The sequence below is a fragment of the Pseudokordiimonas caeni genome (assembly GCF_026719705.1).
Taxonomy (GTDB): Bacteria; Pseudomonadota; Alphaproteobacteria; order Sphingomonadales; family Kordiimonadaceae; genus Gimibacter; species Gimibacter caeni.
Window position 1 is genome coordinate 714223 of the sequence record NZ_JAPPRR010000001.1, and the last position, 461373, is coordinate 1175595.

The window sequence follows — 461373 nt, forward strand, 5'->3', positions numbered from 1 at the left end:
CTGAAGGCTGCAGAAGTCGTGTCTTTCACCCCTGCGGTCAATGTGCCGTCGCGGCGTGTGATGGAAAAGATCGGTATGACACGCGATGCAACGGGGGATTTTCTGCACCCCAACGTGCCGGAAGGCCATGCACTGCAACCTCATGTGCTTTACCGCATCAAGGCGGCCTGATCCGCTCAGCCCTTCCTGAAGGGCAGGTGGTCGCGCAGGCTTTCGCCCATCTCCGCCACTTCGCGACGCTCCATGCGCAGGAACCGGGCCACTGCTTCGCGGAAACTGTCGTTCGGGATCGAATGTGCGCTCAGTGTTTCGACCGGTTCATAGCCGCGTGCCAGCTTATGGGGGCCCTGAGCACCCGCCTCCACGCATTTCAGGCCGTGGGCAATGGCCCAGTCGATTGCCTGGTAATAGCAGGTCTCGAAATGCAGGTTGGCGTGATCCTCCACGCAGCCCCAGTAGCGGCCATAAAGCGTATCGGCGCCGATCAGGTTGAGTGCCCCCGCGATGGGCTCACCCTCGCGCTCGGCCACGATCAAGAGGATACGATCCGCCATTGTCTCGCCGATCAGGCTGAAGAATTCCCGGTTCAGGTAGGGCTGGCCCCATTTGCGGTTCCCGGTATCGATATAGAAATCGAAGAAAGCGTCCCAGTGCGCTTCGGTGATGTCGCCTCCCGTCAGATGGCGGAAATTGATGCCGGCTTCCGCCACACTCCGACGCTCCTTCCTGATCTGCTTGCGCTTTGATGAGGAGAGCGCTGCCAGAAAGCCATCGAAGTCATCGTATCCCTTGTTGAACCAGTGAAACTGCTGGTCGGTGCGGATCAAATAGCCCGCCGCCTCGAAAATCGGGCGTTCTTCGGGCTCGATAAAGGTGGCATGGAGTGCCGAGAGCGAATTTGTGGCCGTGATGTCAGCTGCCGCCCGGGCAAGCGCCAGCTTCAGGGCATCGGTCGGGGCCAAGAGCCGTGGTCCAGTCACTGGGGTGAAGGGCACAGCCGACTGCAGCTTCGGATAATAGCGCCCGCCGGCACGCTCATACGCGTCGGCCCAGCCATGGTCGAACACATATTCGCCGTAGGAATGGCTTTTGGCATAGAGCGGCATGGCTGCCATCAGGGTGCCCGTATCGTCCGCGAGCGTCAGGTGCGTCGCCTGCCAGCCGGTGCCGGGACCGACCGAACCGGACCGTTCGAGGGCGGCCAGAAATGCGTGGGAAACGAAGGGATTGGCGACGCCCGCAAGGGCATCCCACCCGGCGGCGTCAATTTCGAGTATGCTGGAGACAAGCTGCGGCGATAGGCGCGTGTCGTCTGGCATGTCAGCCGGTCACCGCGGGAGATTCGAAGATCGGGGCATCCGCATGCTGGGCCGCCACTTTTTCCTGATGGGCTGTCCGCACGGTCCAGGTGGCAACAAGCCCGCCCTTGGCGCGCCAGTCATGGATGATCCTGTTGGGCAGCAGGTTCACATCCACCGCCAGAAAGTCGGGCCGGGCACGTTTCAGCCAGTAGGGGATAAGAAGCCGGGTCCGCATGCGCGAAAGCGTTTCCTGCCCCATGATGATGCCACGGGGGGCGAGGGGCAGGTGCTGGCGGCACCAGTCGGCCACATAGGGGTTGAAGGACATGATGGCGACCGGCCCGTGATAGCCATGAAGCGCTTCGCGCACCGCAGCCATCAGTTTCGATACCTTGGTGTCCTTCTCGGTTTTCACTTCGATATAAAGCGCGACTTTCGAGCTGATGGCATGCAACACATCGGCCAGAAGCGGCATGGGAAGGCCGCTTGCGCCTACCGGCAGGGCCTTGAGGTCGCCGTAGGGGACTTCCTTCACAAGGCCGACCCCTGCGGTCAGCCGGTCGAGTGTCTTGTCATGGAAAACAACCACCTGCCCGTCGGCGGAAAGCCGTACATCGATTTCGATGGCGAAGCCTTGCTCGACGGCGGCTTCCACGGCGGGCAGGGTGTTCTCAACCCGCACACTATCCTTCGCATGCAGCCCGCGGTGCGCGACCGGGGATTTGGCAAGCCAGGGAAAGGTGCGGGTTTCTGTCATCAGGCGATCTCGATCAGCGCGTCAATTTCAACTGGAACATTCAGCGGCAGGGCATTGGTGCCGACGGCCGAACGGCTGTGGCGACCCTTGTCGCCGAACACATCGACCATCAGGTCGCTTGCGGCATTCACCACTTTCGGCTGGTCGCCGTAGCCATCGATGCAATTGACGAAGGCGCCAAGCTTGACGACCCGGACCACGCGGTCAAGGTCGCCGCCGGCGGCGGCTTTCATCTGGGCGATCAGGTTGAGCGCACACTGGCGGGCAGCGGCACAGGCGTCTTCGAAGCTCACGTCGGCGCCGACCTTGCCGGTATAGGCGATCTTGCCGTCACGAACCGGAATCTGGCCGGAAATGCTGACGAGATTGCCGCTCACCACGAAGGGCACATAGTTGGCAACGGGGGCGACGGGCGTCGGCAGTTCGATCCCGAGTTCCTTGAGGCGGGCGTCGATGGTCATGGGTCTTGTCTCCGGAAATAGCGATAGGACCACCCTTATACAGGGCGGCCCTAGCCGGGGACAAGGGGCGCTATCGCCCGATCACGGGATTATTCAGCGGCAGCGCCGAAGGCTTGTTTGCGCACCAGCTTGTCGCGGTACATCGCCTGGTCAGCGTGGTCGATCAGGCGGGCAGGGTCGGTGGCGCCGTTGAAGCTCATCACGCCGATGGAGCAATGTACGGGGATCACGATCCCGGCAAAGCTGACGGTCGAGGCATTGATGGCCTGTTGGATCGTGCGGATGCGCTTCTCGCCCTCAATGGCGTTGCAGCGTGTCAGCACGATGGCAAACTCGTCACCGGCGAGGCGGGCCACCACATCGGTGGTGCGGGTCAGTTTGGTCAGCATCTGGGCCACATGGCGCAGCACAGCGTCACCCGCCAGATGGCCGTGGCGGTCGTTGATGCCCTTGAAGCCGTCAAGGTCGATAAAGCCCAGCACGCCTTCATCATTGTGGCGTGCGGCGGCGGCCATCACGTCGCCAAGGCGTGTTTTCAGGCCGCGGCGGTTCGGGATGCCGGTCAGGTCATCGGTCGAGGAAAGCTGTTCAAGATAGGCGATCCGTTCGGCCTGCGCCGACATGCGCTGCTCCGCCGCCGCCGCATAGCTCAGCACCTCGCTCACCAGTTGCCAGCCGTTGCTGTCAAACTTGATCTGCGCGTCCGATGCCGTCTGGATCAGGCGGCCGGCCAGCTGGCTGACATAGGGATTGATATCCATTTTGGATTCGTTGCGGGCACGATGATGCGTCATGACGAGACTCCTTACCGGGTATTGTCGACTGCCTCACACCATGCAAACCGGATGCCACAATATTTTTGTTATATGTGTTTGAAAAATATCAGTTATTTTTGGTTCTTCTCAGGGTTGTCCACGGCAGTTTTTGCCGGAAGGCTGCGGCCTTTGCCGATAGCGTCGCGGCCGAATTTGGCCCTCAGTGCATCAAGTGCGCGTTCCGCGGTGGCGCGTTTGGTGCGGCCGGGGTCGATAAGGTCCGGTTGGTCGGCCTCCTCTGGCGAGCGAAACTGCGATCCGCCGATGCCGATCAGCCGGTAGGGCGTGCCATCCGCGAGCGGCTTCAGCATGTCGCGGCCCACTTCAAACAGTGTTTCGGCAAGCTGGGTGGGTGTGTCCAGCGTGCGAGAGCGCGTGACAATGCGGTGCATGCTGGTTTTCAGCTTCAACGTGATGGTGAGCGCCGCCAGGCCCTTCTTCTTCAGGCCCTCGGATGTCCGCTCGGCCTGCCGCCACAGATGGTTCTCAAGGGCAGCGAGATCGGCGAGGTCGCGGTCCAGCGTGATTTCGGACGATACGCTTTTCACGGGCTGATCGGCGGAAACACGGCGGCGGTCCTCACCGCGCGCCAGATGATAAAGGCGCGATCCCATGTCGCCGTAGCGCCGCACCAGCCGGCTTTCGTCCATGCCCTGCAACTGGCTGATCATGGTCAGCCCGTCCTTCTGCAGCTTGGTTGCCATTTGCGCACCGACCCCATAGATGCGGCTGATGGGCAGCGGGGCGAGGATGGCTTTTGCGTCACCTTCACCGATGACGGTGAAGCCGCGCGGTTTCTGCATGTCGGACGCGAGCTTGGCGAGGAATTTGTTGGGGGCGAGGCCGACCGAGATGGTGATGCCGATCTCGCGTTCGATATCGGCGGCAAGGCGGGCGAGCATGACGGCAGGCGGGGCGCCGTGCAGGCGTTCGGTGCCGGACAGGTCCATGAAGGCTTCATCGATAGAGACGGGCTCCACAAGCGGGGTGAGGCGCGCCATCATGGCGCGGACCTGCAATCCCGCTTCCTTGTATTTTCCCATGTTCGGCATCATGACCACGGCATCGGGGCACAGTTTGCGGGCCTGATACATGGGCATGGCCGACCTGACGCCCGAAAGCCTTGCGATATAACAAGCGGTGGAAACCACCCCGCGCCCGCCGGTGCCGCCGATGATCAGGGGCTTGTCCTTCAGGCTCGGGTCGTCACGCTTCTCGATGGTGGCATAGAAGGCGTCACAGTCCATATGGGCGATGGTCAGACGCTCCAGTTCGGCGTGGCTGACCGTGCGGCGGCTGCCGCAAACCGGGCAGGGCGTGGGGCCCGGCCCGCCCTCGAACCGGTGGAAACCATCGCGGCAAAGGAAGGGGACGGGGGTCATGGCCGCAAGCGGATGCCCCCGGCCAGAGTGCGGATATGATCGTGCGCTGCTGCCCAGTCGTCGATGCGGACATGGGCGTCGGGCGCCGGCGGCAGGAGCGCAGCGAGGCGCGGGTCTGCCACCATATGCAGCCGGTGCGTGGCCGGTGCATGCCGGGCTACCGAGGCATGGTGTGGCGGCAGGTCATCGACAAATACGGTAGGCGCCTTGAGGCCTGCGGTGAGTGTTGCAACGAACTCGCCCTTGCCGCCTTTCGAGGCGATCACCGGGTAAGGCATGCCATGCCCGGCGAGGTTGGCGGCGCGCGCCTCGCGCTGGGCTGATGGCACGTTCGACAGGACGACAATCTGCCAGTCGGCAGAGAGCGCGGCGAGGGCGTCAGCCGCCCCCGGCACGGGCTCGATATCGCGGGTGCGGGCGGTGAAGAAGGAGGAAAGAAGTTCGCGGACATGGTCGGCGGCGACGAGCACACCGTGGCGGTCATAGACATTGCCGGTGATGGCAAAGCTCTTGAGGCGCAATTCATAGCCTTCCCCCAGGAGATAGGCCTCAAGCGCTTCCATGAACCGCAGCAACACTTCGTCGGCATCGAGGATCAGGAGCGGCTTTTCAGGGTCGAAACCCGCGGCGATGGCTTCGGCGTCTTTCACCATTCGACCCCTTTGCCACCGCCGAGGGTGCGCCATGCGGCGACCACTTCTTCCGGCTTGCGGTTCACGGCGAGGGCAAAATCGACAAGATCGGGTTCGAAATCGATCAGGAACCCGAGCACACTGGCCTGCATGTCGGCTTCCGCAAGACCGGCGCGCAGGGTATCAGGATCGAGCCCCGTGATCGTGAAAAATCGGTCGCGCAGGGCATCTTCCGCCACGATATGGGCGACAGCCTGCAGGGCCATGGTTTCGGCTTCGATCGACTGGATAGACATAGGGGCTCCTGCAACATACCGGGGCGGGGATTCGGCTTTCATAATAAGAGAGGGGCAGGCAGTTTAAAAGTCATCAGCAATGTGCTGTCAGGCTTGTCTTTTGACAGAAAGCGAGCCTATTATTCCAAACAGATAGGCTCGTAGCTGGTTTGAGCAGAAGCCAAAGTCCAGGGGGTGGTATGGAGAAGAAGATCCTGATCGTCGAAGATAACGAGCTTAATATGAAGCTCTTCTGCGACCTTCTCGAAGCCCACAACTACAAGGTTATCCAGACCCGGGATGGTATGGCGGCGCTTGATCTGGCCCGCGAACACAATCCCGACCTGATCCTGATGGATATCCAGTTGCCCGAGGTTTCCGGCCTTGAAGTCACGAAGTGGCTGAAGGAAGACGAAGATCTGCGGAAAATCCCCGTTGTTGCCGTCACGGCCTTTGCCATGAAGGGCGACGAAGAAAAAATCCGCGAAGGCGGGTGTGAAGCCTATATCGCCAAGCCGATTTCGGTCGGCCACTTTCTTGAAACCGTCAAGCAGTTTGCCGGGTAGTAATCGATGACAGCCCGTGTTTTGGTGGTGGACGATGTGCCACCCAACGTCAAGCTTTTGGAAGCGAAGCTGACGAGCGAGTATTTTGATGTTCTGACGGCTTTCAGTGGGCCCGAAGCGCTGGATGTGATTTCGCGCGAACATCCCGATATCATCCTTCTCGATGTCATGATGCCCGGCATGGACGGGTTCGAGGTATGCCGCCGCATCAAGGCGGACGCCGCGACCTCGCACATCCCTGTGGTGATGGTGACCGCCCTTGACCAGCCGTCCGACCGCGTGGCGGGGCTTGAGGCTGGCGCCGATGATTTTCTGACCAAACCTGTGCAGGACCTTGCCCTTTTCGCCCGCGTCAAATCGCTGGTGCGCCTCAAGGTGATGATGGACGAGCTTCGGAACCGCGAGGCAACCGGCACGACGCTTGGATGGGAAGGCGATCTGGATGATCCGATCGCCAACGAACTCCCTGACAATGCCGCCATCCTTGTGGTGGACGAGCAGGAACGGGTGATGGAGCGGATCGCCCGCGCGCTTGAAGGGGTCGGTGACGTCACCTTCATGACCGGCGGCGACGATGTGGCCGAACGCGCCCGCGAGAAATCATTCGACCTGATCATCGTTTCTCTCACCATGAAATCGACCGACGGCCTGCGGGTTTGTTCCAAGCTCCGTTCGTTCGAGGAAACGCGCCATGTGCCAATCCTCGTGATGGTGGACGATGGCAACGCCAAATTCCTTGTCCGCGCGCTCGAAATGGGTGTTAACGACTATGTGGTAAGACCCGTGGACCGGATGGAGTTTTTGGCGCGGGTGAAGACGCAGCTCAAGCGCAAGCGCTATGCCGACAAGCTTTGGGAAAACTTCCATGTGTCGATGCAGCTCGCCACCACCGATGCGGTGACAGGGCTCTATAACCGCCATTATCTGACCACCCACATGGAAACCCAGCTGCAAACGGCGCAGAAGCGCGGCAAGCCGCTTTCCGTGATGATTCTCGACATCGACTTCTTCAAGAAGGTCAATGATACCTACGGCCACGCGGCCGGCGACCTGGTGCTGAAGGAATTTGCGAATCGCATCGCCCGCAATATCCGCGGGGTGGATCTTGCGGCCCGCTACGGCGGCGAGGAATTTGTGGTGATGATGCCGGATACGCCGCTCGACTGGGCGCACATGATCGCCGACCGCCTGCGTCAGGAAGTCGCTGAGCAGAGCTTCGATATCGGCTCCAACGACGGGCCCATCAGCGTTACCGTATCGATCGGCGTCGCTGTTGCCGGCGAGAGCACAACGCCCGCCGAGCTTCTGGATGCGGCCGACAGGGCGCTTTATACCGCCAAGGAAGGCGGGCGTAACCGCGTGGTGCTGGCACCTACCGCCTGATTTCAGACGGGAAAGACAAATGAAAAAGGGCTGCGAATTTCGCAGCCCTTTTTCGTATCACCTGCGGTGAAAGCCAGATTACTTGATCTTGGCTTCCTTGAACTCCACATGCTTACGGACGACCGGGTCGTACTTCCGAAGGACCATCTTTTCCGTCATGGTGCGCGGGTTTTTCTTGGTCACATAGAAGTAGCCGGTGTCAGCAGTGCTGAGCAGCTTGATCTTGATGCTGGACGGCTTTGCCATCGGTCTTACTCCGAGAATTCCGTTAACGAGATCGCCAGTTGGCGACCGGTTCGACGGCGCAACATACTGTCAGGGGACGATAAGTCAAGCGCAGATTGGCCATTCCGGCGGGAAAAATCCGCGGGAAGCATCAATTACCCGAAATCGCTAATGGATGCGTAACCATTGATATGCCAAAAGAGGGGCACACGAATTGTGACGGGGCCGAGAATGATTACCGAAAACGAGCTGCTGCAGGAACTGAGAACCGAAGCGATCGACACGGTCGAGGACCGGCTCGCGGGCCTTGCCGAAACGCTGCAGCGCTTTGGCGACAGCAACCTGAAATCGCGGGACATTCTGGCGACGGTCAAGCTTGAGGTCCATTCGCTGAAAACGGTGGCGGCAAGCTTCGACATGAAGGCCCTGAAGGCGGTCTGCCACCGCTGCGAGGACTATATCTTCAACCTTACTGACCTCGCGCCGCAGGCGGTTGTCGATATCCAGACCTTTGCGGACCGCATGTCGGAATGCCTTGATGCCTTCGTCAATAATCGCGACGTCGATATTTCGCAACTGGTGCGCAAGCTGCCAGCCAAGCGGGCAAGCTTTGAAGTGGGTGATGTTACCGTCACCGATATGGAAGTGATGCTGGTGATGGAGCCGGGCACCGCCAACAAGATCGTCACGCGCGAGCTTCTGGAATGCGGCTACCGCATGGTCAATGTGGCCTCCACGATGGATGCCATCCAGCTGATCCCCTCGATGCGGCCGGATCTTGTGATCGTCTCGCGCGTGATGCCGGAGCTTTCCGGCGTTGATCTCGCCTGCGCGCTCAGGGCCATGCCCTCGACCCGTGGGATACCCGTGGCTTTGCTGGCCTCTATCGAGCGCAACGACCCGCACCTCGCCGACCTGCCGAAAGATGTGCCGGTGCTGCGCAAGGGCAGCAATTTCTCGAACGACGTCGCCGACGTTTTCGTGAAGCTCGGGATTCTCTGACCCGATAGGCCCCGTCATGGCGGGCTTGACCCGGCATCCAGCGGCGTTTGCATCTGACATGGACCCCGGATCAAGTCCGGGGTGACGATTCATTGGGGCCTGCGGCGCTTCCGGCGCGGTGGATGCTCGGTCTTTTCTTTGGGTGCGGTCGATTGCGGGCCGCCGCCGCGTTTGGGGCTGCGACGCCCTTTGCTGGCCATGCGCCGTGCCTTGGGGCCAATCGCACCGGGATGCCGGTCACCGGCCATTTCAAGCCGCAAGCCGCCCGTGAAGGGGTTAGCCTCCAGCAGCTTCACTTCCACCCGGTCACCAAGACGGAAGGTTTCGCCCGTGCGTTCGCCGATCAGCGAATGGTGGGTTTCATCATGTCGGTAGAAATCGGCCCCGAGCTGCGAAATGGGGATGAGCCCGTCACCGCCTGAAGGTTCCAGCAGCACAAACAGCCCGAACTTGTTGACGCCCGTGATACGGCCCTCGAAATAGTCGCCGATACGGTCGCCGAGATAGGCGGCGATATAACGCGCAGTCGAATCGCGCTCGGCCGCCATCGCGCGGCGCTCGGTGGAGCTGATATGTTCGCCCACCATTGTCATTTCCTCGATCTCGCCTTCAGTGAGACCATCGTTGCCGAGCTTCAGTGCGCGGATCAGGCCGCGGTGGACCACCAGGTCCGAGTAGCGGCGGATGGGGCTTGTGAAGTGGGCATAGCGCTGCAGGGCGAGACCGAAGTGGCCGAGATTGTCGGGGCTGTAGTAAGCCTGCGTCTGGCTTCTCAGCACCACTTCATTGACCATGGTTTCCACGGGCGTGCCCGAAACCTTCTTCAGAAGGCCGTTAAAGAGCCGCGGCATCATCACCTGACCCTTCGGGGTCGGCAGGTCGAGCGAGCGCAGGAAATCCGACAGCGCCTCGATTTTGTCGAAGGCGGGTTCTTCGTGCACGCGGTACATGGCGGGCACGCGATGCTTTTCAAGCTCCTCGGCGGCGGCCACGTTCGCCATGATCATGAATTCTTCGACCACGCGGTGCGTATCCAGCCGCTCGCGCACATTGATGCGGGCGACATGGCCGTCGGGCCCCAGCTCAATCTTGCGTTCCGGCATGTCGAGGTCCAAGGGCTCGCGCTTCGCCCGTGCCATCATGATGGCCTTCCAGGCGCCGTGGAGGGGCTTCAGGACGCTATCAAGGAGTGGGGCGGTGGTCTCGTCGGTAATGCCGTCGAGGGCGGCCTGCGCCTGCGCATAATGGATATTGGCAGCCGATCGCATCAGCCCACGCACAAACTTGTGGCGGATCTTGTTGCCTTCGGCGTCGAACCACATGTGAACCGCAAGGCAGGCGCGCTCCACCCCCGGCATCAGGCTGCAGAGATCAGCCGAAAGCTCCTCCGGCAGCATCGGCACGACGCGGTCGGGGAAATAGCAACTGTTGCCGCGTTTCTTGGCTTCCACATCAAGGGCACTGTCGGGCGTCACATAATGGGCAACGTCGGCGATGGCGACGATGGTGTGCCAGCCGCCCTTGTTCTGCGGGTCCGTATCGGCTTCGGCCCAGATGGCGTCGTCATGGTCGCGCGCGTCAGCCGGGTCGATGGTGATGAGCGGAATATCGCGCAGGTCGGTCCGGTCACCCAGCGCCACAGGCTTGGCGGCTTTCGCGGCTTTGATAACGTCCGTGGGGAAAACGTGCGGGATATCATAGGCATGGATGGCGATAAGGCTGATCGAGCGGGCGTCGGACACATCGCCCAGCCGTTCGGTCACGCGGGCCATGCGGGGGCCGAGCCGTTCGCGGCCCTTGCGCACCGGCATGGCAACCACAAGCTCGCCTTCGATGGCGTTGCCGGTGTCGCCGGCGGCCACCAGGAAATCATCGCGATTCTTCTTGTCGATCGGGTGGATACGGCCGCCGTTCTCGCCGCCATGGAACACACCCATGATGCTGGCTGGTGCATTGGGCAATATTTTCAGGACTTCGGCCTGGTAGCGGACATCGCCGCGCTTCACTTCGCGCAGGCGCACAAGCGCCCTGTCGCCGGGGCCCATGGCCGGGCCCTTGTGGCGTTTGCCCGTGGCGAGCGCAATCTTCGGCGGCGCGCCTTCGCCCTCCCAGTTCACGGGCTTCACGAAGGACTCGCCTTCGCGGTCAAGTCCTGCGAATTCAACAACCTGAACGGAGGGCAGGCGGTCGGACGGGCGCAGCGATTTGGAGAAATCCTTGGCGATCAGGCCGTCGTCTGTCATCTCGCGGAGAAGCTTTTTCAGCTGGACCTTGTCGGGGCCCTTCACATCGAACGCTCGGGCAATGTCGCGCTTGGTGACGCGGCCCTCGAAGCCCTTGATGAAATCGAGGACGGCTTCGCGGCTGGGCAGGCCCTCGATTTCGTGTTTCTTGGCCAAGTCAGGCTCCTTTCAGGCTTGGCAGGGAGACGGGCATCTTACCCGGCTTTTGCGGTCTTGGCTTTCGCCTTCGCAGGGGCCTTTTTCTTGGCGGCGGGTTTCTTGCCGCCTTTCGATGCCTTGGCGGCAAGCCATTCGACTGCCTGCTCCATCGTCACCGATTGCGGATCGGTGCCCTTGGGGAGTGTCGCGTTCGTCTTGCCGTGATTGACATAGGGGCCATAGCGGCCGTCCAGCACCTTCACGCTTTCGCCGTCGGTCGGATGGGCGCCAAGGTCCTTCAAGGTCGTCTTGGCGGCACCGCCCTTGCGGTCCGGCGTGTCGGCGAGAAGCGCGACCGCGCGGTTGAGGCCGACAGCGAAGACTTCTTCGGTGGAGCCGAGCTTCGCATATTTGCCGTCATGTGCCAGATAGGGGCCATAGCGGCCGATGGAGGCGGTGATCGGCTGACCGCTCTCGGGGTGCACACCCACTTCGCGCGGCAGCGACAGAAGGGCGAGTGCCTTTTCAAGACCCACGTCTTCGGGCTTCATATCCTTGGGGATCGAAGCGCGCGGTGGCTTCGTGCCTTTGGCGCCTTCCCCGATCTGCAGGTAAGGCCCGAAACGACCGTTCCTCAGCGTCACGGCCTCGCCCGATTTCGGGTCGGTGCCAAGTTCCACCACACCGTCGCCGACTTCTTCCGATGCTGCGCCATTGTCGTTGGCGCCGAAGGGGCGGGTATAGCTGCATTCGGGATAGCGCGAGCAGCCCACAAACGCGCCGTAGCGTGAAAGGCGCAGGCCAAGCCGGCCTTCATTGCACACCGGGCAGACGCGCGGGTCGTGGCCTTCGTCCTTTGCCGGGAACAGCAGCGGGGCGAGATATTCGTCAAGCGCATCGATCACCACGGCGGTACGCACGCCGATGATCTCTTCAGTCTTGGGTTTGAAGTCGGTCCAGAATTCCTTCAGCACCTTCTTCCAGTCCAGCTCGCCCGCCGAGATATCATCAAGCTGTTCTTCAAGCTTCGCGGTGAAATCATATTCCACATAGCGCGGGAAGAATTTCTCAAGGAAGGCGGTCACAAGCCGGCCCTTGTCCTCGGGGATAAAGCGGTTCCTATCCATCGTCACATATTCGCGCTCACGCAGCACGGTGAGGATGGAAGCGTAGGTGGACGGGCGACCGATGCCGAGCTCTTCCAGCTTCTTCACGAGGCTCGCTTCCGAATAACGCGGCGGCGCCTCGGTGAAATGCTGGTTGGCAGTAACGCCGTTGAGCTTCAGGGCTTCACCGTCGGCAAGCTTGGGCAGGCGGTTGCCGTCCTCATCGTCATCGCTGGCGCTGTCGTCGCGGCCTTCCTGATAGACATTCAGGAAGCCGTCGAACTGGACGACCGTACCGGTGGCGCGCAGTTCGACCGACTTGTCGCCATTGAAGATGGTGACCGTGGTGCGTTCCACGCGCGCGCTTTCCATCTGGCTGGAAACGGTACGGCGCCAGATCAGTTCATAAAGCTTGCGTTCGTCGTCATCCAGCGCATGGGCGATATCGGCCGGGCGGCGCATCACATCCGTCGGGCGGATGGCTTCGTGCGCTTCCTGAGCGTTCTTCGCCTTGGTTTTATACAGGCGGGGCGCATCCGGCAGATAATCCTTGCCGTAGCGGTCACCGATCAGGTTGCGGACCGAATTCAGCGCTTCCTGCGCGATGGTGACACCATCGGTACGCATATAGGTGATCAGACCGGTGACTTCGCCGCCGATCGACTTGCCCTCATACAGCGCTTGCGCGGTGCGCATCGTCTTATTCGCCGGGAAACCAAGCTTGCGGGCGGCTTCCTGCTGCAGGGTCGAGGTGGTGAAGGGCGGTTGCGGATGCCGGAGGCCCGGCTTGCGTTCCACGGTGTCAACCTTCAGCCCGCCAGCCTTGACGCGCGCTTCAGCGGCGCGGGCCAGCGCTTCATTCTTCAGGTCCAGCTTCTTCAGCTTCTCGCCGTCGAGCGCGAAGAGGCGGGCATTGAAGCCGTCACCCGCGCCGTTCGCAAGGGCTGCTTCGATGGACCAGTATTCTTCCGCCACGAATCGTTCAATTTCCGATTCGCGTTCACACACAAGGCGCAGCGCCACGGATTGCACGCGGCCAGCCGAACGCGCGCCCGGCAGCTTGCGCCACAGAACCGGCGACAGGGTGAAGCCGACGAGATAATCGAGGGCGCGACGGGCGAGGTAGGCGTTGACCAGCTCTTCATCCAGGTCGCGCGGATGGGCCATCGCCTTCAGGATCGCCGATTTGGTGATCTCGTTGAAGACGACGCGTTTGACTTCCTTGCCTTTCAGCACCCGCTTGCCGGCCAGAACCTCGAGCACGTGCCAGCTGATCGCTTCCCCTTCGCGGTCGGGGTCAGTTGCCAGATAAAGGCGGTCGGCATCCTTCACGGCCTTGGCGATATCGCTGAGGCGCTTGTTGGAGGCGGCATCGACCTCCCAGTTCATGGCAAAATCGTCGTCGGGTTTTACCGAGCCGTCTTTCGCAGGCAGGTCGCGGACATGGCCGAAGCTCGCCAGAACTGTGTAGTCCTTGCCAAGGTATTTGTTGATGGTTTTCGCCTTGGCGGGCGATTCGACAATGACGACATTCATGAAATCGGCTTCTCCGGCTCGTTCTGGGCGGGAATCACTAAAAATAAGGGCACCCCTTGTCTCACCTAGTTGGAAGTCGCCCAGAATGCAACGGCCTTTGTAAACCGAAGGTCAAAGGGCACTCAGGGCACAAGGGCCACACGACCACCCGGATAGCGCACGGCAAGCCCGCCAAGCTCCAGTTCCAGCACAAGGGCTGCCACTTCTCCGGCCGGCAGGCCAGAGAGGCGGATCAGGTCATCCATAGCAGTGGGGGAGGGGGAAAGAAGGCCCTTCACTTTTTCGCGGGCGGCGGAATTTGTCTCCGGCGCTTTTGGCGGGGCGTGATCGAAAAGCGGCAGACCGGAGGGATCGCGGAGCGCGCGGCTGCGCAGGCTTTCAATCTCGTTCAATACATCAGCGGCCGTTTCGACAAGGATGGCGCCTTCACGCAGCAACTGGTTGGCGCCGCCGGCACGCGGGTCGAGCGGCGAACCGGGAACCGCGAAAACCTCACGCCCCTGTTCACCCGCGAGCCGCGCGGTAATGAGCGAGCCGGAGCGCAGGGCTGCTTCCACAACGAGTATGCCGAGCGACAGGCCACTGATCAGCCGGTTGCGGCGCGGGAAGTGGCGAGCTTGCGGCTCGGTGCCGAGCGGCATTTCGGAAACGAGAAGGCCTTCCTCGCCGATCTTTTCCTGCAGGGCCGCATTCTCGCGGGGGTAGGTGATATCGAGCCCGCCGGCGAGACAGGCAATGGTCCCACCCTTGAGGGACGCCGCGTGGGCGGCAGCATCGATCCCGCGGGCGAGGCCCGAAGCGACAACGAGCCCGGCACTGCCAAGGCCTGCCGCGATCATCTGGGCGATCTTCAGCCCGGCTGCACTGGCGTTCCGCGTGCCGACGATGCCGATAGCATCGCGCGCCAGCAGGCTCACCTGTCCCTTGGCGAACAGCACGGGTGGGGCGTCCTCGGTGGCAGCAAGGAGGGCGGGGTAAGCGCTATCCCCCAGAAACAGGGGAAAGGCCCCGAAGCGGGCGAGGGCAGCGAGTTCCTTCTCGGCTTCGGCTTTCGCCGGGATACGCAGCGGCCCCTTGCGCCCGCCCTTGGCGGCAAGATCGGGCACCGCTTCAAGTGCAGTCTCAGCGCTGCCAAAGCGGGCGATCAGGTGGCGCCAGGTGATGGGGCCGATGCTGTCGGTGCGGATAAGGCGCAGCCGGGCCAGGCGTTCGGATTCCGAGAGGGACGCGGTCTGCCCGCCAGTGTGAAAGCTGCCATGCATGCGCAGACTGTGCCGGAGCCGATGGGCTTAATCAACCGAAAGCTCGGTTATTCATCTTCCGGTTTTTTCGGCGCTGCTTCGGATTTCTTGCCGATCCGGCTTTCCGTACCCTTGAGGAGGCGGCCGATATTATCCTTGTGACGAATAAAGATGATGATCGTCATCACCAGGATGAATGGCCACAGCAACACCTGATCGCTCGGGAACAGATAGGCCGAGAGTATCGGCGCCGCTGTTGCAGCCACAAGGGCGGCGAGCGAGCTGTACCGGGTGACCGCTGCAACCACGAGCCAGATCAGGGCGGTGGCACCCATCGTGGCGGGCGAGATAGCGAGAAGCGTGCCGAAGAAGGTGGCGACCCCCTTGCCGCCCTTGAAGCCGAGATAGATGGGGAAACAATGCCCCATGAAGGCAACCGCACCCGCAAGCGGGGCGATGCCCGGCTCCACGAGCCACGCGGTGAGGCCGACGGCGATGGCGCCCTTGCCGGCGTCCAGCAGGAGTGTGAGAAGCGCCAGATCCTTGCGGCCGGTACGCAGCACGTTGGTGGCACCGATATTTCCCGAGCCGATGGCCCGGATATCGCCAAGGCCCGCCAGATGCGTGATCACGAGTCCGAACGGGACCGAGCCCAGCATATAGGCGAAGATCAGGATGAAATCGGCGGCAACCCCCATCATGAAGGCTCTCCCGTATAAACCGGCTTGCCTGCAACAATAGTGCGCCACACGCGGCCTTGCACCGGCAAAGTATCAAAGGGTGTGTTACGGGCTTTCGAGAGGAAAGCGCTGCGATCAACCCGCCACGGCTTGGCCGGATCGAAGATGACGAGATCGGCGTTGGCACCGACACCGAGCGTGCCGGACGACAGCCCCAGAAGTTTCGCAGGCGTGAAGGTCATCGCCCTCAGCACCGTCATCAGGTCGAGGCTGCCCGCATGCACAGGGGCGAGAGCCAGCGGCAGCAGCGTCTCGAAAGCGCTGATCCCGGCGGCGGCCTGCGCGAAGGGCAGGCGTTTCACATCTTCGCTGCGCGGATCATGGTCGGAAACGATCACATCGATGGTGCCATCCTTGATCCCGTCGATCAGGGCCTTGCGGTCTTCTTCGGTGCGGAGCGGCGGGCTGACCTTGGCGAAGGTACGATAGCCTTCCACAGCATTCTCGTTGAGATGCAGATAATGGGGCGCAGTGGCCGCCGTCACTTTGGCGCCGCGTTTTTTGGCGGCGCGTACAGCCTCAACTCCGGCGGCCGACGAGATGAGCGCGAAATGCAGGCGGCTGCCGGTCATTTCGGCGAGCCGCGCGTCACGTTCGATCTGGATCACTTCGGCCATGACCGGTATGCCGGCAAGGCCCAGCCGGGTGGCGACTTCGCCTTCATGGGCAACGCCGCTGGCGGCGAGCGCGGATTCTTCCGGGAACTGGACGATCAGCGCCCCGAAATAGTTGGCATATTCCAGCAGCCGGCGCAGCACCTGCGCATTCGCGACAGCGCGTCGGCAATCGGTGAAGGCGACGGCACCCGCTTCCTGCATCTGGCCGATTTCGGCGATTTCCTCGCCGCGCATGCCTTTGGTGGCCGCGCCCATGGGGTAAACCCGCACACTCGAATAATCCTTGGCGCGGCGACGGATACGCTCGACCGGGGCATCGGTGTCGATCATGGTTGTCTGGTCGGGCTGCAGGATCACCGTGGTTATGCCACCGGCTGCGGCCGCATCCGTATCCACCTGATGGGCGCGCATGTCGACAAGGCCGGGCGCCAGCACGCGGCCCTTGCAATCAACGATATGGCTGGCGCCGGTCGTGGTGGCGGCAGCGCCAACGGCGACAATGCGGCCATCCTCGACCGTCAGGGTGCCGATTTCGTCAAGGCCCGTTGCCGGGTCCATAAGGCGGGCGTTGGTGTAGGCCGTAATGCTCATGCCTCGCCTCCTTCACGCAGGTTGCGGGTCAGGATATCAAGGCAGGCCATCCGCACGGCGACCCCCATTTCCACCTGTTCCTCGATGGCCGAGCGGTCGAAATCGTCGGCAACGTCCGATGCGATTTCCACACCCCGGTTCATCGGGCCGGGGTGCATCACAAGCACATCTTCCTTGGCGACGGCGAGCTTGTCGCGGGTCAGGCCCCAGAACTGGTAATATTCGCGAAGGGAAGGCAGGAAGCCGCCCTGCATGCGTTCCTGCTGCAGGCGCAGCATCATCACGACATCGGCGTCCTTCAGGCCTTCATCCATGCGGGTGTAGACCTCGACCCCCAGCCGGTCGACATCCTTCGGCAGCAGGGTCGGCGGGGCGACAAGACGGACGCGTGCGCCCATGGCGGTGAGGAGATAGATGTTTGAGCGTGCCACGCGGCTGTGGGTGATATCGCCCGAAATCGCGATGATCTGGCCGTGCAGGCGGCCCTTGCGGCGGCGGATTGTGAGGGCATCAAGCAGCGCCTGAGTCGGATGCTCGCTCCGCCCGTCGCCGGCGTTGATAACTGCACAGCTCATTTTCTCGGACAGGAGCTTCACGGCGCCCGAGTCCGCATGGCGCATGACCAGCACATCGGGGTGCATGGCATTGAGCGTCGCGGCGGTATCGAGAAGCGTCTCGCCCTTCTTGATCGAGCTCGTGCCCGTCGACATCGAAATCGTGTCCATGCCGAGGCGCTTGCCGGCGATTTCGAAGCTCATCAGCGTGCGGGTGGAGTTTTCGAAAAACAGGTTGATCTGTGTCAGCCCCGCGCAGATGGCGGTCGTTTTTTTCGCTCGCCGGTTCTGGTCAACATATCTGTCGGCCGTATCCAGAAGATGCTGGATCGTGGTGGGGTCGAGCCCCCAGGTGCCGAGAAGATGTTTGTGCGGAAAGGCGATTCCCGAAGGCGGCGCAATCTCTGCGCGGACATAGGGGTCATGATCGGACGACTTTGTGCTCATGAAAGTGGCCTTATAGGGCTAAATGACTGGAGCGACAAGGGGCTGCCTCAAAACGCATCGAGCGCGCCTTGAAGGATGTAGGCGGCGGCCATCTTGTCGATCACTTCCTTGCGGCGGGCCCGGCTCGAATCCGCGTCCAGAAGCGTGCGTTCAACGGCAGCTGTCGACAGGCGTTCGTCCCAGAGCGTCTGGGGCAGGTCGATCACGCCGGAAAGATTCTCGCAGAAAGATTTGGTGGACTGGCAGCGCGGTCCCTCCGATCCGTCCATATTGACCGGCCAGCCGATGACAAAGCCGCCGACCTTCTGCTCTGCCACGATGGCGGCAAGGCGCGCGGCATCGTTCCGGAACTTGGTGCGCGCGATGGTCTCCATCGGCGTCGCGATGGTCAGTGTGGTGTCGGATAGTGCCACACCGATTGTTTTGGAGCCGACATCAAGGCCGACGAGCCGGTATCCGCGCTGGATACCGGCCTTCAACTCGCGCAAGGGGACAAGCCTGCTCATTCCGCTGCAGCACCTGCCGGGGTCCAGGCGCGGGCACGGGCCTCGGCGTTGGCACGCAGGTTCATGTAGAAGATGTTGATGTCATAGACGTGGAAATTCTCGCCCGGCCATTTGTATTCCAGCCACTCAGGCGTGGTCGGAATGTCGGTCAGATACAGAATGCCGTCCTGACACTGGGTGCCGGTGAAATTGCGGATCGGCTTGCCGAGCGGTGCGTCGGTCAGGTCCATCACGACCGCACCCATGTTGGTGGAGCGGGTGTCGTTGCCGCCGATCTTCCAGTCTTCAGGGTTGGTGCACAGCATTGTGGTGCCGGCGAGCGGCTCGCCGTTCAGGCCACGGGCATTGTCGAACCAAGCCTTGATTCCGGACGGATCGCCGCCGAGCGCATAGCTCTGCCATGATACCACGCAGCCAGTGTCGGTGGCGCTTTCGCACGCGTCCACGCCTTCGATAGCGCCAATATCGCCTTCAATACTGACCGGCCAGCCGATCACATAGGCGGCGGCGAGCATGGGGGTCAGCTCGGTGCCGTCGAACCGGTCCTTGAGAAGATGCAGCACATGCACTGCCCCTTGGCTGTGGCCTGCAAGGATGATCGGGCGACCGGCATCGCGCTGGGCAACAAAGGCATCGAAGGCCGCAAGGATATCGCTGTAGGCGAGGTCGAGTGCGCGGGCGCCGTTCTCGCCCATGCCTTCCTCTTCCTCAAGGAAAGCGCCAAGACCGGCCTGCCGGTATTTGGGCGCATGAATGCGGCCCGCCACATTGAAGGCACTGGCCTGATGCTTGAAGGACAGGAGCGCGGTATAGCGGTTGGTCTTTTCATCATCGAGCGGCGCGTTCCAGTGCGCGCGGTTCAGGTAAGTTGTCGGATGCACGAAGAAAACGTCGGCAATCGGCGCCATCTTGTGGGTCATCACGCCTTCGGGCGTGTGGGCGCCAAGCGCGGGGTTTTCCGGGCTGATCCACCAGCTTTCAGCCTTGCTATAATCGGGCTGTTCGCTCGGGGCGTCCTCGGCAAAGTCATGGCCGGGCACGAAGGCGAGGCGCATGGCGGTTTCCTGATTGGCGCCGAACCATGTCATGCCTGCAAGCACGACAAGCACGACAACCACGATACCGATCAGGAAATAGACAGCCGGATGACGGCGCGTTTCAGACATGGAATTCCCCCTTGGATTGGCTCAGGGCCACAGGGCCATCAGCCGGTCATTGACGACGCGACCATCTTCATAGCGCACCGCCCCCTTGCGTTCACCCTCTAAAATGAAGCCGAAGGATGTGTAAAGCGCTTGGGCCGCTGCATTGTCGGCATGCACATGCAGTTCGATCTTGCGGATATAGGGATGCGCCTTCACCCAATCGACAAGCGCGGCGAGGAGCTTTCGGCCAACCCCCGTGCGGCGCCGATCAGCGCGCACAGACATGGCGAAGGTCAGCACATGCCGCACCCGCTGACGCGGATCCACCCAGCCGTCGATCATGCCGACAATGGCGCCGTCCGCGTCCTTGGCGATCAGGCAAACCTCACCCGAAGACGCCAGTTTACGCACGCACCAGCGCCAGCGGGCGAAGGTGCCCATCCCGTATTCTCCGGGGGCTGTGATCAGGTGATCCGAGGTTTCATAGACCTGTCGGACATAGGCATTGAGGGCGCGGGCGTCCCCAAGTTCAACTTCGCAAATTTCGATCTTGGCCACCGTTATGCCCTTGTAACGACGCAATTTCCCGATCTTAATCAGATTATTGTGGTAATGTCCTCAATTCTCGGGGGAGAGCGAAAAATGACGCAGGATCAGGCGCTGAACAAAAGCAGGCGAATGCTTTTGCTGCTCGCCGGTTTGCTGGCGGGGATTGCGCTTTATCTCACCGACAAGCGGCCCGTCGGCCTCAATAAAGACATGGCGCTCGCCCTGATTGCGGCACTTTTTTATGGCGCCCATACCCTTCTGTTGACAGCTCATGCCGGCTCGCTGCGGGGTGCAGTGATCTGGTCGTTTGGCGCCTTTGCTGGCGTGTTCGTGCTCGGCTTCCAGTATCTTACCCATATCGGTTACGGGGAGGGGCTGACCCAATGGAATGACGCGGAAGCCGATTTCTTCGTATCGCTCCATTTCGCCTTCTTCCTCTTCACGGTTTACCTGCAAACGTGGCGGGAAGAGCAGGGGCTTCTGTATCCCGCGCTATTCGCCAACGCTTGCCGGAATCTCGTTCTTGCCGTTCTGCCGTTTACGCTGGTGATGCTGGTCTTTCTGGCGCTTGGCATGATTTCCGAACTTTTCAAGGTGATCGGGATCGATCTCCTTTCCCGCCTTCTGGACAAATCATGGTTCTATTTCCCGCTCGGCGGGCTTCTGTTTGGACTGTCGGTCCTGTATCTGCGCGAGAACGAAAAGACGATGGCGGCTGCCGTCCGCTTCAGTCTCGCCATGTTCCGGATCGTCGGCATGCTGATCGGCGGGGCGGCGCTCATATTCCTGCTCTGCTTGCCTTTTGTCGGGCCCGAACCCCTGTGGAACAGCCGTATGGCAGCGAGCATGCTTCTTGCCGTGGTCGTTGTAACGGGCTTCCACGCCAACGCCTATATCGAGGATGGCAGTGCTGCAACATGGGGCAGTGTCGGCAAGGCACGGCAGGTGCTTGTGACGGCCTCTATTGCGGTTCTGCCCATCTATATCGGCCTTGCGGCCTGTGCTTTCTGGCTTCGGATCGACCAGCACGGCTTTTCACCAGACCGGGTCTATGCCTTGCCGATCCTTGTTTTGAGCGGCGGCTTCGCGCTCGGCTACCTATATCAGATCGTCACCAAGCAGCTCGATTGGGTGCGTCATGCCGGGCGGGTCAATATCCCGATGACTATCCTTGCGGCGTTTGTCGCTGTTGTCATGCAGCTCGCCCCTGTCAGCGCATACCGGATTGCCGCGGACAGCCAGGTTGCGCGGCTACAGGCCGGTAAGGTCGCCCCTGATGATTTCGACTATGGTGCGCTCAAATTCTCGATGGCGAAGCCGGGACGCGAGCGTTTCGACACCTTGCTTGCCGACGATGCCACACTCGCCAATCTGGGCTTCACGCGCTCGCTTGCCGACCTGCGAGAGCTCGACAGCCCCCATCTCGCCAGGGCGGTCGACAGTTTGCGTCCGATCCGCCCGGAAGACCTGCGCATCCTGCCCGAAGGCGTGGATATGGCCGAAGCCTTCGATGCGGGCCTTCTGGCTGCCCTCAGCGGGGTCGATATCGACTGCGCCGACCGGCAGGTGGGCATGCCCGTCTGCACCCTATGGGCGGTGGACATGAACGAAGACGGGAAGCGGGAGTATATCTGGATCACTGCACGCGAGTTCGATCTGCAGCTTGAAGTCTATGAAATGGGGGAGTTGGCAGGAAGCTGGCGGCGCTATTGGGGTGGCTCGATGAGTAGCAGTTTTTACGGCGACTTCCTGAAAGCTATCGAGGACGGAAACTTCAGCTTCTTCCAGCCCCGGCTGCCTGCACTGATGGTTAACGGGACGGCCTTCCAGTTCCCCTTGGAGGGTGAAGACGTGACCGACGAGGCGAGAGAGAGTCGGAAATAGCAAAAGTCGCGGGATTTTCCGTCATTCCCGCTTGCTCCCGGCTTGGGGCGGCGCTAAGTTGCCGCCCTGATTTTATGTTGCAACGCGACACGTCTTTCCAAGGGATTTTCCATGTCGGACATTGACAAAGCCACCGTGGCAAAGATCGCACGGCTGGCGCGCATCCGCATCGAGGATGACAAGCTTGACCATCTGGCCGGTGAACTCAACGGCATCATGCACTGGATCGAGCAGCTGAACGAAGTGAATACCGATAACATCGCGCCGATGGCGAGCGTGGTGGATGCCAAGCTGCGCTGGCGACAGGACGAGGTGAATGATGGCGGCATCCAGGACAAGGTCCTGAAAAATGCGCCGAACGCCGAATACGGCTTCTTCACCGTCCCCAAAGTGATCGAGTAGGCCTCAAATGACCGACCTGACCAAACTGACAATCGCCGCCGCCCGCGACCTGATGGCGAAGGGCGAGCTTTCCTCGCGTGAGCTGACCGAAGCCCATATCAAGGCTGTCGAAGCCGCGCGTCCGCTGAACGCCTATGTGGCCGAAACCCCCGAGATGGCGCTCGCGCAGGCGGACGCTGCCGACGCCAAGCGCAAGGCGGGTGACGCCCGCGCCATGACCGGCATCCCTGTGGGTATCAAGGACCTGTTCGCCACCAAGGGCGTGCACACGCAGGCGTGCTCGCACATTCTCGATGGCTTCAAGCCCGAGTATGAATCGACGGTGACCCAGAAACTCTGGGACAATGGTGCCGTCATGCTCGGCAAGCTGAACATGGACGAGTTCGCCATGGGCTCGTCGAACGAGACGAGCTATTACGGCCCGGTGAAAAACCCGTGGCGCGCCGAAGGCTCTAACAAGGATTACGTGCCCGGTGGCTCGTCGGGTGGCTCGGTGGCCTCGGTTGCCGGTTACGCCGCAATGGGTGCGACGGCATCGGATACCGGCGGCTCGATCCGCCAGCCTGCAGCCTTCACCGGCACCTACGGCATCAAGCCGACCTACGGCCGCTGCAGCCGGTATGGCATGGTGGCGTTCGCCAGCTCGCTCGATCAGGCCGGCACCATCACCCGCACCGTGCGTGACGGCGCCATCATGCTGGAGAGCATCTGCGGCTTCGACCCCAAGGATTCGACGAGCGTGAACATGCCCGTCCCGAATTTCGAAGCGGCACTCACCGGCGACATCCGCGGCCTGAAGGTTGGTATTCCGCAGGAATATCATCTGGCCGGCATGCCCGCCGAGATCGAGGCGCTGTGGCATCAGGGTATCGAATGGATGAAGGCAGCGGGTGCAGAGGTTGTCGATATCAACCTGCCGCACACCAAATATGCGCTGCCGACCTATTATATCGTGGCGCCTGCCGAGGCTTCCTCGAACCTCGCCCGTTATGACGGCGTTCGGTACGGCCTGCGCGTTGTGCCCAACGGCGGTGGCCTCAATGACATGTATGAAGCGACCCGCGCCGCCGGCTTCGGCGACGAGGTGAAGCGCCGCATCATGATCGGCACCTATGTGCTGTCGGCTGGCTATTACGACGCCTACTATCTGAAGGCCCAGAAAGTGCGTCAGCTGATTTCGGACGATTTCAAGCGCGCCTTTGAAAAGGTCGATGTGATCCTGACCCCGACGGCACCCTCGGCCGCTTTTGCTTTTGGTGAAAAGTCGGACGATCCGGTTTCCATGTATCTCAATGACGTCTTCACCGTGCCGGCGTCGCTTGCCGGTATTCCGGGCGCGAGCGTGGCCGCAGGGCTCGATGCGCAGGGGCTGCCCCTCGGGCTGCAGATCCTCGGTCGTCCGTTCGACGAGGAAACCGTGCTGCGCGTCTCCGGCGTGATTGAAGAAGCGGCGGCCCTGAAGGCCGAACCCAAAGTATGGTGGAGGTAAGCACCATGGCGAAATATATCATTCAGGGTGCGACCGGCGATTTCGAAGTGGTGCTGGGGCTTGAGGTCCACGCACAGGTCACCTCGAACGCGAAGCTTTTCTCGGGCGCTGCCACCGATTTCGGCGCGGAGCCGAACGCGCAGGTATCGCTGGTGGACGCCGCCATGCCCGGCATGCTGCCGACGATCAACGAGGAATGCGTGCGGCAGGCCGTGCGCACCGGCCTCGCGCTCGGTGCCCAGATCAACAAATACTCGGTGTTCGACCGCAAGAACTATTTCTATGCCGATCTGCCGCAAGGCTACCAGATCAGCCAGTTCAAGCATCCGGTCGTGGGCGAGGGGATCGTGAAGATCGACCTTGAGGACGGCTACACCAAGGAAATCGGGATCGAGCGTATCCACCTTGAGCAGGATGCCGGCAAATCGATGCACGACCAGCATCCGCAGTTCACCTATGTGGACCTGAACCGCTCGGGCGTGGCGCTCATGGAAATCGTTTCGAAGCCGGATATGCGCAGCCCCGAAGAGGCTGGCGCGTATCTCACCAAGCTTCGCACGATTCTGCGCTACATCGGCTCGTGCGACGGTAACATGGAGCAGGGCTCGATGCGTGCCGACGTGAACGTGTCGGTCCGCCGCCCCGGCGAACCTTTCGGCACGCGCTGCGAGATCAAGAATGTGAACTCGATCCGCTTCGTGCGTCAGGCCATCGAATATGAAGCCCGCCGTCAGGTGGATATCATTGAGGATGGCGGCAAGATCGATCAGGAAACCCGCCTGTTTGACCCGGTGAAGGGCGAGACCCGTTCTATGCGATCCAAGGAAGAAGCGCATGACTATCGCTACTTCCCGGATCCTGACCTGCTGCCCTTGGAATTCGATGACGCCTTCATCGATGCAGCGCGCGCCAGCCTGCCGGAACTGCCGGACGACAAGCGCGCCCGTTTCGAGGGCGAGCTTGGCCTTTCGGCCTACAACGCCGCCGTGCTTGTGGCCGAGCAGGAATCGGCTTCCTTCTTCGAAGTGATTTTGGACGAAACCGTCAAGGCGACCAAGAAACCGGCGAAGGATGTGGCCACCAAGGTTGCCAACTGGGTGATCGGTGACCTTTTCGGCGCGCTCAACAAGGCCGGCAAATCGGTTGCCGACAGCCCGGTGAGCGCGAAGCAGGGTGCCGAGCTTCTGGCGCTTATCGAAGACGGCACGATCTCGGGCCGGATCGCCAAGGAAGTATTCGAACTGATGTTCGAAACCGGCAAGGACGCCGGCACAATCGTCGAGGAAAAAGGCCTGAAGCAAGTCTCCGACACGGGCGCCATCGAGAGGATCATCGACGAGGTGATCGCCGCAAACCCCGGCCAGCTTGCGGAATACCGTGGCGGCAAGGACAAGCTGATCGGCTTCTTCGTCGGCCAGGTGATGAAGCTTTCGGGCGGCAAGGCCAACCCGGGCCTCGTGAACCAGCTCCTGAAACCGAAGCTAGACGGCTGAGACAGGCAATCTGACAAAACAGGATAAGGGCCGGAAATCCGGCCCTTTTTCTTTGCCACATTTCCGCCACGGCCGCATTGGAGTATGATCGCAGAGGAGAGTGTGACCATGCTTCGTGCGTCTGCCATAGCCGCTGGCCTCATCGCTGCCAGCACAAGCGCCGCATTTGCGGACGAGTTGCCATGCATCGGCAGCGGCTGCGATGCCTATGTCCTTGATGCTACCCCCGTTTACGGCCCAAGCCCTGAAAAGGTGCGGGCCCGCCAGAAGGTGATCGGTGGCGCGCTTGGCGGGCTTGCCGGTGGCCTGATCGGCGATGAGGTTGGTGGCACGGGTGGTGCGATTGCCGGTGTGGCCCTCGGTGCCATGCTTGGCATGCAGAAGCCCGACAAGGAACGCATGGAGCGTCAGGCACGCTACTACCGCGAACAATATCTGGCAGGCACGGATATCAGCTACGACCCTTCGCGGCCGCTGCCCGCCGTTGCCCATTGGCGGGGCGAGCCACGGCAGTTTCCGTCGGTGGTCCTGCTGCCGGTACCGCTCGGCCCCGATGACTGAATGATGAACAGCCCGGTTCAGGCTGCATTCAGCAGGCCGGGCATAGTGTGTAAGCGTCCCTTATCAGGAGGCCGCGATGTTGAAGAAAAGTTTCGTCCTTATGTGCCTCGCCTCGGTTGCGCTGCCCGCCATTCCGGTGGAAGCGGCCGACAAGCGCGATGAACGGCGCCAGGAGCAACGAGCCCAGCGTCAGGAACAAAAGGCGCAACGCCAAGAGCAAAGGGCGCAGCGTCAGGAACGAGCCCCGCGGCAAGAGCGTGCCGAGCGTCCGGAACGCCGCGCACCGCAGCAGCAGGCGCGGGCCCAGCAGCGCCCGCAGCCGCAGCAACGTCAGCAACCGCAACAGCGCCCGCAGTCGCAACAATGGCAGCAGCGTGGCGATGGCCGCGAGCCGGCAGTGCGACTTGCTGGCCAGCCAGAGCAGGGCCAGCCGATGCGCATGTCGTCTCGTGATGAGCGGCGCGGCCAGGTGAAAAAGGCTGATGCGTCCCGGAAAACGCCGTCGGGCAAGCCGAGCGGCTATCAGTACCAGTATCAGAAGCCGGTGAAGCAGGACTATGGCAAGACCAATCACCAGTATCGTGATGGCCGCGACCGGGACCGCGATGACCGCTACAAGCACAATTACAAGAATGACCGCAAGGACCGGCATGATCGCCACGACCGTCACGACCGTCACGACCGGAACGGCCGCGACAAGCACAAGTGGGATCACAAGGACAAGCATAAATACAAGTACAAGCACAGCTACCGGCACGATAACCACCGGTATCGTTACTGGCATCCGGGCTACAGCTATCACTATCGCCCGATCCTCTGGACGCCGGGACACCTGTATTATGGCTATACTTGGGGCGGTCATTATTATTATCCGCGCGGCCACTTCCGCCATCACGGATATTATTACAGCCCGATCGTTGTTGTGGGGCACCATCACCATCATGGATGCGGCCACCATTATTTCGACGGCTACTGGTATGACCGGCCGGTTGTAGGCTTCAGCTACAATTATTATGACGGCGGCAACAATTATTACCGCGAGGATGACAGCGGTGCCGGTATCCTTGGAGCCACGCTCGGCGCGCTCTTCGGCGGTATTCTGGGAGCCGAGATCGATGGCGGCCACAACCGGGCAGCCGGCGCCGTGATCGGCGCTGTGACGGGTGCCGTGGTCGGCCATGAGCTCGCCACCAGCGGCAGCGGCAACAGCAGCAGCGATGACCAGCGGTACTATTACCGTGACGAAGGCCAGGAAGTGCGCAACTGCAAGTCCTACAGCTTCGAAAACGGCGAATATGTCTGCACCAAATGGACGGTCGAGTATCGGTACGACGACTGATCGTCCCGCGAGACAAGGGAGCAGAACGGGAAAGGGCGGCAATCTGGCCGCCCTTTCTTTATTCGGGTACGCGCGCAAAGAAAAAGCCCCGCATCGGGGATGCGGGGCTTGTCTGTTCAGGCGGAGTGCCGGTCAGTCGCGGCGGTCGTCATAGACGATCTTGGATTGATCCAGCACCAGCCGGGCTTCGCGGCCATAAAGGATCACAACCGGGGCGCCGGGCTGCAGGGGTACGTCATCGGCTTGCACGAGGGTTACAAGGCCGCCGTTTTCCGTTTTGACGATATATTCGTAGCCGGTGCGGTTGCCGGTTTTTTTCTCGACATCGTTGCCGATCAGGCCGCCGATCAGGGCGCCCGCGATGGCACCCGCCACAGCACCTTCGCCGTGACCGCCGATGGCCGCACCGGTGGCACCGCCGATACCGGCACCGGCTAGGCCGCCATAGCCCTTTTTCGGGCCGGAAATCTGCACCTGGCGCACGCTTTCAACCGTGCCGCGCTCGGCATGCTGCACCTGGCCGGCAGCGCCTGAGCTGTATGTGTTGGAATCAGGGGCCGTCGCACAGGCGCCAAGGCCGAGAACGGCAGGCACCATCAGGGCGGCGGCAAACGAACGGGAGGCAATTTTCTTCATGTCATTCAAACTCCGGGCACATGTCCTGACAATATAGGTGCACCTTGAAAAGGGCAGATTCAAGGCAGGGGGCGAAAGGTCATCGTTGTCATGTTCCTGCAACATTCAGCCGTACAATGACCCTCGGTAAAGCATGCGCGCCGTGTTCGGATGTATTGGAAGCGGAATGTTTATGGGTATCACAATCGGGTCGATTGCCAGTCTGGTGGCGCCGGCGAGCCCCGAGGACTTCTGCGGCACGCTTTACGACCGCTTCACAGCAGACGATACCCTGCAATCCATCGCCGTTGTGGATGGCCGCCGCCCGGTGGGCCTTGTGCGCCGGATGGACCTGATGCTGAAGCTTGCTGACAAGTTCGGACGCCCGCTTTTCGAGCGCCGCCCCGTCAGCTTCGTGATGGACGAAAACCCGATGGTCATTGAAGCCGGCATGTCGCTTGACGAGATCAATGCGCGGCTGGTGCGGGATGGTGCGTCGCTCACGCAGGGCTTCATCGTCACGCAGGGCGGTCTATACCATGGTATCGGCACCGCCCAGACCGTGTTGCAGGCGAACATGCAGCGCGCGGAGGAGCGGATGCGCCAGCTGGAGCGTGCTCATCTGGCCGCCGAATCCGCCAACCGTGCCAAGACGCAGTTTCTGGCCAATATGAGCCACGAGCTTCGTACCCCGCTCAATTCCATCATCGGCTTTTCGGACCTGATCATAGAAAGTTCGGACCGCGGCAAGCCGCTTGATACCATGACCGACTATGTGGGCGACATCCGCATCGCCGGGCGTCACCTTCTGAATGTCATCAACAGCATTCTCGACATGTCGAAGATCGAGGCCGGTGCCTTCGAACTGCGCGAGGATCATGAAGACCCGACAGAGCTTGCCTATCAGGCTGTCCGCATGATGGACGGGATGAGTCGTCGCAGCGAGGTGAAGATCGAGATTGAGGCGCCGGCTCGCTGCGAGGACCTTTGGGCCGATTTGCAGGTGACGCGGCAGGTGCTGATCAATCTCCTGTCCAACGCCGTCAAGTTTTCGCCCGCAGGGGCGACGGTGCACCTGATCCTTTCTGAACTTGCTGACGGCTGCTTCTCTTTCGAGGTCCGCGACCATGGCCCCGGCATTTCAGCCACCGATCTTGAGCGCGTTCTGAAGCCGTTCGAACAGGTGGACGGTGCCATCGCGCGCCGGCACGAGGGCACCGGGCTTGGCCTGCCGCTTGTACAGGCCTTCATGGAAGCACACGGCGGCACACTCACGCTTGAAAGCGAAATCGGTGTTGGAACACGGGCGACGGTCACTTTCCCGGCCGAGCGCTACCACGCACGCACCAAGCTTTTCAACGCCATCTGACCATCAAAGCGATACACCCCAAGATTCGGTTTTGAGTGGGCCCACGGCTTTGATACACTCGATACCGGAAGGGTAGCGGCTCATTCTCTATCGCCCCCTTTCCCAAGAAACCAGGTCCGCCATCATTGACGTCAGGTTCCGCTACCCTCGGGTGGCAGGGATGCAGGGCGGTTTTGCCTTATCGCAGACACGCCGCAGGAGAGAGACGAACCGCAGGGGTGCGGAGAGACGGAAAATGGGCCAGAAGGACATGGAGTTATATACATATGTGCAGGAGCGCATGGCCGGGGCCGAAACAGGCCAGGCCGATGCGCTGTATGATCTGGGGCTTCTCTATTCAACGGGGCAGGGGGTCGAGCGCGACTATGTGCAGGCCCACAAATGGTTCAATCTGGCGGCGATCCGTGGTGTGCGGCGTGCGCAGGTGGACCGCACAGAACTTGCCCGCGACATGACATTTTCCCAGATTGCGGAGGCACAGAAACAGGCGCGCGAGTGGCTGAACACCCATTGAGCAGGCGTGAGGGCAGCGGTCAGGACCCGTCTGTCTCCAGCGCCCTGTCGATGAGGAATGCCAGATGATCGCGGTGCGCCTGTGTTGCGAGGTCGCCCCGCCAGCGGCTCATGTCGTTGCGGATAGCGCGCAGGTTGGCAAGTGCGGCCGCCCTTGAGACATAATCATGTGACCCGCCCTGCATGACAATCGTCAGAAACTGCACGTATAGCGTCTGCAATTCCTGCCGGTAAGCGTTCACGCTGCCGCGGCTGTCATCGTCGAAAATCGCTTCCGACAGATCGGTCATCATCCGCACCACCGGATATTCGTTTCCGTAGAGCCCGCTATCGGTAAGACGCAACAGCGTCACCGGATGCAGCAGGTGGAAAAGCACGCTCGCCTGAATGTTCGCAACGCGGGCGATGGGTTTGGGATCGTCGGTCCCGAAGAAATTGAAGAAGCCACGCCGTTCGATGCCGAGCTGCTGCAAAAGGCTTGCATCCACCTTGAAGGCTTCAGGCGCGAAGATATTGTCGCGCAACAGCTTCATGGCTTCGCGCTGGCGGGCGAGCGGCACCGGGGTGTAAGGGCGCGCTGCCCCCTTCTGGCCCGCCACTGCCTTGTCCACATACACACCGCCGATATAGCGCGAGATCACCTTGCCCTGCGTGGCCATATCGGCCGTGAGGATCAGGTAGGCGTTCCTGAGCGCCTGATAGCTTTCGCCTGACTTCACCATCCGCCCGGCAATCTCGCCAAGGGCCTTGCGGTCGAGCGCCAGACGGTCGGCGGCATAGCGCATTGCGTCGTCGGTCAGGTCATTGAGGTTGACGCGTGGGTCGATCCCCTTGCCGGGTGCCCGCATGTCGTCGGCGTCATTCGCAAAGGCCAGTGCCTTTTCGGTCGAACGCTCGAGGAGGGCGGCGCGTTTGGCCGGATCCTCCATCGCCGGGTCATAGCCGAAGCGGATGGCCCAGATGTCATAAGCGCCGGGTGCGGTCGGGAAATAGTCGCCTTGTGGTTTGCCGGGCGGCGCGAAATTGATGGCGGGATAGTCCATCACCGAGCCAAGCTTCACACCGCCATCCCGTTTGAAAGCATCGGCATAGGGCAGCGACTGGCTGGCCATCATATTGTGCGTGAGGCCGAGCGTGTGGCCGATCTCGTGGGTGACGAGATAGGCAACTGTTTGCTCCAGCAGTCGTTTGCGTTCGTCCTCCGGCCGGTCAAACACCGCCGAAAGCGCCATCGCATAATTCAGATTCTGGTGGAGCATGGCGCCAACGTCGCACTGCGCCTGCAGTTGGCGGGGATCACCCTTCATGGCCTCCACCGCCATCGGTAACGGATCTGCCCACACGGCGGCGGCAGCGTCGCCCTCAAACACATCGCGCATCTGCAGAAGCTGGGCGAGGGTGCTGTATTCAAGGATCACATCAGCGCCGAGGATCTCGCCGGTCAGCGGGTTGGTGAAGCGCGGACCATAGCCTGAGAAGGGCGGCTGCGGGCTCGCCACCCAGCGGATGACATTGTAGCGGATATCGTCGGCGTCCCAATCCGCATCATCGGGCTGGATCTTCACCTCGATCACATCCTTGAAGCCTGCCGCTTCGAATGCCTTGTTCCAGCCAAGGGCGGCCTTTTCGATGATTGGGCGCAGCTCCAGCGGCGTTGTATTCTCGATCCACCAGACAATAGGTTTCACCGGCGGCGAAAGCGGGGCTTCCGGATCTTTCTTGACGAGCCGCCAGCGCGAGATCATGTCGCGCCAGGGGGTGATATCGGTGCTGGTCAGATCGTTTTGGTAATCGACGAAATAGCCGACGCGGGGGTCATCAAGGCGCGGTTCGAATTCGTCGTCGGGTTTCGCCAGCAGCGTGTGAGCCACACGGACGGTCACAATGCGCGGATCGGTGATCTCGAACCCGTTGCCGGGGTTAGAGGGCATCGGGTTGACGAAGACATAGTCGACAACGACGGCTGTGTTCTCGGGATAGTTCCGGATGAGCGAAACGCGGGAACGTTCCTTGTCGAGCTTGCCGAGGCTGAAGCCGCTGTTATCGCCGCCGGGAACAGGCATCGGCTTCACAGGGTCGAAGCTTTCATCGACGAACAGGGCATCTGCCCGCACAAGGAACCGGCGGTCGGCGCCCTTTCCGCTTGCAGCCTCGATCCGCAGCACATCAATGACAGCCGGGCTGACGTTGGCGCCGGCGGAGCGGGCCAGCGGGCTTTTTTCATCGTAATAGAAATAGGGATTGCTCTCGACAATCTCGATCTTGTCGAACCGGCGGATCAGGCGGAACACCTTTTTCTGGCGGTACTGGCCACGAAAGTGGCCGCCTTCCACCACGCCGTCCGAAACCTGCGAGACATAGATGAAATCGCGGTTCAGCTGGTTTGCCGCAATCTCCATCCTGAGCGCACCGGTCTTGGTGTCGCGGTACAGCGGGAACAGGCCGTCCATCTTCTGCTGGCCCTTGACCCGGGCCTCGATGGTGTTCGTGGGCTCCTTCGGCTTTTTCTCGGCCTTGGCCTCCGCCTTCTCGTCTTTCTTGGGCGGAGCCTTCTTCTCGTCCTTCTTGTCTTCGTCCGGCTTGTCTTCCTTGGGCTCGGCCGGCTTTGGCGGCTCATCCTTCGGAGGCTCGGCGGGCTTCGGCGGGTTCGGATCGTCGACCGGCGGTTTTTCCGGCTTCGGATCGTCGGCGAGGGCTGCGGGCAAGCCAACACAGCCCGTCAACGCCAGCCCGATTGCCCGGCGAAGGAGAAGGGAACGGAAGGTACGCGGCACCGGCATGGGTTTTCTATCCCGGCTCAGCTTGGGGTCTTCAGCATGCTCTCAAAGCGGCTGAGGAAGGCTTCGCACCCCTCGCTCGGCGCTTTCGCGGATGCAGCGGCCGACAGATTCTTGAATTCGATCCGGGCCATGTGCTTCTCGAAATCGTCTTTGGCGAGGCGGGCGAAGTTGCCTTCGGCGCGGGCGATATATTCATCCGTCATGTCTTCGGGGGCGTCGCAATATTGGGCGGCGCCCATGATGAGGGCGCTGTCGCGCACGGCATCCATCAGGGTGTCTTCCGCCATGGCGGCACCCGATGCCAGCAGAAGGAAAGGCAACGCAAGAAGCGAAGGGGAGGCGAATGTCATCGTCTGCAAGTCCTTGAGAAGGTCAGGAAGGGAAGCCTAGCGCCAATCGCGCCGGGTTAAAAGTCAAAGCTGAGCGAGGACGAACCTTCGCGGATGTCGCCGCCCTTGCGGTCGGCCCCGACGCGGACAAGGACGCTGTTCGTCTGGCCCGGCAGGTTGCCGATCAACAGCTTATTCAGGATGGTGACATTTTTGGGGCGGGTCGGCCAATCGGCTTCCAGAAACAGCATCAGGGTCTGGCCCTCTAGCTTCATGCCCAGATAATCGAGCTGCACCGGTGTGCCGTCGAGCGAGAGTTCGATATCACCAACAATCATCGGGCCAACGGCTTTTTCGAGCTCAGGGATATCCTTGTCATCAAGGAAGCTCATCCGCTTGCCAAGCTCGACCGACAGGTAAGCCTCGATTTCATGGGCATGGGCTTCGACAACAAGTTCGACCGATTTGTCGTCGCTGTTCCAGAACACATCGGTGAAACTGGCATACACATTGTGGGCCGCTGCGGGCAGGGCAGCGAGAAGAAGCGCAAGGCATGCTGCAAGCGGCTGCTTGAAGCGGGCGAAGCAGCGCTCAGTCAATTTGGTCATTATCAAGTTCAACCCTGTTGCGGCCGGATTCCTTGGCCTTATAGAGGGCGCGGTCGGCGCGGCCAATCAGGAAATCGAGTGTCTGGTCATACTGGCCAAATTCAGCAACACCGATACTGACCGTGAAATAGGGGGTTTCAATGTCTGCGCCTTTTTTCGGTGCGCGCATGGCAAGGCGGATCTTTTCAGCGAGCGGCAGTGTCTCGGCTGCAGAATGGCCCGGCAGGAGCACGGCAAATTCTTCGCCGCCCATGCGGCCAGTGATAGCGCTTTCCGGCAACAGTTCGGTGATGCGCCGGGCGCAGTAGCAGATGGCCTGGTCGCCGGCTGCATGGCCGAACGTGTCGTTGATCGCCTTGAAATGATCGATATCGACCATGATGGCGCAAAGACTGCCGCCCTCCTGCACTTCTTCAAGTGTCCAGCTGCCGCAATCGGCAAAGCTGCGACGGTTGAGCAATCCGGTCAGCGGATCGGTGGTTGCCAGACGGGTGAGTTCAGCCTGCTGCGCCTCAAGCTCCTGCTTGGCGAGATAAAGCTGGTCGGCCAGTTCCGCCACGCGGGCTGTTTCATCTTCCATCAGCGAGGCATGCATGGCGCCGTCCTGTTGGGCCAGCATGTCGACTGTGCGGTCGAAAATGGTCCAGATGCGGCGATCGCCGGCAATCGGGTGGCTGGCACGCTCGAGGAGGCGACCGTCGGTGAGATGCAGCCGGTCAGAATAGGGCATGCCGGGAGCAGCTATGAGGGTCGAGACGATCTCATCGGGGATTGCGGGATCGTCGGTTTCCGCATGCAGGGGGGCGAAGGCTTCGAGGATCGGCAACTCGGCCACATCCATGCCGATCACGGCAGCCATGGCGGCATTGGCAACGGCAACAAAGCCCTCCGCATCAGAGATGAGGATAGGCCAAGGCAGTGCATCAATATCGATCAGGCGTTCGGGCACGTCCTTCTGCTCCAGCGCAGTTCGCTGTGGCATCATGTGGCCTCGTCTCCCCACTCTGTACGGTGTTCCCCCTTCGTACGGGGCCCATAGAAGGGGGATGGCGGCGCAAAGTCAAGCCGGGCGTGGGCGAGAGAAGTAAAAGGGCCGCACATGGCGGCCCTTTACGGTTCTGCAAGGCTTGGAGGCAAAAGCCTATTTCTTGTCGGCCACCGGCTTCTCGCCGTCGGCCACTTCTTTCATCAGGTCGCGGGACTGTTCGCTCTTGAACAGCTCCACCCGGCTTTCTTTCGCCTTGGCGGGCCAGGCATTGTTGCTGGTATCCGCGTCGGCGATTTCGTGGTGGGGGTCAAGTGTCACCGACCTGATCTTCTTGGGGCGGACCAGAAGCTTCGTCACCTCGTGGGCGTTCTGACGCCAGATCTCGGCCGCGATACGGACTTCCTCGTGGGTGCCGTCTTCATACTCGACATCAAGCACAAGTGGCATCACAAGCCCGCCGATGTTGCGGAAGTCGATGAAATAGAGCTCGCGCCCGTATTTCAGCAGCTCCTTTTCCCAGTCCTTCAGGTCCTTGAGCGCGCTTTGATACTTGTCACGCTGCTTCTTGGTGACGATGAAATCGTCGTTCTTGTTGTAGAAGTCCAGAAGTTCGGGGAAGCGTTCCGTGCGCATCGGCTTGCCGGTCGCGCGCTCACGCACTTCGCCGATATAGCCCTTGAGCTTGGCGTCTTCCTCGCGGTCCACCGCATTCTCGATATCCGGGTCCTGCGAATGGATGCGAGCGTGGGTAACGCCGTCGATGGCGATATCGACGTGATCGGTGGTGTAGAACCAGCCACGGAAGAACCAGTCCAGATCCTTGGCGGACGCATCTTCCATGGTGCGGAAGAAATCGGCGGGATAGGGGCGCTTGAATTTCCAGCGGCGGGCATATTCCTTCATGGCGAAGTCGAACAGCTCGCGGCCCATCACGGTTTCACGCAGGATGTTCAGGGCAACAGCCGGCTTGGTGTAGGCGTTCGGGCCATAGCCGATGATGCTGTCCGACTGGGTCATGATCGGGGTCTGGTCGACACCGGTCATGTAAGGGATGGCCATCCGGGGCTCGCCGTAGCGGCTCGGGTAATTGGCTTCCCACTCGCGTTCGGCCATCGACTGGAGGAAGCTGTTGATGCCTTCGTCCATCCATGCCCAGTTGCGCTCGTCGGTATTCACTACCATCGGGAAATAGATATGGCCGATTTCGTGGATGATCACCGAAATGAGGCCGTATTTCACGCGCTTCGAATAGGTGCGGCTGCCGTCGTCATGCTGCTCGGGGCGCGGACCGTTCGAGGTGATCATCGGATATTCCATGCCGCCACCGATGGGGCCGTTCACGGACCACGCGTTGGGGTAGGGATATTCGAAGCTGTAACGGCTGTAGGTATCAAGCGTGTGGGCAATCGCCTGGGTCGAATATTTGTCCCAGAGCGGCATGCCTTCCTCGGGGTACAGCGACTGTGCCATCACGGTGCGGCCGGACGCCGGCAGTTTCACACCCCATGCATCCCACACGAACTTGCGGGACGAGGCGAAGGCGAAATCGCGCACATTCTTCGCCTTGAAATGCCACGTTTTGGTTTCGTCGGTTTTTTCGGCCTGATTGGCCAGCGCCTCTTCGGCCGTCACAATCATGACCGGGCGGTCGGCGGTTGCTGCCTTTTTCAGGCGGTCGCGCTGGGCGGTGCTCAGTACATCAGCGGGGTTCTGCAGTTCACCCGTGGAGCCGATCACATGATCGGCGGGGGCGGTGATTTCCACGTCGAAATCGCCGAACTCGAGGGTGAATTCGCCGGTGCCGTAAAACTGCTTGTGCTCCCAGCCCGTCAGGTCGGTATAGGCCGCGAGGCGCGGATACCACTGGGCGATGAAGAAGATGTCGTTGCCATCCTTTTCATAATGCTCGTAGCCGCCACGGGCGCCCATGGCCTTGCCTTCGGGGATATTGTACCACCAGTCGATGGCGAAGCTTGTGGAAGCACCCGGCTTCAGCGGCGTCTTCAGGTCGATCCGCATCATCGTGTCGGACATGGCGTAGGAAAGCGCGTTGCCCGAGGCATCGACGACCTTGGTCAGCTTGAAGCCGAAGTCATTGTCTTCGGTCAGGGCGATTTCGCGCATCGCCGCGAAGCTCATCTTCTGCGCATCTTCCTTGGCAAGCGCCATGGTCTCGTAGGCGTCCGAATGCTTCGAGAAACGGTTCTGGTCGAGCTGGATCCAGAGATAGGTCAGCGTATCCGGGCTGTTGTTCTTGTAGCTGACGGTCTGGCTGCCAGTGATGCGACGGTTCGCCTCGTCGAGCGTCACCTTGATCCGGTAATCGACCTGCTGCTGCCAATAGGCGTGACCCGGCGCGCCCGAAGCGGTGCGGTACACGTTCGGTGTCGGCAGGCTTTCTTCCAGTTGGCGGAATTTGTCGACGAAGGTGCCCTTCGTCTGCTGGATCGGTTCGGCCGCGGCCTCGATGCTCACTGCGGCCAGCACGGCCACGCACAACACTCTGATCACACATACCCCCTGAGGATGTTCTTTTTATGGATGCGAATGGCAGACATTAGGAAAGCCGCCGGGGTCGCGCAACAAGGATCACATCAACTTTCGTTCAGGACAACGAAGGGCGGCGCAGGGGGGCTTCGTAGAAGAAGGACAAGACAGTCCAAACGTCCGCCTAGGACAAACGTTAAAGGAGACAAAGTCATGACAGCCAAAACAACCCTCGCAGCGACCATTGCGGCCGTCCTGCTTGCAACTGCGGGCGCCAGCGCCGGCGATCACGGCATGCGGGGCATGCGCGGCGGCTTCGATCACTTCGGAAAGGCCGACACCAACGGCGACGGTGCCGTGTCGAAAGCCGAGATGACGGCATCGCTGCAGGCGCATTTTGACAAGTATGACGCCAACAAGGATGGCAAGATCATCCTTGCCGAACTGCCGAAGGAAATACCGGTGCCGGAAGAGGCCAAGGCGAAGATGCAGGAACATTACGATCGGATGGTCGAAAAGCGCGGCAAGGAAAAAGCCGACAAGATGATGGAACGTTTCTCCAAAGGCACCAGCCGCATTGATTTCCTCGCGCGGTTCGACCGCGATAACGACGAAGCCATCTCGTTCGCCGAATTCTCGGCAAAGCCGCTGAAGCATTTCGAAAAGGCCGACAGCAACAGCGACGGCACGGTGACGGCCGCCGAGAAGGAAGAGGCCATGGAGAAAATGCGCGAGCATATGAAGGAACGCGGCCACCGCAAATGGGGCAAGCGCGACCGCGACCAGGATAACGAGTGATCCGGCACTCCCTCTGCAATGGAGCCCCCGCCCGATTGGCGGGGGCTTTTGTTTTCAGGCACCAAATTGCCCAGCAATCAGCAGGGAATTGGCCTTTTCCTGACAAGTTTCCGACAGATTTGGCGCCGAGACTCTTAACTGGTTCAGCCGATCGGTGCGGTGTTGCACCGGTTTCACCGGGACCAGAAAAGACGGTGAATTGGCAAGAGGTAGCCCCTCGATGCTGATGGGAAATCCAACAGACAAAGGAGCTTGATCATGAAACCGAACAAAGCATTTGCTACACTTGTAACCGCTACGGCTGCCCTCGCATTGGCTGGCGGCGCTGTTGCTGGTGATGGCGACAAACACGCCAACCGTGACAAGGCGATGCCTTTCGTGGCTGCCGCCGATAGCAACAAAGACGGCAATGTTTCGGAAACCGAATTCCGCAGTCATCTGAAAGACCGGTTTGCGACGCTTGATACCGACAAGAACGGGTCGCTGACCAAGTCTGAGCTTCCGAGCAAGGTCGCCATGGTGAATGACGATGATGCCGACCCTGAAGAATTCATCGACGAGACGGATGCCAACGATGACAAGCAGGTAACGGAAGCCGAATACACCCAGCTTGCATTGAACGAATTCCGCGAAGCCGATGAAAACAGCGACCGCATGCTTACCCGTGAAGAACGGGATGATGCCGACGGCATCCTTGAAGCCATGACGCCTGATAGTCGCTAATCTGAAGCTAGGTCATGTCGACTTCGCCGCGCAGGAGCCCTGAACAGTTCAGGCTTCCTGCAAGGAGGAACCCCCGCTGCCGCGTGTGGCGGGGGTTTCGTTTTGCCCGCCACGGGATAGCCGGAAAATGGTCCCGCCATCGTCGCTTTTTGACCATATTGAACCCCGACCATGAAATCTCCCAAACGGGAGCCGGAGGGGGCTCCGGGCCGGACGCGAAGCCGATGGCCCTCGACCGGGCACAGGTGTCCGGATCAGAAGAAGGAGCTGAACCATGTTTGGAAATAAAAGCACGATCGGCGTTTTCACCGTTGCGGCCCTGTTTGCAACGTCGGGCGCCATTGCAGGCGGCCAGATGGGCCAGACCACGAGCCAGAGCGGCATGCTGCCGTACCTTGAAGTCGCCGACGCCAACAAGGACAATTCCATCACCGAAGCGGAATTCAGTCGGTATCTGCAGTCGCGTTTCAAAGAACTGGATACCAACAGTGACGGCAATGTCGCCAAGGCTGAATTGAAAGAGGAAGTGAAGGGCGCCGATGGCGCAGATCAGACGGCAGCCACCTTCCTCGCGCTGAATGACCTGAACCGTGACAACAAGCTGACCTACGACGAATATGTCAAGGAACCCATGTCCGAATTTGCCCTCGCCGACAGCAACGGCGACCGCAAGGTTTCCATGGATGAAGCCAAACCGAACAAGCGCTAAGGCGCTTCAGGGGCCAACACCAGCCAACGCGTCGGGCCTGCGGGCCCACCGCACCTCACATGTCCCCTCGACCTGAGGCGCACCCGAGGCTTGCCCTTTTGCAGGGCTGGCGCTAGGGTGCGCCGATTTTCATCTGCCACATAAAGGTTCGCATCATGTTTCAAGGTTCGATCACTGCCCTGATCACTCCTTTCACCGAAGACGGTTCGGTGGATGCTGACCGCTATCAGAAATTTGTCGACTGGCAGATAAAGGAAGGCACCAACGGCCTCGTGCCCGTTGGCACCACGGGTGAATCGCCGACCCTGACGCATGAAGAACACCATCATGTGGTGGAGCTTTGCATCGAGGCCGCCGGCGGCCGCGTGCCGGTGATGGCCGGGACGGGCTCGAACTCGACCCGCGAGGCGATCAGCCTGACGCAAGCCGCCCAGAAAATGGGGGCAGATGCTGCCCTCGTTGTGACGCCTTACTACAACAAGCCGAACCAGGCGGGGCTTTACGCACATTTCAAGGCGATCCATGACGCGACCGACCTGCCGATCTATATCTACAATATTCCCGGCCGGTCGGTGATCGACATGGGTGTCGAAACCATGGCCGCCCTTGCCGAACTGCCGCGTATCGTTGGCGTGAAGGACGCAACGGGTGATCTGGAGCGCGCTGCCCAGCAGTATCGCGCCATGGGCCCTGATTTCATCATGCTGTCGGGCGACGACCCGACTTCGCTGGCTTTCTACGCAACGGGCGGGCGCGGCACCATTTCGGTAACCTCCAACATCGCGCCGAAGCTTTGCTCTGATTTCCACAAGGCTTGCCTCGCTGGCGACTATAAGACGGCGCTTGCGCTGCAGAACCGCCTGCTGCCGCTGCACCGCGCCATGTTCATCGAGCCGAGCCCGGCGCCAGCCAAATTTGTCGGCTCGCTTCTTGGTATTTGCACCGACCGGGTCCGCCTGCCGCTCCTGCCGCTGACGGATGTCGGCCGGGCCACGCTTGCCTCGCTTGTTTCTGAAATCGGGCTCGGCCCCGTGAATTTCGGCTGAAGCGATGGCGGCCAAGGCGAAAAGCGGCGGCCTGAGGGGACGCATTGCGGCTGATAACCGCAAGGCACGGCACCTCTATTTCATCGAGCAGGAATATGAGGCCGGCATCGCGCTCACCGGTACCGAGATCAAGTCTCTGCGTGACGGCAAGGCAAATATCACGGAATCCTACGCCGAAGTGCGCGACGGGGAAGTGTGGCTCGTGAACGCCTATATTCCCGAATTTTCGCACGGCAACCGTTTCAATCACGAGCCGCGCCGCCCGCGCAAGCTCCTGCTCCATAAGCGGGAAATCAACCGTTTGGGTGGTGCCGTAAAACTGGACGGCATGACGCTTGTGCCCTTGAAGATATTCTTCAATGACCGTGGCCGCGCCAAGCTCGACCTCGGGCTCGGGAAGGGCAAAAAGCTGCACGACAAGCGCGAGACAGAAAAGCAACGCGATTGGGCACGCCAGAAATCCCGCCTGATGAAGGATCTGGGTTAGGCACTCAGCTGCTCGGTGGCAGGGTGATCGCGAACCGTGCCGGACTTTCGATGCTGCCGGCGATCACGGAATTGCGCCCCACATGCAGGCGCGCCGTGGCGGTTTGGCCGTATTTCGACAGTTTCATGCCGTTGACGATGGTGCCCGAAGGGGCGCCGAGATCCTTGATCCAGAGAAGGCCGTCCCGGCGGACGATTTCAAAATGGCGATGTGCCAGTTCAGTCATGCCGATCAGCGGCAGTTGCAGCTGGTTTGGGCTGATGACCGGCCCTTCGCTCGGTGCCGTCACATTGCCGACAATGAAGGGGAAGGCGCTGACGGGCAGGCCGGACGGCAGGAGCCCCGCGATCAGGGGTGAGTATCCCTCGATCAGAATGGCATCGCGGTTTATTGCGCCAGTATCTGGCCCCGCCTTCGCGGCATTAAAGGCATAGCTCGAGCGCAGCCGCGCGGCGAGGGTATGCAGCACATGCCGCACAAGCGGATCGTTGAAGCTTTTGCGGAAATCCTCAGCCGGGATGAACAGCGCCTTTGTCGCCATGGATGCCTTGGCGGTCACCGAATGGGGGCGGCCTTCAATCACGCTGACCTCACCCAGCAGTTCTCCGCCGCCGATGAAGGCGATGTGGGTTTCTGTACCCTTTTCCTCGCGCCAGAGATTGACCTGGCCCTCGAGGATCAAAAAAGCCCCCTTGGTGGGGGAGCCCTGACGGTAAATCACATCGCCAGCCTTGAAGGAGACCTGATTGTCCTGCATCGCGGTGTCGTCGAGCATCGGCATACTCCCCGTAAAATTGAGCCGATAATACAACAACTTGTGCGCCCCCGCAAATGGCACGACGAGAAGTGTTTCATTTTGAAACAATGCCTGAATTGAGGCTGAAATGGCTTGAAGCGTGAGATGAGGGAAGAGGGGTAACCGGCTGAAAAGGCGTTGATTCTTTAAATAAAATACAAGTCAAAGACGTCAGGCTGAATGGTTAATTTGTGGTAGTAATTGTGGCAAACACAAGATGTTGGGCCCTGTTCAGCCTGTGTTAACGATTTGCGACTATAGTGGTTCTCGCAAAAGAGTTCGGAGTACCGGGCGGCGGCACAGTTTCGAGTATGTGTTTCGAGTTCTGTTCCGAGTGTTTTGCAAGCCGCCGCCCAATATCCTTTCAGGCTTTTCCCTCAATCAGTCCGTCAATTCTTCTCCGTCGCTGTATGGCGCGCGGCCTTCCGGCTGCGTGCCGTCATATTCAGCACTTCCACGAAGAAGGAGAAGGCCATGGCGAAATAGAGGTATCCTTTGGGGATATGCTGGCCAAGCCCGTCGCCGATGAGCGTGAGGCCAATGAGCAGCATGTAGCTGAGCCCGAGGATCTTCACAGTCGGGTGCCGGTTGATGAAGCCAGCCACCTGGTTGACAGCCATCACCATGATCGCCATCGAGATGAGGATCGCTGCGATCATTACGCTCAGATGATCGGCGATGCCCACCGCCGTCATCACGCTGTCGAACGAGAAGACGATATCCATCACCGCAATCTGGAAGATCACCGTCATGAAAGCGGCGTGGCGCACGCGGCGCTCGTCGGCTTCCTTGTCCTCGATATTATGGTGGATTTCGAGCGTTCCCTTGGCCAGGAGGAACAGGCCGCCGGCGATGAGCAGAAGGTCGCGCCACGAAAACTCTTCCCCGAAAGCGGTGAAAAGCGGGGCTTCCATCTGGGCGATGAAGAAAGCAAGCGAAAGCAGCATCAGCCGGGTGACAAGGGCAGCTGCGAGACCGAGCTTGCGGGCTGACGCCTGCTCCTCGGGTTTCAACCGGTCAGTGAGGATCGAGATGACGATCAGATTGTCGATCCCGAGCACGATTTCGAGTGCCGTGAGGGTGATGAAGGCAGCCCAGACGGCGGGGTCGAGAAGGAATTCCATGGAAAATTCTCCAGCAGGGAGGCAGGTCCTGGCGCCTGCCGTGCCTGATATGATCGGGTGACGGGGCCCATTTTGCAATGCCCTCACCCCCCACAAGTCCAAGAATTTTAAACGAAAGTCGAAAACATCCCGCATGACAGCCGGATTGGCGCTGGCTAGAGTGAGCGTCTGTTTCAATTCGAGGGGATTTTCCGTGACTCACTTCAAACGCAACATCAGCATGATCGCTGTGGCTGCTGTTCTGCTCGCTGCGTGCGGCGACAAGCCAAAAGAGGCGGACACTGCCGACAAGCCGGCAGCCGAGGCGGCAACGCTCGTCGGTTTTGACCGGGCGACGATGGATACGAGCGTCCGCCCGCAGGACGATTTCTGGACCTATGTGAACGGCACCTGGAACAAGACGACCGAGATCGAAGGTGAATTCACCAGCGCCGGCGTGAGCCTTGAGTTGTTCAAGGCCGCGGAGGAAAACCAGCGCCTGCTCATTGAGGAAGCCGCCAAGTCGCTTTCCGCCGACAAGTCGAGCGAAGCCTACAAGATCGGCGCCATGTACAGTGCCTATATGGATGAAACGGCTGCAAATGCCAAAGGTATCAGCCCGATTGCGGGCGACCTGGAGGCCATCGCGGCCCTCACTGGCCCGGCCGACGTTGCAGCCTATGTCACCAAGGCGACCGCAGCAGGTGAAGGCGACCTCATTTCGGTGGCGATTTTCCCCGACCTCAAAGACAGCACCCGCTATCTCGCCTATTTCTTCCAGGACGGCCTGACACTGCCGGACCGCGACTATTATCTGAAGGACGACAACGAGACCTTCGTGAAGGCGCGGGGCGACCTGAAGGACTATGCGACGAAGCTCTTCACGCTTGCCGGTGATGATGCCGAAACCGCCGCGAAGAAGGGCGAGGCTGTCCTCGCGTTCGAAACCAAACTCGCCGGCTACCACTGGACGGCCATCGAAAACCGCGACCTTGAAAAGCTTTATAACCCGCGCACCCGCGAGGAGGCGTCGGAGTTCGGCAGCAATTTCAACTGGGCGGGCTTCATGGAAGGCGTGGGCACGCCAGCCGACCTGCCGGTCGTTTACGGCCAGCCGGGCTTCTTCTCGGGCGTTGATACGATGCTCGGCGAAGTATCGCTCGATGACTGGAAAACCTATCTTGCCTTCCATGCCATCCACGGCGCGGCGGATTATCTGTCGACCGATTTCTCGGATGCACGCTTCGATTTCGTCGGCCGCAAACTGAATGGCCGCACCGAACAATCGCCGCGCTGGAAACGCGCGGTGCGTGAGGTGAATGCGGGCCTTGGCGAGGCGGTCGGCAAGCTTTATGTCGCGAAGCATTTCCCGCCGGAATCGAAAGCAGCGATCACCGAGCTTGTCGGCAACCTGCGCACCGCCTTTGCGGACGGTATCGACAATCTCACCTGGATGAGCGACGAGACCAAGAAGCAGGCGCACGAGAAGCTTTCCAAATTCACCGTGAAGGTCGGCTACCCGGATGTTTGGCGCGACTATTCGGCGCTCAACCTGTCGCCTGATGATCTCGTCGGTAACGCGCGCGCTGTGGCGAAATATACCTATGATTTCGAAATGTCGAAGCTCGGCAAGCCGATCGACCGCAACGAATGGGGCATGACGCCGCAAACGGTGAACGCCTATTATGACCCGACGAAGAACGAGATCGTCTTCCCGGCCGCCATCCTGCAGCCGCCCTTCTTCAATCCGGCAGCCGACGACGCCTTCAACTATGGTGCCATCGGCGGCGTGATCGGCCACGAAATCAGCCACGGTTTCGACGACCAGGGCAGCACCTTCGACGGCGACGGCAACATGCGCAGCTGGTGGACGGAAGAAGACCGCAAAGCCTTCGAAGCCCAGACCGCGAAGCTCGTTGGCCAGTATGACGGCTACGAAGGTCTGCCGGGTGTGAACGTGCAGGGCAAGCTGACGCTTGGCGAAAACATCGGCGACCTTTCGGGCCTCACCGCCGCTTACCGCGCCTACAAGCTGTCGCTCAAGGGGCAGGAAGCACCGGTGATCGACGGCCTGACCGGCGACCAGCGCTTCTTCCTTGGCTGGGCACAGGCATGGCGCGCGAAATACCGCCCCGAGGCCCTGCAGCAGCGTTTGGCTGCCGATCCGCACTCGCCCGCTTACTGGCGTGCGAACGGCGTGGTGCGCAACATGCCGGCTTTCTATGACGCCTATGACGTGAAGGAAGGCGACAAGCTCTATCTGCCGGAAGAAGAGCGCGTCACCATCTGGTAAGCGAAAAGTTTCTCAAAAACGGGAAAGGGCGCCGATGGGCGCCCTTTTTTGTGATGCTTCAAATGTTTCCTTGAAATTGACTCGTGCGCCGCTTCGGCATAGAGGAAACCTCATACAAGGGCATCACGGCGATGCCTTCATGACCGGAGACGATCCATGCGCAAAATCGCCCAAATCCTTTTTCCGCTTGTCGCCCTTTTCGCCATCTCTGCCTGCAACACGATTGAAGGCGTTGGCGAGGATCTGGAATCGGTCGGCAAAACGGTTTCCCGCGAAGCCAAGTAAGGCTCCGGCAACTTCCATCGGACTGGAAACGAAAAGCGCCCGTGCAGTTTGCCGGGCGCTTTTTTTGATGCTCGTTAACCTTTAAGGCAGGGGTGCGCGAAATCGCCCTGCAATCGCCATACGGGTCTTGCATTCTTCTTCATGCGGACGGGCAGGTGCCCTTGCCGCGATTGCTTCAACAGCGATAGGAGAACATCGTGAAAAAGACCCTGTTCATCCTTCTGATGCCCCTGATGGCCCTGTTTGCCGTTGCGGGCTGCAACACGATTGAAGGCGCCGGCGAGGACCTTGAATCCGCAGGTGACGCCATTTCCGACGAAGCGAAATAGCCCCTAAAGCCGTTCCCGGCAGATATCCAGCACATTCAGGAACATTTCGGTCGTCAGGCGGCCGGTGTTCACATTGTAGCGGCTGCAATGGTAGCTATCCACCAGCGTGCGGCCATCCGGGAGCGTGTGCACGGCAGCGTGACCAAAGGGATAGGCCGAAAGCTTCAGGCCCATCGCTTTCACCGCGCTGTCGTGCGCGATCTTGCCAAGGGCCAGCATCACCTTCACCTGTGGCATCGCCTGCATCCGTGAAATCAGGAAGGGGCGGCAGGTGTTGATCTCGGCCGGTGTCGGCTTGTTCTCGGGCGGCACGCAGCGCACCGAGTTTGAAATCAGCACATCCCTCAAGGTGAAGCCGTCGTCCGGGCGCTTGTCATAGGTGCCCGCCGCGAAGCCCTTTTCCTTCAGCGCATAGTAAAGCAGGTCCCCCGCATAGTCGCCGGTGAAGGGGCGGCCCGTCTGGTTCGCACCGTGCAGGCCGGGCGCGAGGCCGACGATCAGGAGCCGCGCGTTTTCATCGCCGAAGCTTTCAACGGCGCCGTTGAAGTAAGACGGAAATTTGACCTTGTTGGCTTCGCGGAAATCCACGAGGCGCGGGCACAGCGGGCATTCCCGCGGTGCTTCGGCCGGTACGGTTTGTGTTGCCATCAGTCTTCGGCGTCTTCAAATTCGCGCGTTGCATCTTCGCGCTCGTCATAATGCGCGTGATGCTGGCGGCGCGGGCCCTTGCGGCCGATGACAGGGGCGAGGTCCACGATATCGATAAACTGGTCGGCCTGGCGGCGCAGTTCATCGGCGATCATCGAAGGCTGGGTCGAGTTGGAGCTCACGACCGTCACCCGCACGCCGCGGCGCTGCACGGCTTCAAGCAGCCGGCGGAAATCGCCGTCGCCCGAGAAGAGTACGATATGATCGACATTCTCCGAGATATTCAGCATATCGACCGCGATCTCGATATCCATATTGCCCTTGATCTTGCGGCGGCCGTGTTCGTCGGTGAATTCCTTCACCGGCTTTGTCACCAGCGTGAAACCGTTATAGTCCAGCCAGTCGATCAGTGGGCGCAGGGGCGAATATTCCTGATCTTCAAGGATCGCGGTGTAATAGAAGGCACGGACAAGGCGCGACTGTTCGGCAAAGTGGGCGCGTAGGGCTTTGTAATCGATTTCAATTTCCAGCGCACGGGCCGTGGCATAGAGATTTGCGCCATCAATGAAGACGGCAAGCCGTTCATCCGGATAAATGAGCATGATGCAGGTCCAATCGTGTCAAGTATGGTTCTGGGCGTGGTAAGGGTACGCCCATGCAGAGTATGGATATGGGGTTTAACCTAGCATGAACGGAAGGGCCAGCGATATGCCGCACGAAATTTTGATCGGCCTTGGCGGCAACCTGTCATCGAAAGCGGGCGGACCGGTCGAGACGCTGAAGGCGGCCTTGCGGCAGCTGCAGGATCGGGGTCTGACGCTGAAAGCCGTATCGCGTGCTTACCGGACGGCGCCGGTGCCACCCTCCGGGCAGCCGGATTTCGTGAATGCCGCTGCCACATTCGAGACAACCCTTTCGCCGGGCGAGTGCCTTGGTGTCCTGCAAGCTGTTGAAACTGCCCTTGGCCGTCAGCGCGGTGAACGCTGGAGTGCGCGCACGCTCGATCTCGATCTGCTGGCAGCCGGTGATATCGTGGCGCCGGACATGGCGACATGGCGGCATCTGGCCTATGAGGCCGACCCCATGACGGTGCACACGCCGCTCGTGCTGCCGCATCCGCGCCTGCATGTGCGGGGCTTCGTGCTGATGCCGCTTCAGGATATCGCGCCCGGCTGGCGCCATCCGGTGACGGGCGAGACGGTCACCGAGATGGCAGCGGCGTGCGAGAAGGCGGGCGGATTTGAAGGCGTTCAGCCAATCGGGGCTTTACTTGGGGCAGGCGCATCGCTATAAGCGGGCGCTTGAATGAACCCCTGCCTTTCCTGTAGGCTTTGGGGCAACTGCGAATTTTTGGAGAAGATACATGGCTCGCGTCACCGTAGAGGATTGCGTCGACAAGGTCACCAACCGCTTCGATCTCGTGCTTGTGGCTGCCCAGCGCGCCCGTCAGATTTCGTCCGGTGCGCCGCTTCTCGTCGAGCGTGACAACGACAAGAACCCGGTTGTGGCCCTGCGCGAAATCGCTGAGGAAAAGGTCGAAGCTTACGACCTGACCGAAGCGCTCATCCAGGGCATGCGCAAGGTTGTTGAATCTGACGAGCCGGAAGAGGTCGATATGTCGATCCTGATGGCCGGTATGGACACGAGTGCTGCCGGCGTTGCCGCTTCGCAGGAACCGACCGCCGAGTGATCGGACGCCTGGCGCGGCATTCCTGCCGCAGCCCGGACAAAAGTTTCAAGACCCGGCCTTCCACGGCCGGGTTTTTTAATGTCTTTTAACATCTGGTCCGGTTAACTATATCTCTGCGGGGGGCAGCACGCAGACATGCGTGGCTGCCCGATTTCTTGATTGATTGGAAATAGTGGCGTGATTCGTCAGTTTGAGCTTGTGGAAACGGTGAAGGCCTATGATCCGGATGCGGACGAGACCTTGCTGAACCGCGCCTATGTGTTTGCCATGAAGGCCCACGGTACCCAGACGCGCGCTTCGGGCGACCCCTATTTCTCGCACCCTTTGGAAGTGGCAGGCATCCTCACCTCGCTGAAGCTTGATGGTGACACGATTGCCACGGCCCTTCTGCATGACGTAGTTGAAGATACGCTCTCGACGCTCGAGGAAATCGAGGAGCTTTTCGGCACCAAGATCCGCGAGATGGTCGACGGGGTGACGAAGCTTTCGAAGATCGAGTTGCAAACCGAAAGCGTCCGGCAGGCCGAGAACTTCCGCAAGTTCCTGCTCGCTATGTCGAACGATATCCGCGTGCTTCTCGTGAAGCTGGCCGACCGGCTGCACAATATGCGCACCCTTCATTATATCAAGAAGGAGGAGAAGCGCCGCCGCATCGCGCTTGAGACGCTGGAGATTTACGCGCCGCTCGCCGAGCGCATCGGTATGCATGAAATGAAGGACGAGCTGGAGCATCTGGCCTTCCAGCAGCTTGATCCCGAAGCCATGCAGTCGATCACCGCGCGGCTCCATTATCTGATCGAGCAGAACCCGACGCTTGAAATGGATATGTCGGAAGCCCTCAAAGGTCTGATGCGCAAGAACGGGCTCGAGGCCGATATCTCGGGCCGGATCAAGCGGCCCTATTCGATCTGGCGCAAGATGGAACGCCGCAACATCAGCTTCGAGGAATTGTCGGACGTCATGGCCTTCCGCATCATCGTGAATGATGTGGATGCCTGCTACCGCGCCCTTGGCGTGGTGCATCAGGAATTCGCCATGATCCCGGGCCGCTTCAAGGATTATATCTCGACCCCGAAGCGCAACTATTACCGTTCGCTGCACACCACGGTGATCGGGCCGCACAAGCGCCGGCTGGAAATCCAGATCCGCACTCGTCGCATGCATGAGGAAGCCGAACTCGGCGTGGCTGCGCACTGGCAGTACAAGCAATCGGCGGACGGCGTTGAAGGCTCGCAGTTCCGCTGGCTGCGCGAACTGCTCGAAATCCTTGAGCATGCTTCGGACCCCGAGGAGTTCCTCGAGCATACCAAGCTCGCCATGTATCAGGAGACGGTCTTCTGCTTCACGCCGAAGGGGGAACTGATTTCCCTGCCGCGCGGGGCATCGCCCGTTGATTTCGCTTATGCCGTCCACACGCAGGTGGGGGACCGCTGCGTGGGTGCCAAGGTGAACGGGCGCATGGTGCCCTTGCGTCACCAGCTCCAGAACGGCGATCAGGTTGAAATACTCACTTCGAAGGGGCAGACGCCGTCGCCCCGCTGGGAGAATTTCGTGGTGACAGGCAAGGCGCGTTCGGCGATCCGCCGTCACATGCGTCACCAGCGCGACGCCGAATTTTCGCAGCTTGGGGTTACCCTTGTCTCCAAGGCATTCCGTCGGCATGGCCTTGATTATTCCGACAAGGTACTGGCCGAGGCGGCCAAGGTGCTGAAGGTGGAAGACGCCCATTCGCTTTACACGCTCGTGGGGCAGGGGACGCTTTCCGAGGAAGACGTGCTGAAGGCCGCTTACCCCGGCTTCCAGATGGACGCCCGCGCCGAAGGGCTGCCGAAGGTGCATCAGGGCGTTGAGGATGTGGTGGCTGGTGCGATTCCGATCCAGGGTGTGGGCGATGGTGCCGCCGTGCATCTGGCCGATTGCTGCCATCCGGTGCGGGGCGACCGCATCGTCGGCATCCGCATCGCCGATGTGGGCGTTGAAATTCACCGGATCGATTGCCGCAAGCTCGACCTTTACGACGACCGTCCGGCCATCTGGCTTGATCTCGCGTGGCAGGATTCCCGGGCCGACGATGCTTTCTATGTGGGCAGGTTGCGGCTTGAGGTCGTGAACGAGATGGGGGCGCTCGCCAATATCACCGCGATGGTGGCCAAGGCGGGCGGCAATATCTCGAACCTGCAGATGACGGAACGCGACCCCGAATTCTACACGATGCTTGTGGATGTGGAGGTGCGCGACGTGAAGCACCTGACCGATATCGTGCGTGCCCTGCGCGTGAACCGGGTGATCAGCACAGTGGAACGCGTAAGCGGCTGATTGCGGCCCGTTTGCGCCGAATTGACTTGACGCCACGGGGGCGTGGGACTATCCGCCGTGGCAAGGACTTCAAGACCAACAAAAAAAGGACCAGGCGATGGACCGCGAGACCGTATTGCAGGAATTCCGTGACGCAGGCGCCCTTCTCGAAGGGCATTTCAAGCTGTCGTCCGGGCTTCATTCGACCGTTTACCTGCAATGCGCCCGCGTCCTGATGGACCCCAAGCGCGCCGACCGGCTGTGCAGGGCCTTCGCCGACAAGTTCCGGGCGACCGGTGTGGAAGTCGACATGGTCGTCAGCCCCGCCATGGGCGGCGTGATCGTCGGCTATGAAGTGGCCCGCCAACTGGGTGTGCCCGGCATTTTCACCGAGCGCGTGGACGGCAGCTTTGCACTGCGCCGTGGCTTTGAAATCCCGGCGGGCGCCCGCGTCCTGATGATGGAAGACGTGGTCACTACCGGTCTTTCCTCGCGCGAATGCATCGAAACCATCGAAAGCCTTGGCGGCAAGGTCGCGGCGGCAGGTTGCCTTGTCAACCGGTCAGGCGGGAAGGCCGATGTCGGTGTTCCGCTTACGGCGCTTGTCGAAATCGAGGCGCCAACGTTCAGCGAAGACAATATCCCCGCGCATCTGAAAGATGTGCCCGCCGTGAAACCCGGCAGCCGGGGTCTGAAAGCGTAAGGTCATGCTCTTCAAAAGCCGCACCAGGAAAAGCTTCTGGCGCAGGGTTGCGGACTTCTTCTGGCCCCGGACAGGCATTGCCCGGTCGTCCAAATATATCTGGCACCGGGTGGCCCGGTTGCCGGGCACGCCGCACAGCATTGCCGCAGGCTTTGCTTCGGGCGCGGCGGTATCCTTCACGCCGTTCCTCGGCTTCCATTTCCTGCTTGCCTTTGGCGTCGCGTGGGCGACGCGGGGCAACCTCCTCGCCTCCGCCATCGGGACGGCTGTCGGCAACCCCTGGACCTTCCCGCTTTTTTTTGCGATGAACGCGGAAATCGGTATCTGGATCCTCGGCGGTGTCGTGAATGAAATTCCGATGCCAACCTGGTCCTGGGGTGCCTTCATGGACGCGCCGCTTGACTATGCGTCGGCGCTGTTCTCGCGGATATTCCCGATCATCATCGGCGGCATTCCTTCTTCCATCATCGCGTGGATCATCTTCTATGCCGTCATCAAGACCTTTCTGGTAAAGTATCGTTCGCGCCGCGCCCTTCGGCGGAAGGCGCGCAGCGAACGGCTGGCTGCTGCCGTCGCCTCGATGGAGCGGCAATCCGAAATTCTGGCGAAAGCGACATATGACGAGACCAACAGCTAGTTCCCGTGCCCTCCGGCTGGGCGTCAATATCGACCATGTGGCCACCATCCGGAACGCGCGCGGCATCATGATGCCCGATCCGGTGCGAGCAGCCCTTCTTTCTGTGGAGGCGGGGGCTGACGGCATCACTGCCCACCTGCGCGAAGACCGCCGCCACATCACCGACCGCGATATCGACGCGCTGATGGAAAAGCTGACCGTGCCGCTTAACCTCGAGATGGCGGCGACGGAAGAAATGCTGGCCATTGCCCTTCGCCACAAGCCGCACGCGGTTTGCCTTGTGCCTGAAAAACGGCAGGAACTGACCACCGAAGGTGGGCTCGATATCGTCGGCCAATATGACCGGTTGGTGCCCTATGTGAATGCGCTGAATGATGCAGGCTGCAGGGTCAGCCTGTTCATCGACCCCGATGAAGCGCAGATCGAGGCATCGGTTCGAATCGGTGCGCCCGTTGTGGAACTGCACACCGGCACTTACTGCGAGCATGAGGGCGCAGCGCGCGAGCATGAACTGGCGCGGATTGCCAAGGCGGCCGGTATGGGCACCGCCCTCGGGCTTGAGGTCCACGCGGGCCACGGCCTTGCTTACGATACGGTGGGCGCAGTGGCGGCGATCCGCGAAATCCGCGAGCTGAATATCGGCCACTTCCTGATCGGCGAGGCAATCTTTGTGGGGCTTGCGGCCTCTATCGCCGAAATGCGCCGCCTGATGGATATCGCGCGTGACGGTGCGGAGGGCTGAGATGAGCCTTCAAAGCAAAGTTGCGGGATATACGTTCACGAAGGTCAGCTTTCTTGATGAAGCGCTGACCCATCCGTCGCTTTCCGGCAGCAGCAACTACCAGCGGCTGGAGTTTCTGGGCGACAGGGTGCTCGGCCTCGTGATCGCTGAATGGCTTCTGGAGCTGTTTCCGGGCGAAGCCGAGGGTAAGATCAACCGTCGTTTCACCGGCCTCGTGCGCCGTGAAACGCTGGCCGACATGGCGGAAACACTGGGCCTTGTGCCGCTGATCAAGCTCAATCCGGGGGCTGAGCAGGAAGGCACGCGCGACAAGGCGGCGATCCGCGCCGACATCACCGAGGCGGTGATAGGTGCGCTCTATCTGGATGGCGGTTTTGCGGCTGCCAAAGCCTTCATCCGCAAGCACTGGAAGCCGCTTCTGGACGGCGTGCCGAGTGCGGCGAAAGACAGCAAGACCCAGCTGCAGGAATGGGCGCAGGCGCGCTCCTTGCCGCTACCGACTTATGATGTGGTGGGCTGTGATGGCCCCGACCACAGCCCCGTTTTCACCATCCGCGCCGCCATCGATGGTGTCGGCGAGGCGGAAGCGCGTGGCACCTCGAAACGTATTGCACAGCAGGCAGCCGCCGAGGCGCTGCTGGAAACCATAGATGGAGACGCAGCATGACAGACATTCAGGACGAAGACGTCGAACGCTGCGGCTTCGTGGCGGTGATCGGCGCCCCGAATGCCGGCAAATCGACCCTTGTGAACGCGCTGGTTGGCGCCAAGGTGGCGATTGTGTCGCACAAGGTGCAAACCACCCGCACGCGGGTCACCGGTATCGGCATGGAAGGCCGCACGCAGCTTGTCTTCCTTGATACCCCCGGCATCTTCTCGCCGAAGCGCCGGCTGGACCGCGCCATGGTTTCGGCCGCTTGGAAAGGCGCCGATGACGCCGAGCAGGTCGTGCTGATGGTGGACGCGAAGAAAGGCATCACCGAAGAGGTGGAAGCCATCATCGAGAGCCTGAAGGCCGCCAAGCGCCAAGTGATCCTTGCCATCAACAAGATCGATCTTGTGCGGCGCGACAGCCTCCTTGCCTTTGCGCAGGAACTGCACGACACCGGCGTTTTCACCGATGTCTTCATGATTTCGGCGATGAATGGCTCGGGGGTTGCCGACCTCAAGAAGCATTTGGCCTCGCTCGCGCCGGTCGGGCCTTACATGTATCCAGAAGACCAGATCGCCGATGTGACGATGCGCCTGCTGGCCGCTGAAATCACTCGCGAGAAGATCTATCTGCGCCTGCATGACGAGTTGCCCTATTCAACCACGGTCGAGACCGAACAATGGGAAGAGAAGAAGGACGGCTCCGTGCGGATCGCGCAGGTCATCCATGTGGAACGCGACAGCCAGAAAGGCATCGTCATCGGCAAGGGCGGCCAGATGCTGAAGCTGCTCGGCCAGATGGCGCGCGAGGATATGGAAGAGAATTTCGGCCGCAAGGTTCATCTGTTCCTGCATGTGCGTGTCACCGAACGCTGGGCCGACGACCGCACTGTGTACAAGGACATGGGCCTTGACTATGTCGACTGATCGGATCTGATCGTTGGACTGGCAGGATAGTGGCATCATCCTTTCGCTCGCCCGGCACGGCGAGCATGACGCCGTGCTTGAGGTGCTGACTGCCGAGCACGGCCGCCACCGCGGCTTCGTGAAGGCGGGCATGAGCCGCCGCCAGAAGGGCCATTTGCAGCCCGGCAGCCGCGTCGAGGTAAGCTGGTATTCCCGCCTTGAGGAAGGTCTTGGCCGCTTCACCGTGGAGCCCGTGCATAATCCCTTGGGCGCATTGATGGGCGATGGTGCCCGGCTCGCGGCCCTATCGGCCATGGTTTCTGTCGTCGCTGCCACATTGCCGGAACGCGAGCCTCATGGGCGGGTGTATGAGGGGCTCGTCGCACTGCTCGATCTTCTCGAAGACGATGCCTCGGCACTCGTTCACTGGGGCGAGGGGCTGGTGCGGCTGGAGCTTGGCGTGCTTGCCGATCTGGGCTACGGGCTCGATCTTTCCGAATGCGCGGCGACGGGCGACAATGACAATCTGACCTATGTTTCGCCCAAATCAGGTAGGGCTGTCAGCGCATCCGCCGGGGCCCCTTATGCCGAGCGGCTTCTGGTGTTGCCGCCCTTCCTGATCGACACGGCGGCAGGCCGGCCATCGCTGCGCGAAGTGGCCAACGGACTGGCGCTCACCGGCTTTTTCCTTGGCCGCAATGTGTGGGACGTGCAGGGGCAGGGACAGCCCCCGGCGCGGGAGCGTTTCACGGCGACGCTCGCCGCTGAAATTTCCCGTGGATAACTTTGTCCGGGGCGTCACTCCCGTCTAGCCAAGTGCGGATGGATCGTTATAGTCGCCCTCATGAGCACGCATTCTGAATTCACTGAAAATATCGTCGAGGCCCCGTTCGGCAACGCCCTTAGCGAGCGTTACCTGGCCTATGCCCTGTCCACCATCATGTCGCGGTCGCTGCCTGATGTGCGCGACGGCCTGAAGCCGGTTCACCGCCGTCTTCTATACGCCATGCGGCTTTTGAAGCTTGATCCCAATACGGGCTACAAGAAATGCGCCCGCGTGGTGGGTGACGTGATCGGTAAGTATCACCCGCACGGCGACCAGTCGGTCTATGACGCGCTGGTGCGTCTGGCGCAGGATTTCTCGGTCCGTATGCCGCTTATCGACGGGCAGGGCAACTTCGGCAATATCGACGGCGATAACGCGGCCGCCATGCGCTACACGGAAGCCCGGATGACCGAGGTCGCCGCCGTGCTGATGGACGGGCTGGATGAAGACGCCGTCGATTACCGCGCCACATATGACGGCGAGGACCACGAGCCGATCGTCTTCCCCGGCATGTTCCCGAACCTGCTGGTCAACGGCTCGAACGGCATCGCCGTGGGCATGGCGACCAACATCCCGCCCCACAACCTTGGCGAACTGATCGAAGGCCTGCAGCTGCTCATCGAAGCGCGCCGCGATAAATCGAAGGAAGTGATGGTCGCGGACCTCGTGAAGCTGATTCCTGCGCCCGACTTCCCGACTGGCGGTGTGATCGTGGAACCTGCCGAGAGCCTCCTCAATACCTATGAAACCGGGCGCGGGTCGATCCGCGTGCGGGCGAAATGGGAAAAGGAAGAGCTGAAGCACGGCCTTTACCAGATCGTCATCACTGAAATCCCCTATCAGGTGCAGAAGTCGAAGCTGATCGAGCGCATCGCCGAGCTGATCGGCGACAAGAAGCTGCCGATCCTGAATGACGTGCGCGACGAATCGTCCGAGGATATCCGTGTGGTACTGGAGCCCCGCAACCGCACCGTGGAACCCGAAATCCTGATGGAAAGCCTTTTCAAGCTGACCGAGCTTGAGATCCGCTTCGCCGTCAATATGAACGTCATCGCGCTTGACCAGCGCCCGCGCGTGTTGAACCTCAAGGAAATGCTCGAAAGCTTCCTCGACCATCAGGTCGAGGTGCTGATCCGCAAGAGCAATTACCGCCTCGACAAGATCGACAAGCGCCTCGAAATTCTTGATGGCTTCCTGAAGGCCTACCTCAATCTCGATGAGGTGATCCGCATCATCCGCGAGGAAGATGAGGTCAAGGAATGCCTGATGAAGACCTTCGATCTGACGGAAAATCAGGCCGAAGCCATCCTCAACATGCGCCTGCGGTCGCTGCGCAAACTGGAAGAGATGGAAATCAAGGGCGAGCATGCCGAGCTGACCAAAGAGAAAGCCGGTCTTGAGCAGCTGATCGCCAGCCCGGCGCGGCAATGGACACGCGTGAGCGGTGATCTTGCGGCGCTGATGAAGAAATTCGGGCCGGATAGCGTGCTCGGAAAACGCCGCACCGGCTTTGGCGAGGCGCCGACCGCCGAGATCGTGCCGATCGAAGCCATGATCGAGAAAGAGCCGATCACGGTCGTCTGCTCCAAACGCGGCTGGATACGCGCCATGAAGGGCCATATGAAGCCCGAGGACGTGATCACCTACAAGGAAGGGGACGAGGAAAAATTCCGCTTCCATGCGCAAACGACCGACAAGCTGTTCCTTTTCTCCACGGCCGGCAAGATGTACACGCTCGGGGCCGACAAGCTGCCCGGCGGGCGCGGCCACGGGGAGCCGGTGCGCCTGATGGTGGATATGGATGCGAATGACGAGATCGTCTCGCTGATCCCCTATGTACCCGGTAGCCAGCTTCTGGTGGCATCCTCCATCGGCAAGGGCTTCATCGCGGCGGCAGACGATGCCATTGCGATGAAGAAGGGCGGCAAGCAGCTTCTGAACCTGCCGGACAAGGCGGTGGCGACGCATTGCATGCCGGTGACGGGCGACAGCGTTGCCGTGATCGGCGAGAACCGCAAGCTGCTGGTATTCGAGCTTTCCGAAATCCCCACCATGGCGCGCGGGCAGGGCGTTACCCTGCAACGCTACAAGGATGGCGGCATGGCTGACCTTCTGCTGTTCTCGCGCGAGGAAGGCCTTACCTGGCCGATGGGCGGCTCGACGGACCGCTGGCGCACTGAAACCGCGCTAGAGCCCTGGTCGGGCAAACGCGGTAACACCGGCCGCCTGCCCCCGATGGGCTTCCCGCGGAACAACAAGTTCAGGTAAGCAATTCCTCCGTCATGCCGGGCTCGACCCGGCATCCAGCGGCTCTCAATGACGAAACTGGACCCCGGATCAGGTTCGGGGTGACGGCGCATGTTTGCTACCCCAGCACCTTCTTCGGATGCACGCCGTCCACATAGCCCATGAAGGGCGGGTGGATGGAATAGCCGAGCAGTTCCTGTGCGCGCCCGGGCATGGTTTTCGCCAGTTCGCGCGGCACCGCGAGGCTCATGTTTTCAAGCGTTCTGGCCCAGCCGATCACATATTGCGGGGTGACAATCAGGCGCGGCGCGTCTGATCGGTTGGCGCCGCCCCGGTGCCAGAGCGTCCCCTTGGCCACCATGAAGGAGCCCGATGGCATCACCGCCTTGATCGCATCGGCGCGGGCGCCCGGATCATCGCTCACGTCACGCACGCGGCGGTCGGTGAAGCTTTCGGGCTTGTTGGCGCCGGCGATTTCCACACTGCCCCATTTGTGGCTGCGGGGGATGATCTCGGTTGCGCCGTTTGTCTCAGTCGTGTCGTCAATCGCCCAGAAGGTGGATGTGCCGTATGTGGGGCGCGGCATCGGCGCGTCGATATGGCTGTCGTCATAATGCCAAGGCTGCACGGTTTCGCCCGGATGCAGCTTGATGGCAAGGCAGGCGGATAGAAGGCACGAACGGCCAAGGTCGTGTTCCGCAAAGGCCAGCGCCAGCGGGTGGGTGGCCATTTCCACAAAGACCGGCGATTTGGCGAGAAGCGCATAAACGCGGTTCGATTTCAGGCCTTCGAAATCATTGCGGCCGGCCTTGTTGTCCTCGAGATACGGCTGAAGCGCTTCCCGGACGCGCGTGACACCTTCTGACGGCATGACGCGCGGGAAAATCACATAGCCTTCCTCGTCATACTGGTCGAACCAGCTTGTAAGGCTGCGGCCCTGCAGCCATGGCTTCAGGGCTTCTTCTGTGTAAGATACGGTCTCTTCCCGCAGCATGGCTCCCCTCCCGCAACGGTTTTCCCACGGCGGGAGGGCAGGTTTGCCTCAGCCGGCCGATGCCATATTGAAGCAGTTTAACTTGTTGCCGTCCAGATCGCGGAAGAAAGCTGCGTAGAAAGTCTCGCCTCGCGGGCCGGGTTCGCCTTCGCTGGTGCCGCCAAGCTCAAGGGCCTTGGCGTAAACTTTGTCCACCGTTTCGCGGTCGGGCGCGAACAGCGCATACATCACGCCGTTGCCGACGGTTGCCGGCTTTTCGTCATAGGGTTTGACGAGCCCGAAGGCAGGGCTGCCGGGAGCTCGGCTCCATGCCTTGAAACGCTCGCCGTCCTGCACGCGCTTGCCGCCGAGCAGGCTGAAAAGCTCTTCATAGAAGGCGGTGGCTTTCTCGAAATCGTTGGTGCCCACTGTCGTATAGCCGATCATCGTTTTCCTCCGTTTGTCGGACTTGGGGAGGTCATCCTAACCGAAGGCATGAGGGTGCGAAGCCGCCATAAGTGTATGGCAGCAACAGCGATTTTGCATGGGATGTGGGGCTTGAAAGCCCCTTACATGTGATAGCAGTTCAGCTTGTTGCCATCGAGATCGCGGAAATAACCGGCATAGAAGGTGCTGCTGTCGCCGCCACGGATACCGGGCTTGCCTTCACAGGTGCCGCCAAGCTCCATGGCTTTGGCATAGACCTTGTCGACCGTCGCTCGGTCCGGTGCTGCAAAGGCCACCATTACGCCGTTGCCCACGGTGGCGGCATTGCCATCATAAGGCTTGGTGATGGAAAAGCCCGGCTTGTCCGGCCCTGTGCCCCAGACCTTGAAGGTTTCCAGGTCCCACGAGCGCCGCGCGCCGAGAAGGGCCAGAAGTTCGTCATAGAAGGCGGCAGCCTTCTCGATATCATTGGTGCCGACGGTGACATAGCCGATCATGATGTTTCTCCCCTCATATCTGGCTGTGTGATGACCGGGATATTATCCTTTGAAAAGAAGATCCGGTAGCCATGTCACGAGGCCGGGGTCGAGCGCGATGATGATCAGCGCCACCAGCTGGATGATGATGAAGGGAATGACGCCCCTGTACATGGTCGAGGTCTTCACTTCATCGGGCACCACGCTTCTGAGGTAAAAGAGCGCGAAGCCGAACGGCGGTGTGAGGAAGCTGGTCTGCAGGTTCATGGCCATGAGGACAGCAAGCCATACGGGTCCATGGACGCCATCCATGGCAAGAAGTGCGGGGGCCACCACGGGCACCACCACGAAGCAGATTTCGATGAAATCGAGGAAGAAGCCGAGCACGAACATCAGCACCATCACAAGGATGATGGCACCCGTTGTGCCCCCCGGCAAGTTCGTGAGCCAGTGTTCGATCACCTCGTCGCCGCCAAGGCCGCGGAAAACGAGCGAGAAAAGCGAGGCGCCGATCAGGATCGTATAGACCATCGTGGAAATGCGCAGCGTTGCGCGGCTGACATCGACAAGGATGCCGCTTTTCCAGGTGGCACGGATGGCAAGGCCGACGGCGGCGACGAAAACGATGCTCAGTACGATGGCGGCAAAGAAAGCAGCCTTGTCGGCCATCGGCACCTCGGCGCGTGCCATACGCAGGTCAAAGCCCGCTGCGATAAGCAGCAGTGCCGAAAGACTGGCGACGGCGACGATCACAAGGCGTGGCCCCGCCCCGCCAACGCGCGCGGAGCCCAGAAGGATAGCGCCGATGGCACCGACACTCGCCGCTTCGGTCGGCGTTGCTACACCGCCCAATATGGCGCCGAGCACCGCAACGATCAGCAGCAGCGGCGGCAGTAGGGCGGCAAACGTGCGGATCAGGAAAGCGGCGTCGATCACCACACCTTCCTCGCGCGGCACAGCGGGGCTCGCGTTCGGCTTCAGGATCGCCACAGCACCCTGATAGAGCATGTAAAGCAGCACCAGCACGAGGCCGGGCAGCAGGGCGCCCGCAAATATCTCGCCGGCACTGACGGGTGTTGGCGAGAAGATGCCCTGCGTCAGCTGCGCCTGTTGCCACGCCGATGACATCACGTCAGCCAGCAGGATCAGCACGATCGAGGGCGGGATGATCTGGCCGAGCGTCCCGGCGGCGGCAATCGCGCCGGTGGCGAGCGCCGGGTCATAGCCGCGCTTCAGCATCGTCGGCAGGCTGAGGAGTCCCATGGTGACAACAGTGGCGCCGACAATGCCGGTCGAAGCCGCAAGGAGTGCACCCACAAGCGTGACAGAAAGCCCGATCCCGCCGCGCATGGAGCCGAAAAGCTTGCCCATGCTTTCCAGAAGGTCCTCAGCGACCTTGGATCGCTCCAGCATCACGCCCATCAGCACGAACAGCGGCACGGCGAACAGAAGCTCGTTGCGGATGACGTTCGAATAAAGCCGGTTCGGCAGCAGTTCCATGAAGCCGGCGTCAAGAATGCCCATTTCCATGCCGATGAAGCCGAACAGGAGGCCTGTGCCAGCAAGGGTGAAGGCGACCGGGAAGCCGGCCATCATCAGAAAAACGAGTGCGGCGAACATTGCCGCCGTCAGCATCATGTGCGGGTCCATCAGGCGGCTCCCTTCCTGAGGGTGAGGGCAGACCGGATGAGGATCGATGCCGCCTGCAGCGACAGCGTGAAGGCAAAGAGTAACAGTGTTGCCTTGAGGATATAGACAAACGGCAACCCGCCCGCGTCCACGCTGCCCTCACGGATCGTCCAGCTCATGTCCACGAAGGGCAGGGCGGTCATCCAAAAGAGGATGAGGAAGGGGATCAGCATGAAAAGCGTGCCGAAGAGATTGACGAGCGCTTTGTCGCGCGGGCTCATGCGGCTGTAGAAGATATCCACCCGCACATGTTCGTCATGAAGGGCGGTGTAGCCCGCTGCGCCCAAAAACATCAGCGCGTTGATATATTGCAGGCTTTCCTGCAGCTCGATGGATCCCAGCCGGAAAATATAGACGCTGAGTACAACCGCAAACTGGACAAGTACCAGTATGAGCGGGAGAAACCCGAGGACCCTGCCGGTGGCTTCGGCAAATCCATCAAGCTGCGAGGCAAGGCGCGTGAGCATATTACTCGGCGGCGCTCAGGGCGCGGGCTTCGGCGAAGGCACGCTCGCCGATCTCGCCCCAGCGCATGCCATCCTTGCGGGAGGCGGCATAACTTTCAAAGATGCGGCGGGAAATGTCGTCCGTCGCGGCCACTTCGGCAATCACTTCGGTCGAAATCTCGCCAAGGCGCTTGAGGATTTCATCGCTGAAGCGCTTCAGCTGCACGCCATGTTCGCGGATGAGGGTATCAAGCGCGCGGGCGTTGTTGGCGTTGAATTCAGCCAGCATGATATCGTTCTCGGCAGCGGCCGAGGCCTCGATGATGGTGCGGTCCTGTGCCGAGAGATCATCCCAGAGCTTTTTGTTAAGGCCGAGCGACAGGGCCGAGCCGGGCTCATGAATGCCGGGATAATAGTAATTCTTCACGATGGTGTGGAAACCGAAGGCAAGGTCGTTCCAGGGGCCGACCCATTCGGTCGCATCGATGTTGCCCTGTGAAAGGGCCTGGAAAATCTCGCCTCCCTGTTTGGTGATCGGCGTGGCGCCGAGCCGCCGCATCACCTCGCCGCCAAGGCCCGGCATGCGGATGCGCAGGCCTTGGAAATCCTCGACCGAATTGATGTCCTTCTGGAACCAGCCACCCATCTGCACGCCGGAATTGCCGGCGAGCATGGCCTTGACGCCGAAGGGCGCGGCGAGTTCATCCCAAAGTTCCTGCCCGCCGCCGAAGCGCACCCAGGCGCTGATCTCGCTGCCGGTCATGCCCATCGGCACGGCGGCGAAGAAGTTGAAGGCGGGCGACTTGCCCTGCCAGTAATATTCGGCGGCGTGATACATGTCCGCCTGACCCTGCGCGACGGCGTCGAAGCCGCCAAGCGCACCCACAAGCTCGCCCGCGGCATAAAGCTTCACGCCGATACGGCCGTCCGACAGTGCCTCGATCCGGCGAGCCAGCCGTTCGGCCCCGGTGCCGAGGCCCGGAAAATTCTTGGGCCAAGCGGTGACCATCTTGAGGCTGCGTTTCTTGGAAAGGATGGCGGGCGCACCATCAACTGGTGCGCAGTCCTGATCGCTGTTGCCGCCGCAGGCGGTGAGGAGGGCTGCGGCGCCGACAAGACCGGCTCCTCTGAGGAGCGCACGGCGGTCGATAGAAGGATCGTTTTCCCGAGCTTCGCTCGTTGTTCCAGGGTCAAACTTCCTGTCGGCCACACGTCCCTCCCGATACTTCCGATAAACAAGGCGCCGCCCTTCCCCGGAGCGGCGCGATTCGCGAGACGACAGTATAGGGCGAGGGGCGCGCTCGGCAAGCCCTTCAGGGCATCAGGCTCCAGCCATCGGTGCCCAGGCGCTCGAGTGGCTTGAAGCGGCGTTTGTAAGCCATCTTGCTGCTGCCCTCGACCCAGTAGCCCAGATAGACATAAGGGAGCCCCGCAGTGCGGGCGCGGGCGATATGATCGGCGATGATATAGGTGCCAAGGCTGCGGCCCGGATCTTCGGTGTCGAAGAAGCTGTAAACCATCGACAGCCCGTCCGAAAGTTCGTCCGTCAGCGCCACGGCCATAAGCTTCCTGTCCAGCATGCGGCGATATTCGATGAGCACCGTAGTGACGGGGCTGGTCTCCACCATGTCGATATATTCGGGCATGCCCATCCCGGCCATCGAGCCATCGCTGTGGCGATCCTGCAGATAGCTTGAGAGAAGCGAGAATTGTTCTTCTGTGACAATCGGCGGGCATACCTCGGCGGTGAGGTCCGCATTGCGACGCAGGGTGCGGCGTTCGGATTTGGCAGGGCTGTGTTCAAGGGCGCGCACGCGCACAGAAACACAGGCCGAGCAATTCTCGCACGCCGGGCGGTACACAACCGACTGGCTGCGGCGGAAACCGACGCGGCCCAGCGCTTCGTTCAGGGCACCGGCCTCGGGGCCGATCAGTTCGGTGAAAACCTTGCGCTCGACCTTGTTCGACAGATAAGGGCACGGCGCAGGCGCCGTGACGAAGAATTTCGGAAACTGCAAGGACTGGTCGGTCATCGCTTTCCACTGCCGGTCGAAACTGGCCTAATCATACCACGATGAATGTTAAGGAAAAGTAGGCAATCGTCTGTGTCGGTTGCCGCTCAATTACCGGCTGAAGGCGGCACAACGGGTGCTTCGCGCAGCACCAGAACAGTGATGCGGCGATTTTCCGACTTGAAAGGATTGTCAGGGAAGATCGGGTCTGTGGAGGCCTTGCCGATCACCTCGGCGATACGGTCGTTCGTCACGCCGGTCTCATCAAGCACGCGGCGTGCGGCGTTGGCGCGGTCGGCGCTCAGTTCCCAGTTGGTCATGCCGTTCGGGCCCGAAAAGGCACCGCCGTCGGTGTGGCCCTCGATGGTAAGTCGGTTGGGCAGGGTGGCCACGGATTCGCCCACCGCTGCAATCATAGCCTTGGCATAGCCGTAAAGATCATCGGTGCCGCTTTTGAACATGGCGCGGCGGTCCTTGTCGACGAGCTGGATCTTCATGCCTTCGTCGGTGATTTCCATGATCACCTGATCGGACATTTCGGAAAGCTGCGGCGATTGCTGGATGGCAAGGCGGAGCTGTTCCTGCAGATCCTCGAACGCCAGATCTTCCTGATCCTTGATCCGCTCGGCCAGTTCATCGAGCTTGCTGTCGCCCTTGCCGCCTTTTTCCTTGCCTTCGGAAGGACCGGTCTGCGGTTTGCCGGGGTCGCTGATGATGACAAGCGGCGAGGGGTTCATGCCCTCGGCATCCTCGCTTGGCGGATTGATTGAATCCGAGCCCGTCTTGCCGATCACAGCGGCGGAGGTTGGCGAGAAATAGTCGGCAAGGCCGGCCAGCGTCTCGGGTGGGGCCACATTGAGGAGCCACAGCAGCATGAAGAAAGCCATCATCGCGGTCACGAAGTCGGCATAGGCAACCTTCCACGCGCCGCCGTGGGCACCGCCGCCGTCAACCTTCTTCACCTTCTTGATGATTGGCTTCTTGTCGTCGTCCGCCAAGCCTGTCGCTCCTGCCCTTGCCTCAGGGTTTGCGGGTTCCTGTGGCGAAAAAGGCGCCACCCTGATGGCAGCGCCTTTCCATGTTGGCCAAGAACGGCCTCGATTTCAACGATTTACTGCGGGGCTCATTCCGCCGGCTTCAGCGTCAGCACATCCGCACCCGCCGGGATCACATCCTTTGTCGGGATCGTGAAGGACCGGGTCTCCCGCCACAGGTCGAAAAGGTCGCCATAATGCGGCGAAAGCGGGTTGCCGGACTGGCCAGTCGGCTGCACGAAGCGGCTGTTGTCGAGATCGGCAAGATCGAAAATACCCCGGTAGCTGGCGCCGAAGTCGGAACCGTGCGTGCCTTTGTCACTGCCATTGCCGGCCACATTGACCGTATATTGGCTGCCGCCCTGTTCGGCGGACAGCGCGAAGAAACCGGCCAGCTGCGGCACGTTGCTCAGGGGACGATGGGTCTGCTCCAGCCGGTGGGCATTGCCCCAGCGCCATGCTTTCATGTCCGCGCCGTGCTCGGCCTTGAGGTCGGCGACAGCTTGCGCCAGCGCATTGGTGGCGAGGTCGGCGCAGGTTTCTGCCACGTCTTCCGTCTTCACATTGTCACACCAGGCAAGCGATGCGGCTTCACCGAGAGCTGGCAGGGCGTAATAGGCATCGTCCTTGGGGTCGGCGCCCGCCGCAACGGCCGTCCAGTAAAGCGAGCTTTTAAGAAGCCCCGGCTTCTGGCGGCTATAATTATCGGCAATGTCACCGAGTTCATCGGCGATCAGCATGGGCTGATAGTGCAGGAGGAAGGTCTCGAAAAGGAGGGCGGCGGCGGAATCGACCGTCATGGCGCCGTCCCAGTCAGCCAGCAGCTTCTTCGCCGGCGTATCGTCCTTGAGGCTCGCGATCAGCCACGGCTGGATGTCGCGGGCAAGATCCGAGACAATATCGCTGTGGATGGCCGCGAACGTATCCACATCGTGCGGTGCCTTCTCAGTGAGCAGATGACGGATGCGGTTGCCGCGATAGGGCAGTGACCAGTCCCGCGTGATGAAATGGGGATAGTCGTTGTCGACAATCTTCTCGTTGGCTGTGGCGATGACACCGCTATCGGGATTATAGCGGGTCGGCAGCTCGCCGTAGGGGATGAAGCCGCTCCAGTCATAGGTGTCCACCCAGCCGGGCGAGGGCAAGCGGCCGTTGATGCCGTTGCCGCCATTGCGGATGGGCACAAGCGCCGGGGCATAGTATCCGATGTTTCCGTCCACATCGGCATAGATCATATTCTGCTCCGGCCCCGCATAATCGAGCCCGGCGGCCTTGAAGTCCTCGAAGTTTTTCGCTTCGCCAAGGTTCATCATGGCGACAACGGCGCGGTCCTCGTCCATCAGGGCCGTCCATTGTAGGGCAACCACATAGCCGTCTTTCAGAATGGCCTCGGCGTCCTTCGATACATCCGAAAGGACGGGGCCATGGCGGGTTTCGCGCACGGTGAGTGCCACGTCCTCGCCGCCTTTCACCTTGATCACCTCGGGGCGGATCTTGAATTCGGCCACACCTTCCGGCGTCAGATAGCCTTTGCCGTCTTCCGTCAGTTTTTCGATGAAAAGATCCTGAATGTCGGGGTCCGTGTTCGTGAAGCCCCAGGCGATACGGTCGTTGCGGCCAAGCACGATCGACGGCGAGCCCGGGAAGCTGACGCCCACAAGGTTGCTGTCCGTCGTGTTGTCATGCAAGCGTACCAGATACCAGATCGACGGCGTGGTGAGGCCGAGGTGCGGGTCGTTCGCCAGCATCGGCTTGCCCGATTTGGTCATCTCGCCCGAAACCACCCAGTTGTTGGAGCCGAGCGCGATCTGCGGCTCGGGGCCGACGACGGCGGCAAGTTCGGTGAGGCCCGATTGGCCGTAAATGGCGGCGAGATCGGGGAAGGCCGGTTCACTGTCGCCGGGGTAGGAAGGATAAAGCGTGGCCAACTGGTCGGGCGTGAGTTTCGAAAGCGCACGGGCGCGGGCGATCTCGTACCGCATGTTGCCCGACAGATCGAGCCACATCAGCTTCATCCAGACGAGCGTGTCCGAAGGCGTCCAGGGTTCGGGCTCCACGCCCGTCAGCAGGAATTCGGGCGGCAGGGCACCGCTGCGGGTGGTGAGGAAAGCGTTTACGCCGGCGGCATAGGCCTGAAGGGCTGTCTTGGCGTCGTCCGGCAGGCGTTCGTAAGCGGTTTCGGATTTCACGGCAAAGCCGAGCGTGCGCATATATTTGTCGATACCGAGACCATCAGGGCCGACCGCTTCCGACAGGCGGCCACGTCCGATGCGGCGGTTCATGTCCATCTGCCACAGGCGGTCCTGCGCATGCACGAAGCCAAGCCCGAAGGCGAGGTCGTTGCGGCCGCTGGCGCTGATGTGCGGCACGCCGTGCGCGTCGCGGGCGATGGTGATTTCGCCCGTGAGGCCGGCAAGGCTGATTTCGCCTTCGGTTTGCGGCAGGCTCGACCGCAGCCAGCCGTAGCCGACGGCCAGTACGGCAACAAGAAGCGCCCCGATCACCAGAACGAGTTTACCGACAAAACGCATATCCCCAGTCTCCCTGAACCTTCATGGACGGCCGCTCCCCACGGTGCGCCCTTTCATGGATCGCATCATTGGCATTTTTAGACCGGTTCGTCCAGCATGTGTGAAGGAGGTTCGGGCTTCGACTTGATCCCGACGTTCCGCCGGGCTATATATTTATACGTTGTATAAATATTGGATAAGATATGATCACTGGCCACGTCTTTATAGCAACCAGCCTCGACGGCTTCATCGCGCGCGAAGACGGAGACATCGCGTGGCTTCTGGAACGCGACGATCCCGCCGAGGACCATGGCTACGATGCCTTCATCCAAGGGATCGATATCATCCTCATGGGGCGTGGCAGCTTCGAAAAAATGCAAGCGGTGCGCCCGTGGCCCTACATCCGTCCGGTCATCGTCCTGTCGTCATCCCTGACGCAAGATGACTTGCCGGAGGATCTGGCTGCAAAGGTCCGGTTGAGCGACGCTTCGCCGGAGGAGGTGATGCGAATGCTTCAATCGGAGGGACACCGAAGGGTCTATGTGGACGGCGGTCTTGTCATCCAGTCGTTCCTGCGTGCAGGGCTGATTGCCGACATGGTGATCACGCGCGCGCCGGTGCTGCTTGGCGAGGGGCGCAGCTTGTTCGGAAGCATTGCCGCAGACATCCCGCTGCTACACGAGGAAACGAAAAGCTTTCCTTCCGGGCTCGTCCAGTCGCGCTACCGGATCGTGGCATGAACCGGCCCCGTGGACGACCGCCTCGGGCGGCCGCGCCTGTTTCGCGTGACGAGATGTTGACGGTTGCCTTGGATCTTCTGGATAGAACGGGCGCCGACGCCTTCACCATGCGGGCGTTGGCGGAGCGCCTCCACATCAATCCGATGACGATTCACTATCACTTCGGAGGGCGAGACGGCTTGATCGGCGCCATGTCGGAACGGGCCTATGCCCGTGTTTCGGCGCCGAACAGGGGCACGCCGACCGAGCGGATCTTCGGGCTATTGCAAGCCTACTATGCGCAGGTGCTGGCGCACCCTGGCCTGACAATGCTTATCTTCAGTCGCCCCGCTGTATTTCCCGAGCAAGCAAGGCGAATAACCGCGGAGATATCGGCCCTTCTCGAAGAAGCTGGCCTTTCGGCTCACAAAGTACGGTTGTGGCTCGAAATACTCGTGGACTTCACCCACGGAGCCGCACTGGCTACGGCCATGGGAAGTCGGGCGTCGACCGATAACCGGGCCGCGGCTTCCGGGTATGACGCATCATTGAAAGAGCTCCTGTCCCGCCTTGGGGAGTGACATTCCGAAAATTTTAGCTGTTCCTTAAGGCCTTCGTCACTGCTTGGCCGTAAGCTCGGCTCACCCTGAAGAAATCGGGTTGTATGGAGGATCTGATGAGTAATGCAGTACAGCAAGCCGCCGTTGCGGCAATCAGCAACAATGTGAAACTGTCTGTCGCACAGGACATGGCGGAAAACACGAAGAAGATCCAGGCTCAGGCCGCGCAGGCCAGCAGTCCCTCGCCGGTCATAGAAGGTGCCGGCACGCAGGTGGACATGAAAGTCTGACTGTTGACTGATGGAAAGCCCGCCGCCGCCCGGCGGGTTTTCTTTTTCCCGTCGCAAGAATTTTCTGTTTCGCCCCCGCCCGCCTGCCTTCTATAACTCGGCACCGACATGTAATTCCGACAGGGGAAAACGATGGCAAAAGTCGCATTTCTGGGCCTTGGTGTGATGGGGTATCCGATGGCGGGCCATCTGGCGCGCGCGGGCCATGATGTCACCGTCTATAACCGCACCGGCGAGAAGGCCGAACGCTGGCTGGAAGCTTACGAGGATGCCTCTGGCGAGCTGTTCGCGGCGCCCACGCCTGCGGGTGCGGCAGCCGATGCCGATATCGTTTTCGCCTGTGTGGGCGCCGACAAGGATGTCGAGGAGGTCTGCACTGGCCCCGAGGGCGCTTTTGACGCCATGAAGAAGGGTGCCGTGTTCGTGGATCACACCACGGCATCGGCCGATCTCGCCCGTCGCATGGCGGCAGAGGCCGAAAAACGCGGCCTTGGTTTCATCGATGCGCCGGTTTCGGGCGGGCAGGCGGGCGCTGAAAACGGTGTCCTCACCATCATGTGCGGCGGCGACGCGGCGGCCTATGCGAAGGCCGAGCCCGTGATGGCCGCCTATGCCCGCATGTGCCGCCTTCTGGGTGCGAGCGGCGCCGGGCAGCTTGCCAAGATGGTCAATCAGGTGTGCATCGCCGGCATCGTGCAGGGGCTTTCGGAAGCGCTGCACCTTGCCATGTCCGCGGGGCTCGACGCCAAGGCGGTGGTGGACGTGATTTCCAAAGGGGCAGCGCAAAGCTGGCAGATGGAAAACCGCGCCCCCACCATGATCGACGGCAAGTTCGACTTCGGCTTCGCGGTCGACTGGATGCGCAAGGACCTCGGCATCGTACTCGAGGAAGCGAAGCGCCTTGGCATCAGCCTGCCTGTCACCGCACTTGTCGACCAGTTCTACGGCGACGTGCAGGCGATGGGCGGCAAACGGCAGGATACATCCAGCCTCATCCGGCGGTTCCGGGGCTGAAAAGTGCAGAAGTCAGCGCTTTTCCGTTGACTCTCACCCCCAAACCCACTATCTCCCGCCCGTTAACGAATGGTCAGGGCAATGGTGTCCCTGTCCGCACGGACAATATACGTGTCAGCAAACCGGCTGTTTTCGGGGCTTTCACACCGTCCGTGGCGCAATAATTTAAGGAGCGATTCGCATGTCGAAACGTATTCAAGCGAAATATAAAATTGACCGCCGCATGGGCGAAAACATCTGGGGCCGCGCCAAGTCCCCGGTTAACGCTCGCGAATATGGTCCGGGCCAGCATGGCCAGCGCCGCAAAGGCAAGCTTTCGGACTTCGGCATTCAGCTGCGCGCCAAGCAGAAGCTGAAAGGCTATTACGGCAACATCACCGAGAAGCAGTTCCGTCGTTATTACGACGAAGCTTCGCGCCGCAAGGGCGACACCGGTGAGAACCTCGTTGGCATTCTCGAATCGCGTCTCGACGCCGTCGTGTACCGCGCCAAGTTCGTGCCGACCGTCTTCACCGCCCGTCAGTTCGTCAGCCACGGCCACGTTCTCGTGAACGGCCGTCGTTGCAACGTGCCGTCGGCCATGATCAAGCCGGGTGACGTTGTCGAGATCCGTCAGCGCAGCCGCGAGATCCAGCCGGTTGTCCAGGCGACCCAGAGCGCCGAGCGTGAAGTACCGGAATATGTGGCTGTAGAAGGCCACAAGGCAACCTTCGTTCGCGTTCCGACGCTTGATGAAGTGCCGTACCCGGTCATCATGGAACCGAACCTCGTGGTCGAATTCTACTCGCGTTAATTCGCGGGCGACCGAGCAGGCTTCAAAGGGCCGCGCCGCAAGGCGCGGCCCTTTTGTTTGTTCTCGCTCACTTAACCCGTTGATTGCGGCCCGAAAGATTGCAATGAATGGGGCAGTCAGGAAGGCAAAGGGGCAGCGCGTGACCTTGAACGAATTGCATGTCAGGCCGGTGAAGGATTCGGATGCGGACGGGCTTATCAAGCTTGTCGAGGGCTGTTTCCGCGAATATCCGGACTGCCACATCGATCTGGATGACCTTGATACCGACCTTCTTGCCTGGGAAACCTACCTGCGCGCCAAGGACGGCGAGGGATTCGTTGTGGAAGAACAGGGCAGGGTCGTGGCGAGTGTCGGATACGTGCCGCTCGGGCCCGAGGTGTTCGAAATCCGCCGCCTGTATGTCGATGCGGCCCTGCGCGGCAGCGGCATCGCACAGGCGCTTATCCAGCTTGTGGAGAACCGCATCAAAACCCGTGGCGGGGTGACCGCCGAATGCTGGTCCGACACGCGGTTTGAACGCGCCCACCGCTTTTACGAGCGCGAAGGATATGCCCGACAGCCCGAAACGCGAGACCTGAATGATATTTCGAACACCACGGAATATCAGTTCCGCAAGACGTTATAAGACCCACCCGCCTTTCGCCCTTGTTTGTCCTTGAACGGACGGCTATAGCGGCGCACATTACTGACCTTGTCCGAGGGGAGCCCGCCACGCACCTGTGGCCGATGGGCTGAGAGTTTCCGTGCCGTAATGAGGCGGTCCGGGGAGACCCTTAGAACCTGATCTGGGTGAAACCAGCGTAGGGAACGGAGCACACAAATGCCTGATACCGCCAAGACCGATTTCAATGTAACCACCGGCCCCATCGAGGGCTCGCGCAAGATCTATGTGAAAAGCCTGAGGGACGAGAGCGTCCGCGTCGGCATGCGCGAAATCGCGCTGCACCCGTCGGCGAACGAGGAACCCGTCACGGTTTACGATACCTCGGGCCCCTACACGGACGAGACCGCGAAGATCGATATCTATGAAGGCCTGCCTGCCTTCCGCCGTGACTGGATCATGGCGCGCGGTGACGTGGAGGAATATGACGGTCGCGAAGTGAAGCCGGAAGACAATGGCAATGTGGAGGCCCAGTATCTGGCCCCCGAATTCCCGGTGAAGCGCCGCCCGCTCAAGGCCAAGGCCGGTGCCAATGTCAGCCAGATGCATTATGCCAAGAAGGGCATCATCACGCCCGAGATGGAATATGTGGCCGTGCGCGAAAACCTCGGCCGCCAGCGCTGCGCCGAAGCCCTGAAGCGCTCGGGCGACCCGATGGGCGCCGTGATCCCGGATTATATCACCGCCGAGTTCGTGCGCGACGAGATCGCCGCCGGCCGCGCCATCATCCCCAACAATATCAACCACCCGGAATCGGAGCCGATGATCATCGGCCGGAACTTCCTCGTTAAGATCAACGCCAACATCGGCAACTCGGCCGTCTCAAGCTCGATCGCCGAGGAAGTAGACAAGATGGTGTGGGCGACCCGTTGGGGTGGCGATACGGTGATGGATCTTTCCACCGGCCGCAACATCCACAATACCCGCGAATGGATCCTCCGCAATTCGCCCGTGCCGATTGGCACCGTGCCGATCTATCAGGCGCTCGAAAAGGTGAACGGCATCGCCGAAGACCTGACGTGGGAAGTCTTTCGCGACACGCTCATTGAACAGGCCGAGCAGGGCGTGGACTATTTCACCATCCATGCCGGTGTGCGCCTGCCGTTCGTGCCGATGACCGCCAAGCGCGTGACCGGCATCGTATCGCGCGGTGGCTCGATCATGGCCAAATGGTGCCTTGCCCACCACAAGGAAAGCTTCCTGTACGAGCGGTTCGAGGAAATCTGCGAAATCATGAAGGCCTATGACGTGGCCTTCAGCCTTGGTGACGGCCTGCGTCCGGGCAGCATTGCCGACGCCAACGACGAAGCCCAGTTCGCGGAACTGCGCACACTCGGGGAGCTCACCAAGATCGCCTGGAAGCATGACGTGCAGGTGATGATCGAAGGCCCCGGCCACGTGCCGATGCACAAGATCAAGGAAAACATGGACGAGCAGCTGAAGCATTGCCACGAGGCACCCTTCTACACGCTCGGGCCGCTCACCACCGATATCGCACCCGGCTATGACCATATCACCTCGGCGATTGGCGCCGCGATGATCGGCTGGTTCGGCACCGCAATGCTTTGCTATGTGACGCCGAAGGAACACCTTGGCCTGCCGAACCGCGATGACGTGAAGGTGGGTGTGGTGACCTACAAGCTCGCCGCCCACGCCGCTGACCTCGCCAAGGGCCACCCGGCAGCTCAAGCGCGCGACGATGCGCTTTCGCGCGCCCGGTTCGAGTTCCGCTGGCAGGACCAGTTCAACCTGTCGCTGGACCCCGAAACGGCCCGCGATTTCCACGACCAGACCCTGCCGAAGGAAGCCCACAAGGTGGCCCATTTCTGCAGCATGTGCGGCCCCAAATTCTGCTCGATGAAAATCACGCAGGACGTACGCGACTATGCCGCCACGCTCGAGGCCGAAAAGGGCATGGCAGAGAAATCGGAAGAGTTCAAATCGCTCGGCTCCGAGATTTATCTCGAAAAGGGTGCGGCTGAGTAAACCGTCGCCGTCATGCCGGGCTCGACCCGGCATCCAGTGGTGCTTGCATCAGCCATGGACATTGGACCCAAGTCCGGGGTGACGGAAAGGGATGAAGAAGGCGGCCTTGGGGCCGCCTTCTCCTTTCACAACCCGAACTTCCCTGTATCCACATGGTCAGCTGAAATCAGTGTCCACCAGTCGACGGCGAGGCCCTTGAGGATATAGTCATAGGGCAGCCAGCCATAGCCCGCCTCACCCCAGCCGGGGCCCCAGCTGTTGCGTATCATGACGGCGCCAATGCTTTCGGGGCCACCTGTCACGGGGTTTTTCACGCGCTTTTCGTCGTCATAGCCAATGGCCACCACGGCGTGGCCGCCGGTGGCGCGTTCGCCGTCTGCTGGCAGGGGGATTTCGCCGGGGCGGGCCGGGGTGCGGATCGAGCTATAGACCGTGAAGCCGAACATCGAGGGCAGCTTCATCGCCAGCAACTGACGCACGCGGGCGAGCAGCAGGTCGGTCGGTATATTGGGCGGATCCAGCCGGAAGTAGCGGATCGCCTTGTAGTTTTCGGCGAAGGCATAGCAGAAGGCCGGGGGCTCCTCGTCATATTTCGTTTCCTGATAGGGCCAGTATTTGCTGGGCGGCACGCCAAACAGGCTCATCGCCCCCATGGTGGCACGCAGGTACGCCCCGCGGTCGCCCTGCCAGCCCAGAAGATTACGGGTTACCTTGTAAAGAAACAGCCGCGAGGCATCGATATGCTGGCCAAAGGCGCGGCGCTGGAAATATTCCAGAAGCCCGACGCCCGCGTTCGCGGTGCAGGAGCCAAGCTTGCCCTGGCTCTCGACCGGACTGCAATCGGCGGAAAGATCGATCTTCTTCGGCAGGATCGGCATGTCCGACGGGTCGGCCTCCGGGTCCGTCACGAAATGCAGCTTCTTCATCAGGGGGGCGATCTTTTCGTGATCGGGGGAATAGTCGCGAAAGTCCGGCAGGTCGCGCAGCCAGCCGGTGGCAAGCTCGCCGGCTTCGTTCGTCGGGGCTGCGCCGGTTGTGAAATCGGGCATCGGGTGGCCTCCACAAAAGCTATCGCCGCGCCGGGGTCGCCGGGCGCGGGCAGGGTGGGAAACGCACGCTGAACTGAACCGGCATATCCTGCACTTTTTTCGCCAAAAAGTCGAGTGAACTGCACCTGCGATGAAGAGCCGCACTTGCCGCACCAGCGCATTCGCGGCATGGTGGGTGGCAGGGTCCAGACGTGGACGATGGCTGAGATGATTGAAAATTCTGTCCTTTTTCTGATCACGATGGGGGCGTTCAGCCTTTTGATGTGGCGCCGCGTGCGCGGCAACAGCTTGTGGCGTGCAACGGTCACGCCGCTCGCGTCCATCATCGGCAGCGGCTTCCTGATTGTGGCGCCGCTCCTGTCGGACCTGTCCGGCAAATGGGCGCCGTTCGCGATGGCGGGGATTGTTGCTCTCGCCTGGGGGCTTGGGTCTGTTGTCCGCTTCAATATCCGGCATGCCGAGCCCGTGCTGGCGGCCGGTAACGAGACAAGGGCGCTACGCTGGGCGGAGGATGCCTCGCGGATGGCGCTTGCGCTTGCCTATATTGTGTCCGTCACCTTCTATTTGCGCCTGATGGCATCGTTCGTCATGGACGCAGCTGACGTGCACAGCGTCTTCCTTGGCAACATGCTGGCGACGCTTGTGCTCGCCTTCATCGGGGTTGCTGGATTCCTGCGGGGGCTTGGCGGGCTTGAGGCGCTTGAGGAGACGGCGGTTTCCGTGAAGCTCGCGATTATCGTCGCCCTGCTTGCGGGGCTCTCATGGCATGACGCCACGGGCGGCTATGTGCTTGACGGGGTCGTGCCCGGCGACATGCCATTCGCCGAGCGCCTGCGGATGCTCGCCGGAATGCTTCTGGTCGTGCAGGGGTTCGAGACTTCCCGCTATCTGGGGCACGCCTATGATGCCGATGTGCGGGTGAAATCAATGAAGCTCGCCCAGCTTCTGTCAGCTGCGATCTATATCCTGTTCGTGGCGCTTTTGCTGCCGCTTCTATCGTCGCTTTCCGGCGAGAAACCGGATGAAACGGCCATAATCGGCCTGTCGCAGCAGGTGGCGAGTCTGTTGCCTTCTCTTCTGGTTGTGGCTGCGGTGATGAGCCAGTTCAGCGCTGCCGTGGCCGACACGGCGGGGGCGGGCGGCCTCGGGGAAGAGCAGTCCGGCGGTCGGCTGCCGGCCCAAAAGGGCTATCTGCTGGTCGCGGGTGCGGGCATCGTGATCGTCTGGAGCGCCGATGTGTTCGAGATCGTCGCCGTCGCCTCGCGCGCCTTTGCGGCCTATTACGGCCTGCAGGCGCTGGTGGCGCTGCTGACCATCGGGGATGCGAAGGTTGAAGCCGGCCGGGGGCTTCGCCTGATATTCACCTTGCTAGGCTTCCTGATGTTGCTCATCGCCCTTTTTGCCCTACCGGTGGGGTAGGGAAAAATCCCTTTTCTTTCAAGGCAGCTTCGTACAATCCTGAGGGGTATTCATTCGGGGGATTTCATGCGCATTCTTTTTTCGGTGCTCTTCGCACTCGTCTGGCTTGCTGGCGCGCCGGCCTCGGCGAAAAAGCCATTGGAGGTGGGGGATGTGCCGCCAGACATGGTCGGCTACGATCAGGACGGCAACGAGCTGCTTCTCAGCAACTACAAGGGTCAGGTGGTGATTGTCACCTTCTGGGCCACATGGTGCCCGCCCTGCCTGCAGGAGCTGCCTGTTCTCGAAGGGATGCAGCGACAGGTGCCGGAAGGGCAACTGAAGGTCATCGCCGTGAATTTCAAGCAGCGCCGCCAGACCTATGCGCGGGCGGTGAAATATATGGAAGATTATGAGCTGACGTTTTCCTATGACAAGGGGGACAAGGCGGTCCGTGCCTATGGTGTGAAATCGCTGCCGCACATGTTCATGATCACCAAGGAAGGCCGTATCGGCCGGATTCATCTGGGCTACGGCGAAGGCCTGATCCCGAAACTGGTGGACGAGGTGAATGAACTGCTGCGGTGGAAGCCCATCGAGATGCCGCAAACGGAATAGACACCCCTCTGCTCGTCGCGTTTCGCGCGCGTCTCACCGCATGGTGAATTGTCATTAACCATATATGGCGCGACGATTGCGGCCTTGCACCCGGTGGGTGACATAACAAGCGAGGGGATTATCAATGACGAAAAACTGGATGCGCGGTGCCGTGCTCGGCGCTATGGTCGCGACCTTTGCCATGCCGGCACTGGCCGACCATCACAAGGCGGTGGAAGCTGCGCTTATGGCGCCGGACCGCCCGGCCGCCGACAAGGAACGCGACGGTGACCGCAAGCCGGGCGAGGTGCTCGCCTTTGCCGGAATCAAGCCGGGCATGACCGTGATCGATGTGAATTCGGGTGGCGGCTATTATACCGAAATCCTGTCCCGCCTTGTGGGGCCGCAGGGCAAGGTGATCGCCCATAACGACCAGGTCTATTATCCCTATGTGGAGAAAGACCTGCCGGCGCGCGGCTATGGCAGCCGGCTAGCCAACGTCACCGAAGTGCATGGCACGGCCGAGCCGCTGGATCAGCCGGCGGAAAGCGCCGATGCCGCCATCATCGTGCTCGCCTATCATGACTATTTCTTCCACACCAAGGACCGCCCGAACGACGCCGATATCGGCGCGGTGCTGGCCTCGATCCGCTCGGCGCTGAAGCCCGGTGGCAGTTTCATCATTGTCGACCATGTGGCGCCCGCAGGCTCCGGCCATGAGGCGGGCGACAAGCTGCACCGGATCGACCCGATGCTGGTACGCGCCGACGTGGAAGCAGCAGGCTTCACCTTCGACGGGGAAACCGACGTACTGAGGAACCCGGCTGACAATCATACCGACAGCCCCTTCAAGGAAGGCCTGCGCGGCAAGACGGACCGGTTCGTCTACAAGTTCGTGAAGAAGTGAAAATCATCACACCGTCATGCCGGGCTTGATCCGGCATCCAGAACTGGACCCCGGGTCATGGCCCGGGGTGACGTTTTTTAAAGAGCCAGCGACATGTGCCGGGCATGGCCGGCATAGGTGGCAAGCTTGGCGGCAAGTGCGGGGCTTTCGTCGATTGTGAAGCCGAAGCGGCCCCAGAAGGGCACGGTATCGTTCACGGCCACGAGCGTCATGCGCTCGAAACCGAGCGATCTGGCGTGATCGATAATGGCTTTCACCCCGGCACTGGCCGCCCCGCTGCCGCGCGCGGTCGCCAGAAGCGCCACGTCATGGATATGATAGCAGTCGGCATCTGCCGGGATCGCTTCCAGCATCATATCAAGCGCGGGTGGCTGGCCGTAGATCCACGGATGGGTGAGGGCGTAGCCCGCTGGCTTGCCGTCCAGCTCAAGGAGCAGGCAGCCGCCGGGATGCAGGCGCTGGCGTTCCGCGAACACGGCGGGGTCTTCCGGGTGATCTTCATGGATCACATCAGCCATGGCCTCCACGAGCGCCACGTCTTCTGCCGTCATTTCCCGCCAATGCATGCTGGTCATGTCTCAGTTCCCAAGGGGCAAGATGCCGGACACAGGAATCCCCGCCCGCCCGTGCCCGTTCATGCGCATCGGTGACGGCTCCTTTTGGGGAAGCGGGGAGGGAAAGCCTTAGGCGGCGACGCCTTTTTCCGTGAGGAGCGATTGCAGCTCGCCCGTCTGGAACATTTCCTTCACGATGTCGCAGCCGCCAACAAATTCGCCCTTCACATAAAGCTGGGGAATGGTCGGCCAGTCGGAATAGGCCTTGATGCCTTCGCGCAGTTCCATGTCTTCAAGGACATTGTAGGACTGGTATTTGACATCGAGGTGATTGAGAACCTGCGACACAACGGACGAGAAGCCGCACTGCGGGAAGACCGGCGTGCCCTTCATGAACAGGACAACATCGTCCTTGGTCACATAGTCGCGGATACGCTCGAAAATCGGCTGGTCGGTCATTTTGGTCTTCCTTCAACAGGTCACATCGGGCAGGCGTTTTCCCGCACATGGCAGGAAATAAGCCTTTTTGGCGCATATTCCAAGGGGCAGGCGCCAAATCTCGTCAAAAAGTGATTGGCCGCTCAGTCCGGCACCGAGGTTTGCAGGGCAAGCGCGTGCAGTTCGTTCCCCATGCGGCCCTTCAGGCTCTGGTACACCATCTGGTGCTGCTGCACCCGCGACTTGCCCCGGAAACCTTCATAGATCACATGCGCCGCATAATGATCGCCGTCGCCGCGCAGATCATCGATTTGCACCTTGGCGCCGGGCAGCGCTTCCTGGATGAATTCGGTGATGGCTTCTGCTGTCATGGCCATGGCTTTGTCCCCTCTCGGCAAGGCACCCCGCGATGGGGGCGCTTTTCTTCAAACATATCTCTTTATATGGTGGCAGGCGGGGCCAATGCAATCGGCCTTCAAGGGGGGAGATGACGATGGCGGGAAGCTGGACGGAAACAGTGGCGGCCGGCGGCAATATCGTGCCGCTTTTCCATGTAGCGGCAGAAGGGGAGCGGCGCGGCGGCATCCTGATGCTGCCAGCGCTTGGCGTGGAAGCCGCCTTTTATGAGCGTTTCGCCAAGGGGCTCGCCAAGGCGGGCTTCGAGGTCGCGGTGATGGAAATGCGCGGCAATGGCCGCAGCAACCGCCGGCCGGGCAGGGGAGAGGCTTTCGGCTACCGCGAGTATGTGACCGAAGACATGGCCGCCGCCAGCCGCTGGCTGCGCGCGAAACTGGCGCCGGGGCAGAAGCTGATCGCGCTTGGCCATTCGCTCGGTGCCCATATGGCGGTGGCGGCCACGGCCATCGCGCCGGACCTGCATGACGGCATCGTCACCATCGCGGCGGGCACGCCGTGGCATGGCGCCTTCAAGGGCAAGGTTGCGAAACAGGTGAAATTCCTGTGCCGCATCATGCCGCTGTTGCATCTGGTGTACGGCTATTTCCCGGGCGACAAGCTCGGTTTCGCGGGGCGCGAATATCGCGGCATCATGGCAGACTGGAGGCATCTGGCCGCGCGCAACGAGTTTCGCATCAAGGGCGAGGCGGAAGCGCTGGAGCCGCGTCTTGCCGCATGGCCCGGCCGTGTGCTCGCCATCACCCTCGCCGACGACAAGCTTGCCCCGGCCTCCGCCGCCAAGGGGCTCATAGGCAAGCTGACGGCTGCTGAAGTCGATCACCGCATCCTGTCGGCGGACGACACCGCCACCCGCGCCGACCATTTCAAATGGGCGCGGGACGTGGGCAACCTGCCGCAGATCGTCGCGGAATGGGTGGGGTGACTAAACGGGCAATGCCATAAATTCCCCGGTGGGTATCTCATTTTGCATTGCGCGGCAAATTTGATGGAGAGATAAAAGTGCTTGATTCTAATGGAATATTTCAAAGGATGTTCACGCCTGTGGATGGAGGATACCATTATTATCCTTCGAAAAAGGAAGGCGCTAAGTTCGTAACGGCCGAAGAGTACAATCAGCTTATCAAAGACTGGGAAAGGATGGTGGGCCGCAGTGGTGTTGGCAGAGTTGCTATAGTTGTCGTTCTTATTGTTGTGGTTTGGACATTGATCTCAAGGGCAACAGTTCTGCCAGAATGGTCGGACACGGTCTTTATTTGGACATGTGTGGGTTCGGTGGCAGCGTGGTATCTCCATGCTGCTCTGGCGCCACGACGGTTGGTCCGGGATAGACCAGTTGTGACACCGCCTAGACCTGCTTCTGTGGCAGGTCAACAAGTAAGGGAGTCCGTCAGTTGGCCCTCAGTCTTGTTTCTGTTGTGCTTCAGTAGCGCGGTCTTTGCGGGCTCCCTACTGTCACCAAAAGTAACAATCACCGATTGGGTCTGGCTCGTTGGCTCCGGTGCTATGTCCGCGAGTTGTATTTGGATCTCTATCCAGAAACTCAGAGACAAGAGATAGTCGGGCAGGCCGAAATTCCTTTTGGAAACAACAATCCAGTGATCGCCCTACTTAGATATTTATCCCCTCTAGTGAATAGTCACACCCGTATTGTCCGCGAGCACGGCGATGGTGAGCGAGCGGGTCTCATGGTCGGTGGGCGGGTTCAGGCGGTAGCCGCTGCCTGAAAGGTGATCCACGAACAGGATCAGGGCATGTTCGGCCAGTGCCATGCCGTCGCCCTTGAACCAGTGGCCAAGGATCGTGCGGCCGCGTTCTACCTGGGCATTCTGATAGGCGCCGGCAGCGGCGACGATGCGGCGTTCGTCCATTGTCATCTGCTGGCAGGCGCAGCATTTCACATTCACCCTGCGGGCGGAGCGCCGGGCGACGAGGCCCATGAACTGATCCCAGTGGCGCGAAGCCATCGGGCCGCCCGCCACGCAAAAGGCGCGGTGCCAGGCATCGATATGACGGGCAAGCCGGGCGCTGCCGGCCTCGGCCGTCAGCGCCCCCACCCATTGCCGCGTCACGTGCAACACAAACCTTTCCGCGGCTCCGGAGGGGAGGGTAGAGCGGGTGGAAACCTGCGGCAGGCTTGTGTTGGATACGGAACGTTCGGGCATGGTGTCAGCTCCCTTGCTGTCGTTGCTCATGCAGTGTAATTGCGAATCATTCGCAATATCAAGATGTTTTTTTGAACTTGATGCCATGGTCTTCGAGACAGCCCGTCGCAAAGGCACCGGGCTTCCTCAGACCGAACGGTGATCGGGAATTGCCGTTCGTCCTGAGGAGCGCCCAGGCGCGTCTCGAAGGGCGCAGCGAGGGCTTTGAAGGATCAGGCTTTACCCGTGCGGAACCGGTACAGGAGCGCGTCGCGCGCTGCGGGATCGGCTGGCACTTCGCCTGCGGCATGCAGGGCCTGCCAGCGGGCGAGGGCTTCCGTACTCATGCGGGCATTGGCGCGCTCGGGCGTCAGGGCTTCGGTAATCGCCGGGCTCACCGGCAGGCCAAGGAATCGGGCGAGGCCTTCGCCCCCTGTTTCCATAAGCGCGCCAAGCCCGATTGCTGCAACATGCTGCACGCCGGCGGCAGCCAGTTTTGCGGCAATCTTTTCGGGGTCGGGCAGGGGCTTCGGGTAAGGCGCCAGAAAATCGGCAAGGTTGCCCTGATAGCCCCGGATGGCCCGGAACATATGGACGGATTCCCACCATGCGTCTGCCGGGCGGGTCACCAGCCGCACCTCGATCCGCCGACGGGCCTTCGCCTGCAGCATGGCAAGCGACGCACTGAACCGGTCCAGATCGGGATAGAAGCTTGTGGCCAGCGTGCCGGGCATGGTGCCGATCAGATTTTCATAGCTGACGACCACGCCGCGTTCCTCGCGGTCGATCGCGCGCACCAGCCGGGCAAGGCGGACTTTATCAAGAAGCGGTGCGGCAGGCCGGTGCAGGCGGCGCAGGTGCGCCCATGTCCGGTCGGTCATCAGCGCGTCGCGCAGCATCACCCGCCAGCCAGCCGCCTCAAGCGGCGCGCGTGCCTTCGCCAGCGCCTTCTGGATGCTGGTGGAGCCGCAGCGGTGAAGGCCGATATGCAGGATGACAGGTGTGTCGCTCATGGCGGCATTTAGGGGGAGCGTCGGCTTTTTGTCTAGCAGGCATAAAGAAAGGGGCGCCAAATGTTTGGCACCCCTTCCGCTTTCAAGCCGGGTGAGGCTTAAAGTTCGTTTTTCATGAAGGCCGGGAACCAGCCTTCGTGCGCCGCGGTGAGCGCGGCGAGCGGCAGGTCAAGCGCGCCGCCGTTGACCGTGATGCTGTCGCCGCCGGTGGTGCCGAGAACGGCAACGGCGAGGCCGGCATCGCGGGCTTCCTGACGGATCGTCTCGGCCTCGTCGGGCTCGGCGGCGATCAGGTAGCGCGACTGGCTTTCGCTGAACAGGTGCACATGCAGCGGCAGGCTGTCATCAAGCGTGATGGTGGCGCCCGTCTTGCCCGAGATTGCCATATCGGCGAGGGCAGCGATCAGGCCACCGTCCGACAGGTCATGCACGGTCGTCAGCTGGCCGTTCTCAATAAGCGCACGGACGAAATCGCCGTTGCGGCGCTCGACGGCGAGATCGACAACCGGCGGCAGGCCTTCGTCTTTTTTCAGGATTTCACGCTGGTAAAGCGACGCGCCAAGCTCGTTCTTGGTTTCGCCAAACAGCATGATCACCTGGCCGTCGCCCTTGAAGGGCACGGTTGCCATATGCTTCGACTGCTTGAGGATACCCACACCGCCGATGGCTGGTGTGGGCAGGATGCCCTTGCCGTTCGTCTCGTTATAAAGCGAGACGTTGCCCGAAACGATGGGGTAATCGAGCGCGACGCAAGCTTCTGCCATGCCTTCAAGGCAGCCGACGATCTGGCCCATGATCTCGGGCCGTTCGGGATTGCCGAAGTTGAGGCAGTTGGTGATGGCAAGCGGCAGGCCGCCGGTCGCCGTGATGTTCCGCCACGTTTCAGCCACCGCCTGTTTGCCGCCTTCAACCGGATCGGCATAGCAGTAGCGCGGGGTTACGTCCGTGCTGATCGCGAGCGCCTTTTCGGTGCCATGCACACGCACGACAGCAGCGTCGCCACCGGGGCGCTGGATGGTGTCTCCCATGACCATATGATCATACTGCGACCAGATCCAGCGACGCGAGCAGAGGTTCGGGCCGCCGATCAGGTCCATGACCGCCTTTTTCAGGTCTTTGGGCGCTTCCACGTCCACAGCCTTGCGCTTCGGCGTTGCCGTGTGCGGACGGTCATATTCCGGCGCGTCGTCCACAAGGGTATTGAGCGGGATATCGCCCACTGTTTCGCCCTTGAATTTCAGCGTCAGGTTGCCCGTATCGGTGATGTGGCCGATCACGGCGAAATCAAGTTCCCACTTCTCGAAGATGGCTTTCGCCATTTCCTCGCGGCCGGGTTTGAGGACCATGAGCATGCGCTCCTGGCTTTCCGACAGCATCATCTCGTAGGGGAGCATGTTTTCTTCGCGCTGGGGCACGTTATCGAGGATCAGCTCGAAACCCACACCGCCTTTTGACGCCATCTCGACGGAAGACGAGGTAAGGCCTGCTGCCCCCATGTCCTGAATGGCGACGATCGCGTCCGTTGCCATCAGCTCGAGGCAGGCTTCGATGAGGAGCTTTTCGGTGAAGGGGTCACCCACCTGCACGGTCGGGCGTTTCTCTTCACTGTCATCCGTGAATTCGGCCGACGCCATGGTGGCGCCGTGGATGCCGTCGCGGCCGGTTTTGGAGCCGACATACACAACGGGGTTACCCACACCTGCAGCCGCCGAATAGAAGATCTTCTCGGCGTCGGCGAGGCCGACCGTCATGGCGTTCACAAGGATGTTGCCATTGTAGGACGGGTCGAAGTTCGTCTCGCCGCCCACGGTCGGCACACCCACGCAGTTGCCGTAGCCGCCGATACCTGAAACGACGCCGGCCACAAGGTGGCGGGTCTTCGGATGATCAGGCTCGCCAAAGCGCAGCGCGTTCATGTTAGCCACGGGGCGTGCGCCCATGGTGAACACATCGCGCAGGATGCCGCCCACGCCCGTCGCCGCGCCCTGATAGGGCTCGATGAAGGACGGGTGGTTATGGCTTTCCATCTTGAAGATGGCTGCCTGCCCGTCACCGATATCGATGACGCCGGCATTCTCGCCGGGGCCGCAGATAACCCACGGGGCTTTCGTCGGCAGCTTCTTCAGGTGGATTTTCGAGGATTTGTAGGAGCAATGCTCGGACCACATCACGGAATAGATGCCCAGTTCCGTAAGGTTCGGCTCGCGGCCGAGGCCTTTGAGGATCAGGTCATATTCCTTCGGCGTCAGGCCGTGATCGCGGACGATTTCGGGGGTGATCTTGGTGTCGGTCATCTCTTTTCCCCTCAGCCCAGACGGTTCATGACGGATTCGAACAGGATACGGCCGTCGGAGCCGCCAAGCGCGGGTTCGATCATCCGCTCGGGGTGCGGCATCATGCCAAGCACGTTGCCTTTCTTGTTCAGCACACCGGCGATGCGGCGCTGGGCACCATTGATGTCCTCGGCATAGCGGAAGGCAACCTGACCTTCGCCTTCGAGGGCATCGAGCGTTTCCTTGTCGGCATAATAGTTGCCGTCATGGTGCGCGACCGGGATGGTGATGTTGCTGCCGGCGGTGTAGCCGTTGGTGAAGAGGCTGGCGTCGTTCACCACTTCCAGTTCCACATCGCGGCACACGAAATGGAGGCTGGCGTTGCGCATCAGCGCACCCGGCAGGAGGCCGGTTTCAGTCAGCACCTGGAAGCCGTTGCAGACGCCAAGGACAGGTACACCGGCCTCTGCGCGCTTGATGACCTCTTTCATGACGGTCGACCGGGCCGACATGGCGCCGCAGCGCAGATAGTCGCCGTAGGAGAAACCACCGGGCAGGGCGATGAAGTCGACCTTCTCGAAATCGGCCGACTGGTGCCAGACCATTTCAGGTTTTTTACCCGTCACCTTTTCAAGGGCGACGGCCATATCCCGGTCGCAGTTCGAACCGGGAAAGACGATGACCGCGGATTTCATGGGCGCTTACTCCAGCTCGATGCTGTAGTTTTCGATCACCGTATTGGCGAGCAGCTTGCGGCACATTTCGTCGACCGCTTCTTTCGTGGTGCCTGCCGCGAGGTCCAGCTCGATATATTTGCCCTGACGGGCGGCTTCGACGCCGTCAAAACCCATGTTGCCGAGCGCGTGTTCGATGGCTTTGCCCTGGGGGTCCAGAACGCCATTCTTGAGGGTGACGTGAATACGGGCTTTCATGGGTCTCAGCCTTCCTTCTTCTGCTGGTGTTCGGCGAATTCGGTGATGTCGGCAGTGGGCAGGATGCCAAGGCGGCGGGCCACTTCCATATAGGCTTCCATTTCGCCGCCGAGATCGCGGCGGAAACGGTCCTTGTCGAGCTTCTCGCCCGTTTTCATGTCCCAAAGGCGGCAGCCATCGGGGCTGATTTCGTCGGCCAGCACAGTAATGACTTCCTCGCCTTCGTAAAGGCGGCCGAATTCCAGCTTGAAGTCGATAAGGCGGATGCCGATGCCGGCGAAGAGGCCGGACATGAAATCATTCACGCGCAGGGCATAATGGGTGATGTCGTCAAGTTCGTCTTCCGAAGCCCAGCCGAAGGTTAGGATATGCTCTTCAGCGATCAGCGGATCACCGAGCTCGTCGGACTTGAAGCAGAATTCAACAAGCGGGCGGGGCAGCGGCGTGCCTTCCTCGATCCCGAGGCGCTTGGAGAGCCCGCCGGCAGCAACGTTGCGGACGATCACTTCCACCGGGATGATCTCGACCGCTTTCACCAGCTGTTCGCGCATCGACATACGGCGCACGAAGTGAGTCGGGATGCCGATGTTGCCAAGGGCCGTGAAGATATATTCGGAGATGTGGTTGTTCACCACGCCCTTGCCCGAAAGAGTGCCCTTCTTCTGGTTGTTGAATGCGGTGGCATCATCCTTGAAATACTGGATGATTGTGCCCGGCTCAGGGCCTTCATACAGAATCTTGGCTTTGCCTTCGTAAATCTTGTTGCGGCGGGACATCTGAGGCCTGCTCCTTCGACATGCAGGGAGGGGGTGAATCGCGCGCGGACAATAGCGGATGAAGTCCGGCCCGACAATCTTTCTGTCATAAAACGCAATAACCGGTTTTTGCACTTGACCAGCGGCGCACAGATATTACCTGAATGTGCGCTGTAAGCGTTGCCTGTGCCTCCTGCAGGCAACAAGAATCGGGATGAAAGGACTACGCCCATGACCACGTTCGACAGCCGCGAGAAGGCCTTCGAAGACAAGTTTGCCCATGATGAAGCGCTGCTCTTCAAGGCGCGGGCCCGCCGCAACCGCCTGCTGGGTGAGTGGGTAGCTGCCGAGCTTGGCCTTTCGGGCGATGCCGTGAAAGAATATGCCGGTGATGTGGTTGCCTCCGATCTTGAAGAAGACGGCGACGGCGACGTGATCCGCAAGGTGCTGGCCGATGTCACCGCCAAGGGGCTCGACATCTCGGAGCACCGGATCGTGAAGCGTCTTGACGAGCTTTTCGACGAAGCCAAGCGCCAGATCATGGCCGAATCCTGAGCCCTCTGCCGCCGGGCTTGATTTCGATCAAAAAGCCCGGCGCCTTATGGGTCTAGAACTGCTCCGGTACCCGCCAGAAGGAATGCCGGAGCATGCCCCATACGAACGACCCCATCTTCCCCAATTTCCGCCACTATAATACCGCGCGTGTGCCCCGCTACACGAGCTACCCGACGGCTGTTCAGTTCCATGACGGCGTCAGTGCCGCGGACCAGCAAAAGTGGCTCATGGAAATCGGGCCGGACCACAGCCTCTCCCTTTATTTCCATATTCCTTTCTGCCAGCAGCTTTGCTGGTATTGCGGCTGCAACACGACCGTGACGCAAAACACCGGCCGTATGACCCGCAATACGCGGGCGCTGGTGATGGAAATTGAAAGAGTCGCAGATCTCCTGCCGCCGGGCATAGCCGTGCGGCACCTGCATTTTGGTGGCGGCACGCCGACATGGCTGCCGACGAGCGATCTGGCGGCCATCGTCGCGCTGGTGCGCAAACGTCTCAACCTGTTGCCGGACGCCGAGCTGGCGATCGAGATCGACCCGCGCACCATGACGCGGCAGAAGGCCGGGGCGCTCGCGCTGATGGGCTTCAACCGCGCTAGCCTCGGTGTGCAGGATTTCAACCCGGCGGTCCAGGCGCTGATCAACCGTGTCCAGCCGCCGCAGATGGTGGCGGACTGCATCACATGGCTGCGCGACGCCGGGATCGATGCGATCAGCATGGACCTGATCTATGGCCTGCCGGGGCAAACCACAGAAGGCCTTGTCGAGACCGTGGCACAGGCCGTGCGGATGAAGCCGCAGCGCGTGGCGCTGTTTGGTTATGCGCACCTGCCGTCGCGCTTGAAGCACCAGCGGATGATCGCGAACGATGCGCTGCCGGGGGCGGAAGCACGGCAGGCTGCCGCCGAAGCCGCCGCCGAAGCGTTGCTGGCGGCGGGCTATCAGGCCATCGGCTTCGATCACTTCGCACTGCCGGGTGACACGCTGGCGGTCGCGGCGCGCGACGGCAGCCTGCGCCGCAATTTCCAGGGTTATACAAACGATCCGGCCGATGTGCTGATCGGCTTCGGCGCCTCCGCCATCAGCGAGCTGCCGGGGGGCTATGTCCAGAACAGCGCCCATATCGGCCAGTATGAAGCAGCGATCGAGGCGGGCGGCCTTGCCGGGGACCGTGGGGTGGCGATCACAGCCGACGACCGGTTGCGCCGCACTGTGATCGAGGCGCTGCTTTGCCAGTTCACGGCCGATGTCGGCGCGATTTGCAAAGCACACGGTCGGGGCGAAACAGCGCTTGATTCTGAAATCCTGCGGCTGACCCCCCTGCGCGCCGACGGGCTTTGCAGGGTTGAGGGCCGCACGGTCACCATCCCGCCGCTTGCGCGAAACCATGCCCGCGTCGTTGCCGCCACCTTCGACGCCTATCTTTTGCCGGAAGCCGCAAGACATAGCGTTGCAGTCTGATCATTCTCGCGCTACTTTGTGATCACATTTCCAAACGGGGGATAGATCATGCGCTATATGACGAAGACTTTCGGTGCGGGCGTGGCGCTCGCAGCCCTTCTGGTGGCCGGTTGCGGCGAAAAGGCGGGCGACAACGACGCAGCGAAAGGCCCGGTTGCGGACCGGGTGATCGTCGGCGCCACCATTTACACAGTCGACGGCGACAATCGTGTTGTTGACGCCATGGCAGTCCGGGAAGGCAAGATCCTCTATGTGGGCGACCGCGCAGGGGCGCAGGCCTATGTTGGTGATGGCACGCAGGTTGATGCGCTGGACGGCAAGGTCATTTTCCCCGGCTTCACCGATACCCATGCCCATGTGGCTTCGGGCGGTGAGGAACTGAACGGCCTGTCGCTTACCGGCGTCGGCTCGGTCGAGGAGGTCATCGCCAAGGTCAAGGCTTATGCCGATGCGCACCCGGAGCTTGATTTCATCGTCGGCCGCGGCTGGGACCTGACCCTGTTCCCCGGCGCCAACCCTTCGAAAGACCTTCTGGACGCCATCGTGCCCGACCGTCCGGTCTATCTTGAAGGCGCTGATGGCCATAACGGCTGGGCGAACTCGAAGGCGTTCGAGGCTGCCGGCATCACCAAGGATACGCCCGACCCCGCCAAGGGCAGTTTCGCGCGTCTTCCCGATGGCACGCCTTCGGGCGCGCTGCGTGAAGAAGCGAACGGCGCCATCACTGCACTTCTGCCTGCTCCCACGAAGGAAGGCGTGATTGCCGATATCCGCCGGGGCATGGCGTTCCAGAATATGCAGGGCATGACCGCGATGGTGGACGCATCGGTCACCGACAGCGTCTATAACGAGGCTTTCCTCGATCTGGCCAAGGATCCGGCCCTGCCACTGCGGATGAAGCTTTCCTTCCTGCCGGGCAAGACCTGGGAAGAAAGCTTCACGACGCTTGAAACCGTGGACGAGCACGTTGCCGCCGTGGTGAAGCGCCGCGAGGACTTCCGCAAGGTGAATGCGGGCCGGGTGGACGGCGACGGGATCAAGATTTTCGTCGATGGCGTGGCTGAAAACTTCACAGCCGCAGTGATCGAACCCTATGTGAATATCCCGGACGGCCACGATCATCACGGCGTGATGAACTTGGCACCCGAAGCGCTGACCGCCTTCGTGACCGGTGTGGACAAGGAAGGCTTCAACGTCCTGTTCCATTCGCTCGGCGATCAGGCTGTGCGATCAGCTCTTGATGCGGTCGAGAATGCGGAAAAGGTGAACGGCCCGCGTGACCGGCGCCACCATCTGTCGCATCTCGAATTTGTCGACCCCGCCGATATCCCGCGCTTCAAGGAGCTGGGTGCCGTCGCCAACCTGCAGACCCTGTGGCATTATGCCGACACCTACATCACCGACCTGACCCTGCCGCACATCAAGGAAGATCGCCAGCGCTGGATATATCCCGCCAAGAGCTTCAAGGATGCAGGCGTGAAGCTTTCATGGGGCAGCGACTGGCCGGTTTCGACCTCCGACCCGTTCGACAGCATCGAAGTGGCCGTCACACGGCAGGATCCGCATGATGCCACCAGCACCCCCTTCATCCCTGAAGAGGCGCTGACGGTGGACGACATGATCCGCGCGCTCACCATCAATGGTGCCTGGATCATGGGGCAGGACGCGGTGCGCGGCAGTCTGGAGGAAGGCAAGCTTGCCGACTATATCGTCGTGACAGCCGACCCCTATAAGGTCGCCCCCGCTGACATTTCGGAAATCGAGGTGCTGGAAACCGTTGTGGAAGGTGCTACGGTTTACACGAAAGCGAATTGATCGCTGACCGTTCGTCCTGAGGAGCCCGAAAGGGCGTCTCGAAGGACGCTGGCGTGGCCCGGACTTCGAGACGGGCTGACGCCCTCCTCAGTCCGAACGGCGGTGGATCAGCATGGGGCCGGGGGAGGGCCGCGATGAAGAAACTGGCACTTGGCCTCGCGGCCCTCTTTTCGATTGTCCTGATTGTTGTGCTCGCGCTCGGGCCCGAACTTGTCGATAAAAACATCAACCGGGTGGTGCAGAGCCGCCAGCCGGTGACCGTGACGGCCGAGGCGAAAGCCCTGAATGACCGGCTGACCATCATGGACTGGCACGCCGATACGCTTCTGTGGGATGCGCGGCGCAACATGCTGCGTTCGCACGATTACGGCCATGTGGACGTGCCGAAGCTGAAGGCCGGTAACATCGCGCTGCAGATGTTCACCACCGTCACCAAATCCCCCGAAGGCCAGAATTATGAGGAAAACGAGGCCGACAGCGACACGATCACGCTGCTCGCAAAGATCCAGCGTTGGCCGCTCCGCACCTGGGACAGCCTTCTGGAACGCGCGCTTTTCCAGGGGCATCTGCTGGCGCAGCGGGTGGAGGAAAGCGGCGGCGACATGATCTTCGTGCGGGGCAGGGATGACCTTGAAGCGGTGCTTGCCGCGCGCAACGAAGGCCGCCGCGTGATCGGCGCGCTTCTCGGCACCGAAGGCCTGCATCCCCTGGAAGGCAAGCTTGAAAATCTGGACAGGATGGAAGAGGCGGGCTTCCGCATGTTCGGCCTCACCCACTTTTTCGATAACGAGCTTGGCGGATCGCTGCACGGTACAACGAAAGCCGGACTTACCGATTTCGGCCGTGCCGTGGTGCAGAAGCTGACGGCGGACGGCATGATCATCGATCTCGCCCATGCCAGCGAACAGATGGCGTGGGACGCGCTTGCAATCTCGGATGGCCCCTTCGTTGTTTCCCACACCGGCTTCAAGGGCCACTGCGAAACCCAGCGCAATTTCCCCGATGATCTGATGAAAGCCATCGTCGCCAAGGGCGGCCTGGTCGCGGTGGGCGCGTGGGACGAAGTGACCTGTGCCCGCACCGTGGAATCCGTGGCGGCCTCCATCAGATACGGGATCAATCTGGTGGGCGAAGATAATGTCGTCCTCGGCTCCGACTGGGACGGCGCCACCGAAGCCATCTTCGTTGCCGACCAGATGGCCGAGCTTACCGCCGCACTCCTGAATGCCGGCCTCACCCCCGCCCAGGTCGAAAAGGTGATGGGCGGGAACAGCGTGGCGTTCCTGCGGAAGGCGCTGCGTTAGAGTGGCTACTTTAACAGAGGAGGCCGAGTTGAAGATTAAACTGCCCGCGCCACTCTTGGGGCTACATCAGGCACGGATGGCACTTAAAGAGCACTACGATTTCTCAGGCTTAGATTTTACACTGGATGGCAAGCTCGTGGGAGATATTGGCGAGGCGATCGTAGCCGAATATTTTGGAATCACCCTTTCCAAGGTGCGAACCCCCGGTATCGATGGGCATGCTGCTGACGGACGTTCAGTACAAATCAAGGCAACAGGAAAGCAGAAAGCCGGCCCAGCATTCTCCCCGGGAAAAGGCGTGGCAGAGCACCTGATTTTTCTATGGATCGATTTTGAGGCGGGCGAGGCCTCAGTGCTATACAACGGCCCAGAGGCTCCAATAAGAGCAACTTTGCTCCCTCCTGCATGGACAGGAACAAAAGTAATTTCTCGCAAGCGGATCATTGAAGAAGATGCCAAAGTGCCTTCTGCAAAACGGCTGCGGATGATTTGACCTAAGCCGTGACTTGATACCGGCATTCTCTTGTTTGTTATGAATGCTACTCCCGCGTCAGTTTCACCGTTGCCTGTTTGCTGTCGGGCAGCACGACCATGGCGTCGTGGCCGTGAACATAGGCGCGCAGGCGCAGGCCGTCGGCTTCTTCGGGCAGCTGTTTGGCGAGCAGGCTTGAGATCGGCTGCAACGGGGTGAAGTCGATGATGATCGGGGTGCCCGGCTTCGCGTCGGGCATCATCGGGCGCATCCACACAGGGATATCTTCCCACTTCATCTCGCCAATCGCGATCACATCAAGCCCCACGGCCTTCGATCCGTTGGCGATGGCGAACTCATGGGCGAAGTTGCCGATGGTGAAGCCGCGCACCGGGCTCATGCCCCGATACATATGATAGCTGCCCATCTTGAACATGGCTTTCACCGGATGCTTCTTCGCGGCTGCGCTGTAGCGGGCCATGAACTGTTTCTTGAACAGGGCCTCGCGCCAGGTGTTGTTATAAAGCCCCACATATTCCCCTTCCATGCCACGGCGGTTGAAGGAGTAGATTTCAGCGCTGTGGATGAGGCGCGCCAGCAGGACGTCGCCTTCCGACCCGGCTTTCAGGCCAAGTGTGGCCTGCAGCGCTTGAAGGCGGCCGAGCGTGCCTTCGTCGTCATGGATATAGCCACCGAGGTTTGCATAGCTTTCCTTCTCGCGGGCGACTGCAAGCTCGGCTTCCACAAGCGGACGTTTTGCCTTGGGCGCGAGGGCGGCGATGCGTTCCAGATAGCGGATCGCGCCTTGTGCCTGTTCGATGCCCCAAAGATTGGCGATTTCAGTGATGCGGGCATAAAGCGCCAGATCCTGATCGGACGAAAAGCCGATATGGAAGGGATAGTCTTTAGCCAGCTTGGCGATGGCCGGCAGGTTGCCGCGATATCCCTTGCCGCTGATCGTTTCCATGGCGAGCGGATCGTTTTCCACGACGAGAGTGTTGAAGCCTTCCTGCGCCTTCAGGTCGCGGAACAGGCCTTCGGCGAAGCGGGGGATTTCATAGTCGAAATGCGCCTCGCCCAGCAGCACGAACTGGGCGCCCTTGTAAAGCGACGCGAGCCGCTCGGCGCCGGGGCCAGCGAGGCCTTCTTCGGAATAGGAAAACGGCAGTGTTGCATCGGCAACGACAGCCTTCGCGTCCGGCGGTGGCAGCTTCTCACCGTGCGCCCGCGCGGGCAGGGCAATGAACAGGCACAGGCCAAGGACACCGGCAAACCGAACATGTTTGAAAAGCGTCATCCCACTCTCCCCCGAAATGCGTTTCCGCCGAAGTCTATGACGGCGCGAGGGAAAAGGCGAGGGGCAGAGATAGCCGCAAGGCCATGCAATTCGAACCATTCAGGATTCGCTTGCAGCGTGAATTGCGGCATGGCTAACTCAGGGTGTTAGCTTGGAGAATGATATGTCTATTCGTTCCCTCAGGCGGCCATTCCTTTGTTCATTGTTGATGTTGTTCCTGTCGGGCTGCCTGCTTGAAAGCTTCCGTCTGCCGGAAGACTATCGTGCTGCCAACATCGGGGCCATGCTGCCCTGGGATGCCACCACGCTGTTTGCTGAGGATGGCGGGCAGGGGGTGTACCTGCGCTTCGTGCCGGTCGGGAAGACATCCTACGCGTTGGAGCAGGTGGCGACCGACCCGAAATCCGGCAATGTGGCCATGACGGTGCTGACCGCCCACCTCAATCCGCTTGGAGGTGACTGGTACGCGCTGCACTGGATGGCCCATGACCGCGCTTCGCAGGGCTATAACTTGCTGCATGTGGGCAAGGACTTGCTGCGTGTCGTGGTGCCGGCAGGTGCCATGCAACGGATTGAGGACGCTGCTGCCACGTATGGTGGCAAGGCGGAGGTTGCAGGGAGCGACATCGGCATCAGCGGCATGGAGGAGCGGCAGGTACTTGCCCTTCTCGGGGTAGCCAAAAACTTCGCAGGCTACAGCTTCCGAAACTTCAGGCGCGCTGACAGTTATCCGGCCGATGTGGCCAGCAAGGCCTACGCCTCGATCGTCGAACCTGTCATGCGGCTGAAGCCGGCGGACTTTGGCGGCAGTGCCGGGCTTTACCGGATGACCCGATATTTCTTTGCACTTGCCGAAGAGGAAAGGGCAGTCGGCTATTACGCACTCGCCCGTTTCGCTGCAAGCGGCTGGGGCCTCACCCGCGACGAGGCTTTTGCCGATGACATGGCAGCAAAGGCTATGGTGGGCGGCGTGGCGCAAGCAGCGACCGTTCGTGGTTATCTGCGTATGTTTGGCCGAACGATGCCTGCGGACTATCCGGCAGCGGTCGACTTTTTCCGGGTGGCGATGGCCACGGGCGAAAGCCGGGCACCCGCCTATCTGGGCTTCGCGCACCGGAACGAACTTGGCGTCGACTATGACGCGGCAGAGACAATCCGCCTTTATGAAGCGGGCGCCGCGCGCGCGGACCCGTTTGCCATGACCGAGCTTGCTGACATAATGATTGCCGACCCCGGCCGCAGCCGTAACAAGGCACGAATTATCGAACTGCTGGAGCGTGCAGCCGCGCACGACAATCTCCATGCCATGTACATGCTCGGCGAAGTGTACGAATGGGAGCCGGAAACCTGGCCGAAGGCAATTGGCTGGTACCGCCGTGCGGCATTCGGCGGCCATGCGGAGGCACAGGCCGCTTACGGACGGATGCTCGATATGGGGATCGGGGGAACGCCTGACCCCGCAGGCGCGCGCCATTGGATACGGCTTGCAGCAGCGGGCGGCAGCGAGACAGCGGCGGATGAAATGGTGCTGAATGACTGGCCGCCGCTTGTCACGATACCGGGCGCTGGCGCTGTGCCGCCGAAACTGCATCTATACGAGCTTCAGGATTGGGGCGTGCCTGCTGACGCGCGTGACAAACCCGACTACCGGGAAAGCCCGCAAACCCCGCTCGTCGCGCCGGGTGCGCGTACCATTGCCACCTATCAGCTGAAAGCGTTGATCGACGCGGGGGCGCGTCCATTGCTTATTGATGTCAACCGGACGGCCCGGCACGGGCGGATGCCGGGTGCTGTTATCAAGCCAGAACTCGGCCATTGGCTCCCGGATGGCAAGCTGGTGTCGGACACCCTTCAGGACCTGACGAGGGGCGATCGCACCCGGCCGCTCGTCTTTTTCTGCGCCGGTTCTGAATGCTGGTACAGCTGGTTTGCCGCGCGCGCGGCAGTCGAGCTCGGGTACGAGGATATTCTTTGGTATCGCGGCGGGATTTCATCCTGGCGGGCGGCAGGCCACACGGTCACAGACATCCCGAAAACGGAATGATAAGTGTCACGGAAGCGGAGAAAGCCATGAGGAAGATATCGTTGATCCTTGTTTTCGCAGTTGTCTCGTTCGCCTCACCGGGGATGCCGGATGCAGCGGCCCAGTCGCGGGAAATTATCGAACGGGGCAAGGCCTGCGAGGCCTATGCGCTGGCAAACCTGCCGAAATTCCGACACGGCGCTTTCATCACGCGCTGCCGGATGGGCAAGCAGCCGGTCGAGGAAATGGGTGCCAAGGAACAGGAGGGGGTGCAGCGGATGCGCGAGGATAATGCAAGACGCTTCCCGACCGAAACGGTCGTTCCCGGTGCCGTCAGAAACTGTGAACAGACGTCGGCGATGCCGAGCTTGCCAACTTACGACTGCGCGTGCGTGAAGAGTGCGGCAGAAGGTCATCTCAAGGAAGGCGTCTTGTTTAACGAGCAGATCCGTGACCTGCAGTTCGACCGGGCAGCCTGTCTCGACCGCAAGGCAACCTTCGATAAATATGCGATGTATGAGGCCAACAGCCCGCTGTTCCAGCGCAAGACGGACGGCATCGCCCTCGCCAAATGCCGCGAAGGCCTTTACGACGAGGGGCTTGACGGGTGGCTCTTCGAGAAGGTCGAGGATATGCGGACGCATCTTTTCGAGAAGAGCTGCCCGATGCGCAATTTCCCGGTCAGCAAGGCCTCCTGAAGTAAAAGCCTCAGTCGAACAGCTTGTCGATGTCGGCCTGCGTTTGTGCTGCTTCTTCCTCGGCGTGATCCATGATTTCGGCTTTGGTTGCGGCTTTCACACCGTCCAGTTTGCCGTGGATCAGCTGGTTCAGTGTCATCAGCATGTCCTGCACCTGTTCGATCCGCGCCTTGATGAGCGCGGCGGCGTCCCCAGTGAGGCCGCGTTCGGCCGCGCCCACCTTGTGGAGGCCGGCGATGGTGCCGATGATCAGCTTGTCTAGATTGGCGCAGATGGCCTCGAACGGCGTGCGGATCACGTCGGGGGCGATGCCATAGGCCTCGATCGCCAGTTTCTTCGCAGTGAAGCCGCTGTCCTCGAAATGCTGGACATAGGATTTGGGCGCCCAGTCGTCGCAGTCCTCGATCATGTCCGGCATATCCGGCAGCATTTCGAGAAGCATGACAATCTCGTTGTAATGGTTGAGATAGTCCGTCGCCAGAAAGCTCGCCGGGTTGATATTGGCGGCCTCAAGGCGTCCCTGCAGGGCAAGTTGTGCGTCAGTGTAGACAATGCTCATGGGTAATGAAAGCTCTTGGACAGCGAGATTAACAACACAAATCAACCCCCGAAACGCACCATAGCGCGCGCTTCTTGTCATACGGTTAACGCCGCTGCAATTTTAATCTGCGCAGTCGCATGCCTGTCATAAAAGCCCGTTAAGGCACTGCCGCCCAAAAGAAAAGGGCCGCACGCGGCGACCCTTTTCCGTCCCTTGATCTGAAAAGCCCGGATTACGAGCTGTAGTACATGTCGAACTCTACCGGATGCGGGGTCAGTTCCATGCGGTGCACTTCTTCCCACTTCAGTTCCATGTAAGCATCGATCTGGTCGTCGTTGAACACGTCGCCGCGCTTCAGGAAGTCGCGGTCGGCGTCGAGGCAGTTGAGTGCTTCACGCAGCGAGCCCGCCACGGTCGGCACACCGGCCAGTTCTTCCGGCGGCAGTGCGTACAGGTCCTTGTCCATGGCATCGCCCGGATGGATCTTGTTCACGATACCGTCGATACCCGCCATCAGCATGGCAGCGAAGGCGAGGTACGGGTTGGCAAGCGGATCCGGGAAGCGGATCTCGACGCGCTTGCCTTTCGGGCTCGTCGCGAACGGGATACGGCACGAAGCCGAACGGTTGCGGGCCGAGTAGGCGAGCAGGACCGGTGCTTCGAAGCCCGGGGTCAGGCGCTTGTAACTGTTGGTGGTCGGGTTCGTGAAGGCGTTCAGTGCCTTCGCGTGCTTGATGATACCGCCAATGTAATAGAGAGCGGTTTCCGAGAGGTCCGCATAACCGTTGCCGGCAAAGAGCGGCTTGCCGTCTTTCCAGATCGACTGGTGGGTATGCATGCCCGAGCCGTTATCCATGGCAATCGGCTTCGGCATGAAGGTTGCCGTCTTGCCGTAGGTGTGGGCGGTCTGCTGCACACCATATTTGTAGATCTGCACGTTGTCGGCAGTCTGGACGAGGGTCGAGAAGACCACGCCGAGCTCGTGCTGGGCGGTTGCCACTTCGTGGTGGTGCTTGTCCATTTTCAGGCCCATCTCGGTGAGGACCTTGACCATCTCGCCGCGCAGGTCCTGGCAGGCGTCAACCGGCGGAACCGGGAAATAGCCGCCCTTGGCACGCGGGCGGTGGCCCATGTTGCCTTCTTCATACTTGCGGTCGCTGTTGTACGGGCCTTCGATATCGTCGATCTCGTAGGAAGCGCCGTTGTAGCCGACCTTGAAGCGGACATCGTCAAACACGAAGAATTCGGGCTCGGGGCCGAAGAAGGCGGTGTCGCCGATGCCCGAGAATTTCAGGTATTCTTCAGCTTTCTTGGCGGTCGAGCGCGGGTCGCGGCCGTAGGGCTGGCCGGTGATCGGGTCAAGGACGTCGCAGAAGAGGATGATCGTGCTGTCAGCGAAGAAGGGGTCAAGGGTGACCGCGTTCAGGTCCGGCTTCAGGACCATGTCGGATTCGTTAATGGCTTTCCAGCCCGAGATCGACGAGCCGTCGAACATGAAGCCGTCGGTCAGCATGTCCTCGTCCACGACATCGGCGCACATGGTCAGGTGCTGCCACTTGCCGCGCGGGTCGGTGAAGCGAAGGTCGATCCACTCGGACTCGGTTTCCTTCACGAGCTTCAGAAAGTCCTGAACACTGAGGTTCGTATATTTCGACATGGGTCACTTCCTCTGGTAGTCGCCGCCCTGTCCGGGCGGCCTATTATGGATAGGGTGGGTTAAATGGCGTCGAGGCCGGTTTCGCCGGTACGGATACGAATCGCATCCTCGATCGTTGAAACAAAAATCTTGCCGTCGCCGATACGGCCCGTATGCGCAGCAGACTGGATCGCTTCCACAGCCCGCGCGGCCTGGGCATCTTCCACAATGAGCTCGATTTTGACCTTGGGGACAAAATCGACCACATATTCGGCGCCGCGATAAAGTTCTGTATGGCCCTTCTGGCGCCCGAAGCCCTTGGCTTCAAGGACGGTGATGCCGGAAATGCCGATATCATGCAGCGCTTCCTTCACCTCATCGAGTTTGAAGGGCTTAATGATAGCTTCGATTTTTTTCATCATTTTCTTGGCAGACTGTTATTTCTGGACACAGGCATCATAGCACGCGGCGTGCCAGTTTGGTGCGGCGCGGAAAACAGCGGATTCCGGTATGCGGCCGGGCAGGGAACAGGCAGACGCCTGCCTAAAAAACAGGCACATGCCGCTTTTTGTAACATTTCCGCTAAACAGGTGAAAACGGCGCGAGCCATCAAAAGTGGTCTTGACGGCGGGAGGCGCTGCGGTATAGGAGAGGCCACCTCAAGACGATGGCGGGTGTAGCTCAGTCGGTTAGAGCGCCAGATTGTGGCTCTGGAGGTCGCCGGTTCGATTCCGGTCACTCGCCCCATATTTTAAAATAAGCCCCTTCCGGGGCTTATTTTTTTTGTTAGACTGCGCCGCGTTTTCGAAGGGGGAGGACTCGGCTTGAGTGTAACGGTTTCCTGGAAGGCGGCGGGCTATGCCCTGGTGTCGCCAAGCGAGATGGCTAAAGCCGACCGGCTGGCGGTCGAGGGCGGGGTGCCGAGTGCCGACCTTATGGAAGCGGCGGGCCGCGCCGTGGCCGATCTCGCAGCCGAAACCATGAGCGCGAGACGCGCCTCAGGCCCCATCGTTGTGCTCGCCGGTCCCGGCAATAATGGTGGCGATGGCTTTGTTTCTGCACGATATTTGCGCGAATGGGGTTTCGACTGCGCGGTTATGACGCTCGGCGATCAGGCATCCATGAAGGGTGACGCAGCGCTGATGCGCGATCGGTTCGACGGTCCGGTGATCGAGGCCGCACCCGATGCGCTTGCCGATGCCGCGATGATCATCGATGCCCTCTTCGGGGCTGGCCTCAACAAGCCGCTTGAGGGCATGGCGGCCGAGCTTGTCGACGCGGCGAACGAGTCGCGGGCGATTCGCATCGCGGTCGATTTGCCAAGCGGCCTCTGTGGCGCGACAGGCCAGGTGAGGGGTTCCTGCTTTCGGGCAGACGCCACCGTCACCTTCTTTGCGCCGAAGCCCGGGCACATATTGGCACCCGGTCGTTTCCTCTGTGGCGGGCAGGATCACCTGCATGTGGCCGATATCGGCATCAAGGATGCCATCCTCGCGAAAACCGGCGCCAATACCTATTTGAATGACCCTGGCCTTTGGGGGCTTGATTATCCGCACGCGGGGCCGACCTCGCATAAATATGTGCGCGGGCACCTTCTGGTGCTCGGCGGGCGGGAGCCGGCGCTTGGCGCCTGCAGGCTTGCCAGCATCGCAGCCCTTCGTGTGGGCGGTGGTCTTGTCACACTCGCGGCACCGAGTGAAACCTATCCCATCCAGGCCGGTGCGCTGACCGATGTGCTGGTGCGCCGTATTGATTCCAATTTCGGCTTCCTTGGCATCCTTGCCGACCCGCGCATTGCGGTGACGTTGCTGGGGCCGGGCGCCGGGATTGGCGAGAAAACGGCTGAGCTTGCGATCCGCGCGCTCGAATCCGGGCGCAATGTGGTCCTGGATGCTGACGCGCTTTCCTCTTTCGCCGGGCGGCTTGATGCGCTGGCGGTTCAGAACAAGGCCGACGTGGTGCTGACCCCGCATGAGGGCGAGTTTGCCCGCCTGTTCGGCGATCTGGACCCGAACGAAGACCGGCTCGGTGCGGCCCGCAAGGCGGCCAAGCGGGTAGGGGGCATTGTCGTTCTTAAAGGGGTGTCCACCGTGATTGCCGCACCGGACGGGCGTGCCGCCATCAATGCGAACGCGCCGGCATGGCTTTCGGTCGGCGGCACGGGGGACGTGCTGTCTGGCATGATTGCGGGCCTGATGGTGCAGGGAATGCCTGCGTTTGAAGCGGCTTGCGCAGCGGTGTGGCTGCACGGTGAGGCGGCCATGGGGATCGGCCCCGGCATGATTGCTTCGGATCTTCTGGACGCCATTCCTTCCGTTCTTCCCTGAAACGCTCAAATTCCGGGCAAATCGGCGACAAAAAAGCTTGTGCCTGTGTGCGCGCCTGCTATAACGCCCGGCAGCAAACCGGCGACCGGCGGGGGGAGTCTGTACTTTTTCCATCGCTCGGGGGTTGGCGGGGCGGACTGGCCGAGCGCGGCTGTCGGCTGGACCATAGGCTGCGGGCGTGGCGGAACTGGTAGACGCGCCAGATTTAGGTTCTGGTGTCCTTCGGACGTGGGGGTTCAAGTCCCTTCGCCCGCACCAATTGGTCCCTGACACGATAGCGCACACCCGCCGGGTGAAGACAACTTTGAGAAAGAATGGGTTTACAGATGCAGATCCAAGAACTGCTGAATGAAGGTCTTAAACGCGAGTTCAAGGTGGTAGTGACCGCCGACGACCTGAACAAACGCCTTGACACCATCCTCGCCGACTTCGGCGCCAACAGCCGTATCAAGGGCTTCCGCCCGGGCAAGGCTCCGCTGTCGCTCCTGAAAAAGATGCACGGCGAGCGTGCCATGGGTCAGGTGATTTCGGAAGCGGTTCAGGAAACCTCGCAGAAGGTTTTTGAAGAGAAGAACCTGCGTCCGGCCACCCGCCCGGAAGTGGAACTTGGCGACTATGCCGATGGCAAGGACCTCGAGTTCACCATCAAGGCTGAAATCCTGCCGCAGATCGATATTTCGGGCTTCAAGGCACCGAAGCTGGAGCGTTGGGTCGCCGAGATCGCTGACGCCGACGTTGATACCGTGCTCGAGCGTATCGCCGGCCAGCAGAAGACCTTCAAGGCAGCTGCCAAAACCGCCAAGGCCGCTGAAGGCGATGCCGTGGTGATTGATTATGTAGGCCGCGTTGACGGCGTCGAATTCGACGGCGGCAAAGGCGAAGGCTTCCAGCTCGAGCTCGGCTCGGGCATGTTCATCCCGGGCTTCGAAGAGCAGCTCGTTGGTTCGAAAGCCGGTCAGGAAGTCCTCGTGAAAGTGACCTTCCCGGCGCAGTACCATGCTGAGAAACTCGCCGGCAAAGAAGCCGAGTTCACCGTGACCGTGAATGAAGTGAAAAAGCCGGCTGAAGCCAAGGTCGATGAAGACCTTGCCAAAAACCTCGGCTTTGAAGACCTCGCAGGCCTCAAAGAGTCCGTGAAGGGCCAGCTTGAAAGCGACAACAACCGCCTGACCCGCGCCAAGCTGAAGCGTTCGCTCCTTGATGCGCTCGCCGAAGACTGGACCTTCGATGTGCCCGCCGGCATGGTCGATATGGAATTCAACGCCATCTGGGAACAGATCAAGCGCGATTCCATCGCTTCGGGCGAAGCCAAGCCGGAAGATTTCGAAGGCCTGACCGAGCCGAAGGACAAGGAAGAGGCTGCCGAGTTCCGCTCGATCGCCGAACGCCGCGTGCGCCTTGGCCTGCTGCTTTCGGAAATCGGTGTGAAGAACGAAATCCAGGTGACCAATGAAGAAGTCAACCGCCGCATGATCGAGGAAGCCCGTCGCTTCCCCGGCCAGGAAGCCCAGGTGTTTGAATTCTTCCGCAAGAACGAAGATGCCCGCGCCCAGCTGCGCGCCCCGATCTTCGAAGAGAAGGTTGTGGACTTCATCATCGAACAAGCCGACCTGAAGGACAAGAAGGTGACCCGCGAAGCGCTGGAAACCGTCGTCCGCGAGGGTGAGGAAGAAGACGAAAACCCGAAAGCCAAGAAGGCTCCGGCCAAGAAAGCCCCGGCGAAGAAAGCTGCTCCGAAAAAAGAAGCCGCTGCCGAGGAAGTTGCGGCTGAAGAAGCTCCGGCGAAAAAAGCACCGGCCAAGAAGCCGGCTGCGAAAAAAGCTGCTGCCAAGAAAGCTGAATAAGCTTCCGCCACTGGCAAGCGAATGCGCGAGGGCTCCGGATTTCCGGGGCCCTTTGCTTTTGTGTGCGCTGCGGAATGATTTGACTTGCGGGTTCAAACGTGCGCATAAGCCCCGTGTTGTGCGTTCCAGCCGCGTAGGGCGACCCCATTTGGTCGCAGCCTGTTGAGCGCCCCCGATATACACCGACAAGCCCAGGTACGCGGGGCTTCTCCCAAATGAATGAGAGCCTTTGACGGGCGCCTGCGGGCGGCACCGATGCGCGCCTTTGCGCCTGTACTGGTTTTGCGAGTGAGTTCTATATGACGACTTTTTCTTCGCTCGGCCTTGCCGAGCCCATCCTGCGCGCCCTTAAGGAAGAAGGCTATGAAACGCCGACCCCCATCCAGGCGCAGGCAATCCCCGAGCTTTTGACCGGCCGTGACCTTCTGGGCATCGCCCAAACCGGTACCGGCAAAACGGCCGCCTTCGCGTTGCCGATCCTGCACCGGCTGAACGCCGCCAAGCGCAACCGCAAGCCGCGGTCTGCCCGCGTTCTGGTGCTGGCGCCGACCCGCGAACTGGCCGCACAAATCGGCGACAATTTCGAAAAATATGGCCGCCACATGGGCGTGCGCGTTGCCGTGATCGTTGGCGGCGTGCGCCCGGGCCCGCAGGTCCGCGCCATGGCGCCGGGCGTTGACGTGCTTGTCGCCACGCCGGGCCGCCTTCTGGACCATATCGGTGAACGCGCAGTTTCGATTGCCGATACCGAAGTGGTGGTGCTGGACGAGGCCGACCATATGCTCGACCTCGGCTTCATCGTGCCGCTGCGCCGGATCATCAAGCACCTGCCGGCCAAGCGCCAGAATCTCTTCTTCTCGGCCACCATGCCGAAAGAGATCGGCGCCCTTGCCGGTGACATGCTGCATGAGCCCGCGAAAGTGAGCGTGACGCCGGTGGCGACGACCGCTGAAAAGGTCCGCCAGCGCGTGATCTTTGTCGAAACGAACCGCAAGCGCGCCTTGCTCGCCGATCTGCTGGCCGACAAAAGCTGGCAGCGCACCATTGTCTTCACCCGCACCAAGCGCGGGGCGGACCGGGTGGCGAAATCGCTGGTAGCGGCCGGTATCGAAGCCGCGGCCATCCACGGCGACAAGAGCCAGAACCAGCGCGAGCGCGCCCTTGAATCCTTCAAGACAGGCGGCGTGCGCGCCCTGATCGCGACCGATATCGCCGCGCGCGGCATCGATGTGGATGGCGTGACCCATGTGGTGAATTTCGACCTGCCGGAAGTGCCCGAAGCTTACGTTCACCGGATCGGCCGCACGGCGCGTGCCGGCAACGCTGGCGAGGCCGTGGCCTTCTGCGCGGATGATGAACGTGGCCTCCTCAAGGACATCGAAAGGACAACCCGTCAGTCGATCCCGTCCGAGGACCGGCGCGACGCGGCGGCCGCCGCAGCGATGGCGGAAGCCGAGCCCGAGCGTCGCCAGTCCGCAGGTCGCGGTGGCCGTGGCCGTGCTGGTCAGGCGCCGTCGTCCGGTCGCCGTGATGGTGGCCGCAGCGCAGGCCGCAGTGACGGACGCCGCGAAGGTAGCCGTTCAGGCGGTGGCAGGGGGCAGGGCAATGCTCGCCCCGCTGACCAGCGCGGGCAACCGTCGCGTGGTGCCGGTGACCGGCGCCAGACGCCCACGCCGCAAGGTGCGAATGAAAACACTGCCGGCCTTGCCCGTCTTCTGGGGGCGGCACCCCGCCCGCACAGTGACGAGCGCGAAGACCGTGGCCAACGTGAAGGTGGGCGCGACGGCCAGCAGCGCCGCCGCCGTCGCCGCACGGCCTGATCTATCCGAATAGAAAAAAGTCCCGCTCCGGCGGGGCTTTTTGCATCAGCCGGACCAGCCGATCTTTTCCATGAAATGCTTGCGGCAGAGCGCGATATAGCGGTCGTTGCCGCCGATCTCGATCGATTGGCCCTGCCGCACCGCGTTGCCGTGCTCGTCGATCCGCAGGTTCATCGTCGCCTTGCTGCCGCAGGTGCAGATGGTTTTCAGCTCGATCAGTTCGTCCGCGATGGCGAGAAGCCATTTGCTGCCCTCGAAAGGGTTCGCCTGGAAATCGGTGCGCAGGCCATAGCAGATCGTGGGGATTTTCAGCGTGTCGGCCACCGCCGCCAGTTGGAAAACCTGATCTTTCGACAGGAACTGGGCTTCATCCACCAGCACACAGTGCAGGGGGCGTTTCTTCAGTTCCATCGTGACAGCATGGAAAAGGTCCGTCTCCGCGCCAAAGGCATGGGCTTCCTCGCTGAGGCCGATGCGGCTGTTGATCGCCCCGGCCTTGGCGCGGTTATCGATCGCGGCGGTGAACAGCATCGTGTTCATGCCGCGCTCCCGATAGTTGAAGCTGGCCTGCAACAGGGTCGTCGATTTGCCCGCATTCATGGCGGAATAATAGAAGAAAAGCTTGGCCAAGAACGGGCTCCTGATGGCGCGGGATGGTGAAGGCAACAGGCAACCGCGAGCGGGCTGCGGGAAGACAATAGTCTAGTGGGGGAGGGAGGCCATTTGCAACGTTCGTCAGCCTTCGGGATCGCAAATCTGTGATCCCCTTGATAATCCTGCCCCTGACCGCCATTTGTTCCTTGCCGGGCCAGCGCGCACTTTGCTAGAGCTTGGGCATGCCACCCGCGTATCGTCGCGGGGACCGATATCGAGGGAGCTGATTTTATGGATATCATGGATACTTTTACGAGCACGCTGGTGCCGATGGTCGTCGAGCAGACGAGCCGTGGCGAGCGCGCCTATGACATCTATTCGCGGCTCCTGAAGGAACGCATCATTTTCCTGACGGGCCCCGTGGACGATCATGTATCGAGCCTGATCGTGGCGCAGCTTCTGTTCCTTGAAGCCGAGAACCCGAAGAAGGACATTTCCTTCTATATCAACTCGCCGGGCGGCGTGGTGTCTTCGGGCCTCGCCATGTATGACACGATGCAATATATCCGCCCCAAGGTTGCCACCATGTGCATCGGGCAGGCTTGCTCGATGGGGTCGCTTCTCCTCACCGCCGGCGAGCCGGGCATGCGCTATGCGCTGCCGAACGCCCGCGTGATGATCCACCAGCCCTCCGGCGGTGCGCGCGGCCAGGCGGCGGATATCGAAATCCAGGCACGCGAGATTTTGAAGCTGCGTGAGCGGCTCAACCAGATTTATGTGCAGCACACCGGCCAACAGCTTGATGTGATCGAAAAAGCGATGGACCGCGACAACTTCATGTCGGCAGAAGAGGCAAAAGCCTTTGGCCTGATTGATGAAGTCTATGTGAAGCGCGACGACGACGCAGCCTGACCCAAATCCGGCCCCAAGCATGTGAGACCCATGTCCGGGGTCGCGATCTGCGGCTCCGGCGACAAATTTTTTGTTGTATGCGTCTTTTTAACCAGTCTACGATAAACAGGACTGAAGACAGTCTAGAAAACGGTGATGACGTTGAGTAACTCGGACAGCAAAAACACGCTCTATTGCTCCTTCTGCGGCAAAAGCCAGCACGAGGTGCGGAAGCTTATCGCGGGGCCCACGGTCTTCATTTGCGATGAGTGCGTGGAGCTGTGTAACGACATTATCAAGGAAGAAAGCAAGAACGCCCTCGCCAAAAGCGGGGACGGCGTTCCGGCGCCCCTTGATATCATGAAAGTGCTGGACGATTACGTAATCGGCCAGAAGGAAGCCAAGAAGGTTCTGGCCGTTGCGGTCCACAACCATTACAAGCGCCTCCACCATGCGACGACGAGCACGTCGGATGTAGAGCTCAACAAATCGAATATCCTGCTTGTCGGGCCCACGGGCTGCGGCAAGACGCTCTTGGCCCAGACGCTGGCCCGCATTCTGGATGTGCCCTTCACCATGGCCGACGCCACGACGCTGACCGAAGCCGGTTACGTGGGCGAGGACGTGGAAAACATCATCCTGAAGCTCCTGCAGTCGGCTGATTATAACGTTGAACGCGCCCAGCGCGGCATCGTCTATATCGATGAGGTCGACAAGATCAGCCGCAAGTCGGACAATCCCTCGATCACCCGCGACGTATCCGGCGAGGGCGTCCAGCAGGCGCTTCTGAAGATCATGGAAGGCACGGTGGCGAGCGTTCCCCCGCAGGGTGGCCGCAAGCATCCCCAGCAGGAATTCCTGCAGGTGGACACCACCAATATCCTGTTCATCTGCGGTGGCGCCTTTGCGGGCCTCGACCGTGTGATCGCCAACCGCCTGCAGGGCAAGTCGATCGGCTTCGGTGCCAAGGTATCGGCCCCTGACGAGCGCGGCACGGGTGAACTGTTCCGCGATACCGAGCCCGAGGACTTGCTGAAATTCGGCCTGATCCCCGAGTTTGTCGGTCGCCTGCCGGTGATTGCAACGCTTGAGGACCTTGATGAGGACGCGCTGGTGCGTATCCTTTCCGAGCCGAAAAATGCGCTCCTGAAGCAGTATCAGTGCCTCTTCGACATGGAGAAGGTGAAACTGACCTTCTCGAACGAAGCGCTGTTCGCGGTGGCCAAACGCGCCATTGAGCGCAAGACCGGGGCCCGCGGCCTGCGGTCCATCATGGAAGAGACGCTTCTGGATACCATGTTCGACTTGCCGTCGATGGACGGAGTCGAGGAAGTGGTGATCAATGCCGAAGTTGTGTACCGCACGGCGAAACCGCTGCTCATCTATGCGGACCGGCGAGAAGAGGCCGGCAAGCCTGCATGATGTGAAAGTTTGAAGGGGTTGAAACCAAGGTTTCGACCCCTTACTTCCTCTCCTAGACGCCTATCTTGCGCGCTGGCAGCCGGTACGGGGCAATTTCCCTTTCTAACCCGCCCGTCATTGCCTTAAGATTGGCTCTTACGTCCCTTTCCTCCGTCCCAGGAGTCCTGTCATGTCAGAATCTGACCTCGTTTCACGCCCGAATACCGTCCTGCCGGTGCTGCCGCTCCGCGATATTGTGGTATTCCCGCACATGATCGTGCCGCTTTTCGTCGGCCGCGACAAATCCGTGCGCGCGCTGGAAGAGGTAATGGGCAAGGACAAGCAGATCCTGCTTGTGGCCCAGCGCGACGCCAGCGAGGACGATCCGACCCCGAACGATGTGTATGACATCGGCACGGTCGCGAGCGTCCTGCAACTTCTGAAACTGCCCGATGGCACCGTGAAGGTGCTGGTGGAAGGCGGCGAGCGCGCCACCGTGCAGCGCTTCACCAAGGATGACGATTTCCTTGAAGCCGAGATCGCTTATCTGGAACCCGCCGAGGAAGACCCGTCGGAGCTGACGGCGCTTGCCCGTTCGGTCGTCGCCCAGTTCGACGCCTATGTGAAACTGAACAAGAAGATCCCGGCCGAAGTGCTAGCGACGATCAGCCAGATCGAGGATCACGGCAAGCTTGCCGATACGGTTGCCGCACATCTGGCGCTGAAGATCGGCGACAAGCAGGAACTCTTGGCCATCCCGACGATTTCCGAACGCCTTGAGCGCATCTTTGCCTTCATGGAAGGCGAGATCGGCGTGCTGCAGGTGGAGAAGAAGATTCGCGGTCGCGTGAAGCGGCAGATGGAGAAGACCCAGCGCGAATATTATCTGAACGAGCAACTGAAGGCGATCCAGAAGGAGCTTGGCGAAGGCGACGATGGCCGCGAGGAAATCCAGGAACTCGAGGAAAAGATCAACGCCACCAAGCTTTCGAAGGAAGCCAAGGAAAAATGCCTGGCCGAGCTGAAAAAGCTGAAGACCATGAGCCCGATGTCGGCCGAAGCGACCGTGGTGCGCAACTATCTTGACTGGATGCTGACCGTGCCGTGGGGCAAGCGCAGCCGCGTCAAGAAAGACATCAAGCTAGCCCAGAAGGTGCTGGATGCCGATCACTATGGCCTCGAAAAGGTCAAGGAACGCATCGTCGAATATCTGGCCGTGCAACAGCGCGCCAAGGTGCTGAAAGGCCCGATTCTCTGCCTCGTCGGCCCTCCGGGTGTGGGCAAGACCTCGCTTGGCAAATCGATTGCCAAGGCAACGGGGCGCGAGTTCGTGCGCTTCTCGCTCGGCGGCGTGCGGGACGAAGCCGAGATTCGCGGTCACCGCCGCACCTATATCGGCTCCATGCCCGGCAAGGTGATGCAGTCGATGAAGAAGGCCGGCACCACCAACCCGCTGTTCCTGTTCGATGAAATCGACAAGATGGGGCAGGATTTCCGCGGTGATCCGGCCTCGGCGCTTCTTGAGGTGCTGGATCCCGAGCAGAATTCGAAGTTCAACGACCATTATCTGGAGATCGACTATGATCTCTCGGATGTGATGTTTGTGACCACCGCCAACTCGCTCCGGATGCCGCAGCCGCTTCTGGACCGGATGGAGATCATCCAGCTTTCCGGCTATACCGAAGATGAGAAGGTCGAAATCGCCAAGCGCCACCTCATTCCGAAGATCATCAAGGATCACGGGCTGAAGCGCGGCGAATGGTCGATCTCGGACGGTGCTGTCCGTGATGTGATCCGCTATTATACCCGCGAAGCCGGGGTGCGGAGCCTTGAGCGCGAATTTGCCAAGCTCGCCCGCAAGGCGGTGAAGGAAATCGTCGAGGGCAAGAAGAAGTCCATCTCGCTCACCTCCCGCAATCTTGGCAACTATGCCGGTGTGCGCAAATACCGCTACGGCGAAATTGACGAGATCGATCAGGTCGGCGTGACCACCGGCCTTGCATGGACTGAAGTGGGCGGTGAACTGCTGCCCATCGAGGCCGTGACTGTACCCGGCAAGGGCGCGATCAAGCAGACCGGCAAGCTCGGCGAAGTGATGAAAGAATCGATCGAGGCTGCACGTTCCTATGTGCATTCGCGCTGCCTTGCGTTTGGCATCCAGCCTTCGGTGTTCGAGAAGAAGGACATCCACATTCACGTGCCCGAGGGCGCAACGCCAAAAGACGGTCCGTCTGCTGGTATCGCCATGTGTACGTCGATCGTCTCGGTGCTGACCGGGGTCGAGGTTCGCCGCGATATTGCCATGACCGGTGAGGTGACCCTGCGTGGTCGCGTTCTCGCTATCGGTGGACTCAAGGAGAAGTTGCTGGCTGCCCTTCGCGGGGGAATCACCAAGGTGCTGATCCCGGCGGACAACGAGAAAGACCTCGCAGAAATCCCGGATAACGTAAAAAGGGGCATGGAAATCGTCCCCGTTCGCTCCGTGGACGAGGTTTTGAAGCATGCTTTGGTGAAACCGCTGACCCCGCTTTCACCTGAGGACGTTGAGCCAATCCCTGATATTTCCAAGGAAAAATCGGTTTCCGGGGTGCAAGCGACGACTCATTAATCGCCTTGAATCAAAACGCGCCGAATTCAAGCGAAAAAAAATTAAAAAACCGCAGTTTTCTGCGGTTTTTTGCTTTGACATAAGGATTTTTTCAGTTCTACATTGTCATCGCATTTCGGGGCTGGATGATCCAACCCAGTCCTTTAACTCAGAGGGGGATACCTTGAACAAGAACGATCTCATTGCAAAAGTCGCCGATGCAGCTGCTCTTTCGAAAGCCGACGCTGGCAAAGCCGTTGATGCCGTTTTCGACGCCATCACCGCTTCGCTCAAAGCTGGCGACGAAGTTCGCCTCGTAGGCTTCGGCACTTTCGCTGTTGCTGCTCGTGCAGCGACCACGGGTCGTAACCCGCGCACCGGCGAAGAAATCAAGATCCCGGCTTCGAAGCAGCCGAAATTCAAGGCCGGCAAAGGCCTTAAGGACGCCGTTAACGGCTGATCCTGATACCAGGTTCAAGGGAAACGGCCGTGCAGATTGCGCGGTCGTTTTTCTTTTGGGCGGATGTTAAATTAGGGCTGGACAGGGCGGCAGTTTGGCCCTAAAAGCGCCGTCACCCGGTTGAAAGTGGGCGATTAGCTCAGTTGGTAGAGCATCTCGTTTACACCGAGAGGGTCGGCAGTTCGAGCCTGTCATCGCCCACCACTTACCGGCCGCCTAGCATCACACGCATGCAGCATCACGCCAGAATGATCCGGGCAATTAGCTCAGTTGGTAGAGCACCTCGGTCACATCGAGGGGGTCGGCGGTTCGAGCCCGTCATTGCCCACCATTCGGCGACAGAAGGCGGATCATGACCCAGTCTTCGCAAGATGATAACGACAAGACGCCCGGGGTAACGCCTGCGGCGCGCAAGCCTGTTGTTATCGAGGCGTCCTGGGCTCCCAAAGATCCGCGCGACAAGCTTTATGACGAGGATGCAACGCGGCGCGAAAAGGCCGGATCGGTGGTCAGAATCGTTGCCGCCTTCCATCCCGTCCTCAATTTTTTCCTGATCATTTTCGATCTCGTTCGCAACCGCGACTGGCGCGGTTTCCTGATGCTTGCCGTCTTTGTCATCCTGATTCTCGGCGGGGCATGGCTGTTCCTCTGATGCGGCCTCAAAAATCATCGCTTAAAGTTGAAAAGCTGATTGACAGGGGCGGGCAGCACCCGTAAACAACGCCCCGCAACAAGCGACACGCGGGTGTAGCTCAGTTGGTTAGAGTGCCGGCCTGTCACGCCGGAGGTCGCGGGTTCGAGCCCCGTCACTCGCGCCATCGCTTGGTGGAAAAAAGCGCGCAGCTGGAAACGGTTGCGCGCTTTTTCTTTGTCCGCCCGCCCGCCCGTGCCATCGTGTGACGATGATTTGAAGGGGAGGGCGCATGTCACTGGCCAACAGGATATTGCTGGCGCTGCTATTGGGGGCAGGCTTCGGATTCGGCACGGCTGCATGGTGGCCGGTGTATCAGGAAACGCTGCTTGCCGTCACGGTTCCCGTCGGCACCCTCTGGCTTGCCGCACTCAAGATGGTGATCCTGCCGCTCATCATCGCCCTCATTGTGACAGGCGTGGGGCAGGCTGGCGAACGGGCGAAGGGCAGCGGCATGATGCCGCGTCTTATCGGCACTTTCTTCATCCTGTTGCTGTTTTCGGGCTTCGTCGGCGTCACGCTCGCGCCTGCGATGCTGGAAATATGGCCGATTGATCCGGCCGCTGCATCTGCCCTCAGGGCTGTTGTGGCAACTCCGGTCGAGGCGATGCCAGTGCCGGGGCTTGGCGAATTCCTTGTGTCGCTGGTGCCATCGAACCTTTTTGAAGCTGCGGCGAACGGGGCGATCCTTCAATTGATCGTCTTTGCCCTGATCTTCGGTTTCGCCGTGGTGCAGTTGCCAGCAGCGCAGCGCCGGCTGATTCTCGATTTCTTCGAAGCTATCGGCAACGCGTTGATGCTGGTGGTGAAGGGGATCATCTGGCTTGGGCCCCTTGGTGTGTTTGCGCTGGCCTTCGGGCTTGGCACGCAGGCAACAGCAGCGCTAGCCGGTGCCCTTCTTTATTATGTCTTCCTGGTCTCGATGGTCGGAGCGACGATCGGCGTCTCCATGTATCTGGTGGCGCGTTTCGGGGGTGGTGTGGCGTTCGCCCGCTTCGCCCGCGCCGCGCTGCCGGTGCAGGTCGTGGCGGCGAGTACCCAGTCATCGCTCGCCTGCCTGCCGGCCATGCTCGACAGCAGCCGGGAGAATCTCGGGGTGCCGGTCAAGGTCGGCGGCGTTGTGCTGCCGCTCGCTGTCACGCTCTTCCGCATGACCAGTTCGGGCATGAATATCGCCATGGCCATCTTCACGGCCTATCTTTATGGCATCGACCTTAGCATCAGTGCGGTTGTGGCGGTCGTGTTCGTGGGCGCCATCATGAATTTCACGGCGGGCAGCGTGCCGGCGCAGATCAATTTCTTCGTCACCATTCCGCCGATCTTTATCGTGCTTGGCGTGCCTTACGAAATTCTCGCCATCTATATCGCCATCGAAACGATACCCGATATCTTCCGCACCATCGGCAATGTGACGGCTGATCTTGCCGTCTCTTCCGTCATGGCGAGACACGGGGCCGATGAGGCTGACGCGGCGGAAAGCCCTGCCGCCGGGCCGGTGGCGGCGAGTACCAAAAAAAAATGAACGAGACTGATTGACAAGGGCAGGCGGTGGCCCTAAACACTGCCCCACCAAACGATGCGGGTGTAGCTCAGTTGGTTAGAGTGCCGGCCTGTCACGCCGGAGGTCGCGGGTTCGAGCCCCGTCACTCGCGCCAGTTTGGTCCAAGAAAAACGCGCTTTGCTCCGGCAGGCGCGTTTTTGTTTTTCCGACATGTTTTCGCATGAAGTGACAGGCACTTAACGCGCCCAGTTGAGAGTCGTTCTTAAAGCTCAACCCTTTTCATGCCTTATGCCCCTCGTTATACTGCCGCCACGACCCAATATGGCCAAATTCTGTCTTTACGGCGGCACACTTGGTCGATAAAAGGGCGCTAGTCAATCCGGGCTAACGAAAGAAGGCACCTTCATGCAATCGTTGCTCATGCAGTATCTGCCGATCCTTATTTTCCTTGGAATCGCCATCGGTCTGTCCGTGGTATTCGTGGCTGCCGCCTGGCTCATCGCCCGGCAGAATCCCGACAGCGAAAAGCTGTCGGCCTACGAATGCGGTTTCGAAGCGTTCGAGGATGCACGGCACCAGTTCGATGTCCGCTTCTATCTGGTGGCGATCCTCTTCATCATCTTCGACCTCGAGGTCGCCTTCCTGTTCCCGTGGGCCGTGACCCTCGGCAAGATCGGCGTCTTCGGTTTCTGGTCGATGATGGCCTTCCTTGGTGTCCTCACCATCGGCTTCATTTATGAATGGAAGAAAGGGGCGCTCGAATGGGAGTAGAAGTCTCTTCCAAGGCAGCGGCCACAGGGGCTGAGACCCCGGCGGACAATGCCTATTTCCAGAATCTGAACGAGGAACTGACCGACAAGGGCTTTGTCGTCACGTCTCTGGAAGAGCTGGTCAACTGGGCGCGCACCGGGTCGCTCTGGTGGATGACCTTCGGCCTCGCCTGCTGCGCGGTCGAGATGATGCATTCCTCCATGCCGCGCTACGACCTTGAGCGCTTCGGCGTTGCCCCGCGTGGCAGCCCGCGCCAGTCGGACGTGATGATCGTGGCCGGTACGCTCACGAACAAGATGGCGCCGGCACTGCGCAAGGTTTACGACCAGATGCCCGAGCCGCGCTATGTGATCTCGATGGGCAGCTGCGCGAACGGCGGCGGCTATTATCACTATTCCTACTCGGTGGTGCGCGGCTGCGACCGCATCGTGCCCGTCGATATTTACGTTCCGGGCTGCCCGCCGACGGCGGAAGCGTTGATCTATGGCATCCTGCAGTTGCAGCGCAAGATTCGCCGCACCGGGACCATCGTTCGTTAAATCGGGGCGGCCGGGCGGCGCGCGCCCGGCTTTCCATGACCCGCGGAGGCCGACACTCCGCCCGAATCCAAGGGAGCGCGTAAGCGCATGACTGACAAAGTATTGATGGATCTTGGGGATCATATCGCCGGGCGCCTGCCGAACGAGGTGATCGCGGTTTCGGTTGCCTTTGGCGAACTGACCGTGACGGCGCGCGCCGACCATATCCAGAAGGTGCTAACCTTCCTGCGTGATGACGGCGATTGCCTGTTCAAGCAGCTTGTCGACCTTTGCGGGGCTGACTATCCGGAGCGCGTGAAGCGCTTCGATGTCGTTTATCACCTGCTGTCGGTTCATCTGAACCAGCGCATCCGCGTGAAGGTGGAAACCGATGCCGATACGCCGGTGCCGACCGCGACCGAGATTTTCCCGGCTGCCGGCTGGTTCGAGCGCGAGGCATGGGACATGTACGGCATCTTCTTTGCCGATCACCCGGACCTCAGGCGCATGCTGACCGACTATGGTTTCTCGGGCCATCCTCTCCGGAAGGATTTCCCGCTCACCGGCTATGTCGAGGTCCGCTATTCCGAGGAAGAGAAGCGCGTGGTTTACGAACCCGTCAAGCTCGCACAGGAATTCCGCACCTTCGATTTCATGAGCCCGTGGGAAAGCGCCCAGTATGTGCTGCCCGGTGACGAAAAGGCGGAGTCCAAGTAATGGCTGAAGTCGATATCAAAAATTATTGCCTGAACTTCGGTCCGCAGCACCCTGCGGCCCACGGCGTGCTTCGCATGGTGATGGAGCTGGACGGCGAGGTTGTGGAGCGGGTTGACCCCCATATCGGCCTTCTGCACCGCGGCACCGAGAAGCTGATCGAGTACAAGCAGTATCTGCAGGCCATGCCCTATTTCGATCGCCTCGACTATGTGGCGCCGATGAATCAGGAGCATGCCTTCGTTCTCGCCATCGAGAAGCTGATGGGCGCTGAAGTGCCCCTGCGCGGCCAGTATATCCGCGTTCTCTTCTCGGAAATCGGCCGGGTGCTCAATCACCTGCTGAACCTGACGACCCACGCGATGGACGTTGGCGCGCTGACCCCGATTCTCTGGGGTTTTGAAGAGCGCGAGAAGCTGATGGTCTTCTACGAGCGGATTTCGGGTGCACGCCTGCACGCCGCTTACTTCCGCCCGGGCGGTGTCCATCAGGACATGCCGGCAGGGCTCGCGGAAGACATCATGGCCTGGACAGAAACCTTCCCGGCGGTTCTCGCCGACATGGAAGCGCTCCTGATCGACAACCGTATCTTCAAGCAGCGTAACGTCGATATCGGCGTGGTCAGCGCTGAAGACGCGTTCGCATGGGGCTTCTCTGGCCCGATGCTGCGCGGCTCGGGCGTTGCCTGGGACCTTCGCAAATCGCAGCCCTATGAAGTCTATGACAAGATGGATTTCAAGGTGGCTGTCGGCAAGAACGGCGACTGCTATGACCGCTTCATGCTGCGGATCGGCGAGATTTACGAATCGCTGAAGATCATCCGTCAGTGCCTGAACGACATGCCGGGTGGCCCGGTTCTTTCCATTGACAACAAGATCGCCCCGCCGCGTCGGGCCGATATGAAAGTGTCGATGGAAGCGCTTATCCACCACTTCAAGCTTTACACTGAAGGCATCCGCGTCCCCGAGGGGGAGGTTTATGCCGCGGTTGAAGCGCCGAAGGGTGAATTTGGCGTGTATCTGGTTTCCGACGGCTCGAACAAGCCGTATCGCTGCAAGATCCGGGCACCCGGATTCGTGCATCTGCAGGCGATGGATTTCATGCTGAAGGGCCACATGCTGGCCGATGCGCCGGCCGTACTCGGCGCGATGGATATTGTGTTTGGTGAGGTGGACAGATGAGCACGGCAAGCGAAACCGTGGCCTTCGCCTGGACGGCGGAAAACGAGGCCGAAGCGCAGCGTCATATCGCCAAGTATCCGTCCGGCAAGCAGCAAAGCGCCGTGATGCCGCTTCTGCATCTGGCGCAAAAGCAGAACAATGGCCATGTCACGCAAGAGATCATGGAATTCATTGCCGATTATCTCGGCATGCCCGCGATCCGCGTTATGGAAGTTGCCACCTTCTACACGATGTATAACCACAAGCCCGTGGGTAAACATCATGTGCAGGTCTGCACCACCACGCCGTGCTGGCTCCGTGGTTCGGACGGCATCGTTTCGGCCTGCAAGAAGCGCCTCGGCGTTGAAATGGGCGGGACAACGGCAGACGGCATGTTCACGCTTTCGGAAGTCGAGTGTGCGGGCGCGTGCGTCAATGCGCCGGTCGTGGCCATCGGCGACGATTATTACGAAGACCTGACGCCCGAAAGCATGACGGCACTTCTCGATGCGCTCGCCAAGGGCGAGGACGTGAAGCCGGGTCCGCAAAACGGTCGTCAGACGAGCGCGCCCGAGGGCGGCGCCACGACGCTCAAAGATTTCATCGCGAAGGCGTAAGGGGAACATGATGCTTCAGGATAAAGACCGCATCTTCACCAACCTCTACGGCCATCAGGACTGGCGCCTGAAGGCCGCCATGAAGCGCGGTGACTGGGATGGTACGAAAGACATTCTCGCCAAGGGGCGCGAATGGATCATCGAAGAGATGAAGGCTTCCGGCCTTCGCGGCCGTGGTGGCGCAGGCTTCCCGACTGGCCTCAAATGGTCCTTCATGCCCAAGCAATCGGACGGCCGCCCGAGCTATCTCGTGGTCAATGCCGATGAGGGTGAGCCCGGCACCTGCAAAGACCGCGACCTGATGCGCCACGATCCGCACAAGCTGATCGAGGGCTGCCTGATCGCCGGTTTCGCCATGAATGCCGTTGCGGCCTATATCTATATCCGCGGTGAATTCGTCCGTGAGGCCGAAGTGCTGGATGCCGCGATCGAAGAGGCGCGTGCCAAGGGCTTCCTTGGCAAGAATGCCTGCGGTTCGGGCTATGATTTCGATGTGTTCGTCCACCGCGGGGCAGGGGCCTATATCTGCGGCGAGGAAACCGCGCTCATCGAAAGCCTTGAAGGCAAGAAGGGCCAGCCGCGCCTGAAGCCGCCGTTCCCCGCGAACGTCGGTGTGTGGGGCTGCCCGACCACCGTGAACAACGTGGAATCGATCGCCGTTGCGCCGACCATCCTGCGCCGGGGCGCCAGCTGGTTCTCCGGCCTTGGCCGTCCGAACAACACCGGTACCAAGGTCTTCTGCATTTCAGGGCATGTGAACAAGCCCTGCAACGTGGAAGAAGAGATGGGCATTCCGCTCAAGGAACTGATCGAGAAGCATGCCGGCGGTGTGCGTGGCGGCTGGGATAACCTGCTGGCCATCATTCCCGGCGGTTCGTCGGTGCCCCTGCTGCCGAAGTCGATCTGCGACACGGTGCTGATGGATTTCGACAGCCTTCGTGAAGTGCAGTCGGGCCTTGGCACGGCGGCGGTGATCGTCATGGACAAATCCACCGACGTGGTGAAGGCGATTGCGCGTCTTTCCGCCTTCTACAAACACGAAAGCTGCGGCCAGTGCACGCCGTGCCGTGAAGGCACCGGCTGGATGTGGCGGGTGATGGAACGTCTGGTGAAGGGCGAAGCCGAGAAATCGGAAATCGATATGCTTCTTGACGTTTCGAAACAAATCGAAGGCCACACCATCTGCGCGCTTGGCGACGCGGCGGCTTGGCCGATCCAGGGTCTGATGCGCCACTTCCGCGGGGAAGTGGAAGCGCGGATCGATGCCTATCACGCCAAAGCGGCAGCGGAGTAAGGCCGAGAGGGAAGCCTCGAGGCCAGGAGAAACAGATGCCCAAGCTTACGATTGACGGACAGGAAGTCGAAGTCGCACCCGGCACAACCGTGCTGCAGGCGTGCGAGGAAGTCGGGGTCGAGATCCCGCGCTTCTGCTATCACGAACGCCTGTCGATTGCCGGCAACTGCCGGATGTGCCTTGTTGACATGGAACGTTCGCCGAAGCCCATCGCTTCGTGCGCGATGCCGGTTGGCGAAGGCATGGTGATCCACACGAACACCGAGCGCGTGAAGAAAGCGCGCGAGGGCGTGATGGAATTCCTGCTTATCAACCACCCGCTTGATTGCCCGATCTGCGATCAGGGCGGCGAGTGCGACCTGCAGGACCAGGCCATGGCCTTCGGTCGCAGCGGCAACCGCTACCACGAGAACAAGCGCGCCGTGGAAGACAAGTACATGGGCCCGCTCGTTGAAACGGCGATGACCCGTTGCATCCACTGCCAGCGCTGCGTTCGCTTCACCGAGGAAGTCGGTGGTGTTGAAGACATGGGCGCGCTGTGGCGCGGCGAACATACCGAAATTACCACCTATCTGGACAAGGTGATCGAGAGCGAGCTTTCCGGCAACGTGATCGACCTTTGCCCGGTGGGCGCGCTGACCTCGAAGCCCTACAGCTTCACCGCGCGCAGCTGGGAACTGAAAAAGACCGAATCCGTGGATGTGATGGATGCCGTCGGCTCCAACATCCGTGTGGATGCCCGCGGCAACGCCGTGATGCGCATCCTGCCGCGTCTGCATGAAGACGTGAACGAGGAATGGATTTCGGACACCACCCGCTTCGCCTATGACGGCCTGAAGCTGCGCCGCCTTGACACGCCGTATGTCAAGAAAGGCAAGTCGCTTGAAGAAGCCGCGTGGGGCGATGCCTTCGCCGCGATCAAGAAGAAGCTGAAAGACGTGAAGGGTAGCGAAATCGCCGCCGTGATCGGTGATCTTGCCGACATGGAATCGATGGTTGCCCTGAAGGACCTTCTGGGAGGCCTCGGCTCCAAGCGGATTGAATGCCGTCAGGACGGCACCGCGCTTGAGGCAGGTGTTCGCGCCTCCTACATCATGAACACGGGCATTGCCGGGATCGAGGAAGCGGACTTCCTGCTGCTCGTTGGCACCAACCCGCGTTTCGAGGCACCGCTCGTCAATGCCCGTATCCGCAAGGCAACCCGCAAGAACGGCCTGAAGGTCGCAAACATCGGTTCGGCTGAAGACCTGACCTACAAGGTTGATGAATTCGGCGACGATGCGACGCTCCTGAAAAAAGTTCTGGGCGGCCGTCACGAACTCTCGAAAGCGCTGAAAGCTGCTGCCAAACCGATGATCATCGTCGGTCAGGGTGCACTGCGCCGCGCTGACGGTGCACAGGTCCTGAAGGCCGCGCATGACATCGCTGAAAAATACTGCGTCAAGGAAGGCTGGAACGGCTTCAACGTCCTCCACACCGCTGCGGCCCGCGTGGGCGGCCTTGACCTTGGCCTCACCGCCAAGGGCGGCATCGAGGCGATCAAGGCTGACGCCGAAGCCGGCAAGCTGAAGGTTGTCTTCCTTCTTGGGGCTGACGAGTTCGACACCAGCGCCCTCAAGGACACCTTCGTTGTGTATCTTGGCACCCACGGCGACGAAGGTGTGAAGAACGCCGACGTGATCCTGCCGGGGGCCGCCTATACCGAGAAGTCGGGCACCTATGTGAATACCGAAGGCCGCGTGCAGCGCACTGCAAAAGCCGTCTTTGCCCCGGGCGACGCCCGCGAGGACTGGACGATCCTGCGTGCGCTTGCTGACGTGCTTGAAGTCAAGCTCGGCTACAACAACCTTGGCGAACTGCGCGCCCGGCTCGTGAAGCTGGCGCCACTGGCCGCCACGCTCGATACGCTCGTACCGGCTGAATGGGCCGATTTCGGCGCCGAGGGCGATGTTGCCGAAGGTGGTTTCGGCCCGGCAATCGGGAATTTCTATCTGACGAACCCGGTTCTCCGGGCGTCCAAGATCATGGCCGAATGCGTGGAAATACGCGAAGGCAACGCTGAGGAGGCGACGGGAACCCATGGTTGAGGCGATCTATTCCCTGTTCGGCGTTGAATCGCCGCTTCTGTATCTCACCGCGATTGTCCTTTCGATCCTCGCGATTGTGCTGCCGCTGCTGATCTCGGTTGCCTTTGCTGTCTATTTCGACCGCAAGATCTGGGCTGCCGTGCAGATGCGCCGCGGCCCGAACGTGGTTGGCCCCTTCGGCCTCCTGCAGTCGTTCGCGGATGGTCTGAAGCTTTTCGTCAAAGAAACGGTGGTGCCGGCTGGCGCCAACAAGTTCATCTTCCTGATGGCGCCGATGATCACCTTCACGCTCGCGCTCATCGCCTGGGCGGTGATCCCGTTCGATGCGGGCATGATGATTTCGGACCTGAACGTCGGTATCCTTTACATCCTCGCCATCTCGTCGCTTGGCGTGTACGGCATCATCATGTCGGGCTGGGCGTCGAACAGCCGCTATGCCTTCCTTGGTGGTCTGCGCTCGGCGGCTCAGATGGTGTCTTACGAGGTGTCGATCGGCTTTGTGCTCGTTTGCGTGCTGATGGCTGTGGGGTCGCTGAACCTTTCGGACGTTGTGAACGCGCAGTCGGGTGGTTTCTGGAACTGGTATTTCATCCCGTTCTTCCCGATCTTCATCATCTTCTTCATCTCGGCACTGGCTGAAACCAACCGCCCGCCGTTCGATCTGCCCGAGGCAGAAGCCGAACTCGTGGCCGGTTACCAGGTTGAATATAGCTCGATGGCTTTCGCGCTCTTCTTCCTTGGGGAATATGCCAACATCCTTCTGATGTCGGCTGTGATGGCCGTGCTGTTTTTCGGCGGCTGGGAAGCCCCGATCCCGGCGCTCGACTTCATCCCCGGCATCTTCTGGATGCTGGCCAAGATCGCGTTCGGTTTCTGGATGTTCGCGATGGTGAAGGCTTTCGTGCCGCGCTACCGCTACGATCAGCTGATGCGCCTTGGCTGGAAAGTCTTCCTGCCGCTGTCGCTGTTTTTCGTCGTCTTCTACGCCGGTATCATGGTCGCTTTCGACCTGCTGCCGAGCCAAGGTTAAGAAAGGCAACTTGAACGATGACCGCAATTGCACAAGTCGCCAAAAGCCTGCTGCTGAAGGAATTCGTCGGCGCCTTCTGGCTGTCGATCAAATACTTCTTCCGCCCCAAGGCGACGATCAACTATCCGTACGAGAAGGGCCCGCTTTCGCCCCGTTTCCGTGGTGAGCACGCCCTGCGCCGTTATCCGAACGGTGAAGAGCGCTGCATCGCGTGCAAGCTTTGCGAAGCGATCTGCCCGGCACAGGCCATCACCATCGAGGCCGAGCCGCGCGAAGACGGTTCGCGCCGCACCACGCGGTACGACATCGACATGGTGAAATGCATCTATTGCGGCTTCTGTCAGGAAGCCTGCCCGGTGGATGCCATCGTCGAAGGCCCGAACTTCGAGTTCGCGACCGAAACGCGGGAAGAACTTCTCTACAACAAAGACAAACTCTTGGCGAACGGCGAGCGGTGGGAGCGTGAAATCGCGATGAACCTCAAGCTCGACGCGCCCTATCGCTGATGCGGACCGAAGGACCGGAGAAAGACCAATGACACTGACCGCAGGGGCTTTTTACCTGTTTGCCTTCGTCGCCGTGGCGGCAGGCTTTCTGGTGATCTCGGCCAGGAACCCGGTACATTCGGTACTGTGGCTGATCCTGACCTTCTTCAGCGCCGCCGGCCTCTTCGTCCTGATGGGCGCCGAGTTCCTGGCGATGCTTCTGGTGATCGTTTACGTGGGGGCCGTGGCCGTCCTCTTCCTCTTTGTGGTGATGATGCTGGACATCAATTTCGCCCAGTTCAGGAAGGGCGCGCTGCAATATATCCCGATCGGCGGCCTTGTCGGCCTCATCCTTCTGGCCGAACTTGTCACGCTCGTGATGGCATGGCAGTTCGGCGACAAGGTGGCGGACAATGTGACCGCGCCGATCCCGGCGGCAGAGCAGGTCGAGAACGTGAAGGCGATGGGCGCGATCCTCTATACGGATTATCTGTTCATCTTCCAGACCGCTGGCCTGATCCTTCTCGTTGCCATGATCGGTGCGATCGTGCTGACCCACCGTCAGCGTGCCGGCGTGAAGCGCCAGAACATCTCCAAGCAGGTCGCGCGCAAGCCGAAGGATGCTTACGAGATGGTCGAGGTCAAATCGGGCGAGGGCATCGGCTCCGCCAGCAAGAAAGGCTAGGGGATAGAAGCGCCATGGAAATCGGGCTCGCACACTATCTGGCGGTTGCTGCAATCCTGTTCGTCTTCGGGGTGTTCGGCATCTTCCTTAACCGGAAGAACGTGATCATCATCCTGATGTCGGTCGAACTGATGCTGCTCGCCGTCAATATCAATCTCGTCGCCTTCTCGACCGCGCTCGGCGATCTCGTCGGCCAGGTCTTCGCCATGTTCGTCCTGACCGTGGCGGCGGCGGAGGCTGCAATCGGCCTCGCCATTCTGGTGATCTACTTCCGTAACCGCGGCTCCATCGCGGTTGAAGACATCAACCAGATGAAGGGGTAAGGACCATGATGTACAAGTTTATCGTATTCCTGCCCCTGATCGGGTTCCTGATCACCGCCCTCTGGGGCCGCAAGATCGGGGAGCGCACCAGCCAGCTCCTGACCTCGTCGCTTGTCAGCGTGTCGGCTGTGCTGTCGTGGATGGCCTTCGTGGATGTGGCGTTCGGTCACAACCAGTACAGCATCCATGTGCTCTCGTGGGTGACCTCGGGCACGCTTGAGTTTAACTGGGCCTTCAGGATCGACACGCTCACCGCTGTGATGCTTGTTGTCGTGAACTCGGTATCGGCGCTCGTGCACTGGTATTCGATGGGCTATATGCATGAAGACCCGGATACGCCGCGCTTCTTCAGCTACCTGTCGCTTTTCACCTTTGCGATGCTGATGCTCGTCACCGCCGACAACCTCGTCCAGATGTTCTTTGGCTGGGAAGGCGTGGGCCTTGCCTCGTATCTGCTCATTGGTTTCTGGTTCAAGAAGCCGAGCGCGAACGCAGCCGCCATCAAGGCATTCGTTGTGAACCGCGTGGGCGACTTCGGCTTCTCGCTCGGTATCTTTGCCGTGTTCGTGCTGTTTGGCACCGTGAACTTCGCCGATATCTTCGCGAACGCTGGCAACTATCAGGAAGCGAAGCTTGTCTTCCTTGGCCAAGAATACCATGCGCTGACCGTGATCTGCCTGCTGCTCTTTGTGGGCGCCATGGGCAAGTCAGCCCAGCTTGGCCTCCACACCTGGCTGCCGGACGCGATGGAAGGTCCGACCCCCGTGTCGGCGCTCATCCACGCCGCAACCATGGTGACGGCTGGTGTCTTCCTTGTGGCTCGTTTCAGCCCGGTCTTCCAGTATGCCCCGGATGCACTGGCTGTTGTTACCGTTGTCGGTGCAGCAACTGCCTTCTTCGCAGCAACGGTTGGCCTTGTGCAGAACGATATCAAGCGCGTGATCGCCTATTCGACCTGTTCGCAGCTCGGCTACATGTTCTTCGCGCTTGGCGTTTCGGCCTACGGCGCTGCCATCTTCCACCTTTTCACCCACGCCTTCTTCAAGGCGCTCCTGTTCCTTGGCGCCGGTGCGGTCATCCACACCATGCATCATGAGCAGGACATGCGGAAAATGGGTGGCGTGCGCAAGTTTGCCCCGCTGACCTTCATCTTCATGACGATCGGCACGCTGGCGCTGACGGGCTTCCCCTTCACCGCAGGCTTCTATTCGAAGGACATGATCCTTGAGGCTGCCTATGCCTCGCATTCCTTCGGTTCGAGCTTCGCCTATGTGCTGGGTGTTGCCGCCGCCTTCATGACGAGCTTCTACAGCTGGCGTCTGGCTTTCATGACCTTCACCGGCGAATGCCGTGCGGACGAGGAAACCCAGCACCATGCGCATGAAAGCCCGTGGATCATGCTGTTCCCGCTCGCCGTCCTCTCGGTTGGTGCGATTGCCGCCGGCTTTGTGTTCGCCGAGTATTTCGTCGGCCACGAGCGTGAAGCCTTCTGGAACGGGTCGCTTGTCACCTTCGCGGGCGACGTGCTGGATGAAGCCCACCACGTGTCGGGTGCCGCCAAATGGGCGCCGACCGTGATGATGGTCCTTGGTTTCCTCCTGGCCTTCCAGATGTATGTGCGCCGCACCGACATCCCGGCCAAGGTCGCGGAAACGTGGGACGGGCTTTATGCCTTCCTCCTCAACAAATGGTATTTCGACGAGCTTTATAACTTCCTGTTCGTGCGCCCTGCCTTCTGGCTTGGCCGCGTGTTCTGGAAGCGCGGCGACGAGCAGACCATCGACGGCTTCGGCCCGAACGGTGTGTCCTCGGCGGTGGCGGCCATTGCTGCCCGCGCCCGCAAGCTGCAGTCGGGTTACGTTTATCACTATGCCTTCGCCATGATCATCGGCCTCGCACTCGCGATCACCTGGTTCATGGCGCAATCACCGGCTGGAACGCATTAAGAAGGGCAGGGGACTTTCACTATGACTTTCTTTGAAGGACATCTCCTGTCGTGGATCATGGCCGTGCCGCTTATCGGCGCGCTGGTCATCATGATGATCCGCCACCAGGATAGCGAGATCGAGGCACGGAACATCCGCTCCGTGGCGCTTCTCACCACGCTTGCCACGTTCCTGCTGTCGATCGTGCTGTGGACAGGCTTCGACAGTTCGACCGCTGACTTCCAGTTTGTCGAACGCGTCAACTGGTTCGGGGCGATCAATTATTATGTCGGTGTTGACGGCATCTCGATGCTGTTCGTGGTGCTGACCGCCTTCCTGATGCCCATCGTGGTGCTTGCGGCCTATGGCTCTGTCGAGCGCCGGGTGAAGGAATATATGGTCGCCTTCCTCGTCCTTGAGACGCTGATGGTCGGCGTGTTTGCCTCGCTCGATATCTTCCTTTTCTACGTCTTCTTCGAGGGCGGCCTCATTCCGATGTATCTGCTGATTGGTGTGTGGGGTGGTGTGAACCGGATCTACGCCGCGTTCAAATTCTTCCTCTACACGCTCCTCGGGTCGGTGCTGATGCTGGTTGCCGTTCTCTACATGTTTGTGGAAACCGGTACGACCGATATCCCGCTCCTGATGCAGGCGCATTTCGACCCCAGCGTCCAGACATGGCTGTGGCTCGCCTTCTTTGCCTCGTTTGCGGTGAAGATGCCGATGTGGCCGGTGCATACCTGGCTGCCCGACGCCCACGTACAGGCGCCGACCGGCGGCTCGGTGATCCTTGCCGGCGTTCTTCTGAAGATGGGCGGCTATGGCTTCCTGCGCTTCAGCCTGCCGATGTTCCCGGATGCAAGCCAGGAATTCGCATGGCTCGTCTTTGGCCTATCGATTGTTGCAGTGATCTACACCTCGCTCGTCGCCCTCGTGCAGGAAGACGTGAAGAAGCTGATCGCTTACAGCTCGGTCGCCCACATGGGCTTCGTGACCATCGGTATCTTCGTCCTCAATACCAACGGTGTTGAAGGTGCGATCTTCCAAATGCTGAGCCACGGTGTTGTCTCGGGCGCGCTGTTCCTTTGCATCGGCGTGATTTACGACCGCCTGCATACCCGCGAAATCAGCCGTTACGGCGGCCTCGCCATCAATATGAAGGTCTATGCGACGCTGTTCGTGATCTTCTCGATGGCATCGGTCGGCCTTCCTGGCACCTCGGGCTTCGTTGGTGAATTCCTCGTGCTGAACGGCGCCTACACCTACAACAGCTGGGTGGCCTTCGGTGCGGCGTTCGGTGTGATCCTTGGCGCTGCCTACATGCTCTATCTTGTCCGCCGCCTCGTCTTCGGCGAGCTCGACAAGGACGATGTGCGGGCAATGCCGGACCTGACGCTGCGCGAGAAGCTGTTCTTCCTGCCGCTGGTGGCTGCCGTCTTCTGGATGGGCGTCTATCCGAACAGCTTCCTCGACCCGATCCATGTCTCGGTCGCCAACCTGATCGACACCAAGTTCCCGGCCGCGGAAGCCCCGATGGTGGATGCCCCGGCGGAAACCGTTACCGAAACCGAAACTGCGACGGAAGAAGCGTCGCAGCCGGTTCACCACTAAGGAGTGCCTTTGATGACCGCAGACCTTCCGAGCTTTGCCCCGGCCCTGCCGGAGATCGTCCTGGCGCTCGGCGCGATGGCGCTCCTGATGCTCGGCGTGTTCCGTTCGGGCAAGGCTTACACACAGGTATCGACGCTGACGGTATTCCTGTTCATCCTTGTGGGTGTGCTGCTGGTTGCCTATGTGGGCGGCGAGCGTAGCGTCACCTTCTCCGGCCTTTTCGTCACTGACAGCTTCGCCATCTTCTCGAAGATCCTGGTGCTGGTAGGCTCGGGTGTCGCCCTCATGATGTCGTCGCGCTATATGGCGGACCACGGGATCGACCGGTTTGAATATCCGGTGCTGATCGCGCTCGCCACGCTTGGCATGATGATCATGATCTCGGCCAACAACCTCCTGTCGCTGTATGTCGGCCTCGAACTGCAGAGCCTTGCGCTCTATGTACTCGCCGCCATCCATAGGAACCGCAACCGCGCGACCGAAGCTGGCCTCAAATACTTCGTTCTTGGCGCGCTTTCGTCGGGCATGCTCCTTTACGGCATCTCGCTGATCTACGGCTTCACCGGCACGATCTCGTTCGACCTGCTGGCTGACAGCGTGAAAACGGGTGAGCATGCCGGTATCGGTGTGATTGTTGGCATGGTCTTCCTGATCGCCGGTTTCGCCTTCAAGATTTCGGCCGTGCCGTTCCATATGTGGACGCCGGACGTGTATGAAGGTGCGCCGACCCCGGTGACGGCCTTCTTCGCGGCCGCACCCAAGGTGGCAGCGCTTGCCATGTTCGTGCGTGCCATGTTCGGCGCGTTCGGCGAGCTTGTCACCGAATGGCAGCAGGTTGTGATCTTCATCTCGATCGCTTCGATGATCGTTGGTGCCGTGATCGCCATCGTGCAGACCAACATCAAGCGCCTGATGGCCTATTCGTCCATCGGCCACGTCGGCTATGCGCTTGTCGGCCTTGCAGCCGGCACCGAAGCGGGCGTTGAAGCGCTGCTTGTTTACATCGCCATCTACATGACCATGACGCTCGGTTCGTTCGCAGCCATCCTTTCGATGCGCCGCAATGGCCAGATGGTCGAGGAAATCGGCGATCTTGCCGGCCTGTCGCAGACCAATCTGCCGCTCGCCATCGGCATCGCCATCTTCATGTTCTCGCTGGCAGGAATCCCGATGCTGGCAGGCTTCTTTGGCAAATGGGTGGTCTTCTGGGCCGCTGTTGAAGCTGGCCTGACCCCGCTTGCCATCGTCGGCTTGCTCGCCAGCGTGATTTCCTGCTTCTATTATATCCGTATCGTGAAAGTGATGTTCTTCGACGAGCCTGCCGGCAATTTCGACGCCGACAAGGGCCGCGCCATCCCGCTCGTGATCGGTGTGTCGGCCGTGCTGCATTCGCCGGTCAGCTTCTTGCTGATTTCGCCGCTCATCGCAGCCGCAGCCTGGGCAGCGAAGTCGCTGATCTACTGATCTTGACCGATACAAGAGAAGACTGGAGCGCCTCGGCCCCCCATGGGGTCGAGGCCTTCTATTTTGACGAACTGGACAGCACCAACGCCCGTGCTGTTGCCATGGCGGAAGGCGGACACCGTACGGCGCTTTGGCTGGTCGCGGGCGCCCAAACCGCAGGTCGTGGGCGGCGTGGCCGGGTCTGGACCTCGGCGACCGGCAATCTTTATGCAAGCCATCTTTGTTTCCCTCGCCTGAAGGCGGATGCAATGGGCAGCCTGCCGTTCGCATTGTCGCTGGCGATCAGGGATACCTTCATCGCGCTTGGGGCTTACGCTGACAGCGTTCAGGTGAAATGGCCGAACGATGTGCTGATCGGCGGCCGCAAGGCATCGGGCATTCTGGTGGAAAGTGCGGCCGATGGGGCCGGTGGCCTTGCCTATGGCCTTGCCTATCTCGTCATCGGGATCGGGCTCAATCTCGCCCATCATCCGGCTGATGCACAGTTCCCGGCGACGGATATCAAAACCGTCACGGGGCAGGGCGTGAGTGTGCGTGAAGCCTTCGCGGCCCTTGCCGTCTCGGTAGAGCGGGCACTTGGCCGGCTTGAGCGCGCCGACTGGCCACAGGTGCGCGAAGAATGGCTGGCGCACGCCTGGGGCTTGGGGGAGCGTCGGGTGTTCCAGACAGCCACCGACCGGTTCGAGGGCCGCGCCGAGACACTCGGGGACGATGGCGGGCTTGTCGTTTCGCTGGACGGCGGCGGGCAAATGCGCCTATATGCCGGGGACATATTTCCAGTGGCCGATCCGAAACGGGGTTTCTGACCATGCTCCTGACCATCGACGCAGGCAATACCAACATCGTCTTCGCGCTCATTGACGGCGAGAAAATTGTCGAACAATGGCGTCTTTCGACGAACGACCAGCGCACTGCAGATGAATATCTTGTCTCGATCAGTCATCTGATGGCGCTGCATGGCCGTAGACCTGATGACGTGACGGGCGCGATCATCGCGAGCGTTGTGCCGCAGGTTGTCTGGCCGCTCACACAGTTCTGTCAGAAATATTTCGGCACAAAGCCGCTGATCGTCGGCGCGCCCGATGTGAAGCTCGGTGTCGAGGTTCTGGTCAAGAATCCGGCCGAAGTCGGTGCCGACAGGCTGGTGAACGCGGTGGCAGCCAATGCGCTGTTCGGCGGGCCGGCCATCGTGGTGGATTTCGGCACGGCCACAACGTTTGATATCGTGGGAGACAATGGAGCCTATCTCGGCGGCGTGATCTGCCCCGGCATCAATCTCTCCCTGTCGGCTTTGCATCAGGCAGCGGCAAAGCTGCCGCGGATCGCCGTCAACCCGCCCGCCACCGATCAGGTGACGGGAAAAAGCACGCTCGAAGCCATGCAGTCGGGTGTATTCTGGGGATATGTCGGCATGATCGAAGGGCTTGTGGCGCGCCTGAAGGCCGAACACAGCCCAACCATGAAGGTGCTGGCGACCGGGGGGCTTGCCACCATCTTCTCCAATCGCACCGACTCCATCGATATGGTGGTCGGTGATCTGACCCTGCAGGGGCTGCGCCTCATTTACGAGCGTAATATGGCCTCCGCCTAAACAAGGAATTCTGATGGCCTATTTACGCGCCAGTGACGACCGCCTGCTGTTTCTGCCCCTTGGCGGCTCCGGCGAAATCGGGATGAACCTCAATCTCTATGGCCACAAAGGCAAGTGGCTGATGGTGGATTGCGGCATGAGCTTCGCGGATGCCGGCACACCAGGTGTGGACCTCATCTTCCCCGATCCGGCCTTTATCGAGGACGAACAGAAAGATCTCGTGGGCCTTGTGGTCACGCACGGGCACGAGGACCATATCGGCGCCGTGCCCTATCTGTGGTCGCGCTTCCGCTGCCCTGTTTACGCCACGCCTTTTACGGCGGAACTGATCAAGGACAAGCTTTCTGAAGCCGGACTATTGGATGTGGTGCCGCTGACGATCGTCAACCAGTCCGAACCCTTCAAGCTCGGTCCCTTCACCGTCACCTATGTGCCGCTGGCGCATTCGATTGCCGAAGGGCATGGCCTTGCGATTGAAACGAGCCGGGGCACCATCTTCCATACGGGGGACTGGAAGCTGGACGACCGGCCGATCATCGGCCCCGTCTGCCCGTCACCGACGCTGAAGGCGCTGGGCGACAAGGGCGTTCTGGCGCTGGTTGGCGACAGCACCAACGTTTTCAATGAAAGCGAATCCGGGTCCGAGGCTGCCGTGAAGGAAAGCCTGATGGATATCGTCGGCGGAATCAAGGAACGGGTGGTTATCACCACGTTCGCCTCCAACGTCGCGCGGCTTGATACCATCGGGCAGGTGGCTCGCGCGCACGGCCGTCATGTCGTGCTGCTGGGTCGGTCGATGCATCGCATCCTGAAGGCGGCGCAGGCCACCGGCTACCTCACCGATTTCCCTGAGCTTGTGGATGAAGCCGATGCGGGCGCCTTCCCGCGCGACAAGATCCTGATCGCCTGCACCGGCTGTCAGGGCGAGGACCGCGCCGCGCTCGCCCGTATCGCACGGGACGATCACAAACACCTGAATATCGCCCCCGGCGATACGGTTATCTTCTCGTCGAAGATCATTCCGGGCAACGAGATCACCTTGGGCGCGCTTTTCAATCAACTGGTTGAAAAGGGTGTGAAGGTGATTACCGAAAAGGATGCCTTTGTGCATGTGTCCGGTCACCCCGGCCGCGCGGAACTCCGGAAGATGTATGGCTGGACGAAGCCGACCTGCGCCATCCCGGTGCACGGCGAGGCCCGCCATCTGTATCGCCACGCCGCGCTCGCGCTTGAGATTGGCGTCAAGCATACGATCGTGCCGGCGAACGGCGATGTGATCGAGATTTCGGAAGACGGGCTGAAGCTGATCGACAAGGCTCCCGTGGGCCGCACCGCCCTTGATGGCAGCGTTGTGGTGCCAGCAGACGGCGTTTCCATCGTGGACCGTCGCCGTATCGCCATGAATGGTTATGTGGCTGCAAGCGTCATTCTTGATGTGAAGGGCCGGCTGGCGGTGGAACCGCTTCTGGCCCTGCGCGGGTTGCCGCGTCAGGACGATGATACATTCTATGATTCGATGGTCGCCGATGTGGAAGACGCGCTGGAGCGGCTTTCAAAGGGTGACCGCGAGGACGACGACAAGGTGGAAGAGGCCGCTCGCGTGGCGATCCGCCGCCTCTGCCGCAAGGAAATCGGCCGCAATCCGTCGGTCGATATCCTGATCACGCGGCAGGACGAGATCGATTTTGGCTGAAGGGAAGGGCGCTATGATCGGCAAGCTCAATCATGTGGCAATTGTTGTGAATGACCTGGAAGCGGCCACCGCCGTATATCGGGATACGCTCGGCGCCAAGGTGTCGGCACCTGTGGACCTGCCGGACCACGGCGTGACGACGGTTTTTGTGGAGCTGCCGAACACCAAGATCGAGCTTCTGCTGCCGCTTGGCGAAGATTCGCCGATTGCCAAGTTCGCTGCCAACAATCCGGCGGGCGGCATGCACCATCTTTGTTATGAGGTGGAGGACATCCTCGCAGCCCGTGATCATATCATCGCGGCAGGTGGCCGGGTGCTGGGCGACGGCGAGCCCAAGACCGGTGCGCACGGCAAGCCCGTCCTGTTCCTGCACCCGAAGGATTTCTGCGGCACTTTGGTCGAGATCGAGGAGGTATAAGGCCCATGTCGATCCCGAGCATCATCCTTATCTATGTTGTGATCTGGTGGCTGGCTTTCTTCCCGATTCTCTCAACCGGGATCAAGTCGCACGAGGAAGCAGGCGACAAGGCAATCGACGGCGAAATGCCGGGCGCACCCGCCAACCCGAATCTCGGCAAGAAGATCATCATCACGTCGCTGGTCGCGGCGGTGGGTACGCTGATCTTCTATCTGATTGCCACGTCGGGCCTGATCAGCTTCCGCGATATGGCCCGCTAAGTCGCACAAGACTGCAGCTGAAAATGAAAAAGCAAGGCACCATTCAAGGGCCTTGCTTTTTGATTCCCCCGGCTTTGCCGGTGAGCGGCGCGATCTCCGCTTTCGCGTGTCTCGCCGATATGCGCTAGTCCTCCCTGAGCGTGGGCCACGATGGGCTTTCAGCTCCGCGCTTGAGAAACGCTATGGGATGCTGGTGCTGCTGTCACCTGCCCGAATGCGTATTTGATAGGGGGCTGAACCATCTTTCTTGGTTTATGTTGCGCCGCTGCAACAGGGTAACGCCGGGTAGTCGCCGCTATTCAACTTCCCGGTGTCTTTTGGGTCGTTCTCGCAGAAAGCCGTTGCCTATTGCGGGCCAGAGCGGCATTAGAGAAGACCATCCAATTCCACCAAGAGAGCTTCTTTCCATGCGCCTCAGCCGCTATTTCCTGCCCACGCTCAAAGAAACCCCTTCGGAAGCGCAAATTGCATCGCACCGCCTGATGCTGCGCGCCGGGATGATCCGCCAAGGTGCGGCGGGTATCTACAGCTGGCTGCCACTGGGTCTGCGCGTGCTGAAGAAGATCGAAGCCATCGTCCGCGAGGAACAGGACCGCGCCGGCGCGCAAGAGCTTCTAATGCCCACCATTCAGTCGGCCGAGCTGTGGGTCGAAAGCGGCCGTTATGAAGATTACGGCAAGGAAATGCTTCGGATCGAGGATCGCCACGGCCGCGAGATGCTGTATGGCCCCACGAACGAAGAGCTGATCACCGATATCTTCCGCAAGGAAGTGCGCTCCTACCGCGACCTGCCGAAGATGCTCTACCACATCCAGTGGAAGTTCCGGGACGAGATTCGCCCCCGTTTCGGCGTGATGCGCGGCCGTGAATTCCTGATGAAGGATGCCTACAGCTTCGACCTGACACCCGAAGGTGCGGTGAGAAGCTATAATGCCATGTTTGTGGCCTATCTGCGCACCTTTGCTCGCCTTGGCCTGAAAGCCATTCCGATGCGCGCCGACACCGGCCCCATCGGCGGCGACCTCAGCCACGAATTCATCATTCTGGCGGAAACCGGCGAAAGCCAGGTCTTCTTCCACAAGGACTTCGAGAAGAAGGATGCCCTGTCGCTCAATCCCGATTTCGACGCCGACCTGCAGCCGATCGTGGATGACTGGACCAGCATCTATGCCGCGACCGAGGAAATGCACGACGCGGCCACCTGTGGTGTGGCGGAAGGTGATCTTGTCACCGGCCGCGGTATCGAGGTTGGTCATATCTTCTATTTCGGCGACAAATATTCGAAGCCGATGGGCGCAACCGTGCAGGGTCCTGACGGCGAGCTGGTCAATGTCGAGATGGGCTCCTACGGCATCGGTGTGTCGCGCCTCATCGGCGCCATCATCGAAGCCTTCCATGATGACAACGGCATCATCTGGCCGGAATCGGTCGCGCCCTTCAAGGTTGGCCTCATCAACCTGCGCTCGGGCGATGCGGCCTGCGACGGTGCCTGCGAGCAGCTATACAAGGATCTTGGCGCTGCTGGCGTCGAAGTCCTGTATGACGACCGCGACGAGCGGGCAGGCGCCAAGTTCGCCAATATGGACCTGATCGGTCTGCCGTGGCAGGTGACCGTGGGCCCGCGCGGCCTTGAAAAAGGCATGGTCGAGCTGAAGAATCGCGCGACCGGTGAGAAGACGGAAGTCGCGCTTGCGGAGATCGTGGCGAAGCTTTCGTAACGCCATAAACCGTTACCCCGGACTTGATCCGGGGTTCAGCGACTGGATGCCGGGTCAAGCCCGGCATGACGAGACGAGAGGGAAGGGACACCGGGCGTGCTCATCAATGCCTTCGAATGGTCGGTGGCGCGGCGCTATCTGACAAGCCGCCGCAAGGATGGTTTCATCAGTCTGACGGCGGCGCTATCGGTCGTCGCCATCGGGCTGGGTGTCGCTGCCCTTATCGTTGTCATGTCGGTGATGAACGGCTTCCGTGCCGACCTGATGGACAAGATCCTCGGCTATCACGGCCACGTGCTGGTGCAGGGCTATGGCCAGACCATTGAAAAGTGGGAACCGCTGGTCGACGAGTTGAAGGCCGCACCCGGCGTGGTGAAGGTGATGCCCTTCACCGAAGCGCAGGTGATGGTCACCAAGGACGGCCGCGCATGGGGTGCCATCGTGCGCGGTATACCGGAACAGGATTTCCGGGATGGCTCGCTCGCCATCGCGCGGGTGGTGGACGGCGAACTCGCCAAGGCGCCTGAAACCGGCGGCCTGATCATCGGATACCAGCTTGCCCGCCAGCTCGGCATCGTGGCCGGCGATCAGGTAACGATCGTGAGCCCGAAGCCGGTGGCCACGCCTTTCGGATCGTCCCTCCGTTATCTCGCTTTTCCGGTCGCGGCTGTTGTCGAGGTGGGCGTTTACCAGTTCGACGAAACCTTCATCGGCATGCCGCTGATGGACGCGCAGGACTTTTTCCGCATGGGGGATGCCGTCACCAATATCGAGGTTTTCCTGAATGACCCCGAGCGGCTGGATCGTTACATGCCGGAACTGACGACAATTGTCGGCGAACGCGCGGCGGTGCGGGGCTGGACCAGCTTCAATCAGGCGCTTGTAGGTGCGCTGCAGACCGAGCGGGTCGCCATGTTCATGATTCTCGCGCTCATTATCCTTGTGGCGGTCTTCAACATCGCTTCCAGCTTGTTCATGCTGGTGAAGGACAAGGCCGCCGATATCGCCATCCTGCGCACGCTGGGTGTCAGCCGGGGCTCGATCATGCGCATCTTTGTCACCGTCGGGCTTGCTGTTGCCTTCCTCGGGATCGGCACGGGCTGCCTGCTTTCATGGGCGCTGATCGCCAATCTGGATGCTATCAAATCAGGCATCGAAGCCCTGCTTGGCTTCAATCTGTGGGATCCGTCCGTTCGGTTTATCTCCAGCCTGAAAACCAAGGTGGACTGGCTTGAAGTCGGCCTCACCATCGGCATTGCCGTGGTGCTTTCCTTCTTCGCCGCGCTGTTCCCGGCACGCCGGGCGGCAAGCCTCGATCCGGTGGAGGTGCTGCGCTATGAGTGACGCGGTCCTTCAGGTCAGCGGCCTCAAGCGCCGCTTCACGCAGGGTGAGAAAACCATCGAAATCCTGCACGGCGTTGATCTGGCCGTAAAAGCGGGAGAGATTGTGGCGCTCGTGGGCGCGTCTGGTGCTGGCAAATCCACCTTCCTGCAGATCGCCGGGCTTCTGGACCATCCGACCGAAGGCAGCGTCGCCATCGGGGGCAGGGTGGTATCGAGCCTTGATGACGAAGCCCGCACGCGCGTGCGCCGGCACGAGCTTGGCTTTGTCTATCAGTTCCACCACCTGCTCCCCGATTTCACGGCGCTTGAGAATGTCGCCATGGCGCTCAGGATCGGCGGGGCATCGACCCGCACGGCGAACGACAAGGCGGCCGCCATCCTCACCCGCATGGGGCTTGGCGAACGGCTGGAGCACACGCCCTCGCGCCTGTCGGGCGGGGAACAGCAGCGCGTGGCCGTGGCCCGTGCGCTGGTGCATGACCCGAAGCTGCTGCTGGCGGACGAGCCCACAGGCAACCTTGATGAGGCCACTGCTGCCCGTGTGTTCGACATGATGATCGAACTGGTGCGGGAGCGGAATCTGGCGGCTGTCATCGCCACCCACGATCCGAGCCTTGCTGCCCGCATGGACCGGGTCATCCAGTTGAAGGAAGGTCGGCTCATCGCCTCTTGAGCCGGGCGCCCGCGGGCGCTAACCTCGACCAATGTTTCCCGCCACCGGTTCCGGAGTTGACCCCGTATGAGCCACGCCGGCTTTGTCCATCTGCGCGTCCATACCGCCTATTCGCTTTCTGAAGGCGCGATCCATATCAAGGATCTCGTCAAACAGTGCGTGGGGATGAACCTGCCGGCGGTGGCAGTGACAGATACGGACAACATGTTCGCCGCGCTCGAGTTTTCGACCTATGCGGCGGATGCGGGCGTGCAGCCGATCATCGGTGTGACGCTCAGCGTGAAAAACACCTTCAGAAAGGTCGAGGGCCGCGCCAAGAAGGCCCCGCCGCCCGATCATCTGGTACTGCTGGCACAATCGGATGCCGGGTACGCCAACCTGATGAAGATCGTCTCGAAGGCGCACCTTGAAAGCGACCCGCAGCTCGGCGTGCAATTGCCGCTTGATGCGCTGGAAGGCTTCACCGATGGCATCATCTGCCTTACGGGCGGTGTGGCTGGGCCGGTGGGCAGCCTCCTTGTCATGGGGCAGGGGATGGAGGCCGAAAGCTGCCTCCGCTATCTCGCCGGGATTTTCCCTGACCGGCTTTATGTGGAGCTGCAGCGTCACGACCTGCCGGAAGAGGACGCGACCGAAGAAGCCTTCATCGACATGGCCTACAAGCATGGCCTGCCGCTTGTGGCGACCAACCAGCCATACTTCACAAGTGCGAGCATGTATGAAGCGCATGACACGCTTCTCTGCATTGCGGATGGCACCTATGTCGCCGAGCAGAAACGCCGCCGCCTTAATCCCGATTATCGCTTCAAGACAGCGGAAGAGATGATTGATCTCTTTAAAGACCTGCCAGAAGCGATTGAAAATACGCTGCAAATTGCGAAGCGTTGCGCCTTCAAGGTCAACAAGATCAATCCGCTGTTGCCGAACTTCACGCGCGGCATGGATGTGTCCGAGGACGACATGCTGCGCAAGATGACCGAAGAAGGCCTGCGTGAGCGGCTGGATTTCAAGGCGCGCGAGGAAGAGCTGACGCCAGGCCAGGATCAGGACTGGGAAAAGCCCTATTGGGAGAGGATGGAGTTCGAGATTGGCATCATCGTCAAGATGGGCTTCCCGGGCTACTTCCTGATCGTGGCGGACTTTATCCAGTGGGCGAAAGACCACGATATCCCGGTGGGGCCGGGTCGTGGCTCGGGGGCAGGTTCGCTTGTCGCCTGGGCGCTGAAGATCACAGACCTTGACCCCCTGCGCTTCTCGCTGCTGTTCGAGCGCTTCCTGAATCCCGAACGCGTCTCGATGCCTGACTTCGATATCGACTTCTGCCAGGACAAGCGCGAACGCGTGATCCGTTATGTGCAGGAAAAATACGGGCACGACCATGTGGCCCAGATCATCACCTTCGGTAAATTGCAGGCCCGCGCTGTGGTGAAGGCCTGTGGGCGGGTGATGCAGCAGCCCTATCCGGTGACTGACCGGCTGTCGAAGCTGATCCCCAACGACCCCGGCAATGCGATGAGCCTCAAGGAGGCCATCGATGCCGAACCGCGCTTGCAGCGCGAGATCGACAGCGACGAACTGACCCGCGATGTGATGGACCGTGCCCTGAAGCTGGAAGGCCTTTACGCCCACTCGTCCACCCACGCCGCCGGTGTGGTGATCGGCGACCGGCCGCTTGACCAGCTGGTGCCCCTCTACCGCGATCCGAAATCGGATATGCCGGTGACCCAGTTCAACATGAAATGGGTGGAGCTGGCAGGCCTTGTGAAGTTTGACTTTCTCGGCCTGAAGACGCTGACGGTGATCGACCGCGCGGTCGACTATATCCGGCTACGCGGTATCGATCTTGATATGGCCGCCGTGCCGCTTGACGACAAGCCAACCTTTGACCTGCTGGCGGCGGGTGATGCCGGCGGGGTATTCCAGCTTGAAAGCTCCGGCATGCGCGCGGTGCTGAAGGGTCTCCGCCCTGATAAGTTCGAGGATATCATCGCTATCGTGGCGCTTTACCGCCCCGGCCCGATGGCCAATATCCCGACCTATGTGGACCGGAAGCACGGCCGGGAAGAGGTTCAGTATCCGCACCCGATCCTTGAGCAGATCCTGGGCGAGACCTACGGCGTCATCATCTATCAGGAACAGGTGATGCAGATCGCGCAGGTCATGTCCGGCTACAGCCTTGGCGAAGCCGACCTGTTGCGCCGCGCCATGGGCAAGAAAATCAAGGAGGAGATGGACAAGCAGCGGGACCGCTTCTGCGACGGCGCCGTCAAGAATGGAATCGATGCCGATACCGCCAGCCTGATCTTCGATCTTGTCGCCAAGTTCGCTGAATATGGCTTCAACAAATCGCACGCCGCTGCCTATGCGCTCGTTGCCTATCACACGGCTTACCTGAAGGCGAATTACCCGGTCGAGTTCATGGCAGCGATCATGACGCTTGACTTGAATAACACGGATAAACTCGCTGTTTTCAAACAGGAATTGCAGCGCAGCGATATCCCGCTTCTGCTGCCGGATATCAACAGGTCGGACGTCTTCTTCACGGTCGAGAAAACCGACCCTTACTGCGAAAAGGACGACGATCCGCGCTTCAATCAGGGCGTCCGCTATGCGCTTGCGGCCATCAAGGGCGTGGGTGAAAAGGCGGTGGAAACCATCGTTGCCGAACGCACGGCGAACGGCCCTTTCAAGGACCTGATGGACTTTGCCGAGCGGATCGATCCCAAATATCTGAACAAGCGCCAGCTCGAACAGTTGGCCGCTGCTGGTGCCTTCGATTGCCTGATCGAGGACAGGGCAACCGCGCATGCCTCAGCCGAGATCATCATGCGCACGGCCCAGATGCGGGCAGAGGAGCGCGGCTCCAATCAGGTGAGCCTGTTTGGCGATGCTACAAGCGTGGTGGACCGCCCGGTGCTGCCCATTGTGAAGCCGTGGACGGATACGGAAAAACTGGATGCCGAACGCAAGGCCGTCGGCTTCTATATCTCGGCGCATCCGCTGGACGCCTACCATAAAATCCTGGAGCGCGAACGCATGGTGCCAGCACGCGAGGTGTTTGCCGATTTTGGCCTCGTCGGGCAGACGATCCGCATGGCGGGGGCCATCCTTGGCTACCGCGAGGGCACGTCGAAAAAGACTGGCCGCAAGTTTGGCTCGCTGACCCTTTCCGACCAGACAGACGCATTCGAGCTGATGATCTTTGAAGACGATCTCGATACCGTCCGCGCGCTTGTCGATGAAGGGGCGCCGCTCGTGGTGACTGTGCAGGTCCGCAAACGAGATGATGAGGATACAGTTCGGCTTTCGAACCGCGGGATGGAAAGCCTCGAAGCGGTGGCTGCAACCTCCGACCGTGGCCTCTATGTGATCCTGAATGATGAAAGCGCGCTTGCTGGCACCAAGGCTTCGCTCGACCGCAAGGCCGGGGGCAGGGGGCGCGTGGTGCTGCGTATGCCGGTGGCTGCCGGGCGTCGCTATGTCGAGTTCAAGTTGCCGGGCCGCTACAAGGTGACGCCGGAACTGGTGCAGGCGATTGCCGCCGAAATCGGCGTGGAGGCCGTGAATGAAACCTGATGCCCCGATCGTGTCGGCCCGGCCTTCCGCCAGCATTCTCCTGATCCGCGATGGTCGCGCCGGGCTCGAGGTCCTGATGATGCAGCGGCCGCGGCATATGCGTTTCGCCCCCGGCGCACTTGTGTTCCCCGGCGGGGCGGTGGACGCGGCCGACATGCGAATTTCTTACTGGCGAACCCGGATCGACAGTTTCCGCACAGGCGCAGACCTGCCGAACCGCATCGCTGCCGCGCGCGAGCTTTTTGAGGAAACCGGCATCCTGCTGGCCGATGGCCCGGTGCCGCAGCGGCGGATCAATCACCGCCCGCTCGGGCAGGCGCTCGATCAGGCTGGTGTGCAGCTGGCGGTTTCCGAGATGGTCTTCTTTGCTCACTGGATAACGCCCGAGATGCTGCCCTTGCGCTTCGACACACGCTTCTACCTGGCACCCCTGCACCGGAACCAGCGGCTGGTGCGGAATATTGCGGAGGCTGACGACCTGTTGTGGCTGTCGCCCGCCAAGGTGCTCGCCGACTGGGACAGGGACGAGGCACCCCTGATGTTCCCGACCCGGCTCAATCTCATCAAGCTTGCCCGGGCGGGCTCGGTTTCCGAAGCGATTGCCATGGCGCGGCGCACGCCGGTTGTCTGCACGTTGCCGGTCCTCAAGCGCACGGCGGATGGCACGGTCGTTCGCATCAATCCTGAAACGGGATATGGGGTTGTGGAAGCCACGCCTCGTGAACTGCGTGTCGAATCCGGCACGCCCGCCCCGAAAAAGGCGTGAATCCTCAAAAATCGCTTGATCTATGGTGGCCGAGCGCCTAAGAGAGCCGCGACTTCACACGCGGGGTCTCAAGGCTCACCGGCTGATGCATGGCCGGGCGGCCGACCGGTGCAGGTCTGGAAACAGGCATGCGCAACCCCGCGGAGGCTTAACCGGTAAAGGAGACAGATACCATGGCCATGCCGCAAGTCGATATGCGCGCCCTTCTCGAAGCTGGCGTTCACTTTGGTCACCAGACCCACCGTTGGAACCCGCAAATGGCACCGTTTATTTTCGGTGACCGTAACGGCGTTCATATCATCGACCTTTCGCAAACCGTTCCTTACTTCACCCGCGCCCTGCAGGCGATCCGTGAAGTTGTTGCCAAGGGCGGCCGCGTTCTCTTCGTTGGTACCAAGCGTCAGGCTTCGCCGATCATCGCCGAAGCTGCCAAGCGTTGCGGCCAGTATTATGTGAACCACCGCTGGCTCGGTGGCATGCTCACCAACTGGCAGACCATTTCGCAGTCGATCAAGCGCCTGAAAGAGCTGACCGCTCTTCTGGATGCCGGCGGCGTTGGCCTCACCAAGAAAGAAGTCCTGACCCTGACCCGTCAGCGCGAAAAGCTTGAAGCTTCGCTCGGCGGCATCCAGGACATGGGCGGCCTGCCGGACATCATCATCGTTCTCGATGTGAACCGTGACGATCTCGCCATTGCCGAAGCCAACCGTCTTGGCATCCCGGTTGTTGGCGTCCTCGACACCAACTCGAAGCCGAAAGGCGTCGACTATCCGGTTCCGGGCAATGACGACGCGACCCGCGCCATCCAGCTTTACTGCGACCTCGTGGCTGAAGCCGTCCTCGACGGTATCCAGGCTGACCTGAGCGCACAAGGCGTTGACCTCGGCGCCGTTGCTGAAGCGCCTGCTGAAGAAGCTGCTGCTCCGGCTGAAGCTGAGTAATCAAGCTGTAACAGGGCTCCCGTACGGGTCTTCCCGTACGGGGCCTTTGGCCATTCAGTGGCCAACAACCCCTCTCACGCCCCCAAGGAGATTTCCGATGGCTGAAATTACCGCCGCAATCGTCAAGGAACTGCGCGAAAAAACCGGCGCCGGCATGATGGACTGTAAAAAAGCCCTCGCCGAAACCGATGGCAACCTCGAAGCTGCCGTTGACTGGCTGCGCACCAAGGGCCTCGCTGCTGCCGCCAAGAAAGCAAGCCGCGTTGCCGCTGAAGGCCTCGTTGCTGTGAAAACCGAAGGCACCCGCGCTGCTGTTGTCGAAGTGAACTCGGAAACCGACTTCGTTGCCCGCAACGACAAGTTCCAGAAGTTCGTGGCTGATGTCGCAGGTGTTGTTCTGTCGGTCGGTACCGATGTGGAAGCCATCAAGGCCGCCACGTATCCGGGCACCTCGAAAACCGTTGCTGATGTGCTGACCGATAACGTGGCCACCATCGGCGAGAACCAGTCGATCCGCCGCGCTGCCGTCGTGGAAGTACCGGAAGGCTATGTGGCTCACTATATCCACAACGCCGTTGCCGATGGTATGGGCAAGATCGCCGTTCTCGTCGGCCTCAAGTCGGCTGCCGGTGAAGAAGCCCTCGCTGGCCTTGGCAAGCAGCTTGCCATGCACATCGCGGCTGCGAACCCCGCTTCGCTGAACACCGCCGAGCTCGATCCCGAGCTTGTCGAGCGCGAGAAGCAGGTCCAGATCGAAAAGGCACGCGAATCCGGCAAGCCGGACGAGATCATCATGAAGATGATCGAAGGCCGCATGCGCAAATATTATGAAGAAGTCGTGCTCCTCGAGCAGGTCTTCGTCATGGACGGCGAATCCAAGGTCAAGGACGTGATTGCCAAGGCCGCCAAAGACGCCGGCACCGCGATCGAACTGACCGGCTATGTCCGCATGGAACTCGGTCAGGGCATCGAGAAGAAAGAAGAAGATTTCGCAGCAGAAGTGGCCGCTGTCGCCGGTCGCTAAGCGCTGATCTTCGAAGAAAGCCCGGCTGGACCTCCCGCCGGGCTTTTTTTGTGGGCCTGCCATGGCCTTGCCTCAAAAAAGGGGTAGGCCGCAGGCACCTGCTCGGTCTATATCATTCTGCGATGGTGCGTGACGGGCAGTCCCGATACACTGCCGCCGCTTCATCGCCAAAGGGGAGTTGATCTTTCATGTCGTCCGCAGAGCCAAGGTTCAAGCGTATCCTTCTCAAACTGTCCGGTGAGGCCCTTATGGGGAACGGCAGTTATGGCATCGACCCCGAAACGCTGGACCGCGTGACGCAGGAAATCAAACAGGCCCGCGATATCGGCACCGAAGTGTGCGTTGTTGTGGGAGCCGGTAATATCTTCCGCGGCCTCAAGGGGGCGGCCTCCGGGATCGACCGGGCCACTGCCGACTATATGGGCATGCTGGCGACGGTGATGAACGCACTGGCGCTGCAAAGTGCGCTTGAGCGTATCGGTGTGCATACCCGCGTGCAGTCGGCCATCCCGATGGCGAGTGTGTCGGAGCCCTATATCCGCCGCCGTGCCATCCGCCACCTTGAAAAGGGCCGCGTGGTGATTTTCGCGGCGGGGACCGGCAACCCCTTCTTCACCACCGACACGGCTGCAGCACTTCGCGCTGCCGAAATGAACTGCAACGCGCTTCTGAAGGGTACGCAGGTGGACGGTGTCTACAATGCCGACCCCAAGAAAGACCCTTCAGCCGTTCGCTACGAAACCCTCACCTACATGGATGTGTTGCGCCAGGACCTGAAGGTCATGGATGCCTCGGCCATATCCCTCAGCCGCGAAAACAACATCCCGATCGTCGTGTTCTCGATCCATTCCGAAAATGCGCTCGTGAACGTTCTGCAGGGCAAGGGAACCTGCACCATCGTCAGCGGAGAATGATCCATGAAAGAACAGATCAAGGAAATCGACCGGCGCATGAAAGGCGCGAATGACGCGCTGAAGCACGAATTTGCAGGCCTTCGTACCGGTCGCGCCAGCGCAAGCCTCTTGGAGCCCGTGGTGGTCGACCTTTATGGCTCGATGATGCCGATCAACCAGGTTGGCACGATTTCGGTGCCGGAAGCCCGCATGCTGACCGTACAGGTCTGGGACCGTTCGGCCGTATCGGCCGTTGAAAAAGCCATCCGCAACGCCGGCCTCGGCCTCAATCCGATGATCGACGGCCAGAATGTGCGCGTGCCGATCCCGGAACTGAACGAAGAGCGCCGCAAGGAGCTGCAGAAGGTTGCCGGCAAATATGCCGAACAGGCCCGCGTCGCTGTGCGCAACGTGCGCCGTGATGGCATGGACATGCTGAAGAAGGCCGAGAAAGACAAGGTCATCAGCGAGGACGAGCACAAGAAATACTCGGACGAGGTACAGCAGCTGACCGACCGTCACATCAAGGACATTGATCAGGCCCTTGCTCAGAAAGAGCAAGAGATCATGCAGGTATAAGCCGAGTGCCCGACGACAGGCATAATCCGGTAAGCGATCCGGCGCGGGAAGGGGGCTCCGGCCATCCGTCTGCGCCCACCCATGTTGCCATCATCATGGATGGCAACGGGCGCTGGGCCGCCGCGCGCGGCTTGCCGCGTGCCGCCGGGCACCGGAAGGGCGCCGATGCCGTCCGCGCCGCCGTCCGCGGTGCGGTTATTCAGGGCGTTCGCTACCTGACCCTTTATGCCTTTTCGTCGGAAAACTGGAACCGCCCGGCTGACGAGGTCATGGACCTTATGGGGCTTCTGCGGACCTATCTTTCCCGCGAGATCAAGTCTCTGCACAAGGAAGGGGTGCGCCTGCGCATCATCGGCCGCCGCGACCGGCTCGCTGCCGACATCAACAAGATGATCGACGACGCCGAGCACATGACCCGCGACAATGACCGGCTGACCCTCGTGATCGCGCTGAGCTATGGCTCGCGGGACGAGATTGTCAGGGCGGCCCGCGCGCTGGCCACGGCTGTGGTCGAAGGGCGGGAATCGCTTGAGAACCTCAATGAGGAACGCTTCGCGCTGGAGCTTTCCACCCACGACATTCCGGATCCAGACCTGATCATCCGCACAAGCGGCGAGCAGCGCCTGTCGAACTTCCTGTTATGGCAGGCGGCTTATTCCGAATTCCTGTTCATGGATATCTACTGGCCGGATTTTGACGAGAAAACCTTTGCCGAGGCCGTCAGCGCCTATCATGGCCGCGACCGCCGCTTCGGCGCGCGCCCCTGACGGAACGGGAGCAAGCATGCCGCTCGGCCTCAGTGACAATCTCTTCAAACGTATCGTTGCAGCGCTCGCGCTGCTGCCACCTGTTCTTGGTGCTGTGTGGGCTGGCGGCTTGTGGTTCGATTGCCTCCTGATCCTTGGGGCGGCGCTTATGGCGTTCGAATGGGCAGGGCTCACGCTTGGCGGCTCGAAGGTTGCCGGTGCGCTGGTCCTGTTGCCCGTTGCCATGCTTATCCTCTTTTCCACACCGGTTTTCGCGGCTGTTGAAGGCGTCGCCTTGCTCGCCGTTCTGGCGATTGGCGGATGGCTTCTCGCCACCAAGGGGCAGGGGGCAGCTGGCCGCATCGGCTGGTGGGCCGCCGGGATCGGCTATGTGGGGGCGCCCATCTTCGCGCTCGACCTGATCCGCAAGTTGCCGGAAGGCTTCCTGACCGTGATTTTCGTTTTCCTGCTCGTCTGGGCGACGGACGTGGGCGGTTATTTCTTCGGCAAGGGCATCGGCGGGCCGAAGCTCGCGCCTGTCATCAGCCCGAAGAAGACATGGGCGGGGCTTCTCGGCGGCATGCTGCTGGCCGGTGCCGTGGGTGCTGCCATTGCTGCGATCACTGCTTGGCATAGTCCGATGGAGCTTGGCCTGCTGGCCGCTGGCCTCGCGGTCGTCGCCCAGATCGGCGATCTGTTTGAAAGTGCCGTGAAACGCCGCTTCGGCGCCAAGGATTCGGGCAACCTCATCCCCGGCCACGGCGGCATCCTTGACCGGGTGGACGGAATCGTTTTCGCGGCACCTGCTGCGGCACTCTATTTCCATTGGGCGGCGTCGGGCATACAATGAGCCTTCCGTGCAGCTTTGAGGGGCCCATGAAGTCCATCACCATTCTTGGCGCAACCGGCTCGATCGGCCAAAGCACGCTTGATCTCCTGCGGCGCAACCCTGACCGTTTCAAGGTGGAAGCCCTGACGGCGCATTGCAGGGTGCAGGAACTGGCGGCCCTTGCGCGCGAGTTTAACGCTAGCGTCGCGGTGATCGGCCGGGAAGACCTGCTTGGTGAGCTCAAGGCTGCCCTTGCAGGGACGGACATCGAAGCAGCCGCAGGCGAGGGCGCAATCATTGAAGCTGCCAGCCGCCCGAGCGACATGGTGATGGCGGCTATCGTGGGCGCTGCCGGCCTTGCCCCCACCCTTGCCGCCGTACGGCGCGGGGCGACGGTGCTGCTTGCCAACAAGGAAGTGTTGGTCTGTGCCGGTGATCTGATGATGGCCGAGGTGCGTCGGTCTGGTGCCACGCTTTTGCCGGTTGATTCCGAACATAACGCCATCTTCCAGGTCTTTGATTTCAACGCGCCCGAGCGGATCGACCGTATTGTGCTGACGGCTTCGGGTGGCCCCTGCCGCCAGACGCCTGCGGAGCGCCTGCCCTTCATCACGCCGGCCGAGGCGGTGGCACACCCCAACTGGGATATGGGCGCCAAAATCTCGGTCGACAGCGCCACCATGATGAACAAGGGGCTGGAGGTCATTGAGGCCTTCCATCTGTTCCCGGTGAAGGCGAGCCAGATCGAGGTGCTGATCCACCCGCAATCGGTGATCCATTCGATGGTGCAATATGTGGACGGCTCGACGCTCGCGCAGCTCGGCTCGCCCGATATGCGCACGCCGATCGCCTATTGCCTCGCCTGGCCGGAGCGGATGACAGCCCCCGCCGAGCGGCTGGATCTTGGTCGTATCGGGGCGCTGACTTTCGAAGCACCCGATATGGAACGCTTCCGCTGTCTTGGGCTCGCACGCGCCGCCCTTGAGGCTGGCGGGGCCGCGCCGACGGTCCTGAATGCCGCCAACGAGATTGCCGTGGCAGCCTTCCTCGGGCACCGGCTTCGTTTCACCGATATCGCGGCACTGGTGGACGCAACCCTGTCGCTTGCAGACATGAAAGCGCCACAATCGCTGGAGACTGTATTCGCACTTGATGCAGAGGCCCGCCGCATTGCAGATGGCCTCATCATGAAGTTCGCCGCGTGACCGAAGGAATGGACGTCCATGGAAGCCACTGAAGCCCCCGGCATTCTGCTCACCATCATTGCATTCGTCTGCGGGTTCAGCGCGCTCGTCTTCATTCATGAATGGGGTCACTATATCGTCGCCCGCATCTTCGGGGTGAAGATCGAATCCTTCTCCATCGGTTTCGGGCGCGAGATCGTGGGCTTCACGGACAAGCGTGGAGTGCGCTGGAAGTTCGGCTGGCTGCCGCTTGGCGGTTATGTGAAATTCTTCGGCGACCGCTCGGGCGCCAGCAACGCCGCCGAAGGCCTTGAGGCGCTGCCGAGCGAAGAACAGGCCGCCTGTTTCCATTTCAAACCGGTATGGCAGCGCGCGCTTATTGTGTTCGCGGGGCCTGCCGTGAACCTGATTGCTGCAGCCCTTGTGTTTGCCGCCTTCTACTGGAGCTACGGCATTTATGTCTCCGATCCGGTGGTTGGCGAGGTCGTGGCGGAAGGCGCTGCTGCGAAGGCTGGTATCCAGAAGGGGGACCGCATCCTGACGGTGGACGGTGCGCCGGTTGAACGCTTTAACGACATCGCCCCAATCGTGCGCCTTTACCCCGGCCGCCGCGTGCCGATCACGCTGGAACGCGACGGCAAGGAAATGGCGGTGACCCCGGTTCTCGGGATCGACTATATCGAAGACCGCTTCGGCAACCGCTATCCGTTCGGTGTCCTTGGTGTGCAGTCGGGCGAGATGCATGTTTATGAGCCGTCCTTTTTCCCTGCCATCGGGGAGGGTGTCCGCCAGACGGGCTCTATGATCAAGACGATCTTCACGACCACCGGACAGATGCTTCTCGGCCTCCGGTCGCCGAAGGAACTGGGCGGGCCGCTGCGTATTGTCACCATGACAGGCGAGGCCGCGCAGAACGGGATCGAGAACCTTCTTTGGTTCCTCGCCATCATTTCGGTCAATCTCGGTGTGATCAACCTGCTGCCCATTCCGGTGCTGGATGGGGGGCATCTTTTCTACTATGCGATCGAGGCCATCAAGGGTTCGCCCCTGACCGCCAAGGCGCAGGAAGCAGGATTTGTGGCGGGCTTCGCCCTGATGCTGCTTTTTATGCTGTTCGTCACATTGAATGACTTGCAATCCATAGCGCTCTAGGCCACCTTCGGGCCCAAAGTGCCAAGACCATAAATTCAAGAATGGGCCGATAAAGTTGCAATCCAAGACTTTTCGTAATCTCTGCCACGCTTTGCCAGTGGTGATCGCGGGGGCCGCAGTCATGACGCCCCGGGTTCTTGCTCAAGATGCAGCCCAGATCGCGCAGCAGGTGCCGGTTATCCGCCAGATCAGCGTGATCGGCAGCGAGCGGGTGGAAGCTGAAACCGTTGCGTCTTACCTGACCGTGAAGACGGGTGACCGCTTCGAGGCCGGCAAGCTTGACGAAAGCCTCAAGAACCTTTTCGCAACCGGCCTGTTTTCGGATGTGGAACTTTCGCAGCAGAACGGCGTGCTGATCGTTCGGGTCGTTGAAAACCCGATCATCAACCGCATCGTGTTCGAGGGCAACAAGCGCCTCGATAACGACAAGCTGATCGAGGAAGTGCGCCTGCGCCCGCGTATGGTTTTTACCCGTGCCAAGGTGCGTTCCGACGTGCAGCGCATGATGGAACTGTATCGCCGCTCGGGTCGCTTCGCCGCAATCATCGAGCCCAAGGTGGTGCAGCTTGACCAGAACCGCGTCGACCTGATCTTCGAGGTTCAGGAAGGTCCGAAAACCAAGGTCAGCCGTGTCAATTTCATCGGCAACCACAAATATTCGGATGGCGACCTGCGCGACGTGATGGCCACCAAGGAAGCCCGCTGGTGGAAAATCTTCACCTCGAACGACACGTTCGATCCGGACCGCCTGGCCTATGACCAGCAGCAATTGCGCCAGCATTATCTGAATGAAGGCTATGCCGACTTCCGCGTTGCTTCGGCTGTGTCCGAACTGACACCGGACCGCGAAGACTTCTTCATCACCTTCACGCTGGAAGAGGGCGAGCTTTACCATTTTGGCAAGATCAATGTGGTCAGCGAAATTCGCGATGTGGATGCCCGCCTGTTCGAGGCGTTCCTCCTGATGCGCGAAGGCGATATCTATAGCGCCAAGCGGATCGAGGACACGATTGAGGCCCTGACGAATGCGGCCGGCCTTCTGGGCTACGCATTCGTCGATATCCAGCCGCAGGTGGACCGAGACCGCGAAGGCCGCATCATCAATATCACCTTCACGGTGAAGGATGCGCCGCGCGTGTATGTCGAACGCATCAATATCCACGGCAACGTCCGGACGCTCGACAAGGTGATCCGCCGCGAATTCCGCCTGCAGGAAGGCGATGCCTTCAACTCGGCGCTCGTGACGCGTTCGGAAAGCCGTCTTGACCGCCTTAGCTTCTTCCGTGAAGTCGAGGTCGAGAAGACGCAAGGCTCCGAGCCTGACCGCATGGTGCTGGACGTGAAGGTGGAAGAACAGGCAACGGGTGAATTGAACCTTGGCGCCGGTTTCTCGAGCCTTGAGAATTTCATTTTCGACTTCTCGATCCGCGAGCGCAACCTTGCGGGGCGTGGCCAGGACCTGAGCCTTGGCCTGCGTCTGTCGGGCTACACCCAGCAGGCGACCCTCAGCTTCACCGAGCCCTATTTCATGGGCCGCAACGTTGCGGCGGGCGGTGACCTTTTCATCACGCGGACCGAGCCCGGCATCTATAACACGGCCTACAGCTCGCTCTCGCGCGGCTTCTCGCTCCGTGCCGGGATGGCGATCAGCGAATTCTGGACCCTGTCGACCCGCTACACGCTGCGCTACGACACCGTGAAGCCGGTTGATTCCTATATCCAGAGCTATTTCGACTATTCGGTCTCGAGCCTGCAAACGCGGATCGAGAACGATGACGCGGCGGCCCCGATCCTTCTGGACCGGTATGACCTCAACCGCGACGGCAAGATCGACGCGACGGACTTCGACCTCAACGGCGACGGCGCGCTGTCGCAGGATGAACAGCTCGATGTCTTCCCGCAATATTACCGGGAAAGCTTCGGCAGTTACTGGCAATCGATCATCGGCTACACGGTCGGCTTCGATACCCGTAACAACCTGATCCGTCCGACGCGCGGTCACTCCTTCTACTTCAGCCAGGATTTCGCCGGCCTTGGCGGCAACGTCCGTTACCTGAAGACCCGTGTGAACTTCGACAACTACTGGACCCCGTGGGAAGGCTGGACCTTCCGGATCGGCGGCGAAAGCGGCTTTGTGGAAGGCATTGGCGAAAACGTCCGTTTCAGCGACAAATTCTATATCGGCGGCCCGCGTATCCGCGGCTTCGACGCCGGCGGTATCGGTCCGCGCCGCTTCGCGCAGGCGACCAACACCCGGTCGGAAGGCGGCACGGCCTATTATATTGGCCGCGGCGAGCTTTTCTTCCCGCTGGGCGACGCAGCGCTTGAAATGGGTATCAATGCCTCGGCCTTCGTCGATGTCGGCTCGCTGTGGCGCGGCCAGCTCGACGGCGAGAAATGCGGCTTCTCGCTGAAGGAATATAACGATTATATTGACTTGGGTGACCCCGACGTCGATTTCCCGTACAATCTTGATTGTATCGCGGGTGACTCGCCGTCGCCGCGTGTGGCCGTCGGTATCGGCTTCTCGTGGCAGTCGCCGTTCGGCCCGTTCCGTATCGATCTTGCCAAGACGCTTAGGAAGCAGCTTGGCGACCAAACCCAGACGCTCCAGTTCAACGTGGGCACAACCTTCTAAGAGAATACAGGATCCAACACATGGCTACCCTTCTTCGCAATATTAAACGCGCTGCCGCGGGCTTCATGGCCGTTGCATGCTTCAGCATTGCCGTCAGCGCCCAGATCCTGATCGTCGACGACGACCGCGTGGAGCGTGAGGCAGCGGCCTACAAGGATTTCAACCTGCAAACGACCGACCTGCGCAACGGCATCGTCCAGCGCCGTCAGTTCATCAGCCGCGGCGGCGTGCTGGAGCAGCAGCTGGCCGAGCTTGAAAAGCAGAAGTCGATCATCGGCAACGACAAGTACGAAGCTGAAAAGCAGAAGCTTGAAGGTGCCTTCGTGCAGGCCCAGCGCGAGCTGCAGGTTCTGGAATATAATTTCGACCGCCTGCGCCAGGAAGCCATGGTCCAGGTGGAGCGTGCCCGCCAGCCGGTGATCCGCAACCTTCTCTCTGCCCGCAAGGCGCAGGTTATCATGGTGAAGCGTCTGGTGCTTGGCTCGGCTGCCGGCACCGATGTGACCACCGAGTTCATCGAGCAGCTTGATGCCGAACTGCCGACCGTGCAGCTCAGCATGGGCGAGAAGGAAGGTGCAGCAGCACCTGCGCCCGAGAAGAAAAATTAACAAGCCCCGATAAAGGGTTTGGTCAAATGCCCCCGCGAGCAGCCCTCGCGGGGGTTTTTGTTTGTGCCCTGTTTCGTTTGACAGCGCTGTCAATTCGTCGGTACGCTGGCCGCCTGACCGCCGGACCGTTCCGGCGCAGGGAGGGAAAAACATGTTCAAAGCAATTGGCCTGGCGCTCGCCGGGCTTCTGTTCATTGCGACGTCTGCTGCGGCCGATGATGTTGCGGCGGTGGTGTCACCGTCTAACGTGCTGACGGTGGAGTTGAAGGCCGAAAAAGGCGTGCTCGAATACCGGGTCACGCGTTTCGGCGAACCGGTCGTCGACTGGTCGAAACTGGCCATCGCGCTCAAAGGTGCGCCGACACTCGGGGCAGGGGCGACCATCGCGAAAGCCGCAACCCGCAGCGAGGATGATACGTGGGACCTGCCGTGGGGCGAGCGTTCCCGCGTGCGCAATCATTTCAACGAGCTGAAGGCAACGGTTACCGACAAGGGCGGCCGCACCTTCGATGTGGTGTTCCGCGTGTATGACGATGGCCTCGGCTTCCGCTATGACGTGCCGAAGCAGGATGCGCTCACCGAAGCCCTGATCCGCGACGAGGAAACCGAGTTCCGCTTCGCCGAGCCCGCCACCACATGGTGGATCGAGGCACGCCTGCCGAACCGCTATGAATATATCTATAAAACAACGCCCGTTGAGGCCGTCACGATGGCGCACACGCCCATCACGATGCGCACGGAGGACGGGCTGCATATCAGCATCCATGAAGCCGCCCTTGTCGACTATTCCGGCATGTCGGTGCGCCGCACCAAGGGCCGTGCCTTCAAGGCGGACCTCGCGCCGTCCTCCGAAAAGGGCGTTCTGGTGCGCCGGGCCACGCCGTTCGTGACCCCGTGGCGCACGCTGACCATCTCTGATACTGCTGGTGGCCTTGTGGAAAGCGATCTGGTGCTGAACCTCAACGAACCCAACAAACTGGGGGATGTTTCATGGGTTGAGCCGGGCAAATATGTCGGCATCTGGTGGGGTATGCATCTGGGCGTGGAGAGCTGGGAATCCGGCCCGATCCACGGGGCGACCACCGAAAATACCATGAAATATATCGATTTCGCAGCCGAGAACGGCTTCAAGGGCGTACTCGTTGAAGGCTGGAACATCGGCTGGGACGGGGACTGGGTGCAGAATGGTGATCTCTTCGATTTCACCAAGGCTTACCCCGATTACGATATCGAAAAGCTTGCCGCCTATGCGCTTTCCAAAGGCGTGCGGCTGGTGGCGCATAACGAGACCTCGGGCAATATCGCCAATTATGAGGACCAGATGGCAGCGGCCTACGCAATGTACGAGCGCCTCGGCATCCGCCAGATCAAGACCGGCTATGTGGCCGACGCCGGCCATATCAAGGCGCGCGGCGCAGACGGCAAGATGCATCTGGAATATCATGACGGGCAGGTGACCCAGCGCCATCATATCAAGGTGCTGGAAGAAGCCGCAAAGCATCGCCTTTCGATCAACAGCCACGAGCCGGTGAAGGATACGGGCCTGCGGCGCACCTATCCGAACTGGATTTCGCGCGAGGGCGCCCGGGGGCAGGAATATAACGCCTGGGGCACCCCGCCGAACCCGCCCGAGCATGTGGCCGTGCTGCCCTTCACCCGGATGCTTTCCGGCCCCATGGACTATACGCCGGGGATTTTCGATCTCACCTTCAACTACGAGAAGACGAACGGCAACCGCCCGCAGTCCACGCTCGCGCAGCAGCTGGCCCATTATGTGGTGATCTACAGCCCGATCCAGATGGTGGCGGACCTGCCGGAAAATTATGGCAAGCACCCGCAAGCCTTCCGGTTCATCAAGGATGTGGTGACCGACTGGGACGAGACCAAGGTGCTGAATGCCGAGATCGGCGACTATGTGACCATCGTGCGCAAGGCCAAGGGCAGCGGCGAATGGTTCCTCGGCAGCCTGACGGACGAGGAAGGCCGGATGCTGAGCGTGCCGCTGTCGTTCCTCACCCCCGGCACCCGCTACCGCGCGGAAATCTACCGGGACGGCGAAAAGGCCCACTGGGACACCGCCCCCTATGATTTCGTGCGGGAAGAAAAAACAGTCACCAGCGCCGACACCCTGACCCTGCGCCTCGCCGCTGGCGGCGGCCAGGCCATCCGCTTCGTGCCCCTGTCGTAAGCAGACGCACGGCCTGAGCTAAAACACACCCGCTGCCGGGAAACTGGCGGCGGGTGTTTTTGTTTTGTGCTAGTGGTAATGCCTCGTGACAGCCCTTGCGTCACGGCAGTCTGCGAGTTTGAGACGGGCAGGTAAGCGGGATACTTCGATCAGGCAATGCGTTCCGGCAACCATGACTAAAATTCGACGCGAAGCGCTACCGGCGACATACAAGGGTATGCTCATTTTGTTGGAACGCATTGCAGCTAAAAGTGGTCTGCGTGTTAATATTCATTGGTGAAAATGATGAAAATAGTTAATCCGATCATTAGGCATTATTTAATGATTCCAGTTTTTCTTATATTATCTTACATAATTATGGTTACTTCTACAGAATACGCTAGGGAGTATTTTGTGTATATCGCGTTTTCTTGGATGGCAATTTCATATGCTGTTCTGAGGTATTCAGGCAGATGCCAGCATTGCGGCGCGCATATTCCTCAAGTCAAAATGGGTTATCCGGAGGAAAATTTTCCGCAGAAATGCTATAAATGTGGCAAAGGTTACAGCGAGGATGCGCAACCAAGTGAAGATTAGTACTCTTCATTAATACTCATAGAGTTCTTGCGATGATCAAATTCTATAGCTTTGTAATTCATGCCAGTTGGCCAAACAGGATTGGCAGTGCGGAGGCCAGCGGCGGCACATATCTCGGCGTGAATGGCCTTGTCTGCACTAAGCTGGTTCACGCGAATTCTTATGAAGCTGCGGTGGCGAAGGTTAAAAACGAAACGATGGCTATGTTGGAACGGGAATTCTCACGCTACGAAGGATACGTCCCTCCTGCGGTGGAACTGGATCAAGTCACCAGAATAGGCATGCTGCGATATCTGTTTCCTAGCGCAGCTACGAGGGGCTTCACCTTCTATAGTGAAGATTGAAATCCGGCGCTGGCTTTCACGTCATCACGACGAACTTCGCCCCTCAATCCTTGCCATCCTGCCCTGTTCCCGGTATCACGGGCCGCAAATTCCCGATTTGTAGGACAAGCCCATGCCTTTCCTGACTGCGCTGCGCCGTGAATGGCTGGCGAGCCCGCGTGCCGATTTTCTGGCGGGGCTTGTGGTGGCGCTCGCCCTTATCCCCGAAGCCATCGGCTTTTCGATCATCGCGGGCGTGGACCCGAAGGTGGGGCTTTACGCCTCCTTCTCCATCGCCGTCATCATCGCCTTCACGGGTGGCCGGCCGGGGATGATTTCGGCGGCAACCGCCGCGGTTGCGGTGCTTGTGGGGCCCCTGGTGCGCGATCACGGGGTCGAGTATCTCTTTGCCGCCACCATCCTGATGGGTATTTTCCAGATCATCGCGGGGTTCCTGCGGCTTGATCTGCTGATGCAGTTTGTGTCGCGCTCGGTCATCACCGGGTTTGTGAACGCGCTCGCCATCCTTATTTTCATGGCGCAGCTGCCGCAGCTGATTGGTGTCAGCTGGATCACCTATCCGCTGATCGCGCTGGCGCTTGCCATCATCTATCTGCTGCCGCGGCTGACCAAAGCCATTCCGTCGCCGCTGATTGCCATCATCACCCTGTCGGCCATCACCATGGGCTTCGGGATCGAGGTGAATACGGTGGGCGACATGGGGGAGCTGCCGTCTGCACTGCCTTTCTTCGCGCTCCCGGATGTGCCGCTGACGTTTGAAACACTTGCGATCATCGCGCCCTATTCGCTGACGATGGCGGCGGTGGGACTTCTGGAATCGCTCCTCACCGCGCAGATTGTGGATGATCTGACGGATACACAGAGCAACAAACGCCGCGAGTGCAAGGGGCAGGGCATTGCCAACTTCTTCACCGGTTTCATCGGTGGCATGGGGGGCTGCGCCATGATCGGCCAGTCGGTCATCAATGTGAAATCCGGGGGCTCGACCCGCCTCTCTGCGCTCACCGCCGGTGTGGTGCTCCTCATCCTCATCGTGGCACTCGGGCCATTGGTCAGCGATGTGCCGATGCCGGCGCTTGTGGCCGTGATGATCATGGTATCGATCGGCACTTTCAGCTGGCAATCGGTGAAGAACCTGAAGGTTCACCCTTGGCAATCGTCCGTCGTGATGGTCGCCACCGTCGTTACCGTTGTCGGCACGCACGACCTCGCCCGCGGGGTGCTTGTGGGTGTCCTTCTTTCCGGTGTCTTCTTCGCCAGCAAGGTACGGCGGCTGTTTGAGGTCACGTCCGTCGCGGAAGAGGGTGGCAATGGCCGCACCTATCAGGTCTCCGGGCAGGTGTTCTTTGCCTCGGTTGACCGGTTCGTCCGCGCCTTTGATTTCAAGGAAGTGCTGGACCATGTGACCATCGATGTCTCGGCGGCGCATTTCTGGGATATTTCGGCGGCGGATGCGCTGGATAAGGTCGTCCTCAAATTTCGCCGCGAGGGTACGAGGGTAGAAATCGTTGGCCTGAATGAAGCAAGCGCCACGCTCATTGACCGCTTCAGCGTGTTTGACAAGCCGGATGCCGACACGGCAGCATCGGGGCATTGAGGGGATAGTGATGACCAGAATTCTCGCCTGTATCGATGCATCCGTTTACGCCACCAGCGTAGCCGACCATGCCGCCTGGATGGCATCAAAGCTTGGTGCCCATGTGGAGCTGTTGCATGCCATCCAGCGCAAGGATGCGGTGGCAGCACGGCATGATCTCTCGGGCGCCGTGGGCCTTGGGGCCAAAAGCGCGCTTCTCGAGGAACTCGCCCGGATCGACGAGGCCGAAAGCCGCGCCGCGCAGGAAACCGGCCGTTCGCTCCTCGCGGCCGGCGAAAAGCATCTGAAGGACGCAGGGCTCACCGATATCAGCGTCACCCACCGCCACGGCGGGATCGTGGAAACGATCCTTGAGCGCGAAGAAGGGGCGGACTTTGTGGTGATCGGCAAGCGCGGCGCCTCGGCCGATTTCGCGGCTGGGCATCTTGGCAGCAAGATCGAACGGGTGGTGCGCGCCAGCGTGAAGCCGGTGCTCGTTGCCAATCGCGGTTTCCGCCCGATCCGCAGCGTGCTGATCGCCTATGATGGCGGCAAGAGTGCTGCAAAAGCGCTCGAGTTTGTGGCTTCCTCGCCCCTCTTTGACGGGACGGCCTTGCATGTTGTCTCCATCGGCGAAACCGCCGAGGTAGAAGCCAGGGCGAAGGCGGCGGCTGAAAAGCTGAAGGCGCGCCACGCCAGGGTGACGGCGGCGATGGTGCCGGGTCATGCCGCGAACGCGCTGGTGCGCTACCAGCAGGATAATGATTGCGGGCTGATTGTGATGGGCGCTTACGGCCACTCGCCGCTGCGCACCATGATCGTTGGCAGCACGACGACCGAGGTCATCCGCGCCTGCAAGGTGCCGGTCCTGCTGTTCCGCTGATCAGAGGGCGTCGCAGTCGCCTTCCACGCGGTCTTCGGTGAAGGCATTGAGGCCGATGATCGTGTAGGTATCCTTCACGCCCGGCACGGTTTGCACCTCGGTGCAGATGAAGCGGCCGATTTCCTGATCCGCTTCCAGCTGGAACTGGGCCAGAAGGTCATAATTGCCGGACGTGGAATAGCAGCTGCGCACTTCCGGCACTTCATCGGCCAGGAAGGCTGCCACGTCGTAGGTGCGGCCCAGTTCGCACTTGATCATCACGAATACGGTTTTCATTCGCCGCTCCTCAAATCGGTTCGGCCTTTCCTAGCGCATCGAAAGGCCGCTGTGAAGCATTCAGCAGCCATCGAAGGCACGGGCATTCTCCATCAGCATGTCGCCGATGAAATCATACATGGCCCGGATGCGGGCGCTGCGGCGCAGCTCGGCATGGGCCACAAGCCAGATATCCATCGAGGCCACTACATAATCGTCGAACAGGCGGATGAGGCTCGGGTCATCAGCCGCCGTGAGGCAGGATACGGCGCCGATGCCATATCCCTCGCGCACGGCGGTGGTAAGCGCTGCAAAACTGTTGGAACGGAAAGCCGCGTCGCGCGGGCCCGGCAAGGCGTGACGGATCTTGGCTTTGGAGGCCGCAAGGATTTCATCGTGCGGCAGGACCACGGCATGATCTCTCAGTTCCGACAGCCGCTCGGGCTTGCCGCGCCGGTCGATATAATCCTGACTGGCGTAATAGCCGTAGTTCATCGTCACCGTGCGCTTGGCGATCAGGTCACCCTGTGTCGGCTGGAACATGCGAAGGGCTATGTCGGCCTCGCGGCGCAGGAGGTCAGCCGCGCTGTTGGCCACGCTGATATCCACCGTGATGCTGGGGTAGAGGTCATGGAAGGGGCGGAGTTTCCGCACCAGCCAGTTGGAGCCTACAAGCTCGGCCGCCGATACCACCACACTGCCCTTCAGCGCATCGCCCTGGCCGGTGATCATGCGTTCGATTGCATAGATATCGTCCTGCATGTGGCGGGCGCGGTCGATGATACTTTCGGCGAGCGCGGTTACTTCGAGCCCGTTCCGGGTGCGCAGGAACAGCTCCACGCCCATGCCTTCCTCAAGCGCGATCAGGCGGCGTGACAGGGTCGGCTGGCTGACCCCCAGCTTGCGGGAAGCGGCGGAAAGGCTGCCGGCTTCAGCCATGGCAAGGAAATATTTCAGATCGTCCCAGTTGATCATCGGATGGCTCCGTCTTCACATATTCAATATCGAATACATTACATGCAATATTAGCTGAATGCCATACGCATTCGAATGATGTAGAAAACTCCTCAAGGCGGCATCAGACCGCATGCCCGAGAACGACAGCCAGCCTGGGGCATCCAGGCAAACCCGGCCCTGAAAGCAGGGCCAGCAGCGAGGAGTAGTAAGATGATCAAGTATGTGAACAAGAAGATGGCAAGTCTGGCCGGTGCGGCCGTGATCGTTGCCACGATGGGACTTGGTGGTGCCGCCAATGCGCAGACCTTCTATATGTATAACGATCCCAACCTGAAGGCCGGCATGGAAGCGCTCACCGAAGGAAACCTTGAAACGGCGTCCGACTATCTGGCCAAGGCGACCCGGTCGATCAATGGCGGTGAACGCCAGCAGATTGCCTACAGCAACCTCTGCGCGGTCGACCTTGCCCTTGGCAAGCTCGATAGTGCCAAGGACGCCTGCGACACGGCGATCCGCTTTGACAAACGCGACTGGCGGGCTTTCGTGAACCGCGGCCATCTCAATCGCCTCTCTGGCGAGACCGAAGCCGCGCTCGCCGATTACCGCCGCGCCGCGAAACTGAATCCGGAAAGCGAACTGACGGGCCGTGTGCTTGCCCGGATGGAAACTGCCATCCAGAACAAGCAGCTCGCCAGCAACGACTGACCGGCCGTGATGCCGGACACGTCTTCCCCGACCCCGGCATTTCTTCAGGCGGGTGGCAAGCTCCCTTTGCCACCCGCCACTTTATTGCCGATTGGCGGCGCCGCCCGGATTTGCTAGACTGGCCATCGTCCGCTCAAGATAAGAAACATCGCCTTTCGTCAGCCGGCCAGCAGGCCCGGCCAAGGGTTTGCTGCGCGCAATTCCATTCAAGGAGAGCGGCCATGCCCGGCCGCCGGGACGGAGGTTCAAATGACAAAAGGCAAAGAGGTTGGCCCGCGGGTGGTGGCACTCGTGGGCCCCAGTGCGAGCGGCAAGACCACGCTGCTCGAAAATCTGCTGTTCATGTCCGGAACAACCCGCCGCCAGGCCAATGGCGAGCGGGTTTTTGGTGACGACGGGCCGGACGCCCGCGAGCTCGGCATCGGGACCGAGCTTAACATCGCCGCCATGCGGTGGATGGATGACGATTATGTTTTTCTCGACTGCCCCGGTTCGGTCGAGTTCGCGCAGGAAGCCCGCTATGCGGTGCACGGAGCCGATCTTGCCATTGTGGTGGCAGAGCCCGAGCCCGAGAAGATCCTGATCCTCGGGCCGCTTCTTCATATGCTGGAGGAAGAAGGCATCCCGCACATGCTGTTCATCAACAAGATTGACCGCGCAGGCGGCAGCGTGCACGAGCTGGCAGCCGCCCTTGACCGCGTCAGCGCAGTGCCGGCAGTGCTGCGGCATGTGCCAATCCGCGAGAATGGTGCAGTGAAGGGCTTTGTGGACCTCGCCGCCGAGCGCGCGTGGGAGTATCGCAGTAACGACCGCAGCCGCCCCATCGACATGCCGACAAGTATCGCCGAGCAGGTGAAGGACGACCGCTTCCACATGCTGGAAACCATCGCTGACTTTCACGACGAGCTGATGGAAGAACTGCTCGAAGACGTGAAGCCGCCTTCAGCCGAGGTTTATGCCGATCTTTCGGCTGACCTTTCGGAAGGGCGGATCATGCCGGTGATGATGGGCAGCGCCCTGATGAGCCACGGCCTGAAGCGCCTGATGAAAGCGATCCGGCATGAAGCGCCGGGCTTCAAGCCTGCCCGCGCGCGGCTGGCAGCAGGGCCATCGGTGCCGCTTAGCGCCTATGTGATGAAGACGCGCATCCTGCCGCATATGGGGCGCATGTCCATTTCCCGCGTGATCGATGGGCCGATCAAGGACGGTGATCTGATCGGCGAACATCGGGTTTCAGGGCTTTACCGGATGGTCGGCGGCGAATTCATGAAGGTTTCAAGCGTGGAAGCGGGCGAAGTTGCCGCGTTCCAGCGCCTTGAGGGGGTGACGACAGGCCAGACGCTTGGCCGCCCGGCAGCGGCCGGCCCCGAAAGGTTGCAGCCTGTTTACGCGATGGCCATCTCGGTCAGCGACCGCAAGGAAGAGGCCAAGATGTCAGAATCGCTCGCCAAGCTGATCGCCGAGGATCCGGCGCTTGCGCTTGAAAACCTGCAGGATACGGGTGAGCTGGTCCTTTCCGGTCAGGGCGAAATCCATATGCGTGCCGCACGCGTCCGCCTGAAGGAGCGTTTCGGCATCGATGTTGCCATGACCATGCCGCAAGTGCCGTACAAGGAAACGATCCGGTCGGGCACCACCCACCATGCGCGCTACAAAAAACAGACAGGCGGGCATGGCCAGTTCGGTGATGTGGTGATCGAAGTGCGCCCACAAGCGCCGGGATCGGGCTTTGCCTTTGCCGAGAAGATCACCGGTGGCGCCATCCCGCGCCAATATATCCCGAGCGTGGAAGCAGGCGTGCGCGAAAGCCTCGATCACGGCCCCTTGGGCTTCCCGGTCGTTGACGTGGCGGTAACGCTGACCGACGGGTCGTTCCATACGGTCGACAGCTCCGACATGGCCTTCAAGATGGCGGGGCGCATGGCCATTTCGCAGGCCTTGCCGACGTGTCAGCCGGTGTTGTTGGAACCGATCGAGAAGGTAACTGTTTTCGTGCCGTCCGACTATACCGCCAAGGTGACAAGCCTTGTCTCTGCGCGCCGGGGGCAGATTCTGAACTTCGATGCGCGACCCGGCTGGCCGGGCTGGGATCAGGTGGATGCCCATATCCCGAAGGCCGACATGCAGGACCTGATCATCGAGCTCCGGTCCCTGACGCAAGGCTCAGGCACCTTCCGGCATGGTTTCGATCACCTGACGGAACTGACTGGCAAGTTGAAGGACAAGGTGCTGAGCGCCGCCAAGGAGCGCACAGCGCACTAGGTGCGGCGAATGATCTGGCGGATCAGGTGTCGCGCGGGATGGACCCGGGCGATCTGGTCCGCCGGCAAGGGCAGCGGATCGCCGTTGATGATCGCGGCAATATAGCGTGCGGCGAGCGGACCATACTGGAAACCCTTGGAGCCAAGCCCGGTCAGCAGAAAAAGCCCCGGCTGTAGCGGTGCAGGGCCGAGACCTGTTGTGTTCGCATCATTGGCGAGCGGTGCGAACTGCCGTTCCATGGCAGCCCAGTCCGGCACGGGGCCGGCATAGGGCAGGTGATCCGGCACGGTCGCGCGCAGGCCACTCCACGAGCGTGTCTTCGTGCTTGCATCAACCCGTAATCCGGCATCATTGGCCGTTTGCAGGATAGCGGCACGGTCGCTGTCGCGGGGCGGTGCTGCTTCGCGCGCGGTGGCATCCAGACGCTCGAAGGATGAGCCGAGCGTTCGTTCGCCGCCGATAGCGGCCGTCAGGTACCCCCCGAAGGTGAGGCTGTGTGTCGGGACGCCTGAAAGGGCTGCATCCGCCACAATCTCGATCTGGCCGCGATTGGGGCGAAGGTCCAGCGCATGTTCGCCAAGGATATCACCGCTCGCGGGGCCGGCGGCCACGACGACTGTTTCGGCTTCGGTGATGACACTGCCGTCCGTGCCGATCAGGCGCCAGCCGGTGATGGTCCGTTCCAGACGTTCGACTTTCGCCTCAAGGCGAGGAATGCCTTCGGTGAGGCGGACAAGCAGGGCTGTGGCATCCACGCTGCCGCCCTCGGTGAACGTCAGGCCACCGGCCTCATTCTTGCTGGTCCGGTCCTGACCCCAGTTGAGGTACGCCTGAAGGGCCGCCAGCCGGTCTTTGGTGGCTGCGTCGATTGGCATCAGTTCCGTGCCGCGCGCCTTTGCCATGCAGGCGATGACGTCCGGATCACTGACGGCTGCGAGGAAAGCGGCGGCCATGAAGCGCGATGCGGGGCTGTCCTCAAGCGGCAGTTTGGGCGCAAGGATGGCAGCAGGCAGGGCAGAGGCCGCAGGTGTGGCGGGGTCGGTAACCAGCGTCACATCACGGCCACGCGCTTTCAGGTCGCGGGCGAGGAAGGCGCCGGCGACACCGCCCCCGATGATGGCGATCCGGCCTTCGCGCCGCGCGGCGGGCAGGCTCGCCCACTCGGGGGCTTGCACCACCGATGGCGTCAGTGGTGCTGGTGCGATGGCGGTGCCGAGCAAACGGTCGCGTTTGCGGCCGTACCCCTTGCCTTTGATCACCTCAAACCCGCGTGCCTGCAAGGCCCGCTTCACCACACCTGCCGCTGTGAAGGTGGCGAAGCGGGTGCCGGGGTGCGAAAGCCGTGCGATCTGGTCCATCACCGCGTCCGACCACATGGCGGGGTTCTTGGCAGGCGCGAAGCCATCGAGGAACCATGCATCCACATCGGCCTGCAGGGCCTGAAAGCTCGGCACCACATCGCCGAACAGCAGCAGAAGGCGCAGGCGTCCACCTTCGAACCGACGTTCATGGAAGCCGGGCGCGGGCGCGGGCCATGCCTCGATCAGGTGTGGCGACAGGTCGGCGATGTCAGGGAAAGTCCTGTGCGCCTCGGCAAGGGCGCGGCGCGACAGGGGATAGCCTTCCACCGAGATGAAGGTGAGGTCGCAGGGGCGTCCCGCCGCAATCCAGGCCTTCCATGTGGCAAGGAAATTGAGCCCGGTGCCGAAGCCTGTTTCGGCGATCACGAACCGGTCGCGCCCGGCCCATGCGTCGGGCAAGCCCGTGCCGCCGAGGAACACATATTCGGTCTCGGCGAGGCCGTCGTCGGCCGAATAATAGACATCATCGAATCCGGGCGCGACCGGCGCTTTGCCGCGCCAGCTGATCGCATCGTCCGCGATGGGGGACAGGGTTTGTCCACCATTGGATGTGTCCTTTTCAATCATGGGGCCTTCTTAGCGGTTCGCCGGGCTGCTGTCTCCGCCTTTTGTTTGACCCGAATGATGTTACGCTCTAAGGAAACCGCGCAATCGAGGGGGATTTCATGATCTATGCACTGGACGGGGTTCGGCCCCGGTTCGAAGACGACAGCGTCTGGGTGGCACCCACAGCCACGGTCATCGGTAACGTCTGGCTTGGCAAGGGTGCCAGCGTCTGGTTCGGGGTGACCGTACGGGGCGACACCGAGGAAATCCGCATCGGCGAAGGCACCAATGTGCAGGATGGTTCGGTGCTGCATGCCGACCCGGGCAAGCCACTTGTCATCGGCAAGGGCGTGACGGTTGGCCACAAGGTGATGCTGCACGGCTGCGAGATCGGCGACGATACATTGATCGGCATGGGAGCGACGATTTTGAACGGCGCCCGAATCGGGGCAGGATCGATTGTTGGCGCCGGCGCGCTGATTACCGAGGGAAAAGAGTTTCCTGAAGGCTCGCTTATAATTGGTGCACCTGCGCGCGTAGCGCGTACCCTCGGCGAGCCGGAACGCAAGATGCTCCAGCTTTCTTCGCTACATTATGTTGAAAACGCTCGCAGATTTTCGCAGGGACTTGAAGAAGCCAACGCTGAAATACTTGCAGACAGCACCGTTTCCGGTTGAATATTGGCGAACGGGCGGCTGGCAGGCCGAACAAGAATTACGGTGTCCATGAACCAAGACTTGATCAGTATTGAAGAGCTTCAGCAGGTTAACCTCGCTGGCCGGGTCGAGATCGCCCAGAAGGTGGGGCACCTGATCGCCAAGCGGCATGACTATCCTGACTATGAGGCTGCGCTCGAACTTGCCCGGCTGCTCGTCGAGGACCTGGCCATTTCTGTGCGCGAAGCCCTGTCGAAGGAACTGCGCCACTGCAGCTTCCTGCCGCGGGATATCATGTGCAAGATCGCCACGGATATCGAGCAGGTCTCCACACCCTTCCTGATCGCCAGCAAGGCACTGGATGAAAAGGCGCTGGAAGCCCTGATCCGCGAAGGATCGGACGGGACGCACAGCGCCATCGCACAGCGCAACGAACTCCCTGAAATGGTTGCTTTCGCACTTTGCTCGCTGGCCGGTGTCCGGGCGCTTGAAAGGCTCGCCGACAATGACACGGCGGCGATGTCGGAACGCTCGTTCAACACAGCGATCGACCGGTTTCCGGAAGAACGCACGCTGATGGAGAAGCTGGCGGCGCGGGCCGACCTGCCGGTTTCGCTCGTCGAGCGCCTGATTTCGAAAGTGTCGAGCTCCTACGGCGAATATCTGACCGCCAAATTCAGCCTTGCATCCGACTATTCTTCCTATCTGATCTCGATGGCCAACCGGCAGGTATTCACCAAAGCGCTCGACAGCGCGCCGACGACCGAGATCGAGAACTATCTTCGCCAGTTAAAGGCCGTGGGGGGAATTACCTCCGACATCCTGTTGAACTATCTACAGAATGCCAATCTCAGGCTTTTCATCGCCGCTGTTGCCGTGCTGATTGATGCGTCACCAGCAGCCCTTCACAATCGGCTTGTGGAAGGGGAGGAGGCCAGCAAGGTGCTGGCGCGCGTGCTGGAGAGCGCCGGTTTTTCCCGTGCGGTCATCCGCGTTCTCCTGATCGCCTACGAACGCCACCAGTAGTTTTCATGCACGTCATCGGTGTGCGTCAAAAGCGCTCTTCTGCCCGAAATGTGTTTTAATTCAAGGTCAAACCGGCTACATTGAGATCAGCGAACAGGGGAAGTTCGAATGGTTTCTATCGGTGTCAGAGGGGGCGGTTACGGCCCTTCTCGGTGTCTTCAATGTGAAGCGCGGCTGCGGCAGCTTTGTGCTGGTCTGCCCGATGAGCTTATGCCTGCGCTCAATGCCATTTCAACTTCGCTGAAAGTTTCAAAGGGCGAGACGCTGTTCCTGGAAGGGGACGAGGCGCGTCATTCCTTCAATGTGGTGAATGGCTATTTGCGACTTGCCCGTGTCGGCATCGATGGTCGCCGGCAGGTGATGGGATTTGTCTCCACTGGCGATTTCGTGGGCCACACCCGCAAGGACGCCTACAGCATTTCAGCCGAGGCGCTGACCGACGTTACTGTTTGCCGGTTTGAGCGGGGCGCGTTTGAGGACCTGCTTGTCCGCTTCCCTGTATTCGAACGGGAATTCAATAGGATGACCGCTGGCATGCTGGATGACATGCAGGACCAGCTTTTCACGCTCGGTCGCAAGAATGCGCTTGAGCGGGTGGCGTCTTTCCTCTTGTCCTATGTCGAGCGGCAGGAAGAAATCCAGTGCAACGGCCACGAACTGTGGCTGCCCATGACCCGCGCTGATATTGCTGATTCCCTCGGGCTTACGCTTGAAACCGTGTCGCGTGCCTTCTCTCGCCTCAAGAATGAGGGCATTCTGGAAATCGAGCAGGCTCACACGATCCGTATCCTCGACCGCGAAGGGCTTGAGGATCTGGCTTCCGGCGAAGCCGAAACCGTCTGACCCGTCATCGCCCGGATATCTGTCCCAAAAAGACGCATGTCTCATTTTGAAACACAATCGCTGCGCAGCAATTGTTTCAAAACGGGATGGCTATTTGTCGAAAATTTCTAAGTAATTGAAATATAACAATTAAATTTCATGGCACGGGGTGTGCAAAGTCTCTTGTGTCTGGCGGTTTTTGCCTGAGATCGCAGAGACATCTGTTTCGAGTATGGCGTCCGGTGCCTTGCCTGAGTATCGGACGCCGAAACTAATCGGCGGACGGGGTGACCTGTCCGCCTATTTCTTTTTCGGCACCCCACAAATTCAAGGGACTTGCCTTTATCCGCCGCCGGGCTAGGGTTGGCGCCCGCTCAATGTTCCGGAGCCTGTATGGCCGCAAAGCTTATCCACGACAGCCGCTTCTTTTCCGGCTTCCTGCATCATACCGGCAATCTGTTCCTGCGTCTCACCGGCTGGAAAAAGGTGGGCGAGGTGCCCGATATCCCGAAATTCGTGGCGATTGCTGCGCCGCATACCAGCAACTGGGATTTTCCGATTTTCATGGCCGTTGTTGGCGCATTTCGCGTGCGGGCGCGGTTCTTTGGCAAGCATACGCTTTTCGACGGGCCGTTCGGCTGGCTTTTCTATTGGCTCGGCGGTGTGCCGGTGGAACGCGATACACGCGCTGCTGCCGACATGGTCGAAGGCGCCGTAAAAGCCTTTGAGGCGCACGACGATTTCATCCTCGGCATCGCGCCCGAAGGCACGCGTTCGAAGGTGGAGCGCTGGAAAACCGGCTTTTACCGTATCGCGGTTGCGGCGAATGTGCCGATCCTGATGGCTTATCTCGACGCGTCGAAAAAGGAAGTGGGGCTTGGGCCGCTCTTTTACCCGACCGGTGACATGACGGCCGACATGGCGGCGATCCATGCCTTCTATGCCGACAAGCAGGGCATCAATCCCGCCAATCAATAGGGGATCAGCACGCCCGGATTGAGGATGCCATTGGGGTCGAGCGCCCGTTTGATAGCGCGCATGGCTTCCAGCTCCGCCTTGGGCTTCAGTCGGCCAAGTTCGCCGCGTTTCAGGGTGCCGATGCCGTGTTCAGCCGAAATCGAACCGCCCATCGAGACGACAAGGTCATGCACGGCCGCGTTCATTGCCTCCCATTCCTTGAGGAAGGCTTTGCCGTCACCGTCTTTCGGTGCTGATACATTGAAATGTATATTGCCGTCGCCGACATGGCCGAAGGCGATGACGCGTGCGCCGGGCCAGCGCGCCTCGATAAGCGCTGTTCCTTGCTGCAGGAAAGCAGGCACGCTTGCCACCGGCACGGCGATATCGTGCTTGATACTGGCGCCTTCATGCTTCTGGGCTTCCGACAGGCTTTCCCGCAGTTTCCAGAGTGCGTCTCGTTCCGTCAGCGATTGGGCGAGGGTGCCGTCACTGACCGTGCCATCAGCCATCCGGGCTTCAAGCCACGTCATGATCGCGGCCTCGAGCGCGGTGTCTTCCCCCGTTGTGGCGGCTTCGATCAGCAGATACCAAGGCGATGGGCGCGAGAGCGGGTCGCGTGCGCCGGGAATGTGGGCAAGGACGAGGCCAAGCCCGGCGGCGGAAATGATCTCGGCCGCCGAAACGCGTCCGCCGGTCACGTCCTTGAGGGTTGAAAGCGCTGTGAGCGCTGCGGCAGGCGAGGGCACGGCAAGCCACAGCGTGTGGCGCACACGCTCAGGCTCCGCGAGGCGCAAGGTAGCTTTCGTGACGATGCCAAGCGTGCCTTCAGCCCCGATCAGCAATTGTTTCAGGTCGTAGCCCGTATTGTTTTTCGGCAGGCCATCAAGGTCGCGGATGATGGCGCCGGTGGGCAACACAGCTTCAACCCCCACGACCAGCCGCCGCATGGTGCCGTAGCGGATGACATGCACGCCGCCCGCATTGGTGCTGATGGTGCCGCCGACCGTGCAACTGCCCTCGGACGCCAGCGATAGCGGGAACAGCCTGTCTTTCGCCGTGGCTGCCGCCTGCACACTGGCGATGGTGGCGCCGGCCTCCGCCGTCAGCAGATAGCTTTCGGGCTCGACCGACAGGATGCGGTCCATCTTTTTCAGCGAAAGGAGGATTTCCTCGCGCTCTTCAAGGCCCGGTATACCACCGCCCACCAGGCCGGTGTTGCCACCCTGCGGGACGACCTTGATATTGTGCTCGTTGGCGTAAGCGAGGATCGCAGCAACGCTTTCTGTGTCCTTCGGCGTCAGCATCAGGGGCGTGGCACCCTTGAATTTCTCGCGCCATTCGGTGATGTGCGGGGCGATGACGTCAGCGTCCGTTGTACCGCCCCCCGCACCAGCCCGTGCCAGGAGCGCTTCGATATGGGTGGGGGAAATCGCCATCGTGTCAGGCCTCGCTGTCGCGCGGTGCGGCGGCACGGCGCAGGCGGTCGTTGATCGCGATGCCGATGCCCGCTTCCGGGATGGGGGCCACGGCGATGGTGCCGACACCTGCTTCGTCCGCCTGCCGCAGATAGGTGAACAGCCTGCTGGCTGCTTCATCGAGGTCGCCCTTGTGACTCAGCGAGAAATCGCCCTTCACGGTGCCAAAGCCAATGAGGATTTCGCCGTCCCCTTTCGTGGTTGCATTCAGGCGCACATGGGCATTCGGCGCATAGTGGCTGACAAGCTGGCCGGGGGCCGTGATGCGGCTGTCGTCACGGTCGAGCACGGCAAGGCCGGTTGCTTCGGTCAGGTCGTCTGCAATCACGCTGCCGGGGCGCAGGAGGCGCAGGGCGCCATCTTCCACGCCGACAATGGTCGATTCGATACCCACGCGCGCCGGGCCGCCATCAAGGATCAGCGGGATGCGGTCACCGAGCCCGGCTTGCACGTCCCCGGCGGTGGTGGGCGATAGCTTGCCGGAAGGATTGGCACTCGGTGCGGCCAGCGGCCGGTCCAGCGTTTCGATCAACTGCCGGGTCGGTTCAAGTGCAGGGCAGCGGACGGCGAGCGTGTCGAGACCGGCAGCGACCGCCGCAGCAATCGGCGCGTCCATCCGGCGGGGCAGCACGAGCGTCAGCGGGCCGGGCCAGAAACGGTCCATCAACGTCTGCGCGGCGGGCGAGACGGTCACATAGCACGCCGCCATTTCGGGCGAGGCCACATGGCTGATCAGCGGATTGTGGGCCGGGCGGCCCTTGGCGGCATAGATGGCGGCAACGGCTTCGGGGTTCGTGGCATCCGCCGCAAGGCCATACACCGTTTCGGTCGGGATGGCGACGAGACCACCGGCGCGCAGGATTTCCACCGCGCGTGCGCGGGCGTCTGCGTCATCAATCGCTTCGATATCGGCTATTGTCTTGCACATGCACAATACCTATCCTGTCCGCCGCCGATAACAAAGAACTTCCAAGGGACATACCGGCAACCGGCGGCTTAGCGGCCAGCAGGATCATTGTACAGATCAATTTTGAGGAACAGCCTGACATGAGCGACTATCGCGCCCCTTTGGAAGAAATCACCTTTGCCCTTGAAACCGTTGGCGGCCTCAGGGACTGGGACAGCCTGCCGGGCTTCGAAGAAGCAGGCGAGGATATCGCCCTCGCAGTGCTTGAAGAATGCGGCAAGATGGCAAGCGAGGTGATCGCGCCCACCAACCGCACGGGCGACACCGAGGGCGCGAAACTGACGAGCGATGGTGTTGTCACCCCCGCGGCCTTCAAGCCGGTGTTCGAAGCCTACCGCGAAGGCGGCTGGAACACGCTTGCAAGCGACCCGGATTTTGGCGGGCAGGGCCTGCCGGCGACGCTCGCAATTGCTGTTACCGAAATGATCACCTCGGCCAATATGGCCTTTTCGCTGTGCCCGCTTCTGACCGCCGGCGCGATCGAGGCGATTGCTGCGCACGGTAGCGACGAGATCAAGGCGAAATATCTGCCGAAGATGGTATCCTTCGAATGGACCGGGGCGATGAACCTGACCGAGCCCTCGGCGGGTTCCGACGTGGGCGCGCTCAAGGCCAAGGCCGAAAAACAGGCGGATGGCACGTACCTCATCAAGGGCCAGAAGATTTTCATCACCTGGGGCGATCATGATCAGGCCGAGAATGTGGTGCATCTGGTGCTCGCCCGCCTGCCGGGTGCGCCTGAAGGCACGCGCGGCATCAGCATGTTCCTCGTGCCCAAATATATGGTGAACGAAGATGGCTCGCTGGGGGCGCGCAACGATGTACGGGTGGTGAGCCTTGAGCACAAGCTCGGTATCCACTCAAGCCCCACTTGTGTGATGTCCTTCGGCGATCATGATGCTTGCATCGGCTATATCGTCGGTGAGGAAAACAAGGGCATGCGCAACATGTTCACGATGATGAACCATGCGCGCATCGGGGTCGGCCTTGAAGGTGTGGCAGTGGCCGAGCGTGCTTACCAGCATGCTGTCGCTTATGCGCGGGATCGTGTCCAGTCGGCGGCCATCGGCGCCAAATCGCGCGATAGCGTTACGATCATCCATCACCCCGATGTGCGCCGGTTGCTGCTGACCTCCCGCGCGCTCACCGAAGCGGCCCGGGCGATCATCTACCGGAACGTCTGGGCGGTTGACCGAGCTCATCATGCGGCGGACGTCGAGACACGACGGCTGGCACAGGGTGAGGCCGATCTGCTGACACCCATCTCGAAGGCATGGTCCACCGATATCGGTGTCGAGGTTTCGTCGCTCGCCTTGCAGGTGTTTGGCGGTATGGGCTTCATTGAGGAAACGGGTGCGGCCCAATTCTACCGCGACAGCCGGATTGCACCGATTTACGAGGGCACCAACGGCATTCAGGCGCTTGATCTCGTCGGCCGCAAGCTCAACGCTGACGGCGGGGAGCACTGGCACGCGCTGATCGCAGAAATGCGCAGCTTCGTGGGCGGGCTCGACCGCGCCATGGCAGGCTCCAAAACCACACTTGGCGAAGGCGTTGATGCGCTTGCAAACGCCGCTGAAACCCTGTTTGCGAATGGCTTTGAAGGCATTGTCGATACAGCTGGTGCCGCGACCCCGTATCTGAAGCTTTTCGGCACAGTGCTCGGCGGCTATCTCCTTGCCCGGCAGGCCGTAGCGGCTGAGCGGCGGCTGGCGTCCGGCGACGGCAACCCCGGCTTCCTGAAAGCCAAGATCACTACAGCCACCTTCTTCATCGAACAGCTTCTGCCGCCCGCCATCGCGCTTCTCGGCCCCATCAAGGCGGGTGCGACGCAACTGATGGCGATGGACGAAGCCGATTTCGCGCGGGGCTGACCGGTGAGCAGCGAAAAAGACGACATGGCATCGGCGGATGTGGCCGACCATCAGAAGGAGCGGCTGGAAACCCACGCCGGGCTCGTTTATCCGCATGGCGACGCGGTGCCGGAAGGTGCCACGGTGATCGAGGTTGCGAAGGGCGTCCTTTGGGCGCGCATTCCGCTGCCTTGGTCGCTTGACCATATCAATGTCTATCTTTTCGACGAAGGTGACCATTGGGCCCTTGTTGATACCGGTTCGAACGGCAAACGCGGTATCGCGGCATGGGAAGCGCTTGAAGCTGAAGTGCTCGGCGACAAACCCCTGAAGCGTATCATCGCGACCCATATGCATCCCGACCATCTGGGGCTTGCCGGCTGGCTTGTGGAACGCCACGGTGCCAGCTTCGAGATGACCATGAGCGAATATCTGATGGCGTCGACCCTGTGGCTTGGCGGATACGAGCCGATCAGCGACTGGGATGTCGAATATCTGTTCCGTGCCGGGGTCAGTCGCCAGTTCGAGCCGATGATCCGGGCAGCCGGCAACGACAATTTCAAGAAGGGTGTGGCGCCACTGCCCAAGGCCTACAAGCGCCTGCAGGATGGCATGCTGATCACGCTTGGTGGCCGGCGCTGGCAAGTGGTGATCGGGCGTGGCCATTCGCCCGAGCATGCCTGCCTCTATTGCCTGGACGAGCCGCTCTTCATCTCCGGCGATCAGGTGCTGGCGAACATCACTTCGAACGTTTCGGTATATCCGCGCGAGCCCGAGGGCAACCCGCTCGCCCTGTGGCTGACAAGCCTTGACCGGATGAAAGGCCTGCCGGGCAATCCGCTGGTGCTGCCGTCGCACGGTCGTGTCTTCTACGGCCTCACGGCGCGGCTTGGTGAACTGATCGACAGTCATATGGGCAAGCTCGAACGGCTGATGGCGGGTATCGAGGGTAGCGTGAAGGCGGTCGAGACCTTGCCGCTCCTGTTCCGCCGCCAGCTGACGGGCGTTGATTTCTTCATGGCGCTCGGCGAAGCGGTCGCGCATCTCAACCTGATGGTGGAAGCGGGCTTCATCAAGCGCTCGTTCGACGGGCGGCATAACCGCTATGAAGTGCTGAAATCCTTCGACCCTGAGGCACTCAATGCGTGGATGGTCGCCGAGCCGGGTGTGTCCCTGCCGCCACTCCTTGTCGAAACCGGGGCCTGAAAAACGCTTTAGTCTTTGCATGCCCCCGCTGCCATTGCCTATATAGGGCAAAAGGCGGGAAAATATCGCCCGCATGCCGATCTGGAGGGAGGGTTCATGAGCGACACCGACAAGACAGCCGATATTGCAGCCCTTTCGTTTGAGGAGGCGATGGTCGCGCTCGAACAGGTGGTGGCGCGGCTGGAATCGGGTCAGGTATCGCTCGAAGACTCGATTGACCTTTATACGCGCGGGACAGCCCTCAAGGCGCACTGCGAAGCCAAGCTGAAGGGCGCGCAGGCCCGGATCGAGAAGATCACGCTGGATGAAAATGGCCGTGCGGCGGGAACAGCCCCGTTCGACGCCGACTGAGGCATAGCGATGCAATCTGCCTTGCAGGAAGCCCTGACCGCCACATCGCATGCGGTGGAACGTGTGCTGGAACCCCTTCTCGCGGTCCCGTCGGGGAGCGAAGCGCGGGTTGTGGAAGCCATGCGCTATGCCGTTTTTTCGGGCGGCAAGCGGCTTCGGCCCTTCCTTGTGCTCGCCAGCGCCAATCTTTTTGACGTTGACCGCAAGCAGGCGCTGCGTGTGGCCGCAGCGATCGAATGCGTGCATTGCTACAGCTTGGTGCATGACGACCTGCCGGCGATGGATGATGACGACCTTCGCCGTGGCAAACCGACACTCCATAAGGCGTTCGACGAGGCAACGGCGATCCTTGCGGGTGACGCGCTTCTGACACTTGCCTTCGAGATTCTGGCGTCTGAAGAAACTCACGGCGATCCGATGGTTCGGCTGGAGCTTGTAAAGGCGCTCGCTCATGCGTCCGGGCATCAGGGCATGGTTGGCGGCCAGATGATCGATATTCGCGCAGGTGAGGGCGGCAGCATGGATGAAGCTGCCGTTTGCCGCCTGCAGCAAATGAAAACCGGGGCCCTGATCAGCTTTTCCGCTGAAGCTGGCGCTATCATGGGGCACGCGGGCAAAAAAGCCCGCCATAGCTTGCAGGGCTATGCCCGCGACCTGGGGCTGGCCTTCCAGATTGCCGATGACCTTCTGGATGTGGAAGGCACGCCCGAAGAAACAGGCAAGGCGACCGGCAAGGATGCGGATGCCGGGAAGGCCACGCTCGTCAGCCTTATGGGGGTGGAACGCGCGCGGCGGCAGGCTGAACTTCTGGCTGACCAAGCGATTGCCCACCTTGCGGAATTTGACGAACGGGCCTCGCTTTTGCGTGCCGTTGCGCATTTTGCTATAAACCGGCGAACATAAGGCTTGCCCTGTCCGGCACCATTTTGGCCGTGACATTGCCGCAAAGCTCAGGCAAACCGTTGCCGCCTGACGCATACTATAGGAACCCGACTTGACCGTGCGACCTGAAACACCGCTCCTCGACCGGATCAACACGCCCAAGGACCTTCGCGCTGTGAAACGCGATGACCTGCAGCGCGTGGCCGATGAACTTCGGGCCGAGATGATCAGTGCTGTTTCGGTTACGGGCGGCCATTTTGGTGCGGGGCTCGGTGTTGTCGAACTGACCGTGGCGCTGCATTATGTGTTCAACACGCCTGACGACCGGCTGATCTGGGACGTGGGCCATCAGGCCTATCCCCACAAGATCCTGACCGGGCGGCGCGACCGTATCCGCACGATCCGCCAGGGCGGCGGCCTGTCGCCCTTCACCAAGCGGTCGGAAAGCGAATATGATCCGTTCGGAGCGGGGCATAGCTCCACCTCGATCAGCGCTGCCCTCGGCATGGCGGTCGCCAACAAGCTGGCGAACAAGCCGGGCAAGGCCATTGCGGTGATCGGTGACGGCGCGATGAGCGCGGGCATGGCCTATGAAGCCATGAATAATGCCTATGAAGCCGGCAACCGGCTGATCGTCATCCTGAACGACAACGACATGTCGATTGCGCCGGCGGTGGGGGCCATGAGCGCCTATCTCGCCCGCATCCTGTCGTCCCAGTCGTTCCTGTCGTTCCGTGAATTCGGCAAGAAGCTGATCGCAAAGCTGCCGAAGCCGCTGGCCAACACGGCCCGCCGCGCCGAGGAATATGCGCGGGGCATCGCCACCGGTGGCACGCTCTTTGATGAGCTTGGCTTCTATTATGTCGGCCCCATCGACGGCCACAATATGGAACATCTGCTGCCGGTTCTTGAAAACGTGCGTGACGCGGAAGAAGGCCCGATCCTTGTTCATGTCGTCACCGAAAAGGGCCGGGGTCATCCGTTCGAAGCCGCGCATGTCGAGAAATATCACGCTGTGCCGCAGTTCGATGTGGTGACCGGCGAACAGAAGAAATCCGCGCCGAAGGCGCCAAGCTATACGAATGTGTTTGCCAAGGCGCTGATCGCGGCGGCCGAAAAAGACGACAAGATCGTGGCCATCACGGCAGCGATGCCTTCGGGCACCGGCCTCGATAAATTCGCGGCCCAGTTCCCCGATCGCTCGTTTGATGTCGGGATCGCCGAGCAGCATGCCGTGACCTTCGCGGCCGGCCTTGCGACCGAAGGTTACAAGCCTTTCTGCGCCATTTACTCGACCTTCCTGCAGCGTGCCTATGACCAGGTCGTGCATGACGCCGCCGTCCAGAAGCTGCCGGTGCGCTTCATGATCGACCGCGCAGGACTTGTGGGTGCTGACGGTCCCACTCATGCGGGCAGCTTCGATGTCGGCTTCCTGACGAGCCTGCCGGGCATGGTTGTCATGGCAGCGGCGGATGAGGCCGAGCTTGTGAATATGGTCGCGACCGCCGCGACGATTGATGATCGCCCCTCTGCCGTGCGTTACCCGCGCGGTGAAGGCGTCGGTGTGGCGTTGCCTGAGGTGCCTGAAATCCTTGAGATCGGCAAAGGTCGCATCGTGCGGGAAGGATCGAAGATCGCGATCCTGTCGCTCGGCACCCGCCTTGCCGAAGCGCTGAAGGCCGCTGACGAGCTTGAAGCACGCGGCCTTTCAACGACGGTCGCTGACGCCCGCTTTGCCAAGCCCATTGACCATGCGCTGATCCGCGATCTGGCGGCGAGCCATGATCTCCTCATCACCATCGAGGAAGGCTCCATCGGCGGCTTCGGCGCGCATGTGATGGACTTCCTCGCGGAAGAGGGCATTCTTGATGGCAACCTCAAGGTCCGCGCCATGAAGTTGCCGGACATTTTCCAGGATCATGACAAGCCCGAGACCATGTATGCCGATGCCGGGCTCGATGCCGAAGGTATCGTTGCCACCGTGCTGAAAGCCATGGGGCGCAATGATCTCGGCCAGTCTGCCGCCGAGGCGGCTTCGGCCTGAGCCATGGCGAAAGAACGGGCTGATGTTGCGCTCGTCAACCGCGGCCTCGTGGAAAGCAGGGCCCGGGCACAGGCGCTTATCATGGCGGGCGTCGTTTTTTCTGGCGAAGTCAAAATCCAGAAAGCCGGGCAGCCGATTGCCGAAGACCAGCCTTTGGATGTCCGCGGGCGCGACCATGAATGGGTCAGTCGCGGCGGCCTGAAGCTTGAAAAAGGCCTGTCGCATTTCGGCGTAGATCCAACCGGCTGGACGGTGATTGACGTAGGCTCGTCAACCGGCGGCTTCACCGATGTGGCGCTATCCAAAGGTGCGGCCAAGGTTTATGCAGTGGATGTGGGGCGCGGCCAACTGGCGTGGAAACTGCGCACGGACGACCGTGTCGTCGTGATGGAACAGACCAACGCCCGCTACCTGACGACCGAACAAATCCCTGAACCTGTCGACATGGTCGTTTGTGACGCCAGCTTCATCAGTCTGAAAACAGTGCTGCCGGCGGCCCTTGGTTTCGTGCGCGAAGGTGGCGTCGTCATCGCGCTCATCAAGCCGCAATTCGAGGTCGGCAAGGACAATGTCGGCAAGGGCGGCGTGGTGCGCGACCCTGCCCTTCATCAGGCAGTATGCGACGATATTACGGCATGGCTTGGCGACCTGCCGGGCTGGCGCGTTGTCGGCATCACCGAAAGCCCGATCAAGGGGCCGGAAGGCAATGTGGAATTCCTGATCCATGGGATCAAAGACAATGGCTGACGATCTGCTCACCTTGACAATCCGCGAGGTCGGTGCACAGGGCGACGGAATCGCCGATGGGCCGGACGGCCTTGTCTATATCCCCTATGCCGCTGCCGGCGACGTGTTGAAGGCGCGGATCACCGAACGACAGAAATCAGGCTCGTTTGCCGAAATCGTCGAGATGGTGACGCCGTCCCCCGCGCGTATGGCGCCGCCATGCCAGCATTTTACCAAGTGCGGCGGTTGTCAGCTCCAGTTTATGAGCGGCGAGGATTACCGCACCTGGGTGAAAAACCGGGTGGCTGCTGCGATGGGGCATCACGGTTTCGACCCCGAGGTTGTGCGCGACCCGGTCATCACGCCGCCCGCTAGCCGCCGCCGCGTGGCACTCAAGGCCCGCCGCACCGTTCAGGGTGTGGTGCTTGGCTTCAACGAGCGGCAAAGCCACACGATTGTCGATCTGAAGGCCTGCCCGGTAACACGGGCCGAACTGACCACGCTCTTTGAGCCGCTCCGACATCTGCTCGGTAATCTGCTGCCGCAGGGGATGCATGCGGTATTGCACCTGACCCTGACGGCAAGTGGCGTTGACCTCGTGATCGAGGCAGCAAAGGAACTGAGCCTTGCCGACCGTGAGGCGCTCGTCAGCTTTGCTGATACCTATGACCTTGCGGCCGTCCATTGGCAGGACGGCGGTTTCCTTGATCCCGTTGCGATCCGGCGGGAACCCGTGATGCAGCTCGGGTCAGCCCGCGTGGCCTTGCCACCGGCGGCCTTCATTCAGGCGTCGGACGAGGGCGAAGCGGCTCTTGTGGCAGCGGTGAAAGAAGGGGTGGACGATGCCCGCCGCGTGTCCGATCTTTTCTGCGGTATCGGTACTTTCAGCTTCCCGCTGGCCGAAAGCTCACAGGTGCTAGCGGTGGAAGGGGCCAAGAGCGCCCTAGATGCGCTTTCCGCTGCAGCCACACAGGCGACGGGCCTGAAGCAGATTGTCACCCGTCACCGCGACCTTTACCGGCGCCCGGTCACGGGGGCAGAGCTCAAGGGGTTTGATGCCGTGGTGTTTGATCCGCCGCGCGCGGGCGCCAAGGAGCAGGCGGCGGCCCTTGCCGTGTCCGATATCCCGGTCATTGTTGGCGTTTCCTGCAACCCCAACACCTTCGCACGTGACGCGCGACTTCTGGTGGACGGGGGTTACAGCCTGACGAGTGTCTTGCCGGTCGATCAGTTCCTATGGTCGTCCCACGTCGAGATCGTGGCGACTTTCCGCAAGGGCTGACGTGATCTGATCCAGAAACACGCCGGTAGCCGCCGCGGTTTCATCGGCGCGTTCTTCCATCGGCAGGTGGCCGGTTTCAGGATAGATAATCACACCGCTGCCATCGATCTTCTGGTTCAGGAGCGAGGCGGTTTCAACCGGGATCAGCCTGTCCTCCTCGCCCCAAAGGATCAGCGTCGGCATCTCCAGCCGTTCCACTGGCAGGCTTTTGTCCATGTTGGCGGCGTACCAGGCAAAGCGCAGTCCGGTGGCTTCGCGGTTGCCGGGATAACGGGCGAGATCCCAGTAGCGCTCCACCATCTCCTTTGTCACAAATTCAGGGTCGTAAACGGACTTCAGCAGCCCTTCACGCACCAGCGACTTTGGAGTCAGATTCTGCAGCAACACTTGCGCCCACGGTTTGGCGGCGAGTTCGAAGGCAAGGGGCCGGTCGGTCTTGCGCGCACCGGGCGGCGCGGCGACACCTGCGCTGTCAACGAGCACAAGGGCACTCACCTTGTCCGGGTGCTGCAGGGCATAGGTGATGGCAACAGCCCCGCCCATGCTGTTGCCGGCGATGGCTGCCTTGTTGATGCCGAGCCGCACGAGCAGCGCGTCCACCGCGTCCGCCATGCCGCTGTAGGTATAGTCACGAGCAAGCGTCGCGCCGGTCAGGCCGTGTCCGGGCAGATCAAGCGTAATGATGCGGTAGCGGTCCTTCAGGCGGGCGACCCATGGCTCCCACGTGTGCAGCGAGCTGTTGGAGCCGTGCAGCAGCACAAGGGCGGGGGCCTCATATGATCCCTGATCGCGGTAATGCATGCGGATGCCACCATCAAGCGACACGAACTGCGAAGGCGGCGCGCCGTAGCGGGTGGTCATTTCGCCGGGGTCGCTGTTCGGGGCCCATGCCCAGGCAAGGAACCAGGCGACGGCACCGATGATCCCGATCAGGATCAGGCTGCCCGTGATTTTCAGGAATTTTCCCATACCGCTCCCCATGCCTATCCGCGCCCAAGTCTAGCCCCAAAGAGGCATTTTGGAAAGACGATGCAACACAAGCCGTTACGCGACCGGTAAACCAATTTGCGGCTGGCACAGGCCATGCGTGCGAGTCATCATGGGGCAGATGACGGGAGGATGCCATGCCGAAGCCATTCCCGACCCTTGTGGATCGCCGACACCTGCTTGCGGGGCTTGCCGCCTTGCCGGTTGCCTTCGCCGCGTTTCCTGCTGCTCTGGCTGCCAGTGACAATGCAATTGTTCCCCCCGTGGGGCTTGGCACTTGGATCACCTTCAATGTCGGTAACGATCCGGTCGGGCTGGCGCAGTCAGAAGCCGTGGTCCGGGCCTTTTTTGAGGCGGGCGGGCGGCTGATTGACTGCTCCCCCATGTATGGCTCGTCTCAGGCGACCATCGGCTACGCCCTGCGCAACATCATGCCAAGGCCTGACCTGTTTGCGGCCGACAAAGTATGGACCCCCGGCTTTGCTGCCGCCAGAACGCAGCTTGAGGAATCCCGCAAAGCTTGGGGGATCGAGCGCTTCTCGCTGTTGCAGGTCCATAACCTGACCGACTGGCAGGACCATCTGCCGTGGCTGCGCGACATGAAGGCGGCGGGCGAGCTAGGTTATGTAGGTGTCACCACCTCCCACGGGCGCCGGCACGGCGATCTTGAACGTATCCTGAAAACCGAAGCGATCGATTTTGTGCAGCTGACCTACAATGCCGCAACCCGCGATGTGGAGGCGCGGCTGTTGCCGCTGGCGCGCGAGCGCGGCGTGGCGGTGATCGTCAACCGGCCTTACGAGGGCGGTCGCCTGATCCGCCAGCTGAAGCGCGAACCCTTGCCCGGATGGGCGGCAGAGGCCGGCCTCACCACATGGGCCGATGTGGCGCTCGGTTTCATCCTGTCGCACCCCGCCGTCACCTGCGCGATCCCAGCAACCACGCGGGTGGAACATGTGCGGGAGAATATGGCGGCAGGCGGGTGGACGGCGCTTGACGAGCCCCTCCGGCGCCGGATCGCTGCCTATGTGGACGATCTTTGATGGGAGACTGGCTGAGTTACAGCATTCAGGATTTCCTGATGTATGGGCCGGATACCTATTACCGGCTTTACGGTCTTTACGCGGCGGAGATTTTCCCCTTCGGGATCGCGGCGATCCTTGCCACGCTTGGGGTCGTTTACCTGCTTTTCCGACCTACCAGTTGGGGCACGCGTGCGATTGCTGTCCTGATGGCGGCAGGCTGGGGGACGACCGGCATTGGCTTCTTTCACCGCCACTATGCCACCATCAACTGGGCTGGCGACTGGTTCGCGGCGGCATTCGTCGGGCAAGCAGCCTTGTTCCTGTGGATGGTGATGCGGCCCCCTGTGATGGAACGGAGCCGGGCAGGGGCGCTGACAGTGCTTATAGCACTGGTTGTCGGCATCTACCTGCCGATGGCGATGGGGCGACCACTCGATCAGTCCGAAGTGCCGCTGCTGGCGCCAGATCCGACGGTGCTGATGACCTTCGGTATCCTGATGGCTTATGGGCGGCGCGTCTGGCCGCTTGCGATCATCCCCCTGCTATGGGCGACGGTCGGCGGAGCCTTCCTCTGGGCGCTCGGGTCACCTGTCTGGTGGCTGATGCCCGCCGGGGGTTTGGCAATGTTGGCTGTTTGGTGGCGGCGCTGATCAGCCGCACTGGGCGCGGTGCAGCATCATATGGTCGGCGAGCACGACAGCCATCATGGCCTCGGCCACCGGTACGGCGCGGATGCCCACACACGGATCATGGCGGCCCTTGGTGACGACCTCGACGGCCTCGCCGTGCTCGTTCACCGATTTGCGCGGGGTGAGGATGGAACTTGTGGGCTTCACAGCGAACCGCACAACAACCGGCTGGCCGGTTGAGATTCCCCCCAGGATGCCCCCCGCCTTGTTCGATAGGAATTCGGGCTTGCCGTCCGGGCCCGGCCGCATTTCATCGGCATTTTCCTCCCCGGTCAGGCAGGCGGCTTCCATGCCGGCGCCGATTTCAACGGCTTTCACGGCATTGATGCTCATCATCGCCGTGGCGAGATCGGCGTCGAGTTTACCATAAACCGGGGCGCCCCAGCCGGCGGGCACGCCTTCGGCCACCACTTCGATCACGGCACCGATAGAGGAGCCATTTTTTCGGATAGCGTCCAGCTCATCCGCCCACATGCCGGCGGTGACGGCATCGGGACAGAAGAAGGGATTGTTGTTCACTTCCGCCCAGTCGAACCGGGAACGGTCGATCGCATGACGGCCCATCTGCACCATGGCGGCGCGGATTGTGATGCCACCCCCCAACACTTTGCGGGCCACGGCACCTGCGGCCACGCGGGCAGCGGTCTCGCGGGCAGACGAACGCCCGCCGCCGCGATAGTCGCGGATGCCGTACTTGGCGATATAGGTATAGTCGGCGTGACCGGGGCGGAAGGACTGGGCGATATTCCCATAATCCTTGGAGCGCTGGTCGGTGTTTTCGATCATCAGCTGGATGGGCGTGCCGGTCGTCTTGCCCTCGAACACGCCAGACATGATCTTCACAAGGTCCGGCTCGCGGCGCTGGGTCGTATATTTCGACTGGCCGGGTTTACGCTTGTCTAGAAAGCCCTGAATGTCACCTTCAGCAAGGTCCAGAAGCGGGGGCACGCCATCGATCGTGCAGCCGAGTGCCGGCCCGTGGCTTTCGCCCCAGGTGGTGAAACGGAACAGACGACCGAAGGTGTTGAACGACATAAAGCCCCCGTTTGGCTGGTTTTACTGGCAGATGATGCGCATGGATTCTTCATCCAGCGGCATGCCGGTGATGTTGAAGCCTGCGTCCACATAATGGATTTCGCCGGTTACGCCGCTTGAAAGGCCCGACAGGAGATAAAGCCCCGCGCCTGCCACATCCTCAAGCGTGATGTTGCGCTTCAGCGGTGCGTTCTTCTCGTTATATTTCAGGAGCATGCGGAAATCGCCAACGCCCGACGCCGCCAGCGTCTTCATGGGGCCGGCCGAGATCGCATTGACGCGGATGTCCTTCTCGCCAAGGTCCCGCGCCATATAGCGCGTGCAGGCCTCGAGGGCGGCTTTCGCCACGCCCATCACATTGTAATGGGGGACAACCTTTTCGGCGCCGTAATAAGTCAGTGTCAGCATGCTGCCGCCATCCGTCATCATCTTTTCCAGCCGCTGCGCGACCGAAACGAAACTGAAGGCAGAGATATTCATGGTCATCAGGAAGTTATCGAGGCTCGTATCCACAAAGCGGCCGCGCAGCTCGCTCTTGTCGGAATAGCCGACGGCATGCAGGAAGAAATCGATCTTGCTCCAGCGCTTTTCGATCTCGGCAGCCAGATTGTCGATCGAGGCATTGTCGGAGACGTCGCATTCGATGAGGAAATCGGAGCCGACTTCGGCGGCAAGCGGGCGCACGCGCTTTTCGAGCGCTTCGCCCTGATAGCTGAAGGCGAGCTCGGCGCCTTGCTCGGCGCAGGCCTTGGCGATGCCCCATGCCATCGAGCGGTCATTGGCGACCCCCATGATGAGGCCGCGTTTGCCTTCGAGGAGTTTGCTCATGATGTCTGCCCCTTTATTCTATTCTATCGTGGGTTACTGGACGTTATGGTTGGCGCATCCTACACATTCGGACCCGCCGGTCAATTGGCGGTCTTTTCCCTGGTCAGCCGGTCAAGCGTATAGGCCGCATTGAGCTCCGCCCCGGCGACAAAACCGAGGCTGACGAGAAAGCAGAATATCTGGGTTACCACCACCCCGGCAAGCGAACCGTAGGTGACATCGTAATTGCCGGCGTAGCGCAGATAAAGCGACAGCCCCTTCGCCGTGGCAATGAGGATGACGAGGGCGAGCAGCGTGCCCGGCAGCCGGTACGGCCGTTTCAGCCGGCGCGGGGTGAGCGCGAGATAAACGCCGTAAAGTCCGAACGCCAGCACTGCAGGTCCAAGGAACAGGTTGAGGAAGTTCCATAGCTCGGTCAGGCTGCCGGTCACCACGTCGGGGAAAAAGCTCGTAACCGCCTTCACGACCGCTGGGCCGATCACGAGGATCGACATGGCAATGAGGATGCTGATGGCGGCAAAGATCACCACGGCAAGGCTTTCCAGCCGGCGGAGCCATGCGGCTCGGGCATGTTCACGCCCGAAGGCCTTCACGAGTATACCTCGCGCAGTTTCAACCCCTGTCGCGGCCGTCCAGATGGCGAAGACGATGGAGCCCGTGAGGATTTCAGGTCTGGTGGAATCCACCACCCCCTTGATCGGGCCACTGAGGGCCTCGCCGACCTCATGGGGCAGGGCATCCATCATGAAGGTGATGGCGGCCACCCCTTGTTCGGTCTGGCCCAGAAAGCCCGAAACGGCCACGAGGAAAATCACGAAAGGGAAAAGTGATAGCATGGCGATGAACGCCATGTTGCCGGCCGATCCCATTCCATCGTGTTCAAGGAAGCGGGCCGCTGCCTTGCGCCAGATTGCGCCGTGATGCCGCAGCTGCTCCATCACCTCAGCTGAGGCCTGCCTTACGGCGCAGGTCAGCCCCGTTGCCACCACGCCACTGGCGGATCAGTTGCTCGAGGATCAGGTCGCGTTCAGTGGGCAGCATGACCTTGAGGATGACATACATATTGCCCACTTCATCCCGCCGCTTCACGCCCTTGCCCTTCAGGCGCAGCCGCTTGCCTGAGGAAGAACCTTTCGGGATACGGATGGTGAGGCGCCCTTTCGGGGTCGGTACCTCGATATCGCCGCCAAGGATCGCTTCATCGAGCGAGATCGGCAGTTCGAGAAGGATGTCGAGCCCGTCGCGGGTGTAATAGGGGTGCGGCGCCACGCGGATTTCGATCAGCGCGTCGCCCTTCAGCGCCGTCGCCGTGCCCGGGCCACCCTGGCCGACAAGCCGGATCACCTGACCATCCTGAATGCCCTCCGGAATCTTGATATCGACCGAGCGGCCGTCATTCAGCCGCAGGCGGCGCGTACCGCCCGAAATCGATTCCTCGAAGCCGATCGTCAGTTCGTAATTGACATCAAGGCCGCGGCGCGGGCCGCCCTTGGGCTTGGCGCCACCGGCGTCGCCAGCGGCACCCTTGCGGCCGCGCCCGCCGGAGAAACGGAAAAATTCGGAAAAGATGTCCGAGGTGTCTTCGAAATCGAAGCCTTCGCCGCTGCTGCGGCCCTTTCCGCCAAAGCCGAAGCCGCCAGCGCCTTTGCCGCCCGGCTTGGCGTACCATTCATCATGATAGGCATGGCGTTCGTTGCCCTGATCGTCGATCTCGCCGCGGTCATAACGGCCGCGCTGCGCCTCGTCGCCAAGGATATGGTAAGCGGCCGAGACTTCCTTGAACTTCTCGGCAATCGCCGCATTGTCCTTGTTGCGGTCGGGATGGTATTTCTTGGCAAGCGAACGGTAAGCCTTCTTGATGTCATCCGGGCTTGCCTGGCGCTCAACGCCGAGAATTTGATAGAGGTCTCGCATCACAAGGTGTTGTCCGTCTGATAAACTCGAATACTCTGCTTGCGCCAACCCAATATAAGATGCCATGCGTCTGCTGCAACTGACAAAACCATAGAGGGAAGTTCCCCGCCATGACAGCCCAGAATGCCACCTACACCAAACCCTTCGATCTTTTTGCGGAATGGATGAAGGAAGCCGAGGCAAACGAGCCCAATGATCCGAACGCCATGGCGCTTGCCACCGTGGACGCGGAAGGACGGCCGGGCCTGCGTATGGTGCTGCTGAAGGGCTGGGCAGAGGACGGATTCCGGTTCTTCACCAACCTCACCAGCCGCAAAGGGCGCGATCTGGCCGAGAACCAGAATGTGGCACTTCTGTTTCACTGGAAGTCGCTGCGCCGCCAGATTCGGATTGAAGGCAGCGTTTCACCGGTGACGACCGAAGAGGCCGACGAATATTTCGCCTCACGCCCGCGTGGCAGCCGGATCGGGGCCTGGGCATCGAAACAATCGGCGCCCATGGAAGGCCGGTTCGAGTTCGAGGGACGCATCGCAAAATATACGGCCGAATATGCAGTGGGTGAAATTCCAAGGCCGGATTTCTGGTCCGGTTATCTGGTGACGCCGAAGCGTTTTGAATTCTGGATGGACCGGCCTTTTCGCCTGCATGACCGGCATCAGTATGATTTGGCTGACGACGGCAAAGGTTGGACGGTTACCACTCTTTATCCTTGATTGCGGATGAATTACGACTCGCAATCCGAATCGAAATGAGTGATTCGGTTTTTCGGCCCTTCTTCCCTTTTTCATACTTGGCAGTACAGATTTTGACGCTTAATCTGGACTTTCAAATCCTGGGAGGGGAAGTGAGATGGATGGCATGCAGCCTGCCGGTACGCCGGCCGAGACGATCCGCGAAATTCTGAACGCACAGCGCAAGGCCTATCTGGCTGAAGGCGAGGTCACGCTCGAGGCGCGCCTCGACCGGCTGAAGCGCGCCCGTGCCGTGCTGATGGACAACAAGGATACCTTCATCCGCCTGATTTCCGAGGATTTCGGCAATCGCTCGGGCGATACGACGCTCTTTGCCGATATCGTAGGCAGCCACGGGGCGCTTTCGGATGCCATCAAACATACCGCCAAATGGATGAAGCCCGAACGTCGCGGCTTGCCGTTCCCGCTGGGCCTCCTTGGCGCGAAGGCGCAGGTGGTGCCGCAGCCGAAGGGCGTTGTCGGCCTCATCACCCCCTGGAACTTCCCGCTGACGATGGTGTTTGTGCCGCTAGCCCAGATGCTGGCGGCCGGCAACCGGGTTGTCATCAAGCCGTCCGAATGGACGCCAAAGACATCCGAATTCCTGAAGGAAGCCTTTACCAAGGCCTTTGACCGCACCGAAGTGGCTGTGGTGACGGGCGGCGTGGAAACGAGCCAGGCTTTCGCCTCGCAGCGTTGGGACCATCTGATGTTCACGGGCGCCCCAGCGGTCGGCAAGCTTATCATGCGCGCGGCGTCCGAGAACCTCGTGCCCGTGACGCTTGAACTCGGCGGCAAGAGCCCGGTTGTGGTTGGCCGTTCGGCAGACATTGCGGAAACCGCCGAGCGTGTGGCGGTGTTCAAGCATATGAACGCCGGCCAGATCTGCCTCGCGCCCGATTATCTGAATGTGGCGGAAGAACAGCGTGACGCGTTTGTTGAAAGCTACACCAAGACGGTCGAGGGCATGTATCCGACCATGCTGGCGAACGAGCAATATACCTCGATCATCACACCGCGGCACCGCGAACGGCTGGAAGGCTATATCGCCGACGCCCGCGCCAAGGGCGCCGATGTGCGGATCATCAATCCGGCGGACGAGAATTTCGAAGGCCAGAACCAGACGAACAAGCTGCCGTCTGCCCTCATCCTCAACCCCACCGACGACATGAAGGTGATGCAGGAAGAGATTTTCGGCCCCATTCTGCCGGTGCGCACCTACAAAGAGGTGGATGAGGTCATCGACTATGTGAATGACCGCGAACGTCCGCTCGCGCTCTATTACATGGGCAATGACGACGCCGAGCAGAAAAAGGTCGTCACCCGCACCACCTCCGGCGGGGTGACGGTGAATGACTGCCTGTGGCACGGCGCCCACGAAACGCTGCCTTTCGGCGGTGTGGGCAACAGTGGCATCGGTTGCTATCACGGTTATGACGGCTTCAAGGAATTCAGCCATATGAAGCCGGTGCTGAAGCACCCCAAACGTAGCATTGGCCGGCTGATGGGGATTGTGCCGCCCTATACCGACAAGCTGAAGAAAATGATGGCAATGCAGCTGAAGAAGTAAGGGCAGGCATGTGACTGACCTTGGCTTCCAGTTCCGCACGGTCGGCGCCGTTCTCTGTGAAGACGGCGCCGCTTCCCGCCTTGGCGAAATCCTCGCCGCACGGTTCGACCGCGCGCCGGTGCTGGTCGTCACCGACCCCGGCATCATCAAACTCGGCCTCGCCGGGCCTGCTATCGCCTCTCTGGAGGTGGTGGGCTTCAAACCTGCTGTTTTTGATGCCGTCACTGCAGATCCTGCGGACAGCGTTGTGCTGGCTGCCACGGAAGCCGCAACTCGGCACGGTGCCGGAATAATTGTGGGCTTCGGCGGCGGCAGTTCGATGGATGTGGCGAAGCTTGTTGCCGTCCTCGCCAAGGGGCGTGAAAAGCTTGCTGACATCTACGGCCTCGACAAGATCAAATCGGGCCGCCTGCCGCTTGTGCAGGTGCCGACGACCGCTGGCACGGGCTCGGAAGTCACGTCGGTAGCGATTGTAACGACCGGCGAGACGACCAAGGCAGGCGTGGGCTCGCCTGTACTGCTGGCCGACCTCGCGCTTCTCGATGCCACGCTGACGACCGGCTTGCCGCGCCATGTGACGGCGGCAACCGGGATCGACGCGATGGTGCATGCGATTGAAGCCTTCACCAGCCGCATCAAAAAGAATCCGGTGTCCGATGCCTATGCCCGGCAGGCGCTGAAGATGCTCGGTAGCAACCTTCTCAAAGCCTGCGGGAATGAGGTGTCGTTCGATGCCCGCCGTGCCATGCTGACGGGGGCGATGCTGGCCGGTACTGCCTTCGCGAATGCGCCGGTGGCGGCCGTTCATGCGCTCGCGTACCCGGTGGGCGGCATTTTCCATGTGCCGCATGGGCTTTCAAACGCGCTGGTGCTGCCGCATGTGATGCGCTTCAACCTGCCGGCAGCTTTCGAATTTTACGGCGAGCTTGCCGCTGATCTGGGTCTCGCGGGCGACACGACCCCGGCGCGCGCCGAAGCGCTGATCGAATGGCTGGAAGGCTTGATCGAGGCGACCGGCATCGAACGGCGCTTGCGTGAAGTGGGTGTTGCGGAGAATGATGTGGAAAGGCTGGCGGAAGACGCGATGCTGCAGACCCGCCTTCTCGTCAATAATCCGCGCGAGGTGACCCTGTCTGACGCCCGTGCCATCTATGAGGCCGCCTGGTGACATCTGAACGTCCGACTTTCCGCCCGCTCGATGCCTTTCCGGTGCGAGCCCCGGTCCAGACGCGCTGGGACGATAACGACATCTACGGCCATGTAAATAACGTGGTCTATTACAGCTATTTCGATACGGTGGTGAACCGCCACCTGATCGAGGCGGGGGCACTTGATATCCACGCGGGTGAGGTGATCGGCCTTGTGGTGGAAACCGGCTGCCGCTACCGCGCACCGCTTGCCTTCCCCGAGCCCGTGACCGCGGGCATGGGAGTTGCCCATATCGGGCGCTCAAGCGTGCGATACGAGATTGGCCTCTACGGCGCTGACCTTACTGAGGCGGCGGCAGAAGGCTTTTTCATTCATGTTTATGTGGACCGCACGACGCGGCGTCCGACCGAACTGCCTGCGCGGTTCCGCGAGGTGCTGGAAGCCGCAAGGTTCTGATCCGTTTCCGGGGAGGGAAGTATGGACGTCAAAGACAAGGTCATCATCATCACGGGCGGTGCCAGCGGCATCGGCAAAGCGCTCGCCGAGTTGTTCGCCAAGGAAGGCGCCAGGGCGATTGCCGTGACCGACGTCAATCAGGAAGGCGTCGACGCCGTTGCCAAGGGCATTGGCGCGGTCGCCATCCCCTACGTGATGGATGTGACGAGCGAAGCTGCCGTGAAGGCGGTCGTCGATGAGATGACGGCCAAGTTCGGCGGGGTCGACCTTTATGTCTCGAACGCCGGTATCCTGTTCTCGGACGCACCGGACTGGACGGCGATCAGCCAGTCGGAAGCCCAGTGGGACAAGATCTGGAAAGTGAATGTCTATGCCCATGTGATCGCCTGCCGCGCCGTGTTGCCGCAGATGCGGGAGCGCAAATCGGGCGGCATCCTGATCACAGCGTCGGCCGCGGGCCTCCTGTCACAGATTGGCGACACCAGCTATTCCACCACCAAGCATGCCGCGGTCGGCTTTGCCGAAAGCCTGGCGATCAGTCACGGCGACGATGGCATCTGGGTCGGCGCACTTTGCCCGCAGGCGGTAGATACCGCGATGGTGCGGGGTGCGCGTGACAGCTCGGCCACGCTCGATGGTGTGATGCCCGCCGAAGAACTGGCCAAACGTACGCTTGCCGCCATACGCGAAGGCCGCTTCATGATCCGCCCGCATGAGGAAGTGGAAAGCTATTTCAAGCACAAGGCGGAAAATTACGACCGCTGGGTCGGCGGCATGCGCAAGCTGCGCCGCCTGCAGATGGAAAAGACCGGCCGCCCGATCTGAGGCAGCTTTGAAGGGATACGACACCGGGGAGGGTGACATGGACTATACGAAACTGATGGATTTCACCGGCAAGACTGTTCTGGTTTCCGGTGCCTCGCGCGGGATAGGCGAGCAGATCGTGCGCGGCTTTGCCGCGAACGGCGCCAAAGTGATCGTTTCCTCGCGCGATCAGGCTGCCTGCGAAGCGGTGGCGGCCAGCATCCGGGAAGTCGGCGGTGACGCTGTCGCCAAGGCAGCGCACGCCGGCCATATGGAAGCGGTGAATGCGCTTTTCGACTGGATCGAGGCCGAGTTCGGCGGGCTTGATGTGCTGGTCAATTGCGGGGGTACCAACCCCTTCTTCGGGCTGATCGGCGACACACCGGAAGCGGCGTTCGACAAGACAATTGATGTGAACCTCAAAGGGCCCTTCTATATGTCGTCCCGCGCGGTGAAGCAGATGCAGAAGCGTGGCGGCGGCGCCATCGTCAATGTGGCCTCAATCAACGGCATCCGCCCCGGCAACCTGCAGGGCATCTATTCGATGACGAAGGCCGCCATGATCAACATGACGCTTTCCTACGCCCGCGAATATGGCAAAGACGGCATTCGCGTGAACGCGATCTGCCCCGGCTTCATCGCCACCAAGATGACCTCCGTTTTCCAGCAAAATGACGAGCTGATGGACAAGATCACGTCCGCCTTCCCGATCCCGCGTGTGGGCCAGCCGGAAGACATGGTGGCGGGTGTGCTGTATCTTGCTTCTGACGCCGCAGGCTTCACCACGGGCACCACGCTTGTGATGGACGGAGGCTACACCACGGGAGGCGGGATGTGAGTGACGCGACCAACAAGAAAATCGATGTGAGGCCCGGCGAAGAACTGAATGCTGCTGAAATCGACGCCTTCCTGAAGGCGCGGATCGGTGGCCTGAAGGGCGAACCGCTTATTCGCCAGTTCGCGAGCGGGCATTCCAATCTCACCTATTCGATTGTGTATGAGAACAAGCGGCTGGTGCTGCGCCGCCCACCCTTCGGCACGCGGCCCAAATCCGGCCACAGCATGATCCGCGAATTTCGCGTGATGAATGCCTTGAAGCCCGTTTATCCGGCTGTTCCCATCACGCACTTCCATGTGCCGGACGAGGAAAGCCCCTTGGGCGTTGAGTTCTATGTGATGGACGAGGTCGAGGGCTACAAGATCGACCGCGACATGCCGGCGGGCCTCAATTTCGATGCCGCCAAGAACCGGGCGCTTTGCGAATCCTTTTTCGAGAAGCTGATTGAACTGCATGCCGTGGATTTCAAGGCCATCGGCCTTGGTGATTTCGGACACCCGGAAGGCTATGTCGAACGCCAGATCAAGGGCTGGAATGGCCGCTACGAGAAGGTCATCACCGATGACGTCGAGGACTTTGCCGATGTGCGCGGCTGGCTTGAGGCCAAAATGCCGGCGGGCGAGGTGGGTCATGCCATCGTGCACGGCGATTACCGGCTTGATAACGCCATTCTCAATCTGGCCGATCCCCTGAAGATCGAGGCTATCCTCGATTGGGAAATCAGTGCGCTTGGCGATCCGCTGATGGACCTTGGCAATACGCTTGCCTACTGGTCACAGGCGGGCGACCCGGGCAATATCCTTGCGATGCGGATGCAGCCCTCAAACGCGCCGGGCATGATGACGCGGCGCGAGATCGTCGATTTCTATCAGGCCAAAACCGGCATCGATTGCAGCCATTTCGATTTCTATCTGATCGCCGGCGTTTTCCGGCTCGCCGTGATCCTGCAGCAGATTTATTACCGCTACTATCACGGCCAGACGCAGAACAAGGCGTTTTCGACCTTCGGCGAACGCACAAATGCGCTTGGGCGCTATGCCCGGTCATTGATCGAAGGATCGAATATCCGCTAGTGCGGCTCAGGCTTTGGGCTCGTCCGAGCTCTTCAACCGGATGAGCCCTTCCTGCGCGGTAGAGGCGATCAGCGTGCCGTCGCGGCGATAGATATTGCCGCGGCAGAGTCCCCGCCCGGATTTCATCCATAGGCCCTCGGTTTCATAATAAAGCCAGTCGTCCACCCGGAAGTCGGTGGTGCGGAACCACATGGCATGATCAAGGCTTGCCAGCCGGCCGACAGTCGGGTGCGAAGGCAGGATGCCGTGGGGGCGCAAGAGCGACGACATGAAGCCGAAATCGGAAATATAGGCAAGTAACCGCTCGTGCAGGGCTGGGTCGTCACCGATGGTGCCGCGAAGCCTGAGCCAGTGGCCGCCTTTCGCGGGCATCGGCTTGGGATCGTCCACGTCCACTGGCGTCACTGCGCGAGCCTCGAACGGCAGGTGTTGGAACGGGTCTTCGTCGCGCTTGAATAGCCGGATGAAGCGGCCGTAATAGCCCGCGCCATAGGGCAGGGTGTCAGGGTCCGGCACTTCGGGCATCTGCGGCTGGTGCTCGTAGCCGGGCTCGCCCGCATGGAACGACAGGCCGATCGAATAGATGGCCTGATGGTCCTGATAGGCGACAACCCGGCGGGATGAGAAGCTGCGTCCGTCGCGCAAAACATCGACGGAATAGCTGATCGGCAGGTCGGCTTTGCCGGCGCGCAGGAAATAACTGTGCAGACTGTGGAGGCTGAGGCTCTTGTCCACGGTGCGGGTGGCGGCATCCACCGCCTGTGCCAGCACATGGCCGCCGAAGACATGACGGTTCGGCCAGTCGTTCGGCTGGCCGTGATAGTTCAAAGGCTCAACCTCGCTGATCGCAAGATTGTCCAGGATGGCGGCAAGATCGGTCATAAAGCCTCAGTCGCGGTAGCTTGTGTCGGTACGGTCCAGTTTGCGCATCAGGGCAGGCAGGACCAGCATGTCGGCGCCCGAAGCCCCGGCCACGGTGCGCAGGTCGCGGACCGTATTGTCGATGGCTTCCTGGCTTGGGTGATGAATCGGCACGCCGGCACACTGGGTAAGGATCTGGATGCGGCAGGCCTTTTCAAGGAAGAACATCAGCTCGAACGCCTGGCCGACCGTTTTGGCCACAGTGAGTGTGCCGTGGTTCCTCAGAATCATTGCCTGCTTGTTGCCAAGATCCTTCACCAACCGGGTCTTCTCGTCGTCGCGCACGGCAAGTCCTTCGAAATCGTGATAGGCGACCGTCATCCAGGCCGGGATCGAGCTTTGGGCGAAAGGCTGCAGGCCGTCCTTCTGGTTCGATACGGCAATGCCATAGTCGGTGTGAAGGTGCAGCACGCATCCGGCCTCGTCGCTTGCCTGATGGATCGCCGAATGGATGACGAAGCCAGCCTTGTTCACCATGAAGGGGGTATCGAGGATCTTGTCGCCGTTGAGATCGACCTTGACGAGGCTCGAGGCCGTGATTTCATCGAACATCAGGCCGAGCGGGTTAAGGAGGAAATGATGGTCGCCCCCCGGCACCTTCGCCGAGATATGGGTATAGATCAGATCATCCCAGCCGTGCATCGCACACAGGCGATAAGCAGCGGCAAGCTCGACCCGCACTTTCCATTCCTCTTCGGAAACCTTGTCGCGAACCGACGGGATTTCCAGCATTCCGGTCTTTTTCATGGTGTCTCTCCCATTCCCCAGTGTGCTCAGGCTGCCTGAGCAAATCTCCCTGTTCAAGCGTCTTTGACGGCCCTGCTGCCGAAAGCGCTTGAATATCCGTCAGGTCACTTTAAACATATTTTGGACTTTGTGGTCTGAAAATGTTTTCCAGACCATCAACAGCCACTGGATTTGGGGAGGTCCGCTTGCTGTCAGAACTCGTTTTGCCGCCTGCTGTTGCAGGTGAACCTGTCGATGCCACCATGCTGCGTATCATGGACGCTGTGCCGATGTTTGCCCGTGGCAAGCGGGAACGGGACGGTGTCTCCTACGATGTTTTCGAGCATTGCCCGCCGAGTCTCAGGGAAATGTTCATGATCATGATGACGCATGCAGAGAAGGAATATCTCGTCTGCGGGGATGACCGGCTGACTTTCCGGGACACGCTCGACCGCGCGGCGCGCTTCGCGCAGGCGCTGGTTGGCGAATATAGTCTCAAGAAGGGCCAGCCCGTCGGCCTTGCCATGCGGAACAATGCCGAATGGGTGATCGCCTATATGGGCATCATCGCAGCTGGCGGCGTTGTGGTTGCCATGAATGCATGGTGGGGTACCGAGGAGCTTGAATGGGCGGTTGACGATAGCGGCGCCCGGCTGTTGGTCGTCGATCAGGACCGCGCCGACCGGCTGCAGGCACGCCATGCCAAGGACAAGGATGTCCAGTTCATCATGGTGCGTGGGAAAAGCGGTGGCGAGCGGGTCCGCAATTTCGCGGAATTCATGGATTACGGCTCCCCGATGGCCTTCCCGCCGGTGGAGTTGGGGCCAACCGATGATGCCATGATCGTTTTCACCTCGGGTTCCAGCGGTTTCCCCAAAGGGGCTGTTTCGACGCATGAGGCCATCGCCCATGTGCTGCTCACATGGATGGTGATCGCCATGGCGCTGAAATCGCAGGCAGCGGCAAACGGCCAGCCGGTGCCGGACGACTACCAGCCCGTGATGCTGGTGGCAGTGCCTTTCTTCCATGTGACCGGCCTTGTGCCGGTGATGCTGGTCTCCGCGATGATCGGCCGCAAGCTCGTGCTGATGCACAAATGGGATGTGAAGACGGCGTTTGAGCTGATCGAGCGCGAGGGCGTGACCGGCATGACCGGCGTGCCGACCATGTCTTATGAACTCGCTGCCTCGCCGCTGCGCAAGGATTATGACCTGTCGACTCTGGTGGATCTTGGCGGCGGCGGTGCTGCCCGCCCGCCGGAGCATGTGAAGCTGATCAAGGAATCTTTCAAGGAAGTCCGTGTCGGTATTGGCTACGGCCTTACCGAAACCAATTCGCTGACCGCGATGCTGTCGGGGGATGAATATGTTGCGCGGCCGAATTCGACCGGCAAACCGACGCCGCCGACCGTGCAGGTTAAGATCATGGGCGCGGACGGCAAGGAGATGCCGACCGGTGAAAACGGCGAAATCTGGATCAAGACCATTGCCAATGTACGCGGCTACTGGAAACGGCCGGAAGAAACGGCCCGTGCCTTCACGGATGGATGGTTTCATTCGGGCGACATCGGACATCTGGACAAGGACGGATATCTCTATATCGTCGACCGCCTGAAAGACATCATCATCCGGGGCGGCGAGAATATCAGCACCCTTGAAGTCGAAGGCGTGCTGCACGCCCACCCGGCGGTTGAAGATGTGATGGTGTTCAGCCTGCCGGATGAACGCCTTGGGGAGATTGTAGGCGCGGTACTGGTGATACCGGACGAGACAGTGTCGGTCGAGGACATCAAGGCGGAAGCTGCAAAGCATCTGGCCTATTATAAATTGCCGGAAAAGGTCTGGCGCACGGCTGAGCCGTTGCCGCAGATCGCCTCGGGCAAGATCGACCGCAGCGGTATCCGGAGTTTCTACCGCGCCGCCTATGCTGACGAGATGAAGAAAGTGGGAGGAAAGTGAATGTCGATGGATCTGGGGATCACGAAGCGGGCCGACGAGCTCAGGACAAAGGTACGCACCTTCATTGATGAAAAGGTGCTGCCGCTCGAAGACGAATATCATTCTGAAGTTGGCAAGCTTGGTGACCGGTTCCAGTTCACCGACCGCATGACCGAAATCCTTGAAACGCTGAAGGCGGAAGCCAAGAAAGCCGGCCTCTGGAATTTCTGGCTGACCGATAGCGAGCGTGGCTACGGCCTCAGCACAGTGGAATATGCCTATCTCGCCGAGGAAATGGGCCGGTCGCACTTGGCCGCTGAATGCTTCAACTGCTCGGCGCCCGACACCGGCAACATGGAAGTGTTGGAACGCTACGGCAGCGAAGAGCACAAGAAGAAATGGCTGGCGCCGCTTCTTGAGGGCAAAATCCGCTCGGCCTATGTGATGACCGAGCCGGGCGTGGCGTCGTCGGATGCAACCAACATTTCGCTGACAGCCGAGCTTGACGGCGACGAATGGGTGCTGAACGGCGAGAAATACTGGGCTTCGGGCGCCGGTGACCCGCGCTGCCAGATTTTCATCGTGATGACCTGCACCGACAAGGACGCGCCGCGCCATGCGCGTCATTCCATGATCCTTGTGGAGCGTGGCACGCCGGGCGTTGAAATCCTGCGTCCCATGATGGTGTTCGGCCATGACGATGCGCCGCACGGCCACATGCATATCCGCTTCACCAATGTCCGCGTGCCGAAGGATAACCTGATCCTCGGTGTGGGGCGCGGTTTTGAAGTGGCGCAAGGCCGCCTCGGGCCCGGCCGTATCCACCATTGCATGCGCTCGATCGGGGCTGCTGAACGCGCGCTTGATCTGCTGTGCAAGCGGGCGATGACGCGCGAAGCCTTCGGCAAGCCGCTCGCCAAGCTTGGCGCCAACTATGACATCATTGCCGAATGCCGGATCGAGATCGAAATGGCACGGCTCCTGTGCCTGCGTGCCGCCCACATGATGGACACGCTCGGCACCGAAGCGGCCCAGCCCTATATCTCGCAGATCAAGGTGGTGGCACCCCGGATGGCCTGCAAGGTGATCGACGAGGCGATGCAGATGCATGGCGGCGCCGGCATCAGCCAGGATTTCCCGCTTGCCAATATGTGGCACGGCCAGCGCACGCTCCGCTTTGCCGACGGTCCGGATGCCGTGCACCGGATGGTGATCGCGCGTACCGAACTCAAAAAATATCGCTCGAACAGCGTTTGATCCGAGAGAGGACCGAGACATGGCAATTGTCGTCAAGCCCGAAGCCCTGAATGATTATATCGGCAAGGAAACCGGCGTTTCCGACTGGTTCCTTGTGGATCAGGACAGGATCAACAAGTTCGCCGATGTGACGCTGGATCACCAGTTCATCCATATCGACCCCGAGCGCGCGAAGGCCACGCCCTTCGGCACCACCATCGCGCACGGCTTCCTTACCCTGTCGTTGTTGGCCTATCTTGCCGGCCCGCAGAATTTGCAGGTCGAGGGCACCGTGATGGGCATCAACTACGGGATGGAGAAACTGCGGTTCCTCAGTCCTGTGAAGGTGAATTCGCGCATCCGGGCGCGGGTGAAGCTGATGGAAGTGTCGCCGAAGCCCGGCGGCCGCTATCTTCTCAAAAATGAGATCACCGTGGACATCGAAGGCGAGGACAAACCCGCCCTGATCACGGAATGGCTGACCCTCATCCAGGTCGCCGGTTAATCATCCCCCAATAAGACTTCAAGGAGCTTCCAGAAATGACGATCAGGTTTGACGGCCAGGTGGCCATCGTGACGGGCGCCGGCAACGGTCTTGGCCGCAGCCACGCCCTGCAACTGGCCGCGCGCGGCGCCAAGGTGGTGGTCAATGACCTCGGCGGCAGCGTGCACGGCGAGGGCGGCTCGGTTTCGGCAGCCCAGGCCGTGGTGGACGAGATCGTCGCGGCGGGCGGCGAGGCGATGGCGCACGGTGCCAACGTCTGCAAGGCCGATGAAGTCGCCGACATGGTCAAGGCGACCATGGCGAAGTGGGGCCGCATCGACATTCTGGTCAATAACGCCGGTATCCTGCGTGACAAAAGCTTCGCCAAGATGGAAGAGAGCGATTGGGACGCTGTGATCGCCGTGCACCTGAAGGGCTCGGAAGTCTGCACCAAGGCGGTGTGGGAAATCATGCGCGAGCAGAATTACGGACGCATCATCATGACGACCTCGTCGTCGGGGCTTTATGGCAACTTTGGCCAGTCCAACTATGGCGCCGCCAAGATGGCTCTTGTAGGTTTCATGAACACGCTGTGCCTTGAGGGTGCGAAGTATAATATCAACGTCAACTGCCTGTCGCCGGTGGCGGCCACACGGATGACCGAAAACCTGATGCCGGAAGAGATGCTCGCGGCTCTGAAGCCCGAGCTTGTCACGCCGGCGGTGCTGTTCATGGCCTCCAAGGAAGGCCCGAACCGCGCAGTGATCGCAGCAGGTGCGGGCGGCTTTGCCCGCGCCGTGGTGTTGGAAACAGAAGGGATGGCATTCCGCGAAGAGGATGCTACACCGGAGAATATCGCGGCCAATTGGGGGACAATTGCAGATGCCGCGACGGGCAAGGAATACAAGGGTGGCAATGAACAGACCATCAAGTTCCTGACCAACGCCCAGAAGGTGCGCGGCTGAGGCCGCCTGTCTTCGAAGCTATTGTGAAAGAGCGCGGCTGAGGCCGCGCGCGTTCAACCGAATTCAGGGGAGTTAAATCCATGCGTGACGCAGTCATCGTATCCACCGCTCGTACGCCCATCGGCCGCGCCTACAAAGGCGCTTTCAATGCCACCCATTCGCCCACCATGGGCGGCCATGCCATCGAACATGCTGTCAAGCGTGCCGGTATCGATGGCGCCGAAGTTGAAGACGTGATCATGGGCTGCGCCCTGCCGCAAGGCACCTCGGGCGTCAATGTCGGCCGCAACGCCGCACTCCGCGCCGGCCTGCCGGTCACCGTTTCGGGCATGACGATGGACCGTCAGTGCTCGTCCGGCATGATGGCCATCGCCACCGCCGCCAAGCAGATCATCCATGACGGCATGGATGTCACCGTGGGCGCAGGCCTCGAGCAGATCTCGCTTGTCCAGAACGACAAGATGAACCGCTACGAACTGATCGATAAAAGCCTCGTCGCCATGCACAAGGACATCTACATGCCCATGCTGCAGACGGCCGAGGTTGTCGCCAAGCGTTACGGCATCAGCCGCGAAGCCATGGACGAATATGGCTACCAGTCGCAGATGCGCACGGCGGCCGCGCAGGCTGCTGGCAAGTTTGATGACGAGATCGTGCCGTTGCCTACGAAAATGGGCGTGATGAACAAGGAAACCGGCGCCGTCGAGTTCAAGGATGTGACGCTCGCGAAAGACGAGGGCAACCGCCCGGAAACCACGCTTGAAGGCCTCTCCGGCCTGAAGACCGTGATCGAAGGCGGCACCATCACGGCAGGTAACGCAAGCCAGCTTTCGGACGGCGCATCGGCGAGCGTGCTGATGGAAGCCAAACTGGCCGAAAAGCGCGGCCTCGCGCCCCTTGGCCGCTATGTTGGTATCGCTGTTGCAGGTTGTGAGCCCGACGAGATGGGCATCGGCCCCGTGTTCGCCGTGCCGAAGCTTCTGAAAGCCAATGGCCTGAAGATGGATGACATCGGCCTCTGGGAACTCAACGAGGCTTTCGCCGTGCAGGTCCTTTACTGCCGCGACAAGCTCGGTATCCCGGACGAGCTCCTGAACGTCAATGGTGGGGCCATCTCGATCGGCCACCCCTATGGCATGTCGGGCGCGCGGATGGTTGGCCATGCGCTCATCGAAGGCAAGCGCCGTGGTGCCAAATACGTTGTCTGCACCATGTGTGTGGGCGGCGGCATGGGGGCTGCCGGCCTCTTTGAAGTCCTGTGATCGAAGGGGAGGGGAAATCCGATGAAAGCTGTTCTGTGCCGCGAGCTTGGGCCCGCCGATAAACTTGAACTCGCCGATATCGACGATCCGGTTGCCGGCCCGGGCCAGGCTGTTGTGGCGGTGAAAGCCGCCGGGATCAATTTCCCCGATCTCCTGATCATTCAGGGCAAATATCAGTTCAAGCCCGAACTGCCCTTCGTTCCCGGCGGTGAAGCCGCCGGGATCGTTGAAAGCGTGGGCGATGGTGTGACAAATGTGAAGCCGGGCGACCGGGTGATTGTCACCACCATGACCGGGGCCTTTGCTGAAAAGGTGGTGGCACCCGCCGCCATGCTGATGCCGATGCCCGATGCCATGAGCTTCGAAGTCGGTGCCGGTTTCACCATCACCTATGCCACGAGCTATCACGCGCTGAAGGACCGTGCAGACCTGAAGGCAGGCGAGACCGTGCTGGTGCTTGGTGCCGCAGGCGGCGTTGGCCTCGCGACCGTGCAGCTTGCCAAAGCCATGGGCGCCAAGGTGATCGCGGCGGCTTCGTCCGACGCCAAGCTCGAGGTCTGCCGTGCGGCAGGCGCCGATGAAGTACTGAATTACGCGACCGAAGACATGAAAACCCGCCTCAAGGAACTGACCGGGGGCAGGGGTGTTGATGTGGTTTATGATCCGGTTGGCGGTGACTATACTGAGGTTGCCGTGCGCGCTCTGGCGCCCAATGGCCGTCTGCTGGTCATCGGCTTCGCGGCTGGCGATATCCCGAAAATCCCGCTCAATCTGCTGCTTCTGAAGCAATCCGCGCTTGTGGGTGTGTTCTGGGGCGCATGGGCTGGTGCCAACCCCAAGGGGCAGGTTGCCAATATGAAGGAAATGTTCGCGATGATCGCGGAAGGGCGACTTGATCCGAAAGTGACCGAGATTTACCCGCTTGCCGACTTCACGTCGGCTTTTGAAGCCCTTTCGGCGCGTCGGGCGACGGGCAAGGTCGTCCTTGTGCCATGAGCGGCCATGCCCTTCGGCTCATAGCAGGCAAGACGGCGCGGCGCCGGATCGAGGAAAACGGTCTGACGCCCGATCTTGTCCGTCTTGTGCTCGGGGCATCCGGCGGGCCGAAATGGCTGGTTCTCAAGGGGCTTGATCAGTATGTGCTGGGCGAGTGGCTGCCGAAGGCGGCGCAGCCGATTGACCTGATCGGTTCGTCCATCGGTGCCTTCCGCATGTCGGTCGCGGCGCATCCGGAGCCTGCCAAAATGGTCCAGCGACTGGAGGACACCTATCTTTCCTACCGTGCCGACAAGGGGCTGACGGCAGAGGCAGTGACGAAACAGTCCTACGATATCGTCAATGCGCTGTTCCCGCCTGAAGATGCTGTCAGGGTAGTGGCAAATGCCGACCGCCGGCCGCTCAATATTGTGGCAGTGCGGGGCAAGGGGCCGGCTGCCAGCCATCATGCGCTCATCGAAGGGCTTGGCGTGCTCCTTGCTGCCGGCGCCAACCTGATGAGCCGCAAGGCACTGGGGCTGTTTTACGAACGGGTGGTCTTTCACACGGGACATGCCGTCCCGTCGTCGCACCGCTGGCAGGGCTTCGGGCGGATCGATATCCCGCTGAGGCCCGAGGCACTTGTTGATGCCATCATGGCATCGGGATCGATCCCCTATGTGATCGACCCGATCACTGAAATCGCCGGTGCGCCGCGCGGCAATTACCGCGACGGGGGCGTCACCGACTATCATTTCGATGTGATGTGGGACGCGGGCGACGGGATCGTCCTTTACCCGCATTTCTACCCCTATCTGGTGCCCGGCTGGTTCGACAAGAAGCTGAAAGGCCGCCGTGTGCGCGGCGAGGCGCTTGATAATTTGCTGATCCTGGCGCCAAGCGACGAGTTCGTCGCCAGCTTGCCGCACGGTCGTATCCCGGAGCGCAAGGACTTCGGCGCACGCCCGGACGCCGATCGCCTGAAGGACTGGCGCAAGGTGGTGGCCGAGAGCGGCCGATTGGGGGAAGAGTTTGCAATGCTTTCGGCCTCGCCGGGCAAGCTGATGGAGCGGCTTGAAATGGCGCCGCAATGATGGCCAAATGATCGAATGGGAACGGGGAGTAGCCAATTGTACACTGATGGAACTGTATTCGGGGAAGCGGACCTGCTGGCCGGGCATCTTGGCGACTTCATCGACCTGTGCGTGGATATGCACGGCGACAGCGACGCCTTCACTTGCGTGCTGCCGACGGGCCACCATGCCACGCTGACGCACCGCCAGATCGGCAAATATTCGGATGCGGTTGCTGCCTTCCTGCGCGACGGGCTCGGGCTCAATCAGGGTGACGTGGTGGCGATCCAGGCGCCGAACGTGCTTGGCTATCCGGTCCTTGCCTTCGGCATCATGAAGGCTGGGCTTACCGTCACCAACGTCAACCCGCTATACACGGTCGAGGAAGCCCAGCACCAGCTGAAGGATAGCCACGCCAAGGTCCTGTTCGTGATCGACCTCTTCGGCGACCGTGTGAAAGGCTCCATCGACGGCACGGAAGTGCGGCACGTTTACAAACTGTCGCTCCTTGATTTCTTCCCGCAGCCGACCCGTGCCATCCTTGGCTTTGCCATGAAACATATCAAGAAGCTGATCCCGCCCTTCAGCGTGAAGTCGGAAGGCACGCTTCTCGATGTGGTGAAGGAAGGCCAGCGGCTTCTGGATGCAGGGGCGCAGCCGAAATTTTACCGCGAAGGGCGCGGACTTAACGATATCGCCTTTTATCAATATACGGGTGGCACCACGGGCCGTTCGAAAGGGGCGGCGCTGACGCACCGCAACGTGATCGCCAACATGTCGCAAAGCTCGAAGCGCAGCGCTGGCCTGATCGCCGAGAATGACAGCATGCTTCTGGTGCTGCCGCTGTATCACGTTTACGCGCTGGCGGTTGGCGCGATGGCGAGTATGCATAACGGTGTGCATGTGGTTCTGGTGCCGGTGCCGCGGCCTATCGTCAACCTGAAGCATGCCTTCGAGAAGTTCGATATCACGGTGATGCCGGGGGTGAACACGCTGTTCCTCGGCCTCATGCAGGAAAGCTGGTTCCGCGAAAACCCGCCGAAAACACTGCGCATGTGCTTCGCTGGCGCTGCACCCCTGCAGCCGGCCACCGCGCAAGCCTGGACGGACCTCACTGGTGCCCCGATCTATGAAGGCTATGGCCTCACCGAAGGGACCTGTATCGTCACCTCCACCCCCTTTACCGAACAGCCGCGTACCGGCAGCTGCGGCAAGCCGATGCCCGGCACCATCCTCAGGATCGTTGGCGAAGACGGGCGGGACCTGCCGCCGGGCGAGCCGGGTGAGCTGTGGATCAAGGGGCCGCAAGTGATGCTGGGCTACCTGAATGCGCCGGAGGCCACGGCTGCGATCCTCGCCGATGGCTGGCTGCGCACCGGCGATATCGCCAAGGTGGATGACGAAGGCTACCTTTATATCGTGGACCGGCTGAAAGACATGGTGATTGTCTCGGGCTTCAACGTGTTCCCGACGGACATCGAATCCGTACTGACCCGTCATTCGCGCATCAATGATGCTGCGGTCGTTGGTGTGCCGGACCATGAAACGGGCGAGCGTGTGGTGGCCTATGTGGTGCCAGGCGACAATGAATTGACGCCGGAGGAAATCCGCGATTATTGCCGCGAGCACCTGACCGGCTACAAGGTGCCGAAATCGGTGGTGCTGATCGACGAACTGCCGAAATCGCCAGTGGGTAAGGTGCTGCGCCGTGAACTCAGGGACCGTGCCCGCGTCGAATTTGCATCGGTGGCCTGAACGATGGATCTGGGGCTCAAAGGCAAACGCGTTCTCGTCAGCGGCGGCACCCGGGGGATCGGGGCTGCGATTGTGGACACTTTCCTCGCGGAAGGTGCAGACGTCGCCTTCTGTGCCCGCAACGCAAAGGCAGTTGCCGAGCGGGTTGCAGCCCTTGAGGCTCAAGGGCACCGGGTGGATGGCCGCGCCTGCGATGTATCGGACGCCCGCGCCTATCTTTCCTGGATCGACGAAGCGTCGGCCGCCTTTGGCGGCATTGATGTTTTCGTGCCAAACGTCAGCGGCATGGGGCTTGGCCTCGGCGAGGAGGCCTGGCGCCGGCAGTTCGAGGTCGACCTGATGGGGACCGTACGGGGCGCCGAGCGCGCCATGACCCACATGCCAGGTGGCGGCAGCATCGTTGTCATCTCGTCCATTTCGGGGATCGAGCCCTTTGGCGATATCGGCCCCTATGCCACCTTCAAGGCGGCATTGACGACTTATGCGAGCGGCCTTGGCGACAGTGCCGGGCGGCAGGGTGTGCGCGTGAATGTGGTCTCGCCCGGTGCCATCCATGTGGAAGATGGTTTCTGGGGTGAAATCCAGCGCAACCAGCCTGATGTTTATAATATGGTGGCAAGCCGCCATCCGCTCGGCGCCCGCCTTGGTACGCCGGAAGAGGTTGCCCGTGCGGTCGTCTTTCTGGCGAGTCCGGCCGCGAGCTGGATCACACGGGCCAATCTGGTGGTTGATGGCGGCGCGACCCGTCGTTTCCAGTTCTGACCGGAATATCGCCTTAATCCTGCCATCCTGATCCCCCTGAATGCGGCCATCGCATTCGGGAGGTTGATCATGCTTAAATCCTTGTTGCCCGCCGGGCTCTGTTTCGCGCTGATGGGAATACTGTCGGGCGGCGTCGCCGCGCATCCAACCTTCGAGGCCGGCATCAAGGCGATTGAAGCGAAGATTGGCGGGCGTGTTGGTGTGACGGTCATTGACCCGGAAACCGGCCAGCGTCTTTCCCATCGCGGCAACGAACGGTTTGCCATGTGCTCCACCTTCAAATGGGCGCTGGCAGCAGCCATCCTGAAAGAAGTGGACGAAGGCCGACTGACGCTTGACGAACGCATCCAGTACGGCGACCGCGATCTGCTTTCCTATGCGCCTGTCACCACGGCGCGGGTCGGGGAGGGTGCGATGAGTGTGCGCGATCTGGCGTCTGCTGCCGTATCCGTCAGCGATAATACGGCGGCCAATCTGCTGCTTGCCAAAATCGGCGGCCCGGAGGGGCTGACGGCTTTCCTTTGGAATACGGGTGACGCTGTGACCCGGCTTGACCGCACGGAACCGAGCCTCAACGAGAACCGCGAAGGCGACCAGCGCGATACGACCACGCCGGATGCGATGGCAAACACGCTGCAGAAGCTGCTGACAGGCGATACCCTGTCGCCGCAGTCGCGCGATCTCTTGATCCAGTGGCTTGAGGAAACCTCGACCGGCAACAACCGCTTGCGGGGTGGCTTCCCCGGCGACTGGCGGGCCGGCGACAAGACCGGGACCTGCGGCTCGCGCGGGGCGGTGAATGATGTGGCCGTTGCGTGGCCACCGGGCCGTGGCCCGGTGTTTGTGGCGTCATATCTGAGCGATTCAGACGCGTCTTACGGCGATCTTAACGCTGCCCACGTCGAAATCGGCAAGCTGGTGGCGCAAACGATCCGCTAGGCTTACTGGTCGTCGCCGTAAATGGCGACGTTCAGCGGTGTTTTCGCACCCACCTTGCCGCGGTACATGCCGGGGGTATTGAAGACCTGCGCCATGTTGCCCTTGGCGTCCACGGCGATGATGCCGCCGTCGCCGCCCATCGGCTTCAGTTCATCCATCACCACCTTGTCGGCAGCGGCCTTGAGGCTCATCCCGCCATATTCCATCAGCGCGCAGATCGAGCGGGCCACCGTCTTGCGGATGAAATATTCGCCATGGCCGGTCGCGGAAACCGCACAGGACCTGTCGTCGGCATAGGTGCCTGCACCAATTACCGGGCTGTCGCCAATGCGGCCCCACAGCTTGTTTGTCATGCCGCCTGTTGAGGTGCCGGCAGCGATATGGCCGGATTTATCGCGTGCCACGGCGCCCACCGTGCCAAACTTGTATTCGATGTCATGGTCAAGCGCCGTCTTGCCCTCGGCCAAGGCCTTTTGCAGCTGCTGCCAGCGGAAGTCGGTGTGGAAATAGGCGGGGTCAACAATCGTGACGCCGTTTTCGGCACCGAAAGTTTCGGCCCCCTTGCCCGACAGCATCACATGCGGGCTTTTCTCCATCACGGCGCGGGCGAGGGTGATGGGATTGCGAATGTTGGTAACGCCCGCCACGGCACCAGCTTCAAGCGTTTGGCCATTCATGATGGCGGCATCCATCTCGTTCTTGCCCTCATGGGTGAAGACGGCGCCTTTGCCGGCGTTGAAATTGGGGCTGTCCTCGAGCACCTGAATGGCGGCGGTGACAGCATCAAGCGCCTTGCCTCCGGCTTTGAGAACCGCTTCGCCGGCTTCCAGCGCCTTTGTCAGGTCCGCCCGGATTGAGGCCTCCAGTTCAGGCGTCAGCTTGTCGGGCGTGATGGTGCCGGCACCGCCGTGGATCACCAGCGCATAATCCTGCATTGCATCGTCTGCTTTTGCTGCCATTGCCGTTCCTGCCATCAGAAATGCTGCGCCAATCAAGTGTTTTAGAACCATGGTTTAGTGTCCCTCCCTTTGACTTTGGCGCCATTCTAGGCATTGATGGCAGGCATACAAGATTCAATGGGGGAAATCGGATGAAGCTTCTTCTTGCACTGGCTGTTGGCCTTTCCGCAACGGCCGTTCAGGCGGCGGACAAGGGCCATGACGCGCTGTCGCGCCTCTTTGCTGAGGAGCGGCAGGTTTACTATGCTGAAAACCCGGGTTCAGGCCCGATGGACCAGCCGCAGCCGATGGCGGACGAGATGCCGCACGAGAGCCTTGCCGATTTTGCCCGCCGCGAAGTTCAGGACCAGGCTTTCCTCGATGCCCTCCGCAAGATTGACCGCACGAAGCTGACGGAAGAAGACCAGCTCAATTACGACATGTTCGCCTACATGATCGAAACGCGGCTCCTGTTCGCGAAATACCGGACATGGCGTATCCCGCTTTCGGGCGATACCGCCTTTCACGCCTACTCGCTCGGCATGGGCAATCGCTTGCGCTTCAAAAATGCTGACGACTATGAAACCTATATCCGCCGCATGCAGGATATCCCCCGCTGGCTGGAGGAAAATATCGCTGCCGCCCGTATCGGCATCAAGGAAGGCTTCGTGGTCCCGGCCATTGTCATCAAGGGCGTGATGCCGAGCTTTGATGCGGCGGTCGTCGCCACCGCCGAGGAAAGCACGCTTTACGCCCCCTTCCGCGAGATGAACGGGGATGTGGGCGAAGCCGACCAGGCGGCCCTGCGTGCCAAGGCAAAAAAGGTGCTCGAAGGCAAGGTGCTGCCGGCCTACAAGGCGCTTGCCGATTTCATGCACAATGAATATCTTCCTGCCGCACGGGAAGACCTCGCAGCCGTGAACCTGCCGGACGGCAAGGAATTCTATGATGCGATGGTGCGCTATTATACCACGCTCGATATCACGGCGGACGATGTGCATGCGCTGGGCCTCAAGGAAGTGGCCCGCATCCGCGCCGAAATGGACGCGGTGATGAAAGATGCCAAGTTCGACGGCACCTTCAAGGAATTCCAGAATTTCCTGCGCACTGATCCGCAGTTCTATGCCAAGACACCGCAGGAACTCTTGATGTATGCCTCATGGCTTGCCAAGCGGATCGACCACAAGCTGCCGTCGCTTTTCGGCAAGCTGCCGCGCCAGCCTTATGGCGTGGTGCCGGTGCCCGATGCGATTGCCAAAAACTACACGACCGGCCGCTATTCCGGTGCGACCCTCGATAGCCCCACGGGCGGCGAATATTGGGTGAATACCTATGCGCTCGACCAGCGGCCTCTTTACGAGCTGCCGTCGTTGACACTGCATGAAGCGGTGCCCGGCCACCATCTGCAGAATGCGCTGGGGCTGGAGCTGGAGAATGTGCCCGAATTCCGACTGGAACTTTACCCGCATGCCTTCGGCGAGGGCTGGGGGCTTTATAGCGAAAAGCTCGGGCTCGAAATCGGCCTCTACACCACGCCATACGAACAGATGGGGCGCTTGTCCTATGAAATGTGGCGCGCCTGTCGGTTGGTCATTGATACCGGCATCCATTCAAAAGGCTGGAGCCGTGAACAGGCCATCCAGTTCATGACCGAAAACACCGCCCTCAGCCCGCTTAACATCAGCGCCGAGATCGACCGCTATATCGCTTGGCCGGGGCAGGCGCTGGCCTACAAGATGGGCGAGCTGAAGATCCTGGAGCTGCGGGCCCGCGCCGAGAAGGAACTGGGTGCCAAGTTCGATATCCGCGCCTTCCATGACCGTGTACTATCAGCAGGTGGCGTTCCGCTGACCATTCTGGACGACAGAATTGACAGCTGGATCAAGGCGCAAAAGGCGATTAATTAGAAAATTGTTCCCATATAACGAAAATGTGGGATTGAAATTCTAATCATGTCGGTGTAGCGCTTGCGACAATAGAATGACGCGAGGAACCCATGTCGCACCATAATCGCAAAGGCGGTGCCATCGCTGCCATCGGCAACACGCCGCTGATCAAGCTCGAACATGCGTCCGAGTTGACCGGTTGCACGATCCTTGGCAAAGCCGAGTTCATGAACCCGGGCGGGTCGCTGAAGGACCGCCCGGCACTGAATATCATTGAGGATGCTGAAAAGCGCGGCCTCCTGCAGCCCGGCGGCCTGATCGTTGAAGGCACGGCCGGCAACACCGGTATCGGCCTTGCGGTGGTGGCGAATGCCAAGGGCTATCGCACGCTCATCGTGATGCCGGAAACCCAGAGCCAGGAAAAGAAGGATACGCTGCGTATCCTTGGTGCCGAGCTGAAGCTGGTGCCGGCGGCTCCATACTCGAACCCAGGTAACTTCAACCATGTCGCCAAGCGACTGGCGGAAGAACTGGCGGCGACCGAAAAGCATGGCGTCATCTGGGCCAACCAGTTTGACAACACCGCAAACCGGGAAGCGCATATCAAGACGACGGCGCGCGAAATCTGGGCACAGACAGACGGCAAGGTGGATGCCTTCATCACCGCCGTCGGTTCTGGCGGGTCGCTTGCCGGCACCGGCATCGGGCTCAAGGAATTCAACAAGGATATCGTCATCGGCCTTGCGGACCCGATGGGTGCTGCCATCTATTCGTATGTGAAGACGGGTGAGCTGAAATCCGAAGGCAGCTCGATCACCGAAGGGATCGGGCAGGGGCGCATCACCGCGAACCTCAAGGATGCGCCCATCGACGAAGCCTTCCAGATTCCGGACACGGAAGCCCTGCCGGTTGTTTACGACCTCTTGCGGAAAGAAGGCTTGTGTGTGGGAGCCTCCACCGGTGTGAACGTGGCGGGCGCCATCCGGTTGGCCAAACAGATGGGACCGGGCCACACGATCGTCACGCTCCTGTGCGATAGCGGCCTGCGCTACCAATCGAAGCTCTTCAATCCCGAGTTTCTGAAATCAAAGGACCTGCCGGTTCCTGACTGGCTTTGAAGTCTTAGCTCTTTTTGTAAGCCTTGCACCAGCGGCTGCCGGCGTCGGCGCCGCTGCACAGGGCTTCCAGCTCCAGCCGGTTGACGCTGAACATACAGCTGTTCTTATAGTCGGCAAGGAACGCGGTATAGCGGTCGACTTCCCGGTTATAATTGCGCTGTTCGTCGTTGAAGGCCGCGCCGTCGGCATTCACCTCTGCCTCATAGGCCTGAAAATCGCGCCACTTTTCCGGGGTGACAGCATGGTCTCGCAAGAAGGCCAGATTGTTGGTCTCGGTTTTCAGCGCCTTGCGCCATTTATCGAGATCGCGCTTGTATTTTCTGAGTTCCTTTTTGCCTTCGTCGGCTTCCTTGCCCATCGCGATACAGGTGCGCCCTTTTGTCATGATCGCCGGATCCGGCTGCTTCGGCTGTGCCGAGGCGACAGGTGCCGCCGGGGCGGGCTTATTGCTTGCGGCTGTCATGCCGATTTTTGGGGCAGGTAGTGTCGCCAGCACTTGCGTCGCTTTCTCGGCGATGTCCTTTCCGGGGTTCAGCTTCAGGGCACGCTTGTAGAAATAATTGGCTTCAAGTGTTTTGCCTGAGCTTCGGTAGATTTCACCCAGTTCAAAGGCCGCGTCGTCCATACCCAGGATTTCTGCGGCCTTGAAATGCTTGATCGCAAGCTCCCTGTTTTTGGTGATCGCTCCTTTGCCGATATTGTAGGCAACGGCGAGGTTATGGTGTCCGACAGGATTGCCGCGGTCGGCGGCAGCCCGGTACAGGATATAGGCATAGGCCTCGTTTTTCTTCACGGATTTCCCGTGCAGGTAAAGCCAGGCAAGATTGGTGGCTGCAAATCCGGCATCGATCTGCTGTTGCGTGGCGCTGTAAGGGTTGGCGAGCGGTCCCTTGCAGGCCGGGTCCTGTGTGCAACGTGCCGATACCTCTTCAAGCTGCCTGAGCGCCTGCTTGTCGCCCGCGGCGGCCCGGTCACCGACCTTGTTCCATTCACTGCGGGCTTCGGCCAGATGCTTCGGCAGGATATCCGCCGTGGCCGCTGGTGCCAGAGCCATGAAGATAAAGGCGGTCAGAAGGCGTCGTGCAGGCATCGGTATCCGGTCTCCTGTCTGTTTCGCCATGAAAGATACAGAAACGAGCCGGAATGGCCAACAGAATCAGGCCTTTCGCCGGGTCTTCGGTGCCTGTGCCTCAAGCGGCAGCCTGGCGCGTTTGAGCACGGTACGGAGCGCAAAGCTTGAATGCACCCGCGCCACGCCGGGCAGGCGGGTGAGGGTGTGGTGGACGCGCTCGTAATCCGGTGCGTCCTTCACCACGACGCGCATCAGATAGTCCACGTCCCCGCTCATCAGATAGCATTCCATCACTTCGGGCACGCCTTTGACCGCGAGCTCGAACTGGTCAAGCTGGTCTTCCTGCTGGCGGTCGAGGCTGACCCGCACGAACACCGAGCCCGGCAGGCCGACATTGGCGCCGTTCACCACGGCCGAATAGGACTGGATGACGCCCGCTTCCTCCATCGCCTTCACGCGGCGCAGGCAGGCGGATTCAGAAAGGCCGACGCGCGCAGCCAGTTCCACATTGGACAGCCGGCCATTTTCCTGCAGGGCGGCGAGTACCGCATAATCAATCTTGTCGAGCTTCATATCTGGCGGATCATTCGATAGTTTATCTAATTTACGCAAGAATCTGCGAAAATGATGCGCCAGAAATCATCGCTTCGCAAGGACATTCGAGGTCTCGCCTGCTAGATTGCGGGGCATCCGGGGCGGGAAGTGCCCCATTGTCATCCTAGTGGAGGGAAGCATGCTTGTAGGCGTTCCGAAGGAAATCAAAGTCCGCGAATATCGCGTTGGTCTGACCCCTGCGTCCGTGCGCGAAATGATCGCCCATGGCCACAAAGTGATCGTGCAGAAAAATGCCGGTTACGAAATCGGCTTTGTGGACGAGATGTATGTGGCGGCCGGTGCCGAGATCGTTGAAACCGCGAAAGAGGTTTTCGACCGCGCCGACATGATCGTGAAGGTGAAAGAGCCTCAGGCCGTTGAGTGCGAAATGCTGCGCGAAGGCCAGATCCTTTACACCTACCTGCACCTGGCGCCCGATCCGGAGCAGACCCAGGGTCTCATCAAATCCGGTTGCGTGGCTGTGGCCTATGAAACCGTGACCGACAAGTTTGGCGGCCTGCCGCTGCTGGCACCGATGTCTGAAGTCGCGGGTCGTATGTCGATCCAGGCGGGTGCCCATGCGCTGGAGATGAAAAACGGCGGCCGCGGCCTCCTGCTCGGCGGTGTGCCGGGTGTGGCGCCTGCCAAGGTCACCATCATCGGCGGCGGCGTGGTTGGCACCAACGCGGCCCGCATGGCGGTTGGCATGGGCGCGGACGTCGTGATCCTCGACCGTTCGATCCGCCGCCTGCAGCAGCTGGATGACATCTTCAAGGGCGCAGCAAAGACCATCGTGTCGAACACCGGCACGCTTGAAGAGCATGTGCTGGATGCCGACCTCGTGGTTGGCGGCGTGCTCATCCCAGGCGCGGCTGCACCGAAGCTCGTCACCCGCGAAATGGTATCGGCCATGCCGCGCGGTTCGGTCCTTGTGGACGTGGCGATCGACCAAGGCGGTTGCTTCGCGACCTCCAAAGCCACCACCCACGAAAACCCGACCTATATCGTCGACGAAGTTGTGCACTACTGCGTGGCCAACATGCCGGGCGGTGTGGCACGGACCTCGACCCTCGCGCTCAATAACGCGACGCTGCCGTTTGCGCTCGCACTGGCTGACAAGGGCTGGAAAAAGGCACTGGCGGATGACGAACATCTGCTCAATGGCCTTAACATCGCCAACGGCAAGGTTACCTACGAAGCGGTTGCCCATGACCAGAACCTTGCCTACACCCCGGCGCGCGAAGCTATTGGCGCCTAAGCCGATTTGGGTGTAGAAGGCAGGCATGACCAGCTTGCCGCATATTCAGGTGTTCGCCCTTGGCGGCACCATCGCCATGACCCCCGGTGCGGCCTCCGCCTCGCCGGGGGTCGTGCCGTCTTTGACCGCTGCCGATCTGGTGGCGGGTGTTCCTGAAATTGCCAATGTCGCTCATGTCAGGGCGCAAACATTGATGCAGGTGGGCAGTGCCAACCTGACGCTCGCGCATGTGGCGGAGGTCTGTCGCCGCGCCGAAGCCGGCGATGCAGCGGGCTATGTGGTGACCCAAGGCACCGATTCGATGGAGGAAACCGCCTTTGCGGCCTTCCTTCTCTATGAAGGTGACGCACCCATCGTTTTCACCGGTGCCATGCGCTCGGCCAATATTCCGGGGGCGGACGGGGCGGCGAACCTTCTGGCTGCCATCCGTGTGGCGGCAAGCGGCGGGGCGCCGCATGTATCAGTCGTCATGAATGATGAAATCCACGATCCCGCCCGTGTGCGAAAAAGCCACACAAGCTCGGTCGCCGCTTTCACCTCGCCCGGCGGGCCGGAAGGCCAGATCGTTGAGGGGCGCGTTTTCCTGCGCGGGCCGCTGCCGGTCCGGCACGCCCCAATGAAGCTGGATGCGGCGAAGGCACAGCCGGTGGCGCTGCTGACCGCGACGATGGACGATACGACCGCGCTCGTCGAAGCCCTGCCGTCGCTTGGCTACAAGGGTACTGTGATCGCGGCCTATGGCGGCGGGCACCTTTCCGAACCTTGGGCAGATGCTGCCGCAAAACTGGCCGCTGAAATGCCCGTGGTGCTCGCCACCCGCACCGGGGCAGGCCGGGTGCTGGAGAAAAGCTATGGCTACCGGGGTGCTGAGATCGACCTGATCGAGCGCGGCCTGATCCCTTCAGGCGGGCTTGATACAAGGAAAGCCCGCATCCTCCTGTCACTGCTTCTCGGCAGCTATGGCACCGAAGATGCCAAAGCGCGTTTCTACGGCTTCGCGAGCGGGATTTGACGACGTGATCGTCCGCCCCTATCGCGCGGCTGATATCGAGGGCGTTCTTGCTGCGTGGGAGCGCGCATCAAGGCTTGCGCATCCCTTCCTGACGGAAGATTTTCTGGATGCAGAACGCGAGCGCATCCCGAGCCTCTATATCCCGAATACAGATGTCTGGGTCGCTGAGGTCGGCGGTGCCGTCGTCGGCTTCATTGCACTTGCAGGCAATGAGGTCGGGGCGATTTTTATCGATCCTGCATGCCACGGGCAGGGCATCGGCAAGGCGCTGATGGATCAGGCCGCATCGCTGCATGCAACGCTGGAGGTCGAGGTATTCGAGGCCAATTCGGTTGGCCGAGCCTTCTATGACCGTTACGGCTTCAAGTTTCTCGAACGCAAGAAACACGGCGAAACGGGCAACATGCTGCTGCGGTTGGCCTACCGGCCTGCCTAAGCCCCGTCCGCGTGCAGTTGCACGTCATCAAGCTTGTCGAGGAGGGCCGTCAGCTGTGCCTGTTCGTCCGCAGTCAGGCCTGAAATCAGCCGGTCTTCATAGTCAAGCGCCAGTGGCACGATCTGTTCGTATACGGCTCGCCCCTTGGCCGATAGCGCGAGGACGGAGCGGCGGCGGTCGTCTTCCGCGAAATGGCGCTCGATCCTGCCGCTTTCCAGAAGCCGGTTGACGGCGCGGGAGACCGCCACCTTGTCCATCGCCGTGCGGTCGGCGACGTCGGCGGCCGAAAGATCTGGCGTTTCACCGAGGACTGCCATGATTCGCCATTCGGGCAGGGTCAGCTGGAAAACCTCGCTATAGCGGTCTGCAATCGCGCGGCTGATGCGGTTCGACAGCACCGAAAACCGATAGGGCAGGAAAGCCTTTAGCCTGAGTTCCCGTTGGTTCCGTTGCATTTCGTCCATCACAATTCCTACAGCTTGTCGTAATCCCCTTGCAGACAGTTTCGTATGAAACTAATATGGTTTCAAGAGAAACGGTCGGGCAGGGGATAGCCTGCCCGCTTTCCGTTCATCTGTAAATTCCGCATGTGCGGCGCAAGACTGAAGGAGCGTTACATGGCTGAACTCTGGGACAACCCGCTTGGCACTGATGGTTTCGAATTCGTTGAGTATGCGGCCCCCGATCCGCAGCTCCTTCGCACGCTGTTTGAGCGCCTCGGCTTCCCGGCGGTCGCCCGCCACCGCTCGAAAGATGTGACCCTGCACCGGCAGGGCGACATCAACTTCATCATCAATGCCGAAAAGGACAGCTTCGCCCAGAAGTTCGCCGCCGAGCACGGCCCCTGTGCCTGTGCCATGGCCTTCCGCGTGAAGGATGCAGCCTTTGCCTTCAAGAAGGCCGTTGAAGCCGGCGCCACGCCCGTGGAAAACGAAGTCGGCCCGATGGAGCTGAATATCCCGGCCATCGAAGGCATTGGCGGCAGCCGCCTTTATCTCGTGGACCGCTACGGCAAGAACACGATCTATGACGTGGACTTCGTGCCGATCGAAGGTGCCAATGCCGCCTCGCTTGATGCCGGCCTCACCTATGTCGATCACCTGACGCACAATGTGATGCGCGGCAATATGGACAAGTGGGCGGGCTTCTATCAGAAGCTCTTCAACTTCCGCGAAATCCGTTATTTCGATATCGAGGGGAAGCTGACCGGCCTCGTGTCCCGCGCGATGACGAGCCCCTGCGGCAAGATTCGTATCCCGATCAACGAATCGTCGGACGACAAGTCCCAGATTGCCGAATATCTGCGTGACTATAATGGCGAAGGCATCCAGCATATTGCGCTGGGCACCGACGATATCTTCAAGACGGTCGACGTGCTGCGTGGCCGTGGTGTGGCCTTCCAGGACACCCCGGACAGCTATTACGAGCTTCTGGACGGCCGCGTGAAGGATCACGGCGAAAACACGGCCGAGCTGAAAGCCCGCCGTATCCTTCTGGACGGCGCGCCGACCGAGGGCCAAGGCCTGCTGTTGCAGATTTTCACCCAGAATGTGATCGGCCCGATCTTCTTCGAGATCATCCAGCGCAAAGGCAATGAAGGCTTCGGCGAAGGCAACTTCCAGGCGCTGTTTGAAAGCATCGAGCTCGATCAGATCCGCCGCGGCGTCCTGAAAGCCGATTGAGGAGAGCGGGCATGAAGATCCAGCGCATTCACCACGTCGCCTATCGCTGCAGGGATGCCAAGGAAACGGTCGATTTCTACAGCAAGGTCCTGAATATGGACTTCCAGCTGGCGATCGCCGAGAACGAGGTGCCGTCCACCAAGGCGCCGGACCCCTACATGCATGTCTTCATGGATGCGGGGAACGGGAATGTGCTGGCTTTCTTCGAGTTGCCCAATTCGCCCGACATGGGCCGGGATGAAAACACCCCGGCCTGGGTGCAGCATATTGCCTTCGAAGTGGCGGATATGGACGCGCTTCTCGAGGCCAAGAAGCATATCGAAAGCTTCGGCATCGATGTGCTGGGGCCCGTCAGCCACACGATCTTCCATTCGATCTATTTCTTTGATCCGAACGGCCACCGTATCGAGCTTGCGGCCAATACCGCTGCCCCCGGTATGCTTGAAGAACTGCACCGCGTGGCGCCGGCGATGATCGAGGAATGGTCAAAAACCAAAAAAGCCCCACGCCACGCCGCTTGGATGCACGGCGAAGGCGAATTCACGGGCGCCAAGGGCTGATAGGCCCGCCAGGATTGTTTGAGGGAATATCCTTATGAAACTTGCTTCTTTGAAGGCTGGTCGTGACGGTCGCCTTGTCATTGTGAAGGCCGATCTGACCCGCTATGTGGACGCCAGCGCCATCGCGCCGACCCTGCAGGCCGCCCTTGATGACTGGCCGGCCGTGCTGCCGCGCCTGCGTGCCCTTTCGGAATCGCTGGAATCGGGCGCCAAGGCCGGTGAACCGTTCGACGAGGCCAAATGCGCCTCGCCCCTGCCGCGTGCCTATCAGTGGGCTGACGGGTCGGCCTATGTGAACCATGTGGAACTGGTGCGCAAGGCACGCGGTGCCGAAATGCCGGAAACTTTCTGGACCGATCCCCTGATGTATCAGGGCGGCTCCGACAGCTTCATCGGGCCGCGTGATGCCATCCGTTTCCCGACAACCGAAGGCTGGGGGGTCGATTTCGAGGCCGAGATTGCCGTTGTCACCGGTGATGTGCCGATGGGTGTTTCGGTGGCGGATGCAGCCAAGGCCATCCGCCTTGTGATGATCGTCAATGACGTGTCGCTCCGCGGCCTGATCCCCGGCGAGCTTGCCAAGGGCTTCGGCTTCTTCCAGTCCAAACCTTCAAGCGCTTTCGGCCCGGTGGCCGTAACGCCCGATGAACTGGGTGATGCGTGGGATGGGGGCAAACTTCATCTGCCGCTTGTCAGCCATCTGAATGGCAATTTGTTCGGCAATCCCAACGCTGGCGTGGACATGACCTTCGATTTCCCGACGCTGATCGCGCATGCCGCCAAAACGCGGCCGCTCGCCGCCGGCACCATTATCGGCTCGGGCACGGTCTCGAACAAGCTGGATGGCGGCCCCGGCAAGCCTGTCAGCGAAGGCGGGGCGGGTTATAGCTGCATCGCCGAAATCCGCATGATCGAAACGATCCAGACGGGTAAGCCGACCACGCCGTTCATGAGCTTCGGTGATCGGGTACGGATCGAGATGCTGGATGCGCAAGGCCGCAGCATTTTCGGCGCCATCGACCAGGTTGTGGAAAAAGTCTGAGGCGACAGGGGAGGGGAAACCATGAGCCGCACACTATACAGCTACTTTCGTTCCAGCGCGGCCTTCCGGGTGCGCATCGCGCTCGGCCTTAAGGGGCTCGATTACGATTATGCGGCGGTCAATATCTTCCCCGGTGTCGACGAGCAGAAGTCCGACAAATATCGTCGCATGAACCCGCAGGGGCGAGTGCCCTTTCTGGTGGACGGTGATCTGTCCCTCGGCCAGTCGCCCGCGATCCTCGAATATCTTGAGGAAGCTTACCCGAGCCCAGCACTGCTGCCCGAAAGCCTGGCGGCCCGCGCCCGCGTGCGGCAGCTGATGAATATCATCACCTGCGACATTCATCCGCTCAATAACCTTGCGGTTCTGGGCGAGCTCAAATCCCGTTTCGGCGCGGATGACGCGGCAACGCAGGACTGGTACCGGCACTGGATCAAGGTGGGCTTCACCGCCCTTGAAGCCATCATGGCGGAAAGCCCCGGCACCTATACCCACGGCCATACGGTCACACTTGCCGACGTGTGCCTTGTGCCGCAGGTGTGGAATGCCCGTCGTTTCAACCTGCCGCTTGACGATTTTCCGCATATCGTGGCCGCCGATGCTGCCTGCCGCGAGCTGCCGGCTTTCCAGGCTGCGATGCCCGAACAGCAGCCCGACGCCCCGAAGGCCTGACATGTGCTATAATGCTCCAATGAGGTTGTTCTGATGCTTATCACCACCCGTCTCGGACGTCAGGTTGAGGTCAATGCAGATTACACCGTTGACCAGCGCTGGGAACGTTTCACCGCGGAAGAGCATGATCGCTGGGACCGGCTATATGCCCGGCAGGAACAGCTGCTCGAAGGCCGCGCCTGCGACGAATTCATGCAGGGCCTCAAGCTTCTTAAGCTTTCGGATGGCGGCATTCCGCGCTTTGACGACCTTTCAGCGCGACTTGGCAAGCTTACCGGCTGGTCGGTGGTTGCGGTGCCCGATCTGGTACCGGATGACGTGTTCTTCGACCATCTGGCCAATCGCCGCTTCCCCGCCGGCAACTTCATCCGCAGCGAGCGCGAGCTTGATTACCTGCAGGAACCTGATGTTTTCCATGATGTTTTCGGCCATGTGCCGATGCTCGCCAACCCGGCGTTCGCTGACTATATGGAAGCCTATGGCAAGGGCGGCCAGCGCGCACAGGGCAAGGGCGTACTCACGAACCTCGCGCGGCTCTACTGGTACACGGTGGAGTTCGGCCTCATCAACACGAAGGATGGCATGCGCATCTACGGCGCCGGTATCGTCAGCTCGAAGGCAGAAAGTATCTACAGCCTTGAAAGCGATAGCCCGCACCGCATCCATTTTGACCTGAAACGTCTGATGCAGACCGACTACCGGATCGATGATTTCCAGCAGACCTATTGGGTGATCGACAGCTTCACGGAACTGCTGGAGGCCACATATCAGGATTTCGGCCCGCTTTATGACGCGCTTGTTACCGAAGATGTGAAGCATGCCCCGGACGCGATCGTGGAAGGCGACAGGGTGCATCACGAGGGCACGCAGGCCTATGCACGCGCCGGCGGACGCCTCGCCAAGGCTGGCTAGGAGGATTCCCTTCATCATTTCCGCCACTTGCAGCGCGGGCCGATACACGGCATGATGGCGCTGAAGGGGGGATATGATGCGCGATGTCATATCCAGGTGGTGGCGATCATTGATGGCCCGCTGCACTGTGGCGGCGGGCAGGCCAGCAATTCATGCCTTCTTCCGGCCTTTGATGCTGCACTTATGCTGCGCCCTCATGCTTGCCGGTTTGCCGGCTTATGCCGATGATGAAGACCGGCCCGTCTTCAAGCTCTATCATCCCGAAAATCCGCCCTGGGGCTCCCGCGAGGGCGAGAACGGCTTCATAGTTGAGATTGTCGAAACCGCCTTCAAGCGGGCGGGGATACCGTTTGATGCTGTCTATGCGCCGTGGAAGCGCGAACAGACGATGGTGCAGAAGCATCCGAACGGATTCATGGCGCCGCTGACGCGCGTGGAGCACCGCGAGAAGCTTTATACATGGGTGGCACCTGTCAATATTTCCTTCCTGCAGCTTGTGACCCGCTCGAACGCGCTCTACGAAGCGCCGTTTGAGGAGCTGAAGGGCATGCAGGTGGCAGCACGCATGGAATCGCCCGCTGAATTCATGCTGAAGGACCTCGGCTTCCAGTCGATCACCATTGTGGAGGACGAGGAAGCTGCAGCCCGGATGATACTGGCGGACCGGGTGCTTCTGTGGATGCAGCGCGGCTTGCCGGGGCACTGGGCCTATGAAAAGGCGGGGGGAAGGGTTCCAGACCTGAAGGTCATCCGCTTCTGGCGCACGCCGCTGCAATATCTGGCGGCCTCGCCGGGCACGGACCCCGAGGTGATCGCGAAGCTCAGGGCGGAGCTGGACGCCATGCGCGCATCAGGCGAAATGGACCGGATCAAGCAATCCTATTTCTCGTTCCCGCTGCACTGTGATGTGCTGTTTGCCTGCACGCCTGCATCGGGCGAGGGAAATGCCAAACCCTTCGGGCACAGTACCGAGGGAGATACGGAATAGAGCCGGTTTACTCAGGCGCCGGACCGGGGCTTGCGTTGCCCATATCCAGCACAGCTTTCCATTCTCCGTCGCGTTTCGCCCAGATGGTCGTGTATTTGCCATAGGCCGTTTTGCGTTCGCCGTCTTTCATGAAGCGAAGCTCATAGGTGCCCCACGTGTAGGCAAGATCGCCGGACCCGGCGACGCTGCCGTCCTTCGGCCACCATTCAAGCTGCATGTCGGCCGGCAGGCCTTCGAAACCTTTCATGATGGCAGCGTGGCCGAGCGTTGCATGGGCACCGCCATCCAGCTTCACGGCGTCCGCCGCCAGATAATGGCTGAAGGCTGCCGCCATGCCGCTTTCCATCGACATGCGGCTGAAGGCGCTGTCCACGCCCATGATATCATCGCGACTATCCGCCAGTGCGGCGGGTGTGAGGGTCGCGACGAGCAGCAGGGTTGAAAGGGTTTTGCGCATGATTTCCTCCTGTATTTTGGACGGGAGGATAGCACGGCGGCCGTCAGGCGCACCGCGAAAGTGGTGGTTTAAACCAAGTGTCTAGCCTGCTTTCAGGCCTTGGCGGCGGCCTTGAAAACCTTGAGCTGGGCTGCGAATGCGCGCTGGAAAGCAGGGCGAGCCTCGCCACGTGCGACATAGGACGCAAGGTTGTCGTTCTCTGCCAGCAGGCTGGACCGCCCCAAGCGCCGTAAGGCCGAAATCATCAGGATGTCTCCTGCACTGAAATCGCCGTCCAGCCATTCGCTATCGCCAAGCCGGGCCGAAAGCTCGCCCAGCCGTTTGCGGATGCGATCTTCGACAAGTGGCAGGCGCGCTTCGTGCCAGGGCTGATCCCGTTCCATGAGGATGGCTGCCTCGCGGGCGGTGATCGGCGGCTCGACCGTGTTGAGGGCCGCGAACATCCAGCTGATGGCGCGTGCCCGGGCGTTTGCATCCGTTGGCAAAAGGCCCGGATGGCGCTCGGCGATGTGGAAGATGATTGCGCCGGATTCGAAAAGGACGAGCCCGTCTTCCTCGTAAGTCGGAATCTGACCAAACGGGTGCATGCCGATATGAGCGGCTTCCTTCATCGCCTTGAACGACAGAAGACGCACGTCATAGGGCTGGCCCACTTCCTCGAACGCCCAGCGCACCTGCATGTCGCGGGCGAGGCCACGGCCGCGGTCCGGCGAGCTTTCGAAGGCGGTGATGACCGGCGTCACCGGGCGCCTCCCTCGGCCACGGCGGCCTCGATGGTGGCAATATCGATTTTGTGCATGGTCATCATGGCTTCGAAGGCGCGCTTTGCCTCGCTTGCGTTCGTGCTTGTTGTCAGTTCCAGGAGCCGCCTTGGCGTGATCTGCCACGAAAAGCCCCAGCGGTCCTTGCACCAGCCACAGGCGCTCTCGGCGCCGCCATTCCCTACAATGGCGTTCCAGTAGCGGTCGGTTTCTTCCTGTGTGTTGGTGACAACCATGAAGCTGACAGCTTCGTTTGGCGTGAACACCGGACCGCCGTTGAGGCCCACATACCGCTGGCCCAAGAGCGTGAATTCAACGGTCAACTCGGCGCCTTCCTGCCCGCCCGGGAAGGCTGCAGGCGCATAATTGATGCGCTCGACCCGGCTGTCGGGAAAGGTTTCGGCATAGAAAGCAGCAGCCTTGCTGGCTTCGCCGTGATCGAACCAGATGCAGGTAACAAGATCGGTCATTTTCAGTCTCCCCTTAGCATGTGTGGTTTGGCTTGATACAGGCTTGGTGTGGCCTGCACGTGGCGGTCAGGGATTGATTTCGGGGACGACGAGCCTGATGAGCTTGTCGAGTGAATCCTGCCAGCCGAGGTAGCAGGCCTCGGCCGGGATCACATCCGGCACGCCTTCCTGCTCGATGCTGATCTCGGTACCGCAGGACACAGCTTTCAAGCTGATGCTCGTGCGCATTTCGCCGGCGGGCATGTGCGGGCCTTCGAAGCTGGTGGTGTAAGCGATGCGTTCACCGGGCACGAGTTCATGATAGGTGCCGCCAAAGGAATGGCTGTGGCCGGTCGTAAAGTTCCGGAAGGACATCCGGTGCTTGCCACCGACTTTCGCATCCAGTTCATGAACCGTGCAGACATAGCCGTATGGCGGCAGCCAGCTGGCAATGGCGTCGGCCTCCAGAAAGGCGCGATAGAGTTTTTCGGGGCTGGTGGCGATAACGCGGTGCAGTTTGATCGTACTAGGCATTGTGGGTTCCTCTCGCTGTTGTTTGACTCGGGCTTTCAAGCCATTTTTTGGGTGAAGAGCAGTTTCAGGTAGCGGGTCAGGTGATCAACACTTTCAGCCGCCACCTCGGCCCCGCCTTTTGCCTTGGCAAGGATGAAGGCACCCTGCAGCACAGCTTGTGTGTGCAGGGCGAGGGACTTCGCGGTCCAGTCGGGCGTCAGGCCCCGGTTGCGGATCGCGGCCTCGATATCAGCTTCAAGCGTTGCGGCGTGACTGCTGATGCTGCGGTCGCAGGCATCACGAATGGCCGGCGTGGTCTCGTAAGTTTCCTGCACCATGGTGCCGACAAGGCAGGTGAAATCCGGCACGCCGCCCTGCAGCAGTTCCTTGCGGAAGGCGACATAGCCAAGGACGCGGTCAAGCGGGTCTGCATGGTCGTGATAGGGCGCTTCAGCGAACAGGCCGTTGGTCATTTCAGACCAATAGTCCGCCGCCGCCACACCCAGCGCTTCCTTGCTTTTGAAATGGTGGAAGAAGGCCCCTTTGGTGACGCCCGCCGCCGCGCAAAGCTCATCCACCGTTGTGGCGGCATAGCCCTTGGTGCGAATGACCGTGAGGGCAGCGTCCAAGAGCTTTGAGCGTGCATCCTGTTTTGCGGGCTGGCTGGGCATTTCTCTCTCCTTGATGCAAAACATACCAACCAGTTGGTATGTTGTCAATGCGCTTGGATCTGTGCGAGCACCAAAGCAAAAGGCCCCGGCATTTCTGCCAGGGCCTTCAATCGTTTAACAGCAGTCTGTACGCTTATTCAGCGGCGGCAAGCTTCGCTTCATTGGCGCGGCGGATGATGTCTTCCGCCATTTCGTTTGCGATGATACCGGTCGGGCGGCCTTCCTTGTCGGACGCCGTGAAGATCTTCGAGAGCGTTTCGCCGATGCGCAGCACCTTGGCAGTGCGGGCTGCCTCATTGACGGGCTCTTTATAAACTTCGGATTCGACCGAGATGATGCCACCGGCGTTGATCACATAGTCCGGGGCATAAAGCACACCGCGCTTGCGCAGGACTTCGTCTTCAACGCCTTCGCTTTCAAGCTGGTTGTTGGCTGCGCCGGCGATGATCGAGGCCTTGATGTCCGGGATCGTCTTGGCATTGAGGCCGCCACCAAGGGCGCAGGGGGCGAACACATCGCAGTCCACAGCGTGGATCGCGGCCGGTGCCACAACCTCAACCGGGCCCATGGCTTTCACGGCCTGGATGTTGGCATCGACGATATCGGTCACAACAACCTTGGCGCCCGCCTTCAGCAGGTGCTCGACGAGATACTGGCCAACATGGCCAACCCCCTGAACCGCAACGGTCACGCCGTTCATGTCGGTTTTGCCAAGCTTGTGCTTCACAGCGGCCTGAATGCCGGTGAACACGCCAAGCGCGGTGTGCGGCGACGGATCGCCGGTGCCGAAGTCGCCGCCTTCAAGGCCGCAGACATACTGGGTGGTCTCGCTGGCTGCCTGCAGCATGGCGGGCGTGGTGCCCACATCTTCCGCCGCCCAATAAACGCCGCCAAGGCGCTGGACGAAGCGACCGAAGGCGCGCATCAGCTCGGGCGTGCCAAGCTTTTTCGGGTTCCCGATGATCACCGACTTGCCACCGCCAAGGCGCAGGCCTGCCATGGCGTTCTTGAAGCTCATGCCGCGCGACAGGCGAAGCACGTCATAGACGGCATCCTGCTCGCCGCGGGTTTCCGCCACATCGACGGGCGCGCCCGAATGGAGGGCGGCATAGTCCCAGAAACGGGTACCGCCGGTGGCCGGGCCGAGCGCCGACGAGTGAACGGCGATGATGGCTTTGAGGCCGGTTGCCGGATCGCTGCAGAAGACCACTTGCTCGTGGTTCTTGAAGCTGCGGGAGTCAAACACAGGCATGTCTTTTTCCTTCGAAAGGGTTTGGGGACCCGTTATTCCGCCGCGCTGGCCATCAGAGGAGCGGGTTCACCGCGCCATTTGGCCAGCAGGGCCGTCTTGGCCTGGGCAGCCGCCCGGGCATTTTCTTCTTTGACCGGGCCGAAGCCGCGGATCATGTCGGGCACACTGGCGATCTCGGTCGCCAGTGCCAGCTTGTCGGCAGTCAGCGAGCCGAGAAGTTCGGTCAGTGTCGCCTCGTACTCCGCGATCAGCGCCCGTTCCATCTTGCGTTCGGCCGTGTAGCCGACGAGATCGAGGGGCGTGCCGCGCAGACCCTTGAGTTTGGCGAGAAGGCGGAAGGCCTTGAAAATCCACGGGCCAAACTCGCGCTTCTTCGGACGGCCGGTTGCCACATCGTGGCCCGGCAGCAGCGGCGGTGCCAGATGCACGGAAAGGCGCATCTTGCCGTCGAACTGCGTATTCAGCTTGTCCATGAATTCAGGGCTCGAATAGAGGCGTGCGACCTCGTATTCGTCTTTGTAAGCAAGGAGCTTGGCATAATTGAGCGCGACCGCACGGGTGAGTTTCTCATCCTTTCCGCCGGCCTTCGCTTCGGCTGCACGCACCTTTTCGACGAGTGCATTGTAGCGGTCTGCATAGGCAGCGTTCTGGTAGGCCGTCAGATGCTTCACGCGGCTCGCGATGATCTCGTCCACGGTTTCCGGCAGCTTGGCTTTATCAAGCGTCGTGCCTTTCAGGACCTTCAGAACGGCATCGATATCGTGCGCCGCCATACGGCCCCAGAAGAAGGTGCGAAGGTTGCTTTCCACACCCACCTTGTTGAGGCGGATAGCGCCTTCGATGGCTTCGTAGGTCAGCGGGATCAGGCCCTTCTGCCATGCGTAACCAACAACGAAGGTATTGGTGGCGATGCTGTCACCCATCAGGGCAGCGGCAATTTCCTGCGCGGGCACGCGGAAACGCTTGTCCTCTCGGGTCACTTCATCCAGCTGCTTCTGCACCGCTGCCTGCTTGAAATCGATGTCCTTGTTGCGGACAAAGTCGGCAATCGGCGTGAGGTGCGAGTTGATGACGGCTGCCGAACGGTCAGCCCGCAGAACGCCGGTTGCATCCTTCGATGCCGCCACAATGCTGTCGCAGGCCAGAAGCGTGTGGGTACGGCCCGTCACGATCCGGGGCGAACGCAGCTTGTCGCTGTCTGCCGCGATCCGCACGTGGCTCAGCACCGCGCCGCCTTTTTGCGCAAGGCCGGTCATATCGAGGACGCTTGAGGCCTTGCCGTCAAGGTGCGCCGCCATGCCGAGGATGGCACCGACGGTCAACACACCCGTACCACCGATCCCGGTGACGAGGATATTGTAGTCGTCAAACTCGGGGTCGAAGTCCGGCAGTTTGGGCTCGGGCAGGGCAGGCAGGCCAAGCGTATCAAGCTCGCCAACGCCAGCCTTCGATTTGCGCGGCTTGCCGCCGTGGACGCTGACGAACGAGGGGCAGAAGCCCTTCACGCAGCTATAATCCTTGTTGCAGCTCGACTGGTTGATCACCCGCTTGCGGCCGAACTCGGTCTCCAGCGGTTCCACCGACACACAGTTCGATTGCACCGAACAATCGCCGCAGCCTTCGCAGACGGCATCGTTGATGAAGATGCGGCGGTCGGGATCTTCCATCAGGCCGCGCTTGCGGCGGCGGCGTTTTTCGGCCGCACAGGTCTGATCATAGATGATCGCGGTGACGCCCGGTGTTTCGCGCAGCTCTTCCTGCAGGCGCATCATCATCGAGCGGTCGTGGACCTCGACACCTTCCGGCAGCTTCACTAGCGCATAATCGCCCGGCTTTTCAGACGCGATAACCACACGGCCGACACGTTCCGACTTCAGCTGGTAGGCGATTTGCGGCACGGTGAGGCCGCCTTCGACTTCCTGCCCGCCGGTCATGGCGACAGCATCGTTGAAGAGGATCTTGTAGGTGATGTTCACCCCTGCCGCGACGGCCTGACGGATCGCAAGGCTGCCCGAGTGGTTATAGGTGCCGTCGCCAAGGTTCGCGAAGATGTGCTTTTCCTTGGTGAAGGGCGCCATGCCAACCCACGGAACCCCCTCGCCACCCATGTGGGTGAAGGTTTCGTTCCGGCGTTCCATATTGATGGCCATGATATGGCAACCGATACCGGCGGTCGCACGGCTGCCTTCCGGCACCTTCGTGGAGCTGTTGTGCGGGCAGCCCGAACAGAAATAGGGCGTGCGCTTGATTTCCGGCGTATAGCCTTCGGAAGCCCGGCGGCGCTCGGTGAAATAGTCGAGCTTGGCCTCGATATCCTTGTTCTTGTACAGGCGCGCCATGCGGGCGGCGATGACGTGGGCAATGATGCCGACATCAAGCTCGTTTTCAGGCGGCAGCAGCCAGTTGTCCTTCTCGTCGTGTTTGCCGACGACGAGCGGACGCACGTCCTCTTTCCAGTTATAGAGCTGCCAGCGCAGCTGGTGCTCGATCATCTCGCGCTTTTCTTCCACGACGAGGACTTCTTCAAGTCCTTCGCAGAAGTGGCGGACCCCTTCGGGCTCCAGCGGCCAGGGCATGCCGACCTTGTAGAGCTTCAGGCCGATTTCCTTGGCGACTTCCTCGTCGATGCCAAGCTCGTAGAGCGCCTGACGCACGTCCTGATAAGACTTGCCCGACGTGATGATACCGAATTTCGGCTTGGGGCTGTCCCAGATCACGCGGTCGATACCGTTGGCGCGTGCGAAGGCATGGGCAGCGAAGCCCTTGTAGCGTTGCAGTCGGAAATCCTGATCGCGCCATACATCCGGCCAGCGGATATTGAGGCCGCCTTCGGGCATTTCAAAATCGGTCGGCAGAATGATCGAGCGGCGTTCGTTCACGAGATCGACGGTGCCCGACGATTCCACGACTTCGGCGTTCGCCTTGAAGCCGACCCAGGTGCCGGTGTAGCGGCTCATGGCAATGCCAAGGAGGCCATATTCCACGAACTCGGAAATCGAGGCGGGATAGAGTTCCGGCATGAAGGCCGCCATGAAGTTATGGTCAACCTGATGCGGGATCGTGGAGGATTTGGCGCCGTGGTCGTCGCCGCCGATGCACAGCACACCGCCGTGCGGGGTGGTGCCGGCCGCGTTGCCGTGCTTCACCACGTCCATCGAGCGATCAAGACCCGGACCCTTGCCGTACCAGATGCCGAACACACCGTCATAGACCTTGTGTTCTTCATGAAGGTCAATCAGCTGGGTGCCCCAGACGGCCGTGGCGCCGAGGTCCTCGTTGATGCCGGGCACGAACTTGATGTTCTCGGGGTCGAGATATTTCTCGGCCTTCATCAGCTCCTGGTCATAGCCACCAAGCGGCGAGCCGCGATAACCGGAAATGAAACCTGCCGTGTTGAGCCCTGCTTCTGCATCGCGCCAGCGTTGAACCAGCGGCAGGCGCACCAGCGCCTGGACACCGTTCATATAGACGCGGCCGTCGCGACGGACATATTTGTCGGCAAGGGTTACCTTGTCAGTCATTGTAGTCTCCCGCCCCACTCCCTGGAAAAGGGAGGTATCAAGTTGCCAGAGTATGCCACTCAGTTGAGGAAATGAGCTTTCGAAGATTCGCTATTTTCGCAATGTTCGGGAAGCGAAACGCGGCCGGATTGAAATAAGCTTGTCCGGGGGCCGTATATTGTAACTTACTGCAGCGCAATAAAAAAGAGGCGGAGAATCCCGCCTCTTTCCTCATCGTTTGTTGAATTTAACTTACTTGGCCTGCGCTTTCAGAAGGTCGCGGATCTCGGTCAGCAGCACTTCCTCGGCGGGCGGGGCGGGCGGTTCGGCCGGCGCAGCGGGGGCTTCCGCCTCCTTGCGCTTGGCGGCATTCACGGCTTTGACCAGCATGAAGACCGCGAAGGCGACGATTACGAACTCGATCGCCACATTGATGAACTGGCCATAGGCAATCACCGGCACGCCAGCCGCCTTCACTTCTGCGAGAGGGGCACCAGCCTGCGTTTCGCCAAGGGCGACATAGAGATTGGAGAAATCGAGCTTCCCGAGCATGGGACTGATGGCGGGCATGATGATGTCGTTGACGAGCGACGACACGATCTTGCCGAAGGCGGCACCAATGATGATACCGACGGCGAGGTCGATGACATTGCCCTTCACGGCAAAGTCGCGGAATTCCTTGAGCATGAAATCAGTCTCCCCTTAAAGAATGAACGGTGCCGAAGCACCGCCCAGAGTAACACTGAATTTCATGATCCGGAAAAGCGTTTCATGCGGTCTCGGTGAAAAGCTCACGGCCGATCAGCATGCGGCGGATCTCGCTGGTGCCAGCACCGATTTCGTAAAGCTTGGCGTCGCGCCACAGGCGGCCGGTCGGATATTCATTGATATAGCCGTTGCCGCCAAGCGCCTGGATCGCTTCGCCGGCCATCCATGTGGCTTTTTCGGCGGAATAGAGGATGCAGCCAGCGGCATCTTTCCGGGTGGTTTCGCGGCGGTCGCAGGCGGCGGCGACGGCGTAGACATAGGCGCGGCAAGCGCCCCAGGTGGCATACATGTCGGCCAGCTTGCCCTGCATCAGCTGGAAAGTGCCGATGGGCTGGCCGAACTGCTCGCGCTCGTGCACATAAGGGATCACGGTATCGAGGCAGGCCCGCATGATGCCCAAGGGGCCGCCCGAAAGCACGACGCGCTCGTAATCCAGCCCGGACATCAGCACGCGGGCACCACGGCCTTCCTCACCCATCACGTTCTCGAACGGCACGAGGCAATCTTCGAACACCAGTTCGCAGGTGTTGGAGCCGCGCATGCCGAGCTTGTCGAGCTTCTGGGCGGTCGAAAAGCCCTTCATGCCTTTTTCAACGAGGAAGGCGGTGACGCCCCGCGCACCCGCGTCCATATCGGTTTTCGCATAAACCACCAGAACGTCGGCATCCGGGCCGTTGGTGATCCACATCTTGTTGCCATTGAGGAGATAGCCGTCGTTCCGTTTGTCGGCACGAAGGCGCATCGAAATGACATCCGACCCGGCGCCGGGCTCGGACATGGCCAGTGCGCCCACATGTTCGCCCGAAATCAGTTTCGGCAGATATTTGGCGCGCTGCTCGTCGTTGGCGTTCCGGACGATCTGGTTCACGCAGAGGTTCGAGTGGGCGCCGTAAGAAAGCCCGATAGCGCCAGACGCGCGGCTGATTTCTTCCATGGCGATCACATGGGCGAGATACCCCATGTTGGCGCCGCCGAATTCCTCAGGCGCGGTGAGCCCGAGCACTCCAAGCTCGCCGAGCTTGGCCCAGAGATCCGCCGGGAAGGCGTTGTTATGATCGATTTCGGCCGCGCGCGGGGCGATCTCGTCTGCGGCGAAGCGCGCGACCGTGTCGCGCAGCATATCGATTTCTTCCGAATGGTCGAACTGCAGGTGGGGGAACTCGAACATGGCTGGACTTCCTTGTTTTCTAAGGCTTGTTTTCAGGCTTCTTCGATAGTGAGGAGGAGGGCGCCGTCGGCCACCTGCTCGCCTGCGCGGGCAGCGAGGCCCTTCACGGTGCCGGCACGCGGGGCTGTCAGCGTCTGCTCCATCTTCATGGCTTCAAGGATGAGGAGCGGCTGGCCTTTCTCGACCACATCACCTTCCTTCACCTTTACTTCGAGCACCTTGCCGGGCATCGGGGTGACGATGGTGCCGGGGCCGTCCGCATCGTCATCATGAGCGCCGGCGCGGGCATGGCGTTTCAGGTGCCTCGTTGCGCGCGCGGTGACAATATGAACGTCGTCGTCGCCGGTGAGCGCGTGGAAATGCTCGGTCATCCCGTCGATCATGGCGCTGATGGCGGCACCGTCAGCGGCCAGCAATGAAACGGTTACGACTGTATCGCCGACCTCAACCCGGTAGGGCAGGCCACGACCAGTGACGGTCACTTTCACCGGCTCGCCTTCTTCTGCATCGAACAGGAAATTCTCGGCGGCGGGCAGGTTGACCTTGAAATTGTCGCGCACATCCCATGGGTCATGGGCTGTTGTGTGCGGGCGGTGGGCGATGATGGCGAGCGTTGCCAGCACATGATCCATCGCTGTCACGGTTTTCGCCGGAATGAGGGCCGCTTCATGCTCGGCAATGAAACCTGTGTGCACATCGCCCGAACGGAACACGGGATGGTCAAGCGCGCGGATCAGGAAATCACGGTTGGTGACGAGGGGCGCCACCGGCGTTTCTTCCATCAGGGCAATCAGCCGGTCGATGGCTGTAGCGCGGTCGGGACCGTAGGCGATCATCTTGGCGACCATCGGGTCATAATGGATCGTGACAGCGTCGCCGGCGCGCACGCCAGCGTCGATGCGGCAGCCGGGGCCGAGGGGGCGCATGGGATCGAAAAGGTCGATCGGGCCGGTCGCCGGCAGGAAGCCCTTGTCCGGGTCCTCGGCATAGAGGCGCACCTCGACCGCATGGCCTTTGACGGTCGCGTCGATTTCATCCTGCGTGCGGGGCAGGGCTTCGCCCTCGGCGACCTTTAGCTGCCACGCGACAAGGTCTTCACCCGTGATCGCTTCCGTCACCGGATGCTCCACCTGCAGGCGGGTGTTCATTTCCATGAAATAGAAGGGCGCTCCGTCGATCCCGTTTGCGACATCGACGATGAATTCCACCGTACCCGCACCGCGGTAACCGATAGCCTTGGCTGCACGCACGGCGGCATCACCCATGGCCCGGCGCATTTCGGCGCTGATGCCGGGGGCCGGGGCTTCCTCCACCACCTTCTGGTGGCGGCGCTGCAGCGAACAATCACGCTCGAACAGATGCACCGCATTGCCGTGGGTATCGGCAAAGACCTGCACCTCGATATGGCGCGGACGTTCGATCAGCTTCTCGATCAGCAGTGTGCCGTCGCCGAAGGAGTTTTCGCCTTCACGTTTTGCTGCGGCGACGGCTGCAGCAATTTCGCTCTCGCCGTAAACCTTGCGCATGCCCTTGCCGCCACCGCCGGCCACGGCCTTCAGAAGCACAGGGTATCCCACACGAGCGGCCTCGCGGGTGAGGGTTTCAAGGCTCTGGTCACCGCCGTGATAGCCCGGCACGACCGGTACTTTGGCTTCTTCCATCAGGGCTTTGGCCGCCCCTTTGAGTGCCATGGCGCGCATGGCGTCTGCCGTCGGCCCCACAAAGATGATCCCGGCGGCTTCGCAGGCCTCGGCAAAACCGGGGTTTTCGGAAAGGAAGCCGTAGCCCGGATGGATGGCATCGGCGCCTGTGCGCTTGGCAGCGTCCAGAAGCTTCGTGCCGACCAGATAGCTTTCACCGGCACTTGCCGGGCCGATATGGACGGCTTCGTCAGCGGCTTCCACATGCCATGCCTTGGCGTCAGCGTCGGAATAGACCGCAACGGTGCGGATACCCAGTGCTTTGGCGGTGCGCATCACACGGACGGCGATCTCGCCCCGATTGGCGATCAGGAGCTTTCTGATCTTGCGCATCAGGCGTCTCCCTTCCAGCTTGGGCTGCGCTTTTCAAGGAAGGCGGCGAGGCCTTCCTTGCCTTCGTCACTGGCGCGGCGATAGGCGATCCGTTCGGCAGTTTCCTCGCGGAGTTCGTCGTTGATTTCTTTGGAGGCCACGAAGCTGACAAGCGCCTTGGCGTCTGCCATCGCGCCGGGTGCGGCATCAAGGCAGTGGCTGACCCATGCTTCAACGGCTTTCTGCGCGGCTTCCATGTCTGCTGCCACTTCATGCACAAGGCCAATCCGTTGGGCGAGGGCAGCATCGAACCGCTCACCGCTCGTGAACAGCCGCCGGGCCTGCCGCGCACCGATGGCGGCCACCACGAAGGGGGAGATGGTGGCGGGCGTCAGGCCAAGCTTCACTTCTGAAAAGGCAAAGCGGGTGCCTTCAACGGCAACCACGAAATCGGCGCAGGAAAGCAGACCCGTACCGCCACCCATTACGGCGCCGTGCGCGATGGCGGCAACGGGTTTCGGGCATTCATACAGGGTATCGAGCATTTCGGAGAGGCGCATGGCATCGTCCAGATTCTGCTCGTAGTCATAATTGGCTGCCGCCTGCATCCAGTTGAGGTCAGCACCTGCCGAGAAGCTTTTGCCGCTGCCAGCCAGGACAATGGCCCGCACATCGGCCCGTTTGCCAAGGTCGGCAAAGGCATGGGTGAGGGCCGCGATCAGCTCGGCATTGAAGGCGTTATGCACATCGGGCCGGTTAAGCGTGACTGTGGCAACGCCGTTTTCAAGGAGATCGATATCAAGCATTCTGTCGTCTCCTACATGCGGAACACGCCGAAGCGTGTGTCTTCGATGGGGGCATTGAGGGCAGCCGAAAGGCCAAGCGCCAGCACACGGCGCGTGTCAGCCGGGTCGATGACGCCGTCGTCCCAGAGGCGGGCGCTGGCGTAATAGGGATGGCCCTGGGCTTCATATTGCTCGCGGATCGGGGCCTTGAAGGCCTCTTCCTCGTCCGGGCTCCAGCTGCCGCCCTTGGCTTCGATCCCGTCGCGCTTGACAGTGGCCAGTACGCCCGCCGCCTGTTCGCCGCCCATCACCGAGATGCGGGCATTGGGCCACATCCACATGAAGCGGGGCTGGTAGGCCCGGCCGCACATGCCATAGTTGCCGGCACCGAAACTGCCGCCGATGATGACGGTAAATTTGGGGACATTGGCCGACGCCACGGCGGTTACCATCTTGGCGCCGTCGCTGGCGATACCACCGTTTTCATATTTGCGGCCGACCATGAAGCCGGTGATATTCTGCAGGAATACGAGCGGGATCTTGCGTTGGCAGCAAAGCTCCACAAAATGGGCGCCCTTGAGCGCACTTTCCGAGAAGAGCACGCCATTGTTGGCGACGATGCCGACCGGCATGCCATGGATGTGCGCGAAGCCGGTAACGAGCGTTTCACCGTAAAGCTTCTTGAATTCATCGAAATGGCTGCCGTCCACGATCCGGGCGATCACTTCGCGCACGTCATAGGGCTGACGCACGTCCTTGGGGATCACGCCGTGCAGGGTGGCGGGGTCATAAAGTGGATCAACCGGTGCCCTGGTGACAACCGGCATTTCCTTGCGGCGGTTCAGGTTACCAACAATATGGCGGGCAAGGCCGAGCGCATGGGTGTCGTCCTTCGCCAGATGGTCGGCCACACCCGAGACACGGGCGTGCACATCACCGCCGCCGAGGTCTTCCGCCGACACCACCTCGCCGGTCGCAGCCTTCACAAGCGGCGGACCGCCAAGGAAAATGGTGCCCTGGTTCTGGACGATGATGCTTTCATCCGCCATTGCGGGCACATAGGCACCGCCTGCGGTGCAGGAGCCCATAACGACGGCGATCTGCGGGATGCCGGCAGCCGACATGCGCGCCTGATTATAGAAGATGCGACCGAAATGATCGCGGTCGGGGAAAACGTCATCCTGATTGGGCAGGTTGGCACCGCCGCTGTCGACGAGATAGACGCAGGGAAGCTTGTTTTCTGCAGCAATTTCCTGCGCGCGCAGGTGCTTCTTCACCGTGATCGGATAATAGGTGCCACCCTTGACGGTTGCATCGTTGCACACGACTACACATTCACGGCCCGCAATACGGCCAATGCCGGTGATGACGCCGGCAGCGGGGATTTCCTCGCCGTACATATTGTGCGCAGCAAGAGCGGACAACTCAAGGAAGGGTGAGCCGGGATCAAGGAGCGTCTGCACCCGTTCGCGCGGCAAAAGCTTGCCACGGGCCACATGCTTGGCGCGCGCCGCTTCGCTGCCGCCCTCGGCAATCCTGGCGGACAGGGCTTTCAGGTCGTCAACCAGTGCGCCCATATGGGCCGCGTTGGCCTTGAAGGCGTCGGAGGCGGGGTCGAGGGTGGATTTCAGCTGGCTCATCGAGCGGGTCTCCCAAGGTCAGGCCCGTATTTTTGCTGCGGCTTGGCAGGCTTGTGGCTGGCATCCTATCCGCGGCTCTGGTATTGGTACAGTTGAAAGCAAATATGGTTACGATAGATAGCATCTATGATTGATCTGTATCTTCTGCGCTATTTTCTGGCGGTTGTCGAAACCGGTTCGTTCACGCGGGCGGCGGAGCGGGTTTTTGTGACACAGCCGACCCTTTCCTCGGGCATCAAGAAGCTGGAAGCCGAGCTTGGCACCACGCTTTTTGACCGCTCAAGCAAGCGGGTGTTCCTGACGGATGCGGGCATCCGCTTCCTGCCGCGCGCCAAGGCAATACTCCATGAATGCAATCTGGCGATGGAAGCCGTGCGGGCGGTGGAAGAAGTGCCGGTGCTGCGGCTTGGGCTCCTGGGCACGCTCGGCAACCGGCAAGTGGAAGCCTTCGTGAGCGGCTACCGGGAACGCGGGCCGAAAGTGACATTGGAGATTTATGATGGCACCGAGCAGGAACTGTTGAACCGGCTGGACGACCGCAGCCTTGATTACGCGATCTCGATCTGGCGGGGCGATGACGGGCACGGAGCTACCCGGCTTGGCGGTGAGCCCTATGTTTTCATTCTGCCGCGCGATCACAAACTGGCGGGCCGCGACAGCCTGTCGGCGACAGATCTGTTTGAAGAGCGCATGATCGTGCGCAGCCGCTGCGAGGTCCTCTCCGAAACCAGCCGCTATTTCACCGACCATAATGTGCGCCCCCGGCTGGTTTATCGCACCCCCAACGATAGTAGGGCTGTGGCGATGGTGGCGGCGGGTGTCGGAGGGACTGTCGTTCCGTTCAGCCTTGCAGACGAACGGGTCGTCGCAAAACCCCTTGAAGGTTTCTCCTATCGGCGTGATCTGGCTTTGCTTAAACCGCGTTACCAGCCAACTCCTGCCATAGAACGTGTGGCGGGGGTTCTTGAACGTTGGGTTACCGACTTTTGGGGGTAGTCCGGTTTAGGTGAATGCCAAAGGATCACAGATATGTGATCCTGAAGTTATGCCCTCTACGTATAACGGACGCATGAAACTGCTTCTGACGATCGTATATCTACGAGGCTATAGAATTAGGGACATGGGCGCTGTATGTGGCGTCCGCATTTGATTTGATTTTTGGGGGTCGTCTGTATGTCGCGCGCGAAGGTTTATCTGTCCGGTCTGTTGGTCGCCGTTGTGGCGGGCAGCGCCTGGCTTCTGCTCTCTGATCCGAAAGGAGGCGAGGGAGAAGGCCGGGGCATGTCGGCTATCACGGTTCGGGCCGTTCCGGCGGAGAAGCGCCAGTTCGCGGACATTGTGGAAGCCATCGGTACGGCACGGTCCAAGGAATCCGTGGTGCTGATGTCGCGCGTTTCGGAAACGGTCAGCAAGGTCCTGTTCGATGACGGGCAGCTCGTCAAGGAAGGCCAGCTTCTGGTAAAGCTGACGGATGACGAGGAAAAGGCTGCCATCGAGGAAGCAGGCGCCTACCTGCGCGAGGCGCAGCAGCAGTATGAACGGGTGACCGACCTTGTGCGCCGGGGCAATGCCTCCACCGCAACGCTCGACAATGCCAAGCGGCAACTTGATGAAGCGCAGGCCCGGCTGGACGGTGCCAAGGCGCGGCTCAATGACCGCCGGATCGAGGCCCCCTTCGATGGCATTCTTGGCCTGCGGCAGGTGAGCGAAGGATCGCTCATCACCACCACGACCCCCATTACCACGATTGACCAGATCGATGTGATGCGGGTCGATTTTTCGGTGCCGGAGCGCTTCATCGCGGCCCTCAAACCGGGCCAGAGCGTTGACGCGCGTGTCGAGGCTTATCGGGGCGAGACCTTCAGCGGCAAGGTGACCACGGTCAACAGCCGGGTTGATCCGATCTCGCGGACCATCATCGTGCGCGCCGAGCTGGACAACAAGGACCTGCGCCTGCGCCCCGGCATGCTGATGACGGTGGAACTGACAAGCCGCACGTGGGATGGCATCGCGGTGCCGGAAGAAGCCGTGGTGCCGACAGCCGGCAAGGATTATGTCTTTGTCGTTGAAAATGGCATCTCGAACCGCAAGGAAGTGACGCTCGGCCTGCGCCGCCCCGGCTATGTCGAGATCACGAGCGGGCTCGAAGAAGGTGCCCTTGTGGTGACCGAAGGAACGCTGCGCCTTGGCAATGCCGATGTGCCGGTACGTTTGCTTGGCCAATCGACGGGCGCTGAAGCCGGCTCGAACACGGTGGAGGCCGCGCAATGATCCTCTCTGAAGTCTCGGTCAAACGGCCTGTCTTCGCCACCGTCATCAGCCTTCTGCTGATGGCATTCGGGCTTCTGTCCTTCTCCAAAATCTCTGTGCGTGAGCTGCCGGATGTGGACCCGCCGATCGTTTCGATCAGCACCGATTATCCTGGCGCCAATGCGGCGGTCATTGAAACCCGCGTCACCCAGCTTATCGAAAACGCGATTGCCGGCGTGGCCGGGATCAAGCTCATTGAATCGACGAGCCGTGACGGCCAGTCGAACATCGATATCGAGTTCAATCTGGACCGGGATATCGATGCTGCGGCCAACGACGTGCGCGACCGGATCAGCCGCATTCTCGATAACCTACCGGAAGACACGCAGCCGCCCGAGGTCTCGAAAGCGGATTCGGACACGCGTCCGATCATGTATTTCAACCTCACCAGCCCCTCGATGGATACGCTGCAGCTCACCGATTTTGCCGAGCGCAATATCGTCGACCGGCTGTCCGTGGTGGACGGCGTGGCGGCGATCCGGGTGACTGGGTCGAGCCGCTATGCGATCCGCATCCATCTGTCGAGGCAGGCCATGGCGGCACGCGGTGTGACTATCGGCGACGTGGAATCGGCCCTCCGGTCTGAAAACGTTGAACTGCCGGCCGGCAAGATCGAATCCATCCACCGCGACACGATCGTCCGTATCAACCGCGAATATACGCGCCCCGAGGAATTCAACGAGATCGTCGTGCGCCTGTCGAAAGACAATGGTCAGGGCGAATTTGTCCGGCTGGGTGACATCGCCCGCGTTGAACTTGGCAGCGAACGCGAACGTCAGGAGTTTCGCGGCAACGGCAACCCGCTCGTCGGCATTGCTGTGGTGAAGCAATCGACCGCCAATACGGTGGCCGTGGCTGAAGGTGTCCGACAGGAGGTGGAGCGTATCCGCCAGACGCTGCCTGAAAGCATGCGGCTCTTGTCCTCCTACGACAGTTCGGTCTTTATCGAGCGCGCGATTGACGAGGTCTATTTCACGCTCACTATCGCCATGAGCCTCGTGGTGTTGGTGCTTTATCTGTTCCTTGGCAATATCCGCACGGTGATTGTGCCGGCGGTGACGGTGCCTGTGTGCATCATCGCCAGCTTCTGGGCGCTGGCGGCGACCGATGTCAGCATCAACCTCATCACGCTTCTCGGGCTCGTGCTCGCCATCGGCCTTGTGGTCGATGACGCCATCGTGGTGCTGGAGAATATCTACCGCCGGGTTGAAGAAGGTGAGCCTGGCCTGCTTGCTGCCTATAACGGGGCGAAGCAGGTGGGCTTTGCAGTGATCGCCACCACGCTCGTGCTCATTGGCGTGTTCGTGCCGATCATGTTCCTGACCGGCAACGTCGGACGCCTGTTTGGCGAGCTGGCCATCACAATGTCGGCCGCTGTCGGCTTCTCGAGTATCGTGGCGCTGACACTGACCCCAATGATGTGCTCGCTTTTCGTGCGGCGCCGTCACAAGAAGCCGAAATTCGCCCAGTTTCTCGACCGTTTCTTCGCCCGCGTCCAGGATGGATATGGCCGCACACTGCAGGCCACGCTTGGCGCCAAGCCGCTCGTGATCCTGTGCTTTGTCGGTGCTTTTGCCGTGATCGGCGGGCTCGCCCGTCAGGTGCCGAGCGAACTGGCCCCCATCGAGGATCGCAGCATGCTGTTCCTCAATATCCGGTCGCCCGAAGGCGCGAGCTTCGATTTCATGCGTGAACGCGCCCGCGAGATCGAAACGCAGGTCCTGCCTCTTGTTGAAAAGGGCGAGCTGGAACGCCTGCTTGTGCGCGTTGAATCCGATGGCGGTTTCGGCTTCATCGTGATGAAGCCATGGGAGGAGCGCCAGCGTTCCGCCGGTGAAATTGCCGAGGAACTGCGCCAGAAGCTTGAAGCCAATGTGCCGGGTGTGCGCGCCATCCCGATCCAGACATCGGGCCTGTCGTCTTCGCGCGGCGGCGGATCGGATTTCGAGCTGGTCGTTGGCGCCAACACCTACGAAGACCTTGGCCGGTATCGTGATGTACTTTTCGAGGCCATCCAGAAATATCCGGGGCTGACGAACGCCGATATCGATTACCGCGAAGACCAGCCGCAATATGCAGTGAAGATCGACCGTACCCGTGCCGCCGACATGGGTGTATCGGTGCAGACCATCGGTTCGACGCTTGAAACCATGATGGGCGGTCGCCGCGTCACCACCTATGTGAGCGACGGTGAGGAGTATGACGTGATCCTGCAGGCCGAAGCGCAGGACCGCGAACAGCCGATGGATATGACGAACCTCTATGTGGCGACACAGGGGGGCGACCAGCTGGTGCCGCTTTCAAACCTTGTGAAGGTTGAGGAAGTCTCGGGCTCGGCAGCCCTGCGCCGCTTCAACCGCGTCCGGGCGCTGACCATCGAAGGCAACCTCGCGCCCGGCTACAGCATGGGCGAGGTGCTGGAGGATATGGTGGCGCTGGTGCGCAGCGAAATCCCCGATGCCACCTCCATCGATTACAAGGGCGCGACCCGTGAGTATGTGGAAGCTGGCTCGGACATCTATTTCACCTTCGCCATGGCGCTTGTGGTGGTGTTCCTGATTTTGGCCGCGCAGTTCGAAAGCTTCGTCCACCCGGTTGTCATCATGTTCACCGTGCCGCTCGCGGTAATGGGCGGGCTCCTCGGGCTGTATCTCGCTGGCAGTACGCTCAATATCTACAGCCAGATCGGACTTATCATGCTCATTGGCCTTGCCGCCAAGAACGGTATCCTGATCGTGGAATTCGCAAACCAGCTAAGGGACGAGGGCCTCGAAATTCGTGATGCGCTCATCGGTGCCTCGAAACTGCGCCTGCGGCCGATCCTGATGACCAGTCTGTCGACCGCGATGGGGGCCGTGCCGCTGATGTTTGCAAGTGGGGCGGGGTCAGCCAGCCGCCAGACGATTGGCGTCGTGGTGTTCGGCGGGGTGATCGTCTCCACCGTCTTCACCCTCTATATCGTGCCTGTTTTCTACGACATGCTCGCCAAATATACGAAGTCACCCGGCTTCGTGGCCGAGAAGCTCAAGAAGCAGCAGCGCGAAGAAGAGGGTGGCACCCCGACGGGCGCGCCAGCTGAGTGATAGGAATCAGGTTGAGGGTACAGGCTTGAAGCGTCCGATCCGGGTTTCCAAAGCCGTGATCTCCGCCGCTGAAAGCTGTGCCCTCAATTGATCGACGATAGGCTTCGCGCCTGGCATGCCGTTATTTTCTGAGAGACGTTCCCAGAAGTAGGCCTCAGCAATGTTAACCGGGATATATTTTCCGGTCCTGTAGTGATATGCCACAGCCGATTGCGCGGGAGCATTGCCAAGTCTGGCGGCCCGGTGGAAATATTGTATCGCAAGTGCAGGATTGGCAGGAATTCCAAGCCCACGTTCGAGCATAAACCCGAGATCCATAAGTCCATCCGGATTATTCACGGCGACGAGGGCTTCATATATTTCAACCAGGGTGGCGATATGTGCTTCCGGTAGGGGATCTGCCGAGACAAGAAGCTCGTTATAGCCGTACAGGTGGCCCAGCGTTAGCAGGTTCTGACTAGCCTCAGTGGATGCCGCAGCCCCTAGCAGTTTCTTGTAGCGGCTGTCATCTTTTTCGCCCGTCAGGCCTTCCTTCTCGATAAAGGCAAGATATCCCTCAGCGCTGTCATAGGGAAACGCGGCAAGTTCCGTGAACAGTTGATGTGCCCTCACGAAATCCTGTTTTGTGCCACGGCCGTTCAGGATGTAGCGAGCCAGAGAAAACTTCGCCGTCACGCTGCCCAGGGACGCGCCCTTTTCAAATAGCTCGACTGCTTTTTCCTGATCCTCCGCTACGCCAATACCGAACGCATAGGCATTTGCCAGTTTTTGTATCGCCACAACGTTGTTGGCAGTCGCGCCTTTCACAAATTGATCCAGAAGATATTCGAGAAATTCTCGTTCGCCATCAGGTCTGGTCCGCATCAGTTCGAGATGCGCTTCGGCAAGGTTGGCCATCATTCGGTCGCTGCTTTTCATCTGCTCACGAAGTGCAAACTTGTATTTATGAATCTCACCGGCACGGGTGACTTCGATGATGCGTTTTCGCCTTTCATCCGAGAAATCGACCCACAATGGAGGATGCGAGGGGCGGTCGTTTGCGTCTCCCTTCGGGGCAACGTTGGTTGGCTCGCTGACTATCTGTTCGGTGTTTGCACTTGATGGCTCGGGTTCATGTAGCAGAAAATAACCGACCCCAACGAGTTGCAGAAGGATCACAAAAGCCAGAAACTTGTTCATGCCGTCTTCCCTGAATGCGCGTCATGGTGCAACCATGGCGGAAATGGAAGGCGGGAACAAGGCGGATTGAAGGCCCGATCCGGGCGTCAGGTTACTCTGCCGCGCGGGAGACGAGGTCTTCGGGGCTGAAGAAGAGGGAAAGCTTCAGGCTTTCGCCGATGCGGGCGGCTTTTTCCTGCAGGTTGGCGGCGTCTTGCGGGGTCATCAGTTCGTTCGTTGTCTCGGCCCAGAGGGCAAGCCAGCGGTCGAACATTTCGGGGCGTATATGCGCCTTGTGCTTCATGTGCGCCGGCATCGGGCGGCCCTTGTAGCGGCCGCTTGTCAACATCACCGACGACCAGAAAGCGGACAATTGCTCCAGATGATGGGGCCAGTCGGAGATCGCGTTATTGAAAATCCAGCCGATCATGTCGTCGGCGCGGACGCGGGTGTAGAAGGCGTCCACGAGCCGGTCAAGGCCTTCGTCATTGAGGGGCAGGGGCGGTGTCATCGCTGTCTCGCTTTAAGCTGTATTTAAAATACATCTATTATGGCGAGCCCGACGACGCAAGCAGAATGCAGCAGGTGCGGCAATCCGCCCCGTCACGTTCGGGTGAGCGGGGCGGGTGTCCGGTTATACGGTTTTGGCGGCGCTTACCGAGAAGCCGACGGCTTCCAAGGCCTCGACAAGCCGGTCCGCGTGGGCGCGGTCCTTGGTTTCGACCACCAGCTCCATCTCGGTCATTTTCAGCGAAACGGCGCCGAATTCGCGCTGATGCTTCACCTCGATGACGTTGGCGCCAAGCCGGGCGACGACTTCCGTGACGCGGGCGAGGTTGCCCGGCTGGTCCATCATCTCGATCCGGAGGCGGGTCAGGCGGCCGTCGCGCGCCATGCCGCGCATGATGGCGGAGGCCAGAAGGCGGCTGTCGATATTGCCGCCCGTGAGCACGATGCCGACCTTGCGGCCGTGGAAATATTCCTTGTAGTGCATCAGCGCGGCGAGCCCGATGGCACCGGCGCCTTCCACCACCACCTTCTCGACTTCCATCATCAACAGGATAGCTGCTTCGATACGGCTTTCGGGTACGATCAGGATGTCATCGACGAGCGCCTTGACGACCTCGCGGGTTTTCTCGCCCGGCTTTTTCACGGCGATGCCTTCGGCCACGGTAACGGACGAACCCTTGAGGTCGGTGCCGTCGACAACCGCTTTCATCGAGGGGAAGGCTTCGGTCTGCACGCCCACCACCCTGATGCCCGGCTTGATGGCCTTGGCGATGGTGGCGATGCCCGAGATGAGCCCGCCGCCGCCGATCGGCACGATCAGGGTATCGAGCTCCGGGCAGTCCTCGAGCATCTCGAGGCCAACCGTACCCTGGCCTGCCATCACCATCGGGTCGTCGAAGGGATGGACGAAGGTCAGGCCTTCCTTCTCGGCAAGGTCATAGGCGGCCTGTGTTGCTTCCTCGAACGTCTTGCCGGCAAGCACGACGCGGGCGCCAAGCTCTTCGGTGCGCTTCACCTTGTTGAAGGGGGTGCCTTCAGGCATCACGATGGTCGCCGGGATGCCAAGGCGGCCGGCATGGAAGCTGACGCCCTGCGCATGGTTGCCGGCGGACGCGGCAATCACGCCGTTCGTATCCTTCGGCAATGACAAGAGCTTGTTCAGCGCGCCGCGCTCCTTGTAGGCAGCAGTGAACTGGAAAATCTCGAACTTCAGCCAGACGTCGGCGCCCGTGATGGCGCTGAGCGTGCGGGAGTGATGCATCGGTGTGTGCGGGATGGCGCCTTTGATGGCCATGGCCGCGCAGCGCACATCTTCAGCATTGATGGGCAGTTTTGCATCGGTCATGGGGGCCTCCTCGGTCATTGTTCACAGGCGCGAGGCGGACAGGCCTGCGCCGGACTGCTGCTTTGCCACAGTCCGGCCCCGCCTGTCCATGGCTGAAATGAAAGGGTTTACGTGCCTTTGGCGATCACCGCGTCGATGGCGGCGAGGCATTCGGGCTCATTCAGGATCGGCGTGTGGCCGACATTCGGGATGGTGACGGCGACCATGCCCTCGTGGCGGCGCCCCATCTCTTCCATCGTCTCGGCCGACAGGAGATCGGAAAGCCCGCCGCGCAACACGGCAAGCGGCGTGCCCTTCAGGCTTTCAAACGCGGGCCAGATATCGGTCGGGGCGGCCTCCGACGTCGCATTCTTAAAGGGAAGGGCGATGTTCGGGTCATAATCAAGGATCGGATGGCCGTCCTTTTCGACGAAGATCTTGCGGGTGAAGCTGTCCCACTCGGCGTCCGTGAAATCGGGATACACGTCCGCCGCCATGGCCTTCACACGTTGGGTGGCTTCGGTCCAATCCTTCTCCGGGGTGATCTTGCCGACATAACCCTTGATGCGCTCGATGCCTGTCTGCTCGATCACCGGGCCGATGTCGTTGAGCGTCGCGGATTTGAAGAAGCCGGGCTTCATCGAGGAGATGATCATCGTCATCAGCCCGCCGAGCGAGGTGCCGACGGCATGTACGCGGGTGGCGCCTGCATCCGCCAGCAGCGTGAACATGTCGCCAATATAGGTGCCGGGATGGTAGTTCGCCGGGTTTGGGTCCCAGGCCGAAAGGCCGCGCCCGCGTTGCTCGGCAACCAGCACCCGGTAGCGCCCCTTCAGGTGATCGGCCACCTCGGTGAAGTCGCGCGCGTTGCGGGTCAGGCCCGGCATGCAAAGGACCGTCTCAACACCGTCCCCGGTGCCGGCCGCATCATAATCGCGGTAATGCAGGCGCAGGCCATCGCTGCTGGTGTAATAGCGGTCCTTGTAATCAGCCATAGTGTCGGTCCTTGTAGCGTTCACGCAGGTCGCGTTTCAGGATTTTGCCATTGGGATTGCGAGGCAGTTCAGCGGTGAAATCGACCGCCGTCAAGCGTTGCTGCCGCCCGAGCCGCGCATTAGCCCAGTCGAGCAGGGCTTTGGCGTCGAGTTCAGCCTTGCAAACAACGACGGCGAGCGGGGTTTCGCCCCAGCGTTCGCTTTTCACGCCGATGACTGCTGCTTCGCTGACAGCCGGATGTTCCATCAGTACGGCCTCGATATCCTGCGGATAGATATTCTGCCCGCCCGAGAGGATCATGTCCTTCTTGCGGTCGACGATGTACAGATAGCCGTCCTCGTCAAAGCGGCCGATATCGCCCGTCCTCAGCCATCTGTCGCCGTGGGGGTCGGTCCATGTGGCCTCCGCCGTGGCTTCGGGCCGGTTCCAATAACCGGGCATGACGATACGCCCGCGACCGACGATCTCGCCCGCAGTTCCGGCTGGGACTTCGATGCCTTCATCATCGATCAATTTCAGTTCGGTGCCCATAAGCGGCAGGCCGACCGACGCCCAGCGGCCTTCAGCATCTTCGGGATCGAGTGTGGTGATCAGTCCTTCGGTAAGCCCGTAAAGCTCGATCACCTTGGGGCCAAGCCGTGCGAACAGGCGACGTTTCAGGTCGGCATGCAGGGGCGAGCCACAGCTCATGACGGCCTTGAGGGATGAAAGGTCAAAATCCACTTCATCAGGCACGTCCAGAAGGCGCTGATACTGGATCGGCACCATCGAGAAATGGCTGATACGGTCATCTTCGATCCGCTGCAGCACGCGCCGGGCATCGAAGCCGTTCTCGATATAAAGTGTGCCACCACAAAGGAGGGTCGCCAGAAAACCGACCCAGCTGATGTTTGAATAAAGGCCGATGGTGAATAGCGTGCGGGCGGCGCTATCGTACCGCAGCGTAATCGCCAGGTCGCGTGCCCAGTTCAGTCGCCCGGCCTGCGTATGCACGATGCCCTTGGGCAGACCCGTGGTGCCGGACGAATAGATGATGTTCATCGGTGTTGCCGGTTTCACGTCCGGCAAAGTGTCGGGGCAGGGGCCGTGATCGAAGAGACTGGCGAAATCCATCCATCCGGCAGGCAGGTCTGCGTCCGCCGTGATCCAGCGAATGCCTTGAAGGCGGGAGACAAGCGGCTGCAGGCGCGCGATCTGGTCACCCGTGGCGATCACGGCTTTGGCGCCCGCGTCCTTCAGCATGTTTTCAAGCGCGGCGTCACTGACCGACAGGTTGATCGGCACCGAGGTGAGGCCGGCGGCGATACAGCCGATCAGCGCTTCGGCCATTGGCGCCCCGTTCGACATCACGATGCCGACGCGGTCACCTTCATCAAGGCCGAGCGTGCGAAGCGCATGGGCAAGGCGGTTCATGCGGGCTGTGAGTTCACCCCAGGTGAGCCGCACGCCTTCGGCCACAAGGGCCGTCTTGCTGGCACGCTGCCGCCCGTGAAGTGCGAGAATGCGGGGGAACAAGGGTGCCCTGTCATCGAATGCGGACATGATTGCCTCGACGCCTGGATGAACCGGGGAGAAGGCAGGGGCCGAAGCCCCCGCCTTGGACTATTGGATCAGAACTTCACGCCGACCGTGGCCGTAACGGTCCGCGGCGGGCCGTAGAAGGCCGTGACGTTGTTTTCAAGCCCGAGGGCCGCATAGGGTGCGCCGAAGGTGTAACCTGCAGTCTTGTAGCGCTCGTCAAACAGGTTGCGGGCATGCAGGCCGACATTCCAGCGGGCATCTTCCGAGGTCCAGACGATGCTTGCGTTGAAGATGTCGTAGGCTTTCTGGTCGATTTCCGGGGCAGCAGTTTCAAACTGCTGGATCTTGCCCTTGTGCGACCAGTTGGCGTTCAGGTTGACAGCACCGCTCGCCAGCGGGATCAGATAGTTCAGGCCCACGTGGGACATGAATTCCGGCGTGTTCTGGACCTTGCGCTGATCGGCCACGTTCACGTCGTTGACGATCCATTCCTTGATCTTGGCGTCAAGGATATTGAGCGTGGTTTGCAGGGTGAAGTTTTCGGTGAGCAGGAATTCGCCTTCAAACTCGATGCCCTTGATGGTGGCGCGGCCGGCGTTCGTCACGGTGCCGACAAAGCCATCGTTCACCCCGTCGTTGTTCGAATCGATCGGCAGCGAACCGGGGATCTGCATGTCTTTGTATTTGCTCGAGAAGAGGGCAATGTTCGTGCGGGCGCGGCCATCCCACCAGGTGGACTTCAGGCCAAGCTCGAAGCTGTCCAGATGCTCGGGCTCGAAGCCCGAGGCAACTTCCGGCGAAGCGAAGTTGGCGCCGCGCGGGTCGAAGCTGCCGGCCTTGAAGCCGCGGCTGTAGGACGCATAAGCCGTCGCTTCGTCCGAAAGGTCATAGTTCACGGCAAAACGCGGCGAGAAGTCATGGAAGGTCCGCTCGGCTTCAAAGTCGCTGGTGGCAGCGATGAGAACGGCGGAGCTGTTGCCGAGGAACGGCGAGCCGACGCCGAAATAGTTGGCGCGATAGACATCTGCCGAACGCTTGTCGGTCGTGTAACGGCCGCCGACCGAGATCGAGGCTGCCTCGGTGATGTCGTAGGAAACATCGGCAAACAGCGACCATGCCTTGGTGTCCACCGTGCCGCCCGTGTAGGCGGTCAGCGGCAGGCCGTAAACCACGCGGCCGGTCTGGCCGAGCACCACGTCAAAGTCGTTCGAAGCAGTGGCGTCAAGATAGTAGAAGCCGAGCACACCATTGAGCTTTTCACCGGTGTAAAGCAGCTGGAATTCCTGGCTGAACTGCTCGTTGTCGTAAACAACCGGTGCATCCATGTCATCGACCGGCAGGCTGTCGAAATCGATGACCGATTCGGTATAGTCCTCACGGTAAGAGGTGATGGACTTGAAGGTCACATTTTCGGACGCGGTCCATTCGATCATGCCATTGACACCCTTGGCATGAACCTCGTTGTTGCCATCGATGCCGGCCGTGGAAGCGTTGGTGGCAGCACCGGCCGTGGTGTCATACACATCTTGCATCACGGCTTCGCCGCTCACCACCGCCGGGTTGACGCGGTGGCCGGCCACGGGATTGGAATCATCGTCCGTGTAATCGGCAGCGATGCGGATGAACAGGTCTTCGCTCGGCAGGAATTCAAGGCTCGCACGGGCTGCAAAGACCTGCTTGTTATAGTTATCCTTGCCGGTCGTCAGGTTTTCACCGAAGCCGTCGCGATTGAGCGAGGCAACAGCGCCGCCGAAGCGCACCTTGTCGCCCAGCGGCGCGGAAACCTTGGCGATCACGTCGGCCTGATTATAGGAGCCATAGGAGGCACGAACCGAGCCGCTGAATTCGTCGTCCAGCCGTTTCGTCACATATTTGATGGCGCCGCCGACGGCGTTCCGGCCATAGAGCGTGCCCTGGGGGCCACGCAGCACCTCGATCCGTTCGACATCATAGATATCGAGGAGAGCTGCCTGCGGGCGGGCGAGATAAACATCGTCGATATAAAGCGCCACGCCTTGCTCGAAGCCGGCGAGCGGATCCTGCTGGCCCACGCCGCGGATGAAGGCAGTGAGGGTGCTGTTGGTGGCACGCGACGGTTCGATCGTCACGCTCGGCGCGATTTGCGCGATATCCGAGATATCGGTGGCGCCGCGCAGTTCCAGCGCTTCGGACGAGAAGGCGGTAACGGCAACCGGCACATCCTGCAGGCTTTCCTCGCGGCGACGGGCGGTGACGACGATTTCTTCAAGCGAGAGACGCTCTTCCGCACCGGCATCCTGTGCCAGTACGGGCGCGGACGTGGCAAGGAGCGCCGCGGCGCAGACACCCTGCAGATAGAGCCCGACTGTAGATTGATTGCGTAGCATGGATTGGTTCCTCCCCAGGAATGCAGACAAGGCAAATCACCCCATCCTCCATACCCATTGAAATTCAACATGTGTTGAAATGTCAAACAGGAAATTCAATGAGCGTTGAAATCGGATGCGGAATCCGTCACGCTGTCGCCGCAAAGCCACAGATGGGGGTTCCTATGGCGCTCAAACCCGCAGGCAAGGACCAGCAACGGCGCAAGGACAGGATCCTTGACGCTGCCGAAATCCTGTTTGCCAAGCATGGCTTCGACGGGGTGACGCTGCGCAAGGTGGCCGCACTTGCCGAAGTTGACCTCGCGCTTGCGAGCTATCACTTCGGATCGAAGCAGGGGCTGTTCGACGCTGTACTGCTGCGCCGCGCTGAAGTGCTGAACGAACGGCGTCTGGCAGCGCTTGAGGCCTGCGAGCGGGCGGCTGCCCCGAAGGCGCCGCCGGTGGAGGAAATCGTACGCGCCTTCCTCGCGCCGATGTTTGCCGCCGATCTCGCCCGCGATCCGGGCTGGCAGCATTATTTTGAACTGATCGCCTATGTGAACAACGCGCACGACATGGGCGGGCGGGTGATGACCCAGTTCTTCAATCCGCTCGTTGTGCGTTTCATGGATGTGTTCAAGCGCGCCATGCCGGATACGCCGCCGGAGCAGATCTACTGGTCCTATCATTTCATGTCGGCAGCCCTGTCGCTGACCTTCGCCCAGACCGAACGGATGAAGATCCTGTCGGGCGGTGCCATCGATACCCGCGATCTGGAAGCTGCGGTGGAGCAGATGATTCCCTTTGTAACAGCCGGTTTCGAGCGTCTCTGCAAAACAGCCTGACACCGGGGCCGCGCCGATTCCGGTTGGAGGTCGGCGGCGGGCTCTGCTATGCCCGAACCTTATTCATATAAGAATGAACGGGGGAGGATCAGGCATGATCGAAAGACTGGCGAAGGCGGCCGTGCTCGCGGCGATGATCGGAGGAGGAGCCATGGCGGCGGAAACGGAGCTGACGGTTGAGCGTCTTGAAGCAAGCCCCGCGCTTTCCGGCCCCAATGTGCAGGGCCTCAAATTTTCCCCCGATGGCAAGCGACTGACCTTCCTGCGCGGCAGCGCCGACGAGGCCGCCCGGCTGGACCTTTGGGAATATGACCTCGAAAGCGGCGAGGCGTCGCTTCTGGTTGATTCCGCCGCGATGCTTGATGGCTCTGAGGAAGTGCTGAGCGAGGCCGAGAAGGCCCGGCGCGAGCGCGACCGCAGCCTGACAGGCAAGAGCGGCATCGTCAGCTACGACTGGAACGCAGAAGGTGACGCGCTTCTCATCCCGCTCGGCGGTGACCTTTATGTGCTGCCGGTCGGCGGCAAGGCCCGCCAGCTGACGGCAACCGATGCCTTCGAAGGTGACGCCCGTTTCAGCCCGGACGGCAAATATGTCTCCTTCGTGCGCGACCGTGACCTTTACGTCGTCGAGGTGGAAACCGGCGCCGAGACACGCCTGACAACAGCTGAAAGCGAAACGGTTTCGAATGGCACGGCCGAGTTCGTGGCAGCCGAGGAACTGGGCCGTTACAGCGGCTACTGGTGGTCGCCCGACAGCAAGACCATTGCCTTTGCCCGTGTGGACGAAGCACCTGTCATGCTGCTGCAGCGCTATGAAGTGAATGACGATGGCGGCGTTACCTCCATCGAACAGCGCTACCCGAAGGCCGGCACGGCAAACGCCGAGGTCAGCCTTGGCCTGGTGCCCATCGATGGCGGTGCCACGCTCTGGGTCAATCTGGGTAAGGACAAGGATATCTACCTCGCTCGTGTGAACTGGGCGCCGGATTCGAAAACACTGCTTGTGCAGCGCCTGAGCCGCAATCAGGAAAAGCTTGATGTCTTGCGCGCCTCGGCGGCGACCGGGTTGACCGACGTCCTGATGAGCGAGACAAGCGATATCTGGGTCAACCTGACTGACGATCTCACCTTCCTGCCCGATGGCCGGTTTGTATGGACGAGCGAACGGACCGGTTTCCGCCATATCTATCTATCGAACGGGGTGAACGGCGACCTGAAACAGCTGACAAGTGGCGACCGGGTTGTGGATTCCGTCCTCAAGGTCGATGCAGATGCGGGCCTCGTCTATTTCGCCGGCTGGATGGAAAGCCCGCTTGAACAGCATCTCTATAGTGTGCCGCTCGCTGGCGGGCAGGTGCGGCAGGTGACGCTGGAAGAAGGCTGGCATGATCCAGTGGTAGGGGCAGGGGTCTTCATCGACAAATTCTCGAGCCCCGACCAGCCCCCGCAAGTGATGGTGCGCGACCTGAAGGACGGCACCACCCGTTTCGCGGTGATAGAGAACAAGCTGGATGACAGCCATCCCTATGCTGCCTTTGCGGCGAATCGCGCCAACACCGAATTCGGCAGCTTCGAGGTGGCGGACGGCACTTTGCTTCACTACCGGCTGTATCTACCGGCGGATTTCGATGCTGGGCAGCAATATCCGCTGATCCTCAACCCTTACGGCGGGCCGCATGGGCAGCGCGTGAAGAAAAGCTGGTCGCTCGATTTCAACGAAATCCTGGCGCGCCGGGGCTATGTGGTGATGGTGATCGATAACCGGGGCATGTGGAACCGTGGCCTGAAATTCGAGGCCGCCGTCAAGAATGCCATGGGCACGGTGGAAATCGCCGATCAGGTGGCGGGCGTCGAGCATCTGGTGAAGGAAGGTTATATCGACCGGGAGCGAGTCGGCTTCTGGGGCTGGTCTTATGGCGGCTATATGACCCTGATGGCGCTGTCGCGGGCGCCGGATGTGTTCAAGGCCGGCATGGCGGTGGCGCCCGTCACCGACTGGCGGCTTTACGACACGGCCTATACAGAACGCTATCTGGGCATGCCGGACGCACCGGGTGATGTGTATGAGAAAAGCTCCGTCTTTGCCCATCTGGACGGGCTGAAAGGCAAGCTCCTGCTCATTCACGGCATGGCGGACGATAACGTCTTCTTCGATAATTCGGTGCGCCTGATGGGGGTGCTTCAGGCCAATATCGTGCCGTTCGAGCTGATGACATACCCCGGCAAGCGCCATGGCATCCAGGGCGAGGCCGTGCGGGCGCATCTGTGGGGCAGGGGCCTCGATTTTTTCGAACGCAACCTGAAATAACCACGTCATTTTCGGGGTTTAGTTTAATGGGGAGGCACGACGTGTCTCTCCATTGTCTTTTAGTATCAACGACTTAGTAATTTTGTGCAATGCAACAAAAATACCCTTGACACTTTGGTGCAGTGCACATATATTTGGCTCATGAACGCTGCAACGCACCATGAACGTGGTGCCAGCGAGAAAGGAACAAAAGCCATGGCTACCAAAGCTGAAGCTAGTGTTGAGAAAAAGATCGAAGAGGCAACCGAGAAAATGACTGCTGACCTCAAAAAAGGTTTCGACGCTTTCGCGGATCTCTTCAAAACCCCGAAACTTGATGTCACCAGCGTCATCGAGTTCCAGAAGAAAAATATCGAAGCTGCCGTGGAAGCAAACAAGATTGCTTTCGAAGGCGCTAAAGCAGCTGCCCAGGCGCAGATCGACATGACCAAGGACGCCGTTGCGAAGTTCAACGACGCAGCAACCGAAGTCTTCTCGACCAAGTCGCCGGAAAGCTCGGTAACCAAAGGTTACGAAGTGGCCCAGATGATGTTCCAGTCGAACCTTAAGGGCTACCGTGAAGTGACTGACCTCGTCATCGCTTCCAACCAGAAAGCAATTGCGATCCTGCAGGCGCGTTACACCGCCGGCGTGGAAGAGCTTAAAGCTTCGGCCTAAGGGTCGACCGGAAATCAACCGGCCCGGGGTTGGATACCTCCCCTCCCTCCCCTCCCCATCTGACCTCGGGCCAGTTGATCGTTCCTGAAAAGGAACCCAGGTTGAAACCGGATGACCTCCCCTCGGTCGTCCGGTTTTCCTTTTGGGGCAGGGCGCCCGTCCGCGGGCACATTTTCCTTGGCATTTGACGAGAAAACGCTAGTGTGCGCCCCGAATTGACGCGCGCCCGAGGGCCGCTTTCTGATGTACCGGAACGATCATGGCCTTTGACCAGGAAATCGAACGGCGCCGCACTTTCGCGATCATCTCGCACCCGGACGCCGGTAAAACCACCCTGACCGAGAAACTCCTGCTGTTCGGGGGTGCGATCCAGCTTGCCGGCGAAGTGAAGGCACGCGGCGATCGCCGCCGGGCGCGCTCCGACTGGATGAAGGTGGAGCAGGAACGCGGCATTTCCGTCGCGTCGTCGGTGATGACCTTCGATTATGAAGGCCATACCTTCAACCTCCTCGACACGCCGGGCCACGAGGATTTCTCGGAAGATACTTACCGGACGCTTTCGGCCGTCGACAGTGCCGTGATGGTGCTTGACGCGGCCAAGGGTATCGAGACCCAGACTCGCAAGCTTTTTGAAGTGTGCCGCCTGCGCGACATGCCGATTGCCACCTTCATCAACAAGATGGACCGCGAAGCCCGCGACCCGTTCGACCTGATCGATGAAGTGGAACAGAAGCTGGCGCTCGATGTGACGCCCGCCAGCTGGCCCATCGGCATGGGCCGCGATTTCCTAGGCTGTTATGACCTTCTGAACGACCAGCTCGTGCTTTTTGATCGCGGCAAGGGCGACGTTCTCACCGAAAGCATCCAGTGTTCGGGTCTTGATGATCCGAAACTTGCAGAACTGCTGCCCGATCATGCGCTTGAGAAGCTGAAAACGGATATCGAGATGGTGCGCGCGCTTTGCAAGCCGTTTGATATCCAGGCTTATCTCGAAGGGCATCTGACGCCGGTCTTCTTCGGCTCCGCCATCAACAACTTCGGTGTTCGCGAGTTGCTCGCCGCCATTGGCAAGCATGCGCCGAGTCCGCGTCCCGGCAAGGCGCTGGAACGCAGTGTGGCGCCGACCGAAGAAGCGATGAGCGGTTTCGTGTTCAAGATCCAGGCGAACATGGATCCGAAGCACCGGGACCGGATCGCCTTCCTGCGCATCGTTTCGGGCCGCTTCCGCAAGGGTATAAAGGCCAAGCATGTTCGCTCTGGCAAGATCATGGCGATCCACAATGCCCAGCTTTTCCTCGCGCAGGACCGCGAGGTCGCCGAGGAAGCCTTCGCGGGTGACATCATCGGTATCCCGAACCACGGCAACTTGCGTATCGGCGACACGCTCACCGAGGGCGAGATCATCCGCTACACCGGCGTGCCGTCGTTCGCGCCGGAAATCCTGCAAAAGGTCCGCTCGGAAGACCCGATGAAGGCGAAGCATCTTGGCCGCGCGCTTGAGCAGCTTGCGGAGGAGGGGGCTGCGCGCGTCTTCAAGCCGAACCTTGGCAGCGACTGGGTGGTGGGCGTTGTCGGCCCCCTGCAGTTCGATGTGCTGGCTGACCGGATCCGCACTGAGTATCAGCTGCCGGTGAAGTTCGAGGCGACAACGCTGATGACCGCCGAATGGGTGGACGGTGACCCGCGCGAGGTGAAGAAGTTCGTCGATGCCAACCGCGCCTCGATGGCGGTGGATCATGCCGGTGCGCCCGTTTATCTCGCGCGCAACAGCTGGCATCTCGACAAGGCGAAGGATGATTTCCCGACCCTGCGCTTCCTGAAGACGAAGGAAGAAGTCTACTAAGTCTTGTGTGGCGGCTGCACTGCCGTCACACTGGTTTCAGTTCGGAGTTCCGCCTGCCAGAAAATTGGGGGATTCTGATGGAACCGCAAAAGGGCAAGGTGATCGGCATTGGCGGTGTCTTTGTAAAGTGCAAGGACCCGGATGCGACAGTCGCCTGGTACAAGAAACATCTGGGCATCCCGTTCGATGGTTACGGCGCCAGTTTCCCGTTCCGGGAAGGTGGCGGCGCTGACGCCCAAGGCTATTCGGTGTGGGGGCCTTTCAAGGCCGACACCGAATATATGAAGCCGTCCGCCAAGGACTTCATGATCAATTTCCGGGTCGATGATCTGGACGCGATCCTGAAACGCCTGAAGGCCGAAGGCGTCCAGCAGGTTGATGATATCGTCGACGAGCCCTATGGCCGCTTCGCCTGGATCATGGACCCGGACGGCATAAAGATCGAGCTGTGGCAACAGATCGGCCCGCCGCCTCCGCCGCCGTCGGGAGACGCCTAGGTCACAAGATGCAGGGCGGTTCCGGCAATCGCCCCCAGAACCACAATGCGCGGTGCGCTCCAGCCCTTGCGTTCCATCAGCCACAAGGCGATGGCAGCGAGAGCCAGGGCAGCAATGTCTACCTGTGCTTCGGGCATGAAGGTGTGCGGGCCAAGGGTGAGCGCAAGGCTGCCGATAACCCCGACAACCGCCGCGGTGACCGCCTTCAACGGCGCGGCGATGCTGGGCAGGTGGCGGGTTGCCTCCACATAGGGGGCGCCCGCGAAGATGAACAGGAAGGACGGCAGGAAGGTCATCCAGGTGACAATGAGTGCGGCCAGCCAGCCTGAAAGGGCTGCGGGGCCTTCGCCGCTTTGAAAGCCGCCGACAAAGGCGACGAAGGTGACGACCATGATCAGCGGGCCCGGTGTGGCTTCGCCGAGCGCGAGGCCGTCCATCATCTGTGGCCGGCTGATCCATCCATGGGCCGTGACGGCAGCCTGATCCACATAAGGCAGCACCGCATAGGCACCGCCGAAGGTCAGGAGGGCAGCTTTCGTAAAGAAAAGCCCCATTTCGGCAAGGGTGGAACCCGTGCCGACCGTAAACACCACCAGCGCCATCGGAAGCAGCCATAGCACGAGGCCCGCCGCGAGAACGGGCCATAGTGCCGACCGCGTGTGATTTGCCGGATCGGGTGCCGCTGTGGCGGTAGTGATCTTGCCGGCCTTACGCTGGTGGGCGATCCAGCCGGCCAGTGCCGCACCGCCGACGACCAGCGGAAAGGGCAGGTGGAGGACGGCAAGCGAAAGGAAGGCAGCAACTGCGATGCAGGCAAGGAAAGGCGTGGCGAGCGTCTTGCGCCCCATCTTGAGGGCCGCGTGCACGATGATGGCGACGACAGCCGGTTTCAGGCCGTAAAGGAGTGCCGCAACCGCCGGAAGGCTGCCGAATTCCATATAGACCCAAGCGAGCCCGGCGAGGAGGAAGAAGGACGGCAGGATGAACAGGAGCCCGGCCGCCAGCCCGCCCTTAACCCCGTGCATCAGCCAACCGAGATAGGTGGCAAGCTGTTGTGCCTCTGGCCCCGGCAGCAGCATGCAATAATTCAGTGCGTGCAGGAAATGCGCTTCATCGACCCAGCGCCGCCGGGTCACTATCTCGTCATGCATGATGGCGATTTGCCCGGCGGGCCCGCCGAAGCTGATGAAGCCAAGCTTGGCCCAGAAGCGCAGGGCCTGACCGAAAGGAACGGCGGTATTTGCCGCTAGCGCCGAAATTTCCTTGTCTGCTTCCATAATGCCCGCGCACTTGTCCTTGACCCCACCTTTGTCGCAGGCACAATAGCCACTTGGCAAGAGGAGGGGGAACTCCATGAAGCTGCATCATTTTCTCGTCGCCTTCGCGGCGCTTATTCTGGCGTTCATCGTTTGGCCGTCGCCCATCGCGCCGGAAGCTTACGATCCGCCGGCCGATCCCGGCTTTACCGGCCCCTATGCGCTGAATGACGCGCTTCAGTTTGCCGAAGTGCTGCCGCTGAAGGACGGCGCTGGCCCCGAGGATGTGGCGGTGGACGGCGAGGGCCGGATCTATGGCGGCCTGCAGGATGGCCGGATCGTTCGCCTGTCGGCGGATGGTAAGGCACAGGAAACCTTTGCGACTATCGAAGGTGGCCGTCCGCTCGGCCTCGCGTTCGATGCAGCGGGCAACCTGATCGTCGCCGATGCCTACAAGGGGCTGGTGAGCGTCGCGCCCGATGGCTCATGGTCGGTGCTGACAGATAGCGTGGACGGCAAGCGCTACGGCTTCACCGATGACCTGGATATCGCCTCGGACGGCAAAATCTATTTCTCGGACGCCAGCGACCTGCATGGGCAGCGCCATTACCGGCTCGATCTTCTGGAAGCCATGCCGCGTGGCCGGCTGATTGTTTATGATCCGGCAGCAGGCGAAGCGAAGCTCTTGCTCGACGGGCTTTATTTCGCGAACGGCATCGCGCTTTCACAGAATGAAGACTTCGTGCTTGTCAATGAAACCGGTCGCTATCGTATCACCCGTTACTGGCTGAAGGGCGACAAGGCGGGCACGTCCGATATCTTCATCGATAACCTGCCGGGCTTCCCGGATGGCGTTTCGGCCAACCGCAAGGGTACTTTCTGGCTGGCGCTGGCCTCGCCCCGCAACCCGATGCTGGACAAGGTGCACCCCAAGCCCTGGGCCAAGGCGCTGCTCGCCAAGCTGCCGGCATCCTTGCAGCCGTCGGCGATCCGTCACGGCATGGTCGTCGGGCTCAATGAGGACGGCAAGGTGATTGCCATGCTGCATGACCCCGAAGGCAAGCATCTTTACATGATCACGTCGGTCGAAGAGGCTGGCGGCTATCTGTATCTCGGCAGTCTTGAAGCGCCGCAGATCGGGCGGATCGCGCCGCCACGGCCCTTCAATATGTGATCCGCTAACCCGTCACAGGTGGCAGGGGGGCGGTCCCGAAGCTCTGGATCAGGGATCCGGCGACGAGCCCCCAGCCATCGACAAGCACGAAAAAGATCAGCTTGAAGGGCAGGGCGATCATTACCGGTGGCAGCATCATCATGCCCATCGACATCAGGATCGACGCGACCACCATATCAAGCACGATGAAGGGCACGAACAGCAGGAAGCCAATTTCGAACGCGCGCCGAAGCTCGCTGATCATGAAGGCAGGGAGCAGCGTGGTCAGCGGTACATCTTCAGCCCGTTCAGCCGGCTCCGCGTTCGCGAGGCTCTGGAACAGGCCAAGGTCTTCTTCCCGCACCTGCGCCAGCATGAAGGCCCGAAGGGGCACGATGGCACGGTTGAAGGCTTCGCGCTCGTCGATTTCCTCATTCATCAGGGGCTGGATGCCGGTGTCGTACATGGCGTTGAAAGTGGGTGCCATCACATAGCCGGTCATGAAAAGTGCCAGCGAAATCAATACGATATTCGGCGGGGTACTTTGTGTGCCAAGGGCGCTGCGGAGAAGCGACAGCACCACGATCATGCGGGTAAAACTCGTCGTCATCACCAGAATGCTGGGGGCGAGGCTGAGGATCGTGATCAGCAGGATCATCTGCACGACACGGCCGGAAAGCGAGCCTTCCTGACCGAGATCGATGCTCAGCGACTGGGCGGCGGCTTCGGGCGCGATCAGGAAGATGCTTGAAAGGGCGGCGACACAAAGCCCGGCAATAGCCAGCGGCTTCAGCCACGATTTGAAGCCTTCGATCAGCAGTTCTCGGCGGGTCGGGGTGTCGGTCACGCTTTGGCCTCGTCCTTGGTCGCGCCTTCGCGGCGGTCGATCAGGCGAAGGCCTTCCGCCCCCGCGCCGACAAGATAGTCCGCGCCGTTCCAGCGCACAAGCACCAGCCGGTTGCGGGCGTCAAGCGGGCGGACCTCGAGGATTTCAATCTCCTTCGTCCGGCGCGGAACTACCGGCTGGCCGGGCACAAGGCCGAAGCGGCGCGCCCCCCACGCGATGAGCGCGATAAGGGCAAGGACGAAAAGAAGGGCAACAAACGCGCCGAGCATCTCACCGATCATGATTGGCCTTTGTCTTGCGCGGGCATGGTTGTGCCGGCGGGCGGGTTATCTTCGGGCTCGCCGGCAAGGCGGCGGTTTTCCTGATAGACCCGGTCGAGAATGAGGGAAACGGCATGCAGGGCTTCAAGCGGCACGGGGCTTTCGACCTCGAACTGTTCAAGAATATCGGTCAGCTCGCTATCCTGACGCACCTTCACGCCTTCGGCGAAGGCGATATCGAGGATGCGTTCGGCATTGAAGCCCTTGCCCTTGGCGACAATCTTCGGGGTACCGCCGGACGCGCGTTCACCGTCGATCGCCACCGCTTTCGTCGAGGGCGTTTTCAACTGGTCCGCTTCTTGCAAAGTCTTATCCTGCATAAGCCTATTGAGCGGCGAAACGGCAAAAATTGCAAGAACAAGCTCAAAGGCGGTTTTGGTGAGAAGAGGCAGAAGCCGGATATGAGGCGGAAACGCCAGCCGGTAGAAAGCAGAGACAAGACATGGACTTGAACCAGATTCCAATCATGGGCGCGCTCAAGGAGCGGATGCGCTGGCTCAACGAGAACCAGAGCGTGATCGCCGAGAATGTGGCCAATGCCGATACGCCGGGCTACCGCGCCCGCAAGCTCGAGCAGCAGGACTTCTCGTCCCTGGTGGAAAAATTTGCCGGGGACAAGGAAGTATCTGCCCCGCGCGGTACCGCCATGCTGCGCACCGATCCCCGCCATATGAGCCCGACCGGTGCCGTGGAAGGCGAGTTCAAGACCGTGAAAGACAAGAATATGGAAGAAGACCCCGATGGCAGCGCGGTCGTCCTCGAGGAAGAGATGGCCCGTATGGCCGACAACCAGATGCAATACGGCCTCGCGGTCAATCTCTACCGCAAGAATATCGGGCTGATGAAAAAAGCCCTCGGCAAAGCGCAATAACGGATAGGCAAGGAGACAGACGATGGACCTCAACACCGCCATGAAAGTTTCCGCATCCGGGCTGCACGCCCAGTCCGTGCGGATGCGTGTGATTGCCGAAAACCTCGCCAACCAGGATTCGGTGGCTGACGTTGCAGGTGGCGCACCGTACCGCCGCAAGCTCGTTACTTTCGCGAACGAGATGGACCGGGCTATGGGCGTAAACCTTGTGAGCCCCGGCCGCGTGCAGTATGATCAGTCGGAATTCGGTTTGCAGTACGATCCGGGCCATCCGGCTGCCAACGATGCCGGTTATATCCAGACGACCAACGTCAACGGCCTTGTCGAGGCTATGGATATGTCCCAGGCCCAGCGGTCGTACCAGTCGAACCTCAACGCGCTCGAGACCAGCCGTCGCATGGCCTCGCTGACGCTGGATCTGCTGCGCTAGGAGTCCTGAGCCATGGATATCAAGCAACTTGACGCAATGAATGCCTATGCCCAGGCAGCCCGTACCGGCACGTCCGGGCTCACGGGCCGCGACGGGGATGACGGCCTTTCGGCCATCGGCGCGCAGGGTTCGGCCTTCGGTTCGATGGTCGATGGCGTGATCGGCGACGTTGCCAAGACGTCCGGCTCCATGGAAACCGTTGGTGTCCAGTCGCTGGTCAACCAGGCTGATCTCGTGGATGTGGTCACCGCCGTTTCGAACGCTGAAATGGTGGTCGACACGGTCGTCACGGTGCGCGATAAAGTGTTGAACGCTTACAACGAAATCCTGAAGATGCCGATCTGATCCCGCGTTGCCGGCCGGCAGCTTCGGGTGGCATCATCCGGGCTACGGCTGATGTGCAGCAAGAAGGGGGATCAAACGATGACAGGACCGGACGTATTGGATGTGGCGCGCGACGCCATGACCACGCTTCTTATCCTCATCGCGCCTGTTCTCAGCATCGGCCTTTTCATCGGCCTGACGATCGCCTTTTTCCAGGCCGTTACCCAGATCAACGAAATGACGCTGACCTTTGTCCCGAAGATCATTGCGGTCTTCACGGGGCTGTTGTTCCTGATGCCGATGATGGGCCGTCAATTGAGTGGCCTGATGGAGCGCATCGCCGACCGCATCATCGCGGGCGGGTAGCGGCACATGCTTGATGATGTCCTGCCGGGCGAGATTTTCGGCGTCCTGCTGGTGCTCACGCGGGTTACGGCCCTTGTGATGCTGATGCCGGCGCTCGGTGATGCCTCGATCCCTGCGCAGATCAGGGTTTCCTTTGCCTTCCTCCTGTCTATCGTCGTCTATCCCGTTGTAGCGCCGCTGTTGCCGGCCATGCCGATGTCCTTCGTCGGCCTTGTGATGCTGATGCTGCACGAAAGCTTCCTTGGCATCCTGATTGCCCTCATCGTGCGCATCATGATGTCGGCGACCCATGTTGCGGGTACGATCATCGCCTACCAGTCCGGTCTTGCGGCGGCGCAGTCGTTTGATCCGACGCAGGGCACCCAGTCGGCCATCATCGGCACGTTCATGACGCTGATCAGCGTGACGCTCGTGATGGTGACGAATACTCATCATCTGATGATCATGGGCATGGTGAACAGCTACACGCGCTTCCCGGCGAACGATGTGGTGGCCGTGGCCGATTTCGCGCGGGTGATCATCCATTATGTGGGCTACTCGTTCCAGATCGGGATGCAGCTCGCCGCCCCTTTCATCGTTTACGGGCTTATCTATAACGTCGGGCTTGGCCTGATCGCGCGGATGATGCCGCAGTTTCAGGTCTTCTTCATCGGGATGCCGCTCAACATCTTCCTTGGCTTCGCGCTCTTCACCATGGTGCTGGCCTCCATGATGCGCTATTTCATGGATCATCTTCAGACCGTTCTGATGCAATTCCTGGGGTAGGGCATGGCCGAGCAAGACGACAGCCAGAAGACCGAAGAGCCGACCTCCAAGAAGCTGCAGGATGCGATCGACAAGGGTGACATCGCGACCAGCCAGGAATTCAAGACCTGGTTCCTGCTTCTGGGCGCCACCTTCATCATCGTCAGCCTGTCTGACTTTCTGGTTTCCCGCATCATTGCGCCGATCACGTCATTTCTTGGCCGGACACATGAGATAGCCACCGACCAGAGCGGTATCGCCGACCCGACCTTCGAGCTGGTGTGGGAAGTGTTCCTGATTGCGCTCATTCCCATGTTCATCCTGATGATCATGGGGCTTATCGGTTCGCGCATCCAGCAGCCGCCGGTCTTCACACTGGAGAAGATCAAGCCGACGCTCGACAAGGTGTCGCCGCTCAAGGGCATCAAGAAGATCTTCTCGATGCGGACGGTGGTCGAGTTCCTGAAGATTCTTGCCAAGCTGATTGTGGTTTCCGTCGTCGTTTTCCTGATCGTATGGCCGGAGCGCGACCGGCTGGACAGCCTCGTGATGGTCGATCTTTTCGATGTCCTCAAAATCATCCAGGACATGGCAGGGCAGCTTTTCATCGGTGTGCTGATCATCCTCACCTTCATCGCGGCGGCGGACCTGGCCTACCAGCGTCACCAGCACCATAAGCAGCTGAAGATGACGAAGCAGGAAGTGAAGGACGAGCACAAGCAAACCGAAGGCGACCCGATGGTGAAGGCGCGGCTGCGTGGCATCCGCATGGAACGCGCCCGCCAGCGCATGATGTCGAACGTGCCGAACGCCGATGTGGTGATCACCAACCCGACCCACTATGCTGTTGCCCTTGAATACAAGCATGGCCAGATGGATGTGCCGAAACTGGTCGCCAAGGGGGTCGATAATGTCGCCCTCAAGATAAGGGAAATCGCTGAGGAAAACGGTGTGCCGATCGTCGAGAACCCGCCGCTTGCCCGTGCCATTCATGCGACGGTGGAGATCGACGAGGAAATCGCGCCAGACCATTACAAGGCCGTTGCCGAGGTGATCGGCTATGTGATGAAGCTCCGCCGCGCAACCGGCGGCATCGGCAAGCGCAGTGGCCGCTGAAACCGCAACAATCTTCCCGGACTTGCGCTTTCCCGTGGCCTGCCGCTAATCTGGCGCCAAAGCACGCGGGGGAGGAACGCTCATCATGGATAGCCGGTTGCCGGACCGTTCGGCCGAGACCCTGACCTACGGGGCCTCCACCGCAGGCATCAGCCTTGTGCTGATGGCGGTGGCCGGGTTGATGATGTCCGGCGGGATTGCCGCCATCGCCTATCTCCTTGGCGGGGTAGAAGGAATGGTGTTGGGCGGCGGCCTTGCGTTGACGCTTGCGGCTGCCATCGTGATCCGGCGCCTCGCGCTTCTTGATCAGCCCCGCAAGGCCATCGATTTCCTCGATCCCGAACTCGTCCGGATGCTGTGCGGCATCAACCGGCGTGCGATGCTGGTGACCGGGCTTTCCGGCGATCCGGTTTCGCTCAACTCCGCGTTTGAGCGGCTGACGGGCTCGGGTGCTGCCGGGCTGCACGACCTGATCGCGGGCGAGGCCGCCCACCGGTCGCTTGGCACGCTCGTGCGCAATGTGCGGCAAACCGGCGAGGGCTCGGGGACCTTTCCGCTCGCCTCTGATCCGGCGCAGGAAATCACCCTCCGCGGGCGGCGCACCGCGCACTATATGATCTGGGAAGTTTCGGTCGACAGCTATGAAGCGCGGCTGGATCAGGAACGCGAGCGGTTGGCGGGCTTCGCCGCCCCGCTTTTCGACCGTATCCAGGCAGGCATCGTACTTGAGGACAAGACGGGCAGGCTGATCGCCACCAACCAGACGGTGCGGGACTGGCTGGGGCTTGCATCCGATGATCCGCTGCCGGCGAGCCTGCCGCTCGATCATGAAGGGCGCCACCTGAAGATCGGTCGACGCCGCGATATGGCGGTCAGGACCGTGAGCCATGAACTGACGACGCGCGAGAAAGACAGGCATATCGGCCGCTACCGCTTCCTCATCAGCGCGGAATCGCTGCGCCAGCGTCCGGGGCGTGAAGACGGCGCGATCCTTATCGATCCGATGCTGGATACCGCCCCCGTCTCCGTTGCGGTGGCCGACCGCGCCGGCAAGGTGCGGGAGACGAACGCGACCATGAAGGGAGCCTCCATCGGGCGCGGCCTCAAGGACGGCGACAGCATCCTCAATATCGTGCACGAGGAAGACCGGACCGAACTGAAGCGTCATCTGGAACTGGCCGCCGCCAGCGAGATTTACGACCGGCCCATTGATGTGCGCTTCAATGTGCAGCCCGAACGGGTGGGGCAGATTTATTTCTCGAGCGTGGCGACCGAGAAAGAACAGCTCGCGATCCTTTATTTCCTTGATACAACACAGGAAAAGAGCCTGGAGCGGCAGTTTGTGCAGGCCCAGAAGATGCAGGCCGTGGGCCAGCTCGCCGGTGGCGTTGCACACGATTTCAACAATCTGCTGACAGCTATCCTCGGCTTCTGCGACCTTCTTCTTGTGCGGCACGATGCGGGGGACCAGTCTTTCTCCGATATCATGCAGATCAAACAGAATGCCAACCGCGCCGCTAACCTCGTGCGGCAGCTTCTGGCCTTCTCGCGCCAGCAAACCCTGCGCCCCAAGGTGCTCCTTATCACCGATATCCTGGCCGAGGTTTCAAACCTTATCCGCCGCCTGATCGGCGAGAATATCGAGCTGAAGGTGGTGCATGGCCGCGACCTGATGCCGGTGAAGGTGGACCAGGGCCAGCTGGAACAGGTGATAATCAACCTTGCCGTCAATGCGCGCGATGCGATGCCGGAAGGCGGGCGGCTTGAAATCCGCACGTCATCGATCAGTGCCGATGATCCGTTCGTGCAGAAATACGATATCGTCGAGCCCGGCGATTATGTGCTCATTGAATTCGAGGACACCGGCTGCGGCATCCCGAAGGAGGTGATTGGCAAGATTTTCGAGCCCTTCTTCACCACTAAGGAAGTTGGGCAGGGCACTGGCCTTGGCCTCGCGACCGTTTATGGCATCGTGAAGCAAACGGGTGGCTACGTATTTGTGGAATCGGAAGTGGGTGTCGGCACCACTTTCTACCTACTCCTGAAAGGCTATGCGCAGGCCGGTGAGGAAGTCGCCAAGGCACAGGTGGGCGAAGACGAGGGCCCGGCGCGGGACCTGACCGGCAAGGGGGTCATTCTGATTGTGGAGGACGAAGATCCGGTGCGGATGTTCGCCTCTCGCGCGCTCGCCAACAAGGGCTATACGATCCTCGAGGCCAACTCCGGCGAGGCGGGTCTTGAGGTCATCGAAAGCCATGACGGGCCGATCGACTTGCTGATTTCCGACGTGGTCATGCCCAATATGGACGGGCCGACGCTCGTGAAAACCGTGCGCGAAACCATGCCGCACCTGCCAGTCATCTTTGTCTCCGGCTACGCCGAGGATGTGTTCCGCCAGAATCTCGAGGCCGAAGACTTCCATTTCCTGCCGAAACCCTTCTCGCTCAAGGATTTGGCCGAGAAGGTGAAGTCCATTCTGGGCTAACTTCTGTTGCGCTAGGCGATCTTCCCCATCAGCCAAATCAGATTGGCTGCGATGAGTGCGACGGTGAAGCTGAAGGCTATGCTTGGCCACGGGCTTGTCAGCTGCCATGAAGCGAAAAGATAGGGAAGGGCAAGTGTGCTAGCAGAGAATATTGACGCGACAATCGCGGCTGCCAAAATAAACCATATCCAATTAAGGCCTGCGGACAATGGGAATGCGTGCAATATTCTGACGCCTGTCACCAGCCCGATAAAAATCAGAACGATCAATCGAACAGTTTCTTGGATGGAGGATACCTCCCCGAAGAAGTTCTGCCAGAGAAGCCATGCGATTGGTGCAAGCAAAATAGTGTGCAGCAGCGCGGCACCGATAGTGAAACGCCATGAAGGCTTGTTGCTGGGTTCTTCGGTGTCCGACGATATCATCGTCACCCCCGGTAGGTCGAAACGATGGCTAAATTCTTCCTGTGATTGACCAAAGTGTCAATTGGATAGGGTAAATATGTTGGTACAAAAATAGAACAAACCATATTGCGTAACGAGAACAAACATGGTACGAATGCCGCATTGCAAGCATATTCAGCCTGTGGAATAAGGGGGCTCTCATGGCAATGCCGGAACTGCAACTCGTTAAAGGAAACTCAGTGGACAAGTCCAAAGCGCTAGAAGCCGCCCTCAGCCAGATCGACCGTGCGTTCGGCAAGGGCTCCGTGATGAAGCTCGGCCAGAAGGGAACGGCTATCGAGATCGAATCGATCTCTACCGGTTCCTTGGGTCTTGATATCGCGCTTGGGATCGGCGGCCTGCCTAAAGGCCGTATCGTTGAGATTTACGGGCCGGAAAGTTCGGGTAAAACGACGCTCGCGCTGCATGCCGTGGCTGAATGCCAGAAAAAGGGCGGTACTGCTGCTTTCGTGGATGCGGAACACGCGCTGGACCCCGTTTATGCCCGCAAGCTGGGTGTGGACCTGAACGAGCTTCTCGTCAGCCAGCCGGACACGGGTGAACAGGCGCTTGAAATTGCCGACACGCTCGTTCGCTCGGGCGCCGTTGATATCCTCGTTGTTGACTCGGTAGCGGCTCTTACACCGCGCGCCGAACTTGAAGGCGAGATGGGCGACAGCCACGTGGGCCTGCAAGCTCGCCTGATGAGCCAGGCGCTTCGTAAGCTGACGGCCTCGATCTCGCGCTCGAACGCGATTGTCATCTTCATCAACCAGATCCGTATGAAAATCGGTGTGATGTACGGCAGCCCGGAAACCACCACGGGCGGCAACGCGCTCAAATTCTATGCGTCCGTTCGTCTTGATATCCGCCGTGTTGGCCAGATCAAGGACAAGGAAGATATCGTCGGCAACACGACCCGCGTGAAAGTGGTGAAAAACAAGGTTGCCCCGCCGTTCAAGCAGGTCGAGTTCGATATCATGTATGGCGAAGGCGTTTCCAAGAATGGCGAAATCCTCGACCTGGGCGTCAAGGCCGGTGTCGTGGAGAAATCGGGGTCCTGGTACAGCTATTCCAGCCAGCGCATCGGGCAGGGCCGCGAAAATGCCAAGAAATTCCTCGCCGACAATCCGGATGTGGCCGCCGATATCGAACGGGTGATCCGCCAGAATTCCGGCACCATGAATGAAGCGATGCTGACCTCGCCGGACGATGAGGACGGCGCGGAGTATAGCGACGAATAAAAGCCTGGCCCGAAGGGCACGGCAGCAGGATCAGGGGAGGGGTCGTCCGGCAGCGGGCGGCCCCGCTGCTTTTTGCGCTGTTCGCCTTCGGGGCGCGCTGGACACGGGCGCCCATGCCCGCTAAATAGGCGCTCTTGGTGTACCCATCACGGGTATGTGCCACGAACGCTAGTGACAGGAACGGCTTCATGACCGGTGTTAACGACATTCGCAAAGGGTTTCTCGACTTTTTCGGCAAGGCCGACCATACGGTCGTCGCCTCCGCGCCGCTGGTGCCGATCAACGACCCGACGCTGATGTTCACGAACGCCGGGATGGTGCCTTTCAAGAATGTCTTCACGGGCGCCGAAGTCCGCGATTACAAGCGCGCGGCCTCCAGCCAGAAATGCGTTCGCGCTGGCGGCAAGCATAACGACCTCGATAACGTCGGCTACACGGCCCGCCACCACACATTCTTCGAAATGCTCGGCAACTTCTCGTTCGGTGACTATTTCAAGGAAGGCGCCATCGAGCTTGCCTGGAACCTGATTACCAAGGATTTCGGGATCGACAAGGATCGCCTCTGCGTTACCGTTTTCCACGAGGACGAGGAAGCCGCAGGCCTCTGGCGCAAGATCGCCGGCCTGCCGGACGACCGCATCATCCGTATCGCGACCAGCGATAACTTCTGGTCAATGGGCGACACCGGCCCGTGTGGGCCCTGCTCGGAAATCTTCTACGACCACGGCGACCATATCTGGGGCGGGCGTCCCGGCACGCCGGAGGAAGACGGCGACCGTTTCGTTGAAATCTGGAACCTCGTCTTCATGCAATATGAGCAGCTGGCCTCGGGCGAGCGCATCAACCTGCCGAAACCGTCGATCGATACCGGCATGGGGCTGGAGCGTATCTCCGCCGTGATGCAGGGCGTGCATGACAATTATGATATCGATCTGTTCCGCCGCCTGATCGCCGCATCGGTTGATGCGACGGGCGCGAAAGAGGCGAAGGAAACCCGCGCCTCGCACCGCGTGATCGCCGATCACATGCGCTCGATGTCTTTCCTGATCGCGGACGGCGTGCTGCCGTCGAACGAAGGTCGCGGCTATGTGCTGCGCCGGATCATGCGCCGCGCCATGCGTCACGCCCATATGCTGGGCGCCAAGGACCTTGTGATGCACAAGATCGCGCCCACGCTTGTGGCTGAAATGGGTGCGGCCTTCCCCGAGCTTGTGCGCGCCGAAAAGCTCATTCAGGAAACCCTGAAGCTTGAAGAATCCCGCTTCCGCGCCATGCTTGAAAAAGGCATTCGCCTTCTTGACGACGAAGTCTCGAAACTCGCGTCCGGGGCGGCATTGCCGGGCGACGTGGCCTTCAAGCTTTACGATACCTACGGCTTCCCGCTGGATCTCACACAGGATGCCCTGCGCGAGCAGGACCGGACGGTTGACGTGGCGGGCTTCAATGAAGCGATGGACCGCCAGCGGGCGCAGGCGCGCGCCGCCTGGGCTGGCTCCGGCGATACAGCGACCGAAAAGGTCTGGTTTGATATTCTTGATCGCGCCGGCGCCACAGAATTCATCGGCTATACCACTGAACATGCCGAAGGTGCCGTGGTTGCCCTCGTCAGGGACGGCAAGGAAGTTGCTTCCGCCAACGCGGGTGACGAAGTGCTTGTGGTGATGAACCAGACGCCTTTCTATGGTGAATCCGGTGGCCAGATGGGCGACGCTGGCGTCATGAAGGCGGGCAGCACGGCGCTGGATGTCACGGATACCGCCAAGATGGTCGGTGCGCTGCATGCCCACCGGGCCACGGTGAAGGCTGGTAGCGTGAAGGTGGGCGACAGCCTCGATCTGGTTGTTGACGGCGACCGCCGCGCGCGTCTGCGTGCCAACCATTCGGCCACGCACCTTCTGCATGAAGCCCTGCGCCGCAAGCTCGGCGAACATGTGACGCAGAAGGGCTCGCTCGTGGCACCCGACCGTCTGCGCTTCGATATTTCGCATCCGAAACCGATCGAGGAAAGCGAGCTTCGCACCGTCGAGCAGGAAGTGAATGCCCTCATTCGCGGCAATGCCGATGTTGAAACCCGCCTTCTTTCCTATGATGACGCCATCGCGGCCGGCGCCATGGCGCTGTTCGGTGAGAAATATGGCGACGAGGTTCGCGTTGTTTCGATGGGCGACGAGCTGAAAAGCAGCCGCCCGCATTTCTCGGTGGAGCTTTGCGGCGGCACGCACGTGCGGCGGCTGGGCGACATCGGGCTGTTCGTGATCGTCTCCGAAGGCGGTGTATCGGCCGGTGTGCGCCGGATCGAGGCGCTGACGGGTGAAGCCGCCCTCAATCACCTGCTGGCGCAGCAGGCGCTGTTGAAAGAAGCAGCCGGTACACTGAAGGCGAAGGCGGAAGAACTGCCGGAACGCGTTGCTGCCTTGGTGGCTGAGAAGCGCACGCTGGAACGTGATCTGGCCGACGCCCGCAAGAAAGCCGCCCTCGGCGGTGGCGCGGCGAGCGGCCCGGCGGCGAAGGATGTGAATGGCGTCAAATTCCTTGGCAGCGTGCTTGAGGGCGTCAGCGCCAAGGACCTGCGCGGCCTTGTGGACGAAGCCAAGGGGCAGGTCGGTTCAGGCGTTGTTGCCTATGCGGTGAATGCGGACGGCAAGGCGGCCATTGCGGTCGGTGTGACGGCGGACCTGACGGGCAAGATCAACGCGGTCGATCTGGTGCGCGCTGCCACGGCAGCGGTTGGCGGGCAGGGCGGCGGCGGTCGCCCCGATATGGCGCAGGCCGGCGGCCCGAATGGCGACAAGGTGGCCGAGGCAATCGCGGCAATCGAGGCAACCCTCGCGGGCTGAAATCGTCAGTATAAATCAAATCAAGATGAAGGGGCGGCGTTCATGCTGCCCCTTTTTATTTGAAAAGATTGTTTCAAGTGCAATCGCTCGTTGACTAAGGCGAGTGAATTGCGCAGTCTTCTCATATGTATATGAGTATTGCGGGGGCAAGATGTGAAGCGCATTGGCTTTGTGACGCTTTTGCTGGCGTTGGGATTTATGATGCCAGCCGTGGGGGCAGAGGCTCGTCTTGCAGGAGGCGGGCTGAAGGTGCAGACCTTCCAGAGCGACAAGCCCGAACAGGCGGAGCGGACCGTTCGCTTCGAAGGCCCCGAAAAGGCAAGCAAGCCTTGGCGCATTTGCGCCGTTCTTCCGAATGTCAGCGACAGCTACTGGGACTGGGTCGTGGATGGCCTGCGCCAGGAAGCGGCCAGCCTTGGTGTGGAAATATCCGTCTTCGAGGCGAGCGGCTATGATGCATCGGGGCTGGAACAGCAGCGACGCCTCCTGATGTCGCGCTGCATTGGCAGCAGGTATGACGCAATCCTCATCGCCGCCATCGAGGACAGGGGCCTGCGCGAGCCGCTCGCCGCCGCCCGCGCGGCCGGCATTCCGGTTGTTGATCTGATCAACGGTTATGACGACGCCATGGTATCGGCGCATGCGATGGTCGATTTCTGGCATCTCGGCAGCCTTGCGGCAACGATGACGCGCGACATGGCAGCGAAGGGGTTCTTGCAGAAAAAGGGCAAGGCGCGGGTATTGTGGGTGCCGGGCCCGGAAATGGCCCGATGGGTGCAGTGTGGCCACAAAGGCTTCACGGAAACGCTGGCGGGCGTACCGGACATTGAGGTCGTCACGCTTTACGGACCACCGTTCGAGCGTGTGCAGGCCCAGCTCATTCGCGATGCATGGGACAAGCACGGCCCTTTCGACCTGGTGGTCGGCACGGCGCCAACGGCGGCAGCTGCGGTTTCGTTGCGCACGTCGGGCATGTTGCCCCATGACATGCCGGTTTTATCCTATTATGCCACGCCGACGGTCATGGACCTGTTCGCGCGGGGCAAGGTGATGGCAGTGGGCACCGATGAACCCATGCTGCAGGCGCGCATCGGTGTGGCGCTTGCCGTGATGCTGCTGGAAGGCACGCCTGTGCCGCGTGTGGTGGGGCCGATCCCCCGCATGGTTCATCACCCCAACTAGCCACAGGGTGTCATTCCTCGACAAGCGTCCAGGACCAGCTTGCAGCATCCGAGCCATCGGCTTTCGAAATGGTGGCGGTGAGCCTGTTGCCATCCCGTTCGTAAGCGATTTTCTGCGGATAGTCATGATCCGGCTTCAGGAACACAGCCCGGTTGGCGGAATGCTCGGCCAGTGGAAAGGCGACCGGTGCGCCCCCGCCCGGCTGGGCGATATAGGCGGCATCGACGCCTGTTGTCAGCCTGATGAATTCGAAGGCGCCTGTCTTGCCGTCCCGGAGGCTGCGGTTGACGGCGAAATAGACGCCGCCCTCGCCGTTCGTCCACATTTCCTCGCTCACCTTGCCGCCGTCTTCGCTACGCCAATGGCCGGTCAGCCAGTCGAAATCGCCGGCGAGGGCAGGGCTTACGAAAAGGAAGGCGAGGGCGGCACAAGCGGGCAACAGGCGTAGGCGCATGACGGGGCTCCGTGTTGGCAAGGTTGCCTGACTATAACCCCAAAGAAAAAAGGCCGCACCATCCGGCACGGCCTTCCTCGAATTCTTCGCTGCGCGGCTGCTTAGCCGAGCTTGGCTTTCAGGTTCTGGTCGATCTTGTCGAAGAACTGGCCGGTGGTCATCCAGCTCTGGTTCGGGCCGATCAGCAGGGCAAGGTCTTTGGTCATGCTGCCGCGTTCAACGGTTTCAACGCAGACTTGCTCGAGCGTTTCCGCGAAGGCCGATACTTCCGGCGTGCCGTCGAGCATGCCGCGATACTTGAGACCGCGGGTCCAGGCAAAGATCGAGGCGATCGGGTTCGTCGAGGTTTCCTTGCCAGCCTGATGGTGACGATAGTGACGGGTCACCGTGCCATGGGCGGCCTCGGCTTCAATGGTTTTTCCATCCGGCGTCATCAGGACGGAGGTCATCAGGCCAAGCGAGCCGAAGCCCTGTGCCACGGTATCGGACTGCACGTCGCCGTCATAGTTTTTACACGCCCATACAAAGCCGCCGGCCCACTTGAGGGCGCTTGCGACCATGTCGTCGATCAGGCGATGTTCGTAGGTGATGCCGGCATCCTTGAACTTGTCTTTGAATTCGGTCTCGTAAACCTCCATGAACAGGTCCTTGAAGCGGCCGTCATAGGCCTTGAGGATCGTGTTCTTGGTGGAAAGGTAAACCGGCCATTTGCGATCAAGGCCATAGTTCATGCTGGCGCGGGCGAAATCCATGATCGAATCGTCAAGGTTGTACATGCCCATGGCCACGCCGGCGCTCGGGAAATCGAACACTTCGTGCTCGATGGCTTCGCCGCCGTCTTCCGGCTCGAAACGCATGGTAAGCTTGCCTTTGCCAGGTACTTTGAAGTCCGTCGCGCGATACTGGTCGCCAAAGGCGTGGCGGCCGATCACGATCGGCTTGGTCCAGCCAGGCACGAGGCGCGGTACGTTCTTGATGATGATCGGCTCGCGGAAAACGGTGCCGCCCAGAATGTTGCGGATGGTGCCGTTGGGGCTTTTCCACATTTTCTTGAGGCCGAATTCCTCGACGCGCTGCTCATCAGGGGTGATGGTCGCGCACTTCACGCCCACGCCATGTTCCTTGATGGCATTGGCGGCATCGATGGTGATCTGGTCGTTGGTTTCGTCGCGCTTTTCGATCGAAAGATCGTAATAGAGGAGTTCCACATCGAGATAGGGCTGCACAAGGCGTTCGCGGATCCACTGCCAGATGATCCGGGTCATCTCGTCGCCATCAACCTCGACGATAGGATTTTTGACTTTAATCTTGCTCATCTTGTCCTCAATTGTTGGCCCGGTAAACGGTGTCAGAACCCGGGCAGCGCGTTCGGGCGCAGGGAGGCTGCGCCAATATTGGGCGGCACCCTAGCATCAAGCTTTCGGCGTTTGAAGCCCTTTGTGGGCCGGGACTTGTCAGATCAGTTCGGTCAGGCCCTCGCCCTCTACCATAGCCACGCTATCGAGGTGGGCAAGCGCTTCGGATGCCGATGCCGTGACCGTGATGAGGTCAGCGTGGGCGGGCTTTGCAAAGCCTTCGGTGACGATGCTTTTCACCAGCGTGACGAGCGCGTCCCAATAGCCGCCGGAATTGACAAGGATGATGGGCTTCCGGTGCAGGCCAAGCTGTGCCCAGGTGACGATTTCAAAAAGCTCATCAAGTGTGCCAAGGCCGCCGGGCAGCACCAGAAACGCGTCCGAGCGGTCGAACATCATCTTCTTGCGTTCATGCATCGAACTGGTGACATGGATTTCGGCAAGGCCTCCTTGGGTGATTTCCACAGCATCAAGATGATCCGGGATGATGCCGATCACACGACCGCCGGCATCCACAGAAGCGCGGGCGACAAGGCCCATGAGGCCGATCGAGCCGGCGCCATAGACGAGATCGAGCCCGCGTTCGGCAAGGCCTTTGCCAAGTTCCGTGGCCTCACGCGTATAGACAGGATTGGTCCCGGTGCGCGACCCGCAATAGACACACACGGATTTGAGGGGTTGAAGGGTCATATTCTCTCCACAATATAGGGCGACAAAGGCATTATGGCCGTCGATGCTTCTGTCCGGCCTCGGGGTCGGGATCGTGCCGCTCTCAGAAACATCTTTCAACATTAGCGGCCGATTGTTAATGAACAACAAAACTTACAGGCGTTCGACCCATCATGGCTTTTGATTCAGAAAACGACGGATTGCCGCCGAAGGTCAAGCTGGCGGCGATCATTGTGATCGTCCTCGCCGTTTCGGCCGTGATCTGGCAATTCACCGCAGGCGACAGCACCCCTGCGCCCACCGGCCCCGTTGTGCCCGGCGCGAAAGAGCAGCCGGTTGCTGAAGCGCCGCAGAAACCGGCGTTCGATCTGGTACGGATCGCGCGGGGCGGCACGGGCGTTATTGCTGGCCGTGTGGCGCCGAACGCTCACGTCACATTGTATGCCAACGATGAAAAGATTGCCGAAGTGGACGCCGATGCCCAGGGCGAATGGGTGATTGTGCTTGAAAAGCCGCTGGAAGCAGGCTCCGTGGCGCTCAATCTGAAAAGTCATGACCCGGCGACCGGCACGGTTTCCGAGGCTGACGACGTAGTCGTGGTGTCGGTCCCCGAACCAGACGACCGCAGCTTCGCCGAACGTGATGAAAGCGGTGTTGTTGCCGTCCTCAGCCCGAAATCGGGGGAGGGCGGCAGTCGCCTGTTGCAGAAGCCCGGCACGGCGTCGGTTGCCGAGGTTGGCGACAGCCTTTCGGTGGATTCGCTGGATTATGGTGACGGTGGCTCACCGGTCATCAGCGGTCGCGCGCTGCCGCGCGTGGATGTGCGGGTCTATGTCGATGACAATTTCATCGGGGTTACCCGTGTGAAGGACGACGGCACCTGGTCGGTGACGGCTGCCAACGCGATCGGCGGCGGGCGACACACGATCCGGGTGGATCAGACAATCGGCAAGGACGGCACCGTGCAGCTCCGGATCGAGCAGCCGGTGGAATCAGGCTTGCCCCTTGATCCGCGTCAGGCGGCGGGTGGTGTGATCGTGCAGCCCGGCAACACGTTGTGGCATATCGCCCGGCAGCTTTATGGCTCCGGCGTGCGCTATACGATGATCTTCAAGGAAAACAGCGAAGTGATCCGCGACCCGGACCTGATCTATCCGGGGCAGTTGTTCCGTCTGCCGGAAGGCGAAAGAGGCTGAGGCGCGGCCTCAGTCCAGTGGTTTCAGGTGGGCCCTGAGCGAGCGCAGGTGATTTTCCGATTCGAGCAGGATGAGCGTCAGCGCGCTCATCAGCTTTGCGCCGGCCAGATGATCGTCTGTCGTCGTGATGCTTGAAAACTCAACCACACCATCACGGTTCATCCGGTAGGCTCCGTCCACGCCGCGATTGTTGAGGAAAAGGCGCTCCAGCGCCAGGCCACGCTGCAATTCGTCCTCGATGGTGAAATAAACCTGCCCGAGCTTCGCATGCAGGCGGATTTCACCGCCATCGTCGCCTTTTTTCAGCGAGCGTGCATGGAAATGGATGCCTTCCCATTCGAAATCGATCTCGTCGAAACGGGCTTCATCAAGGCTTTCAAGGTGGCCCCTGGCACGTTCGAGACTGTCATGCAGCTTCATCGGTCGAAACTTTCACCCGGTTGGGAAACGAAAGGACGGTTTACCCGCAATAGCTTGAAGAAGCTCTTTTAAACAAGCGTTAAATTGTAGGAATGTGTTCGTTGACAATTGCCCCGGCATCTTGTCATGAAGCGGCCTTCGGGGCCAGCCTGATCCGGCTTTGCTTGACGGCGCGGGCCCAAATCGTCAGTGTGTCCTGAATTTTGCAGGTCCCCATACGGGAAAAGGTTTGTTTTGATGAAAGCAATGGATGTCGTGATGACGCCGATTCACCGCGAAGGTCATCTCTTCGTGGCTTTGTTCTTCGCGGCGTCGATCGTCCTGATGGCGCTTTGGGCGCCGCTTGGCTGGATCGGCCTCGTGCTGACCGCCTGGTGCCTTTATTTCTTCCGTGATCCGCACCGCGTGGTGCCGGAAGAGAAGGGCATCCTCGTGAGCCCTGCCGACGGTACCGTCTGCCTGATCATGGAAGCGACCCCGCCGGCCGAACTTGGCATGGGCGACGAGAAGGTGACCCGCATCTCGATCTTCCTTTCCGTTTTCAACGTGCATGTGAACCGCGTGCCCGCTGCCGGCACCATCACTGGCCTTGCCTATGTGCCCGGCAAATACCTGAATGCGGCGGACGAGGATGCGAGCGAGGAAAACGAACGCCAGCTTGTGCGGATGACCACCGAGGACGGTGACGACATTGCCTTCGCACAGGTTGCAGGCCTCGTGGCGCGCCGTATCCTTTGCGACCTTGAAGACGGGCAGAAAGTGGAACGTGGCGACCGGATGGGCCTGATCCGTTTCGGCAGCCGCACCGACATCTATCTGAGCGATAAGCTGAAGCCGATGGTGAAGGTGGGTCAGACCATGATTGGCGGCGAGACCGTCATCGCGCGCCGTTCGGCCTGAAGCACCGGGACGCCCCATGGATAATCGTCCCCTTCTTTTCCGCGAGATCTCGATCCGCACCATCCTGCCGAATGTGGTGACGCTGCTGGCCTTCGTGGCCGGGCTCACCGCCATTCGCTTCGCCCTTGCCGGCAAATGGGAACTGGCCGTCTGGGCGGTTATCGTGGCCGGTGTGTTCGATGGGCTGGATGGAACCGTGGCACGGCTTCTGAAAAGCACCAGCCGCTTCGGCGCGGAACTTGATTCGCTTTCCGACAATGTGGCCTTCGGCGTGGCGCCTGCGGTCGTCCTCTATCTCTGGACGCTTGAAAGCATCGACCGGCTGGGCTGGGCGTTCGCGCTTCTCTATGCCATCGCCATGGCGCTCAGGCTCGCGCGCTTCAATGCGCGTATGGAAGACGAGGACGAGCCGCGCCGTCGCCTTGGCTTCCTGACTGGTGTTCCCGCCCCGATGGGAGCAGCCCTGATGCTGATGCCGATCATGGTGGATCTGGTGGCCGAAACCGATCTCGTGCGCGGTTACCCCCGCACCATCGGCCTTTATGTGATGTTCGTTGCCATGCTGATGGTTTCGACCCTGCCGACATGGTCGATGAAATCGATCCGCATGCCGAAGCAATGGTTCTCGCCCTTCATGCTGCTGATCGGGGCGATCATTGCCGGGCTTTTCGCCCGGACGTGGGAAGTGATCATTCTCTTGGGCCTCACCTACCTCGCGACGCTGCCGTTCAGCTACATGGCCTTCCGGCGCCGGTTGGGGCAGAAACAGCGGCAGGGCGCCGAGATCAGCACACCGAAAGACTGAAAGACTGGCCGCTATTCAGCGGCCAGTTTGTTTTCGGCCACCTCGGCGGCGATTGCGCCTGCAGCCTTGCGGTCGCGGCGGGCGCGCCATTTGATCCGCAACTGTTCGCGGGCGGCAAGGGCTGCGGGCGTGAACACCAGCGTCAGGATGGTCGAGGCGCCAAGTCCCCACACAACAGCAATCGCCAGATCGACCCAGAATTTCGAGGTCGGCGAGCCGAATTCAATATTTGCATCGAAGAAATTGACGTTGAATTCAAGCGCCATGGGTAACAGGCCGATCATCGTGGTGCCGGTGGTGAGGAGGATCGGCCGAAGGCGCTGTGCCCCTGTGTGTACGATGGCTTCAAGCGGATCGATGCCGTGGTCGCGGAAGCGGTTATAGGTATCGATCAGCACGATATTGTTGTTCACCACGATACCGGCGAGTGCGACGATGCCGATCCCGGTCATAATCACCGAAAATTCCCGTCCTGTGACGAAAAGCCCGAACAGCACACCGATGGCGCCCATGATAACGGCAGTGAGGATAAGAGCTGTCTGGTAGAAGCTGTTGAACTGGGCGAGAAGGATAAGGCCCATCAGCGCGAGGGCGAGGAGCATGGCGCCGAACAGGAAGCTTGATGCTTCTTGCTGGAACTCGTCGCTGCCTTCGAACTTCACATTCACGCGCGGGTCGAGCTTGGCTGCGCCCTGCCATTCCTTCATGGCTTCCACCACGCGGTTCACCTGCACATCATCGCGCACGTTGGCGCTGACAGTGACGGAGCGTTCCGCGTTGGTGCGAGTGATCTTGCCGATTTTCGGTGTCGGCACCCGGTCTACAAGGTTGGTGAGCGCGACGGGGCCCTTGGGCGTCATGATCGTCAGCTCGTCGAACGCCTGGATGCCGCGGGCATCTTGCGGCAAGCGGATGCGTATATCTTCCTCGTCGATGGAATCAGCGGGCCGGTAGCGCCCGGCAAGCATGCCGTTGGTCATCAACTGGATGAAACTGCCGACGGTCGTGACATCGGTGCCATAACGGCCTGCCTCGGCGCGGTCCACATCAAGCGACCAGTCGATGCCCGGTACGTGGAGCGTGTCCTCGACCTCGACCACACCGTCGATATCGCCGAGCTTGCCCTTCACGGTGGCGACGGCAGTGGCGAGCAGGGCAGGGTCTTCGCTTGAAAGCCGGATCTGGATATCCTTGCCCTGAATGGGGCCGAAGCTGACCTCGGAAAGCTCCACCTTGATGCCCGGCATATCTGTCGTGCGCTCGCGAAGCTCGTTTTTCAGGTCTTCATAGCTTTGGCGCTTGTTCCAGTCCTCAAGCATGAGGTTGACGCGGCCGACCACATCCTCGGACCCGGTGATATCGTTGTTGGTGAGCATCGTCGTGCTCCACACCGCTTTCACGCCGGGCGTATCATAAACGCGCTCGCCGACACTGCGGACAATCCGGTCGATCTCGCCGATCGACATATTGCCGCGGGCATGCACCAGGAGCCGAACGAGTGGAGGATCACCTTCCGAGAAGGTGCGGCTGCCGAGGTTGGCTGCACCATATGCCATCACGATCATCACCATGATGACGACTGTGCCGGCGAGCACACGGAAGGGCTTGCGGACCACGGCTTCCAGAATTTCGCCGTACCAGCGGGTGAAGCCGCGCAGCCGGTCGACCGAGAAGGTGGCGTCCTGCGCCAGTGCCTGCATCGAGGCCGCGCTCACTTCACTCGGTTTGCCGATGGTGGCGCCAAGTGTGGGCAGGAACACGAGAGCAACCAGAAGCGAGCCCATGAGCGTATAGATCACCGTGATCGGGATATATTTCATGAACTCGCCCATGATGCCGGGCCAGAAGATGATCGGCAGGAAGGCGGCGACAGTCGTGAGCGTGGAACTGATGATCGGCAGGCCCATGCGCTTGGCGGCGAGGCTGTAGGCTTCCTGCCGGTCCATGCCTTCAACCATTTTACGGTCAGCATATTCGGTGACGACGATGGCGCCGTCGACGAGCATCCCGACAGCGAGGATCAGGCCGAACATCACGACGTTATTGATCGATTCGCCCGTATAATGCAGGCACATGATGCCGAACAGGAACGAGGCGGGTACAGCCACGCCCACGAGCATGGCGGCGCGGGTGCCAAGGGCGGCAACCACGATGATTACCACCAGCACGATGGCGGAAACCACGTTGTTGCGCAGTGTATCAAGGAAGTCGGCAACCTCTACCGACTGGTCGAACAGATAGTCGATCTGGATGCCGTCGGGCCAGCCGACGCGCATTTTTTCAACCACCACCTTTGCCTGCTCGGCGGCCTCCACCACGTTTGCCTCGGTGCGTTTCATCACATCGATCGTGTAGGCGGGCTGGCCGTTATAGTGCGACAGGCGGTTGGCGTCCTTGAAGGTGCGGCGCACGGTCGTCAGGTCGCGCAGGGTCACCACCCCGTCGGTCGATGCCTTGATCGGCAGGCTGAGCACGTCGTCCGGCTCTTCCACCAGCCCATCCACACGCACAGAGAAGCGCCCCGATGCGGTGTCAAGCGACCCTGCCGCCACCAGCCGGTTGTTGTTGGCAACCACACCGTAAAGCTCGGCCGGGGTAACGTTATAGACGGTCAGCTTGGCCGGATCGATCAGCACCTCAAGCATCTGTTCGCGCTCGCCGCCTGTTTCGACTTCGCGGATCAGCGACTGGGCCTCCAGTTCTTCGCGCACCGACCGGACGATTTGGGCCATGGTGCGCTCCGGCACCGGGCCAGAGAGCACGATGGTCAGCACCGGTTCATCCGAGGTGCTGAATTCCGAAAGGGTCGGCTCCAGCGTGTCGTCAGGCAGGCGCGAACGGGCCATGTCCATCGCGTCGCGCACCAGTTGGCGGGCGCGGTCCTGGCTCTGGTCCGGGTGAAACTCGGCGATCAGGTAGGCCCCGCCCTCACGGCCCACGGCATCCAGCCGCTTCAGGCCTTCCAGGCCGCGCAATTGCACTTCCATCGGCTTGATCAGCAGCCGTTCGGCGTCTTCAGGCGAAATGCCGTCGTGCGAGATATTGATCAGGAAAACAGGGAAGGGGATATGGGGATCCTCTTCCTTCACGATATTGGCGTAGGAAAGCATCCCGGCGATCAGGATGATAGACAGGAGCGTCAGGATCAGCCGTTTCGAGCGGACGAAAAAGTCGATCATGCCGCTCATGACGGGGCGCCTTCTTCAACAAGGCGGACCTTCTCGCCGTCGGCCACGAAGTCCTGACCGGTAGTGATGATCCGGATCTCGTCCGGCAATCCGGCGACCCAGACGCCGCCCTCGGCATCGTCCAGCACCTGCACAGGCATGAAGGCTGCGCGGTCCTCCGCGTCCACCAGCCGGACACCAAGGCGGCCTTCCTTGTCCAGGATGAACCATGACGGCGACAGGAGGTGGGCATTGGCACGGCCGATCGGCAGGCGGATCGTCGCTGTCAGGCCCTCCTTCAGTGTGTGCTCGGGGTTGGCGAGTTCCACTTCAACCCGGAAGCCACGGGTCTGCAGATTGGCAGCGGAGGCGACATAGCGGATGCGGCCTGTCATGTCCGGCAGGCCCTTCACGGAAACGGTGGCGGGTTCGCCGACATCAAGATCACCGACAAAGGCTTCGGAGGCTTCGGCAACGGCCAGGAAAGGCTCTTCCAGCATCAGGGTCGCGCAGATGGAGCCCTTTTGCAGATAGGTGCCGACCTCGGCCTCGCGGGTCTCCACGATGCCATCGAAAGGTGCCTTGATGGCCGTGTAGGCAAGGTCAAGCTGGCGGCGGTCGACGGCGGCGAGGGCAGCATCAAGCTGCGCCTTGGCTGCGGCTGTCTGGGTTTCCGAGCGGTGCCCCTTGGCCGCAAGCGACACGGCGACGTTATATTCAAGCTGGCGCTGGTCAAGAAGCGCCTTTGCCTCGGCAAGGCTTGCCGCCCGGTCGGCGGTGTCGATCCTGCAGATCACATCGCCCTTTTTGATCCGTGTGCCTTTTTCTACCGGTGTGGCAATCACTCGGCCGTCGATTTCGGCTTTCAGGGCCACCTTGCGCAGCGCTTCCGTGTGGCCGCGGACCGAGGCTTCATGGCCGAAGTCACGGGCAGTGAAGGACTGGTAGACGACAGGAAAGGCCTTGTCGCCAGCTGCGGCCTCGACTGCCTGTTCGTGCCGCGGGCCCGAAAGGATGCCAATGGCAAGATAGAGGGCAAGGGCACCAGAGATTACAAGGGCAGTCGTGACCGGCTTCATAAGCTGTTCCAGTATCTTCAAATATATGGCTGCACGCAGTTTTCGGCGGATTGCGGCAATTTTACGACAAGATTTACGAAACCGGGGCCATCATTCCTGCAATCAGTCCCCGCTTTTTTTTCACCAGGAAATCGTGGGCGGCTTTCTGCATCACGATTCCATATTCAAGCACGAAGCGAGACGCGGCTCCTTCCTCGGCTTGCAGCATGGCTTCGAGCGCCTCGATCTGCTCGCCGTGGTGGGCGATGCGCTCGTCGATCAGGTCTTCGATCCGGTGCGGTGCCACCGCCTCGGCAAAGAGAAGGGCGGCAAGGAAGTCCGACCGGTTGCGGTCCGGGCCTGGCGAGTTGGCAAGGGCGGCTTCCAGTTCGGCGCGGCCAGCCGGTGTCAGGCTATAAATCTTTTTGTCCGGCCGTTTGGACTGGGCTTCGGCACGGCAGGAAATCAGGCCTTCCTCGGTGAGGCGGGTGAGGGCCGGATAGATCGAACCAAAACTTGCTTCGCTGAAGAAGCTGAAGCTGCCTTCGGCAACCATCTTCTTGATCTCGTATCCTGTCGCGTCACCAAGGCTGAGGATGCCTAGGCAGAGTGTGGGGATATCCATTCTTTGTCTTTCTATATCGGGCTGTCATATGAAGATGGCATCTGTGGCGTCATTGTAAAGGGGGCAGGCGCAGAAATCGGCATCCTTTCCGGTTTTGGCGCGTCCCTTGCTTGATTGATCTCCGGGTATGGCATTCCGGTTTCCGGGGCTATGAGGTAAAGTGACGTTAGAGGGATTGGGTTCAGCGATGCTCAGGCAACATACGAAGACTTCTCTTTCCGGCCTTCTGGTGGCCCTCACCCTTTCGGGCTGCGGGGCGCTCGGCATTGGCGGAAAGGACGAGGATGTCCAGAAAACATCCGACCGGCGCGACCAGATTCTGGTGAATACCGGTGCCACCGGCCCCCAACCCGGCCTCAACGGTCCGGTAGAGGACCGTGTGCTGCGTGACAGGTTCCGCGATCTTGAAGGCGTGCTGATGCGGGTGGAAGAGCGGCTTGGCAGCATCGAGGGCAGGCTCAACGCGCTCGAAGCCCGGCAATCGGCCTCGGCCAGCGAGGCGATGACGGCACAGCGTGATTCGGCCTCTGCCTTCAATGCAGAGCTCGAAAGCCTCAAGCAGCAGGTGGCGACGCTGAACAGTGTGAACCGTAACCAGGCGCAGGAACTGCAGCGACTGAACGCAGACGCCGAGCGCGCACGCCAGGCCGCCATGCCGGCTCGCTACACCGTGCATCTATCTTCCTACCGTACTATCGAACAGGCGCGAGTCGGGTGGAGACAACTTGCAGCTGCATTCGGTGCCCCGCTCAGCGAACTAAAGCCATATGTTGTGACAGAACAACAGGATGGCCTCGGTTCCTTCATCAAACTGCAGGCTGGGCCGCTGAACAGCCAGCAGGCAGCTGATGAACTGTGCGCCACATTGAAGCGCATGTCGGGCGATCAATTCTGTGCTGCAATGCGACTGGCGGGTGATCCGTTACAGTAACGAAAACGGTAACTTGCGCAGATAGTGCAGTGCGGCAATCAATATTCGCATGCGCAGCAAGTTCACATAACGTACAAGTATTTGAAAAAAATCATAAAAAGGCAGTCGTGAGGCCTTGACAAAAGAGGCCATTTTTTGTCGGATACACCCACCTTCTGGGAGATGCTTCAGATAGTGCGACTTGGGGAGGTTGAGCACTATCCGATATTAGCGCTGGTCAAACGGCAGCTGACATTTCCCAGAAAGGCCGGGCAGCGTCCCGATGGGGGGAAAACGCTCGGATTCTGGCGCGGCGAGAGGGTGCAAGCCTAATCTGCCGCGCCATTTTTTATGTGCGAGCCTCAGGGCGCAGGGGCAATCCCGAATTTCAGTTGAGATGCAGTCTGGCGGTGCTGCCCATCGGGCGGCTGGCACGGCGTTGCCGCCAGAAGCGCGACACCGGGCCAAGGGCATCCTGAAACGCAGTCATCCCGAAAGCGCCGATCATCACAAACAGGCCGAAGAGCAGGGCATGCAGCAGGCTGGTCATCTGGTCGTCCTCTTGAATGTTCTTGTTGTGTTCTTATTCTGCCTTGGCGCCTGCGTCAAGAACAAAAAAAGAACATTGTGCTTGCGTGTTCGCGCTGATGGCTTTGTGTTGCTAAGGCCTGCCCGCTGGTGTTAAGAGGAAATCAAGTGCGCCGGAACGCGCGCCTGCCTTGGAGGCAGGCCAGAAACCATCCGGCTAGAAAATATGAAGAGCGCCCTATGTCGTTAGACGAAATCAACGCGGGGTCGCCGGGCGCCGATGGGGAAATGCCCCCGCCGCGCAGCACCGAGCGTTCACCAGCCCGGGCCGATGGTCCGGGATCGCGCACCAGCCGCCCACAGGCGCGGCCCGTGTATAGCGCGATCGACCTTGGCACCAACAATTGCCGTCTTCTTATCGCCCGTCCGACCGCCGGGGGCTTCCGTGTGATTGATGCCTTCTCGCGCATCGTGCGGCTTGGCGAGGGCGTGGCGCAAACCCGGCGTCTGTCTGACGACGCGATGAACCGCACCATCGAAGCCCTGAAGGTCTGTGCCGACAAGATCGACCGGCGCGGCGTCACCTGCATGCGCCATGTGGCGACCGAAGCGTGCCGCATGGCCGAAAACAGCGACGAGTTTCTGGCACGGGTGCGGCAGGAAACTGGCATCAACCTTGATATCATCAGCGCGGGCGAGGAAGCGCGGCTCGCCGTTATGGGCTGCCAGTCGCTGATTGCCCCCGGCAACCGGCATGCGCTGGTGTTTGATATCGGCGGCGGTTCTACCGAACTGATCTGGGTGAAAGTGCTGCCCGAACGCCGTACCGAGATCCAGGGCTGGATGTCGATCCCGTGGGGGGTCGTCTCGCTGACCGAAGCCTTCGGTGCGTCCGGCGCGACCGTCGGGATTGATAAATATCACCGCATGGTGTCCACCGTGCGCGATCACCTGCAGGCCTTCGAGGACGCACACCAGCTGTCGAAAGTCGTCAAGCGCAAGCGGGTTCAGTTCCTGGGCACGTCGGGCACGGTGACGACGCTTGCGAGCCTGCACCTGAAATTGCCGCGATACAGCCGGGACCGCGTGGATGGTGCCTGGATGAAATCGTCCGAGATTGCCCGTCTTTCCTACAGTGTCGCCATGATGTCGCATGAGGAACGGGCAGCCGAGCCTTGCATCGGGCACGAACGCGCTGACCTTGTGGTGGCGGGTTGCGCGATCCTCGATGCGATTCTCGGCATGTGGAATGTACAAAGCCTGCGCGTGGCCGACCGTGGCATCCGCGAAGGCATCCTGCGCGGCCTGATGTCGCCCGAACGCTCGCTGCCCCAGCAAGCGCGGCGCGGATACCGGGGCGGACGGCAGGGCCGGCGATGAGTGAAGGACAGGACTGATGGCGAAGGGCTGGAACAGTCAATCGAAGACGAAAAGCCGGGCGCGTGGCCCCAAGGTGCGGGTAAAAACCGCCCGTGGCCGCACGGTCAGCTCCACCCGCTGGCTGGAACGTCAGCTCAATGACCCCTATGTGGCCGAAGCCAACCGGCTGGGCTATCGTTCCCGCGCGGCTTTCAAGCTCCTGGAACTCGATGAGCGCTTCAAGGTGCTGGACGGTGCCAAGCGGATCGTCGACCTCGGCTGTGCGCCGGGCGGCTGGACGCAGGTCGTGATGCAGAAGTTCAAGGGGCAGGTGCCGCTTCTCGGGATCGATCTGCAGGAAGTGGAGCCGATCCCCGGCGCTACCTTCGTGCAGATGGACTTTCTGGAAGAAGGAGCGGACGAAAAGGTGCGGTCTTATCTCGACGGCGCGCCGAATATTGTCCTTTCCGATATGGCAAACTCCGCGACCGGCCACCGTCGTACCGATCAGGTGCGCACCATGATGCTGGCGGAAGCCGCGCTCGAATTTGCCATCGACAATCTGGAAGAGGGCGGCACCTTCGTCGCCAAGGTGCTGCAGGGCGGGGCGGATAACGACCTGATGGTGCGGATGAAGAAGCATTTTCGCACGGTCAAGCATGCCAAGCCGCCGTCAAGCCGTCAGGACAGCAAGGAATGGTTCGTGGTGGCCCAGGGCTTCCGCAAGCTTTCGCCTGCCGAGGCCGCCGCAGAAAGTGATCGCGAAAGCGCGGAATAAGGCCAAATTACGCGTTGTTTTTTCCGCGCTCCCGGCGTATTGAACGGCGAACATCAAAAGAAGCCCGGCTTGCCTCTCGTCCTTTGCGGGAGGCTTTGTCCATTCGGCTTCTCCCTCAAGCGACAGGAAAGACAATGGATATTCGTCTCGGCCTTACTTTCGATGATGTTCTTCTGGTTCCCGCTGCAAGCGATGTGATGCCGGCGCAGGTGGATGTCAAATCCCGCATCACCCGCGAGATCGAGCTGAATATCCCGCTTCTCTCCGCCGCCATGGATACCGTGACCGAAGCCCGCATGGCCATCGCCATGGCGCAGAACGGCGGTATCGGGGTGCTGCACCGGAACGTGACCGTTGAAGAACAGGCCGAGATGGTCCGTCAGGTGAAAAAGTACGAATCAGGCATGGTCGTCAACCCGCTGACGCTCTATCCCGATGAGACGCTGGCCGACGCCATGGAGCTGATGTCGCGCGCCAAGATTTCCGGTATCCCGATTGTGGAACGCAATGGTGGCCCCGGCCCGAAGAAGCTTCTGGGTATCCTCACCAACCGTGATGTGCGCTTTGCCTCCAACATGGCGCAGCCGATTGCCGAACTGATGACCCGTGAAGTGGTCACTGTGCGCGAAGGCGTGTCGAGCGAAGAAGCCAAGCGCCTCTTTCACCAGCACCGCATCGAAAAGCTGATTGTGGTGGATGACGAGCACCGCTGTGTGGGTCTTGTCACCGTGAAGGACATGGAAAAGGCCGTCGCCAACCCAAACGCCGCCAAGGACGGGCAGGGCCGCCTGCGTGTGGCTGCGGCCACCACGGTTGGTGACAAGGGCTATGAGCGCGCTGCAGCGCTCGCCGAAGCGGAATGTGACCTTGTCGTTCTCGATACTGCCCACGGCCATTCCGAGCGCGTGGTTGAGCAGGTTCGCCTCATCAAGAAGGCTTTCCCGAAACTGCAGCTGGTGGCCGGCAATATCGCGACGGCGGATGCCGCCGCCGCCCTTATCGACGCTGGCGCGGATTGCCTGAAGGTCGGTATCGGGCCGGGCTCCATCTGCACCACGCGGATCGTGGCGGGCGTCGGCGTGCCGCAGCTGACCGCTGTCAGCGACGTTGCCTCCTATGCCTCCAAACACAATATCCCGATCATCGCCGATGGCGGCCTGCGCACTTCGGGCGACGTTGCCAAGGCGATTGCCGCCGGCGCCAGCGCCTGCATGGTCGGCTCGCTCCTTGCCGGTACCGAAGAAGCGCCGGGCGAGGTGTTCCTCTATCAGGGCCGTTCCTACAAGGCATACCGTGGCATGGGCTCGGTCGGCGCCATGGCGCGCGGCTCGGCGGACCGTTACTTCCAGGACGATGTTAAAGACACGCTGAAGCTGGTGCCGGAAGGCGTTGAAGGCCAGGTTCCCTACAAGGGCCCGGCAGCCGGCGTGATCCACCAGCTGGTGGGCGGCCTGCGTGCCTCGATGGGCTATACCGGCAACCGCACGGTGCCCGAGATGCGCACCAATTGCCAGTTTGTCCAGATCACCAACTCGGGCCTGCAGGAAAGCCACGTTCACGACGTGACGATCACCCGCGAGTCGCCCAACTATCCCTCGAAATAAGGTGCCTCGGGCATGACGCCCGCTGCCCGCATCGCAGCCGCCATCGAACTTCTCGACGAAATCGAGAAGGCGATGGCGTCGCGCGGCGCCCCCGCCGACGCGATTGTCGCCAGCTTCTTCCGGGCGCGCCGCTATGCGGGCTCGGGTGACCGGCGTGCAGTGACCGGGCTTGTCTATGGCATCCTGCGCCGCCGGGCGCTTCTTGTGTATATGGCGAGCGTTGCCGGGCTTGAGCCCAATGCACGTGCGCTGGTGATCGCTGCCCTGAAGCTGGACAGCGAGCAGCTCGATATGTTCGGCACGGAAGACCGTTTCGCACCGGCGGCGCTGACGGCGGCGGAAGAGGGCATGTCGGTGGATGTAGCCAGTGCGCCCGAAGATGCCCGCCTGAATATCCCTGACTGGGCGACGGCTGGCCTGCATGCCCGCTTCGGGGATGAGCTCGCCCCTGCCATGGCGGCACTTGCCGAAACGGCACCACTGGACCTGCGCATCAATCCGCTGAAACGCGTCAGCGAAAAGATAATCAATAACTTCAAAAATTCTTATGAACTTATTGATTTTAATGATTATACGAATATTTCAATGCGAAGCGCCCAGCACCGAGTCCTGACGAACGAAGCGCTGTATCGTGATGGCCAGATAGAGGTGCAGGATGTTGCGGCACAGGTCGCTTCACTGCTTGTTGGTGCCAAACTGGGCGAGCAGGTTGTCGATTTCTGCGCTGGTGCAGGCGGCAAAAGCCTCCTGATGGCGGCGACTATGGAAAATCATGGCCAGATCCATGCTTTCGATATTTCAGGGAAACGGCTGGACGCGCTGAAGGAGCGGGCGAAGCGCGCTGGCGCCCATAATATTCAGGTCAAGCGGCTGCCGCTCAAGGATGACGAGCGGTCGTCGATGCAGCGTCCTCTCCTTGGCCGTATGGACCGGGTAGTCGTCGATGCGCCGTGCTCGGGTAGTGGCACATGGCGGCGCAATCCGGATCAGCGCTGGCGGCTGGATGATGCGGCACTTGCCGAGCAGGCAGCCCTGCAAAGTGCGATCCTTAAGGAGGCTTCAGCCCTCGTGAAGCCCGGTGGGCTGCTGGTTTACATGACCTGTTCGCTGCTGCCAGCGGAAAACGAGGCCGTTGCTGATGCGTTTGCTGCCGAGAACCCGGATTTCGTCCGGCGCGATTTCCGTGATTTCTGGGTGGGGCCGTGGCTGCAGGGTGCAGCGCCGTCGTCACTGGCCCTCAACGCCACTGACCTGCAGCTGGCGCCGCACGCGCACGCCACCGACGGCTTCTTCATCGCCTTCTTCGAGCGCCGGCCCGGCGCATAAAGTTGCAGACAGCCACAGGCTGACTGGCTATGCTTCCATTAATGGACGGCAGAGTTTTGCCGACGAGAAGACGAACGAGGACGGAATGACTTTCTTGAACCTGCGCAAATCCATCACCGGTGCAGCCCTGTGCGCGCTTCTGGCAGCCCCCGTGGTAGCAGCCCAGACGGCGCCGCAGTATCAGGCCCTGTCGAAAGAGCTGGTGACCCAGGCGGAAGTGGCTCTTGCCAAGGATGCAGCCGGTGCGCAGCTCTTGTTCGAGCGCGCACTTGTGGCTGATCCAGCGAATGTTGATGCGCTTGTAGGACTTGGCCATGCGTTCGAGGAGCAGGGCAAGGTTGGCCGCAGCCTGAAATATTACCGGCAAGCCCTCGAAATCCGCCCGAACAATGTGGTGGCGCTCGAGAGCCAGGCGCTTGCCTTCCTCAAGCGCAAACTGCCGGACCGCGCCGAACGCAACCGTGCCCGCATCGCCGAGATCTGTGCAAATGATTGCCCGTCGCTGGATAAAGTGACGGCGGCCATCGAGGCGCATCACGCCGCGGCCGAAGCCGCCGACGCCAAATCCAAAATGGCGGACGCAACGCCCGCCACGGAAGGGCGCTGAGCCTTACTCGGCGGCGACTGAAAGACCGCCGAGCTCCGCAATCCACTGATCGATATCGGCGTTCGCCCGGCGGGTGATCGCCTGCTTGCGCTCGTTCTTGCGCACCCGGCCTTCGGGGGGCGGCATCAGGCCGAAATTCACATTCATCGGCTGGAAGGTCTTTTCGTCCGCCCCGCCGGTGATGTGGCCGATGAGTGCGCCGAAAGCGGTGGTCGCGGGCGGGATGGCGGGCTCATGGCCGAGGCGATCACCTGCCGCAAAGAGCCCGGCGATAAGGCCGACAGCGGCACTTTCCACATAGCCTTCAACGCCGGTCACCTGCCCGGCGAACCTGAGGCGCGGGTCGGCCTTCAGGCGCAGGCGGCCATCCAGCACCTTGGGGCTGTTGATGAAGGTGTTGCGGTGCAGGCCGCCAAGGCGGGCGAATTCGGCATTCTCCAGCCCCGGAATGGTGCGGAAGATGCGGGTCTGCTCGCCGTATTTCAGCTTCGTCTGGAAGCCGACCATGTTGTAGAGCGTGCCAAGTTTGTTGTCCTGCCGCAGCTGCACGACAGCCTCGAGCCAGTCGTCCGAATGCGGGTTTTTGAGCCCGACCGGCTTCATGGGGCCGAACTTCAGCGTCTGGGGGCCACGCTCCGCCATCACCTCGATCGGCATGCAGCCTTCGAAATAGGGGGTGTCCTTCTCCCATTCCTTGAAGTCGGTCTTGTCACCGTCCAGCAGCGCCTGCACAAAGGCCTGATATTGCTCGCGGCTCATCGGCAGGTTGATGTAATCGGCACCATCTCCCTTGTCATAACGGCTCTGGTACCAGGCTTTCGAGAAATCGATGCTGTCCTTGTAAACGATGGGCGCGATGGCATCGAAGAAGGCGAGGCTGTCTTCGCCCGTCAGCTTCAACACGGCTTCGGAAAGGGCAGGAGAGGTGAGCGGGCCGGTAGCCACGATAACATTGTCCCACTCGGCAGGCGGCAGGCCGTCCACTTCGCCGCGTTCGATGGTGATGAGCGGATGGGACGACAGGATCGCCGTCACTTCATCCGAAAAGGCGTTGCGGTCCACGGCAAGCGCGGAGCCCGCCGGCACCTTGTGCTTGTCCGCCGCTTTCATGATGATCGAATTCATCTTGCGCATTTCAGCGTGCAGGAGGCCGACAGCGTTGTTTTCGGCGTCATCCGAGCGGAAGCTGTTGGAGCAGACAAGCTCGGCAAAGCCTTCGGTTTCGTGGGCGTCGGTCTTCCTGACCGGGCGCATTTCATGCAGCACCACCGGCACCCCGCGCGAGGCAACCTGCCATGCGGCTTCGGAGCCCGCGAGCCCGCCGCCGATGATATGGACCGGTTTCATGCTGTCTGTCATTGAATGCGCCTTTTATCCGTTGGATTTCGGTCGCCTGTTTACAGATATGCAGCCGCTTCGTTAAGAGAAAAAGGGGATTAGCGGACGGCAGGTTCCGCCGTCAGGGGGAAAGCATGGATGTTATCGTTGTAGGAGCCGGACTTGCCGGCCTCTCCGCAGCCCGCCAGCTGCTGGCGGCGGGCAAGTCGGTCACGCTGATCGAGGCACAGGAACGGGTGGGAGGACGTACCGATTCGCGTGCCGGGCCGGGTGGTACATGGCTTGATGTTGGCGCGCAGTGGATCGGCTCGAAACACAGCCGCATGCAGGCGCTGGCCGATGAGCTGGGCGTTGACACCTTCAAGACCCATACAGACGGCGGCATCATCTTCAACTGGAATGGCCGCCAACATGCTTATCGGGGCCTGATCCCGCGCATCAACCCGTTCGCCCTTGTCAATTTCGCGCTGGCCCAGCTGAAGCTCGACTGGATGGCGCGCAAGGTCGATCTCGCCAAACCGTGGGAGCAATCTCAGTGGGACCATGAAACCTTCGAAAGCTGGATCCGGCGGCATACGGTCGGCAAAAAGGCCCATGCCCTGTTCACCGCCTACACGAACGCCGTGTTCGCAACCGAACCCAAAAACGTGAGCCTCCTGCACGCGCTTTATTACACGCATTCGTCGGGCGGCAGCGAGTGGCTGTCGAAATCGACAGGCGGCGCGCAGGAAACGCGCTTTGCGGGTGGCACGCAGGCTGTCGCCAAGGCGCTTGCCGCCGCCTTGCCACCGGATGTGCTGCGGCTAGGTCTGCCGGTGCGCCGGGTGCAGACCACCAAGGATGGAGTGGCGGTAACCGCTGGCAAGGAGCTGTTTCTCGCCAAGCGGCTGGTGATGGCCGTGCCGCCCGCCCTGATTCCGACGATCGATTTCCAGCCGATCCTTTCGCCGAAGCGCGCGCAGCTGCTGCAGCGCATGCCGATGGGCAGCGTGATCAAGGGACAGGCTGTTTATGCTACGCCTTTCTGGCGGGGCCGTGGGCTTTCGGGGCAGGTGGTCTCGAACGAGGGACCGGTGAAGATCATGTTCGACAATAGCACGGCTGATGGCAAAACTGGCGTGCTGACGGGCTTCTTTGAAGGCGAAGCGGCGATTGCATGGTCGGAACGCACGGATGCTGAACGGCAGGCTGCCTTCCGCGATTGTGCCGTGCGCTACTTTGGCCCGGAAGCTGCCGACATGGTTCATTTTGAACAGAAGGTATGGGCTGCCGACCCGTGGGCGCGGGGCTGCTATAGCGCGCATTTCGCGCCGGGGGTATGGACCCAGTTCGGCGACGTGCTCCGCCGCCCCGAAGGCCGCGTCCATTTCGCTGGCACCGAAACGGCGGTCGAGTTTTCGGGATACATGGAAGGCGCGGTGCGATCCGCCGACCGTGTGGTGGCGGAGGTGATCGATGCCCTCGCTTGAGGCTGACCTCTTTGCCCGCCTGTCCGAATGGCCACACCGGGGTGTCGGTACCGAAGAAGAAATGGAAGCGCGCGAAAGCCTGATGGCAGCGCTGATGGACGAGCCGGGCCTCGATATCACCGAGGAAGGTTTCATGGCGCCCGCCTCCTACCTGAACATGGTGTGGACGATTGCGGGCGGACTGGTGCTGTGCCTGTGGGTGGCACCGTTCGCGCCCTTCTGGGTGGGGCTTGCGGCGCTTGGCCTGTTCGTCTCTCACCTGCTGTTCTTTGACTGGCGCCGCTCGCCGCTCGCCTGGATCGGATCGAACCGGGTGACGGCCAATCTGGTGGCTTCGAAGGGGGCGGGGCGGCGGCTCCTGATCCTGATGGCACATCTGGATAGCGCGCCGGCCTCCTTCGCCTACCGGCCCGATCAGGTGCCGCATTTCAAACAGTCGGTGTGGCTCGGCACCGCCATCATCGGTGTGGCGGGTCTTGCTTGTTTCATTGGTGGCGGGTTGCCCTTCTGGATCAAGGCGGGGCTGACAGTCGCGCTCATCGCCACCGCCGTCATGACCTCCATCGATTTCTGGCGTTTCGGCTATGTGCCGGGGGCGAGCGATAATCTTTCCGGCGTGGTGGCCGTGGCTGCCGCCGCTCGGCGCCTTTGGCGGGATATGCCGCCGGACACCGAAGTACGGCTTGTGGTGACCAGCGCCGAGGAGGCCGGGATGCTCGGTGCGCAGGCCTATTGGCAGACGCACAGGGAAGCCCTGAAAGCCCGTGAGGCCTATCTCATCAATGTGGATACCGTGGGGGTGGGGGATCTCGCCTTCGTCATCGAAACCGCAGGCTTCACCAAACAGGCCTATGATAATGCGCTGACGGCCGCCGCCGCGCGGCTCGGCGCACCCATCGGGGTCGGTCCCGCCCGGCATCATGTGGGGGATTTCGACAGCGTCTGGTTCAACCGGGGCGGGGTAGCCTCGCTGACACTTGCGGCATACGATGAAAAGGGCCTGATGCCGCGCATCCACACGCCCGACGACCGGCCCGAACATGTATCGACCGAAAAAATCGCGAAGGCTGCGGCCTTCACCGAGGCCATTGCCCGCGATGTGCTGGCCACGACAGGAGAAACGCCATGATCCGCCCCGACGATATCCTCTACTTCTGGTTCACCGAATGCAGCCCGAAGGACTGGTGGCAGAAATCGAAGGATTTCGACGATCTGGTCAAGCGGCGTTTCCTGAACCTTTACGAAGCGGCAGCAGCGGGGGAGCTTTCGCATTGGCGCACCGCGATCCGCGGGCGGCTCGCCGAGATCATCGTGCTGGACCAGTTTCCGCGAAACATGTTCCGGGATAGCCCCCGGGCTTTTGCGGCGGATGCCACGGCGCTTGTGCTGTCGCAGGAAGCCACCAAGGCACCGGGCTATGAGCGGCTGACGCCGGAGGAGAAAGCTTTTCTCCTCATGCCCTTCATGCACAGCGAAAGCCCGGCGGTACATACGCAGGCGGTGCGCCTGTTCGATCAGCCGGGGCTGGAGGATAACCTTGATTTCGAGCATCGCCACAAGGCGATCATCGACCGGTTCGGGCGTTATCCGCACCGTAACGCGATCCTCGGGCGCGTCAGCACGCCCGAGGAAATCGCGTTCCTGAAGGAGCCCGGCAGCAGCTTTTAATAGCTGCGCGAGATCTGCTTGCCGTCCGGATAGCTGATCCGGTAGCCGTGGCGGATCGTCCAGCTTTCGCCGGGCTCAAGGGTTTTCTTCCATTTCAGGATGCCGGGTTCGTCCTCGCCGCCTTTCGAGGTGGCCGGGGTAGCATCCTTGGTGATTTCTACCTTCACATCCTCGTGGGTGGAAACCGGCACGCGGTCGATGATCTCGACGGTTGTCGGGCGGTCGTGGTTATTTTTCACATTGATCAGATACCGGCTTTCATCGCCGGATTTGCCCCGGAAGAAACCGCCTTCCTTGTCCTTCTCGGCCTCGCGGACATAATCCACGGTCACGAGCGGGTCTTCACCATACGGCAGTTCCACCTTTTCACCCGGCACAAGATTGGGCCACTGGCCTTCGCCCACGAAGTTGCCGTCGCGGATCAGGCGGGCGGTGACATTGTTGAGCGTTGATTTACCGCTCCAGGTCAGGTCGGCAAAGACGAAGGCGGTGGGGTTTTGCGACGGGATGGCACGCACCACGAACTCGGCCTTCTCGTCCACGACCTCGAGATCAAAACGCTGGTCTTCGCCGCCCGATGGCAGGGAGAGCGCATCCTTGAGCGCATAACGGCGGTCGAAGGCGGTCATCTGCAGGTCGGCGACGTCTGCCATGCGGCCTTTCGTCATGCGGGCTGCTTCTGCCTGCATCGGCGCTGCCATGGCGTAGGCGCGTTCCTCGCGCGGATCTTCAAGGCCGACATAGGAGGGGCTGAGGTCCGCATTGCCGAAATAGCCGGACGGGCGATGGACGGCGAGATCGACCTTCACGCCCTTCCAGTCTTCCCCGGTCGACTGCGAGATTTCGCCCACATAATGGATCGCCACCTTGCCCGTTGCGCTGTCGAGATAGCTTTCCACCTTCGGCCGCCAGCTTGCCTCGTTGAGGAAATAGCTCAGCGACAGGGGCACAGTGACAGCCTTGGGCGAGTGGACGCTCAGGATCACCTCGGCCGAGCGACGGACATTGCCGCCGGCGCGGTCAAGCTCCGCCTGCAGGGCATTCATGGCGGGCATGATGGCGGCGATGGCCTTCTCTTCCGTGCGTCGGGCAGCGATCAGCGTTTCGGTCTGTTCGCCCGCGAATTTTAGCGCTGCACCCCAGCTCTTGGGGTCGCCGGCGAGCCCGCCGGTGTTACCCAGAAGGCCGAGCTGGATATCGATGCCGCGGATCGTGTCGTTATGATCGTCAATTTCGGCCTGCAGGGCGTCGATCTGGTCTTCAAGCGCTTTGAGGCGCGGGTTGGGGTTAGTGACCTCGTCCGCCGTGCGGACGCGCAGGTCGGTCAGCACCACATCGCGGCCAAGGGTGGCGCGCACGAAGGCCGGGTTTTCGGCAAGGCGCACGGGCAGGTCCCTGATGACAATCTCATGGTCGCCCGCCGGCACATTCACCGAACCGACCCGTGTTGCATCCACCCCGCCATACACATAGACGGTGGCATGATCGAGCCGTGTGGAGGCCGTATCGGCAAAGGCCGGGGCGGTCAGCACGGTGGCAGCGAGAAGGGTGGCAAAGGAGCGGGACATAATTTCCTCCATCATGAAATCCTTTATGGGCGACTGTGCCCGGTAATCAAGGCAACCATGAGGCGTGAAAGATGACCCTCCGATGAACGCGCCGGTCAGGAAAGAGCGGGGCTCCCGCCCGGCGCGTTATCCTTCATTCCGCCGCTGCACGGGCCAGCACCGAGGCCAGATACTGGCCGGTGTAGCTGCGCGGATTGTCGGCCACATCCTCGGGCGTACCCACGGCCACGATCTCGCCGCCGCCATCGCCGCCTTCGGGGCCAAGGTCGATGATCCAGTCGGCTGTCTTGATGACCTCGAGATTATGTTCGATCACCACGACCGTATTGCCCTGGTCAACGAGCGCCTGCAGGACTTCGAGCAGCTTCCGGACATCCTCGAAATGCAGACCGGTCGTCGGCTCATCAAGGATATAGAGCGTCTTGCCGGTGGAGCGTTTCGAGAGCTCCTTCGCGAGCTTCACGCGCTGCGCTTCGCCGCCCGAAAGCGTGGTGGCCTGCTGGCCAACGCGGATGTAGCCGAGGCCGACTTTTTCCAGCATTTCAAGCTTGGTGCGGATGGCGGGTACGGCCTTGAAAAGCTCTGCGCCATCTTCAACTGTCATATCAAGAACACCGGATATCGATTTGTCTTTAAAGCGAACTTCCAGTGTTTCACGGTTATAGCGCTTACCCTTGCACTGGTCGCATTCAACATAGACATCCGGCAGGAAATGCATCTCGATCTTGATCATGCCGTCACCCTGGCATGCCTCGCAGCGCCCGCCCTTCACATTGAAGGAGAAGCGGCCCGCCTTGTAGCCCCGCGCCTGGGCCTCCGGCAGCCCGGCGAACCAGTCGCGGATCGGCGTGAAGGCGCCGGTATAGGTGGCAGGGTTGGAGCGCGGCGTGCGGCCGATGGGGCTCTGGTCGATATCCACGATCTTGTCGAGATGCTGCAGGCCCTCGATGGCATCGTGTGCGCCCGGCACCTCGCGGGAACCGTTCAGATGCTTGGCGACAGCCTTGTAAAGCGTCTCGATCGTGAAGGTCGATTTGCCCGAGCCCGACACGCCGGTGATGCAGGTGAGGGTCCCAAGCGGGATCGAGGCAGTTGCCCCTTTGAGGTTATTGGCGCGTGCCCCCTTGATGGTCAGCTTCTTGCCCTTGTGGCCGCTGCGGCGGATCGCCGGCACGGGTACACTGCGGGCGCCCGTCAGATACTGGCCGGTCATGCTTTTGGGGTTGGCCATCACCTCGGCAGGCGTGCCTTCGGCGACGATGGTACCGCCATGCTCGCCGGCACCCGGCCCCATGTCGATCACATAGTCGGCGGTGCGGATAGCATCCTCGTCATGCTCCACCACCAGCACGGTGTTGCCGATGTCGCGCAGGTTTTTCAGGGTTTCCAAGAGCCGGTCGTTATCGCGCTGATGCAGGCCAATGGACGGTTCATCGAGAACATAAAGCACGCCTGTAAGGCCGGAGCCAATCTGGCTGGCGAGGCGGATGCGCTGGCTTTCACCGCCAGAAAGTGTTCCTGACGAACGACTTAGGGTCAAATACGAAAGTCCAACATTAACAAGAAAGCCGAGCCGGTCCTGAATTTCCTTCAGCACCTTGGCGGCAATCTGCTGCTGTTTGTCACTCAGTTGGGCCGGAAGTTCCGTGAACCAGTCGTGCGCAGCCTTCACCGACAGGTTCGAGATATCGCTGATCGGGCTTGTGCCTACTTTCACGGCCAGTGCCTCGGGCTTCAGACGGGCACCATTGCAGGCCGAGCAGGTGGTGGCGGCCTGATAGCGGGAAAGTTCCTCGCGCATCCAGTTGCTGTCGGTTTCGCGCCAGCGCCGCTCGATATTGGTGATCACGCCTTCAAACGGCTTGCGGGTTTCGAACCGCCGCTTGCCATCGGCATAGACAATGGTGATCGCCTCGCTGCCGGTGCCATAAAGGATCGCCTTCTGCACCTTTTCCGGCAGCTTGTTCCAGGGCGTGCGGGTGTCGCAGCCATGATGGTGCGCCACGGCCTCAAGTGCCTGGAAATAGAAGGGCGACGGGTTCTGCAGCTTGTTGGACCAGGCGGCGATGGCACCATCGATAAGCGATTTGGTCTGGTCCGGCACTACAAGATCGGGGTCGAAGTAAAGCTGGTTGCCAAGCCCGTCGCAGGTGGGGCAGGCGCCGTAAGGGTTGTTGAAGGAGAAAAGCCGGGGCTCGATCTCTTCAATCGTGAAGCCGGAAACCGGGCAGGCGAACTTGGCGGACATCAGGTGGCGGGCCGGTGCTTCGCCATCGGTGGGCTTGTCAGCCATCTCGACAATGATCAGCCCGTCCGAAAGCTCGAGCGCGGTTTCCACGCTGTCGGCCAGCCGCTGGGCGAGGCCTTCCTTGATGACAAGGCGGTCCACCACCACTTCGATCTCGTGCTTGATCTTCTTGTCGAGCGTCGGGGCTTCCTCGATGAGGTAAAACTCGCCGTCGATCTTCACGCGCTGGAAGCCGCGCTTCTGCAGTTCGGCCAGTTCCTTCTTGAACTCGCCCTTGCGGCCGCGGGCAATGGGCGCCAGCAGGTAAAGCCGGGCACCATCGCCAAGCGCCACGATCCGGTCCACCATCTGGCTCACGGTCTGGCTTTCAATCGGCAGGCCGGTGGCGGGCGAATAGGGGATGCCGACCCGCGCCCACAGAAGGCGCATATAGTCGTAGATCTCGGTCACGGTGCCAACGGTCGAGCGCGGGTTCTTGCTCGTCGTCTTCTGTTCGATGGAAATGGCGGGCGACAGGCCCTCGATATGGTCCACATCCGGCTTCTGCATCAGTTCCAGGAACTGGCGGGCATAGGCCGACAGGCTTTCCACATAGCGGCGCTGGCCTTCGGCATAGATCGTATCGAACGCAAGCGATGATTTGCCGGAGCCGGATAGCCCGGTGATCACCACCAGCTTGTCGCGCGGGATATCCACATCGACGGATTTCAGATTGTGTTCACGCGCACCGCGGACGGAAATTTGGGTCAGCATCGAAGAACGGCCTTGTTCGGGGAGTTTCTTGGTCTCATCAAGTGGCTGTCACCAGCCTCGCTGTCAAGCGCCTTGACATTAACGCGCGGCTGGGAACAAATAAAGAACAAATAAGCGAGGAGCAAAACATGAGCGATTGGCGAGAAGGCGGCTGCCTGTGCGGGGCAGCACGCTATGAGATTGATGTTGAGGGTGCCCGCACCGGCAATTGCCATTGCCGTGATTGCCAGAAGAATGCCGGCTCCCCTTTCATGACTTTTACGAGCGTGGTGCGCGGCCGGTTCAACTGGGTTGCGATGCCGAAAGGCGAAGCGCATGCGAGCGACATTGCCGTCAGGCGCTTCTGTGAAAAGTGCGGCACGCCGCTCACTTGGGAAGCGCTGGACGGCGCCGAAAGCGTAGGGGTTTCCACCCCGACGCTCGACCATCCGGCAGATATACCGGTGCAGTACGAGATTTACACCCGCACCCGCTTCCCGTGGATGGCGCCCATTGCCGGTGCCCTGCAGTTTGATGCGGATGGCACCGTGCAGGCGATGGACGGCGATCAGGGCTGAGGCTCGGCCTTCACCCGTTCGTAGCGGCCGTCGAACCAGTCGTTCCAGACGGACGTTTTGGTGTCATATTGCTGGAAATACTGGCGCACGCTGCCATCGGCCTCAGCCGTCCATGTGCCCCGGAACGGGATGGCGGCCTTCTGGCCATAATAGAAGATGTTGCCTTCAAGGACCATTGCACCGTCCTTGAGGCCGCCTTCGATATCGATGGAATAGCCGCCGGCCGATACCCAGACCTGCCGCCACCTGGCGGTGACAGGGTTATAGAGATTAAGGCTCATGCCGGTGGAGCCACCATTGCCGGCCCATGTTTCGACAAGGGCGCAATTGGCTTCGATGGCTTCGATACGGTTTTTGCCGGCATGTTTGCCGGTGGCGCGGTCGCTGACCGACCAGTCACCGAGCCAGAAATCGAAATCGTGAAAGCCCGGTGCATCGTTGCAGGAAAAGGCCGACTGGGCCGTGGCGGGTGCGGTGAACGCGAACAGGGCAATGGCCGGGGCAAGACAGATGGTACGCATGAAAAGCCTCCCTCCCTTGGGTTTTGCCATGGTAACAGGCGGGGGCGGGGCTGGCAGCCGAACTTTCGTTGCGGCGACGCTTGGATTCAGGCGGCGACTTGTCTAAAGTCCGCCGACATAAACATACACACTAGATATCAGGGGGCTCTTATGGCCGGTAGCGTCAACAAAGTCATTCTCGTCGGCAATCTCGGGCGCGACCCGGAAGTGCGCACGATGCAGGACGGCTCGCCGGTGGTTAATCTGAGTATCGCGACGAGCGAATCGTGGCGCGACAAGAACACGGGCGAACGCCGGGAAAAGACCGAATGGCACCGTGTGGTGATCTTCAACGATCAGCTTGCCAAGGTGGCCCAGCAATATCTGAAGAAAGGCTCGACTGTTTATATCGAGGGCCAGCTTCAGACCCGTAAATGGACCGACCAGTCGGGCCAGGAAAAATATTCAACCGAAATCGTCCTGCAGCGTTATCGCGGTGAACTGACGATGCTCGGCGGCCGCGGTGATGGTGGCGGTGGCGGCGACTTCGGTGGCGGCGATTACGGCGACCAGTCGGGCGGCTATGGCGGCGGCAACGGCGGCGGTGGTCGTTCGGGTGGCGGCGGTGGCCGTGGCGGCCAGCAAGGCGGCTTCGGCGGCGGCTCGGACCTCGACGACGAAATCCCGTTCTGATCGCGGATCAAATATCCATCACAAAGGGCGGCGCCACATGGGGTCGCCCTTTTCTTTTGGTCTCCAGCTGATAGGCTTGAAGAATGACTGACCTTGAAACCGCACATAACCCCATCAATCTTGCGATGATCGATCATGTGGTGCTGCGTGCCCATGATGCGCCGCGCCTGATTGCTTTTTACTGCGATGTGCTCGGCTGTCGGCTGGAAAAGGTGCAGGACAGGATCGGGCTCTGGCAGCTGCGTGCCGGGGCCTCGCTGATCGATATCGTCAGCGTTGAAGGCACCCTTGGGCAACGGTTCGATGCCCCGCGCCGGGACGCGCCGAACATGGATCACTTCTGCCTTCAGGTGGAGCCATGGGACGCCGACGCGATCCTTGCCCATCTGGCGCGTCACGGGGTCTCAGGCCTTGAAGTCGTCACGCGGTACGGGGCTTTGGGCGAGGGGCCTTCGATCTATCTTGAAGACCCTGAAGGCAACGCGGTGGAGCTGAAAGGCCCCTCTTTCGCCTGAATTTCGTGCAGGATGACTTGTAGTGGTGGATTGAGGCTCCCATGTCAGGGTGACCAACCGGCCCAAAAGTCACAAACAGCGAGGAAACGACGGCATGATCGGATTGGCATTAAGCGGCGGCGCCGGGCTCGGCTGGGCCCATATCGGCGTGATCCGTGCGCTTCAGGAAGAAAATATCCCGATCGGTGCGGTCGCCGGCACTTCGATTGGCGCCATCGTCGGCGCGGGTGTGGCGCTTGACCGGCTTGACCTTGTGGAAGAAACCGCACGCGCGCTTTCCTTCCGCTCGATGCTCAGGATGGGGGAGTTTACTTTCCGTACTGGCGGGTTGATCGGCACCAACAAGATTGAACAGGAACTGCGCCGCCATTTCGGCGATGTCCTGATTGAGGACCTGCCGATTCCTTATGCGGCGGTGGCGGCCGACATGATCAGCGGCGACAGGGTGATTCTCGATGGCGGCGACCTTGTGATGGCGCTCAGGGCGTCGTCCGCTATTCCCGGTGTTTTTCCGCCGGTAACGACAAGCCGCATGTTGCTCGCTGATGGTGGGATGGTCGACCCCGTGCCGGTGGCTGTCGCCCGTTCGCTTGGGGCAGCCCATGTTGTGGCGGTCGATCTTCAGGGGGATTATATCGGCCGAGCCCAGCGTATGGGGCTGGAGGCCGAGGGACTGGGCACCAGAATGCCGGGGCCCTTGAAAATGGCACGCGCTGCGCTTTTCATGACGATGCGGACGCTCGGCCGGGTGCGCATGGCGCATGAAGGGGCTGACGTGGTGATTACGCCGAAGATCGGCCATGTGGATGTCGCGGATTTCACCAAGGCGGACGAGCTGATCGCGCTTGGGCGTTTGGCTGGGCGGCAGGCGATCCCGGAAATTCTGGACATTCTGGAGAGGGAACCGGCGCCCGTGATGGAGAGCGCCGGTTAAAAGGGTCAGCGGGCGAGTTCCCGCTGGATCACGATCCGCTGGATATCGGACGTGCCTTCATAAATCTGGCAGACCCGCACATCGCGGTAGATTTTCTCGACCGGATAATCTGCCAAGTAGCCATAGCCGCCAAGCGTCTGGATAGCGGCGGAGCAGATGCGCTCGGCAGCTTCGGACGCGAAGAGCTTGGCCATGCAGGCTTCCTTCATGCACGGCTCGCCGGCGTCTTTCTTGGCAGCAGCATTCAATACCAGCAGTTCGGCGGCCTCAAGGTCTGTTGCCATATCGGCAAGTCGGAAGCCCACAGCCTGATGGTTGAAGATCTGCGTACCGAAAGCTTCGCGTTCCTTGGCATAGGCGAGGGCATAGTCAAACGCCGCGCGCGCCATGCCAACGGACTGGGCCGCAATACCGATCCGGCCCGTTTCAAGGTTGGCGAGCGCCACCTTGTAGCCGTCGCCTTCCTTGCCGAGCAGGCATTCGGCCGGCACTTCCATATCCTCGAACACCAGCGAGCAGGTGTCGGATGCCTTCTGGCCAAGCTTGTGCTCAACGGAGGCGACGGTGAAGCCCGGTGTATCGGTCGGCACGAGGAAGGCCGAGATGCCCTTCTTGCCGGCCGAAGGGTCGGTCACCGCAAAGATGATCGCCGCCTTGGCGATGCGGCCGGAGGTGATAAACTGCTTGGTGCCGTTCAGTTTCCAGCCACTGTTGGTGCGCTCGGCCCGGGTTCTCAGCATCGAGGCGTCAGAGCCTGCCTGCGGCTCGGTGAGGCAGAAGGCGCCGATCCATTCGCCGCGGGCGAGGGGCTTCAGATACTGTTCTTTCTGGGCGTCGGTGCCATTCTGGTAGACCGCGGCGCAGACCGGGGCATTATTCACGCTCATCAGCGTGGAGAGCCCGCCGTCACCAGCTGCGATTTCCATCAGCGCGAGGGCATAGGACACATAATCCGTCTCGGCGCCGCCCCATTCCTCGGGAATGGTCATGCCAAGCAGGCCAAGCTCGCCCATTTCTTTCAGGATATCGGCGGGGATTGCCCCGGCGGTTTCCCATGCACGGCTGTTTGGCGCGATACGGTCGCGGGAAAAATCCCGCGCCATATCGCGCACCATGCGCTGCTCTTCTGTAAGGATCATGGCTGTTGCCGGATCACACCAGTTCGATCGCCATGGCGGTTGCTTCGCCGCCGCCGATGCAGAGGCTGGCAACACCCTTCTTGAGGCCGCGTTTCTGCAGCGCGTTGATGAGCGTCACGCAGATGCGGGCTCCGGAGGCGCCGATCGGGTGGCCAAGCGCACAGGCGCCGCCGTTCACATTGACCTTGGCGTGATCGAGGCCGAGCTCGTGGATGGCTGCAAGCGGTACAACGGCGAAAGCTTCGTTGATCTCGAAAAGATCGACATCGTCTTTCGTCCAGCCGGCTTTATCCATCACCTTCTGCATGGCTTTCACAGGGGCAGTGGTGAACCATTCGGGCGCCTGACTGTGGCTGGCGTGCGCAACGATACGGGCAAGCGGCTTGGCGCCCTTGGCAGCGGCGTCGCTTGCCGACATCAGCACAAGGGCGGCAGCGCCATCCGAAATCGAGCTGGCGTTGGCGGCAGTTACCGTGCCGTCCTTCTTGAAGGCGGGCTTCAGGTTCGGGATCTTGTCGAGCTTGGCCTTGCCGGGCTGCTCGTCAACCGCCACGACCACATCGCCGCCACGGCCTTTCACAGTCACGGGGGTGACTTCGCCGTCGAAGCTGCCATCGGCGATGGCGCGCTGGGCGCGTTTCAGCGACTCGATGGCATAGGCATCCTGCGCTTCACGGGTGAACTGGTAATGTTCGGCGCACAGCTCGGCGAAATTGCCCATGGGCTCGCCCTTGTAGGCGTCGGTCAGGCCGTCGAGGGCCATATGGTCCTTGATGGTGCCGTCGCCGTATTTGATGCCGGTGCGGCCGGTGGGCAGTATGTGCGGCGCGCGGGACATGCTTTCCATGCCGCCGGCGACAACGATGCTGTTGGTGCCGGCCTTGATGCTGTCATGCGCCTGGATCATCGCCTGCATGCCCGAGCCGCACATCTTGTTGATGGTTACAGCATGGGTTTCATCCGGCAGGCCCGCATAGCGCATGGCCTGACGGGCAGGGGCCTGGCCCTGCCCGGCCGGGAGGACGCAGCCCATGATGGCTTCGTCGATGGCTGCTGCATCGATACCGGAGGCGCTGACCGCCGCCTTGATTGCCGTGGCGCCAAGCTCGGCCGAAGCCACGCCGGAAAGGTCGCCAAGCAGGCCACCCATCGGGGTGCGGGCCATACCAACGATGACGATTGCATCCTCAGCCATTTCTGTCTCCTTCAGTATCTCTGCTTTCTGGACAAAGGCGTATCACGGCGCCCGGGGAGGGGCGGTGCCGCCGGTTGCGGCTACTGTCGCAAATCCTGCTTATTTCGCAAGTGCAAAATATTCACATGCGGTTGACCGGTATGGTGCACACGGCCTATAGAAACCCGGCAATCATAAGGGAGCGCAGCGATGACGACGCGGATTGGTTTCTTCGGGTTTCTGGGCCTCGTGCTCGGCGCCATCATCGGCAACTGGCTGCCCTACGCCCCGACTATCGAGGCTGTGGCTGGCTGTGTGATCGCCATTGTGCTCGGCTTTCTGCTGGATCGCCGCGCGCCGGAGAACCGCAAGAAGGGCGACAGCTGAGGCCTACTCGGCTGCGATATTGGCAGGGGCCGCTTCCTTCACAGCCTGCCGGCGCTTCCAGTCTTCCTTGATCATATCGCTCGTCATGCGGCTGCCATCGGGTGTCCAGCCTGGCGGTCCGATCAGGAACATCAGCTTGTTTTTCAAACCCTTGGCGTGCCACATGTCGCGCACTATGCCGACCCATTCATGGACTGCAACCCGAAGCGGGTTGAAAGTGCCAAGATCATGGACGAGGCCATAACGGCAGGGGTTGTTTGCCTTGTCTTCGGGAATGAAGGTGCCGAACATCTTGTCCCAGATGATGAAGACACCCGCATAGTTGGCATCCAGATAATCGGGGTTGGTGGCATGATGCACCCGGTGATGGCTCGGCGTGTTCATCACGGCCTCGAACCAGCGGGGCATGCGGTCAATCGCTTCGGTGTGGATCCAGAACTGATAGATCAGGTTGATGCCGCTGACGAAGGCGATGATCGCGGGCTCGAAACCAAGGAAGGCGAGCGGCAGGGCAAAGATAAAGCCGGGCGTCAGCTTGCCCGTCCATGTCTGCCGAAGCGCCGTCGAAAGATTATAGTGCTGGCTTGAATGGTGGATCACGTGTGCGGCCCACATCCAGCGCATCCGGTGGCCAAAGCGGTGAACCCAGTAATAGGCGAGGTCATCCAGCACGAAGGCGACAACAAAGACCCACCAGGCATGGCCGAGGTCGAAAAGGCGCCATTCGCTCCAGATATAATAGGCGGCCCCGTAGCCGAGGCCGGCGGGGATGAGCCCGGCCACCACGCTGCCGGTACCCATCAAAAGCGAAGTCAGTGTGTCCTTGCCCTCATAAACCGCGCGGCCGGACATGCGGCCATAGATCATTTCGGCCAGCATCAGGACGATGAAGCCGGGAACGGCAAGGTCGGTCGGATTTGGCAGATCAAGCGGCATGGGCGTGTCCATCTGGTGCAGCGAGAAGGGCGAGCCATGATTCGGTGCGGGAAACGCCTTCCGCATCGAGATCGAGGACGATCTTCGGTTCCGTGAAATCGTCGGTATCGAGCATGAGGCCTGTCGGTGTCCGGGTTGCCGTGACCTTGGTGCCCGGCATCCAATGGCGCAGGACAGCCTTGTCGCCAAGGCGGCGGACAACGACGATGCCCCTGGCGCCCGAAAGCCGCAGGAGGGCGGCGTTGCCGGCACGGTCGATCAGGATTTCCTCAGGCTCCAGATCGGGGTAAACCCGTTCAAGCTCGCGGTGCAAATGGGCGTCTTCCAGCCGGAATCGAACCGGGAACAGCCAGCGTGCGATGGCGGCGACAATGAAGACGGCGATGACAGAGCCAAGAAGCTGTAATAGTGACATGATAGGCATGTTCCTTACGGTTTCATGGACCGTCAAGTCTGAAAATAGAAACGCCACCGAGTATAAGGGAAAAGGGTTTTGAAAAGGTTGAAAATGTTGGGGCTGGCGCTGGCGGGTTTCGCCGCTGTGCTCGGCACGGAAGGAACGGCGATCATGGCTGAAGAGCCAATCATCATCGCGCACCGGGGGGCAAGCGGCTATTTGCCCGAGCATACGCTGGCGGCCTATGATCTGGCGATCGAGCAGGGTGCGGATTATATCGAGCCTGATCTTGTGATGACGAAGGACGGGCATCTGGTGGTGCGCCACGATCCATGGCTTTCGGACAGCACCGATGTGGCGGACCATCCTGAATTTGCCGACCGCAAGCGGGTAATCCAGGGCATGGACGATTGGTGGAGCATCGATTTCACGCTGGCCGAACTCCGCACCCTGAAAGCGAAGCAGGTTCGCCCCACACGCGGTACGGAAGCCGACGGCAAATATGATATCCCGACCTTTGACGAGGTTATTGCCCTTGCAGTCAAGGCGCGCGCCGAGGGACGCGATATCGGCATTTATCCCGAAGTGAAGCATCCCGCCCTTTTCACACAATCGGGGCTGGACCCGACGGCAGCGGTGCTGGAAGCGCTTGGCCGGGTTGAGGCCGCTGGCGTGCCGTATTTCCTGCAGTGCTTTGAGCCTGCCTGGCTGAAATCGGTGGAAGGCAAGGTGAAAGGCCCGCGCATCTTGCTGATTGATGGCAAGGAAGACGCGCCCAACACGCCGGCTCTGCCGCTGTCACTTGCTGTTGCTGAAGGCTTCGATGGGGTGGGGTTATACAAGGAACTGCTGGTATCCGCAGAGGGCCATCCGACCGATATCGTGACCCGCGCCCACAATGCGGGGCTGAAAGTGCATGTGTGGACGGTGCGGCAGGATCAGGTCGGCCCGAATTTCGAAACGGTGGAGCAGGAATTCAAGGCCATCTTTGCCTCGGGCGTTGACGGCATTTTCACTGACTATCCTGACATCGGCATTGCGGTGCGTGGCTCCTTCGACCTGATGAAGCCGCCAGCAGATATCGACTGACCATCAGAACGAGCAAAAGAAAAGGGCGCCCAACGGGCGCCCTTGCTGTTTCTGCTTTCTTGAGACTCAGTCTTCAACCGGGAAAGGCTTGCCAAGCGGGAAGGGCTGGTCATCGCTCTTGAAGCTGAGGAAAGCCAGCGCCTGGTTGATATAGTCGCCAAGGCCCATGATCCAGCGCTGCAGGTTGCCATTGGGCTCGCCCGTGAGCGCGGCCAGAATGAGCTGCACCAGCGACAGGCCAAGGCTCGCCAGCATGGCAATCCAGGCGAGCACGCCGAACAGCAGCATGAAGGCAGCGCGGATCAGAAGCTTTTTCCAGAACTCGCCCTGATCGGCTTCCGGCGGGGGCAGGGCGGTGTCAGGCTTATCTGCCATGGCTTCGGCTTCGTAGCTTTCGATCACCGGCGGCTCTTCTGCCTTTGCCGTGGCTGCCGGCTGCGGCGCGGGTTTGGGCTTTGGCGCCGCTTTCGGCTTCGAAGCAGGCGTGGCTGCTGCGGCCGCGGCCTTGGGGGCGGCGGGTTTCTTCGGCGTTGCAGCCTTTTTGGGTGCTGCAGTGGCTTTGGCGGCCGCCGGTTTCTTGGCGGCAGGCTTGGCTGCAGTGGCTTTCGGGGCAGCCGGTTTTGCGGCTACGGGCTTTTTCGCAGCTGCCGGTTTCTTTGCCGGTGCCTTTTTTGCGGCGGGGGCGGCAGGCTTGTCCGGGCTCGTCTCGTCGCTCATCAAAAATCTCCCATTGGTTCGGGGCTCGAAGGCATTGGTTCTGCAACAGTTTAGGCGCTCCCGCATATAAGGCAAGCCTTGTGTCAAATGCGTCTTTTCAAAAATATGTAAAGCGAGCTTGACAGATAAATTCGCCGGGCCTATGTAAAGGACAGTTGACAGTCAAGGACGCTTTACATAGAAAGGAGAGCGAGGATGCAATGGAAGAAACTGGTACTTTGGACTGTATGGCCGCTGGCCGCCGCAACGTGGGTGGCACTTGTCGTGCTCTACTTCTCCAACCCTTCGACATCGGTCTGGACAGGGGCGGTCGTGGCGGCCGCGGTCATGACCGAGGTGGCCTTCTGGGGAACCGCGGTGGTGCTCGGCACCAATCTCTGGGGTAGCCGCCGCCGCGTGTTTGAATTTATCTGTTCGCCGTTCAGCGCACGTCAGAACGGCTAGAAAGAAGACGAGACATAACGATGACAACCATACCGAACGGCAAGAAACGCATGGGCAAGCTCGCACGCTACCTTCTGGAAGCGGCACTCACCATCGGCTTTCTGATCAGCTTTGTGGCTGGCAGGGATCTTGTCGCGGCAGAGGGAGTCACGACAGCAGGCAAGCTGATGGGGGCACTCGTCCCCATCAGCTTGCTGACTATCTGGTTCCTCTATTTCTTCTTCCAGATCAGGAAGATGGATGAGTTTGAGCGATATCTTGAGGTCCTGTCCCTCGCCGTCGCCGGCGGTGTGTGCATGTGGATCGTAATCGTCTGGGGTACGATCAGCAGCTTCATGGGATGGCAAAGCACCGACATCATGCTCGCAGCTCCCATCGTGGCTGGCGTTTACGGCCTGATCCGCGGCTTTATGATGGTGCGCTACCGGTGAATAATCATCTGAAGGACCTACGTGCCGAACGCGGCTGGAGCCAGGGCAAGCTTGGCGAACTGCTGGATGTTTCCCGCCAGACCGTGAATGCTATTGAGACCGGCAAATATGACCCGAGCCTGCCGCTTGCGTTCAAGATTGCCCGGCTGTTCGAGATGCGGATTGAGGATATCTTCATCGACGAGTGAGGCTCAGGCCTCGCCCGCGCCCTATTTCAGCCAGGGCAGACGCCCGCTGATCAGATTGCCCACGTCGCTTGCGGGCAGGGGCTTCGAGAAATAGAAGCCCTGCGCGAAATTGAAATCGAGGTCGGCCAGCATCTGGATATGGTCGATATCTTCGAGCCCTTCGGCCACAACTTCAAGGCCAAGGCTTTTGGCCAGAAGCCCGATCATTGACAGGATCTTGTAAGGTTCGTTATCGAACTGCAGCTGGTTGATGAAGCTGCGGTCGATCTTGATCACGTCGATCGGGAACTGGTGGATATAGTTGAGGGACGAATAGCCGGTGCCAAAGTCATCAAGTGCGACCTTCACGCCAAGCCGCCGCAGGCGCGATAGCGATTCCGAGATCCGCACCGGGTTTGCCATGATGGCGCTTTCCGTCAGTTCGATGCGCAGCCATTCGCCTGGCACCTGATATTCCTCAAGCGAGGCTTCCACCATTGCCGCCACATCGTCGCGCGCAAACTGGATGCCCGAGACATTCACATTGATCGGCATCACCTTGTCGGTGCCATAGGCATCCATCCAGGTGCGGATCTGCGCGCAGGCGGTGCGGGCGGCCCAGCGGCCCAGCGCCACAATTACACCGGTTTCCTCGGCCAGCGGAATGAACTCTGCGGGCGACACGAAGCCGCGTTCCTTGTGATGCCAGCGGGTTAGGGCTTCAAAGCCATGAATCTGCGAGGTCTTCAGGTCGACGATGGGCTGATAGTAAAGCTCCAGATCATCGCGTTCCACCGCACGGCGCAACTCGGTTTCCAGATGGAACTGGCTGCGCACCCGCTGGTGGCTGTCGCGCTGGTAAATCTCGGTGCGCGCCTTCCCGGCTGCCTTTGCACGGTGCATGGCAAAGTCGGCATCGCGGATCAGGTCTTCAGGGTGGGTCGAACTTGAAAGGGTGGTGGCGACCCCGATGGAAACCGAAGTGAAGACCTCGTTGCCGTCCAGATCATAAGGCAGTTCCATTGCTTCATGGATGCGGCCGGATACCAGATTGACCTCTTCGAGATCGCGGCATTTGCCAACGAGGATCGCGAATTCGTCACCCGAGAAACGGGCGAGCGTATCGGTGGAGCGGATGCAGCGGCGCAGTGTTGCTGCCATGGCGACAAGGAAGCGGTCGCCCGCCGAGTGCCCGAAGCTGTCGTTGATCTGCTGGAAGCGGTCGATATTCACAATAAGCACGGCGCAGCCGATTTCCTTGTCGTCCGCCATCGGTCGCGAAACGGCTTCTTCCAGTTTGTTCCGGAACAATACCCGGTTCGGCAGGCCGGTCAGCGCATCGTGGAAGGCATGGTGAAGGAGGTTTCGTTCGGCCAGTTTTTCGGCCGTCTGGTCCTCTACCGTACAGATCACCTGATAGACCATGCCTGTATGGTCCTTCAGCGGGATCAGCTGACTGGATAGATAACGTTCCACAGCGCCGTGCCGCACGCTCCATTCGAAGTTCGAACGGCGCTGGCTACGGAAGGTTTCCTGTACCTGGCCGGAAAGGATGTAATTTTCGCCGGAGCCCCAGAGCGCCTCGATCGGGCAGGGGGCAACCAGATTGGTGTCGGTGGTGAATATGTCGCGCGCGAATTTGTTGATGAACAGGATTTCGATGGCTTTGCCGGGTGTGAGCCCGCACACGAGCACACCCACGGGCAACCGTTCTACAACCGCACTTGTGTTTACAATGCGGGAAACGAAGCTGCCGCCTTCCGCATGACTTGCGATTGGCGCAATCTTGGATTCCATTCGCGCTTAACCCCCCGGCGCTGTACTGCAAACGAGGCGTGTCGAATGCCGGACCCGGCCACGCCTGCAACTCTCACTTCATCAGCTTGAAGTAAATAAAGCGTAAAAGCCTTGTTAACAACAGAGCTTATTTTCCAAATAATTGATGGTCTGTGATGCTGCTTTGCAACGGCCTGTCACAGCACAAAAAAATGGGGGAAGGACAAGCCTTCCCCTGAGGAAATCCACCCGCTGGGACGGGTTAGCAGGTGGATAAAACTTCAATCAGTGCGATCACGAGCAACCGCTGGTGCCGCCGCAGGTGTCGCATTTCAGGCAGGTGCCGTTGCGCACGAGGGTGAAATTCCCGCATTCGCCACAGGCGTCGCCTTCATAACCTTTCATCCGGGCGGCTGCGCGGGCGTCCATTGTCGCCTCGGTGCCGCCGTTAGCCATGGCCGAGCCGACCTGCACGCGCGCTGTGCCATCGGTGCCTGTTGCACTTGTGGCCGTTACAAGCTCGCGCTCTTCCTTGGCTGTTTTCTTCGTCTTCTCGGTTCTCGATTTCAGCACCACAAGGTTGGTGCCACGCACATAGCCCGAAGACGCCAGCTTCTGCACACGCTCCAGCGTTTCGCTGACATCGTGGTCAAGCTCCGGCAGGCCGTCGCCCGCGTCGCCGCGGCCGGTGGTATCGTGCAACAGGTCCGCCGGCGAAGCATGCGCGAGGTCGTCGCGGCCGAGGTAGGAAATCGCCAGTTCGCGGAAGATATAATCCAGAAGCGAGGTCGCCATCTTGATGGCTTCGTTGCCTTCCACGCGCCCAAAGGGCTCGAACCGGGTGAAGGTGAAGGCATCGACAAATTCCTCGAGCGGCACGCCGTATTGCAGGCCGATCGAGATGGCGATGGCGAAATTGTTCATCAGCGAGCGGAAGGCAGCACCTTCCTTGTGCATGTCGATGAAAATCTCGCCGACCGAACCGTCGTCATACTCGCCGGTGCGCAGGTAAACCTTGTGGCCGCCGACGATGGCTTTCTGGGTATAGCCCTTGCGGCGTTCGGGCAGGCGGCGGCGCTTGGCCGGGCCCTGGCGTTCCACCTCGATGATCCGCTCGACAATGCGTTCGGACACGATCTCGACCTTCTCGGCGAGGGTCTTGTCTTCGAGGTCGTCGACGAGGTCTTCGTCATCAAGGAGTGCCGAGTTGAGCGGCTGGCTGAGCTTGGAGCCATCGCGGTATAGCGCATTGGCCTTGAGCGCGAGCGACCAGCTGAGCTCGTATGCCTTCAGGCAGTCATCGACGCTCGCAGCGTTCGGCATATTGATGGTTTTCGAGATGGCGCCCGAGATGAAGGGCTGGGCCGCTGCCATCATGCGAATGTGGCTTTCCCAGCTCAGATAGCGCTTGCCGATCTTGCCGCACGCATTGGCGCAGTCGAACACGGCATAATGCTCTTCCTTCAGATGCGGTGCCCCTTCAAGCGTCATGGCGCCGCAGCAATAGATATTGGCCTTTGCCACGTCTTCCTTGCTGAAACCAAGCTCAGCCAGAAGGTCAAAACCAAAATCACTTAGCTGGTTGCGGTCGAAACCTAATGTATCGGTGCAGAAGTCGGCGCCAAGGGTCCACTGGTTGAATACAAATTTGATATCGAAGGCATTCTTGAGCTGGGCTTCGACAAGACCGATCTCGCGGTCTGTGAAGCCTTTGGCGCGCAGCAGTTCATGGTTGATGCCGGGGGCACCGTCGAGCGTCCCGTGGCCGACGGCATATTTGTCGATGGCCTCAATCTGCTCGGCGTTATAGCCAAGCACTTCAAGGGCTTGCGGCACGATCCGGTTGATGATCTTGAAATAGCCGCCACCGGCGAGCTTCTTGAATTTCACCAGCGCGAAATCGGGCTCAATGCCTGTGGTGTCGCAGTCCATGACAAGGCCGATGGTGCCGGTGGGCGCAATCACGGTTGCCTGCGCATTGCGGAAGCCGTGCTGTTCGCCAAGTTCCAGCGCGCGGTCCCACGCACCGGCGGCAGCGGCGGCAAGCGCGGCGTTCGGGCAACCCTTGATATCAAGCGCCACGGGATTGGTATTCAGGCCTTCATAGCCTTCGTCCTGCCCGTAGGCGGCGCGGCGGTGGTTGCGGATCACCCGCAGCATATGCTTGGCATTCTTGGCATAGCCCGGGAAGGCGCCAAGTTCGCCCGCCATTTCGGCAGATGTTGCGTAAGACTCGCCGGTCATCAGGGCGGTGATGGCCCCGCAAAGCGCGCGGCCCTCGCGGCTGTCGTAGGGCAGGCCAAGGCTCATCAGCAGGCCGCCGATATTGGCAAAGCCGAGGCCGAGGGTGCGGTATTCGTAGGAAAGCTTGGCAATTTCCTTCGAGGGGAACTGCGCCATCAGCACCGAGATTTCAAGGACGATGGTCCACAACCGGCAGGCATGGCTGAAGCTGTCGATCCGGAAACCGCCGTCTTTGGTGCGGAACGTCATCAGGTTCAGCGAGGCCAGATTGCAGGCCGTATCATCGAGGAACATATATTCCGAGCACGGGTTCGAAGCGCGGATATCGCCAGATGCCGGGCAGGTGTGCCAATCGTTGATCGTGGTATGGAACTGGATACCGGGGTCAGCGCAGGACCAGGCCGCATGACCGATATCGGCCCAGAGTTCCTTAGCATTCAGCTCTTTCGACACCGCACCCGTGGTGCGGTTGGTGAGCGCCCAGGCGCGGCCTTCGGCGGCGGCCTTCATGAAGTCGTCAGTCACCCGGATCGAGTTGTTCGAATTCTGGCCGGAAACCGTGAGGTAGGCATCCGAATCCCAGTCGGTGTCGTAGGTCTTGAACTCGATCGAGGTATAGCCCTGTTCGGCGAACTGGATGACCCGCTTGATGTAATTCTCGGGGATCATCACCTTGCGCGCGGCGATCACCTCTTTCTTCAGGTCCTTGTTGGCCTTCAGGTCAAAAGTATCCTTGCCGAGCATCTGCCGGTGATCCCAGCAGGCCTTGATGATACGGTTGAGATGGATTTCATTGAGCTTGGAGCCGGAAACGAGCGCCGCTACCTTCTGCTCTTCGATGACCTTCCAGTTGATAAAGCTCTCGATATCCGGGTGATCCACATCCACCACCACCATCTTGGCGGCGCGGCGGGTGGTACCGCCCGATTTGATGGCGCCGGCTGCGCGGTCACCTATCTTCAGGAAGCTCATCAGGCCCGACGACTTGCCGCCGCCCGAGAGCTTTTCGCCTTCGCCGCGCACGTTCGAGAAGTTGGTACCGGTGCCGGAGCCATATTTGAAGAGACGTGCTTCACGGGTCCAGAGATCCATGATCCCGCCTTCATTGACGAGATCGTCCGATACCGACTGGATGAAGCAGGCGTGCGGCTGGGGATGCTCATACGAGCTTTTGGAGCGCACGAGCTTGCCGGTCTCAAAGTCCACATAATGGTGACCCTGTGCCGGGCCATCGATGCCGTAAGCCCAGTGCAGGCCGGTGTTGAACCATTGCGGGCTGTTCGGTGCGGCCATCTGGGCGGCCAGCATGAAGCGCATTTCATCGAAGAAGGTGCGGGCGTCGGCTTCGCTATCGAAATAGCCGCCTTTCCAGCCCCAATAGGTCCAGGTGCCAGCAAGCCGGTCGAAGACTTGCTTGGCACTCTGTTCGCCGCCATAGCGTTTCTCTTCCGGCATGGAGGCAAGGGCCGCTTCATCGGCAGCCTTGCGCCACAGCCATGTGGGCACATCCTTTTCCTTCACGGCCTTCAGGGCTTGCGGCACACCGGCCTTACGGAAATATTTTTGGGCGATGATGTCGGTCGCAACCTGACTGAAGGTGGCGGGCACTTCGACATCGGAAAGATGGAAGACAATCGAGCCATCGGGGTTGCGGATTTCACTCGTCGCCGAGCGCCATTCAAGCGCCGCATACGGGCAGACTTCTGTCGACGTGAAATGCCGGTTGATCTTCATGGCCGATCGTACCCCCTGAACCAATAATAACAAAAGTCTCGATGCCGGGGGCGCGCTTCTTTATCAAGCGTCGGCGGTCATGGCACGGGAGGGCTCCTCATGGCAGGGAGCGGCGTACTACAGGCTGATGTCTGTCCCCCGTGGGTTTGCCAGTCCCGACACAATATCTTGGGATTGGCCCCCGATCTGGACACAATCCTATGGATCATATTGGGGTGCGACAAGCGCAAATTTCCAGATATTGTGGTTGACACCGGGGCCCTGAACGAAGGTTAGGGTTCGACTCGTGGTGGCATATGGTATCGCCGCAATTTGGCCCCGATTATGGGGCAACCAGTCTTTTGTGCATCGTTTGCTTTTCAGGCTGGTGCGACTATGCTAAACGGGCGCACATGATGCGGAACCGTCCGTAGAGAGCCTTTATTCCCAAGGACCTGAAACCCTATGGCAAACCTGATCGAGAAACTTTTCTCCTCTCCGATTTTCACCTGGTGGAACAGCGCGACCTTCGGTACGCGGCTTTACACTTCCCGCAAGGGCGTCAAGGTCGGTGAAGACAAGGAAGGCAACATCTATTACCGCGAGAAGGACGGCAAACGTCGCTGGGTCATCTACAAGAATGGCCCGATCGAGGCGTCCCGCGTGCCGGCTGAATGGCATGGCTGGCTGCACTATACAGTGGACACGCCGCCGAGCGAGCAGCCGCTGCCGACCAAATCCTGGGAAAAGGACCATGTGCCGAACCTGACCGGCACGGCGGGCGCCTATGTGCCGCCCGGCAGCCAGCGCGCCGGCGGCCAGCGTGCAGCCTCTTCCTCCGATTATGAAGCCTGGAAGCCCTGAGGGGCATCCGGGGAGTTTGACCTGATATGACGTCCAACTGGATTGAAACGATTGTCGGCGCGGCTGTTCTTGTAGTGGCCGGCTGGTTCCTCATCTTCGCCTACGGCCGCACGGAAGGCGGCATGACAGGCGGCTATGAGCTTTCGGCCCGTTTCAACAAGGTCAGCGGCCTTACCATCGGCAGCGACGTGCGCCTTTCCGGCATCAAGGTTGGCGCCGTGAAATCGCAGAAAATCGATCCCGATACCTATCAGGCGATTGTCACCTTCTCGGTGACGAGGGACGTGACGTTGCCGGAAGACTCAGCCGCTGCCATCACGGCAGAAGGCCTGCTTGGTGGCAACTACCTTGCCCTTATTCCCGGCGGCAGCGACGAGATGCTGGAAGACGGCGACGAGATTGCCGAAACGCAGGATGCGGTGGACCTGATGGGCCTTATCGGCAAATTCATGTATAGCGGCGATGACAAGAAAGCGTCAGGCAGTGAGAACAAGCCGTCCTGACCGCGCGCTGGCGCTGATCCTTGGCCTGATGGTTGCTGAACCCGTGGCGGCGCAGGAAACCAGCCTGCCTATCGATCGGCCGAGCGAGGCCGAAATCGAGGCCGCAGAGCCGACCATCGCGGTGCTTCGCGCCCTCGACAAGATCACCGCCCGGATCACCGAGCTGGAAATCCCGGTCGGCGGCAAGCAAGGCTTCGGCACCCTGACCATCGATGTGCAATATTGCCGCTCGCGCCCGCCGATCGAACCGCCGGAAAGCTTCGCTTACCTGACGATCCACGACAGGCCTGCCGGACAAACTGAAGAAGTGAAGGTGTTTGAAGGCTGGATGCTGGCTTCTTCGCCCGCGCTCAACGGGCTCGAGCATCCGGTCTATGATGTCTGGGTTATCGCCTGCAAGGCTGCTGCCCCCGAAAGCGACACCGGCAGCCGCTGAAAATCGGCGTCTTCAATCGCCAGCGAGTCGCGCAGGCGCGCCTTGTATTCCCCGCGCGGAATTTCAATTGCCCCGAACTGCTTCAGATGCTCGGTCACGAACTGGGTATCGAGAAGGCTGAAGCCCCCGGCCTTCAGGCGTGCGGCCAGATGCACCAGCGCGACCTTGCTGGCATCCGTTGCCCGGTGGAACATGCTTTCCCCGAAAAAGGCACCGCGCAGGCGCACGCCATATAGTCCGCCCACCAGCTCGTCGTCCTGCCAGCATTCCACACTGTGGGCGAAACCCATCTCATGGAGTTCGGTATAAAGATCCTCGATCCGCTCGCTGATCCAGGTGCTTTCGCGCGCGCGGGCAGGCGCGGCGCAAGCGCGCACGACCTGCCGGAAGGCGCTGTCCACCGTTACGGTGAAAACATCACGGCGGACAGTGGCGGCAAGTTTGCGCGAGACATGGAAATTCTTGAGCGGCAGGATGCCGCGCTCGTCCGGATCGATCCAGAAAAGACTGTCGTCGTCGCGGGCCTCGGCCATCGGGAAAACCCCGGCGGCATAGGCCTGCAACAACAGCTCAGGGGAGACAGTGCGATCGCTCATGTCTCCCCCTCGCTTCTGTCATTTTTCCTTGGCGTTATGGGCCGCCAGGAATTTCTCGAGCCAGTGGATGTCATATTTTCCGGCGCGGAAGTCATCGTTTTCAACAAGGGTCTGGTGCAAGGGGATCGTGGTGGTGATACCCGAGACAACAAATTCCTCCAGCGAGCGACGCAGGCGGAGGAGGCAGCCTTCGCGGGTGTAGCCCGATACGATCAGCTTGGCGACCATGCTGTCATAATAGGGCGGGATCGTATAGCCCGCATAGATCGCGCTGTCGCACCGCACATTGAGGCCGCCCGGCACGTGATACTGGGTAACCTTGCCGGGGCTCGGCACGAAGGTGAAAGGATGCTCGGCATTGATGCGGCATTCGATGGCATGACCGTGGAAGCGCACCATATCCTGCGTATAGGAAAGCGGTGTGCCGGAGGCCACACGAATCTGCTCCCGCACGATATCGATGCCGGTGATCATCTCGGTCACCGGATGTTCCACCTGCACGCGGGTGTTCATCTCGATGAAATAGAACTCACCGTCCTCATAAAGGAACTCGATGGTGCCCGCACCCGAATAGCCGAAGTCGGCCATCGCCTTGGCGACGATGCCGCCCATGCGCTGGCGGGTTTCCTCGTTGATCACTGGCGACGGTGCCTCTTCCAGAACCTTCTGGTGGCGGCGCTGCAGCGAGCAGTCGCGTTCCCCGAGGTGGATACAGTTACCGTGATTGTCGCCGATGATCTGGAATTCGATATGACGCGGCTTTTCGAGGAATTTCTCGATATAAACGGCGTCATCCCCGAAAGCGGCCTTTGCTTCGGTACGGCAGGCATTGAGTGCGGTCGGCAGCTCTTCCTTGGTGCGCACCACCTTCATGCCGCGTCCACCGCCGCCGGCAGCAGCCTTGATGATGACCGGATAGCCGATGCGGTCGCACACGGCGCGGGCTTCACCGTCCTCGGTCACACCACCATCCGAGCCCGGCACCACGGGGATGCCTAGCTTCTTCACGGTTTCCTTGGCGATGATCTTGTCGCCCATCATGCGGATATGTTCGGGGCTCGGGCCGATGAAGGCGATGCCATGGTCGCGCAGGATTTCTGCGAACCGGGCATTCTCCGACAGGAAGCCATAGCCGGGGTGAACCGCATCGGCGCCGGTGATTTCGGCGGCCGCGATAAGGCGCGGGATATTCAGGTAGCTTTCACGTGACGGGGCAGGGCCGATACAGACCGATTCGTCGGCAAGCCGCACATGCATGGCATCGGCGTCGGCCGTGGAATGCACGGCTACCGTCTTGATGCCCATCTCGTGGCAGGCCCGGTGAATCCTGAGGGCGATTTCGCCCCGGTTGGCGATCAGGACTTTCTTGAACATTGGCTGGCGCCTTATTCGATGATCATCAGGGGCTGGCCGAATTCGACCGGCTGTGCGTCGCCGATCAGGATTTCCTTCACGGTGCCGGATTTGGGCGCGGCAATCTGGTTCATCACTTTCATGGCTTCGATAATGAGGATGGTTTCACCCTCTTTCACCTGCTGGCCAACCTTCACGAACGGCGCGGCGTCCGGCGAGGGGGACATATAGACGGTGCCGACCATCGGCGAGGGCACAGCGCCTGGATGATCTTCGGCAGCCGCAGGTGCGGCGGCAACCGGTGCGGCGACTGGCGCGGCCACAGGGGCTGCGGCGGGGGCCGCTGCCATCGGGGCAGGTACCGAATAGGTCATCGCAGCCTGGGGTACGTCGCGCGCCACACGAATGCGGAAATCGTCTTCTTCGACCTCGATTTCGCTCAGCGACGACTTGTCGAGCAGCTCGGCGAGTTCGCGGATCAGTTCTTTATAATCATTGAGTTTGGACATCAGGGTATCCCCCAGTTCTGACTTGTTCTGTTGTCTGAATAGATTGACCGGTCTTGAAGCGGCCGGTCAGGTCTTGGCCCGGTCGAGAAGGGCACTGGCTGCGTCGATGGCGAGCCGGTAGCCGTCCGCGCCAAATCCGCAGATGACCCCGGCGGCAACCGGCGACACATGCGAATGATGGCGGAATTCTTCCCGCGCGAAGATGTTGGAGAGGTGCACTTCGATCACGGGCAGGGCGACGGCACTGAGCGCGTCGCGCACGGCGATCGAGGTGTGCGTATAGGCGGCGGCATTCAGGATGATGACATCCGCGTCCCCCTTGGCGGACTGGATCCAGTCCACAAGCGTGCCTTCGCTGTTGGTTTGCCGGAAATCGGCGGCAAGGCCATGCTTGCCTGCGGCCTCTTGGCACATGGCCTCGATATCGGCGAGCGTCGTGGTGCCATAGGTGGCCACTTCGCGGGTGCCGAGAAGATTGAGGTTAGGACCATTGAGGATCAGGATTTTTGCGTCCCGGGTTTGGGGCATGCCACCGTCCGATCTGTCGACTGAGCGCTTGATGGCCCCTGTATAATGCCATATGTAGGCAATGCAAAGCCGGAACCGCATGGTCCATGTTTGATGATGCGGACAGCCCCACCTTCCCGCACTGACGAAACGGACAGAGACGTGATTCATCTGACAGTTAACGGCGATCCGAAAACCATCGAAACGCCGGTCACCCTTGATGCCTTCCTCACCTCGCTCGGCCTTGACCCCACCAAGATCGCAGTAGAGCGCAACCTCGCAATCGTGCCGAAATCAACCTACGGCGAAACCACGCTTGCGGACGGCGACAGGCTCGAAATCGTCCATTTTATCGGTGGCGGCAACACGAAGGCCGACAGCTGGTCGGTCGGGGGCAAGACCTATTCGTCCCGCCTGATCGTCGGCACCGGTAAATACAAGGATTTTGAACAGACGGCCGAGGCAATTGCTGCTTCGGGCGCCGAAATCGTCACCGTGGCAGTACGCCGCGTGAATGTGACGAACCCCAACGAGCCGCGCCTTGTAGATTTCGTGGACCCGAAAAAGATCACCTACCTGCCGAACACAGCGGGTTGCTTCACGGCGGACGATGCGCTCCGCACCCTGCGCCTGGCGCGTGAGGCCGGTGGTTGGGATCTGGTGAAGCTGGAAGTGCTGGGCGACCAGAAGACGCTTTATCCGAATATTGTCGAAACGCTTTCGGCCGCCGAAACCCTGATCCAGGAGGGTTTCAAGGTGATGGTCTATACGAACGACGATCCGATCATCGCGAAGCGCCTTGAGGACATGGGCTGCGTGGCCATCATGCCGCTCGGCGCACCGATCGGCTCGGGCCTTGGCATCCAGAACCCGGTGCAGATTCGCCTGATCATCGAACAGGCGAAAGTGCCGGTGCTGGTGGATGCGGGCGTTGGCACAGCGTCGGACGCTGCCATCGCCATGGAACTTGGCTGCGACGGCGTTCTGATGAATACCGCGATTGCCGAGGCGAAAGACCCGGTCCTGATGGCGCATGCCATGAAGCTCGCGGTCGAATCCGGTCGGGCCGCCTATCTCGCCGGGCGGATGCCCAAGAAGAAATATGCGGACCCGAGCTCGCCTCTTTACGGCCTGATCTAGGCTGGCTTAGTTGCCGGCCTTCGCCTTGTCCGCGCGGGCGCGGGCGATGGCCTGCCTCACGCGGTCAGGGCCTTCGGCGCCGAGCAGGATGTCGTTGCCGATGATATAGCCCGGCGTGCCTTCGAAGCCGATGTCGCGGCCGATGGCGAGCGCATTTTCAATCGCCTTGTCGATGAGCGGGCTTTTCATATCGGCCTGCAGGCGTGTGGTGTCGAGGCCGACCCGCTCGGCAATCGCCAGCATTTCCTTCTCGCTTGCGGGCGCCTTCGGGGCAGTCATCAGCGCGTCATGGAAGGACTCGAACTTGCCCTGCAGGTTGGATGCGAGCGCGGCACGGGACAAGATGCGCGACATTGGCGTTTCACCGTCGCGGTCAAGGATCGGGAATTGCAGCGCGGTGAGGCGCACGTTGCCGTCTTTCGCCAGAATATCTTTCATGACCGGATAGTGGCGGCGGCAATAGCCGCAGCGATAATCATAAAACTCGACAATCGTCACGTCGCCCTTGGGGTTGCCAAGCACCGGGATCGACGGATCGTTCTCGAGATACCCCCGATATAGGCCCACGGTCGGCAGCATCTGTTCGGTCTGGCGGCGGCGCTGCCATTCACTGATCGAACGTACGATCAGTTCGGGATGCTCCATCAGGTAGCTTTCGATAACGGCCTCGATCTTCTCCCGCTCCGCGTCGCTCACCTTCACGTCAGAAGACTGGGCGAGGGCGGGCAGGCTGGTGGTGGCAAGCACGAGGGTAAGGCTGGCGATCTGGCGGCGCATGAATGTTCCTTGGATAGAGAGAAAGTGATGTCAGCGGCGGCGCATCCGCTCGCGCATCTGTTCGGCATAGGGCTCGGATATCATCAAAATATCCTGCGCGCGAATCCAATCTGGCGATCCCTTGGGAAGGCCTTCCATGGCATTGCGGGCATGATTGACGGCAAGGTGCAGCGCACCGACCGAATAGAAGCGTTCGGCCGTGGCAAGGGCCGCGTGCGGCTCATCATTGAGCCAGCTGTAGGCGCGGGCCAGATTGAACCAGGCGAATGTGTTGGTGGGATCGATCTTGGCAGCGCGCTGCAGTACGGGCAGGGCGATTTCCATCCGCTCCGGATTCTCGTTGCTGACAAGGGCTTGCCCGTAAGCCGTGAGGATCAGCGCTTCGTCGGGCGCGAGTTCCGTGGCGCGTTTCAGGACCGTGATCGCCTCGTCGACGCGACCGTTTTCAAACAGGATCTGACCCTTGATTTCATGGAAATAGGGGTTCTCCGGTTCCATCTCGATCAGCGCGTCGGCCTCGGCCAGGGCCTTGTCCCATTCAATCGCCTTGTGCCACGCATAAACGCGGGCATAGCGCGCGGCGGCACTTTTGTCGCTTTCCGGATATTTGGCCAGCACCTGGCGCGGCTTGGCGAGATAGCCGACAAGCTTTGCCTGCAGCCGTTTGAAGGTTTCTTCCTCGGTCGGGTCAGGTTTTTTGTCGCGGAACGGGCTTTCATTCACCCGTTGTTCCAGTTGTAGCATGCGGGTGGAATTCAGCGGGTGGCTCCGCACGTAAGGATCCTGCCGCACCTGTGCGAGGATTTCCTGATTCTGCAGCTTGCGGAAGAAACGGACCATGCCGGTCGCCGATGTGCCCGTGGCTTCAAGGAAAGTGGCGCCCGCCTGATCTGCCGCGCTTTCCTGCACGCGGGTGTAGGCCAGAAACTGGCGTTGCGCCATCGATTGGCCCGCCATCAGGATGCCCATGCCGGCGTCACCGCCGCCCGCTGCGATGGCGGCAGCACCAAGCACCATCGAGATGACCGACATCATCGTGGCGCCTTGAACGCCTTCACCCATCCGCGCGAGGTGCGCCCCCGAAATGTGGCCGGTTTCGTGGGCGATCACGCCTTTCAGTTCATCAACGTCGTTTGCGGCTTCGATAAGTCCTGAATGGATGAAGATATTCTGTCCGCCGGTGACGAAGGCGTTGATGCTGTTATCACCCAGAAGATAGATTTCGACCGAGCGCGGGTCCAGCCCGGCGGCCTTGAACATCGGATCCGAAATTTCGTGCAGGAAATGCTCCGTCTCCGCATCCCTGAGGATGGACTGCGCCTCTGCAGGGGCTGCAAGGGCGATGGCAAGGGCACTGACGGCAGCGAGTTTCTTCAGGCTGGACGGCTTGGTCACCGATTCATTCTCCGGCTTGTCTCGGGGCTCAGGCTAGGGCGACAGCACTGAACCGTCAATGAACAGTGCGGTGAAAAGCTGTGATCGCACGCTGGAACGAAAACGGGCCCCCGCAGGAGCCCGTTTCTAATATCGGATCGTGGCTTTTCTTAGCCGAAGGTGCGCTGCCACCAGCCCTTGCGCTTCGGCTGGTTGCTATCGGTGTTGCCAGCTTCAACAGTCGTGACCTGCAGCGCCGGGTGCGTTGCCGCAGCAGGGGTGGCTGCTGCAGCCTCGGCAACGGGCTCTTCCGCTTTCGCGGCGACCGCCGGTGCTTCAGCCGCTGCGGCCTTGGCAGGCGCCTTGCGCTTGCGGGGAGCTGCCTTCTTCTTCGGCTCGGCGGTTGCTGCTTCCTCGGTAGTTTCAGCGGCTTCAGGCGCAGTCTCAACTGCGGCTTCCTCGGCCTTGGGCTTGGCCTTGGTCGTGCGGCGAGCGCGTGGCTTCTTGGCTGGTGCTTCCTCGGCTTCCGGTTTTGCTTCCTCGGCCGGGGCTTCAGTTGCAGCTTCTGCAGCTTCGGCTTCAGCTGCGATTTCGGCCTTGGTCTTGCGACGGGCTCGCGGCTTTTTGGCCGGTGCCGGTGCTTCTTCCGCTTCGGTTTTCACTTCCTCGGCAGGAGCTTCCGCAGTTTCTGCGGCAGCCTCGCCTTCAGGAGCATCCGCCCGCTTCACGCGGCGGCGACGGCGCGGTTTCGGCGCAGGGATATTGCCGTCAGCAGCGGCTTCTTCGCCTGCGTCAGCGTCTGCCGCTTCGGCTTCCACGGGTTCTGACCGGGCTTCGATTGCGGTGCCGGCGTCTTCTGCCGCCACGTCATCGCGCTGGCCGTCTTCGCCACGGCCACGCCTGCGGCGACCGCCCCGGCGACCCCGGCGGCGGCGTGCGCGGCCTTCACTGTCAACGCGGGCTTCGCCTTCGCCATTATCTTCCTCATCGGCACGTTCGCCGGCTTCGTCGGCAGTGGCCTCTTCACCATTCTCGTCGCGGCGGGCAGTGCGCTGCTCGTCACCACGCTCGGCGTCGCCACCACGACCGCGACGACGACGGCGGCGGCGCTTGCGGCGCGGGTCGCCGTCACCGCGTTCCTCGCGGCTTTCGTTGCTGCTGGTGCGGATTTCTTCTTCTTCGGCGTCCTCGATATCGTCTTCTTCGTCTTCGCCGTCGAATTCGGCGATATTTTCCTGCGTGATGACCGTTGCAGGTTCAACCGCGCGGATCATCGGCGTGCCGGCTTCACGGGTCAGTTCGATATCCGAATTGCCGAAGCCCGTCCTGGCGATCACTTCGATCTGGTAGCCATACTGGCCTTCCAGCTCGACCAGCGCGTCGCGCTTCTTGTTCAGGAGATAGATGGCAACGTCCGGGCTCGTGGCGATGCGGACAATTGTGCTGCGGGCGCGGATGCCTTCTTCCTCAAGCTGGCGCAGCGCATTCAGGGCGGCGAATTCAATCGAAAGGACAAGCCCCGTGCCTTTGCAGGTGGAGCAGGTAACCATGCTGGTTTCCTGCAGGTTGGGCCGGAGGCGCTGGCGCGACATTTCCATCAGCCCGAAGCTCGAGATGCGGCCAACCTGGATGCGGGCGCGGTCGGCCTTCAGGGCTTCCTTCATGCGACGTTCGACATTGCGGTTGTTACCGCGTTCTTCCATGTCGATGAAGTCGATGACGATAAGGCCGGCAAGATCGCGCAGGCGCAGTTGGCGGGCAATCTCGTCCGCTGCTTCAAGGTTCGTGTGAAGCGCGGTTTCCTCGATATTGTGCTCTTTCGTCGCCCGGCCCGAGTTCACGTCGATCGAGATCAGCGCTTCGGTCGGGTTAATGACGATATAGCCGCCGGACTTCAGCGTCACGACCGGCTGGTACATGGTCTCCAGCTGGCTTTCCACCTGATAGCGGTGGAACAAGGGGATGCGGTCCTTGTAATGCTGAACCTTCTTGGCGTGGCTCGGCATCAGCAGCTTCATGAAGTCCTTGGCAGCGCGGTAGCCCTTTTCCCCTTCCACAAGAATCTCGTCGATCTCGCGGGTATAAAGGTCGCGGATGGTGCGCTTGATCAGGTCGCCTTCCTCATAGATGAGGGCAGGGGCAACCGACTTCAGCGTCAGTTCGCGGATGCCGCTCCAGAGGCGCAGCATATATTCGTAGTCGCGCTTGATTTCGGCCTTGGTGCGCTGCATGCCGGCGGTGCGGATGATGAGGCCCATCCCGGCAGGCACGTCCAGTTCACCGATGACACTTTTCAGGCGTTTGCGGTCGGTCGTTGACGAAATCTTGCGGCTGATGCCGCCGCCATGGGTCGAGTTCGACATCAGCACGCAGTAACGGCCGGCGAGCGACAGATAGGTGGTCAGCGCCGCGCCCTTGTTGCCGCGCTCTTCCTTCACGACCTGCACAAGGATGATCTGGCGGCGCTTGATCACTTCCTGGATATTGTAGCGGCGCTTCAGGGTGCGGATCGAACGGCGGCGTTCGGCCGCTTCTTCAAGATGCGCATCGGCTTCTTCTTCGGCATTTTCCTGCAGCGTCGTCGCTTCGATGGGTTCTTCGCCATCGGCATCTTCATGCTCGGCGTCCGCATCGGCTTCCACGGGTTCAGGTGCTTCTTTCACCGGGGCAGGCAGGACATCCTCGACCTTTGCGGTCTCGAATTCCTCGGCTTTCAGCTTGTCGCGGTCCTCGACCGGAATCTGGTAATAGTCCGGGTGGATTTCACTGAAAGCCAGAAAGCCGTGACGGTTGCCGCCATATTCAACGAAGGCGGCTTGCAGCGACGGCTCGACGCGGGTGACGCGGGCGAGATAGATATTGCCTTTGAGTTGACGGCGGGAAGCGGATTCGTAGTCGAATTCCTCGACGCGGCTACCCTCGATTACAGCAACCCGGGTCTCTTCCGGATGGCGGGCATCGATCAACATACGTGTGGACATAGAAAATTCTCCAGGCATCTGGCCGCGCGGAATCGCCCGCGGACATGCGGGGCGCGCTGGCCATGCCATTGATGTGAAGGGATCCCGAAGGAACGAGGTGGGCAGAAATCGGCGCATTCCGGTCGATAAGGCGAGCATCGTCCCGCTGCGTAACCAAGCGGCTGGATTTTGATGCGTCCTGGTGGCTAAGCCGTTCGACCATTGCCGGTTCTTGTCCTTGTTATGACCCGGTCTCGTCCGTTTTTGCCGATGGCCATAACGGCGGCCTCTCGGATCGTCACGGCCTGCCCTCGCGTTGCGATCGCGTCGGGGCCGGGTCATGGTTCGCCGCCCGAAAGCGCCAAACCGATAATCTCGCGCCGCTAACGTAGTAAGTTCGTCGGTCTTTTACAACGGAAAATGTTGAGACTGTTGCCACTTCTAAATAGTATGCTCGATAAACGGGATGTGCCGGCACCTAGTTGCTCCGGTCCGTCATGAGTGAACATGAGCAGGGTTTTGCGCGTGAACTGCAGGATCATCAAGGCTTGTCTGGCGTTCGCCCTTTGGTGCTGCACGTCCTTTGCCGTGGCGGCGGAAGTCGCCATCAGCAGCATCCGTTTCGGCGAGAACGGCGATACATCGCGCGTTGTGCTGGACGTGGACAGTGCCATCGAGCCGCGCATCTTTCTATTGTCCGGCCCCAACCGGGTGGTGATCGACGTGCCCATGGGGGCATGGCGTGGCAACGGCGCCAATCGTGGCATCGGCCTCATCGGCCAGTTCCGGCACGGGCTTTTTGATGCCGATACATACCGGATCGTGCTTGATCTCGAGCGCCCTGCGCTTGTCTCGTCAAGTTTCGCGCTGCCACCGCGTGAAGGTTATAACCACCGTTATGTCATCGACCTGAAATCCACGAATGCGGCGGATTTCGCGGCAGCCGTCGCCGCCGACAAGGCAGTTGCTTCGGCGGCGCGCCCGGACGTGACGTCGGTTGCCCCGAGCGTTCCGGCCTCACGCCCCTCCGCCATTCCGGGGGCGAAGAAGGTGATTGTCCTTGATGCCGGGCACGGCGGCCCTGATCCGGGCACGCTCGGCGTTCTTGGTGTCAACGAGAAGCACATCGTGCTTGCCATGGCCAAGGCCATCAAGGCGGAGCTAGAGCGTACCGGCCGCTATACGGTGAAGCTGACCCGGGACAGGGATTTCTTCATCCCGGTGCGCGAGCGCTTCGTGCTGGGCCGCAAGCTCGGCGCCGATCTGTTCATCAGCATCCACGCGGATTCGATCCAGAACCCGACCGTTACCGGCGGCAGTGTTTACAGCCTTTCCGAAACCGCATCGGACAAGGAAGCCGAACGGCTGGCCGCTCGCGAGAACAAATCTGACCTTGTGGCGGGGCTCGACCTCAATGAAGCGGACGACGAGGTGGCCGGAATCCTCATTGATCTCGCCCAGCGCGAGACGCTCAATTACTCGGCCCAGTTTGCAGAAATCCTCGTAAACGAAATGAAACGGGACAATCCGATGCTGTCGCGCGCACACCGTTATGCCAATCTTGGTATGCTGAAAGCGCCTGATGTGCCGAGCGTGCTGATCGAATGCGGCTATCTTTCCAACAAGGATGACGCGCGCCGGCTGGCAAGTGCCGAGGGACAGCGCAAGATCGCCCGTTCGGTCAGCCGCGCCGTGGATCGCTATTTCGAACATATGATCGCGCTCGGCCGCTGATTTCCTTGTACACTTTGCGAGCGTTTGCGCCTTACCAGCGCCACAAAATTCTGGCATAGGGTGCGCCCGAACGAGAACAGGAAGGCCTGACCCGCCCATGACCCCGAAAGACGATATCAAGTCTGCCGAGCCCAAAGGCAGCGAAGAAGCGCCGAAGCGCCGTGCACCGCGCTGGCGCAAGTTCGTCTATTGGGGGGCAGGGCTTTCACTTTTCGGGATGGTCGCCGGTGCCGGCGTCGTGCTTGGTGCATTCATCCACTATGGACGTGACCTGCCGGACTACAAGACTCTCGCGGAATATGAGCCGGCGGTGACCACGCGCATTCATGCGGGTGACGGCAGCCTCCTGACCGAATTCGCGCGGCAGCAGCGCCTGTTCGTGCCGGTCGAGGCCGTGCCGGACCGCGTTGTGGAAGCCTTTCTGGCGGCCGAGGACAAAAATTTCTTTGAGCATGGCGGGCTTGATTACATGGGGATGGTACGGGCGGCCATCAACAGCGCGCTCAATATCGTGCAAGGGCGTAGCAACCTGCAGGGGGCGTCCACGATCACCCAGCAGGTGGCGAGGAACTTCCTTCTGACGCTTGACCAGCGCCTGGACCGCAAGATCAAGGAAATGATCCTGACGCTCAGGATCGAGCGCGCCTTCACCAAGGACCAGATCCTTGAGCTTTACCTGAACGAGATTTATCTCGGTAACCGCTCCTACGGCATCGGTGCTGCAGCGCTCAATTATTTCGGCAAGTCGTTGCCAGAGCTGACGGTTGCGGAAGCCGCTTACCTTGCCGTGCTCCCGAAGGCGCCGAACAATTATCACCCGGTGCATGATCATGACCGCGCGCTCGGCCGCCGCAACTGGGTGCTGTCGCGCATGCATGATCTCGAATTCATCAGCGACGCTGAATATGAAGAGGCTGTGGCGACCGATCTGGAACCGCCGGTGCAGGGTGCACGCGCCGAGTTCAGGGCCGATTATTTCGCCGAGGATGTCCGGCGGCAAGTGGCAGCCCTTTATGGCGAGAAAGCCCTGTACGAGGGCGGTCTTTCGGTACGCACCACGCTGGAGCCGCGCCTGCAGGAAATTGCCGAACGGCGCCTGCGCGACGGGCTTGTCGCTTATGACCGCCGTCACGGATGGCGCGGGCCGGTGACGCATATCGGTGTGGCCGCCGATTGGCGCGAGAAGCTTCTGAAGGTTCGCCAGTCGGTCGGGAAGCCCGGCTGGCGGCTCGCGCTGGTTCAGGAAGTGCGCGAGGACGGCGCTATCATCGGCCTCGCCGATGGCACGTTCGGCTTCATTCCGCTTGATGCCATGCGCTGGGCGCGTGAATGGCGCGAAGGCGAGCGTCTGGGGCCGAAGGTCGAATCCACCGGGCAGGTTTTGAAGATCGGTGATGTGATCGTGGTCTCGAAAGGTGAGGGCGAGGCGAGCTTTGCCGCCTACAATACCTTCTCGGGCGACACGCTGACCAAAGCGCGCAATTATAATCTCGACCAGATCCCCGCAATCGGCGGCGCGCTCGTCGCACTTGACCCGCATACCGGCCGGGTGCTTGCGCTGGTTGGCGGGTTCGATTTCAATGTCAGCCAGTTCAACCGGGCAACGCAGGCAGAGCGCCAGCCGGGATCGGCCTTCAAGCCTTTCGTCTATGCGGCGGCGCTTGAACACGGCTTCACGCCTTCCAGCCTCATTCTCGACGCGCCCTTCGTGATGGATCAGGGCGACGGGCAGGGCACCTGGAAGCCCCGCAACTCGTCGAACAAGTTCTATGGGCCAAGCACGCTGCGCCTCGGCCTCGAAAAATCGCGGAACCTGATGACCGTGCGGCTCGCCCAGAATCTCGGCATGCCGATGGTGATGGATTATGCCCAGCGCTTCGGGCTTGCCGACAATATGACCCCCACACTGGCGGCTTCCCTTGGCGCGGGCGAAGTGACGCTCCTGAAGCTGAGTGCCGCCTATGGCATGCTCGTCAATGGCGGCAAGAAGATCGAGCCGACGCTGATCGACCGTATCCAGGACCGCTACGGCAAAACGATTTTCCGGCACGATACCCGTGCCTGCGCGGGCTGTGAGGCGAGTGTCGAGCCGGCCGCACCGCTCGTCGAGCCCGAACTGCCCGATACCCGCGCGCAGGTCGTGGACCCGATCACCGCCTATCAGCTTGTTCACATGCTCGAAGGCGTGGTGGAGCGCGGCACCGGCGTGCGTATCCGTGCAGTCGGCAAGCCGCTGGCGGGCAAGACCGGCACCACGAACGATTCCACCGACACATGGTTTGTCGGCTTCGCGCCGGACCTCGTGGTTGGCGTCTTCGTCGGTTTCGACCAGCCTCGTTCGCTCGGGGCAGGTGAAGAGGGTTCCAGCGTTGCCGTGCCGGTTTTCCGGGATTTCATGATCGATGCCCTGAAGGGCCAGCCGAGCATTCCATTCCGGATGCCGACCGGTGTGCGGCTTGTCAAAGTGGATGCTTCGACCGGCCAGCTTGCGGGCGCCGGTAACGCCCAGGTCATCCTTGAAGCCTTCCGCCCCGGGACCGAACCGAAGTTCGGTGAGGTCACAGTGCTTGACGGGTCGCTTCCGATCGGTCAAACACAGGGCACAATTCGCAAGGGTACCGGCGGAATCTATTGATCCGCCTGCCTATTCTGCAAACGAGTAACGATAAGGAACTGACATGCGCGCGGAAGCCCAGGCAACCGTCGACCAACTCAAGCAGTCGCTGGCACTGCTGAGGAGGCATCTTTGACTGGGATCAGGCTCTGTTGCGGCTTGAGGAGCTGAACGCCCTCGCCGAAGATCCCGATCTCTGGAACGACCCCCAGAAAGCGCAGGCGCTGATGCGCGAGCGCACCAAGCTCCATGATGCCGTGTCCGGCCTCAAGGCGATCGACGCTGACCTCAACGACACGCTCGAACTGATCGAGCTTGCCGAGATGGACGGCGATGATGCTATGCAGGCCGAAGCCGAAGGCTCGCTCAAGGGGCTGCAGGCCAAGGCCAAGGAAGCCGAACTGAAGGCGCTGCTTTCCGGCGAGGCTGATGGCAACGACACCTATGTGGAAATCCATTCGGGCGCCGGCGGCACCGAGTCCCAGGACTGGGCGAGCATGCTGTTCCGCATGTATTTCCGCTGGGCCGAAAAGCGCGGCTACAAGGTGGAGACCGTCCAGTATATGCCGGGCGAGGAGGCGGGCATCAAATCCGCCACGCTGCAGATCAAGGGCGAGGACGCCTACGGCTGGATGAAGACCGAAAGCGGTGTGCACCGGCTGGTGCGTATTTCCCCGTATGATTCGAGCGCGCGGCGCCACACGAGCTTCGCGTCCGTCTGGGTCTATCCGGTGATCGACGACAATATCGACATCGAGATCAACGAGTCCGATCTGAAAGTCGACACCTATCGTGCCTCCGGCGCCGGTGGCCAGCACGTGAACACCACCGATTCCGCTGTGCGCATGACCCACATCCCGTCGGGCATCGTGGTGCAGTGTCAGGCCGAGCGGTCGCAACACAAGAACCGGGCTTCGGCGCTGTCCATGCTGAAGGCCCGTCTCTATGAAGCGGAGCTTAGGAAGCGTGAAGAAGCGGCGAACGCGCTAAACGCGACCAAAAGCGAGATCGGCTGGGGTCACCAGATCCGTTCTTATGTGCTGCAGCCCTACCAGATGGTGAAGGACCTGCGCACGGGTGAGGAATCGGGTCAGCCACAGGTGGTGCTGGATGGCGACCTCGACCGCTTCATGGCAGCAGCCCTTGCGGCGCGCGTTTACGGCGAGAACAAGGAAGTTGGCGATATCGACTAACTCGGATCGCCCAGAGAATACAAAAAGCCCCGGCGCCACTGGCTGCCGGGGCTTTTTGTTTTTGTGTATGGCCTTCGCGCTTATTCAGCGGCGGGCTTGGCGGCGGCGCGGGTGACCGTTGAAAGATCGGCAATGCGGCCGGTGAGCTTGGCGCCGGCTTCCACCGAAAGGCTTTCCTGATAAAGGTCGCCGTTGATGACGGCGGATTTTTCGACGCGTAACACACGGACCTTCACTTCGCCCTTGATATTGCCGCGGATGGTGGCGCTGTCGGCGGTGACGGTGCCGGTAACCGAGCCATGCTCGCCCATCACCAGTTCGCCGCACACCACGTCACCCTTGATGGTGCCATCAAGCTGCAGTTCGCCGTTCACGGTCACATTGCCTTCGATGGTCACATCGGCGGAAAGGATGGAAGGGGTGGACGGGCCGTTGACGCTAGCCATCGGTCCTTTCTTGTTTTCTTTGGAAATGTCGAACATCCGCTGCCACTTTCAGGAATGGCATGGGGTCCAGGATCCGGTCCCCCTGCCAGATTTCATAATGAAGATGGGAACTGGTTGCACGGCCGGTGCGTCCCATGTCTCCGATTTGCTGGCCCGCCGCGACAATCTCACCCACGGAGACGCGCAACCGGCGCATATGACCATAACGGGTTCTGAGCCCATTGCCATGGTCGATTTCGATCATATTGCCATAGGGGCCCCATTTGCCAGACTTGATCACCTTGCCGGCGCCCGTGGCATAGATGGCAGTGCCCGGCCAGCCGGCAAGATCAAGGCCCTTGTGGCTTTTCCATTTGTTGGAGAAGGGGTCGCGGCGGCTGCCGAAACGGCTGGAGATATAATAGTCAGCGGCGGGTTCTGCCGCCGGGAAGGCTTCCAGCAGAACCAGAAGGTTCTGATACTGGTCCCACTTTTCTTTCAGGCCCACGAAGGCAGGGTCTTCATATTCCATGCCGAACTCGCTGCCGGGCAGCTTGGTGGTGAGATAGGAAGCCGGATGCCACAACGAACGACCCTTCGGGGCCAGTTGCTCGCTCCTCAGTTTGGTCGGCTGCAGGATGGTATCAAGCGTTTCCATCTTGCCATCGATCGCAAGGGCGAGCGACCGGGCAACGCTGCGCTGGCGCAGGTCCATTTCCGCGAAGCGCGCGGCCAGCGCGTCAGAGCGCGATTCGGCAGCGTCGGGGAGCGACGCATGGGCGTCGCCGGCATTGAAGATTTCGCGGAGGAAGCCGGTGACCGGACCTTCGGTCTCGGCTGGCGTTTCGAACACGGACGGCGCCAGTGTTGCCGTCTTGTCGCCGGTGGCCTCTTCAGCTTCCTCAGCTGCGGGGCTCTCGGCGGTGCCTTCCGCTTCGGGGCGCGGCGGCGCAATCTGGTCGACAATTTCCTCGAGATACTGCTGGCGGCGCTCAAGTTTGGCGGCGCGGCGCTCTACATCATTCTCGAGGGTCGACAGGTCTTCCGTCACGCTCTGCATATTGGCGGACATGACCTTGATGGTGCGATTCTTGGCATCAAGCGTGAGATCGCGGCTCACATAAGCGATGGTTGCAACGAGGCCCCACAGTACAAACAGAAGAAGTAGCCCGGAAAGGGCTACTTGGGTGTAACTGCCGATGGTAAGGAATCGCACACGGCCTTCGCTGCGCAGAAAAAGCTGCCGCTCAGGAAAATACCTGAGCCGCAAACCGTCAAGGCGCGTATAAAGATTTTTTAGTGCTTTCAAGCCCTTAGCCCCGTTTCGAGAGACCCTTTTTCGGGTCTTTTCTTCCCTTGGCACCTGTCTGCACTGGTTTCCCCCCGGCACATCTGGCGCAAGCCACGGCGCATTCCACCGACTCGAGGGGGCCCGAGTCAAGCCCTAATGCGGTGAGGCGTTCAAAGTAACATGTCCGCGAGCGGATCGTAGAAGCTGAACGGCAAGCCTGCCGCGTCGCGCGCCGGGCGGTTGAAGGGGCGCTTCAGAAGGCCGCTGAAATAGGTGCGCACCAGAGACTGGAATTTTTCCTCAGGGTCGACGCCTTCCCCGGCGCACAGATGGTGGAACCAGCGTGTGCCGGCAGCCACATGCCCGACTTCCTCGTCGTAGATAGTCTGCAACGCTGCCGCAGATTCCGCATCGCCAAGCCGGGCGAAGCGGTCGATCATCTGCGGGGTGACATCAAGCCCCCGCGCTTCAAGCACCATCGGCACCACGGCGAGCCGGGCGGCGGCGTCATGCGCCGTGGCAGCGGCGGACTGCCAAAGGCCGTCGTGGGCGGGCAGGTCACCGTATGCGCAATCGAGGGCAGAAAGACGGGCGGACAGCAAGCCGAAGTGCCGGGCCTCGTCGTCCCCCACGCCGATCCAGTCATCGGTGAAGGGGCGGGGCATTCGGGCGCCAAAACGCGCCACGATATCGAAGGCAAGGTCGATGGCATTCAGCTCGATATGCGCCACGGCATGCAGGAGCGCGCGGCGGTTATCGAGTGTACCAGCCTTGCGCCGCTTCGGCATGTCGGCCGGCGGCAACAGTTCAGGCTTTGCGGGGCGGGCAGGGCGATCAGGCGGTGGCGTGTCGTAACTTGCGGCAAGCAATCCCGTGCGCCACGCTGCGGCCACCTTGCGGGCGGTGGCGGCCTTGTCAGCAGCGTCAGCGGTCGTCAACACGGCAACGGCCGCTTCGCCGATGGTTTGCCAGCGGGTTTGGCTCATGATCGCTCAGGCAAGTGCCTTCACGGCTTCAAGCACTGCATCGGCATGGCCTTTCACCTTCACCGAATGCCACACTTCACGAACTTTGCGGTCGCCGTCCAGAAGGAAGGTAGCGCGTTCGATGCCCATATAGGCGCGGCCATAGAGCTTTTTCTCGATCCAGACACCCCATGCCTCGATCACCGTGCCGTCCACATCGGAAGCGAGCAGGACCTTCAGATCATGCTTTGCGGCGAACTTGGCGTGCTTTGCAGCCGTGTCTTTCGAGATGCCGATGACAGTGCAGGCAAGGGCGCGGAAATCCGCAATCCGGGCGCTGAAGTCGATGGCTTCGGTCGTGCAGCCCGGCGTGTCATCCTTGGGATAGAAATAGACGACCACCGGCTTGCCCGCGAAGGCGGAAAGGGTGATATCGGTGCCGTCGCCACCGGGCAGGGTGAAATCGGGGGCAAGATCGCCGGGTTTCAGGCTCATGTCGCGTTCCTCTGATCATTTTCCGTGTCGTTGCGGTCGTCCCCTAGCATGGACTGATAGAGGGCGTAAACCGCGGCTTGGGTACGCGCGAGGGTCGCCTTCAGATCATCGAAGCAGGAAATGCCAAGTGCTGTAGTGAGGATATCACGCAGCCCTGCGGAGATTTCGGCGTCATCAGCGGGCGATTTGCCAAGGCACAGCCGGAAGATCGACTGCAGATGATGCTGCAGCACATAGGCATCCTTGAGCGTGGCGGCGTCTGCCGCGTCCAAGGCCCCGCAATCGGCAAGCCGGTCGAAGGCTGCCATCAGTTCCGGAATGAAAACGCCGGTGTGGCGCGCCCCTTCGCGCAGCATCAGATACTGGCCGATGAATTCGATATCCACGAGCCCGCCGCGCACATGCTTGACGGCATAAGGATTTTCAGTACCGAACTCCTTTGCAAGACGCCGTCGCATGTCGGCAACAGCGGCCTTGAGCGCAATACCATCGCGGGGGGCAGTCAGCACCTTATGGATAGTGCTTTTGATGGCTTTCCCGAACGCATCCGAGGCGATCACCACCCGCGCGCGGGTCAGCGCCATATGCTCCCACGTCCAGGCGGCTTCGGTGTAATAGTCCGAGAAGGTCTTGAGTGTGACGACAATCGGCCCCTGATTGCCCGAGGGGCGCAGGCGCGTGTCCACCTCGAATAGCCGGCCTTCGGGGGTCAGCGCCGTGATTGCTGTGATGATATTCTGGCAAAGGCGCGAGAAATACTGGCTCGGCATCAGGGGCCGGTCGCCATCCGACTGCGCATTCATGTCGGGCACATCATAGAGGAATACGATATCGAGGTCGGACGTTTGCGTCAGGGCACCGCCGCCATATTTCCCCATGGCGAGGATGGCAAGGCTGCCGCCGGGGAAATGACCGTGGCGGCGGGCGAATTCTTCCGAAACCGCCGGCACCAGTGCCTTCAGGGTCACGTCCGCGACACGGGCGAGGGCATGGGCGCATTCCTCGACACCGGCGATCCCTTCAAGCCCATGCACACCGATACGGAAACGATAATCCGCCACAAAGCGCCGCGCGATATCGAGCACGTCCTGATAATCCTTGGCGCGCCGAAGCATGGATTTGAGGATGGCGGCAAGTTCGTCCTCTTCTTCCACCGGCATGAAAAAGTCGGGATCAAGCACCGCGTCCCAGAGGGACGGCTTTTTGGCGAGTGTTTCGGCCAGCGCTGGCGCCAGACCCATCACGCGGGCGAGCAGCTTGAAAAGCGACGGGTTGGCGTCCAGAAGCGAGAAAAGCTGAACACCGGCCGGCAGCTGCGCGATGAACTGGTCGAAACGGGTGAGGGCTGCGGACGGCGCATCGGTCGCCGCAAAGGCGTCAACAAGCCGGGGCAGCAGCTTTTTCATCAGGCTTTTCGACCGGTCGTTCTTCAGCGCACGGTATCGCCCCCGCCGCCAGCCATCGATGATCGCGGCGACGCTCGGCACGTCACTGTAGCCAAGCTCGATAAGCGTCGCCTCAATGGCTTCGGGTTTGGTGCGGGCGTCTTCATCGTCGGCGCTTTGCGGCAGGAAGGCATCATAGATGGCTTTGACCGCGCGGGTGTGGCGGAACAGGGCGTCCTTCAGGTCCGACGGCTTTTCAAAACCGCAGAAGGTGGCGAGGCGGGCGATATCATTCGCTTCGGTCGGGATTTCGTGGGTCTGGTCGTCATTGACCATCTGGATACGGTGTTCGAGCGTGCGCAGGAAAATATAGGCATTGCCGAGTGTGTCCCGGATGTCGGGGTCGACCAGTTCCTCCGCGACCAGGGCGTCGAGCGCTTCGAGCGTGCCGCGCAGGATAAGAGAAGGGTGCCGCCCCGCGAACAGCAACTGATGGACCTGCGTGTAAAACTCGACCTCGCGGATACCGCCTTGCCCGAGCTTCACATTATAACCTTCAAAGGCGAGTTCCTGCTGGCCATAGTGGCGGTTGATCTGGTTCTTGATCGCGGCGATGTCGGCAAGGGCTGCGAAATCGATGGTCCGGCGCCAGATCCAGCTTGAAAGCGATGCAAGGAAATCGGCGCCAGCCTGCCTGTCGCCCGCCACTGTTGCCGCCTTGATCATGGCAGAACGTTCCCAGTTCACGGCCATCGAATGATAATAGACCTCGGCGGCGCCGACAGTCATGGCAAGCGGGTTGGCGGCGGGGTCGGGCCTGAGCCGCAGATCGGTACGGAAGACATAGCCGTCGCCCGTGCGCTTCTCCATCATCTCGATGAGGTCGCGGGCAAGGCGGACATAACAGTCGCTGAGTGTTTTGCGGCCGGTGTAGCTGATGGCTTCAGGGTCATAGAACAGGATCAGATCGACGTCCGACGAATAATTCAACTCACCCGCGCCGAGCTTGCCCATGCCAAGAACGAAGAAACCGGTACCTTGCGACAGGCGGGGGCTCACGGGTTCGGGCTCACCGCGCGGCCAGCCAAGCTCGCCCGCCCGCATACGGATTTCCAGAAGATGGGAAACAGCAAGATCAAGCGCCTTCGAAGCAAAATCGCTGAGGGCGGCGGTGACCTTTGAAAGCGCCCACTCACCGCTGACATCGGCAAACGCGGTGATGAGCGCCACATCGGCCTTGGCCTGCCGGAGGGTCGCCATCAGGCTGGTCGTATTCTCGCCCTCCGACCGATCGGCATCGAGGGCTGAAAAAACGGCGGCAAGGCAAGCGTCCGGCCCTTCGGTCAGAACCCGGATTGCGGTTGCCGGGCGGCGGCGGGCGGTGGTGGCAAGGAACGGGCTGTTGCCGAACACGGCATCGGCAAGCGCACGGTTTGCCGGTGCGGGATCACCATTCTCTGTCGCGACTTCACAAAGGATTGCCCAGATTTCGTCCGTATTTGCTGTATCATGGGGTTTGGGATATGGACTGTGGCGGGCGGTCATGCTCTAACCCATGGCAGAAAGGGACGTGTCCCGCCAGTCTTTCGTGTTGGACCGATGAAATCAAGCAAAGTGGCTATCGGCAGAGTTCCTGATCACCCCAAGATGAGCATCCGATGCTGATCCGTTCCTGTATGTTCGCAGGCAGAGCGCTCGTTTGGGCTGTCACTCTGATTGTCGCTCTCGCGTGCCTTGTGACGGCACGGCTGGTGATCGCGCCCATTGACCTTGGCTTTGCGCGCGGGATGATCGAAGCCCGCGTCGAATCCCTCCTGCCCGGATGGCATATCAAGTACGAGAGCGCCGAGGTCGGCTGGGACTGGCGCGGTGTGCGGCCATGGGTCGAAATGAAAGGCGTCGCCATCGATGACGGTGCGGCGCGCGGGCGTATCCGTATCCCGGAAATGGCGGTGGGCCTCAGCCGCAGCACGCTTCTTGGCAATATTGGCATCGCGGCCGTGCGGCTGGACCGTCCGAACGTGCATATCGAAAAGCTTGATGCGCTGATGGGCGTTGAGGGCGGTCCCAATCCCTTCAAGGATTTGATCGCGGACGGTCGCCCTATCCGGCCGGCGCTTGCAGGGCCCTTTACCCGCATAGTTTCCGGCCTCGCCGGCCAGCTTCTGGAAAATATATCAGACCTCAGTTCCGTCGAGTTTCGTCAGCTTCACCTGACCATTGCCGGGAATGAGGCGCGCGCGGCGACCGACGTGATGATTTCTCGTGTCACCTTCGGGCAGGACGGGCGACGGCTGGATTTCGATATCCGCGGCGACCTTGCGATCGGTGACATGCCGGCCTCCCTTGGCATCACGGCGACAAGCTACCCTGAAGACGAAACGCTCGATCTGATGGTGCGGGTTGAAAAACTGGTGCCGGCGGGCCTTGCCAGCCATGTCGAGGTGCCGGAGGTGGTTTCCTATTTCGATCTGCCGGTGGATGTTCAGGCGAGCCTCAGCCTCTCGAGCGCCATCGGGCTCGAATCCGCGGATGTGGAAGTCAGTCTCGGTGAAGGGCGCCTGTCGCATGCGACCGCCTTCCCTGATGGTTCACCGGTGCCTTACGGCGAAATCCGCGCTTACTGGAAGCCCGACGAAAAGACGTTCGAGATCGAAAAGCTCGAGGTTGCGGCGGGCAAGCGCGTCGTCACGGGGGACGGGCTCGTTTACTGGGTCGATACAAGCGACACGCCCGGCTTGCGCCTTAATGCTGCCATCGACGAGGCGACTATCCCTGAGGTTCTGGCTTACTGGCCGATCAAGGTGGATGAGGAAGGCAATGAACGCGGCGCCCGCGTCTGGGTGAAGGATCATATCTCGAAAGGGCAGGCGCGGCGCGGCAAGTTCGAATTCTACATGCTGCCGGATGGCAGTGGCGGCCTTTTCGACAGCCATTATCTGGCGCTTTCCTTCAGTCTTGATGATGTGACAACAAGCTATCTGGACGACATGGCGCCGGTGTCCTCGATCAGCGGACGAGGCCTTCTGACCGAAGACATGCTCGATATCGCCATCGACCGCGGCGTGATCATGGACATGCCGCTTTATGGCTCCCGCGTACTGCTGACTGATATCAATGTGAAAAATGGTGCGAAAGGCCAGTTCGATGTTCGCGTGAAGGGCGGGGTGGATAATATCCTCGCCCTCGTGACGCCGCCGCCGGTGCGCGTGGCCGACCGGATCGGCATTGATCTTGCCCGGCTTGGCGGCGAGGCCGAACTGTTTGCCCGGATCAGGGTGCCGCTGATCAAGGACATGCCTGCCGATGCCGTTCGCTATGAAGTCGCCGCAGATATCGTGGACGCTCGTGTTGCCGATCTTCTCGGCGGCGAAGGCATCAGGAACGGCGCCTTGCGGCTGGAGCTTGATAACGACCGGATCGACGTGGCGGGTGACGCGCGCTTCAACGGCGTGCCGATGCGCCTGCACTGGAAGGAAGATTTCGCCGCCGGCCGCAAGGATGCGGAAGCCGAAACGACATTCGTGGAAATGTCCGGCCGGCTTGACCATAACGGACTAAAAGCTTTCGGGCTCGATTTCGATACTTATCTGAAAGGCGACATGCAGGCGGATGCCAGCTTCACCGGTCGCAATTTCAAATTTACGAAAGGCAGCTTCAAGGCGGACGTGACGGCAACGCGCGTGATGGTGCCCGAGCTAGCCTGGGCAAAGGCGCCGGGCGTGCAGGCGACGGCGAGCGGGCTCATCGAGTTTGAAGCCGACGGCAGCACGCGGGTGGCGCCCATGTCCTTGAAGGGCGACGGGATCGACGCCGATGCGCTGTTCATCTGGGGAGCGCCAGATACGGGCCGGTTTGAACTCAGCTTTGATGCCCGCGCGCTCGATAACAACCGGCTGAGCGGTATTGTGGTACGCGCGAGCGGCGATCAGCCCTACCGCGTGGAAGTGGCGGCCGAGCGGCTGGATCTTTCGGGGTTCCTTGGCTCCGACCTTGAAGATGAGCCCGTGCCGACCGAGGTGCAGGCGACGGAAGGGGAACCCACACCGACCATCGACCTCAGCCTGCATGCCGACCGGGTCGACCTTCTGAACGGTGAAACGCTCACGGACCTGCAGCTTGATACGCTGTTCCTGAACGGTGCCCCGACGGCGACGGACCTGACGGCCATCCTTTCGGACGGCGATGTGGGGCTGACGATCAGCGCTGACGTGAACGGCAACAATACGATCCGCCTGACGGCCGACGATGGCGGCGCCTTTGTGCGCGGGCTTGGCTATTTCAGCCATCTGGATGGCGGCGAACTTGACCTTTCCGGCGAGACAAGCGGATGGGGCCGCACCCTGCGCCTTGAGGGCGAGGCGAAGATCGCCAAATCGCTTATGGTGCCGACGGCGAAGCTTGATCCTGCTGTGCAGAAGGGCACCATGCCGGCGCTTGACAAGCAGCTCGGCGACGATGGCGTCCCGCTTGACCAGATCAATATGAAATTCCGCCTGCGCCACGGGCTTCTGGATATCGACGACCTGAAAGCCAATGGCGCCTCGCTCGGCGTGACATTGGCGGGGCAGGTGGATGCCATCCAGAAGAAGGTCAATGTGAACGGCGTGATCGTGCCTGCCTACGGCATCAATGCCGTTGTCGGCAAAATCCCGCTGATCGGCGCCATCCTCACGGGCGGCGACGGCAAGGGCGTGATCGGCATCACCTATCGGGTGAAGGGCATGACCGATAATCCGGAAGTATCCGTGAATGCTCTATCAGGCCTTGCGCCCGGCTTCCTGCGCTTCTTCTTCGAAGGTGCCAAGGGCAAGGTTTCGACCGTCAAGACACCCGATACCCCTCCTGCGGCCGAAGGCGAGGCACCGAAGGTGGAGGAAGCGCCGGTTGAGGACCTGCCGAAGCCGGACGCCGCAGAAGAAGAAAAGCCGGCCGCTGAAAACGAGGAACCGGACGAAACGCCTGACGCGCCGACCGGTTCTGAAAACGAGCCCGAAAAGGCCGCATAATCAGCCTTCGAGGGAGAGAAGTCCGTGGTTCTTCTTGCCCTTTGATAGCTTGATCTTGCCGTCTATCAGTTCGGTGCCCGCGTCGATGACAGCATCAACATCGCTGACCGCATTGTTGTTTACTTTCACTGCACCTTGCTGGATCTGGCGGCGCGCATCGCCCTTGGAACTCGCGAGGCCAAGGCCGACGAGGGCGTCCACAAGGCTCGTGCCCGCTTTCACGCTGATGGTCGGCAGGTCTTCGCCCGCACCACCTTTTTCAAAAACTTCGCGGGCTGTGGCTTCAGCGGCTTCGGCAGCGGCGCGGCCACGGCAGAGCGTGGTCGCTTCGTTGGCGAGAACCGCCTTGGCATGGTTGATTTCCGACCCGCCAAGCGCTTCAAGGCGGGCAACTTCATCCATCGGCAGCTCGGTGAAAAGCCGCAGGAATTTGCCAACGTCGGCATCCTGTGTGTTGCGCCAGAATTGCCAATAGTCATAGGCAGGCAGCTGCGCTTCATTGAGCCATACGGCGCCTGCGGCTGTTTTGCCCATCTTCTTGCCGTCGGCAAGGGTGACAAGCGGCGTGGTGAGGCCGATAACATGGGCGCCGTCGGTGCGGCGGGTCAGCTCCATGCCGTTCACGATATTGCCCCACTGGTCCGAGCCGCCCATCTGCAGCACGCACTTGTGGCGGCGGTGCAGTTCCATGAAGTCATAGGCCTGCAGGATCATGTAGTTGAATTCAAGGAAGGTCATCGGCTGCTCGCGCTCAAGCCGCAGCTTCACGCTATCGAAGGTGAGCATCCGGTTGATCGTGAAATGGGTGCCGACATCGCGCAGCATTTCAATGTAGGAAAGCTTAGAGAGCCAGTCGTCGTTATTCACCATGATGGCGTCCGAGCCGGTATCGCCGAAGGTGAGGAACTGGCTGAAGATCGAGCGAATGCCATCCATGTTGGCGTTGATGTCCGCGTCCGTCAGCATCTTGCGGCTTTCGTCGCGGCCCGTGGGGTCACCGATCCGCGTGGTGCCACCGCCCATCAGGACGATCGGCTTGTTGCCGGTTTTCTGCAGCCAGCGCAGCATCATGATCTGGACAAGGCTGCCCACATGCAGCGAAGGCGCCGTGCAATCGAACCCGATATAAGCCGTGATCGGGCCTTTCTTCAGCTGGTCGGCAAGGGCTGCCTCATCAGTGATCTGATGAACGAAGCCGCGTTCCTGAAGGATGCGAAGAAAGTCGATATGGGAAGCACTCATGGGATCAAGGGTCCGCTTGCAAAAATTCGTTTCCAAGGTCGGGCTGATGTAGCATAGGGTGGCGGAAAGGCAAAGGTTTTAGCCGCATATTCGGCGTGTCCTCGGGGAGTTCTTCAGTCATGACATTTTTCGGTGAACCGGCGGAAATCAAAATGGCCGTCGGTCTGATGAGCGGCACCTCGATGGACGGGATCGATGCGGCGCTTGTCTATACGGATGGTGTCCGCGTTGAACGCCTTGGCCCTTCGCTGATCAAACCCTATTCAAACGCCGTGCGCTCGCGCCTGCGCGACGGGCTGAGTGTGGCTGCGACCTCGCAGACAAAGGATATTTCAGCACCCGGCCTTGCGATGCTGGAGCGCGAGTTGACTGACCTTCATGCCGAGGCGGTTTTTGATCTTCTCTCGGTCAATAACCTGCACCCGAGCCAGATCGACGTGATCGGCTTCCACGGCCAGACGCTGACCCACCGGCCCGAGCGTGGCTGGACATGGCAGATCGGCGACGGCGGGCGGCTCGCCGGGCGCACCGGCATTCCGGTTGTGAATGATTTCCGCACCGCAGACATGGATGCGGGCGGGCAGGGCGCCCCCTTGGTGCCGCTCTATCATGCGGCCCTCCTGTCACGCGAACGCCGCCAACAGACGGTCGCGATCCTCAATCTGGGCGGTGTGGCGAACGTGACGTGGGTATCCTTCGCAGAAAACCCCGACGCCCCCGCCATCATGGCGTTCGACACAGGGCCGGGCAACGCCATGCTCGATGACTGGACGATGCTGCACACTGGCAAGCCTTTCGATGAGGACGGCGCGCTGGCCTCTCGCGGGCTGACGCATGATGAAGTGCTCTCCGGCCTCATGGCGTCGCCCTTCTTCGATGAAATGCCGCCGAAGACGCTGGACCGGGATGATTTCAATATCCAGACGGTGCGAGGGCTGTCGGTTGAGGACGGCGCATCCACGCTCACTGATTTCGTGGTGGAAACGATCGTCTCCTCGCAGAGCCATTTTCCGTCGCCGCCGGATGCCTGGTATATCTGCGGGGGCGGGCGCCTGAACACCACGCTGATGCGCCGCCTGCGCCGCCGCATGCCGGTAACGGTTGACCCTGTGGAAGTGCTGGGCTGGCGTGGCGGGGCGCTGGAGGCCGAGGCCTTCGCCTTCCTTGCGGTGCGGTCGCTGCGCGGCCTGCCGCTCAGCCTGCCGTCCACCACCGGCTGCAATGCGCCGACGCCGGGCGGCGTCTATCACGAGCCGCATACGATCCGCTGACAAAGAAAAACCCCGGCGAAAGCCGGGGTTTTCGTTTAGTGCCTGTGCGCTGGTTTCAGCGTCCGCTGGTCAGCCGCTTCGTCAGGTAATTGTTCACCGAGGTCATCAACTGGGCCAGTTCATTCTCGAAGAAATGGTTGGCGCCCTTGATGGTCTCATGGTCGATGGTGATCGATTTCTGCGCTTTCAGCTTTTCAACGAGCTTCACGATCGAGATCGGCGTGACGAGGTCGTCGTCTTCCGCCTGCACGATCAGGCCCGACGAGGGGCAGGGTGCGAGGAACGAGAAATCATAAAGGTTCGCCGGCGGCGCAACCGAGATGAAGCCCTGAATTTCAGGGCGGCGCATCAGGAGCTGCATGGCGATCCAGGCGCCGAACGAAATCCCGGCGATCCAGGTGCCGGTCGAGTTCGCGTTCATCGACTGCAGCCAGTCAAGCGCCGACGCGGCATCCGAAAGCTCGCCGTTGCCCTGGTCGAACTCGCCCTGGCTGCGGCCAACGCCACGGAAGTTGAAACGCAGGGTCGCGAAACCGCGATGCGCAAAGGCATGATACAGATAGTAGGTGGCCTTGTTGTCCATGGTGCCGCCATATTGCGGATGCGGATGCAGGATCAGGGCAACCGGGGCGGTGTCGGACTTGCCGGGCTGGTAGCGGCCTTCAAGGCGACCGGCCGGACCGTTGAAAATAATCTCGGGCATATTCTCGACTTCGAATAAGAGCTTGTGCGGGATGCGGCTTGTTGCCTTACCCTATAGCGAATCTGTAGCCCCCGCTGCAAGCATGGTGGCTCGTGTCACCCAAAATTGCGTTGAACGGCCCACGGATTGCCCCTATTTGAAGCGTATGAAGAGCTTGGCCTATCTTGATTATAACGCGACAGCACCGATCCGGCCCGAGGTGATCTCGGCAATGGCCGAATCGATGGCGCATGTCGGCAACCCGTCGTCCGTGCATCAGGCAGGCCGCGAAGCGCGCCGCCGGGTGGAGGCCGCCCGCACGCAGGTGGCGGCCCTTGTGAATGCCCGCGCCCGCGATGTGGTCTTCACCGGGGGCGGCACTGAATCTTCAAATGCGGTGATCCGCATGACAGGCGCGAAAAGCCTGATCGTCTCGGCAGTCGAGCATGATTGCGTGCTGGCGGCGGCAAAACTCGCCGGCGTGCCGGTGTTCAGCCTGCCCGTTGCAGCCGATGGCCGGGTAGACCTCACGTCCCTTGAAAAGCTTTTGGCGGACGCGCCGAAGCCTGCGCTTGTTTCCGTGATGCTCGCGAATAACGAGGTTGGCACGCTGCAGCTGGTGGCGGAGGTAGCAAGCCTTGCCAAGGCGACGGGGGCGCGTGTCCATACCGATGCGGTGCAGGCGGCGGGCAAGATCGATATCGATTTCAAGGCGCTTGGTGTTGATTATCTCACCCTTTCCGCCCACAAGATCGGCGGGCCGCAAGGCGTGGGCGCCATTGTCTGCGCGCCGACCGCGCCGCTCGCCCCCCTCATCGCCGGCGGCGGGCAGGAACTGGGGCGCCGTTCGGGCACCGAAAATGTGGCCGGTATCGTCGGCTTCGGGGTGGCAGCCCTTGCTGCGATGGACGGACTGGGTGACATGCCCCGATTGAAGGCCCTGCGTGACAGGTTTGAGGCGGCTGTTGCCACCCATGGCAATCTCGCCCGTGTGGTCGGGGCGACGGCTGACCGGCTGCCGAACACCAGCTGCATCATCATGCCTGGCGTGCGCGGCGAAACGCAGGTGATGCATTTCGACCTCGCTGGCGTCTGCATTTCCTCTGGTTCGGCCTGTTCGTCCGGCAAGGTGAAGGTCAGCCATGTGCTTGGTGCCATGGGAGAACCGGCGGCGGACGCTGAATGCTCGATCCGCGTGTCGCTCGGTTACGGCACGACGGACGAGGATATCGACCGGGCCATCGATGCCTGGAAAGCACTTTACGACCGCACCGTGGGGCTGGCGGCATGAAGCAGCCGGTGTATCTCGACTATCAGGCGACAACGCCGATGGACGAGCGCGTGCTGGCCGCCGTGATGCCCTATCTGACCGGCCGTTTCGGCAATCCGCATTCGGCCACCCACCGCTATGGCTGGGAAGGCGAAGCCGCGCTCGATGTAGCGCGCGGGCAGGTGGCCGGCCTTATCGGCGCAGACGAGAAAGAAATCATCTTCACCTCGGGTGCCACTGAAGCCAACAACATGGCCCTCAAGGGTGTGATGGAAGCCTGGGGGCACAAGCGCCCCGGCCTCGTGACGGTCGCGACCGAGCATAAGTGCGTGCTTGAAAGTGCGGCCTGGTGTGCGCGTCACGGCGCCGAGCTTACTGTTATTGGCGTCGACAGTGACGGCCGTGTACGGATGGACGAGCTTGAAGCTGCGGTCAGCGAGCGCACGGCGCTCGTGAGCGTCATGGCGGTGAATAACGAGATTGGCGTGATCCAGCCCTTGAGGGAAATCGGCGCAATCGCCAAGCGCCACGGCGCCATCTTCCATACGGATGCAGCGCAAGCCTTCGGCAAGATCCCGCTGGATGTCGATGTGCTCGGCATCGACCTGATGAGCCTTTCCGGGCACAAGATATATGGCCCCAAAGGCGTTGGCGCGCTGTACCGCCGGGACGAACGCCGCGTGGCTCTGCAGCCCTTCATGTCCGGGGGCGGGCAGGAGGGCGGCTATCGCTCCGGCACGCAGGCGCCGGCGCTGGTTGCGGGCTTTGGCAAGGCGGCGGCGATCGCAGCGGAAGAAATGGCGCAGGAAGAAGGCCGGCTTTCAACCCTGATGGCGCGTCTGAAAGGGCGGCTCTGGGAGGCCCTGCCGGACCTGATCCTGAACGGCCACCCGAACGAGCGCTGGGTCGGGAACCTCAATCTCAGTGTGCCGGGGGTGGACGGCGACCTGCTGCTGGCAGAGCTTTCACCGCTCGCGCTTTCCTCGGGCGCGGCGTGCGCGTCTGCTGTCAGCGGGCCTTCCTATGTGCTGGCTGCCATCGGGCGGACGGGGGCGGAGGCCAAGGCCGCGCTCCGCATCGGCATTGGCCGTTTCACGACCGACGAGGAAGTGGATTTCGCCACTGAAACACTCATCAACACCATCGCGAAGCTGAAAGACCGCCTATGATCCGCCTCACCTTCATCCGTCCGGATAACAGCATGTTTGAGGCCGCTGGCGAGGCGGGCGACACGCTCTTGAAGGTGGCGCAAGGGGCAGGGCTTGAGGTGGAAGGCGCGTGCGAGGGCAACATGGCCTGCTCGACCTGCCACATGATCATCGACAAGGCCTGGTACGGCAAACTGCCGGAGGCTTGCCATGAGGAAGAAGAAATGCTCGACCTCGCGCCCGGGCTCACTTCTACCTCGCGGCTCGGCTGTCAGGTGGAACTGACAGACGATCTGGACGGCTTGATCGTGCGCCTGCCTAAATCCACCCGCAACATGATGGGGTTTTGAGTCCATTCGTCATGCCGGGCCTGACCCGGCATCCAGCGGCACTTGCATCTGACATGGACCCCGGATCAGGTCCGGGGTGACGAACCATGCCTGAATTGGCTTCCAACCCTACTCAAACCGATCCGGCAGATGGTCTTCGTCAACAAGGTCGCTAAAGCGGGTGACTTCCTTGTCGAAGCGCAGGTGAACGGTGCCCACGGGGCCGTGACGCTGTTTGCCGATGATACATTCGGCGCGACCGTAGAGCTGCTCCATCTCGGCGCGCCATTGCAGCATCTTTTCCTGGTCGGATTCGGACGGCTTGTCCTTCTCCTTGTAATATTCCTCGCGGAACACGAACATCACCATATCGGCGTCCTGCTCGATCGAGCCGGATTCCCGAAGATCCGATAGCATCGGCCGCTTGTTCTCGCGACTTTCGACGGTACGCGACAGCTGCGACAGGGCAATGACCGGCACATGCAGTTCCTTGGCAAGTGCCTTCAGGCCACGGGTAATTTCTGACACCTCCTGCACGCGGCTTTCGCCGCCGCCCTTGGCCGTGCCGCGCAGGAGCTGCAGGTAATCGACAACCACAAGGCCGAGATTATGCTGACGCTTCAGGCGGCGCGCGCGGGTCCTGAGGCCGGCGATTGAAAGGGCCGGGGTGTCATCAATGAACAGGGGCACGTCTTCAAGCTCGATCGCGGCGCGGGCGATGGCCTCGAACTGCTCTTTCGTGAGTTTGCCTTGTCGCATGGCGTGCGACTGGATCGTGTCATGGCCCTGATAATGCAGGTTCGCGCGGTCTGAAAGCACACGGGCTGCCAATTGGTCGGCCGACATCTCAAGGCTGAAGAAACCAACAACGGCGCCCTTTGATCGGGCCATGTCCATGCCGGCCACCTTGTCGTCCGCATACCGTTTGGCGGCATTGAAGGCGATGTTGGTGGCAAGCGCGGTTTTCCCCATGGCGGGGCGGCCGGCGAGGATCACAAGGTCCGAATTGTGAAGGCCGCCGATCTGCTCGTTGAGCTTGTGGAGGCCCGTGGTGACACCCGAAAGGCTGTCCGGGTCCTGATAGGCGCTTTTGATATTCTCCACGGCTTTCTGGAGCGCGCGGTAGAAGGGTTGCGAGCCGGATTCGGCTTGTCCGAGCTCGGCGAGATCGAAAAGGCGCTTTTCGGCCTCGGCGATCTGTTCCGTCGCCTCGGCGTCTACTTCGGCGTCATAGGCGTCGATCACCATCTGCTCACCGATCTGGATGAGCGCGCGCCGGGTGGCGAGGTCATAGATCGTACGGCCGTAATCCTCAGCATTGATGATGGTGGCGGCAGAAGCGGCAAGGCGCACCAGATACTGGGCACCGCCCACGTCGGCGAGTGCCTCGTCATGCTCGAAATAGGGTTTCAGCTTCACCGGATCGGCGATCTGGTTCTTGTCCATCAACTTCAGGATGGCCTGATAGATGCGGCCGTGGACCGGCTCGTAAAAATGGTCTGGGAGCAGGAAGTCCTGCACCTTCTGCGCTGCTTCGTTGTTGACGAGAATGGCCCCCAACAGGGCTTGCTCGGCCTCCAGGTTGTGCGGTGGCTGCCGGTAGCTCACACCTGTCTCATTCTCGTTGTCGGATGCGCGCGTGGTACGAAGAACTTCCATGCTCCCAGTAAGGGCCCTCCCCAAGCCAGTAGTGCGGTGTTTCGGGAAGGAAACCAATGATGCCGGTTCCGAAGGCTGATCCCATCGCCGCTCGTTTGTGTGGTGGGCACCTTAGCGGCGGGGCAAGGGGAGTGATACCGCTATTTTCAGCTTGCCCCCGTTATTCAATCCACAGGTGGGTAACTATGGGGATAACTTGAGCCCGGCACAAAAAGAAAAGGCGGCCCGAAGACCGCCTTTCTTCAATTTCGGTGGAAACCGGTCAGCCTCAGGCTTCGGTTTCTTCGCCTTCTTCGGTGGCAGCTTCTTCAGCGGCTTCTTCTTCGAAGGCCTCTTCGTAAGCTTCCTCGTCGTCGAAGTCGTCGGAAGCGACAACAGCCGAACCGGTCGAGAACTGGACGTCAGCTTCGTCAGCCGAGCGAGCGATGTTGACAACCACTTTCACGCTGACTTCAGCATGCAGGCGGATTGCAACTTCATGCAGGCCGATCGTCTTGATCGCGCGGTCGAGAACAACCTGGTTACGGTTGATCTTGCCACCGGCGTCAGCAACGGCTTCTGCGATGTCGCGGCTCGAAACCGAACCGTAAAGCTGGCCGGATTCGCCGGCAGCGCGGATCATGACGACCTTGAGGTCACCCATGCCGGCAGCGGCAGCTTCGGCTTCCTTGCGGCGAGCAAGGTTGTCAGCTTCGAGCTGAGCTTTCTGGGCTTCGTAGAACTTCTTGTTGGCAGCAGTGGCGCGGAGCGCTTTTTTCTGCGGCAGCAGGAAGTTACGGGCGAAGCCGTCCTTCACGGTGACGATCTGGCCCATCTGGCCCAGCTTTTCAACGCGCTCGAGGAGAATCACTTGCATCGTATCTGCTCCTCTGGTGCTTACTGAACCACGAAGGGCAGCAGCGCGATTTGACGGGCGCGCTTGATGGCCTTGGCGAGTTCACGCTGTTTCTTGGCCGAAACCGCGGTGATGCGGCTCGGAACGATCTTGCCCCGCTCGGAGACGTACTTCTGGAGAAGTTTCACGTCTTTATAGTCGATGGTCTGGGCATTCTCGCCGGAGAACGGGCAGCTCTTGCGGCGACGGAAAAACGGACGACGTACAGCGGCCATCAGAATTGCTCCCTTTTCTCACCACGGCCTTCACGGCCGCCACGGTCTTCACGGGGACCACGATCTTCGCGCGGACCACGGGGGCCGTCGAAGTCACGGCCGCCTTCACGCGGGCCACGACGTTCTTTGTCGGCTTTGGTGCGCAGAACGACCGACTGGCCTTCTTCGAGGGCGTCGACGCGGATGGTCATGTAACGGATGACGTCTTCATGCAGGCGCGCCTGACGCTCCAGTTCGGCAATTGCCTTGTGGGGTGCGTCGAGGTTAAGGAGCACATAGTGACCCTTACGGTTTTTCTTGATGCGGTACTGCAGATTCTTGAGGCCCCAATATTCATTCTTGGTGACCTTGCCGCCGTTGTCCTCGACAATTTTCGAGAAATCGGCGGTCATGCTTTCCACTTGGGCGGCGCTAACATCTTGCCGCGCAATGAAAACATGCTCGTAAAAAGCCATGTCTCACTCCTTTTGCTGATCGCTTGCCAGCCACAATGACTGACACCTCCAGCTTTCTTGCAATATGCCCCGAACTTGCGAAGTAGAGGAATCGGGACGCGCCTCTATACTCTCGGGGGCTAGGGGAATCAACCCCGGATCGGCGGAATCCCGAGATTTCTGCCAAAAGGCTTGCAAGGCTCTGCCGGCCTGTGGCACTCCGGCCCGATACCAGCGCCGAACGGCCAGCGTTCCGTAACGGCATTTCGAGGGGATGAATATGACACGCGCACTCGTCTTTCCGGGTCAGGGCAGCCAGTTCATCGGCATGGGCAAAGCGCTCGCCGACGCTGAACCTGCCGCCCGTCTCGTTTTCGAAGAAGTGGATGACGCGCTCGGCCAGAAGCTGTCGGCCCTGATATGGGAGGGTAGCGAGGACGATCTGAAGCTCACCGAAAATACACAGCCCGCCCTGATGGCCGTTTCGATGGCGGTTATCCGCGTCCTCGAAGTTGGCGGCAAGAAGGTCGATACGATCGCGAGCCATGTGGCTGGCCACAGCCTTGGCGAATATTCCGCACTCGCAGCCGCCGGTGCCTTCACGCTTGCCGATACGGCCCGCCTCCTGAAGCTGCGCGGGCAGGCCATGCAGCGCGCCGTGCCGGTGGGAGAGGGCGCGATGGCCGCGATCCTCGGCCTTGACCTGGACACTGTGAAAGCCGTGTGCGCCGAGGCCGCCGCGGGCGAGGTCGTGGTTGCGGCTAACGATAACGCCGACGGTCAGATCGTGATTTCGGGCCACAAGGCAGCCGTTGAGCGCGGCATCGAGATTGCCAAGGCAAAAGGCGCCAAGCGCGGCCTTCTGCTGCCCGTGTCCGCCCCCTTCCATTGCCCGCTGATGAAGCCGGCGGCCGACGAAATGGCAGCGGCGCTCGCGGATGTTGCCATCGAACGTCCTTCGGTGCCGGTGATTGCCAACGTGCTCGCCGCCCCCATCAGCGAGCCATCCGGCATTCGCAACCTGCTGGTGGAACAGATTACGGGTGCGGTGCGCTGGCGCGAATCCATGGCCTCGCTGCGCTCGCTTGGCGTGACTGACGTTGTGGAAGTCGGCGCCGGCAAGGTGCTGACCGGCCTCGTGAAGCGGATCGACAAGGATCTGGCGACGGTTAATCTGCAGGAACCGGCCGACATCGAAGCCTTTGCGGCAACGCTTTGAACCCTGGGAAAGGAACAGGAATGTTTGATCTGACGGGCAAGAAGGCCCTTGTAACGGGCGCCACCGGCGGGATCGGTGAAGCGATTGCCGCAGCTCTTCACGCGGCCGGTGCCGAAGTCGCCATTTCCGGCACGCGTGCCGAGAAGCTTGAAGAGCTGAAAGCCAAACTCGGTGATCGTGTTCATGTGATTCCGGCCAATCTTTCGGACCGCGCAAGCGTTGATGCGCTTGCTGCCTCCGCGCAGGAAGCGATGGGCGGTGTCGACATCCTTGTGAACAATGCCGGCATCACCCGCGACGGCCTTGCCATGCGGATGAAAGACGATGACTGGGACAGCGTGATGCAGGTGAACCTCGAATCCGCGTTTCGCCTGTCCAAGGCCATGCTGCGCCCGATGATGAAGGCGCGCTTCGGCCGTATCATCAATATCACCTCGGTCGTGGGTGTGACCGGCAACCCGGGCCAGTGCAACTATGCGGCGTCGAAAGCAGGCCTTATCGGCATGTCCAAGTCGCTGGCGCAGGAAGTGGCAAGCCGTGGCATCACGGTCAATTGCGTGGCGCCCGGCTTCATCGTGACGCCGATGACCGACGCGCTGAATGACGACCAGAAAAAAGCCATTACCGACGGCATCCCGGCGGGCACCCTCGGCACGCCCGAGGATATCGCTGCTGCCGTCCTCTATCTTTCGAGCCTTGAGGCTGGTTATGTGACGGGCCAGACGCTGCATGTGAACGGCGGGATGGCAATGATCTGAAGGGGTCTGGCTGAGGCCTGATCCCAGTGCCGTGATTTCGCCAACTCGCGCTTCTCAAACCCGGGAAACTGTGTTACGAGCAGCCCGGTACGGCGTCAAACGGCAGGAAACCGCCGCTGTCTTGAAGTTAAGGGACAGGGTGCCATATAGGGAAAGCATGGGCTATCATGGTCCGGGCCGACCCAAATCGGTGTTAGAAACTGAGGAAATGAAACATGAGCGAAATCGCCGAAAAGGTGAAAAAGATCGTCGTTGAGCACCTGGGTGTGGACGAAGACAAAGTAACCGATACCGCCAGCTTCATCGATGATCTTGGCGCTGACAGCCTCGACACCGTCGAACTGGTCATGGCGTTTGAAGAAGAGTTCGGCATCGAGATTCCGGACGACGCTGCCGAGAAAATCCAGACCGTCAAGGACGCGATCGATTTCATCAGCGCCAACGCTTGACGCTGATCAGGTTTGAAAGAGGCAACAGCCGGGCCGAACGGGTTAGGCTGTTGCCTTTTTTGTTTCTGCGCTATGGTGGGCCCCACCAGATTTAAGGCGCATCAGGATTTGAGGGAATTCAGATGAGACGTGTCGTTGTAACCGGTATGGGCATGGTGTCGCCGCTGGCGACCGGTGTTGAAAAAACTTGGGAAAGCCTCGTTGCAGGCAAATCGGCAGCCACCCGGATCACCAAGTTTGAAGTGACCGATCTTCCTTGCCAGATCGGTTGCGAAGTGGTGCACGGCGACGGTACGGGCCGCACCTTCAACCCGGACGACTGGATGGCGCCCAAAGACCAGCGCCGCGTCGATCCTTTCATTCTTTACGGCATGGCCGCCGCGACCCAGGCGGTCGAAGATGCTGGCTGGACTGAACCGAGCGAAGAGGAAAAGATCCGCACCGGCGTGATGATCGGTGCCGGCATCGGCGGCCTGCAGTGGATCGCCGAAACCTCGCTCATCCTCAACGAGCGCGGCCACCGCAAGGTGAGCCCGCACTTTATCGCTGGTTCGATCATCAATCTCGTGTCCGGCAACCTGTCGATCAAATACGGTTTCAAGGGCCCGAACCATTCGGTGGTGACCGCCTGTGCGACCGGCACGCACGCCATTGGCGACGCGGCCCGCCTGATCGCACTTGATGACGCCGACGTCATGATTGCGGGCGGCGCAGAGGCATCTGTTTGCGCCATCGCTTATGCCGGTTTCAGCCAGGCCCGTGCGCTGGCCACCGCATTCAATGATACGCCTGAAAAGGCATCGCGCCCCTGGGATCAGGACCGTGACGGCTTCGTGATGGGCGAGGGCGCCGGTGTGGTTGTCCTTGAAGAGCTTGAACATGCCAAGAAGCGCGGCGCCAAGATTTACGGCGAAGTGATCGGCTATGGCATGTCCGGTGACGGTTATCACGTCACGGCCCCGGCCCCTGATGGATCGGGCGGTTACCGCGCCATGGAAGCCGCAATCAAGCGCGCCGGCATTGCAGCGGGCGATATCGATTATATCAACGCCCATGGTACCTCGACGCCGCTTGGCGACGAGATCGAGTTTGGCGCTGTGAAGCGCCTGCTGGGCGATGCGGCGTCCAAGGTTGCCATGTCCTCCACCAAGTCGGCCATTGGCCACCTTCTGGGGGCCGCCGGTGCCGTGGAAGCCATCTTCTCGATCCAGGCGATCAACAAGGGTGTCGTTCCGCCGACCCTGAACCTCGACAACCCGGCCGAATCGTGCACGGGCATCAACCTGGTGCCGCACACGGCGCAGGAGAAAAAGGTGAAGGTCGCGCTGTCGAACTCGTTCGGCTTTGGTGGCACCAACGCCTCGATCATCGTGCGCGCCTACGAAGGCGACTGATCCAATCAGAACACGCCGCGAGGACCATGAACCCTCGCGGCGTGTCTTCCTTTCGGGAAAGTACGGATGTTTCTGAAGCTTCTGCGGCTTGCAGGCTTTCTGGTCCTATTTCTCGTCATCGTCGGTGGCGTGCTTGGCGCCGCGCTTTCGCGCGTGATGATGCTGCCCTCGGCCAACACCCAGAATGAATATGTCTATCTGGCGCCCGGCCAGGGTGTGTTGCGTGCCGCATATCTCAGTGCCGACGCTGCCCGTAGCTGGCAGGTGCGCAACATTGTGCTCGTTGCCGGTGTGATGGGGATCGAGCGGCAGTTGAAAGCCGGCGAATATGAGCTGAAGCCGGGCACAAAGCTCATTGACCATCTGGCGACGATGCGCGACGGCGACACGTTCAAACGCCGCGTGGCGGTACCTGAAGGCCTTTCAAGCGCGCAGGTCGTGTCGCTTCTCAAGGATGCCTTCGGGCTCGAGCTTGAAGGGCTCACCGAGCCTGCCGAGGGCAGTTTGCAGCCCGATACATGGTTTTACGAGCGCGGCAACACGGCGAAGGCGCTTGTTGCCCGGATGCAAGCAGCGCAAGCGGCCTTCCTGAAGGAGGCGTGGGAAGTTCGCGCGCCGGGCCTGCCGTTCAAAAGCCCGGAAGAAGCCTTGATTCTTGCCTCCATCGTCGAGAAGGAGACGGGCGTGGCGAGCGAGCGGCCTTTGGTTGCCGCGGTTTTCGTCAACCGATTGAAGAAGGGGATGCGCCTGCAATCGGACCCCACTGTTGTTTATGGCGTCAACGGCGGCCAGCCGCTCGGTCGGCCGATCCGCAAAAGCGATCTTGCCGCAGACAATTCCTATAATACCTATGTGATCAAGGGCTTGCCGCCCACTCCCATCGCCAATCCGGGGCGAGAGGCAATCAAGGCGGTGCTGGATCCTGCTCCCGTCGACTATCTCTATTTTGTGGCTGATGGTACGGGCGGGCATGCCTTTGCCCGCACCCACAATGAGCATTTGAAGAATGTGGCTGCGTGGCGGCGGCTGAGCCAGCGGTAAGCCGTTTTCGCTTTTCTGTATGGCCCAAGCCGGTATAGTGCCCCGCTATCCCATGATGGAGTGACCCCATGAACCTGATGAGCATGACAGGATTTGCCCGCGCCAGCGGCGAAGGCCTTGGCTACCGCTGGGTCGTGGAGGCAAAAAGCGTCAATGCCAAGGGGCTTGAGGTCCGCGTCAAACTGCCGGGCACGCTTGATTCCATTGATATCGAACTGAAACGCCGTGCGGGTCTGATGCTGAAGCGCGGCACGCTCTTTGTGAATATCAATCTTGATCGCGGTGAGGCGGCGGAAGGTTTCTCGATCAACGAGGAACGCCTGGCGGCACTTGTGGCGCTTGCCGGCCGATATGACGGTACCAAGGGGATGGCGCCAGCGCGGCTGGATGGTTTGCTGATGGTGCGCGGGGTGATCGATTTTGCTGATGAAGCCCCGGACAGCGATACGCTTGATGCGCTCGGGAATGCGGTGCTGGCGAGCGTTGATGAGGCGCTCAAAGCGCTTGTGGAGGCGCGCCGGGACGAGGGTGGCCGGCTCGCGACAGTGCTGGCTGCCCAGTTGGACGATATCACGCGCCTGACGGGCGAGGCTGAAACACTGGCAAACGACCGGACAGAGCAGATGGTGGCCCGCTTCAAGGCGCAGGTTGAAAAGATGCTTGGCGGTGAAAAGCCGGTCGCGGACGAACGGCTGGCGCAGGAGATTGTCCTTCTTGCCGTAAAGGCTGATATCCGCGAGGAACTCGACAGGCTGGCCAGCCATATCGAGGAAGCCCGCCGGCTGATGGCGGATGAAGGCCCGGTAGGCCGCCGGCTCGATTTCCTCTGTCAGGAATTCAACCGCGAAGCCAACACGCTTTGTTCCAAATCCGGGGACACGGCACTGACCCGTGTGGGCGTTGAGCTGAAAACCGTGATCGACCAGTTCCGCGAACAGATTCAGAATATCGAATAATTAATGTACATGATGAGATAATATAAATATGTCGCTGAAAAATCTTGAAAAACGTCGTGGCGTGATGCTTGTCCTTTCGTCGCCTTCGGGTGCGGGGAAAACGACCCTGACGCGGCGTCTGTTGGAGAATGATCCGCAGATTGTCAGCTCGGTTTCGGCCACTACACGGGAAGCGCGCCCCGGAGAGGTGCATGGGAAGGACTATTATTTCATCAGCCACGACCGCTTCAAGGACATGGTCGACAATGGCGAATTCCTTGAGCATGCAAACGTGTTCGATAACCGCTACGGCACGCCGCGCGGCCCGGTGATGGAGGCCCTGAAAAACGGCAAGGACATCATTTTCGATATCGACTGGCAGGGCACCCAGCAGCTGGCGGAAAGTGCGGCGGACGATCTCGTGCGTGTCTTCATCCTGCCGCCGTCGATTGGCGACCTTGAAAAGCGCCTGCGCAGCCGCGCACAGGATAGCGACGCTGTAGTCGAGAAGCGCATGGCGCGCTCGGCGGACGAGATCAGCCACTGGTCGGAATATGACTATGTGCTGGTGAACGACAATGTCGACGCCACGTTCCAGAAGCTTGTGCATATCCTGGAAGCCGAGCGCCTGAAGCGCCGTCGCCGCATCGGCCTGTCGGACTTTGCCCGCGAACTGATGGAAGAAGGCCGCAAGCGCTGATTAGCGCGCGGCTTTCATCTCGGAATAGATTTTCGTCAGGCGCACAAAGTCGGCAACGCTCAGCGTTTCGGCGCGTGCCGTGGGGTCGATCCCTGCGGCTTCCAGAAGCGGTTCAGGTGGTACCGCCAAGCCCTTGAGGCTGGCGCGCAGCATCTTGCGGCGCTGGTTGAAGGCGCGTTCTACCACCAGTTCAAGGTCCGCGAGCTTCACGCCCGGGTCGATGGGCTCGCCCGGCACATAATGGATGATCGCACTTGTCACCTTCGGGGGCGGCGTGAAGGCGGCTGCCGGCACATTGAAGGCGATCCGTGCCTTGCCACGCCACTGCGCCAGCACCGAAAGGCGCCCATAGGCCTTGCTGCCGGGGGCCGCCACGATCCGTTCCGCCACCTCGCGCTGGAACATCAGCGTCAGCGACTTGTAGAAGGGCGGCCAGGTTTCCTGCGTCAGCCAGCGGATCAGCAGCATGGTGCCGACGTTATAGGGAAGGTTCGAGGCGATATGGATATCTTCGCCGGGGACGGCTGCGAGCGCCGCCGGTTCGTCGATTGTCATCGCATCGCCTTCGATCACCGTCAGGCGGCCGTCGAAGGCGTCGCTGATGTCAGCAAGGGCAGGCAGGCAGCGCCGGTCCATCTCCACCGCCACCACGCGCTTGGCGCCTTCGGTGAGAAGGGCGCGGGTCAGGCCGCCGGGGCCGGGGCCGACCTCATAGACGACTGAGTTTGAAAGATCACCCGCCACTCGCGCGATGCGCCCTGTGAGGTTAAGGTCCAGAAGGAAGTTCTGCCCGAACGACTTTTTGGCGCGCAGTTCATACTTGTTGATGACCTCACGCAAGGGGGGCAGGGCGTCAGCCATTCACGGCCTCCCGTGCGGCCATCGCGGCGGCTTCGCGGATGGCGGCAAGCATGCTGTCGGTGCGGGCCTTGCCGGTGCCGGCAAGGCTCAGCGCCGTCCCGTGATCGGGCGAGGTGCGGATGATCGGCAGGCCGAGCGTGATATTGACCCCGCCATAGAAATCGAGCGTCTTCAGCGGTACCAGAGCCTGATCGTGATACATGCAAAGGGCAACGTCATAGGCTGCGCGGGCGTCCGCATGGAACATCGTGTCTGCTGCATGAGGTCCGCTGACGGCAATGCCTGCATCCTCGAGCGCCCAGATGGCGGGCTGGATATGGGTGCCTTCCTCAATGCCAAGCGCGCCCCCTTCACCCGCGTGCGGGTTGAGGGCTGCAATGGCAATGCGAGGCGCATCAATGCCGAAGCGTGCCTTCAGGTCATGCGCGGCGGTGAGGCCTGCATGCACGATGGCCGCGCTCGTCAGCTTTGCGGGAACGTCTTTCAGCGCCATGTGGATCGTTACCGGGATGACCCTGAGCCCTTCGGTGGCGAGCATCATCACAGCGTCCGATGCGGGTAGGTCGAGCCGTTCAGCCAGATATTCGGTGTGGCCGGGGGCAGTGAAGCCGGCGGCATAGAGCGCCGATTTCTGGATCGGGCAGGTGACGACGCCTGCAACCTTGCCTTCTGAGGCCAGTTCAACAGCCTTGTCGATGGCTGCGATAACGATAGGGGCACTTGCCGGGTCAATCACGCCGGGCGTGACATTCTTCAGGGCAGGGCCCGCTTTCAACACCGGGATGGCCTTGTCAAAAACAGCTGTGGCTTCAGCCGCGTCTTCAATTTCGGTAACAGGAAGGTCGCTGTCATGAGCGAGAAGCGCGGATTTGCAGCCGATGAACACAAAGGCGGGCAGGGCGAGGGGCTTGCGGTCCTTCCAAAGGCGCACCACAAGTTCCGGCCCCACCCCCGCGGGCTCCCCCATGGTGATGGCAAGCGGCAGGGCGGCTTTCAAAGGGTCACCGGTAGTCGATGATCGATTTGCGGCGGATGTCGCGGAGATAGCGGCGGGCCATCATGGACAGGCGCTGCTGTTCGATCTGGTCATAGATCGCATCGAACTCGGGCTCCTGCACTTCCGGCTCGCGGCGGTCGCAAAGCAGGAGGACGCGCCAGCCATCCGGCATCTTCTGCAGGGTCGTGGCATCACCGATCTCGAGCTTCTCGACTTCGCCGCGCACGTCCGGTTGCAGGTCCCGAATGCGCAGGAGGCCAACCTCCGGCGGCATGTCGGCGCCGGATTCGTCCACATAGCGGGAAACCGCCCCGCAGGAGGTATCCTCCTTGTGCAGATTGTTCGCGATGAGTTCAAAGCGGGCAACCGCATCGGCGTCTGCGAGCTTTTCCTGGCTGAGGCCGATCTGGCGCAGGCTGACCTGCGCGTCGAGCGGATCGGCGGTCAGCACACGGCGGCGGTCGCGCAGGGCCAGAATGAGATAGCCACCGGCGGTGCGCACCGGGTCAGCGACTTCACCGACACCGATGTTTTCAATGGCGGCGGACTGATACCTGTCCAGGTCGTCGGCAGTCAACCAGCCAAGATCGCCCCCGACGGCGGCCGAGGATGATGCTGAAAGCTGCTGGGCGATTTCGGGGAAGGAAGCGCCGCCGCGGATACGCGAGACAAGTTCCTCGGCGTTCGCTTTCACGCTCGCTTCCTGTTCGGGCGAGTCGACAAGAAGCACGATCTCGCCAAGACGGAGTTCGAACTTGCCCTTGTTATCGTAGATGCGCTTGATGGTGGCCTCGACTTCTTCGTCGGACACACTCACAAAGGAGCCCATGCGGCCCTGCACGAGGCGGGACCAGACGATTTCGGCTTCCATCTGTTCCATCATCGTTTTCTTGCTGGAGCCGATGTTGGCGAGGGCCTGCTCGAACTGTTCCGGGGTCTGGCCCATGCCCTGCGAGCGGCGGGCGAAATAGCTTTCAAGCTCGGCGTCGCTGATTTCCAGCTCGAACTGTTTGGCTTCCTGGATTTCAAGCTTTTCGTCGACCATCGAGCGGATGACCTGCTCGCGCACCCGCAGGAATTCCTCTTCGGTACGGATGCCGCCGGAAATCGCGATCACGAGGCGCAGGCGCTGGTCGATATCGAAGGAAGTGATGGGCTCGTCATTGACCAGAACCTCAACGCTGTTCAGCGCCTGCTGGGCAGCCACTGGCTGGATGGCGCACAGGCACCCTGCAAGTGCCAGAATGCCGTTCTTCCAGCTTTTGAAAGAGGTTGTCATACGCTTCCCTGTATTCTTTACCGTCATCGAAGTCTTTCTTCCCGCCCTTTAACGACTGACCTTGTAGTCGGTTTCCGATGGCACGACTAGCCCAAATTCTTCAGCTTCAGCCGGAACAGGATCGAGGTGCCGGGGTCGATATCGCGGTCCCGCGTGTAGGTTTTCCTGACCGTGGTGGAGAATTCCACACATTCGTCACGGTAGCCGAGGCCGATGTCATATTCGACCCCGTCCCAGCCATTTGTGAGGTTCTGGATGATCGAGCCATAAAGCCGCCATTCATCCGTTATCCCATAATGCGCGGTGGCACGCAGTTCCTCGCGGTCCTCACGGTCGTCAAGCTCGAACTGGGCCAGGCCCCGGTCGAGGTTGAGATATCCAAGCGTGATGGCGCTTTTTGTGCCACCAACGCGCAGGCTCACTTCATTGCGGCGAAGCGCCAGCGAGCTTTCATCCATGCGGAAGGCATGCTGGATATCCAGCCAGTCCTTGTAGCTGACAAGGGTGCGTACCACGATGTCCGACACATCGCCCTCAAGGCCGGTGCCATCGTCAAACTCGGAGCCGTCCCCGGTGATCCGGTAGGCCTGACCCACAAGGACGTGGCTCAGCCAGTCGCTGCTTTCATAGCGCCAGCGCAGGCCGGCGGTGACGCGTGAACCTTCTTCCCAGAGATCGTAGCCCGAGGCCCGCTCAGCCGAAAAGATGTTCAGCTCGTTCAGTTCGAACGCACGGCTGTCCTCATTCACCAGATCAAGCGGGGAGCCGCGCGCAGGCGACAGCGTCACCTCAAGGATCGGCTCCAGCACATGTGTGCCATTGGCGCCGTAACGTACCAGCGGATAGGTGGCGCTGCCGGTGATCCGCGAAAGGCCGCGGAAGGTGGTGCCGCCGTCGCCGCCAAACTCGGGGTCGTCGGGCTCGTTGGCGTCGGTGATATAATAGGCGTCGCCCCGGATCAGGGCGTCGGCATCGAAGACAAAACCGCTGTCAGCAATCCAGCGGCGGCGCCAGTTACCGGAAATCGACAGGCGGTTGGTATCCAGCCCGTCCGTCCGGTGCAGCATCAGCGCATTGGCCTTCAGGCTGACCGTGCCGCCGATCGGCACTGCGTCGGTCACATATTCCGCCTGCAGGAGGGGCAGCACGAAGCCGGTCTTGCCCGAAATGTCTTCCTGTCGAAGGCCCTGAAAGGCCATAGCACTGGCGCCCACATAGGAGCGTCCGAAGAAGCCTTCAAAGTTATAGTCGCTGATCAGCGTATCGACTTTCGAGAAGTCGTAGCGGCGAAGATACGTATCGTCCGACGCCCAGTTGATCTGGTAGGTCGAACGCCAGTTGCTGTCGTGCTGGAAACGGCCTTCGGACGAGAAGTGACCGCGCACGGTGTTTTCGCCTGTATCTACGCCGTTTTCGTCATAATCGTTGGCAGGCGTGGCGCTACCGCTGATTTCATACTGGCCGATACCGACATGCTGGCGATATTCGCCGGCGAGGATCACACCTTCTTTCGAGGTGAGGATCGGCGTCAGGGTCGCATCGATGCTGGGGTTGAAAACCTGATAATAGGGAAACGCGGCAACAACGCCGAGTTCCTTGGTGGTTTTCAGGTCCGGCGGCAGGAGGCCACTGGCGCGCTTCTGCTCAGGATCCGGATGCGAGAAATAGGGGGTCCAGAGGACCGGCACACCCAACACTTCAAGCCGGGCGTCGCGGTAGGTGAGGCGCTTCTTGCCGGCATCATGGACGACTTCCACAGCCTTGATCTGCCAAAGCGGCGGGCGGCTGTCGCCTTCGCACACCTTGCAGGGGCTGAAGACGGCGAGATCCAGCTCGGTGCGGCCGGTATTCTCGTCGTGCATAGCGCTTTTGGCCGCAACCTGCGCGCCGTCCGCCAGCAGGAGGCGGATATCTTCGACAAAGGCACGTTTCAGATTGTCGGTCAGTTCGATCTGCGGCGCGACGATCCGGTTGCCATCCTTCATGGTCAGTGTCACGGCACCGTGCGCGCTCGCCTCGCCGGTTTTCTCGCTGTAGCGGATTTCACCGGCCTCCAGCACCATGCCGTCATGCACAAGTTTCACGCGGCCAAGGGCGCGGGCCTCGCCCGTGTCGGCATCATAGGTCAGGAGATCGGCGCTCAGTTCCACCTCGCCTTTTTCCTGGGCATGGGCTGCAGGGCTGAGCATGCTGCCCGCCAGAAGGCTGGCGGCAAGGGCCGATCTTGAGAAAGCTTTGCGGATGGCAGGCAAGGGGACGATCCGTGATAGTCAGGCAATATTCGCTTTGGTGATACCGGCTTGATGCTGTCGCTGCAATGAAGAAGCGAAGCGAGGGCGCCACCACAGCGGTAAAATGTGGCTTTTTTGGCAGTGAAGGTGAAAAGGGCGATGCCATGCCCTTGCCAAGACGTGGCTTTGGGGGCATCTAGTAACCTGTCTCCCGGCACCAGAACAGGGTGTCCAGCCTTGGCCGGTGGCCATTGCCGCCGCACGGATGCCGGGCCAACCGACAATCGGGACGAGGAATTCATGCAAGTCAGATTCGAAACAGTCGCCATGCCCAAATCCGGTGCCGTGGTGTTTTTCGTGGAAAAGGATAAAGGCCTCGCTGGTCTCGCCGCCGAGGCGGACAAGGCATCGGGTGGCCAGCTCGCCAGGGCGATCAAGCTTGGCCGCTTTGAAGGCGCCAAGGGTGCGACGCTTGACGTCGTAGCGCCCGCTGGCCTTGACGCGGACCGCGTCCTGCTCGTGGGGCTTGGCGAAACTGACAAGCTGACGGAAGCCGACAAGGTGGAACTCGGCGGCACCATCACCGCAGCCCTCGCCATGAGTGGCAGTGATACCGCGACGGCGATTGTCGAGATTGCGGCCATGTGCCCCGTGGCACTGGCCGAAGGCGCTGCGCTGCGCAGCTACCGTTTCGACAAGTACCGCACCAAGGAACCCGAGGCCAAGAAGCCGACGCTGAAAACGATTGTTGTTGCAACGAAGGACAGCGATGCCGCTGCCCGCTTCGAGGCGCGCGCCAAGGTGATCGATGGCGTGTTCCTGACGCGTGATCTTGTATCTGAACCCGCGAATATCCTGTATCCGGAATCGTTTGCTGATCGCATCAAGGAACTGTCCTCGCTTGGCGTCGAGGTCGAGATACTGGGCGAAGCCGAGATGCAGAAGCTTGGCATGAATGCGCTTCTCGCGGTGGGGCAGGGCTCGGTCAAGGAATCGCAACTTGTTGTCATGCGCTGGAACGGCGGCAAAAAAGATGAGCAGCCGATTTCCTTCATCGGCAAGGGTGTGACCTTCGACACCGGCGGCATCTCGCTGAAGCCCGGCGAAGGCATGGAGCAGATGAAGTGGGACATGGGCGGCGCCGGCACCGTTGTGGGCCTCATGAAAGCGCTCGCCGGCCGCAAGGCGAAAGTGAATGTTGTCGCGGTTGTCGGCCTTGTCGAGAACATGCCGTCGGGTGACGCGCAGCGCCCCGGTGATGTGGTCACCTCCATGTCCGGCCAGACGATTGAAGTGCTGAACACCGATGCCGAGGGCCGTCTCGTTCTGTGTGATGCCATGTGGTACACCCAAGACCGCTTCAAGCCACGCTTCATGATCGATCTTGCGACCCTCACGGGCGCCATCATCATTTCGCTCGGCAACGAACATGCCGGCGTCTTCTCGTCGTCCGACGAGCTTGCAGACCAGCTTTCGAAAGCCGGTTATGCAACGGGTGACAAGACGTGGCGCCTGCCGCTTCACGACAATTACGACAAGCTGATCAACTGCCCGACCGCCGACATGAAAAACATCGGTGGCCGCGCGGCCGGCTCGATCACTGCGGCCCAGTTCCTGAAGCGTTTCACGAACGATGTGCCCTGGGCCCATATCGATATCGCCGGGACCGTCTGGTCTGACAAGGACCTGCCGCTCGCCGAGAAGGGTGGTACGGGCTACGGCGTGCGCCTTCTGGACCGCTTCGTCGCGGACTATTACGAAGGCTGACGCATATGGCGGAGATCCGCTTCTATCACCTGCAGCGCCAGACGCTTGAGGAAGCCCTTCCGAAGCTGATGGAGCGCGTGCAGGAAGCGGGTCTCCGCGCCGTTATCAAGGTGCCAGGGAGAACGCACCTCGATACGCTCGACAAGGTGCTCTGGGATTATGATCCCGGCAGCTTCCTCGCGCACGACAAGGAAGGCTGCAAGCATGCAGACCAGCAGCCATTTTACCTGACAACCGGTGACGAGGTGCCGAACGGCGCGAGCGTGCTGGTGCTGGTTGATGCTGTCGATCCGCCGGCGGAGCTCGGCTTTGACCGCTGCCTTTACATGTTCGATGGCCGCGACATGGCCATCGTTGAAAAGGCCCGTGCCCAGTGGAAGACCTTCAAGGATATGGGGGCGGAGATGAGCTATTGGCAGCAGGGCGAGCGCGGCGGCTGGGAGAAGAAGGCATGACACTGCCATCACGGGTGGATCATCCCTCGCTTCCCTATGTTCTGAGCTTCGATCCTGCCGATCTCGATTTCGCCCGCATGCATCCCTGGTATGCCGAGGAAGCCTACTGGTGCAAAGGCATCGCGCTGGAAAAGCTGACCAGAGCTTTCCTCAATTCCCTGTCCGTCGGCCTTTATGAAAAGGCGGTGTCGGGGCTTCGGCAGGTTGGTGCGGCGCGCGCCATCACCGACCGCGCGACCTTTGCCTATCTTGCTGATGTCTTTCTGGCAACTGAGGCACGCGGGCAGGGGCTGGGCGAATGGATGGTGGCGACACTGCTGGCCCACCCCGATCTCGCCGACCAGCGCCGCCAGCTTCTGGCCACAGCCGACATGCATGCGCTTTACGCCAAGTTCGGCTTCAAAGACCTGTCGAAGCCCGAAATCCTGATGGAAAAGGTCAGCGCTGCGCTGAAGGCCGCACTGACCTGAGCCTTTCACGCCTTTTCAGGCAGCAGCATGATCGTGGCCGCGAGCAGCGGCAAATCCTTCAGAAGGAACTGACCACCTGAACTGAGGAACGGGAAACCTGCCTTTGTCCATGCCGGGTCAAAGCTGATCAGGAAGGTCAGCGTCGCCACAAAGGTGGCGGCACACCCCAGTAGCCCCAGCCGGAAAAGGCCCTTGTTCCACCATGTCGCGGTGAGCAGCAAGGCGGTGATGAGCTCCAGCACCCCAATCACACAGGACGCACCCTGTTCACTGAAATTGGGCGAAAGCCACCAGTTGAAGATCGGGCTGGTGGACAGAAGCGGCGCGATACCGGCGGCTTCGGGCGCGGTGAACTTCATCCCGCCGATCCAGACAAGCACCAGCAGAAGGCCACCAAGCATGAAGCCGCGCCCTGCGCGCTCGTAGCCCGTCAGATAAAGGCAGAGGCCCGCAATCGTCGCATATTTCAGAAGGCCCTGACCCGAGCCGATGGCGGGGAAGCCGCCGAGGCTGTCGTCCCAAACAGGATTGGTGAAAAGAAGGCTGAGCGCGCCGAGCGAGATCAGGAGGAGGGTTGCCGCGCCGATCTTGCGGGTGCGCGCAGCGAGCAGGAGGAGGGCGCCGACGGCCTGTGCAATGCCGAGGACAATCCCGATGGTCTCCTTGTTCGGTTCAAGGCCCGAGAGGAAAGTGTGTCCACCCAGCCACCGGCCGACAATGGGTGTGGCTGTGCCGGTCAGGTTCATCGCCGCGAACCACAGAAACACGAACGCTAGCGATCCCGCCGCTATGCGCTGCCGGGTGCCGCTATCCGGCGAATAGTGGGTGGGTGCCGTGATCATGTCCTGAACCCCTTGAAGGACGAAAACTGACGTCATAAGCCGCGAACTCGCCGATCACATCAACTCAAGTATCGGTCATCGTCCGCGAGCACGGCTTGATCATCCGTTCGGGACGGAGGACAGGACGATCCGCATGGTCATTTAAATTTCATGGGGTTTTGTGATTCATGTCTTGTAATTAAGAATAGTTCGCATTATCACTCGCGGCTCAGGAGGATAATGCCCATGTCAAACAATCACAATTCGCGCCGGATGGCGTCTGTTTTCGGTCTTTCGGTTGCCGCATCCGCGCTGACTGTTCCAGTTTTTGCTGAAACATATGCTGCTGGGGACGACGTGGAGGAGATCATCGTCTCCGGCCGCGCTCAGACTCTTTACCGGGTCTCGGAAACGAGCGTGGTCAGGGGTGCCGCCGATCCGCTTGATATTCCACAGTCCGTAACCGTGCTGAACGCTGCGCTGATCGCTGACCAAGGCGCGCGCGACATGACGGATCTTTACCGCAACATCGCCGGTATCTCTACCTTCAGCTATTCGGGCGTAACCTTCCGCGGCTTCCGTCAGGATCAGGTCTTTTACGACAATCTCCGTGGCAACCCGTTCATCGCCTTCTCGGTACCGAAGCTGTTCAATATCGAACGTGTCGAGGTCCTCAAGGGGCCGGCCGGCATGCTTTATGGCCCCGGCGAGCCGGGCGGCCTGATCAATTATGTGACCAAGGTGCCGACCGAGGAACTGGCGGCGAGCGCCAGCCTCACCCGTGGTAATTATGATCGCTATGGTGCGGCCGGCGACGTTTCGGGCGCCCTGAACAAGAGCGAAACAATCCTCGGCCGGGTGGGCGCCTTCTATGAAACCATGAAACCCTTCCGCAATAACACGAAGGATACCTCGCTCATCCTTGATGGCGGGCTCACCTTCAAGCTTGGCGAAAGCGCCCGGCTGATCACGCAGGTCAGTCATTATGACCAGGACATGCAGGCCGCCCGCCTGCGCGGCGTGCCGGTGGACGATAATGGCGACTTTCTTGCCGACCGCAGCTGGAACACCAACGAAGCCAGCGACTTTCTGGACCTGAAAGCCACGGTGTTGCAATCCCGCCTTCTGGGTGAGGTGTCGGACGACTGGAGCTACGAACTGGCCGTGCGCTATTTCGATGCGAACGAACGCCAGCAGTATCACGAGGCTCGCGGCCTTGTGGATACGGATGCCGACGGCGTGGTCGATGCCTCGCGCCGCGAACTGCGCGATCAGGAACGCAACACCGAGGGACTGACGATTGCAGCGTCGAGCGTGATCAACAAGCCGCTTTTCGGGCTCGATAACACGATCCTCGTGGGTGGCGATTACTACCGCGAAGATTCGGACTTCTGGGGCCGTACGGTGCCGAACGCCGAAATCCCGCTCCTTAGCCTGACCAACCCCGTTTACGGCCAGTCTGGCGCGTCCTTCTATGATCTTGAAAGCTATCCCCTGCGCAGCACGGAATCGCGGCTGACCCGCACCGGTATCTATCTGCAGGATCAGCTGAGCCTCACCGACAATCTCATCCTGATCGCCGGTGTGCGCTACGATGATTTCGAGGATGAAGACCTGCTCAGCGATACCGGCTTTTCCGATGGCGACTGGGCGCTGCGCGGCGGCGTGATCTACAAGCCGGTCGACGGCGTGTCCTTCTATGCCAGCTGGTCGGAAAGTTTCGAGCCGCAGGCCATTTCCTCGCAAAGCGAGCTTGCGGGCGGACCCTTCAGCCCGATGACCGGCAGCCAGATCGAGGGCGGCGTGAAGTTTGACCTGTTCAACGGCCGCCTGCAGGGCGGTGCCGCTGTCTATCAGATCAAGCGCCAGAATATGCTGCAGGTGGACCCGAACGGGGACGAAAGCGATGGCGTTGCCGATTTCTCGACGGTCGGCGAAGTGACGAGCGAAGGCTTCGAGGTCGAGCTGGTGGCCGATCTGACCGACGCCTGGGTGCTGACCGCCAATTATGGCTATAACGATGCCCGCATCACCCGCACGGTGCCGGGTGGTACCTTCACGAATGCCGTGGGGGACCGCTTCGCCAACGCGCCGAAGCATCAGGCGGGCCTTTGGACCCGTTATGAGGTGGCGGCAATCAACACGACCTTCGCCGCCGGCATGGAATATGTAGGTGAACGGGTCAGCATCGAGGGCCAGCCGGTCAATCCCTATACGATCTTCGATGCCTCGATCATCTATACCTTCAGCGAAGAACTTGATGTGATGCTGCGTGCCGATAATATCTTCGACAAGAAATATGCGGCATCGGGCTTCATCGCGCGCACCGGCCACTTCCCGGGCGAACCGCGCACGGTGTTTGTCGAACTGCGCTGGAAACTCTGAGTGTAAATGGCCAAAGGGCGTTCCATATGGTGGCTCGTTCACCACTGGGCGGGGATGAAAGTCAGCCTGTTCCTGACCTTCATCCTCGCCACGGGGACGCTCGCTGTACTTTCAGCGGAAATCGACTGGCTGATCAACCCCGAGATGCGGGTGGAAAGCCGGGAAGGCCCGGTTGCCAGCTGGGGTGAGTTGGTGGCGGCAGGGCTTGCTGCGGCACCCGAAGGGGCCCGTCTTGAACGGATCAGCGAACCGCGTGACCCTTGGTTTGCTGCTGAAATGCTGGTTGTGGACGCAGGCGGCACCCGCCAGCGGATCTTTATCAATCCATGGACGGCGGACGTGCAGGGCCTCCTGCCATGGTTCAACGCCCAGCGCCTTTTCAGGGAACTTCACCGCCACCTGATGCTGCCGGTGAAGGTCGGCCTGCCTTTCGTAGCGATCCTTTCACTGCCCATGCTCGCCTCGGCCATCACCGCCTTTGTGGTGTATAAACGCTGGTGGCGCGGCTTTTTCAAATGGCCGGCAAGCCCCGCCGCAAAGCGCGGCAGCCCGCGGCGTTTTTACGGCGACCTGCACCGGCTGGCGGGTGTGTGGAGCCTGTGGTTCGTGCTGCTGATCGGCCTCACGGGCCTTTGGTATCTTGTGGAATGGGGCGGCGGAAACGCGCCGCAGCCTGAGCGCCGAGGGGAAGTGCTGCCGGCAATCGAGCAGATCGACGCCGCGACTTTGGACGCAGCCATAGCAGTCGCACAGGCCGACTATCCAACGCTTCACATCACGTCGCTCTATTTCCCCGAGGGCAAGCCCGGCGGCCTCGTTGTCATGGGACAGGCCGATGCCTTGCTCGTTCGCGAACGGGCCAATGCCGTGCTCGTCGATCCCGCCACCATGCGTGTGGTGCAGCGCCTACGCGGCGAGGACTTGACTGTCCATCAGCGCATCAGCGAGGCGGCGGACCCGCTGCATTTCGGCACTTTTGGCGGCTTCTGGGTGCGGCTTCTGTGGTTCCTTTTCGGGATGCTGCTGACGCTTCTGGCTGTCACCGGTATCCTTATCTATGCCCGTCGGCTGGCGCCGAAGGCCACGGTAACCGGGCCTGCGCCCGGCGCGCTCGCTCGCATGTGGGTGGCGATGGGGCCGTTCGCATGGCCGTCCGCCACCCTTTGCAGCATCGGGCTTGTGATGGCGGCTGTGAACATCGCCGCGGGCTGATTGCGCAAATCGCGCTGTGCCTATCGAAATCCCTTCACGAAACGGCGGACTTCTGCCATTCTGAAAGCCTGATGTGTAGACCATCCCCCCGGCGGCATGCACATATCTTTGACAATGAGGACACAATGCTGAAGCGGCTGTTTGCTGTGGCGATATTTCTTTGGCTTGCCGCCTGTGGCTGGCTTTATGGCTGGCAGGAGAATGTGTTGTTCCATTTTCTGCCGGTGGACGAAAGCCACGCGTTCGCCTTTGACATGCCGACACGGGAAGTCTGGCTTGACCGGCCGGATGGCGCCCGGCTCAATGGTGTTGTCTTTCTGGCGGACGAGCCACGCCGCGGCGCGATTGTCTATTACAAGGGTAACGCGGGCAATGTGGGGCATTCGGAAAGCATGGCGCGCATTTTCACACCGCTCGGCTTCGATGTGGTGTCCATGGATTATCGGGGGTTCGGCAAAAGCCGGGGTGAGATGAGCGAGGACGCTCTCATTGACGATGCCGTTGCCTGGTATGATTGGACGAAGGCGCGTTATGCCGAAGAGGACGTGCGGATCGTCGGCTATTCGCTCGGCACCAGTCTTTCAGCCCAGGTGGCGGAGCGCCGCCTAGTGGGCGATGTGATCCTGTTCGCCCCGATGAAATCGGTGCTTGATGTCGGCCAACGGCGCTATCCCTTCGTGCCGTCATTCCTCGCGCGCTATCCGCTGAGGAGCGATCTGGCGCTGGCGGATGCAGGCGCGTCCCGCATCGTGATCTATCACGGCACAGAGGACGAGGTGATTCCGCTTGCCTCGGGGATCGAACTCAAGCCGCTGCTCGGGCCGGACGACGCGTTCGAGGTGATCGAGGGGGCAGACCATGTAGACCTGCCATGGCGGCCCGAGGTGACCGCAGATATCAGAAGGCGCTGGGGGCGAGGATTTCAGTCAGCAAATTCGGCCGAGGCCGCATCATAGGCTTCTTGCGCTTCAAGCCACGCCATTTCGGCGTCCTCGAGAAGCGCTTTCTGCTTGGCGAGATCGACCTGCAATGAGGTGACCTTGGCGGTCGCGGCAGCGTCCTGACTTGCATAAAGGGCAGGGTTGCCAAGCTTTTCCTCGAGGCCGGCGACGAGCACCGACAGCTTCTCGACCTTGGCTTCGGCGCGTTCGGCCTCGCGGCGCAGGGGGGCGAGCTTCAGGCGGACGTCGGCGGCCGCCTGCCGCTGCGCCTTGCGGCTGCTGTCGGACTTATCCACTTTATCGGCTCTGTCGCCGCCACGTTCCTTCAGAAGGTGGACGCGGTAGTCGGCAAGGTCGCCCTCGAAGCGCTTCACATCGCCTTTTTCCACCAGCCACAGCCGGTCGGCGCAGGCTTCGAGCAAGTGGCGGTCGTGGCTGATCAACACCACGGCACCATCGAAATCGTTGATGGCGTGAATGAGCGCCTCGCGGCTGTCGACATCAAGGTGGTTGGTCGGCTCGTCCAAAATCAACAGCTGGGGGGCGTCGAAGGTGCACACCGCAAACATCAGCCGGGCTTTCTCGCCGCCAGACAACGACTCGATGGGGCGGTCGGCCTTGTCGGCACCGAAGCCGAAGCTGCCGAGGCGGGCGCGCACCTTGGCCTCGATCGCATCAGGCATCAGCTTTTTCATCTGATCAAGCGGTGTCGATTTCGGGTTCAGTTCATCCAGCTGATGCTGTGCGAAATAGCCGACCTTCAGGGCCTTCGATTTGCGGCTGCTACCGTCCATGGGGGCAAGCCGGCCGGACAGCAGCTTGGCGAAGGTCGATTTGCCGTTGCCGTTGGCGCCCAGAAGCGCGATCCGGTCATCCATGTCGATCCTCAGATCGAGCTTCTTGAGGATAGGGTGACCCACCTCATAACCGACCGACGCGCCTTCAAGCGCGATAAGGGGCGACGAGAGCGGCTCCGGGTTCGGGAAGCGAAAGGGGATCGTCTCGGACGTTGCCATCGTGGCGATAGGCTGCATCTTTTCAAGGATTTTCAGGCGGCTTTGCGCCTGCTTGGCTTTCGAAGCCTTGGCCTTGAAGCGGTCGACAAACGCCTGAATATGACGGCGTTCGGCTTCCTGCTTGGATTTGAGCGCGGCCTGACGCTCCATCTTCTCGGCGCGCAGTTGCTCGAACCGGTCATAGCCGCCGGTGTAGATATTCAGTTTGCCGCCTTCGAGATGGACGATATGGCCGACGGCATTGTTGAGAAGGTCCCGGTCATGGCTGACGATCAGCACGGTATAGGGATAGCTCTTGAGGAACGTCTCGAGCCAGATCACGCCTTCGAGGTCGAGATAGTTGGTCGGCTCGTCAAGGAGCAGGAGATCGGGCTCGTTGAAGAGCACGCAGGCGAGTGCCACCCGCATTCGCCAGCCGCCAGAAAAGCTCGAACAGGGCCGGGCCTGCGCTTCCTCATTGAAGCCGAGGCCCTGCAGGATCGTGGCGGCACGGGCGTGGGCTGTGTGGGCGCTTATATCGGCAAGGCGCGTGTGGATTTCGGCGATCCGATGCGGGTCGGTGGCGGTCAGGGCTTCGGCTTCGAGCGACACCAGTTCCTTGTTCGACTGGATCACAGTCTCCAGCAGGCTTTGCGGACCGCCGGGGGCTTCCTGACCCACATGGCCAAGCCGCGCGGAGGGGCGCACCTTTACCTCACCCGATTCCGGGGAGATCTCGCCGAGGATCATCTTCAGGAGCGTCGATTTGCCAGCACCGTTCGGCCCCACAAGGCCAACCTTGTGACCGGCGGGCACAACAACGGTGGCCTGATCGATCAGGAGGCGGTCGCCAATGCGGTAGGTTATGTCGGTGATATGCAGCATGCGCGCGGCTCTAGCATGGCCTTTGCTCCCGCGCAATGGGGGGCTTGTGGCTTTCCGAAACGGACGCTATAAGGCCGCGAACCGATTCTTATCCCCGTCCAGAAACAAGGAATTTCAAGATGGCCGTGCAACGCACCTTCTCGATCATCAAGCCGGATGCTACCAACCGCAACCTGACTGGCGCGATCAATGCCAAGCTCGAAGCTGCTGGCCTGCGCATCGTTGCCCAGAAGCGCATCCAGATGACCCAGAAACAAGCCGAGACCTTCTACGCTGTTCACAGCGCGCGTCCCTTCTTCGGCGAACTGGTTGAGTTCATGACCTCGGCTCCGGTCGTTGTTCAGGTTCTCGAAGGTGAAAACGCAGTCGCGAAAAACCGCGAAGTGATGGGTGCCACCAACCCGTCGGAAGCCGCTGAAGGCACCATCCGCAAAGAGTTTGCCCTCTCGATCGGCGAAAACTCGGTCCATGGTTCGGATTCGGCTGAGAACGCAGCGATCGAAATCGCCCAGTTCTTCGCTGGCAACGAAATCGTCGGCTAATCCCATCCGGGACTGCCGAAACGGAAAGGCCGGTCATTTGACCGGCCTTTTTGTTTGTCTTATGTCGTCATGCCGGGCCCCGGCCTGGTATCCAGCGGCACAGGGGGCCTGAAATGGACCCCGGATCAGGTCCGGGGTGACGTGATGTCGGTGAGATTTTCACCAAGGTCGACACCGCCCCCGTAAACCACGCGGCCATCTTCCACCGTCACCTTGCCCTCGGCAATCAGGCGGACGATGGCGGGGTAAAGCCGGTGTTCCTGCACCTGGATACGTGCGGCGAGCGTGTCGGGTGTGTCGTCCGGCAGCACGGGGACCACGGCCTGCGCGATGATCGGGCCGTTGTCGAGGTCCGGGCGCACATAATGGAGCGTGCAGCCGGCGAAACGCACACCATCCGCAATCGCGCGGGCGTGGGTATCAAGGCCCCTGTAGGCAGGCAACAGAGACGGGTGAATGTTGATCATCCGGTCGTGCCAGCGCTCGATGAAGCGGTCCGAAAGGATGCGCATGAAACCGGCGAGGCAGATGAATTCCACCCCCGCTTCCGTCAGTTTTTCATGCATCGCATCGTCGAAGGCCTCGCGGCCGTCGAAATCCTTGTGGCTGATGACAGCAACCGGAATACCGGCGGCCTCAGCGCGAGCAATGCCTCCGGCTGTGGCCTTGTTCGAAATGACGAGGGCGATTTCAGCCGGATAGCCAGCGGTCGCACAGGCATCGATCAGCACCTGAAGATTGGTGCCGGACCCCGATATCAGGACGCCGAGCTTCAGCTTCGCCATTGTCTGTGTCAGCCCGTGGTGATGGCGGACCAGTCGGCCGCTTCGCCCCAGGTGCCGGCCTTACCGGTGACGAGGCAGGTGGGCTTCTCTTCGCCCTTCACGACCTTGCCGATGATGACGGCGTCTTCACCCTCGGCTTTCAGGAGCGCGAGGGCAGCGTCAGCATTCTCGGGCGCGACCACAGCCACCATGCCGATGCCGCAGTTGAAGGTGCGGGCCATTTCAGCGGCGCGGATATTGCCTTCGCCCTGCAGCCACGAAAAGAGCGGCGAAAGTGTCCACGCGCCGCTGTCGATCACGGCTTGCGTGCCTTTGGGCAGCACGCGCGGCACGTTTTCGGTGAAGCCGCCGCCGGTGATGTGCGCCAGCGCCTTCACATAGCCGGCGCGAACGCCCTTGAGGCAGCTTTTCACATAGATTTTGGTCGGTGCAATCAGGGCTTCACCAAGCGTGCGGCTGGCATCGAACGGCGCCTTGTCACTGTACTTATAGCCCTTGTCGCCCACGATGCGGCGCACCAGCGAATAGCCGTTCGAATGAACGCCGGAGGAGGCGAGGCCGATGAGGATATCGCCTTCAGTGACGGTCGAGCCGTCGATCATGGTGCCGCGCTCTGCCGCGCCCACGGCGAAACCGGCAAGGTCATAATCCTTGTCCTGATACATGCCGGGCATTTCGGCGGTTTCGCCGCCGACGAGGGCCGCACCTGCCTGACGGCAGCCTTCGGCGATGCCGGCGACCACGGCGGTCATCTGTTTCACATCCAGTTTGCCGGTTGCCATATAATCAAGGAAGAGAAGCGGCTCGGCGCCTTGCACGACGAGATCGTTCACGCACATGGCGACAAGGTCGATCCCGACCGTGTCATGCAGCCCGGCATCGATCGCGACCTTGAGCTTGGTGCCCACACCATCGGTGGCGGCTACAAGGATCGGGTCGGTGAAGCCCGCAGCGCGCAGGTCAAACAGGCCGCCGAAGCCGCCAAGGTCGGGGTTCGAGCCCGGCCGCGCGGTGGATTGAGCAAGCGGTTTGATATTGTCGACAAGCGCTTCACCCGCATCGATATCGACGCCGGCATCCTTGTAGGTATAAGACTGTTTCGTATCGCTCACGGCTCGGTTCGTCCTTACTTCCGCCATATCGGCGCCTTACGGGGCTGGCAATCGATCTTTGCGGCGTTATAGTGTCGCCTGCGCGGATATGAAAGGGCTTATGTACAGGATTTTGAAGAGAGCGGCGAGCCTGATGACGGGGCAGGTGAGGGCGGCAATGCGCCTTCCGGCCCTTGGTCTTGTGCTCATGCTCGGTGCGTGGATGCCGGCAGTGGCGGAAGACGGCCTCGAAACCCTTTTCACGATTCGCGACGTGGCGGTGGATGAAACCGCCCGCGATGCCCTGCGCGCCCGCGAACAGGCCCTGCGCGTTGCCGAAAACAAGGCATGGGACAAGGTCATCGACAAGCTGACCCGCGTGGCTGACCGCGACAAGCTGCCGCCGCTTTCCTACGAGGAACGCCGCCGGTATGTGAGCGGGATTGAGGTCCTGAAGGAACAGGCCTCCAGCAACCGCTATGTGGCGAGCCTCAATGTGCGGTTCGAGCCGGAGCTGATGATCCGGCTGTTCACAGAAAACGGTGTTGGCCATGTGTTGTCGCTCGGGCAGCCGCTTCTGGTGCTGCACGGCCACACGCGCGGCATTTTCACCCATTTCCTGAGCGAGGACGCGACCTTGCTCGCTGCCCGCGAACGCGTTGACTGGGTCAATCGCCTGCGCCCCTATATCTGGCCGGCGGCGACGGAGGCCGAGCGCGAGAACTTCTCATGGCGGCAGATCGTCAGCGGCAACCAGGCTCATCTGGCGCCGCACCTGCGCGCCTACGGGGTGCCGCGCGGACTGGTGATCCAGAGCAGTTGGGTGGAACGCGACGGCATGGGCTCGCTCGCGTTCCGCGCTTATGAAAGTGACGGCACCGAAGAATTGCTCGCGGACGTGATCGAAAAGCCGGCTGGTCCCATGGCCGAAGAAGATGCGATTGCCGAAATGTATGACGCCATTATCGGCGTCGAGGAAAAGGCATGGCGGCAAAGCCAGCTGGTGGACGCCGGGGCAACCGGGTCGATTGAGGCCGATGTGGCGGCGGAGCGGATCGAGACGCTTCTCGAAATCGAGCGGCGGCTTGACCGGGTCACGCTCGTGACCGGGTATCGCCGCCTGACGCTTGCCTTGCCGCTCAGCCGTATCGCACTTGATTTCGCAGGGCGCGAGGAACAGCTGATCGTCGCCATGAAACAGGTGGGACTTGAGTTTGTAGGCGAGGGCGAAAGCCGCCGCCTGACCCTCAGCGAAGCCGGAAGGGAATGACCATGACGCTGTCGCGCTGGATGTGGATCGCCGGGTTTCTGCTGTTTGTCGGGTTCCTGTATCTGACCAAAGGCATTCTACTCCCATTCGTTCTCGGGCTTGCCATCGCGTATCTGATGGACCCGGTGGCCGACCGGCTGGAGGCGATGAAAGTGCCGCGCAGTATTGGTGCTGCCATTGTCATCGCCGTCTTTTTCCTCGCTGTTATCGGCATCCTCCTTGCGTTCTGGCCGTTGCTGCAATCGCAGCTTGCCAACATGTCGGAAAAGCTGCCGGCAACGCTCGCCAACTTCAGGCCGTGGCTCAACAGCATGCTGGCGGGCCTTTCGGAGCGTTTCGGGGTCGTGGTGCCGACAGATGTGGAAGGGGTCCTCTCCGGCGTCAGCAGCGATCTTCTTGCAAAAGTCCAGGACAGTGCCGTGAAGCTTGTCTCCGGTGGTCTCGCCTTTTTCAACATCATGGGGATGGTGCTGATCTCCCCCGTCGTCGCCTACTATCTCCTGCGGGACTGGGACCTGATCGTCGCGCGGGTCGATAGCTGGCTGCCACGTCATGTGGCGCCTGATGTGCGCGAACAGGCAGCAAAGATCGACGAGGTTCTGGCCGGTTTCGTGCGGGGGCAAGTCTCGGTCAGCCTGTCGATGGGGTTGATTTTCGCCGTCGGCTGGGCGCTTATCGGACTTGATTATGCGCTCGTGCTCGGTCTTCTCGGCGGTATTCTTGGCATCATACCCTTTGTCGGTGCGTTCCTTACCGCACTCGTCGCTTTCGTGCTGGCCATCGGGCAGTGGGGGCTCGATCCCTTGAATCTGGCACTTGTGGCCGGCGTGTTTGTTTTCGGACAGATCATGGAAGGATCCTTCCTGACCCCGCGTTTCGTGGGCGACCGGGTCGGCCTGCATCCCGTATGGGTGCTGTTTGCTGTGTTTGCGGGCGGCGAGGTGATGGGCTTTGTCGGCGTGCTGGTGGCGCTGCCTATGGCGGCTGCCATCGCGGTGCTTGTGCGTTATGCCATTGATCGTTATCTCGACCATTATGAACTGCATCCGGTCGCCGTGAATCAGGAGCCGAGCCCTGCAGCCCTCGAAACCATGTCGGAAGACGACCGTGAGCCGCCAGTTACCCCTTGACCTGACCCATGCCGCGAGCTTCGATCTGGCCGATTTCATGGTGTCGTCGATCAACCGGCAAGCCTTCGACATGATCGCTGGCTGGCCTGACTGGCCGGCCCATGCCGTGGCGCTGGTGGGTCCGGCGGGCTGCGGCAAGACGCATCTCGGGGCCGCGTGGGCCACGATCAGCGACGCGGTCCGCGCCGAACCCGACATGGCGCCCGAAAGCGTTGCGGCAGGCGCGCCCGTGCTGATTGAAGATGCCGACCGGGTAGGGTTCGATGACACTCTCCTGTTCCATCTGTTCAACTGGACGCGAGAAACCGGCGGGCGCATTCTTTTCACAGCGCGCACAGCGCCGACGCGTTGGCCGGTGACACTGCCGGACCTGAAATCCCGGCTCGCCACCGTGCCTGTGATGGCGATCGAGGCGCCGGACGATGACCTCTTGCGCATGATCGTCACAAAACTGTTTTCTGATCGGCAGTTGCAGGTCGATCCTGCAGTGATAGACTATATGATGATGCGGATGGACCGTTCGTTTGACGGAGCACGGCAACTGGTAGCAGCGATGGACGCGCGTTCGCTGGCTGGAAAGCGTGAGATTACCAAGCATCTCGCCCGTGAATGCCTGGACGAACCCACTGTCGCAAAAGAGTCATAAAGGCGGGTTACTGGAGCGGGATGCATTGAGCCCGTCCAACCGCAAAGGAGCCTTCGATGGCAGACGATATCGCGAGTGACGCTTCGGTGAACCCGATCCGGCAGCCGGAGGCCAAGCCGGCAGAGTCCGGGGGGCTGCCATCGCGGGAGGATATTGTCGCCAATATTGCGGCGCTGACGCCCCATGACAAATATCTGAACCGCGAGCTCAGCTGGCTGAAATTCAACATGCGGGTGCTGGAGGAGGCCGAAAATTGCCGCCATCCGCTTCTGGAGCGCGTGCGCTTCCTGTCGATCTCCGGCGGCAACCTTGACGAATTCTACATGGTTCGGGTCGCGGGGCTGAAGCAGCAAAGCGACATGGGCGTGCAGGTGCGCTCGGAAGACGGCCTGACGCCGGCCCAGACGCTGGCACGCGTTGTCGATTACGCCGAACAGCTGATGGACAAGCAGCAGGAGGTATGGGCGACACTGAAGCGTGAGCTGCGCGAATCCGGGATCATGCTTCTGGACCGCGGCGAAGTGACGGCGACGGACCGGGAATGGATCGAAAGTTATTTCCTTGAAACCGTCTTCCCGCTGCTGACGCCCATTGCGGTGGACCCGGCGCACCCGTTTCCCTTCATCCCGAATTTCGGCTTCACGATGGTGTTGCAGCTCGCCCGCAAGAGCGACAACCGGGAAATGGTGGCGCTGTTGCCGGTGCCGCAGCATGTGCAGCGCTTTATCCGCGTGCCGGGCGAGGGCGTTCGTTTCATCTCCATCGAACATATGTTGACGCTTTTCTTCGACCAGCTTTTCCCGGGTTACCGGGTGGATGGCGACGGCATGTTCCGCGTGATCCGCGACAGCGATATGGAGATCGAGGACGAAGCCGAAGATCTGGTTCGCGTGTTCGAAAGCGCCCTGAAGCGTCGTCGCCGCGGCCGGGTGATCCGCCTGAAGGTGGAAAGCGACATGCCGGAAGGCCTGCGCAATCTGGTGATTTCGCGTCTTGATGCCGATGCCGATTCGGTTGTCATGTTCGATGGCGTCCTTGGCATCAAGGATATTTCCGAACTGATTGTCGATGATTTCCCGGACCTGAAGTTCAAGCCCTACAACCCGCGCTTCCCGGAACGCGTGAAGGATTTTGGCGGCGATATCTTCAAGGCGATCGCCGCCAAGGATTTCGTTGTCCATCACCCGTATGAAAGCTTCGATGTCGTCCACCAGTTCCTGGTGCAGGCGGCGAACGACCCCGATGTGGTGGCGATCAAGCAGACGCTCTACCGTGCCGGTTCGCAGTCGCAGATCATCAACGCGCTCATCAGGGCCGCCGAAAACGGCAAGTCCGTGACGGCGGTGGTGGAGCTGAAAGCGCGTTTTGATGAAGAACAGAATATCAAGTGGGCGCGCGACCTGGAGCGCGCCGGCGTGCATGTGGTATATGGCTTCATCGACCTGAAGACCCATGCCAAGGTTTCGATGGTGGTCAGGCGCGAAGGCGGTAGGCTCAGGTCCTACGTTCACTTCGGCACTGGCAACTATCACCCGATCACCGCCAAAATCTATACCGACACATCCTTCTTTTCGGCCGATCAGGCATTGGCGCGCGACGCCAACAAGATGTTCAATTACCTGACCGGCTATATCGAGCCCACCTCGCTTGAAAAGCTGGTGCTGTCTCCCTTCATGATGCGGTCGCATCTCAAGAAGCTGATCGACCGCGAGATCGAATTTGCGCGCAGCGGCAAGAAAGGTGCGATCTGGATCAAGGTCAATTCGCTGTTGGATCCGGCGATCATCGACAAGCTTTACGAAGCTTCGATGAACGGGGTGCAGGTGGATATCATCGCGCGCGGCATTTGTACGCTTCGGCCCGGTATTCCGGGGCTTTCCGAGAATATCCGGGTCAAATCGATCGTCGGGCGGTTCCTCGAGCATTCGCGCATCTGCGTGTTCGGCAACGGGCACGGCCTGCCGTCGCGCTATGCCAAGGTCTTTATTTCGTCGGCTGACTGGATGCCCCGGAATTTTGACCGCCGGGTTGAAACGCTGGTACCCATCGAGAACCCGACGGTGCTTGAACAGATCATGGGCCAAATCATCGCCGCCAACCTCAAGGACAATATGCAGTCCTGGGCGATGCGGGCCGATGGGTCCTATATCCGTATCCGGCCGGAGGAAGGCGAAGAACCGTTTGCCTGCCACGACTATTTCATGCGAAGCCCGTCCATGTCTGGCAGGGGTACAGCCTTTACGCGCGAACGCATCATGCCGCTTGTCACCTACGATCCCGCCGACAAAGAGGACATCTAGTATATGACAGAGACTTACGCCGAGGCGAAAAGCTATATCGCAGTGATCGATATCGGCTCGAATTCCGTACGCCTCGTCGTTTTCTCCGGCCTTTGCCGCGTGCCGGATACCGTTTTCAACGAAAAGATCATGTGCGGCCTTGGCAGTGCCATCGGCACCACGGGCAGCATGAGCGAAGAATCGGTCGAACTCGCCATCTCCACGCTGAAACGTTACCGTGCGCTGTGCGACCAGATGGGGGTTGGCGAGATTGTATCGCTGGCAACGGCTGCGGTGCGCGATGCCGGGAACGGCGAAGACTTCGTTCGCCGTGTGAAAGAAGAATGCCGGCTTGACATCCAGGTGATCGAAGGGCCGGAAGAAGCCCGTCTTTCAGCGCTTGGTGTGCTGTCGGGCGAGCCTTCGGCCAAAGGCGTGATCGGGGACCTCGGCGGCGGGTCGCTCGAACTGGTGCGTATCCATGACGGCGACGCGTTCGAGCGCCGGAGTCTTGAAAAAGGCCCGCTGAGGCTCATGAGCAAGTTTGGCGAGGACATGCGCGCCATGCGGCAGCATGTTAAAAACTCGCTGATGGAAGTTGAGTGGCTCGATCACCGCGAGGGCGATTCCTTCTATCTCGTCGGGGGCGCGTGGCGGAACATCGCCCGGCTGATGATGAAGGAACAGTCGAACCCGCTGCCGATCCTGCAGGGCTACCGCGCGGCCGGCAGTGAAATGGCAGCCTTCTGCGACCGGCTGGCGATGCTGCGTCCGGCTGATATCCCGTTCGGTGACCTGCTGAACGAGCGTCGCCGGCAGGTTATCCCGGTGGCCGCCATGATCTTGCGCGAGGTGCTGCGCGTGCTGCGGCCGCGCTATGTGATCGTTTCTTCGTTCGGGTTGCGTGAAGGGGTTCTTTTTGACCGCCTTACGCCGGAGGAACGCGCGGAAGACCCGTTCCTATACAGCTGCCGTCATCTGGCGGAAGAGCGCTGCCGGTTTGCCGAGCATGCGGACATCCTGTTTGACTGGACGCGGCCGCTGTTCCGTTCGGGCGATACCGAGCGCGATGTGGACCGCGACATGCTGCACATGGCCATCTGCCTTCTGAGCGACGTGGCTTGGCGTGGCCATCCGGACTTCCGTGCTGAAAAGGCGGTCGAGACAGTCCTTCATGGTAATTTCGTGGGCGTGACGCACCGGGAACGCGCCTATGTTGCCCTCGCGCTCAATCAGGCTTATGGCGCGCCGCTGAACGTGCCGCATGTGGCGGGCGTGCTGCAGTTTTTGAAGGTGGAGGAAATCCACGAAGCGCGGGTGATGGGAGCGGCATTGCGGCTTGCCCAGCGCCTGTCGGGTGGTGCCGCCGACGCGATCAGGCTTTCGAGCCTGACCATTGCGCGGGGCAAGATCGTGTTGAGCGTGCCGAAGTCGCAGTCGGAAATCGCCAACGATGTGGTGTTCAAGCGGCTGCTGCAACTCGGCCAGCTGCTGGGCCGCCAGGCAACCATCCAGACGGTTTGATCGGCTTTAGAGGCTGAAAAGAGAAGAGGGGGCTTTGCGCCCCCTCAGTCATATTCTTCTTCGAAAAGCTCGACCACGTCGATGTCGCCTTTCCGGGCGGTCAGGCCGAGCGTGCCTTTCATCAGCTTCTCGGCATCAGCCCCGAAAATCTCGTAGCGCCATCCGTGCATGGCCCTGAAATCGACCTTGTCGGGCTCGGAGGCCCAGGCTTCAAGCTCCTGCGCTGACGCGACCATGCGCGGCGCTACGCGGGCTTCGTCGCATTTGATCTTCAGGAGAACTTTCAGAAGGTCAGCCATCGGGGGCGTGGCCGGGCGCGGCTTTGCCTTTTCGAGATGAGGCAGGTCGTCTTCGCTCATTTTCATGGCGCGGTCGACAGCGGCCAGAAGCGCAGCACCGCCCTTGGAACGGCCAAAGCCTTTCGGCAGTCCGCGGATCTTTTCAAGCGCTTCTTCGCTGGTTGGCGGATGGGCCGCAATTTCAAGGATGGTTTCATCCTTGGCGATACGGCTGCGGGGCATGTCGCGCTCCTGTGCCTGCACTTCGCGCCATGCACAGAGTTCCTTCACGATGCCAAGGAACCGCGGCTTCGAGGTGCGAACCTTGAGCCGGAGCCAGGCCTCGTCGGGCTCGGTCTTGTAAAGATTCGGGTCCATCAGGGCCTGCATCTCTTCCTCGACCCACGCACCGCGGCCGGTATCGGCCAGTTCCTTCGAGAGCTTGCGGTAGATCTTGCGCAGGTGTGTGACATCACCCAGCGCATAATGCAGCTGCGTATCGGTCAGCGGACGGCGTGACCAGTCGGTATAACGGGCCGACTTGTCGAGGCTCGCCCGCGCCAGCTTCTGCACCAGCGTCTCGTAGCCAACCGACTCGCCAAAACCGCATACCATGGCGGCAATCTGGGTATCGAACACGGGGCGGGGCAGGTCACCCGACAGGAGATAGAAAATCTCCAGATCCTGACGGCAGGCGTGAAGCACCTTCACGACATTGGTGTCGGCCATCAGCTCGAAGAAGGGAGCGAGATCCATGCCCTCGGCCAGCGGATCGATGGCGTGTGCGCCCTGATCGTCCGCAACCTGAATGAGGCAGAGTTTAGGGTAATAGGTATGGTCGCGCAGGAATTCTGTATCGACCGTGATGAATTCAGCTTTTTTCCACTCGTCGCACAATGCGGCCAGCGCTTCAGTACTCGTAATCGGCTGCATGCCTGCTTCCATTAAAGTTACAGGGTTTGTCATACACAGCTTTTTCGTGTCCGTCACGCCTTCAGTGGATGTTGCGCGCCTGAGCGCAGCATAAGGGCCCTCTCGCGCGTGCGGGGTCTTGACAATAGGGGGCTTTCATGCGCTTTTGCGCCGAAATCATGACCCTTTCCGGGTCACGGCAAACTATCCTGAAACAAGGACCGTCTGACATGCACGCCTACCGTACCCATACTTGTAACGCGCTCCGCGCCGCTGACGTCGGGCAGACCGTCCGCATCGCTGGCTGGGTTCACCGCAAGCGCGATCATGGCGGCCTCCTGTTCATTGACCTGCGCGACAATTACGGCATCACCCAGTGCGTGTTCGATACCGACAGCGCGGCTTTCAAGGATGCCGAAGCGGTTCGCGCTGAAAGTGTTATCTCGGTTACCGGCCGGGTTAAACAGCGCACGGCTGAGACCGTGAATGCCGACCTGCCGACTGGCGAGATCGAGCTTTATATCGATACGATGGAAGTGCTGTCGGCGGCGGCGGAACTGCCGATGCCGGTGTTCGGTGATACCGAATATCCAGAAGATATCCGCCTCAAGTACCGCTTCCTTGACCTCCGCCGCGAGCGCCTGCACAAGAATATTCTTCTGCGCGCCGGTGTGATTTCGAGCCTGCGTCGCCGCATGACGGAAGCCGGCTTCACTGAATTTCAGACCCCGATCCTGACGGCTTCAAGCCCCGAAGGTGCGCGCGACTTCCTCGTGCCGGCTCGCCAGCATCCGGGTAAATTCTATGCCCTGCCGCAGGCCCCCCAACAGTTCAAGCAGCTGATCATGGTGTCGGGCTTCGACAAATATTTCCAGATCGCGCCTTGCTTCCGCGATGAAGACGCCCGTGCTGACCGTAGCCCCGGCGAATTCTATCAGCTCGATATCGAGATGAGTTTCGTGACGCAGGATGACGTGTTCGGCGCAATCGAGCCGATCCTCGTGGGCGTGTTCAAGGAATTCTCGGACAAGAAGGTCACGGAAGCGCCGTTCCCGCGCATTCCCTACAAGGAATCGATGTTGAAATACGGCAACGACAAGCCGGACCTCCGCAACCCCATCGAAATCCAGGATGTGACGGAAATCTTCCGTGGCTCCGGTTTCGGCATCTTCGCCAAGATGGTGGAAAGCGGTTCTGTCGTGCGTGCAATTCCGGCGCCGGGCGCCGGCGTGCAGCCGCGCAGCTTCTTCGATAAAGCCAACGATTGGGCGAAGCGCGAGGGCTATGCCGGGATGGGCTATGCCAACTTCAAGGATGGCGAGGCCGGTGGCCCGATTGCCAAGAACCTTGGCGAAGAGCGTGTGAAGCAGCTTGTCGATCAGCTGAACCTCGGCCCCAACGACGGTGTCTTCTTCGTTTGCGACAAGGAAGCCGGTGCCGCGAGGCTCGCAGGCCTTGCCCGCACGAAGGTGGGCGAAGACCTTGGCCTTATCGACAAGGGCGAGTTCAAGTTCTGCTGGATCGTCGACTTCCCGATGTTCGAATATAATGAGGACGAGAAGAAGATCGATTTCTCGCACAATCCTTTCTCGATGCCACAAGGCGGGATGGATGCGCTCCTCAACAAGGATCCGCTCGAGATCAACGCCTTCCAGTACGATATCGTCTGTAACGGCGTGGAACTCTCCTCAGGTGCCATCCGTAACCACCGTCCGGACGTGATGATCAAGGCGTTCGAGATTGCCGGCTACGACGAATCCGTCGTGGAAAGCAAATTTGGCGGCATGCTCAACGCGTTCAAATATGGCGCCCCGCCGCACGGTGGCCTCGCCCCCGGCGTGGACCGCATGGTGATGCTGCTGGCGGACGAGCCGAACATCCGGGAGGTCATCCTGTTCCCGATGAACCAGAAGGCGGAAGACCTGATGATGCAGGCGCCAAGTACGGTGGAGCCGAAGCAGCTGCGCGAGCTGCATATTCGCACCGTCGAGCCGGTGAAGAAAGACTGACGAAACGAAGACAGGGGCCCGCACGCGCGGGCCTCTCCCATTAGAAGTCCTCTCAGACAGGAACACAGGGAACCGAACCTATGAACGACAAGATTCTCATCCTCGATTTCGGGTCCCAGGTGACCCAGCTGATCGCCCGGCGCGTTCGCGAGGCCGGCGTTTACTGCGAGATCGTCCCCTTCAACAAGGCGGATGAGGTGCTGGACACCTTCGGCGCTGCCGGCGTGATCCTCTCGGGTGGACCTGCAAGTGTGACCCACCATGACACACCCCGCGCGCCCGAACGCCTGTGGACCATGGGCCTGCCGGTACTTGGCATATGCTACGGCCAGCAGACAATGGTGGCCCAGCTTGGTGGCAGCGTCACCGCGTCCGACCACCAGGAATTCGGCCGTGCCTTCGTCGATGTGAAAGCCGGTTGCGCGCTGTTCGATGGCGTCTGGAAGGTTGGTGACCGCGAGCAGGTCTGGATGAGCCACGGCGACCATGTGGACCGCCTGCCGGAAGGCTTCTCTGTCGTGGCAACCAGCGAAGGCGCGCCTTTCGCGGCTGTTGCGGATGAATCCCGTCGTTTCTATGCCGTTCAGTTCCATCCGGAAGTGGCCCATACCCCACACGGGGCGGCCCTTATCCAGAATTTCGTTAAAGGCATTTGCGGCCTTAAGGGCGACTGGACGATGGCAAGCTTCCGCGAAACCAAGATCCGCGAAATCCGCGAGCAGGTGGGCGACGCCAAGGTCATCTGTGGCCTTTCGGGCGGCGTCGACAGCTCGGTTGTGGCCGTGCTGCTGCATGAAGCCATCGGCGACCAGCTGACCTGTGTGTTCGTCGACCACGGCCTGATGCGCCTTGGCGAAGCCGAGCAGGTGGTGAGCCTGTTCCGCGAGCATTATCACATCAACCTTATCCACAAGGATGCAAGCGACCTGTTCCTTGGCGAACTCGCCGGTGTCACCGACCCTGAAGTGAAGCGCAAGACCATCGGCAAGCTTTTCATCGACGTGTTCGAGGAAGAAGCCAAGAAGGTCGGCGGTGCCAAATTCCTGGCGCAGGGCACACTTTACCCAGATGTGATCGAATCCGTTTCCTTCATCGGTGGTCCTTCGGTGACGATCAAATCGCACCACAATGTGGGCGGCCTGCCGGAGCGGATGGACCTGAAACTCGTGGAGCCCCTGCGTGAATTGTTCAAGGACGAAGTCCGCGCCCTTGGCCGCGAGCTTGGCCTGCCGGATAGCTTCGTCGGTCGCCATCCCTTCCCGGGACCGGGCCTCGCGATCCGCATCCCCGGCGAAATCACCCGCGAGAAATGCGACATCCTCCGCAAGGCGGATGCTGTATATCTTGAGGAAATCCGCAATGCCGGGCTTTATGACGCCATCTGGCAGGCTTTCGCCGTGCTCCTGCCGGTGAAAACCGTGGGCGTGATGGGCGACGCGCGGACCTATGACTATGTCTGTGCGCTCAGGGCGGTGACCTCCACCGACGGCATGACCGCTGACTATTATCCGTACCCGCACGATTTCCTCGGCCGCGTGGCCACCCGCATCATCAATGAAGTGCGCGGCGTGAACCGGATCGTGTACGACATCACCTCGAAACCGCCCGGAACCATCGAGTGGGAGTGATAAGCGAACGACTGGACGGCTGACCTGCCATGCACGACAAACACAAGCTCAGGCGTTTCCTTTGGCGGACTTATGCGCGCGCTGTTCTCGTCGGCCGGATCAGCCTGAAGGGCTATCTGCGCTACAAGTTTGCGCGCGATGGTGCGGAGGTCCGGCTGACGGCCCTCGGTCGGCCGATTGTCGTGCGGAAGGGAACGCCGGATCTGCAGGTAGCCATGAGTTGTCTCAGTGGCGAGTTTGCAATGCTCGCGCGCCTTTTCCCGCGGGACTATGACGGCACAATCGTGGATGCTGGCGGCTATATTGGAACAGCTGCGATGGCCTTCGCGGAAATGTACCCCAATGCCCGGGTGATAACCATTGAGCCATCACCTGAAAACCTGTCCTTGCTGCGTCGTAACATCGCGCCTTACAAGAATATCAGCGTTGTAGAGGGGGTGTTGGCTGCAAGTTCCGATACGCCGCTCGCCCTGAAGGATCGCGGCACAGGTGCCTGGGGCTATTCCGTGGTTGACATCCCCGAAGACGAAAACGACGAGAATATTTCTCTTATTGCCACGGTTCCGAGCTTTCGGATATGCGACCTTGGCGTTGATCCCGGCATTATCGGCATCTTGAAGCTCGATATCGAAGGAGCCGAAAAGGATCTCTTCGAAAACGAGGCGGAGGCGCTGGAGCAGATTCCGGCGGTGATAGCCGAATTGCACGACCGGATCGTCAAGGGCTGTACCGAGGCGTTCATGAGCTTCTCCCGGAACCGCTGGATTGTGCCGGAGAAGGGTGAAAAGTTCCTTTCGCTGTCGAGAATGCTCCGCCAGCAATAGGCCCGCAGGGCAGGGTGGCTTCGCTCGCCTGCTTCCAAATTGCACTTTAATTGCACTGCACAAAATGCGACAAATTACCGGCAAACAGTGATTGCGGCCCCGCATCCGTGTGTGAACGGCCTACAGTCATGGTAGAATATGCGGCGCTGCCGCAAGGTCCGGAAGTGAAAGGGAACGATCATGTCGACGACCCCGCAAGACCTGCATGTGGATGCGCGCCCGGCGCGCGCCCTGACGGCGAAGGAAATCATGGCCCGCAAGGGTGGCACGCCCATCGTGTGCCTGACCGCCTATGTCACGCCCATGGCGGCGCGGCTCGACAAGCATTGCGATCTTCTTCTGGTTGGCGACAGCGTGGGCATGGTGCTTTACGGCATGGAATCGACCCTCAGCGTCACGATCGAGGACATGATCCGTCATGGCCGTGCCGTCACGCGCGGCGCCAAGCGTGCCATGGTCGTGGTCGACATGCCTTTCGGCACCTATGAGGAATCGAAGGAACAGGCCTTCCGGAATGCCGCCCGCATCCTTTCGGAAACGGGGGCGGCTGCCGTGAAGCTCGAAGGTGGTGTGGAAATGGCCGAAACTGTGCGCTTCCTTGTCAATCGCGGGATTCCAGTACTCGGCCATGTCGGCCTGATGCCGCAGGCAGTTCATACGAACGGTGGCTATGGTGCGCGTGGCCGCACGGTCGATGAATGGAAGCCGATCATCGATGACGGCAAGGCGATTGCCGAGGCCGGCGCCTTCGCCGTTGTGCTTGAAGGCGTGGCGGAGCCCCTGGCGCGCAAGATCACCGATGAAGTGCCGGTGCCGGTGATCGGGATTGGGGCATCGAACGCCTGCGACGGCCAGATTCTGGTGACCGAAGACATGATGGGTCTTTTCGCCATCAATCCGAAGTTCGTGAAGCGTTTCGCCGAAATCGGTAACGCCATCGAAGGCGCCATCGAGGCTTATGCGGGCGAGGTGCGCAACCGCACCTTCCCGGGCGAAGAGCATACCTACAAGATGCGTGGCGCCAACGCCTGACCTTGCCTATTTGGCAAGGGCCGGCGAATAGGGCACGGGTGCCAGCGTCATATCGGTGATACCATTAACGAATGTGCCATGCCGGGCGCCGGTTTCGCGCTTGATGGCTTTCCATTCGGTATCGGCCATGAAGCGCGTCCAGGCGACCTTCATGGCCATCTCGTCCTGCCAGTCCAGCAGGTAAACGAACTGGAGCTTGCCTTCTGGCGAACGGGATTCCCAAATAGCGCGGATGTTGAAGCCGTAGCGTTTCATGATCCGCGCCGCGTGATCGCGGAACCGGTCGTTGAAGGCGGCGCGATTCTCTTCCGGGATCTCGTAGATCCGAAGCTGCTGGATATGGCCGCTGAACATGGGTTCTGCGGCGGCAATGCTGGTAGCAGGGCCGGCCAGAAGAACAAGGCTTGTGATGGCGGCGAGTGCAAGGCGCATGGGTTGCTTCCTCCTTTTTCAAGTCCCCTGTCGGGGGCTAGCACAATAGACGGGGCAGGGGAATCCTGCCTGCGGTGAAAAGGGCCCTTGGTGCGATGAAAAGCCTGCCGAAAAAACACCACAATCGGCTGGTGTCTTCGCGTTTGCTTCCTTCGGCGGCTTTGGCTATGGTAGCCGCCGATTGAGGGGCCTCGAGCCCTGTCATAACAAAGATATTATCCCGCCGCCGGGGCTCTGGCGGCCCAAACACTGGGGAGTTAGGTGTGTCGGACCAGAATCCCGATCTCGTCTTTCAGGAAGTCGATGAGGAGCTGCGCCGGGCGCGGATGAATGCGCTGTGGAAGGCTTACGGCAAGTATGTCATTGCCGGTGCCGTGCTGATCGTGCTGCTCGTTGCCGGACGGGAAGGCTGGCGCGCCTATGTGCACAGCCAGGAAGAGGCGCAGTCGACCGTGTTCGGCGAAGCTTCGAAGGCGGCCGACAAAGCCCTGCAGGATGGCGGCAGCCCGCTCGCGGTATGGCAGGACGTCATGCCGAAGCTTGAGGGTGGCTATGAGGCGCTTGCCGGCCTGCGCGCAGCGGGCGTCGCCCTTTCCGAAGGCAAGGTGGACGCAGCCCTTGAAGCCTATGCAGCGGTTGAAGCGTCCGATGCTGACATCAGCATGAAGGAGCTGTCGTCGCTGCTGGCGGCCATGGTGCAGATCTCCCACAAGGGTGATCTGGATGGCGCCCGCGCTCGTCTTTCGGGCCTTGTAGGCCATGAACATCCCTGGAGCCATTCGGCGCAGGAGCAGCTCGCCCTTCTCGATCTGCGTGCCGGTGACCTCGACAGTGCTTCCTCGCGCTTCTCGTCGCTTGCAAACGATAGCGAAACGCCGCAGTCGATCCGCAGCCGTGCGACCGAATTCAACCAAATGATCGATGCCCGCAAGGCAGCCGCTGCCCCGGCGGAGGAAGAAACAGCCCCGGCCGCCAGCGATGAAGCTGCCACCGAAGGAGAGGCTCAATGACACGTACTTCGAGCCTCTTCGGTCGGATCATCATGATTGCGGCTGCTGCGTCGCTCGTTGCGGCCTGCTCGGGCGGCGGCGACAAGAAGCCCAAGAATAAATATGACGATGAAGGCCGGGAACGGGTATCCGTCCTGACCTCGACCCAGCTCCTGGATGCCGACGAAGCACTTTCCGGCATCACCGTGACCCTGCCGCCGGCCTATCGTAACCTCAACTGGGCGCAGCCTGGCGGGAACGAAGCGCACCTTGCCCAGCATCTGGAAATCGGCGAGACGCTCTCGCGGGCATGGTCCCGGTCCTTCGGGCGCGGCAATCAGGACTATGAGCGTATGGTCGCTTCGCCGGTTTCTGCAGAAGGCAAGGTTTTTGCGGTTGATTCCCGTGGCGATGTAGCCGCTGTTTCTCTGTCGGACGGTTCGCCGCTTTGGACGGCTGAAATCCGTAGCGAAGAACGCAGCGATGTGGGATTCGGTGGCGGTGTTACCTATGCGGGCGGCGTCGTCTATGCGACGTCCGGCTATGGTTTTGTGGTGGCGCTTGATGCGAGCACGGGTGCAGAGCGCTGGCGGTTTGATGCCAGTGTGCCCTTCCGCGGTGCGCCGACCGTAACGGCAGGTCGCGTGATCGCCGTGACCCATGACAACCGCATCGTTGCCTTGAATATCGACGATGGCTCGCTGGTTTGGGATCAGGTCGGCATTGCTGAAAGCGCAGGTATGCTTGGTGCCGCGACCCCGGCGTCTGATGGCCAGACGGTCGTGGCGGCGCTGTCGTCGGGCGAGCTGATGGCCATGCGGGCCGGCAACGGCCGTATCGTGTGGCAGGACGCCCTCACAGCATCGCAGCGCCTTACCCCGCTTGCTACCCTTGCTGATGTTGATGCCCATCCGGTGATCGATCGCGGCAAGGTCTATGCGGTCAGCCACGCAGGCACGATGGTTGCCATTGATATGCGTTCGGGCGAACGTTCGTGGGAAACCGATATTGCATCCGTTTCCATGCCCTGGATTGCCGGCAACTTTGCCTATATGACCACCATCGACGGGCAGGTGGCCTGTATCGCCCTCGGCGATGGCCGTGTGCGCTGGGTGGCCCAGTTGCAGCGCTTCACCAATCAGGAAAAGCGCAAGGGCCTGATCAGCTGGAATGGCCCGGTGCTGGCCGGTGACCGCCTGCTGGTGGCATCAAGCCATGGCTATCTTGTCAGCGTTTCGCCCTATACGGGCGAGGTGCTGAGTGCCACCGAACTGCCGGCTGGCGTCACCACCGATGCGATCGTGGTGGATGGCACCTATATTGTGATCACCAATGACGGAAAGCTGGTGGCCTACCGCTGAGGAGCGGTGGCCCCGGCCATCCTGGATAAAAACAGATGACCTTTACCCTTGCCATTGTGGGCCGCCCCAATGTCGGCAAATCGACGCTTTTCAACCGCTTGGCTGGAAAGCGCCTTGCCATTGTTGACGATACGCCGGGCGTGACGCGCGACCGCCGCATGGCGGAAGGTCGCATTGCCGACCTCGAGTTTCGCCTGATCGACACGGCGGGCCTTGAAGAAGGCGATCCGGGCTCGCTTTCCGACCGGATGCGCAAGCAGACCGAAGCGGCGATCGAGGAAGCCGACATCGCGGTCCTCCTGTATGACGCCCGCGTCGGCCTCACCACCATGGACGAGCATTTCGCGAAGCTGCTGCGCCGCTCGAAAACGCCGATCATCCTTGCCGCCAATAAATGCGAAGGCAAATTCATCCAGCAGGGTGTGTATGAAGCCTATGCGCTGGGTATGGGCGATCCCATCGCGCTTTCGGCCGAGCACGGCGAAGGCCTTGGTGATCTGTATCAGGCGATTGTCGACAAGCTTCAGGAAATCGGCATCGACCCCTACGCCGAGGAAGAGATCGACGAGGAAGCCGAGCGCCGCGCGCGGGAAGCCAACACTGGCCCCGAAGAAGGCGATTTGAATTACGAGTTCGAGGACCCGGAAGACGAGGAAGAGGAAGTAAAACCCCTGCGCCTTGCCATCGTCGGGCGTCCGAATGCCGGGAAATCGACCCTGATCAACGAACTGATCGGCGAAGACCGCATGATCACGGGTCCTGAGGCTGGCCTGACGCGCGATTCGATCGGGGTCGACTGGGAATGGGACGGGCTGCCTGTCCGTATCTATGATACGGCCGGCTTGCGCAAACAGGCCAAGATCAGCGAAAAGCTCGAAAAACTGTCGGTGGCCGATACGATGCGCGCCATCCAGTTTGCCGAAGTCGTTGTGTTGCTTCTGGACGCGGAGCTAGGCGTTGAAAAGCAGGACCTGAAAATTGCCGAGCGCGTGGTTGAAGAAGGCAGGGCGCTCCTGATCGTCCTCAACAAATGGGACGCGGTCGAGAACCGGCTTGAAGTGCAACGCGCCTTCGAGGACGCACTGACCCGCAGCCTGCCGCAGATCAAGGGCGTGAAGACGGTGACCCTGTCGGCGCTGACCGGCAAGGGCCTGCAGCGCCTGATGCCGGCGGTCGAAGAAGTCTATGAAACTTGGAACGCGCGTGTGCCCACGGCCGCCTTCAACCGCTGGCTCCATGAAAAGCTTGAAAAGCACCCGGCACCTTCGGTGAATGGCCGCCGCATCAAGATGCGGTATGGCGCCCAGATCAAGACCCGGCCGCCGACCTTCGCGATCTTCTGCAACCTGCCGGACGATGTGCCGGATAGCTATGTCCGTTATCTTGAAAACGAACTGCGCCGCGATTTCGACCTGCCGGGCGTGCCGCTTCGTTTCATCATGAAGGGCAGCGCCAATCCTTACGAAGGCCGCCGCCGCAAGAACAAGTAGGCCCTGTGAATTGACGCCGCTGCGGGTTCGCCTATAGTGGCGGCATGAAAGCCCTTGTTGCAGCACTGATATTCAGCTTCATCACCTTGCCGGCGCTGGCTGGCGAGGCGCGCACCGCCATCACCTTCGCGACTGATTGGAAAGCGCAGGCCGAGCATGGCGGCTTCTATCAGGCGCTTGCCAAAGGCTATTACCGCGACGCCGGCCTTGATGTGACGATCCGCCCCGGCGGCCCGCAGGTTGATCTGCCGCGCCTGATGGCGGCCGGTGCGCTGGATGTCGTGATGGCCTCGAACGGCTTCCAGCCCTATAATCTTGCAGCAGCCGGTGTACCGGTGAAGGTGCTGATGGCGTCCTTCCAGAAGGATCCGCAGGTCCTGATGGTGCATCCCGACGTGCCGGCCGCAGAGATCGCCGACCTCAAAGGACGGCCCATCTTCATTTCCGATAGTGCGATTTCCACCTTCTGGCCGTGGCTAAAGGCGCGCTTTGCGTTCGAGGACAAGCAGATCCGCAAATATGGTTATTCGCTTGGGCCGTGGCTCGCCAATCCGGGCAGCGTGCAGGAAGGCTATCTGTCGTCCGAGCCCTATAGCGCCACGATTGCCGGGATAGAGCCGAAAGTCTTCCTGTTCGCCGATGCGGGCTACCCCGGCTATGCGGCCATGGTAATGGTGCGGGACGACTATCTGAAAGACCATGAAGCCGCCATGCGCGCCTTCGTGCAGGCCAGTATCAGGGGGTGGCAGGACTATATCCACGGTGATCCGGCTGCCGGCAATGCGCTGATCCTGAAGGATAACCGCGAAATGACACCGGAACTCCTGGCATATGCCGTGAAAGCCATGCACGAGCGCGGCATCGTGGGCGAGGGGGATATCGTCGGCACCATGACGGCTGAGCGCTGGGCGCAGTTCTATAGGGAAATGAGCGAACTTGGCATCCTGCCGAAGGGTCTTGATCCCGCAAGCGTTTACCGGCTGGATTTCACTCGGCCATGATCAATGTCGATAACGTCCGCTTCGGGTACGGGAACGAGGCACCGGTGCTGGACGGGGTGAGCCTGAATGTAGCGGCGGGTGAAATGGTGGCGCTGGTCGGGCCATCGGGATGCGGCAAGTCCACGCTCTTGCGGCTTGTTGCCGGGCTCGAAAAGCCATCAGCAGGCAGTGTCACGCGGGGCGCGGGCTCTGAAACCGGCTTCGTGTTCCAGTCACCGGCCTTGCTGCCGTGGGAAAAGGTCCGGGCGAATGTCGCCCTGCCGCTGGAACTTGCGGGAAAGTCGAACGATGCGGCGGTGCAAGCCTGCCTTGACGCCGCCGGAATTGGCGAGCTCGGGGGTCGTTATCCGGCCAGCCTTTCGGGTGGGCAGGCGATGCGGGTGTCTATCGCCCGCGCCTTGGTGACGGCACCGGAAATCCTTCTATTCGACGAACCCTTCGCTGCCCTTGATGAGATAATTCGCTTTCATCTCAATGATCTGATTCGAAATCTTAAAGTATCGCGTAAGTTCGCAAGCCTGTTTGTGACCCACAGCCTGTATGAGGCTGCCTATCTGGCAGACCGCATCCTTGTGATGGGCAAGGGGCGGCTTCTGGGGCAGGTGGTGCCGGGGATTGATCCCGCACTTCCCTCCAAGGAGCGTCGGGCCGCCCCCGAACTCGCCGCCGCCGTCAGCGCCATGCAGGGCTGGCTCGAGGAGGCTGTGGCATGAAGACGCGCATCCTTGCTCCGGTCCTGTCGCTCCTTCTTGCCATCATCGCGTGGGAAGCGGGTGTTGCGCTGACCGGTGTATCCAAATTCATCCTGCCGGCGCCGTCCGCCATCGGGGCCGAACTGGTGGGCAGTATTCCCGAGTTCGCAAGCTCCGCCGCCTTCACGCTGAAGATCACGCTTCTGGCGCTCGCCGCAGCGTTGCTCACCGGGCTTGTGCTTGCCTTTCTGTTCTCGCTTTCAGGGACCATCGAGGCAGCCCTCAGCCCTATCGCCGTGATCCTGCAGGTGACGCCGATTGTGGCTGTGGCGCCGCTCATTCTCATATGGGTCGGGATCGATAATGTCGAACGGGCGCTCGTCATCATCGCGTGGCTTGCCGCCTTCTTTCCGATCCTTGCAACGCTGACAAGCGGCCTGAAGGCTGTGGACCCGGCGCTTGCCGATCTGTTTCGCCTCTACAAAGCCACGCCCTGGCAGCGCTTCAGCCGCCTGGTGGTGCCGACGGCGCTGCCGTATCTTTTTGCGGGGCTTCGGGTCGGCAGTGGCCTCGCGCTGATCGGGGCCGTGGTGGCCGAGTTCGTAGCAGGCTCGGGCGAGGCCGCCGGGCTCGCCTGGCGGATACTCGAGGCTGGCAACCGGCTGCAGGTCGAGCGGCTATTCGTCGGCCTTTTCTGGCTTATCGCCCTCGGGGTTGGCCTTTACTACAGTGTCGGCCTCGCCGAGCGCTTCCTGTTGAAGCCGCAGCGCGTCGACAAGGGTGCCCTGCATTGACCTGATCTTGCGGTTGCCGAGGATCGCATCTTCGAGATTCCAGGCGAGCATCATGATTTCAGCCACAAGCGCGGGCGTGTGGCCGCATTCCTTGAGCGCGGCCTCGAGGTTCGTCATCGTATGGGCGAAATGCTCGTGTTTTAGCCCGTGGTCCCGCACAAGGTGGGCGTGCGATTCTTGCAGATAGAAGGCCACACCCGTGGTCTGGCCGCAGAAAAGCATGGTCAGCAGGCTACGCTGCATCTGCTGGATGCGTGGCAGCTTGGCGTTCGTGAAGAAGGGCCGGGTGACCGGGTCTTCCAGTTGCTTCTGGTAGAAAAGATCGATGATCTTGTCGAGTGACTCCTGGTCGCCCAGGCGGTCAAGAATGGTCAGCATAAGCTTTGTCCCATATACCTTATCTTCCCATAAGGCGTTGGAATTATGGACGCGTCTTCTGGTTGTGTCAATCCAAACACCAGCAAAGATTGTATTCAAAAGTGACCGGCATAACGGTCGATTGCGCTTGCCCGCCGTGCGAATTGCCGGTAGCAAACCTTCATGAACCAAAGTGTTGCTGATCAGAATTCCCGCACCGTCGGCATCTGGCTAATGGCCGTTGCCGCCATCGTTTTCATCATGGTTGTGGTGGGCGGGATCACGCGCCTGACCGAGTCCGGCCTTTCCATCGTGCGGTGGGAGCCGGTGACCGGCGCCTTGCCACCGTTGACGGATGAGGCATGGCAAGCCGAGTTCCAGCTGTATCAGGCGAGCCCAGAATACAAGCTGAAGAACGCCGGCATGAGCCTTGAGGATTTCAAGGACATCTATTTCTGGGAATGGCTGCACCGCAATATCGGGCGTTTCATCGGCCTTGCCTATTTCCTACCGCTTGTCTGGTTCTGGATGCGAAAGCAAATCCCGGAGGGCTTGAAGCCGCGGCTTGTTGTCCTGTTCCTGCTGGGCGGCGCGCAAGGGACGATGGGCTGGTACATGGTCATGTCGGGGCTCGTCGACGAGCCATCCGTCAGCCATTACCGGCTGACAGCACACCTGAGCCTTGCGCTTCTGTTGTTCGCGCTATTGTTCTGGACCGGGCTTTCATTGCTGCGAACGAGCTGGCAGGAAGCGCCGAAGGGGCTGAAAATCCTCACCCATGTCAGCATGACCATATTGGTGCTGCAGATCGTGATGGGGGCGCTCGTCGCCGGGCTGAAGGCTGGCTATATCTTCAATACCTGGCCGCTGATGGGTGATAGTTTCGTGCCCGACGTGCTGCTGGATATGGAACCTGTTTGGCGCAATTTCCTTGATAACGCCGTAACAGTGCAGTTCGATCACCGGATCGGCGCCTATGTCCTTGCGGCACTCGCGCTTGTCATCGGGGTGAAGGCCTGGGGGCAGGGTGGGCTGGTGCGGCAAGCCGGTGTTCTGGTCCTCCTCACTGTTTTCGCCCAGATTGTGCTGGGTATCGTGATGCTGCTTGCCGAGGTGCCCGTGCATCTGGGTGCTGCGCACCAGGGCGGCGGGGTTGTCGTGCTCGCCGCGTTTCTCAATCTGATGCATGTGATGCGAAAGGGGGCAAGGGATGCCGGATGAAGATATCGTCCAGATCTATATGACGACCGAAAGCGAGGATGTGGCCATCCATATCGCCACCACGCTCGTCAATGAGCGCCTGATCGCCTGCGCCAATCTCTCCAGCGGTACGCGTTCGATCTATCGCTGGGACGATGTGATCCGGCTGGACCGCGAAGTCACCGTGTTCATGAAGACGGTCAAGTCACGCGCCGAGGCCGCTGTTGCCCGCGCGAAAGAACTGCACACCTATGATATCCCTTGCATCGTCACCCTTGATGTGACGGGTGGGCACGCCGAATATCTGAAATGGGTGCGCACGCAGACGGCACCGGTTGCGGTCAGCTTCTGAAGCGCCTTTCAGGGCAGCCAGAGATTATAGATCGCGCCGGTGTCTGCACCGGCTGTACCAGTGTGCAGGACACCATCCGCGACAACGAGCGCATGCCCATCGCCCTTCAGTTCCCAGATATTGCCTTTCAGGAACACATTCATCCCCCAGCGGATATTGTGGGCGGCGGCCTGCGCCGGCAGGGCATATTTCTGCCATGCCTCGCCTTCGCTGATGCGGCCGATATCGCCACGCCATGCGTCACTTTCCGGGGTATCATTGACATAACCGCCCCACGGCGCGTCCCATGGGCCAGTGAGGAACGAGGGCACAAGCAACAGATCGGCGCCTTGATCGGCCAAAACCTTTGTCGTGTCTTCAAACCAGCTGTCGGCGCAGACAAGCACACCGACCGTGCGGCCTGCTGCCTTGAAAACCGGTAACAGATCGGGCCGGCCCTTGGTGGTGAAACCGGTTTCGCTCGGGATCGGGTGAACCTTGCGCACAGCGTCTTCCACAGGTCGTCCGTCCGGCCCGAACATGAAGGACGCGTTGTAAAGGGGGCCGTGGCCGTATGAGAGTGCGTCACCGTCATAGATGCCGGCTGTCATCAAAAGCGTGGAGCCGGCAACGATATGGACGCCATAGTCGTGTGCGAGGCGCCCGAAAATATCGCCGGTCATGGTGGCTACATCTTCAGCGCGGCTGCGGAACACGGCAGCGGCGGCGCGGTCGGCGTCATGGAAAAGATAATAGTTCTTGAGGAAAGACGGCAAGTTCCAGGCGATGATCGGGATCATCGCGCTGGCGGTGGAGCCCGCCCGCAGCGCCCTCGGCTTCTGGTTGGCGGCAACGAGCCATGTGCCGACATGTTCGGGGAACATGACGATCGTGTTGGCGCTGAGCCAGCCCCGAGAGCGGGCAGCATCAAGATAGCCGCGCAGTTTGGCTTCGAACCGCTCGGGCGTGGCATAATCAAGCGTTTCCATGAAAGGCTCGATGCCGACCACATTGGCGGTCGCGCCTGCCTCTGGCCCAAAACTTTCGGCGACCGAAAGGTGCAGCTCCGGCGGTGTGTCAAGGGCAAGCGGCAGCCCCGGCCAGTAAAGGAAGGCGAGGACCGCCGCGATCAGGAGGGCGGCGGAAAGAAGGAGCCGCCGCCAGATCATTCGTCAGCTACCTTGACGATCTGTTTGCCGAAGTTCCGGCCCTTCAGCATGTCTATGAAGGCAGTCGGTGCATTCTCGAGGCCCTCGACCACGCTTTCACGGTATTTGAGCTTGCCTTCCTGCAGCCATTTGGCGCCGACACCGATCCATTCCCGGCAGAGATCCGGGTAATTGACCACGATGAAGCCCTGCATCTTGATGCTGCGACCCACGAGCAGCACGAGGTTGCGCGGGCCTGCCGGCATTTCATCGACCGTCAGATTATAGTCGGCAATCATGCCGCACAGCGCGATGCGGCCATGGAAGTTCATCATGTTGATGGCGGCTTCGAGCATCGGCCCGCCGACATTCTCGAAATAGACATCGATGCCCTTGGGGTTGGCGGCCTTCACGGCGGAGAAAAGGTTCTTCTCGGTCTTGTAGTTGAAGGCAGCATCGAAGCCGAGCTCGTCCTTCAGATAGGCAACCTTGGCGTCGTCGCCGGCCGAACCGGCCACATGGCAGCCCATGTTTTTGGCAATCTGGCCGACGACCTGACCGACAGCGCCAGACGCCGCCGACACATAGACATTCTCGCCTTCCTTCAATGCGCCAATGCCCTTGAGACCAACCCATGCTGTCATACCCGGCATGCCAAGGATGCCGAGATAGTAGGAAAGGGGCGCAAGCTTGGGGTCGACCGGATTGAAGCCCGTGCCATCCGTAACCTGATAGTTCGTCCATCCGCCCATGCCGGCCAGATAGGTGCCTGCCGGAAACTTGCCGCCGTTCGATTCCTCAACACGTACCACAATGCCGCCAACACAGGCTTCACCCAGTTTCCACGGATCGGCATAGCTTTTGGCGTCATTCATGCGGCCGCGCATATAGGGGTCGACCGAGAGATAAAGCGTTTTGACAAGCATCTGGCCAGGGCCGGGTGCCGGCATGTCAGCCTTCACGAGCTCGAAATTGTCGGGCGTTACCCACCCGGTCGGGCGGCTTTTCAGGCGAATCTGCTGGTTTGCCGTCATCGGCTAACTCCCTTCTTTTTACTGCACCGGCTGGTGCGAAATATCCCCGTCCGGCAGAATAGGAGGCCTTTTCGTCCGCTGCAAGCGCTGAAAAGGCCTCAAAAATGTGGGGTATTTAAATACCATAATTTTAAGTATTTGAATTTATTGAATTAAAAAACGCGACGTCCGATAAATCGTCGTTGACAGCCGCCCGTTTCCGCCTATATTGCGCCTCCATATCGAAACCGGGTGTCTTCGGGCACCCAAAGTATAACCCGGATATCCGGAACCGAGGTCCATTGCGATGAAAACCTATTCCGCAAAACCTTCGGAGATCGAAAAGAAGTGGGTTGTGGTTGATGCCGAAGGCGTCGTCCTCGGCCGCCTGGCACAAGCCATCGCCGTCGTTCTCCGTGGCAAGAACAAGCCGACCTACACCCCGCACATGGATTGCGGTGACAATGTCATCGTGATCAATGCCGAGAAGGTGAAGCTCACCGGCAAGAAGCTCTCCGACAAAGTTTACTATTATCACACCGGTCACCCCGGCGGGATCAAAGGCCAGACCGCTGGCGAGATCCTCGAGGGTCGTTTCCCGGAGCGCGTGATCGAGAAAGCTGTCGAGCGCATGATTCCCCGTGGCCCGCTTGGCCGTCAGCAGATGCGTAACCTGCGCGTCTATGCCGGTGCCGAGCATCCGCATGCCGGACAAGAGCCGACAGTGCTCGACGTCGGCGCGATGAATCCCAAGAACAAGAGGTAAGCGCCATGGCCGAACAAAAAGCCACGCTTCAGGATCTGAAGGAAATCACCGGCGACGCAGCTGTTGTCGAAGGTGCTGTCGAGCGCAAGCGCGTTGTTGACGCCCAGGGCCGTTCCTACGCCACCGGCAAGCGTAAAGACGCTGTTGCCCGCGTATGGATCAAGCCGGGTAACGGTAAAGTCACCGTCAACGGCCGCGACCAGGAAGTCTACTTCGCCCGTCCGACCCTGCGTCTGATCGTTGATCAGCCGTTCCAGGTGACGAACCGCGCGAACCAGTATGACGTAATCGCGACCGTTACCGGCGGCGGCCTTTCGGGCCAGGCCGGTGCTGTGAAGCACGGCATTTCGATCGCCCTGCAGTTGGCTGAGCCCGAGCTGCGCGGTGCGCTGAAGTCGGCCGGCTTCCTGACCCGCGACAGCCGCGTTGTTGAACGGAAAAAGTACGGCAAGGCAAAAGCCCGTCGTTCGTTCCAGTTCTCGAAGCGCTAAGCGACACTGGTACAAAGCATTGGGAAAGGCCGCCTTCCGGGCGGCCTTTTCTTTTGTGTGCCGTGCTTGCTGCCCCATTTTCTTTGTGCGAGAGTTGCCACCTCATTAACCATGATGATGGGGATCGGACTCATGCGCTATCTCGTGATCACCGCAGCACTCGCCGGGATGCTGGCCGGCTGCGACAAGCCGGGCGCACCGAAGGCGCCCGATACCAAGCCAGAAACGCCCGCCGAGGCGATGGCACCGTTCCGCACTTATACCGCGGAAGAGCTGTTCAAGAGCACGGCTGTGGTCGCGGCGGCACCCGCCGGTTTTGCTTTTTCCCCCGACGGTACCAGGGTGCTGATGACCAGCGATGAAAGCGGCGCCTTCTCGGTTTATGCCGTCGATATTGCCTCGGGCACGCAGGAACGGCTGACGACACCCGAAGGCAATTCGCACTTTGCCGACAGCTATTTCCCGGCAGATGGCCGCATCCTTTTCCACGCTGACAACAGCGGTGATGAGCTTGATCATATCTGGGTACGCGAGGAAGATGGCAGCGTCAGGGACCTGACCCCTACAGAAAACACCAAGGCCTCCTTCGGCGGCTGGTCGGCGGATGGCAGCGCCTTCTATGTACTGACTAACGAACGCGATCCCAAGGCCTTCGATCTGTATCGCTATGCTGCCAGCGACTATGCCCGTACGCTCGTGTTCCAGAATAACGACGCGCTCGATATCTCCGCCATGAGCCGCGATGGCCGCTGGCTCGCCTTCACCCGGCCGCGCACCAGTGCGGATTCGGACATTCTGGTTGCCGACCTGACGGCTGAAAAGCCGGAGCTGAAACTGATCAGTGAGCATGAAGGCAATATCAGCTATGGCGTTTATGCCTTCACGCCGGATAGTGCCAAACTCATTTACGCGACCGACGAACACGGCGAATGGAACGAGGCATGGTCTTACGATCTCACCACCGGAGAAAAGGCGCCCTATATCACCGCTGACTGGGATGTCTCCTTCGTCGATTTCTCGGCCACCGGCGCTTACCGCTATAGCGGCATCAACGAGGATGGGGTGACGCGGGTGACGGTGGAAAATATCGCGACCGGCGAAAAAGTCGCCCTGAGCGGCCTGCCGGCTGGCGATCTTGCGAGCGTGCGTTTCTCGAAGGACGATAGCCGCATCACCTTTTTGGTGGATAGCGCCAAGTCGCCACGCGACTTGTATGTTGCCGATCTCGCGACCGGCGAAGCGAAAGTGCTGACCCACGCCATGAACCCGGCAGTGGACCCTGCGCATCTGGTGGAGCCGACGGTGGTTCGCTACGAAAGCTTTGACGGTACTGAAATCCCGTCGATCCTATACAAGCCGAAGCAGGCGAGTGCCGAGAACAAGGTGCCGGCAATCGTGTTCGTTCATGGCGGGCCCGGCGGGCAGACGCGGGTTGGCTACAGCGGCATGATCCAGCATCTGGTTAACCACGGTTACGCGGTGCTTGGCGCCAACAACCGGGGTTCTTCGGGTTATGGCAAGACCTTCTTCCATATGGATGACAAACGCCACGGGGAAGGCGACCTTCAGGATATCGTCTGGGGTCGCAAATATCTCGAGAGCCTTGATTGGGTGGACGGCGACAAGGTTGCCATCGTCGGCGGCTCCTACGGCGGCTTCATGGTGGCAGCGGCGCTGGCGTTTGAACCTGATGCCTTCGACGCCGGTATCAATATCTTCGGCGTGACCAACTGGGTGCGCACGCTGAAATCCATCCCGCCCTGGTGGGAAAGCTTCAAGGAAGCGCTCTATGACGAAATGGGTGATCCGGCGACCGATGAGGAACGCCACCGCCGCATCTCGCCGCTGTTCCATGCTGCCAATATCACCAAGCCGCTTCTGGTGGTGCAGGGGGCCAATGACCCCCGCGTGCTGCAGGTGGAAAGCGATGAGCTTGTCGCTGCAGTGCGCGCCAACGGGGTACCGGTCGATTATCTCCTCTTCCCGGATGAAGGGCATGGCTTCCTGCGCAAGGAAAACCGGGTAGCGGCGTCCGAGCGCTACGTCACCTTCCTTGACCAGTATCTGAAGGGCAAGGCACCCGCTGCCGAATGAAACCGCGTGCGGAGGGGAGGGGTATCCCTTTCCTCCGCCTTTTCTTGAAGCCATCCACATTTCGTGAGAGGCTTGAAGCTGCAACATTTTCTCGGGGGAACGAGGATGGATTTCAAGACATCGCTGCAAACATGCTTCAACAAGTTTCTGGTGATCGAGGGGCGCGCGCGCCGCTCGGAAGCCTGGTGGTTCTATCTTTTCTGCTTTGTCGCCGGCATTGTGCTGTCGCTGGTATCAAGCGCGTTGCACTGGCTTTTCAGCCTTGCGACCCTTGTGCCGTCGATCACCGTCGGTGTACGGCGGCTGCAGGATACGGGCAAAAGCGGCTGGTGGCTGCTTCTGGCCCTTGTCCCTGTTGTCGGCTGGATCGCCGTCATCATCCTGCTGGCGCTGCCCGGCACCCCTGGCCCCAACGAATATGGGGAAGATCCGACCCTGGCCGCCTGAGGCCTGACTGCAAATCTGAAGAAAGACGAATAAGATGAATGTTCTTGGTAAAATCGTGCTTGGTTCCATCGTAGCGGGCCTGGCTTTCGGTTCCGTGGCTGCAAGTGACAGAACGCCTTCAAAGCCTGACGCGAAAGTCTATTTCATAACGCCCGCTGACGGCGACAAGGTGGCCAGCACTTTTGTGGTACGCTTTGGCCTTTCGGGGATGGGTGTGGCACCGGCTGGCGTCGAGAAGGAAGGCACCGGACACCATCACCTGATCATCGATGCGCCGCTGCCGCCGTTTGACGAGAATATCCCGATGGATGAAAACCATGTCCATTTCGGCGGCGGGCAGACCGAGGTGACGGTGACCCTGCCGGCGGGCAAGCACACCCTGCAGCTACTGCTGGCCGACCAGAATCATATCCCGCACGATCCGCCGGTCTATTCGCAGCAGATCACCGTGACGGTGGCTGACTGAGCCACCGGATAGCGCCAGACCCTGCGGCCCTGCCGGTGGCCATCGAGGCCGTCAGCAGGTAGCCGCCGGTCGGCGCTTCCCAGTCAAGCATTTCGCCTGCTGCAAACACGCCGGGCCTGCTTTTCAGCATATAATTTTCATCAAGCGCATCCTGCCGGATGCCTCCCGCCACGCTGATTGCCTCGGCAATCGGGCGCGTGCCTGTGACACGCAAGGGCAGGGCCTTGATGAGGTGTGCGAGCCTTGCCGAATCCTGCATGGCTTCCTTCGGGGTCAGCGCCTTCAACAGGCCAAGCTTGACGGGCGACAGGCCAAGCGAGCCTTGAAGGAACGAGGTGAGCGACTTTTTGAGCGATCGGTGGGCGAGGGCGTCCTTGAGAGAGCCCACGCTGCGGTCCGGGGCGAGGTCCAGCATCAACGGGGTCGCAGGGTCACGCCCGATTGCATCGCGCAAAGGGGCAGAAATGGTATAAACGGCGGTGCCTTCGATCCCCCGTTCGCTTACCACGAATTCACTGCGTACGCTGGTGCTGCCGACGCTGAGGCCCACGGGCTTGACCGGCGCGCCGGCGAACCGTGTGATGAAATCAGGGGCCCAATCGACCGTGAAACCGCAATTGGCAGGGCGGAACGGCGCAACGATATCGGGCATAAGCCTCGCCCATGCGCCGTCCGAGCCGAGCCGCGGCCAACTGGCGCCGCCCATGGCGAGGATGGTGGTGGCCGCCCGCACCTGTCGCTCGCCATGCGGCGTTGCGAAGGTCAGTCGCCCATCGTCCGCCCATCCGCTGAAAACGTGCTTGAACTGGAAATCGACGCCAAGCTCGCGGAGTCGCGCGAGCCAGGCGCGCAAGAGCGGTGCGCCTTTCATGACCACAGGGAAGACCCGACCCGATGAGCCGACGAAGGTTTCAACGCCAAGCCCGTTGCACCAGTCGGTCAGATCAGCAGGTGTGAAGGCATCAAGCGCTGGCTTCAGCCAGTCGGCCGCTTCCGCATAGCGCGCGACGAAGTATTCATAGGGTTCGCTGTGGGTGATATTGAGGCCGCTTTTGCCTGCCATCAGGAACTTGCGGCCGGCGGACGGCTTGGCGTCATAAACGGTGACGAGATGCCCGGCGCCGGCGAGCATTTCGGCGGCCATCAGCCCGGCAGGACCAGCCCCTATCACGGCAACGCGCCTGCCACCTATCGCCTCTGCAACCATTTGATCCGCAACCGTTTGATTAGCCATTCAGCGCCGCTTATAAGAAGGCACGCGTTAAAATGCCACAGGGAAGGAAAGTGTTGTGCCGCATATCATTGCCGAATATTCGCGGGAAATCGAGCGATCAGCCGATATCAAGGCATTGGTGCGCCTGCTGCACGATAGCGCCATGGAAAGCGGGCTTTTCACCGCACCTTCGATCAAGACACGCGCAGTGCCGGTTGATCATGCCCTTGTTGGTGGCAAGGACGGGAATTTCATGCATGTGACGGTGCATCTTTATAAGGGCCGCACGACAGAGCAGAAACTCGCACTGACAGAACTTTTGCTGCAGCGCCTTGCCAGCCTGAAACTTCCGCTGAATAGCCTAAGCATCGACGCGATCGACACCGACAAGGATGTCTATGTGAAAATCGAAGATGACTGATCAGATGGTTGATTGGCCCGCGCATGTGCAGGCGATTTATGATGCGGTGACTTCGGCGGCGGAACCGGCACGTCTGACAGCGGCAAACCTGCCAGATGGTGACGCCTACGCGGGCATCCGCATCGTGGCGCTCGGCAAGGCGGCGGTTCGAATGGCGCGAGCGGCAGAAGAAGCTTACGCCGCGCACCCTTATGTTTCAGGTGTCGTCGTCGCCAAGTCCGACGAGGGATGGACGCCCGCACGCCTGCGCTTCATGCCGGGTTCGCATCCCGTACCGGACGAGCGTTCGCTGGCGGCAGGTGAAGCCGCGCTTGAGGTCGCGGCAAGTGCCGGACCGGATGACCTATTCCTTGTCCTTCTGTCCGGCGGTGGTTCGGCCTTAGCGGTTGCTCCTATGGAAGGTGTGACGCTTGCCGATAAACAGGCAGCGGTGAAGGCGCTTCTGGCGTCCGGTGCGCCGATTGACGAGATCAACGCCAAGCGGCGACAGATGTCGCGGCTCAAGGGTGGAGGCCTCGCCCGCGCGGCGCAGAGGGCGCGGGAGATTGTCACGCTGGCCTTGTCCGATGTCGTGGGTGATGACCCTGCCACCATTGCATCCGGCCCCACATGGCTTGGCGAAAATGACAGGTCGGCGCGCTACGAGCTTATCGGGAGTGGCCGAACCGGGATTGATGCCGCCATCGCTTATGCTGCGGAGCAGGGTTGGGATGTGATCGACTGGGGCGACGCGATCGTCGGCGATGTGCGCATCGTGGCGAAGGATCATGCGGTGAAGCTTCGCGCGGTGCAGGCAGGTATCGCGAAACCGACGCTCGTTATTTCAGGCGGGGAGCTGACCTCGACCTTGCCGGAAAATGCCGGCGCAGGTGGCCCCAATCAGGATTATGTGCTGAGCCTGATGGCAGCGCTGGATGGAACTGCCGGCATCTATGGGCTCGCCTTCGACACCGACGGGTGTGATGGCATCGGCGGCGGGGCCGGGGGCTGGTTCACACCGGAAAGCCTGGCGGATGCCCGGGCCATGGGGCTTGATGTCAGTGCCAGCATGCAAGCCTACGCGAGCCTTGATTTCCTCGCTACCCTCGGGACCCATATCCCGGAAGCGGCGAGCGGGACGAATATCAATGATTTCCGCGCGGTGCTGCTGTTGCCTCTCACCGGGGACTGACACATATGTGAGGTGACCGTGGGGCCTGTGGCACGGTAAGAGAGATAACCGAACGTCGATCGCCAAGGGGAGTTGTTGCGCGGATGTTTGCCGGTTTCAGGAAAACGCTGGTGGCTTTGGCCATGGTTGCAGGCAGCACGCATGCCGCCCCCGGCGCCGAGGTATCGCTCAGTGAAAGCCACAGCAGTGCAGCACTCCTGACCGCCGCGGACGGTGTGGCCCCGGGCAGTACGGTACGGCTTGGCTTCACGGTTTCGCCGCGCGATCACTGGCATAGCTATTGGCTCAATCCGGGCGACAGCGGCCAGGCGACTATTCTGGATTGGGAACTCCCTAAAGGCGTCACCATCTCCGCGCCCGATTATCCTGTACCCGGCAAGCTGCCGGTCGGCCCCCTGATGAACTATGGCTATGACGGCGACGCCACGATCCTGATGACGCTCGCGGTGCCGAAGGATTTCACCAGCAGCGAGGTGAAGATCGGCCTTGATGCCGAATGGCTGGTCTGCGAGATCGAATGCGTCCCCCAGATGGGCCGGTTCGATATCACGCTGCCGGTTGGCGCCACGACTGTGCCGAGCGACGAGGCCGTGGCGATCCGTGTCGCCGAAAGCAAACTCCCGGAGCCCGCATGGTGGGACAGTCGCGTTACCCTTGAGGGTGACACGGCCACGACCCTCACCGTGATGATGAGCGAAGAAGAAGCAACGGAGGTAACGGAAGCCTATTTCTATCCCGCCAGCGAAGGTGTCGTCGACTATGCGGCGCCCCAGACTTTCAAGACGGGTGCCGAAGGGCTGATACTTTCCCTGCAGCGCAGTGCCGGCGCGCCGCGCCCGGAAACAGGCAAAGGTATTCTGACGCTTTCCCTCGCCGATGGCACATCGCTTGCCATGATGCTGGATGCAGACCTGTCTGCTGCGCCGGTCATGCCGAACGCTTCGGCACCCGCTGTGCTGGCTGACGCCATGCCGCTGTGGCAGGCGGCCCTTTTCGCGCTTGTCGGCGGGTTGGTGCTGAACCTTATGCCCTGCGTTTTCCCGATCCTGTCGCTGAAGGCCTTTTCACTCGCCAAATGTGCGGGCAAGGCCGATGCCCATCACCGGATGGAAGGGCTGGCCTATACAGCCGGTATTCTCACTACATTCCTTGCGATCGCCGGCGTCCTTCTCGCCCTACGGGCAGGGGGCGCGGCCATCGGCTGGGGCTTCCAGCTGCAGGAGCCAATCTTTGTTGCCCTGATGGCGATGCTGATGCTTGTGCTTGGCTTGTCGCTTGCCGGGTTTATCAATATCAGCACCGGCTTTGAGGGGGCGGGGCAGGAGCTGGCGGCATCGGGCGGGGCCAAGGGCGCTTATTTCACCGGTGTGCTCGCAACGCTTGTTGCCACACCCTGCACGGCGCCCTTGATGGGGCCTGCTGTCGGTTTCGCACTGACGCAACCTGCCGTCATCGGTCTGATCACCTTCCTGATGCTGGGGCTTGGCATGGCACTGCCGTTCCTTGTGCTGTGCTTCAGCCCTGCCGCCATGAAGCGCCTGCCGAAACCCGGCCCCTGGATGAATGTCTTCAAGGAAGCACTGGCCTTCCCGATGTTCGCGACTGCCCTTTGGCTTGTTTATGTGTTCAGCCAGCAGACCGGCATCCCGGCGACCTTCGGGCTTTTACTTGCCATGCTCGTGCTGGCCTTGGCCCTGTGGATATGGCGCACGGGCACGAAGGGGTTTGTGCGCGGACTTGCACTTTCCATCGGTGCCGTCAGCCTCGCCCTTGTCATCTGGACATCCGGTGCGCGGGTCGAACAGAAGGTGGCAGCGGGCGACAATACCGTTGCCTACAGCGCCGCAGCGCTTGAAGGACTGCTCGCTGATGGTGGCCCTGTTTTCGTTTATTTCACCGCCGACTGGTGCATCACCTGCAAGGTGAATGAGCGCGTGGCGCTTGACCGCGACGACACGCAGGCACTGATCGCCGAGCGCGGAATCAAGGTGGTGAAGGGCGACTGGACCAACCGCAACGCCGAGATTGCTGCCGTTCTGGCCGCCCACGGCCGGGCCGGTGTGCCGCTTTATCTTTTCTACCCCGCAGGTGCGCGCAACCCGATCGTGCTGCCTGAAATTCTCACCCCCGGCGGCTTGCAGGATGTACTCGCCGGCCGCCAAACCAGCTGATCAAGGAAGGAGACACTGTCATGATCCGTTTTGCTCCGGTTTTGTTGTCGATTGCCGCCTTCACGCTCCCTGCGCTTGCCGCCCCCGAAGTGGGCAAGCCAGCCCCCGCCTTCACCGGCACCGATACGGCTGGGGCCACTGTCAGCCTCGCCGACCTGAAGGGCAAGCCGGTGATCCTTGAATGGACCAATCACGAATGCCCCTATGTGAAAAAGCATTATGAAGGCGAGAATATGCAGCGCCTGCAGGCCGAATTCGCAGAAAAAGGCGCCATCTGGCTCACTGTGATTTCCTCAGCCCCCGGCACTCAGGGCAATGTGGACGCCGCAACCGCCGACAAGCTGACTGCTGACCGTGGCGCATCGCCTGCGCATGTGCTGCTGGATGAGGCAGGCACGATTGGACGCGCTTATGAAGCCCGCACGACGCCCCACATGTTCCTGATCGATGAAGCCGGTGTGCTGCAATATATGGGTGCGATCGATGACAAGCCCTCGGCAAATCCCAAGACGCTCGATGGTGCCCACAATTATGTTGAAGCTGCATGGGATGCCATGAAGGCTGGCAAGGCCGCCGATCCCGCCTCGACCAAGCCCTATGGCTGTTCGGTGAAATACGAAGGCTGAGGCTAAAGCCGGCCGCATGAATCGTTAACAGGCTTGCGCCTGCCTCTAACCACGGTAAGATACCGTCAGATTTCGGATTTTCAGGGCAGGCGCTGATCAATGTTTCTGTTCATCGGGCTGATAGTTGTATTTGTGATGGTGTTCGGCGGCTTCATGATGGCCGGCGGCAAGTTCGACATCATCCTTCACGCAGCCCCGCACGAGCTGATCACCATTTTCGGCGGTTCCCTCGGCGCCTTCATCATCGCCAACTCGACCCGCGTGATGAAGCAGAGCGCCGCGGCTTTCGGCAAGGTTATCAAGGGACCGACATGGAAGGCGGAGGACTACAAAGACCTCCTGTGCCTGATGTTCATCCTTGTGAAGACGATCCGCTCCAAGGGTGTGGTGGCCGTTGAAGCCCATATCGAAAACCCGCACGAATCAAAAATCTTCCAGAATTTCCCGAAGATCGCGCACGACCATCATGTGGTTGATTTCATCTGCGACTATGTACGCATGATGACGATGAACTTCGAGGATCCGAACCAGATGGAAGACGCGATGAATGCGGACCTTGAGAAGCACCACAAGGAAGAGCATGAAGCCCAGCATGCCCTGCAAACGATGGCGGATGGCCTGCCGGCTATCGGTATCGTGGCCGCCGTGCTTGGTATCATCAAGACCATGGCCTCCATTTCAGAGCCTGTTGAAATCCTTGGTGCGATGGTGGGGGGTGCGCTTGTCGGCACGTTCCTTGGCATCTTCCTGTCGTACCTGATGATCGCGCCGGTCGCGGGCCGCTATAACCAGATCCTTTTTGAGGACGGCCACTTCATGAATCTCGTGAAGGTCATTCTGGTCGGTCACCTGCAGGGGAATGCCCCGCAGATCTCCGTGGAACTTGGCCGACGAGCCGTGCCGGGCCACCTGATGTGCAGCTTCATCGAACTTGAAGAAGCCATCGCAAATCTGCCGCCGGATCTTTCCTGACGGGCAGTAACAGGGTCGGCACAGCCGGCGCCGGTTCCAGAGTAGAAGCAATCCCCGGGAAAGGCCGGCCATTTTTGGCCGGTTCTCCCATATCCAAATGACGGAGCATGAAAATGGATAAGAAGCTGCGCGTCGGTGTCCTTGGTGCCAGCGGTTACACTGGTGCCGATCTCATCAGGCTGCTCGTTTGCCATCCGAATACGGAGATTGTGCTGCTGACAGCCGAGCGAAAGGCTGGCCAGTCGATCGAATCCGTTTTCCCGCACCTTGGCGGTTATGGCCTGCCGGACCTGATCTCGCTCGATGATGTGGAATGGCCTGCCGTTGAGCTGGACGTGGTTTTCTGCGCACTGCCGCACGCCACGAGCCAGGAAGTGATCAAGGGCCTGCTGCATTCGGTGAAGCACAGCATCTTGGAAGAAATGGTCGCAGAAAGCCCGTCATCGCTTGCCGATCGTATTCAGGGCGAGGTGAAAGTGATCGACCTGTCGGCCGATTTCCGCCTGCGCAACACTGAAACCTACGGCGAATGGTACGGCCGCGCCCATCAGGCGACCGACTTGCAGACCAAAGCTGTTTACGGCTTGCCGGAACTGTACCGCGAAGCGGTGGTAAAGGGCGCGCTTGTCGCTTGCCCCGGCTGCTACCCGACGGCTGCTCTCCTCGCGCTTGTGCCGTTGTTGCGTGCCGGGCTAATCGAGGCCGAAGATATCATCATCGATGCCAAGTCCGGTGTTTCGGGTGCCGGGCGCAGCCTGAAAGAATCGAACCTTTTCGTGGAAGTAGCCGAGGCTATGCATCCCTACGGCGTCGGTCACCACCGGCACATGCCGGAAATCGAGCAGGAACTGGCGGTGGCCGCCGGCAAGCCGGTGACCATCAGCTTCACGCCGCATCTGGTGCCGATGAACCGCGGTGAGCTTGAAACCATCTATGTCCGTCTCAAGGACGGTGTCAGTGCTGACGATCTGCGGGCCCACTGGATGGATGTTTATGACCTCGCACCCTTCGTGCAGGTGATGGAGAAGGGCGGCATGCCCTCGACCCGCGCTGTGCGGGGCTCCAACCGTTGTTCGCTCGGCGTGTTCGAGGACCGCATGCCGGGCCGTGCCATTCTTGTTTCGGCCATCGACAATCTGGTGAAGGGCTCGTCGGGGCAGGCGATCCAGAATATGAACCTGATGTTCGGGCTGGATGAAACCACCGGCCTGATGCAGGCACCGATGTTCCCGTGACGGCGCTTTACCGCGAAACCGACTGCGGCGGGCGGCTCACCCCCTATATGGGGCGCTGGCCTGTCGTGGACGACAGCGCCTTTGTCTTTCACGGGGCGCAGGTGATCGGCGACGTGGAAATCGCCGCAAACGTCAGCATCTGGCACAATTGCGTGCTGAGGGGGGACGTCAATCACATCCGGATCGGTGAGCGCACCAATATTCAGGACGGCACGGTCATCCATGTCAGCACTCGCACGCATCCGACCATCATCGGGCGGGATGTGCTCGTCGGGCACAAGGTGATGTTGCATGCCTGCACGCTCGAAGATCATGCCTTTGTGGGGATGAGCGCGATCGTGATGGATAATGCCCGTGTCTGCACTGATGGCATGCTGGCGGCGGGCGCGATGCTCACGCCCGGCAAGACGGTCGGTTCCGGTGAATTGTGGGCTGGCTCACCCGCCAAATTCATGCGCGCCGTGACGCCGGAGGAGATTGAGCGGAATCGCAAGATGGCGGCCCACTATCATCGGCTGGCTGAACAGCACAGGATGGACGCGCTGGGGCGCCCGCACGAACTGCCGCCTTATCCCTGAGACAAAAGAAAAAGGGCCGGAAATCCGGCCCTTTCGTTCATTGAAGCAGTCAGTCTCTCAGAAACCGAGGCCGTTCTGCTGGCCGGTCATGCACAGCAACATCGGGATCGACAGCATCGTGTTGGTGCGGCTGAAGAGCATTGCGGTGCGGGCCGCCTTCGGTTTCAGCGCCGGGTCGGCTTCAACGATGCCAAGGGCGATTTTCTGGTTCGGCCAGATAACGAACCAGACGTTGAACCACATGATGATAGCCAGCCACATGCCGATGCCGATCAGGCGGAAGCCTTCGGTTACGGTCAGCGCGTCGACAAGGTTAGGGCCGATCAGCCACAGGCCGGTTATCAGGGTCGCCATTGCACCCCACCGGAACCAGAAGAGTGCGGCCGGCGCGATATGCTTGCCGACCGCCGGTTTCAACTCGTCCGGGATCGATGGCATGGTCGGGATCTGGACGAAATTGAAGTACCAGAGCAGGCCGATCCACATGACCCCCGAGATAACATGGAGATAGCGTGCTAAATAGCCGTGATCGACGGCGATGCTGGAAAAGCCGCTGGTGGCAGCAGCAAAGACAATGATCGCGAGCACCACGCCTGCAATCACCGTGTTCTGCAGCGATTGAAGAATTTTCCCCATTGAATAGTCCCCCTAGACATACGATTAGAGGACCTATGGTAAACCCAACGTAGGGGCTTCTCAAGAAGGAAGTCTGAGGGGCTCAGCTTCAAGCGTATGATACTTCAAGAAAAAACAGTGGGTGATATCGCAGGGGCGCTGGAAAGCTGCCGTGCGCTTGTGGAATCGCACGATCATGACCGCTATGTGATGGCGCTTTTTGCGCCGGCCAGCCTGCAGCCGCAGCTTTTTGCGCTTCTGGCCTGCAACCACGAAATAGCCAAGACTCGGGAAAGTGTGTCGGATCCGATGATCGGTGAAATCCGCCTGCAATGGTGGCAGGAGGCCATCGAGGGGCTGCTGGCAGGCGAGGGCAGGGAGCATCCTGTGGTGACAGGGCTTGGCACCATCAGGCAATTGCCGGTGATTGCGCCGTTGCTGTTCAGTCTGATCGAAGCCCGCCGCAGCGATCTTGACGAGATTGGGCTTGCCGATTTTTCAGCCCTTCAGGCCTACACGGCGGCCGTGGGCGGAAAATTGAACGAGGCGGCGGCCATCATCCTTGGTGCGGCTGCGGATGACAGCGCTGCCCGTGCCGCCCGCGCGGCCGGAGATGCCTGGGCGATGGTCGGCCTGTTGCGCGCCATGATTTTTGAAATCCAGACGGCCAGGGCGGCCTCGACGCGCCTGTTGCCGGGGGCGGAGGTGGAAGGCACGCTCAGCCGCAGCGTCAACACCATCAATGCCGACATGGCGCCTTCACTGATGCCGGTGATCGGGCGGATGCTGGACGCAGCGGACGCGAATATTGCCGAAGCGCAGCGGCTGGGCCGGGGACTGGCCAAGGCGCAACGCGCGCCGTTGCTGCTCGCCACATTGGCTGCGCGTCACGTTCGCCGCTTCAGGCAGGCAGGCGGCGATATGTTTCAATTGCCGGAAGGGGGCCTCGTTGGCCCCGGCGTCCTCTTGCGCCTGATGTGGGCTAACCTGACAGGTCGTTACTGAACAGCAAAAGAGCCCGCAGAATCGTCTGCAGGCTTTCCTGTACTGATTGGGGGTCGCTCAGGCCTCAGGCCTGAACGTCAACTCGTTCGCCCACGCCCGGCGCTTTGGCCGAGGGCTCGGGTTCTTTACGCTCGACCGCGGAATCCTCAACACTTTTGCGCTCTTCAGCGGCGGATTCAAGCGATCCTGCGCGACCTGCGGAGGCAACATTCTGGTTGCTCGTCGCTGCCGTCGATTGGATGTCCATTTTTCGTCTCCAAACTACCGCCCTTCTGGACGGCTCACTCAGCATTGAAAATATAGGTCTTTTGGGCCTAGATTGCCAATGTTAACGGACAGGCAACCCTGTTTGGGCCCGGATTCAGGCCGATTTTGACGATTCTGTCCCATTCGGGGCATGGCAGCAGGCCGGAAATGACCGTGAAAAAAGATACAATTTTATCCATTCGAATCACTTTGAAGCCGCTTTTTCTGGCTACGAGCCTTCTGCTTGCTGCGTGCGCCAGCAGTGGCCAGTCCGCAAACAAGCAGGCCGATGGCGGGCTTTCAAAGGCACTGAATGGCGACCCGCAAGCGATGTTTGAAGTGGGCGAGGGGATGGAACGCTCCGGTAATCTTGGCGGGGCGCTGGATCTTTACAGCAAGGCGCTGAATGCGGACCCCTCGAACTGGCGCGCGGGGCTTGCCATCGGGCGGGTCCTTTTCCGCACAGGCGATGTGGCGGCTGCCCGCAGCTACCTGGCGTCCCTGAATGTGCGGTTCCCCGATCAGCCGGTGGTGGCCGAAACGCTGGCGGACATGGCCGGGCGAACCGGGGACTTCGAAGCTGCCGCAAAGGCGATAGAGCCATGGCTGCGCCAGACGCCGCCGCGGCCGCAATCGGCGCTGATCGCTGGCAAGCTTCTTGAAATCAAGGGCGACGGCGAGTCCGCGCGCCAGATGTTCGCCATTGCACAGGAGGACCGCGCATTGAACGGCGAGGCCATGGCGGCACTTGCCTGGTCATTCTCGCAGTCCGGCAATATGGAAACGGCGCGGGCCATGCTGATGGCGATGAGCCAGCAACCCGCGATCCTGCCTATGGCGCAGACCATGAGCCGCCTGATCCGCGCGCGGCAGGGGGAACAGCCGAAGATCGAAGGCGTGGTGAGCCCCGAGCAGATGGAACTGATTGACCTGCTGCCGACACTCAGCCCTGCAGATGCGGCTGCCGCCGTCTTTTTCGGCTATCTGCCGCCTGCGGCGGAATTGGCGCCGCAGCCGTGATTGATCCTTGCCCCGCGTTCCCGTGCCGGGTAATCAGGCGGCACCTTTGAGTGGTTGAAAAAGGATGTCCCGTTGAAGACCTGCAGCACTATGGCCGAAGTCCGTACCGAGATCGACCGCGTTGACCGGCTGATCGTTCCGTTGCTTCTCGAGCGTCTCGGTTATATCGAGCAGGCGGGGCATATCAAGGGCAGCCGTGACACGGTGCGCGACGAATGGCGGATCGAGGATGTGGTAGCCAAGGTAAAGGCGTGCGGTGCCGAAGAAGGCGGCAACCAGCAGTATCTTGAAGATATCTACCGTCATCTGATTGAATGGAGCATCGCCCACGAGTTTACCGTGTGGGATAGCGAACACCGGCAGGACTGACGCCTGACCGGTCGGTTTCCGGGGGAGGGACGATGACCGAGAAGAGCTGCCTTATTGCCATCGACCAGGGCACGACCAGCACTCGTGCCCTTGCCTTCGACACTGACCTCAATGAGCTCGCGGTCGCGCAAATCCCGCTTGAGCAGCATTTCCCGCACAACGGCTGGGTTGAGCATGACGCTGGCGAGATCTGGCAGGCGACGCTCAAGGTATTGGGGCAAGTGATCGACAAGGCGAAAGCCGCCGGCTACGCGCCCCTTGCCATCGGCATCACCAACCAGCGCGAAACTACCGTCCTTTGGGATCGGGATAGCGGCGAGCCCCTTCACAAGGCCATTGTCTGGCAGGACCGTCGTACGGCGGCAGCCTGCGCGAAGCTCGCCGAAGACAAATCCGTTGCCGCAATGGTGCAGGAGCAGACCGGCCTGCTGCTTGATCCCTATTTCAGTGCCACCAAGATCGCATGGCTTCTGGATCATGTGCCGGGCGCGCGGGAGAAGGCAGCGGCTGGTAAGCTCGCTGCCGGTACCATCGAATGTTATCTCGCCGGGCGCCTCACCGGCGGCAAGGCGCATATGAGCGACGCAACCAATGCCTCGCGCACCATGCTGATGGATATTCGCGAGGGGCGATGGTCGGAGGACCTTTGTCGGCTGTTCGGTGTGCCGATGCAGCTGTTGCCGGAGATTGCCGATAACGCAGACACCTTCGGCAGCGTTGCTGATGGGCTGCCCGGTGCGGGTTTGCCGATCACCGGCATGATCGGCGACCAGCAAAGCGCCGCGGTCGGGCAAGCCTGTATCGCGCCGGGGCAGGTGAAAAGCACCTATGGCACCGGCTGTTTCCTGCTGCAGCATACGGGCGACCAGATGGTGCTGAGCCGGAACCGGCTTCTGTCTACCGTCGCCAGCCGCATGAAAGGCAAGATTGCCTACGCGGTCGAAGGTAGCATCTTCAACGCCGGTACGGTGATCCAGTGGTTCCGCGACGGCATCGGGCTGATTGAAAACTCTGCCGACAGCGAAGCGGCGGCGGTGCGGGCCGGGACGACCGATGGCGTCTATCTGGTGCCCGCCTTCACCGGTCTGGGCGCACCACATTGGGCGCCGGAGGCACGGGGACTGATTTCGGGGCTGACACGCGGCACTAATGCAGACCAGCTGGTGCGAGCGGGGCTCGAGAGCATCGCCTACCAGACAAACGACCTGCTGACCGCGCTGAAGGCGGACGGAGCAGGGAGCGCCAGGCAGATCCGTATAGATGGCGGCATGGCAGCAAACGGTTGGTTCGCCCAGTTTCTGGCCGATATCTGCGATGCGACCGTCGACCGGCCGGAAATTCTGGAAACGACGGCGCTTGGGGCCGCAATCTGTGCCGGGATTGGTGCAGGTGTCTGGCCTGATCTTGAAACCGCAACCCGCAACTGGACGCTCGATCGCCGGTTCGAGCCTGATATGGATGCGGGCACGCGCAAAAAAATGACCGCCGGGTGGGACCAGGCGGTCAGTCGCTGCTTGCTCAGTTGAAGGCTATTCTGCGGCGCTGGAGCGGCCCATCTCGATCACATCCTCGACATGCTGGCGGCGGGCATCATGTTCTGCCGCCACTTTCATGTCATTCTCGGACATGGCGTCCAGATTGACATTGGCAAAGCCAAGGATGCCCATGTCGCCATAGGCTTTCTGGATGCGGCCACCCCAAAGGCCAATATCTTTCACCACGGGCACGATACGGCTGAAAAGCTGGGTGCGGAACATCTGCATGCCTTGCGATGCCTGCACATAGTTCACGCAGTCCTTCACATTGAGCCCAATGGTTTCCCACACTTCATTGCCCTGGAAGCGGTCACGCATCAGGTAACAGGCTTCCACGAGGAATTCCTCGCGCTCGTCGCGCTCATGTTGGGTGAGTTCAGGATAATAGGCCCGAAGCGCCAGCCGGCCGAAGGCGACATGGCGGGCTTCGTCCTGCATCACATAGGCGTTGACGGCGGAGGCAAGATTGTTTTTCGCGTGGTCGCGAATGCCGGCAAAGGCGGCCAGTGCAAGCCCTTCGATCACCACCTGCATGCCAAGGTAGGTCATGTCCCAGCGGCTGTCGCGGATCACCTGGTCCAGAAGCGTCTTCAGGGGGCCGGTGATGGGATAGGCGATGCCCATCTTCTCGACCAGCTTCTTGTAGGTTTCCACATGGCGGGCTTCATCCATCACCTGGGTGGCGGCATAGAATTTCGATTCGGTGTCCGGCACATTCTGCACGATCTTGGCGGCGCAAATGAGCGCGCCCTGTTCGCCGTGCAGGAACTGGCTTGTCGACCATGCCTGCCAGTGCGAGCGGCAAACGCCTTGCTCTTCCTTCGACATCTTCATGTAGAAGTCAGCACCATACAGTGGGAACAGCTCTTCCGGCAGGTCTTGTGGGTTGCCGGGTGTGAGGTCCTGCGACCAGTCGATCCGGGACTCGGTGTCCCATTGCATCGACTTGCCCTTGTCATAAAGGTTCAGGAGATCCTTGCGATCGTCGGAATAGTTCCAGTTGAAAAGCGTCTCATAATCCTGAGGCACGCTCCACATGCTGCCTTCAAGCGCTTTTGCGTAAATCGGATCAAGTGCCATGTCTCTCCTCCCCAGGGTCACATGTAACTGGACTATAGCGTCCACTAAATATTCCTGCAAGGCAAGCCCCAAATGAAAAGGGGCCGCATCTTTCGATGCGGCCCCCGACGGTCAGACCCATTCCCCCACGGATCAGACCAGCTTCTGCGACCCCCGGCCGAACTCGGGATATGCCTCCAGGCCAAGTTCGGTGATGTCTGTGCCGAGATCTTCTTCCTCTGGCGACAGGCGGATGCCGACGGTCAGTTTGAGGGCGAGCCATGCCACAAGGCTGGCTACCACAACCCAGGCGCCGATGGCGGTAACGCCGATCAGCTGGGTCACGAAGGATACGTCGGCCGTGAGCGACACAGCGAGGGTGCCCCAGATCCCGCAGACAAGGTGCACGGGGATTGCACCGACGACGTCATCGATCTTCAGCTTGTCGAGGAGGGGGACAGTGAAGACAACGAGGACGCCTCCGACGGCACCGATGAGGGTGGCGATGCCAAGGGTGGGGGTATCGGGGCTTGCGGTGATCGAGACGAGCCCGGCAAGGGCGCCGTTCAGGACCATCGACAGGTCCACCTTGCCGTAAACAAGGCGGGTAACGATCATCGCAGCCACCACACCGCCGCACGCGGCCATGTTGGTGTTCAGGATGATATTGGAGACGGCCACACCGTCAGCAGCCGAGCCAAAGGCGAGCTGCGAACCGCCGTTGAAGCCGAACCAGCCGAGCCACAGGATGAAGGTGCCGAGCGTGGCGAGGGTGAGGTTCGAGCCGGGCATCGGACGCGGCTTGCCGTCAGCGCCGTATTTGCCGCGGCGTGCGCCAAGGAGAACGGCACCGACAAGGGCTGCCCAGCCACCGGTGGAGTGGACGAGGGTGGAGCCGGCGAAGTCCTTGAAGCCCATGGCTGTCAGCCAGCCCTGGCCCCAGACCCAGCTGGCCTGGACCGGATAGATCACGGCCGCGAGGATGGCGGTGAAGATCAGGAAGGGGAAGAGCTTCACGCGCTCGGCGATGGTGCCGGAGACGATCGAGGCTGCGGTGGCCACGAAAACGACCTGGAAGAAGAAGTCTGAAGCCGCCGCATAGCCGCCTTCGATCACTGCGCCCTCGGCGAGGACACCGCTATCGTCGGCTGCCCAGAAGGCAAAGGTGCCAAGATAGCCGCCCTCGTCGACGCCATAGAGAAGGTTGTAGCCACAGAGCATGAACATGATGCAGGCAACGGCGAAGAGGCTGATGTTTTTCAGGCAGATCGCGCCGACGTTCTTCGACCGGACAAGGCCGGACTCGAGCATGGCGAAGCCCGCCGCCATCCACATGACGAGCGCACCCATCACGAGAAAGAGGAAGGTGTTCAACAGGAACTGGGTCTCGCCGTCCACGGCAGCCTGCGCGGGGAGGGTGGCAAGGCTGGTGAAGAGGGCGCCCATGAGCGCTGCTTTGATAAAGGATTTCATCTGTAAATGCCCTCCTAGAGCGCTTCGCTATCGGTTTCGCCGGTGCGGATCCGCACCACCTGGCCGAGATCAAGGACGAAAATCTTGCCGTCACCGATCTGGCCGGTGTGGGCGGCGGACTTGATGGCCTCGACGGCGCGCTCGGCAAGCTCGCTCGCGACGGCGACTTCAAGTTTCACCTTGGGCAGGAAATGCACCTCGTATTCGGCGCCCCGATAAATTTCTTTCTGGCCTTTCTGACGGCCATAGCCCTGCACCTCAGAAACGGTCATCCCGTTGATGCCCAGCTCATTCAGAGCCTCCCTTACGGGATCAAGGCGGTGCGGCTTAACAATCGCAATGATGTATTTCATGAAGCCTCCCGAAGTTGGTGTAATAATGTTATTGGTTACCGGGAGGTTAAAGGCACGAAGCGTGCCAGAATGAATAGTTAAATATATTCAATACGTTAATAGATATTTACCCGATTCTGCATTGTCGCAAACTGCTCATAAAATATGCAATGCATAAATATTAATCACTCGCCTTGCGCTGCAAAGCGGATTGCCGACCGGACGATGTCTGACTAACCTCTCACCGGATCAGGAGCTTCCTTTATGCTGGTCGACGACGATCATACTCACCTAGAAAGAGTGTCGGCGGACCCCGAGGTCTGCAGGCGCTGGCCTGGCTTTGCCGCCTATTGCCGGCATCTTGCCAGCGGCCTGAAGGATGCGGCGAACCGAGACCTTGATGCGTTTCTTGCAGAGGCGCGGGGGGGTGACGCCGCAGAGCGGCGTTCGTTTACAATCCGGATGGTCGACGCTGCTGCCGATTTCTCAAGGCCACAGGAACTGATCCGCTTTCTGCTTTTCAAGGAAATTGTCCGGCCGGCGCTGCTTGCCTGGATGGAAGAAATGCCCGGCGAGGCAAAGCCATGCATATGGCTCGCCCGGCTTTATGACTATCGAATTCCCGACGGCCGGGAGCCGAAGGACTATCTGGAAATCGCGCTGGTCCGTGAACCGGCAAATCCCGTCGCGGCCAGGGATATGGTGTCGCTGATCATCCGGCAGGCGATCAATAACCAGCATGAACTGCCAGCCTATTTCGGTGACCCGGCGGACGATGTGACGGCGCTGGGGTTTGCAGCGCGTCTGTTATCGTTTGCCGAAGATCAGGACTGGGCAGCTAGCCGCCGCGAAACCATCGACTATCTTTCGAAAATTGCCGGGGAGGCCGTGGAAAATGCGGCTTTGGCATAAACAAGGGTCGGGCAATGCACCCGGCTTCAACCTCACGACACAAGGAGAAACGACATGCTGACAGTTTATGGCGACAAGCGATCAGGCAATTGCCTGAAGGTGGTATATGTGGCCGACCATCTGGGCATTCCCTACAATTGGGTCGATACCGACATCATGAAGGGGGAGGCCAAGCGGCCCGAAATCCTGGCGGTGAACCCGGCAGGACAAGTGCCGACCATCGTGATGACCGACGGGCGGGGTATGGGCCAGTCCAATGCGATCATCCGCTATCTGGCGGGAGGCAGCCATCTGATCCCGGAAGACCCGTGGGAGCGTGCCAAGATGGACGAGTGGCTTTTCTGGGAGCAATATAGCCACGAACCTACAATCGCGGTTGCCCGGTTCCAGCGGCTCTACCTTGGTTGGGAGGAAGGCCAGATCGACCCGAAACTGGTACAGAAAGGGAATGCCGCCCTCGATCTGATGGAAAACCATCTGGATGGTCATGGCTGGCTTGTCGGCCCGCACTGCAGTCTCGCCGATGTGGCGCTCATTGCCTATACCCAGTTCGCCGAAGATGGCGGCTTCTCGCTCGAAAGGCGGCCAAAGATTCGGGCGTGGCTTGATCGGACCAAAGCCTATCTCGCTTCGGCCTGATGAAGCTTTTAGGGCAACTTTTTTGGTAAAAACGGTCAATTCCGGAATTTGAGTTGCCCGTTTTACCAATTATTTAGGATGTTGTATGGTACGCGAGTAGTTCCGGTGCTTCTTCATATATGGGGAGACGAATATGAAACGGAGCTTTCTGGCTTCAGGCCTTTTCTCGCTGTTGTTTGCCACATCACTCACGCCGCCCGCTCTCGCGCAGTCGTCTGCCGAGGACAAGGAAACCATTGCGCGTCTTGAGGCGCGGGTCGCAGCGCTTGAGACGCTCGTGCAGAAACTTGTGGGCGCGGGCAGTGAAGTGCAGGTTGCCGAAAAACGCGACGTACCAGCCAATGTCGCCGTGGTCGCGAGCAAGGATCCCGCACCTGCGGTTGCCACAGCCGATGGCAGCCTCAGCTTCAATATCCGCGGCCGCATGATGGCCGACTGGGGCATGGGCAGCGATGACCGGGACACGTTCGACTATTCCGGAACCAAGCTCCGCGCCGCTTGGTTCGGCCTTGAAGGCAAGGCCGCCCCCGATATCGCCTATCGTTTCGAAGCCGACTTCGGCACCAACAGTGTTTCGGTGAAAGATGCGTTCGTCGCGTTCACGCAAGGCGACTGGACCTACACGGTCGGCCACAGCAAGGTGCCGAACTCGCTTGAATGGCTGACGCCTGTTAGCCTGACCAGCGTGCTGGAGCGCAGCGCCTTCCGCAATGCTTTCGGGCTTGAACGCGGCATGGGCATCAAGGCGAGCACCGAGGGCGAAAACTGGGGCTTCACCGCAGGTGTCTTCCAGGGCACGAACGAAGCGATTTCCAACACGGATGAGGGCGTTACCACAGCGCTGCGAGGCACATACGGCGGCAAGCTTGAAGCCGACGGCGCCTGGATGGTCGGTCTTTCGGGCCGCTGGCGCAAATTCCCCGATGCACGGCTCGCCTATCGTACCAAGGGAACGTCCAACCAGTCCGGCACGCTCCTGAGCTTCACGGGGCAGGAAGAGGACATGATGGTGGGCGCGGAGGCGGCCTTCTCGAACGGGCCATTCTACGGCGCGGCCGAATTCGCCGTTCTTGACGCAAAGGACATTGGTGCGGCCGGTGAAAGCGGCGGTTTCTCGGGTGGCTATGCCGAGATCGGCTATATCCTGACCGGCGAAACTCGCCCGCTGGACCCCGCTGGTGGCGTATGGGGACGGCCCAAGGTCGCCAACCCCTTCGGCGAAGGCGGTAGCGGCCTCTGGATGCTGACCGGGCGGTATGACCGGGTTGAACTCAACGGCGCCGGCATCAATGGCGGCGAGATGGAAAGCTATATCCTCAGCCTCAGCTGGTACATGAACCGTTATCTCCGGACCATCGTAGAATATGGGCACTCGGATGTTTCGATCCCCGGCCTCGATAATGGTGCCGACATGATCGGGCTGCGGCTCGGTGTCGACTGGTAAAGCAGATAGTTCGTTTTTCAGCGGCTGATCGGAAAGGGAGGCCAGATTGAAACTCACTTCGTGTCTCATGAAAATGATCGGGCAGGGTGTGCTGGCGGGGGCGCTGCTGATGGCGGCCGCGTTGCCTGCCACGGCCCAGTCCGCCAGCCTGATCGACGACAAACTGGTCGCCGAATTACGCGAGATACTGGCGCATCCGGTGGTGCAGATGACGGTCCGGTCCCAGAACCGGAAATACGGTAATCTGGGGCAGTCGGAGATCGACAAGCTGGATGCGCAATGGGTGCAGGAACGGCAGCAGGATGACCAGCCGCTTATCGCGGCGGCGCTCAACAATCCGGCGTCCATGTATCTGACCCAGATTCAGGCGGAATCGCTGGGGCTCTTCACCGAGATATTCATCACCGACCAGAACGGCCTGAACGCCGGCCAAAGTGCCATCACGTCGGACTATTGGCAGGGCGATGAAGCCAAGTTCAAAAACACCTATGGCGTGGGACCTTCCGCCGTATTCATAGACGAACCTGAGCGGGATGAAGACACAAAAACCGTCCGCTCGCAGGCCAACGTGACAATTACGGATGAGAATGGCCGCGCCATTGGCCATGCAACATTCGAGGTCAATCTGACCGAACTTGCCCGGCGCCAGTAGGAGGGCACGCAATGTCCAGAATATTCAGTAACTTATCAATTATTGCCAAGCTCGGGCTTTCACTCGGCCTGATCGTGCTTGTTGCCATTGCGCTCAATATCTGGTCCACCGTGGAAGCGGACCGCGTGGGCGACGCCAATGCTGAGGTTGACCGGCTGCGCACCATGTCGGACGATCTTCAGGCATTGAACCGCGGGCTCGAGGCCCAGCGCAGCGCTCTTCTGTATCTCCTCGTAACCGCCGATCGATCGGTCCTGCCGCAGTATGACCGCGGTGTGGAGCAGTTCGATGCGGCCTACAAGCGTTTCCGCGAGGGGCTCGATTCCGATACCGGCATGCAGCGGGAAACCGATAATCTCGAAACGCTGCGTACCAAGGCGATGGAATGGCGCACCAGCTATGCCGAGAAGCAACTGCAACAGGCCCGGAATTACAAGACGCTCAATCTCGCCAAGGCTGTTGAAGTGTCGGGCGAGCCCGGAGACCTTTTCGCGGAAATCGAGAAACTGAGTGCGGCTCTCAATGCCGGGATGAATGAAAAGGCACAGGCGGCCACATTCAATGCCGGGATGGCGCTCGAACGCCTCAATCTCGTCAAGATGATTTCGCTTGGCTCCACGCTCGTGATTTCGGGCCTCGTGATCTGGATGATGCTGCATTTCGTGGCAAAGCCGATCCGGGCGATGACGCGCGCGATGACCGATATCGCCAAAGGTGCGCTCAATACCAACGTGCCATCCACTGACTCGGCTGACGAGGTGGGCGACATGGCGCGTGCGGTCGAGGTCTTCAAATCAAACGCGATCGAGCGCCAGCGGCTCGAGGCGGAAGCCGAGGAGCAGCGTTCACTGGAAGCCCGCCGTGAGCGTGAGGAGCGCGAGCGCGAGGAACGCGAACGCCAGCTTGAAGCCGAGCGTCAGGCGGAAATCCTGCGTCGCCGCGAAGAGAAGGAAGCCCGCATCGTCAGCCTGATCACCGAGTATGATTCCTCGGCACAAGGCGATTTCGCGCGGGTAACCCAGATTGTCGACCTATTGAACGAAGTGTCGAACACCATGTCGAGTGCGGCAGTCACCACGCAGGAACAGGCGAACAATGTGGCCCGCGCGGCGGTCAGTTCCAGCGAGAATGTCCAGTCCGTCGCCAGCGTGACCGAGGAAATGGACAGCAGCGTTCAGGAAATTGCCCAGCAAATCGACCGCACCTCCCGCCGCACGGCGGACGCGGCCGAGCTTGTCTCCCGTACGCGGACAGACATGCGCGCGCTCGAGGATTCGGCTGTGGCCATCGGCAATGTGATGAAGCTGATCAGCGATATTGCCGAGCAGACGAACCTTCTGGCGCTCAATGCCACCATCGAGGCAGCGCGTGCGGGGGATGCCGGCCGCGGCTTTGCCGTGGTCGCGGGCGAGGTGAAAAATCTGGCCAGCCAGACAGGCAATGCCACGAACGAAATCCGCGCCCAGATCGAAGCCGTGCAGGACCAGACCAAGTCGGTCGCCGAAGCGATCTCGAACATCGAGGCCGTGACCCGCGAGATCACCGACATGGCGGCGGCCATTGCCTCGGCCGTGGAAGAGCAGCGCGCTGCGACGAACGAGATCGCCCGCAGCGTGTCGCACGCGGCTTCCAACACGTCGGAGGTCAGTACCAGCATCACCTCGGTGGCGGAAGCGGCGGAATCGAACAGTCAGGTCGCGGTGCGGGTCGCCAGTTCGTCGCAGGAACTGAAAGTGACGTCCGACCAGATCCGTACGGTCACCCAGCGCTTCATCGAGACGATCAAGCACGAGGCGCTTGCCTCCTGACCGGTCCCGGAAACCGAACAACGGAAGGGCGCCTCTCGGGGCGCCCTTTTCATTTGGCCGCTGTCAGGCGTCTTCTTCGAACCGGTCTATGGAGGCGAATAGTGCGGTCAGGACATTGCGGTCTTCCTCGGGTATCTCCGGTCGCCAGATTTCAAACAACAGGACTGTGCGGTCCGATGTGCCCCGGTTCCAGGCTTCATGTTCAAAACTGTCATCAAAGATGAAAAGCTTGCCTTCCTGCCAGGCCCGCGTTTCCGGCCCGACCCGCAGGCCGCATCCATCAGGGACGATCAGCGGCAGATGGCAGATCAGCCGCGTGTTGAGGAGGCCGTGGTGCGGCTTGATATGCGTGCCGGGCTTGAGGCGCGAGAAAAGCGCCATGGGCGACCGGGATTCGATCACCGGCTGCGGCGCAAGGGAAAGCGCGTCGATCGCCGCCGGGCAAAGGTCGGCCAGCGGCTGGCGTTCGCCGCTTTTGATCAGATAGGCCGCACCCCAGCTCGGGTCATCGAGAAGGGGATTGTTGGGCGCCGGGCGGCCCGGCGGGGCCTGCACATAGGGCGCGAAGGAATCGTCCGGCGTGTCGATGAGGGCCGTAAGTTCTGCCGCGATGGCTTCTGTGCGGGCCTCCAGCGCCGGCACCCAGTCAAACTCCTCGCGTTCATACCAGGCGCGGTGTGGCAGGCCGGGATAGAAGAACATGCTCGGCTGTTGCAGATACAGGGGCGTGCGGCCGGTGAGCAGGTCGAACGCCTCGCGAATGCGCGGGCTGCTGGCGGCTACATCGATGCCGGCCGCTTTCATCTGGTCGTCCAGATGCGCGGCATATGCCGTGATCCCTTCCTGAATATACGCCTGCGCCCGCTCGGCCCACGACCGAAGCGGCGGTGGCACATTCGCAAGCTGGGCAATCGTATTGAGGCCAAGGCGGTAGAAATTCTGCGCGGCCCGGCGGTCCCCCTGCGCGCGTTTCAGTTCCGCAAGGCCGGAAATGGCGCCGATGTCGCCGCGCTGTTCGCGCAGGCGGCGGGACAGGGCCTCTTCCTCGCCCGCCCGGTCACCGCGCTCGTGGCAGGTTTTGGCAATCGCCATCCAGGGAACGGTGCCGCCAGCCGCGGCAATCTGCCGGGCAATATCGAGCGCGCGGCCCGTGGCGCCCTGACGAAGATGACTTTCAAGTTCCTGATACAGGGCAGGGGCGTTCAAAGGGCGACTCCGTCAGGTTGGTGCGGCATAAGGTGGCCCAATCTAACGGCGCCGCCCGAAAATGCAATTCCGCCCTTCCAGGTCACTCTGCGCTTGATATCTTCATCAGCACGAGCCCTGCGACGATGAGTGCGGCAGCCACGAGCCGCAGGGGGCTTGTGCTTTCGCCCAGAAACAGCACGCCCGCGGCAAAGGCCCCAACCGCCCCGATCCCGGTCCACACCGTATAGGCCGTGCCAAGCGGCAGGCTCCGCATGGCGTATCCCAGAAGGACGATACTGCCGAGCATCGCGGCGCCGGTGATAAGGCTGGGGCCGAGTTTCGTGAAACCCGCAGACTGCTTCATGAAGAAAGCCCAGACGACTTCCAGAAGGCCGGCGAACAGAAGGGATATCCAGGCCATGACCGGCTCTCCTTGCTTAAAGAGCCGGGCCGTACCGGACTTGAAACCCATGCAAGCGCGTGTGTTCGCATATGCAGATGGGGGAGGACGTGGCCTCACATCATGCCATCATATGATGGTGCGTTCGCGCGGCGTCAACGATGTTTGCAGCCGGGCCAACAGCAGGGGCGGCGCTTGCCTTCCTCGAGATTCTCGCAGCCCCAGTTGATGCGTTTCAGGCGGGTTTCCACCTTCTTGGCGTCCTCCACCCAGCAAATCCATTCGTTGCGGGCAAGCGGGGTGATATCCATCCATGTGGCCAGCGCACCGGGCCGCGAAAGCAGCGCGTCTTTCAGGTCGTCCGGCAGATCATGGACGACGCCGGCGGGGAGGTTGCTATCTGGCATGGTTTGCTTCTCCTGATCGTATCGGCGGCAAGCATAGCGGGATGAAGCGGATGGAGAAAGAGGCGGGATTGGCAAAAAACAGGCGTTGGCCTGTTTCTGGTCCTTCGGACCGCATCCCTGATGCGCCGGCCGGGCTAGCGCCCGTCCCGAACCGGTGGGTCGTCCACCGCACCCGGCTTCATCATAAAGAAAAGGCCCCGCAAGCGAGGCCGTTTCTTCATGGCGGAAGAGGTGGGATTCGAACCCACGGTGGGCTTGCACCCACGGCGGTTTTCAAGACCGCTGCCTTAAACCACTCGGCCACTCTTCCGCGTTTCGAGAAGTCGGCACCTTTTACCGGCCCGCGCTTCGCTGGTCCAGCCTTTTTGAAGGGGGTGAGCGAGAGGACGGATGATTTCTTGCGCGGGGGCGCGGGGCTTGCTAGAAAAGCACCAGCGGGGACAAGATATCGCGGTTTTCTGCGACACCTGCCCCAAAATAGCCGATCCTCGCGGAGGCGGGCTCGCCTGCTTTTCCGCCAACAATCCTAAGGGCAACACGCGTGAGCGACACTACGCCGATCGAGCCGCAAGGCCGGGACATCTTCCCGATCACCATCGAAGAGGAAATGAAAAGCTCGTACCTCGATTACGCCATGAGCGTGATCGTGTCGCGGGCCCTACCGGACGTGCGCGACGGCCTGAAGCCGGTGCACCGCCGTATCCTCTATTCGATGCATGAAAACGGCTATGAATGGAACAAGCCGTACCGCAAGTCCGCCCGCATCGTCGGCGACGTGATGGGTAAATATCACCCGCACGGCGACAGCGCGATTTACGATGCCTTGGTGCGGATGGCGCAGGATTTCTCCATGCGCGCCACACTCATCGACGGGCAGGGCAACTTCGGCTCGATGGACGGCGACAGCGCCGCGGCCATGCGTTACACCGAAGCCCGGATGGACAAGATTTCCTCGATGATCCTTGCCGATATTGACAAGGACACGGTTAATTTCCAGCCGAACTATGACGAAAGCGAACATGAGCCGGTCGTGCTGCCGGCGCGCTTCCCGAACCTTCTGGTCAATGGTGGTGCCGGTATCGCCGTCGGCATGGCGACGAACATTCCGCCGCATAACCTGACCGAAGTGATCAATGGCGTGCTGGCGCTGATCGCGGATCCGGAGATCGACGATCTCGGGCTCATGGAATATGTGAAGGGCCCTGATTTCCCGACGGGTGGCATTATCCTTGGCGCCGGCGGCATCCGCCAGGCCTATGAGACGGGCCGTGGCTCGATCACCATCCGCAGCCGCACACACATTGAAGAGGTCCGCAAGGACCGGATGGCCATCGTTATCACCGAGATCCCGTATCAGGTGAACAAGGCCTCGATGATCGAAAAGATTGCCGAATGTGTGCAAACCAAGCGGATCGAGGGCATTTCGGAACTGCGCGACGAATCCGACCGCGAAGGCGTGCGCGTTGTCGTGGAACTGAAGCGTGATGCGGTGCCTGATGTGGTGCTGAACCAGCTGTTCCGCTTCACCCCGGTGCAAACCAGCTTCGGCATCAACATGCTGGCCCTGAATGGCGGCAAGCCGGAGCAGATGGGCCTGCGCACCATCCTTCAGGCCTTCATCGATTTCCGCGAGGAAGTGATCACCCGCCGCACCAAGTTCGAGCTGAACAAGGCGCGCGACCGGGCTCATATCATGGTCGGCCTCGTGACCGCCGTTGCCAATATCGACGAAGTGGTGGCGACCATCCGTGGCGCCTCGTCGCCGGCCGATGCGCGCGAGGCCCTGATGGCCCGCAAATGGGACGCGGCGGAAATCCTGCCGTATCTGGAGCTGATCGGTGAGGTCGGCGACCTGAAGGAAGGCGGTTTCTACCAGCTTTCCGACGCGCAGGTGAAAGCCATCCTTGAGCTGCGCCTGCACCGCCTGACGGCGCTTGGCCGCGACGAGATCGGCGGCGAGCTCGAAGAGCTGGCCATCAAGATCCGCGAATATCTCGAAATCCTCGGGTCGCGTGCCCGTCTTTACGAAGTGCTGAAGCTTGAGATCGAAGCCGTTCGCGACGAGTTCGGCAATGACCGCAAGACCGAAATCGATATCCTCGGTGGCGGCGCGTTCGATGATGAAGACCTGATCGCCCGCGAGGACATGGTCGTGACCGTGACCCACACGGGCTATATCAAGCGCGTGCCGCTTTCCACCTATCGGGCGCAGCGTCGTGGCGGCAAGGGCCGCTCGGGCATGCAGACGAAGGACGAGGATTTCCTCTCCAAGGTGTTCGTGGCCAATACACACACGCCGGTGCTGTTCTTCTCGAACATCGGCAAGGTTTACAAGCTGAAGGTCTGGCGCCTGCCGCTCGGCACACCGCAATCGAAAGGCAAGGCAGTGATCAACCTCCTGCCGCTTAGCCAGGGCGAAACCATCGCGACGATCCTGCCGCTGCCGGAGGATGAAAACACTTGGGGCGACTTCAACGTGATGTTCGCCACCGCCCAGGGCAATGTGCGCCGCAACCGGCTGTCGGACTTCGCAAACGTGCTGTCGAACGGCAAGATCGCCATCCGCTTCGATAACGATGACGACAAGCTTATCGGCGTTGAAACCTGCACCGAGGACGATGATGTCCTGCTGGCAGCATCGGGCGGCCGGGCCATCCGCTTCAAGGCGACGGACGTTCGCCTGTTCGTTGGCCGCACCGCCACGGGTGTGCGCGGCATGAAGTTCGGCGAGGGCGAATCCATCGTTTCCATGTGCGTGATCAACGGCACGGATGCGGATACCGAGGAACGTGACGCGTATCTCAGGGCTGCCGACTGGAAATCCGAGCCTGCCGAGCCGACCCTCTCGCCGCAGCGCATGGCGCAACTGAAGGCGACCGAGCAGTTCCTGCTGACGGTAACGGACAACGGCTTTGGCAAGCGGTCCTCAAGCCACGAATACCGTCTGACGAACCGCGGCGGACAGGGTATCTGGAACGGCCCGTCGGATGATCGCCTGCGCGACCAGATCGGCCCGGTTGTTGCCGTCTTCCCGATCACCGAAGAAGAGCAGATCATGATGGTGACCGATCAGGGCAAACTGATCCGTACACCGGTGCATGATGTGCGCATCGCCGCACGCAACACCAAGGGCGTCACGCTCTTCAAGGTGGCAGATGACGAGCATATCGTCTCGGTCGCCAAGCTCCTCGACAGTGGCGAGGATGAAGAGGGCATGGAAGCCGTTGAAGGCATTGATGTCGCTGAAGGTGGCGTTGTCGCCGAAGAAGGTGGATCGGAAGAGTAATCTCTGGCCTCAGGTGAAACATTAAAAAAGGCGTCCATCCTAATGGACGTCTTTTGTTTTTCAGGCCGGGTTGACAAGCAACAGGAGAAGCGCGCCGCACAGCAGCACACCGCCCGCGAGCCGCGTGACGAAACGGGCACCACCCTTTTTCACCAGCCACGTGCGGGCATAGCTCGATGCCGCGACCCAGGTGCAGTCCCCGCCGACTGCGACGATCAGGAAGCCGAAGCCCATGACAATGAGCTGCGGGGTCACTGGCAGGTCCCGGCTGATGAACTGCGGATAGAAGGCGGCGAAAAACAGGATCGCTTTCGGGTTGGTGGCTGACAGCAGCATGGCATGCCGGAAGGCCTGTGCGGGCGTTTTGTCGGGCGCGGCACCAATCGTGACATTGCCTTTGGAGCGCAGCATCTGGATGGCCATGTGGGCGAGGAGTATGACCCCGCCATAACGGATTGCCGTAAAGCCCCAGTCGGGCAGGGCCATCAGCACGGCCGAAAAACCGGCGATATAGATTATCTGGAACAACACGAGCACGACACCGGCGCCCAGCGCGACCGCGAGGCCGTGGCGGCTGGAGCGGCCAAGCGTTTCGGCGATGATCATGCTGACAATGGGGCCGGGCGACAGCACAAGCAGGGCCGTTGCCGCCAGAAAGCCGGTAAAAAGCAGGGGGTCGACCAAGAGATTTGCCTCGAACTGTCGGTGATGACTTGTAATTTCCGGTTCGTTCGGGAATGTTGCACGAAAGCGGTTGCCCGGCAATGGGCGGCGCCATGCCTGACGGTCACCGAACGGGGGGAATTATCGTGAGCATAGAACGCATCGGCGTTTACCCGGGTACCTTCGACCCGATCACCAAAGGACATATCGATATCATCCGGCGCAGCCTGACGCTTGTGGACCGGCTGATCATCGGCGTGGCCACCAATCCCAGCAAGGACCCGATGTTCACGCTGGAAGAACGTGTGGCGATGGTGATGCGCGAGGCTGGCCCGCTGGCCGAAAAGGCCGAAGTCGCCTTCGAGGTCGTCCAGTTCGATGAACTGCTGATGCACTTTGCCGAGCGGATGAACGCGAATATCATCATCCGCGGCCTGCGTGCCGTGGCGGATTTCGAATATGAATTCCAGATGACCGGGATGAACTATCAGATCAACCCGTCTATCGAGACGGTTTTCCTGATGGCCGATCCGCGCTATCAGACGATCGCGTCGAAGCTCGTCAAGGAAGTTGCCATCTATGGCGGCAAGATCGATGCTTTCGTGCCGCCCGCTGTGGCCGAGGCCGTTCGGGCGAAAGTCAATAAATCTTGAGAACCGAGAAGCGGGGAAACAGCACCCGATGAAACCTTTCCTTTATGCCCTGATGATGATGGTGGGACTTATGACCAGTGAAGTTGCCGCAGAAGCGCAAGACCTCGAAAATACCCTGTACCTGGACCTCGATACCGGCGGCCGGGTGGTGATTGCCATGCGCCCCGATCTGGCTCCGAACCATGTTGCCCGTATCAAGGAACTGGTGCGCCAGGGCTTTTACGATGGCACAGTCTTCCACCGCGTGATCCCCGGCTTTATGGCGCAGGGCGGCGACCCGACCGGCACCGGCATGGGCGGTTCTGGCCAGAATATTGCGGCTGAATTTTCCGGCGCACCCCACCTGAGGGGCACTGTATCGATGGCGCGCGCCACCGACCCGGATAGCGCCGACAGCCAGTTCTTCATCTGCTTCACCCGTGTGGCCCACCTTGACCACCAGTATACCGTCTGGGGGCGTGTGATTTCCGGCATCGAGTTCGTGGACCAGATCGCTGTGGGCGAGCCGCCCCGCAATCCCAGCAAGATCGTGAAGATGCAGGTGGCGGCAGACGTGAAGGAATAACCGCCCGTCTTTCGCTTGAGGTCATGGGCGCTTTCGGCTAAAGCCAGCGCCCATGGACGTAAACCTTTTCGATTTTGACCTGCCTGACGACCGGATCGCACTTCGCCCTGCGAAGCCGCGCCATGCTGCACGCCTGATGGTGGTGAAGCCGGATGCGACCGAACACCGGCAGGTCATCGATCTTGCCGACTATCTGACGGCGGACGATATCCTCGTTTTCAACGACACCCGTGTGATCCCCGGTCGCCTCTTCGGCAAGCGGGGGGACGCCAAGGTGGAAGTGACCCTGCACAAGCGCGTCGACGCCACCGTGTGGGACGTGTTCGCCCGGCCCGCGCGCAAATGCCGACTTGGCGACAGGCTCGATTTTTCGGGCCTGACTGCCGAAGTGATCGCAGTGGGCGATGCTGGTGAGCGACGCCTTGCATTCGATGTGGCACCGGACGCGATGACCGATGCACTGACAAGCCATGGCGTGATGCCACTGCCGCCCTATATCGCGGCGCAGCGCCCGGTGGATGACGCCGACCTTGAAGACTATCAGACCCTGTATGCGGACCGTGCCGGTGCTGTGGCGGCGCCGACAGCCGGCCTGCACTTTACGCCTGAACTGATGGCCAAGCTCGATGCCAGGGGTGTGGAGCGGGTGTTTGTCACCTTGCATGTCGGCGCCGGCACCTTCCTGCCCGTGAAGGCTGACGACACGGACGATCACAAGATGCATGCCGAATGGGGCGAGGTGAGCGCCGAAACGGCGGCACGCCTCAATGCCGCGCGGGCGCGTGGGGGGCGGATCGTGGCGGTTGGCACCACATCGCTCCGGCTTCTGGAAAGCGCGACCGGTGACGATGGCATCGTGAAACCGTTTGAGGGCGACACAGCGATCTTCATCACGCCCGGCTACCGCTTCAAGGCCATTGACCTGTTGATGACCAATTTCCACCTGCCGAAATCGACGCTGTTCATGCTGGTGAGTGCGCTTGCGGGGCTTGATCGCATGCAGGCGGCTTACAAGATGGCGGTGGACGAAGGCTACCGCTTCTATTCCTACGGCGACAGCAGCCTCCTTTTCCCGAAGCGAGACGAGACATGACCGAACGCGAACGCTTCAGATTTGATATTCATGCGACTGACGGTGCAGCCCGCACGGGCACCATCCATATGAAGCGCGGCGACATTCGCACGCCTGCCTTCATGCCGGTGGGCACCGCAGGCACGGTGAAAGCCATGATGCCTGAAAATGTCCGCGCGACTGGCGCCGACATCCTTCTTGGCAACACCTATCACCTGATGCTGCGCCCGACGCCCGAGCGGGTGGACCGGCTGGGTGGGCTTCATAAATTCATGAACTGGGACCGGCCGATCCTCACCGACTCCGGCGGTTTTCAGGTCATGTCGCTCGCCGAGCTTCGCAAAATGAGCGAGGAGGGGGTGACCTTCCAGTCGCACCTTGATGGCAGCAAGATCCTCCTCACGCCTGAACGCTCGATGGAAATCCAGCGGCTTCTGGGTTCGGATATCGTCATGTGCTTCGATGAATGCACGCCGTTCCCTGCGACCTATGAGCAGACACGGTCGTCGATGGAGCTTTCCATGCGCTGGGCGAGACGGTCGCGAGACGGGTTCAACAGCGGTGAAGCTCATGCCGCGCGCTCGGCGCTTTTTGGCATCGTGCAGGGCGGGGTCTATGAGGACCTGCGCTTCCAGTCGATCGATGCGCTGACCGATATAGGCTTCGACGGTTATGCAGTGGGCGGACTTGCAGTGGGCGAGGGCCAGGAAGAGATGTTCCGTGTCCTTGATTTCACCATGCCGAAGATGCCGAAGCACACACCGCGTTACCTGATGGGGGTCGGCAAGCCTGACGATATCGTCGGCGCGGTGGAACGCGGGATCGACATGTTTGATTGCGTGCTGCCCACGCGATCAGGCCGCACCGGGCAGGCCTTCACGCCCTATGGCCCCATCAATATGAAGAATGCCCGCCACAAGGACGATCCGCGCCCCATCGTTGAGGGCTGTGCCTGTCCGGCCTGCACAAACTACAGCCGCGCCTATGTGCATCACCTGATCCGGGCGGGGGAGATCCTCGGCGCGATGCTGCTGACCTGGCATAACCTGCAGTTTTATCAGGATATGATGGCGGGCTTGCGCTCAGCGATTGCTGAGGGACGTTTGACCGAGCATGCAAATGCCTTCCGGGCCGACTATGCGCGCGGCGATATTGAGCCCCTCTAGGTCCTAGCGCACTGAAATCGGCTGGAAGAAGGGTATCTGCAGGTCGTCTCGCTTGCAGGTGGTTGGCGCTTGCGCTTCCGGGCTGCGGAAGAAAGCGTCGATATCGTCGAGCACGCAACCCGCCGCAAGTTGAACCACGTGCCCGGCGTTGACATAGAGGCCCCGGCGGACCATGGCATCGCTGGAGAAGGCCTTGTCGACACTGCTGGCTGGCGTTACGGGGTCGAGCGTGCCGCTCAGGACAAAGGTCGGCATCTGCGGCGCTGAGGGCTTGGCGATGCTCTCGGGGGACGCAACATCAAGTGCTGTGCAAATATGCTGCTGGCGGGCTTTCAGGTAAGTCAGCATCGGGCTCAGGGCCGGGTGGGTGGCTGCATCGGCATCAAGGGCCCGGTGCCAGCGCGCCATGGGCCATTCGCTGCAGCGGACGATATGATGGACGGCGAAACTGAGCGCAGGGGTATCATCCAGCACATAGCCACTGATGAGGCTTGCGAAGCGGCGTTGCAGGTCCGCGTCGCTGCGGGATGCGGCGATATAGGGTAGGTGCCCGGCTTCCACGGGGCTCGCGAGCGCGGAAACAAGGCGCAGTTCAAGATGCGCTTGCGCGGGCTTTACATATCCGAGCGTTTCGCCGGACATCTGGTCACGCAGGCGCATTGCCGGTGCGGATGCCTGGTCGAAGGCGGCAAGCCGGGTCAGCAATTTTTCTGCCATATAGCGGCCGCGTGTAGGGCATTTCCGCCGGTAGCGGCAGGCCTCCTGCAGATTATCGAGGGCTATGATCAGATTCTGCCCACTGTGCCAGAAACTGGACACCCATGGCGTTTCCGGGGAATCAAGGACAAGCGCCTGCACGAGATCGGGCCTAAGCTCTGCAACATCAAGGGCGATGCGGGCGCCGTATGATTCCGCAAGGATATCCACCTTGGCAGTGTTCAGCGCGGCCAGCGCACCCGCCAAGCGCCTTGCAGTGGCAACGGTGCCGAGATCCGCAGCACGCCCTCCGAGCTTGCCAAGGTGATCGAGGCAGGCCCTGAGCGGCGGCACGGGGTCATTGGTCATGGGGCGGGCGGCCTCGGGTGTTTCGGCTGCTTCCCAGAGGCGTGGTGCAAGTTCGCCTGCACAGGCAAGGTCCGACGGGGCCTTGCTATCCAGCCCCGGGGGCACGGCGACCAGCAGGACACGCTGCCAGCGGTTCGCCAGCGCCTGCATGCGCGGGAACTGACGGTCGGGATAAAGACCCGGACCACCGAAAATATAGACAAGCGGCAAGCGTGTCGTCGTCATCCCACCACCGGGGCGTATGATCAGGATGTCCGTGGCGTCCGATGTCGGGGCTCGGCAGCGGGACGGGCCACCCACATCAAGCATGCCCGGTTCGCAAACGGGAATGTCGTCGGCGACCGCTTTTTGCGCCGCGGACGTGACGGCGAGGCCAAACGTAAAGGCGAGCGTTGACAAGGCCTTGATCATAATCATTCTGCTGGAACCTGATGGCATGCCCTAATGCTACAAACTTGCCCGCAAACCCGCAATATTATTAGGGTTTATGGAAAAATGCGTAAGGGGCGTTACTTTTCCTTGACCGATGAAATCGATGCCCCTATGTTCCGCCCCGTTCCCGATGGGGGCCCATAGCTCAGCTGGTAGAGCAACTGACTTTTAATCAGTAGGTCACAGGTTCGAATCCTGTTGGGCTCACCATTCAAGAGACGGGCTGGCGATTGTTCGCCGGCCCGTTTTCTTTTGCGCGGATCCGGGTCTGATTTCGGCTATCATATGGCGAAAGAAGGCTTTCCTTGCCAATCATCCGCGCCTGCCATTAAAAAGCCGGGTTTGAGGGTTGAGTTTGGCCCGCGACTGCCTAAACTTGATTCAACGTTTCGAGCTTTCCGGGGGGAACACATGCAGAGTTTCAAAAGTCTGGCCGCGGCCCTCATGCTGGCAACCACCATGAGCGCCCCGTCGCTGGGCAACGACTCTGCCGAGGCCAAAACACCCGCCCAGGATCCCGCCTTCACCGAATGGCTTGCCGGTGTGCGCAGCGAGGCGCTGTCGCGTGGTATCGGCGAAGCCACGCTTGATAACGTGCTGCCCGGCATCAGCCCCATCGAGCGGGTGATCAAAAGCGATAAGGCCCAGCCCGAATTCAAGGAAACCTACGCCACCTATCTTCAGAAGCGCGTCTCCGACTGGCGCAAGGCGAAGGGGGCGGAAATGGTTGTCGCGCATGCGGATGCGCTTGCTGCCGCCACTGAGAAATACGGCGTACAGGGCAGGGTGATCGCTGCTATCTGGGGGATCGAGACCAACTACGGGACCATCCCGCTCACCTATTCCGCTTTCGACACGATCGCCACGCTTGCCTATGACAAGCGCCGGGCCGACCGGTTCCGGCGCGAGCTTTTTGCAGCCCTTGAAATTGTTGATAGTGGTTATGCCGACCTCGATGAGATGAAAAGCAGCTGGGCTGGCGCGCTTGGCCAGCCGCAATTCATGCCGGAAGCCTATCTGCGTTTCGCCGTGGATATGGACGGCGACGGCCACCGCAATATCTGGACATCCCACGCCGATGTTTTCGGCTCCATCGCGCACTATCTGAACATGAACGGCTGGAAAGGGAACGAGACTTGGGGCCGCCCGGTCCGGTTGCCGAAGAAAGGCGGTGCGGATATGGTTGGCCAGCAGGCTGATGGCGTGGCTCCGCCCGCCCACTGCAAGGCCTACAAGACGCTTGGTGGCTGGCGGTCGCTTGCTGACTGGCAGGCTGCTGGTATCCGCCGTCTTTCGGGTGATGATCTGCCTGCCGTCGATATCGCTGCAGCACTTGTTGTGGGTGATGAAGATGACGACCAGGCCTATCTGGTTTATGGCAACTTTTGCTCGATCATGCGGTACAATCCCGCATTCCGTTATGCGCTTGCAGTCGGGCTCCTGTCCGACACGTTCAAATAGGTCCGTGCCTTGAAAAGTCTTCCGCTTTCCATTCTGGTTGCTTCCTCGGTTCTTGTCGCCGCCTGCTCGAGCGGCCCTTCTCATCAAGGCTCGTCGGTGCCCACGGCGCGCAGCAGCAGCATCCCCATGACCAAGGATGGCCGCAAGATCGGCAATCCCTATCAGGTGGCGGGTGTCTGGTATTATCCGAAGGATGACCCGGCCTATGACGAGACCGGCTATGCCTCATGGTATGGCACCGAGTTTCACGGCAAGAAGACGGCGAACGGCGAAGTCTTCGACATGAATACTCTGTCGGCAGCCCACAAGACGCTGCCGCTGCCGTCCTATGTCAAGGTCACGAACCTAGAGAATAATCGTACGATGGTCATTCGCGTGAATGATCGGGGGCCGTTCGTTTCCGGCCGCATCATCGATATATCGCGGCGCGGTGCCCAGCTCCTCGGCTTCCACGCACAGGGGTTGACCAAGGTCCGGGTGCAGGTGAGCGATGAATATGGCAATCCGCTTTCCACGGGTCGCGCTCTGAGCGAAGGGCCGCGTGAAGCTGCACCGGCGCAGGTTGCCTCCAATGATGTTCTGATGGAAGAAAGCCTGGATGCACCGGCCGGCGAGCCTTTGCCTGCGGCGCCGGTTGCCACATCGCCGGTGCGGACACCGGCGCCTGTCGTGGCATCGTCGGCTTCTGGTGGCCATTTTGTGCAGATCGGTGCGTTTTCGGACCGATCCGGCGCCGAGGCGCAGGCCCGCAAGCTCGAATCAATCGGCGAGCAGGCAGAGATCGAACCGGTGGATGCCGGCGGTCGCCGTCTGTGGCGCGTGCGGATCGGACCTTTCTCGCTGAAAGATATGGCTGATAGCGTGCTTTCGAAGGTCGTTTCCAACGGCTTTTTTGACGCGCGCGTCATGAGCCGCTAAACCAACTTCTGAACCTTGAAACCAAATAACCATCCGGGAACAAGACGATGCTGAAGACTTCTGCGATTGCTGGTTTGCTGGCAGTCGCCCTCACGGCCAATGCCACTGCCCAGGAAATGGACTCGCCGGCGCGCGAAGCGATCCTCCTGGACGCCAGCACCAACACGGTACTGTTTGAAAAGAATGCCGATGAGCCGTTCCCGCCGGCCTCGATGAGCAAGCTGATGACCGTCTATATGGCATTCGATGCCATCAAGCGCGGCAAGCTGAGCCTTGAGGACCAGGTGACCGTTTCGCCCGATACCTGGCGCAAGTGGAACAATCAGGGCTCCACCATGTTCCTGAGCCCCAATGACGTGGTCACCATCAAGGACCTGCTTCTGGGGATTATCGTGCTTTCCGGTAACGATGCCTGCGTGGTGCTGGCTGAATATATGGCAGGCAGCCACGATACCTTCGCCGAGTGGATGAACACCAAGGCGCAGGAAATCGGCATGACGAACAGCTATTTCCTCAATGCCAACGGTTGGCCGGCGGAAGGCCATGAGATGAGCGCGCGTGATCTTGCGACGCTTTCCTATCATCTGGCGACTGATTTCCCCGAGCTTTACGAGCTCTTCAAGGTTCGCGAGTATCTCTACAAGGATTACAAATCCAACCGCTTCAACCGGAATCCGTTGCTTGGCCGTTTCCCGGGTGCTGACGGCCTGAAGACCGGCCACACGGAAGAATCGGGCTATGGTCTTACGGCTTCGGCTGTGCAGAAAGGCCGCCGCCTGATCCTTGTCGTCGGCGGGCTTTCCTCCATGGCGGAACGTGCACGGGAGAGCGAGCGGTTGCTGCAATATGGTTTCCGCAATTTCGGCTATTATCCGCTCTTCAAGGCTGGTGAGGCTGTCGACAATGCCGATGTCTGGCTCGGACAGGCTGGCACCGTGCCGCTTGTTGTAGAAAATGACCTCGGCATCACCCTGTCGCGCGGCCAGCGCAGCAAGATGCAGGTGACGGTTAATTATATGGGGCCGGTGAAGGCGCCGATCACCAAGGGGCAGGAGCTCGGCTCGCTGACGATCAGCGCCCCGGACCGCAAGGATGTGACTGTGCCGCTCGTTGCTGGCGCCTCTGTTGAGGAAATCAGCGGCTTTGGCCGCCTTGGTGCGGCGCTCAGCTATTTCATCTTCGGCTCCAGCGCGCCCGCCGAGGCGCAACCTGCGACAGCCGAGTGATCGTGGCACGCGGCCGGTTCATCACGCTTGAAGGCGGGGAGGGCGCTGGGAAATCGACCCAGATTCGCCGCCTCGCCGCCCGGCTGCAGGCTTCAGGCATAAAGGTGCTGCTAACCCGCGAACCCGGCGGATCGGAAGGGGCGGAGGAAATCCGTGGCCTTCTGGTGACCGGGGAACCCGGTCGCTGGACCGCGATGACCGAAGCCTTGCTGGTGACTGCCGCGCGGGCTGATCATGTGGCCCGCACTGTTCTGCCGGCACTCGAGCGCGGCGAATGGGTGATTTCCGACCGTTTCTACGATTCCACCATTGCTTATCAGGGCTATGCCCACGGCCTTGGTGCCCAAAAAATGGAAGACTTGCAGCGGCTCGCGCTTGGTGACATGGCGCCGGACCTGACGCTCATCCTCGACTTGCCGGTTGAGATGGGCCTTGCCCGTGCCGGTCACCGGGAGGGGCAGGTGCAGGGCGGTGAGGATCGGTTCGAGCGCATGCCGAAAAGCTTCCACGAAGCGCTCGCGGATGGCTTCCGCCAGATTGCCGTAACCCACAAGGATCGCTGCACACTGATCGACGCGACCGGTGATGCCGATGCTGTCGAGGCAGCAATCTGGGCCGCCGCGCAGGCACGGCTGGGACTCAACTGACATGGCAGAGGCAGGAACCAGCCCGACTTTCGAGGACGACCCGCGCTTCACTCGCGATCTTGTTGGGCATGAAGCTGCGGAGCGCACTTTTCTGGACGCTTATCTTGGTGGGCGCTTGCACCATGCGTGGCTCATCACCGGCCCCAAGGGCGTAGGCAAGGCCACACTGGCTTGGCGGATAGCCAAGTTCCTGTGCGCGGAAGACGCGACCGAAGAAGCGGATGCCGGCGGCCTGTTCGGTGATGCCTTGCCGAAGGAGCCGCCCCAAAGCCTTGCGACCGACCCGGAAAATGCTGTGATCCAGCGGATTCTTTCAGGTGGCCACGGTGGCATCCGGGTGATCGAGCGCACGGTCAATGAAAAGACCGGCAAGATGCGCACGGAAATCCCGATTGATGATGTACGCGGGCTGACAAGCTTTTTCCAGCAGACCAGCGCTGAAGGCGGCTGGCGGATCGCCATCATCGATGCGGTTGATGAACTGAATACAGCGGCCTCGAACGCGCTTCTGAAGCTTTTGGAAGAACCGCCACACAAATCCATCCTGCTGCTCGTCGCGCATGCGCCGGGACGTTTGCTTCCGACGATCCGCAGCCGCTGTCGCACCCTGGCGCTCAGGCCGCTTTCGGCAGGCGAGGTGGCAAATGTGCTGTCCATCCGCTGCCCTGATCTCGATACCGTGAACCTGCAAGGGCTCGCCGCCCTATCAGAAGGTGCGCCGGGCAGGGCGATTGCGCTGCAGGCGCAGGGTGGTATGGTGCTTTATGAAACGCTGTCGGGCATGATGGCGGCGCTGCCGGACCTTACCATGACCGCCGTGCACGGCCTTGCTGACACGCTCGCCGCTGCCAAGAACGATGCCGACTACCGGCTTTTTGTGACCCTGACGACAGGTTGGCTGGAGCGGCTGGTGCGCTTTACGGCCTCCGGCGTGATCGGTGCTGAAGTGGTGCCGGGCGAAACAGCGGCGATGCAGCGTCTTGGCACGCTTGCGGGGGTTGATCGCTGGCTCGCGCTGTGGGAAAAGGTGGGCCAGCAGTTTGCCCGCGCCGATGCGGTCAATCTGGACCGCAAGCAGGTCATCCTTTCCTTCTTCACCTCGGCCATGGCCGTGGCGCGTGGGCAGGGTTGACCGCTCGTTTTTTCAGTCCTTATCCCGTGAGAATGCCATGACCGACCGGCCGTCCTATTACATCACGACGCCCATTTACTATGTGAACGATGTGCCGCACATCGGCCACGCCTACACGACGCTTGCCTGCGACGTGCTGGCGCGCTTCAAGCGGCTGGATGGCTTCGACGTGATGTTCCTGACCGGTACCGACGAGCATGGCCAGAAAGTGGAGAAGTCCGCCGAGAAAGCCGGTGTCGATCCGCAGGCCTTCTGCGACCGGGTGTCTGAACGCTTCCGCGATCTCGCCAAGGCGATGAATTTCTCGAACGACCAGTTCATCCGCACCACCGAGGATCGGCACAAGAAAGCTGTTCAACATCTTTGGAAAGAACTCGTCGCAAAGGGTTATATTTACGAGGATAAATACGCTGGCTGGTACTCGGTTCGCGACGAGGCCTTCTACGGCGAAGCTGAGCTCATCGATGGTCCGGACGGCGCCAAAGTGGCCCCGACCGGCGCGCCTGTCGAGTGGGTGGAGGAGCCGAGCTTCTTTTTCAAGCTGTCAGCCTTCGAGGACAAGCTCCTGGAGCTTTACGACACACAGGAAGATTTCGTGCTGCCAAAATCGCGCCTCAATGAGGTGCGCAGCTTTGTGAAGGGCGGCCTTGAGGATCTTTCAATCAGCCGTACCACCTTCAGCTGGGGCGTGCCGGTGCCGGATGTGCCGGGGCATATCATGTATGTCTGGATTGACGCGCTGACGAATTATCTGACCGCCATCGGCTATCCCGATACGGACAGCGAGACCTACGAGAAATACTGGCCAGCCAATGTGCACATGGTCGGCAAGGATATCTTGCGCTTCCATGCTGTTTACTGGCCTGCCTTCCTGATGGCCGCCGATCTGCCGGTGCCGCAGCGCGTGTTCGCGCACGGCTGGTGGACGAACGAAGGCCAGAAGATTTCGAAATCGCTTGGTAACGTGATCGACCCCTTCGCGCTCATTGAAAGCCACGGGCTTGATCCCGTCCGCTTCTTCCTTCTGCGTGAAGTACCCTTTGGCAACGACGGCGATTTCTCGGAACGCGCTTTCCTCATCCGCTGCAATGCCGACCTTTCGAACAATTTCGGCAATCTGGCGCAGCGTTCGCTGTCGATGATTTTCAAGAATTGCGATGGCACCGTGCCCACGCCCGGTGCCTTCTCTGATGCCGACAAGGCGATCCTCGCCGCTGTTGAGGGGCTGCTGCCTGTCGTGCGCGGCCATATGGACCGTCAGGCCTTCAATCTGGCGCTTGATGCCATCTGGGGTGTGGTCGGTGAGGCAAACGTCTATATCGCGAACGAAGCGCCCTGGACGCTGAAGAAAACCGATCCCGAACGCATGGGCACGGTTCTTTATGTAACGGCTGAATGTGTGCGCCAGCTGGCCATCCTCATCCAGCCGTTCATGCCGATGGCGATGGAAAAGATGCTGGACCAGATGGCAGTGGAGGGCCGCGGTTTCGATACGCTTGGCGAAGCTGGCCGGTTGAAGCCCGGTGCTGCCATAGCCCAGCCGCAAGGCGTGTTCCCGCGCTTCGAGGTGCCGGCGGGCGAAGGGGCTGCCTGATGGCAGACGGGTTCGGATATCTGGTCGATAGCCACTGCCACCTGAATTACAAGGGCCTCCGCGAAGACGAGGGCGCGGTGATCGGCCGTGCCCGCGCTGCAGGCGTTGGCACTATGCTGACGATCAACACCAAGCTTCGCGAGTTTGACGAATGCCTGCGCATTGCCGAAGCGAACGCAGACATTTATGCCAGCGTGGGCATCCACCCGCATGAGGCCGAAAACGAGCCCAATGTGGCGCTCGGGGAACTCACCAAGCGCGCGGCACACCCAAAGGTCGTCGGTATCGGTGAAACGGGCCTCGATTATTATTACGATAACGCGCCGCGCGACCTGCAGCAGGCGAACTTCCGCACCCATATCCGGGCGGCGCGGGAGACGGGCCTGCCGGTGATCATCCATACCCGCGACGCGGATGAAGACTGTGTGGCTATCCTCGGGCAAGAAATCGCCGAGGGTGGTCCCTTCAAGGGGCTTATCCATTGCTTTACCGCAAGCCAGTGGCTGGCGGATGAAGTGCTGGCCATGGGGCTTTCCATCTCCATCTCCGGGATCGTGACCTTCAAAAGTGCGAAGGACCTGCAGGCGACCGTGAAGGCGCTGCCGATGGACAGGCTGCTGGTCGAGACCGACGCACCCTTCCTTGCCCCCGTGCCGCACCGGGGCAAGGTATGCGAGCCCGCCTTTGTGGCCGATACCGCGCGCTTCGTGGCGGACCTCAAAGGCGTGAGCTTCGAGGAATTGCAGGAAGTCACGACGGCCAACTTCTTCCGCCTGTTCGACAAGGCAAAGCCGCCGGTGCGGGCAGGGGAGTGATGCGATGAAGCTGACGATCCTTGGCTGTGGCACGTCGGGCGGCGTTCCGCGCCTGCCGGAATATTGGGGCAAATGCGACCCGAACGAGCCAAGGAATCGTCGCCGCCGGTCCAGCATCCTGATCGAGGAGGCAGGCACTACGCTTCTGGTCGACACCACGCCGGACCTGCGCCAGCAGATGCTGGATGCAGGAGTGGGGAAGCTCGATGCCGTTTTCTATACCCACGATCATGCCGACCATACCCACGGGATCGATGACCTGCGCGGCTTCTTCCAGGTCACGCGCGAGAAAGTGCCGGTTTACGGCGATGCCTTCACGCTTGAAGTGCTGAAAGCCCGGTTCGACTATATTTTCCGCCAGAAAGGCGGCTATCCCGCCATTGCGAAGGCGCATGTGATGAACGGCCCGGTCAAGGTTGGCCCCATCACCATGATCCCGTTCGAACAAGGGCACGGCGACGGTATTTCCTATGGCTTCCGCTTTGGCGACATGGCCTATTCGACCGACCTGAATGTGATGCCGGAAAGTGCCTTTGCCGCCCTTGAAGGCGTGAAGGTCTGGGTGGTTGATGCACTCCGACCCGAGCCGCACCCCACGCACACGCACCTTGCCCAGACGCTCGAATGGATCGAACGGGTGCAGCCCGAGCGCGCGGTCCTGACTCACATGACGTGGGACATGGATTACCAGACGCTGAAGGCCTCGCTGCCCGCGGGCGTGGAGCCCGCCTACGACGGCATGGTGATCGAGCTTTGACAGGCGCGCTTGCCGCGCTAAGCTCGGCCCATACTGGAGAGGGAAGGGTATGAGCAACAATCCCTGGCATCAGGTGCCGGAAAGCAGCAGGCAGAACGGGCAGGGCGGCGGGCAAGGCCCCGGCGAACCGCGTGGTCGCCTCTGGCTGTTCATTGCCTTCCTCATCGGTCTCGCGCTTCTCATGTTCGTGCTGTACCAGCTTCGGCCCGACGTCGGGCTTGGCCGGCCGGAAATCTGGCGGTCGCTTCTGATTGTCGTATTCGTCGGCGGCTCGGCGATTTACTGGAGCAGGGCGCGGCTATCGGATCTGGTGCGCGCAGCTGGCCTCTGGGTCATGATTATCGCCGGGATCGGCGCTTTCTATATGATGGGCAATGATGTTTCCGACCGGATCATGAGTGAACTGGATCCGAGCGGCGTGCGCAGCACATCCGAGGGGCTGATGGTCCGCCGCGCGGCGGATGGTCATTTCTGGTTGCGGGCGGAACTGAACGGTACACCGATCCTGATGATGGTGGATACGGGTGCCACTCACATCGTGCTGAGCCGCGAGGACGCGAAACGCGCCGGGATCGATGTGAACACACTCGATTTTACCAGCATCGCCGAAACCGCCAACGGCCGTGTGCGCTTCGCCTTCGCGGGCGGCAACGCGATGGCACTGGATGATGTCGTTTTCGAAGATGTCACCGTAACCGTGAATGGCGGCGAACTGCCGGGCTCGCTTTTTGGCATGGCGGGCCTGCGACGTTTTGCCAGCTTCGAAATCGCCGGGGATACGCTTATCCTGAAACCCTGACGCACAAGCCGGGAGGCGCACGATGGGCCGCAATATCCTGATCCTGCAAGGTCACCCGGACGGGCGCGGCGGCCATTTCTGCCATGCGCTAGCCAGCGCCTACGCCGAAAGCGCGGCAAAGGCGGGCCACACGGTGCGAACAGTCGAAATCGCGCGCCTTGAAGGGCTGGCCTTCATGACAGACCCGGCCGACTTCGCAAAACCGGCGCCAGCGCCCATAGCAGCGGTTCAACAGGCGGTCATGGAATGCGATCATATAGTGATCATATTTCCTTTATGGCTCGGCATGTTGCCAGCCATACTTAAAGCATTTCTGGAGCAACTGAGCCGCGCGGAATTCGCGCTTGGCGCCAATGACAAGGGCGGCTGGCCGGCGCAGAATCTGAAGGGCAGGTCGGCCCATGTGATCGTCACCATGGGCATGCCGGCCTTCGCCTTCCGGCTGTTTTTCCGCGCCCACGGTGTGAAGGCGCTGGAAACGGCGTTCCTCAGGATCAGCGGCATCAAGCCGGTGAAAAACACCTATATCGGCGGGGTTGAGGCAATCGGCGACAAGGGCCGCCAAAAGTGGCTGGAACGGATCAGGAACGCGGGCGCCAAGTTGCGCTAAGCATCCGTTTTCGCTGCTGGATCAATGTTTCAAGTCCGACCTTGAAATCAGACCGTTGCCGACCCGAGAACGGCTTGTTCATGCCCGAAATTTCGCCCATGGCGCGGAGCTGGCTGTTCAGCTCCCGCATCGCGACGGCGGAGGCGATATTCTGCGCGGTGAAGGGCCGGCCATCGGGGCCGATGGCGGCGCCGCCGGCTTTCAGCACGCGCTCGGCCAGCAGGATATCGGCGGTGACGACGATGGACGCCTCGCTCGTTCGGTCGGCAATCCAGTTGTCGGCTTCATCAAAGCCGTCGCCAACCACGATCTTGTGGACATTGGCGCCGACATCGAGCCGCAGCCATTGATTGGAAACCAGAAACACCGCCAGCGCGTGCCGTGCGCCAATCACCAGGATTTCAGATTTCACCGGGCAAGCATCGGCATCGACGATCAGATGGATCGTGCCGGGGTCAGGAACGTTGGGGACGGGATTTTCTGTCAGATCATTCATGCGGGCAGTTTTTAGCCGGATTTGCCGCAGGTGGCTATAAAATCCATATATGTTTTATTTCCCATGCCCCCGGCCTGCCGCCCGTGTCGGCCGCTCGGCCACGGATACCCTTAAACGCAAAGTCGAGGAGGCCAAGGCCAATAAAAAGTTTTCTGGGATTCGCGATATTGCAAACAGCTATGTACTGTAACGGCGACACGCGTTGCTCCAAGGTGGCAAGCACTCCAGTTCAAGTTCATTATAGTTTCTCTTGAAAATACATCCTTAAGTATATATATTCAACCTGAGAGTGTATGACATGCACAACATCATGAGAAACATCGCAGTGTCAATAACGGCGCTATTCTTGAGCGCAGCAAGTGAAACTTATGGCACTGGCACAGACGAGGCATCGAAAGCCACGAAGCCGGTGATTTCCTATCGCCATTGGGTGGAGGTTGGGCGACCTGCCAATTTTTACATGCTGGAACGACTGGGTTCACCTACAAGCGCCAGAGTTTGTGATGCCATATTGGAAGCCTTGAACAAGGAACATTCTGCTGCTGGATATTCGGGCTTGGTCTACAAGCGTTTTGGTAGACCAAGTTTTGATGCGGCAAGTTGGTGGGTCTATTCTGACATAGCGATGGCATCGAGGCTCACTCTCGAATGGAGCGTGGTGGATAAGGACCAGGTTTTGAGAATGCCCGAGATGACGTCAGCTGACCTTGATGGAGATGGCGAGGAAGAAAAGGTATTCCGCGAAATGGTCGGGCCGTCAGGTATACATCGTCACAATCTATATAGGGTCCCAGCTGCTCTGGCGCAGAAGGCCTGGAGTACGGGTAGCTCCATGCGCTACCTCAGGCAGCTTGCCTCTCAGTCCTCGATATACACTGAAGGCAATTCACCGTTGTTGACTGTCAATCTGCCGGACTCAGAGGGCTACGTCGATCCACTTGATGGCTACAAGAACATCGTAAATGTCAGCGGAGAATATTTCTTGATGGTTATGCGGTCCAGATCAAAAGAATACAGTGAAAACAATGTATTTCTGAGGATTCTGAAGGTTTTGGATAATAGTCATCAAACCTTAGAATGCGTTATTAGATCGACTTACACCATAAAGTATATCTAGTTACAATGGGGGCTAGCATGTCGCAGCAACAGGCTGTGAACTGTACGAGTCATACGGGTCAGATATTTCCCATAATATAAATTATGCGCGCAGTCGATCGTTTCAAACGCGGTGCGTCATGGGCAAACTCGAAGCGCCCCTCCCGGTCTATTGTGTTGCCGGAATCTCTATCGTCTGTGCTGCACCGTTTCGTAGCACCACGATCTTCGCCGGCTCTCTTGCGTCAAATGTGTCGAAGAGCCAATTCGCTTTCTCGCACCTGTCGGCATCGGACGTCACACGCAGCGACTTTCCTTGCAGCTCGATAACCTGATCGCCCAGTTGCAGGCCGGCGGCTTCGGCCTCGGATCCGTGAAACAATTGTGTGACCGACGCATGATCCTCGCCCAGCGTGACGGCATAGCCCGGGTGTGTATCCGCTGGCTCCGCCTTCTGTCGTTTCTCGAGTATCAGCTCGCCTTTGGTATAGTCCATGCTGATGACATAGGATCCAAGCAGGCCTGCCCCCAGCAGAGTTGGTGGCACATCGCGCTTGAGGCCTTGCAAGTTATTGATTTCCTTGGCGCCCAGTTCGATCTTTGACAGATCGAAATAAGCAAGGTCCGTCACCGTGCCAGCACCGCCGGCGGAGATGCCTTGGGAGCCCCTCCCCGTTCTTATGGTGTGGGGCGGAATGTTCGCCCTCACTGAAGGATTGTCATAAACACCGGCGAACAGGGAAATTTCAGCCGAACTTCCCGTGTCGAACAAGGCTTTGTCGGTGATGGTGCCCGCCTTGTAATCGACAATCGGTGCATGGGGATATCCGAAATCATACAATCGTGTGCGCAGGAACGGGCGTTTCACACCCAGGGCGGCTGCATCCTGCGCGATACTCAGGCGGCCCTCCTCCATATCGATCTGCCATGCATTTCCGGGAAATATTTCCGAACCGATCACGCCACCGTCGAAGATGCATGGCCCCAGCGGAAGCTCTGAATCATCAAATATCAGGACAGGCACCTTTCGGAACTCGACATCGCCGATGGAGAGCGAGTCCAGAATAGCTATGTCCATTGTGACGGGCGCGCCGTGGGCATCCCGGCCTGTGTTCTGCCCGACATGGGCCAGCCCGAGCGTGTCGGCGAAACGGCGTGTCAGGATGCTCGGCGAGCCGGTATCGAATATGAATTGGCGCTTCTGCCCGTTTGCAGATGCATCGATAAACAGTTTACCGGCACGAAGTTTGATCGGTACCGATGAAACGGGCGCTTTTCGTTCGACGCCCGGAGGTGTTGAAAGAATATCTTTCAGATTCGCATCGTTGGCGGATGCAGCCGGTGCAGCAAGTGCAAAGACTGCGCATAAACCGAGTGTCGAACGAAACATTTCAGCCGATCCCTACCCCGCCGACGGGTTCGGTCGCGGCGACCGATTGCATGCCGGCGATCAGGGGGCGGGCTTTGGCGATGGCGGCCTGCACGGATGGCAGTGTGAGCGAGGCCTTGTGGCTGTCGGCATTGTCCCACACTTCGGTCACCCATATGGCGGTGGCGTCCGCCGGGTCGCGCGCGACGACATAGCTGATACAGCCCGGCATACCCTGCAGGCCATCGAGCAGGATATCGATAAGCGCGTCGCGCTGGCCTTCCGCTGCGGTGAATTTGCCGATCAGTCCGAACATGGTGTTTCTCTCCTTTGCTGTCGTATCGTCTTTTACTGTCAAAGCGTTAGCGATGCCAGTGAAAGGCCCGGCGATGAGACAGGCGCCGCTTGCCAGAATGAAATGTCGCCTGTCCATGAAGCCCCCTTCCCTGAAAAATATGTCGACCGTCGATTCGGCTGGCCCACTGTGCCTTTCGGGTACTGTCGGTGCCACCAATGCAACCCTGTGTGCCAATCTAACACTGCCGGATGCGGGTCCGGTAAAACTTCGTTCAAATTTGAAACGCTTTTAAACCGATCTTGAAGAAAGTGCCGCTAGGCTCCGCCCCATGCTTGCGGGCTGCCTGCTGGAATGCTAGGGAAACCGCCAATGACAACGATGACTTATTTTCGGGAAGGACCCCCATGTTCAAGTCTGTTGCTAAATTTGCTGTAGCACCTCTGATGGCGGCCGCGCTGATGAGCGCGCCGGGCCACGCGTCGACGAGCTTCGACCTGTTCGGCAGCTACAATGCAATTTTCTTCGGGGACTACACCCTTCCGAATTCCGATGTTGAAGGCGCGCTGGCCGTTGGCGGCAACGCCTCTCTCTCGAATTTTTCGGTCGGTGACAAGCTGTCAAACCCCGATTATGCCCTCGTTGTCGGTGGCAACCTGACGACCGGCTCGGGCCGCATCTATTATGGTGACGTGGCTGTGGGCGGCGAAGCCAACCTCGATAGCTCGGTATACTGGGGCCTGAAAAACGAAGGCCAGGAAGTGACCTCCGAACTGCCGATCGATTTCGCGGCGGTTGAGCAGTTGGCCAAGGATACCGCCGCCTATTATGCCGGTATGGGCGCGACTGGCACTGTCGACAATGCCTGGGGCACCTACACCATCGGCAACACGGCAGATGGTGGCCCGCAGGTTTTCAACATGACCGCTGATCAGCTGAAGGAAGCTCACACGCTGGCGCTGGCCTTCACGCCGTCGAATGGCAGCTCGATCGTCATCAACGTGTCGGGCAGCATCATCGACATGTCGAACATGGGCCTCTTCCAGACCGCATCGCAGAATATCCTCTTTAACTTCTATGAAGCCGAAACGGTAAACATCGGCGGTGTTGGTGTTTATGGCAACATTCTCGCCCCGACGGCCGATTTCGTCACCCAGTATGGCCAGATCAACGGTGTGGTGATCGGCGGCAGCTGGAGCGGTAGCGTGCAGGTCAACAATTCGCTTGGCTTCAATGACGACAGCTGGGTGCCGAATGAGCCGGGCATCCCGACGATCCCGGGCGTGCCCGAGCCAGCCACCTGGCTGATGATGATTTTCGGCTTCGGCTTTGTGGGCCTTGCTGCCCGCCGCCGCAAAGGTGTGCGCGCCCTCGCCGCCTGATTGGTGCGCTACGTAACATCAGTTTCTGGAACGGCTGCCTGACCTTCGGGCGGCCGTTTTGCTTTTACCATCCGCCTTGCTTGGTCGGCGGGCTCGAGGCCATGTCCAGTTCAGCGCCAAGTGCGTGGAGGGCCGCTAGTATTCGTCGTAAGTCGTGGTTTTCCCGTGCGCCCATGCCCTCCTCTACCGCAACGGCGATGTCGCGGGCGTCATATTCCCACTGCCGCAGGATGGAAATCTTGGCCTCGCGCGGGATATCGGGGGCGGCAGCCAGTGCTTCTGGGCTGAGGCTCGATAGTCGCACGTCGGAAACCGCGAGATCGGGCCTGAGGCGGCCTCGGATATTGCCGGGATAAACGGGGTGCCGGTTCGGCATGGGGCATCTCCTTTCACGGCCTTGCGACCTGAATTGCCCCCATGGTCCTAATATAGTCGAAATGACTGGCTCTTTGAACCCCCACCCGCAGATCAGCGACGCAAAACGGCCTGAACGGCGGCGTGCCGGTCGGTGGCGATGATGTCGGCTCCAGCCGCGAGAAAGTCGAGATAGCGTGTGTCATCGCCGGATGCCGCGATCCGGGCATCAAGCGACTTTGACGGGCTGCCGAGCGTGCCGAGCATGGCAAGCCAGCCTTCGGCATGTATGGCGTCATAAAGGGCGCGGTCGCGCACCTGCAGGCCGGTCCAGGCGACGACCTGCTTCGGGTCGATGCCGCTTGCCTTCACCCGTTCGATATCATCCATACTGTCAATGGATACCGACAGCATCATTTCAGGGGCGGCGGCATGAAATGCCATGGCTTGCCCGTGGCTGTAGGTGATGAGGATCACCCTGCCCGCCACGCCCGCCGCGCGCACATGACGGGTAACGTCGACGATATCGACACCCGGCTTGATATCGAGCGAAAGGATCGCTTTCGCTTGCCTCGTGAAGGCAAGTACCTGGTCGAGCGTCGGCACGCGGTAAGGCATGGTCCTGCCTTCGGGGTCCCGCAACTGGAGTGTTTTTACATAGTCATGGGTGACAGCGTCCACGCGGCCCGTGCCGGTCGTCGTCCGCTCCAGCGTTTCGTCATGCATCAGGATCAATGTCCCGTCCTTCAGCCGGCGGATATCGACCTCGAGAAGCGAAGGACCGAAGGTCAACGCATGCGCCAGCGTTTCGATGGCATTTTCGGGATAGCCCGGCATATCGCCGCCCCGATGCGCGCTGACAAGCGGCTTGCGGTCCGGCGTGTAGCGCAGGTAGGCCGGCAGGCCGCCAGCGGGCAGTTCGGTGCCATGAAGGACTGCCGCCTCGATCTTCGGTTGCGGGCCTTCCGCGCCCGCCGGCAGGCTTGCAATTGCCCAGAGGGCCAGCCATAGTCCGATCCAACGCCGCATCCGCATTCTCCATTGTCTGCTCGTGCCCTATAAGGCCGCGTTCGGCCGGTCGTATCAATGGTAAAAGACGAAACGATGACACATCCCGATCCGATGACCCGACTTCTCGATATCATGGCGCGCCTCCGCGATCCGAACGGCGGCTGCCCGTGGGATCTGGAGCAGGATTTTGCCTCCATCGCGCCCTATACCATCGAGGAGGCCTATGAGGTCGAGGAAGCGATCCGGGCAAACGATATGGCCTCCCTGAAGGAAGAACTTGGCGACCTCCTGTTGCAGACGGTGTTCCACAGCCAGATGGCGGCGGAAGCCGGACATTTCACTTTCGATGACGTGGCAGCGGCAATCGGCGACAAGATGGTGGCACGTCATCCGCATGTATTCGGCGACGCCGATATCGCGACGGCGGACGCGCAAACTGTAGCCTGGGAAGTGCAGAAGGCCAAGGAACGTGCCGCAAAGGCAGCGGCGAAGGGCGAGAAGCCTTCCGTTCTGGACGGTGTGGCGCTTGGCCTGCCTGCCCTCGTCCGCGCCATCAAGCTGCAGAACCGCGCGGCGCGTGTGGGGTTCGACTGGCCTTCAACCCGTGATGTGCTTGCCAAGCTGCAGGAAGAGGCGGACGAAATCGTGGCAGCGATGGAAAGCGGCGACGATGAGCATATCAAGGAAGAAATTGGAGATTATTTGTTTGTTGTCGCAAACTTGTCACGCCATCTTAAAGTTGATGCTGAGGAAGCGCTACGGGCTGCAAACGCCAAATTCACCCGCCGCTTCCACAAGATCGAAGCCTGGCTCGCCGAAGACGGCCGCACGCCGGACCAATCCGATCTTGCTGAAATGGATGCGCTGTGGGACCGCGCCAAGGCCGAGGACAAGGCGCTGAAAAAAGCTGCCGAATGATCAATCCGGCAGCGGATGGTTTTTCGAGAAGCGGTCCCACGCCACGGGATCAACCTGAAACTCGATCCGGAAGCCTTCTTCCTCGGCATTTTCCGATATGATCTTGGCATTGGCCTTCAGCCAAGCCCGGGCCTTGCCGTCTGAATAGGGGATGAGCTTGGTGAGCTTGTAGTCCGCCGTTCCCAGAAGCGTATCGATGCGTGCGATCAGCGTGTCGGTGCCTTCGCCGGTGAGGGCCGAGATAGCCACGCGGTCCGGATGGCGGACCCCTTCCCTGATACGGGCTTCCATTTCCTCGGTGCTCAGGAGATCGCCCTTGTTGAGCGCCTCGATCACCGGCACGCCGGTATCGAAAGCATCAAGGTCGATGCCCAGCTCCTTCAGGACTTCGGTCACGTCAGCGGCCTGAATGTCGCTGTCTTCGTGGCTGGCGTCCCGCACATGCACGATCAGGTCAGCTTCGCACACTTCTTCAAGGGTTGCGCGGAAGGCGGCAACCAGCATGGTCGGCAGGTTCGAGATGAAGCCGACGGTGTCAGAGAGGATGATTTTGCGGCCTGACGGCATTTCCACCGCTCGCATCGTGGGGTCCAGGGTCGCGAAAAGCATGTCCTCAGCCAACACCTCGGCGCGGGTCAGCCGGTTGAAGAGCGTCGATTTTCCGGCGTTGGTGTAGCCGACCAGCGCCACAATCGGATACGGTGCCTTCTGCCGGCGCGCCCGGTGCAGCGTTCGTGTCTTGGCAACGTCTTTGAGCGCGCGTTTCAGGCGCGTGATCTTGTCCGAAATGATCCGGCGGTCGGCCTCGATCTGGGTTTCCCCCGGGCCACCCATGAAGCCCGCCCCGCCGCGCTGGCGCTCGAGGTGGGTCCATGACCGCACAAGCCGGCTTTTCTGATAGGTCAGGTGGGCCAGTTCCACCTGCAATTCACCTTCGCGCGTCGAGGCGCGGTTGCCGAAAATCTCAAGGATCAGGGCGGTGCGGTCGATCACCTTGGCTTTCAGTTCACGCTCAAGGTTTCGTTGCTGCACGGGCGTGAGTTCGGCATCGAAGACGAAGACGTCGATCTCCTGATTTTCGGAGATGGCCTTCAGGTCCTCGATCTTGCCTTCGCCAATGAGCGTGGCCGCCCGGCGCTTGCGCACCGGGATGATCTCGCCACCCATCAGCTCGATATCGATCGCCTCGGCGAGGCCTTTCGCCTCCTCGAGCTTGGCCTCTGGCGAGCGCTCGAGAAGTTCGGCGGTATCGGACCTTATGTCAGGATGCACCACATAGACGCGCGGCTTGTCGACGCGTTTCTGCAGATAGCCCAGCCCCTCGGCCGACCAACCGCCGCCGCTTTGGTCGCCGTCCCTGCCGGAACGGTCATCAGTGTCGGACAAATCAGGCCTCGACGTCTTTCTCGGGCTCGAAGAGCTGCACAGGGCCGCCCGGCATCACCGTCGAAATGGCATGCTTGTAAACGAGCTGCGAGTGCCCGTCGCGGCGCAGCAGCACGCAGAAATTGTCAAACCAGGTGATAACGCCTTGGAGTTTGACGCCATTCACCAGAAAGACAGTGACGGGGATTTTGGATTTGCGGACGGCATTCAAAAACACGTCCTGGAGGTTTTGATTCTTGTCGGACATTGGACTGTCTGAGCCTTCAGTTTTTTCGTTCTGTTTATTGCCCGGGGGAACCGGGCGCTTGTTGTGCCTGGGCATAGGCAAAGACAAACTTCAAACGTCTCGCTTCCCGGTTTCAACCCCCGGCAAACGGGTCGCCTGTCATTCGTCTCGCAAATAATATGTCAGAGTGAGGGGCGATTTGCTAATAATATTTTTGTTTCAAAAGACATCCGCGCGCGCAGTGAACAATTGTTCCATTCGTTTCACCGCGTCCGAAAGGGCCAGGATAATCGCCCTGTCCCCTGCATGGATCATGGTATCGGCGTGCGGCACGATGCAATCGTCACCGCGCACGATCATGCCGAATTTAATCTCGCCGTGCAGCCGCAGATCGCCGATTGTTTTGCCGACGATATCCGATCCTTCTAGGATTTCAGCCTCGATGATCTCGGCCTCGCCATCGCGCACGCTGTAAAGGTCGCGGATGCGGCCGCGGCGGATGTGCCGGACGATCGAGGAAACCGTCGTCTCGCGCGGGTCGAGTGCCACATCGATATTGAGCGTACCCACAAGCCCGCCATAGATCGGGTTGTTCAGAAGCGTGATGGCATGCGGGCAGCCCTGCTGCTTGGCCAGAAGGGCTGTGAGGATATTGACCTCGTCATCGTCCGCGACCGTCACGATCGTGTCGGCCTGCCCCACTCTTGCTTCCTGCAGGATTTCCTTGGCAAGCGCATCACCATTGATGACGACGGCGTTGGCCATGCGTTCAGCGATATAGGCTGCGCGTTCGGGGTTATGTTCGATGATCCGGAGGTTGGGCGGGTTCGGGCGCTTGTCCAGCATTTCGGCGAGGAACAGGCCGACATTGCCGCCGCCGACAATCACGATGCGATGCGCTGGCTTTTCTTCATGACCGAAGACCGCCATCGAGCGCGCAGTCTTGTCTGTGTCCACGATGATATAGACGGAATCGCCGATCTGCAGCTGGTCGTCACTGCGCGGCACGAACATCTTGTCGTCACGTACAACGGCCGCGACGGTCGTCTGCAGGTTCGGGAACAGTTCGGTCAACTGGCGGAGCGGTGTATCCACCACCGGGCAGCGATGATCGAGCGTGAGGCCGATGAGGCGCACCTTGCCCTTGGCAAACGGCACCATGTTGAAGGCACCGGGTACATCCAGCCGGCGGATGATGGCTTCCGCCACCTCGCGCTCTGGCGAGATGATGACATCGATCGGCATATGATCGCGCGAGAAGAGATCTGCATAATCGGGCTTGAGGTAAGCCTGGTTGCGGATACGGGCAACCTTGGTCGGGATGCTGAACAGCGAGCTTGCCACCTGGCACGCCACCATATTCACTTCGTCCGACCAGGTAACTGCCACCAGAAGGTCGGCATCGGCCGCCCCTGCCCGCTCCAGCATCTTGGGGTCGGACGCGTGCCCGACCATGGCCTGCACATCGAGCGAGTCCGAAATCTTGCGGATAAGCTCGGGCGCGCGGTCTATCACCGTCACATCGTTCGATTGACCAGACAGATGCTTGGCAATGTTGAAGCCGACCTGGCCGGCGCCGCAAACAATCACTTTCATGGGAAGACCCTGACTGTGGAAACTTCTATCAGTTGATATCGCCGGCCTTGCCGGATGCCAAGCCAAGAGACTTGAGTTTTCTGTGAAGCGCCGAACGCTCCATGCCGATAAAGGCGGCCGTGCGCGAGATATTGCCACTGAAACGGCTGATCTGCACCTTCAGATATTCGCGCTCGAACGCTTCGCGCGCTTCCTTCAGGGGGCTTGTCATGATGGCGCCGTCGTTATTGTTGCGGAACAGGTCGGCAGAATCGGACCGTACCTCGCTAGGCAACTGGTCGATGGCGATTTCTTCCAATGGATCTTCGGGCCCCATGATCACCACCCGCTCGATGATATTCTTCAATTGTCGCACATTGCCGGGCCAGTTGTAGGACTGGAGTGCCGCCATGGCTTCATCCGTCAGCGCGCGCCGCGGGCGGCCGGTGGCATCAGCAAGCGTTTCAAGGAAATAGCGGGCCAGCAGCGGGATATCCTCGCGCCGCTCGGCAAGCGGCGGGATCATCAGCGGCACCACATTCAGGCGGTGATACAGGTCTTCCCGGAAGCGGCCGTTTTCGATCTCGGTGACGAGCGTTTTGGAGGTCGCCGAAATCACCCGCACATCAACGCGCACGCCGGTGTTGCCGCCGACACGCTCGAACGCCTGATCGGTCAGCACGCGCAGGATCTTGGCCTGCGTCGGCAGCGGCATGTCGGCCACTTCATCGATGAAAAGTGTGCCGCCGTGGGCGCGCTCGAAGAAGCCGGTTTTCACCACGCCGCCATTCTGCTCCACGCCGAACAGTTCCTGCTCCATGCGGTGCGGCTCCATCGATGCCGCACTCACCACGATGAAGGGGCCATTGGTGCGCTGCGAGCGGGCGTGGATCACCCGCGCCGCCACTTCCTTGCCTGAGCCCGAGGGGCCGTGGATCAGGACGCGGCTGTTGGTGCCTGCCACTTTTTCGATCACATGACGCACGTTATTGAGGGGCGCTGACTTGCCGGTCAGTTCCACCACGAGGGCCGCGCGCTTCTTGAGTTCCTCGTTCTCCCGCCGCAGGCGCTCGGCTTCGGTTGCCCGGCGCACGGTGAGGAGAAGATGGTCAGCCTCAAACGGCTTTTCGATAAAGTCGTAGGCGCCTTTCTTGATGGCGGCAACAGCGGTTTCGATATTGCCGTGGCCGCTGATCATGATGACCGGCAGGTCACGGTGGCGCGTCTTCACAAGCTCCAGCAGCTCAAGCCCGTCAAGCTTGCTGCCTTGCAGCCAGATATCGAGGACCATCAGAGACGGCAGCCGTTTCTCGATCTCGTCGAGGGCGCTTTCGCTGTCGTATGCAGTGCGCGTCTGATAGCCCTCGTCCTCGAGGATGCCCGAGATCAACTCCCGGATATCGGCTTCGTCGTCAATGATCAGAATATCGAGCGCCATAGCGTCTCCGTCTCCTCAGTTCAGTCTCATTCGGCGGCTTCCTCGTGTCCGCCCTGCCGGTCCAGCCGCTTTCTGAGGGCCGCACGCGACAGGCTGACTGTCGCGACGGCACCAAGCGGGCGTTGGTCGGCAATGCGGACGGTGCCGCCATGTTCCTCGACAATGCGGCGAACGATGGCGAGGCCGAGCCCCGTACCTTTCACCCGCGTTGTCACATAGGGTTCCATCAACCGGTCTTTCTGGTCCTGTGGCAGGCCCATGCCGTTGTCGGTCACCAGAATTTCGATCAGGTCGCCCGAGGCGTTGATGCTGACATGCACCTGCCCGGGCTCCAGCGTATCGCTCCCCGATGCCCGGTCGCGTTCGATCCGGCTTTCGATCGATTCTGCCGCATTCTTCAGAAGATTGGTGAAAGCCTGCCCCAGCAGCCGCCCGTCGCAATCGATGACAAGCGGTTCGTCCGGTAGATTCGCAACGAAACTCACCTGCGGCCATGACACATTCTGCAGGAACACGGCCTGACGGACCACGTCCACAATATCCGTTTCCTTGAAAAGCGGGGCGGGCATGCGGGCGAAGGACGAGAATTCATCGACCATGCGCCTCAGGTCCCCCACCTGCCGGATGATCGTATCCGTGCACTGGCTGAAAACCGTGGGGTCGGTGGTGATTTCCTTCAGGTACTTGCGCTTCAACCGTTCGGCGGAAAGCTGGATCGGAGTCAGCGGATTCTTGATTTCGTGCGCGATCCGTCGCGCCACATCGGCCCATGCCGCCGTGCGCTGGTCGGCAAGTTGTTCGGTCAGGTCGTCGAAGGTGACAACGAAGCCGCCAACGGGTGCGCCTTCGCTGGTGCGGTCCACCGACACGCGGGCAAGGAGCGTGCGTTTGCTTTCCCCCACATCGATCTGCACCTGACCCTGTACGGTGTCGCTTTTGCCTTCAACCGTCTGGTCGAGAAGGGCGGCAAAAGCCGGGAATGCCTCGTCGAGCTTTCGTCCGAGCATGACATCAATCTCGACGCCCAAGAGGGCCGCCGCTGACTTGTTCGGCAGGAAGATGCGCCGCTCGCTGTCCAGGCCGATCACTCCGGCCGATACGCCCGCCAGCACTTCCTCCAGGAAGCGGCGACGATCATCAAGTTCGCGGTTGGCGGTGATGAGATCCGCCTGATGGCGGGCAAGCTGGTCTGTCATGCGGTTGAAGGTGCGCGACAGGGTGCCGACCTCGTCTCCAGTTGTCACACTGCGCACCCTGGCCGTCAGGTCACCCGCGCCCACTCTTTCGGCCGCATCCACGAGTTCCGAGAGTGGATTGAACAGGCGGCCGGAAAACCACAGGCCGATCCAGATGGCAGCAAGCAGGATGAGGAGCGATACGATGATGAAAACCACACTGAACTGCAATTGCACCGTACTGCGGCGGCCTTCGAGATTGTCATAATCAGCCACCGCGTTACGGGTGGCTTCAAGATACCCCACCACCTGCGGGTTCAGGTCGCGCGATACATAGAGATAGGTGGGCCGCAGGAAGGATGACAGCCGGATCATGCCGATAATGGTGTTGTCGGCCGCGTTCGAGGCGATGAAGGCCTCGCCCTCACGCACGCGGTTAACCATCTCGACCTCAAAGCGATGTGTGCGGAAATCGAAGCCGGCGGTTGCGCGCGCCAGCACCGAGCCCTGCCCGTCCCGGTCTTCGATCAGCATCACCTCGGAAAGAAGCCGCGTCGAAAGCGCCGTGTCCGCCACACGCTGCAGCGTCGACTGGTCGAATTGCTGGCTGGGCGACAGGCGGTTGAAGGCAAGCGCGATGGCCAGCATGTCCTTCTCGATCGTGGAGCGGTGCTCCACGAGGTAGGTTTCGGCAACCTCGAGCGAGTTGTTGAGCGTGGAGCGAACTTTTTCGCTGAACCAGGTCTGGATGCCGAATTCGAGGAACAGGCTGGAGAAAACAGCCATGATGATCGGCGGCACGATCGCGATGCCCATGAAAAAGCCGATCATGCGGGTATGCAGTTTCGAGCCTGCTGCATTGGCCTTGCGGGCCAGCCAGAAGCGCACGAACCAGCGCCCGATGGAAGCGCCGAGGGCCAAGAGGAGCGCGAGGTTTACATAGAGAAGCACCGTCATGGTGCGACCGCTCGTGGCCTCTAGCGGCGTGCCCTTCCGGCTCATGGCGACATAGGTGACGACAGCGGCGATAACGGCGAGAACCGAAAGAGCGATCTCCAGCCTGCCGCCGAAATTCACCCGGCGTGACCATAAAAGCAACCGCGCCACTCGCCGGCTCGGCAGCTTCGGCGAGAGGTCCATCAGGTCTTTTTTTTGCCGGGGCTTGCGCGGGCCGGCAGCATCAGGCGAATTCGGTTCCATCACGGCACATGATGCACGAAAGACACGGATGTTCCAGAATTATCACACTCGTGGATCGAGATTTAGTGCCATCAGGCAGGGCGGGCTGGCAAATGGATATCGAGCTCGCGGATTTTCTTGCGCAGGGTGTTCCGGTTGAGCCCGAGAAGCTCGGCCGTTTTCACCTGGTTGCCGCCGGTGACAGCAAGAACCTTCTGGATCAGCGGTCGTTCGACCTCACGCAGCAGGCGCTGGTAAAGGCCCGGCGGCGGCAAGCCGTCCTCATGATGATCGAAATACTGGTCAAGATGGGCGCGGATCGTTTGCGACAGGTTCCCGCCCGTGACTTCTGCGAGCATGCTGAGCGGCGCACCTGACAGTTCGGAGGTCGAGCGGTCAAGCTCCGTCTTGATTACGTCGCCGGTGATTCGGTCTTCGGCGTAAAGGGCGCAGATCCGGTGCAGCAGGTTTTCAAGCTCGCGCACGTTGCCTGGCCAGTCGAACGACATCAGGGCGCGTTTGGCACCGTCCGTCAGTTCCTTCTGCGGCAAGCCGGCAGCGGCTGCCTTGCGCAGGAAATGATCGGCGAGATCGGGAATGTCTTCCTTGCGCGACCGCAGCGGCGGCAGCGTCAGGGGCACCACATTCAGCCGGAAATAAAGGTCCTCCCGGAATTCGCCCTGGCGGACCAGGGTGCGCAGGTCCTTGTTGGTGGCGGCGATGATCCGCACATTGGTGCGATGAAGCGTCTGTCCGCCAACCGTGCGATATTCGCCTTCCTGCAGGACGCGGAGGAGCCGGGTCTGGGCAAGAAGCGGCATGTCGCCGATTTCGTCCAAAAACAGCGTGCCGCCCTTGGCTTGTGCAAAGCGACCGAGCGTGCGGGTTTCGGCCCCCGTGAAGGCACCCCGTTCATGGCCGAACAGCTCGCTCTCGATCAGTTCCTTCGGGATCGCCGCCATGTTGACGGGCACAAACGGGTTTTCCCGGCGCGGGCCGTTTTCGTGCAGCGCCTTGGCCACCAGTTCCTTGCCCGTGCCGCTTTCGCCCACAATCAGGACGGTAAGGTCCGTTTGCACCACGCGCGCCATCGCGCGGTAGATTTCCTGCATGGCGACCGAGCGCCCGATGAGCGGGCTGTCGTCATCGCCGCCCTGCACCGCGCTTTTGGGTCGTGCCGAAACCTTGAGCACCTTCTTCGCTACGCCGATGAGTTCATCGATATCGAAGGGCTTCGGCAGATATTCATAGGCACCGGCGCGCGAGGCTTTCATAGCGGTCGCGAGCGTGTTCTGGGCGCTCATCACCACCACCGGCAAGTCCGGCCGCATGGCTTTCAGCTTGGGCAGAAGTTCAAGCCCGTTGCCGTTCGGCATCAGCACATCGGAAATCACGAGGTCGCCCTGGCCTGCCCGCACCATGCGTTCCAGTTCCGGCGCGTCGTCGGCTTCCAGCACCAGCCAGCCTTCCTGCCGGCAGGCTTCGCTGACCACCATGCGGATGGCGAGGTCATCGTCGGCAACAATGATGCTGGGCTTCGATCCACTCATTTTGGCTGATCCTCATAAAGGGGTAACTGCACGCGGAAGACGGCGCCGCCTTCGGGATGATTTTCGCATGTCACCGTGCCGCCCATTTCGGACACATAGCGCGCAACCAGCGCAAGGCCGAGGCCGGTGCCACCCTCGCGGCCACTGACGAAGGGATCAAAAATATGGGCGCGCAGCGTTTCCGGGATGCCGGGGCCGTTATCGCGAACGATGATCTCGATCGGCAGGCGAACGCGGTGGCCTTCGGCATTGGTGAGCCAGATGCCGTGTTTGTAGCTGGTTTGAACTGTAATATCTGCTTCTGAACCAGCAGCTTCTACGGCGTTCTTGATAAGATTGATGAAGATCTGGGTCAGCCTGTCCCTGTCGCCGTTCACGGGCGGCAAGGATGGATCGAAGCGCGGGCGGATGCTCGCGTGCTCGCCAAAGCCGGCCTGGGCGAGGCTCAGCACATGGTCCAGCACTTCGTGGATATTCACAGGCTCGAACCCGGTCGTTACCGGCATGGAGAAATGCTCCAGCTGGTCAACGAGGCCCTTGATACGATCCACTTCGCGGCAGATCAGCTCGGTCAGGCGGATATTCTTCTGGTCGGTCGAGCGGCCGATAAGCTGCGCCGCGCCCCGGATACCGGAAAGCGGGTTGCGGATCTCGTGTGCGAGCATGGAGGCAAGACCGGACACCGACCGGGCCGCCGCTTCCATATCATCCCGCTTTTCAAGGAAGGCGGTAATGCGCCGCGGCTGCATGGTGAGAAGCACCCTGCCCGCGTCGTCAAACGGATGGGCATGCATGTCCATCAGTTCGATATCGCCAAGCGGCGGACGGCAGGCCACGTCGTAGCTGTTGAGGGGCACGTCATCGCTGATGGAGCGGCCGATCAGATCGTGCGCCGCATCGCCGATACCGCGCAGTTCGGCAACAGGCGATCCGATCAGCCCTTCGCGGCTACGGCCGAACAATTGTTCGGTGGCGCCATAGACTTCCTCGATAAGGCCTCCGGCGCCCACCAATACAACAGATTGGACAAGATTGGCGAGGATATCGTCAGGCAATGCCCGGATGTCCGAACAGACATCGAAAGAATGACCGGGTCTGTTGCCTGGCTGCGCCAACACCATCAGGCCGCCATCTGGTCGCAAAGGGGCAGGTAGAATTCCCTGAGCGCCGCGCGGACCTCGTCGGGGTCATCCATCTGGTTCATCCCGTTGCGGAACTCGGCGCTGTCGCGCAGGCCCTTGGTATACCAGCCGAGATGCTTGCGCGCCATGCGCACCCCGCCCTGCGTGCCATAGTGCACAAGCATGGCGTCATAATGTTCCATGATAGCATTGAACTGGGTTTCAAGGTCCGGGTCCGGCAGGCGTTCGCCCGTGCGGATATAATGCATGGCCTGGGCAATGAACCACGGGCGACCGTAGGTGCCACGCCCGATCATCACGCCGTCGGCGCCGCTGTCCGCCAGTGCCTGATCGATATCCTCGAACGTATTGATATCGCCGTTCACGATCACCGGTACATTCACGGCTTGTTTTACACGGGCGACCTTTTTCCAGTCGGCGCTGCCGCGATACATCTGGCAGCGCGTGCGGCCATGCACGGTGATCATCTTGATGCCAAGCTGTTCGGCGATTTTGGCAAGCTCCGGCGCGTTCAGGCTGTTATCATCCCAGCCAAGGCGCATTTTCAGCGTCACCGGCAGCTTGACGGCATTGACGGTGGCTTCAATGAGCGAACCGGCATGGTCCAGATCGCGCATCAGCGCCGAACCCGCGTGGCCGTTCACCACCTTTTTCACGGGGCAGCCCATGTTGATATCGATGATGGCGGCCCCGCCATCTTCATTGAGGCGCGCAGCTTCCGCCATGCGGACACCTTCGCAGCCGGCCAGCTGCACCGAAATCGGGAATTCCTCAGCGCCGATTTCGGCCTGCTTGATCGACTTTGTGGTGGAGCGGATCATCGCTTCCGAGGCGATCATTTCCGAGACCACAAGACCCGCGCCAAAGGCTTTGACCTGCCGGCGGAACGGCAGGTCGGTCACGCCCGACATGGGGGCCAGAATCACGGGCTCTTTGATTTCGAGCGGGCCGATGTTAATAGGCTTCAATGCCATTCTTTCACTCATACGATTCAGTGCCTAAAATTTGGGCAACCTTATGCCAGAAACATTGATGGATTGCCAGCCTTTGATTGCGGACCAACCTGCAATCGTTCTTGTGTGCGCCGGTCGTGGTCAGCGCGCGGGCGAAGGCCTGCCTAAACAGTATCGCCTGCTTGCCGGCGAGCCGGTCGTGAGCCGCACCCTGAAGGCGCTCCGGGCTGCCCTGCCCCTGGCGCCGATCCAGCCGGTTATCCATCCCGAAGACGCAGCGCTTTTTGCATCTGCCAGCGACGGGATCGATGGTGTTCTTGCGCCGGTGCCCGGTGGTGCCACCCGGCAAGCGAGTGTGCTCGCAGGGCTTGCTGCCATTGAGGCCGCATCACCAACGATAGTGCTTGTCCATGATGCCGCCCGGCCCTTTGTTACCAGTGCGCTTGTAAACAGCGTGCTAACGGCGCTTCAAAACGGTGCGAAAGCCGTGGTGCCGGGTGTGGCGATTGTCGATAGCATCCGCCGCGATGCGTCAGGTGTCACCGCACCCGTGGATCGCAGCGGCCTTTACCGGGTACAAACCCCGCAAGGCTTCGCTTTTGCCGACCTTTTGGCCGCCCATCAGGCCGTTGCGGGTGAGGACCTGAGCGACGACGCGACAGTCATGGAACGCGCCGGGCACCCTGTTGCCATCTCGCAGGGTGACACCACCAATATCAAACTGACCCTCGCGGAGGATTTCATGCTCGCCGAGAAGCAGATCATCAGTGCGCTTGCGGACGTGCGTACCGGCACGGGTTTCGATGTTCACCGGTTTGAACCCGGCGATCATGTGTGGCTTTGCGGCGTCAAGGTGCCTTTCGCGCAGAAACTGAAAGGCCATTCGGATGCCGATGTCGGCCTGCATGCGCTGACCGACGCGATCCTGATGGCCCTCGCGGACGGGGACATCGGCTTTCATTTCCCGCCGACCGAAGCCAAATGGAAAGGGGTGTCGTCCGATACCTTCCTGACCTTTGCCCGCGACCGCGTGTTGGCGCGCGGAGGCTTGATCGCCAATGTGGGTGTCACCATCATCTGCGAAGCACCGAAACTGATGCCCTGGAAAGCCGCGATGCAGAAACGTGTGGCCGACCTGTTGCAGATTGCCATGGACCGCGTCAGCATCCAGGCGACAACGACTGAAAAGCTGGGCTTCACCGGGCGGGGCGAAGGCATCGCGGCGCAGGCCGTGGCGACCCTTCGCCTGCCTTGAAAGGAAGCAAAATGAAGCAAAGTCTGGGGGCATGGGAGGGGCGCTACAAAAGTATCGCTTTCTGGATCGCCACGTTCCTCGGTTCCGGCCTCCTGAAACCCGCGCCCGGCACATGGGGTAGCCTTGCGGGGCTCATTGCGGGTGTCCTGCTGATCTCGACCGGGATCGACGCAGCGCAACTCGTCGGCTTCATCGCGGCCATGACCCTTGCCGGATCAAAGGCGATCAATGTCATCGAGGCAAAAACAGGCATTCATGATGCGCCCGAGATCGTGATCGATGAAGTGGCAGGCATCTGGGTCGCCCTGTTGCCAGTGATGGCAATGGGCCTCACATGGCAGGAAGCGGCGGCGGCTTTTCTTTTGTTCCGCCTTTTCGATATCTGGAAGCCTTGGCCGATTAGCTGGATCGACCGGCATGTGCATGGCGGGTTCGGCGTGATGGCGGACGACATAGTGGCCGGCATCCTTGCGGCGATCGTGCTTTCTATCGTAAACCCCTATCTTGGGATGTAACGATCATAAAGGAAGCGAAGTGGCGAACCTCGTTTCACTGAAAAAGCTTTTTCCGGGACTAGCTGTTGCCGGCACCGTGGGGCTTGCCGCCTCGTTCCTGTCAGAACATTACGGCGCACCCGCCATGCTGTTTGCCTTGCTCCTTGGTATGGCGCTTTCCTTCCTGAGCGAGCAGGAACGCACGATGCCGGGGCTGATGACGGCAGGATCGACAATCCTCCGGGTCGGCGTCGCGCTCCTCGGGTTCCGCATCGCCTGGCAGGATGTGATGGCGGTGGGCTGGAAGCCTGTCCTGATGATTGCGGTGGCCATCGGGCTGACCATTGGCTTCGGTGTGCTGGTGGCACGTCTTTTTGGCCAGAGGCGCCGTTTCGGGCTTTTGACGGGTGGGGCTGTCGCCATTTGCGGCGCGTCTGCTGCCCTCGCCCTGTCTTCCGTGCTCCCAAAGGGTGAGAACAGCGAGCGCGATACGGCCTTCACCGTGATCGGCATCACTTCGCTTTCAACGGCCGCCATGATCCTTTACCCGCTGATTGCTTCAAGCCTCGGGCTCGATGCCCATCAGGCCGGCATTTTCCTTGGTGCCACAATCCATGATGTGGCGCAGGTGGTGGGGGCCGGTTACAGCCTTTCAACTGAAGCGGGAGACATTGCCACGCTGACCAAGCTGATGCGGGTCGCCTTCCTTGTGCCCGTTGTGATGCTGACGGTGATGAGCTTCCGCCGCAGTGGTATTGCGGCTGGCGATGGCGCATCCCCCACGCTGCTGCCCCCCTTTCTGGTTGCCTTTGTGGCGATTGTGGCCATCAATAGCCTGATCAGCATTCCGGCTGTGGTGACGGAGACGATGGGCACGCTGTCGCGCCTTTGCCTTCTTGTCGCCATCGCGGCAATAGGATTGAAAACCGACATGCGCAAGCTGACTGACGTTGGCCTGAAGCCCGTGCTGCTGATGCTTGCCGAGACCGTGTGGCTCGCCCTGATCGTACTTGTCGCCCTGCCCTTTGTGGATATGTGAAATGCCTTTCGATGCAGACATCACCGCCAAAGCCGAACGATTGCTCGCCCTTGCCCGCGCGCAAGGCATGAAGCTCGCAACGGCGGAATCCTGCACGGGCGGGCTGATTGGCGGTGCGCTGACATCAATAGCGGGATCGTCGGACGTCGTGGATCGGGGCTTCATCACTTATTCCAATGAAGCGAAACAACAGATGCTGGGGGTGAGCGCAGAGAGCCTTGCACGTTTCGGGGCCGTCTCCGAGGCCGTTGCCAAGGAAATGGCTTACGGCGCCCTCGCCCATTCGATGGCTGATGCCGCCGTGGCGGTCACCGGTGTCGCCGGCCCAGGCGGTGGTTCTGAAGAAAAGCCCGTCGGACTTGTCTGGTTCGGCATTGCCGTTCAGGGACAGGCGCCTGAAGCCTTCAAGATGTTGTTTGGCGATATCGGGCGGGACGGCATCCGCACTGAAACTGTGAGGAAGGCGCTTGAAGCGCTGACGGCGGCTATCGCCTAAGGCAGGTCTCGCGCGCCATAAACGGCGACGGCGCGCTCCTCGAAGGATCTGATCATCCGGTGCGTGGCTTCGGTGAACACGGGGCCGATCATCTTTTCCAGAAGCTTGCTTTTGAATTCGAAGTCCACTTCGAAATCGATGAGTGTCGCCTTATCCGGATAGTCCGGGTCAGGCAGGAAGCGCCAATGGTTATAGAGCCGCTTCATGGGGCCCTTGATATAGTCGATATCGATGCGCTCGCCGTGCTTGAAGGAGACGCGCGAGGTGAACTTCTCGCGGAACATCTTGAAACCGATCACGAGGTCGGCATCGAACTGGGTGTCTTTGCGGTTGAACACGCGCGAGGCCAGACACCAAGGCAGAAATTCGTGATAGCGCGCCACATCGATCACCACGGCGAACAGTTCGTCCGTCGTGTATGGCAGGCGCTTAATGTCCTCGTAACGCGGCACGGGAAGGACTATCCCTTGGCCGCAAGCTGCTTTTCGCGCGCCGCACGAAGGCGTTCGAAATCGTCGCCGGCAAGATAGCTAGAACGGGTCAGCGGGGTCGCCGACACCATCAGGAAGCCCTTGCCGCGCGCGAGGCGCTCATAGGTCTTGAATTCCTCGGGCGTCACAAATCGTTCAAGCTTGGCATGGCGCGGGGTCGGCTGCAGATACTGGCCGATGGTAATGAAGTCGATATCGGCGGAGCGCATGTCATCCATCACCGTTGCGACTTCAACCTTGTCCTCTCCAAGGCCGACCATAATGCCGGACTTTGTGAAGATCGAAGGATCGACACGCTTCACGGTGTCCAGAAGCTTCAGCGAATGATAATAGCGCGCGCCGGGTCGGATGCGGGTGTAAAGCCGAGGCACGGTTTCGAGATTGTGGTTGAACACATCGGGCTTGGCCGCGATCACGCGCTCCAGCGCGCCGGGCTTGTTGCGGAAGTCGGGCGTCAGGATTTCGATGGTCGTTTGCGGGCTGCGTTTCCGAAGTTCCTCGATCACGCGCACGAACTGCTGGGCGCCGCCGTCATCGAGATCGTCGCGGTCGACGGACGTAATCACGATATGCTTCAGGCCCATCTCGGCGCAGGCTTCGGCCGTGCGGACGGGCTCAAGCGGATCAACCGCCATCGGGCGGCCGGTTTTCACATTGCAGAAGGCGCAGGCGCGGGTGCAGGTATCACCAAGGATCATCACCGTGGCGTGCTTCTGCTGCCAGCAGGTGCCGATGTTGGGGCACGCAGCTTCCTCGCACACCGTATGGAGCTTCAGGTCGCGCATCAGTTTGCGCGTTTCATTGTAGCCCTTCGATGTCGGTGCCTTGACGCGAATCCAGTCTGGCTTGCGCTGGAAGGTCTGCTTGTCTTCTGGCTTGTTCATATCGTCTTTCCGCCGGATGGTAACACACATCCGATATCAGGATCGAGTTGGGCGGGCCTCGTGGGGCCCCGCCATTCAGGCGTCATATGCGCCTCGCCCGTCGCCAAGTCAATGACGGCGGGGCTGCGCTCACTCAGAAGTGCAGCGCCCTGCCATAGGCGTCGAGCACGGATTCGTGCATCATTTCCGAAAGGGTCGGGTGCGGGAAGACCGTATGCATCAGCTCGGCTTCCGTCGTCTCCAGCGTGCGGGCAACCACATAGCCCTGGATCAGTTCGGTCACCTCGGCGCCCACCATGTGGGCTCCCAGCAGTTCACCCGTCTTGGCATCGAAGATTGTTTTGATGAAGCCGTCGGCCTCGCCCAGCGCAATCGCCTTGCCGTTGCCGATGAAGGGAAACTTGCCGATCTTGAGCTCATAGCCCGCAGCCTTGGCCTTTTCCTCGGTGAGGCCGACGGACGCCACTTGCGGGCGGCAATAGGTGCAGCCCGGAATATTGCTCTTGTCCATCGGATGCAGGCCTTTGACGCCCGCAATCTTCTCAACCGCGATCACGCCTTCGTGGCTGGCCTTGTGCGCGAGCCACGGGGCGCCGGTCACGTCGCCGATGGCCCAGAAGCCTTCAACGCCGGTGAAGCCCCATTCGTCGGTGACGATATGGCCACGGTCGGTTTTGATGCCGACTTTTTCAAGTCCGATACCTTCGGTGTTGCCGGCGATGCCGATAGCGAGGATGACGCGGTCGACGGTGATCTCCGTCTTCTTGCCCTTCTCGTCCACCACGCAGGTGACGCTGTCCTTGCCCTTCTTGAGCTCGGTCACGCTTGCCGATGTCATCAGCTTCATGCCCTGCTTCTTGAAGCTTTGGGCTGCGAAAGCGGAAACCTCATGGTCTTCCACAGGAAGCACACGGTCCATCATCTCGACAACTGTGACCTCGGCACCCATTTCGCGGTAGAAGCTAGCGAACTCGATCCCGATGGCGCCCGAACCGATCACCAGCAGCGATTTCGGCATGGTCTTCGGGGTCATGGCATGCTTGTAGGTCCAGACAAGTTCACCATCTGCCTTCAGATGCGGCAGCTCACGCGCCCGGGCACCGGTTGCGATCATGATATTCTTGGCCGAAACCGTCGTCGTCTTGCCGTCTTTGCCCTTCACAGAAAGGCTGCCTTTGCCGGCAATCGCGGCTTCGCCCTCGATATGGGCAACCTTGTTCTTCTTGAACAGGTGCTTGATGCCCGACGACAGCTGATTGGCAATGCCGCGGCTGCGTTTGACGATTGCCTCGATATCGAAACCGATGCCATCCGCCTTCAGGCCAAAATCCTTGGCATGTTTCATCAGGTGATAAACTTCCGCCGTGCGCAAAAGGGCCTTGGTCGGGATACAGCCCCAGTTGAGGCAGATGCCGCCCAGATGCTCGCGCTCCACGCACGCGACCTTCAGGCCAAGCTGCGAGGCACGGATGGCTGCAACGTAACCGCCAGGGCCGCCGCCGACGACGACGAGATCGTAAGTGTCGCTCATGGGTTCGCCCTCCTTACAGCAGCATCGTTACCGGGTCTTCGATCAGCACCTTGAAGGCGGCGAGGAACTCGGCCCCCACGGCACCATCAATGGCGCGGTGATCGCAGGACAGCGTCACGCTCATGACCGTGGCAACGGCAAGCGCACCATCCTTCACGACCGGGCGCTGTTCGCCCGCACCGACCGCGAGGATCGCGCCTTGCGGCGGGTTTACAACAGCGCCGAATTCCTTGATCCCGTACATGCCGAGGTTGGAAATCGAGAAGGTGCCGCCGGCATAATCTTCCGGCATCAGTTTGCCGTCCTTCGCCTTGCCCGCCAGTTCCTTCACCTCGTTCGAGATGTCGGCGAGGCCTTTGCCGTCCGCGCCGCGCACCACCGGGGTCACAAGGCCGCCTTCGATGGCAACCGCGACCGAAATGTCAGCGCGTTCGTACCAGTACATCTTGTCGCCAGCGAACTGGACATTCGCCGCTGGTACTTTCTTCAGCGCCAGCGCCGAGGCGCGGATGATGAAGTCATTGACCGACAGCTTGGTGCCGGTGCCATCGAGCTTCTTATTGAGCTCGCCGCGCAGTTTCAGAAGCTTGTCGAGCTCGCAGTCGATGGTCAGGTAGAAGTGCGGCACATGCTGCTTCGATTCCGTCAGGCGGCGCGCGATGGTCTTGCGCATGCCCGAAAGCTTTTCTTCATGATACGGGATGCCGTCATGCGGCCCATAAACCGGTGCGGAGCCAACGGCGGGTGCGCCGGCGGCGGGCGCTACGGCAGGTGCCGGGGCCGCAGCCTTCGCGGCAGTACCGCCTGCCATCGCGGCTTCGACATCGGCCTTCACGACACGACCTTTGGGGCCGGAGCCCGCAATCGCACCGATATCAACACCAGCCTGGCTGGCGATACGACGGGCGAGCGGCGACGCGAATACACGGTCACCGTCATGTTTCACCGGCGTTGCGGCAGGTGTGGGGGCGGCAGCCGGTGTCGGGGCAGATTCAGCCTTCGGCGCTTCGGCTTTCGGCGCCTCGGGTGCTTTCGGCGCGGCAGCACCGGCACCAGCGGTCGCGGCGCTGACGTC

At 60.8% G+C, this 461373-nt stretch carries 432 protein-coding genes, 8 tRNA genes and 1 riboswitch (2 of these 441 cut by a window edge); of the genes, 271 read left to right on the plus strand and 169 right to left on the minus strand.

What is annotated here, in order from left to right; genetic code table 11:
- Window positions 1–171, plus strand: partial view of a GNAT family N-acetyltransferase gene (locus tag OU694_RS03160; RefSeq protein WP_308909535.1) — the 3' end only. It extends 360 nt beyond the left edge of the window; the window shows 171 of its 531 coding nt (coding positions 361–531); its start codon lies beyond the left edge, outside the window; it ends in the stop codon at window positions 169–171.
- Window positions 172–176: 5 nt separating this feature from the next.
- Here the strand turns inward: OU694_RS03160 and OU694_RS03165 are convergent, their stop codons facing one another.
- From OU694_RS03165 to OU694_RS03195, 7 genes are all read right to left on the minus strand, one after another.
- Window positions 177–1319 (minus strand): GNAT family N-acetyltransferase, encoded by a 1143-nt coding sequence (locus OU694_RS03165; RefSeq protein ID WP_308909536.1) that lies wholly within the window; start codon window positions 1317–1319, stop codon window positions 177–179.
- Window position 1320: 1 nt separating this feature from the next.
- Entirely contained in the window at window positions 1321–2058 is a 738-nt protein-coding gene (locus OU694_RS03170) for a glycerophosphodiester phosphodiesterase family protein (protein ID WP_308909537.1), read from the minus strand.
- A complete protein-coding gene (locus OU694_RS03175) occupies window positions 2058–2519 on the minus strand; it encodes a RidA family protein (RefSeq protein ID WP_308909538.1) in 462 nt (153 codons plus the stop codon). Before OU694_RS03175 ends, OU694_RS03170 begins: the two co-directional genes overlap by 1 nt.
- 89 nt (window positions 2520–2608) lie before the next feature.
- Window positions 2609–3313 (minus strand): GGDEF domain-containing protein, encoded by a 705-nt coding sequence (locus tag OU694_RS03180; protein WP_308909539.1) that lies wholly within the window; start codon window positions 3311–3313, stop codon window positions 2609–2611.
- A gap of 92 nt (window positions 3314–3405) precedes the next feature.
- Window positions 3406–4716: a DNA polymerase IV gene (locus OU694_RS03185; protein ID WP_308909540.1), complete on the minus strand. Its 1311-nt coding sequence runs from the start codon at window positions 4714–4716 to the stop codon at window positions 3406–3408.
- Window positions 4713–5369, minus strand: coding sequence for a hypothetical protein (locus OU694_RS03190; protein ID WP_308909541.1), 657 nt, complete (start codon window positions 5367–5369; stop codon window positions 4713–4715). The genes OU694_RS03185 and OU694_RS03190 overlap by 4 nt, the downstream gene beginning before the upstream one ends.
- Window positions 5363–5644, minus strand: coding sequence for a DUF3572 domain-containing protein (locus OU694_RS03195; protein WP_308909542.1), 282 nt, complete (start codon window positions 5642–5644; stop codon window positions 5363–5365). Before OU694_RS03195 ends, OU694_RS03190 begins: the two co-directional genes overlap by 7 nt.
- Before the next feature lie 179 nt (window positions 5645–5823).
- Here OU694_RS03195 and OU694_RS03200 point away from each other — a divergent pair, with 179 nt between their 5' ends.
- Both OU694_RS03200 and OU694_RS03205 read left to right on the plus strand, forming a co-directional pair.
- Window positions 5824–6189 (plus strand): response regulator, encoded by a 366-nt coding sequence (locus tag OU694_RS03200; RefSeq protein ID WP_289505556.1) that lies wholly within the window; start codon window positions 5824–5826, stop codon window positions 6187–6189.
- A gap of 6 nt (window positions 6190–6195) precedes the next feature.
- Window positions 6196–7572: a PleD family two-component system response regulator gene (locus tag OU694_RS03205; protein ID WP_308909543.1), complete on the plus strand. Its 1377-nt coding sequence runs from the start codon at window positions 6196–6198 to the stop codon at window positions 7570–7572.
- Between the two features lie 78 nt (window positions 7573–7650).
- On the opposite strand, the gene rpmG is transcribed toward OU694_RS03205, so the two are convergent.
- Window positions 7651–7818: a 50S ribosomal protein L33 gene (gene rpmG, locus OU694_RS03210; RefSeq protein ID WP_289505558.1), complete on the minus strand. Its 168-nt coding sequence runs from the start codon at window positions 7816–7818 to the stop codon at window positions 7651–7653.
- 210 nt (window positions 7819–8028) lie between these two features.
- On the opposite strand from rpmG, the gene OU694_RS03215 reads away from it, so the two are divergent.
- Window positions 8029–8799 (plus strand): Hpt domain-containing protein, encoded by a 771-nt coding sequence (locus OU694_RS03215; protein ID WP_308909544.1) that lies wholly within the window; start codon window positions 8029–8031, stop codon window positions 8797–8799.
- Between the two features lie 89 nt (window positions 8800–8888).
- Here the strand turns inward: OU694_RS03215 and rnr are convergent, their stop codons facing one another.
- The 9 genes from rnr to OU694_RS03260 form a co-directional block, all read right to left on the minus strand.
- Complete coding sequence (gene rnr / locus OU694_RS03220) at window positions 8889–11198, minus strand: ribonuclease R (protein WP_308909545.1); 2310 nt, start codon at window positions 11196–11198, stop codon at window positions 8889–8891.
- Window positions 11199–11236: 38 nt separating this feature from the next.
- Window positions 11237–13822: a type I DNA topoisomerase gene (gene topA / locus OU694_RS03225; protein WP_308909546.1), complete on the minus strand. Its 2586-nt coding sequence runs from the start codon at window positions 13820–13822 to the stop codon at window positions 11237–11239.
- A gap of 122 nt (window positions 13823–13944) precedes the next feature.
- A complete protein-coding gene (gene dprA, locus OU694_RS03230) occupies window positions 13945–15084 on the minus strand; it encodes a DNA-processing protein DprA (RefSeq protein WP_308909547.1) in 1140 nt (379 codons plus the stop codon).
- Window positions 15085–15131: 47 nt separating this feature from the next.
- Complete coding sequence (plsY, locus tag OU694_RS03235) at window positions 15132–15764, minus strand: glycerol-3-phosphate 1-O-acyltransferase PlsY (protein ID WP_308909548.1); 633 nt, start codon at window positions 15762–15764, stop codon at window positions 15132–15134.
- Window positions 15761–17011, minus strand: coding sequence for a dihydroorotase (gene pyrC / locus OU694_RS03240; protein ID WP_308909549.1), 1251 nt, complete (start codon window positions 17009–17011; stop codon window positions 15761–15763). The genes plsY and pyrC overlap by 4 nt, the downstream gene beginning before the upstream one ends.
- Window positions 17008–18012, minus strand: a complete 1005-nt coding sequence (locus OU694_RS03245) for an aspartate carbamoyltransferase catalytic subunit (protein WP_308909550.1) — start codon at window positions 18010–18012, stop codon at window positions 17008–17010. The genes pyrC and OU694_RS03245 overlap by 4 nt, the downstream gene beginning before the upstream one ends.
- 47 nt (window positions 18013–18059) lie before the next feature.
- Window positions 18060–18518, minus strand: a complete 459-nt coding sequence (gene ruvX, locus OU694_RS03250) for a Holliday junction resolvase RuvX (RefSeq protein ID WP_308909551.1) — start codon at window positions 18516–18518, stop codon at window positions 18060–18062.
- Window positions 18515–19684 (minus strand): DUF3089 domain-containing protein, encoded by a 1170-nt coding sequence (locus tag OU694_RS03255; protein ID WP_308909552.1) that lies wholly within the window; start codon window positions 19682–19684, stop codon window positions 18515–18517. The genes ruvX and OU694_RS03255 overlap by 4 nt, the downstream gene beginning before the upstream one ends.
- 21 nt (window positions 19685–19705) lie before the next feature.
- On the minus strand, window positions 19706–20221 hold the full coding sequence (locus OU694_RS03260) for a GNAT family N-acetyltransferase (RefSeq protein ID WP_308909553.1): 516 nt from the start codon (window positions 20219–20221) through the stop codon (window positions 19706–19708).
- A gap of 84 nt (window positions 20222–20305) precedes the next feature.
- Between OU694_RS03260 and OU694_RS03265 the strand changes: the two genes are divergently transcribed.
- The 6 genes from OU694_RS03265 (at window position 20306) to OU694_RS03290 (ending at window position 27380) form a co-directional block, all read left to right on the plus strand.
- A complete protein-coding gene (locus OU694_RS03265) occupies window positions 20306–22096 on the plus strand; it encodes a DUF4153 domain-containing protein (RefSeq protein ID WP_308909554.1) in 1791 nt (596 codons plus the stop codon).
- A gap of 111 nt (window positions 22097–22207) precedes the next feature.
- Complete coding sequence (gene gatC / locus OU694_RS03270; protein ID WP_289505569.1) at window positions 22208–22498, plus strand: Asp-tRNA(Asn)/Glu-tRNA(Gln) amidotransferase subunit GatC; 291 nt, start codon at window positions 22208–22210, stop codon at window positions 22496–22498.
- Window positions 22499–22505: 7 nt separating this feature from the next.
- A complete protein-coding gene (gene gatA, locus OU694_RS03275) occupies window positions 22506–23987 on the plus strand; it encodes an Asp-tRNA(Asn)/Glu-tRNA(Gln) amidotransferase subunit GatA (RefSeq protein WP_308909555.1) in 1482 nt (493 codons plus the stop codon).
- Window positions 23988–23992: 5 nt separating this feature from the next.
- The gene (gene gatB, locus OU694_RS03280) at window positions 23993–25480 is read left to right on the plus strand and encodes an Asp-tRNA(Asn)/Glu-tRNA(Gln) amidotransferase subunit GatB (protein ID WP_308909556.1); all 1488 of its coding nucleotides are present in this window, start codon (window positions 23993–23995) and stop codon (window positions 25478–25480) included.
- A 108-nt stretch (window positions 25481–25588) separates the two neighbouring features.
- On the plus strand, window positions 25589–26041 hold the full coding sequence (locus tag OU694_RS03285) for a hypothetical protein (protein WP_308909557.1): 453 nt from the start codon (window positions 25589–25591) through the stop codon (window positions 26039–26041).
- 76 nt (window positions 26042–26117) lie between these two features.
- Window positions 26118–27380, plus strand: coding sequence for a glycine zipper 2TM domain-containing protein (locus tag OU694_RS03290; protein ID WP_308909558.1), 1263 nt, complete (start codon window positions 26118–26120; stop codon window positions 27378–27380).
- A gap of 132 nt (window positions 27381–27512) precedes the next feature.
- Here OU694_RS03290 and OU694_RS03295 read toward each other — a convergent pair whose 3' ends face one another.
- The gene (locus OU694_RS03295; RefSeq protein ID WP_308909559.1) at window positions 27513–28016 is read right to left on the minus strand and encodes an outer membrane lipoprotein; all 504 of its coding nucleotides are present in this window, start codon (window positions 28014–28016) and stop codon (window positions 27513–27515) included.
- 172 nt (window positions 28017–28188) lie between these two features.
- On the opposite strand from OU694_RS03295, the gene OU694_RS03300 reads away from it, so the two are divergent.
- Entirely contained in the window at window positions 28189–29364 is a 1176-nt protein-coding gene (locus OU694_RS03300; protein ID WP_308909560.1) for an ATP-binding protein, read from the plus strand.
- A 250-nt stretch (window positions 29365–29614) separates the two neighbouring features.
- Window positions 29615–29878, plus strand: a complete 264-nt coding sequence (locus tag OU694_RS03305) for an SEL1-like repeat protein (protein ID WP_308909561.1) — start codon at window positions 29615–29617, stop codon at window positions 29876–29878.
- A 19-nt stretch (window positions 29879–29897) separates the two neighbouring features.
- On the opposite strand, the gene OU694_RS03310 is transcribed toward OU694_RS03305, so the two are convergent.
- The 5 genes from OU694_RS03310 to OU694_RS03330 all read right to left on the minus strand — a co-directional run bounded on the left by OU694_RS03310 (window position 29898) and on the right by OU694_RS03330 (window position 37093).
- Complete coding sequence (locus tag OU694_RS03310; protein ID WP_308909562.1) at window positions 29898–32657, minus strand: zinc-dependent metalloprotease; 2760 nt, start codon at window positions 32655–32657, stop codon at window positions 29898–29900.
- Between the two features lie 17 nt (window positions 32658–32674).
- A complete protein-coding gene (locus tag OU694_RS03315) occupies window positions 32675–33007 on the minus strand; it encodes a hypothetical protein (RefSeq protein ID WP_308909563.1) in 333 nt (110 codons plus the stop codon).
- Window positions 33008–33063: 56 nt separating this feature from the next.
- Window positions 33064–33594, minus strand: coding sequence for a DUF6702 family protein (locus OU694_RS03320; protein ID WP_308909564.1), 531 nt, complete (start codon window positions 33592–33594; stop codon window positions 33064–33066).
- Entirely contained in the window at window positions 33578–34579 is a 1002-nt protein-coding gene (locus tag OU694_RS03325; protein WP_308909565.1) for a GGDEF domain-containing protein, read from the minus strand. Before OU694_RS03325 ends, OU694_RS03320 begins: the two co-directional genes overlap by 17 nt.
- Before the next feature lie 156 nt (window positions 34580–34735).
- Window positions 34736–37093 carry a M1 family metallopeptidase gene (locus OU694_RS03330; RefSeq protein ID WP_308909566.1) on the minus strand — a complete coding sequence of 786 codons (2358 nt, stop codon included), beginning with the start codon at window positions 37091–37093 and terminating at the stop codon, window positions 34736–34738.
- A gap of 189 nt (window positions 37094–37282) precedes the next feature.
- On the opposite strand from OU694_RS03330, the gene OU694_RS03335 reads away from it, so the two are divergent.
- From OU694_RS03335 to smpB, 5 genes are all read left to right on the plus strand, one after another.
- Complete coding sequence (locus OU694_RS03335; protein ID WP_308909567.1) at window positions 37283–37867, plus strand: hypothetical protein; 585 nt, start codon at window positions 37283–37285, stop codon at window positions 37865–37867.
- A 258-nt stretch (window positions 37868–38125) separates the two neighbouring features.
- The gene (locus OU694_RS03340; protein WP_308909568.1) at window positions 38126–38590 is read left to right on the plus strand and encodes an EF-hand domain-containing protein; all 465 of its coding nucleotides are present in this window, start codon (window positions 38126–38128) and stop codon (window positions 38588–38590) included.
- Window positions 38591–38864: 274 nt separating this feature from the next.
- Complete coding sequence (locus OU694_RS03345) at window positions 38865–39299, plus strand: EF-hand domain-containing protein (RefSeq protein WP_308909569.1); 435 nt, start codon at window positions 38865–38867, stop codon at window positions 39297–39299.
- 155 nt (window positions 39300–39454) lie between these two features.
- Window positions 39455–40345, plus strand: coding sequence for a 4-hydroxy-tetrahydrodipicolinate synthase (dapA, locus tag OU694_RS03350; protein WP_308909570.1), 891 nt, complete (start codon window positions 39455–39457; stop codon window positions 40343–40345).
- 4 nt (window positions 40346–40349) lie between these two features.
- A complete protein-coding gene (gene smpB, locus OU694_RS03355; RefSeq protein ID WP_308909571.1) occupies window positions 40350–40832 on the plus strand; it encodes an SsrA-binding protein SmpB in 483 nt (160 codons plus the stop codon).
- Between the two features lie 4 nt (window positions 40833–40836).
- On the opposite strand, the gene OU694_RS03360 is transcribed toward smpB, so the two are convergent.
- Complete coding sequence (locus OU694_RS03360) at window positions 40837–41607, minus strand: cyclic nucleotide-binding domain-containing protein (protein WP_308909572.1); 771 nt, start codon at window positions 41605–41607, stop codon at window positions 40837–40839.
- A gap of 410 nt (window positions 41608–42017) precedes the next feature.
- A complete protein-coding gene (locus OU694_RS03365) occupies window positions 42018–42752 on the minus strand; it encodes a TerC family protein (RefSeq protein WP_308909573.1) in 735 nt (244 codons plus the stop codon).
- Window positions 42753–42945: 193 nt separating this feature from the next.
- On the opposite strand from OU694_RS03365, the gene OU694_RS03370 reads away from it, so the two are divergent.
- From OU694_RS03370 to OU694_RS03380, 3 genes are all read left to right on the plus strand, one after another.
- Entirely contained in the window at window positions 42946–45024 is a 2079-nt protein-coding gene (locus OU694_RS03370) for a M13 family metallopeptidase (protein WP_308909574.1), read from the plus strand.
- 156 nt (window positions 45025–45180) lie between these two features.
- Window positions 45181–45309, plus strand: a complete 129-nt coding sequence (locus OU694_RS03375) for an entericidin A/B family lipoprotein (protein ID WP_289505590.1) — start codon at window positions 45181–45183, stop codon at window positions 45307–45309.
- Window positions 45310–45506: 197 nt separating this feature from the next.
- Window positions 45507–45638, plus strand: coding sequence for an entericidin A/B family lipoprotein (locus OU694_RS03380; RefSeq protein ID WP_308909575.1), 132 nt, complete (start codon window positions 45507–45509; stop codon window positions 45636–45638).
- Window positions 45639–45641: 3 nt separating this feature from the next.
- On the opposite strand, the gene OU694_RS03385 is transcribed toward OU694_RS03380, so the two are convergent.
- Entirely contained in the window at window positions 45642–46286 is a 645-nt protein-coding gene (locus tag OU694_RS03385) for a uracil-DNA glycosylase (RefSeq protein ID WP_308909576.1), read from the minus strand.
- Complete coding sequence (locus OU694_RS03390; protein WP_308909577.1) at window positions 46286–46888, minus strand: LabA-like NYN domain-containing protein; 603 nt, start codon at window positions 46886–46888, stop codon at window positions 46286–46288. The genes OU694_RS03385 and OU694_RS03390 overlap by 1 nt, the downstream gene beginning before the upstream one ends.
- A gap of 106 nt (window positions 46889–46994) precedes the next feature.
- On the opposite strand from OU694_RS03390, the gene folK reads away from it, so the two are divergent.
- From folK to parC, 10 genes are all read left to right on the plus strand, one after another.
- Window positions 46995–47579 (plus strand): 2-amino-4-hydroxy-6-hydroxymethyldihydropteridine diphosphokinase, encoded by a 585-nt coding sequence (folK, locus tag OU694_RS03395; protein ID WP_308909578.1) that lies wholly within the window; start codon window positions 46995–46997, stop codon window positions 47577–47579.
- 70 nt (window positions 47580–47649) lie between these two features.
- Window positions 47650–47976 (plus strand): DNA-directed RNA polymerase subunit omega, encoded by a 327-nt coding sequence (gene rpoZ / locus OU694_RS16375; protein ID WP_373460193.1) that lies wholly within the window; start codon window positions 47650–47652, stop codon window positions 47974–47976.
- 177 nt (window positions 47977–48153) lie between these two features.
- Window positions 48154–50292 carry a RelA/SpoT family protein gene (locus OU694_RS03405; protein WP_308909579.1) on the plus strand — a complete coding sequence of 713 codons (2139 nt, stop codon included), beginning with the start codon at window positions 48154–48156 and terminating at the stop codon, window positions 50290–50292.
- Between the two features lie 97 nt (window positions 50293–50389).
- Window positions 50390–50974: an orotate phosphoribosyltransferase gene (gene pyrE, locus OU694_RS03410; protein WP_308909580.1), complete on the plus strand. Its 585-nt coding sequence runs from the start codon at window positions 50390–50392 to the stop codon at window positions 50972–50974.
- A gap of 4 nt (window positions 50975–50978) precedes the next feature.
- Window positions 50979–51611, plus strand: coding sequence for a DUF2062 domain-containing protein (locus OU694_RS03415; protein WP_308909581.1), 633 nt, complete (start codon window positions 50979–50981; stop codon window positions 51609–51611).
- Entirely contained in the window at window positions 51592–52353 is a 762-nt protein-coding gene (locus OU694_RS03420; protein WP_308909582.1) for a pyridoxine 5'-phosphate synthase, read from the plus strand. Before OU694_RS03415 ends, OU694_RS03420 begins: the two co-directional genes overlap by 20 nt.
- A gap of 1 nt (window position 52354) precedes the next feature.
- The gene (gene rnc, locus OU694_RS03425) at window positions 52355–53020 is read left to right on the plus strand and encodes a ribonuclease III (RefSeq protein WP_308909583.1); all 666 of its coding nucleotides are present in this window, start codon (window positions 52355–52357) and stop codon (window positions 53018–53020) included.
- Window positions 53017–53931: a GTPase Era gene (gene era / locus OU694_RS03430; RefSeq protein ID WP_308909584.1), complete on the plus strand. Its 915-nt coding sequence runs from the start codon at window positions 53017–53019 to the stop codon at window positions 53929–53931. The genes rnc and era overlap by 4 nt, the downstream gene beginning before the upstream one ends.
- 13 nt (window positions 53932–53944) lie before the next feature.
- A complete protein-coding gene (gene recO, locus OU694_RS03435) occupies window positions 53945–54694 on the plus strand; it encodes a DNA repair protein RecO (protein WP_308909585.1) in 750 nt (249 codons plus the stop codon).
- 60 nt (window positions 54695–54754) lie between these two features.
- Entirely contained in the window at window positions 54755–57004 is a 2250-nt protein-coding gene (gene parC / locus OU694_RS03440) for a DNA topoisomerase IV subunit A (RefSeq protein WP_308909586.1), read from the plus strand.
- A 97-nt stretch (window positions 57005–57101) separates the two neighbouring features.
- On the opposite strand, the gene OU694_RS03445 is transcribed toward parC, so the two are convergent.
- The 9 genes from OU694_RS03445 to OU694_RS03485 form a co-directional block, all read right to left on the minus strand.
- A complete protein-coding gene (locus OU694_RS03445) occupies window positions 57102–57977 on the minus strand; it encodes a phytanoyl-CoA dioxygenase family protein (RefSeq protein ID WP_308909587.1) in 876 nt (291 codons plus the stop codon).
- A 48-nt stretch (window positions 57978–58025) separates the two neighbouring features.
- Complete coding sequence (locus OU694_RS03450) at window positions 58026–58403, minus strand: VOC family protein (RefSeq protein WP_308909588.1); 378 nt, start codon at window positions 58401–58403, stop codon at window positions 58026–58028.
- 122 nt (window positions 58404–58525) lie between these two features.
- Window positions 58526–58900 carry a VOC family protein gene (locus OU694_RS03455; RefSeq protein ID WP_308909589.1) on the minus strand — a complete coding sequence of 125 codons (375 nt, stop codon included), beginning with the start codon at window positions 58898–58900 and terminating at the stop codon, window positions 58526–58528.
- A 42-nt stretch (window positions 58901–58942) separates the two neighbouring features.
- A complete protein-coding gene (locus tag OU694_RS03460; protein WP_308909590.1) occupies window positions 58943–60529 on the minus strand; it encodes a TRAP transporter large permease in 1587 nt (528 codons plus the stop codon).
- Complete coding sequence (locus OU694_RS03465; protein WP_308909591.1) at window positions 60529–61035, minus strand: TRAP transporter small permease subunit; 507 nt, start codon at window positions 61033–61035, stop codon at window positions 60529–60531. The genes OU694_RS03460 and OU694_RS03465 overlap by 1 nt, the downstream gene beginning before the upstream one ends.
- Before the next feature lies 1 nt (window position 61036).
- Entirely contained in the window at window positions 61037–62164 is a 1128-nt protein-coding gene (locus OU694_RS03470; protein ID WP_373460243.1) for a TRAP transporter substrate-binding protein, read from the minus strand.
- 163 nt (window positions 62165–62327) lie between these two features.
- A complete protein-coding gene (locus OU694_RS03475) occupies window positions 62328–63047 on the minus strand; it encodes an arginyltransferase (RefSeq protein WP_308909593.1) in 720 nt (239 codons plus the stop codon).
- Window positions 63048–63133: 86 nt separating this feature from the next.
- Window positions 63134–64024, minus strand: coding sequence for a flagellar motor protein MotB (locus OU694_RS03480; protein WP_308909594.1), 891 nt, complete (start codon window positions 64022–64024; stop codon window positions 63134–63136).
- A 125-nt stretch (window positions 64025–64149) separates the two neighbouring features.
- A complete protein-coding gene (locus OU694_RS03485; protein ID WP_308909595.1) occupies window positions 64150–66591 on the minus strand; it encodes a penicillin acylase family protein in 2442 nt (813 codons plus the stop codon).
- A 182-nt stretch (window positions 66592–66773) separates the two neighbouring features.
- Between OU694_RS03485 and OU694_RS03490 the strand changes: the two genes are divergently transcribed.
- From OU694_RS03490 to thiC, 7 genes are all read left to right on the plus strand, one after another.
- Window positions 66774–67310 carry a dihydrofolate reductase family protein gene (locus OU694_RS03490; protein WP_308909596.1) on the plus strand — a complete coding sequence of 179 codons (537 nt, stop codon included), beginning with the start codon at window positions 66774–66776 and terminating at the stop codon, window positions 67308–67310.
- A complete protein-coding gene (locus OU694_RS03495; protein WP_308909597.1) occupies window positions 67307–67870 on the plus strand; it encodes a TetR/AcrR family transcriptional regulator in 564 nt (187 codons plus the stop codon). The genes OU694_RS03490 and OU694_RS03495 overlap by 4 nt, the downstream gene beginning before the upstream one ends.
- 95 nt (window positions 67871–67965) lie before the next feature.
- On the plus strand, window positions 67966–68139 hold the full coding sequence (locus OU694_RS03500) for a hypothetical protein (protein ID WP_308909598.1): 174 nt from the start codon (window positions 67966–67968) through the stop codon (window positions 68137–68139).
- Between the two features lie 132 nt (window positions 68140–68271).
- Window positions 68272–69153, plus strand: coding sequence for an NAD(P)-dependent oxidoreductase (locus OU694_RS03505; RefSeq protein WP_308909599.1), 882 nt, complete (start codon window positions 68272–68274; stop codon window positions 69151–69153).
- A 181-nt stretch (window positions 69154–69334) separates the two neighbouring features.
- Window positions 69335–69946, plus strand: coding sequence for a 30S ribosomal protein S4 (rpsD, locus tag OU694_RS03510; RefSeq protein WP_289505614.1), 612 nt, complete (start codon window positions 69335–69337; stop codon window positions 69944–69946).
- A 139-nt stretch (window positions 69947–70085) separates the two neighbouring features.
- The gene (locus OU694_RS03515) at window positions 70086–70571 is read left to right on the plus strand and encodes a GNAT family N-acetyltransferase (RefSeq protein ID WP_308909600.1); all 486 of its coding nucleotides are present in this window, start codon (window positions 70086–70088) and stop codon (window positions 70569–70571) included.
- Between the two features lie 63 nt (window positions 70572–70634).
- A riboswitch (TPP riboswitch) is annotated at window positions 70635–70771 on the plus strand.
- Window positions 70767–72593 (plus strand): phosphomethylpyrimidine synthase ThiC, encoded by a 1827-nt coding sequence (thiC, locus tag OU694_RS03520; protein WP_308909601.1) that lies wholly within the window; start codon window positions 70767–70769, stop codon window positions 72591–72593. Its footprint overlaps the riboswitch before it by 5 nt.
- Window positions 72594–72718: 125 nt before the next feature.
- Here thiC and OU694_RS03525 read toward each other — a convergent pair whose 3' ends face one another.
- Window positions 72719–73642, minus strand: coding sequence for a C1 family peptidase (locus tag OU694_RS03525; RefSeq protein WP_308909602.1), 924 nt, complete (start codon window positions 73640–73642; stop codon window positions 72719–72721).
- Between the two features lie 198 nt (window positions 73643–73840).
- Between OU694_RS03525 and OU694_RS03530 the strand changes: the two genes are divergently transcribed.
- The 3 genes from OU694_RS03530 (at window position 73841) to OU694_RS03540 (ending at window position 76544) form a co-directional block, all read left to right on the plus strand.
- Complete coding sequence (locus OU694_RS03530) at window positions 73841–75061, plus strand: Aq_097 family APC-type transporter (protein ID WP_308909603.1); 1221 nt, start codon at window positions 73841–73843, stop codon at window positions 75059–75061.
- 66 nt (window positions 75062–75127) lie between these two features.
- Window positions 75128–75658: a TlpA disulfide reductase family protein gene (locus tag OU694_RS03535; protein WP_308909604.1), complete on the plus strand. Its 531-nt coding sequence runs from the start codon at window positions 75128–75130 to the stop codon at window positions 75656–75658.
- Between the two features lie 124 nt (window positions 75659–75782).
- On the plus strand, window positions 75783–76544 hold the full coding sequence (locus tag OU694_RS03540; protein WP_308909605.1) for a class I SAM-dependent methyltransferase: 762 nt from the start codon (window positions 75783–75785) through the stop codon (window positions 76542–76544).
- A gap of 77 nt (window positions 76545–76621) precedes the next feature.
- Here OU694_RS03540 and OU694_RS03545 read toward each other — a convergent pair whose 3' ends face one another.
- The 3 genes from OU694_RS03545 to OU694_RS03555 form a co-directional block, all read right to left on the minus strand.
- On the minus strand, window positions 76622–77119 hold the full coding sequence (locus OU694_RS03545) for a GNAT family N-acetyltransferase (protein ID WP_308909606.1): 498 nt from the start codon (window positions 77117–77119) through the stop codon (window positions 76622–76624).
- Window positions 77120–77227: 108 nt separating this feature from the next.
- Window positions 77228–77557: a Grx4 family monothiol glutaredoxin gene (gene grxD, locus OU694_RS03550; RefSeq protein WP_308909607.1), complete on the minus strand. Its 330-nt coding sequence runs from the start codon at window positions 77555–77557 to the stop codon at window positions 77228–77230.
- 122 nt (window positions 77558–77679) lie between these two features.
- Window positions 77680–77913, minus strand: coding sequence for a BolA/IbaG family iron-sulfur metabolism protein (locus OU694_RS03555; RefSeq protein ID WP_289505623.1), 234 nt, complete (start codon window positions 77911–77913; stop codon window positions 77680–77682).
- 116 nt (window positions 77914–78029) lie between these two features.
- Between OU694_RS03555 and OU694_RS03560 the strand changes: the two genes are divergently transcribed.
- A complete protein-coding gene (locus OU694_RS03560; RefSeq protein WP_308909608.1) occupies window positions 78030–78875 on the plus strand; it encodes an alpha/beta hydrolase family protein in 846 nt (281 codons plus the stop codon).
- Between the two features lie 703 nt (window positions 78876–79578).
- Here the strand turns inward: OU694_RS03560 and OU694_RS03565 are convergent.
- The 6 genes from OU694_RS03565 to purC form a co-directional block, all read right to left on the minus strand.
- Window positions 79579–80115, minus strand: coding sequence for a hypothetical protein (locus OU694_RS03565; protein ID WP_308909609.1), 537 nt, complete (start codon window positions 80113–80115; stop codon window positions 79579–79581).
- 212 nt (window positions 80116–80327) lie between these two features.
- Window positions 80328–81107 (minus strand): hypothetical protein, encoded by a 780-nt coding sequence (locus OU694_RS03570; RefSeq protein ID WP_308909610.1) that lies wholly within the window; start codon window positions 81105–81107, stop codon window positions 80328–80330.
- 98 nt (window positions 81108–81205) lie between these two features.
- Window positions 81206–83401, minus strand: coding sequence for a phosphoribosylformylglycinamidine synthase subunit PurL (purL, locus tag OU694_RS03575; RefSeq protein WP_308909611.1), 2196 nt, complete (start codon window positions 83399–83401; stop codon window positions 81206–81208).
- Window positions 83402–83412: 11 nt separating this feature from the next.
- Window positions 83413–84075, minus strand: coding sequence for a phosphoribosylformylglycinamidine synthase subunit PurQ (gene purQ, locus OU694_RS03580; protein WP_308909612.1), 663 nt, complete (start codon window positions 84073–84075; stop codon window positions 83413–83415).
- 6 nt (window positions 84076–84081) lie between these two features.
- Window positions 84082–84312 carry a phosphoribosylformylglycinamidine synthase subunit PurS gene (gene purS / locus OU694_RS03585; RefSeq protein ID WP_308909613.1) on the minus strand — a complete coding sequence of 77 codons (231 nt, stop codon included), beginning with the start codon at window positions 84310–84312 and terminating at the stop codon, window positions 84082–84084.
- A 5-nt stretch (window positions 84313–84317) separates the two neighbouring features.
- Window positions 84318–85088, minus strand: coding sequence for a phosphoribosylaminoimidazolesuccinocarboxamide synthase (gene purC, locus OU694_RS03590; RefSeq protein ID WP_308909614.1), 771 nt, complete (start codon window positions 85086–85088; stop codon window positions 84318–84320).
- A 210-nt stretch (window positions 85089–85298) separates the two neighbouring features.
- On the opposite strand from purC, the gene OU694_RS03595 reads away from it, so the two are divergent.
- The 5 genes from OU694_RS03595 (at window position 85299) to OU694_RS03615 (ending at window position 90697) form a co-directional block, all read left to right on the plus strand.
- Entirely contained in the window at window positions 85299–85622 is a 324-nt protein-coding gene (locus OU694_RS03595) for a DUF1476 domain-containing protein (RefSeq protein WP_308909615.1), read from the plus strand.
- A gap of 92 nt (window positions 85623–85714) precedes the next feature.
- Window positions 85715–87085, plus strand: a complete 1371-nt coding sequence (hemN, locus tag OU694_RS03600; protein ID WP_308909616.1) for an oxygen-independent coproporphyrinogen III oxidase — start codon at window positions 85715–85717, stop codon at window positions 87083–87085.
- 48 nt (window positions 87086–87133) lie between these two features.
- Window positions 87134–88900 (plus strand): amidohydrolase, encoded by a 1767-nt coding sequence (locus tag OU694_RS03605; RefSeq protein WP_308909617.1) that lies wholly within the window; start codon window positions 87134–87136, stop codon window positions 88898–88900.
- Between the two features lie 134 nt (window positions 88901–89034).
- The gene (locus tag OU694_RS03610) at window positions 89035–90204 is read left to right on the plus strand and encodes a dipeptidase (protein ID WP_308909618.1); all 1170 of its coding nucleotides are present in this window, start codon (window positions 89035–89037) and stop codon (window positions 90202–90204) included.
- A 28-nt stretch (window positions 90205–90232) separates the two neighbouring features.
- Window positions 90233–90697 carry a DUF6998 domain-containing protein gene (locus OU694_RS03615; protein ID WP_308909619.1) on the plus strand — a complete coding sequence of 155 codons (465 nt, stop codon included), beginning with the start codon at window positions 90233–90235 and terminating at the stop codon, window positions 90695–90697.
- Between the two features lie 46 nt (window positions 90698–90743).
- Here the strand turns inward: OU694_RS03615 and OU694_RS03620 are convergent, their stop codons facing one another.
- Window positions 90744–91973 (minus strand): hypothetical protein, encoded by a 1230-nt coding sequence (locus OU694_RS03620; protein ID WP_308909620.1) that lies wholly within the window; start codon window positions 91971–91973, stop codon window positions 90744–90746.
- A gap of 163 nt (window positions 91974–92136) precedes the next feature.
- On the opposite strand from OU694_RS03620, the gene OU694_RS03625 reads away from it, so the two are divergent.
- Together OU694_RS03625 and OU694_RS03630 are read left to right on the plus strand one after the other, a co-directional pair.
- On the plus strand, window positions 92137–94017 hold the full coding sequence (locus OU694_RS03625; RefSeq protein ID WP_308909621.1) for a rhodanese-like domain-containing protein: 1881 nt from the start codon (window positions 92137–92139) through the stop codon (window positions 94015–94017).
- Window positions 94018–94043: 26 nt separating this feature from the next.
- Complete coding sequence (locus tag OU694_RS03630; RefSeq protein ID WP_308909622.1) at window positions 94044–94694, plus strand: hypothetical protein; 651 nt, start codon at window positions 94044–94046, stop codon at window positions 94692–94694.
- Window positions 94695–94704: 10 nt separating this feature from the next.
- Here OU694_RS03630 and OU694_RS03635 read toward each other — a convergent pair whose 3' ends face one another.
- The 3 genes from OU694_RS03635 to OU694_RS03645 all read right to left on the minus strand — a co-directional run bounded on the left by OU694_RS03635 (window position 94705) and on the right by OU694_RS03645 (window position 97290).
- A complete protein-coding gene (locus tag OU694_RS03635; RefSeq protein ID WP_308909623.1) occupies window positions 94705–95253 on the minus strand; it encodes a hypothetical protein in 549 nt (182 codons plus the stop codon).
- Between the two features lie 214 nt (window positions 95254–95467).
- Window positions 95468–96892 (minus strand): type I glutamate--ammonia ligase, encoded by a 1425-nt coding sequence (gene glnA, locus OU694_RS03640; RefSeq protein ID WP_308909624.1) that lies wholly within the window; start codon window positions 96890–96892, stop codon window positions 95468–95470.
- A 59-nt stretch (window positions 96893–96951) separates the two neighbouring features.
- Entirely contained in the window at window positions 96952–97290 is a 339-nt protein-coding gene (locus tag OU694_RS03645) for a P-II family nitrogen regulator (RefSeq protein ID WP_308910595.1), read from the minus strand.
- Between the two features lie 251 nt (window positions 97291–97541).
- Here OU694_RS03645 and OU694_RS03650 point away from each other — a divergent pair.
- The 5 genes from OU694_RS03650 (at window position 97542) to OU694_RS03670 (ending at window position 102862) form a co-directional block, all read left to right on the plus strand.
- Window positions 97542–97618, plus strand: a tRNA-His gene (locus OU694_RS03650).
- A gap of 77 nt (window positions 97619–97695) precedes the next feature.
- Complete coding sequence (locus OU694_RS03655; protein ID WP_308909625.1) at window positions 97696–99198, plus strand: NAD(P)H-hydrate dehydratase; 1503 nt, start codon at window positions 97696–97698, stop codon at window positions 99196–99198.
- Window positions 99199–99370: 172 nt separating this feature from the next.
- A tRNA-Leu gene (locus tag OU694_RS03660) sits at window positions 99371–99456 on the plus strand.
- Window positions 99457–99524: 68 nt separating this feature from the next.
- Entirely contained in the window at window positions 99525–101042 is a 1518-nt protein-coding gene (gene tig / locus OU694_RS03665; RefSeq protein WP_308909626.1) for a trigger factor, read from the plus strand.
- A 299-nt stretch (window positions 101043–101341) separates the two neighbouring features.
- Window positions 101342–102862: a DEAD/DEAH box helicase gene (locus tag OU694_RS03670; protein ID WP_308909627.1), complete on the plus strand. Its 1521-nt coding sequence runs from the start codon at window positions 101342–101344 to the stop codon at window positions 102860–102862.
- A gap of 45 nt (window positions 102863–102907) precedes the next feature.
- Here the strand turns inward: OU694_RS03670 and OU694_RS03675 are convergent, their stop codons facing one another.
- Window positions 102908–103492, minus strand: a complete 585-nt coding sequence (locus tag OU694_RS03675) for a thymidine kinase (RefSeq protein WP_308909628.1) — start codon at window positions 103490–103492, stop codon at window positions 102908–102910.
- Window positions 103493–103747: 255 nt separating this feature from the next.
- Between OU694_RS03675 and clpP the strand changes: the two genes are divergently transcribed.
- The 48 genes from clpP (at window position 103748) to OU694_RS03915 (ending at window position 153871) form a co-directional block, all read left to right on the plus strand.
- A complete protein-coding gene (gene clpP / locus OU694_RS03680) occupies window positions 103748–104368 on the plus strand; it encodes an ATP-dependent Clp endopeptidase proteolytic subunit ClpP (RefSeq protein ID WP_308909629.1) in 621 nt (206 codons plus the stop codon).
- 135 nt (window positions 104369–104503) lie between these two features.
- A complete protein-coding gene (gene clpX / locus OU694_RS03685) occupies window positions 104504–105769 on the plus strand; it encodes an ATP-dependent Clp protease ATP-binding subunit ClpX (RefSeq protein WP_308909630.1) in 1266 nt (421 codons plus the stop codon).
- Window positions 105770–105938: 169 nt separating this feature from the next.
- A complete protein-coding gene (gene lon / locus OU694_RS03690) occupies window positions 105939–108356 on the plus strand; it encodes an endopeptidase La (protein WP_308909631.1) in 2418 nt (805 codons plus the stop codon).
- A 163-nt stretch (window positions 108357–108519) separates the two neighbouring features.
- On the plus strand, window positions 108520–108795 hold the full coding sequence (gene hbs / locus OU694_RS03695) for a non-specific DNA-binding protein Hbs (RefSeq protein ID WP_289501838.1): 276 nt from the start codon (window positions 108520–108522) through the stop codon (window positions 108793–108795).
- Between the two features lie 128 nt (window positions 108796–108923).
- Window positions 108924–108999, plus strand: a tRNA-Val gene (locus OU694_RS03700).
- Window positions 109000–109050: 51 nt separating this feature from the next.
- Window positions 109051–109126, plus strand: a tRNA-Val gene (locus OU694_RS03705).
- A gap of 21 nt (window positions 109127–109147) precedes the next feature.
- Window positions 109148–109447 (plus strand): hypothetical protein, encoded by a 300-nt coding sequence (locus OU694_RS03710; protein ID WP_308909632.1) that lies wholly within the window; start codon window positions 109148–109150, stop codon window positions 109445–109447.
- Between the two features lie 89 nt (window positions 109448–109536).
- Window positions 109537–109613, plus strand: a tRNA-Asp gene (locus tag OU694_RS03715).
- A gap of 105 nt (window positions 109614–109718) precedes the next feature.
- A complete protein-coding gene (locus OU694_RS03720; RefSeq protein WP_308909633.1) occupies window positions 109719–111008 on the plus strand; it encodes a dicarboxylate/amino acid:cation symporter in 1290 nt (429 codons plus the stop codon).
- Between the two features lie 56 nt (window positions 111009–111064).
- A tRNA-Asp gene (locus OU694_RS03725) sits at window positions 111065–111141 on the plus strand.
- Window positions 111142–111392: 251 nt separating this feature from the next.
- The gene (locus tag OU694_RS03730) at window positions 111393–111758 is read left to right on the plus strand and encodes an NADH-quinone oxidoreductase subunit A (RefSeq protein WP_308909634.1); all 366 of its coding nucleotides are present in this window, start codon (window positions 111393–111395) and stop codon (window positions 111756–111758) included.
- On the plus strand, window positions 111749–112297 hold the full coding sequence (locus OU694_RS03735; RefSeq protein ID WP_308909635.1) for a NuoB/complex I 20 kDa subunit family protein: 549 nt from the start codon (window positions 111749–111751) through the stop codon (window positions 112295–112297). The genes OU694_RS03730 and OU694_RS03735 overlap by 10 nt, the downstream gene beginning before the upstream one ends.
- Window positions 112298–112384: 87 nt before the next feature.
- Window positions 112385–112993: an NADH-quinone oxidoreductase subunit C gene (locus OU694_RS03740; protein WP_308909636.1), complete on the plus strand. Its 609-nt coding sequence runs from the start codon at window positions 112385–112387 to the stop codon at window positions 112991–112993.
- On the plus strand, window positions 112993–114171 hold the full coding sequence (locus tag OU694_RS03745) for an NADH-quinone oxidoreductase subunit D (RefSeq protein ID WP_308909637.1): 1179 nt from the start codon (window positions 112993–112995) through the stop codon (window positions 114169–114171). Before OU694_RS03740 ends, OU694_RS03745 begins: the two co-directional genes overlap by 1 nt.
- Window positions 114168–114767, plus strand: a complete 600-nt coding sequence (gene nuoE / locus OU694_RS03750; protein WP_308909638.1) for an NADH-quinone oxidoreductase subunit NuoE — start codon at window positions 114168–114170, stop codon at window positions 114765–114767. Before OU694_RS03745 ends, nuoE begins: the two co-directional genes overlap by 4 nt.
- Window positions 114768–114777: 10 nt before the next feature.
- On the plus strand, window positions 114778–116061 hold the full coding sequence (gene nuoF, locus OU694_RS03755) for an NADH-quinone oxidoreductase subunit NuoF (RefSeq protein ID WP_373460244.1): 1284 nt from the start codon (window positions 114778–114780) through the stop codon (window positions 116059–116061).
- A 35-nt stretch (window positions 116062–116096) separates the two neighbouring features.
- A complete protein-coding gene (nuoG, locus tag OU694_RS03760; protein WP_308909640.1) occupies window positions 116097–118148 on the plus strand; it encodes an NADH-quinone oxidoreductase subunit NuoG in 2052 nt (683 codons plus the stop codon).
- On the plus strand, window positions 118141–119178 hold the full coding sequence (gene nuoH, locus OU694_RS03765; RefSeq protein ID WP_308909641.1) for an NADH-quinone oxidoreductase subunit NuoH: 1038 nt from the start codon (window positions 118141–118143) through the stop codon (window positions 119176–119178). Before nuoG ends, nuoH begins: the two co-directional genes overlap by 8 nt.
- Before the next feature lie 17 nt (window positions 119179–119195).
- The gene (gene nuoI, locus OU694_RS03770; RefSeq protein WP_289501859.1) at window positions 119196–119684 is read left to right on the plus strand and encodes an NADH-quinone oxidoreductase subunit NuoI; all 489 of its coding nucleotides are present in this window, start codon (window positions 119196–119198) and stop codon (window positions 119682–119684) included.
- Between the two features lie 28 nt (window positions 119685–119712).
- Entirely contained in the window at window positions 119713–120348 is a 636-nt protein-coding gene (locus OU694_RS03775; RefSeq protein WP_289501861.1) for an NADH-quinone oxidoreductase subunit J, read from the plus strand.
- A gap of 14 nt (window positions 120349–120362) precedes the next feature.
- Window positions 120363–120671, plus strand: coding sequence for an NADH-quinone oxidoreductase subunit NuoK (gene nuoK / locus OU694_RS03780; protein WP_289501862.1), 309 nt, complete (start codon window positions 120363–120365; stop codon window positions 120669–120671).
- Between the two features lie 5 nt (window positions 120672–120676).
- On the plus strand, window positions 120677–122617 hold the full coding sequence (gene nuoL, locus OU694_RS03785; protein WP_308909642.1) for an NADH-quinone oxidoreductase subunit L: 1941 nt from the start codon (window positions 120677–120679) through the stop codon (window positions 122615–122617).
- Between the two features lie 21 nt (window positions 122618–122638).
- The gene (locus OU694_RS03790) at window positions 122639–124207 is read left to right on the plus strand and encodes an NADH-quinone oxidoreductase subunit M (protein ID WP_308909643.1); all 1569 of its coding nucleotides are present in this window, start codon (window positions 122639–122641) and stop codon (window positions 124205–124207) included.
- A 12-nt stretch (window positions 124208–124219) separates the two neighbouring features.
- The gene (gene nuoN, locus OU694_RS03795; RefSeq protein WP_308909644.1) at window positions 124220–125671 is read left to right on the plus strand and encodes an NADH-quinone oxidoreductase subunit NuoN; all 1452 of its coding nucleotides are present in this window, start codon (window positions 124220–124222) and stop codon (window positions 125669–125671) included.
- A gap of 2 nt (window positions 125672–125673) precedes the next feature.
- Window positions 125674–126477 carry a biotin--[acetyl-CoA-carboxylase] ligase gene (locus OU694_RS03800; protein WP_308909645.1) on the plus strand — a complete coding sequence of 268 codons (804 nt, stop codon included), beginning with the start codon at window positions 125674–125676 and terminating at the stop codon, window positions 126475–126477.
- 2 nt (window positions 126478–126479) lie between these two features.
- Window positions 126480–127262 carry a type III pantothenate kinase gene (locus OU694_RS03805; RefSeq protein WP_308909646.1) on the plus strand — a complete coding sequence of 261 codons (783 nt, stop codon included), beginning with the start codon at window positions 126480–126482 and terminating at the stop codon, window positions 127260–127262.
- Between the two features lie 13 nt (window positions 127263–127275).
- Window positions 127276–128955 carry a ribonuclease J gene (locus OU694_RS03810; protein ID WP_308909647.1) on the plus strand — a complete coding sequence of 560 codons (1680 nt, stop codon included), beginning with the start codon at window positions 127276–127278 and terminating at the stop codon, window positions 128953–128955.
- Between the two features lie 13 nt (window positions 128956–128968).
- Window positions 128969–129373: a methylmalonyl-CoA epimerase gene (gene mce, locus OU694_RS03815; RefSeq protein ID WP_308909648.1), complete on the plus strand. Its 405-nt coding sequence runs from the start codon at window positions 128969–128971 to the stop codon at window positions 129371–129373.
- A gap of 5 nt (window positions 129374–129378) precedes the next feature.
- The gene (locus tag OU694_RS03820; RefSeq protein ID WP_308909649.1) at window positions 129379–129633 is read left to right on the plus strand and encodes a DUF1467 family protein; all 255 of its coding nucleotides are present in this window, start codon (window positions 129379–129381) and stop codon (window positions 129631–129633) included.
- 407 nt (window positions 129634–130040) lie between these two features.
- Window positions 130041–131351: a proline--tRNA ligase gene (proS, locus tag OU694_RS03825; RefSeq protein ID WP_308909650.1), complete on the plus strand. Its 1311-nt coding sequence runs from the start codon at window positions 130041–130043 to the stop codon at window positions 131349–131351.
- Between the two features lie 96 nt (window positions 131352–131447).
- Entirely contained in the window at window positions 131448–132695 is a 1248-nt protein-coding gene (locus tag OU694_RS03830) for a lipoprotein-releasing ABC transporter permease subunit (protein WP_308909651.1), read from the plus strand.
- On the plus strand, window positions 132688–133368 hold the full coding sequence (locus tag OU694_RS03835) for an ABC transporter ATP-binding protein (RefSeq protein WP_308909652.1): 681 nt from the start codon (window positions 132688–132690) through the stop codon (window positions 133366–133368). The genes OU694_RS03830 and OU694_RS03835 overlap by 8 nt, the downstream gene beginning before the upstream one ends.
- 66 nt (window positions 133369–133434) lie before the next feature.
- Window positions 133435–136944 carry a DNA polymerase III subunit alpha gene (dnaE, locus tag OU694_RS03840; protein WP_308909653.1) on the plus strand — a complete coding sequence of 1170 codons (3510 nt, stop codon included), beginning with the start codon at window positions 133435–133437 and terminating at the stop codon, window positions 136942–136944.
- Window positions 136934–137710, plus strand: coding sequence for an NUDIX hydrolase (locus tag OU694_RS03845; RefSeq protein ID WP_308909654.1), 777 nt, complete (start codon window positions 136934–136936; stop codon window positions 137708–137710). The genes dnaE and OU694_RS03845 overlap by 11 nt, the downstream gene beginning before the upstream one ends.
- 173 nt (window positions 137711–137883) lie before the next feature.
- Window positions 137884–138651: a 30S ribosomal protein S2 gene (rpsB, locus tag OU694_RS03850; protein WP_373460194.1), complete on the plus strand. Its 768-nt coding sequence runs from the start codon at window positions 137884–137886 to the stop codon at window positions 138649–138651.
- A 97-nt stretch (window positions 138652–138748) separates the two neighbouring features.
- Window positions 138749–139675, plus strand: coding sequence for a translation elongation factor Ts (gene tsf / locus OU694_RS03855; protein WP_308909655.1), 927 nt, complete (start codon window positions 138749–138751; stop codon window positions 139673–139675).
- A 188-nt stretch (window positions 139676–139863) separates the two neighbouring features.
- Window positions 139864–140589 (plus strand): UMP kinase, encoded by a 726-nt coding sequence (gene pyrH, locus OU694_RS03860; protein WP_289501887.1) that lies wholly within the window; start codon window positions 139864–139866, stop codon window positions 140587–140589.
- Window positions 140590–140592: 3 nt separating this feature from the next.
- The gene (frr, locus tag OU694_RS03865) at window positions 140593–141147 is read left to right on the plus strand and encodes a ribosome recycling factor (protein ID WP_308909656.1); all 555 of its coding nucleotides are present in this window, start codon (window positions 140593–140595) and stop codon (window positions 141145–141147) included.
- Between the two features lie 5 nt (window positions 141148–141152).
- On the plus strand, window positions 141153–141914 hold the full coding sequence (locus OU694_RS03870) for an isoprenyl transferase (RefSeq protein ID WP_308909657.1): 762 nt from the start codon (window positions 141153–141155) through the stop codon (window positions 141912–141914).
- A 16-nt stretch (window positions 141915–141930) separates the two neighbouring features.
- Window positions 141931–142743 (plus strand): phosphatidate cytidylyltransferase, encoded by an 813-nt coding sequence (locus tag OU694_RS03875; protein ID WP_308909658.1) that lies wholly within the window; start codon window positions 141931–141933, stop codon window positions 142741–142743.
- Window positions 142744–142769: 26 nt separating this feature from the next.
- Window positions 142770–143927 (plus strand): 1-deoxy-D-xylulose-5-phosphate reductoisomerase, encoded by a 1158-nt coding sequence (locus OU694_RS03880; RefSeq protein ID WP_308909659.1) that lies wholly within the window; start codon window positions 142770–142772, stop codon window positions 143925–143927.
- Between the two features lie 18 nt (window positions 143928–143945).
- Complete coding sequence (gene rseP / locus OU694_RS03885; protein WP_308909660.1) at window positions 143946–145058, plus strand: RIP metalloprotease RseP; 1113 nt, start codon at window positions 143946–143948, stop codon at window positions 145056–145058.
- 121 nt (window positions 145059–145179) lie between these two features.
- Window positions 145180–147696: an outer membrane protein assembly factor BamA gene (gene bamA / locus OU694_RS03890; protein ID WP_308909661.1), complete on the plus strand. Its 2517-nt coding sequence runs from the start codon at window positions 145180–145182 to the stop codon at window positions 147694–147696.
- Between the two features lie 20 nt (window positions 147697–147716).
- Window positions 147717–148304, plus strand: coding sequence for an OmpH/Skp family outer membrane protein (locus tag OU694_RS03895; protein WP_308909662.1), 588 nt, complete (start codon window positions 147717–147719; stop codon window positions 148302–148304).
- 151 nt (window positions 148305–148455) lie between these two features.
- Window positions 148456–150492: a glycoside hydrolase family 97 protein gene (locus tag OU694_RS03900; protein ID WP_308909663.1), complete on the plus strand. Its 2037-nt coding sequence runs from the start codon at window positions 148456–148458 to the stop codon at window positions 150490–150492.
- Between the two features lie 608 nt (window positions 150493–151100).
- The gene (locus OU694_RS03905; protein WP_308909664.1) at window positions 151101–151412 is read left to right on the plus strand and encodes a hypothetical protein; all 312 of its coding nucleotides are present in this window, start codon (window positions 151101–151103) and stop codon (window positions 151410–151412) included.
- A 112-nt stretch (window positions 151413–151524) separates the two neighbouring features.
- A complete protein-coding gene (locus OU694_RS03910; protein WP_308909665.1) occupies window positions 151525–153009 on the plus strand; it encodes a SulP family inorganic anion transporter in 1485 nt (494 codons plus the stop codon).
- 10 nt (window positions 153010–153019) lie between these two features.
- Window positions 153020–153871 (plus strand): universal stress protein, encoded by an 852-nt coding sequence (locus tag OU694_RS03915; RefSeq protein WP_308909666.1) that lies wholly within the window; start codon window positions 153020–153022, stop codon window positions 153869–153871.
- Here OU694_RS03915 and OU694_RS03920 read toward each other — a convergent pair whose 3' ends face one another.
- Both OU694_RS03920 and OU694_RS03925 read right to left on the minus strand, forming a co-directional pair.
- On the minus strand, window positions 153872–154147 hold the full coding sequence (locus tag OU694_RS03920; RefSeq protein ID WP_289501905.1) for an Lrp/AsnC ligand binding domain-containing protein: 276 nt from the start codon (window positions 154145–154147) through the stop codon (window positions 153872–153874).
- 60 nt (window positions 154148–154207) lie between these two features.
- Window positions 154208–155101 (minus strand): LysR family transcriptional regulator, encoded by an 894-nt coding sequence (locus OU694_RS03925; RefSeq protein WP_308909667.1) that lies wholly within the window; start codon window positions 155099–155101, stop codon window positions 154208–154210.
- Window positions 155102–155293: 192 nt separating this feature from the next.
- Here OU694_RS03925 and OU694_RS03930 point away from each other — a divergent pair, with 192 nt between their 5' ends.
- Window positions 155294–155788: a hypothetical protein gene (locus OU694_RS03930; RefSeq protein ID WP_308909668.1), complete on the plus strand. Its 495-nt coding sequence runs from the start codon at window positions 155294–155296 to the stop codon at window positions 155786–155788.
- 249 nt (window positions 155789–156037) lie between these two features.
- On the plus strand, window positions 156038–158050 hold the full coding sequence (locus OU694_RS03935; RefSeq protein WP_308909669.1) for an elongation factor G: 2013 nt from the start codon (window positions 156038–156040) through the stop codon (window positions 158048–158050).
- Here the strand turns inward: OU694_RS03935 and mnmC are convergent.
- Window positions 158047–159978 (minus strand): bifunctional tRNA (5-methylaminomethyl-2-thiouridine)(34)-methyltransferase MnmC2/FAD-dependent 5-carboxymethylaminomethyl-2-thiouridine(34) oxidoreductase MnmC1, encoded by a 1932-nt coding sequence (mnmC, locus tag OU694_RS03940; protein ID WP_308909670.1) that lies wholly within the window; start codon window positions 159976–159978, stop codon window positions 158047–158049. The two genes, OU694_RS03935 and mnmC, sit on opposite strands and share 4 nt — an antisense overlap.
- 98 nt (window positions 159979–160076) lie before the next feature.
- Here mnmC and OU694_RS03945 point away from each other — a divergent pair, with 98 nt between their 5' ends.
- From OU694_RS03945 to OU694_RS03960, 4 genes are all read left to right on the plus strand, one after another.
- Entirely contained in the window at window positions 160077–160634 is a 558-nt protein-coding gene (locus OU694_RS03945) for a gamma carbonic anhydrase family protein (RefSeq protein ID WP_308909671.1), read from the plus strand.
- 60 nt (window positions 160635–160694) lie between these two features.
- Window positions 160695–161639, plus strand: coding sequence for a DUF2336 domain-containing protein (locus OU694_RS03950; protein WP_308909672.1), 945 nt, complete (start codon window positions 160695–160697; stop codon window positions 161637–161639).
- Between the two features lie 210 nt (window positions 161640–161849).
- Window positions 161850–162482, plus strand: a complete 633-nt coding sequence (locus OU694_RS03955) for a Crp/Fnr family transcriptional regulator (protein ID WP_308909673.1) — start codon at window positions 161850–161852, stop codon at window positions 162480–162482.
- 372 nt (window positions 162483–162854) lie between these two features.
- Window positions 162855–163439 carry a lysophospholipid acyltransferase family protein gene (locus OU694_RS03960; RefSeq protein WP_308909674.1) on the plus strand — a complete coding sequence of 195 codons (585 nt, stop codon included), beginning with the start codon at window positions 162855–162857 and terminating at the stop codon, window positions 163437–163439.
- Here the strand turns inward: OU694_RS03960 and OU694_RS03965 are convergent.
- Together OU694_RS03965 and OU694_RS03970 are read right to left on the minus strand one after the other, a co-directional pair.
- Window positions 163433–164857 carry an FAD-binding oxidoreductase gene (locus OU694_RS03965; protein ID WP_308909675.1) on the minus strand — a complete coding sequence of 475 codons (1425 nt, stop codon included), beginning with the start codon at window positions 164855–164857 and terminating at the stop codon, window positions 163433–163435. The genes OU694_RS03960 and OU694_RS03965 overlap by 7 nt on opposite strands.
- Before the next feature lie 4 nt (window positions 164858–164861).
- The gene (locus tag OU694_RS03970; protein WP_308909676.1) at window positions 164862–165824 is read right to left on the minus strand and encodes an L-threonylcarbamoyladenylate synthase; all 963 of its coding nucleotides are present in this window, start codon (window positions 165822–165824) and stop codon (window positions 164862–164864) included.
- A 119-nt stretch (window positions 165825–165943) separates the two neighbouring features.
- Here OU694_RS03970 and OU694_RS03975 point away from each other — a divergent pair, with 119 nt between their 5' ends.
- From OU694_RS03975 to rlmD, 7 genes are all read left to right on the plus strand, one after another.
- The gene (locus tag OU694_RS03975; protein ID WP_308909677.1) at window positions 165944–167737 is read left to right on the plus strand and encodes an acyl-CoA dehydrogenase C-terminal domain-containing protein; all 1794 of its coding nucleotides are present in this window, start codon (window positions 165944–165946) and stop codon (window positions 167735–167737) included.
- Between the two features lie 3 nt (window positions 167738–167740).
- Window positions 167741–168922, plus strand: coding sequence for an MBL fold metallo-hydrolase (locus OU694_RS03980; protein ID WP_308909678.1), 1182 nt, complete (start codon window positions 167741–167743; stop codon window positions 168920–168922).
- A 96-nt stretch (window positions 168923–169018) separates the two neighbouring features.
- The gene (locus tag OU694_RS03985; protein ID WP_308909679.1) at window positions 169019–169273 is read left to right on the plus strand and encodes an exodeoxyribonuclease VII small subunit; all 255 of its coding nucleotides are present in this window, start codon (window positions 169019–169021) and stop codon (window positions 169271–169273) included.
- A gap of 9 nt (window positions 169274–169282) precedes the next feature.
- Window positions 169283–170176, plus strand: coding sequence for a polyprenyl synthetase family protein (locus OU694_RS03990; RefSeq protein ID WP_308909680.1), 894 nt, complete (start codon window positions 169283–169285; stop codon window positions 170174–170176).
- 91 nt (window positions 170177–170267) lie between these two features.
- Window positions 170268–172199, plus strand: a complete 1932-nt coding sequence (dxs, locus tag OU694_RS03995) for a 1-deoxy-D-xylulose-5-phosphate synthase (protein ID WP_373460195.1) — start codon at window positions 170268–170270, stop codon at window positions 172197–172199.
- A gap of 3 nt (window positions 172200–172202) precedes the next feature.
- Window positions 172203–172946, plus strand: a complete 744-nt coding sequence (locus tag OU694_RS04000; RefSeq protein ID WP_308909681.1) for a TlyA family RNA methyltransferase — start codon at window positions 172203–172205, stop codon at window positions 172944–172946.
- The gene (gene rlmD, locus OU694_RS04005) at window positions 172939–174207 is read left to right on the plus strand and encodes a 23S rRNA (uracil(1939)-C(5))-methyltransferase RlmD (protein ID WP_308909682.1); all 1269 of its coding nucleotides are present in this window, start codon (window positions 172939–172941) and stop codon (window positions 174205–174207) included. The genes OU694_RS04000 and rlmD overlap by 8 nt, the downstream gene beginning before the upstream one ends.
- Here rlmD and OU694_RS04010 read toward each other — a convergent pair.
- Entirely contained in the window at window positions 174160–175176 is a 1017-nt protein-coding gene (locus OU694_RS04010; protein WP_308909683.1) for an alpha/beta fold hydrolase, read from the minus strand. The genes rlmD and OU694_RS04010 overlap by 48 nt on opposite strands.
- Before the next feature lie 155 nt (window positions 175177–175331).
- On the opposite strand from OU694_RS04010, the gene OU694_RS04015 reads away from it, so the two are divergent.
- Entirely contained in the window at window positions 175332–176237 is a 906-nt protein-coding gene (locus OU694_RS04015; RefSeq protein ID WP_308909684.1) for an aldo/keto reductase, read from the plus strand.
- On the plus strand, window positions 176237–176869 hold the full coding sequence (locus tag OU694_RS04020) for a DUF6064 family protein (protein ID WP_308909685.1): 633 nt from the start codon (window positions 176237–176239) through the stop codon (window positions 176867–176869). The genes OU694_RS04015 and OU694_RS04020 overlap by 1 nt, the downstream gene beginning before the upstream one ends.
- Here OU694_RS04020 and aroC read toward each other — a convergent pair whose 3' ends face one another.
- From aroC to OU694_RS04040, 4 genes are all read right to left on the minus strand, one after another.
- Window positions 176870–177943, minus strand: a complete 1074-nt coding sequence (gene aroC, locus OU694_RS04025) for a chorismate synthase (protein WP_308909686.1) — start codon at window positions 177941–177943, stop codon at window positions 176870–176872. It abuts the gene before it with no gap.
- Between the two features lie 21 nt (window positions 177944–177964).
- Complete coding sequence (locus OU694_RS04030) at window positions 177965–178771, minus strand: enoyl-ACP reductase FabI (RefSeq protein ID WP_308909687.1); 807 nt, start codon at window positions 178769–178771, stop codon at window positions 177965–177967.
- A gap of 80 nt (window positions 178772–178851) precedes the next feature.
- Window positions 178852–179709, minus strand: coding sequence for a YihY/virulence factor BrkB family protein (locus tag OU694_RS04035; RefSeq protein ID WP_308909688.1), 858 nt, complete (start codon window positions 179707–179709; stop codon window positions 178852–178854).
- A 4-nt stretch (window positions 179710–179713) separates the two neighbouring features.
- The gene (locus tag OU694_RS04040) at window positions 179714–180685 is read right to left on the minus strand and encodes a DnaJ C-terminal domain-containing protein (protein ID WP_308909689.1); all 972 of its coding nucleotides are present in this window, start codon (window positions 180683–180685) and stop codon (window positions 179714–179716) included.
- Between the two features lie 110 nt (window positions 180686–180795).
- On the opposite strand from OU694_RS04040, the gene pdxH reads away from it, so the two are divergent.
- The 7 genes from pdxH (at window position 180796) to OU694_RS04075 (ending at window position 187306) form a co-directional block, all read left to right on the plus strand.
- The gene (gene pdxH / locus OU694_RS04045; protein WP_308909690.1) at window positions 180796–181398 is read left to right on the plus strand and encodes a pyridoxamine 5'-phosphate oxidase; all 603 of its coding nucleotides are present in this window, start codon (window positions 180796–180798) and stop codon (window positions 181396–181398) included.
- 136 nt (window positions 181399–181534) lie between these two features.
- Window positions 181535–182986 carry a coniferyl aldehyde dehydrogenase gene (locus tag OU694_RS04050; RefSeq protein ID WP_308909691.1) on the plus strand — a complete coding sequence of 484 codons (1452 nt, stop codon included), beginning with the start codon at window positions 181535–181537 and terminating at the stop codon, window positions 182984–182986.
- 10 nt (window positions 182987–182996) lie between these two features.
- Window positions 182997–184154 (plus strand): iron-containing alcohol dehydrogenase, encoded by a 1158-nt coding sequence (locus OU694_RS04055; protein ID WP_308909692.1) that lies wholly within the window; start codon window positions 182997–182999, stop codon window positions 184152–184154.
- Window positions 184151–184591: an acyl-CoA thioesterase gene (locus OU694_RS04060; RefSeq protein WP_308909693.1), complete on the plus strand. Its 441-nt coding sequence runs from the start codon at window positions 184151–184153 to the stop codon at window positions 184589–184591. Before OU694_RS04055 ends, OU694_RS04060 begins: the two co-directional genes overlap by 4 nt.
- A 21-nt stretch (window positions 184592–184612) precedes the next feature.
- Window positions 184613–185416, plus strand: coding sequence for an SDR family oxidoreductase (locus OU694_RS04065; RefSeq protein WP_308909694.1), 804 nt, complete (start codon window positions 184613–184615; stop codon window positions 185414–185416).
- A gap of 37 nt (window positions 185417–185453) precedes the next feature.
- The gene (locus OU694_RS04070; RefSeq protein WP_308909695.1) at window positions 185454–186233 is read left to right on the plus strand and encodes a glucose 1-dehydrogenase; all 780 of its coding nucleotides are present in this window, start codon (window positions 185454–185456) and stop codon (window positions 186231–186233) included.
- Window positions 186230–187306, plus strand: coding sequence for a phosphotransferase family protein (locus OU694_RS04075; RefSeq protein ID WP_308909696.1), 1077 nt, complete (start codon window positions 186230–186232; stop codon window positions 187304–187306). Before OU694_RS04070 ends, OU694_RS04075 begins: the two co-directional genes overlap by 4 nt.
- Window positions 187307–187312: 6 nt before the next feature.
- On the opposite strand, the gene OU694_RS04080 is transcribed toward OU694_RS04075, so the two are convergent.
- Window positions 187313–188188, minus strand: a complete 876-nt coding sequence (locus tag OU694_RS04080) for an acyl-CoA thioesterase (RefSeq protein WP_308909697.1) — start codon at window positions 188186–188188, stop codon at window positions 187313–187315.
- A 6-nt stretch (window positions 188189–188194) separates the two neighbouring features.
- Window positions 188195–188974: a class II aldolase/adducin family protein gene (locus tag OU694_RS04085; protein ID WP_308909698.1), complete on the minus strand. Its 780-nt coding sequence runs from the start codon at window positions 188972–188974 to the stop codon at window positions 188195–188197.
- A gap of 185 nt (window positions 188975–189159) precedes the next feature.
- On the opposite strand from OU694_RS04085, the gene OU694_RS04090 reads away from it, so the two are divergent.
- From OU694_RS04090 to bla, 10 genes are all read left to right on the plus strand, one after another.
- Window positions 189160–190911: a class I adenylate-forming enzyme family protein gene (locus OU694_RS04090; protein WP_308909699.1), complete on the plus strand. Its 1752-nt coding sequence runs from the start codon at window positions 189160–189162 to the stop codon at window positions 190909–190911.
- A gap of 6 nt (window positions 190912–190917) precedes the next feature.
- Window positions 190918–192147 (plus strand): acyl-CoA dehydrogenase family protein, encoded by a 1230-nt coding sequence (locus OU694_RS04095; RefSeq protein WP_373460245.1) that lies wholly within the window; start codon window positions 190918–190920, stop codon window positions 192145–192147.
- Window positions 192148–192166: 19 nt separating this feature from the next.
- Window positions 192167–192631 carry a MaoC family dehydratase gene (locus OU694_RS04100; protein WP_289501964.1) on the plus strand — a complete coding sequence of 155 codons (465 nt, stop codon included), beginning with the start codon at window positions 192167–192169 and terminating at the stop codon, window positions 192629–192631.
- A gap of 35 nt (window positions 192632–192666) precedes the next feature.
- On the plus strand, window positions 192667–193575 hold the full coding sequence (locus tag OU694_RS04105; protein WP_308909701.1) for an SDR family oxidoreductase: 909 nt from the start codon (window positions 192667–192669) through the stop codon (window positions 193573–193575).
- Window positions 193576–193655: 80 nt separating this feature from the next.
- Window positions 193656–194837, plus strand: coding sequence for an acetyl-CoA C-acyltransferase (locus OU694_RS04110; RefSeq protein WP_308909702.1), 1182 nt, complete (start codon window positions 193656–193658; stop codon window positions 194835–194837).
- Between the two features lie 21 nt (window positions 194838–194858).
- Window positions 194859–195833 carry an NADPH:quinone oxidoreductase family protein gene (locus tag OU694_RS04115; protein ID WP_308909703.1) on the plus strand — a complete coding sequence of 325 codons (975 nt, stop codon included), beginning with the start codon at window positions 194859–194861 and terminating at the stop codon, window positions 195831–195833.
- Window positions 195830–196906: a patatin-like phospholipase domain-containing protein gene (locus OU694_RS04120; RefSeq protein ID WP_308909704.1), complete on the plus strand. Its 1077-nt coding sequence runs from the start codon at window positions 195830–195832 to the stop codon at window positions 196904–196906. The genes OU694_RS04115 and OU694_RS04120 overlap by 4 nt, the downstream gene beginning before the upstream one ends.
- A gap of 36 nt (window positions 196907–196942) precedes the next feature.
- A complete protein-coding gene (locus OU694_RS04125; RefSeq protein ID WP_308909705.1) occupies window positions 196943–198640 on the plus strand; it encodes an AMP-binding protein in 1698 nt (565 codons plus the stop codon).
- Between the two features lie 3 nt (window positions 198641–198643).
- Window positions 198644–199402: an SDR family NAD(P)-dependent oxidoreductase gene (locus OU694_RS04130; protein ID WP_308909706.1), complete on the plus strand. Its 759-nt coding sequence runs from the start codon at window positions 198644–198646 to the stop codon at window positions 199400–199402.
- Window positions 199403–199471: 69 nt separating this feature from the next.
- A complete protein-coding gene (gene bla / locus OU694_RS04135; protein ID WP_308909707.1) occupies window positions 199472–200341 on the plus strand; it encodes a class A beta-lactamase in 870 nt (289 codons plus the stop codon).
- Between the two features lie 2 nt (window positions 200342–200343).
- Here the strand turns inward: bla and OU694_RS04140 are convergent, their stop codons facing one another.
- The gene (locus OU694_RS04140; protein ID WP_308909708.1) at window positions 200344–201300 is read right to left on the minus strand and encodes an isoaspartyl peptidase/L-asparaginase family protein; all 957 of its coding nucleotides are present in this window, start codon (window positions 201298–201300) and stop codon (window positions 200344–200346) included.
- Window positions 201301–201431: 131 nt separating this feature from the next.
- On the opposite strand from OU694_RS04140, the gene OU694_RS04145 reads away from it, so the two are divergent.
- Complete coding sequence (locus OU694_RS04145) at window positions 201432–203186, plus strand: DUF885 domain-containing protein (RefSeq protein WP_308909709.1); 1755 nt, start codon at window positions 201432–201434, stop codon at window positions 203184–203186.
- A gap of 89 nt (window positions 203187–203275) precedes the next feature.
- The gene (locus tag OU694_RS04150) at window positions 203276–204283 is read left to right on the plus strand and encodes a cysteine synthase A (RefSeq protein ID WP_308909710.1); all 1008 of its coding nucleotides are present in this window, start codon (window positions 203276–203278) and stop codon (window positions 204281–204283) included.
- Between the two features lie 4 nt (window positions 204284–204287).
- Here the strand turns inward: OU694_RS04150 and OU694_RS04155 are convergent, their stop codons facing one another.
- Both OU694_RS04155 and OU694_RS04160 read right to left on the minus strand, forming a co-directional pair.
- Window positions 204288–205373, minus strand: a complete 1086-nt coding sequence (locus OU694_RS04155; RefSeq protein WP_308909711.1) for a tetratricopeptide repeat protein — start codon at window positions 205371–205373, stop codon at window positions 204288–204290.
- 66 nt (window positions 205374–205439) lie between these two features.
- Window positions 205440–205928: an Lrp/AsnC family transcriptional regulator gene (locus tag OU694_RS04160; RefSeq protein WP_289501985.1), complete on the minus strand. Its 489-nt coding sequence runs from the start codon at window positions 205926–205928 to the stop codon at window positions 205440–205442.
- Between the two features lie 160 nt (window positions 205929–206088).
- Here OU694_RS04160 and ald point away from each other — a divergent pair, with 160 nt between their 5' ends.
- From ald to OU694_RS04175, 3 genes are read left to right on the plus strand one after another with little or no spacing between them, the layout of a single operon-like run.
- Window positions 206089–207207, plus strand: a complete 1119-nt coding sequence (gene ald / locus OU694_RS04165; protein WP_308909712.1) for an alanine dehydrogenase — start codon at window positions 206089–206091, stop codon at window positions 207205–207207.
- A 25-nt stretch (window positions 207208–207232) separates the two neighbouring features.
- Window positions 207233–208219, plus strand: a complete 987-nt coding sequence (locus tag OU694_RS04170) for an asparaginase (protein ID WP_308909713.1) — start codon at window positions 207233–207235, stop codon at window positions 208217–208219.
- 4 nt (window positions 208220–208223) lie between these two features.
- The gene (locus tag OU694_RS04175) at window positions 208224–208655 is read left to right on the plus strand and encodes a GNAT family N-acetyltransferase (RefSeq protein ID WP_308909714.1); all 432 of its coding nucleotides are present in this window, start codon (window positions 208224–208226) and stop codon (window positions 208653–208655) included.
- Here OU694_RS04175 and OU694_RS04180 read toward each other — a convergent pair.
- Window positions 208652–209110, minus strand: coding sequence for a MarR family winged helix-turn-helix transcriptional regulator (locus OU694_RS04180; protein WP_373460247.1), 459 nt, complete (start codon window positions 209108–209110; stop codon window positions 208652–208654). The genes OU694_RS04175 and OU694_RS04180 overlap by 4 nt on opposite strands.
- A 162-nt stretch (window positions 209111–209272) precedes the next feature.
- Between OU694_RS04180 and hppD the strand changes: the two genes are divergently transcribed.
- From hppD to OU694_RS04210, 6 genes are all read left to right on the plus strand, one after another.
- Window positions 209273–210337 (plus strand): 4-hydroxyphenylpyruvate dioxygenase, encoded by a 1065-nt coding sequence (gene hppD, locus OU694_RS04185; RefSeq protein ID WP_308909716.1) that lies wholly within the window; start codon window positions 209273–209275, stop codon window positions 210335–210337.
- Window positions 210338–210348: 11 nt separating this feature from the next.
- Window positions 210349–210897, plus strand: coding sequence for a VOC family protein (locus OU694_RS04190; protein ID WP_308909717.1), 549 nt, complete (start codon window positions 210349–210351; stop codon window positions 210895–210897).
- A gap of 34 nt (window positions 210898–210931) precedes the next feature.
- Complete coding sequence (locus OU694_RS04195; protein ID WP_308909718.1) at window positions 210932–211939, plus strand: fumarylacetoacetate hydrolase family protein; 1008 nt, start codon at window positions 210932–210934, stop codon at window positions 211937–211939.
- A gap of 21 nt (window positions 211940–211960) precedes the next feature.
- Window positions 211961–212611: a maleylacetoacetate isomerase gene (maiA, locus tag OU694_RS04200; RefSeq protein WP_308909719.1), complete on the plus strand. Its 651-nt coding sequence runs from the start codon at window positions 211961–211963 to the stop codon at window positions 212609–212611.
- Between the two features lie 33 nt (window positions 212612–212644).
- On the plus strand, window positions 212645–213523 hold the full coding sequence (phhA, locus tag OU694_RS04205; protein WP_308909720.1) for a phenylalanine 4-monooxygenase: 879 nt from the start codon (window positions 212645–212647) through the stop codon (window positions 213521–213523).
- A 196-nt stretch (window positions 213524–213719) separates the two neighbouring features.
- Window positions 213720–214511 (plus strand): substrate-binding periplasmic protein, encoded by a 792-nt coding sequence (locus OU694_RS04210; protein WP_308909721.1) that lies wholly within the window; start codon window positions 213720–213722, stop codon window positions 214509–214511.
- A gap of 7 nt (window positions 214512–214518) precedes the next feature.
- On the opposite strand, the gene OU694_RS04215 is transcribed toward OU694_RS04210, so the two are convergent.
- The 12 genes from OU694_RS04215 to OU694_RS04270 form a co-directional block, all read right to left on the minus strand.
- Window positions 214519–214968: a YybH family protein gene (locus OU694_RS04215; RefSeq protein ID WP_308909722.1), complete on the minus strand. Its 450-nt coding sequence runs from the start codon at window positions 214966–214968 to the stop codon at window positions 214519–214521.
- Between the two features lie 92 nt (window positions 214969–215060).
- Window positions 215061–215711 carry a glutathione S-transferase family protein gene (locus OU694_RS04220; RefSeq protein ID WP_308909723.1) on the minus strand — a complete coding sequence of 217 codons (651 nt, stop codon included), beginning with the start codon at window positions 215709–215711 and terminating at the stop codon, window positions 215061–215063.
- Window positions 215708–216199, minus strand: a complete 492-nt coding sequence (locus OU694_RS04225; protein ID WP_308909724.1) for a VOC family protein — start codon at window positions 216197–216199, stop codon at window positions 215708–215710. The genes OU694_RS04220 and OU694_RS04225 overlap by 4 nt, the downstream gene beginning before the upstream one ends.
- Before the next feature lie 66 nt (window positions 216200–216265).
- Window positions 216266–216712, minus strand: coding sequence for an SRPBCC family protein (locus OU694_RS04230; protein ID WP_308909725.1), 447 nt, complete (start codon window positions 216710–216712; stop codon window positions 216266–216268).
- Between the two features lie 35 nt (window positions 216713–216747).
- On the minus strand, window positions 216748–217362 hold the full coding sequence (locus tag OU694_RS04235) for a TetR/AcrR family transcriptional regulator (RefSeq protein ID WP_308909726.1): 615 nt from the start codon (window positions 217360–217362) through the stop codon (window positions 216748–216750).
- 133 nt (window positions 217363–217495) lie between these two features.
- On the minus strand, window positions 217496–218614 hold the full coding sequence (locus OU694_RS04240) for a Glu/Leu/Phe/Val family dehydrogenase (RefSeq protein ID WP_308909727.1): 1119 nt from the start codon (window positions 218612–218614) through the stop codon (window positions 217496–217498).
- Between the two features lie 32 nt (window positions 218615–218646).
- Window positions 218647–222135 (minus strand): indolepyruvate ferredoxin oxidoreductase family protein, encoded by a 3489-nt coding sequence (locus OU694_RS04245; protein WP_308909729.1) that lies wholly within the window; start codon window positions 222133–222135, stop codon window positions 218647–218649.
- Window positions 222136–222366: 231 nt separating this feature from the next.
- Window positions 222367–222801 carry a large conductance mechanosensitive channel protein MscL gene (gene mscL, locus OU694_RS04250; protein ID WP_308909730.1) on the minus strand — a complete coding sequence of 145 codons (435 nt, stop codon included), beginning with the start codon at window positions 222799–222801 and terminating at the stop codon, window positions 222367–222369.
- An 82-nt stretch (window positions 222802–222883) separates the two neighbouring features.
- Entirely contained in the window at window positions 222884–224050 is a 1167-nt protein-coding gene (locus tag OU694_RS04255) for an isovaleryl-CoA dehydrogenase (RefSeq protein ID WP_308909731.1), read from the minus strand.
- Window positions 224051–224082: 32 nt separating this feature from the next.
- On the minus strand, window positions 224083–226083 hold the full coding sequence (locus OU694_RS04260; RefSeq protein WP_308909732.1) for an acetyl/propionyl/methylcrotonyl-CoA carboxylase subunit alpha: 2001 nt from the start codon (window positions 226081–226083) through the stop codon (window positions 224083–224085).
- The gene (locus tag OU694_RS04265) at window positions 226083–226868 is read right to left on the minus strand and encodes an enoyl-CoA hydratase/isomerase family protein (RefSeq protein ID WP_308909733.1); all 786 of its coding nucleotides are present in this window, start codon (window positions 226866–226868) and stop codon (window positions 226083–226085) included. Before OU694_RS04265 ends, OU694_RS04260 begins: the two co-directional genes overlap by 1 nt.
- A gap of 11 nt (window positions 226869–226879) precedes the next feature.
- Window positions 226880–228487 (minus strand): carboxyl transferase domain-containing protein, encoded by a 1608-nt coding sequence (locus OU694_RS04270; RefSeq protein WP_308909734.1) that lies wholly within the window; start codon window positions 228485–228487, stop codon window positions 226880–226882.
- Window positions 228488–228613: 126 nt separating this feature from the next.
- Between OU694_RS04270 and OU694_RS04275 the strand changes: the two genes are divergently transcribed.
- From OU694_RS04275 to OU694_RS04285, 3 genes are all read left to right on the plus strand, one after another.
- A complete protein-coding gene (locus OU694_RS04275; protein WP_308909735.1) occupies window positions 228614–229483 on the plus strand; it encodes a LysR family transcriptional regulator in 870 nt (289 codons plus the stop codon).
- A gap of 177 nt (window positions 229484–229660) precedes the next feature.
- Complete coding sequence (locus OU694_RS04280; RefSeq protein WP_308909736.1) at window positions 229661–230758, plus strand: efflux RND transporter periplasmic adaptor subunit; 1098 nt, start codon at window positions 229661–229663, stop codon at window positions 230756–230758.
- Window positions 230755–233880, plus strand: a complete 3126-nt coding sequence (locus OU694_RS04285) for an efflux RND transporter permease subunit (RefSeq protein WP_308909737.1) — start codon at window positions 230755–230757, stop codon at window positions 233878–233880. The genes OU694_RS04280 and OU694_RS04285 overlap by 4 nt, the downstream gene beginning before the upstream one ends.
- 6 nt (window positions 233881–233886) lie before the next feature.
- Here the strand turns inward: OU694_RS04285 and OU694_RS04290 are convergent, their stop codons facing one another.
- From OU694_RS04290 to OU694_RS04315, 6 genes are all read right to left on the minus strand, one after another.
- Window positions 233887–235059 carry a tetratricopeptide repeat protein gene (locus OU694_RS04290; protein ID WP_308909738.1) on the minus strand — a complete coding sequence of 391 codons (1173 nt, stop codon included), beginning with the start codon at window positions 235057–235059 and terminating at the stop codon, window positions 233887–233889.
- A 91-nt stretch (window positions 235060–235150) separates the two neighbouring features.
- Entirely contained in the window at window positions 235151–235549 is a 399-nt protein-coding gene (locus OU694_RS04295) for a group III truncated hemoglobin (protein WP_308909739.1), read from the minus strand.
- A 123-nt stretch (window positions 235550–235672) separates the two neighbouring features.
- Complete coding sequence (locus tag OU694_RS04300; protein WP_308909740.1) at window positions 235673–236893, minus strand: threonine ammonia-lyase; 1221 nt, start codon at window positions 236891–236893, stop codon at window positions 235673–235675.
- A gap of 107 nt (window positions 236894–237000) precedes the next feature.
- Complete coding sequence (locus OU694_RS04305) at window positions 237001–237867, minus strand: alpha/beta fold hydrolase (RefSeq protein ID WP_308909741.1); 867 nt, start codon at window positions 237865–237867, stop codon at window positions 237001–237003.
- Complete coding sequence (locus OU694_RS04310) at window positions 237860–239410, minus strand: class I adenylate-forming enzyme family protein (RefSeq protein ID WP_308909742.1); 1551 nt, start codon at window positions 239408–239410, stop codon at window positions 237860–237862. The genes OU694_RS04305 and OU694_RS04310 overlap by 8 nt, the downstream gene beginning before the upstream one ends.
- Before the next feature lie 68 nt (window positions 239411–239478).
- Window positions 239479–241755 carry a TonB-dependent receptor gene (locus OU694_RS04315; protein WP_308909743.1) on the minus strand — a complete coding sequence of 759 codons (2277 nt, stop codon included), beginning with the start codon at window positions 241753–241755 and terminating at the stop codon, window positions 239479–239481.
- Between the two features lie 164 nt (window positions 241756–241919).
- On the opposite strand from OU694_RS04315, the gene OU694_RS04320 reads away from it, so the two are divergent.
- The 5 genes from OU694_RS04320 (at window position 241920) to OU694_RS04340 (ending at window position 247884) form a co-directional block, all read left to right on the plus strand.
- Window positions 241920–242579, plus strand: a complete 660-nt coding sequence (locus tag OU694_RS04320) for a TetR family transcriptional regulator (protein WP_308909744.1) — start codon at window positions 241920–241922, stop codon at window positions 242577–242579.
- A gap of 94 nt (window positions 242580–242673) precedes the next feature.
- Window positions 242674–244887: a S9 family peptidase gene (locus OU694_RS04325; protein WP_308909745.1), complete on the plus strand. Its 2214-nt coding sequence runs from the start codon at window positions 242674–242676 to the stop codon at window positions 244885–244887.
- Window positions 244888–245082: 195 nt separating this feature from the next.
- On the plus strand, window positions 245083–245544 hold the full coding sequence (gene phaP, locus OU694_RS04330) for a TIGR01841 family phasin (RefSeq protein WP_308909746.1): 462 nt from the start codon (window positions 245083–245085) through the stop codon (window positions 245542–245544).
- A 259-nt stretch (window positions 245545–245803) separates the two neighbouring features.
- Window positions 245804–247387 carry a peptide chain release factor 3 gene (locus OU694_RS04335; RefSeq protein ID WP_308909747.1) on the plus strand — a complete coding sequence of 528 codons (1584 nt, stop codon included), beginning with the start codon at window positions 245804–245806 and terminating at the stop codon, window positions 247385–247387.
- A gap of 77 nt (window positions 247388–247464) precedes the next feature.
- Entirely contained in the window at window positions 247465–247884 is a 420-nt protein-coding gene (locus OU694_RS04340; protein WP_308909748.1) for a VOC family protein, read from the plus strand.
- Here OU694_RS04340 and chrA read toward each other — a convergent pair.
- Complete coding sequence (gene chrA, locus OU694_RS04345; protein WP_373460249.1) at window positions 247881–249161, minus strand: chromate efflux transporter; 1281 nt, start codon at window positions 249159–249161, stop codon at window positions 247881–247883. The genes OU694_RS04340 and chrA overlap by 4 nt on opposite strands.
- A gap of 76 nt (window positions 249162–249237) precedes the next feature.
- Between chrA and OU694_RS04350 the strand changes: the two genes are divergently transcribed.
- The gene (locus OU694_RS04350; RefSeq protein ID WP_308909750.1) at window positions 249238–250314 is read left to right on the plus strand and encodes an SMP-30/gluconolactonase/LRE family protein; all 1077 of its coding nucleotides are present in this window, start codon (window positions 249238–249240) and stop codon (window positions 250312–250314) included.
- A gap of 4 nt (window positions 250315–250318) precedes the next feature.
- Here the strand turns inward: OU694_RS04350 and fliP are convergent, their stop codons facing one another.
- The 3 genes from fliP to OU694_RS04365 are packed head-to-tail and all read right to left on the minus strand — an operon-like array spanning window position 250319 to window position 251765.
- On the minus strand, window positions 250319–251140 hold the full coding sequence (gene fliP, locus OU694_RS04355; RefSeq protein ID WP_308909751.1) for a flagellar type III secretion system pore protein FliP: 822 nt from the start codon (window positions 251138–251140) through the stop codon (window positions 250319–250321).
- Window positions 251137–251421 (minus strand): flagellar biosynthetic protein FliO, encoded by a 285-nt coding sequence (fliO, locus tag OU694_RS04360; RefSeq protein WP_308909752.1) that lies wholly within the window; start codon window positions 251419–251421, stop codon window positions 251137–251139. Before fliO ends, fliP begins: the two co-directional genes overlap by 4 nt.
- Complete coding sequence (locus OU694_RS04365) at window positions 251418–251765, minus strand: EscU/YscU/HrcU family type III secretion system export apparatus switch protein (protein WP_308909753.1); 348 nt, start codon at window positions 251763–251765, stop codon at window positions 251418–251420. Before OU694_RS04365 ends, fliO begins: the two co-directional genes overlap by 4 nt.
- Before the next feature lie 137 nt (window positions 251766–251902).
- Between OU694_RS04365 and flgB the strand changes: the two genes are divergently transcribed.
- The 7 genes from flgB (at window position 251903) to OU694_RS04400 (ending at window position 257796) form a co-directional block, all read left to right on the plus strand.
- Window positions 251903–252331 (plus strand): flagellar basal body rod protein FlgB, encoded by a 429-nt coding sequence (flgB, locus tag OU694_RS04370; RefSeq protein WP_308909754.1) that lies wholly within the window; start codon window positions 251903–251905, stop codon window positions 252329–252331.
- A 22-nt stretch (window positions 252332–252353) separates the two neighbouring features.
- Window positions 252354–252761, plus strand: a complete 408-nt coding sequence (gene flgC / locus OU694_RS04375) for a flagellar basal body rod protein FlgC (protein ID WP_308909755.1) — start codon at window positions 252354–252356, stop codon at window positions 252759–252761.
- A 12-nt stretch (window positions 252762–252773) separates the two neighbouring features.
- Entirely contained in the window at window positions 252774–253106 is a 333-nt protein-coding gene (gene fliE, locus OU694_RS04380) for a flagellar hook-basal body complex protein FliE (RefSeq protein WP_308909756.1), read from the plus strand.
- A 78-nt stretch (window positions 253107–253184) separates the two neighbouring features.
- Window positions 253185–253451, plus strand: coding sequence for a flagellar biosynthesis protein FliQ (gene fliQ / locus OU694_RS04385; protein ID WP_308909757.1), 267 nt, complete (start codon window positions 253185–253187; stop codon window positions 253449–253451).
- Window positions 253452–253457: 6 nt separating this feature from the next.
- Window positions 253458–254216 carry a flagellar biosynthetic protein FliR gene (gene fliR, locus OU694_RS04390; RefSeq protein WP_308909758.1) on the plus strand — a complete coding sequence of 253 codons (759 nt, stop codon included), beginning with the start codon at window positions 253458–253460 and terminating at the stop codon, window positions 254214–254216.
- 3 nt (window positions 254217–254219) lie between these two features.
- Complete coding sequence (gene flhB / locus OU694_RS04395) at window positions 254220–255311, plus strand: flagellar biosynthesis protein FlhB (RefSeq protein ID WP_308909759.1); 1092 nt, start codon at window positions 254220–254222, stop codon at window positions 255309–255311.
- An 85-nt stretch (window positions 255312–255396) separates the two neighbouring features.
- A complete protein-coding gene (locus tag OU694_RS04400) occupies window positions 255397–257796 on the plus strand; it encodes an ATP-binding protein (protein WP_308909760.1) in 2400 nt (799 codons plus the stop codon).
- Between the two features lie 11 nt (window positions 257797–257807).
- Here OU694_RS04400 and OU694_RS04405 read toward each other — a convergent pair whose 3' ends face one another.
- The gene (locus OU694_RS04405; RefSeq protein WP_308909761.1) at window positions 257808–258221 is read right to left on the minus strand and encodes a hypothetical protein; all 414 of its coding nucleotides are present in this window, start codon (window positions 258219–258221) and stop codon (window positions 257808–257810) included.
- Between the two features lie 179 nt (window positions 258222–258400).
- On the opposite strand from OU694_RS04405, the gene recA reads away from it, so the two are divergent.
- From recA to torT, 3 genes are all read left to right on the plus strand, one after another.
- On the plus strand, window positions 258401–259483 hold the full coding sequence (recA, locus tag OU694_RS04410) for a recombinase RecA (RefSeq protein WP_373460200.1): 1083 nt from the start codon (window positions 258401–258403) through the stop codon (window positions 259481–259483).
- Window positions 259484–259671: 188 nt separating this feature from the next.
- On the plus strand, window positions 259672–262320 hold the full coding sequence (alaS, locus tag OU694_RS04415) for an alanine--tRNA ligase (RefSeq protein WP_308909763.1): 2649 nt from the start codon (window positions 259672–259674) through the stop codon (window positions 262318–262320).
- 249 nt (window positions 262321–262569) lie between these two features.
- Window positions 262570–263502: a TMAO reductase system periplasmic protein TorT gene (gene torT / locus OU694_RS04420; RefSeq protein WP_308909764.1), complete on the plus strand. Its 933-nt coding sequence runs from the start codon at window positions 262570–262572 to the stop codon at window positions 263500–263502.
- A 10-nt stretch (window positions 263503–263512) separates the two neighbouring features.
- Here torT and OU694_RS04425 read toward each other — a convergent pair whose 3' ends face one another.
- From OU694_RS04425 to OU694_RS04435, 3 genes are all read right to left on the minus strand, one after another.
- Complete coding sequence (locus OU694_RS04425; protein WP_308909765.1) at window positions 263513–263956, minus strand: DUF6265 family protein; 444 nt, start codon at window positions 263954–263956, stop codon at window positions 263513–263515.
- 101 nt (window positions 263957–264057) lie between these two features.
- Entirely contained in the window at window positions 264058–265272 is a 1215-nt protein-coding gene (locus tag OU694_RS04430; protein WP_308909766.1) for an NADP-dependent isocitrate dehydrogenase, read from the minus strand.
- A gap of 138 nt (window positions 265273–265410) precedes the next feature.
- A complete protein-coding gene (locus OU694_RS04435; protein ID WP_308909767.1) occupies window positions 265411–266001 on the minus strand; it encodes an LOG family protein in 591 nt (196 codons plus the stop codon).
- Window positions 266002–266153: 152 nt separating this feature from the next.
- Between OU694_RS04435 and OU694_RS04440 the strand changes: the two genes are divergently transcribed.
- Entirely contained in the window at window positions 266154–267176 is a 1023-nt protein-coding gene (locus tag OU694_RS04440) for a LysM peptidoglycan-binding domain-containing protein (RefSeq protein WP_308909768.1), read from the plus strand.
- A gap of 9 nt (window positions 267177–267185) precedes the next feature.
- On the opposite strand, the gene OU694_RS04445 is transcribed toward OU694_RS04440, so the two are convergent.
- Entirely contained in the window at window positions 267186–267596 is a 411-nt protein-coding gene (locus OU694_RS04445) for a hypothetical protein (protein ID WP_308909769.1), read from the minus strand.
- Between the two features lie 237 nt (window positions 267597–267833).
- Between OU694_RS04445 and OU694_RS04450 the strand changes: the two genes are divergently transcribed.
- Together OU694_RS04450 and OU694_RS04455 are read left to right on the plus strand one after the other, a co-directional pair.
- Window positions 267834–268496, plus strand: a complete 663-nt coding sequence (locus OU694_RS04450) for a phosphatidylserine decarboxylase (protein ID WP_373460201.1) — start codon at window positions 267834–267836, stop codon at window positions 268494–268496.
- A gap of 16 nt (window positions 268497–268512) precedes the next feature.
- Window positions 268513–269301: a CDP-alcohol phosphatidyltransferase family protein gene (locus OU694_RS04455; RefSeq protein ID WP_308909770.1), complete on the plus strand. Its 789-nt coding sequence runs from the start codon at window positions 268513–268515 to the stop codon at window positions 269299–269301.
- An 11-nt stretch (window positions 269302–269312) separates the two neighbouring features.
- On the opposite strand, the gene OU694_RS04460 is transcribed toward OU694_RS04455, so the two are convergent.
- From OU694_RS04460 to OU694_RS04470, 3 genes are all read right to left on the minus strand, one after another.
- Complete coding sequence (locus OU694_RS04460; RefSeq protein WP_308909771.1) at window positions 269313–272489, minus strand: efflux RND transporter permease subunit; 3177 nt, start codon at window positions 272487–272489, stop codon at window positions 269313–269315.
- Window positions 272486–273547 carry an efflux RND transporter periplasmic adaptor subunit gene (locus tag OU694_RS04465; protein WP_308909772.1) on the minus strand — a complete coding sequence of 354 codons (1062 nt, stop codon included), beginning with the start codon at window positions 273545–273547 and terminating at the stop codon, window positions 272486–272488. The genes OU694_RS04460 and OU694_RS04465 overlap by 4 nt, the downstream gene beginning before the upstream one ends.
- Before the next feature lie 73 nt (window positions 273548–273620).
- Window positions 273621–274151: a helix-turn-helix transcriptional regulator gene (locus OU694_RS04470; RefSeq protein WP_308909773.1), complete on the minus strand. Its 531-nt coding sequence runs from the start codon at window positions 274149–274151 to the stop codon at window positions 273621–273623.
- A gap of 187 nt (window positions 274152–274338) precedes the next feature.
- Between OU694_RS04470 and OU694_RS04475 the strand changes: the two genes are divergently transcribed.
- Window positions 274339–275082, plus strand: a complete 744-nt coding sequence (locus OU694_RS04475) for an SPOR domain-containing protein (RefSeq protein WP_308909774.1) — start codon at window positions 274339–274341, stop codon at window positions 275080–275082.
- A 367-nt stretch (window positions 275083–275449) separates the two neighbouring features.
- Here OU694_RS04475 and OU694_RS04480 read toward each other — a convergent pair whose 3' ends face one another.
- Window positions 275450–275611, minus strand: coding sequence for a hypothetical protein (locus OU694_RS04480; RefSeq protein WP_308909775.1), 162 nt, complete (start codon window positions 275609–275611; stop codon window positions 275450–275452).
- A 218-nt stretch (window positions 275612–275829) separates the two neighbouring features.
- On the opposite strand from OU694_RS04480, the gene OU694_RS04485 reads away from it, so the two are divergent.
- From OU694_RS04485 to OU694_RS04505, 5 genes are all read left to right on the plus strand, one after another.
- On the plus strand, window positions 275830–276969 hold the full coding sequence (locus tag OU694_RS04485) for a Ppx/GppA phosphatase family protein (protein WP_308909776.1): 1140 nt from the start codon (window positions 275830–275832) through the stop codon (window positions 276967–276969).
- Between the two features lie 16 nt (window positions 276970–276985).
- Complete coding sequence (locus OU694_RS04490; RefSeq protein WP_308909777.1) at window positions 276986–277726, plus strand: RlmE family RNA methyltransferase; 741 nt, start codon at window positions 276986–276988, stop codon at window positions 277724–277726.
- Between the two features lie 134 nt (window positions 277727–277860).
- A complete protein-coding gene (gene guaB, locus OU694_RS04495) occupies window positions 277861–279330 on the plus strand; it encodes an IMP dehydrogenase (protein ID WP_308909778.1) in 1470 nt (489 codons plus the stop codon).
- A 12-nt stretch (window positions 279331–279342) separates the two neighbouring features.
- Window positions 279343–280656 carry an RsmB/NOP family class I SAM-dependent RNA methyltransferase gene (locus OU694_RS04500; RefSeq protein ID WP_308909779.1) on the plus strand — a complete coding sequence of 438 codons (1314 nt, stop codon included), beginning with the start codon at window positions 279343–279345 and terminating at the stop codon, window positions 280654–280656.
- 85 nt (window positions 280657–280741) lie between these two features.
- On the plus strand, window positions 280742–281263 hold the full coding sequence (locus OU694_RS04505; RefSeq protein ID WP_308909780.1) for a tetratricopeptide repeat protein: 522 nt from the start codon (window positions 280742–280744) through the stop codon (window positions 281261–281263).
- Between the two features lie 3 nt (window positions 281264–281266).
- Here OU694_RS04505 and trmFO read toward each other — a convergent pair whose 3' ends face one another.
- Window positions 281267–282622, minus strand: a complete 1356-nt coding sequence (gene trmFO, locus OU694_RS04510; RefSeq protein ID WP_373460202.1) for a methylenetetrahydrofolate--tRNA-(uracil(54)-C(5))-methyltransferase (FADH(2)-oxidizing) TrmFO — start codon at window positions 282620–282622, stop codon at window positions 281267–281269.
- 113 nt (window positions 282623–282735) lie between these two features.
- On the opposite strand from trmFO, the gene OU694_RS04515 reads away from it, so the two are divergent.
- From OU694_RS04515 to OU694_RS04525, 3 genes are read left to right on the plus strand one after another with little or no spacing between them, the layout of a single operon-like run.
- Window positions 282736–284070, plus strand: coding sequence for a flavin monoamine oxidase family protein (locus OU694_RS04515; RefSeq protein WP_308909782.1), 1335 nt, complete (start codon window positions 282736–282738; stop codon window positions 284068–284070).
- Window positions 284057–285199 (plus strand): M28 family metallopeptidase, encoded by a 1143-nt coding sequence (locus tag OU694_RS04520; protein ID WP_308909783.1) that lies wholly within the window; start codon window positions 284057–284059, stop codon window positions 285197–285199. Before OU694_RS04515 ends, OU694_RS04520 begins: the two co-directional genes overlap by 14 nt.
- Window positions 285196–285738: a DUF924 family protein gene (locus OU694_RS04525; RefSeq protein WP_308909784.1), complete on the plus strand. Its 543-nt coding sequence runs from the start codon at window positions 285196–285198 to the stop codon at window positions 285736–285738. Before OU694_RS04520 ends, OU694_RS04525 begins: the two co-directional genes overlap by 4 nt.
- Here the strand turns inward: OU694_RS04525 and OU694_RS04530 are convergent.
- Together OU694_RS04530 and uvrA are read right to left on the minus strand one after the other, a co-directional pair.
- On the minus strand, window positions 285735–287306 hold the full coding sequence (locus OU694_RS04530) for a mucoidy inhibitor MuiA family protein (RefSeq protein WP_308909785.1): 1572 nt from the start codon (window positions 287304–287306) through the stop codon (window positions 285735–285737). The genes OU694_RS04525 and OU694_RS04530 overlap by 4 nt on opposite strands.
- A 133-nt stretch (window positions 287307–287439) precedes the next feature.
- The gene (gene uvrA, locus OU694_RS04535; protein ID WP_308909786.1) at window positions 287440–290307 is read right to left on the minus strand and encodes an excinuclease ABC subunit UvrA; all 2868 of its coding nucleotides are present in this window, start codon (window positions 290305–290307) and stop codon (window positions 287440–287442) included.
- 128 nt (window positions 290308–290435) lie between these two features.
- Here uvrA and OU694_RS04540 point away from each other — a divergent pair, with 128 nt between their 5' ends.
- Window positions 290436–290864, plus strand: coding sequence for a GFA family protein (locus OU694_RS04540; protein ID WP_308909787.1), 429 nt, complete (start codon window positions 290436–290438; stop codon window positions 290862–290864).
- Here OU694_RS04540 and OU694_RS04545 read toward each other — a convergent pair.
- The gene (locus OU694_RS04545; RefSeq protein WP_308909788.1) at window positions 290855–291385 is read right to left on the minus strand and encodes a hypothetical protein; all 531 of its coding nucleotides are present in this window, start codon (window positions 291383–291385) and stop codon (window positions 290855–290857) included. The two genes, OU694_RS04540 and OU694_RS04545, sit on opposite strands and share 10 nt — an antisense overlap.
- A 150-nt stretch (window positions 291386–291535) precedes the next feature.
- On the opposite strand from OU694_RS04545, the gene ssb reads away from it, so the two are divergent.
- The 3 genes from ssb (at window position 291536) to OU694_RS04560 (ending at window position 293506) form a co-directional block, all read left to right on the plus strand.
- On the plus strand, window positions 291536–292057 hold the full coding sequence (gene ssb / locus OU694_RS04550) for a single-stranded DNA-binding protein (RefSeq protein WP_308909789.1): 522 nt from the start codon (window positions 291536–291538) through the stop codon (window positions 292055–292057).
- 83 nt (window positions 292058–292140) lie between these two features.
- Complete coding sequence (locus OU694_RS04555; RefSeq protein ID WP_308909790.1) at window positions 292141–292572, plus strand: VOC family protein; 432 nt, start codon at window positions 292141–292143, stop codon at window positions 292570–292572.
- Window positions 292573–292666: 94 nt separating this feature from the next.
- A complete protein-coding gene (locus tag OU694_RS04560) occupies window positions 292667–293506 on the plus strand; it encodes a patatin-like phospholipase family protein (protein ID WP_308909791.1) in 840 nt (279 codons plus the stop codon).
- Window positions 293507–293511: 5 nt separating this feature from the next.
- Here OU694_RS04560 and OU694_RS04565 read toward each other — a convergent pair whose 3' ends face one another.
- Both OU694_RS04565 and OU694_RS04570 read right to left on the minus strand, forming a co-directional pair.
- Window positions 293512–294645: an acyl-CoA dehydrogenase family protein gene (locus OU694_RS04565; RefSeq protein WP_308909792.1), complete on the minus strand. Its 1134-nt coding sequence runs from the start codon at window positions 294643–294645 to the stop codon at window positions 293512–293514.
- 13 nt (window positions 294646–294658) lie between these two features.
- The gene (locus OU694_RS04570) at window positions 294659–295840 is read right to left on the minus strand and encodes a thiolase family protein (protein ID WP_308909793.1); all 1182 of its coding nucleotides are present in this window, start codon (window positions 295838–295840) and stop codon (window positions 294659–294661) included.
- 189 nt (window positions 295841–296029) lie between these two features.
- Here OU694_RS04570 and OU694_RS04575 point away from each other — a divergent pair, with 189 nt between their 5' ends.
- Entirely contained in the window at window positions 296030–296206 is a 177-nt protein-coding gene (locus OU694_RS04575) for a hypothetical protein (RefSeq protein ID WP_308909794.1), read from the plus strand.
- 3 nt (window positions 296207–296209) lie between these two features.
- On the opposite strand, the gene OU694_RS04580 is transcribed toward OU694_RS04575, so the two are convergent.
- Window positions 296210–297142: a sterol desaturase family protein gene (locus tag OU694_RS04580; RefSeq protein WP_308909795.1), complete on the minus strand. Its 933-nt coding sequence runs from the start codon at window positions 297140–297142 to the stop codon at window positions 296210–296212.
- A complete protein-coding gene (locus OU694_RS04585; protein WP_308909796.1) occupies window positions 297132–297557 on the minus strand; it encodes a hypothetical protein in 426 nt (141 codons plus the stop codon). Before OU694_RS04585 ends, OU694_RS04580 begins: the two co-directional genes overlap by 11 nt.
- Before the next feature lie 78 nt (window positions 297558–297635).
- Here OU694_RS04585 and OU694_RS04590 point away from each other — a divergent pair, with 78 nt between their 5' ends.
- Entirely contained in the window at window positions 297636–298628 is a 993-nt protein-coding gene (locus tag OU694_RS04590; RefSeq protein ID WP_308909797.1) for a glycerophosphodiester phosphodiesterase family protein, read from the plus strand.
- A 66-nt stretch (window positions 298629–298694) separates the two neighbouring features.
- On the opposite strand, the gene OU694_RS04595 is transcribed toward OU694_RS04590, so the two are convergent.
- Window positions 298695–299345, minus strand: coding sequence for a DUF4389 domain-containing protein (locus OU694_RS04595; RefSeq protein ID WP_308909798.1), 651 nt, complete (start codon window positions 299343–299345; stop codon window positions 298695–298697).
- Window positions 299346–299540: 195 nt separating this feature from the next.
- Here OU694_RS04595 and OU694_RS04600 point away from each other — a divergent pair, with 195 nt between their 5' ends.
- From OU694_RS04600 to OU694_RS04610, 3 genes are read left to right on the plus strand one after another with little or no spacing between them, the layout of a single operon-like run.
- Window positions 299541–299789 (plus strand): hypothetical protein, encoded by a 249-nt coding sequence (locus OU694_RS04600; protein WP_308909799.1) that lies wholly within the window; start codon window positions 299541–299543, stop codon window positions 299787–299789.
- 20 nt (window positions 299790–299809) lie between these two features.
- Window positions 299810–300220 (plus strand): hypothetical protein, encoded by a 411-nt coding sequence (locus OU694_RS04605; protein WP_308909800.1) that lies wholly within the window; start codon window positions 299810–299812, stop codon window positions 300218–300220.
- Window positions 300217–300408: a helix-turn-helix transcriptional regulator gene (locus OU694_RS04610; RefSeq protein ID WP_308909801.1), complete on the plus strand. Its 192-nt coding sequence runs from the start codon at window positions 300217–300219 to the stop codon at window positions 300406–300408. The genes OU694_RS04605 and OU694_RS04610 overlap by 4 nt, the downstream gene beginning before the upstream one ends.
- Window positions 300409–300429: 21 nt before the next feature.
- Here OU694_RS04610 and OU694_RS04615 read toward each other — a convergent pair whose 3' ends face one another.
- Window positions 300430–302184: a sensor domain-containing protein gene (locus OU694_RS04615; RefSeq protein ID WP_308909802.1), complete on the minus strand. Its 1755-nt coding sequence runs from the start codon at window positions 302182–302184 to the stop codon at window positions 300430–300432.
- Between the two features lie 273 nt (window positions 302185–302457).
- Entirely contained in the window at window positions 302458–306141 is a 3684-nt protein-coding gene (locus OU694_RS04620; RefSeq protein ID WP_308909803.1) for a vitamin B12-dependent ribonucleotide reductase, read from the minus strand.
- Window positions 306142–306585: 444 nt separating this feature from the next.
- On the opposite strand from OU694_RS04620, the gene OU694_RS04625 reads away from it, so the two are divergent.
- The 3 genes from OU694_RS04625 to OU694_RS04635 are packed head-to-tail and all read left to right on the plus strand — an operon-like array spanning window position 306586 to window position 307923.
- Window positions 306586–306984, plus strand: coding sequence for an NADH:ubiquinone oxidoreductase subunit NDUFA12 (locus OU694_RS04625; RefSeq protein ID WP_308909804.1), 399 nt, complete (start codon window positions 306586–306588; stop codon window positions 306982–306984).
- A 26-nt stretch (window positions 306985–307010) separates the two neighbouring features.
- Window positions 307011–307487 carry an outer membrane lipid asymmetry maintenance protein MlaD gene (mlaD, locus tag OU694_RS04630; RefSeq protein ID WP_308909805.1) on the plus strand — a complete coding sequence of 159 codons (477 nt, stop codon included), beginning with the start codon at window positions 307011–307013 and terminating at the stop codon, window positions 307485–307487.
- Window positions 307468–307923 (plus strand): DUF2155 domain-containing protein, encoded by a 456-nt coding sequence (locus OU694_RS04635; RefSeq protein WP_308909806.1) that lies wholly within the window; start codon window positions 307468–307470, stop codon window positions 307921–307923. Before mlaD ends, OU694_RS04635 begins: the two co-directional genes overlap by 20 nt.
- On the opposite strand, the gene aat is transcribed toward OU694_RS04635, so the two are convergent.
- The 4 genes from aat to aroQ all read right to left on the minus strand — a co-directional run bounded on the left by aat (window position 307860) and on the right by aroQ (window position 310909).
- Window positions 307860–308519, minus strand: coding sequence for a leucyl/phenylalanyl-tRNA--protein transferase (aat, locus tag OU694_RS04640; RefSeq protein ID WP_308909807.1), 660 nt, complete (start codon window positions 308517–308519; stop codon window positions 307860–307862). The two genes, OU694_RS04635 and aat, sit on opposite strands and share 64 nt — an antisense overlap.
- An 18-nt stretch (window positions 308520–308537) precedes the next feature.
- Window positions 308538–309893 (minus strand): acetyl-CoA carboxylase biotin carboxylase subunit, encoded by a 1356-nt coding sequence (gene accC / locus OU694_RS04645; protein WP_308909808.1) that lies wholly within the window; start codon window positions 309891–309893, stop codon window positions 308538–308540.
- An 11-nt stretch (window positions 309894–309904) separates the two neighbouring features.
- Window positions 309905–310381 carry an acetyl-CoA carboxylase biotin carboxyl carrier protein gene (accB, locus tag OU694_RS04650; protein WP_308909809.1) on the minus strand — a complete coding sequence of 159 codons (477 nt, stop codon included), beginning with the start codon at window positions 310379–310381 and terminating at the stop codon, window positions 309905–309907.
- A gap of 66 nt (window positions 310382–310447) precedes the next feature.
- Window positions 310448–310909 carry a type II 3-dehydroquinate dehydratase gene (gene aroQ / locus OU694_RS04655; protein WP_308909810.1) on the minus strand — a complete coding sequence of 154 codons (462 nt, stop codon included), beginning with the start codon at window positions 310907–310909 and terminating at the stop codon, window positions 310448–310450.
- Window positions 310910–311053: 144 nt separating this feature from the next.
- Here aroQ and thiS point away from each other — a divergent pair, with 144 nt between their 5' ends.
- A complete protein-coding gene (thiS, locus tag OU694_RS04660; protein WP_373460250.1) occupies window positions 311054–312028 on the plus strand; it encodes a sulfur carrier protein ThiS in 975 nt (324 codons plus the stop codon).
- A 6-nt stretch (window positions 312029–312034) separates the two neighbouring features.
- Here the strand turns inward: thiS and OU694_RS04665 are convergent, their stop codons facing one another.
- The 3 genes from OU694_RS04665 to OU694_RS04675 all read right to left on the minus strand — a co-directional run bounded on the left by OU694_RS04665 (window position 312035) and on the right by OU694_RS04675 (window position 317160).
- Window positions 312035–312805: a DsbA family protein gene (locus OU694_RS04665; protein WP_308909812.1), complete on the minus strand. Its 771-nt coding sequence runs from the start codon at window positions 312803–312805 to the stop codon at window positions 312035–312037.
- A 30-nt stretch (window positions 312806–312835) separates the two neighbouring features.
- Complete coding sequence (locus OU694_RS04670) at window positions 312836–314200, minus strand: M48 family metalloprotease (protein ID WP_308909813.1); 1365 nt, start codon at window positions 314198–314200, stop codon at window positions 312836–312838.
- 149 nt (window positions 314201–314349) lie between these two features.
- Window positions 314350–317160 carry an Rne/Rng family ribonuclease gene (locus tag OU694_RS04675; RefSeq protein WP_308909814.1) on the minus strand — a complete coding sequence of 937 codons (2811 nt, stop codon included), beginning with the start codon at window positions 317158–317160 and terminating at the stop codon, window positions 314350–314352.
- Between the two features lie 486 nt (window positions 317161–317646).
- On the opposite strand from OU694_RS04675, the gene OU694_RS04680 reads away from it, so the two are divergent.
- The 3 genes from OU694_RS04680 (at window position 317647) to prfB (ending at window position 322680) form a co-directional block, all read left to right on the plus strand.
- Window positions 317647–318873 carry an N-acetylmuramoyl-L-alanine amidase gene (locus OU694_RS04680; protein ID WP_308909815.1) on the plus strand — a complete coding sequence of 409 codons (1227 nt, stop codon included), beginning with the start codon at window positions 317647–317649 and terminating at the stop codon, window positions 318871–318873.
- Between the two features lie 97 nt (window positions 318874–318970).
- The gene (locus OU694_RS04685) at window positions 318971–321508 is read left to right on the plus strand and encodes a penicillin-binding protein 1A (RefSeq protein ID WP_308909816.1); all 2538 of its coding nucleotides are present in this window, start codon (window positions 318971–318973) and stop codon (window positions 321506–321508) included.
- A gap of 43 nt (window positions 321509–321551) precedes the next feature.
- Window positions 321552–322680 (plus strand): peptide chain release factor 2 gene (gene prfB / locus OU694_RS04690; protein ID WP_308909817.1). Its coding sequence is split into 2 segments (ribosomal slippage): window positions 321552–321620 and window positions 321622–322680, totalling 1128 coding nucleotides; the frame shifts between segments, so codons are not numbered across the junction.
- Window positions 322681–322760: 80 nt separating this feature from the next.
- Here prfB and OU694_RS04695 read toward each other — a convergent pair.
- From OU694_RS04695 to OU694_RS04715, 5 genes are all read right to left on the minus strand, one after another.
- The gene (locus OU694_RS04695; RefSeq protein WP_308909818.1) at window positions 322761–323126 is read right to left on the minus strand and encodes a bactofilin family protein; all 366 of its coding nucleotides are present in this window, start codon (window positions 323124–323126) and stop codon (window positions 322761–322763) included.
- Window positions 323119–324495 carry a M23 family metallopeptidase gene (locus OU694_RS04700; RefSeq protein WP_308909819.1) on the minus strand — a complete coding sequence of 459 codons (1377 nt, stop codon included), beginning with the start codon at window positions 324493–324495 and terminating at the stop codon, window positions 323119–323121. The genes OU694_RS04695 and OU694_RS04700 overlap by 8 nt, the downstream gene beginning before the upstream one ends.
- 71 nt (window positions 324496–324566) lie before the next feature.
- Window positions 324567–325382: a ferritin-like domain-containing protein gene (locus tag OU694_RS04705; protein ID WP_308909820.1), complete on the minus strand. Its 816-nt coding sequence runs from the start codon at window positions 325380–325382 to the stop codon at window positions 324567–324569.
- A 6-nt stretch (window positions 325383–325388) separates the two neighbouring features.
- Window positions 325389–325856, minus strand: coding sequence for a thioredoxin-dependent thiol peroxidase (gene bcp, locus OU694_RS04710; RefSeq protein WP_308909821.1), 468 nt, complete (start codon window positions 325854–325856; stop codon window positions 325389–325391).
- Window positions 325853–328786, minus strand: coding sequence for a bifunctional [glutamine synthetase] adenylyltransferase/[glutamine synthetase]-adenylyl-L-tyrosine phosphorylase (locus OU694_RS04715; protein WP_308909822.1), 2934 nt, complete (start codon window positions 328784–328786; stop codon window positions 325853–325855). The genes bcp and OU694_RS04715 overlap by 4 nt, the downstream gene beginning before the upstream one ends.
- Window positions 328787–328899: 113 nt before the next feature.
- Here OU694_RS04715 and OU694_RS04720 point away from each other — a divergent pair, with 113 nt between their 5' ends.
- On the plus strand, window positions 328900–332250 hold the full coding sequence (locus OU694_RS04720) for a YhdP family protein (RefSeq protein WP_308909823.1): 3351 nt from the start codon (window positions 328900–328902) through the stop codon (window positions 332248–332250).
- On the opposite strand, the gene tyrS is transcribed toward OU694_RS04720, so the two are convergent.
- The gene (gene tyrS / locus OU694_RS04725) at window positions 332251–333492 is read right to left on the minus strand and encodes a tyrosine--tRNA ligase (protein WP_308909824.1); all 1242 of its coding nucleotides are present in this window, start codon (window positions 333490–333492) and stop codon (window positions 332251–332253) included. It lies immediately after the preceding gene.
- Window positions 333493–333611: 119 nt separating this feature from the next.
- On the opposite strand from tyrS, the gene OU694_RS04730 reads away from it, so the two are divergent.
- Entirely contained in the window at window positions 333612–334763 is a 1152-nt protein-coding gene (locus OU694_RS04730; protein WP_308909825.1) for an anhydro-N-acetylmuramic acid kinase, read from the plus strand.
- 55 nt (window positions 334764–334818) lie between these two features.
- Here the strand turns inward: OU694_RS04730 and OU694_RS04735 are convergent, their stop codons facing one another.
- Complete coding sequence (locus OU694_RS04735) at window positions 334819–335466, minus strand: alpha/beta hydrolase (protein ID WP_289502189.1); 648 nt, start codon at window positions 335464–335466, stop codon at window positions 334819–334821.
- Window positions 335467–335611: 145 nt separating this feature from the next.
- On the opposite strand from OU694_RS04735, the gene OU694_RS04740 reads away from it, so the two are divergent.
- Genes OU694_RS04740 through OU694_RS04750 form a run of 3 tightly spaced genes read left to right on the plus strand, consistent with a single transcriptional unit; the run spans window position 335612 to window position 338213 of the window.
- Window positions 335612–336736 (plus strand): cysteine desulfurase family protein, encoded by a 1125-nt coding sequence (locus tag OU694_RS04740; protein ID WP_308910599.1) that lies wholly within the window; start codon window positions 335612–335614, stop codon window positions 336734–336736.
- Window positions 336733–337884 (plus strand): cysteine desulfurase family protein, encoded by a 1152-nt coding sequence (locus OU694_RS04745; protein ID WP_308909826.1) that lies wholly within the window; start codon window positions 336733–336735, stop codon window positions 337882–337884. The genes OU694_RS04740 and OU694_RS04745 overlap by 4 nt, the downstream gene beginning before the upstream one ends.
- Window positions 337881–338213 (plus strand): 2Fe-2S iron-sulfur cluster-binding protein, encoded by a 333-nt coding sequence (locus OU694_RS04750; protein ID WP_308909827.1) that lies wholly within the window; start codon window positions 337881–337883, stop codon window positions 338211–338213. The genes OU694_RS04745 and OU694_RS04750 overlap by 4 nt, the downstream gene beginning before the upstream one ends.
- Before the next feature lie 108 nt (window positions 338214–338321).
- Here the strand turns inward: OU694_RS04750 and OU694_RS04755 are convergent, their stop codons facing one another.
- From OU694_RS04755 to rpsF, 4 genes are all read right to left on the minus strand, one after another.
- A complete protein-coding gene (locus OU694_RS04755; protein ID WP_308909829.1) occupies window positions 338322–339851 on the minus strand; it encodes a replicative DNA helicase in 1530 nt (509 codons plus the stop codon).
- Window positions 339852–340119: 268 nt separating this feature from the next.
- A complete protein-coding gene (gene rplI / locus OU694_RS04760; protein WP_308909830.1) occupies window positions 340120–340707 on the minus strand; it encodes a 50S ribosomal protein L9 in 588 nt (195 codons plus the stop codon).
- 20 nt (window positions 340708–340727) lie between these two features.
- Window positions 340728–340961: a 30S ribosomal protein S18 gene (gene rpsR / locus OU694_RS04765; RefSeq protein WP_308909831.1), complete on the minus strand. Its 234-nt coding sequence runs from the start codon at window positions 340959–340961 to the stop codon at window positions 340728–340730.
- Window positions 340961–341416 carry a 30S ribosomal protein S6 gene (gene rpsF, locus OU694_RS04770; protein WP_308909832.1) on the minus strand — a complete coding sequence of 152 codons (456 nt, stop codon included), beginning with the start codon at window positions 341414–341416 and terminating at the stop codon, window positions 340961–340963. The genes rpsR and rpsF overlap by 1 nt, the downstream gene beginning before the upstream one ends.
- Before the next feature lie 259 nt (window positions 341417–341675).
- Here rpsF and fabD point away from each other — a divergent pair, with 259 nt between their 5' ends.
- The 7 genes from fabD (at window position 341676) to gmk (ending at window position 347891) form a co-directional block, all read left to right on the plus strand.
- Window positions 341676–342614: an ACP S-malonyltransferase gene (gene fabD, locus OU694_RS04775; protein ID WP_308909833.1), complete on the plus strand. Its 939-nt coding sequence runs from the start codon at window positions 341676–341678 to the stop codon at window positions 342612–342614.
- Between the two features lie 20 nt (window positions 342615–342634).
- Window positions 342635–343372: a 3-oxoacyl-ACP reductase FabG gene (gene fabG, locus OU694_RS04780; protein ID WP_308909834.1), complete on the plus strand. Its 738-nt coding sequence runs from the start codon at window positions 342635–342637 to the stop codon at window positions 343370–343372.
- Window positions 343373–343587: 215 nt separating this feature from the next.
- Window positions 343588–343821, plus strand: coding sequence for an acyl carrier protein (locus OU694_RS04785; RefSeq protein WP_308909835.1), 234 nt, complete (start codon window positions 343588–343590; stop codon window positions 343819–343821).
- Window positions 343822–343943: 122 nt separating this feature from the next.
- A complete protein-coding gene (fabF, locus tag OU694_RS04790; protein WP_308909836.1) occupies window positions 343944–345215 on the plus strand; it encodes a beta-ketoacyl-ACP synthase II in 1272 nt (423 codons plus the stop codon).
- Window positions 345216–345281: 66 nt separating this feature from the next.
- Complete coding sequence (mltG, locus tag OU694_RS04795) at window positions 345282–346256, plus strand: endolytic transglycosylase MltG (RefSeq protein ID WP_308909837.1); 975 nt, start codon at window positions 345282–345284, stop codon at window positions 346254–346256.
- 68 nt (window positions 346257–346324) lie between these two features.
- Window positions 346325–347212: a YicC/YloC family endoribonuclease gene (locus tag OU694_RS04800; RefSeq protein WP_308909838.1), complete on the plus strand. Its 888-nt coding sequence runs from the start codon at window positions 346325–346327 to the stop codon at window positions 347210–347212.
- A gap of 28 nt (window positions 347213–347240) precedes the next feature.
- The gene (gmk, locus tag OU694_RS04805) at window positions 347241–347891 is read left to right on the plus strand and encodes a guanylate kinase (protein ID WP_308909839.1); all 651 of its coding nucleotides are present in this window, start codon (window positions 347241–347243) and stop codon (window positions 347889–347891) included.
- Here gmk and rsmA read toward each other — a convergent pair whose 3' ends face one another.
- The 4 genes from rsmA to OU694_RS04825 all read right to left on the minus strand — a co-directional run bounded on the left by rsmA (window position 347892) and on the right by OU694_RS04825 (window position 353280).
- A complete protein-coding gene (gene rsmA / locus OU694_RS04810; protein ID WP_308909840.1) occupies window positions 347892–348752 on the minus strand; it encodes a 16S rRNA (adenine(1518)-N(6)/adenine(1519)-N(6))-dimethyltransferase RsmA in 861 nt (286 codons plus the stop codon).
- Complete coding sequence (gene pdxA / locus OU694_RS04815) at window positions 348745–349749, minus strand: 4-hydroxythreonine-4-phosphate dehydrogenase PdxA (protein ID WP_308909841.1); 1005 nt, start codon at window positions 349747–349749, stop codon at window positions 348745–348747. The genes rsmA and pdxA overlap by 8 nt, the downstream gene beginning before the upstream one ends.
- Before the next feature lie 4 nt (window positions 349750–349753).
- The gene (locus OU694_RS04820) at window positions 349754–351028 is read right to left on the minus strand and encodes a peptidylprolyl isomerase (RefSeq protein WP_308909842.1); all 1275 of its coding nucleotides are present in this window, start codon (window positions 351026–351028) and stop codon (window positions 349754–349756) included.
- Window positions 351029–351114: 86 nt separating this feature from the next.
- Window positions 351115–353280 carry an LPS-assembly protein LptD gene (locus tag OU694_RS04825; RefSeq protein ID WP_308909843.1) on the minus strand — a complete coding sequence of 722 codons (2166 nt, stop codon included), beginning with the start codon at window positions 353278–353280 and terminating at the stop codon, window positions 351115–351117.
- A gap of 279 nt (window positions 353281–353559) precedes the next feature.
- On the opposite strand from OU694_RS04825, the gene OU694_RS04830 reads away from it, so the two are divergent.
- Genes OU694_RS04830 through OU694_RS04840 form a run of 3 tightly spaced genes read left to right on the plus strand, consistent with a single transcriptional unit; the run spans window position 353560 to window position 355951 of the window.
- Window positions 353560–355026 carry a leucyl aminopeptidase gene (locus OU694_RS04830; protein ID WP_308909844.1) on the plus strand — a complete coding sequence of 489 codons (1467 nt, stop codon included), beginning with the start codon at window positions 353560–353562 and terminating at the stop codon, window positions 355024–355026.
- Window positions 355027–355031: 5 nt separating this feature from the next.
- The gene (locus OU694_RS04835; protein WP_308909845.1) at window positions 355032–355481 is read left to right on the plus strand and encodes a DNA polymerase III subunit chi; all 450 of its coding nucleotides are present in this window, start codon (window positions 355032–355034) and stop codon (window positions 355479–355481) included.
- Window positions 355478–355951, plus strand: coding sequence for a GNAT family N-acetyltransferase (locus OU694_RS04840; protein WP_308909846.1), 474 nt, complete (start codon window positions 355478–355480; stop codon window positions 355949–355951). The genes OU694_RS04835 and OU694_RS04840 overlap by 4 nt, the downstream gene beginning before the upstream one ends.
- A gap of 5 nt (window positions 355952–355956) precedes the next feature.
- On the opposite strand, the gene OU694_RS04845 is transcribed toward OU694_RS04840, so the two are convergent.
- Complete coding sequence (locus OU694_RS04845) at window positions 355957–356793, minus strand: DUF417 family protein (RefSeq protein WP_308909847.1); 837 nt, start codon at window positions 356791–356793, stop codon at window positions 355957–355959.
- A 225-nt stretch (window positions 356794–357018) separates the two neighbouring features.
- On the opposite strand from OU694_RS04845, the gene OU694_RS04850 reads away from it, so the two are divergent.
- The 3 genes from OU694_RS04850 (at window position 357019) to OU694_RS04860 (ending at window position 361325) form a co-directional block, all read left to right on the plus strand.
- Window positions 357019–359157, plus strand: coding sequence for a TonB-dependent siderophore receptor (locus OU694_RS04850; protein WP_308909848.1), 2139 nt, complete (start codon window positions 357019–357021; stop codon window positions 359155–359157).
- A 6-nt stretch (window positions 359158–359163) separates the two neighbouring features.
- On the plus strand, window positions 359164–360369 hold the full coding sequence (locus OU694_RS04855; RefSeq protein WP_308909849.1) for a PepSY-associated TM helix domain-containing protein: 1206 nt from the start codon (window positions 359164–359166) through the stop codon (window positions 360367–360369).
- Between the two features lie 125 nt (window positions 360370–360494).
- A complete protein-coding gene (locus OU694_RS04860) occupies window positions 360495–361325 on the plus strand; it encodes an alpha/beta hydrolase (protein WP_308909850.1) in 831 nt (276 codons plus the stop codon).
- On the opposite strand, the gene OU694_RS04865 is transcribed toward OU694_RS04860, so the two are convergent.
- On the minus strand, window positions 361292–363190 hold the full coding sequence (locus tag OU694_RS04865) for an ABC-F family ATP-binding cassette domain-containing protein (protein WP_308909851.1): 1899 nt from the start codon (window positions 363188–363190) through the stop codon (window positions 361292–361294). The genes OU694_RS04860 and OU694_RS04865 overlap by 34 nt on opposite strands.
- A gap of 119 nt (window positions 363191–363309) precedes the next feature.
- Here OU694_RS04865 and ndk point away from each other — a divergent pair, with 119 nt between their 5' ends.
- Window positions 363310–363732 (plus strand): nucleoside-diphosphate kinase, encoded by a 423-nt coding sequence (gene ndk / locus OU694_RS04870; RefSeq protein ID WP_308909852.1) that lies wholly within the window; start codon window positions 363310–363312, stop codon window positions 363730–363732.
- Window positions 363733–363857: 125 nt separating this feature from the next.
- Here the strand turns inward: ndk and purN are convergent, their stop codons facing one another.
- Together purN and purM are read right to left on the minus strand one after the other, a co-directional pair.
- Complete coding sequence (purN, locus tag OU694_RS04875) at window positions 363858–364517, minus strand: phosphoribosylglycinamide formyltransferase (RefSeq protein WP_308909853.1); 660 nt, start codon at window positions 364515–364517, stop codon at window positions 363858–363860.
- 8 nt (window positions 364518–364525) lie between these two features.
- The gene (purM, locus tag OU694_RS04880) at window positions 364526–365656 is read right to left on the minus strand and encodes a phosphoribosylformylglycinamidine cyclo-ligase (RefSeq protein WP_373460206.1); all 1131 of its coding nucleotides are present in this window, start codon (window positions 365654–365656) and stop codon (window positions 364526–364528) included.
- A 130-nt stretch (window positions 365657–365786) separates the two neighbouring features.
- On the opposite strand from purM, the gene OU694_RS04885 reads away from it, so the two are divergent.
- From OU694_RS04885 to OU694_RS04905, 5 genes are read left to right on the plus strand one after another with little or no spacing between them, the layout of a single operon-like run.
- Complete coding sequence (locus tag OU694_RS04885) at window positions 365787–366878, plus strand: hypothetical protein (RefSeq protein ID WP_308909855.1); 1092 nt, start codon at window positions 365787–365789, stop codon at window positions 366876–366878.
- A gap of 2 nt (window positions 366879–366880) precedes the next feature.
- Window positions 366881–368008: an AI-2E family transporter gene (locus tag OU694_RS04890; RefSeq protein WP_308909856.1), complete on the plus strand. Its 1128-nt coding sequence runs from the start codon at window positions 366881–366883 to the stop codon at window positions 368006–368008.
- Window positions 367986–368654 carry a P-loop NTPase family protein gene (locus tag OU694_RS04895; RefSeq protein ID WP_308909857.1) on the plus strand — a complete coding sequence of 223 codons (669 nt, stop codon included), beginning with the start codon at window positions 367986–367988 and terminating at the stop codon, window positions 368652–368654. The genes OU694_RS04890 and OU694_RS04895 overlap by 23 nt, the downstream gene beginning before the upstream one ends.
- Before the next feature lie 56 nt (window positions 368655–368710).
- Window positions 368711–370954, plus strand: coding sequence for an RNA degradosome polyphosphate kinase (locus tag OU694_RS04900; protein ID WP_308909858.1), 2244 nt, complete (start codon window positions 368711–368713; stop codon window positions 370952–370954).
- Window positions 370955–370957: 3 nt separating this feature from the next.
- Window positions 370958–372457 (plus strand): Ppx/GppA phosphatase family protein, encoded by a 1500-nt coding sequence (locus OU694_RS04905; RefSeq protein WP_308909860.1) that lies wholly within the window; start codon window positions 370958–370960, stop codon window positions 372455–372457.
- Between the two features lie 44 nt (window positions 372458–372501).
- On the opposite strand, the gene rnd is transcribed toward OU694_RS04905, so the two are convergent.
- Entirely contained in the window at window positions 372502–373668 is a 1167-nt protein-coding gene (rnd, locus tag OU694_RS04910) for a ribonuclease D (protein WP_308909861.1), read from the minus strand.
- 209 nt (window positions 373669–373877) lie between these two features.
- Between rnd and aspS the strand changes: the two genes are divergently transcribed.
- The 4 genes from aspS to panB all read left to right on the plus strand — a co-directional run bounded on the left by aspS (window position 373878) and on the right by panB (window position 379140).
- Window positions 373878–375656, plus strand: coding sequence for an aspartate--tRNA ligase (gene aspS, locus OU694_RS04915; RefSeq protein WP_308909862.1), 1779 nt, complete (start codon window positions 373878–373880; stop codon window positions 375654–375656).
- A gap of 80 nt (window positions 375657–375736) precedes the next feature.
- Window positions 375737–377284, plus strand: coding sequence for a glutamine-hydrolyzing GMP synthase (gene guaA, locus OU694_RS04920; protein WP_308909864.1), 1548 nt, complete (start codon window positions 375737–375739; stop codon window positions 377282–377284).
- 29 nt (window positions 377285–377313) lie between these two features.
- Window positions 377314–378108, plus strand: a complete 795-nt coding sequence (locus tag OU694_RS04925; RefSeq protein WP_308909865.1) for an FkbM family methyltransferase — start codon at window positions 377314–377316, stop codon at window positions 378106–378108.
- A gap of 180 nt (window positions 378109–378288) precedes the next feature.
- Window positions 378289–379140: a 3-methyl-2-oxobutanoate hydroxymethyltransferase gene (gene panB, locus OU694_RS04930; protein WP_308909867.1), complete on the plus strand. Its 852-nt coding sequence runs from the start codon at window positions 378289–378291 to the stop codon at window positions 379138–379140.
- 6 nt (window positions 379141–379146) lie between these two features.
- On the opposite strand, the gene OU694_RS04935 is transcribed toward panB, so the two are convergent.
- A complete protein-coding gene (locus OU694_RS04935) occupies window positions 379147–379572 on the minus strand; it encodes an NIPSNAP family protein (RefSeq protein WP_308909868.1) in 426 nt (141 codons plus the stop codon).
- Between the two features lie 263 nt (window positions 379573–379835).
- Here OU694_RS04935 and OU694_RS04940 point away from each other — a divergent pair, with 263 nt between their 5' ends.
- The 6 genes from OU694_RS04940 to OU694_RS04965 are packed head-to-tail and all read left to right on the plus strand — an operon-like array spanning window position 379836 to window position 385899.
- Complete coding sequence (locus OU694_RS04940; protein ID WP_308909869.1) at window positions 379836–380582, plus strand: tetratricopeptide repeat protein; 747 nt, start codon at window positions 379836–379838, stop codon at window positions 380580–380582.
- A complete protein-coding gene (locus OU694_RS04945) occupies window positions 380579–381922 on the plus strand; it encodes a PQQ-like beta-propeller repeat protein (RefSeq protein WP_308909870.1) in 1344 nt (447 codons plus the stop codon). The genes OU694_RS04940 and OU694_RS04945 overlap by 4 nt, the downstream gene beginning before the upstream one ends.
- Window positions 381923–381957: 35 nt before the next feature.
- On the plus strand, window positions 381958–383412 hold the full coding sequence (der, locus tag OU694_RS04950; protein ID WP_308909871.1) for a ribosome biogenesis GTPase Der: 1455 nt from the start codon (window positions 381958–381960) through the stop codon (window positions 383410–383412).
- 44 nt (window positions 383413–383456) lie between these two features.
- Window positions 383457–384413, plus strand: a complete 957-nt coding sequence (locus OU694_RS04955) for an ABC transporter substrate-binding protein (protein ID WP_308909872.1) — start codon at window positions 383457–383459, stop codon at window positions 384411–384413.
- Window positions 384410–385126 carry an ABC transporter ATP-binding protein gene (locus tag OU694_RS04960; protein WP_308909873.1) on the plus strand — a complete coding sequence of 239 codons (717 nt, stop codon included), beginning with the start codon at window positions 384410–384412 and terminating at the stop codon, window positions 385124–385126. The genes OU694_RS04955 and OU694_RS04960 overlap by 4 nt, the downstream gene beginning before the upstream one ends.
- On the plus strand, window positions 385123–385899 hold the full coding sequence (locus tag OU694_RS04965) for an ABC transporter permease (RefSeq protein WP_308909874.1): 777 nt from the start codon (window positions 385123–385125) through the stop codon (window positions 385897–385899). The genes OU694_RS04960 and OU694_RS04965 overlap by 4 nt, the downstream gene beginning before the upstream one ends.
- On the opposite strand, the gene OU694_RS04970 is transcribed toward OU694_RS04965, so the two are convergent.
- Window positions 385783–386277, minus strand: coding sequence for a group I truncated hemoglobin (locus OU694_RS04970; protein ID WP_308909876.1), 495 nt, complete (start codon window positions 386275–386277; stop codon window positions 385783–385785). The genes OU694_RS04965 and OU694_RS04970 overlap by 117 nt on opposite strands.
- 162 nt (window positions 386278–386439) lie before the next feature.
- Between OU694_RS04970 and OU694_RS04975 the strand changes: the two genes are divergently transcribed.
- A complete protein-coding gene (locus OU694_RS04975) occupies window positions 386440–387477 on the plus strand; it encodes a COX15/CtaA family protein (RefSeq protein ID WP_308909877.1) in 1038 nt (345 codons plus the stop codon).
- Window positions 387467–387808: a divalent-cation tolerance protein CutA gene (gene cutA / locus OU694_RS04980; protein WP_308909879.1), complete on the plus strand. Its 342-nt coding sequence runs from the start codon at window positions 387467–387469 to the stop codon at window positions 387806–387808. Before OU694_RS04975 ends, cutA begins: the two co-directional genes overlap by 11 nt.
- Before the next feature lie 8 nt (window positions 387809–387816).
- Here the strand turns inward: cutA and OU694_RS04985 are convergent, their stop codons facing one another.
- Complete coding sequence (locus OU694_RS04985) at window positions 387817–388956, minus strand: nitrilase-related carbon-nitrogen hydrolase (RefSeq protein ID WP_308909880.1); 1140 nt, start codon at window positions 388954–388956, stop codon at window positions 387817–387819.
- A complete protein-coding gene (locus tag OU694_RS04990) occupies window positions 388953–389969 on the minus strand; it encodes an NADP-dependent oxidoreductase (RefSeq protein ID WP_308909881.1) in 1017 nt (338 codons plus the stop codon). Before OU694_RS04990 ends, OU694_RS04985 begins: the two co-directional genes overlap by 4 nt.
- 286 nt (window positions 389970–390255) lie before the next feature.
- Between OU694_RS04990 and rplM the strand changes: the two genes are divergently transcribed.
- From rplM to OU694_RS05015, 5 genes are all read left to right on the plus strand, one after another.
- Window positions 390256–390714 carry a 50S ribosomal protein L13 gene (gene rplM, locus OU694_RS04995; RefSeq protein WP_308909882.1) on the plus strand — a complete coding sequence of 153 codons (459 nt, stop codon included), beginning with the start codon at window positions 390256–390258 and terminating at the stop codon, window positions 390712–390714.
- 5 nt (window positions 390715–390719) lie between these two features.
- Window positions 390720–391205, plus strand: a complete 486-nt coding sequence (rpsI, locus tag OU694_RS05000; protein ID WP_308909883.1) for a 30S ribosomal protein S9 — start codon at window positions 390720–390722, stop codon at window positions 391203–391205.
- Window positions 391206–391337: 132 nt separating this feature from the next.
- Entirely contained in the window at window positions 391338–393299 is a 1962-nt protein-coding gene (locus OU694_RS05005; RefSeq protein ID WP_308909884.1) for a S9 family peptidase, read from the plus strand.
- 105 nt (window positions 393300–393404) lie between these two features.
- Window positions 393405–393746: a DUF805 domain-containing protein gene (locus OU694_RS05010; RefSeq protein ID WP_308909885.1), complete on the plus strand. Its 342-nt coding sequence runs from the start codon at window positions 393405–393407 to the stop codon at window positions 393744–393746.
- Between the two features lie 34 nt (window positions 393747–393780).
- Entirely contained in the window at window positions 393781–394212 is a 432-nt protein-coding gene (locus tag OU694_RS05015; protein WP_308909886.1) for a DUF4399 domain-containing protein, read from the plus strand.
- On the opposite strand, the gene OU694_RS05020 is transcribed toward OU694_RS05015, so the two are convergent.
- Window positions 394190–395446, minus strand: coding sequence for a TIGR03862 family flavoprotein (locus OU694_RS05020; RefSeq protein ID WP_308909887.1), 1257 nt, complete (start codon window positions 395444–395446; stop codon window positions 394190–394192). The genes OU694_RS05015 and OU694_RS05020 overlap by 23 nt on opposite strands.
- Window positions 395447–395501: 55 nt before the next feature.
- On the opposite strand from OU694_RS05020, the gene OU694_RS05025 reads away from it, so the two are divergent.
- From OU694_RS05025 to OU694_RS05055, 7 genes are all read left to right on the plus strand, one after another.
- Window positions 395502–395846, plus strand: a complete 345-nt coding sequence (locus OU694_RS05025) for a 5-carboxymethyl-2-hydroxymuconate Delta-isomerase (RefSeq protein WP_308909888.1) — start codon at window positions 395502–395504, stop codon at window positions 395844–395846.
- On the plus strand, window positions 395839–397017 hold the full coding sequence (locus tag OU694_RS05030; protein WP_308909889.1) for a glycerate kinase type-2 family protein: 1179 nt from the start codon (window positions 395839–395841) through the stop codon (window positions 397015–397017). Before OU694_RS05025 ends, OU694_RS05030 begins: the two co-directional genes overlap by 8 nt.
- A gap of 110 nt (window positions 397018–397127) precedes the next feature.
- The gene (locus OU694_RS05035) at window positions 397128–399188 is read left to right on the plus strand and encodes a protein-disulfide reductase DsbD family protein (RefSeq protein WP_308909890.1); all 2061 of its coding nucleotides are present in this window, start codon (window positions 397128–397130) and stop codon (window positions 399186–399188) included.
- Between the two features lie 20 nt (window positions 399189–399208).
- Window positions 399209–399814 carry a thioredoxin family protein gene (locus tag OU694_RS05040; protein WP_308909891.1) on the plus strand — a complete coding sequence of 202 codons (606 nt, stop codon included), beginning with the start codon at window positions 399209–399211 and terminating at the stop codon, window positions 399812–399814.
- Between the two features lie 99 nt (window positions 399815–399913).
- Entirely contained in the window at window positions 399914–400786 is an 873-nt protein-coding gene (gene motA, locus OU694_RS05045; protein ID WP_308909892.1) for a flagellar motor stator protein MotA, read from the plus strand.
- 113 nt (window positions 400787–400899) lie between these two features.
- On the plus strand, window positions 400900–402021 hold the full coding sequence (argC, locus tag OU694_RS05050) for an N-acetyl-gamma-glutamyl-phosphate reductase (RefSeq protein ID WP_308909893.1): 1122 nt from the start codon (window positions 400900–400902) through the stop codon (window positions 402019–402021).
- Between the two features lie 47 nt (window positions 402022–402068).
- Window positions 402069–402599, plus strand: a complete 531-nt coding sequence (locus OU694_RS05055) for a gamma carbonic anhydrase family protein (protein WP_373460252.1) — start codon at window positions 402069–402071, stop codon at window positions 402597–402599.
- Between the two features lie 57 nt (window positions 402600–402656).
- Here OU694_RS05055 and OU694_RS05060 read toward each other — a convergent pair whose 3' ends face one another.
- Complete coding sequence (locus OU694_RS05060) at window positions 402657–403235, minus strand: urate hydroxylase PuuD (RefSeq protein WP_308909895.1); 579 nt, start codon at window positions 403233–403235, stop codon at window positions 402657–402659.
- A gap of 117 nt (window positions 403236–403352) precedes the next feature.
- On the opposite strand from OU694_RS05060, the gene OU694_RS05065 reads away from it, so the two are divergent.
- The gene (locus OU694_RS05065) at window positions 403353–404219 is read left to right on the plus strand and encodes a squalene/phytoene synthase family protein (protein WP_308909896.1); all 867 of its coding nucleotides are present in this window, start codon (window positions 403353–403355) and stop codon (window positions 404217–404219) included.
- Window positions 404220–404283: 64 nt separating this feature from the next.
- Here the strand turns inward: OU694_RS05065 and OU694_RS05070 are convergent, their stop codons facing one another.
- Window positions 404284–404466 (minus strand): hypothetical protein, encoded by a 183-nt coding sequence (locus OU694_RS05070; RefSeq protein ID WP_308909897.1) that lies wholly within the window; start codon window positions 404464–404466, stop codon window positions 404284–404286.
- 173 nt (window positions 404467–404639) lie between these two features.
- Between OU694_RS05070 and OU694_RS05075 the strand changes: the two genes are divergently transcribed.
- From OU694_RS05075 to glpK, 3 genes are all read left to right on the plus strand, one after another.
- Complete coding sequence (locus OU694_RS05075; protein ID WP_308909898.1) at window positions 404640–405485, plus strand: tetratricopeptide repeat protein; 846 nt, start codon at window positions 404640–404642, stop codon at window positions 405483–405485.
- 72 nt (window positions 405486–405557) lie between these two features.
- The gene (locus OU694_RS05080) at window positions 405558–405854 is read left to right on the plus strand and encodes a chorismate mutase (RefSeq protein WP_308909899.1); all 297 of its coding nucleotides are present in this window, start codon (window positions 405558–405560) and stop codon (window positions 405852–405854) included.
- 32 nt (window positions 405855–405886) lie between these two features.
- Window positions 405887–407380, plus strand: a complete 1494-nt coding sequence (glpK, locus tag OU694_RS05085) for a glycerol kinase GlpK (RefSeq protein WP_308909900.1) — start codon at window positions 405887–405889, stop codon at window positions 407378–407380.
- Window positions 407381–407383: 3 nt separating this feature from the next.
- Here glpK and OU694_RS05090 read toward each other — a convergent pair whose 3' ends face one another.
- From OU694_RS05090 to OU694_RS05100, 3 genes are all read right to left on the minus strand, one after another.
- Window positions 407384–408469: a diiron oxygenase gene (locus tag OU694_RS05090; RefSeq protein ID WP_308909901.1), complete on the minus strand. Its 1086-nt coding sequence runs from the start codon at window positions 408467–408469 to the stop codon at window positions 407384–407386.
- Between the two features lie 132 nt (window positions 408470–408601).
- Window positions 408602–409921, minus strand: a complete 1320-nt coding sequence (gene amtB, locus OU694_RS05095) for an ammonium transporter AmtB (protein WP_308909902.1) — start codon at window positions 409919–409921, stop codon at window positions 408602–408604.
- Between the two features lie 14 nt (window positions 409922–409935).
- Window positions 409936–410274, minus strand: coding sequence for a P-II family nitrogen regulator (locus tag OU694_RS05100; RefSeq protein ID WP_289502301.1), 339 nt, complete (start codon window positions 410272–410274; stop codon window positions 409936–409938).
- A 243-nt stretch (window positions 410275–410517) separates the two neighbouring features.
- Between OU694_RS05100 and OU694_RS05105 the strand changes: the two genes are divergently transcribed.
- From OU694_RS05105 to OU694_RS05125, 5 genes are all read left to right on the plus strand, one after another.
- Entirely contained in the window at window positions 410518–411165 is a 648-nt protein-coding gene (locus OU694_RS05105) for a hypothetical protein (protein WP_308909903.1), read from the plus strand.
- 54 nt (window positions 411166–411219) lie between these two features.
- On the plus strand, window positions 411220–411804 hold the full coding sequence (locus OU694_RS05110; protein ID WP_308909904.1) for a glutathione S-transferase family protein: 585 nt from the start codon (window positions 411220–411222) through the stop codon (window positions 411802–411804).
- A 133-nt stretch (window positions 411805–411937) separates the two neighbouring features.
- Window positions 411938–413248, plus strand: coding sequence for an OprO/OprP family phosphate-selective porin (locus tag OU694_RS05115; RefSeq protein WP_308909905.1), 1311 nt, complete (start codon window positions 411938–411940; stop codon window positions 413246–413248).
- A gap of 46 nt (window positions 413249–413294) precedes the next feature.
- On the plus strand, window positions 413295–413900 hold the full coding sequence (locus OU694_RS05120) for a hypothetical protein (protein ID WP_308909906.1): 606 nt from the start codon (window positions 413295–413297) through the stop codon (window positions 413898–413900).
- An 11-nt stretch (window positions 413901–413911) separates the two neighbouring features.
- Window positions 413912–415708 carry a methyl-accepting chemotaxis protein gene (locus OU694_RS05125; protein WP_308909907.1) on the plus strand — a complete coding sequence of 599 codons (1797 nt, stop codon included), beginning with the start codon at window positions 413912–413914 and terminating at the stop codon, window positions 415706–415708.
- A gap of 63 nt (window positions 415709–415771) precedes the next feature.
- On the opposite strand, the gene OU694_RS05130 is transcribed toward OU694_RS05125, so the two are convergent.
- The 4 genes from OU694_RS05130 to OU694_RS05145 form a co-directional block, all read right to left on the minus strand.
- Window positions 415772–416914, minus strand: a complete 1143-nt coding sequence (locus OU694_RS05130) for an aspartyl/asparaginyl beta-hydroxylase domain-containing protein (RefSeq protein ID WP_308909908.1) — start codon at window positions 416912–416914, stop codon at window positions 415772–415774.
- A gap of 82 nt (window positions 416915–416996) precedes the next feature.
- Window positions 416997–417317: a DMT family transporter gene (locus OU694_RS05135; RefSeq protein ID WP_308909909.1), complete on the minus strand. Its 321-nt coding sequence runs from the start codon at window positions 417315–417317 to the stop codon at window positions 416997–416999.
- Window positions 417318–417451: 134 nt separating this feature from the next.
- Complete coding sequence (locus OU694_RS05140; protein WP_308909910.1) at window positions 417452–417703, minus strand: YdeI/OmpD-associated family protein; 252 nt, start codon at window positions 417701–417703, stop codon at window positions 417452–417454.
- 220 nt (window positions 417704–417923) lie between these two features.
- Window positions 417924–418013: transfer RNA gene (locus OU694_RS05145), tRNA-Ser, on the minus strand.
- 231 nt (window positions 418014–418244) lie between these two features.
- On the opposite strand from OU694_RS05145, the gene gyrA reads away from it, so the two are divergent.
- On the plus strand, window positions 418245–420989 hold the full coding sequence (gene gyrA / locus OU694_RS05150) for a DNA gyrase subunit A (protein ID WP_308909911.1): 2745 nt from the start codon (window positions 418245–418247) through the stop codon (window positions 420987–420989).
- 60 nt (window positions 420990–421049) lie between these two features.
- Here gyrA and OU694_RS05155 read toward each other — a convergent pair whose 3' ends face one another.
- Entirely contained in the window at window positions 421050–421673 is a 624-nt protein-coding gene (locus tag OU694_RS05155) for a LysE family translocator (RefSeq protein ID WP_308909912.1), read from the minus strand.
- Window positions 421674–421804: 131 nt separating this feature from the next.
- Between OU694_RS05155 and coaD the strand changes: the two genes are divergently transcribed.
- The 4 genes from coaD to tgt are packed head-to-tail and all read left to right on the plus strand — an operon-like array spanning window position 421805 to window position 425108.
- The gene (gene coaD, locus OU694_RS05160) at window positions 421805–422305 is read left to right on the plus strand and encodes a pantetheine-phosphate adenylyltransferase (protein ID WP_373460253.1); all 501 of its coding nucleotides are present in this window, start codon (window positions 421805–421807) and stop codon (window positions 422303–422305) included.
- Window positions 422306–422333: 28 nt separating this feature from the next.
- On the plus strand, window positions 422334–422870 hold the full coding sequence (locus OU694_RS05165) for a peptidylprolyl isomerase (RefSeq protein ID WP_308909914.1): 537 nt from the start codon (window positions 422334–422336) through the stop codon (window positions 422868–422870).
- A 52-nt stretch (window positions 422871–422922) separates the two neighbouring features.
- Window positions 422923–423963 carry a tRNA preQ1(34) S-adenosylmethionine ribosyltransferase-isomerase QueA gene (gene queA, locus OU694_RS05170; RefSeq protein ID WP_308909915.1) on the plus strand — a complete coding sequence of 347 codons (1041 nt, stop codon included), beginning with the start codon at window positions 422923–422925 and terminating at the stop codon, window positions 423961–423963.
- Window positions 423960–425108: a tRNA guanosine(34) transglycosylase Tgt gene (tgt, locus tag OU694_RS05175; RefSeq protein ID WP_308909916.1), complete on the plus strand. Its 1149-nt coding sequence runs from the start codon at window positions 423960–423962 to the stop codon at window positions 425106–425108. Before queA ends, tgt begins: the two co-directional genes overlap by 4 nt.
- Window positions 425109–425111: 3 nt before the next feature.
- On the opposite strand, the gene OU694_RS05180 is transcribed toward tgt, so the two are convergent.
- Complete coding sequence (locus OU694_RS05180; RefSeq protein ID WP_308909917.1) at window positions 425112–426584, minus strand: alpha/beta hydrolase; 1473 nt, start codon at window positions 426582–426584, stop codon at window positions 425112–425114.
- A gap of 155 nt (window positions 426585–426739) precedes the next feature.
- Between OU694_RS05180 and OU694_RS05185 the strand changes: the two genes are divergently transcribed.
- The 11 genes from OU694_RS05185 to OU694_RS05235 all read left to right on the plus strand — a co-directional run bounded on the left by OU694_RS05185 (window position 426740) and on the right by OU694_RS05235 (window position 436564).
- Window positions 426740–426815 (plus strand) — tRNA-Lys (locus tag OU694_RS05185).
- Between the two features lie 201 nt (window positions 426816–427016).
- The gene (locus OU694_RS05190; protein ID WP_308909918.1) at window positions 427017–428066 is read left to right on the plus strand and encodes a lytic murein transglycosylase; all 1050 of its coding nucleotides are present in this window, start codon (window positions 427017–427019) and stop codon (window positions 428064–428066) included.
- A gap of 126 nt (window positions 428067–428192) precedes the next feature.
- The gene (locus OU694_RS05195; RefSeq protein WP_308909919.1) at window positions 428193–428984 is read left to right on the plus strand and encodes a septal ring lytic transglycosylase RlpA family protein; all 792 of its coding nucleotides are present in this window, start codon (window positions 428193–428195) and stop codon (window positions 428982–428984) included.
- A gap of 47 nt (window positions 428985–429031) precedes the next feature.
- A complete protein-coding gene (locus OU694_RS05200; protein WP_308909920.1) occupies window positions 429032–430210 on the plus strand; it encodes a D-alanyl-D-alanine carboxypeptidase family protein in 1179 nt (392 codons plus the stop codon).
- A gap of 2 nt (window positions 430211–430212) precedes the next feature.
- On the plus strand, window positions 430213–430857 hold the full coding sequence (gene tmk, locus OU694_RS05205; protein ID WP_373460254.1) for a dTMP kinase: 645 nt from the start codon (window positions 430213–430215) through the stop codon (window positions 430855–430857).
- A gap of 1 nt (window position 430858) precedes the next feature.
- Window positions 430859–431989 carry a DNA polymerase III subunit delta' gene (locus OU694_RS05210; RefSeq protein ID WP_308909922.1) on the plus strand — a complete coding sequence of 377 codons (1131 nt, stop codon included), beginning with the start codon at window positions 430859–430861 and terminating at the stop codon, window positions 431987–431989.
- 37 nt (window positions 431990–432026) lie between these two features.
- On the plus strand, window positions 432027–433583 hold the full coding sequence (gene metG / locus OU694_RS05215; protein WP_308909923.1) for a methionine--tRNA ligase: 1557 nt from the start codon (window positions 432027–432029) through the stop codon (window positions 433581–433583).
- Entirely contained in the window at window positions 433583–434398 is an 816-nt protein-coding gene (locus OU694_RS05220) for a TatD family hydrolase (protein WP_308909924.1), read from the plus strand. The genes metG and OU694_RS05220 overlap by 1 nt, the downstream gene beginning before the upstream one ends.
- Before the next feature lie 4 nt (window positions 434399–434402).
- Window positions 434403–435155 carry an MBL fold metallo-hydrolase gene (locus tag OU694_RS05225; protein WP_308909925.1) on the plus strand — a complete coding sequence of 251 codons (753 nt, stop codon included), beginning with the start codon at window positions 434403–434405 and terminating at the stop codon, window positions 435153–435155.
- Window positions 435156–435204: 49 nt separating this feature from the next.
- A complete protein-coding gene (locus OU694_RS05230; protein ID WP_308909926.1) occupies window positions 435205–435954 on the plus strand; it encodes a retropepsin-like aspartic protease family protein in 750 nt (249 codons plus the stop codon).
- 22 nt (window positions 435955–435976) lie between these two features.
- A complete protein-coding gene (locus tag OU694_RS05235) occupies window positions 435977–436564 on the plus strand; it encodes an NAD(P)H-dependent oxidoreductase (protein WP_308909927.1) in 588 nt (195 codons plus the stop codon).
- On the opposite strand, the gene OU694_RS05240 is transcribed toward OU694_RS05235, so the two are convergent.
- A complete protein-coding gene (locus OU694_RS05240) occupies window positions 436536–437060 on the minus strand; it encodes a YaiI/YqxD family protein (RefSeq protein WP_308909928.1) in 525 nt (174 codons plus the stop codon). The genes OU694_RS05235 and OU694_RS05240 overlap by 29 nt on opposite strands.
- 298 nt (window positions 437061–437358) lie before the next feature.
- On the opposite strand from OU694_RS05240, the gene OU694_RS05245 reads away from it, so the two are divergent.
- On the plus strand, window positions 437359–438177 hold the full coding sequence (locus OU694_RS05245) for a hypothetical protein (RefSeq protein WP_308909929.1): 819 nt from the start codon (window positions 437359–437361) through the stop codon (window positions 438175–438177).
- Window positions 438178–438324: 147 nt separating this feature from the next.
- Here the strand turns inward: OU694_RS05245 and OU694_RS05250 are convergent, their stop codons facing one another.
- Together OU694_RS05250 and OU694_RS05255 are read right to left on the minus strand one after the other, a co-directional pair.
- Entirely contained in the window at window positions 438325–439545 is a 1221-nt protein-coding gene (locus OU694_RS05250) for an aspartyl protease family protein (RefSeq protein WP_308909930.1), read from the minus strand.
- Window position 439546: 1 nt separating this feature from the next.
- The gene (locus OU694_RS05255) at window positions 439547–439840 is read right to left on the minus strand and encodes a putative quinol monooxygenase (RefSeq protein ID WP_308909931.1); all 294 of its coding nucleotides are present in this window, start codon (window positions 439838–439840) and stop codon (window positions 439547–439549) included.
- Between the two features lie 386 nt (window positions 439841–440226).
- Between OU694_RS05255 and OU694_RS05260 the strand changes: the two genes are divergently transcribed.
- The gene (locus OU694_RS05260) at window positions 440227–441201 is read left to right on the plus strand and encodes a choice-of-anchor A family protein (RefSeq protein WP_308909932.1); all 975 of its coding nucleotides are present in this window, start codon (window positions 440227–440229) and stop codon (window positions 441199–441201) included.
- Window positions 441202–441265: 64 nt separating this feature from the next.
- Here OU694_RS05260 and OU694_RS05265 read toward each other — a convergent pair whose 3' ends face one another.
- Complete coding sequence (locus OU694_RS05265; protein WP_308909933.1) at window positions 441266–441577, minus strand: hypothetical protein; 312 nt, start codon at window positions 441575–441577, stop codon at window positions 441266–441268.
- Window positions 441578–441669: 92 nt separating this feature from the next.
- Complete coding sequence (locus OU694_RS05270) at window positions 441670–442584, minus strand: glycerophosphodiester phosphodiesterase family protein (protein ID WP_308909934.1); 915 nt, start codon at window positions 442582–442584, stop codon at window positions 441670–441672.
- A gap of 75 nt (window positions 442585–442659) precedes the next feature.
- Between OU694_RS05270 and mazG the strand changes: the two genes are divergently transcribed.
- On the plus strand, window positions 442660–443484 hold the full coding sequence (mazG, locus tag OU694_RS05275; RefSeq protein ID WP_308909935.1) for a nucleoside triphosphate pyrophosphohydrolase: 825 nt from the start codon (window positions 442660–442662) through the stop codon (window positions 443482–443484).
- Here mazG and hflX read toward each other — a convergent pair whose 3' ends face one another.
- The 8 genes from hflX to dusB all read right to left on the minus strand — a co-directional run bounded on the left by hflX (window position 443485) and on the right by dusB (window position 454129).
- Window positions 443485–444870 carry a GTPase HflX gene (hflX, locus tag OU694_RS05280; protein WP_308909936.1) on the minus strand — a complete coding sequence of 462 codons (1386 nt, stop codon included), beginning with the start codon at window positions 444868–444870 and terminating at the stop codon, window positions 443485–443487.
- A gap of 1 nt (window position 444871) precedes the next feature.
- Window positions 444872–445117: an RNA chaperone Hfq gene (gene hfq / locus OU694_RS05285; protein WP_289502433.1), complete on the minus strand. Its 246-nt coding sequence runs from the start codon at window positions 445115–445117 to the stop codon at window positions 444872–444874.
- 198 nt (window positions 445118–445315) lie between these two features.
- A complete protein-coding gene (gene trkA, locus OU694_RS05290; protein ID WP_308909937.1) occupies window positions 445316–446692 on the minus strand; it encodes a Trk system potassium transporter TrkA in 1377 nt (458 codons plus the stop codon).
- Window positions 446693–446720: 28 nt separating this feature from the next.
- On the minus strand, window positions 446721–448109 hold the full coding sequence (gene ntrX, locus OU694_RS05295) for a nitrogen assimilation response regulator NtrX (protein WP_308909938.1): 1389 nt from the start codon (window positions 448107–448109) through the stop codon (window positions 446721–446723).
- A gap of 26 nt (window positions 448110–448135) precedes the next feature.
- Window positions 448136–450484: a sensor histidine kinase NtrY-like gene (locus tag OU694_RS05300; RefSeq protein WP_308909939.1), complete on the minus strand. Its 2349-nt coding sequence runs from the start codon at window positions 450482–450484 to the stop codon at window positions 448136–448138.
- 71 nt (window positions 450485–450555) lie between these two features.
- A complete protein-coding gene (gene ntrC / locus OU694_RS05305; protein WP_308909940.1) occupies window positions 450556–452013 on the minus strand; it encodes a nitrogen regulation protein NR(I) in 1458 nt (485 codons plus the stop codon).
- Window positions 452010–453068, minus strand: coding sequence for a two-component system sensor histidine kinase NtrB (locus tag OU694_RS05310; RefSeq protein ID WP_308909941.1), 1059 nt, complete (start codon window positions 453066–453068; stop codon window positions 452010–452012). Before OU694_RS05310 ends, ntrC begins: the two co-directional genes overlap by 4 nt.
- A gap of 65 nt (window positions 453069–453133) precedes the next feature.
- Complete coding sequence (gene dusB / locus OU694_RS05315; protein ID WP_308909942.1) at window positions 453134–454129, minus strand: tRNA dihydrouridine synthase DusB; 996 nt, start codon at window positions 454127–454129, stop codon at window positions 453134–453136.
- A 76-nt stretch (window positions 454130–454205) separates the two neighbouring features.
- Here dusB and OU694_RS05320 point away from each other — a divergent pair, with 76 nt between their 5' ends.
- From OU694_RS05320 to OU694_RS05335, 4 genes are read left to right on the plus strand one after another with little or no spacing between them, the layout of a single operon-like run.
- Complete coding sequence (locus tag OU694_RS05320) at window positions 454206–455363, plus strand: bifunctional 2-C-methyl-D-erythritol 4-phosphate cytidylyltransferase/2-C-methyl-D-erythritol 2,4-cyclodiphosphate synthase (RefSeq protein WP_373460256.1); 1158 nt, start codon at window positions 454206–454208, stop codon at window positions 455361–455363.
- Between the two features lie 11 nt (window positions 455364–455374).
- Window positions 455375–455878, plus strand: a complete 504-nt coding sequence (locus OU694_RS05325; protein WP_308909944.1) for a phosphatidylglycerophosphatase A family protein — start codon at window positions 455375–455377, stop codon at window positions 455876–455878.
- Between the two features lie 19 nt (window positions 455879–455897).
- Complete coding sequence (locus OU694_RS05330; protein ID WP_308909945.1) at window positions 455898–456896, plus strand: YeiH family protein; 999 nt, start codon at window positions 455898–455900, stop codon at window positions 456894–456896.
- A 1-nt stretch (window position 456897) separates the two neighbouring features.
- Window positions 456898–457392: a CinA family protein gene (locus OU694_RS05335; RefSeq protein WP_308909946.1), complete on the plus strand. Its 495-nt coding sequence runs from the start codon at window positions 456898–456900 to the stop codon at window positions 457390–457392.
- On the opposite strand, the gene OU694_RS05340 is transcribed toward OU694_RS05335, so the two are convergent.
- From OU694_RS05340 to OU694_RS05355, 4 genes are all read right to left on the minus strand, one after another.
- Complete coding sequence (locus OU694_RS05340) at window positions 457389–457844, minus strand: type II toxin-antitoxin system RatA family toxin (protein WP_308909947.1); 456 nt, start codon at window positions 457842–457844, stop codon at window positions 457389–457391. The genes OU694_RS05335 and OU694_RS05340 overlap by 4 nt on opposite strands.
- An 8-nt stretch (window positions 457845–457852) precedes the next feature.
- Complete coding sequence (gene lipA / locus OU694_RS05345; RefSeq protein WP_308909948.1) at window positions 457853–458767, minus strand: lipoyl synthase; 915 nt, start codon at window positions 458765–458767, stop codon at window positions 457853–457855.
- 133 nt (window positions 458768–458900) lie between these two features.
- A complete protein-coding gene (gene lpdA, locus OU694_RS05350) occupies window positions 458901–460298 on the minus strand; it encodes a dihydrolipoyl dehydrogenase (RefSeq protein ID WP_308909949.1) in 1398 nt (465 codons plus the stop codon).
- 13 nt (window positions 460299–460311) lie between these two features.
- Window positions 460312–461373, minus strand: the 3' portion of a protein-coding gene (locus OU694_RS05355; protein WP_308909950.1) for a pyruvate dehydrogenase complex dihydrolipoamide acetyltransferase. The gene runs 246 nt beyond the window's last position; only the last 1062 of its 1308 coding nucleotides appear in the window; its start codon lies off the right edge, out of view — the gene reads right to left on this strand; its stop codon occupies window positions 460312–460314.

Coding starts and splice junctions, on each gene's coding strand:
- OU694_RS03165 (WP_308909536.1), bottom strand. CDS start 1,319: ATGCCAGACGACACGCGCCTATCGCCGCAGCTTGTCTCCAGCATACTC.
- OU694_RS03170 (WP_308909537.1), bottom strand. CDS start 2,058: ATGACAGAAACCCGCACCTTTCCCTGGCTTGCCAAATCCCCGGTCGCG.
- OU694_RS03175 (WP_308909538.1), bottom strand. CDS start 2,519: ATGACCATCGACGCCCGCCTCAAGGAACTCGGGATCGAACTGCCGACG.
- OU694_RS03180 (WP_308909539.1), bottom strand. CDS start 3,313: ATGACGCATCATCGTGCCCGCAACGAATCCAAAATGGATATCAATCCC.
- OU694_RS03185 (WP_308909540.1), bottom strand. CDS start 4,716: ATGACCCCCGTCCCCTTCCTTTGCCGCGATGGTTTCCACCGGTTCGAG.
- OU694_RS03190 (WP_308909541.1), bottom strand. CDS start 5,369: ATGGTGAAAGACGCCGAAGCCATCGCCGCGGGTTTCGACCCTGAAAAG.
- OU694_RS03195 (WP_308909542.1), bottom strand. CDS start 5,644: ATGTCTATCCAGTCGATCGAAGCCGAAACCATGGCCCTGCAGGCTGTC.
- OU694_RS03200 (WP_289505556.1), top strand. CDS start 5,824: ATGGAGAAGAAGATCCTGATCGTCGAAGATAACGAGCTTAATATGAAG.
- OU694_RS03205 (WP_308909543.1), top strand. CDS start 6,196: ATGACAGCCCGTGTTTTGGTGGTGGACGATGTGCCACCCAACGTCAAG.
- rpmG (WP_289505558.1), bottom strand. CDS start 7,818: ATGGCAAAGCCGTCCAGCATCAAGATCAAGCTGCTCAGCACTGCTGAC.
- OU694_RS03215 (WP_308909544.1), top strand. CDS start 8,029: ATGATTACCGAAAACGAGCTGCTGCAGGAACTGAGAACCGAAGCGATC.
- topA (WP_308909546.1), bottom strand. CDS start 13,822: ATGAATGTCGTCATTGTCGAATCGCCCGCCAAGGCGAAAACCATCAAC.
- dprA (WP_308909547.1), bottom strand. CDS start 15,084: ATGCATGGCAGCTTTCACACTGGCGGGCAGACCGCGTCCCTCTCGGAA.
- plsY (WP_308909548.1), bottom strand. CDS start 15,764: ATGATGGGGGTTGCCGCCGATTTCATCCTGATCTTCGCCTATATGCTG.
- pyrC (WP_308909549.1), bottom strand. CDS start 17,011: ATGAGCATTACGGCCTACACCAACGCCCGCCTTATGGACCCGGCAACG.
- OU694_RS03245 (WP_308909550.1), bottom strand. CDS start 18,012: ATGAGCACAAAGTCGTCCGATCATGACCCCTATGTCCGCGCAGAGATT.
- ruvX (WP_308909551.1), bottom strand. CDS start 18,518: ATGAGCAGGCTTGTCCCCTTGCGCGAGTTGAAGGCCGGTATCCAGCGC.
- OU694_RS03255 (WP_308909552.1), bottom strand. CDS start 19,684: ATGTCTGAAACGCGCCGTCATCCGGCTGTCTATTTCCTGATCGGTATC.
- OU694_RS03265 (WP_308909554.1), top strand. CDS start 20,306: ATGACGCAGGATCAGGCGCTGAACAAAAGCAGGCGAATGCTTTTGCTG.
- gatC (WP_289505569.1), top strand. CDS start 22,208: ATGTCGGACATTGACAAAGCCACCGTGGCAAAGATCGCACGGCTGGCG.
- gatA (WP_308909555.1), top strand. CDS start 22,506: ATGACCGACCTGACCAAACTGACAATCGCCGCCGCCCGCGACCTGATG.
- gatB (WP_308909556.1), top strand. CDS start 23,993: ATGGCGAAATATATCATTCAGGGTGCGACCGGCGATTTCGAAGTGGTG.
- OU694_RS03285 (WP_308909557.1), top strand. CDS start 25,589: ATGCTTCGTGCGTCTGCCATAGCCGCTGGCCTCATCGCTGCCAGCACA.
- OU694_RS03290 (WP_308909558.1), top strand. CDS start 26,118: ATGTTGAAGAAAAGTTTCGTCCTTATGTGCCTCGCCTCGGTTGCGCTG.
- OU694_RS03295 (WP_308909559.1), bottom strand. CDS start 28,016: ATGAAGAAAATTGCCTCCCGTTCGTTTGCCGCCGCCCTGATGGTGCCT.
- OU694_RS03300 (WP_308909560.1), top strand. CDS start 28,189: ATGGGTATCACAATCGGGTCGATTGCCAGTCTGGTGGCGCCGGCGAGC.
- OU694_RS03305 (WP_308909561.1), top strand. CDS start 29,615: ATGGAGTTATATACATATGTGCAGGAGCGCATGGCCGGGGCCGAAACA.
- OU694_RS03310 (WP_308909562.1), bottom strand. CDS start 32,657: ATGCCGGTGCCGCGTACCTTCCGTTCCCTTCTCCTTCGCCGGGCAATC.
- OU694_RS03315 (WP_308909563.1), bottom strand. CDS start 33,007: ATGACATTCGCCTCCCCTTCGCTTCTTGCGTTGCCTTTCCTTCTGCTG.
- OU694_RS03320 (WP_308909564.1), bottom strand. CDS start 33,594: ATGACCAAATTGACTGAGCGCTGCTTCGCCCGCTTCAAGCAGCCGCTT.
- OU694_RS03325 (WP_308909565.1), bottom strand. CDS start 34,579: ATGATGCCACAGCGAACTGCGCTGGAGCAGAAGGACGTGCCCGAACGC.
- OU694_RS03335 (WP_308909567.1), top strand. CDS start 37,283: ATGACAGCCAAAACAACCCTCGCAGCGACCATTGCGGCCGTCCTGCTT.
- OU694_RS03340 (WP_308909568.1), top strand. CDS start 38,126: ATGAAACCGAACAAAGCATTTGCTACACTTGTAACCGCTACGGCTGCC.
- OU694_RS03345 (WP_308909569.1), top strand. CDS start 38,865: ATGTTTGGAAATAAAAGCACGATCGGCGTTTTCACCGTTGCGGCCCTG.
- dapA (WP_308909570.1), top strand. CDS start 39,455: ATGTTTCAAGGTTCGATCACTGCCCTGATCACTCCTTTCACCGAAGAC.
- smpB (WP_308909571.1), top strand. CDS start 40,350: ATGGCGGCCAAGGCGAAAAGCGGCGGCCTGAGGGGACGCATTGCGGCT.
- OU694_RS03360 (WP_308909572.1), bottom strand. CDS start 41,607: ATGCTCGACGACACCGCGATGCAGGACAATCAGGTCTCCTTCAAGGCT.
- OU694_RS03365 (WP_308909573.1), bottom strand. CDS start 42,752: ATGGAATTCCTTCTCGACCCCGCCGTCTGGGCTGCCTTCATCACCCTC.
- OU694_RS03375 (WP_289505590.1), top strand. CDS start 45,181: ATGCGCAAAATCGCCCAAATCCTTTTTCCGCTTGTCGCCCTTTTCGCC.
- OU694_RS03385 (WP_308909576.1), bottom strand. CDS start 46,286: ATGGCAACACAAACCGTACCGGCCGAAGCACCGCGGGAATGCCCGCTG.
- OU694_RS03390 (WP_308909577.1), bottom strand. CDS start 46,888: ATGCTCATTTATCCGGATGAACGGCTTGCCGTCTTCATTGATGGCGCA.
- folK (WP_308909578.1), top strand. CDS start 46,995: ATGCCGCACGAAATTTTGATCGGCCTTGGCGGCAACCTGTCATCGAAA.
- rpoZ (WP_373460193.1), top strand. CDS start 47,650: ATGGCTCGCGTCACCGTAGAGGATTGCGTCGACAAGGTCACCAACCGC.
- pyrE (WP_308909580.1), top strand. CDS start 50,390: ATGGACCGCGAGACCGTATTGCAGGAATTCCGTGACGCAGGCGCCCTT.
- OU694_RS03415 (WP_308909581.1), top strand. CDS start 50,979: ATGCTCTTCAAAAGCCGCACCAGGAAAAGCTTCTGGCGCAGGGTTGCG.
- OU694_RS03420 (WP_308909582.1), top strand. CDS start 51,592: ATGACGAGACCAACAGCTAGTTCCCGTGCCCTCCGGCTGGGCGTCAAT.
- rnc (WP_308909583.1), top strand. CDS start 52,355: ATGAGCCTTCAAAGCAAAGTTGCGGGATATACGTTCACGAAGGTCAGC.
- era (WP_308909584.1), top strand. CDS start 53,017: ATGACAGACATTCAGGACGAAGACGTCGAACGCTGCGGCTTCGTGGCG.
- parC (WP_308909586.1), top strand. CDS start 54,755: ATGAGCACGCATTCTGAATTCACTGAAAATATCGTCGAGGCCCCGTTC.
- OU694_RS03445 (WP_308909587.1), bottom strand. CDS start 57,977: ATGCTGCGGGAAGAGACCGTATCTTACACAGAAGAAGCCCTGAAGCCA.
- OU694_RS03450 (WP_308909588.1), bottom strand. CDS start 58,403: ATGATCGGCTATACGACAGTGGGCACCAACGATTTCGAGAAAGCCACC.
- OU694_RS03455 (WP_308909589.1), bottom strand. CDS start 58,900: ATGATCGGCTATGTCACCGTCGGCACCAATGATATCGAGAAGGCTGCC.
- OU694_RS03460 (WP_308909590.1), bottom strand. CDS start 60,529: ATGGACCCGCACATGATGCTGACGGCGGCAATGTTCGCCGCACTCGTT.
- OU694_RS03465 (WP_308909591.1), bottom strand. CDS start 61,035: ATGCTCACGCGCCTTGCCTCGCAGCTTGATGGATTTGCCGAAGCCACC.
- OU694_RS03475 (WP_308909593.1), bottom strand. CDS start 63,047: ATGACCGACCAGTCCTTGCAGTTTCCGAAATTCTTCGTCACGGCGCCT.
- OU694_RS03485 (WP_308909595.1), bottom strand. CDS start 66,591: ATGCGTTTTGTCGGTAAACTCGTTCTGGTGATCGGGGCGCTTCTTGTT.
- OU694_RS03490 (WP_308909596.1), top strand. CDS start 66,774: ATGATCACTGGCCACGTCTTTATAGCAACCAGCCTCGACGGCTTCATC.
- OU694_RS03495 (WP_308909597.1), top strand. CDS start 67,307: ATGAACCGGCCCCGTGGACGACCGCCTCGGGCGGCCGCGCCTGTTTCG.
- OU694_RS03500 (WP_308909598.1), top strand. CDS start 67,966: ATGAGTAATGCAGTACAGCAAGCCGCCGTTGCGGCAATCAGCAACAAT.
- OU694_RS03505 (WP_308909599.1), top strand. CDS start 68,272: ATGGCAAAAGTCGCATTTCTGGGCCTTGGTGTGATGGGGTATCCGATG.
- rpsD (WP_289505614.1), top strand. CDS start 69,335: ATGTCGAAACGTATTCAAGCGAAATATAAAATTGACCGCCGCATGGGC.
- thiC (WP_308909601.1), top strand. CDS start 70,767: ATGCCTGATACCGCCAAGACCGATTTCAATGTAACCACCGGCCCCATC.
- OU694_RS03525 (WP_308909602.1), bottom strand. CDS start 73,642: ATGCCCGATTTCACAACCGGCGCAGCCCCGACGAACGAAGCCGGCGAG.
- OU694_RS03530 (WP_308909603.1), top strand. CDS start 73,841: ATGGCTGAGATGATTGAAAATTCTGTCCTTTTTCTGATCACGATGGGG.
- OU694_RS03535 (WP_308909604.1), top strand. CDS start 75,128: ATGCGCATTCTTTTTTCGGTGCTCTTCGCACTCGTCTGGCTTGCTGGC.
- OU694_RS03540 (WP_308909605.1), top strand. CDS start 75,783: ATGACGAAAAACTGGATGCGCGGTGCCGTGCTCGGCGCTATGGTCGCG.
- OU694_RS03545 (WP_308909606.1), bottom strand. CDS start 77,119: ATGACCAGCATGCATTGGCGGGAAATGACGGCAGAAGACGTGGCGCTC.
- grxD (WP_308909607.1), bottom strand. CDS start 77,557: ATGACCGACCAGCCGATTTTCGAGCGTATCCGCGACTATGTGACCAAG.
- OU694_RS03555 (WP_289505623.1), bottom strand. CDS start 77,913: ATGGCCATGACAGCAGAAGCCATCACCGAATTCATCCAGGAAGCGCTG.
- OU694_RS03560 (WP_308909608.1), top strand. CDS start 78,030: ATGGCGGGAAGCTGGACGGAAACAGTGGCGGCCGGCGGCAATATCGTG.
- OU694_RS03565 (WP_308909609.1), bottom strand. CDS start 80,115: ATGCCCGAACGTTCCGTATCCAACACAAGCCTGCCGCAGGTTTCCACC.
- OU694_RS03570 (WP_308909610.1), bottom strand. CDS start 81,107: ATGAGCGACACACCTGTCATCCTGCATATCGGCCTTCACCGCTGCGGC.
- purL (WP_308909611.1), bottom strand. CDS start 83,401: ATGACCGACACCAAGATCACCCCCGAAATCGTCCGCGATCACGGCCTG.
- purQ (WP_308909612.1), bottom strand. CDS start 84,075: ATGAAATCCGCGGTCATCGTCTTTCCCGGTTCGAACTGCGACCGGGAT.
- purS (WP_308909613.1), bottom strand. CDS start 84,312: ATGAAAGCCCGTATTCACGTCACCCTCAAGAATGGCGTTCTGGACCCC.
- purC (WP_308909614.1), bottom strand. CDS start 85,088: ATGTCCCGCCGCAACAAGATTTACGAAGGCAAAGCCAAGATTCTGTAT.
- OU694_RS03595 (WP_308909615.1), top strand. CDS start 85,299: ATGACCACGTTCGACAGCCGCGAGAAGGCCTTCGAAGACAAGTTTGCC.
- hemN (WP_308909616.1), top strand. CDS start 85,715: ATGCCCCATACGAACGACCCCATCTTCCCCAATTTCCGCCACTATAAT.
- OU694_RS03605 (WP_308909617.1), top strand. CDS start 87,134: ATGCGCTATATGACGAAGACTTTCGGTGCGGGCGTGGCGCTCGCAGCC.
- OU694_RS03610 (WP_308909618.1), top strand. CDS start 89,035: ATGAAGAAACTGGCACTTGGCCTCGCGGCCCTCTTTTCGATTGTCCTG.
- OU694_RS03620 (WP_308909620.1), bottom strand. CDS start 91,973: ATGACGCTTTTCAAACATGTTCGGTTTGCCGGTGTCCTTGGCCTGTGC.
- OU694_RS03625 (WP_308909621.1), top strand. CDS start 92,137: ATGTCTATTCGTTCCCTCAGGCGGCCATTCCTTTGTTCATTGTTGATG.
- OU694_RS03630 (WP_308909622.1), top strand. CDS start 94,044: ATGAGGAAGATATCGTTGATCCTTGTTTTCGCAGTTGTCTCGTTCGCC.
- OU694_RS03635 (WP_308909623.1), bottom strand. CDS start 95,253: ATGAGCATTGTCTACACTGACGCACAACTTGCCCTGCAGGGACGCCTT.
- glnA (WP_308909624.1), bottom strand. CDS start 96,892: ATGTCGAAATATACGAACCTCAGTGTTCAGGACTTTCTGAAGCTCGTG.
- OU694_RS03645 (WP_308910595.1), bottom strand. CDS start 97,290: ATGAAAAAAATCGAAGCTATCATTAAGCCCTTCAAACTCGATGAGGTG.
- tig (WP_308909626.1), top strand. CDS start 99,525: ATGCAGATCCAAGAACTGCTGAATGAAGGTCTTAAACGCGAGTTCAAG.
- OU694_RS03670 (WP_308909627.1), top strand. CDS start 101,342: ATGACGACTTTTTCTTCGCTCGGCCTTGCCGAGCCCATCCTGCGCGCC.
- clpP (WP_308909629.1), top strand. CDS start 103,748: ATGGATATCATGGATACTTTTACGAGCACGCTGGTGCCGATGGTCGTC.
- clpX (WP_308909630.1), top strand. CDS start 104,504: ATGACGTTGAGTAACTCGGACAGCAAAAACACGCTCTATTGCTCCTTC.
- lon (WP_308909631.1), top strand. CDS start 105,939: ATGTCAGAATCTGACCTCGTTTCACGCCCGAATACCGTCCTGCCGGTG.
- OU694_RS03710 (WP_308909632.1), top strand. CDS start 109,148: ATGACCCAGTCTTCGCAAGATGATAACGACAAGACGCCCGGGGTAACG.
- OU694_RS03720 (WP_308909633.1), top strand. CDS start 109,719: ATGTCACTGGCCAACAGGATATTGCTGGCGCTGCTATTGGGGGCAGGC.
- OU694_RS03730 (WP_308909634.1), top strand. CDS start 111,393: ATGCAATCGTTGCTCATGCAGTATCTGCCGATCCTTATTTTCCTTGGA.
- OU694_RS03735 (WP_308909635.1), top strand. CDS start 111,749: ATGGGAGTAGAAGTCTCTTCCAAGGCAGCGGCCACAGGGGCTGAGACC.
- OU694_RS03740 (WP_308909636.1), top strand. CDS start 112,385: ATGACTGACAAAGTATTGATGGATCTTGGGGATCATATCGCCGGGCGC.
- OU694_RS03745 (WP_308909637.1), top strand. CDS start 112,993: ATGGCTGAAGTCGATATCAAAAATTATTGCCTGAACTTCGGTCCGCAG.
- nuoE (WP_308909638.1), top strand. CDS start 114,168: ATGAGCACGGCAAGCGAAACCGTGGCCTTCGCCTGGACGGCGGAAAAC.
- nuoF (WP_373460244.1), top strand. CDS start 114,778: ATGCTTCAGGATAAAGACCGCATCTTCACCAACCTCTACGGCCATCAG.
- nuoG (WP_308909640.1), top strand. CDS start 116,097: ATGCCCAAGCTTACGATTGACGGACAGGAAGTCGAAGTCGCACCCGGC.
- nuoH (WP_308909641.1), top strand. CDS start 118,141: ATGGTTGAGGCGATCTATTCCCTGTTCGGCGTTGAATCGCCGCTTCTG.
- nuoI (WP_289501859.1), top strand. CDS start 119,196: ATGACCGCAATTGCACAAGTCGCCAAAAGCCTGCTGCTGAAGGAATTC.
- OU694_RS03775 (WP_289501861.1), top strand. CDS start 119,713: ATGACACTGACCGCAGGGGCTTTTTACCTGTTTGCCTTCGTCGCCGTG.
- nuoK (WP_289501862.1), top strand. CDS start 120,363: ATGGAAATCGGGCTCGCACACTATCTGGCGGTTGCTGCAATCCTGTTC.
- nuoL (WP_308909642.1), top strand. CDS start 120,677: ATGATGTACAAGTTTATCGTATTCCTGCCCCTGATCGGGTTCCTGATC.
- OU694_RS03790 (WP_308909643.1), top strand. CDS start 122,639: ATGACTTTCTTTGAAGGACATCTCCTGTCGTGGATCATGGCCGTGCCG.
- nuoN (WP_308909644.1), top strand. CDS start 124,220: ATGACCGCAGACCTTCCGAGCTTTGCCCCGGCCCTGCCGGAGATCGTC.
- OU694_RS03805 (WP_308909646.1), top strand. CDS start 126,480: ATGCTCCTGACCATCGACGCAGGCAATACCAACATCGTCTTCGCGCTC.
- OU694_RS03810 (WP_308909647.1), top strand. CDS start 127,276: ATGGCCTATTTACGCGCCAGTGACGACCGCCTGCTGTTTCTGCCCCTT.
- mce (WP_308909648.1), top strand. CDS start 128,969: ATGATCGGCAAGCTCAATCATGTGGCAATTGTTGTGAATGACCTGGAA.
- OU694_RS03820 (WP_308909649.1), top strand. CDS start 129,379: ATGTCGATCCCGAGCATCATCCTTATCTATGTTGTGATCTGGTGGCTG.
- proS (WP_308909650.1), top strand. CDS start 130,041: ATGCGCCTCAGCCGCTATTTCCTGCCCACGCTCAAAGAAACCCCTTCG.
- OU694_RS03835 (WP_308909652.1), top strand. CDS start 132,688: ATGAGTGACGCGGTCCTTCAGGTCAGCGGCCTCAAGCGCCGCTTCACG.
- dnaE (WP_308909653.1), top strand. CDS start 133,435: ATGAGCCACGCCGGCTTTGTCCATCTGCGCGTCCATACCGCCTATTCG.
- OU694_RS03845 (WP_308909654.1), top strand. CDS start 136,934: ATGAAACCTGATGCCCCGATCGTGTCGGCCCGGCCTTCCGCCAGCATT.
- rpsB (WP_373460194.1), top strand. CDS start 137,884: ATGGCCATGCCGCAAGTCGATATGCGCGCCCTTCTCGAAGCTGGCGTT.
- tsf (WP_308909655.1), top strand. CDS start 138,749: ATGGCTGAAATTACCGCCGCAATCGTCAAGGAACTGCGCGAAAAAACC.
- pyrH (WP_289501887.1), top strand. CDS start 139,864: ATGTCGTCCGCAGAGCCAAGGTTCAAGCGTATCCTTCTCAAACTGTCC.
- frr (WP_308909656.1), top strand. CDS start 140,593: ATGAAAGAACAGATCAAGGAAATCGACCGGCGCATGAAAGGCGCGAAT.
- OU694_RS03875 (WP_308909658.1), top strand. CDS start 141,931: ATGCCGCTCGGCCTCAGTGACAATCTCTTCAAACGTATCGTTGCAGCG.
- OU694_RS03880 (WP_308909659.1), top strand. CDS start 142,770: ATGAAGTCCATCACCATTCTTGGCGCAACCGGCTCGATCGGCCAAAGC.
- rseP (WP_308909660.1), top strand. CDS start 143,946: ATGGAAGCCACTGAAGCCCCCGGCATTCTGCTCACCATCATTGCATTC.
- bamA (WP_308909661.1), top strand. CDS start 145,180: ATGACGCCCCGGGTTCTTGCTCAAGATGCAGCCCAGATCGCGCAGCAG.
- OU694_RS03895 (WP_308909662.1), top strand. CDS start 147,717: ATGGCTACCCTTCTTCGCAATATTAAACGCGCTGCCGCGGGCTTCATG.
- OU694_RS03900 (WP_308909663.1), top strand. CDS start 148,456: ATGTTCAAAGCAATTGGCCTGGCGCTCGCCGGGCTTCTGTTCATTGCG.
- OU694_RS03905 (WP_308909664.1), top strand. CDS start 151,101: ATGATCAAATTCTATAGCTTTGTAATTCATGCCAGTTGGCCAAACAGG.
- OU694_RS03910 (WP_308909665.1), top strand. CDS start 151,525: ATGCCTTTCCTGACTGCGCTGCGCCGTGAATGGCTGGCGAGCCCGCGT.
- OU694_RS03915 (WP_308909666.1), top strand. CDS start 153,020: ATGACCAGAATTCTCGCCTGTATCGATGCATCCGTTTACGCCACCAGC.
- OU694_RS03920 (WP_289501905.1), bottom strand. CDS start 154,147: ATGAAAACCGTATTCGTGATGATCAAGTGCGAACTGGGCCGCACCTAC.
- OU694_RS03925 (WP_308909667.1), bottom strand. CDS start 155,101: ATGATCAACTGGGACGATCTGAAATATTTCCTTGCCATGGCTGAAGCC.
- OU694_RS03930 (WP_308909668.1), top strand. CDS start 155,294: ATGATCAAGTATGTGAACAAGAAGATGGCAAGTCTGGCCGGTGCGGCC.
- OU694_RS03935 (WP_308909669.1), top strand. CDS start 156,038: ATGACAAAAGGCAAAGAGGTTGGCCCGCGGGTGGTGGCACTCGTGGGC.
- mnmC (WP_308909670.1), bottom strand. CDS start 159,978: ATGATTGAAAAGGACACATCCAATGGTGGACAAACCCTGTCCCCCATC.
- OU694_RS03945 (WP_308909671.1), top strand. CDS start 160,077: ATGATCTATGCACTGGACGGGGTTCGGCCCCGGTTCGAAGACGACAGC.
- OU694_RS03955 (WP_308909673.1), top strand. CDS start 161,850: ATGCCTGCGCTCAATGCCATTTCAACTTCGCTGAAAGTTTCAAAGGGC.
- OU694_RS03960 (WP_308909674.1), top strand. CDS start 162,855: ATGGCCGCAAAGCTTATCCACGACAGCCGCTTCTTTTCCGGCTTCCTG.
- OU694_RS03965 (WP_308909675.1), bottom strand. CDS start 164,857: ATGGCGATTTCCCCCACCCATATCGAAGCGCTCCTGGCACGGGCTGGT.
- OU694_RS03970 (WP_308909676.1), bottom strand. CDS start 165,824: ATGTGCAAGACAATAGCCGATATCGAAGCGATTGATGACGCAGACGCC.
- OU694_RS03975 (WP_308909677.1), top strand. CDS start 165,944: ATGAGCGACTATCGCGCCCCTTTGGAAGAAATCACCTTTGCCCTTGAA.
- OU694_RS03985 (WP_308909679.1), top strand. CDS start 169,019: ATGAGCGACACCGACAAGACAGCCGATATTGCAGCCCTTTCGTTTGAG.
- OU694_RS03990 (WP_308909680.1), top strand. CDS start 169,283: ATGCAATCTGCCTTGCAGGAAGCCCTGACCGCCACATCGCATGCGGTG.
- OU694_RS04000 (WP_308909681.1), top strand. CDS start 172,203: ATGGCGAAAGAACGGGCTGATGTTGCGCTCGTCAACCGCGGCCTCGTG.
- rlmD (WP_308909682.1), top strand. CDS start 172,939: ATGGCTGACGATCTGCTCACCTTGACAATCCGCGAGGTCGGTGCACAG.
- OU694_RS04010 (WP_308909683.1), bottom strand. CDS start 175,176: ATGGGAAAATTCCTGAAAATCACGGGCAGCCTGATCCTGATCGGGATC.
- OU694_RS04015 (WP_308909684.1), top strand. CDS start 175,332: ATGCCGAAGCCATTCCCGACCCTTGTGGATCGCCGACACCTGCTTGCG.
- OU694_RS04020 (WP_308909685.1), top strand. CDS start 176,237: ATGGGAGACTGGCTGAGTTACAGCATTCAGGATTTCCTGATGTATGGG.
- aroC (WP_308909686.1), bottom strand. CDS start 177,943: ATGTCGTTCAACACCTTCGGTCGTCTGTTCCGTTTCACCACCTGGGGC.
- OU694_RS04030 (WP_308909687.1), bottom strand. CDS start 178,771: ATGAGCAAACTCCTCGAAGGCAAACGCGGCCTCATCATGGGGGTCGCC.
- OU694_RS04035 (WP_308909688.1), bottom strand. CDS start 179,709: ATGGAGCAGCTGCGGCATCACGGCGCAATCTGGCGCAAGGCAGCGGCC.
- OU694_RS04040 (WP_308909689.1), bottom strand. CDS start 180,685: ATGCGAGACCTCTATCAAATTCTCGGCGTTGAGCGCCAGGCAAGCCCG.
- pdxH (WP_308909690.1), top strand. CDS start 180,796: ATGACAGCCCAGAATGCCACCTACACCAAACCCTTCGATCTTTTTGCG.
- OU694_RS04050 (WP_308909691.1), top strand. CDS start 181,535: ATGGATGGCATGCAGCCTGCCGGTACGCCGGCCGAGACGATCCGCGAA.
- OU694_RS04065 (WP_308909694.1), top strand. CDS start 184,613: ATGGACGTCAAAGACAAGGTCATCATCATCACGGGCGGTGCCAGCGGC.
- OU694_RS04070 (WP_308909695.1), top strand. CDS start 185,454: ATGGACTATACGAAACTGATGGATTTCACCGGCAAGACTGTTCTGGTT.
- OU694_RS04080 (WP_308909697.1), bottom strand. CDS start 188,188: ATGACCGATCTTGCCGCCATCCTGGACAATCTTGCGATCAGCGAGGTT.
- OU694_RS04085 (WP_308909698.1), bottom strand. CDS start 188,974: ATGAAAAAGACCGGAATGCTGGAAATCCCGTCGGTTCGCGACAAGGTT.
- OU694_RS04095 (WP_373460245.1), top strand. CDS start 190,918: ATGGATCTGGGGATCACGAAGCGGGCCGACGAGCTCAGGACAAAGGTA.
- OU694_RS04100 (WP_289501964.1), top strand. CDS start 192,167: ATGGCAATTGTCGTCAAGCCCGAAGCCCTGAATGATTATATCGGCAAG.
- OU694_RS04105 (WP_308909701.1), top strand. CDS start 192,667: ATGACGATCAGGTTTGACGGCCAGGTGGCCATCGTGACGGGCGCCGGC.
- OU694_RS04110 (WP_308909702.1), top strand. CDS start 193,656: ATGCGTGACGCAGTCATCGTATCCACCGCTCGTACGCCCATCGGCCGC.
- OU694_RS04115 (WP_308909703.1), top strand. CDS start 194,859: ATGAAAGCTGTTCTGTGCCGCGAGCTTGGGCCCGCCGATAAACTTGAA.
- OU694_RS04120 (WP_308909704.1), top strand. CDS start 195,830: ATGAGCGGCCATGCCCTTCGGCTCATAGCAGGCAAGACGGCGCGGCGC.
- OU694_RS04130 (WP_308909706.1), top strand. CDS start 198,644: ATGGATCTGGGGCTCAAAGGCAAACGCGTTCTCGTCAGCGGCGGCACC.
- bla (WP_308909707.1), top strand. CDS start 199,472: ATGCTTAAATCCTTGTTGCCCGCCGGGCTCTGTTTCGCGCTGATGGGA.
- OU694_RS04140 (WP_308909708.1), bottom strand. CDS start 201,300: ATGGCAGCAAAAGCAGACGATGCAATGCAGGATTATGCGCTGGTGATC.
- OU694_RS04145 (WP_308909709.1), top strand. CDS start 201,432: ATGAAGCTTCTTCTTGCACTGGCTGTTGGCCTTTCCGCAACGGCCGTT.
- OU694_RS04150 (WP_308909710.1), top strand. CDS start 203,276: ATGTCGCACCATAATCGCAAAGGCGGTGCCATCGCTGCCATCGGCAAC.
- OU694_RS04155 (WP_308909711.1), bottom strand. CDS start 205,373: ATGCCTGCACGACGCCTTCTGACCGCCTTTATCTTCATGGCTCTGGCA.
- OU694_RS04160 (WP_289501985.1), bottom strand. CDS start 205,928: ATGAAGCTCGACAAGATTGATTATGCGGTACTCGCCGCCCTGCAGGAA.
- ald (WP_308909712.1), top strand. CDS start 206,089: ATGCTTGTAGGCGTTCCGAAGGAAATCAAAGTCCGCGAATATCGCGTT.
- OU694_RS04170 (WP_308909713.1), top strand. CDS start 207,233: ATGACCAGCTTGCCGCATATTCAGGTGTTCGCCCTTGGCGGCACCATC.
- OU694_RS04180 (WP_373460247.1), bottom strand. CDS start 209,110: ATGCAACGGAACCAACGGGAACTCAGGCTAAAGGCTTTCCTGCCCTAT.
- hppD (WP_308909716.1), top strand. CDS start 209,273: ATGGCTGAACTCTGGGACAACCCGCTTGGCACTGATGGTTTCGAATTC.
- OU694_RS04190 (WP_308909717.1), top strand. CDS start 210,349: ATGAAGATCCAGCGCATTCACCACGTCGCCTATCGCTGCAGGGATGCC.
- OU694_RS04195 (WP_308909718.1), top strand. CDS start 210,932: ATGAAACTTGCTTCTTTGAAGGCTGGTCGTGACGGTCGCCTTGTCATT.
- maiA (WP_308909719.1), top strand. CDS start 211,961: ATGAGCCGCACACTATACAGCTACTTTCGTTCCAGCGCGGCCTTCCGG.
- phhA (WP_308909720.1), top strand. CDS start 212,645: ATGCTTATCACCACCCGTCTCGGACGTCAGGTTGAGGTCAATGCAGAT.
- OU694_RS04210 (WP_308909721.1), top strand. CDS start 213,720: ATGCTTGCCGGTTTGCCGGCTTATGCCGATGATGAAGACCGGCCCGTC.
- OU694_RS04215 (WP_308909722.1), bottom strand. CDS start 214,968: ATGCGCAAAACCCTTTCAACCCTGCTGCTCGTCGCGACCCTCACACCC.
- OU694_RS04225 (WP_308909724.1), bottom strand. CDS start 216,199: ATGACCGATCTTGTTACCTGCATCTGGTTCGATCACGGCGAAGCCAGC.
- OU694_RS04230 (WP_308909725.1), bottom strand. CDS start 216,712: ATGCCTAGTACGATCAAACTGCACCGCGTTATCGCCACCAGCCCCGAA.
- OU694_RS04235 (WP_308909726.1), bottom strand. CDS start 217,362: ATGCCCAGCCAGCCCGCAAAACAGGATGCACGCTCAAAGCTCTTGGAC.
- OU694_RS04240 (WP_308909727.1), bottom strand. CDS start 218,614: ATGCCTGTGTTTGACTCCCGCAGCTTCAAGAACCACGAGCAAGTGGTC.
- OU694_RS04245 (WP_308909729.1), bottom strand. CDS start 222,135: ATGACTGACAAGGTAACCCTTGCCGACAAATATGTCCGTCGCGACGGC.
- mscL (WP_308909730.1), bottom strand. CDS start 222,801: ATGCTCAAGGAATTCCGCGACTTTGCCGTGAAGGGCAATGTCATCGAC.
- OU694_RS04255 (WP_308909731.1), bottom strand. CDS start 224,050: ATGTTCGAGTTCCCCCACCTGCAGTTCGACCATTCGGAAGAAATCGAT.
- OU694_RS04260 (WP_308909732.1), bottom strand. CDS start 226,083: ATGCGCAAGATCAGAAAGCTCCTGATCGCCAATCGGGGCGAGATCGCC.
- OU694_RS04265 (WP_308909733.1), bottom strand. CDS start 226,868: ATGCTTGATATCGATCTCCTTGAAAACGGCGTTGCCACAGTCACGCTT.
- OU694_RS04270 (WP_308909734.1), bottom strand. CDS start 228,487: ATGAGCCAGCTGAAATCCACCCTCGACCCCGCCTCCGACGCCTTCAAG.
- OU694_RS04275 (WP_308909735.1), top strand. CDS start 228,614: ATGATTGATCTGTATCTTCTGCGCTATTTTCTGGCGGTTGTCGAAACC.
- OU694_RS04280 (WP_308909736.1), top strand. CDS start 229,661: ATGTCGCGCGCGAAGGTTTATCTGTCCGGTCTGTTGGTCGCCGTTGTG.
- OU694_RS04285 (WP_308909737.1), top strand. CDS start 230,755: ATGATCCTCTCTGAAGTCTCGGTCAAACGGCCTGTCTTCGCCACCGTC.
- OU694_RS04290 (WP_308909738.1), bottom strand. CDS start 235,059: ATGAACAAGTTTCTGGCTTTTGTGATCCTTCTGCAACTCGTTGGGGTC.
- OU694_RS04295 (WP_308909739.1), bottom strand. CDS start 235,549: ATGACACCGCCCCTGCCCCTCAATGACGAAGGCCTTGACCGGCTCGTG.
- OU694_RS04300 (WP_308909740.1), bottom strand. CDS start 236,893: ATGACCGATGCAAAACTGCCCATCAATGCTGAAGATGTGCGCTGCGCG.
- OU694_RS04305 (WP_308909741.1), bottom strand. CDS start 237,867: ATGGCTGATTACAAGGACCGCTATTACACCAGCAGCGATGGCCTGCGC.
- OU694_RS04310 (WP_308909742.1), bottom strand. CDS start 239,410: ATGTCCGCATTCGATGACAGGGCACCCTTGTTCCCCCGCATTCTCGCA.
- OU694_RS04315 (WP_308909743.1), bottom strand. CDS start 241,755: ATGCTACGCAATCAATCTACAGTCGGGCTCTATCTGCAGGGTGTCTGC.
- OU694_RS04320 (WP_308909744.1), top strand. CDS start 241,920: ATGGCGCTCAAACCCGCAGGCAAGGACCAGCAACGGCGCAAGGACAGG.
- OU694_RS04325 (WP_308909745.1), top strand. CDS start 242,674: ATGATCGAAAGACTGGCGAAGGCGGCCGTGCTCGCGGCGATGATCGGA.
- phaP (WP_308909746.1), top strand. CDS start 245,083: ATGGCTACCAAAGCTGAAGCTAGTGTTGAGAAAAAGATCGAAGAGGCA.
- OU694_RS04335 (WP_308909747.1), top strand. CDS start 245,804: ATGGCCTTTGACCAGGAAATCGAACGGCGCCGCACTTTCGCGATCATC.
- OU694_RS04340 (WP_308909748.1), top strand. CDS start 247,465: ATGGAACCGCAAAAGGGCAAGGTGATCGGCATTGGCGGTGTCTTTGTA.
- chrA (WP_373460249.1), bottom strand. CDS start 249,161: ATGGAAGCAGACAAGGAAATTTCGGCGCTAGCGGCAAATACCGCCGTT.
- OU694_RS04350 (WP_308909750.1), top strand. CDS start 249,238: ATGAAGCTGCATCATTTTCTCGTCGCCTTCGCGGCGCTTATTCTGGCG.
- fliO (WP_308909752.1), bottom strand. CDS start 251,421: ATGATCGGTGAGATGCTCGGCGCGTTTGTTGCCCTTCTTTTCGTCCTT.
- flgB (WP_308909754.1), top strand. CDS start 251,903: ATGGACTTGAACCAGATTCCAATCATGGGCGCGCTCAAGGAGCGGATG.
- flgC (WP_308909755.1), top strand. CDS start 252,354: ATGGACCTCAACACCGCCATGAAAGTTTCCGCATCCGGGCTGCACGCC.
- fliE (WP_308909756.1), top strand. CDS start 252,774: ATGGATATCAAGCAACTTGACGCAATGAATGCCTATGCCCAGGCAGCC.
- fliQ (WP_308909757.1), top strand. CDS start 253,185: ATGACAGGACCGGACGTATTGGATGTGGCGCGCGACGCCATGACCACG.
- fliR (WP_308909758.1), top strand. CDS start 253,458: ATGCTTGATGATGTCCTGCCGGGCGAGATTTTCGGCGTCCTGCTGGTG.
- flhB (WP_308909759.1), top strand. CDS start 254,220: ATGGCCGAGCAAGACGACAGCCAGAAGACCGAAGAGCCGACCTCCAAG.
- OU694_RS04400 (WP_308909760.1), top strand. CDS start 255,397: ATGGATAGCCGGTTGCCGGACCGTTCGGCCGAGACCCTGACCTACGGG.
- OU694_RS04405 (WP_308909761.1), bottom strand. CDS start 258,221: ATGATATCGTCGGACACCGAAGAACCCAGCAACAAGCCTTCATGGCGT.
- recA (WP_373460200.1), top strand. CDS start 258,401: ATGGCAATGCCGGAACTGCAACTCGTTAAAGGAAACTCAGTGGACAAG.
- alaS (WP_308909763.1), top strand. CDS start 259,672: ATGACCGGTGTTAACGACATTCGCAAAGGGTTTCTCGACTTTTTCGGC.
- OU694_RS04425 (WP_308909765.1), bottom strand. CDS start 263,956: ATGCGCCTACGCCTGTTGCCCGCTTGTGCCGCCCTCGCCTTCCTTTTC.
- OU694_RS04430 (WP_308909766.1), bottom strand. CDS start 265,272: ATGAGCAAGATTAAAGTCAAAAATCCTATCGTCGAGGTTGATGGCGAC.
- OU694_RS04435 (WP_308909767.1), bottom strand. CDS start 266,001: ATGACCCTTCAACCCCTCAAATCCGTGTGTGTCTATTGCGGGTCGCGC.
- OU694_RS04440 (WP_308909768.1), top strand. CDS start 266,154: ATGGCTTTTGATTCAGAAAACGACGGATTGCCGCCGAAGGTCAAGCTG.
- OU694_RS04445 (WP_308909769.1), bottom strand. CDS start 267,596: ATGAAGCTGCATGACAGTCTCGAACGTGCCAGGGGCCACCTTGAAAGC.
- OU694_RS04450 (WP_373460201.1), top strand. CDS start 267,834: ATGAAAGCAATGGATGTCGTGATGACGCCGATTCACCGCGAAGGTCAT.
- OU694_RS04455 (WP_308909770.1), top strand. CDS start 268,513: ATGGATAATCGTCCCCTTCTTTTCCGCGAGATCTCGATCCGCACCATC.
- OU694_RS04460 (WP_308909771.1), bottom strand. CDS start 272,489: ATGAGCGGCATGATCGACTTTTTCGTCCGCTCGAAACGGCTGATCCTG.
- OU694_RS04465 (WP_308909772.1), bottom strand. CDS start 273,547: ATGAAGCCGGTCACGACTGCCCTTGTAATCTCTGGTGCCCTTGCCCTC.
- OU694_RS04470 (WP_308909773.1), bottom strand. CDS start 274,151: ATGGATATCCCCACACTCTGCCTAGGCATCCTCAGCCTTGGTGACGCG.
- OU694_RS04475 (WP_308909774.1), top strand. CDS start 274,339: ATGCTCAGGCAACATACGAAGACTTCTCTTTCCGGCCTTCTGGTGGCC.
- OU694_RS04480 (WP_308909775.1), bottom strand. CDS start 275,611: ATGACCAGCCTGCTGCATGCCCTGCTCTTCGGCCTGTTTGTGATGATC.
- OU694_RS04485 (WP_308909776.1), top strand. CDS start 275,830: ATGTCGTTAGACGAAATCAACGCGGGGTCGCCGGGCGCCGATGGGGAA.
- OU694_RS04490 (WP_308909777.1), top strand. CDS start 276,986: ATGGCGAAGGGCTGGAACAGTCAATCGAAGACGAAAAGCCGGGCGCGT.
- guaB (WP_308909778.1), top strand. CDS start 277,861: ATGGATATTCGTCTCGGCCTTACTTTCGATGATGTTCTTCTGGTTCCC.
- OU694_RS04500 (WP_308909779.1), top strand. CDS start 279,343: ATGACGCCCGCTGCCCGCATCGCAGCCGCCATCGAACTTCTCGACGAA.
- OU694_RS04505 (WP_308909780.1), top strand. CDS start 280,742: ATGACTTTCTTGAACCTGCGCAAATCCATCACCGGTGCAGCCCTGTGC.
- trmFO (WP_373460202.1), bottom strand. CDS start 282,622: ATGACAGACAGCATGAAACCGGTCCATATCATCGGCGGCGGGCTCGCG.
- OU694_RS04515 (WP_308909782.1), top strand. CDS start 282,736: ATGGATGTTATCGTTGTAGGAGCCGGACTTGCCGGCCTCTCCGCAGCC.
- OU694_RS04520 (WP_308909783.1), top strand. CDS start 284,057: ATGCCCTCGCTTGAGGCTGACCTCTTTGCCCGCCTGTCCGAATGGCCA.
- OU694_RS04525 (WP_308909784.1), top strand. CDS start 285,196: ATGATCCGCCCCGACGATATCCTCTACTTCTGGTTCACCGAATGCAGC.
- OU694_RS04530 (WP_308909785.1), bottom strand. CDS start 287,306: ATGTCCCGCTCCTTTGCCACCCTTCTCGCTGCCACCGTGCTGACCGCC.
- uvrA (WP_308909786.1), bottom strand. CDS start 290,307: ATGCTGACCCAAATTTCCGTCCGCGGTGCGCGTGAACACAATCTGAAA.
- OU694_RS04540 (WP_308909787.1), top strand. CDS start 290,436: ATGAGCGATTGGCGAGAAGGCGGCTGCCTGTGCGGGGCAGCACGCTAT.
- OU694_RS04545 (WP_308909788.1), bottom strand. CDS start 291,385: ATGCGTACCATCTGTCTTGCCCCGGCCATTGCCCTGTTCGCGTTCACC.
- ssb (WP_308909789.1), top strand. CDS start 291,536: ATGGCCGGTAGCGTCAACAAAGTCATTCTCGTCGGCAATCTCGGGCGC.
- OU694_RS04555 (WP_308909790.1), top strand. CDS start 292,141: ATGACTGACCTTGAAACCGCACATAACCCCATCAATCTTGCGATGATC.
- OU694_RS04560 (WP_308909791.1), top strand. CDS start 292,667: ATGATCGGATTGGCATTAAGCGGCGGCGCCGGGCTCGGCTGGGCCCAT.
- OU694_RS04565 (WP_308909792.1), bottom strand. CDS start 294,645: ATGATCCTTACAGAAGAGCAGCGCATGGTGCGCGATATGGCGCGGGAT.
- OU694_RS04570 (WP_308909793.1), bottom strand. CDS start 295,840: ATGGCTGAGGATGCAATCGTCATCGTTGGTATGGCCCGCACCCCGATG.
- OU694_RS04575 (WP_308909794.1), top strand. CDS start 296,030: ATGACGACGCGGATTGGTTTCTTCGGGTTTCTGGGCCTCGTGCTCGGC.
- OU694_RS04580 (WP_308909795.1), bottom strand. CDS start 297,142: ATGCCGCTTGATCTGCCAAATCCGACCGACCTTGCCGTTCCCGGCTTC.
- OU694_RS04585 (WP_308909796.1), bottom strand. CDS start 297,557: ATGTCACTATTACAGCTTCTTGGCTCTGTCATCGCCGTCTTCATTGTC.
- OU694_RS04595 (WP_308909798.1), bottom strand. CDS start 299,345: ATGAGCGACGAGACGAGCCCGGACAAGCCTGCCGCCCCCGCCGCAAAA.
- OU694_RS04600 (WP_308909799.1), top strand. CDS start 299,541: ATGCAATGGAAGAAACTGGTACTTTGGACTGTATGGCCGCTGGCCGCC.
- OU694_RS04605 (WP_308909800.1), top strand. CDS start 299,810: ATGACAACCATACCGAACGGCAAGAAACGCATGGGCAAGCTCGCACGC.
- OU694_RS04615 (WP_308909802.1), bottom strand. CDS start 302,184: ATGGAATCCAAGATTGCGCCAATCGCAAGTCATGCGGAAGGCGGCAGC.
- OU694_RS04620 (WP_308909803.1), bottom strand. CDS start 306,141: ATGAAGATCAACCGGCATTTCACGTCGACAGAAGTCTGCCCGTATGCG.
- OU694_RS04625 (WP_308909804.1), top strand. CDS start 306,586: ATGGCAAACCTGATCGAGAAACTTTTCTCCTCTCCGATTTTCACCTGG.
- mlaD (WP_308909805.1), top strand. CDS start 307,011: ATGACGTCCAACTGGATTGAAACGATTGTCGGCGCGGCTGTTCTTGTA.
- aat (WP_308909807.1), bottom strand. CDS start 308,519: ATGAGCGATCGCACTGTCTCCCCTGAGCTGTTGTTGCAGGCCTATGCC.
- accC (WP_308909808.1), bottom strand. CDS start 309,893: ATGTTCAAGAAAGTCCTGATCGCCAACCGGGGCGAAATCGCCCTCAGG.
- accB (WP_308909809.1), bottom strand. CDS start 310,381: ATGTCCAAACTCAATGATTATAAAGAACTGATCCGCGAACTCGCCGAG.
- aroQ (WP_308909810.1), bottom strand. CDS start 310,909: ATGCCCCAAACCCGGGACGCAAAAATCCTGATCCTCAATGGTCCTAAC.
- OU694_RS04665 (WP_308909812.1), bottom strand. CDS start 312,805: ATGCGCCGCCAGATCGCCAGCCTTACCCTCGTGCTTGCCACCACCAGC.
- OU694_RS04675 (WP_308909814.1), bottom strand. CDS start 317,160: ATGTCCACACGTATGTTGATCGATGCCCGCCATCCGGAAGAGACCCGG.
- OU694_RS04680 (WP_308909815.1), top strand. CDS start 317,647: ATGAGCAGGGTTTTGCGCGTGAACTGCAGGATCATCAAGGCTTGTCTG.
- OU694_RS04685 (WP_308909816.1), top strand. CDS start 318,971: ATGACCCCGAAAGACGATATCAAGTCTGCCGAGCCCAAAGGCAGCGAA.
- OU694_RS04695 (WP_308909818.1), bottom strand. CDS start 323,126: ATGGCTAGCGTCAACGGCCCGTCCACCCCTTCCATCCTTTCCGCCGAT.
- OU694_RS04705 (WP_308909820.1), bottom strand. CDS start 325,382: ATGAGCCAAACCCGCTGGCAAACCATCGGCGAAGCGGCCGTTGCCGTG.
- bcp (WP_308909821.1), bottom strand. CDS start 325,856: ATGAGCCTGAAACCCGGCGATCTTGCCCCCGATTTCACCCTGCCCGGT.
- OU694_RS04715 (WP_308909822.1), bottom strand. CDS start 328,786: ATGACCGCCCGCCACAGTCCATATCCCAAACCCCATGATACAGCAAAT.
- OU694_RS04720 (WP_308909823.1), top strand. CDS start 328,900: ATGCTGATCCGTTCCTGTATGTTCGCAGGCAGAGCGCTCGTTTGGGCT.
- tyrS (WP_308909824.1), bottom strand. CDS start 333,492: ATGAGTGCTTCCCATATCGACTTTCTTCGCATCCTTCAGGAACGCGGC.
- OU694_RS04730 (WP_308909825.1), top strand. CDS start 333,612: ATGACATTTTTCGGTGAACCGGCGGAAATCAAAATGGCCGTCGGTCTG.
- OU694_RS04735 (WP_289502189.1), bottom strand. CDS start 335,466: ATGCCCGAGATTATTTTCAACGGTCCGGCCGGTCGCCTTGAAGGCCGC.
- OU694_RS04740 (WP_308910599.1), top strand. CDS start 335,612: ATGAAGAGCTTGGCCTATCTTGATTATAACGCGACAGCACCGATCCGG.
- OU694_RS04745 (WP_308909826.1), top strand. CDS start 336,733: ATGAAGCAGCCGGTGTATCTCGACTATCAGGCGACAACGCCGATGGAC.
- OU694_RS04750 (WP_308909827.1), top strand. CDS start 337,881: ATGATCCGCCTCACCTTCATCCGTCCGGATAACAGCATGTTTGAGGCC.
- OU694_RS04755 (WP_308909829.1), bottom strand. CDS start 339,851: ATGGAAGTTCTTCGTACCACGCGCGCATCCGACAACGAGAATGAGACA.
- rplI (WP_308909830.1), bottom strand. CDS start 340,707: ATGCAAGTGATTCTCCTCGAGCGCGTTGAAAAGCTGGGCCAGATGGGC.
- rpsR (WP_308909831.1), bottom strand. CDS start 340,961: ATGGCCGCTGTACGTCGTCCGTTTTTCCGTCGCCGCAAGAGCTGCCCG.
- rpsF (WP_308909832.1), bottom strand. CDS start 341,416: ATGGCTTTTTACGAGCATGTTTTCATTGCGCGGCAAGATGTTAGCGCC.
- fabD (WP_308909833.1), top strand. CDS start 341,676: ATGACACGCGCACTCGTCTTTCCGGGTCAGGGCAGCCAGTTCATCGGC.
- fabG (WP_308909834.1), top strand. CDS start 342,635: ATGTTTGATCTGACGGGCAAGAAGGCCCTTGTAACGGGCGCCACCGGC.
- OU694_RS04785 (WP_308909835.1), top strand. CDS start 343,588: ATGAGCGAAATCGCCGAAAAGGTGAAAAAGATCGTCGTTGAGCACCTG.
- fabF (WP_308909836.1), top strand. CDS start 343,944: ATGAGACGTGTCGTTGTAACCGGTATGGGCATGGTGTCGCCGCTGGCG.
- mltG (WP_308909837.1), top strand. CDS start 345,282: ATGTTTCTGAAGCTTCTGCGGCTTGCAGGCTTTCTGGTCCTATTTCTC.
- OU694_RS04800 (WP_308909838.1), top strand. CDS start 346,325: ATGAACCTGATGAGCATGACAGGATTTGCCCGCGCCAGCGGCGAAGGC.
- gmk (WP_308909839.1), top strand. CDS start 347,241: ATGTCGCTGAAAAATCTTGAAAAACGTCGTGGCGTGATGCTTGTCCTT.
- rsmA (WP_308909840.1), bottom strand. CDS start 348,752: ATGGCTGACGCCCTGCCCCCCTTGCGTGAGGTCATCAACAAGTATGAA.
- OU694_RS04820 (WP_308909842.1), bottom strand. CDS start 351,028: ATGACAACCTCTTTCAAAAGCTGGAAGAACGGCATTCTGGCACTTGCA.
- OU694_RS04830 (WP_308909844.1), top strand. CDS start 353,560: ATGCAAGTCAGATTCGAAACAGTCGCCATGCCCAAATCCGGTGCCGTG.
- OU694_RS04835 (WP_308909845.1), top strand. CDS start 355,032: ATGGCGGAGATCCGCTTCTATCACCTGCAGCGCCAGACGCTTGAGGAA.
- OU694_RS04840 (WP_308909846.1), top strand. CDS start 355,478: ATGACACTGCCATCACGGGTGGATCATCCCTCGCTTCCCTATGTTCTG.
- OU694_RS04845 (WP_308909847.1), bottom strand. CDS start 356,793: ATGATCACGGCACCCACCCACTATTCGCCGGATAGCGGCACCCGGCAG.
- OU694_RS04850 (WP_308909848.1), top strand. CDS start 357,019: ATGTCAAACAATCACAATTCGCGCCGGATGGCGTCTGTTTTCGGTCTT.
- OU694_RS04855 (WP_308909849.1), top strand. CDS start 359,164: ATGGCCAAAGGGCGTTCCATATGGTGGCTCGTTCACCACTGGGCGGGG.
- OU694_RS04860 (WP_308909850.1), top strand. CDS start 360,495: ATGCTGAAGCGGCTGTTTGCTGTGGCGATATTTCTTTGGCTTGCCGCC.
- OU694_RS04865 (WP_308909851.1), bottom strand. CDS start 363,190: ATGCTGCATATCACCGACATAACCTACCGCATTGGCGACCGCCTCCTG.
- ndk (WP_308909852.1), top strand. CDS start 363,310: ATGGCCGTGCAACGCACCTTCTCGATCATCAAGCCGGATGCTACCAAC.
- purN (WP_308909853.1), bottom strand. CDS start 364,517: ATGGCGAAGCTGAAGCTCGGCGTCCTGATATCGGGGTCCGGCACCAAT.
- purM (WP_373460206.1), bottom strand. CDS start 365,656: ATGGCGGAAGTAAGGACGAACCGAGCCGTGAGCGATACGAAACAGTCT.
- OU694_RS04885 (WP_308909855.1), top strand. CDS start 365,787: ATGCGCCTTCCGGCCCTTGGTCTTGTGCTCATGCTCGGTGCGTGGATG.
- OU694_RS04890 (WP_308909856.1), top strand. CDS start 366,881: ATGACGCTGTCGCGCTGGATGTGGATCGCCGGGTTTCTGCTGTTTGTC.
- OU694_RS04900 (WP_308909858.1), top strand. CDS start 368,711: ATGGCAGACGATATCGCGAGTGACGCTTCGGTGAACCCGATCCGGCAG.
- OU694_RS04905 (WP_308909860.1), top strand. CDS start 370,958: ATGACAGAGACTTACGCCGAGGCGAAAAGCTATATCGCAGTGATCGAT.
- rnd (WP_308909861.1), bottom strand. CDS start 373,668: ATGCAGCCGATTACGAGTACTGAAGCGCTGGCCGCATTGTGCGACGAG.
- aspS (WP_308909862.1), top strand. CDS start 373,878: ATGCACGCCTACCGTACCCATACTTGTAACGCGCTCCGCGCCGCTGAC.
- guaA (WP_308909864.1), top strand. CDS start 375,737: ATGAACGACAAGATTCTCATCCTCGATTTCGGGTCCCAGGTGACCCAG.
- OU694_RS04925 (WP_308909865.1), top strand. CDS start 377,314: ATGCACGACAAACACAAGCTCAGGCGTTTCCTTTGGCGGACTTATGCG.
- panB (WP_308909867.1), top strand. CDS start 378,289: ATGTCGACGACCCCGCAAGACCTGCATGTGGATGCGCGCCCGGCGCGC.
- OU694_RS04935 (WP_308909868.1), bottom strand. CDS start 379,572: ATGCGCCTTGCACTCGCCGCCATCACAAGCCTTGTTCTTCTGGCCGGC.
- OU694_RS04945 (WP_308909870.1), top strand. CDS start 380,579: ATGACACGTACTTCGAGCCTCTTCGGTCGGATCATCATGATTGCGGCT.
- der (WP_308909871.1), top strand. CDS start 381,958: ATGACCTTTACCCTTGCCATTGTGGGCCGCCCCAATGTCGGCAAATCG.
- OU694_RS04955 (WP_308909872.1), top strand. CDS start 383,457: ATGAAAGCCCTTGTTGCAGCACTGATATTCAGCTTCATCACCTTGCCG.
- OU694_RS04960 (WP_308909873.1), top strand. CDS start 384,410: ATGATCAATGTCGATAACGTCCGCTTCGGGTACGGGAACGAGGCACCG.
- OU694_RS04965 (WP_308909874.1), top strand. CDS start 385,123: ATGAAGACGCGCATCCTTGCTCCGGTCCTGTCGCTCCTTCTTGCCATC.
- OU694_RS04970 (WP_308909876.1), bottom strand. CDS start 386,277: ATGCTGACCATTCTTGACCGCCTGGGCGACCAGGAGTCACTCGACAAG.
- OU694_RS04975 (WP_308909877.1), top strand. CDS start 386,440: ATGAACCAAAGTGTTGCTGATCAGAATTCCCGCACCGTCGGCATCTGG.
- cutA (WP_308909879.1), top strand. CDS start 387,467: ATGCCGGATGAAGATATCGTCCAGATCTATATGACGACCGAAAGCGAG.
- OU694_RS04985 (WP_308909880.1), bottom strand. CDS start 388,956: ATGATCTGGCGGCGGCTCCTTCTTTCCGCCGCCCTCCTGATCGCGGCG.
- OU694_RS04990 (WP_308909881.1), bottom strand. CDS start 389,969: ATGACGGCAAACCAGCAGATTCGCCTGAAAAGCCGCCCGACCGGGTGG.
- rplM (WP_308909882.1), top strand. CDS start 390,256: ATGAAAACCTATTCCGCAAAACCTTCGGAGATCGAAAAGAAGTGGGTT.
- rpsI (WP_308909883.1), top strand. CDS start 390,720: ATGGCCGAACAAAAAGCCACGCTTCAGGATCTGAAGGAAATCACCGGC.
- OU694_RS05005 (WP_308909884.1), top strand. CDS start 391,338: ATGCGCTATCTCGTGATCACCGCAGCACTCGCCGGGATGCTGGCCGGC.
- OU694_RS05010 (WP_308909885.1), top strand. CDS start 393,405: ATGGATTTCAAGACATCGCTGCAAACATGCTTCAACAAGTTTCTGGTG.
- OU694_RS05015 (WP_308909886.1), top strand. CDS start 393,781: ATGAATGTTCTTGGTAAAATCGTGCTTGGTTCCATCGTAGCGGGCCTG.
- OU694_RS05020 (WP_308909887.1), bottom strand. CDS start 395,446: ATGGCTAATCAAACGGTTGCGGATCAAATGGTTGCAGAGGCGATAGGT.
- OU694_RS05030 (WP_308909889.1), top strand. CDS start 395,839: ATGACTGATCAGATGGTTGATTGGCCCGCGCATGTGCAGGCGATTTAT.
- OU694_RS05040 (WP_308909891.1), top strand. CDS start 399,209: ATGATCCGTTTTGCTCCGGTTTTGTTGTCGATTGCCGCCTTCACGCTC.
- motA (WP_308909892.1), top strand. CDS start 399,914: ATGTTTCTGTTCATCGGGCTGATAGTTGTATTTGTGATGGTGTTCGGC.
- argC (WP_308909893.1), top strand. CDS start 400,900: ATGGATAAGAAGCTGCGCGTCGGTGTCCTTGGTGCCAGCGGTTACACT.
- OU694_RS05055 (WP_373460252.1), top strand. CDS start 402,069: ATGGGGCGCTGGCCTGTCGTGGACGACAGCGCCTTTGTCTTTCACGGG.
- OU694_RS05060 (WP_308909895.1), bottom strand. CDS start 403,235: ATGGGGAAAATTCTTCAATCGCTGCAGAACACGGTGATTGCAGGCGTG.
- OU694_RS05070 (WP_308909897.1), bottom strand. CDS start 404,466: ATGGACATCCAATCGACGGCAGCGACGAGCAACCAGAATGTTGCCTCC.
- glpK (WP_308909900.1), top strand. CDS start 405,887: ATGACCGAGAAGAGCTGCCTTATTGCCATCGACCAGGGCACGACCAGC.
- OU694_RS05090 (WP_308909901.1), bottom strand. CDS start 408,469: ATGGCACTTGATCCGATTTACGCAAAAGCGCTTGAAGGCAGCATGTGG.
- amtB (WP_308909902.1), bottom strand. CDS start 409,921: ATGAAATCCTTTATCAAAGCAGCGCTCATGGGCGCCCTCTTCACCAGC.
- OU694_RS05100 (WP_289502301.1), bottom strand. CDS start 410,274: ATGAAATACATCATTGCGATTGTTAAGCCGCACCGCCTTGATCCCGTA.
- OU694_RS05105 (WP_308909903.1), top strand. CDS start 410,518: ATGCTGGTCGACGACGATCATACTCACCTAGAAAGAGTGTCGGCGGAC.
- OU694_RS05110 (WP_308909904.1), top strand. CDS start 411,220: ATGCTGACAGTTTATGGCGACAAGCGATCAGGCAATTGCCTGAAGGTG.
- OU694_RS05115 (WP_308909905.1), top strand. CDS start 411,938: ATGAAACGGAGCTTTCTGGCTTCAGGCCTTTTCTCGCTGTTGTTTGCC.
- OU694_RS05125 (WP_308909907.1), top strand. CDS start 413,912: ATGTCCAGAATATTCAGTAACTTATCAATTATTGCCAAGCTCGGGCTT.
- OU694_RS05135 (WP_308909909.1), bottom strand. CDS start 417,317: ATGGCCTGGATATCCCTTCTGTTCGCCGGCCTTCTGGAAGTCGTCTGG.
- OU694_RS05140 (WP_308909910.1), bottom strand. CDS start 417,703: ATGCCAGATAGCAACCTCCCCGCCGGCGTCGTCCATGATCTGCCGGAC.
- OU694_RS05165 (WP_308909914.1), top strand. CDS start 422,334: ATGAAACCTTTCCTTTATGCCCTGATGATGATGGTGGGACTTATGACC.
- queA (WP_308909915.1), top strand. CDS start 422,923: ATGGACGTAAACCTTTTCGATTTTGACCTGCCTGACGACCGGATCGCA.
- tgt (WP_308909916.1), top strand. CDS start 423,960: ATGACCGAACGCGAACGCTTCAGATTTGATATTCATGCGACTGACGGT.
- OU694_RS05180 (WP_308909917.1), bottom strand. CDS start 426,584: ATGATCAAGGCCTTGTCAACGCTCGCCTTTACGTTTGGCCTCGCCGTC.
- OU694_RS05190 (WP_308909918.1), top strand. CDS start 427,017: ATGCAGAGTTTCAAAAGTCTGGCCGCGGCCCTCATGCTGGCAACCACC.
- OU694_RS05195 (WP_308909919.1), top strand. CDS start 428,193: ATGACCAAGGATGGCCGCAAGATCGGCAATCCCTATCAGGTGGCGGGT.
- OU694_RS05200 (WP_308909920.1), top strand. CDS start 429,032: ATGCTGAAGACTTCTGCGATTGCTGGTTTGCTGGCAGTCGCCCTCACG.
- OU694_RS05210 (WP_308909922.1), top strand. CDS start 430,859: ATGGCAGAGGCAGGAACCAGCCCGACTTTCGAGGACGACCCGCGCTTC.
- metG (WP_308909923.1), top strand. CDS start 432,027: ATGACCGACCGGCCGTCCTATTACATCACGACGCCCATTTACTATGTG.
- OU694_RS05220 (WP_308909924.1), top strand. CDS start 433,583: ATGGCAGACGGGTTCGGATATCTGGTCGATAGCCACTGCCACCTGAAT.
- OU694_RS05225 (WP_308909925.1), top strand. CDS start 434,403: ATGAAGCTGACGATCCTTGGCTGTGGCACGTCGGGCGGCGTTCCGCGC.
- OU694_RS05230 (WP_308909926.1), top strand. CDS start 435,205: ATGAGCAACAATCCCTGGCATCAGGTGCCGGAAAGCAGCAGGCAGAAC.
- OU694_RS05235 (WP_308909927.1), top strand. CDS start 435,977: ATGGGCCGCAATATCCTGATCCTGCAAGGTCACCCGGACGGGCGCGGC.
- OU694_RS05240 (WP_308909928.1), bottom strand. CDS start 437,060: ATGAATGATCTGACAGAAAATCCCGTCCCCAACGTTCCTGACCCCGGC.
- OU694_RS05245 (WP_308909929.1), top strand. CDS start 437,359: ATGCACAACATCATGAGAAACATCGCAGTGTCAATAACGGCGCTATTC.
- OU694_RS05250 (WP_308909930.1), bottom strand. CDS start 439,545: ATGTTTCGTTCGACACTCGGTTTATGCGCAGTCTTTGCACTTGCTGCA.
- OU694_RS05255 (WP_308909931.1), bottom strand. CDS start 439,840: ATGTTCGGACTGATCGGCAAATTCACCGCAGCGGAAGGCCAGCGCGAC.
- OU694_RS05260 (WP_308909932.1), top strand. CDS start 440,227: ATGTTCAAGTCTGTTGCTAAATTTGCTGTAGCACCTCTGATGGCGGCC.
- OU694_RS05265 (WP_308909933.1), bottom strand. CDS start 441,577: ATGCCGAACCGGCACCCCGTTTATCCCGGCAATATCCGAGGCCGCCTC.
- OU694_RS05270 (WP_308909934.1), bottom strand. CDS start 442,584: ATGCGGCGTTGGATCGGACTATGGCTGGCCCTCTGGGCAATTGCAAGC.
- mazG (WP_308909935.1), top strand. CDS start 442,660: ATGACACATCCCGATCCGATGACCCGACTTCTCGATATCATGGCGCGC.
- hfq (WP_289502433.1), bottom strand. CDS start 445,117: ATGTCCGACAAGAATCAAAACCTCCAGGACGTGTTTTTGAATGCCGTC.
- trkA (WP_308909937.1), bottom strand. CDS start 446,692: ATGAAAGTGATTGTTTGCGGCGCCGGCCAGGTCGGCTTCAACATTGCC.
- ntrX (WP_308909938.1), bottom strand. CDS start 448,109: ATGGCGCTCGATATTCTGATCATTGACGACGAAGCCGATATCCGGGAG.
- OU694_RS05300 (WP_308909939.1), bottom strand. CDS start 450,484: ATGGAACCGAATTCGCCTGATGCTGCCGGCCCGCGCAAGCCCCGGCAA.
- ntrC (WP_308909940.1), bottom strand. CDS start 452,013: ATGAGTGGATCGAAGCCCAGCATCATTGTTGCCGACGATGACCTCGCC.
- dusB (WP_308909942.1), bottom strand. CDS start 454,129: ATGGCATTGAAGCCTATTAACATCGGCCCGCTCGAAATCAAAGAGCCC.
- OU694_RS05325 (WP_308909944.1), top strand. CDS start 455,375: ATGAAGCAAAGTCTGGGGGCATGGGAGGGGCGCTACAAAAGTATCGCT.
- OU694_RS05335 (WP_308909946.1), top strand. CDS start 456,898: ATGCCTTTCGATGCAGACATCACCGCCAAAGCCGAACGATTGCTCGCC.
- lipA (WP_308909948.1), bottom strand. CDS start 458,767: ATGAACAAGCCAGAAGACAAGCAGACCTTCCAGCGCAAGCCAGACTGG.
- lpdA (WP_308909949.1), bottom strand. CDS start 460,298: ATGAGCGACACTTACGATCTCGTCGTCGTCGGCGGCGGCCCTGGCGGT.